Here is a 461,373-nt window from a genome sequence, read left to right as displayed (position 1 = left end):
CCGCTCTGGCCGGAGGGCGTTTCCGGCAGCATCACCCACAGCGGCACGCAGGCCATGGCGGTGGTGGTTCGCGACAGACTCGCGCTTATCGGCATCGACTGCGAAACCATCCTGCCCGAAAATGAAGCCAGAGAAATTAAAGACGGCGTCATTGATGCCCGTGAAGAGCGCGTGCTTTCCCACTCGGGATACCCGTTTGCCCTCGCCCTGACGCTGGCGTTCAGCGCCAAAGAGAGCCTGTTCAAGGCCCTCTTCCCGCGGGTTCAGGCCTGGATGGGTTTTGACAGCGCCCGCGTCACCATGCTCGACGATAAGACGCTTACGCTGGCCTTGACCCGTCAACTGGCAGGCTTTAACGAAGGCGCCACCTTCACCCTGCACTGGCAGCAGCACGGCGAGCAGGCGATCACCCTGCTGTCACGCTCTCCTGCCGACGGGCCTTCACGCTGGTAACCCCAAACGTCACGATAAACACCGCCGCGAACAGCACCACAATGGTCGGTGCAGGCGCGCTGTCGAGATAAAACGAGGCATACACGCCGCTAACCGACACGATGGCTGAAACGGCGACCGCCACCAGCAGCGCCATGTGGAAGCGCCGGGTGATGAGCACCGCTACTGCGCCGGGCGCGATCAGCAGTGAAATCGACAGAATAATCCCCACCGCCTTTAGAGTGGCCACGATGGTCAGCGACACCATGCACAGTAAGCCATAGTGGAGCCAGCGGGTGCGCAGGCCGCTCGCCTGAGCCTGCTGATAGTCAAAGCAGAACAGCAGAAAGTCCCGCCACTTCAGGCCAATCACCAGCGCGATCAGCCCCGCCACGATCCCGCTTTGCAGAATGTCCATCCCGTTAATGCCCAGCATATCGCCGAACAAAATGTGGTCGAGATGCACCTCGGGCTTGACGGCGATATAGAGGATCAGGCCAGCGCCGAACATGCCGGAAAAGACGATCCCCATGACCGTATCCTGCTTGATGCGACTGTTGTCCTTCAGGTAACCGGTGGCAACCGCGCAGAACAGACCGGCCACGAACGCACCCAGCGCCAGCGGCAGGCCCATTATCCAGGCCAGCACGACGCCGGGAAACACCGCGTGGCTCATGGCGTCGCCCATCAGCGCCCAGCCTTTCAGCACCAGGAAAACGGACAGCAGCGCGCAGGGCACGGCCACCAGGAGTGAAATCAGCAGCGCGTTAGTCATAAACGCAAACTGGAAAGGTTCAAGGAGGATTGCCATCATGGGTGTGCCTCCCGCGCGCGACGGCGGCTGGCGAGCAGCCCGTGCTTCGGCGCAAAGACGAACGCCAGCAGGAACAGCAGCGTCTGGGCGACGACAATAATGCCGCCGGTGGCGCCGTCCAGATAATAGCTGGCCCACGCGCCGAGGAAGCTGGTGATGCTGCCAATGGCGACGGCAATCATCAGCAGGCGCGGGAAGCGGTCGGTAAGCAGCCACGCGGTCGCGCCGGGGGTGACCACCAGACAGATCACCAGAAACGCCCCAACGGTTTGCAGCGCCGCCACGGTGGAGACCGCCAGCAGGGTAAAGAAGAGGATCTTCAGACGTTCAGGACGCAGGCCGATGGCGCGGGCGTGGTTCTCATCAAAAAAGGTCACCATCAGATCTTTCCATTTGAACAGCAGGATAACCATCGATACCACGCCGATAATCGCCAGCTGGACGATATCTTCCGGGGCGATGGCGAGAATATTGCCGAGCACGATGGTCTGAATATTCACCGAGGTCGGGTTGAGCGAGACCATAAATAGCCCGAGCCCGAAAAAGGAGGAGAAGATCAGCCCGATGATGGCGTCCTCTTTCAGGCGGCTACGCTGGTTGAGAAACAGCATGCTCCCCGCCGCCAGCCCGCCCGACAGGAACGCCCCCAGCGAGAACGGCAGCCCGAGCATGTACGCTCCCGCCACGCCCGGCACGATGGAGTGCGAGAGCGCATCGCCGATCAGCGACCAGCCTTTGAGCATCAGATAGCAGGAGAGAAACGCGCACAGCCCACCCACCATCGCCGAGACCCACATCGCGTTGAGCATGTACTCGTAGCCGAAGGGTTCGAGAAGCGCGTTCATTTGGCCTCCTGTCGGTGGGTCACAAACGGCCGTTCGTCGTCGGTAATAATGCGATCTTCCGAGCCGCTGAGCACCACGTGGCGCAGCACGCCGCTGAAGGCGCGCTCAAGGTTCTCGGCGGTGAAGGTGGTGTCCGTCGGGCCGCTCGCCAGCACGGTGCCCTTGACCATCACCGTGTAATCGCAAAACTCGGTGACTGAACCTAAATTGTGGGTCGAGACAAGCATGGTTTTGCCCTCGTCGCGCAGCTCCCGCAGCAGGGTGATGATCCTGGCTTCGGTTTTGACGTCCACGCCGGTAAACGGCTCGTCGAGCAGGATCACCTCGCCCTGCTGGGCAATCGCCCGCGCCAGAAACACGCGCTTCTTCTGCCCGCCGGAGAGCTCGCCAATCTGCCGATGGCGCAGCTCGAGCATATCCACGCGCTTCAGGGCGTCGGTCACTATTTGTCTGTCGCGCGCTTTAGGTCGGCGCAGGAAACCCATATGGCCGTAGCGGCCCATCATCACCACGTCTTCAACCAGCACCGGAAACGACCAGTCAACCTCTTCCGACTGCGGCACGTAGGCGACCAGATTCTGACGCAGCGCCCGGTGAGGCGGCAGCCCCAGAATGGTGATAGTGCCGCTCGCCGCCCGCACAAAGCCCATCACCGCCTTAAACAGCGTGGACTTACCTGAACCGTTCACCCCCACCAGCGCGGCAATCGATCCGCCCGGCACGCTGAACGACGCATCGCGCAGCGCCGTGTGGCCGTTGCGGTAGGTCACGGTCACGTCTGTGACAACAATCCCCTTGTGCATGGTTACTCCTTCATGCCGTCACGGATGCCCTGCACCAGCGTGCGGGTGGTGACGTTCAGCAGATCGATATAGGTCGGCACCGGGCCGTTTTCCGCGCTCAGGGAGTCAACGTATAGCACGCCGCCGTAATGGGCGCCGGTTTCACGCGCCACCTGACGGGCGGGCTTATCCGAGACCGTGCTTTCGCTGAACACCGCCGGGATATGATGTTTTTTCACCTGGTCGATCACCTTACGCACCTGCTGGGGCGTGCCCTGCTGATCGGCGTTGATCGGCCACAGGTAAAGCTCTTTCATCCCAAGATCCCGCGCCAGATAAGAGAATGCCCCTTCGCTGGTTACCATCCAGCGCTTGTCTTCCGGGATCTCCGCGACCTGCTTACGCAGCGGTTCGAGGGTGGCAGTGATCTTCTGCTTGTAGGCTTCCGCGTTGCGCTGGTACGTCTGCGCGTTGGCCGGATCGTACTTCACCAGCGCGTCGCGGATGTTATCAACGTAAATCAGGGCGTTGTCCGGCGACATCCACGCGTGCGGGTTGGGCTTGCCGTTATACGGCCCTTCGCCAATCCCCATCGGTGTAATACCTTTGGTGACAATAACCTCCGGCACGCCGTTCAGGTGCTGATAAAAACGCTGGAACCACAGTTCCAGATTCATGCCGTTCGCCAGGATCAACTGCGCCTTCTGCGCGCGTTTGATATCCCCCGGCGTAGGCTGGTACTCGTGGATTTCCGCGCCCGGCTTGGTAATGGACGTCACGTCTGCGGCGTCACCCGCCACGTTTTTCGCCATATCGGCGATAACGGTAAAGGTGGTGATGACCTGAAACTTTTCAGCCGCCAGCGCGCCGGTCGTGGTCGCAGTCATGAGCAGCGCGCCGAGCAACAGACGCTTCAATCCTTGCAGTGGGTGCATTGCAGAAGTCTCCAGAGGTGTTTAAATTCAAAGCAAAATTAGCCCGTGCTATAAGGTATAGCACAGGCTATATTTTAATGAAAATAGTTATCATTAAAGTTATGTCAATGAAGGGCGTGCCTGATGGCGCTTCGCTTATCAAGCCTACGGAAAACTGGTTTGGTAGGCCGGGTAAGGCATCGCCGCCACCCGGCTTGAGGGAGGCGGCGATGCCTTTATAGGTTATTCAGCTCAAACATCCGGGAACATCACGCTATTCCCCGGCGCTTCCCTGTGCAGATGGATAAAGTTCAGGTGCCGTTCATACTGGTCCAGAATATCCGTTATCACCTGCTCCTTGCTGTAATCCATCAAATCATTCCCCTGGCTCCCCTCCAGCAGGAAGGTCTCCAGCCGGTAGTAGGTCGATTTCCCGCTGCGCGCCCGGTAGGTAAAACCGGGGACCGAATACTGCTGTGGCCAAATCTGATAGACAAAGTTCTGCTCGTCGCCCATGTGCACCAGCAGATCCAGATGCCCCAGGGTCTCGCCCTCCTCGGGTGGCAGGTTTTTCAGCTCCACGTAAGCACCACGCAGCTTCAGCTCCTGTGCCACCTCTTCCATTGCGGGGAAGCAGACCGTCTCCATCATCTGTTTGGTGTAGCGCGTGCCAGGGTAGTTCATCAGGCGCGAGAGGCGTTTCTTCCAGCTCAGCCTGTCCTGCGCCCCCATCGGACGCGGCGCGGTGTCGCGGCTCGCGCTGACGCGGCGGTAGTCTTCCACCTTGAGCGATTTATACAGCCCGGCCATCACGAAGAAGATGACGAAGCTGAACGGCAGGCCCATGATCACCGTGGTGTTCTGCAGCGCCGAAATGCCGTTGGTCATCAGCATGCCGAGCGTCAGCAGGCCGATGGCGACGGACCAGAAGATGCGCAACCAGTTCGGCGCATCGCTGTTGATGTCCTTGAGCTTCGAGGTGAAGTTGCCCAGCACCAGCGCGCCGGAATCCGCCGAGGTGACGTAGAACAGCAAGCCGGTGATGGTCGCCACGGAGGCGCTAAAGGTAAACGCCGGGTACTGCGCCAGCAGGCTGTAGAAGCCGCGCTCCGGGTGCGCCATCGCTTCCTGTGCGAAGGTCGCATTGCCGTGGATAATCTCGTGCAGCGCGCTGTTGCCGAAAATCGACAGCCACAGCAGGGTGAAGGTGAACGGGATTATCAGCGTGCCCATCACAAACTGGCGGATGGTGCGGCCGCGTGAAATACGCGCCAGGAACAGGCCGACAAACGGCGACCACGCGACCCACCACGCCCAGAAGAACAGCGTCCAGTTGTTCATCCACTCCACCGGACGGTCAAAGGCGAAGCTGTTCAGCGTCATGCCCATAAAGCGGTTTACGTAGTCGCCCACGTTAAGCACTAAGGCATTGAGCAGGAACGAGGTGTCGCCCATAAACAGCACGAACAGGATCAGCCCCAGCGCCAGCGCCACGTTCAGCTCGGAGAGCACGCGAATGCCCTTATCAACGCCCGACGTCACCGAGATGGTGGCGATAATAACGGAGAGCGCAATCAGCGCCGCTTTGGCTGCCATCGAGTCCGGGATGTCAAACAGCACGCTCAGCCCGTAGTTGAGCTGCACCACGCCAATCCCGAGCGTGGTGGCGATACCAAAGATGGTGCCGATCACCGCCGCGATATCAACGCTGTGGCCAATCGGGCCGTTAATTTTTTTACCGAAAATCGGATACAGCGCGGAGCGAATGGTGAGGGGCAAATTATAACGATAGCTAAAGTATCCGAGCGCCATGCCCATCAGGGCATACATCGACCAGCCCGTCAGGCCGTAGTGGAACAGCGTCCAGACCATTGCCTGGCGCGCGGCCTCCATCGTCTGCCCTGCCCCTTCCGGCGGCTGCATATACTGCGTGACCGGTTCCGCCACGGAGAAGAACATCAGGTCGATGCCGATGCCTGCGGCAAACAGCATCGCGGCCCAGCTCAGCAGGCTGAATTCGGGCTTGGACTGCTCTGGCCCGAGCTTCACTGACCCAAAGCGCGAACAGGCAATACAAACCACGAAAACAATGTAAAGCGTCGCCGCCAGCAGGTAGTACCAGCCGAAGGTCTTCGACACCCAGTTCAGGGTGCGCCCAATCCACTCGGCAGAAAAATCGCGAAAGAAGATCGTCGTCAGGGAAAACAACAAAATCAGCCCGGCGGAAGTATAAAAAACGACCGGGTTGATTTTGTCTTTTTCTCTGTCCTGTGAAAGGTCTGTCATCCAGTATCCTCACTGTTTTTGTAACTATTAAAATCCAAATCCGCAACAATTAAGACACATTTTATATTGAACGTCCAATCAAAAACCGCTTTAATATATAACCAACGCTGATGAATGGAGTGGCAAAAATGCCCAAAGTGGGGATGCAGCCGATCCGGCGCAGGCAGCTTATCGACGCCACGCTGGAAGCAATTAATGAAGTGGGCATGCACGATGCGACCATCGCGCAAATCGCCCGTCGGGCGGGCGTGTCCACGGGGATCATCAGTCACTATTTCAAAGACAAAAACGGCCTGCTGGAAGCGACCATGCGCGACATTACCGGCCAGCTGCGCGACGCGGTATTGAGCCGTTTACACGCCCTGCCGGGCGGCAGCGCGGAGCAGCGCCTGCAGGCGATTGTCAGCGGCAACTTCGATGAAACCCAGGTCAGCGGCGCGGCAATGAAGGCCTGGCTGGCCTTCTGGGCAAGCAGCATGCACCAGCCGATGCTCTATCGCCTGCAGCAGGTCAGCAGCCGCCGCCTGCTCTCAAACCTGGTGTACGAGTTCCGCCGCGAGCTGCCGCGTGAACAGGCTGAAGAGGCGGGCTACGGGCTCGCGGCGCTGATCGACGGGCTGTGGCTGCGCGCCGCGCTGAGCGGCAAGCCGCTGGATAAAACCCTGGCGCAGTCGCTCACCAGCCACTTTATCAGCCAGCATTTACCGACCGAATAACCGAGGAGGATTTATGTCCCGAATGGCAGAACAGCAGCTTTACATCAATGGTGGTTATACATCCGCCACCAGCGGTCGCACCTTCGAGACCATCAACCCGGCCAACGGTGAAGTTCTGGCGAGCGTACAGGCCGCCGGGCGAGAAGATGTCAACCGCGCCGTGGAAAGCGCAAAACGCGGGCAAAAAATCTGGGCGGCAATGACCGCCATGGAGCGCTCGCGCATTCTGCGACGCGCCGTCGACATCCTGCGCGAGCGCAACGACGATCTGGCGAAACTGGAAACCCTCGACACCGGTAAAGCGTATTCCGAAACCTCAACCGTCGATATCGTCACCGGCGCGGATGTGCTGGAGTACTACGCGGGGCTGATCCCGGCGCTGGAAGGCAGCCAGATCCCGCTGCGCGACACCTCGTTCGTCTACACCCGCCGCGAGCCGCTGGGCGTGGTGGCGGGCATCGGCGCGTGGAACTACCCGATCCAGATCGCCCTGTGGAAATCGGCCCCGGCGCTGGCGGCGGGCAACGCGATGATCTTCAAGCCAAGCGAAGTGACGCCGCTCACCGCCCTGAAGCTTGCGGAGATCTACACCGAAGCGGGCCTGCCGGACGGTGTGTTTAACGTCCTGCCGGGCGTGGGCGCGGAAACCGGCCAGTACCTGACCGAGCATCCGGGCATCGCGAAAGTCTCCTTCACCGGCGGCGTCGCCAGCGGCAAAAAGGTGATGGCCAACTCGGCGGCCTCGTCTCTGAAAGAGGTGACGATGGAGCTGGGCGGCAAATCCCCGCTGATTATTTTTGACGATGCGGATCTGGATCTCGCGGCAGACATCGCCATGATGGCGAACTTTTTCAGCTCCGGCCAGGTGTGCACCAACGGCACCCGCGTGTTCGTGCCCGCGAAGTTTAAAGCAACGTTTGAGCAGAAAATCGTTGAGCGCGTGGGCCGCATCCGCGCGGGCGATCTGTTCGATGAACGTACCAACTTCGGCCCGATGGTCAGCTTCCCGCACCGCGACAGCGTGATGCGCTACATCGCCAAAGGCAAAGAGGAAGGCGCCCACGTGCTGTGCGGCGGCGACGTGCTGAAGGGCGACGGCTTTGACAACGGCGCGTGGGTCGCCCCGACCGTGTTCACCGACTGCACCGACGAGATGACCATCGTGCGCGAAGAGATCTTCGGCCCGGTGATGTCCATCCTCACCTATGAAACCGATGAAGAAGCCATTCGCCGCGCCAACGACACAGACTACGGGCTGGCGGCGGGCATCGTCACTGCCGACCTGAACCGCGCCCACGGCGCCATTCATCAGCTCGAAGCGGGCATCTGCTGGATCAACACCTGGGGTGAATCCGCCGCGGAGATGCCGGTCGGCGGCTACAAGCACTCCGGCATTGGCCGCGAGAACGGCGTGATGACGCTGCAGAGCTACACCCAGGTGAAGTCCATCCAGGTTGAGATGGGTAAATTCCAGTCCATATTTTAACCGGGAGGTTTATTTGCAATTTGACTACATCATTATCGGGGCCGGCTCTGCCGGCAACGTCCTGGCAACGCGACTGACTGAAGATCCGAACACCACCGTCCTGCTGCTTGAGGCGGGCGGGCCGGATTACCGCTTTGACTTCCGCACCCAGATGCCCGCCGCTCTGGCGTTCCCGCTGCAGGGCAAGCGCTACAACTGGGCGTACGAAACCGAGCCAGAGCCGTACATGAACAACCGCCGTATGGAGTGCGGACGCGGTAAAGGGCTGGGCGGCTCGTCGCTGATCAACGGCATGTGCTACATCCGCGGTAACGCGATGGATCTCGACCACTGGGCCAAAGAGCCGGGCCTGGAGCACTGGAGCTACCTCAACTGCCTGCCCTACTACCGCAAGGCAGAGACGCGCGACGTGGGCCCGAATGACTACCACGGCGGCGACGGTCCGGTGAGCGTTACCACCTCGAAGCCGGGCGTGAATCCGCTGTTTGAGGCGATGGTGGAGGCTGGCGTGCAGGCGGGCTATCCGCGCACCGAGGATCTCAACGGCTACCAGCAGGAAGGCTTCGGCCCGATGGACCGCACGGTCACGCCGCAGGGCCGACGCGCCAGCACCGCACGCGGCTATCTGGACCAGGCAAAACAGCGCCCGAACCTGACCATCCGCACCCACGCCACGACCGATCGCATTCTGTTCGACGGCAAGCGCGCCGTGGGCGTCGAGTGGCTGGAGGGTGAAAGCACTATTCCGTCCAACGCGACGGCGAACAAAGAGGTGCTGCTGTGCGCAGGGGCCATTGCTTCCCCGCAGATCCTCCAGCGCTCCGGCGTGGGCAGCGCGGACCTGCTGAAGCAGTTTGATATTCCGCTGGTGCACGACCTGCCCGGCGTGGGCGAAAATCTCCAGGATCACCTGGAGATGTACCTTCAGTACGAGTGCAAAGAGCCGGTCTCCCTCTACCCTGCCCTGCAGTGGTGGAACCAGCCGAAGATTGGCGCCAAGTGGCTGTTTGGCGGCACCGGCGTAGGGGCGAGCAACCACTTCGAAGCAGGCGGGTTTATCCGCAGCCGCGAGGAGTTCGAATGGCCGAACATTCAGTACCACTTCCTGCCGGTAGCGATTAACTACAACGGCTCGAACGCGGTAAAAGAGCACGGCTTCCAGTGCCACGTCGGATCGATGCGCTCGCCGAGCCGCGGGCACGTGCGGACTAAATCCCGCGATCCGCACCAGCATCCTGCGATCCTGTTCAACTATATGTCCCACGAGCAGGACTGGCAGGAGTTCCGCGACGCGATCCGCATCACCCGCGAGATCATGCACCAGCCCGCGCTGGACAAGTACCGCGGCCGCGAAATCAGCCCGGGCGTCGAGTGCCAGACCGACGAGCAGCTGGACGAGTTCGTGCGTAACCACGCGGAAACCGCGTTCCACCCGTGCGGCACCTGCAAGATGGGCTACGACGAGATGGCGGTGGTCGACGGCGAAGGCCGCGTTCACGGGCTGGAAGGGCTACGCGTGGTGGATGCGTCGATTATGCCGCAGATTATTACCGGCAACCTGAACGCCACCACGATTATGATCGGCGAGAAAATTGCCGATGCCATTCGCGGGCGCGAGCCGCTGGCGAAGAGCACGGCGGCGTATTACGTGGCGAACGGCGCGCCGGTTCGTCAGGCATTACAGAACGTTTAATATTCTGCCCTCTCCGTAAAACGAGAGGGTTTTCAATACATCCCTTCATTACGATAATATTTTTCGATACCTATAAGAAATAAATATTACCCTGCAATTATTTTGTTCATTTAAAAGTCTGTTGACACTGCTCCCGCAATTCAACTAAGTTTAATCGAATGCCTTTCCATTCGAAATATACAATATATTTAAACCTGAAATTAAAGAAAGCGTCATTATTCTTTAATTCTCCCCTGCCTTTATTTTTGCATCACTCAACCGCGAGATAAGATCATGAATAATAGTGCAAACCAAGTTGTTGTTATCACCGGCGCCAGCAGCGGTATCGGTCAGGCTATTGCCCTGTATTTAGCGAATAAGCCCTTTTCGCTGGTACTGGTGGCGCGTCGCCTGGACAGAGTTAACGCCCTGGTGGATCGCATCATCCAGCAGGGCGGCCGGGCGATTGCCGTGAAGGCGGACGTGACCCGTCAGGAGGAGGTCCAGCACGCGATTGACGCTGCCGTTGCCGCATACCAACGCGTCGATGTGCTGATCAACAATGCGGGCTTTATGGCTATCGCCCCCATCAGCGAGCGCAAGACCGACGAGTGGGATCGGATGATCGATACCAATCTTAAAGGCGTTTTATACGGCATTGCGGCGGCGTTACCGGTGTTCCAGCGCCAGGGTGGCGGGCATTTTATTAACGTTGCGTCTGTGGCCGGTATTAAGGTGCTTGCGCCCGGCGGCGTGGTCTACAGCGCCACGAAATTCGCCGTCCGCGCGCTGAGCGAAGGCTTGCGTCAGGAGGTGGGTAAAACGGTCCGCACTACGCTTATTTCCCCCGGTGCGGTCGAGAGCGAACTGCAGTTCGGCAGTTCTGACGAAGAGAGTAAAAAATTCCTGCATGAATTTTATAAGCAGGCTATTCCGGCAGATGCCATTGCGCGGGCCGTATTATTTGCTATCGAGCAGCCTGATGATGTTGATGTAAATGAAATTGTCGTCCGGCCAACGCAGGAAGAATTTTAGCATGACTTAAATAACGCTGAATGAGGTGTCATTATGATTAAGTCATTAACGTCCTTATCAGATTTAAATATGCGAACAGGTGCAGACATTCTCCTTGAGGTTCTTGAGAGTGAAGGCGTGGAATATATATTTGGCAACCCCGGCACGACGGAACTCCCGCTGATTGACGCCCTGCTCCGGCATGAAAATATACATTATATTCTGGCGCTCCAGGAGAGCAGCGTGGTTGCCATTGCTGACGGCTACGCGAAAGCCTCCGGCAAGACCGGTTTTATCAATTTGCACACCGCCAGCGGTCTCGGGCACGGAATGGGAAATTTAATCAACTCGCGGATCATGAAAACGCCGCTGGTTGTCACCGTCGGGCAGCAGGACACGCGGCACTACGTGCGCGACCCGCTCCTGTACGATGACATAGTCTCCATTGGATCGCCGGTGGTGAAATGGGCGCAGGAGGTCACCAGCGCCGACCAGCTCCCGGTTCTTGTGCGTCGCGCGTTCCACGCTGCCAGCTATCCCCCCGCCGGTCCCGTATTGCTCTCTCTGCCAATGAACGTGATGGAAGAGCTGAGCGACGCCGGGATACAAACGGCCTCCAAAGTGAACTATCACACCGTCGCGGGCTCGCTGGACGAGCTGGCGGCGGACCTGAGCCAGGTTACGCCCGGCAGGATCATGATTGTGGCGGGGGATGAAGTTCACTCCAGCGGCTCAACGCCGGAGATTGTCCAGCTTGCAGAAGCGCTAGGTGCACACGTTTACGGCTCATCGTGGCCGTTGAATTTGCCCTTTCCCACGCAGCATGCCCTCTGGCGCGGCAATATGCCTACCACCGCCAGTGAAATTGCCAGCATCGTTAACGCCTACGACGCGGTGTTTATCATCGGCGGCAGAAGCCTGATCACCATATTATACAGCGAAGGAGACGCGATTCCGGGCTCATGCGCGGTCTACCAGCTTTCCGCCGACATGAACGAGCTGGGCCGCACCTACGCTACACGCCTGTCGGTGATGGGGGATATCAAACTCTCCCTGAAGGCGCTCTTACCTCTGCTTGAGCAGCGCCTGGTGGCAGGCAAATTGACGCATCAGCGGCTGCTCAAAACGGCATGCGCTGAACGTGAAAAAGAGTGGCAACTGCAGGAAGAACGTCTGGCTGCCGAGCGGCTGCGCCCGGCTATTTCGCCGATGGTGGCGGCCTATGAAGTCATCAAAGCCGTTCCGCCGGGCGTCACCATTGTTGATGAAGCGATTGCCACAGCCAGACATGTCCGGCGTTTTATCTCCGACCCGCAGCACCAGCGCTACTATTTCATGCGCGGCGGCGGTCTGGGCTGGGGTATGCCTGCGGCGGTGGGCCACTCGCTGGGGCTGGGCCGCGAGCCGGTAGTGTGCCTGATGGGCGACGGCGCTTCGCTGTATTCACCGCAGGCGCTCTGGACGGCGGCACACGAAAATCTGCCGGTCACCTTTATCGTCATGAACAACCGGGAGTACAACGTTCTTAAAAACTTTATGAAGGGCCAGCCGGGCTACAGCTCGACGCAGCTGGGGCGCTTTATCGGGATGGATTTGGTTAACCCGCACATCGATTTTCAGTCGCTGGGCACCGCCATGGGCATTCGCTGTTGTCGGATAACCGATGCCGCAGACATCGCCGAAGCGGTAACCCGCGGACTGCAGTCAGGAAAAACCAACCTGATTGAAATCGCGATTTCCGCGGATTAACTACATCTTTGCGCTGTACCCTACATAAAAAGCTTATAAACGAAACGCCTCCAGCCGCTTAATCTGCCGCCCCTGGGCGTCAAAATTCTCCGCCGCCAGCCAGGCGCGCAGCTCCGCATCCCTTTGCGGCCATTCGCCGTCAATAATCGAAAGCATATCGCTGTCGCGGTTGCGGCCCTTGCGCACCAGCTTCTGGCGCAGGCGTCCTTCCCAGACGAACCCCAGCCGCTCCGCCGCGCGGCGTGAGGCGGTGTTCATTGAATCACACTTCCACTCCAGCCGACGGTACTTGTGCTCGAAGGCATTTTTCAGCAGCAGCCAGACCACTTCGGTGCCGATGCGGGTGCCTTTCATCCTGCGCGACCAGGTGACGTGGCCGATTTCCACCGAGCCCTGAAACCGCTCAATCGCCATGTAGCTCACCAGCCCTACCGCTTTTTCAGTGCGTAAATCGATTACCGCAAACGGGACCAGATCGTCATCCATCACCTTGCCGAGCACCCAGTGCGCGGTGGCTTCCACGCTTTCTGGCTGGGTACTTGCAAGCCACGTCCAGTCGCTGTCATCACCCAGCGCGTAAGCTTCGTATAAATCAGCCGAATGGCGATCCGCGTCCAGCGGCTCCAGGCGGCAATACTGACCGGTGAGCGGGGTGCGGGTTAAGACGCGAGCGCATTTCCAGTCCGGGACGATATCGTTAACGGTTTGACCATGTTGATTGATTTCGGGCACGGCGGTGACTCCCTGAAAGGTAAGGAGTTTGTTATAGCAGGTTAAAAAGCGGTCGGAAAGGGAGAACGTGCAGGCCGGGTAACGCGTCGCCGCTACCCGGCATAAAATCACTTAAGCAGCTTCACCGTAGCGTCGATGTCGATCTCATCTTCGGTAAAGATCATCGTTGTGTTCTGGAAGGTGGTGATCGCCAGCTTCTTCACCGTGCGCATTTCGCCCGGCTTCTTGTCGGATTTCGGCTTGATGCTGTTCATCAGCAGCCCCACCGACAGCACCGCATTCTCTTTGTCGATTTTAGTCTCAACCGGCTCTTCTTCGCTGAACACCACGAAGGATTTGATCGAGGAGAGCTTCACGCGCTCGCCCGCAATAAAGAGATGTTTGCTTTCCGGGATCACCTTCACCGCATAGGCGGAAAGGCCTTTGTTGTTGGTGGTTGGCTCAAAGGTCACCGCGGCATCTTTCTTAATCAGATCGGGGTTGGCGACCTTAATCACATGAAAATAGCGGTTGTCGCCGTTTTCATCTTTGATAAATCCGAAGCCTTTATCTTTAAACCACGTTGTGATTGTACCGTTCATCGCTGTTACCGCCTGTCAGATCTCAAGACTAAAGTTTTGCAGCGCGCAGTGTAATGCACAATGGCTGAGGAGACAAAAAAAAGCCCCTGCACGGAGGCAGGGGAAAACTCATGTCAGAGCTTATTAGTATTACGTTTTTAGTTGAACACCATCCCACCATCAATCAACAGCGACTGGCCGGTCATGTAGTCGGAATCCGGCCCGGCCAGGTATGAGACGCAGGCGGCGACGTCTTCCGGCTCGGACAGACGGCCAAGCGTAATGCGTTTGGCAAAGGTTTCAGTCCCGTAGCCAAGCGGTTTACCCGCCGCCTCGGAGACCTGACGGTCGATTTCCGCCCACATCGGCGTTTTAACGATGCCCGGGCAGTAGGCGTTAACGGTGATGCCCAGCGGCGCAAGGTCTCGCGCTGCGGTCTGAGTCAGGCCGCGCACCGCGAACTTGCTGGAGCTGTACACCGCCAGTTCAGGGTTGCCGGTGTGGCCCGCCTGGGAGCAGGCGTTGATGATTTTGCCGCCGTGCCCCTCTTTGCGAAACGCCTCGATGGCAGCCTGAATGCCCCAGATCACCCCTTTCACGTTGATGTTGTAGACCTTGTCGACAATCTCCGGCGTGATGGATTCGATGGGGGTGGACGGCGCAATCCCGGCGTTATTCACGATAACGTTAAAGCCGCCCAGCGCGGTGCGCGCTTTCTCCACCGCCGCAAATACCTGCTCGCGGTCAGAGACATCGACCTTCACGGCGACGGCCTTACCGCCGTTGCGGGTGATTTCATCGGCGACGGCTTTTGCCGTCTCAACGTTATAGTCGGCGATGGCGACGGCAAAGCCATCCTTCACCAGGCGAAGCGCGATCGCTTTACCAATCCCCTGGCCTGAGCCTGTTACGAGAGCAACTTTTTGCATTTCTCTGTCCTTATATTGAGTCACAAAATCTGGCTGAGATGGAGCTGGCCCATCAGCAGCGGGTTATCGCTGTAGTCGACGGGAATGGCCACCACGGCAGGGCCGTCCACATCCATTGCCGCACGCAGCGTGGGTTCCAGCGCCTCGGCGCTCTCCACGGCAAAGCCCTTCGCGCCGAAGGCGTCGGCATACGCTTTAAAATCGACAGGGCCGAACTCTACGCCGGAAAGGCGCTGGTATTTTTTCTCTTCCTGAATGGCCACCATGTTGTAGCCGTTATCCACCCAGATGATGTGCAGCACGTTGGCGTTGAGGCGCACTGCGGTTTCAAGCTCCATGCTCGACTGTAAAAAACCGCCGTCACCGGAGACCGACACAACCTTGCGGCCCGGGTTCACCAGCCATGCGCCAATGGCCCACGGCAGGGCGACGCCCATGGTCTGCTGACCGTTGGAGATCATCACCTGACGCGCCCGGAAGCTGTAGAGGTAGCGGGCGATCCAGATGTGGAAGCTGCCCATATCCACGGTAAGCGTCACGTCGTTATTCACGATATCCTGCATGGCACGCACGATGCGCAGCGGGTGCAGGGCAAACTGGTTGAGCGAGGCGCCACGGCGATCGAGCAGATCCCGCTGATGCTGGCGATCGACCAGAATTTCTGACGCACGCTGGCTCAGCTCCAGCTTATGGTCGATCCGGTTTGCGAGCAGGTTCAGCGTTTCGGCGATATCCCCCACCAGCTCCAGATCCGGGACGTAGTTACGCTCTTCATAGGCGGGCAGGACATCGATGTGCACCAGCGTCGCGTCGCCGCTGTTCCACATGGACGGCTCGTACTCCACCGGGCTGTAGCCTACGCAGATAATCAGATCCGCCAGATGCAGCAGCCGGTCGCCCGCCTGGTTATTGAACAGGCCGACGCGTCCGGCAAAGCGGGTGAAGTGTTCCTGGTTTACCGCCCCGGCGGCCTGATAGGTGCTGGTGACAGGAATGCGGCTTTTCTCCAGCAGCTTGCGCAGCGCGGCGCTGTTGGCGGGCTGGCTGGCCATCAGGCCGAGTAAGATGACCGGGTTTTTGGCGTTTTCGATAAGCTTCGCCACGTCGTTAATGGCTGATTCCGGCGCCGGGCCCATCAGCGCCGGACCGCTGGCGGGTAAAATCGCGCCCGTCGCGGGCTGGTCGACAATATCCTGCGGCAGGCTGACGAACGCGCCCCCCGGCCTGCCGTGCTCGGCGGCGCGAAACGCGTTCGATACCACTTCGGCAATGGCGTCCGGTGAACTGACCTCCACGGCGTATTTGGTGACCGGGCTGAACATGGCGACGGTGTCCATGCTCTGGTGCACCAGCTTGGCTTTATCCGCCCGCTTCACCGCCCCGCCCAGCGCCACCACCGGGTCGCCCTCGCTGTTGGCGGTGGCGATACCGGTGATCAGGTTAGAGCAGCCCGGCCCGGAGGTGACCAGCGCCACCCCGGCCTTGCCGGTTAGCCGCCCGACCGCCGCCGCCATAAACGCCGCGTTGGCCTCATGACGCACCGGGATGATCTCAATGGAGGAGTCCAGCAGGGAATCAAATACCTTGTCGATTTTCGCACCCGGGATCCCGAACACCTGCTTCACGCCCTGCGCTTCCAGCTGGCCGACAACCATATCGGCGCCGTGCGCCCACTGACGTGACTGTTTCTCACTGTTCACGGTAGTTCTCCTGTTAGTTTTCGACGGAACGGATCGCTGCATCAAGATTGCTGGGGTGAAGGTTGGCCTGTAAGAACGCGCTGTCGGCGGGCAGGTCAATCATCAGCTTGTGTATTTCGCCGAAGGTGAGCACGCCGCTCTCCAGCTGGTAGTCCAGCAGATGGCCCCCGCCCTGACGGTCGTCGGTAATGAAGTGTTCGTGATACCCCGCCACGTTAATGCCCTGCATATGCTGCGGGGTGCGGAACCCGACCAGCACCCCTTCACGCTGGTTAAAGCGGAACACCGGCTGATCATCCAGCACGTCGGTCATCGCCCGGTACGGCGGCTTCTGGCGCGGTACGGTGCGGGTGTGGGCGTGGCGGAAATTGCCGTCAATGCGCAGCGCGCAGAACAGGTTGTCGGAGGGGATCTGCTGGTCAATCACGTCGTGGATCTGCTGACGGCTGACCGGCGCATCGAAGGTTTTGCGGTACTGCGGCTGGAACCAGGTCATTACCGCAAACGGCGTTTTCTGCTCCGGCTTCGCGGCCCGGGCGCTGCCGTCGGCGCGCAGCTGGTAGACCTGGCTGCTGAAGGCAATCATTTCACCGTCCAGCTCGTTAAAGGTGCCGAGACCAAAATCACCGTGTGCCAGCAGGTCGGCGATCGTCGTCTCCCCTTCGTACACGCCGCTTAGCAGGGCGCTCATTAGCGATGTCTGGTAGATCACGCTGTCAGGATGCTGGGCTGAGAACCCGCGCAGGGTCTCGCACAGGCTGGCCTCACAGTCGCAGGCAGATGAATGCGTCATCGTGCTCGTCCTCTTCAACTTTATTTAGAAAGGTTAAATAAATGTTGACCCGATTCAGCAGAGAGTTCCAATATAGAAACCATGCTGGTTTGAGACGTTTTAGATATGGAACTTCGTTATCTGCGGTATTTTGTCGCGGTTGCACGCGAGCGACACTTCACCCGGGCGGCCGAAGCGCTGGGTATTTCACAGCCTCCTCTGAGTCAGCAGATCAAACGGCTTGAAGAGGAAGTCGGCACGCCGCTGTTCAGACGCCTGACACGGGGCGTGGAGCTGACCGAGGCGGGAGAAGCGTTCTATGAGGATGCCTGTAAGATCCTGGCGCTGAGCGATGCCGCGCTGGAAAAGGCCCGCGGCATCGCGCGCGGGCTGAACGGCAATCTGTCGATTGGGATCACCAGTTCAGATGCCTTTCACCCAAAAATTTTCGCGCTGATTCGCCAGTTTCAGGTGCAGAACATGGCGGTGCAGGTTCACCAGGTGGAGGCCAATATGTCGTCGCTGACGACGATGCTGGCGGAGGGTGAACTGGATATTGCCTTCGTACGCCTGCCGTGCGAGAGCAGTAAGATGTTTGAAATTAAAATCCTCGACCGGGAGCCGATGGTGGTGGCGCTGCATCGCGACCATCCGCTGGCGGCTTGCGGTTCGCTGGCGTTAGAGCAGCTTCGGGGTACGCCGGTGGTGCTGTTCCCGCAGGAGGTCGCGCCGGGCCTGTATGACCGGGTGCACGGCTGCTGCGAGCGGGCCGGAATTGACGTGCAGCACGCGCTGCAATCGTCACAGCTTTCGTCGTCCCTGAGCATGGTCTCCGCCGGCGGCGGGTTTGCGCTGGTGCCGAAATCCATGGCGGCCATTTCACCGCCGAATGTGACCTATCATGCGCTAAGCTCACCGGCGCTTTATACCGATATCGCGCTGTGCTGGCGGCGTTTTGAACGCTCGCGGACGGTGAGGCGGTTTTTGACGATGATGAGCGAGGAATCATAGCGGCTTATCGGGGTTTTGAGGGTTTGTTGGCCGGGTAAGGCGCAGCCGCCACCCGGCAAGTCATCCTTCGTCGTCAAATCCAGACATCGTTCTCTGCGGTGCGATCCCCGCCTTCGTGTCCCGTATTCAGAACCCCGCAAGGTTCTATCATCATCATTTTTACCGTCGTTTCAGCAGACGTCTTATGTTCAACGCCTTTCGGCACAACGTACAATTCCCCCGGATTAACGAGCACGTGCCCGTCACGAAAATCAATACGTAACACACCCTCAACCACGATAAATGCTTCGTCGGTTTCAGGATGCGCGTGCCATATAAAATCTCCCTCTATTTTCACAATCTTAAACTGGTAGTCATTCATCTGAGCGATGACCTTCGGCTGCCAGTGCGCGTCGAAGAGGGAAAATTTATTTTCCAGATTAATGGGTTGATACATGGTGACACTCCCTATGGTTGAGAAGTGTCCAGGATAGAGTAAGGCCGTTGCGCCGGTCTTGAATGATTGTGCAGCTCAGGTGCGGCTGTTTTGGATGATTTTCTGCCAGCGTCCCGGTGAGATCCCCAGCGTTTTGATAAACTGGCGAGTCATATGACTTTGGTCAGAAAACCCGGCCTCAACGGCCGCTTCAGCAAGAGACAGGCCTTTTTCAATCAAACGTCGGCAATATTCAAGACGCCGCATCGTCACATACCGATACGGGCTTGTTCCGTAAAGTGCACGAAAATCCCGACTCAGGCTCCAGCGATCCCTGCCGCTGACCTCGGATAGCGTGTCGAGCGTAATGTCCTGGCTGAATTCTGTTTGAATATATTCGCGTGCACGCTCTGCGCGACGATAATCGAATGCGCATCGACGAAAGCGTTGTCCTCCCACCATGGCCAGCGTGTTGGCCAGATCGTAAAGCGCATCCTCTTCTTCCAGCGTATCGACAGGTTCTTCTGGTGCTTTTAGCAAGGATTCGGTCGCCGCAAAAAGCCGGGGATCGGATGAGATCCCGCCGGGAATAAACGGCAGCGGTTTTCCGCCCAGGATTTTCTGAACTAACGCCGGATCGATATACAGCATCCGATACTGAAATCCTTCAGTCGTCCCCGCCTCTCCGTCATGCACTTCGTCCGGGTGCAGAACCATCGTCCCGCCCGGAAGGCTGTGTTGTTGACTGCCCCGATAGTGAAAGCTCTGCACCCCGGACAAGGTTCTGCCTATCGCGTAGGTGTCATGCCGATGTGGCTCATAGCCATGTCCGCTGAAATACGCCTCTATGCGCTCTATTTTCCCTGACGTTTGCGCAAATTTGACCCAGTCTTTGCTCTCGCTGGCGCTCGGCATATGTGCAACCTGATAAAAGTAGAAGGGGAAGTAACACCATAGACGCATGGAGTGGCATTTGGAAAGATATTGATGACAGGGTTTTCTGGAAGACTCCTCGCAAACCTGCAAGTAACCTTATGTAATTCAGGGGGATCCCTTTTAATCCCTTCTTCGCAGTCGTAAAGTGCCTGCGTTGCGGCACATCCGTAACCGGGCGTAGGAACCCGTTTAACATGACTCGGCAATTATTTTTGTCGCGACAGCGTTCATCCCGTTAAAATACGGTCGCGCTGGCGGAGCAACCGAAAGGTTGGCCGCTTTGTCATGTGCGGTATTCCTACCTCCGTCAGCGCTACCACCCATGAGCGTAGGAACTTATGTGGTGGTCTGGAGTAAGTTTAAAAAGGAAAATCACATGACAACTATCCCTTCCCTGTCTTACGCGCTTTCTGAGGAAAGTGCTGTTCATCACCTTCTTCACCTGCAACTTCCCGATTCTGCTGATCTCTTTGAGTTGGCTGACGCCTGCACTGCGTATGTTAGCGTGCTGGTGGACACTGACGATACGGTGACGTTTGCCACACTCTGCAAGCGATTGCTGGCTGCGCTTAAGCGGCTGCGTGAGTGCTGTGACTCGGAGCTTCCGTCGTATCTGGTTGAACAGTTGATCGCAGGGGAAAAGATTACCTCCAGTGTGCCGGACTGCTGGCAGGAAACGGCGTTGCAGGTGGATTATGCCGTGGCGTTAACGCTGGCGGTGATGGGCGGAACGTTGCCTGCGAGCGTGGCGAAAGAACTCACCGGGCTGCTGCATGATATGGTCTGGCTGCTGTCTGAATTTGTGAAGGAGCCTTATATAACGGCGCACTGAGGCGGGTGACTGAAGGCCGGAATTCTGCGAGGTAATAAGCATGATTTCGGCCTTACTCAAAGTACAAAGTTGTTTGTTGAATGTCCGTTAAGAGCGAAGAGCGGACCCGGGCGTTCTTTATAAAAATCCGTTTTGTGTTGTTTTGCATTAGGTTAGAGACGAAAAATATTGCGTCGGTGATTTACCCAGTGCTTTTCTGAACATCGTAATAAACGCGCTGACCGAATCATATCCCAGCATTCCGGCGACGCGCTGCACAGACTGACCTTCTGCCAGATGGCTCAGGGCTATCATCAAATGCAGTTGCTGACGCCAGCGACCAAAGCTCATTCCTGTTGCCTCTTTTATCCGTCTGGCCAGAGATCGCTCGCTGATGGCCAGATGAGCAGCCCATTGCTTTAACGTTCGCCGGTCATCAGGTTCATTAAAAAGTGCCGAAGCCATCTTCCGGATTTTAGGATGATCGGATACGGGAAGATGGAGCGCATTCACCGGCGCCTCCGGAATATGTTCCAGCAGCACCGCTGCGAGCCTGGCAGTTTTACTGTCAGGAGAATAAGCCTGTTCCTGCTCTGCAAGATACAGAACAAGCTCGCGGACCAGAGGCGTAATCGCCAGGGTACAGCAGATTTCCGGCATCGCTCCCGCTCCGGGTTCTATAAACAGAAAGCAGGTATCTGCATTCTTCGTGACCCGGCAACTATGAGGGATTTCACCCGGAACCCAGACTGCATGTCCCGGTGGAACAAGCCACAGCGCATCCTCAACCTCACAGCTTACTGCACCGTGCAAAGAGAGAATAAGTTGTCCCTTGCGATGAGCGTGCGGACTCTGCCCGGCATACTCGCCTGACGATGATACATGCAGGGCAATAGCAGCCTGACTGAAAGCATCGGCGTTAAACTCCTCCGGCGAGGTCACAGGTTTTTTATTAACTGGCATGATTTAGCTATATGTTGTCAGGTTATCTATATTCTGTAACTCATGTGTTCTTTAAAGTCTTTCTTTTTTCCAGAGAAAGCAAAATTTATGTCCCAAACGACGAACAAGTGGTCTTCAATCATACTTGTGACCGGCATCCTTTTTATTGCCATTAACCTGCGTGTTCCTTTTACCGCTATTGCACCCGTTTTAGAGTCTATCCGCCATGATTTTGGGCTTAGTATCACAGCCGTTGGGTTGCTTAACTCGCTACCTTTACTGGCCTTTGCCGCGTTTTCCCCCCTGAGCGCATCCATCTCCCGCAAGTACGGTCTGGATCGTACCCTATTTGGTGCTCTCGCCGTGATTTCAGCGGGCATCCTGCTTCGCTCCACAGGCAGCGTCGGGGCGCTTTATGGCGGAACCATATTAATAGGTATCGGGATTGCCCTGGGCAATGTGCTTCTGCCAGGCCTTATTAAACGTGATTTTTCCGGCAACGTGGCTTCCGTGACAGGGGCATATTCCATCACTATGGGTGCCGCTGGTGCCATTGGTTCAGCCATTGTCATTCCTCTGACGCAGAGCTGGGGCTGGAACATCGCATTAGCCATGCTGGTTATAGCACCGCTCCTTGCGCTGCTTTTATGGTTGCCTCAGTTAGCGAACAAGCATCAGTTGCCAGCAGCGGCGGAGAAACGAGCGGTGTCCGTCGCGGTCTGGCGCTCGCCTCTGGCATGGCAGGTCACCCTGTTTATGGGCCTGAATGCGTTGCCGTTTTATGTTGCGGTGGGCTGGCTGCCGGCCATTCTTACGGACAGTGGACTCTCCTCTGCTCAGGCTGGCGAGGTACACGGCATCCTTCAGCTGACCACTGCCATTCCCGGCCTGGTTCTGGCGGCCACGCTGCGTCGTCTCAACGATCAGAAATTAGCTGCTGCTGGCGTCAGCCTGTTAACCGCGGTGTCCTTTATCGGCATCCTTTATTTGCCGAATATGGCGATGCTGTGGGCTGCGCTTCTCGGCTTCGGCTCTGGTGCCAGCATGATGCTGGGTCTGACATTCATTGGGCTGCGTACTAAAAACGCCGGTGATGCTGCCGCCTTGTCAGGCATGGCGCAGAGTGTCGGTTATCTGATGGCGGCGATGGGGCCGCTGTTGCTGGGCAAGGTACAGGAGTTATCCGGAGGCTGGACGGTGCCATTACTGATGACCGCAGCAGTCGCAGTCGCAGGTGCCTGCACCGGAATCGCTGCCGGACGAAACGCTCACCTGGAACCTGTACTGCAGCCGGGCTGAATTCACAGACACAGCAGGGGGATCGTTCGGTTCCTCTGCTGAGCGGGCTATTAATTGTCGCTCTGAAGAATCTTCCTCTTATCGGAGTCATCTTTTATCGGAAAGACCTTTCTCACCTGCGCCGACGTTGAAAAGTCCAGCGACCCAGTCAGCAAAAGCACGCACGGCGGGAGAGAGAAAACGCTGATGCGGATAGAGCAGCGTTACCGGCACGGAGGATGGCTGCCAGTCCGCCAGAACCTCGACCAGTTTGCCTTGCTGCAGATTCTCCGAAATCACATTCTCAGCAAGCTGAGCAAGCCCAAAACCCTCAAGACACAGTCTGATGTAGAGTCCCGTTTCGTTGACGGCTGCATCCCCCTCAACCGGAACAGAGAAGGCCTCGGTGCCACACGTAAAACGCAGTTCATTGGTGCGCCTTCCCGAACCCGAAAAGTAATGAATCGCCCGATGCTGTGACAACGCTTCAGGCGTCTCAGGGACACCGAACTTCCTGAGATAGTCCGGCGAGGCGCAGGTCACCCAGCGAAACCGGCCAAGCGGACGGGCAACCAGCGTGGAGTCAGTTAATTCCCCGGTTCTGATGACGCAATCCACCCCTTCCTGAACAAGATCGACCTGCCGATCGCTCACGCCAATCATCAGATAGATATCCGGATAGAGCCGGTAGAAGTCTTTCAGATTTGGCATCACGATGAACTGGGCGATCCCACCAGGCATATCAACCCGCAGCCGCCCCTGAGGGCGTCTGAGGGAATCAGTCAGGCTGGATTCACTATGTTCAATCAGCGACAGGATCTCCCGGCACTGCGCCAGATACTGCAGGCCTTCAGGAGTAAGGCTGACCCGTCTTGTCGTCCGGTTAAGCAAACGCACCTGCAGGTATTTCTCCAGGTTTTTAATCGTGCTGGTGACGGTGGAAGAAGGCAGTGAAAGTGTTTCTGCCGCGCGAACAAAACTCCCGGCTTCAGCAACCCGCGTGAAAACCTGCATAGCCTGAATCCGATCCATCGTTCTGCTCCAGTTAAAAGTGAGTCTGATTATTCGAGAATTATGAATTATGAAAATACTTTACGCATCTTTTTCAGGCTAATGGTGTGGCGTATTGTTTCCTCATTGATCAGGAAAGAGGCAAGTTTATGGCCGGTTACATCAGAAATATTGTTAACAATCAAAATGTCACTTCACAGGCTACGCTGATTCGTGGCGCGACGATACTAAGCATGGACGAGAACATCGGTAATATTGAGCGTGGTGATATTCTCATCAACGGCTCAACGATTACCGCCGTGGGCCAGAACCTTGATGTGCCGGGGGCGCAAGTCATTAATGCCACCAATATGATTGCCATGCCGGGAATGGTCGATTCTCATCGTCATGCCTGGGAAGGACAGCTGCGCCGCATTAACCCAAACGCCACCTGCCTGGACGACTACAGCAACGCCACACACTTCTCGTTCGCTAAATATTACCGTCCTGCCGATATCTATGTCGGTAACCTGCTGACGGCGCTGGGCGCTATTGACGCGGGCATCACCACGATGATCGATAACTCGCACAACAGCCGAACTGCAGCGCATTCCGACGCTGCAGTCGAGGCTCTGCTTGATAGCGGCATTCGCGCCATTCATGCTTCCGGCGCACCGGTAGCCGGCGAATGGGATAAAGCGCACTGGCCGGGCAACTGGCAGCGTCTGCAGGAGAAGTATTTCACCGACAACCCTGAAAGCCTGGTCTCTCTCGCCGTCATGGCCCAGTTGGAGCCAGAGTTGTGGGCCGAGGCCCGTAGACTGGGACTGTCGATAGTCACTGAGTTTTTTGGCGCTGAGATGGGGTCTGAACTTGAGTCGCTGCATCAGCAGGGGCTGCTGGGTCCGGACAATATTTTCAATCACTGCACGGCGCTGCCAGACCGGGGATGGGAAATTCTGCGGGAAGCGGGTGTCCGGGTGAACGTCTGCCCGCGCTCAGATTCGCACTATGGGATCGAAAGCGGGATGTTCGCCATTGAGGCCGCGCAGCGTCATGGCTTCCATCCCGGTCTGAGCGTGGACAATGAAACGTCATACAGCACCGACATGTTTATGGAGATGCGTGTCGCTTTTTATCTGCAGCGTGTGATAGGCATGCATCAGCAGCAGTGCTGCGATTCTGAACATGCGCTGAAAACGCTTCCGGCAGCGCAACTCCTTAAGGCCGCGACTCTTGATGGCGCAGCCTGTGCAGGGTTACAGGACAAAGTGGGCAGCCTGACGCCAGGCAAACAGGCTGACCTGGTGCTGATTAACGCCAGTGACCTTAACCTGTACCCGTCCGGAAATGCCTTTGGCACGGTAGTACATGCCGCCGAGCGCAGCAACATCGATACCGTCATGATCGGCGGGCGCATCGTTAAACAGAACGGTAAGGTGCTGGGCGTAGACAGCGAGCGACTGCGTACGGCGATTGATGAGTCGCGTGAGCACCTGTTTGCTGCTTCTGGCTACCAGCCTGACATTTTTGCTGACGCTTTCCTGTCGCTGGAGCAGGCAGACTGACCGGGATGAAAAGAATGATTTATTACGTAATCGCGTTTGCCGCAGGTCTGGGGATCACCATGCAGACAACCCTGAACAGCCAGCTGGCAAGGGGACTGGCAGGAGATCCGGTCACTGCGGCGCTCTTTTCCTTCACGGCGGGCGCGTTCAGTCTGGGGATTTACGCACTGCTCAGGGGCGGGCTAATGACATCGCTGGCGGCGATCCCGTCACAACCCCTCTGGAGTCTTACGGGCGGCCTGATAGGCGCATGTGCCCTTTTCAGCTATGTCGTGCTGGCGCCGAAAATCGGGTTTTCAGCTCTGCTCGGGCTGGCGATTGTCGGGCAGTTGCTTTCCTCGCAGATGATTGACCATTTTGGCTTGCTGGGCACTGTTCGGCGTCCGGTTTCGTTACTCAGGCTGGGGGGAATGGTTGTCATGCTGATCGGACTTGCCGTCATGCTTTTCGGCGATCGGCTCTCTGCACGTTTTCTGCAGTAACTGCATTATCCACTTGCCATCGTACAGTATGACTTTTTTATCCGGAGGATTAACATGTTTTCAATTGCAGCTGATGTCAGAAATACGCTGGGAGAGTGCCCGCTGTGGTGTGAAAGAACCCGCAGGCTCTTCTGGGCTGACATTGAAGCCAGTGAACTGCTCGCCATAGAAGAAGGCAATGACGCTGTGATGCGCTGGTCGCTGCCTGAACGCCTTGGCTCCTTTGCCCTGACTGAACAAAACCACGTTCTGCTGATGGGACTCGCGTCCAGGCTGGCTTTCTATGATCTCAATACCGGGTTGCTCACCACGGTGGTTGCTTCTCCGGGAAATACCGGTGCCCGTATAGGTGATGGACGGTGTGACCGTGCCGGTAATTTTGTCTTCGGGACGATGGATGTTGGTTATCCCGCTAAAGTCATCGGTAAGTTTCACCGTCTCAACGCGGCAACGCTGACTGTTGAGACGCTTGAACTGCCCGATGTCGCTATCCCGAACAGCATCTCTTTCAGCCCCGATGGTTGCACGCTCTATTATTGTGACTCGATGCAGGGTCGGATAATGTGCTGTGATTACCCCTCGCTGCAGAACCAGCACGTGTTCGCCGAAACCGAAAGCAGCGGCGCGCCTGATGGTTCCTGCATTGATGCGCAGGGCTATTTGTGGAACGCAGAATGGGGCGGCAGTCGGGTTGTTCGATACAGTCCGGGGGGAGAAATACACAGCATTCTTTCTGCTCCAGCCCTCCAGACAACCTGCCCGGTGCTTGGTGGTTCGTCACTCAACACACTTTTTTGTACCAGTGCCCGGGTAGGACTCGCAGAGCCAAGCGCTTATGACGGTGCGCTTTTCAGCATTAGGTCACCTTTTTTTGCCGGATTACCAGAAAGCCGATTTGCAGCGCACAAAATATAACTTCCGGCATTTGAGCTGATTCCGGCTGAGAGAAATCGTCCGCTTATGGCACAACACAGACATTCATACTCACATCTATCACCTTCCCTCCCTATCTCCCTAAAGCCACGCTCGCCGACAGCCCCGCCACCAACTCAACCCCCTCCGGCAACCTGTCGATATGAATACGCACCGGCACGCGCTGCGCCAGCCGGACCCAGCTAAAGGTGGGCTCGACGTCGGGCAGCCCCAGCCCGCCCGTCTCATCGTTGCTGTCCCCGATCCCATGTCCGATGCTCTCCACGTGACCCGTGATGACCGGCTCGTACCCCATCAGCACCACCTGCGCGGCATCCCCGACGCGGATATGGCGCAGCTTGGTCTCTTCAAAGTACCCCACCACCCAGAAGCTGTGGGCATCGACGATGGCGACCTTCGTCTCCCCCGCTGTCGCATAATCGCCAGGGCGAAGCCGCAGGTGCGTGACGTACCCCGAAACCGGCGCACGGACGGTGGCGTGCGCCAGATTAAGCTCTGCCAGATCCAGCGCGGCCAGCGCGCCGTGATAATTGGCCGCCGCGACGTTCGCCGCGCTGCCGGTTTGCTGCAAATCCTCGCTCGAAATAGCGTTTTTAATCAGCGTGCGGCGATGGGCCGCGTCCTGGCGCATCAGCATTTCATGGCGTTTCGACTCGACGTCAGCCTGCGCGCTGACCACCGCCAGCTTCAGCCAGCGCGGATCGATGGTGTAGAGCACATCGCCCCGGTTCACCCACTGGTTGTCCCGCACGGCCACGCTGATGACCGGCCCGGAGACGTCCGGCGCTATCTGCACCACGTCCGCCCGCACGCGGCCGTCGCGGGTCCACGGCGTATGTGCATAGTGTTTCCACATCAGAAACGCCAGAAGCGTGGCCGCCGCGACGACGCTTAACGTCAGCGCATAGCGAGCCAGTAAAGAAAGCAGTGATTTCATGATAATAACCCCAACGCAGTCAGGCCCTGCATCAGCAGGAAAAAGGTGACAATCCAGGTGGAAACATCCATCAGCGGGCGAAACGGCAAGCGCCGGTAGAGCCTGCTGAGAGAGAAAAGCGCGACGAGGCCCAGCGTGCAGACCAGCGCCGCGAGGGCGACCATCAGCAGCCCCGGAATAAAAACCCCGCCGATATTGAGATCGTTAACCATGGTCCGGCTCCCGTAATGCACAGTGCAGATCCACCAGCCTGAAGACAAACTGGCGCGTATGTTCATCTGCCGCAGGCAGATGGCGTTCGATAAGGGTAACGATGCGCTCGCGTAAGGCGTGGCGGTCCGCGGCATTTATCCGATGAAAAAGCGCGGCAACCTCCCTTTCGGGCGGTGTGTCGCTGCGGCGTAAATGCATGACCGACAGCCCCAGGCGCAGCGCGTGCAGCAGTCGACCGAGCGCCTGCTCTGGAGCGCACTCGCTGCGCTGTAAACGTGGCAGCAACAGCGCGGTTCGGTCCATCATCAGGTTGATCCAGTACGTTTCGTCGACCCGCAGCGTGCCCTTCACGCTGCGGCGAATGTCGCGCTGGCACAGGTTCAGCAGACGGGTGATGGCACCATCCGCCTGCACGGTTTGCAGCAGGCTCATGCTGACGACGGCATAGCCGGTGGCGGCAAAGAGCGCGATGGCGGTGTTGGCCGCAACGGCAAAATCTCCGCTGTAGTGCGCCCCCAGCTCGCACAGAATGGGCAGCGTCAGGGTAATACCCATCGCCATAAACGTGGTGGGCGGACGCGCCTGAAGCGACCCGGCCAGCAGATACGCCGGGGCAAGCACCGCCACCAGCACCGGGAAATCGCTCACCAGCGGCAGCAGCGCAAAGCTGTAGAACAGGCTAATGACCACGCCCCAGAACGAGCCAACGATGTATTTCACGATGTGGGGCGCCGGAGTGTCGAAGCTGCCGAACAGCGTGCAGCAGACCCCCAGGATAGACACCGCCGTACCGCCATCCGGCCACGCTGAGAAGATCCAGACCAGACAGCCGCTCAGGATGATAGCGAAAGCCCCCAGCGCCGTGCGGGCTGCGGTCAGAGGATCCCGGTGAAAAACGTAGCCTTTCGCCGCGCGGGTTTGCCTCTCCCCAACGACGGGTTTGGCATGGCGGATGGCCCCGGAAAGACGTTCGCACTGCTGCAGAAGAGCGATGGCCTCCGAGAGGTAGCGAATAAAACTGACCTGCAACGCGTCGTCAAAGGTCTGCGCCTGCGCGGCATACCGATCGACGAGAAGCGCACAGCGGAGCCGCAGCGCCTCTGCCGTGCTGCTGGCGCCTTCAACGGCAAGCCAGGCCTGAACGTCGCCCAGCAATACCTGCACGTCGGCGGGCAGGGTTCCGATCGCTGGCAGGCGATCGTGAAGTTCACAGTTGACGATAACCAGCCGAGCCAGCCGATCGTGGATCGCCTTTCTGGCCTGCCGCACCGGAGCTGAAAGGGCAAAATCATACGGAATATGGTGGCTTATGCCCTGCAGGAACTGCAGCGCCAGGGCCAGATGCAGAGGGGCGGAAGCCGCATCGGGTTTACCTGATAAGGTATCAGCCACCCGCCCGCGCGCGGCCTGTAGCGTCTGGGATAATTTCCCGTTGAACAGCCCCGAGACGCGCGCGGGCAGCACGTAGCGGTGAATCAGCGCCGCGCAGAAAATCCCGATAGCGATCTCCTGCACGCGGACAATGGCGACGTTAAAAATGCCGCCGGGATCGGACACCGCGGGAAAACCAATCAGGCTCGCGGTGTAGCCGGCCAGCACAAAGGCGTACGCCCGGGGCGTGCGCTCCAGCAGGGAGAGCCACAGGCAGAATACGATCCAGCCCGTCAGCACCACGCTACACAGGACTGGCGTATTCGCGAAGGTGGGCACAATCAGCACGGTCGCGCTGGCCCCCGCCACGGTACCGGCCAGCCGGTAGAGGCTTCGGCTCAGCGATGCCCCAACTGACGTCTGTGACACGATGTAAACCGTAATAATGGCCCACGAGGGACGTTCGAGGCCTATCGAGAGCGCTATGTAATAAGCCAGCATCGCCGCGGCAAAGCTCTTCGCGGCGTAGATCAGCGCGCCCGCGTCGTTTCGCAACGTGTCAGGCAGGCGCACAGGATGAGAGAAGATGTTTTTCATGCCGGGATTATTACCGGCTTACAGACGCCCTTAAATACTCTATTCTGTCAAAAAATACCTAAATGTTGCCAGAATCGTGAAACCTCAACTCGCTCATACGCTGTATGACCCTGACGCCACCACCTCCCCTGCCGTGGCGCGTCATCTGGACTTCGTGGATTACGCCGCGGAAGTGCCGGTACATACCCACCGCAAGGGCCAGCTGATTATTGCCCGATACGGTGCGGTCAGCTGTTACTCGGAGAATGACATCTGGATCGTGCCGCCGGACTGCGCCGTCTGGATCCCCGGCGGGATCCCGCACAGCGCCAGGGCGACCTGGAACGCGCATCTCAACTATTTGTTTATTGAGCCCGGCGCGGCGGTACTGCCGGAGAGATGCTGCACCCTGGCGATCTCGCCGTTGATTAAGGAGCTGGTCGATCGTCTGACGCGCGAAGGCGTGGATTATCCTCCCGACAGCCACGTCGCCAGGCTGATCAGAGTCACGCTTGACGAGCTCGCCAGCATGCCGCAGCAGAAGCTGAGCCTGCCGGTCTCGACTGACCCGAAAATTCGCGCCATGGCCGACGCGCTGGTCAGCCGCCCGGAGGACAGAAGCACTCTGAAGGAGTGGGCAAAACGGCTTGCCCTCAGCGAGCGCTCGTTTGCCCGCCTGATGCAGCGCGAGACCGGGCTGAGCTTCGGGCGATGGCGCCAGCAGCTGCTTTTGATTATTGCCCTGCGGGAGCTGGCAAGCGGCGTGCCCGTCCAGAACGTGGCGGCAACGCTCGGGTACGAATCCGTGAATGCGTTTATCACCATGTTCCGTAAAGCGATGGGCAGCACGCCCGCCCACTACTTTGCCGAACGGAAAAACAGCGGCCGTTAGCCCGGCCCCTCGCTCCCCGCCGCCAGCAGCGGCACCACCACGTCACTGATGGGCACCGCAATCCCGTGCTTGCGGCCGTAGCGCTGGATCACGCCGTTGCGGATATCCCACTCCATCGGGCGATCCGCCTGACGGTCGGCAAGGATCGACGTGCCCAAATCAACTGGCGCACGCTGGAAGTTCGCCAGAATCTCCTGCGCCACCGCATCATCCAGCTTCGCCCCCTCAGCGCGGGCGACGGCAAGCCCCTCGCGCAGATAGGCTAGCGCAAGCTCGCTGATATCCTCGCGCCTGAACATCCCTGCGCGGCGGTTGGCCAGCACCATCAGCCCGGCGACCGCGTTTTGTAGCAGCTTGCGCCAGGCGACGGTAGCGAAATCTGCCGAGAGTTCAACCGCGCAGCGCGTATCGCGAAGCGCCTCCACCACCCGCTGCGCCTGCGGCACGTCCGGCAGCGTCAGACGCGGCTTCGCCCGCAGCCAGACGGAGGCATCCGGCTCGCGCTGCGCCGGGAACCAGACTACCGACGGCAGCACCGCTGCGCCGTTAACCCACGGCTCAAGCTGGGCTTTTTGCTCCACGCCGTTTTGCAGCGCGCAGACCACGGTGTTTTCATCACACAGAGCCCGCAGCCATCCTGCGCTGTCGGCATTTTGCGTCGTTTTTACCGCCACGAAAACGAGATCGACGGGGCGCGTAATGTCGGCCGGATCGGTTAATACCGGACCGGGCACCACGGTTTCACCCTCGTCGTGGCGCAGGCGTAATTCCGGATGCGCGGTGCGTCCGCACAGCAGCGGCGTGCGGCCCGCGTCATGCAACACAGCGGCAATGGTGGTGCCAATCGCACCGGGACCAATCAGCGCAATGGTTGGATGGTCAGACATAAGTCACTCCCCTTTTGCTAAGCCTGCTATCAGTTATACCACCCTGAGACGAGCGCGCCACACCCGTTGTCTATACTCAACATTCACAGACAACGGAGTGCGCCATGCCTTTACCTGATTTTAAATCCTCTGAACCGTTCACCCTCGGCATCGAACTCGAACTGCAGGTGGTTAACCCGCCGGGCTACGATCTGAGCCAGGACTCCTCCGCGCTTATCGCCGCCGTCAAAGACGACATCAAAGGCGGCGAAGTCAAACACGACATCACCGAAAGCATGCTCGAAATCGCCACCGGCGTGTGCCTGAACATCGACCAGGCGGCGGCGCAGTTCTCGGTGATGCAGCAGAGCATTCTGCGCGCCGCGGCGGAGCAGCATATTCAGATTTGCGGCGGCGGGACGCACCCCTTCCAGAAGTGGCAGCGTCAGGAGGTGTGCGACGACGAGCGCTATAACGTCACGCTGGAGCGCTTTGGCTATCTGATTTTGCAGGCAACGGTGTTCGGCCAGCACGTGCACGTCGGCTGTCGAACCGGGGACGACGCGATTTACCTGCTGCACGGCCTGTCGCGCTTCGTGCCGCACTTTATCGCCCTGGCGGCAGCCTCGCCGTATATGCAGGGCACGGACACGAAATTCGCCTCGTCGCGACTGAACATTTTTTCGGGGTTCCCGGATAACGGCCAGATGCCGTGGGTTAACAGCTGGCAGGAGTTCGAAGGGCTGTTCCGCCGCCTGAGTTCGACCAGCATGATCGACAGCATTAAGGATCTGCACTGGGACATCCGCCCCAGCCCGCACTTCGGCACTGTGGAGGTGCGGGTGATGGATACGCCGCTGACGCTCGGCCACGCGATTAACATCGCCGGGCTTATTCAGGCGACGTCGCACTGGCTGTTAACCGCGCGACCCTATAAGCATCAGGAGAAGGATTTTCTGCTCTACCGCTTTAACCGTTTTCAGGCCTGTCGCTACGGGCTGGAGGGGATCCTGACGGACGTGCACACCGGCGAGCACAAAACCGTAGCGGAAGACATTGCGTGGCTGCTGGAGCAGGTTGCACCGTCGGCCGAGAAGCTCGGCGCGACCAGCGCAATCAATGAAATCGCCCTGCTGTTAAAGCAGGGCAAGAGCGAGGCACAGCGCATGCGGGACTTTATCGCCGACGGCGGCTCGCTTATTTCTCTGGTGCAGAAACACTGCGAGCTGTGGGCGACGAGTCCGTAAGGCCGTGACCCCACTCGCGCAGGCGCTGGAACAGCACGAACAGCGCGGGGATGAACACAATCCCCACCACGGTCGCCACCAGCATGCCGCTGAACACCGTGGTGCCGATGATGCGGCGGCTCTGGGCACCCGCTCCGGTCGCCAGCATCATGGGCAGGACGCCGATAATGAACGACACGGCGGTCATCATCACCGCGCGGAAGCGGCGCGAGGCCCCTTCCTTTGCGGCATCGACAATCGCCATCCCGTCCATGCGCCGCGCGCGGGCAAACTCCACGATAAGAATGGCGTTTTTAGCCGCTAGCGCGATCAGCAATACCAGGCCAATCTGCACGTACACGTCATTGGCGTAGCCCGCCAACCACAGCCAGACCAGCGCCCCGCCGAGGGCGAACAGCACCGAGAGCATCACGCTCGCCGGGAGCGTCCAGCTCTCGTACTGGGCGACGAGGAACAGCCACGCCATCACCACCGCCGCCAGCACGATCCATATCGCCTGATTGCCGGTCTGCTGCTCCTGATATGACATGCCGCTCCAGGCGTAGTTGTACCCCGCAGGCAAATTCTCCGCCAGAATCTCGCCCATCGCCGCCATCGCGGTGCTGCTGCTCACCCCAGCCGCCGCCGAGCCGCTCACCGACACGGACGGGAACTGGTTGTACTGCTGCAGGAACGGCGCGCCGACGCTCGGCGTGATGGTGACGAGATTGCTCAGGCGCACCCGCTCGCCGCTGTTGCTACGCACGAACAGCTCGCTGATTTGCTCTGCGCGCTCGCGCCACTGCATCTCGTTTTGCATCACCACGTGGTAGACGCGGTTGTTGACGCTGAAATCCCCAGCGCGGGTGCCGCCAAAGGCGGTCTGCAGGCTGCTGAAGATTCGTGATACCGGCACGTCGAGGCGCGCGGCGCGCTCGCGGTCAACGGTTAGCGTCAGCTGCGGCACATTGCTGCTCCAGGTGGTGAACACGCGGCTCAGCTGCGGATGCTGGTTAGCTTTCGCCAGCACCTCACGCGTCACGCGCTCCAGCTCCGCCGGGCTCTGCCCCGCATGCGCCTGAATGCGCAGGTCGAAGCCGGAGGCGTTGCCCAGCCCCGGCAGCGTCGGTGGCGCGAAGGTCATGATGGTCGCTTCCGGTAGGGCCAGCAACTGGCGCTGCAGGCTCCCCATCACCTCGTCCAGCGGCGGACGCTCGCTCCAGTCTTTGAGCATGATGGAGATAAACCCGCCGTTAGAGGCGCTGGTGCCGTTGAGGATGTTAAACCCGGAGACCTGAATCACGTCCTCCACCGCCGGATTTTTGGCGATGAGTTCGCGCGCCGTGGTCATCACCGCTTCGGTACGCTCCAGCGAGGCTGCTTCCGGCAGCTGGACGCTGGCGAAGAAGTAGCCCTGATCCTCCTGCGGCAGGAAGCCTTTTGGCATCGACATAAAGCTGAACACCACTACCGCCGCCGCGCATGCGGTGGCCAGCAGTGCCAGCCACGGGCGCAGGTTTAAGACGTGCACGATGCGGGTATAGAAACCGCGCGTGGCGTCCAACCCGCGATTAAAGGCGCGATAAACCGCAGCAGGCTTCTCCGGGCGCGGGCGCAGCAGCAGCGCGCACAGGGCGGGCGTCAGGGTCAGCGCCACCAGGCTTGAGAGGGTGACGGCGGTGGAGAGTGTCACAGCGAACTGGCGGTACAGCTCGCCGACAATCCCCGGCAGGAGCGCAACCGGCACAAACACCGCCAGCAGCACCAGCGTCGTCGCGATGACCGGCCCGGCAATCTGGCGCAGGGCCAGCGCGGTCGCCGCCGTGCGGCTCTGCCCTTCCGCCATCAGCGTTTCGACGCTCTCCACCACCACGATGGCGTCATCCACCACCATGGTCAGCGCCAGAATGATGGCGAACAGGCTGAGGGTGTTGGCGGAGTAGCCGAGCGTGTAGAGCAGCGCGAAGGTGCCCACCAGCGACACCGGAATAGCAAGCGCGACAATCAGCGTTGCGCGCCAGCTTTGCAGGAACAGGGAAACGACGATAACCACCGCCAGCATGGTGAGCGCCAGCGAGACGCCGATCTCTTTAATGGTGGCGGCCACAAAGGAAGTGGTGTCGAACTTCACCTCGTATACCAGGTCGTCCGGGAAGCGCGTCGAGAGGCGCTCCAGCTCCGCGCGCACCGCGTCGGCCACGCGCAGGGCGTTGGCGGACGGCGTCGGGTAGATGCCGAGGTAGGCGGAGTCGTGCCCGTTCAGCTGCGCGCCCGAGCTGTAGCTGCGCGAGCCAAGCTCAATGGTGGCGACGTCCTTCAGGCGCACCAGCTGGCCCATCTCGCCCGCGCGGATGATGATGTCGGCAAAGTCTTCGGCCTGATTTAAGCGCCCCAGCCCGTTGATGGTCAGGGTCTGCTGCTGGCCGTTAAATACCGGCGGCGTGCCAACCTGGCCTGCCGCCCCCTGCACGTTCTGCTCGCGCAGCGCCTGCGCCACGTCGTCGGTGGTGACGTTCAGGGCGTTCATGCGGTCCGGACGCAGCCAGATGCGCATGCTGTAGTCGCGCGCGCCAAACATCTGCACCTGCCCGACGCCCGGCAGGCGAGCCAGCGCCTCGCGCACCTGGGTGCTGGCGTAGTTGCTGACGAACAGCGGCGTATGGGTGTTATTCGGTGAGTAAAGGCTTACCCCCATCATCAGGTTGGTGGCGCGCTTGCGCACCTGCACGCCGTTTTGCTGCGCCTCGGTCGGCAGCTGCGCCACGGCCTGCGCCACGCGGTTCTGCACGTCGATGGCGGCGAGGTCCGGATCGGTGCCCGCCGCAAAGGTAATGTTCAGACTGTAGGTGCCTTCGTCCGAACTGGTGGACTCCATGTAGAGCATGTGGTCCACGCCGTTCAACTGGGTCTCCAGCGGCGTGGCAATGGCCTCCGCCACGTCGGCCGAGCTGGCGCCCGGCCAGCTGGCAGAAACGTTCACGACCGGCGGCGCGATCTGCGGGTACTGCTCCACCGGAATAATCTTCAGCGCGATGGCCCCCAGCAGGGTGATGACCAGCGCAATCACCATCGCGAAGCGCGGGCGTTTGATGAAAAACGTCAGCATGATGGCTCCTTAGTTGAGTATCTGGACGGTAGCGCCGGGCTGCACGCGCTGCGCGCCGTCAGTAATCGCTCGCTCACCGGACTTCACGCCGGAGGTAATCTGGAACTGCTGGCCAATCTGTCCGGCGACCATCAGCGGACGCATTTCGGCTTTGCCGTCGGCGTTAACCACCCAGGCGAAGAACCCGTCGCCGTTCTGCTGCACCGCGGCAGCGGGCAGGGTCAGCACGGGCTGTTCGCTTGCCGGGCGCAAATACACGTTTACATTGCCACCGGGCAGGAGCTGATGGCGCGGGTTGGCGAACTCGGCGCGCAGCATCACGCTGGCGGTGCGCGGGTCGATGCGGTTGTCTACGGAGGTGAGCTCGCCGCTGACGCGCTGGCCGTTGCTGTCAATTAACGCCTGCCAGGCCTGCTTCATGGCGCTGATGTCGGCATGCTGTCCGGCTTTGGTAGCAAATGCCCCCTCCTCCAGCGCAAAGGCGATGCGGATCGGGTCAAGCTGCACCACCTCCACCAGCACGCCGCTGGCAGGGTTGACCAGGCTGCCGACGTGGAACTGGCTGTGCCCCACGCGGCCGTCAATCGGCGAGGCGATGCGGGTGTAGTTCAGGGTGACGCTGCGGGTGTCGAGCCGGGCTTTGGCCTGCTCCAGCGCGGCGCTGGCGACGTCCCGCTGCATGCGGGCGTTATCCACGTCGTGACGGCTGATGGCGTTGCTGCTGCCCAGGCTTTCAAATCTGGAAAGCTGCTGCTGCGCCTGACGCAGCGTGGCTTCGGCGCTTCTCACCTCGGCCTGCGCCAGGCGCAGGGCGGCGCGCGGCTCGGCGTCGTCCAGCTCGAACAGCACGTCGCCTTTTTTCACGTACTGCCCGTCGCGGAAGTGGATTTTGGTAATCACGCCTTCCGTGCGGGCGCGCAGCTCAACGGTGTGGATAGCTTCGATGCGGCCCGGGATCTGGCGCTCGGCGGCGTGGGCGGTCTTTTCCACGGCGGCGACGCGAACGGGGATCGCGGAGGCGAAGACGGGTTGCAGGGTGCAGGCGAGGAGTGCGAACAGGAGTGGGCGTTTCATGGGGTTTACCTCAGCGTTGTTTCTCCCCTCACCCCGGCCCTCTCCCACAGGGAGAGGGAGGTCAGAGTTCCCTCTCCCTGTAGGAGAGGGTTAGGGTGAGGGCAAAAGGTTATGCAGCCTTACGGAACCTGCGGGTCAGTCGCTTCTCGATTTCGACGACGAAGAACATCACGCCCGCCACCGCCAGAGTCACGAACCAGTAGCGCAGCGGCAGCGCTTCGGTGCCGAACAGCATCTGCATAAACGGCAGGTAGATAATCGCCGCCTGGAGCAGGAACAGTACGCCCGTCACCAGCCAGATCCCTTTGTTCGCCAGCAGGCCGCGGTTCAGGGAGAACCCTTCGGTGTTGCGGCAGTTAATCATGTACACCCACTGGGCGCAGACCAGCATCTGCAGCAGCACGGTGCGGATGAACTCCGCGCTGTGGCCGCGCGGAGCCAGCCAGGCTTCCAGCGCAAAGGCGGCGATGGCAATCATGGTGCCGACGAAGGCCACGCGCCACACGGCGTAGGCGTCCATCACGTGCTGCCCGGTCTGACGCGGCGGACGACGCATGATGTTGCGCTCGGCGGCCTCAAAGGCCAGGCCGAAGGAGAGCGTGGCGGAGGTAGCCATGTTCATCCACAAAATCAGCACCGGCGTCAGCGGAATGATGTTCCCCGCCAGCAGCGCAATCACAATCAGCAGCCCCTGCGCGAGGTTGGTCGGCATGATGAACAGAATGGTCTTCTTCAGGTTGTCGTAAACGCGACGCCCCTCTTTTACCGCGCTGGCGATGGTGGCGAAGTTATCGTCCGTCAGGACCATGTCCGCCGCCTCTTTGGTCACTTCCGTGCCCTTGATGCCCATCGCGATACCCACGTCAGCCTGACGCAGCGCCGGAGCATCGTTCACGCCGTCACCGGTCATACCGACGATTTCGCCTTTATCCTGCAGCGCTTTCACCAGACGCAGCTTATGCTCCGGGCTGGTGCGGGCGAAGATGTCATACTTCACCGCCGCTTCCGCCAGCGCGGCGTCGTCCATCTTCTCCAGCTCGTAGCCGGTGACCGCCTGCTCGCTGTTGGTGATCCCCAGCATCTGGCCGATGCTCATCGCCGTCTGCGGGTGATCCCCGGTGATCATCTTCACGCGGATCCCCGCCTGCTGGCAGGCGTTAATCGCATCAATGGCTTCCGGACGCGGCGGATCCATCATCCCGGCGATGCCGAGGAAGATCAGACCGTGGCTCAGATCGTCGTGCGTCAGTTCCTGCTCGCCGTTCGCCGGCTTGAATGCCGCGGCGACCATGCGCAGCCCCTGACGGGCATAGCGCTCCATCTCGCTTTCCCAGTACGCGCGGTTGAAGGCTTCCGCACCGTTGCGGGTCTGCTGCTCGGCGCACAGGGCGAAAATGACGTCCGGCGCGCCGGTGATCAAAATCTGCTCCTCACCGCCAATTTGGTAGTGGGTGCTCATGTACTTGTACTGCGAGTCGAACGGGATCTTATTAACCAGCGTAGTCACGACCGGCTCAAGGCTGGCCTTCGCCGCCAGCACCTTCAGCGCCCCCTCTGTCGGGCCACCGGTGATGCCCCACAGGCCGCGCTCGTCCTGAATCAGCTGGCTGTCGTTGCAGAGGTCGATGGTGCGCAGGTACTGCTCCAGCACGGTGCCCGGCTGGATGTGGACCGGCTCGTCGCTGCCTTCCAGGTAGATGTTGCCCACCGGCTCGTAGCTGTTGCCGTCCACGCGGTAGCAGGCGTCGGCGGTGATAATGGCTTTGACCGTCATCTCGTTCATGGTCAGGGTGCCGGTTTTATCCGAGCAGACCACGGTCATTGCGCCGAGCGTTTCAACCGTCGGCAGCTTGCGGATAATCGCCCGCTTGCGGGCCATCGCCTGCACGCCCAGCGAGAGGATGATGGAGATAATCGCCGGCAGACCTTCCGGCACGGAGGCCACCGCCAGGCTGATCAGGGAGAGCAGCAGCTCGCCCATCGGGATTTCGCGGAACACCAGGCTGAAGACAAACAGCGCGGCCATCATTGCGAGGATAATGGCGAAGATCGCTTTACCCAGCTTGTCCATCTGCACCAGCAGCGGCGTGCGGTGCTTTTCGATACCCGCCATCATCTGGTTGATGTGGCCGAGCTCCGTCTCCTTACCGGTCGCGGTGACCACGCCGATGCCGCCGCCCGCGCTGACGGTCGTCCCGGAGAAGACCATATTGGTGCGGTCGCCCAGCGGCAGTTCACCGCTCAGCGGATTAATGTGCTTATCCACCACGGTAGATTCACCGGTCAGAATCGCCTCTTCCACGCGTAAATTATGCGCTTCGATTAAACGCATATCTGCCGGAATACGATCCCCCGCGCGTAATACAATAATGTCGCCCGGGACTATTTCAGTCGTTGGGATAGTTTCATGGTTGCCGTTGCGAATAACGCGTGCCTCGCTGGAGAGCATATTACGAATGCTCTTCAGGGATTTTTCCGCGTTGCTTTCCTGAATATGGCCAATCAAGGCGTTGATAACCGCCACGCCCAAAATAACCAGCGTATCGACCCAGTGACCCATTACCGCCGTTAATACCGCAGCGGCCAGCAGAACGTAAATCAGCACATCGTTAAAGTGCGCGAGAAAACGCAGCCAGCCCGGCTTGCCCTTTTTCTCCGGAAGCGCGTTCGGGCCCTGTTTTTGCAGACGCGCCTGCGCCTCTGCGCGGTCCAGACCGCTCGCCTGGCTTTGCGCGTAGGCAAGCACCTGCTCTGTGGTCTGCTGGTATGCCAGCCCGCCGGAAGGCGGCATGTTTGAGGAGAATTTTTTTTCAGTCATCGTATTTTTCCTTCAATATCCGGTGAACAGAAGCCTGAATTCCTTTCTGGCTTAAATAAATTGATTTTAAAGTCTTGCGGGTAAAATTGATCTACCGCAATATATTTACCACTGGGTTATTCAAAATTGATTAAAATTATTTCGACGAGCTGATTTTTACAAAATATTTCTAAACCATTCCTAAACGAGGGGGTACCATGTTTGGTATTTATCGCGGACGGCGCCTGGCGTTATACATTGTCGCAGCCATTGTTATTGCGACGTTAATTGGATACAGCACTTATACGTTTGTAAAATTATTTTCGTGATGCAGACATTTATTTACATAGCGCGAAATTAATTTAATCATCATGGTTAAATTAATTTCCTTTCGCGCATTATTTGTTGGTGTCGAGAATTATTTCATTAAAAAAGGCCTGGCGGGTTGATATTGCTTTACGTTAAAGGATGCCGGACAATGACATTTTTAACTGACGATTAACATTACGATGAAACACCCGTTGGAATCGCTGCTGACTGCAGGGGGCATTTTATTGCTGGCCCTGCTCTCTTGCTTACTGCTGCCCGCACCGTCGCTGGGTCTGGTGCTGGCGCAGAAGCTGGTTCAGACCTTTCATATGGTCGATCTGAACCAGCTTTACACCATACTGTTCTGCGTGTGGTTTTTACTGCTCGGGGCCATTGAATTCTTCATCCTGCGTTTCGTCTGGCGCCGCTGGTTTTCACTGGCGTCGTAGGCCAATAAAAAAGCCGGGTGGCAGCAATGCCTTTCCCGGCCTACGTTTCGTCAATTTCAATGCGCCCGACTATGGTTCTCTTTGCGATATGCCCCAGGCGGTTGATGGAAGGTGCGGGTAAAGATGCGGGTAAACGTCTGCTGCGATTCAAAACCGTAGCGCAGGCAGATTTCGTACACGCGCTCGTCAGATTCACGCAGATCCCGCGCCGCCAGCAGCAGCTTGCGTTCGCGGATGTAGCGCCCCAGGCTTTCGCCTTTGTACTGCATAAACAGCCGCTGTAAATGCCACTTGGAGTAACCCGCGTGGCGGGCGATCTCTTCGATGCGTAGCGGCTGGTGTAGGTTGTCATCGATCCATTCGACTATGGTATCAATGACCTGAGCGGAAATCGTCATGCTGCTCTCCCCCTCTGTTTCTTGGTTCAACATTATTCCCACCACTCACGAAACTGTTGCATGCTATCGCTCACCCGAACCGGCTCACCCAGTTCCGGCGTCAGCAGCCGATAATTTTTATCCTTACTGGCCCGCGCCAGCTGGATCAGCGGATCGTTCCAGGTGTGTTTCGCCAGCACGAAACGCCCGTTATGCCCCGGCACCACCGCTTTCGCGTTGAGGTCCGCCGAAGCCTGCGCCGTTTCATCCGGCAGCATGTGGATGTACTTCCAGTCCTGGTCGTACTGGCCGTTTTCCATGATGGCTAAATTCACCTCGCCAAACTGCTCGCCAATGGCCTTAAAGTGCGGGCCGTAACCGGAGTCGCCGCTGTAGTAGACCTTCTGCTCTGGCGTGACGAACATAAAACTGCCCCACAGGGTCTGGTCACGCTTGATGCCGCGCCCGGAGAAGTGGCGCGCGGGCAGCACGTGAACCGTCAGCGCATCGCTGATGTGCACCGACTGGTTCCAGTCGCGCTCGTCGATAATCTCAGGCTTCATTCCCCAGTAGCGCAGGTGGGATCCCACGCCGAGCGGCGTCACGACGCGCTTCACCTTCGGCAATAGCGACCGGATGGTGGCGTAGTCCAGATGGTCGTAGTGATCGTGCGAGATAATCAGCAGGTCGATTTCCGGCATGCTCTCCGCACGCCACGGGTACTCTCCCGCAAACGCTTTATTAAGGAACGAGAACGGCGCGGCATAGTTGCCGAGGACCGGGTCGATCAGGATGCGTTTTCCCGCCAGCTGCATATACCACGAGGAGTGGCCGAGCCACACCAGCGTATCCTGCTCCAGAGGCAAGCTCGCCAGATCGGTTTTCACCAGCGGCAACGGCTGCGCCGGACGGGCGTTTTCGGTTTTACGGGTCAGGAACTGCCACCACGCCACCAGCATGTTTTGCTGCCCGGTAAAGCCAGGCGTCGGAAGCGCGTTGTGGAACTTCCCGTCGCGATAGTGCGGAGAAGCCTCCACTTCCGTAAGCTGCGCACCCTGCGGCGGCTGGCCAAATCCGGCATTCAGAACAAACGGTAAACTCGCAGCTGAAGCAATAATCATGACGAACACCACGCAGATGAAGAGAGGCTTTTTCATATCCTGACCCGAAAACGCGCGCCATCCGATGGTTTACGCGGGGAAAACTTGATTATGAGTGAGTAAGCACTCATTATAGATATGATGATAAAGTCGTCAAGACGTTTTCGATCTTTGACATTCCGCGTTGCAGCGTGTCAAAGCACGTGTTTCAATCAGGGTTTTTAGCATTGAGAGGGGGAAAATTTAGTGGCACGTCCGAAGAGTGAAGATAAAAAACAGGCCTTACTGGAAGCCGCAACGGTGGCATTTGCACAGTCAGGTATTGCCGCCTCAACGGCGTTAATTGCCCGTAACGCGGGCGTCGCTGAAGGCACGCTGTTTCGCTACTTTGCTACTAAAGACGACCTGCTGAATGCCCTTTACCTGCACCTCAAGCAGGATCTCTGCCAGACCATGCTGGCGAACCTCGATCGCACCCTCACCCTTCCTAAAGAGCATACCCGCAATATCTGGAACAGCTACGTGGAATGGGGTATTCGTAACCCCGTTTCTCATGCGGCAATCCGCCAGATTGGCGTCAGTGAAAAGCTGAGCACCGAAACGGAACAGGCGGTGAAGGAGATGTTCCCGGAACTTCACGAGCTGTGCCGCCGCTCGGTGCGCCCGGTGTTTATGTCCGATGAATTTAAAACGTTTGGCGATGCGCTTTTCTTATCGCTGGCGGAAACCACCATGGAGTTTGCCACCCGCGATCCGTCCCGTGCCGTCGATTTTAAAGCGCTGGGTTTTGAAGCTATGTGGCGCGGGCTGGCTCAGGAGGATAGCGATGGACAGTAACTCTCTGCAGGCACACGCGAAACGCGTCGCGCTGGAGATGCCTTTCACCGAACACTGCTGGCCGTTTGGCCCCGAGTACGACGTGTTTAAGGTGGGCGGGAAAATTTTTATGCTGATGGCCACCGCACACGGCAGGCCCCACGTTAGCCTGAAATCCGACCCGGAAAAATCCCTGTTAAATCAGCAGATTTATCGCGGCGTTGAGCCGGGCTACCACCTCAATAAAAAACACTGGATCTCGCTTTACGGCACCGACGACATCACGCCTGAACTGGTCGCCGACCTGATCGCGGACTCGTGGAATCTGGTTGTCGATAAGCTGCCGAAAAAAGACCAGAAGTGGATACGGCCAGCCTGACTGTTCGTCTGTGCCGAACAGTATAACCGCTCGAATCGCACTTATCTTTTGCGGCTTCGCGCGGTAATCTGCTCTCCTTTCGCGCCCGCGCACGGGCGAATTTCATTACCAGGAGTAGTTATGGATATCATTTCTGTCGCCCTGAAACGCCACTCTACCAAGGCGTTCGACCCAACCAAAAAACTGACCGCTGAAGAAGCGGAAAAAATCAAAACCCTGCTGCAGTACAGCCCATCCAGCACCAACTCCCAGCCGTGGCACTTCATTGTGGCCAGCACCGAGGAAGGTAAAGCCCGCGTGGCGAAATCCGCCGCGGGCACCTATGTGTTCAACGAACGCAAAATGCTGGATGCTTCTCACGTGGTGGTATTTTGCGCGAAAACCGCGATGGACGACGCCTGGCTGGAGCGCGTTGTCGATCAGGAAGAGGCGGATGGTCGTTTCAACACGCCGGAAGCGAAAGCGGCCAATAACAAAGGACGCCACTATTTTGCCGATATGCACCGCGTGGATCTGAAAGATGACGACCAGTGGATGGCGAAACAGGTTTACCTGAACGTCGGTAACTTCCTGCTGGGCGTGGGTGCGCTGGGTCTGGACGCCGTGCCAATCGAAGGCTTCGACGCCGCTATTCTCGACGAAGAGTTTGGCCTGAAAGAGAAAGGCTTCACCAGCCTGGTGGTGGTGCCGGTTGGGCATCACAGCGTGGAAGATTTCAACGCCACGCTGCCGAAGTCTCGCCTGCCGCTGAGCACGATTGTGACCGAGTGCTGATCATTACAGGCACGCCCGCTTCAGGCGTGCCCGTTTTCAATAAAGCGTAATTTGCGGATGCTTTACCCCGCACACCAGCGCATAACGCGTTAATGTGTCCAGACTCGCCCGAGTGATATTGGCCTCCATTCGGGAGACCGTCGGTGCACTGACGCCCATCAGCTCCGCCACCTGCGCGCGCGTCAGGCCAGCCTGGTTACGCCACTGCGCCAGCATCTCACGCAGGCGCTCCTTACGTTCTTCCGCGTCAAAGGCGGCCTGAACCTCCGAATCGCTTAATAGTTCAGCTCTGAGTGCGTCCCAGTCAATAATCTTCTTGCTCATCCAACATCTCCTGTTGTCGTTTCAATGCCAGACGGAGTTCAGCTGAGGGTGTTTTTTGCGTCTTCTTCACAAATACGCGCATAAGAAAAATCGTCTTTTCCCGCTGGTAAACATAGATACCTCGGGTATGGATCAGCCCAACGGTCCTTATTTCAAACAGGCCATGCGGCAATGGTTTGCTGTCAGGTTCCCGAAGAGCCGTCGGGTTTATGCGCAATTTATCAAGCTGGCGAATCAGCTTCGCCTGCACCCCAGCAGGCAGTAAGAGAATCTCTTCCCTGACCGCCTCATGGACAATAAGTCTGAACACGGTTTTCATCCCTGATGATATTAGCATATAAGGCAATTTGCATTAAAGGCTAATTTTGCCTTTCGTGACTTACCTTACCTGCTTTTATCCGGTCGTACCGGATCCTCGTTGATTCCCTGAAAGCGCCTCGCAAAAAACTTATTTCCCCTGCTCCGCCAGCCATTCCATTGCCCTTTCACCCGCCTCATCCACCGGGAGATACACAAGCAGCCGCGATCCGTTTCGCGGTGCGGAGTACCAGTACATCTGCTGCAGCGTAAAATCTCCCAGTTCTGGATGGGTAAACAGCTTGAGCTGGTTCTCCACGCCGCGCACGTCGTTGCGCTGGTGCCACAGGGTTTTAAACTCTTCAGACACCGCGAAGAAGCGCGCCAGCTTGGCTTCCCACAGCGGGTCGCCCCGGTGCTCGGCCATCGCCGCGCGGAAATAGGAAACGAAAATCGGCAGCACGTCGTCGCGTCTGCCGAGACGCGCGCGCCACGCCGGATGGGTGAGGAACAGGTAAATACAGTTGCGGTCTTCCGGCGGGATGTCATTGAAATCAACACCCATCAGGTGCCCGAAGCTGTCGTTCCACGCCACGATGTCGAAGTTGGGCTTCTGAATGCTGGCGGGTTTTGGCATCAGGGTATCGAGCAGGCGGCGAGTGCCTTCGCTGATGCCCTCGCAGCAGACCGCCTGCGGCGCTTCAGTCGGCGGTAACCCCGCTAACACAAACAGATGCCGGGTTTCGGTTGGGGTGCACTGCAGGGCTTTCGCCACGGCGGCCATCACCGTGCTGGACGGTTTGACGTCCCTGCCCTGCTCAAGCCAGGTATACCAGGTCACGCCCACATCCGCGAGCATCGCCACCTCTTCCCGGCGCAGGCCCGGCGTGCGGCGCCGACCGCTGCGCGGCAGGCCGAGACGCTGCGGATCGAGGCTTTCCCGCCGGGCGCGTAAAAATGCCCCCAGCTGTTTTCGGGTGTCATCCTGATGTGAGGCGACGGGTTCAGACATCAAGGCCATAAATCCCCCTGCATGGTAGTGTCAGTACCAGTATAAGCAAGAACTGGTACCCGTTTATCAGATGGTTGATGCTACGACCATCTGATGAATGACGCAATGGAGTTACCATGAATACGTCAGTTGTTTCACCGGGCCGCGCAGGCCTGATACTGCTGTTGACCGGCCAGATGCTGCCGATGATTGATACCTCAATCACCAACGTGGCGCTGGACGCTATCACCCATTCACTGCAGGCTACCGCCACCGAGCTCGAGCTGATTGTCGCCCTCTACGGCGTGGCCTTTGCCGTCTGCCTCGCGCTCGGCAGCAAGCTGGGGGATAACCTTGGCCGCCGTCGCCTGTTTATGTGGGGCGTGGCAGTTTTTGGCCTGGCCTCGCTGCTGTGCGGGATGGCGGGAAACATTGAACAGCTGCTGGCCGCGCGCATCGTTCAGGGCGCGGGGGCAGCGCTGATTATGCCGCAGATTCTCGCGACGCTGCACGTCACGCTAAAAGGCAGCGCCCACGCGAAAGCCATAAGCCTGTTTGGCGGCATCGGCGGGATTGCGTTTATCGTGGGCCAGATGGGCGGCGGCTGGCTGGTGTCGGCGGATATCGCCGGGCTGGGCTGGCGTAACGCCTTCTTTATCAACGTACCGATTTGTCTGATGGTGCTGGCGTTAAGCCGCCGCTACGTGCCGGAAACCCGCCGTGAGACGCCGTCGCGCATCGACTGGCCGGGCACCGTGCTGCTGGCGATCATTCTTTGCTGTCTGCTGTTCCCGATGGCGCTCGGCCCACAGCAGCACTGGCCGTGGTCGCTTAAGGTTATGCTTCTTGTCATTATTCCGCTGGCCTGGCTGATGGCGCAGAATGCGCGCAAAAAGGAGCGTGGGAATGCCCATCCACTGATCCCGCCGCGTCTGCTTCAGCTTCGCAGCGTTCGCTTTGGCATCGTGATTGCGCTGCTCTTTTTCAGCGTCTGGTCCGGGTTTATGTTCTGCATGGCGCTGACCATGCAGACCGGGCTGGGGATGGCGCCGTGGCAGTCCGGGAACAGTTTTATCGCCCTTGGCGTGACCTATTTTATCTCCGCATGGTTCGCGCCGAGGCTGATTGCCCGCTACAGCACCAGCACGATTCTGCTGACGGGTCTGGCAATACAGATAATCGGCCTGCTGGCGCTGATCGTCACGTTCCGCTACTGGGGATTGCAAAATACTGCGCTGACGCTGGCGCCTGCCACCGGGCTGGTAGGCTACGGCCAGGCGCTGATTGTAAACAGCTTTTACCGCATCGGGATGCGCGATATTCAGCCCGATGACGCGGGGGCCGCGAGCGCCATTCTCAGCACGCTGCAGCAGGCCGCGCTGGGGCTGGGCCCGGCCATTTTCGGCGCGATTTTGCTACACGGGCTGCAGAATTATCACGGAAATTACGCGCAGGCGATTAACCTTTTCCTGGCGGTAGAAACCGGCCTGATGGTTATCCTGGCGCTGGCAACAATTCGTATGCGTCACAGGCTGTGCCTGCCGGTGGCGAAGGTCTGCCAGGCCGCCAAATAAGCCCGCGAATTTGCATAATAGATCCGCAGCCGCCATTATGGGGCTGCAACAATACAGGAGATGTTATGCAGGAATTAATTGCTCAGGTTGAAGAGTTAGGCATTGAAATTAATCACACCACCTCTTTAGTGATTATCTTTGGTATTATTTTTCTTACCGCCATCATCGTTCATTTTATTCTTCACAAAGTGGTGCTGCGCGCATTTGAGAAACGCGCGCAGGCCAGCAGCCATTTATGGTTGCAGATCATTACCCAGAATAAATTATTTCACCGTCTGGCCTTTACCCTTCAGGGGATAATCGTCAACGTTCAGGCGGTGCTGTGGCTGCAAAAAGGCAGCGAAGCGGCGGAAATGCTCACCACCTGCGCGAAGCTGTGGGTGATGGTGCATGCCCTGCTCTCCTTCTTCTCGCTGCTGGACGTGATTTTTAACCTGTCGCAGAAAATGGCCACCGCGTCGCAGCTGCCGCTAAAAGGGATTTTCCAGGGCATCAAGCTGGTGAGCGCCATTCTGGTGGGGATATTGATTATCTCCCTGCTGATCGGCCAGTCCCCGGCGATTCTTATCAGCGGTCTGGGCGCCATGGCCGCCGTTCTGATGCTGGTGTTTAAAGACCCGATACTCGGACTGGTGGCGGGGATTCAGCTCTCCGCCAACGATATGCTCAAGCTCGGCGACTGGCTGGAGATGCCGAAGTACGGCGCCAACGGCACGGTGACGGATATCGGCCTGACCACCGTTAAGGTGCGCAACTTTGATAACACCATCACCACCATCCCGACGTGGGCGCTGGTCTCTGACGCCTTTATTAACTGGAGCGGCATGTCTGCCTCCGGCGGGCGACGCATTAAGCGCAGCCTGAATATTGATACCACCAGCATTCATTTCCTCGACGAGCAGGAGCAGCAGAAGCTGATTCAGGCGAAGCTGCTTAAGCCCTATCTGGCCGCGCGTCATGAGGAAATTAGCCTGTGGAATCAGCAGAACGGTGAAGGGGAATCAGTATTAAATCTGCGCAAGATGACCAATATCGGCACCTTCCGCGCCTACCTGAATGAATATCTGCGCAACCACCCGCGCATCCGCAAAGATATGACGCTGATGGTGCGCCAGCTCGCACCGGACGCCAACGGCCTGCCGATTGAAATATATGCCTTCACCAACACAGTGGTCTGGGCGGAATATGAGGAAATTCAGGCCGACATCTTCGATCATATTTTTGCGGTGGTGGATGAATTTGGTCTGCGCATTCACCAGTCACCAACCGGGAACGATATTCGCTCCCTGGCGGGCGTCATCGCGCAATAATCAGGCACTGGCGCGGGAAATAAAGCGCCAGTCCATCATCACCCTCTCCGTGGGCGCATCCGGGTTGTCGATCTTATTTAAGAGCAGATCGACCGCCTTGCGCCCGATATCCCGCGACGGCTGTTCGATGGTGGTGAGCGAAACCATCTCCGCGAGCTCGGTGCCGTCAAAGCCCACGACCGCGATATCCTCCGGCACCCGCAGCCCGGCCTGCTGAATGGCCCGCAGCGCGCCCGCCGCCAGCGTGTCGGAAACGGCAAATACCGCATCCGGCGGGTTTTCTTTTAGCAGATTTTGCATCGCGGCCATGCCCGCGCCGGAGCTGAGATCGCTGGCATACTCCACCGCCTGATAGTCCAGATCCCGCAGGTGGATCACGCTTTTGTAGCCCCGCTCGCGCAGGCGGGCATATTTGTAGCTGAGATCGTGGTTGATCATCGCGATACGCTTGCGGCCGCCGTCGGCCAGCTGGCTGACGGCATGCTGTGAAGCGTCCACATCATTGATGCCGACGCAGGAGACCGCGCCCGCATCGGCGTATTCGGCGCACTGCACCCACGGTGCAGAACCAATCAGCGCGGCCAGTTCCGGCAGCTTCGAGAAGGCGTCCATGGTGATAATGCCGTCGACGATTTTGCCGGAGAGCAGGCTTAAGCCCGAGCGGGAGCGCTCGATGTCCGAGCCGGAGTTGCACAGCAGAATGCGGTAGCCGTTTTTCTCCGCCTCAGCTTCGATGCCCTTTACCACTTCGGCGCAGAACGGGTTGGCAATGTTGGACACCATTACCAGGATCATATAGCTGCGGGCGGTGCGCAGCTGACGCGCCAGCAGGTTTGGCTGGTAGTTGCTCTCCTGAATCGCCCGCAGAACGCGCTCGCGGTTTTTCGCCTTCACGGTGTCGCTGTTATTCAGCACGCGGGAGACCGTCGCCACGGAGACCCCGGCCAGCTGAGCGATTTTCTGAATTGACATAGCGACGACACATCCTGCGGTTAGCGTTTTGTGCAGGCTACCATAAATTTATTGCCCGGCGAACCGGGCAACGCGTTATTGTTCCACGCGCACCCAGCGCTGCTGCTGATGGCTTTTCACAATGGCATCAATGATATACATCACGTTTGCACCATCGTGAAACGTCGCAAACTGCGGCGTATCCGGCATCGCGCCCGCCTGCACGGCGCGGTAGAACTGCGCCATCATATTTTTGAAGGCGTCCGGCCAGCCTTCGATATGTCCGCCGGGGAAGTGGGCGCTGTCGGCCACATCAGGGTTCATCAGCCCCGGATCGTCGGTGAGCGTCTGGTTGGCCTGTGCGCGATGGCCGATCCACAGCTGCTGCGGCACCTCCTGATCCCACGCCAGCGACCGCTCGCTGCCGTTGACCTCAAACGTCAGGCGGTTTTTACGCCCTGCGCTCACCTGCGAGACGCTAAAGCTGCCCTTGCTGCCGTCGTCGAAGCGGAACAGCACCGAGCCGAAGTCTTCGGTGGTGACCGGTTTGTCTTCATACTCCGCCCGCTCGTCGTGGGAGAAAGTTTGATTCCCGCCTTTGCTGGCCCTTCGCGTCGGCCAGACGATGGAGAGATCCGCCATCACCTCGGTAATGCGCCGCCCGGTGACAAACTGCACCGTGTCGCACCAGTGGGAGCCGATGTCCGCCACCGCGCGTGATGCGCCGCCCAGCGCGGCATCTACCCGCCAGTTATAGTCGGTTTCCAGCAGCATCCAGTCCTGCAGATAGCTGCCGTGCGAGGCAAACAGCCGCCCGACTCTGCCCGCACGCATCATACTCGCCGCCTGGCGCACCATCGCAAACTGGCGATAGACAAAGCTCACGCCGTGCACCGCGCCCGTCTGATCCGCAAGCGCCACCAGCTCGCGCGCCTCGTCCAGGGTCATGCACAGCGGCTTTTCGGAAAACACGTGCTTGCCCGCGCGCAGGATCTGGCGGTTAATCTCCGCGTGCAGGTGGTTAGGCGTGCAGTTGTGCACCACGTGCAGATCGGGGTGTGCGAGCAGTTCCTCAACGCTGCCGTACGCGTGCGGCACGTTAAGCTGACGCGCTTTTTCCCGCGCTTTGGCAAGCGCGCCGTCGCAGAGGGCCACAACCTGCACGTATCCGAGACGCCGCAGCGCCTCGATATGCGCCGGGCCGATAAACCCGCTGCCGATAATTCCGACGTTAATCATGCTTGCCTCCAGCGGCGAAATCATCAAACGCGCGCCCGGAGACCGGAATGATGTGGCGGCGGATAAACTCGCTGCCTTCGCGCGCGCCGGTATCCCCGTCCTTCAGACAGCACTCCCACTCCAGCACCGCCCAGCCGTCATAGTCGTACTGGGTCAGCTTGCTGAAAATGCCCTTAAAGTCGATCTGCCCGTCGCCGAGCGACCGGAAGCGTCCGGCGCGGTTGATCCACGGCTGGTAGCCGCCGTACACGCCGCTGCGCCCGTTCGGGCGGAACTCCGCATCCTTCACGTGGAACGCCCTGATGCGCGCGTGGTAGATGTCGATGAAGGTCAGGTAGTCCATCTGCTGCAACAGCATGTGGCTCGGATCAAAGAGAATGTTGCAGCGTGGGTGGTTATCCACCAGCGCCAGAAAACGCTCGAAGGTCACGCCGTCGTGCAGATCTTCCCCCGGATGCAACTCAAAGCAGACGTCCACCCCCTGCTCGTCGAAGGTATCCAGAATCGGCCGCCAGCGGTTTGCCAGCTCCCCGAACGCTTCCTGAAAACGCTGTTCGTTATGCGGCGGCCACGGGTAGAAAAACGGCCAGGCCAGCGAGCCGGAGAAGGTGGCGTGCGCTTTCAGGCCTAATCTGGCCGAGGCGACCGCCGCCTGTTTCAGCTTCTCCGTGGCCCACGCCCGGCGCGCCGCATCGTTACCGCGCACGGACGTGGGCGCGAAGTGATCAAACGCGTCGCTGTAAATCGGGTTTACCGCGACAAGCTGCCCTTCCAGATGGGTCGACAGTTCGCTGATAACCAGCCCGTGCGCGGCCAGCTTAGCGGTGATGTCATCGCAGTAGGCCTGGCTCTCAGCCGCTTTCTCGACGTCAAAAATATGCGGATGGTTGCAGGGGATCTGCACCGCTTTATAACCTTTACCTGCCGCCCATTCAGCCAGCCCGTCGAGCGAATTAAACGGCGCTTCTGCGTCAATAAACTGAGACAGAAAAATGCCGGGTCCTTTTATCGTCCTCATACCACCTCCTGAACATTACGCCTTGTCATCGTCATACTTAAACGTGAGAAGGAAAATCAGCGCGATCGCCGCGGCAGCCACCGCCGGGATCCACCAGAATGTCACCCACGCCTGCGGCACGGTCTGCCCGGCCACCAGGCGGTTATAGAGCGCGCCGGAAATCTGCGAGCCGAGCAGCATGCCGATGCCGTAGGTGAACATGACGATCATGCTCTGGGCCTGGCCTTTCACCTTCTCGCCCGCCACGCGGTCGGTGTAGATAAAGCCGACGACAAAGAAGAAATCGTAGCAGACGCCGTGAAGCAGAATGCCGAGGTACAGCAGGATGCGTCCTTCTTCGCTGACGCCCAGCGCGAACATGGCGTAACGCACGAACCACGCCAGCATGCCGATCAGCAGCATCACCTTCACGCCCAGGCGGCGGAACAGCAGCGGAATGACCAGCATGAAGACGATCTCGGACATCTGCCCGAACGACATGGCGGTGCTGACGTCGGCAATTCCAGCATCCGCCAGATACGAGGCGGTGTAGGCGTAGTAGGTGCCCAGCGGAACGGAGATCAGCATCGCGCAGACGGAGAAGACGAAGAAGTGGCGGGTTTTGAGCAGCGCAAAGGCATCCGCGCAGAAGAGATCGCGCACCTTGACCGGCAGGCCTTTCGCCGGGGCTGGCGTGTGCGGCAGCGTCAGGCTGTAAAGCGCCAGCAGCACGGAGCTGGCCGCCGCCACCTGGAAGATGGTGACGCTTGCCGACACGCCGGTAACGCCGATGAAAATACCCGCCACGATCCAGCCGATGGTGCCGAACACGCGCACCACCGGGAAGGTTTTATCCACGTTCGCCAGGCTGTGAAACGCGATGTTGTTGGTCAGCGCCAGCGTCGGCATGTAGCAGAGCGTGTAGCCAAACAGCAGGCCAATGAGCAGCGCGCCGTTTTCGGCAATCAGCGCGCCCGGAACAAACCACAGGATCGCCGCCCCGGCGAGATGCATCACCGCCATTACCTTTTGCGAGGCAAAGAAGCGATCCACCAGCATGCCAAGCACGAACGGCGAGAGAATAGAGGCGATTGGCCCGGCGGAGAACGCATCGCCAATCAGCAAAGACATGTTGTGCTGAGTCATCACCAGGCCGAGCGTGACCGACCAGCTACCCCAGATAAAAAACTGCAAAAACATCATCAGCGACAGCCGCGGAACCAGCAGCCGGTGCTGTGCTATCGCCTTCCCACTACTTTCAGTTGTTGACACCATGATGAGCCCCACCCTCAAAAGTAATCGATTACAAAACAGTTCAAGTAAAAAGTAATCGATTACAAAACAAAGATCCTGTGGATCGAAACAGATTTGGGAGGGGGGTCACGATAAAGCTCGTTGTATGACAAAACGAGACGTTCTGATTGTAGCCATAGCCAATAGGCTATAAAATAATACAGCGAGGAAGCTACAGGAGAAACGATGTGGAATGTCGAGACAACGGAAAGATTTGACGAATGGTTCTTTGAACAAACAACAGCATTAAAAGAAGATGTGCTGGCAACAATGCATATTCTTGCTGAATTTGGCCCGACGCTTGGGCGGCCATACGTAGACACCGTGAAGGCTTCAGCCTATGCGAACATGAAAGAGTTACGGATTCAACATGCGGGAAATCCCATCAGAGTTTTTTTTGCTTTTGATCCCGACCGTAAGGCAATTGTGCTCTGTGCTGGAGACAAAACCGGTTGCAATCAAAAACGGTTTTACGACGAAATGATTACGCTGGCTGATGTTGAGTACAGCAGACATCTGGCGGATAAGGAGGCCATATGGCAACGCTAAAAGAACTCATGGCACAACAGAGCGCGGAAAGTCAGGAGCGTATTGCGGCTAAAGTTGAAGTGATGCGCAGAATTGTTGCCCTGAACCAACTGCGGGAAGAGCTCAATGTTTCGCAGACAGAGCTGGCCGAGGCAATGGGGGTAAAACAACCCACTGTGGCAAAAATCGAACAGCCGGGAAACGATCCCCGGCTTTCAACGCTCAAACGTTATGTCAGTGCGCTAGGCGGTGAAATGAGCATCGATGTGACGTTACCGAATGGGAAACGGATCGCGTTTCAGATTTGATACTGCAGGTGGCTGCTTCGCCTGACCGGGCGTGAAGGCAGGTGCGGTCTGGTGCCCTCACCCCGGCCCTCTCCCACAGGGAGAGGGAGAAAACCGCGCTACTTTTTGCGCGAGAGCTTAAATGCGATAAACAGGAACACCACCCACACCGGCAGCAGCATTGCCGAAAGACGCATCTCATCCATGGTGCACATCAGCGCCAGGATCAGCCCCAGGAAGGCGATACAGATGTAGTTCCCTGCCGGGTAGAGCAACGCCTTAAACTGCGTCTCGCGTCCCTTGCGGCGCATCGCGGCGCGAAAGCGCAGGTGCGCCAGGCAGATCATGATCCAGTTCAGCAGCAGCGTCGCGACCACCAGCGCCATCAGCAGGCCAAAGGCCTGTTTCGGCAGCAGGTAGTTGATCAGCACGACCAGAGAGGTAATCGCGCCGGAAAGGAATAGCGAATTCACCGGCACGCCGCGACGGCTAACGCGGGTGAGAAACTTCGGCGCGTTGCCCTGCACGGAGAGGCCAAACAGCATGCGGCTGTTGGAGTAAACACCGCTGTTATAGACCGACAGCGATGCCACCAGAATGACGAAGTTCAGCGCCGAAGCCACCACATTGCTGTTGAGATCGTGGAAAATCATCACGAATGGGCTGCTGTCGGACTTCACTTCCACCCACGGGTAGAGCGCCAGCAGCACCACCAGCGAACCGATGTAGAACAGCAGAATACGGTACACCACCTGGTTGACCGCTTTCGGAATGCTTTTGTGCGGGTCGCGCGCTTCGGCAGCAGTAATGCCAATCAGCTCCAGCCCGCCGAAGGAGAACATGATCACCGCCAGGGAGAGGATCAGCCCTTTCCAGCCGGTCGCGAGGAAGCCCCCGTGCTGCCACAGGTTGTCGATAGTGGCCCGCTCGCCGCCGTGGCCGGAGAACAGCAGCCACAGGCCGAAACCGATCATGCCGATAATCGCCAGCACCTTGATCAGCGCAAACCAGAACTCGGTTTCGCCATACAGGCGCACGTTCACGAGGTTAACGGCGTTAATGATGATGAAGAAGGCCGCCGCCCAGATCCACGTTGGCACGTCCGGGAGCCAGTACTGCATGTAGATGCCTGCGGCGGTCAGCTCCGCCATCCCCACCAGCACGAACATCACCCAGTAGTTCCAGCCGGAGAGGAAGCCGGCGAACGGGCCCCAGTATTTATAGGCAAAGTGTGCGAAGGAGCCTGACACCGGCTCTTCAACGACCATCTCGCCGAGCTGGCGCATGATCAGGAAGGCGATAATCCCGGCGATAGCGTAACCCAGCAGAACCGCCGGGCCGGCCATCTGAATGGCAGGGCCGATGCCGAGAAACAGCCCGGTACCGATCGCGCCGCCAAGGGCAATTAACTGAATATGTCGATTTTGCAAACCACGTTGCAGCGTCGGATTCTGATCCGACGAAGCTTCAGCGCTACCATGGCCTGAAGCGGATGACGCGTCTTTCACGCCCTACCCCTGTCTCTTTTTTAGAAGGGGCACGTTTTAACACTTCATGCTGGTGGTAGCAAGTTTAACGCCGGGCCAGCGCGTGCGCCCGGCGGATAAACGTCACGACCCGATGATCCCGCCGTCCGCTTTGGTAATCACCACCGTTGACGAACGCGGGCGTCCGTTCGGGCTGGCGTCCGGCCAGTTAGAAACGGCGCGCGGATTGGCCGGGTCGGTAATATCATCCCCGCCCTCCCCCGGATGCTGAATGTTGATAAACAGCGTCCGGTTGTCCGGCGTAAACGCGATGCCGGTAATTTCACACCCGCGCGGCCCGGTCAGGAAACGGCGATACTCGTTGGTGCCCGGAATGGTGGCCACCATCTGGTTATTGCCCATCCCCTCGTAGGCTTTCTTATTAATGGTGCTGGAGGAGACGTCGGTCTGGATCCACAGGACGCCCTGATGATCGAAAGAGAGTCCATCAGGGCTGCCGAATGCCGCGCCCTGCATGGAGCCTTTGGCCTTCGGATCATCGCTGTCGGTCCGCCCACCCATCACCAGAATATCCCACTTAAAGCGTGCAGCAGTAGGGTCTGCTCCGTCTTCGCGCCAGTGCATAATATGACCAAACACGTTGTTGGCGCGCGGGTTGGCGGCATCCACCGGCGCCTTGCCCTCTTTCCCGCGATCGCTGTTGTTGGTGAGCGTACAGTAGACGCTGCCGCTGGCGTGCGGATCGACGGCTATCCACTCGGGACGATCCATTTTGGTTGCCCCCACCGCGTCGGCCGCCAGGCGGGTTTTAATCAGCAGATCGCCCTGGCTTTCAAACCCTTTGCTTTTATCCAGACCGTTTTGCCCGAAGATCAGCGGCAGCCAGTCGCCGCTCCCGTCCTCGTTGAACCTGGCGACGTACAGCGTGCCGGACGTCAGCAGCTGCATATTGGCTTCACGGTTCGCGGGATCGTATTTTTTATCCGAGACAAACTTATAGATGTACTCGAACTTCTGATCGTCACCCATATAGGCCACCACGCGGCTGTCGGCGGCGAGCGTGACGGCCGCCCCTTCATGCTTGAAGCGGCCCAGCGCGGTGTGCTTGCGCGGGGTGGAGGTTGGGTTGTAGGGATCGATCTCCACGACCCAGCCGAAACGGTTCGGTTCGTTAGGAGTTTTATCGACGCTGAATCGCTCATCCACCTCGTTCCAGCGGTAGGATTCATCGCTGTCGCTGATGCCGTAGCGTTTTTCCAGCGGGTTACGATCGGCTTTTTTAACAAAAATATCCGACCAGTTCTCCTCGCAGGTGAGATAGGTGCCCCACGGCGTATGGCCGTTGGCGCAGTTTTGCATGGTGCCCAGCACGCGTTCACCCTGCGGGTCGGCGGCGGTTTTCATTAAGTCCTGATGCCGCGCCGGGCCGGTAAGCTGCATCGGCGTATTGACGGTGATGCGGCGGGCATATGAAGACGGGCGTACCACCTGCCAGTCGCTGCCCGCTTTTTTCACTTCCACCACCGAGACGCCCATCGCGTTCTGCCCTTTACGGGCTTTGTCGAGGCTCCAGTTCGCCGTACCGTCGGTAAACAGCATCCCGTTGTCGATGTATTCATGGTTCATTGCCAGCAGGCCATGATCCGGGTTTTGCTCCCCCTGCGGCAGACTAAACCACGCCATGCCGTCGTGGTGCATGCCCGCCTGTACGGCCTGTTCGTCCGTGGTGTTGCTGGCGTCCGGCTTAAAGGCCGGCATGTTGTTCTTGATCCCCGTCGGGTCACCCCAGCGATAGAACGGGCGGGCAATATAGCCTTCCGGCACCCTGACCGTATCTTCCGTGGAGACGTCGATACTGGTAAAACCCAGGGAAACCGCTTTTGCCAGCGCGGAAGGCTTCGATACCGCGGCAACGGCATTTTCGGGTTTAATCAAAAAGGGGAATGAAACGGCAGCGCCCGCGACGGCACCCATCTGGAGGAAACGGCGGCGGGAGAGGAACACCTCAGCCACCTCGGAGAATACCGGGTTAGCGCTGCGATTAGCGATATCGTCGCGATGTTCTTTTTTAAAAACGGATTTGAGGGGTCTGCCCATAGCGGCTTCCTGTCATTGGCCAAGAGGTAAGGATGTGGCGACCAGTGTAAGAAGCTTTTATTACAATTTTATAACACAGTGACGGAAGGATGGGGGCATCCGTGCCCCGGATAACGAGGTGGAACGCTTAGAACTCGTAGCCAACCGAGACCTTAAAGGTCCGCGGTTCGCCCTGAGTGATGTAGGTACCGGAGTCGTCCACGCTGGCCCAGTAGTTTTCGTTGGTCACGTTATCGATACCCGCGCGCACGGTCATCTGGTTTGCGTTGTGGTTCACCGCGAAGCGATAGCGCATGCCCAGATCCAGCGTAGTGTAGCTGTCGAGCTTTTTGCTGTTCGCGAGGTCGGCATACTGCGTGCCGGAGTGGTTCACCCGCGCGGTCGCCGTCAGGCCGTCAACCGGCTTGATGTCGTACTCCGCGCCCAGCACGGCGTAGAAGTTCGGAATACCGATCGCATCGTTGCCCTGGTTCACGCCGTTTTTGGTTTTGGTCAGCTCCGCCTGCAGCCAGGTGGCGCTGGCGTTCAGGCGCATCCCGAGCATCGGCTCGCCGAAGACGTTCAGCTCCACGCCACGGTTACGCTGCTCCGCATCCAGGCCGTAGTGATTGTTAGCATCGAGGATCGCCGACGGCATTTTGATCTCAAACAGCGCCAGAGAGCCGCCCACGCGCCCGAAGTCAGCCTTCACGCCCACTTCGTTCTGCTTAGAGTGAACAATGCCGGTGCTCTGGCCGTAGTTGGTGGCGGTGTTAGGTGCGGTTTTGCCCGGCTGCAGCGCTTCGGTGTGGTTGGCGTAGAGGGAAATTTCCTCCCACGGTTTGTAGACCACGCCGTAGGTTGGCATCCAGCGACTGCCGTCGAAACCGTCCGCGTCGTTCTCTGCGCCGGTGATTTTGTTATACCCGCGAACGACCACTTTCTGATGGCGCGCGCCTGCGGTGAACAGCAGCTTGTCGTCAAGCACGCCCAGGGTATCGCTCAGCAGCCAGCCCTGGGTGCGGGTGCGCCCGCTGGTCAGCGGATCGCTGTATTTGCCGCCGGAGCCGTTGAAGTTAGTGCTGTCCGGCATATCGACGCCGGTGTTGTGGTAGATGTTGGTGGTCGGATTATCTTTCGCCGCCGACATTTTCCACGCGATTTTTTCGTTTTTAGTCATCGCGGAGTACCCGACGTTCACCTTGTGCGAGACGAAGCCGGTAGTGAAGTTACCGCGAATACCCGCCATGCCGCTGACGGAATCGCTGATGCGGTTGGTATCCAGACGGCTGACCGTCGCCTTGCCACTCTTGTCCACCAGCTTCGGCGCGCTGTAGATCCCTTCTTCATGCGCGTGCTGCGCGCCCAGGCCAGTATAGGCCGTCCAGTTATCGGTAATGTCGTACTCGCTGCGCCACATCCCGAACTCGTTTTCGATATCGCTGTAGGCCCACTTCTGCGAGAAGTTCCGATCGTTTTTCGGCGGTTCAGGCACGAAATCCACCGCCGAGATGTTGACGCTGGTCGGGCTGCCGTGGAAGGTTTTTTTCTGATAGCCCAGGTCCAGCGAGGAGCGGAAGCGGTCGCCTTTGTAGTCCAGGCCGGTGGAGAGCAGCGTGGTGCGGCGGCGATCGTTAGGTACGCCGGTTTCCCCTTCACGATGGACGAGGTTGACACGTGCGCCGAACTGGTCGTTATCGCCAAAGCGACGGCCTGCATCCAGCGTGGTGCCAATCTGGGAGTCCGAGGTGTAGTCCACGCCCACTTTCGCCTGCGGGGTGTCGCCCGCGTTTTTTGGCTCAAGGTTGATCATCCCGCCCACGCCGGAGCTTGCCGCGCCGTTCATCAGGGAGTTTGCCCCTTTGAAGATCTCGATGCGGTCGACCATCTGGGCATCCACCACCTGACGCGGCAGCACGCCGGACAGGCCGCCAAAGGTCATGTCGTCGCCGTCAAACTTCAGGCCGCGAATGCGGAAGGTTTCAGCGCTGTTGCCGTACCCCTGAACGAACTGCACGCCCGCGTCGTTGGCGACCACGTCAGCAATGGTTTTCGCCTGCTGATCTTCCACCAGCTTCGAGGTGTAGCTGATGATGTTGAACGGCACGTCCATGGCGTTCTGCTGTCCGAGCATCCCCATGCGTCCGCCGTTCGCCACCTGCCCGTCAAGGAAGGCTGGCACCAGCTGGTCGCCGCCGGGTTTGAAGTCGCCGGCAGGTGCAGACTGCACAACAATGGTGTCTTCTTTTTTATCCTCCGCCGCCCAGGCGGGATGTGTAACCGCGCCAATGGCGAGTGCCAGCAGCGTTTTGTGCATTTTGGTGTTGTTCATCGTTAACTCGTTTGAAAGTGCGCGCAAAAATGACCCGTTGGCGGGCCTTAGAATGTATTAGTTGCAATGCAAATGAGAACTATACGCATTATCCATACTTTGGCAAGCGCAAATATGCGCAAGATCCAGCTCAAAAAAGTGCGTGATAAAGGGGCCCCCTCATCCTTTAGCACAGTAAAACGCGGGAGTATTTCCGAAGATGAAGAGGTAGGAAGCAGCGTTCACCGGAACGAGCTGTATACTAATGCCATGGTCGCGTTGACGGAAAAAATCGGGAATAGAGTGACGAAAAGGTTCGTCTTTTTTCGGGCGCTCGTTTGTATCACTGGAAATCATAATAATTCGCCCTTCTTCGCGCCAGTAACGGAAGGCAATTTTATTGCTGATGGCAACCGTTTCGTGACCCGCCTGACTGTATTCTCCGGTGGAATCGTAACTGCCAGCACCATTATTAAATGTAAACGTCATGAGGGCATCTAGCCGCGAATTTTCATCAACAATAATGAGATGACTCTCACAGGTAAAATGATTCCGCTGATAATGCGTATACCAGGCATAAAAAAGTGGCGCGATAATCATCAACAGGATGAACAACCAGCGCACATTCCGGCTAGTCATTTTCATGGTATTGCTCCCTGTACAAAATAGAATCACATTGTGCACCAGCAACCTCAGGCAATTTATCGCACACAATCACCGACGTTCCATTTTGATAACGGTTGAGCGTGATATAGGCCACCCCACCGGCGTTGCACTGAATGGGATAACGTTTGGTCAGGCCAATATATATCCGCTGACTTTTTATTTTGTCATACCAGGAGGAATAAACGTCGCACCCTGCAATATTGCCTATCGGTTGATAGGTTTCAAATCCCGCGCGTTTTTCATGCAACTGTTGATAGAGAACCATACACGAAAGGATAAATAACACCGTAGCGACGCCATACGCTATTTTCCCTGAGAGAAAGCGGAAACGGTTATCTGCTACTCGCGGTGTCGGCACGGAAGCTTCAGTTTGCAGGTCGGCTGGCGAAGCCGCGTCCGTCGCGATAAAGGTGTCGAGTGTACCCGTCTGAATTTGAGCAACCGACTTAAACCCCGCTTTGGGTACGGTTTGCACAACATTATCTGCCAGACCCGCCATCTTAAGGGCCTTACGGATAGAGGCGATAGTCTGGTAGAGGGCGTTGGTCGTGACAACTGCACCCTGTTTTTCCCATACCGCTGAGAAAAGATAACGTTGCGTAAGCACCTCACCGTTGTGTTCAAGCAGCTGTAGCAGGCACTCGCTAACCGGAGCATGCAGGAGCACAGCGCGCTCAGGGTAGCCCGAAAGTGAGCACAGTCGACGCAGCTCAGGCTCAAAAAGCACGGTGCCGTTTATCAGAAAGACGGGCTTCATGACGCACCGGCCGTTAACGCGCAGGGATTTTGTACATTCATCATTATTATACTTTCACATCCGTATCCGTTTTCTGATTCAGGAATTAGTTATTTATTATCAACGAATTATTGGTTTTCACTCCCCATTCCCTCTCACCTTCCGCCCAGCTCAAGGATCAACTTAATCAGTATAAATCATTTATCTTCACTCCTCTTTGCTGCAGAGGAATCGTAACCTATGCGGTATCGAAAGGGCGCTATCAGGCTTCTCATTACCTGGTAGTGTCCACAGAAAGAAATGCTGAATCTTTTTCAAAATTTGCATTTTTATGTTGAGCGGTCGATTGCATATCGATTCTCAGAACAAACAAAAGAAAAATGAAAAGAATGTGACATTTTATCTCAAAAATACAACTTATATCGACAAAAACTCCATGCCAGGGTGAGGTACAACCGGTTTCTCATAGCGCACAGGGATGTGTATTGGAAAGCATTTATTGCAGCCATATAATCCACCCTATAAACGGTATGGATTATCTCAGCGCTTATATGTAGTGATGCAAGTTCGTCTTCATTTAATATGGGTATTAGATATGGGTTATCGTCTATATGGGTTTATGATCGGTGATGACATTCATTTTGATATTTCTAACCGCAGACTCTACCGCCTTACTGGCATCCAGAGTGATAAAAGTATTGCATTTGCCTCTATTTATTTTAATGAAACGATGCTCAGGCTTTTCCTTTATTTGTTGATGAATGGCAGAGCCCAGCCCATCCCTAAAGAAGAGCTCTTTGAAGAAATTTGGGAGGCGCATAATCTGAGCCCCTCCACACAACGACTGTGGCAGGTTCTGCGCAATCTCAACAACAAACTGAGTATGCTAGGGTTACCAGAAAACTTTATTCGCAATATTAAAGGGTGTGGTTACATCATTAATTATTCAGATGTAATCCCCGTTTATTACAGAATGAGCGAACTCCCGGCTCATTCTGTTAAAAAAGAGGAGAAGACAGATAGCCTGAGTGAGTGATGTCAACTCAGGTTCTTGCCCTGAGCACTCACGTGTGAGGGGCTTTTTTTTATCATCTCTCTGCCACAGCATTTTTTTCGTTAATGATTTATTAGCACTGTTGTTTGGTTTATACCAACACTGGAATTTTATATATGAGCATAATCAACCATTTTGCCAACTTGAAAGTTCGTAAGAAGTTATTCTTTGGTTTTTCTCTCGTGCTGCTCGTGACGATTGTTATTCTGATTTCAGGTTTGCTGGGTCTCAGCAACATTCAGGATAAAGTCGAAAAGAACGGCCATACCACCGACCTGTTTAACGCCCTGACGCAGGTTCGCTTAGGGCGGACGAATTTTCAGTATACGCTCGACCAGAAGTACCTTGATCAGACCAACGCCGCCTCCCAGCGCATGCAGAGCATTGTCGCCAGTATGGAAAAACTGTCCTGGTCCCCGGAAGGAAAAAAAGCGCTGGACGATACGGCAAATGCGGTGAACAGCTACGTCGCCACCCTGCTGCCTTTCACAAAATCCCTTTCTGAGAAGAAAATCAGCGAACAGAAACTGAGCACTCAGGGACTGTGCGATAACTCCGGCCTGGCTTCCACGCTCAGCCGCAATGGCTCGCTGGACGCTTCGCACGCCCTTGTGGCCGCTCAGATTGCGTTTGTCATGAGCGACATTGATTCTCAGGTTACCCTCTATAAACAGCATCCTACGGATGCGTTAATGAAAGGGATCCGCGCGCGTCTGGACATCGCAAAATCGGACACCGAACAACTGCTTTCGGTTGCTACCGAGGAACAAAAGGTCTGGCTGCAGTCAGGCCTGGAAGACATGCAAAACGTCGCGGCAGAGTTAATAAATTACCAAAACGTCTGGAATCAACAGTCGACGCTCTCCGATACCTTAACCGGTAAAGCGATAACGCTGACGCAGGCCATCCAGACATTATTTAGCCTGCAGCAGAAAAAAGTGTCTGATACGGTTGATAGCGTTCAGATACAGATGGGCATCGTTGCTGCCATCGGTCTTGCGCTTGGTGTCCTCTTAGCGATGGGCATCACCCTGTCCATCACCCGTCCGCTTAATGAGACCCTGCGTGTTGCAGAGCAAATCGCCCAGGGCGACCTCACCAGCACACTGACCAGCACACGTCGTGATGAGCCGGGTCTGCTGATGCAGGCCGTTGCGACCATGAATGCAAACCTGAAAAACATCATTAATGACGTACGCAATGGGGTGGATAGCGTCGCCCGTTCGTCTTCAGAAATTGCCGCAGGCAATATGGATCTGTCGTCGCGCACCGAACAGCAGTCAGCCGCCGTCGTCGAAACCGCCGCCAGCATGGAAGAGTTGACTTCTACCGTCGCGCTCAACGCCGAGAATGCTAATCATGCGCGCCAGCTGGCTGATGAAGCCGCGCAAAATGCGACGGAAGGGAGTCAGATCTCACTGAAGGTGATCGATACGATGAAAAACGTGCGCAGCAGTTCGCACCGCATTTCAGAGATCACCACCGTGATTAACAGTATCGCCTTCCAGACCAATATTCTGGCGCTAAATGCCGCCGTTGAGGCCGCCAGAGCGGGCGACCAGGGTAAAGGCTTTGCCGTGGTTGCCGCAGAAGTGAGAACCCTCGCTCAGCGCAGCGCGCAGTCAGCAAAAGAGATTGAAAACCTGATTAACGAATCGGTCGTGCAGGTGGATACCGGCTTTAGTCTGGTTGAAAGCGCAGGGGATGCGATGACGAAAATAGAGACATCCGTGGCGCAGGTGCGTGACATTATGAACGAAATTGCCGCCGCCACTGATGAGCAAAGCCGCGGAATTTCGCAGATTGCCCAAGCGATGGCAGAAATGGACACCACCACTCAGCAAAATGCCGCCCTGGTGGAAGAGTCTTCCGCTGCGGCAAGTTCGCTGGAGGATCAGGCCGTGCAGCTTGAAAAAGTGGTGTCGATTTTCCGTGTGTCAAACGGGCACAAACCCCGCCAACGAGAAAGCCAGCTAACCGCCAGCGTGACCCCAATTAAACGATCTTCTTCCCATGACCAGGATGACTGGGTCAAATTCTGATAACCACCGCGCGGCTGTCCGGAGAGGGCGCCGCGCGCTTAAGGCTCACGATGATAACCACGACAAAATTAACCTCAGGATGGTTTACCCGCTTCAATGCACTGTTGGCCCGCCTGCTTACCCTCTCCCCGGAAAGCACCCTGAGCGCGGCCATCGAGAAGCGCGAGATTGTGCCGGTTTACCAGCCCTTCTTTAACAGCCAGACGGGCACTATCGCGGGTATCGAGGTACTCGCTCGCTGGAATCATCCTCTGTACGGTCCCGTGTCTCCAGATACATTTATCCCGCTGGCAGAGAAACACCGGCTTATCGCCCCGCTAACGCATCATCTGATTCAGCAGGTCATTGCCGATCTTCAGCATCGAATTCACCTTTTCCCTGACCGGCTTTATATCAACCTTAATCTGAGCGTCCGTAACTGCCTCGATCCGCGCTTCGAGACGGATACGCTTGAGCTTTTGCAAAAACTCGCGTCGAGCCAGGTCCAGCTGGTTATCGAAATTACGGAACGTGATCCGCTGCATTTCACTCCTCAGTTAAGCGAATGGTTTGCAACGCTCCGACAAGCCAATATCTCCCTGGCGTTGGATGACTTTGGGACCGGCTGTTCCAACATCTCTTACATTCACGCGCTAGACCCCGAATTCATCAAGATAGACAAACTGTTTGTCAGCCAGATTAGTGAAAATGGCGATACCCGACTGGTGGACAGTCTTATCGAATTGGCGAAAAAAATGCACCTGAGGATTATTGCCGAGGGCGTAGAAACAAAGGCTCAGGCCGACTATCTGCGCTTAAAGGACAGCGATTTTTTGCAGGGTTACTATTTCGGTAAGCCTATGAAGATCGATGAACTCGTCGGGAAAGTTAATGCTTGCTGAAGGACAGCCACTCTGCGTTGGGAGCGGCTGCAATGACATTATTTCTAGTTCTCGGTGTCGTTAATTTTATTGTGAATCACGAGGGAATAGGATCCTCATCCTGTCATTACCCTCATTATCGCTTAGATAATTTTAACAGGCAGCGTCTCCAGCGTACGGAGAATCAGGCTGCGATTCGACCATTTCGCGTCTCCCACAAGAGAGATCGTCCCGCGTTCGCTTAAGGCCATCGCCAGCGTTTCAGCCTGACACTGCGCCAGCAGTTGCCCAATACACTGGTGTACACCGGCGCCAAATCCCAGCTGTCGCTGCGCGTTCTTGCGGCCGGGAATAAAGCGCCACGCCTCTTCAAAGACGCTTTCATCCCGATTCGCAGAGCCGAGGCATAATAAGATGTTATCCCCGGCTTTAAGTTCGCGCCCCAGAAACTGCACGGGAGCTGCAACCCTTCGTCTGCCCATCTGCAGCGGAGACTCAAAGCGCATGGTTTCACTGACGATCTCTTTCATCCGGAGAGTGTTATTTCTGACGCGTTCCTGTAGTTCAGGATGCTGTGCCAGCATATACACCAGGTTTCCGGTTAACGCTGCGCTGGTTTCACTGCCACCGATAAGCATCGTGACGCAGTCGGTGCTAAACCGTGCGGCAAGCGCATCCCGATCGCCGCCATATCCTTTCAGAAGGCTGCGATAAAAAAGCGAGTCGTAACCCTGCCCGTGCGCCTGCGCAAGTTGTCGAAAACTGTCATCCAGACGGGAAAGCGCCACGACCAGCCGCTCAAGTCCCTCTCGATCGATGGCGCTGGGATCTAATAAGAGCCGGATGGCATTTTTCTCTTGTTCTACCACCTCCTGCTGCGCTTTCGGCAGGTTGAGCCAGGCGGTAAACAGTTTTCCCCAGAGCGGCGCAGCAAGCTGGCTTATGCCGTCAAATGTGCCGGTGGTTGTTAAATCTGCCACCACTGAATGCGACTCCTCAGAAACAAGCCGGGTTAGCGCCGCCCAGGATTCGCCGGTAAACAGAGCCTGCAGCGCCTGACGGTGCGCGCGATGCACATTTCCATCTTCAAACAGCACAATGCCGTAGAGAAGATCCCGTAAAGGAGGCGAGAGATTAAAGCACTGTTTTTCCATTTCGGTATGAACATCTTCAGGTATGCCCGAAGAGACGAACGCTCGCTCTTTTAGCGCCTGATAAACATCCTGATAGCGGGTAAGCACCCACGTTTTACCGATTCGCGCCACCGGCTGGTGGTGTCGCATATGCTGATAGACGTTATGAAGATTTTCCTGAAAGACAGGTGAGGCGGGATTAAACCGAAGTGCTTTGTCGACATATGCCACAGGTGGACCCTCATCGCAGGATTAATCACCTTTCAGTAAAGCAGGGATATGTTTCAATTCAAATATTTCAGAAAAGGATAAGGATAATGGCACGCCCTGTAGGATTCGAACCTACGACCTACGGCTTAGAAGGCCGTTGCTCTATCCAACTGAGCTAAGGGCGCACTGAGAAGAGTGTACTTCGCGGTGGTGAAACGCGAAGAATTATACGGTCAATGGCAGGTGAGTCAATGCCTTTTCCGTTTTCCGGGGCAATTACCCCTAGCCGATTGTAAATACGGCTATTTTCTCAACATTTCTCCCTGTTTCACCGTAAAATTCAGCACTGCGAAAAGGCTTAGTTGCATTTAAGTAACGCCTGCTGTTTTCCGGAACGTCAGCTCGTCACACTAGAGCGAGGTATCCCGGCCGCCTGGAGGCTGACAGACAACAGGATAATGGAGTGACAGCGCACAACCCGTTCGATACGCCCCCCCGGTTACACGACATTTCTCAGGACATCGTCGGCATCAAACTGGAGCCTGTCGTCGCCCTCACCTCTCAACGACGGGTTGGCGTAGAGGTACTAAGCGTCCTGTCAGACACATGCTACAGCGAGGATTTTTTCCGCCATCAGCCAGCAGGCTGGTCAATGACGCTGCTTGAAGCGCAGCTTGCCGCACTAAAAAATACGCCGCACGGTCATAACCTTTTTATTAATTTGCCGATAACCGTTCTGACAGAGCCAGCGTCTTTTCAGCGGCTTATAAAACTGAAAAACACGCCGCTGAATATTGAGATTGTTGATCCCCCTGTTTTTCTGACGTTCTCTGCCGCACAGAAGCAGAGCGCCATTCAGAACATGCGGACACTCCGGCAGCAGGGGCACAGTATATGGCTGGATGATATTGACGAAATTATCATTCAGCCGTTTTTATTTTGTCGGTTACCGTTGAGCGGCATCAAAATTGATAAGGACGCATTCTGGCGTTTACGCGCCACGCCTGCGCTGAGGCAACTGGTTTCACGTTGCTTTCAGCTGGCCGGGAGCGTGCTTATCGAAGGTATTGAGACTGAACGCGATCGCACCTGGGCACTGCAGGCAGGCGCAGATTTCGGCCAGGGGTATTACTGGCCGTCCTGGACATGGCCGGAGGATTAAAACGCCATTTCCAGGAGGGAGACCATGCGAATGACAGTGCGCCGTTACCGGCGGCGGCGTACAGGAAGTGATGCACTGGGATTTACGCGCTCACCATTTGCTCCCCCCTTTTTCGACCGGCTCGAATTTTTGAGCCAGTCCATCAGCCAGCCCCGAAAAACCGATGCTCCGTTTATTATCCTTGTTACGGAAGATCATTTTCTGCGCACCGGTTTTCTCAATGGGCAGTTTCCTCTGAGCAGCTGTTGTGACTACACCTCGCTGGATGATGCGCTGGGCGCCCAGTTCCAATGGCCTTCAGCCCGTCTGGTGGTGGATATTGAAAGCCGTTCCACCGGGCTTATCGATCAACTGGATCGGTTAAGAAGGCATAGCCTGTATCCCCCCTTCCTGACGCCGTGGCTTCTGGTCCGGGCAGATAATTATGATACCCGCCTGTTCTGCAAGGCGGCAGGCCCTTTTCACGTGCTGGAACGTCAGATGAACGCGGCAGGACTTCAGCACAGCCTGATGGATTCTCGCCCCCCGCAGGGTTCCGACAAAGACTGGTTTTCCCGCAACGAATGGCCCATTCTGCAGGAGCTTGCCCGCGGTAAGACGTTACGTCAGATTGCCCTTTTGCAGAATCGTCCCTATAGCCGCATTATCTACCGTCTCAGCTGCATCCTGCTGAAGCTGGGGTTGAGCCATCGCCAGGAATTGTTACACCTTCTTAATAACCTCTCAGACTGTACGTTTTAACTTGCGCACTAACCTCTTATTTCCTAAAGCGCTTTAGGAATTTACTTACCCTCAATGTTAATTAATGGTTAAATTTTAACAATATATTCGATTTTATAACTATTCCTAATTTATGGTCCGAAACCATGTGAAATGTCACAGATTGAATCAATGGCAGCACTTTCCTCCATCCGTTAAGTGAAAGCAGAAGGCGTTAATAAGATGATAATGATGTAAAAACAAGCAGCTTCGCTTCACTCTCCTGGAGCGGAAAGCAAAGTGAATAGCATGTTCTCCTGTGCGATGATGGTGCGACGGTGATACGCCTTAAGTACTTTCAGATGAAGGTTTGACACTCTGCGGGATACTTTTTCGCCTCAATTTCCCTGGCTCGCCCTCCGAATTGAGGCTCTCTTTTGTTAACAATATCGCAACATAAAGAGACATCTGTTATTTTTTGTTATTACATAAAGATGAAAAGATGTGGTAAATAGGATAACAGGATATTTCCGCTAAATTTAAAAAAATAGCCATTCAGATCCAGAAGATAATACAAACCAATAAGCGGAGGTTAATTTACAGGGTTTTCGGAAAAAACTTACCCTGTATAATAAGAAGCGTACCAAATCTGAATAAGAAAAACCTTTTTGCCAACACCAGCCAAATGAGATGACCGCGCTGAGGCACCGTTCTTTTCATTACGTAAACAAGGATGCTTTCGCTCTTTCCAGGGAAATACTACGGTATAGGGATCTGCACTTTATATCCTTCCGGCATTTCGAGAGTTTTACAAAACTCTGCATAACGCTTTTAACAATCTGAGGCATTAAAAATGAAACCGGCATCCGTTATCATTATGGACGAACATCCTATCGTCAGAATGTCGATAGAGGTCCTGCTACAGAAAAATAAAAATATCATAGTCAAGCTTAAGTCTGGCGATAGCCATGAAGTTCTTGACTGCATTCGCAATCATCCTATCGATTTGGTGATCCTTGACATCGAACTCACGGGCACAGACGCATTCGCTTTACTGAAGAGAATCAGAAACTTAAACAAAGACATCAAGGTTCTGTTCCTCTCCTCTAAATCAGAGTTATTTTACGCGGGTCGTGCGATTCGCGCCGGGGCCAACGGCTTCGTCAGTAAACGAAAAGATTTGGGTGAGATCTACAACGCCGTAGAGATGATTCTGATGGGCTATTCTTTTTTCCCGTCTGAAACGCTGAATTTTATAAACCATATGGGTTCAGGAAAAGGGATGGCTGTAGATATGCCATTATCGAATCGTGAGGTCACGGTATTGCGTTATCTGGCGAATGGATTATCCAATAAGGAGATTGCTGAGCAGCTATTGTTGAGCAATAAAACCATTAGTGCGCACAAATCCAATATTTATTCCAAGCTTGGCGTGCAAAGCATCGTGGAATTAATCGATTACGCCAAAGCGCACGAGCTACTATAACCTGAATTCACTCCCTGCAGTTTATCTGAGCTGCAGGGAGTGCGGTCAGTGCTAATTATAATTAATCATGAAGGTGGCATCCGCATCAGCCCGTCCGGGCTGAGGGTTATCGGCAGTGGCAATATAATTGGCATAAAATGACAGCGTCGCATTCCCCTGCGCATCAACCGTGACCGGCTGGCTGGCCTGCTGAAGCGCCAGGCGCGTCTTATCCGCATCCCTGATCTCAACGGCGACGTGGCTCGCTGTACTGGCATCATTCAGCGCCAGCAATCCGCTGTTGCTCCCGTCAGCTTTACCGGAGAACGTTATGGACGCCGCCCCGGGCGGGCAGCCGGTCAGCTTCAGCGTGAAGGGCATTGGCTGCGTGCGGCTCCCCGTGGTGTTGAGCTGCTTCGTGGGCCAGGTGCCCAGCGTGACCGTTTTGTCGCTATCGTTACCCTCTGCCACGCAGGTGAAATCGACAATATTGCCGTAGAGCCGAATATTAATTTCGCCCAATGCGGTTTCCGCCTGAGCCTGGGTGCAAAGCGCAAAGAGCGCCACGGTGATAAAACGGATCCCGTTTCGCATGTCTGCTCCTTAGTCGTAATCCACGCGCAAATATCCGCGCGAGGTAAAGCGCCCTTCAGCTGGCTTGTTGCCCGTCACGCTCACCGGCCAAACCCGGATCCCCACCTGCGCCTGGGCGCTGTCGTCCAGGCGGAACGGGATTTTGCTCGTCAGGTTGTTAGGCGTGAGCGGCGCACCGCTCTCGTTGGCAATGATGAACCCCACATCCGGGTTATCCGACACCAGCACATTATCGGAGACCTTTTCAGCTTCGACGCGCATCGTCAGCATGGCGTTTGCCTCCACGTTGGTGCATTTAATCGCGATGGTTTTGCTTTGCGATGAGACGCCCTCCGGCTTGTTACCCACGCCAGCCTTGCTGAACAGGGAGGCGCCAATGTCGCCGAAATCAAACTCAACCACATTGCCGGCGTTGATGGCGCAGCTCTGCGGCACCTGAATGATTCCGCTGTAGCTGATGGTGTAGACCGGCGTGGTCAACGGATCGGAGGAGGTGGTGGTGACGTAAACCCGGAACATGGTGGCACGCGGGATCACCACCATATTGATAAAGCGCCGGGTCACCTTAAGACGGAAAATAAGGCTGGAATCCTGCACGCCAAACGGTTTGTTTTTTGAAACGTTCGGATGGCTCCCCATCTGGATATAATTTTTGGGTGGATAAAACGCGCCAGCATAGCTATCCGTGATTTTCATCGCCCCGTCCAGATAGTCGTTAAGCTTCAGATACTGATAACCATCACTGGTCCCGGTGACCGGATAATCCGTGACGTAGCTGCGCTTGGTCGTATTCCCGACGGTGCCCTTCGGGCAGACGGCATTGACCCCCACCCACTGCGATTTCTCGCTCAGCGTCACAACCTGCCCAACCTGGTTATTCGAACTGTTGAATTTATCCGTCAGGTCGTAATGCACCTCCGTCGGCACGCCCTTTTCATTGACGCACACGGTGGCTAACGCGTTTGTCGCGGGCAGGAGTGCCAGAAGCGACAAGGCTAAGATATGGATTTTAATCACAGCGGATCCCCTTAAGTGTGATCGCCTGTTGCAGGCTCTTTTCAGGCAAGCTGTAAGGCGCACGGCACTGGGATTGCGCCCCGTTCCCCCACTGGATCAGCAGTTCGCCTTCCAGCGGCAGCCCACTCAGGTATATTTGCCCGTCATCACCCACCATGCTGGTCATGCCGCTCTGGACTTCACGCACCACGGCGCCGAACGGCACGGGCTGGTTGCCACGCGTTACCGTCAGCAAAGCGCGCACGCCAATGCGGGTATCAAAGCTGGCGCGGACCAGCGCGCCTTTGGTTGGCACCACGCTGCTCACGTTGTTTTCGATATCGGTACTGTTGCTCATGGTATTGGTGTCCAGCGCCACGCGGTTGTAGCGGTAGACGGTGGCATACGGCATGACCGCGTAGCCTCGCCAGTCGGTCTTCACGCCGGTCTGGTTTTCCACGCTGACGCCTGATGCCCCCGGAGCCTTAATCAGCACGTTGGTATCGCCCAGCGGCTGGCTGAAGGTCACGCCGTCGGCATGGCCAACCACCCCGCCGGAGAGCTGCCAGTTGAGATCGTGCTGATCGCGGGAATAGTTGTAGCCCACGCCCAGCGTGCCGTAGGTCGCCTGCCAGTTGGCGCTGGCGCTTCCGCTTGAGCCATTGGTGCTGGCGTGTCCCTGGGTCACGCTGTAGTTCAGGTTACGATCCTCCAGCAGCGTGCCGCTGACGCCGGTTTGCCAGCTCGTGTCGCCATCGCTGTTTCGGCTGGCGGATGCGGTGGCATAGGCGCGATCGATCGCGCTGTCCCGGCGATAGCCCTGACGGGTAAAGAGGCTAAACGGCACGGAGACGTTAAACGACGCGATCCGGTCGGTACCCTCGATCCCGACGGATTTGTTCCACGACCATGACAGGGAGTAGTTGATCCCCTTCACGCCCCCCGCGTAGCCCAGCTGATACCAGAGGTTCGTTTCGTCCGTCCCCCAGTAGGTTTGCTCGCTCCCGGAGATATAGACCGAACCGTAGTCCCCCAGCGACTGGGAAATGTTGAGCTGGAAGCGGCCTTTTTTATTCCACGTCAGGTTGTGATAGCTCTGCACGTCCGGCACATCGTTATCGTCCTGGCTATCGGCATACTGGTAGCCCTCCATTGAGCGCCAGGCCACATCGTCCAGGGTGTAAAACCCTTTTGTGGAGTAGCGATAGCCCAGCAGCTGGAAGTTAGTGCCAAATCCGTTCAGCGATTTTGCATAAAGAAAACGCAGGGACTGCCCTTCATGTTTGCTGTCGTCCGCGAGTTGGCTGCGGGCGTGGGTGATATCGACGGAGACTGCCCCCCAGTCACCGAGGTTTTTCCCGGCACCGACGGCCAATGCGGTATAGCGTGACGCCAGCTGGGTGCCGCCATAGAGCGTAATGCCATTGGCAAGGCCGGTAATCAGGGTGCCCTGGGCGAAGAATGGTGTATCCTGGTCGCTGTTACCGCTGCGGTAATCCCCCGCCACGAGGTCATATTTCCAGCGACCTTCACGCTGCAGGAGCGGCACGGTGGAGTACGGCACGGTGTAGCGCTGCTGGCTGCCGTCTTTCTCTTCCACCGTAACGTCCAGGTCACCGCTGGAGGAGGTCGGGTTAAGATCGGTGATGGCGAACGCGCCGGGCTGGACGTAGCTCTGATAGATAACGTAGCCGTTCTGGCGAACCACCACTTTGGCAGGCGTACGGGCAATACCGCGCACGGTCGGCGCGTAGCCCTGCAGGCTGTCGGGATACATGCTGTCGGACGAGAAAAGCCGCCCGCCGCGAAAACCGACGCTGTCGAAAACGTCATTCCCGGTGTTACTGTCGCCCAGCACCAGCTCACTTTTCAGCGGGATAACGGTGCGCTGCGCCCAGGTGCCAATATTCTGCCACTCGCTGCGCCGCTTGCCGTTATTTTGCGTGTAGCGCCATGCGCCGTTGTTACGTAAACGCCAGGCACCATAGTTCAGCCCGCTCTGCAGGTTCAGGTAATAGCTGTCGTCTTCGCTTCCCCGGTTGCCCGTGAAGCTGTAGTTCACCAGCGCTGCGGGAATGCCTTCATCCCACTGTTCAGGCGGAATATAGCCGCGCGCGCTGTTCTGCATCGCCACCTGCGGGAGGCTGACGTTAAGGCGCTGCGAGGCAAAGTTAAATACCGTTTCGCTGCCGGGAATGGCCGTGGTCAACGGAACGCACGTTTCACCCTGCACGTTAGCCAGTTCGGGAAATGCGGCAACGTTGACGCCAAAGCGATCGAGCATCGCGCGCGTAATGCACGGCGACAAACCGCCCGCCATCGGCGGCATGTTCTCGGCCTGCTCAAAACGCACGTCCTGGGTGCCGATAAACTCATCGTTACGCCAGATATCCACGCGATAAATGCCGGGCGCCTGCTGGTGCCCCTGTTCAAAACGCGACAAATCCGCCACGCTGGCGGTGTCGTCGGACAAGAAGGCCGGGTTGAAGTAGCTTTCGCTCCAGCCGGCCTGCGGCCAGAGCGCGGCCATCAGCGCCAGTGCAACCGGGCAGTAACGTCCCTGGTGATTTTTCATCGCCCTGACTCTGCTCACAGGTTGACGCTGCGCGCTGGTGTAATGGCGCCGTAGTCATTCACGCTCTGCCAGGAGAGCGTACCGCCGGCCCCGGCGGGCAGCACCTGCTGAGCCGAGTTTTTCGGCGCCACCATCAGGTTTTCCAGCGTCTGGCCGCCCAGCTTCAGGTTGACCAGGGTGATGTAGTACGGAGAGGCGTTGCTGACTTTAAGATGGTTCCCCACGCGCTCAAAACGCAGCTGGGACAGCGCCTCATCCGGCTGCATCGCCAGGTTAGTCGGGCGCACAAACAGCTTGATGCGTGAGAGGATCGCCAGCTGCAGCACGTTATTGTTTTCTGTTTTCGCTTTATTCACTGACGGGATCGCCTTCACGTTCATGTAAAAGAGCGATTCGCGATCGGCAGGCAGCGCCGGACCGGCGTAAATAATACGCAGCGTGTTTTCGCTGTCCGGCTCGCTAACGAACAGCGGCGGCGTGACGGCAAAGGTTTTTTCCTTTTGACCGCTGGCATTTTCGATCCACGCGTTAATTAAATAGCGTTCTTGTTTATTGCTGTTGGTGATCGCCAGCGACGTTTGCTTCGCATCCGCCGGATAAATAACGCGCGTGGCCCCCAGCGCAATACCGCCGGAAGCATTCGCGCAAGCAGAAACCATCATTAAAATAAACGATAAAAGCAGTCCTGGTTTAATTAGCATATTCATCAAAACCGTACCTTTAATAATGTGTTCGCAGGTGTTATGGATAAATCAACGTAAACCAGACATCCGACTGTATATTGCCTGGCACGAGGTGTTCGGAAATAGCGCGATAGCGGGCGCTAAAATGAAATGCGAGCTCGCTGGTATTGACCGGCAGCCAGCTAATGGCCGTCGCATTCGGGATAATCTGACGCTGCTGCTCATCAAAAAGCGCCAGCCCCACGCCGCTGCTTACAGGCGTTTCACCTGGCCGCGATGTCGCCAGAAAAACCTGCGGATCTTCCGCGGGCGTCACGCCCTGAAACTGGATCCCCACGGTGCGCGAGACATCCACGCTGCAGTCCAGCAGCCGCACGGTGAAAGGCACATTAACCGTTGAAAAGCTGCCCACACCGGAAAATGAATTGGTTCGGTACTGCCCCATGTCGATGCGCATATTCTGGCTGTCGGGCGCCACGGCGCAGCCGCCGTTTACCAGCTCCCCCCGGAGATGCACCTTGCCGCCTTCGATCACCACGGTATGTGCCGATGCCGGGCAAGCCATCGCGAGGGTTAACAGCAGTAGTGTTCCAGTCCTTGTCATCCTTCGTTCCTGGCAGTAGCGTATGACGGGCCTCGTCCCTGAGGCCTGAACATCCCTGTGCGAGGGTATTATTCGTATTTCATTACGAAGGTGGCGTCAGCGTTCGCCTGGCCTGGCTCGGTGGTCGCAGCCGTTGATTTGTAGCGCGCGGTGAATTGCAGGGTGTTAGTCCCTTTAATCAGGTCTTTCGCGGCAGAGAAGGTCGCACCGTCCGGGGTCAGCACGCTGGATTTGCTGTCGAGGATTTCAATACCCACGCCTTTCGCGGTGTTGTCGTTGTTACCGGACGTCACGGCCAGCAGAGTTTTGTCGGTCGCGTCGATCTGGCCGGTGAAGGCAACGGCAGCGGTTTTAGCAACCAGCGGATCGCAGTCATTCAGTTCGATGTTGAACGGAATATTAGAGGTGGTGTCGCCCACTTTGGTGAATTTCGCGGTACGATACTGACCGAGATTAACGGTCTGCTCGGAAGAATCGGTATTCACTGAACAAGCAGCATTAACCAGTTCACCTTTAAAATGCACGGTACCGCCGTTTACGGTAACCGGCGTAACCGGGTCGGCTGCATTAGCGGCACCCGCGACCAGGGCCAGTGTTGCAATAACAGAAGAAGCAATGTTGCTGAGTTTCATGTCTATTCCTTTAAAATGTAAATAACCCTTCCCGCGAAAATCGGGAATAAGAAATACGTTCAATTGATTAATTGAAAGCTTATTTCGGAGAAGACAAAGTAGCTCAGGACGTGATTTTTAAATATGTCAAAACACTGCCATTTCGCCAGGTCACATCCTAATACCGCCTAAGAAATTGACCATCCCTTAAGAAGGGTTTTTGCGCCTCGCGGATGAAAACTCGTAAAGGGTGACTGACAGCGGCGCTCGCTTCTGACAAAATACACGCCATCCCCCCTTTCAAACGTTACAGACGGAATCTTCTCTCTGATGGCAGCAAAGATTATTGACGGTAAAACGATTGCGCAGCAGGTGCGCTCTGAGGTCGCGGAAAAAGTGAAGGCGCGTAAAGCCGCCGGAAAACGCGCCCCCGGGCTGGCCGTTGTGCTGGTTGGCAGCAACCCGGCATCGCAGATTTATGTCGGCAGCAAACGCAAAGCGTGTGAAGAGGTGGGGTTCGTCTCCCGCTCTTACGATTTGCCGGAAACCACCAGCGAAGCGGAACTGCTGGAACTTATTGACACTCTGAATGCCGATAAAGAGATCGACGGCATTCTGGTTCAGCTGCCGCTGCCGGCAGGTATCGATAACGTGAAGGTGCTGGAGCGCATCGCACCGGATAAAGACGTTGACGGTTTCCATCCGTATAACGTGGGCCGCCTGTGCCAGCGCGCGCCGCGTCTGCGCCCGTGCACCCCGCGCGGCATCGTGACGCTGCTGGAGCGCTATAACATCGACACCTACGGCCTGAACGCCGTCGTCATCGGTGCGTCCAACATAGTGGGCCGCCCGATGAGCATGGAGCTGCTGCTGGCCGGCTGCACCACCACCGTGACCCACCGCTTTACCAAAAACCTGCGTCACCACGTCGAGAATGCCGACCTGCTGATCGTCGCAGTGGGCAAGCCGGGCTTTATTCCGGGCGAGTGGATTAAAGAGGGCGCGATTGTCGTGGATGTAGGGATTAACCGTCTGGAAAACGGCAAGGTGGTCGGCGACGTGGTCTACGAAGATGCGGCGGCTCGCGCCTCTTACATCACGCCAGTACCGGGCGGCGTTGGCCCGATGACCGTCGCAACGCTGATTCAGAATACTTTGCAGGCATGCGAAGAGTACCACGATGTAGAGGAAGCATAAGATGGCCACATTTTCATTAGGCAAACACCCGCACGTTGAGCTGTGCGATCTGCTCAAGCTCGAAGGCTGGAGCGAAAGCGGCGCGCAGGCGAAAATCGTTATCGCCGACGGGCGGGTTTTAGTCGACGGCGCGGTGGAAACCCGCAAGCGCTGCAAGATTGTCGCGGGACAGACCGTGAGCTTTGAAGGTCAGAGCGTGACCGTGACGGCCTGAGTTTCCCCCCTCACCCTAACCCTCTCCCCAAAGGGGAGAGGGGATCAAAAACCCCCTACCTCCATCACGGTTAATTATCGATCAACTTCAAAGAATCACTATTTCATCTGTTGAAAGGTGAGAATTCAGTTGCGCAGTTTTCACTCTTTCCCCACGATAAGTAGAACGTTCTACTAAAACGTTCTACTTACAATAACAGCGCCAAAAAAAGCGCTACTCGGGGGAAATCAGCATGAGTCTGATATCAGGGTTTGTTAAATCGCTGTCTAAATTATCAATGATTGGTCGCGCCTTAATGCTGCCAATTTCACTGCTTCCCGCCGCGGGCCTGCTGCTGGCCTTCGGCGATAAGTTCCACCTGCCGCTAATGATGAACGCCGGCGGGGTTATCTTTGATAACCTGCCGATGCTGTTTGCCATAGGCTCCGCCGTGGGTCTGGCGTCCGAGTCCGGCATCGCGGCGCTCTCCGCGGCAGTCTCGGTGTTTGTCACCAACATCACCATCAGCACCGTGCTGAGCATTACGCCGGAAATGGCCTCACAGGGCGGGAAATACGCCATGGTGGTCGGTATCCCGACGCTGCAGATGGGCGTCTTTGGCGGTCTTATCTGCGGGATCCTCGCAGCCTGGTGCTATAACCGCTTCCACACCATGCAGCTGCCGGAGTTCCTCGGCTTCTTCTCCGGGAAGCGCTTTGTGGCAATCGCCACGGCGTTCCTCTCTTTCCTGATGGGGCTGCTGCTGCCGTACGTCTGGCAGCATATTCAGGCCGGTATCGACGCGCTCTCCGTGATCGTGAACGGCGACAACCAGGCGGCATCGACCTTTATCTTCGGCCTGGTGGAGCGCGCGCTGATCCCGCTCGGCCTGCACCATATCTGGTACCCGTCCTTCTGGTATTCGTTCGGGGATTACACCACCCAGGCGGGCCAGGTGATCCACGGCGACCAGACCATCTGGTTCAAGATGCTCGAAGAGGGGGTGAAATCCTTCAGCAGCGATACCTACCAGAACGCCGGTAAGTTCATGCAGGGCGAGTTCCCGCTGATGCTGTTCGCGCTGCCTGCGGCGTGCCTGGCGATGTACCACGAAGCGCACACCAAAAATAAGAAAATCGCGGCCGGTATTCTGTTCTCTGCGGCGCTCACCTGCTTCCTGACGGGGATCACCGAGCCGGTAGAGTTCACCTTTATCTTCGTGGCGCCAATTCTGTACGTCTTTAACGCCATCATGGCGGGCCTGGCGTACATGACCATGTACCTGCTGCACGCGCATATCGCCAAATCGTTCTCGGCGGGCTTTATCGACTACCTGTCGTTCGGGATCCTGCCGTCGTTTAACGGCTATCAGACCAACTTCCTGAGCGCCATTATCATCGGCATTCCAATGGCGCTGATTTACTACTTTACGTTCCGCTTCGTGATCCGCCGCTTCGACGTGAAAACGCCGGGCCGTACGGAAGTGACCGCCAGCGCGAATGACAAGTCCGATTCCGAACTTGCCACTGAAATCATCGGCCTGCTGGGCGGCGCGCAGAACATTGACTCCGTCGGCTCCTGCATCACCCGCCTGCGTCTGGAAGTGGCGAAGAGCGATGCGGTGGACAGGGACGGACTGAACGGTCTCGGCGCGCGCGGCGTGGTCTTCGTCGGCGATAACGGGATTCAGGTGATTTTCGGTGCGAGAGCACAGTTTATCGCCCAGACCATGTCCACCATGATCGGCAAATAATAAGATGCCTGAACGACACGTCTCCTGTACGCTGGGAGCCGTGTCTTATCCGGCTGATAATCGGTAAATTTCAGGGAGCGGTTTTGAAGAAAGTCAGCATCATTGATGTCGCAAAGCACGCGGGCGTGTCGGTCTCTACCGTCTCGCTGGTGCTACGCCAGAAAGGGAAAATCTCAGAGGCGACGATCGAGAAGGTCAATGCCGCCATCACGACGCTGGGCTATGTTCATAACGTTGCCGCTGCCAACCTTCGCGCCAACACCTCCAATCTGATCGGCCTGATCCTGCGTGACTTCAGCGACAGCTTTTCCATCAAGGTGATGGCGAGCATCGTTCAGGAGCTGGAGAAGCAGGGTTATATGGTTTTTCTCGGCCAGCCGCTGAACGACCGTGAACATCTCAAACGCACCCTGCTGTCGTTTAAGCAGCAGGGTGTCGCGGGCGTTATTTATCTGGCGTCTGACACCTGTAACGCCGCTTTACCGGAGCAAATCCGCCAGTGCCCACTGCCGCTGGTGGTGGTCTCGCAGTCCCTGCTCGATGAAAAATGCAATCTGGTAATGCGCGACAACCGCCAGGCGGCGAACCTGGCCGCGCGCTATCTTATCGAGCGCGGACACCGCACGATCGCCTACATTGGCGGGCGCGAGGGTTGTCTTATCCGCGAGCAGCGCCTGCTCGGCTTTCGCAGCGCGATGACGCAAAACGGGCTGGTCTGGCGCGATGAATATTCACCGGCCTGCAGCGACGACACCCAGGCCGCCGCGATGGCGACGCGTCAGCTGCTGGAAAAAAACAACGCCATCACCGCCCTGCTTTGCCACTCCCCGGATGCGATGATCGGCTCCATTTCCGGCATTCATCAGGTGGGCCGCACCGTGGGGAAAGACGTCTTCTTAACCCAGCAGGTCGCGCTGATCGGTTTTGAAGATATGCTGCACGTTAACCTCACCTCCCCTTCCTTCACCTACGTCTCCTCGGCCAGCGATGAAACCGGGCGACAGGCGGCGGGGCTGATTATCCGCAAGCTTAAGGAGCCGGATCTGCAAACCCAGCGCATTACGCTTTCCGGGCAGCTTATCGCACGCGAGTCGGCGTAAAATCAGAATTTAGCACCGGTTTGCCGCAGCGAATTCGCTGCTATATTGCCATGATTTGCCATGGATAAATGTAATGCCTACCGTTATTACTCACGCTGCTGTCCCTCTTTGCCTGGGCTTAGGTCTGGGAACCAAAGTCATCCCTCCCCGCCTGCTGTTTGCCGGTATCGTTCTCGCCATGCTGCCGGACGCCGACGTGCTGGCGTTTAAATTCGGCGTTGCCTACGGAAATGTTTTCGGTCATCGCGGCTTTACCCACTCCCTGTTGTTCGCCTTTGCGGTGCCGATACTTTGCGTGCTGATTGGCCGACGATGGTTCCGGGCCAGCCTGACGCGGTGCTGGCTATTTTTAACGGTGTCATTGCTGTCGCACAGCCTGCTGGATTCGATTACCACGGGCGGGAAAGGCGTCGGCTGGTTATGGCCGTGGTCGGATGAACGCTTCTTTGCGCCGTGGCAGGTGATTAAGGTCGCGCCGTTTGCGCTGTCGCGCTATACCACGCCGTACGGGCATCAGGTGATCGTTTCAGAATTGCTGTGGGTGTGGCTGCCGGGGGTAGTGCTGATGGGGTTGCTGTGGTGGAGAAAGCGTGCGCGCTGATGCCCTCACCCCGGCCCTCTCCCACAGGGAGAGGGTTAGGATGAAGGGAAAATTACTTACGACGCCAGGTCGTTCCCTGCGGGCCGTCTTCCAGAATGATGCCCATCTCGGTCAGACGGTTACGCGCCGCATCTGCCGCCGCCCAGTCTTTCGCCTGACGCGCTTCCAGACGCGCTTTGATAAGCCGCTCAATTTCCGCCACTTCGCCGTCGTCCGCCTGCGCGCCGCTCTGCAGGAACACGTCCGGCTCCTGCTCCAGCAGGCCGAGCACGGAAGAGAGCTTGCGCAGATGGGACGCCAGCGCATTCGCCGCTGCCATGTCCTCTGACTTCAGGCGGTTCACTTCACGCGCCATGTCGAACAGCACGGAGTAGGCTTCCGGGGTGTTGAAGTCGTCGTTCATCACCTCAACAAAGCGCGCTTCGAATGCTTCGCCACCAGCCGCAGGCACTGATTTGTCGGTGCCGCGCAGGGCGGTGTACAAACGCTCCAGCGCCGAGCGCGCCTGCTTCAGGTTCTCTTCGCTGTAGTTCAGCTGGCTGCGATAGTGGCCGGACATCAGGAAGTAGCGCACGGTTTCCGCGTCGTAATACTTCAGCACGTCGCGCACGGTAAAGAAGTTGCCCAGCGATTTCGACATCTTCTCGCGGTCAACCATCACCATCCCGGAGTGCATCCAGTAGTTCACGTACTCGCCGCCGTGGGCGCAGGTGGACTGCGCGATTTCGTTTTCGTGGTGCGGGAACATCAGGTCCGAACCGCCGCCGTGAATGTCGAAGTGCTTGCCCAGCTGTTTGCAGTTCATCGCGGAACATTCAATGTGCCAGCCCGGGCGGCCTTCGCCCCACGGGGATGGCCAGCTTGGTTCGCCCGCTTTGGACATTTTCCACAGCACGAAGTCCATCGGGTTACGCTTCACGTCCACCACGTCCACGCGCGCGCCGGCCTGGAGCTGATCCAGATCCTGACGGGAAAGCGAACCGTAGGTTGGGTCCGTCGGCACCGAGAACATCACGTCACCGTTGTCAGCAACGTACGCGTGACCGCGCTCAATCAGCTTCTCGGTGATCTCGATAATTTCGTGAATATGGTGGGTCGCGCGCGGCTCGCTGTCCGGACGCAGAATATTTAAGGCGTCGAAGTCTTTGTGCATCTCAACGATCATGCGATCCACCAGCGCAACAAAGCTTTCGCCGTTTTCATTAGCGCGCTTGATGATTTTATCGTCGATGTCGGTAATGTTACGCACGTACTTCAGGTTATAGCCCAGGAAGCGCAGGTAGCGAGAGACGATGTCGAACGCGACAAAGGTACGGCCATGGCCGATATGACAGAGATCGTAAACCGTAATACCACACACGTACATGCCGACTTCCCCGGCATGGATAGGTTTAAATTCCTCTTTCTGGCGCGTCATTGTATTAAAGATTTTTAACATCGAAGATTCCATGTAAACACGTGTGTGGGTTGTTTGTTCCCTATAATACCCATAATTCGGAATAGGATCAGCACACAATGCAAGGTGATCGCGTCCTGTGGTTATGCTATAACAAGCCCCTATATATGACCCGAAGGCGGGTCGACGTACCACAATAACGGAACAGGATGCAAAAATGGTTACTTTCCACACTAATCATGGCGATATCGTAATCAAAACCTTTGATGACAAAGCGCCTGAAACAGTTAAAAACTTCCTGGACTACTGCCGCGAAGGTTTCTACAACAACACCATTTTCCACCGCGTGATCAACGGCTTTATGATCCAGGGCGGCGGTTTCGAGCCTGGCATGCGCCAGAAAGAGACCAAAGAAGCGATCAAAAACGAAGCGAACAACGGCCTGAAAAACACCCGCGGTACGCTGGCAATGGCCCGTACTCAGGCACCACACTCTGCCACCGCGCAGTTCTTCATCAACGTGGCGGATAACGACTTCCTGAACTTCTCCGGCGAAAGCCTGCAGGGTTGGGGCTACTGCGTCTTCGCAGAAGTGGTTGAAGGGATGGACGTGGTTGACAAGATCAAAGCCGTCTCAACCGGCCGCAGCGGTATGCACCAGGACGTTCCTAAAGAAGACGTTGTGATTACAAGCGTGACCGTCAGCGAGTAATTCGTGGCGACACTCTTAATTGCGGATCTGCATCTGCAAACAGAAGAACCGGCGATAACCGCCGGTTTTCTGCGTTTTTTACGCGGGGAAGCGAAAAGCGCCGATGCGCTGTACATCCTGGGCGACCTGTTTGAAGCCTGGATTGGCGACGACGACCCAAATCCGCTGCACCGTGAAATGGCTGCCGCCATTAAAACGCTGGTGGATTCCGGCGTCCCCTGCTACTTCATTCACGGCAACCGTGATTTCCTGCTCGGCAAGCGCTACGCCCGTGAAAGCGGTATGACGCTGCTGCCGGAAGAGCAGGTGCTCGATCTCTATGGCCGCAGGGTGCTGATCATGCACGGCGATACGCTCTGCACCGACGATACCGGCTACCTGGCGTTTCGCGCCAAAGTCCACACCCCGTGGATCCAGAAGCTGTTCCTTGCCCTGCCGCTGTTTATCCGCAACCGCATCGCCGCCAGAATGCGCGCGGGCAGTAAAGCCGCCAACAGCAGCAAATCCCTGACCATCATGGACGTTAATCCACTGGCGGTGGTGAACGTGATGGAAAAGCATGGCGTTCAGTGGTTGATCCACGGTCATACCCATCGTCCTGACGTGCATTCTCTTATCGCCAACGGTGAACCGGCCCATCGCATGGTACTGGGCGCGTGGCACAGCGAAGGCTCTATGGTCAAAGTCACGCCAGAGGGCGTGGAGCTTATCGCGTTTCCGTTTTAACCCCCCCTCACAATTCTTTCTATTTTTTTGAATAATATCGGCAAATTGTTTCGATTTTAATCAGCCCGTGGTCGGCCTATTATTTATCACATCAGGGCAACACGCCCTATCCCAGACAAAATATTTAAGGAATACGACCATGAAATCCATCAAAACTTTCGTTGCAGTTACTGCTCTCTCCCTGGTTTCTTTCGGTTCTTTCGCTCAGAGCGTGAGTGCAACCGGCTCAACCCTTGACCGCGCAGAAGCGAAAATTGCTGCCCAGGCTGCTGAACAAGGTGCGTCATACAAAATCACCAGCGCGCAGTTCAACAACCGCGTGTACATGACCGCAGAACTGACGAAATAATGATTGTCGCTCGACGAAAACAGACCGCCAGATCGCGGTCTGTTTTGTTATGAATTGATGGCAACAACGGCTCAAGATTTAACCGCGCAACCGTTTTCCTTGCCCGTATAACATGCTATTCTCTGTGCCCTCGAAAGCAGTGTGTTTCGCACCACAGGAGTTTTAAGACGCATGTCTTCCCGCAATAATCCGGCGCGTGTCGCCATCGTGATGGGGTCCAAAAGCGACTGGGCTACCATGCAGTTCGCCGCCGAAATCTTTGAAATCCTGAATGTACCGCACCACGTTGAAGTGGTCTCCGCGCACCGTACGCCGGACAAACTGTTCAGCTTCGCCGAAAGCGCCGAAGAGAACGGTTATGAGGTGATCGTTGCCGGTGCGGGCGGCGCAGCACATCTGCCAGGCATGATTGCCGCCAAAACCCTGGTGCCGGTTCTGGGCGTTCCGGTACAAAGCGCCGCGTTAAGCGGTGTCGATAGCCTTTATTCCATCGTCCAGATGCCGCGCGGTATTCCTGTCGGCACGCTGGCGATTGGCAAAGCGGGCGCGGCGAATGCCGCTCTGCTGGCCGCGCAAATTCTTGCAACGCACGACAAAGATTTACGCCAGCGTCTGGCGGCGTGGCGTAAAGCCCAGACCGACGAGGTGCTGGATAACCCGGACCCGCGGGGTGCAGCATGAAGCAGGTTTGCGTCCTCGGTAACGGCCAGTTGGGCCGTATGCTGCGTCAGGCCGGTGAGCCGCTGGGTATTGCCGTCTGGCCCGTCGGGCTGGACGATGAACCTGAGGCCGTCCCGTTCCACCAGAGCGTGATCACGGCAGAAATCGAACGCTGGCCGGAAACCGCGCTGACCCGCGAGCTGGCGCGCCATAACGCCTTTGTGAACCGCGACGTGTTCCCGATTATTGCCGACCGTCTGACGCAAAAGCAGCTGTTCGACAAGCTCGGTCTGCCGACCGCACCGTGGCAGCTGTTGTCCGACAAAAGCGAGTGGAATGACGTGTTCGCGATGCTGGGCGAACTGGCGATTGTAAAGCGTCGCGTGGGCGGCTACGACGGCCGCGGCCAGTGGCGCCTGCGCGCGCATGAAACCGCCGAGCTGCCGGACGACTGCTACGGCGAGTGCATCGTTGAGCAGGGCATCAACTTTAGCGGCGAAGTGTCGCTGGTTGGCGCGCGCGGGCACGACGGCCGCACGGTGTTTTACCCGCTGACGCATAACCTGCATCAGGACGGCATTCTGCGCACCAGCGTCGCCTTCCCGCAGGCCAATGCCGACCAGCAGGCGCAGGCGGAAGAGATGCTCTCAGCCATCATGCACGAGCTGGGCTATGTGGGCGTCATGGCGATGGAGTGCTTTATCACCCCGTCCGGTCTGCTGATCAACGAGCTGGCGCCGCGCGTGCACAACAGCGGCCACTGGACGCAAAACGGCGCGTCCATCAGCCAGTTCGAACTGCATCTGCGCGCGATCACCGACCTGCCGCTGCCGAAGCCCGTCGTTAACAGCCCGTCGGTGATGATCAACCTGATCGGGACCGATCTGAACTACGACTGGCTAAAGCTGCCGCTGGTGCACCTGCACTGGTATGACAAAGAGGTCCGCGAGGGTCGTAAGGTCGGTCACCTGAACCTGAACGATACCGATACGGACCGCCTGAGCGCCACCCTGGAAGCGATCGTTCCTCTCCTGCCGCCGGAATATGCAAGCGGCATTGTCTGGGCACAGTCAAAGCTTAAGTAAGACATCCACGCCGGGGAGTTGACCTTCCCCTTCCCCGGCGTACAATCCCCGCCCATTGCTGCTGAGTTTTCTTCTGGAATAACCATGAACGATGGAACGGACTATCGCGCGATCCTCGCGTCTGATACCCCTTTAATCGACGTTCGCGCGCCGATCGAATTTGCCCAGGGCGCGATGCCTGCGGCAGTCAACCTGCCCTTAATGAACGACGACGAGCGTGCCGCCGTTGGCACGTGCTACAAACGCCAGGGCCCCGAAGCCGCGCTCGCGCTCGGCCATCGCCTGGTGAACGGTGAAACGCGCGACTCGCGTATCCGCGCCTGGCGGGAAGCCAGTCTTGCCCATCCTGAGGGCTTTCTCTGCTGTGCGCGCGGCGGCCAGCGCTCGCATATCTCGCAGGCCTGGCTTAAAGAGGCTGGCGTCGACTACCCGCTGATCCGCGGCGGCTATAAGGCCCTGCGTCAGACGGCGATTCAGGTGACGATCGAGCAGTCGCAAAAGCCGATGGTGCTAATCGGCGGCTGTACCGGAAACGGTAAAACGCTGCTGGTGAAGCAGCACCCGCAGGGCATCGATCTGGAAGGGCTGGCACACCATCGCGGTTCGTCGTTTGGCCGCACGCTCACGCCGCAGCTTTCCCAGGCCAGCTTTGAAAACCACCTTGCGGTTGAGCTATTGAAAAAAGACGCTGCGCGCTGGGTGCTGGAAGATGAAGGCCGGATGATTGGCTCCAACCACCTGCCGGAGTGCCTGCGCGACCGCATGGTTGAAGCCCCTATCGTTGTCGTCGAAGACCCGTTTGAAATTCGTCTTGAACGCCTGCGCGAAGAGTATTTCGACCATATGTGGGCGGACTTTTCTGCTGCCTACGGCGAGGAAGCGGGCTGGAAAGAGTACAGCGAGTATCTGCATCACGGCCTGTTCGCCATTCGCCGCCGCCTGGGGCTGCAGCGGTATGCAGAATTCACCGCGCTGTTAGATTCCGCGCTGTTGGAACAGCAACGCTCCGGCAGCACCGAGGCGCACTTCAGCTGGCTTGCACCGCTGCTGAAGGACTATTACGACCCGATGTACGGCTATCAGCTGGAGAAAAAGGCGGAGAAGATTGTGTATCGCGGGACGTACGAAGAGATTGCTGAGTGGCTTGATCGCTGAAAAAAAGCCGGGTGGCGGCTGCGCCTTACCCGGCCTACGCGTGCTTTTGTAGCCCCGGTAAGCGCAGCGCCACCGGGGAACAGACCACTTAGAAGTCGTAACGCAGACGCACCAGGTTCATGTCGCCCAGGTTGTCGGTGCTGGAGGTGAACACGTGTTCGTAATCCACGCGGAAACCGTAATCCAGCTGGAAGCTGATACCCACGCCGTTGTCGATACGCTGGTAGTTGCGGCCGTTCACGTACTCAATACGGTCACCCATGAAGTAAGGCTGGATGGATTTCACCGCGTACTGACCGATTGGGAATTTATACCCTGCGAAGTATTCAATACCCCACGCGTCGCCCGCAAAGTAGTCGTTAACAGACACTTTTTTGGTGGTCAGGAAGTTCTGGTACCAGCCGCCGCCCGCGGAGAAGGTCCAGTTGTCCGGCGTCCAGCTCAGTGCGGTACCGACGATATTCTGATCGTAGGTTTTGCTGTCGCCGTTGTCCGGGTTACGCATGTCGGCGCGGGTGTAGTTCCACGCTGCGCCCCAGGTCAGATCGGTGGTCAGGTGGTAATCGATACCCAGCGAGCCGCCGCCTTTGCGCTTGTAGCGCAGGCCGTTGCCCGGCAGGTATTCGCTGTCTTCAAACAGGTAGGATGCGTAAATGTCCGCATCGCCCACGGTTTTCTTATATTTCAGCATCTGGCGTGAACGGTAAGAGCCGTCGTAGTCGCCGTTGATCCCGTTACCCGGTGCCTGACCGATCATGTCGTAGTCCCAGATATCGGTTTTCACGCCAACCACATCATAGTAAACGCTGTTCTGTTGACCGAAGGTCAGCGTACCCCAGGTATCGCTCTTCAGGCCGGTGTAGAGCATACGGCGAGTGGTGTCGTGGGCGCCGTCTGCATAGTGATGATCCCAGTTAAACTGGGCAGGAATGTTCACTCCCAGCTCGTAGTAGCTGATCCAGCTGATGTCATCAAACAGGTAGTAATCAGCCGCGAAACGGAAACGGGTGCCGCCGTCAAAGCCGTTACGCTTGTAGCTGTTTTTACCGTCGTCGCCGGTCATGTTCTGGAACTGAGGACGGATACTGCCGCCAACGGTGAAGTTCAGACGGCTCAGCGGGTTACCCGCCTGAGGATCCTGCTTAAGAACGGTGATTTCCGCCTGAGAGGCGAACGTCGTTAATGCCACTGCCGCGCCAATCGTTACCGCCAGCGCTGATTTTTTTATAGTCATTATTTTTCCTTAATAGACACGCTGCTAAATATTTAGCTGGTGAATATTAACTGGAAATAATCGGGCTGTGGGGACGGGTTTTTAATGTTTTGTGCTACTAAATGAGTGGGTATTATCACTTTGTGCTATTTAAACATTACGCGCCGGCATTAAAAACCGACGCGCAACTATCACCGTGCTAAATCAACTCACAAACTGACGGAACAGCGCTTTACCCTTTAACAGCCGCGTGCCGAGCCAGCCTCCGCAAAGAGAAAGCAGCACCGCACCGCAGAGAGGCAGGATCAACCAGAGGCGCCAGTCAGGCTCCCAAGGGAAGTCGAAGACCTTTGTCTGCAGCACCGCCAGCGCCGTCTCAGCGCCAATCGCCGCGACCAGACCCGCCACCAGCCCCAGCAGCGCAAACTCGCTCCAGAGCGTCATGCGCAGCAGGCGCTTACCCGCCCCGAGCGTGCGGTAAACTATCAGCTCCTGATGACGCTGCCGCATGCCCACCTGCACCTGAGCCAGCAGCAGCAGCACGCCGCAGATCGTCACCAGCACGACCATGACCTCAAGCGCGCGGCTGACCTGCTCCAGCACCTGCCCCACCTGTTTCAGGATCGCGCCAATATCCAGCAGGCTGACCGTCGGGAATTCCCGGTTAAGCTGCGTCAGCATGCCGTTGCCGTTTTCCCAGCGGAAGCTGGTCAGCCAGCTCTGCGGCTGTCCGTCCAGCGCGCCCGGCGGGAAGATAAAGAAGAAGTTTGGTCGCAGGCTTTCCCAGTCCACTTTACGCAGGCTGGTAACTTTCGCGGTAAAATCCTGGGTATCACCGGTGAAGGTCACGCTGTCCCCGAGCTTCACCTTCAGGCGCGTCGCCAGCCCCTCTTCCATCGACACCTCCCCCGCTTTCGGCGGCCAGCTACCGGCCGTAATCGGGTTATGGTCTGGACGTTTCTCCTGCCACGTCAGGTTCAGTTCGCGGTTTAGCGACTCGTCCTTGTTCCCCTCGGTTGACTGGCCGTTGATCTGCGTCAGACGCGCGCGGACGATAGGATAGAACGACTCGGGGATAATGTGATGCTCCGACAGGAAGCCCTTCAGCGGCGCAACCTGTTCCGGCGCGATGTTGATCAGGAAATAGTTCGGGCTTTCCGGGGGAAGCTGCTGCTGCCAGCGATCCAGCAGATCCCCGCGCAACACTAAAAGCAGCGCCAGCAGCATAAACGACAGAGAAAAAGCCGACAGCTGGCTTAGCGTTGACCAGGGCTGATGCAGCAGGCGGTTGACCGCAAGCCGCACGGGCAGGGATTTTACCGTCAGCCTTTTCAGAACGTTGAGCAGTATCCAGCCCAGCACGCCGCACAGCAGCGCCAGCACAACCGCCCCGGCCAGCACCGCCCACAGCAGCGTGCTACCGCCCATCAGCCAGGCCAGCAGCCCGACAGCGACGGCAATAATCACCGGAAGATAGAACTTCAGCGGCCAGACGTTCGCCACCACATCATTGCGCAGCACGCGCAGAGGCTGCGTCGCGAGCAGCAGCCTGTACGGACGCAGCCCCACCAGCACCGAAATCACCGTCATCGCGCCAATCGCCCACAGCCACGGCCAGAGGCTGGCCGGGGGCAATGCGGTCGGGAGTACCGGTTTCAGCATCACCATCAGCAGCTTTTCAAACAGCAGCCCCATTATCCCGCCACTGAATGCCGACAGCACCAGCAGCATCAGCCACTGGCCAACGATCAGCTTGCGCAGCTGCTTGCGCCCCGCGCCGAGGGTTTTAAGGATCGCCACCAGGTCGTAGCGGCTGCGGCAGTAATGCCCCATCGCCACGGCAACCGCCGCCACCGCCAGCAGCAGGGTCAACAATGCCGACAGCAGCAGGAACTGCTGAGAACGCTCCAGGGATTTACCGAGCGCCCCCTCGTCCTGCTCCAGCCCGTACCAGCGGTGCTCCGGCTTGAGCTGCGGCAGAAGCCATTTTTCATACGCCTCCAGTTGGGCAGGCGTGCCGCCAAACTTGTAGCGCCAGGTCACGCGGCTTCCCGGCTGGACGGCATGGGTTGCCGGAACATCCGCGGTGTTCATCAACAGGCGCGGCGCAAGCTGGAACGGGTTAAAACCGGAGTCGGGCTCCTGCACCACTTCCCCGGCGATTTTCAGCGTCGCGTCGCCCACGTCGATACTGTCGCCGGGTTTCAGGTTCAGAAGCGCCATCAAGCGCGATGCCAGCAGCACCCTGCCGGGCATCGGCTTTAACCCCGGCGGGCTGGTTTGTAACTCACCGTACATCGGGTAGACGTCGTCCACGGCTTTCACGCTGGCGAGCTGCGGGGTGTCTCCCGCGAAGGTCATGGTCTGGAAGGTAATTTGCTCCCCCACCTTCAGCCCTTCTTTGCGCGCTTCCTCAATCCAGCCAGGCGGAACAGGACGCGAACTTTGCAGCGCCCGGTCCCCGGCCATAAATTCGCGGCTCTGCTGGCTAAGCCCTTTTTCCATGCGGTCGCTGACGCTGCCGAGCGCCAGCACGCAGGCCACCGCCAGGCTTAACGCCAGCCAGACAATCAGCAGTGAGGGCGAGCGCCACTCGCGCCAGAACCAGCGGGCAATCATGCTTCCTCCTGAAGGATGCCGTTCACCAGCCGCAGGCGACGGTCGCAGCGGGCGGCCAGCTGCGGATCGTGCGTCACCAGAATAAGCGTGGTGCCATGTTCACGGTTCAGCGAAAACAGCAGGTCAGCAATTTTGTCGCCGGTTTTACGGTCAAGGTTGCCGGTGGGCTCATCGGCAAACAGCACCTCGGGGCGTCCATTAAAGGCGCGCGCCAGCGCCACGCGCTGCTGCTCGCCGCCGGAAAGCTGGGCGGGAAGATGGTCGAGGCGCTTGCCCAGACCGAGCTGTTCCAGCAGCGCCTTCGCATGCGTGCGGCTTTCGCGACTCTTTTCGCCGCGCAGCAGCGCCGGGAGCTCGACGTTTTCCAGCGCGTTCAGCGTCGGGATCAGCATAAAGGACTGAAAGACAAAGCCGATATGACGCGCGCGCAGCGCGGCTCGCGCCTCTTCATCAAGCTGGTGCAGCGGCTGCCCGACAAGGTGGACTTCGCCGCTGCTGCCGTCATCCAGACCGGCCAGAATCGCCAGCAGCGTGGACTTGCCGGAACCGGATTCGCCAATCAGCGCGATGGTTTCGGCGCGTTTGACAACGAGTTCAACTCCGGTAAGGATTGAAAGCTCCTGCTCCCCCTGACCGACGGACTTCTTAAGACGATGAACTTCAACACTGTTTTCCGCTGGCATTTGCCCTTCCTGTTTTTGATGCTGATGACCTTCCGCGCGGCGGCAGCGGACACGTTACTGATTCTTGGCGACAGCCTGAGCGCGGGCTACCGCATGGCGGCCAGCGCGGCCTGGCCGGCTCTGCTTAATGATAAATGGCAAAGCAAGACGACCGTTGTCAACGGCAGCATCAGCGGCGATACCTCTCAGCAAGGGCTGTCGCGCCTGCCTGCGCTGCTCAAGCAGCATCAGCCGCGCTGGGTGCTGGTTGAGCTGGGCGGTAATGACGGCCTGCGCGGCTTCCAGCCTCAGCAAACCGAGCAAACGCTGCGCACCATTTTGCAGGACATCAAGGCGGCAAACGCCCAGCCGCTGCTGATGCAAATTCGCCTGCCCGCCAACTACGGTCGTCGGTATAATGAGGCCTTTAGCGCGATCTACCCTAAGCTTGCCAAAGAGTTTGATATTCCGCTCCTGCCATTTTTCATGGAAGAGGTCTATCTCAAACCCCAGTGGATGCAGGACGACGGTATCCACCCCAATCGCGATGCGCAGCCGTTTATTGCCGACTGGATGGCAACGCGGCTGGCTCCTTTAGTTAAACATGACTCGTAATTCAGCGGAGTTCCTGACAGGTAAAGTTATGCAAAAATCGGTCTTAATTACAGGATGTTCCAGCGGAATCGGTCTTGAAAGCGCGCTCGAATTAAAGCGCCAGGGATTTCGGGTGCTGGCAGCCTGCCGCAAGCCTGACGATGTCGAGCGCATGAACGCAATGGGCTTCACCGGCGTACAGCTGGATATGGACTCGCCGGAGAGCGTTGAACGCGCCGCCGACGAGGTGATAGCCCTGACCGACAATCGTCTGTACGGGCTCTTTAACAATGCCGGCTACGGCGTATATGGCCCGCTGGATACGCTCTCGCGTGAAACGCTGGAGAAACAGTTTTCAACCAATTTCTTTGGCGTGCATCAGCTCACCATGCGTCTGCTCCCGGCCATGCTGCCGCACGGCGAAGGGCGCATCGTAATGACATCGTCGGTGATGGGGCTGATTTCTACCCCGGGGCGCGGCGCCTACGCCGCCAGTAAATATGCGCTGGAAGCCTGGTCCGATGCCCTGCGCATGGAGTTACGCCACAGCGGCATCAAGGTCAGCCTGATTGAGCCCGGCCCGATCCGCACCCGCTTTACCGAAAACGTGAACCAGACGCAGGCGGATAAGCCGGTCGAAAACCCCGGCATTGCCGCACGCTTTACCCTCGGGCCAGAGGCGGTGGTTGCCAAAGTGCGCCATGCTTTTGAGAGTGAACATCCGAAGATGCGCTACCCGGTGACGCTGGTCACCCATGCCGTAGGCTGGTTAAAGCGCCTGCTGCCGGGCAGGATAATGGACAAAATTTTACAGGGTTGAGTTGAAGCGACGACGCTTATCCCCCATGTAAAGAACAAACCGACAAAAGAGAAAGTCGCATGTCCGTACAGAATATCGTCAATATTACTGAAGCAAACCTGCAACAGGTCCTCGAACAGTCAATGACCAAACCGGTGCTGTTCTACTTCTGGTCTGAGCGCAGCCAGCACTGTCTACAGCTGACGCCAGTGCTGGAAAGCCTTGCCGCCCAGTACAACGGGCAGTTTATTCTCGCTAAGCTGGACTGTGACGCCGAGCCGATGGTCGCGTCGCAGTTTGGTCTACGCGCCATTCCAACCGTCTACCTGTTCCAGAACGGTCAGCCTGTTGATGGCTTCCAGGGACCGCAGCCGGAAGAGGCTATCCGCGCCCTGCTGGATAAGGTGCTGCCGCGCGAAGAAGAGCTTAAAGCGCAGGAAGGCATGGCGCTGATGCAGGAAGGCAAATACGACGAAGCACTGCCTTTGCTGAAAGAGGCGTGGCAGTTGTCGAACCAGAACAGCCAGATTGGCCTGCTGCTGGCGGAAACGCAGATTGCCCTGCACCGTTCAGAAGACGCAGAAGCCGTGCTCAAGACGGTTCCAATGCAGGATCAGGACACCCGCTATCAGGGACTGGTAGCGCAGATTGAGCTGCTGAAGCAGGCAGCGGACACCCCGGAAATTCAGCAGCTGCAGCTGCAGGTCGCCGACAACCCGGCGGATGCCGCGCTGGCAAGCCAGCTGGCGCTGCAGCTGCATCAGGTAGGACGTAACGAAGAGGCGCTGGAGCTGCTGTTCAGCCACCTGCAGAAAGATCTGGCTGCCGCAGACGGCCAGGCGCGCAAGATGTTCCAGGAGATCCTGGCCGCGCTGGGCACCGGAGACGCGCTGGCGTCGAAGTATCGTCGTCAGCTGTATGCGCTGCTGTACTGATAAAAAAGCCCGGTGGCGGCTCCGCCTTACCGGGCCTACAAAAGACGGTTTACGCCGACTTTTTCAACTGCGTCACCATCAGTTGGTGACGCGCGTTGTAGAACTTCCGATACGTCAGGTAGCAGGCAATGATGGTTGACAGGCTCGCCGTGGAAAGCAGCATAAACGTCACCATGATCTGATACTTAATCGCTTTTACCGGATCGATACCGGCAAAGATTAGCCCCGACATCATGCCCGGCAGGCTCACCAGCCCCACCGTTTTGGCTGAATCCACGGTAGGGATCAGCGATGAGCGAATGCTCTCACGGATCAGCCGCGCCGAGGCCACTTTTGGCGTCGCCCCCAGGCTTAGCTTCTCCTGTAGCTGCTGCTGTTCGCTGCTGAAACGCTGGCCGAGGTTGTTGTAGCACAGCCCAACGGCCACCATCGCGTTCCCGGCAATCATCCCGGAGATAGGGATAACCTGCATCGGCGTAAACTCAATCGAGCCGGAGAGCACCAGCACCGCCAGGGTGAGCGCCGTCCCGGTGGTAATCGCGATAAACGACGAGATAAACGCCTTATCAATATATTTACTGCGTTTCTGCGCGTTCCACGCCGCGTTAAAGCAGATAAAGAGCACCATCAGCAGCGTCAGCACCGCGTGGTTGACGTTGAAAATATACTTAAGCACATAGCCGACGATGATGAGCTGAATCACCGCGCGGCAGATGCTCCAGACAATATCTTTTTCCAGCCCCAGCTTTTCCCGGTAGCTGACCACAATCGCAATCAGCACCAGCACCATCGAAAACGCCAGAGATTCATTGGTAATGTTATGCTCACCCACGGTTGGCCTCCTGCATTTTCCCGCCGTGCGGCTGGAGCGTAATCACGTCATCCGCATGGGTAATTTCGTTTGAGTCATGCGTCACCCACAGCACGGCAATATTCTGCTCGCGGGCGTAACGATGAATAATCTCGTTGACGTTGCGTTTGTTGGCGTCATCGAGCGCGCTGGTGATTTCATCCAGCAGCAATACTTTCGGTAAGAACTGCAGATTACGGATCAGCGAGACGCGCTGCTTCTCTCCGCCCGAGAGCTCACTGACGGATTTGGTCAGCGTCTCCTTCGCCAGGCCAAAACGGGCCAGATCGTTGATGAATTTTTCCGGCTCCGGCGTTTTATTGCGGATTTGCCACGGAAAAATCAGGTTGTCAAAAACCGTGTCGCCAAAAAGCGTTGGCGTTTGTACGCAATAAGAGACCTGCTGGCGATAGCTTTCCGGAGAGAGGGACGCAATATCCTGCCCTTCAAACAGAATGGTCCCCTCCGTTGGGCTAAGAAGTGAGGCCACAATCTTCAGTAAGGTACTTTTACCGCAGCCTGACGGCCCCGTTATTAGCTTGAACTCACCGGGAGAAAGGTTAAAGCCGACGTGCTGAAGGATCGTGTTATTCGCGACACGAAAGCCGACGTCCTTTATCTGCAAAACTGCATTTTCGTTGTTCATATTTTTTCCAGTAACCACCGAGCGTTATTAGCATAATCCGTGCCGCACGTTCGTCACAACGCGTTTTAGCGCCCCCTTTCGCCACCAAGACTTCCCATTGTGTTTAACGTGCATTCATTAGACATGCTTTACACTTTCGCTTTACAGTTTACGCCGTGACCTTAGCGACACTTCCGCATCCCTGGTTTAGAACATTCGTTAAAGTGGTGTTAAGCTCTGCCCGCAACACAATAAGGAAGTACCAGAATGTCTAATATTCACACTTTTTATGAGTTTTCTGAACTTGAACCTGGCGTGAAAACCATCGATCAGCTTCTTGCCGCTATTGCTTCAGAATCCGTTACGGCTTATGTGTTCGGGGGAGAGCTTGTCCGGTTTGTTAAGGGCCTGCTGAAGATGAAGCCGGTCATTCAGCTGAAGAATTGCCGCTTTGCGTTTGACAACGGCACTCGCTTCGTTGAAATCGACGGCAAAGGAAATGTCAAAGAGTTCGAGCCGGGCAAGGTTCCGGCCTGGTTCCAGTCTCCCGGTGAGTTTGCCCGCGGCCAGTGGCTGGTCAACCATGATTTTGCTGACCTGATGACGCCGGAATTTATCCGCGCGTTTATCGAACGCTTCCCGGACGTAAGCAAACGACGCGAACACGCGAACCTGCTGTTCGATCTGCAGCTTAATAAGCTGGCGCCCGCGCAGCCCGCAGCGAAAAAGACAGGCAACGTTCAGGGCAAAACGACCAAACCCAAAGTCACCGATCTGCAGTCTTTCGAACTCTTCAGCCAGTTTTATGCGCGCATGAAAACGGCAGTGTGTGCAGACCAGTTCCCGACGCTGCAAATTCTGACGGGACACGACGCCGTCAACGACGCGCCCAGCTCTCTGAAAGGCGCGGTACGCACCTGGTTCAAAGGGATCACCGGTCAACTTCCGCCGAACAACAAGCGCGTTGGCGCGGGCAATGCGGAACTGTTCTGCGCGCCGATCCGTGAGCAGCTGCACCTGGTAGAAGAGATTGGGCTGGAAACCTTCTATCACGGCCTGTCGAAAGCCATCGCTGATGCGGGTGACGATGCGCTGATCGCTGACTTTACCTACAGCTACCACTGACACACCGCCCCGCCCGTCGGACGGGGCGAATTTTAGCCCATTAGCCGATATACTTACGAATAGCAAACACGCTCTTTTTCTCACCAAAGCATGCAAAACAGGAGGTTTTTATGCTCATCGTTGTTCCCGTCCTAATATTCGTTGCGCTGGTTATTGTGGGCGCAGGCGTCAAAATTGTCCCGCAGGGTTATCAGTGGACCGTAGAGCGCTTCGGCCGCTATACCAACACGCTGCAGCCCGGCTTAAGCCTGATTATCCCGTTCATGGACAGAATTGGTCGCAAGATCAACATGATGGAACAGGTGCTGGATATCCCCTCTCAGGAAGTGATCTCCAAAGATAACGCCAACGTCACCATTGATGCCGTCTGCTTTATTCAGGTGATTGATGCCCCGAAAGCGGCCTATGAGGTGAGCAACCTGGAGCTGGCGATCGTCAACCTGACCATGACCAACATCCGTACCGTGCTCGGCTCGATGGAGCTGGACGAGATGCTTTCCCAGCGCGACAGCATCAATACCCGCCTGCTGCACATTGTCGACGAGGCCACGAACCCGTGGGGGATCAAAGTCACCCGTATTGAGATCCGCGACGTGCGCCCACCGGCTGAGCTTATCGCCTCCATGAACGCCCAGATGAAGGCCGAGCGCACCAAGCGCGCCTATATTCTGGAAGCCGAAGGGGTCCGTCAGGCGGAGATCCTCAAAGCGGAAGGGGAAAAACAGTCGCAGATCCTGAAAGCCGAAGGCGACCGTCAGTCCGCGTTCTTGCAGGCAGAAGCGCGTGAACGTTCCGCAGAAGCGGAAGCCCGTGCGACGCAGATGGTCTCCGAGGCGATTGCCGCCGGGGACATTCAGGCCGTGAACTACTTCGTCGCGCAAAAATATACCGATGCGCTGAAAGAGATCGGCTCCGCGAACAACAGCAAAGTGGTGATGATGCCGCTGGACGCCAGCAGCCTGATGGGCTCTATCGCGGGGATCGCCGAACTGATCAAAGACAGCGGAAACGAGCGTAAAAAATGATTGAGCTCATCGTTGCACATCCTCATGCCTTCTGGCTAAGCCTCGGTGGCTTATTGCTGGCGGCGGAAATGCTGGGCGGCAACGGCTACCTGCTCTGGAGCGGTGTTGCCGCTGTCATTACTGGCCTGCTGGTCTGGATCCTTCCTCTGGACTGGGCGTGGCAGGGCGCGCTGTTTGCCGTGCTGACGCTGGTCGCCGCCTGGCTGTGGTGGCGCTGGCTTAACCGCCAGGTAAAAGAGCAGAAACCGCTGGACGCGCATCTTAACCAGCGCGGACAGCAGATTGTCGGCAAGCGCTTTACGCTCGACGCCGCGCTGGTGAACGGGCGCGGGCATATGCGCGTGGGCGACAGCTCGTGGCCGGTGGTGGCCGACGGCGACCTCAGCGCCGGAACACAGGTTGAGGTCATTGCGGTGGAAGGCATTACGCTGCGGGTGAAAGCCTGCTAAGCGTGGGTTTTGCGATGGCAGCAGCCGGCAAGATTATCGATAATCGGGCAGTCGGCGCTGTCATCCCCCGGACAGGATTCCGCCAGCTGCAACAGCTGTTCGCGCATCGCCTGCAGCTCGATGATGTGGCGTTCAATCTCTGCCACTTTTTCCAGCGTGCGTTTTTTTACGTCGGCGCTGTGGCGCTTCGGATCGTTAAACAGGTTAACCAGCTCGCCGCACTCTTCCAGGTTAAACCCCACCTGTCTTGCCTGGCGCAGCAACGTCAGTTCATCGAGATGCAGCTGCGTATAGCTGCGGTAGCCGTTTTCACTGCGCAGCGGTGGCGTCACCAGCCCCTTCTCTTCATAAAAGCGGATTGCCTTGCTGGTTAAGCCCGTTTTTTTTGCCACGTCACTGATATTCACTTTTCCCCCTTGACCTTCCCCTTGATGGAAGGTTTAACCTTCATAACAGTTAGCGAAAAGCGTTACTCCGGTCAACAACTGACCAATATATTATACGGGAGTTTTGTTATGTCTCACACTATCGACCTTACGCTGGACGGCCTCTCCTGCGGCCACTGCGTCAAACGCGTGAAAGAAAGCCTGGAACAGCGTCCTGATGTGGAAAGCGCTGAAGTGACTATCGATCATGCCGCCGTAACCGGCAGCGCCAGCGCCGACGCGCTGATTGATACCATTAAACAGGCCGGTTACGGGGCGGAGTTAAGCCACCCAAAGGCTAAACCGCTGGCAGAGTCATCATCCCCGTCGGAAGCACTGACAGCGGCCACTCCTGAGCTTCCGGCAGCTGATGATATTGATGACAGCCAACAGCTGCTGATCAACGGCATGAGCTGCGCCAGCTGCGTCTCTCGGGTACAAAACGCCTTGCAGGCCGTACCGGGCGTCGCGCAGGCACGGGTCAACCTTGCGGAGCGTACTGCGCTGGTGATGGGCAGTGCCTCCGCCGCAGATTTAGTACAGGCCGTTGAGAAAGCGGGCTACGGGGCGGAGGCCATCGAAGACGATGCCGAGCGCCGCGAGCGCCAGCAGGAAACGGCTATCGCCACCATGAAGCGCTTCCGCTGGCAGGCGATCGTTGCCCTGCTGGTCGGTATTTCTGTGATGGTCTGGGGCATGATGGGTGACAACATGATGGTCACCGCTGAAAACCGCACGCTGTGGCTGGCGATAGGCCTGATTACTCTGGCGGTCATGGTCTTTGCAGGCGGGCATTTCTATACCAGCGCCTGGAAGAGCCTGAAAAACCGCACTGCGACGATGGATACGCTGGTCGCGCTCGGTACCGGCGCGGCGTGGCTCTATTCAATGAGCGTGAACGTCTGGCCCCAGTGGTTCCCGATGGAAGCGCGGCATCTCTATTATGAAGCGAGCGCGATGATTATCGGCCTGATTAACCTGGGCCATATGCTGGAAGCCCGCGCCCGTCAGCGCTCCTCGAAAGCGCTGGAACGCTTGCTCGATTTAACCCCGCCGACGGCCCGCGTGGTTACGGACGACGGGGAAAAAAGCGTCCCGCTGGCCGAGGTTCAGCCCGGCATGACGCTGCGCCTGACGACGGGCGATCGCGTTCCCGTTGACGGTAAGATAACCCAGGGCGAAGCCTGGCTGGATGAAGCGATGCTGACCGGCGAGCCTATCCCTCAGCAGAAATCAGACGGCGACGCCGTTCATGCTGGCACGGTGGTGCAGGACGGCAGCGTGCTGTTTACCGCCAGCGCCGTCGGCAGCCACACTACGCTGTCGCGTATTATCCGCATGGTGCGTCAGGCGCAGAGCAGCAAGCCGGAAATTGGCCAGCTTGCTGACAGAATCTCGGCCATTTTTGTGCCGGTGGTGGTCTGCATTGCCCTGCTGAGCGCGGCTATCTGGTATTTCTTCGGCCCGGCACCGCAGATTGTTTACACCCTGGTGATCGCCACCACGGTGCTGATCATCGCCTGCCCGTGCGCCCTTGGCCTGGCGACGCCGATGTCGATTATTTCCGGCGTCGGACGCGCCGCCGAGTTTGGCGTGCTGGTCCGTGATGCGGATGCCCTGCAGCGGGCGAGCACGCTGGATACCATTGTCTTTGATAAAACCGGCACGCTAACCGAGGGCAAACCGCAGGTTGTGGCTGTGAGCACCGCTGGCATTGCAGAAGAGGACGCGCTGCGCCTTGCCGCCGCGCTGGAGCAGGGTTCCAGCCACCCGCTGGCCCGCGCCATTCTCGATAAGGCGAATGCTTCTGCCCTGCCGCAGGTCAGCAATTTCCGCACGCTGCGCGGGCTAGGCGTCAGCGGTGAAGCCGACGGCCACGCGCTGCTGCTGGGTAACCAGGCGCTGCTCAATGAAAACGGTGTTGATACGTCCGCGCTGGAAGATGAGCTGAAAGCGCAGGCCTCTCAGGGCGCCACCCCGGTTCTGCTGGCGGTGGATGGCAACGCTGCCGCGCTGCTGGCCGTGCGCGATCCGCTTCGCCAGGACAGCGTGGATGCCTTACAGCGACTGCACCGCGCGGGCTACCGTCTGGTGATGCTGACCGGGGACAACCCGACCACCGCCAACGCCATCGCGAAAGAAGCCGGTATAGATGAGGTGATTGCGGGCGTGCTGCCGGATGGCAAAGCGGACGCCATCAAGAACCTGCAAAGTCAGGGTCGCCAGGTGGCGATGGTGGGCGACGGCATCAACGATGCCCCGGCGCTGGCCCAGGCGGACGTGGGGATTGCCATGGGCGGCGGGAGCGATGTCGCCATTGAAACCGCCGCCATTACGCTGATGCGCCACAGCCTGATGGGCGTTGCCGATGCGCTGGCCATTTCGAAAGCCACGCTGCGCAACATGAAGCAGAACCTGCTGGGGGCATTTATTTATAACTCGCTCGGTATCCCGGTTGCCGCAGGCATTTTGTGGCCGCTGACCGGCACCCTGCTGAACCCGGTTGTTGCGGGTGCGGCGATGGCGCTCTCGTCCATCACCGTGGTGAGCAACGCCAACCGTCTGCTGCGGTTTAAACCGAAAGATTGAACCTTGTTCTCGTACGCGCTAGCATGACCCTTTCCGGTCATGGAGCGCGTATGAGTCTGTTTAATCGTATAAAAGCATCGTTTCGCGCCCTCTTCCCCCGCCGCTATGACTGGCCCGGTATGGATATTACGCTTCCGGGTGGGCAACACCTTCACCTGGTCGGCAGCATCCATATGGGCACGCAGGGGATGTCACCCCTGCCACCCGGTCTGATAAAACGCCTGAAGCGCGCCGACGCGCTGGTCGTCGAGGCGGACATTTCCGGCCACGAGTCGCCGTTTGCCGGGCTTGAAAGCGATCTCCCACTGGCGGAACGTCTGAATGAGGCCCAGCTTGCGGAACTGACGCGCGTCGCGGATGAAACTGGCGTGTCGCTCTCCATGATTGATACCCTGCCGCTGTGGCAAATTGCCATGGTACTGCAGGCCACGCAGGCGCAGCGTCTGGGCCTGCGCGGTGATTACGGCATTGATTACCAGCTGCTTAACGTGGCGCGGGCGCGCCGTATGCCCATCATCGAGCTGGAAGGGACGGACAGCCAGATTGCGCTCCTGCGCCAGCTTCCTGACGATGGTCTGATGCTGCTGGATGATACCCTCACCCACTGGCACACCAACGCGCGCCTGCTGCAAACCATGATTGGCTGGTGGCTGGATGCACCGCCCGCGGACGGTAAGCTGGCGTTACCGTCGACGTTCAGCGAATCGCTGTATGATGTGCTGATGAATGCGCGCAACAAAGCCTGGCGAGAGACGCTGCATGCTTTACCTGCGGGGGAATACGTGGTGGCGGTCGGGGCGCTGCATTTATACGGCGAAGGGAATTTGCCGTCGCTGTTGAAATAAAAAAATGGCCAATATCTCTATTGGCCCGTCAAAGAGGAATTTCATCGTTTTTATTATACCGAAGTGACCTTCGGCTGAGCCGATTGTCGCTCAAAGTGACCATCACTGCCAACACTATTGCGCAAGATGGTGCTATTTTTTAGACAAACGTCAGGCGTATGCTGGCCGCATGAATTGTCTGCCGTAAGAAGGATAGCTATGACTCCCGCCGTTAAATTACTCGAAAAACACAACATTTCTTTCCGGATCCACACCTACGATCACGATCCGAACGAAACCAACTTTGGTGATGAAGTGGTGCGAAAGCTGGGGCTGAATGCTGACCAGGTCTATAAAACGCTGCTGGTCGCGGTGAATGGTGATATGAAGCACCTCGCCGTGGCGGTTACCCCGGTGGCGGGACAGCTGGATCTGAAGAAAGTCGCCAAAGCGCTGGGGGCGAAGAAGGTGGATATGGCCGACCCGATAGTTGCGCAACGCACCACGGGCTATCTGGTGGGTGGGATCAGCCCGCTCGGACAGAAAAAACGCCTGCCGACGCTGATTGATGCGCCTTCCCAGGAGTTTGAAACCATCTTTATATCCGGCGGCAAACGCGGGCTGGATATCGAGCTGGCGGCGGGCGATCTGGCGAAAATGCTGGACGCGAAGTTTGCGGATATTGCGCGCCGGGATTGAGAAAATTGCCCGGTGGCGCAGCGAGGTAAAAGCAAAACGGTAACAGGCGTTACCGTTTTTTGTGTTCGCGCCCTCTCCCGGTGGGAGAGGGTTGGGGTGAGGGCATCAGGCCGCACAACACTACTGCCAGCTCACCTCGCCCTTCGGCTCATACGCGTTCACGTCAATCGGCGAATTCTGCTCGATGTACTGCTTCAGCACTTCCGCATCGATAAAGCCGGTATTTACGTAGCCCGGTTTATTATCGATGTGCGGATAGCCATCGCCGCCGGTGGCGTTAAAGCTTAACGTCGCCAGACGGTAGGTTTTCGCCGGATCGACCGGCTCGCCTTTGATTTTCAGATCGTTGAGCTTGCCGTCCTTCGCCACAAAGCTGACGTTGGCAAACTGCGGGTAGGCACCCGAGTCCGGCTTCATCTGCGCCACGGCGGTCAGGTAGTCAACGACCTCTTTCCCGCTCATATCCGCATACACCACCACGTTGCCGAACGGCTGCACTTTCAGGACGTCTTTGTAGGTGATGTTTCCACCTTCGATGGAGTCACGAATGCCGCCGCCGCTCATTACGCCAAAGTCGGCATTCGTGCGCGCCATTTGCGCCGCCAGCACCAGATGGCCCATGTTAGTCTGCACAAAGCGGACTTTGCTGCGGTCCCCTTCCAGACGACCGTTCAGCGTGCCGATTTTCACGTCCAGCTGCGCCTTGCCTTTATTCTGGAACGGCGTCAGCAGGGAGAGCATCTGCTGGTTTTCAGCAATCTCTGGCGTGTAAAGTACCCGCTCGCTTTTCCCGTCCGGGTAGGTTACTTTTTTCTTCAGATTGACCGGAATGAGCTGATAGCGCACCAGCTTCATCTCGCCGTTACGGAACTCAAAATCCGCCCGACCCACGTATTTACCCCACTCGTGCGCCTGTACTATCCAGATACCGTTCTGACGGTCTGGCGCGCATGGCGTGCCCGGCACGTAGTCCACCTGCTTTTTGTTTTCGGAAGCCCTACACACCGGATCCTGTGAGTGACCACCCACAATCATCGCCAGCGAGCCTGCCGGCAGGCTGCGCGCCATCTCCACGTCGCCGGGCGCATTGGAGCCGTGCTCGCCGTTATCGTAGTGTCCCATGTGGGTAGTGGCGATAATCACGTCCGGCTTTTCGTTCTGCTGCAGCTCCTGAATCACCAGCTTCGCTTCGTCTGCCGGTTTGCGGAATTCGATATCGGTGAAGAACTCAGGGTTGCCGATTTTTGCCGTATCGTCGGTGGTTAAGCCAATGACCGCGATTTTGAGATCCTGACGCTTAAACAGCGCCCACGGCTTAAACAGACGTTCGCCGGTGCTTTTCTGATAAATATTGGCGGAGAGGAACGGGAATTTGGACCATTTCTCCTGCTGACGCAGCACGCTCAGCGGGTTATCAAACTCGTGGTTACCCACGGCCATCGCGTCGTAACCGATTAAATTCATGCCGCGGAAATCGGGTTCAGCGTCCTGTAAATCGGATTCCGGCACGCCGGTGTTGATATCGCCCCCCGACAGCAGCAGCACGCTGCCGCCCTGGGCCGCCACCTCTTTGCGAATGCCGTCCACCAGCGTTTTTTGCGCCGACAGGCCGTATTCGCCGTATTCGCTGCGCCAGAAATGGCCGTGATGATCGTTAGTATGCAGAATAGTGATTTTATAGGTTTTATCTTTTTCATACGCCTGCGCGGGCAGGCTTGTCAGCCCCCATGCGGCGATGAGCGCCAGCGCGACGCCTCGCTTCATTAACTTCATCTTCTCTCTCCCTGACCAATAGACAAAGGCAAAAATTACAGTGACTAACAAGAATAGACAAATAAGTTTTCAGAATTGCGACTTTCTTCAAATGTCACACGCGGGTATGTTAGTCGGATAATAATTACACCCTGCATCTCTAATAACTAAAGACGTGGTACTTCTCTCTATGGCAATCAGTGAATCAACCCAGCCCGTTCCGGGCGCGCCGGCGTCGCCGCCAGCATCGCGCACCTCTTTTAAAGTCTTAGGCGCAATCAGCCTCTCGCACCTGCTCAACGACATGATCCAGTCGTTGATTCTGGCAATCTACCCGCTGCTGCAGTCCGAGTTTTCGTTAACCTTCGTACAGATCGGGATGATCACCCTGACCTTCCAGCTCGCCTCTTCGCTGCTACAGCCGGTGGTGGGCTACTGGACGGATAAATACCCGATGCCATGGTCGCTGCCGATAGGCATGTGCTTTACCTTAAGCGGGCTGGTGCTGCTGGCCATGGCGGGGAGTTTTGAAACGGTGTTGATTGCCGCGGCGCTGGTGGGCACCGGCTCGTCCGTCTTCCATCCGGAATCCTCCCGCGTGGCGCGTATGGCTTCCGGTGGTCGTCACGGGCTGGCGCAGTCACTCTTCCAGGTAGGGGGCAACTTCGGTAGCTCCCTCGGCCCGCTGCTGGCGGCGGTGATTATCGCCCCGTACGGCAAAGGCAACGTGGCCTGGTTTGTGCTGGCCGCGCTGCTGGCGATTATCGTGCTGGCGCAGATCAGCCGCTGGTATGCCGCTCAGCATCGCGTGAATAAAGGGAAACCTAAAGCGAAGGTTATCAATCCCCTGCCGCGCAATAAGGTTATCCTGGCCGTCTCTGTGCTGCTGGTGCTAATTTTCTCGAAATACTTCTATATGGCGAGCATCAGCAGTTATTACACCTTTTATCTGATGCAAAAATTCGGATTATCGGTACAGAATGCGCAGTTCCACCTGTTTGCCTTCCTGTTCGCCGTTGCGGCAGGTACGGTCATTGGCGGGCCGGTGGGGGATAAGATTGGCCGTAAATATGTCATTTGGGGCTCTATCCTCGGCGTGGCACCGTTTACCCTTATTTTGCCGTACGCGAGCCTTGAATGGACGGGGATTTTAACCGTGATTATTGGTTTTATCCTCGCTTCCGCCTTTTCCGCCATTCTGGTCTATGCCCAGGAGCTGCTGCCTGGCCGGATCGGTATGGTTTCCGGACTCTTTTTCGGTTTCGCCTTCGGCATGGGAGGGCTTGGCGCAGCGGTGTTAGGGATGGTTGCGGATCACACCAGCATCTTCCTGGTTTATAAAATCTGCGCTTTCCTGCCGCTTCTTGGGATGTTAACCATATTCCTGCCTGATAACCGTCATAAATCCTGAATTACGGGTAGCTAAAGTTTTGCTTTGGCTACCTTCCCCCCTTACGCCATAAGGGTTTCCTCTTTATCCCCTCACTGAATTTATCAATATGCGCTTTTTTACGTGCATATTGCCGTTTTATTCAAACTTCAACAATTATTCATAAACATAAGGGTAAAAATTGTCATAAACTATTACCTGGCTTTTTGGTATTTACGCCAAAAATGGAACCCCCACCACGAAAGGAGACGGAATGCACCACGCCACACCGCTTATTACCACCATTGTTGGTGGACTTGTGCTCGCTTTTATCCTTGGCATGATTGCCAATAAGCTGCGTATTTCTCCTCTTGTCGGCTATTTGTTAGCGGGTGTACTGGCGGGACCTTTCACGCCAGGCTTCGTGGCGGATACCAAACTGGCGCCTGAGCTGGCGGAACTGGGCGTGATCCTGCTGATGTTTGGCGTCGGTCTGCACTTCTCCCTGAAGGATTTGATGGCGGTAAAGTCGATTGCCATACCAGGAGCGATCGCCCAGATAGGGGTGGCGACGCTGCTGGGGATGGCGCTTTCCGCAGTGCTTGGCTGGTCGCTGATGACCGGCATCGTATTTGGGCTGTGCCTCTCAACCGCCAGTACCGTGGTGCTGCTGCGCGCGCTTGAAGAGAGGCAACTGATAGACAGCCAGCGCGGGCAGATCGCGATCGGCTGGCTGATTGTGGAAGATCTGGTGATGGTGCTGACGCTGGTCCTGCTGCCCGCCGTCGCCGGAATGATGGAAAAAGAGAACATCGGCTTCGCCTCGCTGGCGCTGGACATGAGCATCACCATCGGCAAGGTGGTGGCGTTTATCGCCATCATGATGCTGGTGGGCCGGCGTCTGGTGCCGTGGATCATGTCCCGCAGCGCGGCGACCGGCTCCCGCGAGCTGTTTACCCTCTCCGTGCTGGCGCTGGCGCTGGGCATTGCCTTTGGCGCTGTCGAGCTGTTTGATGTCTCCTTCGCGCTGGGCGCTTTCTTCGCCGGGATGGTGCTGAACGAGTCCGAGCTGAGCCACCGCGCGGCGCACGATACCCTGCCGCTGCGCGACGCCTTCGCCGTGTTGTTCTTTGTCTCCGTCGGCATGCTGTTTGATCCGATGGTTCTGATTCACCAGCCGCTGGCCGTGCTGGGCACGCTGGCGATCATCATCTTTGGTAAGTCGCTCGCCGCCTTCTTCCTGGTGCGGATGTTCGGCCACTCCCCGCGGACGGCTTTGACCATCGCCGCCAGCCTGGCGCAGATTGGTGAGTTCGCCTTTATCCTCGCCGGTCTGGGTATGGCCCTCAACCTGCTGCCGCAGGCCGGGCAAAATCTGGTGCTGGCGGGAGCGATTCTGTCGATTATGCTGAACCCGGTACTGTTTGCCCTGCTGGAAAAATACCTCGATAAAACCGAAACGCTGGAAGAACAAACGCTTGAAGAGGCCATCGAGGAAGAGAAGCAGATCCCGGTAGATATCTGTAACCATGCCCTGCTGGTGGGCTTTGGCCGCGTCGGCAGCCTGCTCGGTGAGAAGCTGATGGCGCAAGGGATCCCGCTGGTGGTGATAGAAACGTCGCGCACCCGCGTCGACGAACTGCGCGAGCGCGGTATTCGCGCGGTGCTGGGCAATGCGGCGAACGAAGAGATCATGGAGCTGGCGCATCTGGACTGTGCCCGCTGGCTATTGCTGACGATTCCGAACGGCTATGAAGCGGGCGAGATTGTGGCCTCCGCGCGCGAAAAGTGCCCAACAATTGAGATTATCGCCCGTGCACACTATGACGACGAGGTGGAGTACATTACCGAGCGCGGTGCAAATCAGGTGGTGATGGGCGAGCGCGAAATTGCGAATACGATGCTGACGTTGCTGGCGAAACCGCCGGCTGAAGAGGCTGTTACGGGGTAATTTGGTGCGGCCTGATGCCCTCACCCTAACCCTCTCCCACAGGGAGAGGGAACAAACACTAAAAACGGCAACCACAGGTTGCCGTTTTGCTTTTACCTGTCCCAATAAGCCTCTTCAAGGCTGTCTTCCCGTTCCGGCAGACCGCGCGTTAAGCGCGGTGAATGCTGGTTCAGCACCTGATAGCTCACGCGGTTGGCATATTTACACACCTGCGCCAGCGACGAATAGGTCAGCCAGCTGAACTTGTGCTTGCTGGAATTCGGCACGTTGGTTTTGTGGTAGGCGTTAGCGGTAATGTCGTGCAGCAGCGCGGCCAGCGCGCCGTCACCCGCACCATTGGTGTTCATGATCTTCTCCGGCCCGCCCATGTACGGCGCGATGTGGGAGTAGATACGCAGAGGGTTCACGCAATCTTTATGGCGCATGCCGCGGCTGAACTCGTACTGGTTGAACTCGGCAATCGCGCCCGGCAGCAGCGGGTGCTGGGTTTTGCGTTTGCTCTCTTCCTCAGTGAAGCCCGCCATATACAGCCCAACAGGGCCGGCGGTGCAGAGCACCAGGTCCACCCAGTCCAGCGCTTTATCAGACGCCAATAGCGGATCGCTTTCACCGGTCAGCGCTTCGGCCTCTTCTTCGTTCATCGCCAGAATCGAGACGTGCTCTTTCAGGAACGCCTGCCACCACTCCGGGTTATCGGCAATCACGAATTTCGTGCCCAGGGTTAACACCACCGGCACATCGTACTTTTTGGCGTACTCAATCGCCTTCATGGTCGCTTCCGGCATCGGCTCGCCCGGCTTACAGCGCACCAGGTAGGAGGTCAGAACCAGCGCAGAGGCGCCCGCGATCACCTCTTCGGGAATGCTTTCCGCGCGCAGCCTGTTCATATGACCCGGGCTGATGGCAAAGGTACGTTCGCCGGACTCACCGATCAGCGTAAAGCAGCGGCCAATCGGCCCGTCAACGCCCTGGAGATAGTTCAGATCGGTACGGCTGGAGGTGTTGCACAGGTAACGGTAGGCGTAGCCCCCGATTTCGATATTGCTGCACATCACGCCGAGCAGCACCGAGCGGTCGTCTGCCAGCACGGAGTAGTTGTGCATGGTGTTGCCGATGGTGCCGCCGGCAAACTGATGGGTAATCAGGTTTTCGCGCACCAGCTCCTGGTACAGCGCTTCGGCAACGTCGTCCTCAATGACCAGCGAGTGACCGGCGCTCAGACCGTAACGGGCGACAAACGCATCATCGACTTTCGCTTCAATGTCCACCAGCGTCTGATCGATACCGACGACCCACGCCGCGCTGGTTTCATTTTCTGGCTGGATTTGCTGCAGGAGCGGATCGCGGGCATCAACGGGGAAGTAATGTTTAGATTTGCGTTTACCGGGAAATTTCATGGTCTGGACTGTACGAAGAATATGGGCCGGGAATGGTAGCACAAACCCGGCCCGGAGTGCGATCAGCGGCTGTTCGTCACCAGCGAGACCATCATGTCGATATGTTCAGGCGAGTCGTTAAGCGCCGGAATGTACTCATACTTTTCGCCCCCGGCCTCAAGGAAAAACTCCCGGTTTTGCACCGCGATCTCCTCCAGCGTTTCCAGACAGTCTGCCGAAAAGCCCGGTGACATCACCTGGATGTGCTTCACGCCCTTCTCGCCGAGCATTTTAAGGGTCTCATCGGTGTACGGCGTCAGCCACGGCTCACGGCCAAAGCGCGACTGGAAGGTCATCATCACCTTCTCCGGCGGCAGGCCGAGGGCGGAGACCAGCTCGCGCGTGGTATCGCGGCAGCGCTGCGGGTAATCATCCCCTTCATTAGCGAAACGCTGAGGGATCCCGTGGTAGGAAAGCAGCAGCAGATCCGGCTCGCCGTGTTTTTCAAACGACGCACGGGCGCTGTTGGCAAGTGCTTTAATATAAAGCTCGTTATCAGCGTAATCGCGAATAAAGGTCACGCCAGGAATGCGGCGGCGGGTTGCCAGAATGCGGGCCAGCTCGTCCCAGACGGCGGCCACCGTCGAGCAGGAGTACTGCGGGTAAAGCGCCAGCACGACGATATGGTCCACCCCCTGCGCCAGCAGCGAGTCCACCGCGCTTTTCAGGGACGGTTTGCCGTAGCTCATGCCGAGCGCGACGGGCATCTCCGGCAGGCGGGCGGCCAGCGCTTTTTCCTGACGACGGCTGTACACCATCAGCGGCGAGCCCTCTTCCATCCAGACGGACTGATAGAGTTTGGCAACGCGCGGAGAGCGAATCGGCAGAATGACGCCACGCAGCAGCGGCCACCACAGCAGTCTCGGAAAATCCACGACGCGCGTGTCGCTTAAAAATTGTCGCAGATAGCGTTTTACCGCGTCTGGAGTGGGTGCTTCTGGAGTGCCCAGATTGGCAAGCAGGATGCCGGTTTTCGCCTGACTCATTCACGCCTCTTAACCATTTGATAGGTTGTCAATTGTAGCGGAAATGCGTTTAAACGAAACCCATTGCTGTAATAGGTGAGATGAGAATATTTCTCACCCGGGAGCCCGGGTGAGAGGCGCGCGATTAGCCGAGGATTTTTTCCAGCTCTGCACGAACGTCAGCCACGGCTTTGGTGCCGTCAACTTTCGCGTATTTGGTGTTACCCGCCTGCGCTTCTTTAGTGTAGTAGCCGATCAGCGGCGCGGTCATCTGATGGTATTCCACCAGGCGTTTACGCACGGTCTCTTCCTGATCGTCTTTACGGGTGGTCAGCTCTTCGCCGGTCACGTCGTCTTTGCCTTCAACCTTAGGCGGGTTGAATTTGATGTGGTAAACGCGGCCAGAAGCAGCGTGCACGCGGCGGCCAACGATGCGGTCAACGATCAGCTCGTCCGGTACGTCAAACTCCAGAACGTAGTCCACGTTGATGCCCGCTTCTTTCATGGCGTCAGCCTGAGGAATGGTGCGTGGGAAGCCGTCCAGCAGGAAACCGTTACGGCAGTCTTCCTGAGCAATGCGCTCTTTGACCAGAGCAATAACCAGCTCGTCGGTTACCAGCTTGCCCGCGTCCATGATGTCTTTCGCTTGTTTACCCAGCTCGGAGCCAGATTTAACAGCGGCGCGCAGCATGTCACCGGTGGAGATTTGCGGAATACCGTATTTCTCCATGATGAACTGAGCCTGAGTTCCTTTACCCGCGCCCGGAGCGCCAAGCAGAATAATACGCATTGCGAAAATCCCCTCAAAAGTCGTTTCAATTTTTCAAAAGCGCTAAACAATACCACCAGAATGGGCATCGCTCAAGGAAGGCGGGAAGGCTGAAACGGTTAATGGGGGGAGATTATTTGGAGTTGTGCGGTCTGGTGCCCTCACCCCGGCCCTCTCCCACGGGGAGAGGGAGAAGACCAGGGGGGGCGTGGTCAATTACGCCAGCAGCAGCGCATTCACACGTTTAATGAACAGGTTAGGATCTTCCAGCGTGCCGCGCTCGGCCAGCAAGGACTGATCCAGCAACAGTTCAACCCACTCGGCAAAGCGGGCGTCGTCCTGGGTATCCGCGGCGCGTTTCACCAGCGGATGATCCGGATTAAGCTCAAAGATATATTTCACTTCCGGCACCGCCTGGCCCGCCGCGGCGAACAGCTTCGCCATCTGGGTGCTCATTTCGTCGGCATCGGTGGTGACAATCGCCGGGGTGTCGGTCAGACGATGCGTGAAGCGCACCTCTTTCACGCGGTCGCCCAGCAGGGTTTTCACGCGTTCAACGAACGGCTCCAGCGCCTTCTCGGCTTCTTTCGCGCTTTCGTCCACTTCATCCGCCAGCTTGTCGATGGATTCGTCCGCTTTAGCGACAGACTGGAACGCCTTCCCGTCGAACTCGGTCAGGTAGTTCATCATCCACTCGTCGATGCGGTCAGAAAGCAGCAGCACTTCGATGCCTTTCTTACGCAGCAGCTCCAGGTGCGGGCTGCTCTTCGCCGCCGCGTAGCTGTCGGCGGTGATGTAGTAAATCTTCTCCTGCCCTTCTTTCATGCGGGAGATGTACTCTTCCAGCGACACGGTCTGCACGGAGGAGTCGGTGTGCGTAGAGGCAAAGCGCAGCAGTTTGGCGATGGTTTCAATGTTCGCCATGTCTTCAGCCGGGCCTTCTTTCAGCACCAGGCCGAACTGTTTCCAGAAGGTTTGGTATTTTTCGGCATCGTCTTTCGCCAGTTTTTCCAGCATCTGCAGCGCACGTTTGGTCAGGGCGTTGCGCAGGTTACGGGTGACGGTGCTGTCCTGCAGAATTTCACGCGAAACGTTCAGCGGCAGATCGTTGGAATCTATCAGACCGCGTACAAAGCGCAGGTAGTTCGGCATGAACTGCTCGGCGTCGTCCATAATGAATACGCGCTGCACGTACAGCTTCAGGCCGTGCTTGTGATCGCGGTTCCACATGTCCCACGGCGCCTGCGCCGGGATGTACAGCAGGCTGGTGTACTCCTGCTTACCTTCCACGCGGTTGTGGCTCCAGGTCAGCGGGTCGGTAAAGTCGTGGGCGATGTGCTTGTAGAACTCGTTGTATTCGTCGTCTTTAATTTCCGACTTATTGCGCGTCCACAGCGCCTGAGCCTTGTTGATCTTCTCCCAGGAAACCACGGTTTCACCGTCTTTCTCTTCCTGTTTTTCAATCTCTACCGGCAGGGCGATGTGATCGGAATACTTGCTGATGATGGAGCGCACGCGCCAGTCGTTCAGGAAATCGTCTTCGCCTTCGCGCAGGTGCAGGGTGATTTCAGTCCCGCGATCCGCTTTGGTGATGTCATCAACGGTGTACTCGCCTTCCCCTTTGGATTCCCACAGCACGCCGTTCTCGGCGCTGTCGCCCGCCGCACGGGTGCGCACGGTAACTTTGTCGGCCACGATGAACGCCGAGTAGAAACCGACGCCGAACTGGCCGATGAGCTGGCTGTCTTTCGCCTGGTCAGAACCCATGGACTCGAGGAACGCTTTGGTGCCGGATTTGGCGATGGTTCCGAGGTGGTCGATCACCTCGTCGCGGTTCATCCCGATGCCGTTATCGGCGATGGTCAGGGTGCGGTTCTCTTTGTTGAAAGAGACGCGCACGCGCAGCTCGCCGTCGCCTTCGTACAGATCCGGGTTGGACAGCGCGCGGAAGCGCAGCTTGTCCGCCGCATCGGAGGCGTTGGAAATCAGCTCACGCAGGAAAATTTCTTTGTTGGAATACAGGGAATGGATCATCAGGTGCAGAAGCTGTTTTACTTCTGACTGGAAACCACGGGTTTCTTGTCCTTTCATCTAAGTCGACCTCAACAATGCCATTTAATGGGGTTTTAAAACGTTGAGGGAGAGATGGGGATAAGGGGAGAAATTTTCAAGCGGAGGCCGCGCGCGCAGCCTCCGTTTGGTCAGAAAATAATCTTGTGGCGTCCGGCCAGCGAGTGCGACAGCGTGGTGCCGTCCACCATCTCCAGCTCGCCGCCCACCGGCACGCCGTGGGCGATGCGGCTGGCATCAACGCCGTACTGCGCGCACAGCTCGGCGATGTAGTTGGCGGTTGCCTCCCCTTCCACCGTTGGGTTGGTGGCGAGGATCACCTCTTTGATCGTTTCGGACTCAAGACGCTGTTCAAGGCGGTCAAGACCGATATCATCCGGGCCAATGCCGTCGAGCGGGGAGAGATGCCCCATCAGCACGAAGTAGCGGCCGGAAAACTGCCCGGTTTGTTCGATGGCGTAGATGTCCGCCGGACTCTCCACCACGCAAATCTGACCGTTTTCCTGACGACGCGGGTTCGTACAGATGTTACACACGTCCTGCTCGGTAAAGGTGCGGCAATCCGCACAGTGACCAATTTCTGACATGGCGCGGGTCAAAGCCTGCGCCAGGCGCATCCCGCCGCTGCGGTCGCGCTGCAATAGCGTAAACGCCATGCGCTGCGCCGACTTCGGGCCAACGCCCGGCAGGCAGCGCAGCGCTTCCATTAACTGCGTGAGCAGCGGACTGGTTTGCATCAGAATGGCATCTTGAAGCCAGGCGGCAACTGCATACCGCTGGAAACAGAGGCCATTTTCTCTTTCTGGGTTTCGTCGATACGGCGAGCGGCATCGTTAAACGCGGCTGCAACCAGATCTTCCAGCATCTCTTTGTCGTCTTCGAGCAGGCTCGGGTCGATTTCCACGCGACGGCAGTTGTGCGCACCGTTGATGGTCACCTTGACCAGACCGGCACCGGATTCACCCGTGACTTCCAGCTGAGCGATCTCTTCCTGCATCTTCTGCATTTTTTCCTGCATCTGCTGAGCCTGCTTCATCAGGCCACCCAGACCGCCTTTTCCACCAAACATAGGCTTCTCTCTTCTTTCACGTTTAAGGATTACAACCGTAAGTCAGACTCACGATCAAATGGGGCGAATACTCTCTTCATCCAGATCGGCGTCGAAGAACCGGCGCAGGGTCTGAATGTTGTTATCCGCAATTATCGCCTCGCGCGCCTGCGCGAGCTTCTCTTCATAAATGGCCTGGCGCCACTCGAGCGGCGTTTTCACTGCCGGATTATCATCTTCAATGATAGTCAATTCAACCGGTGAGCCCTGTAAAGCAGCAAGCGCCTCGGCCAGCGCCTTTTGCGCGCCAGGGGAGTTGAGGTGCCGCTGGCCCGGACGCAGGTGCAGACGCACCTGATTGCCGTCCTGCTCTTTCCAGGCGTTCAGCGCGACTTGCTCCACCAGCTTCGGCAGCTGGAGTTTGCTGACCTCGGCGGCCCAGGCGTCCCGCGCGATAGACTCTTCGGCAAGCTTCGCGGAAAGCTCCGGCGTTTTCTCATGCTCCAGCGCCTTTTTCAGCGCTTTTGGCGTGGCGACCTCTTCCTTCACCGTTTCAGTAATGGTGGTTGCCTTCCAGCGGTAAGCCTCTTCTTTCACCGGGGCTTTCTGCTCGAGCGCGGACGGTGCCGGACGCGACTGTACGCGCTCCGTTACCGAGGCCAGTCGTTCAAGCGCGGCGTTGTTCACCGGCCGCGCTCTTCCTGGCGCTGCCGGTTCACTCTTTTTTGGTTTGGTTACTCCCTGCGCACGCTGTAGCTGGCTGCGTGCGGCAAGCACCGAACTGGTGGCATCCGACAGCGGCACGTTTTGCTGCGGCGGCGGTGTCGGCTGCGGTGGCACCTGCTGCGGCGACATCACCGCCGTAGGGGCGACCGGGGCGAAAGACTGCCGCGGCACTTCAGGCTCCGGCAACGGCATGCGCGGGTGGAACGCCAGCGCGCGCAGCAGCGTCATTTCAACGCCCATACGTGGATCAGGCGCGTACGGCAGCTCTTTGCGGCCAATCAGCAGCGTCTGGTAATACAGCTGTACGTCGGCAGGCGGCACGGTGCGGGCAAGTTCACGCATCCGCTGTTCAATGGCGGCCATGTCCGCACCGATGGCGGACGGTGAAAGCTGCAACATCGCCACGCGGTGCAGCAGGCTGAGCATCTCGACCAGCAGCGCTTCCCATTCAATCCCCCGCCCCGCGGCGGCGTTGACCAGCGACATCACGCGCTCACCGTTGGCGGCAATCATCGCTTCGATAAGCGACAGCGCCTGATCGTCATCCAGCGTGCCGAGCATGGTGCTGACCGCCTCGGTGGAGAGCTTACCGTCACCGCTGGCAATGGCCTGGTCGGTCAGGCTCAGCGCATCACGCAGGCTGCCGTCCGCCGCGCGGGCCAGCAGCTGCAGGGCGCGCGGTTCGTGGACAATATTCTCTTCATCGAGAATGTGCTCAAGCTGCGCGCGGATCTGCTCAACGTCCAGCGCCTTCAGATGGAACTGCAGGCAGCGCGACAGGATGGTGACCGGCAGCTTTTGCGGATCGGTGGTCGCCAGCAGGAATTTAACGTGCGCGGGCGGCTCTTCCAGCGTTTTCAGCAGGGCGTTAAAACTGTGGCGCGACAGCATGTGCACTTCATCGATCAGATAGACCTTGAAGCGGCCACGCGCCGGGGCGTACTGCACGTTGTCGAGCAGATCGCGGGTATCTTCCACTTTGGTGCGCGAGGCGGCGTCAATCTCGATCAGATCGACAAAACGCCCCTGCTCGATCTCCCGGCAGTTATCGCACACGCCGCAAGGGGTGGCGGTGATCCCGGTTTCGCAGTTGAGACCTTTCGCCAGCAAACGGGCAATAGAGGTCTTACCGACGCCGCGGGTGCCGGAAAAAAGATAGGCGTGATGGATGCGACCTAGCGACAAGCCGTTCGCCAGGGCCGTCAGCACATGTTCCTGACCGACAACGTCAGCAAAGGTTTGTGGTCGCCATTTACGGGCTAACACCTGATAACTCATGGGCAGGCTCTGCAACGCTGGAAGGTGAATTTATGGAGGGGAATGCTACCACAACCTCACCCATTGAGCGAGGTTGTGAAAACCGGGATTAGTGACCCGGGAAAGGCACCAGGCTGTAGCTGGTAATGCCCTGTTTTTCCAGGCGCTGTTCACCGCCGAGATCGAACAAGTTGATGATGAATGCCGCGTCGGTCACTTCTCCACCCAGACGGCGGATCAACTTCACGGTGGCTTCAATGGTGCCGCCGGTTGCCAGCAGATCGTCCACCACCAGCACTTTGTCGCCTGGCTTGATGGCATCAACGTGGATTTCCAGCTGATCGGTGCCGTACTCCAGCTCGTAGCTCTCCGCGATGGTTTCACGCGGCAGCTTGCGCGGCTTACGCACCGGCACAAAACCCACGCCCATCGCCAGCGCAACCGGTGCGCCAAACAGGAAGCCACGGGCTTCGGTACCTACTACTTTGGTGATCCCGGCGTTTTTATAACGCTCGACTAGCAGTTCAATGCTGAGCGCGTACGCTTTCGGGTCTTCCAGCAAGCTGGTGACATCACGGAAAAGAATGCCAGGCTTTGGATAGTCCTGGATGCTTTTGATGCTGTTTTTCAGATATTCAAGCTGCTGTGCAGTTGCGGTCATCGGTTTGTGCCTAAATGAAACAGTGTTACTCACGGCGCGCAACGAGTCGGCAAAGGTAACAATTGTTCAACCTTTAACCAGGCGCGCCTGTGCTCGAAAACGGTCGAATTTACTGGCTGTACGCAATAATTGCAACAGCCATTATGAGGCTTCAGTGCTTTTGTTGCTTTTCATCAACCACGGGGATCCGCCACATGAAGATTAGCAGGCAGGTCAGGATGAACAGCAGCAGGATCCGCACCCACATCATTTTCACCAGCCAGAGTGAGATTGCGAAGGTGATGAGGATCACCGCGATCGCGCGAGGCTTGGCGCCGGGCGGCATGGCCCGGTGTTTTTGCCAGTGGCGCAGGTAACCGCCAAACCACGAGCGGTAAAGCAGCCAGTGGTGAAAACGCGGCGACGACCGGGCGAAGCACCAGGCCGCCAGCAGGATGAACGGCGTGGTAGGCAGCAAGGGCAAAACCACGCCCAGCGTGCCCAGCACTACCGCGAGCCAGCCAATGATGATTAAAATAGTACGCTGCATAATGCGAATCGTTATCAAACTGAACGGCTACTTTACCACTGGAGAGCGCCTTGAAAACAGCCTTGCTTCTTGAGACGCTGCAAAATCAGCTAACAACACTGCGGACTCAGGCCACGCCGCTGATGGGCCACGCCACGGTGAAGCCGCGCTTTGACCGTCAGCTGTTCCGCACCCGCAGTACCTTAATTCAGGATTATCTTGTGGAGGCGCAGACCAACCTTGACGAGCTTCGTCACGCGGTTGAGAGTGAACAGCTGGAGCAGGCTCAGTGGCTCGCAGAGCATCTCACTGAGCAGATCACTGCCATGCATCGTGAAATCGCCGCCTGGCCGCTGCGCGCCTGGGACAGCGCCTCGCCTGGGCTCGGAAAATGGCAGCGCAAGCGGCTGGAGAACCAGGAGTTTGAGCGTCGCCTGTTTGAGATGAAGCGCGAGCGCGAAACGCGCCTGAACAACAGCGAAACGCTGGAAGAGCAGCAGCTATTGATGCGCGAGATTAGCGCGCTGGAAGGACGCATCGTTCGCTGCCGTCAGGCGCTGGATGAAATTGAGCGCGTGATTGAACGCCTGACCCGTTAACAGGAGCCACATCTATGTTACTGGAAAATGCACCCGATGAGGTCAAGCTGGCCGTCGATTTAATTATGCTGCTGGAGAATCATGAGATCCCGGCGGAGACAGTGCTGAAGGCACTGGAGATTGTGCGACGGGATTTTGAAGGAAAGGTGAAGGCCGGTTGCCCTCACCCTAACCCTCTCCCTTGAGGGAGAGGGGACCGTTAGGTGCGGTTTGAAAGATCTGCATTGATTCGCTTTTTACCCTCTCCCCTCCGGGGAGAGGGCTGGGTGAGGGTCATCTCCCTTAATCTCGCGCTTCACTTCCGTGTGCTCATCGCCTTTCTCATTATGCAGGTGAACCTCAAGCTGGTTGAAGGCGATGTTAATGTTGTTTTCACGGCACAGGCGGTCGATCGCGCGGTTCAATTCGTCCACGGTGTAGCTGCGATCGCGCAGTTCACGCACGTATAAACGCAGTTCGTGATCCAGCGTGCTTGGCCCGAAGGTGGTGAAGAATACGTCTGGCGCTGGATCGTGCATGACCTTTGGATGCGATTTAGCGGCTTTTAGCAATACCTCTTTCACTTTATCCAGATCGGAACCGTAGGCCACGCCGAGGCGAATCACCACGCGCGTGGTGGTATCCGAAAGCGACCAGTTGATCAGACGCTCGGTCACGAACGCTTTGTTCGGGATAATCACCTCTTTACGATCGAAGTCGGTGATGGTGGTGGCACGAATACGGATCTTGCTGACCGTACCGGAGAAGGTACCGATGGTAACGGTATCGCCAATTCGTACAGGGCGCTCGAACAGGATGATCAGGCCGGAGACGAAGTTACCGAAGATCTCCTGCAGGCCGAAACCAAGACCGACCGAGAGAGCGGCCGCCAGCCACTGCAGTTTATCCCACGAGACGCCCAGCGAGCCGAATACCGTCATCGCGCCGACAATAATGATGACGTAATTCAGGATGGTGGTGATGGCGTATGACGCCCCCTGGCGCAGGTTCAGCCGTGACAGAACCAGCACTTCCAGCAGGCCCGGCAGGTTGCGAATTAGTGCCCAGGCCACCACCGAAGACACCAGCGCAAACAGCAGGCTGCCCATAGTGACGCTTTTCATCACCGCCGCGCCGGCTTCGGTACCGTTGTATTGCCAGAGGGTAATACTGTCGAGATAGGCGAAGACCGTAATTAAATCAGACCAGATCGCCCAGAACATCACGGCAAACAGGGCGATCATCACCAGCATGGTGATACGCAGCGTCTGCTGGTTAACCTGCTCCAGCGCGATGGTCGGCTCTTCCTGCGGCTCCGCGCCTTCGGCCCCCTCTTTCACCTGATGCTGACGACGCGCTATCGCACGGCGGTAAGCAATGCGGCGGGCCGCAACGCTTAAGCCGCGCAGCACGGTCTGATAGAGCAGGTTCCAGACGATCACCAGATAGACCGTCTCGATCCAGCGCCCGGACAGACGCAGCGTGGTGTAGAAGTAGCCCGTTGCCGTAAGCACCATCAGCGCCAGCGGAATGATCGCCAGCACCGTCACGGTGGCCAGACGAAGATTATGGGACTCTTTATCGCGCCAGCTGTCGCGGCACATCGGCCACATCAGGATGGCAATCAGCAGCAGGTTCAGCAGAATGACCAGCTGACCCAGCACATCATCCATCAGATGCAGCGGGGAAAGCTCAGAAATAACCGACCAGAAGTGCAGCGGCAGGAGCGCCAGGCTGACGCGCACAATTTGACGGCGCCAGTGGCTGGTTAGCTGAGCAGGCATGTTGAAGTGACGCACCGCCACGCCGTCTTTTTCCAGCACCTTCCAGCACACGCCAAATACCAGCCAGAACAGCGCCAGTTTTTTACTGAACGCCCAGAGCAGATCGCTGACGTTAAGCTGCATCGTGAGCAGAATCAGCCCCACGGCCAGAATGATCAGGCACACCGGCAGCGCGCGAATGAGATCGATCAGAATCGCTTTTGGCGTATGGAGCTGGCTGTCGTTGCGCAGTTGCCCCACCTCCGACGCCAGCTTCGCCTGGTACTGTTTCAGCCATTTTAAACGCCAGCGAATAAGACCGGCGATCAGCAGCAGCGGTAAACCGGCCAGGAAAGCAATCATTACCGCAGGCCAGGCTTTTTCCCAGTTCACGGTGATTTTCATGCTTTTAATCTGCGTTTTCAGCGTTTCCGGGAAGGACTTAATCCAGTCCCAGTCCATCGGCTTGTTGCTGTTCACCCAGAAAATCTGCTGCGTCAAAATCTCCTGCAGGCTTTTTGACACGCTGACCAGCTGCTGCTGGTTGATCTGCAGGTTAATCGCCATCATCAGCTGGTTGCCCAGCTGTTTGTTGAGCTGGTCCAGCAGTTCGCGGCGCATATCCACCACCTGGAGCAGCGCGTCATGCACCTCAGGGTTCACGTCGCTGGAATGGCCCTCTTCAATTTTGGCGACGAAGGTATCGCTCTGGAAAAGGGCATCGCGCTGCTGGTTAACGTCAAACTGTTCCAGACGTAAATCCGCAATGCGGTTGGTCATGTCCTCCAGCTCGTCGGCGGACGGCAGCGTCTGCTGCTGCTGGTAGAGAATACGCGACAGCAGGAGACTGCCCTTCAGGACCGCGATCTGCTCTTTAATATTGCGTTCCGCCTGTAGCGCGCGATCCAGCCAGTTTTTCACCTTGATATTTTGCTGAACCAGCGAGTTGCCGTTTTCCGTCGCCAGTATCAGGCGCTGGCTGAGCTGATGGTTAGCCTCAAGCTCCTGTTTCACCAGCGGGTTGGCCTGAATGCGGGCAGTTTCGTCCGGCGATACGGCCTCCTGGGCGGTTTTTTCCGTCAGGGTCAGGCGTTTGCTGTTTACCGCTTCCTGCAACAGCTGAAGCTGGTGTTCAAGGCGATTAATATTCGCCGTCACGTAATCACGCTGTTTCTGAAGCGTGTCCTGCAGCACCGTGTTCCCTTCCAGGCTTTTACGCTGCTGTTCGATTTGCGCATTGAGCAACGACTGCTGAACCAGCAGCAGAGTTTGCTGCGTCGGGCGCAGCGTGCCTTCGCCCACCGTCGTGCCGTTCAGTCGGTTGCGGATCTGCTGCAGCTGCTGAGACGCGGTGTACATCGCATTTTGCACGCGCTCGGGCTGGGTTTGCAGGGAGACAAGCTGGCTGTTGTAGGTCGCGAGGTCGGACTGTGCGGTTTGCAGGTCGTCGAGCAGCTGGGCGACGCGCGATTCCAGCTGACGTAAAGAGAGCGTGGAGAGCGTCTTGCGCGTTTCGTCGTCGTTATCGACGTCACTCAGCGCGCTCAGCGCTTCCGTGGCCTTACGCATGTTCTCCGGTGCCTGCGCCACCTTCTGACGAAGTTGGGTGGTTTCTGCTTTAACGCGCTCAATCTTATCAATATTTTCCAGCGTTTCCGTTAGATCCTGCTGGGTGAGTTTCTCCTGAGGAGAGAGATCTTTTTGTTTATTCAGAGTGTCGAGCTGCGACTGAATTTCACTGCGCGAGGGAATATCAGTGCTGTTATCTGCGCGAGCCCAGGTCAGCGGCGCAGTGGAGAAGAAAAACAGCATAGCAAAGAGCAATGCAAATACAGGATGTTGCGAGCGATTGATGGGCAGCATAGTTGTGAATGATGTCAGCAGATGACCGAAAATAGTCCGGCGTGAAGAATATCACGCTCGCCTGAAGCAGAATAGCGTGAACATTACCCTCTAAGATAAATCCTGGAATGACTCAGGCAGATAACGAAGGCGCGTCGCCGCGCAGCGTGGGGCAGAGCTGTAGCATTTCCAGTAAAATCGCCACGTAGCTGCGGGCTTCCTCTTTGAGGTCAAAGGACTGAGGTGCAAACAGCCAGTTTTCCATGAGCCCTGAAATGTAGCTGCGCATCAGGACAGCCGCCCGGCGGGTCAGCAGACTGGCTGGTAACAGTTTTGCCTGCATACACAGATTCAGGTTCTGTTCAATCCGGTCATAGCTCTCCAGGCTGAGGCTGCGCTGCGCCTGTTGCACCACCGCCATTTCGCCCACGAACTCGCATTTATGAAAAATAATTTCCATCATTAATCTGCGACGCTCTTCAACTACCGTTGCTTCAAGGATATATACTAATATTTCTCTCAATACTGAGAGTGGATCGTCAGGGAATTTTGCCCGATACTCACTCTCGAGATCGCTAATGCTGGACTCTGAAAGCTCCCAGATTTCACTGAACAGATCTGACTTGTCTTTAAAATGCCAGTAAATCGCTCCCCGCGTCACACCAGCGGCCTGAGCAATTTGCGCCAGCGAGGTTGAAGAAACACCCTGCTGAGAGAACAAACGTATCGCCACATCCAGAATGTGTTGTCGGGTTTCCAGCGCTTGTTGTTTAGTTTTTCGTGCCATAGGTGAGTGAATTTACAGGAGTTAGATTTACATACATTTGTGAATGTATGTACCATAGCATGACGATAATATAAACGCAGCAATGGGTTTTAGACTCAGGACCCTTGATCAATTTGAAATCGGACACTCGAGGTTTACATATGAACAAAAACAGAGGGTTAACGCCTCTGGCGGTCGTTCTGATGCTCTCAGGCAGCTTAGCGCTTACAGGATGTGACGACAAACCGGCTCAACAAGGAGCTCAGCAGGCGCCAGAAGTCGGCGTTGTGACACTCAAATCTGAACCTCTGCAGATCACCACCGAATTACCAGGCCGTACTAGCGCTTACCGCATTGCGGAAGTTCGTCCTCAGGTTAGCGGCATTATCCTGAAGCGTAACTTTACCGAAGGCGGCGATGTGCAGGCCGGTGAGTCTCTGTATCAGATTGATCCCGCGACCTATCAGGCTTCTTATGAAAGCGCGAAAGGTGACCTGGCTAAAGCACAAGCGGCGGCAAAAATTGCCCAGCTGACGCTGAACCGCTACCAGAAACTGCTCGGCACGAAGTACATCAGCCAACAGGATTACGATACCGCCCTGGCAGATGCCCAGCAGGCTAACGCAGCCGTGGTAGCAGCCAAAGCGGCTGTCGAAACTGCCCGCATCAACCTGGCCTATACCAAAGTGACCTCCCCTATCAGCGGACGTATTGGTAAATCTTCTGTGACGGAAGGGGCACTGGTACAGAACGGTCAGACCACTGCGCTGGCAACCGTGCAGCAGCTCGATCCGATCTACGTTGACGTGACGCAGTCCAGCAATGATTTCCTGCGCCTGAAACAGGAGCTGGCTAACGGCACCCTGAAACAGGAAAACGGCAAAGCCAAAGTGGAGCTGGTTACCAACGACGGTATCAAGTTCCCGCAGGAAGGTACTCTGGAATTCTCCGACGTGACGGTCGACCAGACCACCGGTTCCATCACCTTACGTGCGATTTTCCCGAACCCTGACAAAAATCTGCTGCCAGGTATGTTCGTTCGCGCGCGTCTGGAAGAAGGAACGAATCCAACCGCACTTCTGGTTCCACAGCAGGGTGTGACCCGTACGCCACGCGGCGATGCGAGCGCACTGGTTGTCGGGGCAGATAACAAAGTCGAAACGCGCAATATCACCGCTACCCAGGCGATTGGCGATAAATGGCTGGTGACGGAAGGTCTGAAAGATGGCGATCGCGTGATTGTTACTGGTTTGCAAAAAGTACGTCCTGGCGCGCAGGTAAAAGCACAGGAAGTGACATCTGACGATAAACAACAAGCTTCGGCCGCTGGCCAGTCAGAACAAACCAAGTCTTAACTTAAACAGGAGCCGTTAAGACATGCCTAATTTCTTTATCGATCGCCCCATATTTGCGTGGGTGATCGCCATTATCATCATGCTGGCCGGGGGACTTGCGATCCTGAAGCTGCCTGTCGCGCAATATCCAACGATTGCGCCACCGGCGGTGACGATCTCCGCAACCTACCCGGGGGCTGATGCGAAAACGGTGCAGGATACCGTAACTCAGGTTATCGAACAGAACATGAACGGTATCGATAACCTGATGTACATGTCCTCAAACAGTGACTCCACCGGTACGGTTCAGATTACCCTGACCTTTGAATCCGGTACGGATGCGGACATTGCGCAGGTTCAGGTGCAGAACAAACTGCAGCTGGCGATGCCTCTTCTGCCGCAGGAAGTGCAACAGCAGGGTGTGAGCGTCGAGAAATCGTCCAGCAGCTTCCTGATGGTTGTCGGCGTTATCAACACCAACGGCACCATGACGCAGGAGGATATTTCCGACTACGTGGGCGCCAACATGAAGGACGCCATCAGCCGTACGTCCGGTGTGGGTGACGTTCAGCTGTTCGGTTCCCAGTACGCGATGCGTATCTGGATGGATCCGAACAAACTGAACAACTTCCAGCTGACGCCGGTTGACGTGATTAACGCGATTAAAGCGCAGAACGCCCAGGTGGCAGCCGGTCAGTTAGGCGGTACGCCGCCGGTGAAAGGTCAGCAGCTTAACGCGTCCATTATCGCGCAAACCCGTCTGACCTCCGCCGATGAGTTCAGCAAAATTCTGCTGAAGGTGAACCAGGACGGTTCGCAGGTTCGTCTGCGCGACGTGGCCAAGGTTGAGCTGGGTGGTGAGAACTACGACATCATCGCGAAGTTTAACGGTAAACCGGCCTCTGGCCTGGGTATCAAACTGGCGACGGGCGCGAACGCCCTGGACACCGCGACGGCGATCCGTGCGGAACTGAAGAAGATGGAACCGTTCTTCCCGTCAGGTCTGAAAATCGTTTATCCGTATGACACTACGCCTTTCGTTAAAATTTCGATTCACGAAGTGGTTAAAACGCTGGTAGAAGCGATCATCCTGGTGTTCCTGGTGATGTATCTGTTCCTGCAAAACTTCCGCGCGACGCTGATCCCAACCATCGCCGTGCCGGTCGTTCTGCTGGGGACCTTTGCCATCCTTGCAGCCTTTGGGTTCTCGATAAACACCCTGACGATGTTCGGGATGGTGCTCGCCATCGGCCTGCTGGTGGATGACGCCATCGTGGTAGTAGAGAACGTCGAGCGCGTGATGGCGGAAGAAGGTTTGCCGCCGAAGGAAGCCACCCGTAAATCCATGGGCCAGATCCAGGGCGCGCTGGTGGGTATCGCGATGGTGCTGTCCGCGGTATTTATCCCGATGGCCTTCTTCGGGGGCTCTACGGGTGCGATTTACCGCCAGTTCTCCATTACTATCGTTTCCGCGATGGCGCTGTCGGTACTGGTGGCGTTGATCCTGACGCCAGCGCTGTGTGCCACCATGCTGAAGCCAGTTCAGAAAGGCGGTCACGGCGAGCATAAAGGGTTCTTCGGCTGGTTTAACCGCATGTTTGATAAGAGCACGCACCACTACACCGACAGCGTGGGCAATATCCTGCGCAGCACCGGTCGTTATCTGCTGCTCTATATTATCATCGTTGTGGGGATGGCTTTCCTGTTCGTTCGTCTGCCAAGCTCGTTCCTGCCAGATGAAGACCAGGGCGTGTTCCTGACGATGGCGCAGCTTCCGGCAGGGGCGTCGCAAGAGCGTACCCAGAAAGTGCTGGATGAAGTGACGGACTACTACCTCACCAAAGAGAAAGCGAACGTTGAATCCGTGTTTGCGGTTAACGGCTTTGGCTTTGCGGGTCGTGGTCAGAACACCGGTATCGCCTTCGTTTCTCTGAAAGACTGGGCGGATCGTCCGGGCGATGAGAATAAAGTTGAAGCGATCACGGGCCGTGCCATGGGCACCTTCTCGCAGATTAAAGATGCGATGGTCTTCGCCTTTAACCTGCCAGCGATTGTTGAACTGGGTACGGCAACCGGTTTCGACTTCCAGCTGATCGACCAGGGCGGTCTGGGTCATGAGAAACTGACGCAGGCGCGTAACCAGCTATTCGGCGAAGTGGCTAAACACCCTGACCTGCTGGTTGGCGTACGTCCAAACGGCCTGGAAGATACGCCGCAGTACAAGATCGATATCGATCAGGAGAAAGCGCAGGCGCTGGGCGTGTCCATCAGCGACATCAATACCACGCTGGGTGCGGCCTGGGGCGGTAGCTACGTCAACGACTTCATCGACCGCGGTCGCGTGAAGAAAGTGTACGTGATGTCAGAGGCGCAGTACCGTATGCTGCCGAACGATATTAATAACTGGTACGTTCGCGGCAGCAATGGCCAGATGGTGCCGTTCTCAGCCTTCTCGACGTCGCGCTGGGAATACGGTTCACCGCGTCTGGAACGTTACAACGGTCTGCCGTCGATGGAAATCCTGGGTCAGGCCGCGCCGGGCCGAAGCACCGGTGAAGCCATGAACCTGATGGAAGAGCTGGCAAGCAAACTGCCTGCGGGTATCGGCTATGACTGGACCGGTATGTCCTATCAGGAACGTCTGTCCGGTAACCAGGCCCCTGCCCTGTACGCCATTTCACTGATTGTGGTCTTCCTGTGTCTGGCGGCACTGTACGAGAGCTGGTCAATTCCGTTCTCCGTTATGCTGGTGGTTCCACTCGGGGTTATCGGTGCGCTGCTTGCCGCAACGTTCCGTGGATTGACCAACGACGTGTACTTCCAGGTAGGCCTGCTGACAACCATTGGCTTGTCGGCGAAGAACGCGATACTTATCGTTGAATTCGCCAAAGATCTGATGGAGAAAGAAGGCAAAGGGCTTATCGAGGCGACGCTTGAAGCGGTGCGTATGCGTCTGCGTCCAATCCTGATGACCTCTCTGGCGTTCATCCTCGGCGTAATGCCGCTGGTTATCAGCTCCGGTGCTGGCTCCGGTGCGCAGAACGCGGTAGGTACAGGTGTAATGGGCGGTATGATCACCGCGACCGTACTGGCTATCTTCTTCGTCCCGGTGTTCTTCGTGGTGGTTCGCCGCCGCTTCAGCCGTAAGAATGAAGATGTTGAGCATAGTCATTCGGTAGAACCTCACTGATACCGGTTTCATATAATAAAAAGGCCGCATTTGCGGCCTTTTTCATTTTCAGAAAAAATCATAAAATAAGCTTATTGAGGTCCTATTTATTTTCTGCCATCTTAATCAGGCATATCATAATTAACTGATAACTTAATCGGTGAATTCAGAATTTTTCTAAATCTATTTCCCCGCTTAAGTTGTTAGGAATATTCCTAATTAAAAGTTCAGACAAACAAAACGCCAGTTCTGAACTTTTCTTCTGACCGTACGCTAAGCCGATGAAACGTAAGGAAGCGAAAAAAACAATCGTTAATCAGGATAAAAACGTCTGGTTCCGGATGAACATTTGCGTAGGCGCTCGCAGCCTGCGGTTTTATTTGTAATTTTTCGTAATAGCTCGGTGAAATCCAGGAAGGAGTGGCTTATAGTTAGGTTATCAGGAACACAGCACTCATGTAGCTAAGTCAGTTGTATCCATCCCGACAATGATGTTCGGTGAGTAAGAAATCACTCAGAAGGGGATGCGCTATGGACGAGTACTCGCCAAAAAGGCATGATATCGCGCAGTTGAAATTTCTCTGCGAATCCTTGTACCATGACTGCCTTGCCAATCTTGATGAAAGCAACCATGGCTGGGTAAACGACCCAACGTCTGCCATCAATTTACAGTTGAATGAGCTGATAGAGCATATTGCTACCTTCGCACTTAATTATAAAATTAAGTACAATGAAGATAATAAGCTCATTGAGCAAATTGATGAATACCTGGACGACACCTTTATGTTGTTCAGCAGCTACGGCATTAACGCCCAGGATTTGCAAAAATGGCGTAAATCGGGAAACCGGCTATTCCGCTGTTTCGTCAACGTGAGCAGAGCTAACCCGGTTAGTCTTTCCTGTTAAAATTATTACAATTACTAAGGTGAATTTATGTCTGATAAACCACTCACAAAGATCGATTATTTGATGCGCTTACGACGTTGCCAGTCAATTGACACCCTTGAACGCGTCATTGAAAAGAATAAATACGAGCTTTCTGATAATGAACTGGCGGTATTTTATTCAGCCGCTGACCATCGCCTTGCAGAGCTGACGATGAATAAGCTGTATGACAAAATCCCCACTTCTGTGTGGAAATTTGTTCGTTAATCTTTGAAGTGTGTCTGTAGAGGTTCTACGCCACGTTATAAGCTGTATTCACCTGTCCCGTTATGCTCCCTGCGCGAAAGCCAGGTCTCCGTGTTAAACGCGCTCATCAGCAACAATGTTGTGACTCTGGTCACATCGGCTTTCCGGGAACGTTCCCCTGATTGCCAGTTGCGATTACCCTTCAGGAATAACATCCAGAGAGGTTTCCGATGAGCATAGAAAAACAGAAGATGATTTCAGGTGAACATTACCGCCCCGGTGATGAGACGCTACGAGCCGACCGGCTGCGGGCGCGCCATCTGATTCACCGCTATAACCACACCGCGCCTGACGAAAAAACAGAACGCCAGAACATTCTGGCGGAACTGCTGGGACAAAGCGAAGGGGCGTATATTGAGCCGAGCTTCCGCTGTGACTATGGATATAACATTTATCTCGGCAAAGACTTTTACGCTAACTTCGATTGCGTGATGCTTGATGTCTGCCCTGTTCGTATTGGCGATAACTGCATGCTCGCGCCAGGCGTACATATTTATACGGCAACCCATCCGCTGGATGCAGAAGAACGTAACAGCGGCGTGGAGTTCGGTAAGCCTGTCACTATTGGCAATAATGTCTGGATTGGTGGACGTGCGGTCATTAACCCTGGCGTCACCATTGGCGATAATGTGGTGGTGGCTTCCGGTGCCGTCGTGACGAAAGACGTCCCGGCTAACGTCGTCGTGGGCGGCAACCCGGCGAAAATCATCAAAACGCTGTAACGCTCCGGGGGAGCCAACTGTTATGGTCTTTTAGCACCAGACTGTTACTTTTTTCAGCCTGATGGCTCCCCTAAAATTGGCAGACACCCTGTATTGTCAACTCTCATAAAGGCCAAAAATGACCGAGATACAGCGCCTGCTTACCGCCACCATCGACGATCTTAACCACCGCGAAAAGCGCGACAATCGCCCGCGCTTTAGCATTAGCTTTATCCGCAAACATCCCGGGCTGTTTGTTGCCATGTATGCCGCCTGGCTGGCGACGCTGATTGTAATGCTGAAGTCCGAAACGCTGGTGGACTCCGTCTGGCTGCTGGTGGTGCTGTTTGTCGTCTTTAACGCCTTTTTCTTTTTCGACGTGAATCCCCGCTACCGTTACGAAGATATTGACGTCCTCGATTTCCGGGTCTGCTATAACGGCGAATGGTACAACACGCGTTTCGTGCCCAGGGAGCTAATCGAGAACATCATGCACTCTCCGGCTGTCGACACCGTGCAAAAAGAGAAGCTGCAGAAAATGGTCGCCACCAAAGGCCAGCTCTCGTTTTATGATGTCTTTACCCTTTCCCGACCTGCTGCTGCGTAATTAACGCCTGCAGGCGTCGGATCCCCGGTGCAAACTGCGAAGCAGAGGTGTTGCCGTAACCTAAAACCAGGCCGGTTTGCCCCTGCTTCCTCTCCAGGTAGTACCCGCTCAGTGCCGCGGGTGCCAGCTGAAACGGCCTCGCCTTCTCTACCAGCCTCTGGTCATCAATACCGTCTATCGACAGCGTCAGGTGCATCCCGCCTTCGCCGGCCAGAATACGGTGCGGAGTATGAAGCTCTGCGCCGAGCACCTCCCGCAGCTGGCGGTAACGCTTACGATAAAGGCGACGCATGGCGGCCAGATGACGGGCATAGTGCCCCTCCTCAATAAACAGCGCCAGGGTGCGCTGTTCTGCGCGATGCCCGCCGCGCAGCAGCGAGCCGATGGCCGGACGCGCCGCTTTCGCCAGCGCTGGCGGCAACACCATAAACCCCATTCTGAGAGACGGAAACAGCGTTTTGCTGAAGGTTCCCAGATACACAACGGGCGCGTTGTTGACCATTCCCAGCATCGCCGGTACCGGCTCACCGACATAACGGAACTCGCTGTCGTAGTCGTCCTCAATGATCCACGCCTTGTGCTGGCGGGCCAGCTCCAGCAGCGCAAGCCGCCGCCGCGCGCTGAGCACGCTCCCGTAAGGAAACTGGTGCGATGGCGAGGTAAAAATCAGCGTGGGTGAAGGCGCATGCAGCCCTTCCCAGCGCATCCCCTCGTCATCCACCGGTATACCGGTCATCGCCAGGCCCGTTTTAACAAAGGCGCTTTTAGCCCCGCTATAGCCAGGGTTTTCCACCCAGGCGACATCCCCCGGCTCGCTTAACAGCATCGTGCACAAATTAACGCCCTCAAGCGCCCCTTCGGTTATCACAATCTGGCTGGCGTCGCAGTCAATGCCGCGAGAGAGGGCAAGGTGGCGGGCAATGGCTGCCCGCAGCGACGGCTCCCCGGCCGGGTCGCCATAGCCCAGCAGAGCGCTCCCCTCCTCCCGCAGGACGCGATCGTATAATCGTCGCCACAGCGGCAAGGGGAAATAGTTGATGGCGGGCGTTCCCGGCGTAAACGCCATTACCGGGGTGTCGCGCGGTACAGGCTCAGGCAGCTGAGCGACACGTTTTGCAAGCCGGACGTCAGGATCCGGCAGCCCCCGCCGGCTGGCACGATGGGGGAATTGCGCCACCCGCGTCCCCTGACGGTTACGCAGCAAATAGCCTTCAAGCGTGAGCTGGTCCAGCGCCGCATTGACGGTGTTCCGGGAAACGCAGAGCTGCTGCGCCAACGTTCGCGAGCCGGACAGCTGGCTCCCGGAGCGAAGTCTTCCGCCCAGTATGGCCTCCCGCAAAGCGAGATAGAGCGCGCGCTGGAGCGTCTCTTCCCCACGCGTTTTCAGCGCAGCGTGAAGCAAAGTATAAAGTTCATCGCCCGGTATGTTCATTTCATCTCCTTGTGGTACCACTAAAACATAGTCGAGTGGTTCTTTTTAAGGAACCAGTAATTTTTTAATCTTGAACTCTTCTCAACGTCACGGAAATAAAAATGAAGACATTCAATGAGTTTGGACAACCTGTGGGCGAAGCTCTTACCGACTGGCAGCCCCGCCCTCATCCGTCCCGGGTGGTACTGCAGGGGCGTTATTGTCGGCTTGAACCGCTGCGCGTGGAGCATGCCGAAGCGTTGTTCTCCGCCTATGCTCTGGCCGGAGACACCCGCAGCTGGACGTGGCTGCTGCGTGAACCCGATGCCACGGCCGCGGAGTTTGCCGAATGGGTGGCAAGCGTGTGTGAGTTATCGGACCCGATGCACTTTACGGTTATTGATAATCAGACTCAGGCCCCGGTCGGGACGCTGGCCCTGATGCGGATCGATCCCAAAAACGGCGTTGTGGAAGTAGGACACGTTCACTTCTCCGTGCTATTAAGCCGTACGCCCATGTCAACAGAAGCGCAATATCTGCTAATGCGGTACGTGTTCGATACCCTTGGCTATCGGCGATATGAATGGAAGTGCAACAGCCTGAACGAGCCTTCGCGCAAAGCGGCACTGCGTCTGGGCTTTCAGTTTGAAGGGCGCTTTCGCCAGGCGCTGGTCATAAAAGGCCGTAACCGGGATACCGACTGGTTTTCGATTCTCGACAAAGAGTGGCCGGCGCTGGCGAGCGCCTTTGAAGGCTGGCTTGCCACCGACAATTTTACTGCCGATGGCAAACAGAAGAGATCCCTGGAAAGCTGGCGAGAAACGCGCGTTTAGCGTCTTTTTTTACGTCCCTGCACCGCCTTAAAGCGCGGATTGGATTTGCAAATCACGTATAAGCGTCCCTTGCGTTTGACTATCTGGCAATCCGGGTGACGCTGTTTTGCGCTGCGCAATGAGTTAAGCACCTGCATGGTTAGCCCCGCTTCGCATTAAGAAAGCCGCCAAAACGCTTGCGGAAGCGCGCCGCGCTGCCGTCCGTGGAGAACGTTTTTTGCTTGCCGGTATAAAACGGATGCGATTTTGAAGAAACCTCGATGGTGATGTACGGATACGTTTCACCGTCGAGTTCAATTTCGCGGTCGGTTTTAATGGTTGAACCAACTTTAAAGTATTCATTGGCACTGGTGTCGTGGAATACCACGGTGCGATACGCTGGATGGATGTTTGGTTTCATCGTAAATCTCATGTGTTTTGTTATAACATAACAAAATAATATCCAGGCCATGTTGAAAAAACAACCCCCCTCTCTCCCGACGATATTTTCTGATTTGCTTTAGATAACATGAAAACCCTGCCCCCACGTGCTATAACTATTTCATTTCGCGGTAAAATCTCTCTCTGCAGGCAGGGAACTCAGTGCCCGAATTCGGACATATGAGAAAGGAAACGACAGCATGAAAACCCGACATCTGGTCAGTCTGGTGACTGGCGTACTTATCTTTTCCGTGCTGGTTCCCATTTGCCTAAGCATCTGGCTGGCCCATCGCCAGGCGGAAGAGAAATTTGTCGATGCGCTGGATAGCTATGCTTCTCGCGTGCTGATGCGCACCGACAGGGTCGTGGATCAAGCTAAAGAAGCGTTAAATCATCTGCAGGAATTTAAAGGGGTCCCCTGTAGCCCGCTGCACTTGAGGGAGATACGTCGGGTCGCGTTCTCATGGCGCTATATCCAGGAGGTGATCTACATCGACAATCTCCGCCCAATCTGCTCTTCGCTTGAACAGGCCAGCAAAGCGGTCCCTTACCCTCCTCCCATGCGGATAACCGAAGATGGTTACAGCGCGTGGCTCACCGCACAAAACGATCTTGGTTTTCACCGCTACATGGCCGTCCTGGGCAAAGGTCATTACCTTGTTCTGATCGATCCTGCCTCGCTTGTGGATGTGATCCCCTTCGGGGCGATTGCCATTGATGCCGCCCTGGTGGGAAGCGCAACGCATCTTATTTTCGCCAGCAGTAACACGCTTGATCCGCATATCCGCGATCGGGTTAACGATCGGGGTATCTCCAGCATTCAGTACAATGGTTCGATGTATGTGATGAAACCAGTCCCTGAGTTGGGGTTTACCGTCGTTGCATGGGCTACGCTCAAGCCCCTGGCTGAAACCTGGCACCGGCAACTGCTTTTCTGGCTGCCGTTTGGCATGCTGATAAGCGTGCTTGCGGCACTGTTTGTCCTGCGGATCCTGCGACGCATCCAGTCGCCACGCAATCGCCTGCTTGACGCCATTAACAGCCGCGATTTTGTAGTTCACTATCAGCCCATTGTGGCGCTGTGTAGCGGCAAAATTGTCGGCGCAGAGGCACTGGCGCGATGGCCCCAGCCAGACGGAAGCAGTCTCTCGCCTGATATTTTTGTGCCGCTTGCTGAACAAACCGGCCTCATCTCGCAGCTGACGCAGTTAGTCGTGGAAAAAGTGTTTGAAGATATGGGCCACTGGCTGCAGCTCCACCCCGATCAGCATATCTCCATCAACCTCGCCCCGGCCGATTTGACCTCCAGTAACCTGCCGCCTTTACTGAGCCAGCTACTGAATAAGTGGCAGATTCACCCCAGACAAATCGCCCTTGAGTTAACCGAGCGTGGCTTTGCTGACCCTAAAATCAGCGCGCCGGCTATCGCCGCGTTTCGCCGTTCGGGCCACCCTGTCTACATTGATGATTTCGGCACGGGCTATTCCAGCCTCAGCTATCTGCAGGATCTTGATGTCGACACGCTAAAAATTGATAAATCGTTCGTGGATGCGCTGGAGTACAAAAACGTAACGCCGCACATTATCGAAATGGCGAAATCGCTGCAGCTGGCGATGGTGGCGGAAGGCGTGGAGACCGAAGGGCAGCTCACCTGGTTGCACCGCCACGGCGTGCAGTACGGGCAGGGATGGTTCTACAGTAAGGCGCTGCCAAAGACGGAATTTATTCTTTGGGCAGAAAACAACCTCGCCACGCGCTCTACTTAAGATAGGATTTGATCACCTGCAGCACAACGCCAAGATCGGCTTCACGCTGCGCCTCTTCAGGCTCTTTCACGACATGATCGGTAAGATGCCCTTCAATCACCTGCATCATCATGCCATTGACCGCTCCACGGATCGCCGCCAGCTGCTGTAGCACGTCGGCACATTCGTGATCGCTGTTGAGCATTTTTTCCAGCGCGGTGCTCTGCCCCTGAATTTTCTTCAGGCGAGTCAATAACATCTTCTTGTCGCGAACGGTATGTGACATCTCTGTCTCCCTCTGTTTTGGCTTTTAAAGCATATCACGCTCTACTCCCCCTGAGTATTTTTCTACTGGGGGGTAGTATTACTCTACTGGGGGGGAGTACTATTTGCGTACGCTTTCCACACCGGAAATTTCAATGAACGATTTTGCTTCACTCCTGCAGCAGGGTAATGCCTGGCTGTTTGTTCCCAGCGCTATCCTGCTCGGTGCGCTGCATGGCCTGGAGCCGGGCCACTCAAAAACAATGATGGCTGCCTTTATCGTGGCTATCCGCGGCACGCTGAAGCAGGCGGTGCTGCTCGGTCTGGCGGCAACGCTTTCCCATACGGCGGTGGTCTGGATCATTGCCATGGCGGGATTATGGTTTGGCCGCGGCTGGGACGCACATACGTCCGAACCCTGGTTCCAGCTGATCTCCGGGGTGTTGATCGTTGCGATCGCCCTGTGGATGGCGTGGCGAACCTGGAAAGAGAGCCAGCCGCACGATCATCATCACGATCATGACCACCATCATGATCATCACCATCACCACGCACACCCGCTGGTTGAAGAGGAGTGGCAGGATGCCCACCAGCGCGCGCACGCGCAGGATATTAATCGACGTTTTAACGGGCAAAACGTGACGACGGGACAGATCGCGATGTTTGGCCTGACCGGCGGGCTTATCCCCTGCCCGGCATCCATCACCGTTCTGCTAATCTGCCTGCAGTTGAAGCATTTTGCGCTCGGCGCGACGCTGGTATTCAGCTTCAGTATCGGTCTGGCGTTAACGCTGGTCGCTTCCGGCGCGATTGCCGCCTTAAGTCTTAAGCACGCGACAAAACGCTGGCCCGGATTTAGCGAACTTTCCCGCAAAGCGCCGTGGATCTCCGCGGCGCTGATTATCGTGGTAGGGATTTACATGAGCCTGCATGGCCTGAGCGGCATTCTGGCGTAAGCCTGCGGCCACGCCATGTGGCCGCATCTGAATGGTCAGTTAAGGGTTCTGCTGCCAGCTAAAGGTATAACGAAGCTGGCGCGTCTGCAGTATGAATTCCGGCGAGACGCTGGGGCTCCAGGAGTCATCGCCGCCCACGCCCATATGGAACGCATCGAGATTGAGCCAGCACCCTGGCTCTTCCCGCAGCAGATGATGATGGGTTGTCTCACGAAGCTGCTGCTGGCCGTAGCGGCTCACCGAGAAATGGAACCGGCCGTTCAGCTGGTGCGGTCCCAGCAGAAGCTTCCGGGTATCGCAGCGCAAACCGTTTTCCGTCGGGAAGATATACGGCGTGTGCATGGCCTCCAGGGGCAATACCCAGCGCCCCTGCTGCGCCGCCAGCTTTCTGTCCGGGTAGTTTTCATGCGGCCCCAGCCCCAGCCAGTCAACCTTTTCCGGCACTTCAGCGAGATGAACGCTCAGGCCAATGCGCGCAGGTTCAGGTATATCAGACGCCATATCGACCTGAATATCGCCATGCAGAACCCCCTGCTCGTCCACCCGCCAGATTTTACGGCTCAGGAACAGCGCCTTGCCGCGATGCTCCAGGACATGCTGAGTTCTGACCACCACTTCGCCTGCGTGCTGCTCTGCCTCACAGTGCAGAACGCGCGATGTGAGATCGTACATGCCCGCCGCTTTCCAGCGTTCCACCCACGCGTTCGGATCGATGCGCGTCGCTTCGCTCACGCCAATGTCGTTGTCCAGCGGCGCGCGGCAGACGTTATCCGACACGGGGGAAAGCAGCGTTTCAACGCCATTTCGCCACCATTGAGTCAGGTATCCGGAGGCGCGATCGAACTGCCAGCGCTGTTGACGATGGGCGATCTCCAGGATGCGATCGCTTTGCGTTAACACCGGCGGCTCGCCCGCCGGAGCTGGCGGAGCAATAAAGAGTGGAGCCGGAAGCGGCCACTGCTCCCACGCGCAGCGATGGCCTGCCGGTGACCACGGCGTTGCCCGCGGCTGGCGAACCTCAACGTTCAGCCAGATTTCACCCGGCCCGTCCTTCAGCTCCGGCAGGTCGAACTCCAGACGCTGGATACCTTCCGGCGCCATCGCCAGCGTCACCTCGCCCGCAGCGAGCACGTCCCCGTCCCGGGCAACCGTCCACCTCAGCACTTCGTTATCGCTGTGACGGAACAGATAGCCGCTTTGCACCTCGATCGCCAGCGGAGAGGTGCTGACCAGCGTAAAGGTAAAGAACTGCTGGGCGCGCTGGGCCTCGTACAGCGCCGGGTGCGGCGTGCGATCGGGGAATACCAGCCCGTTAAGACAAAACTGCCGATCGTTCGGCTGATCGCCAAAGTCTCCGCCGTACGCCCAGAACGCGTTGCCCTCTTCGTCTTGCTTCGTCAGGGCCTGATCGACCCAGTCCCAGACAAACCCGCCCTGCAGGCGAGGATGGCTGCGAAACGCTTCCCAGTATTTCGCAAACCCGCCGAAGCTATTTCCCATCGCGTGAGCGTATTCACAGAGGATCAGCGGACGCGTCTCGTCCGGCATGCCGATCCATTTCTTGATTGACCATTTAGGCACCGCCGGGAAGGGCTGATCCCAGTCGACCCGAGCGTACATCGGGCAGACAATGTCGGTCGCCGCCGTATTGGCCCCACCGCCTTCGTACTGCACAGGCCGCGTTGGATCGGTGGCTTTCAGCCAGCGGTACAGCGCATCGTGATTCGCGCCGTGGCCGGACTCGTTGCCCAGGGACCAGATGATAATTGAGGGGTGATTACGATCGCGCTGCACCATGCGGGTAACGCGCTCGCTCATGGCGGGCAGCCAGCGCGGATCGTCAGCCAGGCGGCTCATCGGCACCATGCCGTGCGTTTCGATATTGGCTTCGTCAACGACGTACAGCCCGTAGCGATCGCAAAGCCGGTACCACAGGGGATGGTTCGGATAGTGGGAGCAGCGCACGGCATTGAAGTTGTGCTGCTTCATGATTTCGATATCGAGGCGCATGGTCGCTTCGTCCATCACCTGGCCGTTTTCCGGGTGATGCTCGTGCCGGTTAACCCCGCGGATCAGCAGCGGTTTACCGTTAAGCTTCAGCAGGCCGTTGCTGATGTCAACGCGGCGGAAGCCCACATCGCAGGCCTCAACCTCCAGTACCTCACCCCGCGGGTTGAGGAGCGCTATCGTCAGACGATACAGTTCCGGCGTTTCAGCGCTCCAGAGCGCGGGGTGGTCGACGGGGATCGCCACCGTTAAGCGCTCGGCCCAGCTGCCGCGCTCGTCCACAATGTCAGACCCCGGACGCCGGGAAACGCTGGCGCATTTTTCCCCCCTGCGCCACAGGGTAAAGACCACCTCGCAGTCTGCAAAGCCAGTCCCTGCCAGCGCGACTTCAGCCTTCAGCACCGCGCGGTCCAGCTCTGCATTCAGATCCGTCACCACGTGATAATCGGCAATCTGCGTTTCGGGTTTATGCAGCAAGGTCACATCGCGGAAGATGCCGCTCATGCGCCACATGTCCTGATCTTCCAGATAGCTGCCGTCGCACCAGCGTAACACCATGACCGCCAGGCGGTTCTCACCTGGCCGCAGGACCGCTGAGAGATCGAATTCGGCAGGCAGCCTACTGTCCTGGGAATAGCCCATCCACCGCCCGTTGCACCACAGATGAAACGCCGAGTTCACGCCGTCAAAGATGATGCGGGTCTGCCCGCTCTGAAGCCACGCGTCATCCACATTGAATGTGAGCGAGTAACAACCGGTTGGGTTTTCTTGAGGCACAAAAGGGGGATTAACGGGGATGGGATAGGTGACGTTGGTGTAGATTGGCGTATCAAACCCCTGCATCTGCCAGTTCGACGGCACGGGCATCGCAACGGCGTCTGCGCAATCTTCGGTTATCCATGTCTCCGGGATTTGCTCGGGTGCAGTAAAGTAGTTAAATCGCCACACCCCATTGAGGGAGCGCCTGCTGGCGGATGCAGCATCATCCCGGGCAGGCTGTTCAAGACGCCAGCTATGTAACGGCGCATGTGCCTCCAGACGGTTCCACTGGGTGACGCCCGGGTTTTCCCAGTCCCGTCGGGCCAGAATGGCGCTGAGAGTCAGCGATAAAGTGTTGGGCATATTAACCTCTTTGCGAAGCGCTCACAATTTTGGTTAACATGCCCTGGCGCCCGGCGACGGTAAAGCGTTGAATCGCGGGGTAGCGAGTCCGATCACAAAGTTTTATTTGCGGGCAAGCTGCTCAGCAAGGAGTGCCAGGCTTCTGAGCTGCTGCGCCAGATCCTCTCGTTCGGCCTGCTTCGGGGTGCGGCGCGCGCAGGAGTGGCGGGTCACCAGCGTCACCGGCAACTGAACCTGCCAGCATTCCTCGTCCCCGGAGGGGTCCAGCAGCCACTCCACGCTGCGCTCGCCCGCCTCGCGAAACGCCTGACGAATGGTCGTCAGCGGTGGGGAAAACCAGGCGCTGTCGGCCGTATCGTCAAACCCGACCACCGATATCTGACCGGGAACAGCGATCCCTTTTTCCGCACAGGCGCGCATCACCCCAAGCGCCATCTGATCGTTCGCCACCAGAATGGCATCCGGTAATACCGCCCCCGAGAGCAGCACGTGTCCCTTCTCATAGCCGCTGGCCGCGCTCCAGTCACCGTAAGCTACCGCAACCGCGTCAAGACCCGCCTGTGCCAGCGTTGCTTTCCACCCCGCCAGACGCGCGCGCGCGGAAACCGAGCTTTCCGGCCCGCTCAGCAGGGCAATATGCCGATGCCCCAGCGAAAGCAGATGTTCAACGCCCAGGCGCGCCCCTTCCCCGGCGTTAAACACGAGGCTATTTACCTGTGCTGACGGCGACACGTCGAGGAACAGCACCGGTACAGGCGTCGCCAGCGCCATGAGCTCTTCGGCGAGCGGATCGTCAAGCGGCACATTTACCAGCAGCGCGTCTACCCGCTGCGCCAGCAGCGCCTGAAGCGCGGCCTGGCACTGATGAGGCTGCTCCACCATGGAAATCAGGACGCTCGCCCCCTGCTCTGCAGCCCGGGATTTTACCGCCGACACAATTTGCGAGGGCGCATGCAGCGCCAGATCGGTGGTGATGAGGCCCAGCGTACGGGTGCGTTTACCCGCCAGCTGCTGCGCCCGCAGGTTGGGGACGTAATGCAGCTCCGCCATCGCCTGCTGCACCTTTTCACGCGTGCGGGCAGAGACGTGCTCCGCGTCGTTAATCACGCGGGAAACGGTCTGATAAGAAACCCCCGCAAGGAGGGCAACATCATAGAGTGTGATTGCTTTCATGCGTTCCGGCATCGCTATTTTCGAAGCGTCTATTCTGGCACAGCAATGCCGTTAAAGCATGTGAGCGCTTCGCAAATCAAACAACCCGCTCCGGCTGCGGTATTTTCTCACCGCGCGGCTTCTGGCGGAACCAGGGCAAGCAGAGCTGAATAAGCGGGCCAATGGTCAGAGCGTACACTACGGTCCCCACCCCAAACGAGCCCCCCAGCACGCACCCAATCAGCAGGACGGACACTTCGATGGAGGTACGCACGCTGCGAATGGACCACCCCAGCCGGGCATGAATGCCGGTCATCAGGCCGTCGCGCGGGCCAGGCCCAAAACCGGCGCCGATGTACATGCTGGTGGCAATCGCGTTCATCACGATGCCCGACACGAGGAAAGCGATGCGCACGGGTAACGAACTCAGTTCGGGGAGCAGCGCCATACTGGCGTCCGCCGCCATACCAATACAAATTACGTTGCTGATCGTGCCAAGACCGGGCATCTGACGCAGTGGGATCCACAGCAGCAGCACCGCAGCACCGGTCAAAATGATCACCGTCCCGATGCTCATACCCAGCTGAATTCCCACGCCAAGATGAAACACATCCCACGGATCGACCCCCAGATCGGCGCGAATAAACATCGCGGTTGAAAGCCCATACAGCCCTAAACCGACATAAAGTTGTAGCAGACGACGTACCATTTTTTTATCTTCTCCAGTGAACCCGACTTTCATCCTGACCCAAAATGGCACTAAGATTAATGTCCAGTTTTTAAATAGTGGACTGCATATGTCATCACGCCGCTTCGGAAGCCAGTCTTTGGTGCGCCTTATAGGGCACTGGCAGCAAACCTCATCCCGCACTCCGCTCTGGCGCCAGCTGGCTGACGCGCTGCGCCTGTTAATCCTTGATGGCCGGCTGGCGCTGCATACGCGGCTGCCGGGCGAACGGGAACTGGCCGCGGCGCTGAACGTGAGCAGAACCACCGTCAGCAGCGCCCTCACCCACCTGCGTGAAGAGGGATACCTTGAAAGCCGCCACGGCAGCGGGTCGCGCGTCATACTCCCGAATTCGCGCGCCGTTCCCACCCTTTCAGCGGCGAGCGCCGCCCTGGATCTCTCCACTGCCGCCCTCAATGCCGGGCCGGAGATCCACCAGGCTTACACCCATGCGCTCACGGCCATTACCCAGCACCTCTCGCTGACGGGCTACGATCAGCTTGGGCTTCCTGCCCTGCGTGAGGCGATTGCGGCACGCTATACCGCGCGGGGTCTGCCTACCCGCGCAGACGAGGTGATGGTGGTCAACGGTGCCGTCAGCGGGTTTGCGCTGGTGCTGCGGATGATGACCGGGCCGGGGGACCGCGTCGTGGTCGATCATCCCACCTATCCGCTGGCGATTGCCGCCATTCAGGGGGCGCAGTGTCGGCCTGTCGGGGTGTCGCTGCCGGAAACCGGCTGGGATACGGATGGCTTTGCCGCAACGCTTGCCCAGATGGCGCCGCGCCTGGCCTATCTGATGCCAGATTTTCACAACCCAACCGGGCGATGTATGGATATCGCCACCCGTCAGGCTATCGCCGATATTGCTGCCCAAACCCGCACGGCGCTGGTCGTGGATGAAACAATGGTCGATCTCTGGTTTGATTCGCCTCCGCCACCACCGCTGGCATCGTTTAACCCGCAGGCCAACGTAATTACGTTAGGCTCTACCGGAAAAAGCTTCTGGGGCGGTCTGCGTCTTGGCTGGATCCGCGCCTCCTCGCGCACCATCGCCACCCTTACCCAGACACGCGATACGCTGGATCTAGGCTCGCCGCTGCTGGAGCAGCTGGCGACGCTGTGGCTTATCGACAACAGCGAACGTTTTCTTCCCGCTCGCCGCAAGATGCTGGCGGAACGCCGCGATCGCTGCAGTTACCTGCTGCGAGAACATTTCCCGGAGTGGAAGTTCCATGAGGCGGAAGGCGGGCTCTCTTACTGGATTGAGCTTCCAGGCATGATGGGGACACAGCTTGCCGCACGGGCAGAAATCATCGGGATTAACCTGGGAACCGGGACGCGGTTTGGCTTATCGGGGGCGTTTGATCGCTTTTTACGTATGCCCTTTTCGCTGGAGCCAGCGGAGCTGGAAGCGGCGTTACTGCGGATTAAACCATTATGGATCGCGCTAAATTCAAATACGCCAGCGGTCAAACGCAGCCTGGTTTAATATTCAAATTTTGAACTGGATCATAAAATAAAAACTGCTGACTGTAATATATGCAGTCAGCAGTTTTCACTGGTCAGTGATTTAGTGTTGAGGAGGAATCGGGAAGCCTTTCAATGAAATAACGAAGTTATCACCGTCTTTCTTTATTTTTGCACCGGTATCACACCAGTCAGACGCAATACGAAAGAACTCATCGCTTCCAACATTCCAGCCAAGACGTACATGCTTCACGTAGCCTGAACGCAACAGATCGCAGGCCTCGTTGTAGTCACTGGCAGTTGACAGTTGTTGTTTCATTTTCTCTTCTTCAGAAGTTTACGTAGAGCCTTGATTTCTTTAGGAGTAAAAGGAGAAACACTCTCTTCTTCCGTATGCTGATTATCAATATCCTCTTCCGATACTCCCGCCTCTTCTACTGCTTCAAACGCCAGCAGCAGCAGTTTCTCTGTGGTCACGCTTAAATTCTCGTTATTTACTTCCGCATAGTGGCGGAGTCTTTCTTTTAGCGCTTCGTCAATTTTAACATTTAAAACTGCAGTAGCCATGTTTGTCACTTCCCTTCGGAATAAGTACTTTATTTAATACACGAAGTTATCACTGTTATCCAGTTCTATATTTTTTTGAGTTTTGACGAAAAATAGACGTCCAATTATAAAATGCCAGTCTATTATTACAGGTTTATGACAATAATATTTCAAAGCGATGAAATATATATTACATGGTATAGGCATTATATTTTTGTGGAATAAAGGCTAAAAAGAGACGGAAACAGGAAAGATCGGATGAGGCCAGAAATGGGTGGGGGCCCTGCCAGCTACATCCCGGCACCCACGTCGTCTGCCCTGGCTGCTTCCTTCCGGACCTGACCTGGTGAACAGAGTAGCGTTGCGGGAGAACCAACAGAGCCCCCATTGAGAGCGTTGATAACCAACGCGCTGGCGCATTATCCCTGCGCAAAGCCTCAATTGCAAGCGACCACAAACCGGATGCTGGTTTCTTGCGCAAACAGACGCAGTAAACACGACGATCTTCGTTTACCATGACGGTCCAGATAACCCTACAGGTGAAGGTATGGACGAACACGACTCCTTTCCACAGCGCGTATGGCAAATCGTGGCCTCGATTCCGGAAGGCTACGTCACCACTTACGGTGATGTCGCACGGCTGGCCGGTTCTCCCCGCGCGGCGCGACAGGTTGGAGGCGTTCTGAAGCGGTTGCCGGAAGGGAGTACGCTACCCTGGCACAGGGTGGTGAACCGTCATGGCGCCATCTCGTTAACCGGGCCGGATCTCCAGCGTCAGCGTCAGGCATTACTTTCAGAGGGTGTGCAGGTGTCAGGAGCAGGACAGATTGATCTACAGAAGTACCGCTGGGTGTACTAAACCCTCCCCCGAAGGAGAGGGTAATAGCAACAATTACATCTGAGTCGGTGGGGTTGGCAGGGACGGCTGATTGGTCTGTGGAGCAACCGGGACTTCGGTTTGCTGCACCGGTACCAGATTCAGGTCAATTTTGGTTCCACCGTGATTAATCGCTTCCTGAACCGTATCGGTGATAAAGACAAGCTTGCCGTTGATGGTTACCGCTGCGCTCAGCAGGATACGGGCATTCGGCTGCACGTCTGACGGGTTATACGGCAACACGAAGCTAAACGGAGCCTGCTTACCTTCAGTACGGACCGCACGCTGGGCCAGAACTTTCGACGGTGCGTCGGCCAGGGAAGCATCAGACAGCGTTACCGTTAATACCGCATCCGGCGGCAGCGCAACTCTCTGTTTAATCCAGATAGTACCGGAAACGTTAGGCTGCTGAATGGATTGCTGTGAAAGGGTATTAATCCCGTTCGGATCTGCAGCTGGCACCGGCACCTGGGCGCTCTTACCGGCACAGGCGGACAACGCCACCGCAATAGCTACACCACTTAGCATGGGCACGAGTTTCATTGAAGTCTCCTTATCATCAATGCACCAGCGGGATCGATCCCATCCGATGTCGTTTCAATCACATAACGTATTTAAGTGTGGCACAGATCACCGATTAATGCCTAAAAACGTACCGACATTCAGATTATTCTACCCATCGGACCACTTTCATTTCTGCGTTATACTCTGCCTATCTTTCGCTGCGGCGTTTACTGAGGACAACTATGAGTCAGGCACTGAACAATCTGCTGACATTACTGAATCTGGAAAAAATTGAGGAAGGACTCTTTCGCGGACAGAGCGAAGACCTGGGCTTACGTCAGGTGTTCGGCGGGCAAGTCGTCGGACAAGCATTGTACGCTGCAAAGGAGACTGTCCCGGCAGACCGTCTGGTACACTCATTCCACAGCTATTTCTTACGCCCTGGCGACAGCGCTAAACCGATCGTGTATGACGTTGAAGTTCTGCGAGATGGCAACAGCTTCAGCGCTCGCCGCGTAGCGGCCGTTCAGAACGGTAAGCCGATCTTTTATATGACCGCCTCTTTCCAGGCACCGGAGCCGGGGTATGAGCATCAGAAAGTGATGCCGCCAGCACCGTCGCCTGACGAACTTAAGTCAGAGACCGATATCGCCCGCGCGCTGGCGCATCTGCTTCCGCCACAGGTCAAAGAGAAGTTTCTCTGCGATAAGCCGCTGGAGATCCGCCCGGTTGAGTTCCATAACCCAATGAAAGGCCATACCGCCGAGCCGAAACGCCAGGTCTGGATCCGCGCCAACGGCACCGTGCCGGAAGATTTCCGCGTGCATCAGTATCTGCTGGGCTACGCGTCAGACTTCAACTTCCTGCCGGTTGCGCTACAGCCGCACGGCGTTGGCTTCCTTGAAAAAGGGATGCAGGTCGCGACCATCGATCACTCCATGTGGTTCCACCGTCCGTTCAATATGAACGAGTGGCTGCTTTACAGCGTGGAGAGTACCTCAGCGTCGAGCGCTCGCGGGTTTGTGCGTGGAGAGTTTTATACTCAGGACGGCGTGCTGGTCGCTTCTACGGTGCAGGAAGGGGTAATGCGTAATCGCGGTTGATGTTGTGCGGCCTGATGCCCTCACCCTGCCCCTCTCCCACAGGGAGAGGGAATACACATTAAAAACGGTAACCAAAGGTTACCGTTTTGCTTTTACCTTGTGCGGCCTGATGCCCTCACCCTGCCCCTCTCCCACAGGGAGAGGGAATACACACTAAAAACGGTAACCAAAGGTTACCGTTTTGCTTTTACCTTGTGCGGCCTGATGCCCTCACCCTGCCCCTCTCCCACAGGGAGAGGGAATACACACTAAAAACGGTAACCAAAGGTTACCGTTTTGCTGTTTATCAGGCGTTATACGCATTCTCGCCGTGGCTGTTGACGTCCAGACCTTCGCGCTCCTGCTCTTCCGGTACGCGCAGACCAACCGTCATATCCGCCAGCTTATAGCCGATGAAAGCGACAACGGCAGACCACACCACGGTGATAGCAATACTTTCCAGCTGCACCAGCACCTGATGAACCATCGTCACGCCTTCAGCGTAGCCCACGCCACCGAGCGATTTCGCGGCAAAGATACCGGTCATGATACAGCCGACGATGCCGCACACGCCGTGCACGCCAAATACATCGCATGGGTCGTCAACGCGCAGCACACGTTTCAGTGCGGTAACGCCCCACAGACCCGCAAGACCCGCGACCAGACCCACCAGCAGCGCACCGCCTACGCCAACATAACCACACGCAGGGGTGATACCAACCAGACCGGCAATCGCACCTGAACAGGCACCCAGCAGGGAAGGTTTACCGCGTACCGCCCACTCGCCGAATACCCAGGAGAGGATCGCACCCGCCGTGGCCACAACGGTGTTCACGAAGGCCAGCGCGGCGATTTCGTTTGCTGCACTGGCGGAACCGGCGTTGAAACCAAACCAGCCAAAGTAAAGGATAGCCGTACCGGTAAACACCATCGGCAGGTTGTGCGGTTTGAACGCTTCTTTACCGAAGCCCACGCGTTTGCCAATCAGGTACGCCCCCACCAGCCCCGCTACTGCGGCGTTGATGTGAACAACGGTACCGCCCGCGAAGTCCAGCGCGCCGTGCGTTGCCAGCAGACCACCGCCCCAGACCATGTGCGCAATCGGCACATAGGAGAGGGTCAGCCAGACCACCACAAAGATCAGGACGGCAGAGAAACGAATGCGCTCCGCCAGCGCGCCAACGATCAGCCCGACGGTAATGCAGGCGAACGAGCCCTGGAACGCAACGTGAATATACTGATAGAAACTGCCCATCAGCGCGGTCAACTCAATATTTTTCAGCATCACCCAGTCGAAGTTACCAAAGAAGGCGTTGCCGGTGCCGAAGGCCAGCGAGTAGCCGTAAACCACCCACAGCACGCAGACCAGCGCGAACGTCACGGCAACCTGCGTCAGCATGGAGAGAACGTTTTTGCCGCGGATCAGGCCGCCGTAGAACAGCGCAATGCCCGGGATAGACATGAACAGTACCAGCGCGGTGCTGATCATCATAAAGGCGTTATCGGCCTTGTCAGCCACGGCAGGGGCAGCCAGCGCCAGGCCCGGCAGCAGTGCCAGCGAACCCAGACCCGTTTTAAGTGTTGCTATCTTCATTTTCTCGATCCCTATCACTGTGTGCCAGGCGTTATTTACAGTGCCGCTTCGTCAGATTCGCCGGTACGAATGCGAATGACGCGCTGCAGTTCGGCAACGAAAATTTTGCCGTCGCCAATTTTGCCGGTGTAGGCCGCTTTGCTAATCACATCAATCACTTCATCAAGCTGATCGTCAGCAATCGCGACATCAATTTTTACTTTTGGCAGAAAGTTAACGCTGTATTCCGCCCCGCGGTAAAGCTCGGCATGACCCTTCTGACGACCAAAGCCTTTCACTTCGGTGACAGTCAGTCCCTGAATACCCATTGAAGACAACGCTTCACGCACGTCTTCGAGTTTGAATGGTTTGATTACCACCGTAACCAGCTTCATAGATCCCCTCCAGTCAGAATTCGGTAATGGCCGCAGCTCACGCAGAAGGTATTGCAAGGGGTGTGCCAGAAATGAAAACGAGGGGGGAAAGCGGTGCGACGAGCGTTACGCCGTCTTCATTAACGAACCGGCGAAAAAAAACGCACCATGTCGGTGCACGGTGCGTTTCAGTATTGCACCAACAGGAATGACTGTTAGCGCGTTGCTTTGTTTTGGTGCATCAGGCGCTGAGCGACTCTTCATCACGCACGCTGGCGGCCAGCTCTTCGCCCGCAAGCTGAAGCTGGTACATCTGCCAGTAGCGTCCTTTAGCTTCCAGCAGTTCACGGTGCGTGCCGCGTTCCACGGCTTGTCCCCGGTGCAGCACCAGAATGGTATCGGCATCGACAATGGTGGAAAGGCGGTGGGCAATCACCACCAGAGTCGTATGATCGCGCACGGCGGCCAGCGCCTGCTGGATGGCCTGCTCGGTGCCGGAGTCAATGCTGGCCGTCGCTTCATCCAGAATCAGCACCTGCGGGGTTTCGATCAGCACCCGCGCCAGCGCGAGAAGCTGCTTTTGCCCCACGGAGAGGTTGTTCCCCTGCTCGCCCAGCTTCGTATTGATCCCATCGCTAAACCCGCGCGCCAGTTCTGCCAGCTGCACTTTTTCCAGCACGTCCCAGACCTGCTCCTGGGTATAGTCCCGCCCCAGGGTCACGTTGGCGTAGAAGGTATCGGCCAGAACGACCGGATCCTGCTGCACCATCGCGACGCCTTTACGCAACACGTTGTGGCTGAGAGACGCGAGCGGGCGTCCGTCGAGGCGAATTTCGCCTTGCGTGACCGGGTAGTAGCCCATCAACAGGCTGGCAAGCGTGCTCTTGCCGCTGCCCGTATGCCCTACCAGCGCAACAAAACCGCGCGACGGAACATCCAGCGTAATGTCCTGCAACACCAGCCGGTCTTCGCGATAGGCAAACGAGACGTTATCAAAGGCAATATCCCCGCTTTGCAGAGGTCGCTCATCATTGCCGTAGGCCTGGCGCGGTCTGTCCATCAGCTCAAACACTCGCTCACCGGCGACGACCGCCTGCTGCAGCATCGATTGCTGGGTAGTGAGCTCGATCAGCGGCTCGTTAAGACGTCCGAGATAGCTAATAAAGGCGTACAGCACGCCGACTTCAATCGTACCGCTTGAGCTCAGCCCAAAGAGCATCAGCAGCCCGCAGAGTACCAGAGCAGAGAAAAGGCTGAGCAGCGGACGGAGCAGGAAACCGTCCAGGCGCAGCGTCTGCATACGCGCCATGTAGTGCGAACGGCTGGCTTCCCCCATCCGCTCGCCAAAGCGGGCCTGCTGGCGGAACTGCTGGATGACGCTCATGCCGTTAATCACTTCGTTGAAACCATCGTTGATGTCGGCCAGATAGGCGCGAACCCGGCGCACAATCGGCGTGCTGTATCGCTGGTAGATCACCATCACGATCAGCACCGCCGGGAAGATGGTAATCGCCACCAGCGCCATGCGCCAGTCGAGGCTGAACATCGCCACCAGCATCGCGCCAATCAGCGCCGCGCTGCGTAACACCGTCGCGACCACGGTGACGTACAGATCGCGGATCACCTCGGTATCGTTGGTCACGCGCGAAATCACCTGCCCGACCGGCTGGATATCAAACTCGCTGAGCGGCTGGCGCAGCGCCGCGTCCATCACATCCGTGCGCAGCTGCTGAACGACGCCCACGGCTGCACGGTTAAACAGCAGCGACTGCGCATAGTGCAGCCCTGCCGCCGCCAGCTGCAGGCCAACGTAGGCCACGCCTAAGCCCGCTACCAGCCCCAGCGGCAGATAGCTTTTGGCGACCATGTTGTCGATAAAATAGCTGATGAGCAGCGGGCCGCTCACCTCAGCAATCGCCGCAATCCAGAGTAAAAGCACGGCCACGGAGAGCGGTTTACGCCACGGCGAGCCGTAAGCCAGCAGACGTTTGAGCGTCGGCCACATCGTTCCGAGCTTACGCATTGGCGGCCTCCTCATCCTGTCCCGGCGCATCGTCCAGCGCCGCCTCAAGCTGTTGATAGCGATACATATCGCGGTACCAGCCCGGCTGTTCGACAAGGGCTTCATGCTGCCCACGCTGGGCAATGTGCCCGTGCTGTAAGACCAGAATTTCGCTGGCCTCAGTGAGCGCTGACAAACGGTGGGCGCAGATAATCACCGTGCGGCCGTCGCCCCACTGGCGCAGGTTATGCAGAATCTGATGCTCGGTACGGCCGTCCACGGCGGAAAGCGCATCGTCCAGGATCAAGATTTCAGCATTCAGCAGCAGCGCGCGGGCAATCGAGATCCGCTGTTTCTGCCCGCCGGAGAGCATGACGCCACGTTCCCCGACTTCCGTTTCATAGCCCTGCGGCAGGCGCAAAATATCGTCATGTACGCTGGCTAAGCGCGCCACGTGTTCGATCTCTTCCTGCGTCGCCGACGGATGACCAAGAGCAATGTTATTCGCCACGGTGTCCGAAAATAAAAACGGCGTCTGGCTGACGACCGCCAGGCGACCGCGCCACTCGTCCAGCAGCAGGTTCGTCAGGGAGATATCATGGAAACGAATATCGCCCTCGGTGACGTCAAAGTGGCGCTGCAGCAGAGAGAGAACGGTACTTTTACCGGACCCCGTTGGGCCGCAGATGCCCAGCATCTGGCCCGGCTGCAGCGTAAAGCTAACGTTTTCCAGCACCGGATGTTCCGTTTGCGGATAGACAAATTTACGAACGTCGACGTTCATGACGCCGCGCCCTTCCGGCACCGCTTCGCTGCCGTCATTGACCACCGGGGCTTCGGCCAGCATGGCGCGAATGCGGCTGTAGGCGGCGCTGCCGCGCTCAACAATGTTAAACATCCAGGCCAGCGCCAGCATCGGCCAGATCATTAACCCCAGATACATCGCAAAGCTGGTTAATTGCCCCAGGGTCAGCGTGCCCTGCACCACCATCCAGCTCCCGCCGCCAATGGCAAGCAGGTTTGCCATGCCGATTGCGATATAAATCGTCGGGTCAAACCGGGCGTCGATACGCGCGACGCGCATGTTCTTCGTCCCCGTGTCCGCCGCATCGGCGGCAAACAGCGCGGACTGCCTGTCCTCCAGGCCAAACGCTTTGATCATGCGGATGCTGGTCATGCTCTCCTGGGTGCGATCGTTCAGAGATGAAAACGCCGCCTGCGCCAGCTTGAAGCGCTCGTGCAGCTGTTCGCCGTAGCGATTGATCGCCAGCGCCATCAGCGGCATCGGCAGAAGCGCCAGCAGGGTCAACTGCCAGCTGATCTGCGTGGACATGACGATCAGCACCGCGCAGCCCATCACCAGCGAGTCCACCAGCGTCAGCACCCCTTCCCCGGCGGCAAAGACCACGCGATCGACGTCGTTAGTCGCGCGAGCGATAAGATCCCCGGTGCGGTGGCGGAGATAAAACTCAGGATGCTGTCGGCTCAGCTGGCGGTAAAAATCTTCGCGCAGCTCAACGGCCAGCTGATAGGACGCACCAAAAAGCAGCACGCGCCAGACGTAGCGCAGGAGATAAACAATGACCGCCGTCAGCACCAGCGTGCCGACCCACATCAACACCCGTGCGGTGGTGTAATGCTGTTCAGTGACGCCATCCACGACGTAGCCCACCACCTTCGGCGGGATCAGCTGCAAAATGGCAATGATAATAAGCAGGGCGACTGCACCGAGGTAGCGTTGCCACTCCCGACGAAAGTACCAGCTTAATTGGGCAAATAATCGCACGCGGTTTGTTCCTGAAGGTATTTTACGAAGTTATTCAATGGGTAATGCTGTGGTGTACTTTATCTGTTCCATGGCGAAGCTTGAGGTGACGTCCGACAAGCCCGGGACGCTGTTCACCAGCCGCTTGTAGAAGTCATCATAGCGCTTCATGTCAGCCACCTGGACGCGCATCAGGTAATCGTACTCGCCGGCCATACGCCAGAAGCCGAGCACCTCGGGCATCTCAGATACCTGAGTGACGAAGCGGCAATACCACTCGCTGCTGTGGTGTTGAGTTTTTATCAGCACAAATGCCGTCAGCCCAAGCCCCAGTTTTTCAGGATCGAGTAACGCGACGCGGCCCAGCAGAATACCGTCATCTTCCAGCTTTTTTAGGCGCTTCCAGCACGGTGTGGTGGTCAGATTAACGGCATCTGCCAGCGCCTGCAAAGAGAGGGTACAGTCACTTTGCAGCAATGAAAGGAGCTTGCGGTCAATTTTATCTAGCATACCCACCTCACAGAGAAAATTTTTCTCCCTTCATTCTATTTTAAAGGCCAGATAGCAACAATTTTTTCTGTGCTTTTCGCTATGCTGGGCACAAAATGACAAACGGATAACTACGATGAATAGCACCTGGGTTAAACATGCCATCAGTGAAATCAATGCCGACTATCAGCGCTCGGCGGATACGCACCTGATTCGCCTTTCCCTGCCGGGATTTGACGGTATTCAGCTCTACCTGAAGGATGAAAGTACCCATCCTACCGGTAGCCTGAAGCATCGCCTGGCGCGCTCCCTGTTTTTATACGGTTTATGTAACGGCTGGATTAAAGAAGGCACCACCATCATTGAATCCTCATCTGGTTCAACGGCGGTGTCCGAAGCCTATTTTGCCCGCCTGCTGGGCCTGCCGTTTATCGCCGTGATGCCCTCCTGCACTGCAAAACGTAAAATCGAGCAGATCGAATTTTACGGCGGACGCTGCCACTTTGTGGAAAGCGCCTGCGAAATCTACGCCGCCTCTGAAATGCTGGCCCGCGAGCTAAACGGCCACTATATGGACCAGTTCACCTTCGCCGAGCGCGCAACGGACTGGCGCGGCAATAACAACATTGCCGACAGTATTTTCCGCCAGATGACCCACGAGCCGCATCCGGTTCCGTCGTACATTGTGATGAGCGCCGGTACCGGCGGCACGTCAGCCACTATCGGACGTTACATCCGCTGTCAGGGCTACGATACCCAGCTGATGGTGGTTGACCCGCAGAACTCCGTCTTCCTCGACTACTGGCAAAGCCGCGATGCCGGCCTGCGCAGCCCGGTGGGCAGTAAAATTGAAGGGATTGGGCGCCCGCGCGTGGAACCGTCGTTCATCCCGGATGTGGTGGACGAAATGCTTCGCGTGCCGGACGCTGCCAGCATCGCCACCGCGCACTGGCTGGAGACGCAGCTCGGCCGCAAGGTTGGTGCATCAACGGGCACCAACATGTGGGGCGCACTGCAGCTTGCGGCACGCATGCGCGAGGAAGGCCGTACCGGCTCCATCGTCACGCTGCTGTGCGACAGCGGAGAACGCTATCTTGAGACCTACTACAATGCGGAGTGGGTACAGGCCAACATCGGCGACATCACCCCGTGGAAAGCGCAGATTGCGCAGCTGCTGAAATAAAAAAAAGCCAGACCGAAGTCTGGCTTGCTGGAAGGGTCTCACTATTCGGGGGAATATGGGAGGTTATTGTTGTCCAGCCAATGCGTCAAAAAATGGGACACCGCTTCGTTACCGCAGTGTCCGATAACCGGCAGATGAGGAAGCTCTGCGATCAGCTGCGGCATCGCATTCCCCATAATCAAACCGCGCCCCACGCTGCCCAGCATTTCGCGGTCATTCATGGCGTCGCCAAACGCCATACAATCCTGCAGCGTTAAGCCCAGGTGGTCGCTCAGTACCGCCAGGGCGGAACCTTTGTTACAGCCCACCGGCAGCACTTCCAGACAATCTACCGCCGAGAAGGTCAGGTGCGCCCGGTCGCCAAGCGCCTCATTCAGTTGAATCCGTAAGCGACAAAGATCGTCGTGATCGCCACAGAAGCAGATCTTGGTCACCGCGTGGGCGGGGATCCGACGCAGATCGATAAGCTGGTATTTGAAGCCGCTATAAACATGCGCGTGCAATAATTCGGGGATTTCGCTTCCGGTAAACCAGCCTTGATCGTTAAAGACGTGGATACTGGCCCGCGTGTCCCAGGTACTGTGCAGCACGATGTCCGCCACTTCCGGGTTGAGATCCTGGCGGTGCAGCACCTCTCCTTCAACGGTGTGAATGCGCGTCCCGTTGCCGGTGATTAAAAACGCATCCAGGGAAAACGCGCCCAGCAAATGACGCATCTCCAGCACGTGGCGACCCGTAGCAAACGTCAGGGTGACATCACGCTCGCGCAGGCGCTTGAGGGTACTCAGCGTTTTCTCCCCCAGACGGTGATTCGGCATTAACAACGTACCGTCCATATCAAATGCAGCGAGCCGGGCCATGTTTACTCCTGAAATGTGATGCGATTAACTTGTGCATCAGTATCGTGTGAGATATACGGAAGTAATAGTGAATAGATGAAAATTATTGTTCCGGGTTTCTTATGCGCCAGCTTAACCGTCTTAATCAGTATCAACGCCTGTGGCAACCTTCCGCCGGCGCTCCGCAGCTCGTAACCGTAAGCGAGCTTGCAAGCCGCTGTTTTTGTAGCGAGAGGCATGTCCGCACCCTGCTGCGCCAGGCTCAGGAGGCGGGCTGGCTCAGCTGGCGCGCGCGGTCTGGTCGCGGCAAGCGCGGTGAGCTGACGTTCCATGCCAGCCCGGAGTCACTGCGCAATGCGATGATGGAAGAGGCACTGAAGAGCGGGCAGCAGCATAACGCTTTGGAGCTGGCGCAGCTTGCGCCGGACGCGCTGAGATCGTTGCTGCATCCGTTTTTAGGCGGGCAATGGCAAAACGACACGCCGACGCTGCGCATCCCCTACTATCGCTCGCTGGAGCCGCTTCAGCCGGGCTTCTTGCCTGGCCGGGCGGAGCAGCATCTGGCGGGACAGGTATTCTCAGGTTTGACGCGTTTTAACGGCAACAGCAGTGAACCTACGGGCGATCTGGCGCATCACTGGGAGGTCTCTGCTGACGGGCTGCGCTGGCATTTCTATATTCGCTCCACGCTGCACTGGCATAACGGCGATAAAATAGAAACGGCGCAACTCCAGCGAAGCCTGACCGCGCTGTTGACGCTTCCCGCCCTGCGCACCCTGTTTCGGAGCGTCTTACGTATCGAAACAACGCATCCACAGTGTCTGACGTTTGTGCTGCATCAACCGGACTATTGGCTGGCGCACAGGCTGGCAACCTACTGCAGTCGTCTGGCGCATCCCGACCATCCTGCGGTTGGCTGCGGTCCCTTCCGGCTGGCCGCCTTTGAGCCCGACCTGGTTCGTCTGGAAAGCCATGAGCAGTACCACCTGAGTCATCCGCTGCTTAAAGCCATCGAATACTGGATCACTCCCCAGCTGTTTGATTACAGGCTGGGTACCAGTTGTCGTCACCCGGTGCAAATTGCGATTGGCGAGGCCGATGAGCTGGAAACCCTGAGGCTGGTCAGCAGCAGTACCAGTCTGGGCTTCTGTTACCTCACGCTGAAACAGAGCGCGCGTCTGAGTGAGCTCCAGGCAAAGCGGCTTATCAATATCATCCATCTCTCCAGGCTTCTGCACACGCTTCCGCTCAATGAAGGGCTCATTACGCCCACTCAGGAACTGCTTCCCGGCTGGACAATTCCCGAATGGCCTGATTTAACGGACGTTGCCCTGCCCGAGTCGCTGACGCTGGTTTACCATCTTCCCGTTGAGCTTCACACCATGGCCAGCCAGTTAAAAACGTACCTGGCGCGACAGGGTTGTGAACTGACCGTCGTCTTCCACGACGCCAAGACGTGGGACGGATGCCAGCAGCTTGCCGATGCAGATATCATGATGGGGGACAGGCTGATTGGCGAAGCGCCAGCGTATACGCTTGAGCAGTGGCTGCGCTGCGATGCACTGTGGCCGCACGTGTTAAGCGCACCGGCCTACGCTCATTTGCAAGCCACGCTGGATGCGGTGCAGTCGCAGGCCGAAGCTCGGGACCGACACGCCGGTCTGCAAGCCATTTTCAACCGCCTGATGGAGAATGCGGTGCTGACGCCGCTTTTTAACTATCAATATCAAATCAGCGCCCCGCCAGGGGTCAACGGCATACGCCTCAACACCCGCGGCTGGTTTGATTTTACCGAAGCCTGGCTACCCGCCCCCAAATCGTGAAGAAGCTGGTCGCCGCCGTAGCCAGACGGTAATATAACGTTTTTACCGTAACAGTCGAGATGATTTATGAAACGTGCCGTCGTCGTGTTCAGCGGAGGACAAGACTCTACAACCTGCCTGGTTCAGGCCCTTAATCAGTATGATGAAGTTCACTGTGTGACTTTCGATTATGGCCAGCGTCACCGCGCTGAAATCGACGTTGCCCGTGAACTTGCCCTGAAACTGGGGGCACGCGCGCACAAGGTGCTGGACGTTACGCTGTTAAATGAACTGGCAGTCAGCAGCCTCACCCGGGACAGTATTCCCGTCCCGGACTACGAACCCGATGCCAGCGGCATTCCGAACACCTTCGTGCCGGGCCGTAATATTCTGTTCCTGACCCTGACGGCAATTTATGCCTATCAGGTAAAAGCCGAAGCGGTAATTACGGGCGTATGCGAGACCGACTTCTCAGGATATCCGGACTGCCGTGATGAGTTTGTAAAAGCGCTCAACCACGCCGTCAATCTGGGGATGGCAAAAGAGACGCGCTTTGAAACCCCGCTCATGTGGCTGGATAAAGCCGAAACCTGGGCTCTGGCCGACTACTGGGGCAAGCTGGATTTAGTTCGCAGCGAAACCCTCACCTGCTATAACGGTATCAAAGGCGACGGTTGCGGCCAGTGCGCCGCCTGTAATCTGCGCGCTAACGGACTGAACCACTACCTGGCTGATAAAGTCGGCGTAATGGCGGCAATGAAGCAAAAAACCGGGCTTAAATAAGGCTACCTCACCGTGCTGTCGAACAGTTTTACCCCGGCAGCACGGGTCACCTTCATTAGCGTAGTCAGCGTTGGGTTGCCGTTGTCTGATAAGGTTCGATATAGCTGTTGGCGGGAAAGACCGGCTTTGGCAGAGATTTCACCTATGCCGCCACGGGCTTCGATGACGCGTCTGAGCGCAATCAAATAGGCTGGGATCCCCTGGTCTTCATAAATTTCCTCCAGTGCAATTTGCAGATACAACTGAGCATAGGAGGGATTTTCACGCAGCATCTTAACAACAGCTTCATCGTGACTGACGGAGCTAGAGAATTTTCGTTCGCTTTTGCTCATCGGATTTATCCTTTTGATGATCATTCCAGTAATCTATTGCCAGTTTCACATCAGTCTTTTGGCTCTTTTTGTCACCGCCGATCAGCAACAATAGGATCTCCCGATGCTCTACTGCAAAATAGATTCGATAACCGGGACCACAATCCATTTTCAATTCCCAGATACCCTCTCTGAGATATCGGTAATCACCGAAATTCCCTTTCTCAGCACGGTCAATTCGCAGAAGGATCCGAAACACCAATTCTGGATCCTTTCGCTTCATCTTCGCTACCCACTCCTCAAACGGCACTTTCCCGTCACGGGTCCGGTAACGTTCAACAACGTAGTCCCTGTCCATTATTCTATCCCTGAAAAATCCTTTTGTCTTTTATAAAAGACAGATTTTCTAAGCGATCATCAGCTCCAGCTTTTCCCGCAGCTCCCCTTCCAGCGGCAGCGCTTTCTGAGTTTTCAGATCGATACAGACAAAGGTAATCAGCGCATCAGCCACTACCTGCCCTTCTGGATCGAGCGTCACCACCTGGCTTAACACGCCGCTCTTGCCGTTTAGCTGTTGTACCTGGCTGGTCACGGTGAGCACATCGCCCAGCACGGCCGGGCGGCGGTAGTTGATGTTGATATTGACGACCACGAAAGCGATGTTGTGCGCGGTCAGCCACTGAAAGCTTTCGCTGTTCTCTAGTCCGTCCCAGCGCGCTTCTTCAAGAAATTCGAGATAGCGGGCGTTGTTAACGTGCTGGTAAACATCAAGATGGAAACCGCGTACTTTGACTTTTGTCTGCATAGCGCAATAGCCTTACGTTGTTATAGGATCAGAGGTCATAACTGGTATGACCTCTTTATCCTGGCAAACTTTTGCCGCAGTGCAAGAAATTGCGTTATTACAGTGCCAGGTGTGAGAGGTTGCGCTCAACCAGCGCGCTGCCCATGCCCGGGACCTGCTTGAGATCATCGACCGTTTTGAAAGGGCCATACTCTTCGCGGTAGCTGACGATGGCCTGCGCTTTTTTCAGGCCGACACCGTTCATTGCGCGGGCAAGATCCTCTGCCGAGGCCGAGTTAATGCTGACCCGCGTACCGTCATCATCCGTATTTTTAACGGCGTCAGCCGCTTTGGTTTGCCCCTGCACCGGCGCCATCGCATCAGATTTGCTCTGCGTGGTCTGTGGTTTGGCGGCGGGCGTCGCCGCCAGCGCGCCCGCGCTCATCCCGGTGGTGGCAATAGCCAGCGTAATTAACAGTGCTTTGATTCCACATTTCATGCTGTTATCTCCTTGTTTGTTGACAGCCACGCAACGATAGCTCCCGGAGAAAACAGGCACAAACAGCAGATTGCAGAAATGGAAAAGGCCGCGAAAGCGGCCTTTAGTTTTTGCAGAGCGTTACGAAAATCTGCGAGCAGACACGTAATTATTGCTGCTGAGTCATGACATCGCCCAGCTTAATTTTGGCTTCTTTACGCAGGTTGCTCATCATGGCTTCGAAAGCAATCTGAGCATTGTTCTGAGTAATGCCCTGAACCATCGCCTTCTTCTGCGCTTCTGGCAGGGTGCCGGCTTTCACTTCGTCCAGTGCCAGCAGAACAACGTTACCCTGCATATCGGTGGTGGTGCCGAAGCTTGGCTTGTCTTTGGACGGCAGCGTCAGGCCAAACGCAGCCTGGCTGATTGGGTCCTGACCGGTACGGCTCAGCGTTTTCGCCTCACCGAAGCTCAGGCCAGCCGCTTTCAGCGCGTCCTGTTTACCCGCTTTCAGGTCAGACAGAATCTTCTCAGCATCCAGTTTCGCCTGCTGTTCCGCTTTGTTGTGCTTAACCTGAGCGACGACCTGATCCTTCACTTCCGCCAGCGGTTTGACCGCTTCTGGCTTGTGCTCGCTGACGCGCAGAACAAACGCACGATCGCCGTCGACGGTAATGATGTCAGAGTTGCTGCCCGGCGTACCGTTCTCGCCCACCAGACCACCGTTAAAGATGGCATCAGAAACCGGCTTAAAGTTCAGCTCTTCCGGCAGGTTGTCGCGACCAAACCAGCCCGTCTCAACCGCCTTCACACCCGCTGCCTGCTCTGCACCTGCCAGAGATTCGTTGTCGTTGCTGGCAGCATCGCTCACTTTCTGCTGCAGCGCGTAGTAGGCATCCAGGGCTTTTTCCTGTTTCACTTTCGCAGCGATATCATCACGAACCTCAGCCAGCGGCTTGGTTTTCGCCGCGATGATGTCGTCCAGGCGCACGACCAGGAAACCAACGGATGATTTAATCACACCAGACAGCTGGCCTTTCTCTTTCAGGCCGGCATTTTTCAGTTCGTCCGGCGTGGTTGCATCTTCCAGCCAGCCCATATCACCGCCGTTTTTCGCAGAGATGATATCGGTAGATTTCGCTTTCGCAATGGTGGCGAAATCAGCGCCTTTGTTCAGTTCATCCAGTACCGCCTTAGCATCTGCTTCAGTTTTGGTCTGAATCACGCTGTAGCGGTTACGCTGCGGCTGAGTGAACTGATCCTGATGCTGGTCGTAGTAAGACTGGATCTCCGCGTCAGAGGCGCTTTCCTGCAGCGCAGCTGCATCCAGCTTGATGTAGCTGACGCGGAACTGCTCCGGAGAAACAAAGGCGTTTTTATTCTGCTCGTACCAGGCGTTAACCTCTGCGTCGCTCACCTGCTGTTTCGCCGCCAGGGCGTTCACATCAATGGTCGCTTCACGGACAACGCGCTGCTGTGCTACCAGCGCAGCCAGTTCTTCCGTTTCACCTTTGAGCATAAAATCGGTGCCCACAACGGCATTGATAAGCTGCTGAGTGGTCAGTTGGTTACGCAGCGCCTGCGCGTACTGATCCGCCGTCATGCCCATCTGGTTGACGATGCTGTTGTAACGCGCGTTGTCGAATTTACCGTTAGACTGGAATGCCTGAGTGGCGAAGATCGCTTTTTTCACCTGCTCGTCGCTGATGCCAAGGCCCAGCTTTTTGGCATACTGATCCAGCAGCGCTTCGTCGATAAGACGGTTCAGCGTCTGTTGGCGCAGGGTTTTCATGTACCCTTCATTCGCCGCCAGTTCAGAGAATTGGTCGCCCAGCTGTTGCTGCATACGGTTACGTTCACCGGCAAAAGCATTCTCGAACTGACCACGGCTGATTTCCTGGCCATTCACTTTTGCGGCATAGTTCGCGCCACCGCCAATAAGGTAACTGCTCACGCCGGTCAATATGAACGACACGATAATGATACCGAAAATAATCTTGAGCACGAGACTGTTAGCAGCCGTGCGTAAGCTGTCCATCATGGTGTAACAACACTCCGCTGTAGGTGACTGGTTACCTGACGCTGACGGAAAATCCTGCCCGTCGCGCGTAAAGGCGTATTGTGACAAGAAAACGGGGCGATTGTCAGCCCACAACTCGCATAAACTCGCACAAATCAGGTCTGGACAAACAAAAAAGGCACATCAAACGATGCGCCCTTGTACTATCCGGCTTCCCTGAAACGGGAAAGCAATCAGTTTACTGCGTCTTTCAGCGCTTTACCTGCACGGAAACCCGGCACTTTAGCAGCAGCAATGGTGATCTCTTTACCGGTCTGAGGGTTGCGGCCAGTACGGGCAGCACGCTCTTTAACAGCAAAAGTACCGAAGCCTACCAGTGCAACGTCGTCCCCAGCCTGCAGAGATTCAGTAACAGAAGCAATTAATGCATCTAACGCACGTCCAGCTGCAGCTTTAGAAATATCAGCACCAGCAGCAATTTTGTCAATCAGTTGAGATTTATTCACTGTTCTCTTCCTCTCTTTATAATTTATATCGCGCCTGAGTCCTTCACAACGCGACCGCGCAGCAGTTATATCAGGCCTGCCATGACCTTACAACACCCGTTGTTGATGGCTGACCTAATCAGCAATCTAAATTAGCTATACAAAAAAAGGCTGGCAAGTGCGAAATGACTTACCAGCCTTGTTTTTATTGACGCTCTTTGCGCGAGGTCACTATTTTGCGGTTACAACCTGCATTCCGGACGGTTCATTCTGCAATGCGAGAGTAAGAACTTCCTCAATTCGCTTAACAGGATGGATCTGCAGATCGGCAATCACGTTGTCCGGAATCTCTTCCAGATCGCGTTTATTCTCGTAAGGAATCAATACGGTTTTGATCCCACCGCGGTGTGCCGCCAGCAGTTTTTCTTTTAACCCACCGATTGGCAGGACCTGACCACGCAGGGTGATTTCACCGGTCATTGCCACATCGGCACGTACCGGGTTCCCTGTCAGACAGGAGACCAGCGCCGTACACATGGCAATACCCGCGCTTGGGCCATCTTTCGGCGTCGCCCCTTCCGGAACGTGCACATGGATGTCGCGTTTTTCGTAGAAATCCGGATTGATACCCAGTTTCTCCGCACGCGCTCGCACCACGGTCAGCGCCGCCTGAATGGATTCCTGCATCACTTCACCCAGCGAGCCGGTGTAGGTCAGCTTGCCTTTGCCCGGCACACAGGCGGTTTCGATGGTCAGCAGATCGCCGCCCACTTCCGTCCATGCCAGACCGGTGACCTGACCAACGCGGTTTTCGTTGTCCGCGCGACCGTAGTCGAAGCGCTGAACGCCCAGGTAGGCATGCAGATTGTCGCCGTTAATCACAATGTGCTTCAGGCTCTTATCCAGCAGCAGCTGTTTCACCGCTTTACGACACAGTTTAGAGATTTCACGCTCAAGGCTACGCACGCCCGCTTCACGGGTGTAGTAGCGAATGATGCCAATAATCGCGCTGTCCTCGACGGTCAGCTCGTTGGCTTTCAGCGCGTTACGCTCAATCTGTTTCGGCAGCAGGTGCTGCTTAGCGATATTCAGCTTCTCATCTTCGGTATAACCGGAGAGACGGATCACTTCCATACGGTCCAGCAGCGGGGCCGGAATGTTCATGGAGTTGGAGGTCGCCACGAACATCACATCGCTCAGGTCGTAGTCCACTTCCAGGTAATGATCGCTGAACGCCACGTTCTGTTCTGGATCAAGTACTTCCAGCAGTGCAGACGCCGGATCGCCACGCATGTCCGAAGACATCTTGTCGATCTCATCGAGCAGGAACAGCGGGTTTTTAACGCCCACTTTCGCCATCTTCTGGATCAGTTTACCCGGCATAGAACCGATGTAGGTACGGCGGTGACCGCGGATTTCCGCTTCATCGCGCACGCCGCCCAGCGCCATACGGATATATTTACGTCCGGTCGCTTTGGCAATGGACTGACCCAGAGAGGTTTTACCCACCCCTGGCGGTCCTACCAGGCACAGAATTGGGCCTTTAATTTTGTTTACACGGCTTTGTACCGCGAGGTACTCAAGAATGCGGTCTTTGACGCGTTCCAGGCCGTAGTGGTCGGTATCCAGGATCTCCTGAGCCTGACGCAGGTCTTTTTTGACCTTGCTGCGGGCATTCCACGGAACCTGAACCATCCACTCGATGTAGCCGCGCACGACTGTCGCTTCAGCCGACATTGGAGACATCATTTTCAGCTTCTGCAGTTCTGCTTCGGCTTTCTCTTTCGCCTCTTTCGGCATCTTCGCCGCGTCAATCTTACGCTTCAGCGCTTCGTTTTCATCCGGCGCGTCGTCCATCTCGCCCAGCTCTTTCTGAATCGCCTTCATTTGCTCATTCAGATAGTACTCACGCTGAGACTTCTCCATCTGCTTTTTCACGCGGTTACGAATGCGCTTCTCAACCTGCAGCAGATCGATTTCAGACTCCATCATCGCCATCAGGTATTCCAGACGTTCGTTAACGTCGGACATTTCCAGCACGGACTGTTTGTCAGCCAGCTTCAGCGGCATGTGCGCAGCGATGGTATCCGCCAGACGCGCAGGATCGTCGATGCTGTTCAGCGACGTCAGCACTTCTGGTGGAATTTTCTTATTCAGCTTGATATAGCCTTCAAACTGGCTGATTGCGGTGCGCACGAGCACTTCCTGCTCGCGTTCATCAAGCTGAGGCGAATCAAGGTACTCTGCCTTAGCAGAGAAGTGTTCGCCATTGTCAGACAGGGTGGTAATACGCGCACGCTGCAGCCCTTCCACCAGCACCTTCACGGTGCCGTCAGGCAGCTTCAGCATCTGCAAAATAGAGGCCACGGTCCCGACGGTGAAAAGATCGTTTACACCCGGCTCATCCGTTGATGCTTCTTTCTGCGCCACCAGCATGATTTTTTTATCATGATCCATAGCGGCTTCGAGGCAACGGATAGATTTTTCCCGCCCTACAAATAAGGGTATGACCATGTGCGGATAAACCACCACATCGCGCAACGGCAATACGGGGATTTCAATGCGTTCAGAACGCTCAGGATTCATAGAGCTCTCTCTTAGTTTAGTGTCCGCCAGGTAAGCTGGTCATGTCACAGTGCTTCACATAACCATTAACATGTATCCAGTATATGGGGATGTTTCCCACACATTCAACGCTATGAACACGGAAAAAGTAAAGGGGAGATAAAATCCCCCCTTTTTGATTAACTGCTTGTATGATTTGGTGAATTATTCGCCAGATGCCTGCTGGGCTTCCGGTTTACCGTAAATCAGCAGCGGCTTGGATTGGCCACCGATAACGGACTCGTCGATAACCACTTTTTCAACATCTTCCATCGACGGCAGATCGTACATGGTGTCAAGCAGCGCCGCTTCAACGATAGAACGCAGGCCGCGCGCACCGGTTTTACGGATCATCGCTTTCTTGGCAATTGCGTCCAGCGCTTCGTCACGGAATTCCAGGTCAACGCCTTCCAGATTGAACAGCGCCTGATACTGCTTGGTCAGCGCATTTTTCGGCTCTTTCAGGATCTGAATCAGCGCCTCTTCACTCAGCTCATTCAGCGTTGCCACAACCGGCAGACGGCCAATGAACTCAGGGATCAGACCAAATTTGATCAGATCTTCAGGCTCAACCTGCGACAGCAATTCGCCTTCGTTGGCTTTCTCGGACTTCGCCTTCACCGTTGCGCCAAAACCAATGCCGGAGCCGGTTTCAACACGGTGGGAGATCACTTTATCCAGACCTGCAAACGCACCGCCGCAGATGAACAGGATCTTGGAAGTATCAACCTGCAGGAACTCCTGCTGCGGATGTTTGCGTCCCCCCTGCGGCGGAACGGCGGCAACCGTACCTTCGATCAGCTTCAGCAACGCCTGCTGCACGCCTTCACCCGATACGTCACGGGTAATGGACGGGTTGTCTGATTTACGGGAGATCTTGTCGATCTCATCAATGTAAACAATCCCGCGCTGGGCTTTTTGTACGTCGTAATCGCACTTCTGCAGCAGCTTCTGAATGATGTTCTCAACGTCTTCACCCACATAACCAGCTTCGGTCAGTGTGGTGGCATCTGCCATGGTAAACGGAACATCAAGCAGGCGCGCCAGCGTTTCCGCCAGCAGCGTTTTACCGGAGCCGGTTGGCCCGATCAGCAGAATGTTGCTTTTGCCCAGTTCCACACCATTGCTGGTGTCGCCGTTACGCAGACGTTTGTAGTGGTTATATACCGCCACCGCCAGCACTTTCTTGGCCTGCTCCTGACCGATGACATAGTCGTCAAGGTGATGACGAATCTCATGCGGCGTTGGCAATGCGCTACGCTCACGGTGCGGCGCAACTTCTTTAATCTCTTCGCGAATGATGTCGTTACATAAATCGACACATTCGTCGCAGATATACACGGACGGCCCGGCAATCAGTTTACGCACTTCATGCTGGCTTTTGCCGCAAAAAGAGCAGTACAGCAGTTTGCCCGAACCATCTTTGCGTTTATCTGTCATGAGTCCAAACCTCTTTTTAAGTTCTTTGTGCCGCACATGACGACGCAAATGCCATTCTAAGACGCAAGCTGCATTAAGCAGCGTGCCGCCCTACTTTAGTATAGCGGCACACTCGCGTCGCGGGCATCAATTACGATGGGTCAATACGGAGTCGACTAAGCCGTACTCAACTGCCTCTGGAGCAGAGAGGAAGCGATCGCGCTCGGTATCGCGCTCGATCTGCTCAAGAGATTGACCTGTATGCTGCGCCATAAGTTCATTCATGCGCGCTTTTACTTTCAGAATTTCGCGGGCGTGGATTTCGATATCCGTCGCCTGCCCCTGGTAACCACCCAGCGGCTGGTGAATCATCACGCGGGAGTTAGGCAGGCAGAAACGCTTACCTTTCGCCCCTGCGGTTAACAGGAAGGCCCCCATGGATGCAGCCTGACCCATACAGATAGTGCTGACATCTGGCTTGATGAACTGCATGGTGTCATAAATGGACATGCCCGCCGTAATCACACCGCCAGGCGAGTTGATGTACAGGTAAATGTCTTTTTCCGGGTTTTCCGCTTCCAGGAACAGCATCTGCGCCACGATCAGGTTAGCCATATGGTCTTCTACCTGGCCGGTCAGAAAGATAACGCGTTCCTTGAGCAGACGGGAATAGATATCGAAAGAACGCTCACCACGTGAGGTCTGTTCAATAACCATTGGCACCAGCGCCATATGGGGTGCAAAGTTATCTCGTTCGCCACTGTATGACATTTCCGTCTCCTGGTTCAAAATTGAAAACACCTGCTGTACTGATTGTAACCTTATGGACGGATTATCAGCCAGTCTCAATCATCGTGATTACACACTTATGGGGTTCGCCACGCCCTATTTCAAGCATAACAATCTTTTGTTGTAACGCTAACACTGAAAGGGCGTTTTAGCACCCTTCAAGAACCCAAGCTGCGATAAAAAAAACCCGTCGCCGGAGGGCAACGGGTTTTTTGTTCAAACTTTAAACCGTTAGGGCGAAATTACGCCTGCTGGTTCATCAGTTCGTTGAAAGAGGTCGCTTTTTCGGTCACTTTCGCTTTCGCCAGTACCGCTTCAACAGCCTGCTCTTCCAGGGCGACGTTGCGCATGTTGTCCATCAGCTCTTTGTTCTTGCCGTAGAACTCGATCACTTCTGATGGATCTTCGTATGCAGACGCCATCTCTTCGATCAGGCCTTTTACACGCTCTTCGTCAGCTTTCAGCTCGTGGGTACGAATCACTTCGCCCAGCAGCAGGCCAACAACCACGCGGCGTTTCGCTTGCTCTTCAAACAGCTCGCGCGGCAGTTCCATCGCTTGCTGCTGGTTGCCACCGAAACGCTGTGCAGCCTGACGGCGCAGGACGTCGATTTCGCTGTCGATCAGCGCAGCAGGAACGTCGATGTCGTTCGCTTTTACCAGACCTTCAATCGCCTGAGATTTCACACGGTTACGCACAGCGCCGTTCAGCTCGCGCTCCATGTTTTTACGCACTTCGGTACGCAGGCCAGCAACAGAACCATCTTCAACGCCGAAACGCTTGATGAACTCTTCAGTCAGTTCTGGCAGTTCGCGCTCTTCCACTTTTTTCAGGTTGATGACGAACTTCGCTGCTTTACCTTTCAGGTTTTCAGCGTGGTATTCTTCCGGGAAGGTCACGTCGATGGTGAACTCTTCGCCAGCCTTGTGGCCTTTGATACCGTCTTCGAAGCCTGGGATCATACGACCCTGGCCCATTGCCAGTACGAAGTCAGACGCTTTTCCGCCTTCGAACTCTTCGCCATCAACAGAACCGGTGAAGTCGATGGTTACGCGGTCTTCCGCGTCAACAGCGCCTTCTTTCTCTTTCCAGTTCGCCTGCTGCTTGCGCAGGGTGTCCAGCATGCCGTCAACGTCTTCGTCAGTTACGGAAACAATCGGTTTTTCAACTTCGATAGATTCCAGACCTTTCAGCTCAACTTCCGGATACACTTCGAACTCTACGGAGTAGGTGAAGTCTTCGCCCAGTTTGTATTCGCCTGGCACGTAGTTTGGTGCGCCAGCCGGATTGATTTTTTCTTTGATGATCGCGTCGATAAAGTTGCGGCTCATCAGTTCACCCAGCACATCCTGACGCACGGAAGCGCCATAACGCTGAGCAACAACATTCATTGGTACTTTGCCCTTACGGAAGCCGTCAATACGTACTTTTTTTGCTACGTTGACCAGCTCGCTTTTCACAGCAGTTTCGATGCTGTCAGCAGCGATAGTAATCGTTACACGGCGGCCAAGGCCTTGAGTGGTTTCAACTGAAACTTGCATCTTGTTACCTCAAAAAAATCACAGTGCTCGGTCAACTCTGAATCTGTCTGTTATACCGGGATGCTCTCTTAGTGCAGATTCACATTCCCTGTCGCCAGAATCATCCCGAAGACATTCATTAAGACGCGGCATTATAGCGGCATCACTTAGGTGAGTCGAGAACGGTTGGGGCATGTTGCTGCGGCTTTTTTCACACTTTAAGGCTATTTTTAGCCTTAAAATCGCACCATCCGCTCAAAACTCAGACAAAACAAAACGGCCCGGAGGCCGTTTTGAGGAAATCTGTAAGCAACATACTGGAAAAGCTCCGGCCGTTGCAAATCCGATTTATCAGGCGATAGTGCCGGCACCTCGACAGGGCGGCGACGCGAAAACCGTATCCTGCAAGCCTTCCCATTCCTTAATGGTGTAGGTATGCAGTGCCAGCGCATGCACGGTTGTGGAGAGTTCTTCCGTCAAGGTGCTGTAGATCAGGCGATGTCGGTTCAGGAAACGTTCTCCCGTGAAGCGATCGCTAACCAGAACCACTTTAAAGTGGCTTTCAGAACCTGCCGGCACGTTATGACGATAGCTTTCGTCGACGACTTCGAGGAACACAGGGTTGAACGCTGCCCTTAATTTTTCTTCTATCTGTTCACGTATCATCATGAAATTACTCCTCCGACAACGCTGAGATGTCACCCATCCCTTTAAATATTAGCCGCTTTTACCGTTTCCATTACACCTTGACAACAAATATTTAGCTTTCGTCTAATTTTCTCATTCAAACGAATGAAGTTCACTGTGAGACTCATACCTTTCGTCATTCGCGGGAGGAGAAAAAGGGTGAGCTGGTCAGTTTTCAGACAAGACGATGAATTTACATGCGTTGACCACTTCCCCTGACCGTTGTCGATGTTATGATGGCGGCAATTTCTCTCTCTTTATGCTTACGATTCGTTGAGAACCTGAAAATGTTAAAAAAACTCTTCTTTCCGTTGGTAGCCCTTTTTATGCTGGCAGGCTGTGCGACTCCGCCTACCACTATTGATGTCTCACCAAAAATCACTCTGCCTCAGCAGGACCCAAGCCTGATGGGCGTCACCGTGAGCATTAACGGTGCCGATCAGCGTCAGGACCAGGCTCTGGCAAAAGTGACCCGCGATAACCAGCAGGTGACGCTGACCGCGTCCCGCGACCTGCGCTTCCTGCTGCAGGAAGTGCTTGAGAAGCAAATGACCGCTCGCGGCTACATGATTGGCCCAAGCGGCGCGGTTGATCTGCAGATCATCGTCAACAACCTGTACGCAGACGTGTCTCAGGGCAACGTGCGCTACAACATCGCGACCAAAGCGGATATCGCCATCATTGCCACCGCGAAAAACGGAAACAAGATGACGAAAAACTACCGCGCCAGCTACTCCGTTGAAGGCGCGTTCCAGGCATCCAACCAGAACATTGCTAACGCCGTTAACAGCGTGCTGACGGATACCATCGCCGATATGGCGCAGGACACCAGCATTCACGACTTTATCAAGCAGAACGCACGTTAATCCTGCTTACTGACCCGGTGCTTCACCGGGTCAGTTCATAAGACCATGTCCAGTCACTACTTACGCATTTTCCAGCAACCGAAATCAGCGATTCTGCTGATCCTCGGCTTTGCCTCCGGTTTACCCCTCGCGCTCACCTCCGGCACGCTTCAGGCGTGGATGACGGTCGAGAACATCGATCTCAAAACCATTGGTTTCTTCTCGCTGGTCGGTCAGGCTTATGTCTTTAAGTTCCTGTGGTCGCCAGTGATGGATCGCTATACGCCGCCGTTCCTGGGACGTCGACGCGGCTGGTTAGTGATGACGCAGATCCTGCTGCTGCTGGCGATTGCGGCGATGGGCTTCCTTGAACCGACCACACAGCTTCGCTGGATGGCCGCGCTTGCGGTGGTGATAGCCTTCTGTTCCGCCTCCCAGGATATTGTGTTTGACGCCTGGAAGACGGACGTCTTACCCGCCGAGGAGCGCGGGGCCGGTGCGGCCATCAGCGTGCTGGGCTATCGCCTCGGGATGCTGGTCTCCGGCGGCCTGGCGCTGTGGCTGGCCGACCGTTACCTCGGCTGGCAGGGCATGTACTGGCTGATGGCCGCCCTGCTTATCCCCTGCATCATCGCGACGCTGTTCGCGCCCGAACCGAGTGACGTCATCCCAGTCCCCCGCTCGCTGGAGCAGGCCGTGGCCGAACCGCTGCGCGACTTCTTTGGCCGTAACAATGCGTGGCTGATCCTGCTGCTCATCGTCCTTTATAAGCTGGGTGATGCCTTTGCCATGAGCCTGACCACCACCTTCCTGATCCGCGGCGTCGGTTTTGACGCCGGTGAAGTGGGGGTAGTGAACAAAACACTAGGGCTGTTTGCGACCATCGTCGGCGCACTTTACGGCGGCGTGCTGATGCAGCGCCTGACGCTTTTCCGCGCGCTGCTGATCTTCGGCATTCTTCAGGGGGCCTCTAACGCCGGCTACTGGCTGCTGTCGATTACCGACAAACATACGATCAGCATGGCCGCGGCAGTGTTCTTCGAAAACCTTTGCGGCGGCATGGGGACGGCGGCGTTTGTTGCCCTGCTGATGACCCTGTGCAACAAGTCATTTTCCGCCACGCAGTTCGCTCTGCTCTCGGCGCTCTCGGCCGTTGGCCGCGTGTACGTAGGCCCAATTGCCGGCTGGTTTGTGGAAGCCCACGGCTGGCCAACGTTTTATCTCTTCTCGGTCGCGGCTGCCGTGCCGGGGATTTTATTATTGCTGGTGTGTCGCCAGACGCTGGAATATACCCAGCGGACAGAACACTTTATGCCGCGCACTGAATATCACCGCGCCTACCGTTTTGCGTTACGTCTGTTAATGACGGGCTGCGCCGCGCTGGCGCTCTGGCTTGTGGTACTTATTGTTAACGCTAGTACGTCTCTGGCGCTACCCCTCGAAGCCCTTCTGCTGGACGCCGGAGCCCTGCTGGCCATCGCCGGGATCCTGACGGGCGGTCTGCTCGATTTTATGGCATTGCGTAAAACGCAGATGACCTGAAGAAAAAGCGAAAGGTTATTTCCCGTTGTAATCACCAACCGAAATTATAACGGCGAAATAGCCATCAGCCGCTAAAAAAATATTTGTTGTTTTGTGCGGGATAGGATTTGGAAATTATTGGAGCCAGTTCCAAATTACTATTTTTCATTAAACGATTCAGCATTGGAAAGTTTGATTTTTCGTTTTTTAGATGTCTTTTTATTGATAATTAATTGTTAATTTTTTGTTTATTTTTAACAATGGTTATACCAATTGCCCCTTTTAGGGTATGCTTGGGGGTCCTTTCGTTATAAAGCCCATCTCATGCGGCTTCGGTCATAAAACCGACATAATCTGCAACACTTGTGACACGTGCGGCAGAACCCGGTAACACCTTCCTGACACAGGCCTAATGATGTTTACAGTAATGTAACCTTCCCGTAAAATGCCCGCACACTTTAAACGCCACCAGACTCCCGTGGAATTGAGGTCGTTAAATGAGACTCAGGAAATACAATAAAAGTTTGGGATGGTTGTCATTATTCGCAGGTACTGTATTACTCAGTGGCTGCGATTCTGCACTACTAGACCCCAAAGGACAGATTGGACTGGAACAACGTTCACTGATATTGACGGCTTTTGGCCTGATGTTGATTGTGGTTATTCCTGCCATTTTGATGGCTGTTGGTTTCGCCTGGAAGTATCGTGCGAGCAATAAAGATGCGAAGTATAGCCCGAACTGGTCACACTCCAATAAAGTGGAAGCTGTGGTCTGGACGGTGCCTATTCTGATCATCCTGTTCCTTGCCGTACTGACCTGGAAAACCACTCACGCACTTGAGCCAAGCAAGCCGCTGGTTCACGATGAAAAACCTATTACCATTGAAGTGGTCTCCATGGACTGGAAATGGTTCTTCATCTATCCAGAGCAGGGCATTGCTACCGTGAATGAAATCGCCTTCCCGGCGAACACTCCGGTTCAGTTCAAAGTGACCTCCAACTCCGTAATGAACTCCTTCTTCATCCCGCGTCTGGGTAGCCAGATTTACGCGATGGCCGGTATGCAGACGAACCTGCATCTGATCGCGAATGAAGCAGGCACCTACGATGGTATCTCCGCCAGCTATAGCGGCCCGGGCTTCTCAGGTATGAAGTTCAAAGCTATTGCGACGCCGGACCGTGCCGCTTTCGACCAGTGGGTTGAAAAAGCGAAGCAGTCTCCAAACACCATGTCTGACATGGCGGCGTTCGAAAAAGTGGCTGCACCTAGCGAATACAACAAGGTGGAGTACTTCTCTAACGTGAAACCTGATTTGTTCAAAGACGTTATTGGCAAATTTATGGATCACGGCAAGAGCATGGACATGACCCAGCCAGAAGGCGAGCACAGCGCGCATGAAGGTATGGAAGGCATGGACATGAGCCACGCGGAAACCGCTCACTAAGGGGCCGAGGAAGAAAATGTTCGGAAAATTGACACTGGATGCAGTGCCCTACCATGAACCGATTATCATGGTTACGGTGGCTGCAATTATCATTGGTGGCGCGGCCTTAGTTGGCCTGATCACTTACTTCGGTAAGTGGAGCTACCTGTGGAATGAGTGGCTGACTTCGGTTGACCACAAAAAACTCGGTATCATGTACTGCATCGTCGGTATCGTCATGTTAATTCGTGGCTTTGCGGATGCGATCATGATGCGTAGCCAGCAGGCACTCGCATCTGCGGGCGAAGCCGGCTTCCTGCCGCCGCACCACTACGATCAGATCTTTACCGCTCACGGCGTTATCATGATCTTCTTCGTGGCGATGCCGCTGGTAATCGGTCTGATGAACGTCGTCGTTCCGCTGCAAATTGGTGCGCGCGACGTGGCGTTCCCGTTCCTGAACAACCTGAGCTTCTGGTTCACCGTTGTCGGCGTTATCCTGGTTAACCTGTCACTGGGTGTGGGCGAATTCGCGCAGACCGGCTGGCTGGCGTACCCGCCGCTGTCGGGAATTGAGTACAGTCCGGGTGTCGGTGTTGACTACTGGATTTGGGCGCTTCAGCTCTCCGGTGTCGGTACGACCCTGACCGGTATCAACTTCTTCGTGACCATCCTGAAGATGCGTGCTCCTGGTATGACGATGTTCAAGATGCCGGTATTTACCTGGGCATCTCTGTGCGCCAACGTACTGATTATCGCATCGTTCCCAATTCTGACCGTCACCATCGCGCTGCTGACCCTGGACCGCTATCTGGGCACCCATTTCTTCACGAATGATATGGGTGGCAACATGATGATGTACATCAACCTGATTTGGGCCTGGGGTCACCCGGAAGTGTACATCCTGGTTCTGCCTGTCTTCGGTGTGTTCTCCGAAATCGCGGCAACCTTCTCGCGTAAACGCCTGTTTGGTTACACCTCTCTGGTGTGGGCAACCGTGTGTATTACCGTTCTGTCGTTCATCGTTTGGCTGCACCACTTCTTCACCATGGGTGCGGGCGCGAACGTAAACGCCTTCTTCGGTATCACCACCATGATTATCGCCATCCCTACCGGGGTGAAGATCTTCAACTGGCTGTTCACCATGTACCAGGGCCGTATCGTGTTCCACTCAGCAATGCTGTGGACCATCGGCTTCATCGTTACCTTCTCCGTAGGTGGGATGACCGGCGTACTGCTGGCGGTACCGGGCGCTGACTTCGTTCTGCACAACAGTCTGTTCCTGATTGCGCACTTCCATAACGTTATCATCGGCGGCGTGGTCTTCGGCTGCTTCGCTGGCGTAACCTACTGGTGGCCAAAAGCGTTCGGCTTCACGCTGAACGAAAAATGGGGTAAACGCGCGTTCTGGTTCTGGATCATTGGCTTCTTCGTGGCGTTTATGCCGCTGTACGTGCTGGGCTTCATGGGTATGACCCGTCGTCTGAGCCAGCAGATCGATCCGCAGTTCCACCCAATGCTGATGGTTGCAGCGGGCGGTGCAGCGCTGATTGCATGCGGTATTCTGTGCCAGCTGATTCAGTACTACGTGTCCATCCGCGACCGTAACCTGAACCGCGACCTGACCGGTGACCCATGGGGTGGCCGTACGCTGGAGTGGGCAACCTCTTCTCCACCGCCGTTCTATAACTTTGCCGTAGTGCCGCACATTCACGAGCGTGATGCCTTCTGGGAAATGAAAGAAAAAGGTGAAGCGTACAAGCAACCTGAGCATTACGAAGAAATCCATATGCCGAAAAACAGCGCTGCGGGCATCGTGATTGCCGCTTTCGCAACGGTATTTGGTTTCGCAATGATCTGGCACATCTGGTGGATGGCGATTGTTGGCTTTGCCGGCATCGTAATCAGCTGGATTGTGAAGAGCTTTGACGAGGACGTGGACTACTACGTACCAGTCCGTGAAGTTGAAAAGCTGGAAAATCAGCATTTCGACGAGATTTCTAAAGCGGGGCTGAAAAATGGCAACTGATACTCTGGCGCACTCAACTGCCCACGCGCATGAACATGCGCACCACGATACAGGACCGACGAAAGTCTTCGGTTTCTGGATCTACCTGATGAGCGACTGCATTCTGTTCTGCTGTCTGTTCGCGACCTATGCCGTTCTGGTGAACGGCACAGCGGGCGGCCCGACCGGCAAGGACATCTTTGAACTGCCGTTCGTTCTGGTTGAAACCGCACTGCTGTTATTCAGCTCCATCACCTACGGCATGGCGGCTATCGCCATGTACAAAAACAACAAGAGCCAGGTTGTCTCCTGGCTGGCGTTGACCTGGCTGTTTGGTGCTGGCTTTATCGGGATGGAAATCTATGAATTCCATCACCTGATTATGGAAGGCTTCGGCCCGGATCGCAGTGGCTTCCTGTCCGCGTTCTTCGCGCTGGTGGGTACCCACGGTCTGCACGTGACCTCGGGTCTGATCTGGATGGCAGTACTGATGTTCCAGATCTCCCGCCGCGGCCTGACCAGCACTAACCGTACCCGTATCATGTGCCTGAGCCTGTTCTGGCACTTCCTGGACGTGGTATGGATCTGTGTGTTCTCTGTTGTCTATCTGATGGGGGCGATGTAATGAGTCATTCTAACGATCATGGCGCTTCCCACGGCAGCGTAAAAACCTACATGACAGGTTTCATCCTGTCGATCATCCTGACGGTGATCCCGTTCTGGATGGTGATGAGCGGTTCTGCGTCCAAGCCGGTTATCCTGGGAGCAATCCTGGTAACCGCGGTGATTCAGATTCTGGTGCATCTGGTTTGCTTCCTGCACATGAACACCAAGTCCGATGAAGGCTGGAATATGACCGCCTTTATCTTTACCGTGATTATCATCGCTATCCTGGTAGTCGGTTCCATCTGGATTATGTGGAACCTCAACTACAACATGATGGTTCACTAAGAGCGGCGAGTATGTTTAAGCAATACCTGCAAGTAACGAAACCAGGCATCATCTTTGGCAACCTGATCTCCGTGATCGGAGGGTTCCTGCTGGCCTCTAAAGGCAGCATTGATTACGCCCTCTTTATCTCTACGCTGGTCGGTGTGTCACTGGTTGTTGCGTCCGGTTGTGTATTTAACAACTACATCGACATGGATATCGACAAGAAGATGGAAAGGACCAAAAATCGGGTGCTGGTTAAAGGCCTGATCGCCCCTTCCGTCTCGCTGGTGTACGCCACCTTGCTGGGTATTGCTGGCTTTATGCTGCTGTGGTTTGGTGCTAACCCGCTGGCCTGCTGGCTGGGGGTGATGGGGTTCGTGGTGTATGTAGGCGTCTACAGCCTGTATATGAAACGTCACTCCGTCTACGGCACGCTGATTGGTTCTCTCTCCGGCGCTGCGCCGCCGGTGATTGGCTACTGCGCGGTCACGAACGAGTTCGACAGCGGTGCGCTGATCCTGCTGGCTATCTTTAGCCTTTGGCAGATGCCGCACTCCTATGCCATCGCGATTTTCCGCTTTAAGGATTATCAGGCAGCGAACATCCCGGTTCTGCCGGTCGTGAAGGGCATTTCGGTTGCCAAGAACCACATCACGCTCTACATCATCGCTTTTGCCGTGGCAACGCTGATGCTCTCTCTGGGTGGCTACGCCGGGTATAAATATCTGGCGGTAGCGGCTGCGGTGAGCGTCTGGTGGCTCGGTATGGCCCTGCGCGGATACAAAGTGGAAGATGACAAAGTCTGGGCGCGCAAGCTGTTTGTGTTCTCTATCGTTGCTATCACTTCACTGTCCGTGATGATGTCCGTAGACTTTATGGTGCCGGATTCACATAACCTGCTGACTTACGTCTGGTAAGACTCGCAGGTGAATAAAAGGGTGCTTCGGCACCCTTTTTTATTCATCAAATCCATTAATAACGCATGTAATATTTGTTAAATAACCCTTTATTTACCCCGCCCCTTCCCCGCACTACACTATGGCCTGCTTTTGAACTGAGGTGGTAATGAACGATTATAAAATGACGCCAGGCGAGCTACGCGCGACCTGGGGCTTAGGGACTGTCTTCTCGCTACGGATGCTCGGCATGTTTATGGTCCTGCCTGTTCTGACCACGTACGGCATGGCGCTGCAGGGGGCCAGCGAGGCGCTGATTGGCCTGGCAATTGGTATTTACGGTCTTGCGCAGGCGATATTTCAAATCCCGTTTGGTCTGCTCTCCGATCGGGTGGGTCGAAAGCCGCTGATTGTCGGCGGTCTGCTTATTTTTGTTCTCGGTAGCGTCATTGCCGCCCTCTCCCACTCCATCTGGGGGATTATTCTTGGTCGCGCCCTCCAGGGCTCCGGCGCGATTGCCGCCGCCGTTATGGCGCTGCTGTCAGACCTTACACGCGAACAGAACCGCACGAAGGCGATGGCGTTTATCGGCGTGAGCTTTGGCGTCACCTTCGCGATTGCGATGGTGCTCGGTCCGATTATCACTCATACGCTCGGCCTGCACGCTCTGTTCTGGATGATTGCCGTGCTGGCGACCATCGGCATTGCCTTAACTCTGTGGGTCGTGCCGGACAGTAAAAACCACGTTCTGAACCGTGAGTCAGGCATGGTCAAAGGCTGCTTCAGCAAAGTGCTCGTTGAGCCACGCCTGCTCAAGCTGAATTTCGGCATTATGTGCCTGCACATTCTGCTGATGTCGACCTTTGTTGCCCTGCCCGGCCAGCTTGCCGCAGCGGGTTTCCCGGCCGCAGAGCACTGGAAAATCTATCTGGTCACGATGCTGATATCTTTTGTCTCCGTCGTGCCATTCATCATCTATGCCGAAGTGAAGCGCAAAATGAAGCGCGTCTTCGTGGGCTGCGTGGCGCTGCTGCTGATCGCCGAGATCGTGCTCTGGGGATCCGGCCCGCACTTCTGGGAGCTGGTTGCTGGCGTACAGCTGTTCTTCCTGGCGTTTAACCTGATGGAAGCGCTGCTGCCGTCGCTTATCAGCAAGGAGTCTCCTGCAGGTTACAAAGGCACGGCGATGGGTATCTACTCCACCAGCCAGTTTCTCGGCGTGGCGATCGGCGGCTCGCTCGGTGGCTGGGTCGACGGCCTGTTTGATTCACAAACCGTGTTTCTCGCGGGCGCGCTGCTGGCGACAGTCTGGCTGCTGGTCGCCAGCACCATGAAAGAGCCGCGCTATGTGAGCAGCCTGCGGGTAGAAATCCCGGATGATGTAGAAATCAGCGATGCGCTGAAGCAGCGTCTGGAAGCAAAAGAAGGCGTGACAGAGGTGTTCATTGTCCCGGAAGAGCGGAGCGCTTATGTCAAAATAGACAGCAAGGTGACCAACCGCTTTGAGGTCGAGCAGGCGCTCAAAGTCTAAAAAAAGCCCGGTTAAACCGGGCTTTTCAGTCTTAATCGCGGAAGTTTTTAAACTGGAACGGCTGCCCCAGATCGCCGCCGCGTACCAGCGCCATCACGGACTGCAGATCGTCGCGGGATTTACCGGTCACGCGAATTTCTTCGCCCTGGATCTGCGCCTGCACCTTCAGCTTGCTGTCTTTGATGAGCTTAACGATCTTCTTCTGCACCGCGCTCTCGATGCCCTGCTTGAGTTTGGCTTCCACAAACCAGTTCTTACCGCTGTGGACAAACTCTTCCGGCACGTCCAGAGATGTCCCTTCAATGCCGCGTTTTAACAGCTTGGCACGCAGAATATCGAGCAGCTGATTCACCTGGAAATCAGACTCGCTCAGCACCTTAATGGTCTTATTTGCGTCGTTCAGCTCAAACGACGCCTCAACGCCACGAAAATCGAAACGTGACTCAACTTCGCGGGTTGCGTTCTCAACGCCGTTGCGAACTTCCTGGATATCAACCTCGGAAACAATATCGAAAGATGGCATCTTTTCTTCTCCCTTCACTTTTGTTGCGTTGCATAATACCCGCTACGAGGCATAACTCAACAGAAGCTTAGCTGTATAATTAAGCTGTAACACCTGGCGCAGTTGCAGGTGAGGAGGAACAATGAAAATTACGGTGCTCGGATGCGGAGCGCTTGGTCAGCTGTGGCTGACCGCGCTGCGCAAGCACGGACATGAGGTTCAGGGCTGGCTGCGCGTGCCCCAGCCCTATTGCAGTGTCAACCTGATTGGTGAAGACGGAAGCATTTTTAACGAATCCCTCACCGCGAACGATCCTGATTTCCTGGCGCAAAGTGACCTCCTGCTGGTGACGCTCAAGGCGTGGCAGGTTTCAGACGCGGTAAAGACGCTGGCCGCGCAGCTCCCCCCCACGTCCCCCATTCTGCTCCTGCATAACGGTATGGGAACACTTGATGAGCTGAAAAGCGTCCCGCAGCCTCTGCTGATGGCGACCACCACCCACGCCGCGCGTCGCGACGGCAACATTATCGTGCATGTCGCCAGCGGCGTGACGCACATCGGCCCGGCCAGGACACAGGATGGCGACTACAGCTATCTCGCAGACGTGCTGCAGAAGGTTTTGCCGGACGTGGCATGGCATAACAACATTCGCCCTCAGCTGTGGCGTAAGCTTGCGGTAAACTGCGTGATCAACCCGCTGACGGCGCTGTGGAATTGCCCGAACGGTGAGCTGAAAAACCATCCGAAGGAGGTGGCGTCCCTGTGTGCGGAAGTCGCGTCGGTAATTGAGCGAGAAGGCCTGCACACCTCAGCAGAGGATTTGCGCTGTTACGTCGAGCAGGTGATTGAGAGTACGGCTGAGAACATCTCCTCAATGCTGCAGGACATTCGGGCATTACGCCACACGGAAATCGACTACATCACGGGATATCTGCTAAAGCGCGCCCGCGCGCACGGCATCGCCGTGCCGGAAAACGCCCGTCTGTATGACCTGGTTAAACGTAAGGAGAGTGAATATGAGCGCGTCAGCACTGATCTGCCTCGCCCCTGGTAGCGAAGAGATGGAAGCGGTCACCACCATTGATTTAATGGTACGTGGCGGCATTAAGGTCACCACCGCCAGCGTTGCCAGCGACGGCAGCCTGGCGATCACCTGTTCCCGAGGGGTGAAAATTCTGGCAGATGCACCGCTTGTTCAGGTTGCTGATGGCGATTACGACATCATCGTGCTGCCCGGTGGGCTCAAGGGCGCGGAATGTTTTCGCGACAGCCCGCTGCTGGTCGAGACCGTGCGTCAGTTTCATCAATCCGGCCGCATTGTCGCGGCAATCTGCGCTGCCGCAGGAACGGTGCTTATTCCGCACGACATTTTCCCCATCGGCAACATGACCGGCTTCCCGGGGCTGAAGGACACCATCCCGGAAGAGCATTGGGTGGATAAACGCGTCGTCTGGGACCCGCGCGTCAACCTGCTGACCAGCCAGGGGCCCGGCACCGCAATTGATTTTGGCTTAAAGATTATTGACCTGCTGGTCGGACGCGAGAAGGCCTACGAAGTGGCGTCATCGCTGGTGATGCCGGCGGGAATTTATAATTATTACGAATAGGTGTTCTCCCTCTCCCCGTGGGAGAGGGTCGGGGTGAGGGCAACAGGCCGCACTCCCCGACAAAACACTACGGGCGATACACCTTCACATTCGCAAAGCCCTGCTCGCGCAGATACAGCGCCTGCAGGCGGCTCATCACCCCACGCTCACACCACAGCAGATACGTTTTGCTCTGATCGAGGTCGCCAAATTTGGTGCTCAGCTTGTAGAACGGCAGCGAAACCACCTCCACCCCTTCCACCTGCAGCGGCTTGTCATCCTGCTCGTCAATGGAGCGGATATCCAGAATCGCATCGTTAGCGCCGAAACCGCTCACGGTTTCAACTTCAACCACTTCCTGCTCGGTCTGCTGGGCAATCTCGCGGATATCAATGTTGGACGCTTCCGCCACCACTTTTTCCAGAATGCTGAAGTCGAAATTCTCTTCTTCCGCTTCGATCTTCGCCTTCACCGCTTTCACCGTCGGGCTTTTTGAAATCACGCCGCAGTATTCCGGCATGGTACGGGCAAAATCTTCGGTGCCGATTTCGCGCGCCAGGTCGATGATGTGCTCTTTATCGTGGGAGATCAGCGGACGCAGGATCAGCGTATCAGACACGTTGTCGATCAGACGCAGGTTGGTCAGCGTCTGGCTGGAGACCTGACCCAGCGCTTCGCCGGTGACCAGCGCCTGCACGCCGTAGCGTTCCGCCACTTTGGACGCCGCACGCACCATCATGCGCTTCAGCACCACGCCCATCTGGCCGTCGTCCACTTTCTCAAGGATTTCACCGACCACAGGTTCGAAGTTGATCGCCACAAAACGCACGCGGTGGGAGCTGCCGAAGCGGTTCCACAGGTAATGCGCCACCTGACGAACGCCAATTTCGTGCGCCGCGCCGCCCAGGTTGAAGAAGCAATAGTGCACGCGGCAGCCGCGACGCATCAGCATATAGCTGGAGACGCCGGAGTCGAAGCCGCCGGAGATCAGGGACAATACGTCTTCCTGGGTGCCAATCGGGAAGCCGCCGATACCTTCATAGCGCCCTTTCACCAGTAGCAGGCGATCGTTTTCGATCTCCAGGTTCACGGTCACGTCCGGGTTGGTCAGACGTACGCGCGCCGTTTCAACGTGCTGGTTTAAACCGCCGCCGACATAACGTTCCACTTCAATGGAGCTGAATTCGTGCTTGCCGCGACGCTTCACGCGCACGCAGAAGGTTTTGCCTTCGATCTGATCGCGGTACTGGACCAGCGCTTTCTCGAAGATGTCGTGCATATCGCTGAACGGAACATCTTCCACTTCCAGGATATGGTGGATCCCCGGAATACGGGTCAGCGCGTCGCGAATATCCTGACGTTTGTTTTCGTCTTTGGCGCGCACTTCAACGTGGTCCCAATGGCGCACCACGGCGAGGGTTTCGTCGTAGTGCTTTAATACGTTACGAATGTTCCCGGTGAGAATTTTAATAAAGCGCAAACGCACAGATTGGCTTTTGATGGTGATTTCAGGGAACAATTTAATGATAAACTTCATGGCGGCAATGTTTCTTAGGCAAGCGTATTAAGGCTTGTAATGGAAAAGAGTACAGCAGCCCACACCCGTGGCTGCATCCAGGCGCGCAAGTATACCACCATCGCGCCGCTCCTGTGCACATTGCGCGTTATTTGATAATTGCCCTGAGTCCGTTACCATGTCGGGGCTGAGAATATAAGAGTCAATTCACTATGCCGAAGAAGAACGACGCACCGGCCAGTTTCGAAACTGCGCTGAGTGAACTGGAGCAAATCGTTACCCGTCTTGAGAGCGGCGATCTCCCGCTGGAAGAAGCGCTCAACGAATTCGAGCGCGGCGTGCAGCTGGCGCGCCAGGGGCAGGTCAAACTGCAGCAGGCCGAGCAGCGCGTGCAGATCCTGCTCTCCGACAGCGAAGAGGCGAAAACCACGCCTTTCACACCGGACGCCGAGTAAATGGATTTTGCCAACGAGCTTCAGGCGCGCGTCGTGCGCGCCAACGACGCCCTGCGCCGATTTATTGCGCCCCAGCCTTTTCAGAACACTCCACTGGTTGAAGCCATGCACTATGGCGCACTCTTGGGTGGAAAGCGCCTGCGCCCGTTTCTGGTGTACGCCACCGGCAATATGTTCGGTATCAGCGATAACACGCTGGACGCCCCGGCAGCCGCCGTTGAGTGCATCCACGCCTACTCGCTGATTCACGACGATCTTCCGGCGATGGATGACGACGATTTGCGTCGGGGTCAGCCAACCTGCCACATTAAGTTTGGCGAGGCGAATGCCATTCTGGCGGGTGATGCCCTGCAAACGCTGGCATTCTCCATACTGAGCGACGCGCCGATGGCAGAAGTGAGCGACCGCGACCGCCTGGCGATGATCTCCGAACTGGCGATGGCCAGCGGTGTGGCCGGCATGTGCGGCGGTCAGGCGCTGGATCTTGAAGCGGAAGGACGTCAGGTTAATCTGGAACAGCTGGAGCGTATTCACCGCCATAAGACGGGCGCGCTTATTCGTTCCGCCGTTCGCCTGGGCGCGCTGAGCGCGGGTGAGCAAGGGCGCAAAGCCCTGCCGATTCTGGACAGATACGCAGAAAGTATCGGTCTGGCATTCCAGGTTCAGGATGACATTCTGGATGTGGTGGGCGATACTGCAACATTGGGTAAACGTCAGGGTGCCGACCAGCAGCTTGGCAAAAGTACCTACCCCGCCCTGCTGGGACTTGAGCAAGCCCAACGTAAAGCCCGGGATCTGATTGACGATGCCCGCCGGTCGCTGAATGAGCTGGCCGCGCAATCGCTGGATACCTCGGCACTGGAAGCGCTAGCGGACTATATAATCCAGCGTAATAAATAAACTATATATCTCGATGAGCCTTTGATGAGTTTTGATATTGCCAAATACCCGACACTGGCGTTAGTTGACTCCACCCAGGAGTTACGTCTGTTGCCGAAAGAGAGCCTGCCGAAGCTGTGCGACGAGCTGCGTCGCTACCTGCTCGACAGCGTAAGCCGCTCCAGCGGCCATTTCGCCTCCGGGCTTGGCACGGTAGAGCTGACCGTGGCGCTGCACTACGTCTATAACACGCCGTTCGATCAGCTTATCTGGGACGTGGGCCACCAGGCCTATCCGCACAAAATTCTGACCGGACGTCGCGATAAAATTGGCACTATTCGCCAGAAAGGCGGCCTGCACCCCTTCCCGTGGCGCGGAGAGAGCGAGTATGACGTACTGAGCGTCGGCCACTCCTCGACCTCCATTTCTGCGGGCATCGGTATTGCCGTTGCCGCCGAAAAAGAGAACAAGCAACGCCGCACCGTCTGCGTGATTGGCGACGGTGCCATTACCGCCGGGATGGCCTTCGAGGCCATGAACCACGCGGGCGACATCAAGCCGGACATGCTGGTTATCCTTAACGATAACGAAATGTCGATCTCCGAAAACGTCGGCGCGCTGAACAACCATCTTGCGCAACTGCTTTCAGGCAAGCTCTACTCCTCGCTGCGCGAAGGCGGCAAAAAAGTTTTCTCCGGCGTACCGCCGATTAAAGAGCTGCTCAAGCGTACCGAAGAACACATCAAAGGTATGGTCGTACCGGGCACCCTGTTTGAAGAGCTTGGCTTTAACTATATTGGCCCGGTTGACGGCCATGACGTGCTGGGTCTGGTGACCACGCTCAAGAACATGCGCGACCTGAAAGGCCCGCAGTTCCTGCACATCATGACCAAAAAAGGGCGTGGCTACGAGCCGGCGGAAAAAGATCCGATCACCTTCCACGCGGTGCCGAAATTCGATCCGTCCAGCGGCTGTCTGCCAAAAAGCAGCGGCGGCATGCCGAGCTATTCCAAAATTTTCGGCGACTGGCTGTGCGAAACCGCAGCGAAAGACAACAAGCTGATGGCGATCACTCCGGCCATGCGTGAAGGCTCCGGCATGGTGGAGTTCTCCAGAAAATACCCTGACCAGTATTTCGACGTTGCTATTGCCGAGCAGCATGCGGTGACGTTTGCAGCTGGCCTGGCGATTGGCGGCTACAAGCCGGTTGTCGCTATCTATTCCACCTTCCTGCAGCGCGCCTACGATCAGGTTATCCACGACGTGGCCATCCAGAAGCTGCCGGTGCTGTTTGCTATCGACCGCGCGGGCATCGTCGGTGCCGATGGCCAGACGCACCAGGGCGCGTTCGATCTCTCCTTCCTGCGCTGTATCCCGGATATGGTTGTCATGACGCCAAGCGACGAGAACGAATGTCGTCAGATGCTGTTTACCGGCTACCACTATCAGGATGGCCCAAGCGCGGTTCGCTACCCGCGCGGCAATGCAGTGGGCGTCGAGCTGCTGCCGCTGGAAAAACTGCCGATCGGTAAAGGTCTGGTGAAGCGTCGCGGTGAGAAAGTGGCGATCCTGAACTTCGGCACGCTGATGCCGGAGGCGGCGAAAGCGGCTGAAACGCTGAACGCTACCCTGGTGGACATGCGCTTTGTGAAGCCGCTGGATGAGTCCCTGATCCTGAATATGGCTGAGACGCACGACGTGCTGGTTACGCTGGAAGAAAACGCCATTATGGGCGGCGCGGGCAGCGGCGTGAATGAGGTGCTGATGGCAAACCGTAAGGCCGTTCCTGTGCTAAACCTCGGCCTGCCGGACTACTTCATTCCGCAAGGTACCCAGGACGAAGCGCGCGCGGCGATTGGCCTGGACGCTGCCGGTATCGAAGCCAAAATCCGCAGCTGGCTGGCATAACCCCTCCCCCTTTTCTGCTCCTGCTATGCTTAAACCTCATGTTTAAAACAGCAGGAGCGGACCGTGCAATACACAACATTAGGAAAAACCGACCTTAGCGTTTCCCGGCTTTGCCTGGGCTGCATGACCTTTGGCGAGCCGGATCGGGGAAATCACGCCTGGACGCTGCCGGAAGAGAGCAGCCGCCCGATAATCAAACGCGCCATCGAGGGCGGCATTAACTTCTTTGACACCGCCAACAGCTACTCCGACGGCAGCAGCGAGGAGATTGTCGGCCGCGCCCTGCGCGATTTTGCCCGCCGGGATGACATCGTCGTTGCCACCAAGGTCTACTATCCAGTGGGCGACCTGGCTGAGGGCCTGTCTCGCGCGCAGATCCTGCGCTCCATTGATGACAGCCTCAGACGCCTGAACATGGAGTACGTCGACCTGCTGCAAATACACCGCTGGGATTACAACACGCCGATCGAGGAGACGCTTGAGGCGCTCAACGACGTGGTGAAAGCCGGTAAGGTACGCTATATCGGCGCATCGTCTATGCACGCGTCGCAGTTTGCTCAGGCGCTGGATCTCCAGGCGCAGCACGGATGGGCGCGCTTTGTCACCATGCAGGATCACTACAACCTGATCTACCGGGAAGAAGAACGCGAGATGCTGCCGCTGTGCCATCGGGAAGGCGTGGCGGTGATCCCGTGGAGCCCGCTGGCGCGCGGTCGATTAACCCGCCCGTGGGGAGAAACCACGGCTCGTCTGGTATCGGATGAAGTGGGAAAAAATCTTTATTCCGGTACCGAAGCCAGCGATGCGTTGATTGCCGAACGGTTAGCCGGAATTGCCGATGATACCGGCGCCACCCGCGCGCAGGTGGCGCTGGCTTGGCTGTTGGGCAAGCGCGGGGTTGCGGCACCGATTATCGGCACATCGCGGGAAGAACAGCTGGATGAGCTGCTGAATGCGGTTGATATCACGCTTACGCCGGAGCAGGTTGCCGAGCTGGAAACGCCGTATCAGCAGCATCCGGTGGTGGGGTTTAAATAAGCCCTCACCCTAACCCTCTAATCCGTAGGCCGGGTAAGGCGTAGCCGCCACCCGGCAATACAAAGGCACAAACTCACGCGAAGTGATCGTACCCTTTCCAGTCCAGCGTAACGGGCGCACCGTCTTTCACAAACTTCAGCCCTTCACTCTCTGGCATGATCTGACCGATACAGGTAAATTTCGCGCCGAGATGCGCTAACGCCACGTCCAGCGTTCCACGGTTCAGCTCAGGAACGGTGAAGCACAGCTCGTAATCCTCGCCGCCGGATAGCGCCCAGCGCAGCGCCTGCTCAGGCTCTACATGGCGAAGCAGTTGCTCAGACAGCGGGAAAAGATCCAGGTCAACGCGCGCGCCCACGCCGCTGGCCTTCAGGATATGCCCGAGGTCCGAGATCAGCCCGTCAGAGAGATCGATAGCCGAGCTGGCCCGCTCGCGCAGTGCCTGACCGTGCAGAATGCGCGGCGTTGGGCGAAGGTGGCGTTTCACCAGATATGCCGCATCGTCAGCGTCCTTCACGGTTAAGCGATCCTGAAGGATCGCCAGCCCTGCCGCGCTGTCTCCCGGCGTACCGGTCACATAGATCCAGTCGCCCGGTTTAGCGCCCGAGCGCTTCAGCGCGCGACCGAGCGGCACATAGCCGTGGATCGCCAGCGTCATAGACAGCGGCCCGGCAGTCGTATCGCCGCCAATCAGTTGCATATCGTAGTAGTTCAACTGCTCAAACAGCGCGTCGCTAAAGGCTTCCAGCCAGGCTTCATCCACCTCTGGTAGCGTCAGAGCCAGCGTCAGCCACGCGGGATCGGCTCCCATCGCCGCCAGATCGCTGACGTTCACCGCCAGGGCTTTATACGCCAGATCGGCAGGATCGATATCGGGCAAGAAATGACGTCCGCACACCAGGGTGTCGGTGCTGATTGCCAGCGTCTGCTTTTCAGGAATATTGAGAAGTGCACAGTCATCGCCAATGCCGGTTTCAACATCAAGACGAGAGGTTCTGACACGGTCGAAATAACGGGCAATCAGGGAGAATTCGCCGCATGCCATACGTTATGCCTCAGCAAATAAAAGAAAAAACCGGAGCCGCACTGCCCGTCAGGCAATGCAGGACTCCGGTTTGCGGATCACTTTTTGTGGGGACGGATCGCAGGTGCTGCTTTATCAAGTACGCCGTTAACAAACTTGTGGCTGTCTTCAGCGCCGAAGGTTTTCGCCAGTTCGATCGCTTCGTTGATGGCCACTTTGTACGGGACATCATCACGTTTAGACAGCTCAAACAGCGCGATACGCAACACTGCTTTTTCCACCTGGCCCAGCTCTTCGAGCAGACGGGACAGGTATGGCTTCATCAGGCCATCGAGATACGCGCTATTAGTCGCCACTCCCGACAGCAGTTCACGGAAGTACAGAACGTCAACGTCTTTCACGTCCTGTTCTGACAGGAACTGGTATTCAACATCAGCGATGTCGTTCTGGGACAACTGCCAGGAGTAAAGTGCCTGGACGGCACATTCACGGGCGCGGCGACGAGCAGCAGGTTTCACGGAATTCCCCTTACAAAAAAATCAGGCCTTGATGGCTTTCAATACATTGATCATTTCAAGCGCGGTCAGTGCAGCTTCTGCACCTTTGTTACCGGCTTTGGTGCCAGCACGTTCGATGGCTTGTTCAATACTTTCGGTGGTCAGCACGCCGAACGCCACAGGAATTTCAGCATCCTGCGCAACGTGTGCCAGACCGTTGCTTGCACCGCCCGCAACGTATTCGAAGTGCGCAGTGCCGCCACGAATAACAGTACCCAGCGCAATCACCGCGTCGTATTTACCGGTTTTCGCCAGCGCGCCCGCCGCCAGTGGCAGTTCATAAGCGCCTGGAACCCAAACAACGGTAATGTTGTCATCTTTAACCTGGCCGATACGTTTCAGGGCGTCAATCGCACCTTCCAGCAGGCTGTCGTTGATGAAGTTGTTGAAACGCGCAATGGTGATGGCGACGCGAGCGTCCGGGGTAGCTACAGCAGCTTCAATAATGTTCATACTCTTCCTTTACGGGTTCATTTGGCCCCGCAGGGGGGCGGATTTTATCATAATACTTTGCGCACTGCTTCCCTATTTCGGGAGCAATTACGCTGTCGTTAAATGGAGGCAGACATCCGGACCCACCGGACGAATCTCGCTGAATGTGAGTTGCGGTGCGTCGGCCAGTTTTTCAAGGCCGGGCAGCACAAACAGGCCGCGCGCGTCGTGACCTAACAGTTTAGGTGCAACGTAGACGAGCAGTTCATCCACCAGCCCCGCCTGAAGCAGCGCGCCGGCGAGCGTCGGGCCAGCTTCGACCCAGATGCTGTTCACCTGCTGCTTGCCGAGCAGCATCATCAGCACCACCAGATCCAGATGCCCGTTATGCTCCGGCACCATAACGCTGCGCACGCCTTCCGGCCAGTCGCGCGTATCTTCCATCGTGCGCGCAATCCAGGTTTCACCCGGCTGCTGGACGATGCGGTGCTGCGGCGTTACGCGGTTCTGGCTATCAATAACAATACGCAGCGGCTGACGCAGGTTCTCCTGCGGATAAAGCGCCTGGGTATCGGCATTCAGTTCATCCCAGCGCACGGTCATGGCCGGATCGTCAGCCAGGACCGTTTCACTGCTGGTGAGGATAGCATGGCTTTGCGCGCGCAGACGTTGCACATCGCGCCTTGCCTGTGGCGAAGTTACCCACTGGCTTTCGCCGTTTGCCATCGCCGTACGGCCGTCCAGCGAGGCGCCCAGCTTGAGCTGAATATACGGGAACCCTGTGCGCATGCGCTTCAGGAAGCCTCTGTTGAGGGCTTCAGCGTCCTGCATCATCAGCCCATGGCTGACGTCAATCCCTTCCTGCTGCAGGCGATACAGGCCGCGTCCGGCCACCTGCGGATTCGGGTCCTGCATCGATGCGACCACACGTGAAACGCCCGCAGCAATCAGCGCTTCACAGCACGGCGGCGTACGCCCGTGATGGCTGCAGGGCTCCAGCGTCACATAGGCAGTGGCGCCGCGCGCCTTCTCACCGGCCATGCGCAGCGCATGAACCTCCGCATGCGGCTCGCCTGCACGATAGTGAAACCCCTCCCCCACGATCTCGCCATCTTTCACGATAACGCACCCGACGTTCGGGTTGGGATGGGTGGTAAAACGACCGCGCTGCGCCAGCTTCATGGCTCGCGCCATGTACATCTCATCGTGCATGAGCTTAATCCTGTAAGCGGGCGATCTCTTCGCCAAACTCTTTGATGTCTTCGAAGCTGCGGTAGACCGAAGCGAAGCGGATATAGGCGACCTTATCGAGCTTTTTCAACTGCTCCATCACCAGGTTGCCGATCATTTTGCTCGGCACTTCACGCTCGCCAAGGCCTCGCAGGTAAGATTTAATGTGGTTTAGCGCCATTTCGACGTCATCCGCGCTGACGGGCCGTTTTTCGAGGGCCTTCAGCATTCCGCTGCGCAGTTTCTCTTCATTAAACGGCTCGCGCACGTCGTTACTTTTTACCACGCGCGGCATTACCAGTTCTGCAACCTCAAAGGTCGTGAAACGCTCGTTGCACACCAGACACTGCCGACGACGGCGCACTGAAGACCCTTCGCCCACAAGACGAGAGTCGATGACTTTGGTATCCACAGCGGAGCAGAATGGGCAATGCATACGGTATCCCTGTTATCTGGTTAACTGATTTTCATTTTACCCTGATCTGGCCTGACAACAAAGGAAGAGCTTTTTTGAGACAAAGGATCTATGTCTGGCGACGCGTTGCTGGCTACCATTATGGGGATCCGTTATTTCAAGGAAATAAACGCTATGACAAGACGTTACCTGAGAATTTTACTGGTGGGGAGCCTCTTCACCCTCAGTGCCTGTGCACAGCAAACCGAAGTCCGTCAGATGAAACAAAGCGTGAATACGCTCAACACGGCGATGGACAAACTGAACAAAGAAACGGTGAAGATCACCCAGCAAAACGCGCTGAACGCCAAATCCACCAGCGGGGTGTACCTGCTGCCGGGGGCAAACACGCCTGCTCTGCTCAACAGCCAGATTGGCACGCTGAAAATGTCGCTGGTGAACGTGGCGGCGAATGCGGATGGTACGCGCGCAACATTGCGTATTCATGGCGAATCTAACGATCCGCTGCCAGCCTTTAGCGGTACCGTCGAATGGGGACAGATCCAGGGCACCACGGAGAATTACCAGGAGGTGAATGTGAAGAATCAGCTGTTCACCGCTCCGGCCAGCGTGTTAGCGCCCAGCGATGTGGATATTCCGCTTCAGTTAAGCGGCCTTACGCCTGATCAGTTAGGCTTTATCCGCATTCACGATATCCAACCCGCCGCGCAGTAATCCCCTCCTTTTGAGCGGAGTGAAATGTCACTCCGCTAACATTTACATTTCGTATGGATTGGCAACAGAAATGATTGCCGCTACAATCCCGGCCGTTTAAAGTACGCAAACGTGAACGCAATCGATTACGTGTGTGAGAGATATGTGAAACAACACATATTTTTGTGAGCAGGGATTCCTATAATAGGCACCGCAGAAACACGAAATATTTAGAAACGCAATTCGCGCATTTTTCACTCCCGGAAGGGAATTTCAATCAGTGGCATGATTATGAAAAAAACATTACTCGCAGCCGGTGCAGTTCTGGCACTTTCCTCCTCTTTCACTGTTAACGCAGCGGAAAACGAGAAACCACAATACCTCTCCGACTGGTGGCACCAGAGCGTTAACGTGGTAGGCAGCTACCACACCCGTTTCGGACCACAGATCCGCAACGATACCTACCTGGAATACGAAGCATTCGCCAAGAAAGACTGGTTTGATTTCTATGGCTATATGGATGCACCGGTCTTCTTCGGTGGTAACTCTCAGGCTAAAGGTATCTGGAACCACGGTTCCCCACTGTTCATGGAGATCGAACCGCGCTTCTCCATCGACAAGCTGACCGGCACCAATCTGAGCTTCGGTCCGTTTAAAGAGTGGTACTTCGCGAACAACTATATCTACGACATGGGCCGCAACGAGTCTGGTCGTCAGAGCACCTGGTATATGGGTCTGGGTACCGACATCGACACGGGCCTGCCAATGAGCCTGTCCCTGAACGTATACGCGAAATATCAGTGGCAGAACTACGGTGCTGAAAACCAGAACGAGTGGGATGGCTACCGTTTCAAAGTGAAATACTTTGTTCCAATTACCCAACTCTGGGGCGGTAACCTGAGCTACATCGGCTTCACCAACTTCGACTGGGGTTCAGATCTGGGCGATAAGAGCGGTTACGCAGAGAACGGTATTAAGCAGCGTACCAATGACTCCATCGCCTCCAGTCACATCCTGGCGCTGAACTACGATCACTGGCACTACTCTGTTGTGGCACGTTACTGGCACAACGGCGGCCAGTGGAACGACGACGCTAAACTGGTATGGATGAACGAACACGTCCGTTCTACCGGTTGGGGTGGTTACCTGGTCGTGGGTTACAACTTCTAATCAGTGCGGGACCGTGCGGGCTGATGCCCTCACCCTGACCCTCTCCCAAAGGGAGAGGGAACAAATACTAAAAACGGCAACACACGTTGCCGTTTTGCTTTTACCTCGCCACCCGGCTTTTTACTGCCTCACCTTCCGCAAAAAATCCGCCAAAGACCTGTCCGCACTCTCGCTGAACCGCCTCTCCGTCTGCACAATATTGAGACACCGGTCGAGCCGAAAACAGCGGTAGTCATCGCGCCGTTCACACCACGCCGCAAGCAGCCAGCGCTCCCCCCAGAAGAACAAGCCCAGCGGCTGAACCTCTCGTTTTGAGAGCTGCCCGGCTTCATCACGATAATGCAGCGCCAATACGCGCTGGGCGGAAATCGCCTGATGGATCATGTCAAAATCGCTGCGGGAGTGGCTTTGCATGCAAAAATCCGGGGCGTAGATCCGCGTCTGCTCCGCCTTTCGACGGTTCTCCTCGGGCAGGATAGCCAGCACCTTCTCCTGGGCCGATTCCAGCTCGCGCGACAGCGATTCACCTCCCCAGGTTTTGAGCAGGCGAATCGCGACCATCAGCGCTTCGGATTCTTTATTTGTCAGCATCAGCGGCGGCAGATCAAAACCCGACATTAGCCGATATCCACTTCCTGCCTCGCCTTCCACCGGCACGCCGGAAAGCGACAGGTCGCGGATATCGCGGTAGACCGTGCGCTCGGACACGCCAAGCCGGTCCGCCAGATGCGCTGCCGTTGTCAGACGCCTGCCCCGCAGGATCTGCACAATCTGAAACAAACGGTCAGCGCGTCGGGTCATATCTCATTCCGCTCTCAGGCAGGTTGATGGAGGCCGACGCGGTTACCCTCGCTGTCGGTAAACAGTGCGATAGTGCCGATACCATGCGGCAGTTCCAGCGGGCCAAATACGCACTCGCCGCCCGCGGAGGCAATGCGATCGAGCGTCGCCGCCAGATTGTCAGTATGCAGGTAAATAATAGCGCCCTGCAAAGACGGTGTAACGCCGTCAAATTTTGCCAGCGCCCCACCGGTGGCGGGATCCTCATGCGGAAAAACCGCCAGCTCTGCGCAATCCATTTTCTCGCGACGCAGCGCAAGCTGCATGACCGGCTCATAAAATTTGATGGCGCGATCCATATCCGAGACCGGAATTTCAAACCAGTTAATTACGCTTTTCATACATCCTCCTGTCTGTTGTTTGGGTTCAGAAGGAGTCTACGACAGGGCTCCTGACAGCATACTGTCAGGAGTGTTTGTCAGGAGCAGATAAAAAAAATCCCGGTCAACAGACCGGGATTCCGATAACGCACTAAACGTCGCCTTACGGCAGAATGGACGGCTGATCCGCCCCTTCTTTTTCGACTTTCTGCTGGAGCAGGTGCTCGCGCTTCATACCGAGTTTCAGGGCCAGGGCGGACGCGACGTAGATGGACGACGCCGTACCGATGGAGACACCGATCAGCATGGTCAGCGAGAAGCCTTCCAGCACCGGGCCACCGAAGAGGAACAGCATCAGGATTACCATCAGGGTGGTACCGGATGTGATCAAGGTACGGTGCAGCGTCTGGGTCAACGACACGTTAAAGATTTCGTACGGCGTGCCGCGACGGATCTTACGGAAGTTTTCACGGATACGGTCAGATACCACGATACTGTCGTTCAGTGAGTAACCGATAACGGACATCAGGGATGCCACGATAGTCAGGTCAATCTCAATGTGGAACAGAGACAGTATGCCCATGGTGATCACCACGTCGTGCGCCAGAGCGATAACCACACCGGCCGCCAGTCGCCACTCGAAGCGGAAACCGACGTACACCAGGATGGAGATCAGCGCCACCAGCAGCGCCATGGCGCCGGTCTGCGCCAGGTCTGCACCCACGCTCGGGCCGACGAACTCAATACGCTTGACCGCCGCGCTCTGGCTGGTGGTCTCGTTAATGACCTGTACGACCTTACTGCCCAGCTCCTGGCTGCCGTTGGCATCGTGCACCGGCGGCATACGCACCATGATGTCGCGGCTGCTGCCGAAGTTCTGCAGCAGCGGCTCTTCAAAGCCCGCTTTCTGCAAAGACAGACGCATCTGGTCCATATCGACCGGTTTTTCCAGGGAGATCTCGATGACCGTACCACCGGTGAAATCCAGACCCCAGTTAAAGCCTTTCACGCCCATAACGATGATGGACAGAATCAGCAGTAAACCTGAAATGCCGAAGGCCCAGTAGTCCCAGCGCATAAAGTCCCAGACTTTACGGCCATGGTTCAATTGTTCAACAGTATATTCCTGTGCCACAACGCACTCCTCAGATAGACAGCTTTTTGACGCGCTTGCCGCCGTACAGCAGGTTCACGATGGCACGGGTGCCGACAATAGCGGTAAACATTGACGTTGCGACACCGATACCGGTTGTAATCGCAAAGCCTTTGATCGCGCCAGTACCCACTGCATACAGGATAAGAACCTTAATCAGTGTTGTTACGTTCGCATCGAAAATGGAGCTGAACGCGCCTTTATAGCCTTCGTCAATCGCCTGCTGAACAGAGCGACCGTTGCTCAACTCTTCTTTGATACGTTCGTTAATCAGTACGTTGGCGTCGACCGCCACCGCAAGGGTCAGAACGATACCCGCAATCCCCGGCATGGTCAGCGTCGCCCCCGGCAGCAGGGACATAATGCCGATGATCAGCACCAGGTTCGCGATCAGCGCGGACGTCGCAATCAGACCAAACTTCTTATAGAAGAAGATCATGAAAAGGATAGAGACCGCCAGACCGGCCAGACACGCTTCCAGACCCTGCTGGATGTTTTGCATACCCAGCGTTGGACCAATGGTACGTTCTTCAACAATCTGAATTGGCGCAATCAGCGCACCGGCACGCAGCAGCAGAGAGAGCTGACGCGCTTCGTTCGGGTTGTTAATACCGGTAATACGGAAGCTGTTACCCAGACGAGACTGGATGTTGGCGATGTTAATCACCTCTTCCTCTTTCACCAGCACCGCACGACCGTTTGCATCTTTCTTACCGCTGTCTTTGTACTCCACGAACAGGGTCGCCATCGGTTTACCGATGTTGTCCTTAGTGAAGTTAGACATGATGTTACCACCCGCGCTATCCAGCGAGATGTTAACCTGCGGCTGGTTGTACTCATCCTGGCTCGACGTGGAGTCAGTGATGTGGTCACCGGTCAGGATCACGCGCTTGTACAGCACAACCGGCTGACCTTCGCGGGTCTGTTTCACTTCGGAGTCACCCGGAATACGGCCAGACGCCGCGGCGGACTGGTCGACATTGGAGTTCACCAGACGGAATTCCAGCGTCGCGGTCGCACCGAGAATCTCTTTCGCACGCGCGGTATCCTGGATACCCGGCAGTTCAACCACGATACGGTCAGCACCCTGACGCTGTACCAACGGCTCAGCCACACCCAGCTGGTTCACACGGTTACGCAGAATGTTGATGTTCTGCTGAACGGCATATTCACGCGCTTCTTTCAGACGCGCATCGGTCATCACCGCACGCAGCTGGTTGCTGCCCTGAGAGGTGATCACCAGGTCACGGTGACGTTGGGTCAGGTAATCTACAGCCTGATCGCGCGCCGCGCTGTCGCGGAACGTGATGCTCATGCCGTAGTTATCTTCTTTACGCACGGTAGTGTATGGGATGCCTTTGTCACGCAGATCGCTGCGCAGGCTGTCAATATTCTGTTCCTGCAGCTTGCCGAGCGCGGTATCCATATCCACTTCCATCAGGAAGTGAACGCCGCCACGCAGGTCAAGACCGAGTTTCATTGGCTCTGCGTTCAGCGCAGCCAGCCAGCGAGGGGTTGCAGGAGCAAGGTTAAGCGCCACGACATATTTGTCACCCAGCACGCCCATCAGCGCTTCGCGAGCGCGGAGCTGCGTGTCGGTGGTGTCGAAGCGAGCAAGAATTGCACCCTCTTCCAGAGCCACAGACTTAGCGGTAATTTTTTCTTCTTGTAACGTTTTCTGGACCTGGATCAGCGTTTGCTCACTGGCGGCGACACCGCGCGCGCCAGTGATTTGAACAGCCGGATCCTCACCATACAGGTTGGGAAGCGCGTACAGCAGGCCGACGATAATCACGACGACCAGCATGATGTACTTCCACAAAGGATAACGGTTTAACACGGCAGTTCCCTTTGGGAAAAGTTGGGATTACAGCGCCTTCATAGTGCCTTTCGGCAGAACGGCAGCTACGAAGTCACGTTTGATAACCACTTCAGTGGTGTCGTTCAGGGCGATAGCAATGTAGCCGCTTTCAGCCACTTTGGTTACGCGGCCGACCAGACCACCGTTGGTCAGCACTTCATCGCCTTTCGCAATGGAGTCCATCAGCTTTTTGTGCTCTTTGGTACGCTTCTGCTGTGGGCGCAGGATCATGAAGTAGAAGATCAGACCGAACACAACCAGCATCAGGATCAGAGACATCGGGCTGCCCTGCGCCGGAGCACCTGTTGCCGCTACCGCATCAGAAATAAAAAAGCTCATTCAAATTCCCTCATTATTAATATTAATCAACGTTCAACGGTGGAACATCCCGCCCCTGACGTTGGTAAAAATCGGTCACGAAGCTCTCTAATTTACCCTCTTCGATAGCCTTGCGTAAACCAGACATTAAGCGCTGATAGTAGCGAAGATTATGAATCGTATTGAGACGCGCGCCCAAAATCTCGTTACAACGATCGAGATGATGCAGATACGCGCGAGAATAATTGCGACAGGTATAGCAATCGCACTCGGAATCGAGCGGGCTGGTGTCACTCTTATGCTTCGCGTTACGGATTTTCACCACGCCATCGGTAACGAACAGATGACCGTTACGCGCGTTGCGGGTTGGCATCACGCAGTCGAACATATCAATGCCGCGACGTACGCCTTCCACCAGATCTTCGGGTTTACCCACACCCATCAGGTATCGTGGTTTATCCGCCGGGATTTGCGGGCAGACGTGCTCCAGAATGCGGTGCATGTCCTCCTTCGGCTCACCCACAGCCAAACCGCCGACAGCGTAGCCATCAAAACCTATCTCTACCAGACCTTTAACAGAGATATCGCGTAAATCTTCGTAAACGCTGCCCTGAATAATGCCAAACAGCGCATTTTTGTTCTGCAGGGAGTCAAAACGGTCGCGGCTGCGCTTCGCCCAGCGCAGAGACATCTCCATAGAGCGTTTCGCGTAGTCCCAGTCTGCCGGGTATGGCGTACATTCGTCGAAGATCATCACGATGTCAGAGCCGAGATCGTACTGAATCTCCATCGATTTTTCTGGATCGAGGAAAATCGGATCGCCGTTGATCGGGTTACGGAAGTGTACGCCCTGCTCGGTGATCTTGCGGATATCGCCCAGGCTGAAAACCTGGAATCCACCGGAGTCGGTGAGGATGGGGCCTTTCCACTGCATAAAATCGTGCAGATCGCCGTGGAGCTTCATGATCTCCTGACCCGGACGCAGCCACAGGTGGAAGGTATTGCCGAGGATAATCTGTGCGCCAGTGGCTTCAACTTCTTCCGGCGTCATCCCTTTTACGGTGCCGTATGTGCCCACAGGCATAAACGCGGGGGTTTCCACCACGCCGCGATCAAACACCAGGCGACCGCGACGCGCGCGGCCATCGGTGGTATCAAGTTCAAATTTCATTTTTTCTCCGACGTCAGAAAAACAGTCCAACGTTGTAATACGGTGCCGCGGACTTATTCCCCGACACGCTCATTCAAAGCCAGCGGATTGTACGTGATAAACATCGCGTCCCCGTAGCTAAAAAAGCGATATTTTTGTTCTACCGCAGACTTGTAGGCATTCATCGTATGCTGATAACCCGCAAACGCGGAGACCAGCATAATCAGCGTCGATTCAGGCAGATGGAAGTTGGTCACCAGCGCGTCAATCACTTTGTACTGATAGCCCGGGTAGATAAAAATCTGCGTATCGCCAAAGAACGGCTCGATAAGATCGCGCTTTGCAGCCTGCGCGGCGCTCTCCAGTGAACGCACGGACGTCGTACCGACGGCCACGACGCGGCTACCCCGCGCTTTCGCCGCCAGCACCGCGTCCACCACATCCTGCGGCACTTCGGCATACTCGGAGTGCATGATGTGGTCTTCAATGCTGTCCACGCGCACCGGCTGGAAGGTGCCCGCGCCAACGTGCAGCGTCACAAACGCCATCTCAATGCCTTTGGCACGCAGCTTTTCCAGCAGCGGCTCATCAAAGTGCAGACCCGCCGTGGGTGCAGCCACCGCGCCAGGCTTCTGGCTGTAAACGGTCTGGTATAGCTCGCGGTCAGCCTCTTCGTCCGGGCGCTCAATGTACGGCGGCAGCGGCATATGGCCGATGGCGTTCAGGATATCGAGCACCGTACGCTCGTCGTTGAATTCCACCTCAAACAGCGCATCGTGGCGCGCGGTCATGGTCGCTTTAATGCTCTCGTCATCGCCGAGCAGCAGCTCCGCGCCCGGCTTCGGTGCCTTGGAGGCGCGAATATGTGCCAGAATGCGTTTATCATCGAGCATACGTTCGACCAGCACTTCAATCTTGCCGCCGCTGGCCTTACGGCCAAACAGGCGCGCCGGGATCACGCGGGTATTGTTAAAGACCAGCAGATCGCCAGGGTTGAGCTTGTCGAGCAAATCGGTGAAAGTACCGTGCGTCAGCTCGCCCGTTGGCCCATCCAGTGACAGTAAGCGACAGCTGCTGCGCTCAGGCATGGGATAGTGAGCAATCAGGGATTCAGGTAGTTCAAAGGAGAAATCGGCGACGCGCATGACGTATACTCGTGACTTAAAAACAGGCGGCATAGTCTAGTGCTCACACCCTTTTGCTGCAACAATTAGCCGCCACTGGACAAATAAAACGCATGAATTTTCTCGCTCACCTGCATCTCGCTCATCTCGCTGACAGCTCCCTGTCCGGCAATTTGCTGGCCGATTTTGTGCGCGGCAACCCCGCTGAGGACTATTCCCCTGAGGTTGTCGACGGGATTTTTATGCACCGCCGCATCGACGTGCTGACGGATAAGCTGCCGGAAGTGACGGAAGCCAAAGCGTGGTTTCGCCCTGAAACGCGCCGCGTTGCCCCGATCACGCTCGACGTGATGTGGGACCACTTCCTGTCGCGCCACTGGGAACAGCTGTCGCCGGAGATGCCGTTGCCGGCGTTTGTGCGCTACGCCCACCAGCAGGTGTCGATTATTCTGCCCGACTCGCCGCCGCGCTTTGTGAATCTGAATAACTACCTGTGGTCAGAACGCTGGCTGGAGCGCTATCGCGAGATGGATTTTATCCAGAATGTGCTGAATGGGATGGCAAGCCGCCGCCCGCGGCTGGATGCGCTGCGCGACTCCTGGTATGACCTGGATGAACATTACGATGCGCTGGAGAGCCAATTCTGGCAGTTCTATCCACGCATGATGGCGCAGGCGAAAAACAAACAGCTGTAACAGAATTCACATTGATAGGTAAAAGCTGGTGGAACGATTGTCACCACCTCTTTGTCTTATCCAGGAACACTCTCTATACTGGCTCGCGTTGCGTTCCAAATAACCTTAGTATCTACAGGAGAATCATATGGTTCTGGTAACTCGTCCGGCTCCGGATTTTACAGCTGCAGCAGTTCTGGGCAACGGTGAAATCGTTGAAAACTTCAACTTCAAACAGCACACCAACGGTAAAGCGACCGTTCTGTTCTTCTGGCCAATGGACTTCACTTTCGTTTGCCCGTCTGAGCTGATCGCGTTCGACAAACGTTATGAAGAATTCCAGAAGCGTGGCGTGGAAGTGGTTGGCGTCTCCTTCGACTCTGAATTTGTACACAACGCATGGCGTAACACCCCTGTCGAAAATGGCGGCATCGGTGCGGTGAAATACGCAATGGTTGCGGACATCAAACGCGAAATCCAGCAGGCTTACGGTATCGAACATCCGGACGCTGGCGTTGCACTGCGCGGCTCCTTCCTGATCGACGCAAACGGCATCGTTCGTCACCAGGTTGTGAACGATCTGCCGCTGGGTCGTAACATCGACGAAATGCTGCGCATGGTTGACGCGCTGCAGTTCCACGAAGAGCACGGCGAAGTGTGCCCGGCTCAGTGGGAAAAAGGTAAAGAAGGTATGGCTGCTTCCCCAGACGGCGTAGCTAAATACCTGTCTGAGAACGTATCCAGCCTGTAATCGGCACGGTTTACGGAAGAGGCCCGCTTATGCGGGCCTTTTTTATGCCTTACGCTGCGTCTCTCGCCAGATGCGCCAGGCCATGCCCGCCAGCAGAATCACGCCCGCAATCAGCACACCCCACACCAGCAGCGCGTTCATCCTGCTCTCCTGCTCGGACGCAGAGGTCGCGGTCAGACGCCCCTCGCCGCCTAACGCGACATCATCCAGAATGTCGGCCTGCGGCAGGTTCGCCATATCATAGGTCTTGCGCAGATCGGCAGGGATCAGCATGTCAGGCTCCACGCTGGCTGGTTTTGCCGCCCCGTTACCCCAGGCGAGCACGTACGGTGCTTTTCCCTGCGCGTTGAACACCAGGTCATAGCGATCGCGATGCCCGGTGACGCTCGGCAGGTACTCCGGCAGGCGCGCATTCAGCGTCGTGACTTTCACCGCCTGCACCAGGCCCCCGTTAAGCGAAACAGGTGGAGACGTTTTTCCCTCCAGACGGTAAAGAACCTCTTTTTTCAGGGGGTGCCATGCATCTTTATCCGAACTGCGCCACGCTATCTCCACGGGAAGGACGCCATCGCCGTTCAGTGAGATGCTGACAGCACTCAGCGGCTGCGGACGCGCCCAGCGCCACTGCGCTTCGCTTGTCGATAGCTGCTCCCCTTCCCCCTCAAGGTCGATCGCTTCCGGGGCCGCCTGGGCAGGTGCGCTGATTGCGTTTACGCCGGTCAAGGTTATTCCCTGGCTCTGCGCGTTCAGCACCACCAGGAGATAGCGGTTCGTATCGGGAGACAAAACAATATCGGTATCGATCCGGTCCAGCTTAAGACGATCCTGCCCGCTCACCACGTCCAGCAGCGGCATATCCTCACGCAGGGTATACCAGCGCTTAAGATCCTCGCTGTAATAGACCGACGCCGTTCCCTGCCACGGCGTCTGAGGGGTATTCCAGAGCAGCTGTAATTGGGACAGCCTTATTTCCCCCGTATCCTGCTCCGGCAGAGTCAGCAGATAATGCTGGCCGGTTGCGGCGGCATTTTGTCCTTCAAGCACAATCTCAACGCCGTTTGCGGAACGGAGCAGGATCTTATCGCTCTCCTCACCCCCTCGCGCAGGCGCAAGGGGCGACGCGTCCAGCGGAAAGAGGCGCAGCGCCGTGGATTGCACTGCCGCCTGCGGGCGCGTCGCGGTAACCAGGCTGAAGGGAACCGGCTCGCCCGACTGATTAAAGACGCGAACGTCATGCAGATCCGGCGACGTGCTCTGCGCATAGACGGCGAGCGGCAGCGTCACCCGATACCACTGGGAAGGAGCAGACGTATCCAGCGAGCGGCCAAAGGCATAGTCCCGGGGCGATTCCGTTTGTACCTCTTCGCAGAACCCCGGGGCGGCAAGCGCCAGCAGCGCGGTACAGGCTACCGCTTTCATCCATTTCATTTTTCGTCTCCTGTTTTGGGCGGCAGCGGCGAGAAATACCCCACGATCAGCACCAGTATTGCCACGCCGATAAACGCCACCGCGCGTGACAGACCGCCTCCGCCCGCGCTGTCCACCAGCATAAGTTTAACCATCACCACCCCCAGCAGCGCGGCACCGCCAAGCCACTCCTGACGGGAAGCCCGGCGGGTGGCGTGGACCATGATCACCAGCGCGCTCAGCATCCAGAACAGGGCAAACGAGGTCTGGATAAGCCGCGAATCCCACAGTGATGCCATATTCCAGGCCACGTCGCCGTACCAGGCCAGGGCGCGCATCAGCGCACCGTTAAGCCACCAGAAGCCAAACGCCATAATCGCGACGACAGGCCACGGACGTGCCTGCGAGAGCAGCGCCGGGTAGTAGCGTTCCACCATCTGATAAAAGACCACCAGCCCCAGCAGCGCGAACGCCGCGCCTTCCTCAAGCGGATTCACCAGCGGCAGCCAGGTCTGACGGTAAACCACGCCGTCCTGGAAATTGGTCACCACCAGCAATATCAGCAGCGCCACGACCACGGGGATCGGTGCTATACACGCGTAGAGTGCGGGCCACTCCCGGAACGGCCACCCGCGACGGCGTACCGCCGCAGAGAGCGCCATAATTACCCCGCCGCCTGCGGCCATCGCCAGCCCGCTGCCCCAGGCCGCCATGCCCCACGGCAGCGACCGGGCAAACCAGTAAAGCTCCGCCGCCAGCGCCAGTAAAATCATCCAGAACAGAGACAGGTGCAGCCCCCCAGAGATGCGCGGCGCTAAACGGGCGCCGTCGCGCCGCAGCAGCATCAGCGCGGCAGGAAGCGCGATTCCCCATGCCAGATTTGACCAGCCGGCGGCAAATATCTGCTGGTGCGAGAGCTGATAGCCCACCATCACCAGCATCAGCGGCCACAGCAGCCATTTGCTGGCATCCAGTTCCCGCCACGCCAGACGAGCCGCAGCCTGCCGCCAGCCCCAGACCGACGCCGCCGTCAACGCCAGCACGCCTGCCAGAACAGGTAATTCCTGCTTCAACACCAGCCGCGACGCGCCAAATAGTGCCACGAGCCAGAACAGCAGCCCGCCTGCCAGCAGCGCCCAGCTAACCGGCAGAAAGATGTTCCGCCACAGCCAAGCAGCAGCCAGCCAGCAAAGGCTGAGGATGGTGAAGATCAGCAGCAGGCTCAGCGACGTAACGCCATTCATCTGCGCCCACAGCGCGCTGCCGAGCGCCAGCACCAGCAGCGCCGTCCCGCTATAGCTCATGCGTCGCTGGTGCTGCTGCACGCCCAGCCAGAGGATACCCAGCCCCTCAAGCGCCCAGGCCATCGCCGTCCAGCGCGCGGAGAGCGCCAGCGGAATGGCGAGCGTGGCAAATCCGCCGCCGATGGCCAGCGCCGCCATCACCAGCGGTCGTCCGATGGAGGGATAGCGCCGCAGCGCAAGGAACGCGAGGGTAAGATAAAACGCCCCGTATCCCAGCGCGCTCAGGGCCGGGCCATATTCCCAGTGTCGGGTCATGCCGTACTGCATCCCAAAACCCACCAGCGGCGGGGCAAACAGCAGCACGCCGTCAATAATCTGCTTCCCTTTCTCCTGCGCCCTCAGCGACAGCGCTACGCTCAGCACGCCGAAGATCAGCGTATTGGCAATCAGGAACAGCTGGCAGATCCAATAGTCTTCAGGCTGGTAATCACTCAGCCCCCACAGGCCGCCCACGCCAAAGGTAAAGAGCAGCCCGAGCAGGTTAAGCTCGCGCCAGTGCTGCCAGATGCTGATGGCGAGAATGCCGATGGAAAGCAGGAGATAGAAGGAGAACAGCGCCACAAAGCTACCGCCCCCGGTAGATAGCAGCAGCGGCGCGAGATATCCACCGAGGCTCGCCAGCATGGCAAGGCTCAACGCCTTTTGCAGCACCGCCAGCCCGACGCTCGCGGCGCAAATCACCACCAGCAGCGCAAAGGCCAGCGTCATCGGCAGCATCTGCCAGAGCCGGAAGGCGCCGAAGACCGTCAGGTAGAGAATGCCCGTCGCCCCTCCCTGCAAGATAAGCGCGTAGACCGGCTGCCTGTGCCGCAGCCGCCACCCAACCGCCAGCAGAACGATGGCAAACAGCGCCGTCGCCACCAGGCGCAGCTCAAGCGGGAACAGGGAATGTTCAACGGTATAGCGCAGCAGGAATGAAAGACCCAGGAAGAGCAGCAGAATGCCAAGCTTCGCCAGGGGATTACCCTGCATAAACCAGCGCGCCAGCGAGGTCACTATGCCGCCAAAGGCAGAAGGCTGTTTAGCCGCTGACGCAGGGGCCGGAGCGGGTTCGGCCTCGATAGCGGAAATCTCGGGACGCCAGGGATCGACAGGCGCGGGAGCGTCCTCAGCCACCGGCGCGGTCACGACCGCCGGAGTAGCAGCTTGCACCTGTTCTGGCTCCGGCGCTATCTCTGCCGCGCCGCGCTGCTCAAGCGCCTCAATGCGCTGGCGTAGCCGGGCGATCTCCTGCTGTGCCGCCGTGCTTCGATTAAACCCGATAACCGCGAGCACGGGCGCAACCAGCAGCGCAAAAACCAGGAACAAACAGCCAAGGATGTAAAGCTCGTCCATGTTTCCACCTTCACCGTATACAATCCGTTAAGATTGACACAAATCGTTGCATTTGCGCCATCTTAAAAGGTGGAAACATTAGCGGATTAGCTGCCGAGCCAGACCGTCGCGGATACCGCAGGCAGCGCCAGCACGCCGTCCTGCATCGTCGCCTTGCCCTCTTTGTTCTTCCACATCGCCACCTTTAGCAGCGGTGAATCACCCAGCACCACTTCGCAGCCTTCGCCCCGATTGATCGCCACCAGCACGCGCTGCTGGTTATAGACGCGGACAAACACCACCACGTTATCGTGGGCGTACACCACCTGACAGCCACCGTAGCGCAGGGCAAGGCTCTGCTTGCGCAGTTTCGCCAGCCGCTGATACAGGCTGAACAGCACCTTGTCCTGTTTCTCTTCCTCCCACGGGAAGGTTTTGCGGCAGAACGGATCGTTGTTGCCGTCCAGCCCCACTTCATCTCCGTAGTAAATGCACGGCACACCCGGCCAGGTGAAGAGCCATGTGACCGCCAGGGGGAAACGTGCGACGTCCTTGCCGAGCAGGGATTTAAAGCGCGCGGTATCGTGGCTATCGAGCTGGTTAAACATCCGCAGCTGCTGCTGATGCGACAGGCCTGCGCGATAGTTATCCATCCACGCTGCGCAGGTTTCGGCATCGATATGGTTAGGATCGTAGGAGATATCGGTATTTGCCAGGAATCCCCACAGCGGGAAGGTAAAGCCGCGATAATTCATCGCCGCATCTTCCGCATCGTTTTGCAGCCACTGGCGCGCGTCGCCAAAGTGTTCGCCAAACACAAACGCCTCCGGCTGGGCCGATTTTGCCGAGCGCGCGATCCCGGCGACGTGCTGAAGGTTATTCCGCGCCCCGCCCGCTTCACCGAGCATATGCACCACGTCCAGGCGCCAGCCGTCCATATTCCACGGCGCCTTCAGCCAGTGACGGACGATGCTGTCTTCACCGCCGTAAATTTCATCAATCAGAGAAGGCGACTGGAAATCCAGCTTCGGCAGGCTCGGGTATCCCAGCCAGTCCAGCGCGCGGCCCTCTTCGTTAAAGCTGTACCAGTCGCGCTGCGGCGAGTCCGGGTTATGACATGCCCCGCCCATCGACTGGTTATGGCGGTCAAACCAGGCGTGCGAATCGCCGCTGTGGTTGAACACGCCGTCCAGGATCAGGCGCATCCCCTCTTTTTGCGTATTCTTACGCAAGCGCAGCAGCGCCTCGTCGCCGCCAAACTGCTCATCAACGTGGCGATAATCTTCGGTATCGTATTTGTGCACGCTCGGGGCTTTAAACACCGGGTTGAGGTACAGCGCCGTCACGCCCAGTTTTTTCAGGTACGGCAGCTTTTCGCTGATGCCGTCGAGATCGCCGCCGTAGAACGTCGAGCCACCTGCCTGCGCCGTCACCGGTTCATCCCATTTTTTCAGAATGATGTCGTGACCGGCCGCATGATGGAAATAGACCTTGTCCTGGTCGGCGGTGCGTTTTTCGCTGCGCGCAAAGCGGTCCGGGAAAATCTGGTAAAAGATCTGTTCGTTAACCCACTGCGGGCCGTTATCAGGATAATCGACGGCAAACTGCTCCAGCCGCGCGGGCGGGAAACGGCTAAACCCCTGCGGGGTAAACCACAGCTGACGGTTGTTCCACAGCAGCTTGAAGCTGTAACGGCGGCGCGGCTGCCCGCTGCTCAGGTCGATATTCGCCCGCCACGCGGTGATCCCCGGCTGCGGCTGGCTGCGCAGCTTGTGCATTTTCAGCCCGGTCTCTTCGTTATCAATTTCGGCGCGAAGCGTCACGCGTTCAGGCTGGTTTTCCCCCGCCAGCCAGAGCGTAATCACAAGGTTGTCTTTGTTTTGCTTAACAAATGGGGCAACCGGAAGGTGCCAGGCGTTTAACATCACGAATCCCCTCTGATGAAATTGACGTCACCTTGCCACAGGGTGGTTAAGGATAGCTCACCATGACGTGATTTATTGGGGGAGGAGGACGGGGGAGGAGGCATCTGTGCGGCCTGATGCCCTCACCCTAACCCTCTCCCACCGGGAGAGGGAAAATGGATATTACTGCGCTTCCGCCAGCTGGCGGTCGCGGCGGCACTTAAACACCCAGCCGATCAGCAACAGAACGATCCACGCACAGCCCACGTACAGGGAAATGCGGGTATCCGGGTGGTAGCCAATCAGGCCAATGATAAACACCAGGAAGATCAGCCCGACCACGGTCGTCGCCACCCCGCCCGGCACCTTAAACTTCAGCGCTTTCGCCTCATCCGGCGACAGACGACGGCGGAAGGCAATCTGCGACAGCAGGATCATGATCCATACCCATACCGTCGCGAAGGTCGCCAGGGACGCAATCACCAGGAAAACGTTCTCCGGCATGATGTAGTTCAGGTAAACCGAGAACAGCAGCGCTACGGTCATCACCACCACCGTCACCCACGGCGTGCCGCGGCGTGAGGTTTTGGCGAACACCTTCGGCGCGCTGCCCTGCTCCGCCATGCCGTGAAGCATACGGCCCACGCCAAAGACGTCACTGTTGATCGCGGAAAGCGACGCAGTCAGCACCACAAAGTTAAGAATGCTGGCCGCAAAGGCAATCCCCATATGCTGGAAGGTCAGAACAAACGGGCTACCGTTGGTACCCACCTGATTCCACGGGTAGATGGACATAATCACGAACAGCGTACCCACATAGAACACCAGAATACGCATCGGCACCGAGTTGATGGCGCGCGGAATGGACTTCTCCGGATCTTTCGCTTCCCCGGCGGTGATACCGATAATCTCGATACCGCCGTAGGCGAACATCACCATTTGCAGCGACATGACCATCCCGAGCCAGCCGTTGCTGAAGAAGCCACCGTTGCTCCAGAGGTTGTGAATACCGGTCGGCTGCCCGCCGTTGCCAATTCCCCAAATAATGATCCCGAAACCGGCCACAATCATGATGATGATGGTGGCGACCTTGAAGAAGGAGAACCAGAACTCCAGCTCGCCGAACACCTTCACGCTCATCAGATTGACGGCGCAAATGATCAGCACCACGCTCAGCACCCAAATCCAGTGCGGCACCGCCGGGAACCAGACGCCCATATAGATGCCGAATGCCGTCACGTCGGCAATCGCCACAATCAAAATTTCAAAGCAGTAGGTCCAGCCGGTGATAAACCCGGCCAGCGGGCCGAGGTTTTCCTGCGCGTAGCGGGAGAAGGAGCTGGCAGACGGGTTGTGAACCGACATTTCGCCGAGGGCGCGCATGATGATATACGCCGCCACGCCGCCGATAATGTACGCCAGCAGAACGCTGGGACCGGCCATTTTGATGGCATCTGCCGAGCCATAAAAAAGACCGGTGCCGATAGCAGAGCCCAGCGCCATAAAGCGGATGTGGCGCGTGCTCAATCCACGTTTAAGTTTGTTAGTGCTTTCCATTTAAATCTTGCCATTCAACACGAAAAAAACAAAAAACCACGGGGCCTTAAGCCCCGTGGTTAAACAGTTTGTTGCCGTTGATTAATGAGCGTTAGATGCGACCTGACGCCCTGCAGCACGATCCCAGATAACCGCCAGAACCAGTGCAACAACGGTAGGCATCAGCCAGGCCAGGCCCTGCTCGGACAGCGGCAGACGCTGTGTCCAGGCTGGCAGAATTTCAGCGAACGCTGATGCTTTAATCCCGTCAAGGATACCAAAAATCAGGCTGATAAACATGGCTGGCGCAATAATTCGTGAGGAGTTATGCCACCACGGACGGGTGAAGCTCAACACCACCAGCACGATGCACGGCGGATAAATCGCCGTCAGCACCGGAATCGAGACCTGAATCAGGTGGCTCAGACCGAGGTTGGACACCGCCATGGAGAAGATACCGAGGATAAACACCAGGGTACGGTATGAGAGCGGCAGATACTGCGCAAAGAACTCTGCGCAGGCGCAGGTCAGGCCAACCGCGGTTACCAGGCACGCCAGGAAGATCAGCGCCGCCAGCAGCATACTGCCCGCACCACCGAAGGTGTGCTGAACGTAAGCGTGCAGGATAGCCGCACCGTTGGCGTTTTGATCGACCAGCATCGCGCTATCAGAGCCCAGGCGGAACAGCGCCAGATACAGCAGCGTCAGGCCTACACCGGCCATCAGGCCAGCCCAGATGGTATAGCGGGTCAGCAGACGCGCTTCGGTCACACCGCGGGAACGCGCGGCGTTAACGATAACGATACCAAACACCATCGCGCCCAGCGTATCCATCGTCAGGTAGCCGTTCACAAAGCCGTTAGAGAACGCGGCGTTTTTATAGGCGTCCATCGCGTCGCTAATTGGACCGGCTGGCCAGATGATGGCCGCCACGGCCAGCACGATCAGCGCCACAATTTTCAGCGGTGCCAGGAAGTTACCGACCGTGTCCAGCAGCTTGCCCGGATAGAGGGAAACCAGGATCACGATGGCAAAATAAATCAGGCTGTAGATAAACAGCGGCATCGCGCCGTCGCCGGTCAGAGGAGCAATACCTACTTCGAAGGAAACGGTCGCGGTACGCGGGGTCGCAAACAGCGGGCCAACGGCCAGATAGCAGACGGTAGCCAGCAGTACGCCCGCCACTTTACCAATCGGGGTGCTGAGGCTATCCACGCCGCCGCCGACTTTCGCCAGCGCGACAACGGTCAGGACCGGCAGACCCACGGCAGTAATCAGGAAACCAAACGCGGCGGTCCAGACGTGTTCACCCGCCTGTAAGCCAACCATTGGAGGGAAAATGATGTTGCCTGCGCCAACGAACAGCGCAAATGTCATAAAGCCCAGCGCGATAATGTCACGCGATTTTAAGTGATGGGTCATAAAACCTTACTGCCTGTGGATGTGGTGTTGAAAACGTTGAGATTTTCGATTCCCCTGACGGGACGATACAGCCGAAAATTTGCTCAATTTCAGCGGGAAATGCTCCCGTCCTGGCGTGGAGAAGAATAGTTTTTCGATTTACCACGCAAATACAGTCGGTCTGACAGTATCTGGGGGGCAATTTAAACGCTTATAACGTTTAAAGGCAAGGTGGGATCGTAAAACCAGAACAATATGCCAGCATGAAAATATACTCCAGCACAATACGCTAATTATAAGAAAAACCCATGGCTAATCATGCGAACAAAAAACAGCCAGCCGTATAAAATTCACACGCGTTTCGCTTGACTGCAAAGCAAACGGGCCAGCAAACGCTGACCCGTGGAAAGGTAAAATGACACACCTGCCGTCAGGCGCTCTTTTTGGCAATTAATCGTTCCGGGATAACGAAACTGAAGCGGGTTCCCTTACCCAGGGTACTCTGGATATCAAGACGGCTTTCATGGTGATTCACCGCGTGTTTCACAATCGCCAGCCCCAGTCCGCTCCCTCCCGTCTGCCGCGAACGCGCTTTATCCACCCGGTAGAAACGCTCGGTCAGGCGCGGAATATGCTCCGGGGCAATCCCCGGCCCGTTATCCTCCACGCTAAACTCGGCGCCTGTCGGCGTATGCTGCCAGCGCACTACGATATCCGTCCCTTCCGGCGTATGGTTTACCGCGTTGTACACCAGGTTGGAGATGGCGCTACGCAGTTCATCTTCGCTGCCCAGCACCTTCAGCGTATTGTCGACGTCAAAGGTCAGCTGATGTTTTTTATGGCTTAACGTCTGCGCTTCACGCTCCACGACGCGCAGCATCATTGGCACATCTATGGTGTCATTCAGCGCAAGCGACGGCGCCGCTTCAATCTTCGAGAGCGTCAGCAGCTGTTTCACCAGCCCTTCCATACGGTGCGTTTGCTCACGCATCGTGTGCAGCGCTTTTTCACGCGGCGCGCCTTCCAGGGTTTGCTCCTGCATCATCTCCAGGTAGCCCTGCAGCACGGTCAACGGAGTGCGTAGCTCGTGGCTCACATTGGCGAAGAAGTTACGACGCGCCCCTTCCAGCTGGTGCATCTGGGTAACGTCGCGCGCCACCATCAGCCACTGGCGATCGCTGTAGGGCATAACGCGGATTTCCAGATGGCGACCGTTATTCAGCTTCAGATTGTGTGGACGGGTAAAATCACGCTTTTTCAGATACAGCGTGAACTCGGGATAACGCAGAAGGTTGAGGATATTCTGACCATTATCGTCCGGCCAGCGCAGGCCCAGCAGCTGTTGCGCAAGGCCGTTACACCAGAAGATTGTCCCTTCTTCGGTCGTCAGAATAACGGCATCCGGCAGCGACTCTGCACCGCTGCGAAAGCGTTTGATCAGGCTTCCCAGCTCGCGACGGCGCTTTTTATTACGCATCTGCATTTGGTGCAGACCGTACAGCAGCGGCTCCCAGCTGCCGCTTCCCGGCGGCGGCGTCATACTGCGGTCAACCCACAGCCACCATGAGAGACGCAACAGGTTCCAGAAATGCCAGACTAACAGCCCGGTGACCGCCGCCAGCAGAAACCACGGCAGATGCCCAAGAAAGGCCCCCAGAAGAAGGGCCGGAATACAGCATAAGATCAGTTCAAAGACGAGCCTTTTCCATGACAGACGTTCCAGCACGCGTCACACTCCTGTCATTGTTCAGAAACGGGTCGAGAAACGATAACCCGTGCCGCGGACCGTCTGTACCATGCGATCGTGGCCGCTCAGTTCCAGCGCTTTTCGCAGGCGGCGGATATGTACGTCAACCGTCCGGTCTTCGACATACACGTTAGTTCCCCAGACGTTATTCAGCAACTGCTCGCGGCTGTAAACGCGTTCCGGATGGGTCATAAAGAAGTGCAGGAGTTTAAATTCGGTAGGCCCCATGTCGAGGGGGGTTTCGCCGGTCATCACGCGGTGTGACGTTGGGTCAAGGCTGAGGCCCTGCATTTCGATCACCTCTTCCACCGCCATCGGCGAAATCCGACGCATGACGGCCTTAATGCGCGCAACCAGCTCTTTTGGGGAAAACGGTTTAGTAATGTAATCGTCCGCGCCGGTCTCCAGACCGCGCACGCGATCCTCTTCCTCTCCGCGCGCCGTGAGCATCACAACCGGAATATCGCGGGTCAGCGCTTCACGCTTCAGGTGTTTGATAAACTGCAGTCCGGAGCCGCCGGGCAACATCCAGTCAAGCAGAATCAGATCGGGCCAGGGTTCATTCAGCTGGTTCACCGCGCTGTCATAATCTTCCGCTTCAACCGGCTGGAAGCCATTTTGTTCGAGCACGAAGCACACCATTTCACGAATTGGAGCTTCATCTTCTACGACCAGAATACGTCTCGCCATACTTTGCCCTGTCTTATCTTATTTAAGTTACAAGTTTGTAATGCGGCGCCATTATGCGTCAGTTTTATGACAGATTTATGAAAAACAGTACCACTACAAATGGCAAACTGTTGTTTTATTACAGCGGTTATTTTCCTCTCCCTGACAGTTTATAATCGCCCGCATCGTTTTTCGCCACGGATCTCCTATGCGCATACTTCACACCTCGGACTGGCATCTGGGTCAAAATTTTTACAGCAAAAGCCGTGCGGCTGAACATGAAGCGTTCCTGAACTGGCTGCTGGAAACGGCCCGGACGCACGAGGTGGACGCGATTATCGTGGCGGGTGACATCTTTGATACCGGCTCGCCCCCCAGCTATGCGCGTGAGCTGTACAACCGCTTCGTGGTCAACCTGCAGCAGACCGGCTGTCATCTGGTGATTGTTGCCGGCAACCATGATTCCGTCGCGACGCTCAATGAATCCCGCGACATCCTGGCGTTTCTCAATACTACAGTGGTCGCCAGCGCCGGGCACGCGCCGCAGATCCTGAAAAAACGCGACGGCACCCCGGGGGCGGTACTGTGCCCCATTCCTTTTTTACGGCCGCGCGACATCGTGCAAAGCCAGGCGGGGCTGTCGGGTGCGGAAAAGCAGCAGCATCTCCTGCAGGCCATCACCGATTATTACCACCAGCAGCACGCCGATGCCTGCGCCCTGCGCGGTGAACAGGCCATTCCGGTCATTGCCACCGGGCACCTCACCACCGTAGGGGCCAGCAAAAGTGACGCGGTCCGCGAGATCTATATCGGCACGCTGGATGCGTTCCCGGCGCAAAACTTCCCGCCAGCCGACTACATCGCGCTCGGGCACATTCACCGTGCCCAGGTCATCGGCGGCTGCGAGCATATCCGCTACTGTGGTTCCCCTATTTCGCTCAGCTTCGATGAAACCGGGAAAGCCAAGTCCGTGCATCTGGTGAGCTTCAGCGAGGGTAAACTCAGCGCCGTCGAGACGCTGGAGGTGCCGGTCACCCAGCTGCTGGCGGTGCTGAAGGGCGATCTGGACGCCATTACCGCCCAGCTTGAGCAGTGGCGCGGCGCGGCGCTTAACCCTCCCGTCTGGCTGGATATCGAAATCACCACCGACGACTACCTCCACGATATGCAGCGGAAAATTCAGGCGCTGACCGAAGAGTTGCCGGTAGAGGTGCTGCTGGTGCGCCGCAGCCGCGAGCAGCGCGAGAAAATTCTGCTCGGCGCACAGCGTGAAACCCTTAGTGAACTGCGGGTAGAAGAGGTATTTGAACGCCGCCTGTCGCAGGAAGAGATCGATGATGCGAAGCGCGTCCGGCTCAACGAGCTGTTCAGCCATACCCTGCACGCCCTCAATGACGAGGAAGAAAACGCATGAAAATTCTGAGCCTGCGTCTGAAAAATCTCAACTCCCTCAAGGGCGAGTGGAAAATTGACTTCACCGCGGAGCCGTTTGCCAGCAACGGCCTGTTTGCCATCACCGGCGCAACCGGCGCGGGCAAAACAACCCTGCTCGACGCCATCTGCCTTGCGCTCTACCACGAAACGCCGCGCCTGAATAAGGTCTCTCAGGCGCAAAACGACCTGATGACGCGCGACACCGCCGAGTGCCTGGCGGAAGTGGAGTTTGAGGTGAAAGGCGTTGCCTATCGCGCGTTCTGGAGCCAGAACCGGGCGCGCAACCAGCCGGACGGGAACTTACAGGCACCGCGCGTGGAGCTGGCCCGCTGCGAGGACGGCAAGATTCTGGCCGATAAGGTTTCGGATAAACTGGAGCAAACCGCGGCGCTCACCGGACTGGACTACGGCCGCTTTACCCGCTCGATGCTGCTCTCGCAGGGGCAGTTTGCCGCCTTCCTGAATGCCAAACCGGGGGATCGCGCAGAATTGCTGGAAGAGCTAACCGGCACCGAGATCTACGGTCAGATTTCCGCCATGGTGTTTGAAAAACACAAAGCTGCACGCGGCGTGCTGGAAAAGTACGAGGCGCAGGCGGCGGGCGTCGTGCTGCTCAGCGAAGCGCAACAGCAGCAGTTGCAGCAAAGTTTGCAGGCACTTACTGACGAAGAGAAAACCCTGCTGGCCCAACAGCAGCGACAGCAGAAAGATTTTCAGTGGCTTACGCGCCATGACGAGCTTGTGCAGGAGCAGCAGCGCGTCACCGCCCTGCAGCAGCAGGCGCAACAGGCGCTAACGAACGCGGCGCCGGAACTGGCAAAGCTCCAGCTTGCTCTGCCCGCCGCCCAGCTTCGTCCGCTCTGGGAGCACCAGCAGGAGCAAACCTCACGTCTGACGCAAACCCAGCAGCGAATTAACGAAGTAAATACTCGCTTACAGACCAAAACCGCACTGCGCGCGCGGATCCGCAATACCGCCCTGCGTACCCATGAGCGGCTACAGGCCGAACTGACGGCGCTGGCGCAGTGGCTGGCGGAGCACGAGCGTTATCGCCTGCTGGGACAGGAAATTGCCGGCTGGCGCGCCCAGTTCTCACAGCTAAACCGTGACAAAAGTCAGCTCGCCGCACTTGCTGCGCGGATGACTGAGCTACGTCAGAAGCTGGCGGAGATGCCGGAAAATACGCTGACGCTGACGGCGGATGAGGTCAGCGCGGCCATGGAGCAGCAGTCCCGGTCCCGCACGCTGCGTCAGCAGCTGACGTCGCTCCATGCCCGCTATCAGCCGCTGCAAAAGCGCCTGCGCCAGAGCGGTGAAAGCGCGCAAAAAGCCCAGGCGGAGCAGAGCAAGCTCAATGAAACGCTGGCGCTGCGCCGCCAGCAGTACAAAGAGAAACACCAGCACTATCTGGACCTGAAGGCCCTGTGCGAACGTGAAGCGACGATTAAAGATCTGGAAAGCTATCGCTCACAGCTTGAGGCAGGCAAACCCTGTCCGCTGTGCGGCTCCAGTGACCATCCTGCCGTTGAGCAATACCAGTCGCTTGAGCTGACGGATAACCAGCGCCGCCGTGATGCGCTGGAAAAAGAGGTCGCCGCGCTTAAAGAGGAAGGCCTGCTGGTGCTGGGGCAGGTGAATGCCCTGGCTCAGCAAATTCAGCGTGAGACAGACGAAGCGCAGGCCTTGTCTCATGAGGAGCAAGCACTCACTAAAGCGTGGGTGGAGGCCTGCGCGTCTTTGAATATCGCATTGAATATTCAGGAGGATATCGCGCCATGGATGAACGAGCAGGAACAGTACGAGCGGCAGCTTTATCAGCTCAGCCAGCGCCTGACCCTGCAAAACCAGCTGAACGAGCAGGAAGCGCAGGAGCGCCAGTATCAGCAGCAGCTGACGGCCGCCCGCCAGGCGCTGGAACACACCCTGCTCGCACTCTCGCTTAGCGTTCCCGAAGAGGGTAATGAAGCCGGCTGGCTGCACGCCCGCGAAGCGGAATTCTCTCAATGGCAGGAGAAGCAAACGCAGCACGGCGTGCTTCAGGAACATATAAACGCGCTGAAGCCGCTGCTCGACACGCTTCCGGCAACAAACAGCGAAGAGGCTGAACCGGCCATCCCTGATGGCTGGCGCGACATCCACAATGAATGCGTGTCGCTGCAAAGCCAGCTCACCGTCCAGCAGCAGCAGGAAGCGCTGGAGCGCGAGCGCCTGCAGCAGTCGCAGACGCAGTTCACCGCGGCGCTCGCAGCGAGCTGTTTTGCCGATCGGGAGGCGTTCCTTGCGGCCCTGCTGGACGACGACGCTATCAGTCACCTCCAGCAGCTGAAACAGTCGCTGGAAAACCAGATACAGCAGGCCGCAGCCCTTTCCGGCCAGGCTAATCAGCAGCTGCAGGCGCACCTTGCACTGCGCCCGGAGGAACTTGACGCGGATGCGTCAACTCTGCAAAGCCAGCTGCAGCAGCTGGCGCAACGGCTTCGCGAGAACACCACGCATCAGGGCGAGATCCGCCAGCAGCTTAAGCAGGACAGCGATAACCGCCAGCATCAGCAGGCGTTAATGCTGCAAATTGAAGAGGCCGCGCGCCAGGCAGATGACTGGGGATACCTGAACGCGCTGATCGGCTCCAGCACCGGCGACAAGTTCCGTAAGTTCGCGCAGGGGCTGACGCTGGATAACCTGGTCTGGCTCGCTAACCAGCAGCTCAACCGCCTGCACGGGCGTTATCTGCTGCAGCGCAAAGCCAGCGAGGCGCTGGAGCTGGAAGTGGTCGACACCTGGCAGGCCGATGCGGTGCGCGATACGCGTACGCTCTCCGGCGGCGAAAGCTTCCTGGTCAGCCTGGCGCTGGCGTTAGCGCTGTCCGATCTGGTGAGCCATAAAACGCGAATTGATTCCCTGTTCCTGGATGAGGGGTTCGGCACGCTCGACAGTGAAACGCTGGATACCGCGCTGGATGCGCTCGATGCGCTGAACGCCACCGGAAAAACCATCGGGGTGATCAGCCACGTTGAGGCGATGAAAGAACGCATTCCGGTGCAGATTAAGGTGAAGAAAATCAATGGGCTGGGGTATAGCAGGCTGGATAGGGTGTTTGCGGTGGAATAAATGGGGGGATGGTGCGGTCTGGTGCCCTCACCCTGGCCCTCTCCCACAGGGAGAGGGTACTAACACAACATGCGTTTATTCCGGCCATAACCACGCCGCGCCTCGCACGCCGCTGGAGTCGCCGTGGACGGCTTTGCGGATCGGGGTTTCACACTCGCCGCCGAAGACCCACTGTTTCACCAGGTTCGGTACCGTGGCGTACAGTCGATCAACGTTGCTCATGCCGCCGCCAAGCACAATCACGTCCGGGTCAAGAATATTCACCACGTGCGCCAGCGATTTCGCCAGACGCATTTCGTAGCGGCTAAGCGCCAGTTCGGCCACGGGATCCTGTTCTTCCACCAGACGCATAATCTCGTTCCCCTTGAGCGGCTGACCGCTCAGGCGGTGGTAGTCGGTCGCAAAACCGGTGCCAGAGATAAACGTCTCGATACAGCCCTGCTTGCCGCAGTAACACGGCACCTCGGCGCGGTATTTAAGCTCATCTTCATCCATCCACGGCAGCGGGTTGTGTCCCCACTCGCCCGCCGTGCCGTTGCCGCCGATATGGGCACGTCCGCCAAAGGCCACACCCGCGCCGCAGCCGGTACCGATAATCACCGCAAACACGGTCTGCGCCCCGGCTGCCGCGCCGTCGATGGCCTCAGAGACCGCCAGGCAGTTAGCGTCGTTGGCCAGACGCACTTCCCGGTTCAGGCGCACGCTTAAATCTTTATCAAACGGCTGACCGTTGAGCCAGGTGGAGTTGGCGTTTTTTACCACCCCGGTATACGGCGAGATCGACCCCGGGATCCCCATCCCGACGCTGCCGGTTTGTCCTGTCGCCTGCTCGGCCATATCGACCAGCCGGGCAATCGTCTCGATCGTCTGGTGATAGTCATCGCGCGGCGTCGGCAGACGATGGCGAAACAGCTGTTCCCCCTGCTCGCTCAGTGCGATGACTTCTGTTTTGGTGCCGCCCAAATCAATCCCAATACGCACAAGACTCTCCTCATTATTTTGATTATCAACAGAGTAGAAGCACGCTTCCCGATTAGCAATGCAAGCGATGCGACAATTCGTTATCATGCCCGCTGATTTAACGACAAGGCCGTGGAAATTATCATGCTGTGGTTCAAAAATTTGATGGTTTACCGTCTCAGCCGCGACGTTTCGCTGCGCGCAGAAGAGATGGAAAAACAGTTAGCCGCTTATAGCTTTTCCCCTTGCGGTAGCCAGGATATGGCGAAAACCGGCTGGGTTCCGCCAATGGGCTCACAAAGCGATGCACTGACCCACGCCAGCAGCACGGGTCAAATCATCGTCTGCGCCCGCAAAGAAGAGAAAATTCTGCCCACGCCGGTGGTTAAGCAGGCGCTTGAAGCAAAAATTTTCAAGCTGGAAGCCGAACAGGGCCGCAAGCTGAAAAAAACCGAAAAAGATTCGCTGAAAGACGAAGTGCTGCACTCTCTGCTGCCGCGTGCCTTTAGCCGCTTCAGCCAGACGATGATGTGGATCGATACCGTTAACGGGCTGATTATGGTGGACTGCGCCAGCGCCAAAAAAGCCGAAGATACGCTGGCCCTGCTGCGTAAAAGCATCGGCTCTTTACCGGTCGTTCCGCTGGCGCTGGAAACGCCGATTGAGCTGACCCTGACCGAATGGGTCCGCAGCGGTACCGCGGCGCAAGGTTTCCAGATCCTGGACGAGGCCGAGCTGAAAGCCCTGCTGGAAGATGGCGGCGTGATCCGCGCGAAGAAGCAGGATCTGGTGAGCGACGAGATCGCCGTACACATTGAGGCTGGTAAAGTGGTCACCAAACTGGCGCTCGATTGGCAGCAGCGCATTCAGTTCGTGATGTGTGACGACGGCTCCGTGAAGCGTCTGAAGTTCTGCGATGAACTGCGCGATCAGAACGAAGATATCGACCGGGAAGATTACGCCCAGCGCTTTGACGCGGACTTTATCCTGATGACCGGCGAGCTGGCCGCGTTAATTCAGAATCTGGTGGAAGGTCTTGGCGGCGAAGCGCAGAGATAACAGGCAAAACGTAGGCCGGGTAAGCGTGAGCGCCACCCGGCTTATTTTTTATTTCAGGTAGCGGCACAGATAAGAGGTCGGCTCAGCAACCTGCAAATGGAACTCGCTGTGGCCAGGTACGTTGAAAACTTGCCCGGCAGCGTAAACTTTCCATTCCGTTTCACCCGGCAGTAAGACGTTCAGCGCGCCGCTGACCACCGTCATCTCTTCCGCTTCAGCCGTGCCAAAGGTGTATTCCCCTTCAGCCATCACGCCCACACTGGCGCGGCCAGTGCTGCTGCTGGTAAAACCGATGGATTTCACTTTACCGGAAAAGTATTCGTTACTTTGAAGCATGAACTGGCCCTTATATTCAGAGATAAAAATTCACTATAGGGGCCATGCTCATCACCTGTCACGCAAAATCATTACGTCAGAAGCTCTGAGGCCAGGCGAGCCATCAGAACGTTGGATAACAGCACCGGCACGTCCAGCGCCTTTTGCAGTAAATCGCGGTGATGCTGGTGGAAACCAAGACAGTCCAGAATCAACACATCTGCCCCTCTCTCCAGCAGCGCCTTCCCGGCAGCAATGAGTTTAGCCTCGCTGTCCCAGAAGGGATTTGCCAGCGCATACAGGGGCGTTTTTTCGAGCACATGCCATTTTGCTTCCTGGTTGTCCATGAGCTCCTCAATGGGCACAATGACCCCAACCTGGTGCCCGTCAACAATGGAGGCCACCAGCGGAGGAATAATGCGCATTGGCTCAAGCAGAATCGCATTACGCGCAATGAGTCCCTTAATGGGGGCGGTACTCATCAGCAAAATAACGTCATACGCTTGATTATCGAGTACTTCTATTACAGCCTGCAGCGAACGCTCAATTTTCTGTCGAGAAACATGCGCCAGTTTACCGTCGCTTAATAACGTCGCCAGGGGATCCTCCCCCGCCTCTACAGCGTAGTCTTCCATGACCTCTTCCCGACTCATCTTACCCAGCAGGCTAAGATGCGTGATCTGTTGTTCAGATACATGCTCGGTTAAGAGCGGTAACACTTCGCTTACAGGGACCACACCAATGGTGAGGATCGCCAACGTTGCCTTCATCTTCTTCGCCTTCCATCACTACAAAAACGTGTACACAGGTACAGGCTCACTACGCTGCACAGTTCGTTTTTTCAACAAAACAGCACCAAGCGTAGCAGGCGATCTCTGTCCCGAAATGTAAAGATCGCCTGCCGGTAACGGAGCTACCTGTAATAACTAAATATTAACTCCTGCTTAACATTTGCGATGAGTAAAAAGTGTGATTCAGGCACGGTATTGGAGCGTTTAGGAAAACATTCATGACTTATCGGGATCTTCGTAGCGCCGTTTGGCATCCAGCGCTTCCTGTTCAGTCTCATGTTCACTGATCAGCGAGTCCGGTTTGGGGTGATCGGCACGCAGCTGGTACCAGGTGACAGTCTGGTCGCCATTGCCTTTTTCAACGGTAACAATACGTGCTTCGCGCGGATAGGGAGGTCTGGTTGGCATAGCTCATCCTTTTTTTATGTCTGAGCTATCAGTATAGACGGCGGTTAGCTGGCACACGCCAGACGCAGGGCGGTAATAATCTGAATTACCACATCTTCCGGGGCCGCAGAGGCATCCACAACATGGTGCGCCGCTTCACGGTACAGGGCATCGCGCTCGGCCAGCACTTCGCTCACCTCTTCGCTGAGCGGCCTTGACGTCAGCGCCGGGCGTTGTCCCTCTTCAGGAAATGCCTCAAGGCGCCCGACCAGCGCCGCCACCGGCGCGCAGAGATAGATCACAATGCCTTTTTCGCGCATAAAGTGACGATTACATTCGGCCAGAACAATGCCGCCTCCCGTCGCAATGACGGCTGACGGCGTGGTGACCGCTTTCAGCGCGGCCGTTTCGCGGGCGCGAAAGCTTTCCCATCCCTCTTGCTCCACGATGTCTGCAATGGTTTTGCCGGCCTCGGTCTGCAGCCAGTGGTCGGTATCAATAAACTGACGATGACACGCGCGTGCCAGTTCCAGGCCAACGGTGGTTTTCCCACAGCCGCGGGGGCCAACTAAAAAGATGGGTTGGGTCATAGCCAGGTGTTCCCCTTGATGCCGAATGGCTGAAGAGTGTAAAGAAATAATTGCAGAAGATGTGTCGATTACTTTACTGCAAAGCGGTACGGGATGACAACCCTGTGGAAGCCACACTGTACCACAAATTGACAATAATTATCATTACGCTGTACGGCGCTTCACTTCCAGCAGCCATTTATCCAGTTCGGCGGCAAACTGCTGGCGATCGCGCTGGGACAGGCTGTCCGGTCCACCGGTCTGCACGCCGCTGGCCCGCATCGTATCCATAAAATCGCGCATGGTGAGCTTTTCACGAATGGTTGAAGGCGAATAACGTTCACCGCGTGGGTTGAGCGCCGCCGCCCCTTTCTCCAGCACTTCAGCCGCCAGCGGTATGTCGGCGGTAATAACCAGATCCTCCGCGCTGCACAGACGAACTATTTCGTTATCCGCTACGTCGAACCCGGCCGGCACGCGCAAGGAGCGGATGAACCGCGAAGGCGGTACGCGAATATTCTGGTTCGCCACCAGCGTCAGCGGCATCTGAACGCGCTCGGCGGCGCGGAATAAAATCTCTTTAATCACATTCGGACACGCGTCCGCATCAACCCAAATCGCCATATTGTCTCCCCATAATGACTCTGCCGACTATTGTCGCCTGCATTTCGTTGTTAAGCTATCAATCAGAGAAAACAACGCATAATGACGGAGAATCGTGATGGATAAGAAAATCGGGTTTATCGGCTGCGGTAACATGGGCAAAGCCATCCTGGGCGGCCTGATCGCCAGCGGGCAGGTCCTGCCGGGTCAGATTTGGGTCTATACCCCGTCACCGGATAACGTCGCCGCGTTGCGCGATCAATACGGGATCAACGCCGCCGAAAGCGCGCAGGAGGTGGCCCAGGTTGCCGATATCGTCTTTGGTGCCGTTAAGCCGAACATCATGATCAAAGTGTTAAGCGACATCACCTCCAGCCTGAATAAAGAGACGCTGGTCGTGTCGATTGCCGCGGGCGTGACGCTCGATCAGCTGGCCCGCGCGCTGGGCCACGACCGTAAAATCGTCCGCGCGATGCCGAATACCCCCTCACTGGTCAACGCCGGCATGACCTCCGTCACCCCTAACGCGCTGGTGACCTCAGAAGAGGTAGCGGACGTGCTGAACATTTTCCGCTGCTTCGGCGAGGCGGAAGTGATTGCGGAATCGATGATCCATCCGGTGGTCGGCGTGAGCGGTTCAGCCCCCGCGTACGTCTTCATGTTTTTAGAAGCGATGGCGGACGCCGCCGTGCTTGGCGGTATGCCGCGCGCGCAGGCGTATAAATTCGCCGCACAGGCAGTGATGGGCTCCGCCAAAATGGTGCTGGAGACCGGTAAACACCCGGGAGAACTGAAAGATATGGTCTGCTCCCCGGCCGGTACCACCATCGAAGCGGTGCGGGTGCTGGAAGAGCGCGGGTTCCGTTCGGCCGTCATCGAGGCGATGGCCAAATGCATGGAAAAGTCAGAGAAGCTGAGTAAATCCTGATGTCTGGTCGGGCGTCAGGCCGCCACTTCGGTGCGGCCGCGCCCGGCATTTTTCGCCTTATACAGCGCCACATCTGCCGCCTTCAGCCATTCCCGATAGTGCACAAACTGCGGCCCCCAGGGAGCCACGCCCACGCTGATGCGCAGAGGCTCTTTCGGCGCACACGGTAACGAGAGCGTTTCCAGCCGCGCGTGAACCCGCGACATGACGGCGATGGCGCTTTCAGCGGCCGTCTGGGACATAATCACCGCGAATTCATCCCCGCCAAACCGGCCTATCGCATCGCCTGACCGCACCGACATCTGGAGCTGGCGGGTAATGGCCACGATAGCCTTGTCGCCCACGTCGTGCCCCCAGGTATCGTTGATGTTTTTAAAGTGGTCGATATCAATCAGCAATATCGTGGCGGTGCAGTGGCTCCGGCGACAGAGCTCAAACTCATTGCGCAGCAGCATTTCCCAATGTCGACGGTTAAAGACCCCGGTCATGCCGTCACGGGTACTCATCATTTCCAACCGCCGCTTATGTTCCGCCAGCCTGACGGCAGTGCGATGGCTAAGCCAGGCAAACAGCATGGGATAAAGCATAAGGACGGGAAGCGTTAAGCCCCACTCCAGCGCTCCCGGATTAAAGGGCACCACGCGGCCAACGAGAGGTAATGTGACCAGCACGGAAAGCGTGGTGAGTGCCATCCCTGAAATAAACAGACGACAGCCGCCTGAGCCCATCATATTTATACCCACCATCATCACCAGCGCTGCCGCAGGTAACGCATAAACTCCCATCACGCCAATCCATAGCCCGGCGATAATGGCATCCATCTTAAGGTTGAAGATCTCCTGCTGAAGAGGTGAAGCGGCGCGGCAGGATAACTGCCAGGCGAAGTGCGGCCAGACGAATGCCCACCCCACCAGTAACAACCACCAGCCGCCGGGTAAAAAATGGCTGACCAGCATTTCTGCCACGGGGAAAAACATCGCCGCCAGCCCGACAGCGCGCGCCAGCCGAACTCGCCTGGCGAGCTGGAAGCCGGCGCGGTGAGGGTCATCCTGAGAAAGAGTTAAACTCCACTCTTCCCGAATGCGCTTTTTGGTGTAATACGTTTCATCATTCATCATTTTTGGGAATATTCTGAAACATTTTCCCAAATTATAGAGAGGGAGTCTGCGGGGAAAGTATGAAATTTCGGGTGAGCAGCCCGCGCCGCTCACCCGTTAGAACTACACTTTTTTCTTCAGGCAGGCACTCATGAACTTGCTGCGATCGTCTCCCTTCAGGGACTGTTCGGTCGCTTTCGCATTACACTCGCGCATTTTTTGCTGCTGCGGCGTCAGGCTTTTTTCGCCGGGTTTCGTGGCGCCGTTTTTCAGGCAGTCGCTCATGTAGGTTTTACGCGCATCCCCCTTGAGACTCTGGGACGTCGCCTGTTGATTGCAGGTGGTCATACGTTGCTGCTGCGGCGTGAGCGTTTTCTCTTCCGCATTCGCCGAGGAGATCAGGAACAGGCCGGAGAACAGAGTAACCAGTAATGTTGTTTTCATTGCACCATCCTTTTGTGAACATTCCCTGTAAGTCTGGTTCGTGACAGAAAAAAAACCACCCGGCAGATGTGATTTCCGCCGGGAATTTATCATTTCATATCCAGCGCGCCGAAATGGACAGTCTCGGCATAAATAGCCGGGGTAATTAACAGGGGAAGTAACGCGAAGAAACATGCGCTCTGTTTCAATTTATTTTATCAAGGTACCAATACATAAAAAATAAAACAGAGCGACTACAGGCATCCGGCATGACAATTTTATGACATGTCAGCACCGTCCGTAACGGCTTAACTGCGCGGATGCCTCAACAGCTTCTTTACGTATTGCTGCAGCAACTCGGCATCCTCTGGCGGAACCTGCGTATCGGGCCGCGCCTTGTCCAGCGCCCCTTCGATGCTATCAATTAACGCCTGCTGGTCAGATGTTGCCATCTGCCGCAGCAGCGCCGTGACAACGATTTCCAGCGCTTCGACCTGGGCGACCAGTTCTTTCGACTCCTCTTCCTTTTGTGCAAGCTTGACCAGCAACTCAGCAATGAGATTCTTCATCGTGCTATTTCCTTATGGGATTTTCTCTGAAATTAACACCAGGAATGAAATATGCAAAGCGGAGAAAAGTATTATCTTATGCAAAAGTGACGCTGTCGCCAAATTAGCGCCCCGGCATTTTCAGCGAAACGTTTTTCTATAAAATAAACGCCGCATTTTGTTATATAAAAATGCGGCAACCATAAGAATATATAATACATCTAACAACGGTTATTTCGCCGATTTCGACTCCGCTATTTGCCTGCGGCGACGCAGGGCAATAGCCAGCTGAATAATATTGATTAAAACGACTATCGCCGTCGCGGCAAATACCCAGCGAAAACCCGCCATTGCAGAAACGGATGCGCCAATAAGCGGACCGGCAACGTTGCCTAAATACATAAAAGACTGGTTATAACCAAAAATACGCCCCGTGACCTGGTCGCTGGAATATTTGACCAGCAACGTCTGTACGGCAGGCAACATAGCGCCATCCGCGAAGCCGAGTAAAAATCGCAGCACGCCCAGCTGAAGCGGAGAGGTAACAAACGACATGGCGAAAAAGAGCACCACCGCAAAAATCAGCGTCGCCATCAGGATGCGCGCCGTGCCGATCCTGTCACCTAACTTGCCCAGGCGCGGGGCAGAGATCAGCGCGGAAACGCCCGGCACGGCGGCAATCATGCCGCTGAGAAAGGCGATATTGTTGCTGTCAGGCTCCATCGACTTAATAAACAGCGCCAGAATCGGGCCGACCGAACCGTTGCAGAGCTGGATCACCATGGTGGTGACAAACAGGCTAATCACGAGTCCCGGGTAAGGCAGCGAGGCGAAGACGGCCCTGCCGCTCAGGCGCTCAGATTTACTGATAACGGGGCGGCCACCCTCTTTGATAAGAAAGAGCGTAACCAGAAAGCTGATCACCAGCAGGATCGCGGTGATGATGAACACCGCGCGCAGCCTGACGTGGTCAGCCAGAAAGCCCCCCAGCAGCGGGCCGCCGATAACGCCGCTGATCTGGGCGGTAGAGAGCGTACTCAGCGCCCAGCCGCTGCGCTCGCGCGGCACCTGAGAGGCAACCAGCGCCATGGCGTTGGGAATATACCCGGACGTCAGCCCCATCACCGCCCGCAGGAAAAACAGCTGCCAGACGTTGGTGGCAAAGGCCTGGAGCAGAATAGCTATCGCCATCCCGAGCGAGGCGCGCAGCAGCATCAGCTTGCGCCCTTTCCTGTCGGCCAGGCTGCCCCACATCGGTGACACAATGGCGGAAACCAGAAACGTGACGCTGAACGTCAGGCCGGACCACATGGAGAGCGCTTCATGCGAGGTGACCCCCAGCTGCGAGACGTACAGCGGTAAGAACGGCAGGATCTGGCTGATGGCAAGCCCTGTAAAGAAGCAGCCGAACCAGACCGAGATGAGATTAACTTTCCAGGATTCCATACAGAAATAGTCTTCATTTTTAGGCGAATTCGCCGTCAGATTAGCAAGTTACGCGCCTTAACGTCGCACCAGAGATGCGGCCTTGCTGACTTTGGTGTTTTATCTTCCCAGTCATCATATTTGTGAAATAAGTCACAAATCATCCATTTTCTGGCGGAAGATTATGCTTCAGCGACAGAGGCCAAAACCGCGCATTCCCAGATGAAAATGGCTGGCGTGCGCCGCGTTATACTCCGGCCCAAGACCGTTACCGTAGTAGCCGCAGCTTGCCGCCAGCAGAGCCTTCAACCAGGGCTGCGTTTTTGCCGATTTCCAGCCCTTCAGCACCGTAACATGCTCCCCGTTCGCCAGCCGAAAAGCGGCGATATCCAGCGCCTCTGCCGTGGCATGCTCGCTGCGCCGCGCATCGGGCCGGTGGTAGATATTGCGGCAGGCAAAGCTGCCGAGGTGCTCAATGCCGGTCAGTTCACTGCCGGTGAAGCGTTTAGTCAGGGGCCGGGCTTGCTGGCTGACAAACAGGGCCGAGCTGAGCGCCAGCGGACAGCTGGCAAGAAAACTGCCGTTCAGGCTCACCGGGCCGAAGTCTCGCACGCGCACGACGTCGCTCAGCGGACATTCCCCGCCGCTGTCAGCGACCGCCTGGGTGCGAATAAGGTTTCTTTGATTAGCCTGCGCTAACAGGCTCGAGCAGGCTTCGGGCGTTAAGCGCCGAAGTTTATACTGGGTAATGCGGCCAGGCGGGTCGTCCAGGGTCAGCGGCGTGAAGGGGTTGTAGTAAGACGGCAACCAGCGATAGCCCGCCGTTGCGATTGCCCCAAGGATGAAAACGATCAGCAGCGTTTTTCCTTTCACTCTCCCCCCTCACTGTTCCCCAAAACATTATGGCAGAAGGCCGCGAAACCCGCAGGGCATCGTGGTATGTTATTGGCTTTTCGTCAGACTGGAAGAGAGTGAGATGGCAAAGCAGCGCGTAGGTATTGTCTTTGGGGGAAAATCAGCAGAGCACGAGGTGTCATTGCAATCGGCTAAAAATATCGTTGATGCGATCGATAAAAGCCGTTTCGACGTGGTGCTGCTGGGCATTGATAAACAGGGCCAGTGGCACGTTAACGATGCCAGCCAGTATCTGCTGAATGCCCACGATCCGGCGCACATCGCCCTCAACCCTTCGGAGATCAGCGTCGCCACCGTACCCGGCGTCATGAAGGGACAGCTCATCGACGCAGGCAACGCGCAGGCTCTCGCCCAGATCGACGTGGTCTTCCCTATCGTGCACGGCACCCTGGGCGAAGATGGTTCCCTGCAGGGGATGTTGCGCATGGCCAACCTGCCGTTCGTCGGCTCGGACGTACTGGGCTCCGCCGCCTGCATGGACAAAGACGTCACCAAACGTCTGCTGCGTGATGCCGGCCTGAATATCGCACCATTCGTGACGCTCACCCGCGCCAACCGCGATAAGCACAGCTTCGCGCAGATCAGCGCTGAATTGGGTCTGCCGCTGTTTGTTAAGCCGGCCAATCAGGGATCCTCCGTGGGCGTCAGCAAAGTCACCAGCGAAGCAGAGTTCACGCAGGCCGTTCGTATGGCGTTTGAGTTCGACCATAAAGTGGTGGTTGAGCAGGGGATCAAAGGCCGCGAAATTGAGTGCGCCGTGCTGGGCAACGATTTTCCACAGGCGAGCACCTGCGGTGAAGTGGTCTTAAACAGCGACTTCTACTCCTATGACACCAAATACATTGATGATAAAGGCGCACAGGTTGTCGTTCCGGCGAATATCGATCCGGCGATCAACGACGCGATCCGGGCGATCGCCATTCGCGCCTATCAGACGCTCGGCTGCAGCGGCATGGCGCGCGTAGATGTGTTCCTGACGCCGGAGAACGAAGTTGTTATCAATGAAATCAACACGCTGCCGGGTTTCACCAACATTAGCATGTATCCAAAACTGTGGCAGGCCAGCGGGCTAGGCTACTCTGAGCTGATCACCCGCCTGATCGAACTGGCGCTGGAGCGTCACGCCGCCGACAGCGCCCTGAAAAGTTCCGTTAACGGTTAATCGGCACCCTTAGCCGTCTCCTCCGCTGTCGTCTCTTCCGGACGACGGCGGATAATCAACCCTGCGAGCCAGAAACTGATTACCCAGGTCACCAGGCCCACGGCATAGGTTTGCCAGCCTTTTGCCTCAAATCCCAACAGCCCCACGACGCCGTTAAGAATAAAAATCAGACCAATAGCAAAGGCGTAGTAGTGCCAGTCACGGCGAAGTTTGGACGTGAGCTTCATAACAACTCCGGCAGGGAAAAAAAGACATCCTCTCACAGTTTTACCGCCAGGTCTGTGGCAGATGCGGAAATTCTGAAACGCGGCGCAGTTTCATTTAAGTTAACAAATTGTGACATGCTGCAGAAATCAACAATCCAGGAGAATTCCTGAGCGAAAATTACCACGATTCTGATATTGACAAATGCGATGACCTGTCAAACTCACTCCGTAAGACGCGTATTAAAACAGAGTGATATCTCGGGAGGTCAACATGGCTGACTTTACATTGTCGAAACCGATTTTTGGCGGCAAACCAAAAACCTCCACGGCGGGTAATATCGCGTATGCCCTGTTTGTCCTGTTCTGTTTCTGGGCTGGCTCCCAGCTGCTCAATATGCTGGTGCACGCGCCAGGCGTTTATGAACACCTGATGCAGGTGCAGGATAACGGACGCCCGCGGGTTGAAATCGGGTTTGGCGTGAGCACGCTGTTTGGCCTCGTTCCCTTCCTCGCGGGGTGTATGATTTTAGGCGTTGTCGCGCTCGTCCTGCGCTTTCGTCGTCGCCATTAAAGCCCCATACAGCGAGCCCGTCGATCGTCCACGCGTTTCGCGAACCATGCTGTTGTCAGGTTACGCGTGATCTTAGGGCTTTCCAGCTGAATACCCGGCAGAATAGCCCTCGGTAACGTTTTCCCACTCTTCTTCTCTGCAAGGGCAAATACCTTCTTGTAGAGATCCGTTTTCTCAAACGCCAGGCTGTCGCCTTTCTCAAGCTGACGCCGAATGTCGCCATTACTCATATCAAGCGCTGTCGATAATTTCCGGATCGCCCGCTCGGTGCTTCCCGCCTCGCTGCTGCCGTAGGCGATAAGATCGCCGTCCAGCGCCAGCTTGACGCCGCTTGCGCGGCTGACCGCACTCTGAAACGCCGCGTTACGGCTGGCATACCAGCCCGCGTTAAAGTCTGCAAAGCGGTACAGCGGCTCGCTGTAGTTCGCCGGATAGTTCAGCAGATGATACGTGCCGAACCACAGCCCGCCGCGCAGGGAGAAGACCTCCTGACGCACCGTACCGTCAATTTCCCACGGGTAGCCGTCGGTATGCTTCTCAGCAAACGCAATGCTCACCTGCATCGGGCCGCCGGTGTGAACCGGATTCAGCGAGCCAAACAGTTTCTGTCCCATCGGCACCATGTTAATGAAATCATCAAAGATGGCGCTGAGCTGTTTTTCGGTTTTCACCGTGTCCAGCCGTTCGCTGTAGCTTTTACCGTTTGGCGAGGTGATTTTCAGCGCGGTATGCACGAGGAACACCGGGATATGCATTGATTCCGCGCGGCGGTCAATCTCTTTCCAGGCAATTTTGTTGAGACCCGGCACCACCGGGTCTGACTGGTACATCGACTCCTGCTGCGCCACCGCCAGCACCGAGCAGATATTCTCCTCGGTAGGGGCAATCTTCTGGCTTTCGAAGGTTTTTGCCAGCGCATCGGCCCACGCATTGCGATCCTTCACGCTGGCGGGCATTTTTTGCCGCACAACACTTGCCACATCCACGGGCTTCTCACCCTTTTTAAGCGGAGTCGCCCCTTTTTCGGCACAGCCCGCCAGAACGAGGGCAGCCAGCAAGGACAACGGTAACGCACGCGGTAAGGCAAAAGACATAGCAACTTCCTGTATTAGCTAAATGTGTTGGTGACTTCCTGCAGGTCACGATCGCCCAGCTCATGTTCAAAGCTGCGCAGACGTTTATAGATAGACATCAACTCTACCAGCGTGGTCCAGGAGTTGATCAGATACTGGAATGAGTTTCTGACCTGATCGAACACGTTCGTAATCTGGGTCAGTAAGCCCAGCGTGATTGTTCCCGCAACAATAGATGGGAACAACAGGAATAGTCCAAAAACAGTATCGACCTGCAGATAGAAAATACGGGCAATATTGAAATACATGTAGTGGAAATAGAGCCTGAAGTAGTTGAAACGGACGTTGCGGAACAGCTCTTTTATCGTCGGGGGCGCAGCGCGCGTTGGGTCGTCCTCTCCGTAGACCAGTTCCTTACGATAGGCCGCTTCAACACGCTGGTTCTTAAACTCTAAGCCCGGCAGCTTAATCCCGACGACGGCAAGCAGGCCTGTGCCCATAAGCGACCAAATCAGCGCCGGGATGAGCAGGCCGTACGGTAAATGTCCGACAATCGGCAATGCTGAAATATGGGGAGAAAGCGCGACCAGAATCGGTAAGAACGCAAACAGTTTCAGGATGGCATTAAGCAGGCTGACGCCCATATCCTCAAGCGTTGACGCGAAACGCATGGTGTCTTCCTGAACGCGCTGAGCAGCACCCTCAATATGACGCAGACGCTCCCAGTGCGTCATGTAGAATTCGTTCATCGCCGTACGCCAGCGGAAGACGTAATGGCTGACGAAGAAATTATTCAGCACCGCCACGGTGACAGCGATCATCGCAATGCCCATAAAAATTTTTAACTGATTATAAAGCTCGCCGATTGGCACCCTGTTAGGGGCGCTCAGCGCTTTCTGGATGAGATCGTAGAACGGGGCATACCACGCGTTAATGGCTACGCTCACTTCGACCAGAAACCAGGTGACAAAAATAATCAGCGACGTTCCCAGAATGGACCACGTCTGCCAGCGATGAGGGGAATAATTAAACCAGAACAGCGCAAACAGCCCCACGCACAGCGCGTAATAGGCATAAAACAGCAGATAGCTGAACGACCAGAAGCGCGCCGCGCTAATTGGCACCTCGCCTGTCGCCCCCACGATGCGTGCCAGCCATGTACCGCCGCCCGCCAGCCAGAACACGACCGCGATCAGTGCCCAAATAAATGCCGACAGGAAAAAAGGCCCCGGCTTTGGGAAAAAAGACTTAAACATGATGCTTCCTTCTTGTTGTTATGGTTGTTGCTGTGCTCAACGCATTACCACACGAATACCTTGCCCGGGCCGGTCTCCCGGCTCGGGCAAAAAGGTCAGACCCGTGGGTTGATTATTAGTTCGCTTTCCAGTTTTCGAGAATTGTTTCGGTGCGTTTCACCGCGACAGGGTTCGCCGGCGCAATGAAGTTTCGCCAGACGTCGTTGTGATGGTTAATCAGGATGTGTGCTTCAGCTGCCGGGCGGTTGGCGGTGGTATGGGCATCTTCCGCCACGGTAATGTGGTAACCCCGGCTGACGCCATTTTTGACCGTGGCGTCAACGCAGTAGTCGGTGGCGCAGCCGCAAATGACAAACTCACGAATGCCCTGCTCGCGTAATAGCGTTTCTAGCGTGGTGTTGTAAAAAGCATCACACGCGGTCTTGGTCACGTACAGCGCGCCAGCGGGCTGATGGAGTTCAGGCAGCAACGCAAACCCTTCACTTCCCTCTTCCAGCCCCCCGGCCTCGGCATGCTGAATAAAAATCACCGTGTCGGCTGCCTGCGTAAGCTGGTTGATCAAAGAGACACAGTTCTTGCGCTGATGACGAGGGGTTTCAAACACCCCGTTCTGCATATCAACCACCATTACCACACGCTTTTCAGACATACCGTTCTCCGCAAGATTGAGTAACACTGGTACCTATCATAAGCCCGATGTCACAAAATGGGAGAGCGCTCGCAGGGAAATTCTTCATATTTACCCATGGTTACGTTTTTCTCGCTATGGTTATGCTAATCGGGGCATTGCACGGTGCCGATTAGTAGTATAAATACCCATTACTTTCCTCATTCACTTCATGGATGCTTTTCGTTGAAACGTTGTCTGCTCTCTTTTGCCGCGCTGTGTGCGGTGAGCTTCTCCACCGCCCAGGCAGCCCAGCCGCTGACGGCGCCCGTTTTGGCTTCAGATATTGCCGATCGCTACGCGAACCTTATCTATTACGGCAGCGGCGCGACCGGGATGGCAATGGTGGTCATCGACGGCAACCAGCGCGTTTTTCGCAGTTTTGGTGAAACGCGTCCAGGTAATAACGTTCGCCCGCAGCTGGATTCCGTTGTGCGCGTCGCGTCCTTAACCAAGCTGATGACCAGTGAAATGCTGGTGAAACTACTCGACCAGGGAGTGGTGAAGCTCGACGATCCGCTCAGCAAATACGCCCCGCCGGGTGCCCGTGTTCCGACGTATCAGGGCACGCCAATCCGCCTTGTGAACCTGGCAACCCACACCAGCGCTCTGCCGCGCGAGCAGCCGGGCGGTGCAGCGCACCGCGACGTTTTTGTCTGGCCAACGCGCCAACAGCGCTGGAACTACCTGAGTACCGCCACGCTGAAATCCGCCCCGGGATCGCAGGCCTCTTACTCGAACCTGGCGTTCGATCTGCTGGCGGATGCGCTCTCAGCGGCGGCGGGCAAACCTTATCCGCAGCTGTTTGAAGAGCAGATCACGCGTCCGCTGGGCATGAAAGACACCACCTTTACTCCTTCACCGGACCAGTGCAAACGCCTGATGGTGGCAGAGAAAGGCGCAAGCCCGTGTAACAACACGCTGGCGGCCGTGGGCAGCGGCGGGGTCTATTCCACCCCTGGCGACATGATGCGCTGGATGCAGCAGTTCCTTTCTTCGGATTTCTACTCCCGCAGCAGCCAGGCCGATCGTATGCAGACCCTCATTTATCAGCGTACTCAGCTGCACCGCGTCATCGGGATGGACGTGCCGGGTAAAGCCGATGCGCTCGGCCTGGGCTGGGTCTATATGGCGCCGAAAAATGGCCGTCCGGGCATTATTCAGAAAACCGGCGGCGGCGGCGGATTCATCACCTACATGGCGATGATTCCGCAGTCCAACGTGGGCGCGTTTGTGGTGGTCACCCGTTCTCCTAACACGCGCTTCGTTAATATGAGTGACGGCATTAATAACCTGGTGGCTGAGCTGAGCGCCAATAAAGCCCAGGTGCTTACCGCGTCTAACTGATCTTAATAATCTCAGGGCAAGCGGTTGATGTTAAACCGTTTGCCCCGAACGCTCCCCCTTCCGCAGTCTTGCATTATCTACCGCTAAACCGCCCACTTTAATAAACACCTCACGGTGCTTTCGGTTACACTAACCTTCTTTGTTCCACAAACATCAGGCATACCATGACCGATTTAATTGCACGTCCCCGCCGTCTGCGCAAGTCACCTGCACTGCGCGCTATGTTTGAAGAGACAACACTGACCTTAAACGATCTGGTGTTGCCGATTTTTGTTGAAGAAGAGATTGATGACTACAAAGCCATCGAAGCCATGCCGGGCGTGATGCGCATTCCTGAAAAATATCTGGCGCGCGAGATCGAACGCATCGCCAACGCGGGGATCCGCTCGGTGATGACCTTCGGCATCTCCCACCATACTGACGCGACCGGCAGCGATGCGTGGAAAGAAGACGGGCTCGTGGCCCGCATGTCCCGCATCTGCAAAGAGACCGTGCCGGAAATGGTGGTCATGTCCGACACCTGTTTCTGCGAATACACCTCCCACGGCCACTGCGGCGTGCTGTGCGATCATGGCGTGGATAACGATGCCACCCTACTGAACCTCGGCAAGCAGGCTGTGGTCGCTGCCGCTGCGGGTGCGGACTTCATCGCGCCGTCTGCGGCGATGGACGGCCAGGTTCAGGCGATCCGTCAGGCGCTGGATGCGGCAGGCTTTACCGACACCGCCATCATGTCCTACTCCACCAAATTTGCCTCCTCGTTCTACGGCCCGTTCCGTGAAGCAGCCGGCACGGCGCTGAAGGGCGATCGTAAGACCTATCAGATGAACCCGCTGAACCGCCGCGAAGCGATTCGTGAATCCCTGCTCGATGAAGCTCAGGGCGCAGACTGCCTGATGGTGAAACCAGCGGGCGCGTATCTCGACATCCTGCGCGACATCCGCGAGCGCACCGAACTGCCGCTGGGGGCATACCAGGTGAGCGGCGAGTACGCGATGATCAAATTCGCCGCGCTGGCAGGGGCTATCGACGAAGAGAAAGTGATCCTCGAAAGCCTGGGGGCGATCAAACGCTCGGGCGCGGATCTGATCTTCAGCTACTTCGCGCTGGATCTGGCTGAGAAAAAAATCCTCCGCTAATCTTCACCAAACTGCAATACAACCGACATCTGCTCCTTCTACTGTCTTCGCAAGACGGCAGGAGGAGTAATCATGTTTAGCCTCGATAGCGTTCTCGACGATCTTTGGCCTCAGGCGAGGCCTGCACCCTGGCAAAAAAGTCTGTTAAAAAGGCTGTTTTACGAAGAAGAATTCCAGCAGTTTGCCACCGCTCACCGCCACCTGAAAGGGCTGGATATGGTGGAGCAAGTTCTGGAACACCTTGATATTCTCTGCACCGTTTCCGCCCGCGATCTCGAACAAATCCCCGAACATGGCCCGCTGGTCATTATTGCCAACCACCCGACGGGCACCCTGGACGGGCTGGCGCTGATGTACGCCGTCTCCCGCGTGCGACGCGACGTTAAAGTCGTGACCAACCGGATGCTGACCCACCTTGAGCCCCTCAGTTCTCTGTTTATTCCGGTCGACAATATGGGCGGCAGGACGGCGAAGTCGTCCCTGGTTCAGATGGAGCAGCATCTGCAAAACGCGGGCGTGCTGATCTTCTTCCCGGCGGGAGAAGTTTCACGGCCCACGCGCAAAGGCATTCGCGATAAAAAATGGCACTCCGGCTTTATCAAACTCGCCAGCAAGCTGCGCGCCCCGCTGCTGCCGGTGCATATTCAGGCGCACAACAGCCTGCTCTTTTATGCCAGCACGCTGGTGTCGCCGACATTGTCGATGCTGCTGCTGATGCAGCAGATGTTCCGTCGCCGCCACAGCCAGCTGCCGATTAAAATCGGCCAGCAGATTGCGTGGAACAGCTGGTTTAGCGCTACCCTTTCGTCTCGTGAGATGGCCGAGCAGTGCCGTCAGCACGTGATGCGTCTTGGCAAGGGATTGCCTGGCGTCTTTAAAACCCAGTGTGCGATTGCCCGTCCGGAAGACCGGGCCACGCTGAGGCGTGAACTGGCGCAGGCCGAGTGTCTGGGTAAAACCAGCGACGGCAAAACCATCTACCTGTGGCAGCGCAACGGGCAGGAAGAGGCTCCTCTTCTACGCGAGCTGGGCCGCCTGCGCGAGATTGCGTTTCGTGCGGTGGAGGAAGGGAGCGGTAAACGCCGGGACACCGACAGCTACGATGATGATTATCTGCACCTGATCCTGTGGGATGAAGAGGATCTGGAGATTGTCGGCGCGTATCGCTTTATGCCAACGGCCATGCAGGTCGAAAAGCGCGGCGTTGACGGGCTGTACAGCTACAGCCTGTTTCACTACGACGACAAAATGCAGGACGTGCTGGAGCACGGTATTGAGCTGGGGCGCAGCTTTATTCAGCCGCGCTACTGGGGGCGTCGCGGTCTGGACTATCTGTGGTCCGGCATCGGGGCTTACCTGGCACGTTACCCTCACTACCGCTACCTGTTTGGGCCCGTCTCCATCTCCGGCGGCTTACCGCCTGCGGCGCGGGATCTGCTGGTCGCCTTTTACCGCCTGTGGTTCCCGGCAACGCATCCGCTGGCCGCGTCACGCCAGCCTTACCCGGCGTCGCTGCCGGACGTTCTCGCGCAGTTTGGCGGGGTGGATTACGTGGATGACCTGACAAAGCTGAAATCCCTGCTCGGTAATCTGGGCTGCGGCATTCCGCCGCTCTACAAGCAGTATTCCGAACTCTGTGAACCCGGCGGCGTGCAGTTTATTGATTTTGGCAGCGACCCGGCGTTTAACAACTGCGTAGACGGTCTGGTGCTGGTGGATTTGTGTTATCTGAAGGCGAACCGCTACCAGCGGTATATTGAGGCGCATTTAACACCCTCACCCCAGCCCTCTCCCTGAAAGGGAGAGGGTGAAAAACGTACCACACAGCCCCTCGCCCCTTTGGGGAGAGGGTTAGGGTGAGGGGATCAAGGCGCACGGTAAAACGGCTTATCCCCTAAAATCGTCGCCCGCTGCATAATCCTTCGCTGCGGCAGATAGTCCGCATTGGCATAGTGCTGCGTCACGCGGTTATCCCAGATCGCCAGGTCGTTCTCCTGCCAGCGCCAGCGCACCTGAAACTCCGGTTTAGTGATATGTGCGAACAGGAAACCTAACAGCGCCTCGCTCTCTTTTTCCGTCACGTCCACAATGCGCGTCGTGAACCCTTCGTTCACGAACAGCGCCTGCTTGCCCGTGACCGGATGGGTGCGCACCACCGGGTGCAGCAGAGGCGGATGCTTCGCCACCGCCTCCAGCCAGCGCTGGTGCTCCTCTTCGGTTTTACGGTACTTGTATTCCGGGAACGATTTTTTGAAGTCGTGCTCCGCCCGCAGCCCGCTCAGGAGCACCCGGAGCGGTGCAGAAAGCGCCTCATACGCCGCAATCCCGCTGGCCCACAGCGTATCCCCGCCCGTCTCCGGCAGCAGCTTCGCCGCCAGAATCGCCCCGGCGGGAGGCGTCTCGATAAAGGTCACATCGGTGTGCCAGTTGTCGTTATCCGGCGGGTTATCGTTGTGGGTGTCCAGAACGATAATCTCCTCTACCCCTTCCGCATGCGGATAGACCGGGTGGATATGCAGATCGCCAAAGCGCAGGGCCAGCGCGCGCTGCTGCTGCGGGGTGATTGCCTGCTCGCGCAGGAACACCACCTGATGGCGCAGCACCGCGTGGTACAGCTGCTCGAACTGGTTATCGCTCAGCGGACGGGTCACATCCAGGCCCGACACCTGCGCGCCAATGTACGGCCCCAGCGGGGTAATGGTCAGACGTTCACTCATTGTATTTCTCCATGCCAGGGCGTCAGGCGGCGCTGTAACGCGCGCAGCCCCAGTTCTAATCCGAAGGCGATCGCAGCAATTACCGCAATCCCTGCCAGCACCACGTCAGTCGCCAGGAACTCCCCCGCCGACTGCACCATAAACCCTAATCCTCGCGTGGCGGCGATCAGCTCCGCCGCCACCAGCGTGGACCAGCCCACGCCAAGCCCGATGCGTATCCCGGTTAAAATCTCCGGCAGCGCGCCCGGTAAAATCACGAACAGCAGCACCTGCGTGCGGCTGGCCCCCAGCGACTGCGCCGCGCGGATCCGCACCTGCTGGGCGCTCTTCACGCCCGCCAGCGCCGACATGGCAACCGGGGCGAAAATCGCCAGATAAATCAGCAGGATTTTTGACGTTTCACCGATGCCGAACCAGATCACCATCAGCGGCAGATAGGCCAGCGGCGGCACCGGACGGTAAAGCTCAATCAGCGGGTCGAGGATGCCGCGCACCGTCGGGCTTAGGCCCATCGCGATCCCGACCGGAATTCCGATAATCACCGCCGCCAGCAGCGCCACCAGAATGCGCGTCAGACTTGCCCCAAGATGCTGCCAGAGTGTGGCATCCATAAAGCCCTGCGGCCCGGCGATGGTAATGAGTTTGTCCAGCACCTGTCCCGGCGGCGGAAGAAACAGCGGGCTGACCCACTGCAGGGCCGCAACCGCCCACCACAATGCCCACAGTACAAGCAGCGTACCGACGCTCAAGGTGATTTGGCGCGAGAAAGGCCAGCGCAGCGCCAGACGCGTGCGGCGCGTTTTTTCACTGAAAACGATGCTCATGAGAACGCCTCCCGCTGCTCAAACACGCGGCTTAAGACGTATTCGCGCTGCTCAATAAACCGCGGGTCGGATTTGATGCTGCGCACGGGTTCGCCCGCGACGTAGCGGCGGGCGAAATCCAGCGGCAAGCGCTCCAGCACGCGCCCTGGCCCCGGCGAGAGCAGCACCAGCTCCGTCGCCATAAACACCGCCTCTTCGATATCGTGGGTAATTAACAGCACCTGCTTGCCCGTCTCATGCCACAGGCGCAGCAGCAGGGTTTGCATCTGCTCGCGGGTGAAGGCATCCAGCGCCCCGAACGGCTCGTCCAGCAGCAACAGCTGCGGATTGGCCGCCAACGCGCGGGCAATGCCGACGCGCTGGCGCTGACCGCCGGAAAGCTGCCAGATAAAGCGTTTTTCCGCCCCTTCCAGCCCGACCTTTTTCAACATCATCCGCGCCGTTTCCAGCCGCTGTTCGCGATTAATGCCCGCAAGCTGTAGCCCAAACGCTACGTTTTCCTGCACGTTACGCCAGGGAAGCAACCCTTCGTTCTGAAAGACCACCCCGCGCTCGGCGCTCGGGCCTTCCACCTTTTTGCCTTCCAGCTGAATGGTGCCGTGCTGATACGGTACAAACCCGGCGATCAGATTCAGCAGCGTGGTTTTTCCGCAGCCGGACGGCCCGAGCACTACCAGCAGTTCACCGCTGCCCAGCGTCAGGTTGATGTCCTCCAGCGCGGGTTTCCCACCGTAATCGGCGTACAGGTTCGTAATATTCAGCATGGCGGACTCCTTATTTCACAAAGCGGTCGGTCACGTACTGGCTGTAATCTGCCGCCACCGCGGGCACTTTGCCCTGCTCTTTCAGGAAGGTGGCGGTATCAACAATCGCTTTGCTCACCGGCCCGTTCAGCTGCTGCACCTGCTGCGCGGGGGGCAGATAGGTATTGCCCTTCACCAGCCCCGGCACGTCCGATTCCGGCACACCGCTCAGGCGGGAGAGTTTTTCCAGGTTGGCGGGCTGCTTCAGCCATTCTTCCGGATTGCTGATGTACGGCTGCTGGGCGTCAATCGCGCTTTTGGCGAAGGCTTTCACCACCTCAGGATGCTTCTCGGCGAAGTCTTTGCGCACGACCCACACGTCGAGGGTTGGCGCGCCCCACTGGCCTACTTTTTCGGAGTCGGTCAGCACGGTGCCGTCTTTTTCCAGTTCGTTCACTGCCGGTGCCCACACGTAGGCCCCGTCAATATCGCCGCGCTGCCAGGCGGCGATAATCGCCGGCGGCTGCAGGTTGATGATTTGTACCTGACCCGGCTTGATGCCCCAGTGTTTCAGCGCCGCCAGCAGGCTGTAGTGAGTGGTGGAGATAAACGGCACGGCGATGCGTTTGCCGATCAGATCTTCCGGTTTGGTGATGTTTTTCTTCACCACCAGCGCTTCAGAGTTACCAAGCTGCGAGGCGAGCAGGAAAACCTCAATCGGCACCTGCTGGCTGGCCGCGACCGCCAGTGGGCTTGAACCGATATTGCCGATCTGCACGTCGCCGGAGGCTAACGCACGTACGACGGACGCGCCGCTGTCGAACTTGCGCCAGTCGACCTTCGCGCCGCTCTCTTTCGCAAAGGTGTTGTCTGCCTGCGCAACCTTCGCTGGCTCCGCAGAGGTTTGATACGCGACGGTTACGTCCACCGCCTGCGCCTGAAATGCCCACAGCGCCAGCGCGCCGAGAAGTGTGATTCGCGATGAATTTGCCATAGTGCCTGCTCCCCTTGTTGTTATGAGGGCAGTATTTCCGGCGCAGGAATTTTGATAAAGGAATAAAAAAGAATCGTTAATGACGATTCGTTTTTAGAAAAAAAGCGGGAAAGGATAGCGAATTTTGTGCGGTTGGTTTTTTTCCCTCTCCCCGTGGGAGAGGGTCAGGGTGAGGGCATCAGCGCTGTGCGTTCAGTTCCGCAATATCCTTCGGCGTGGTGCGACAGCATCCGCCGATTAACTTCGCTCCCGCTGCCAGCCACTGCGGCAGATACCCCGCCAGCGTCTCGCACGCTTCGCCGTGGTGGTGCCAGGTTTTGGTTACCGCGTCATAATGCTCGCCCGAGTTCGGGTAAACCACCAGCGGCAGCGCCGTCAGGCTTTGCAGATGTTTTAACGCCGCGGTGGTATTTTCCAGGGCGATGCAGTTAATGCCCAGCGCGACAATCTGCGGGTAGTTTGCCAGCACGTTGACTACGTCACGCAGCGGCGTACCATCGCTCAGGTGCTCGCTGTCGCGCAGGGTAAATGAGAACCACGCCCGGGCGCGGGGATACTCAGTCAGCAGTACCGCCAGCGCCTTAATCTCCTCAAAGGACGGTAGGGTTTCGCAGGCCAGCAGGTCAGCGCCCGCATCCAGCAGCGCTTCCACGCGCGGGCGGTGGAATTCTGTGAATTCTTCGGCGCTACGCACGTAGTCGCCGCGATACTCTGAGCCATCCGCCAGATACGCGCCGTAAGGCCCAACGGATCCCGCCACCAGCAGCGTGCCCGCATGCGGATTTTCAGCCAGATACGCTTCGCGCGCCTTGCGCGCCAGCTCCACGCTTTTGCCAATCAGCGTGCGGGACTGCGCCTCGTCCAGACCGCGTGCCGCAAAACCCGCAGGCGTGGCCTGGTAGCTGGCGGTGATTGCCACCTGCGCGCCCGCGCGGTAGTAATCACGATGCACTTCGCGAATAAGATCCGGGTTTTCCACCAGCACTTTGGCAGACCAGAGGCTGTCTGCAAGGTTACAGCCGCGCGCTTCCAGCTCCGTTGCCATTGCGCCATCCAGCACCACAAACGGCTGTTTTTCAAGGATGGCGGTAAGCGGATTATTCTGCGACATGTTCAGGCTCCTGCGATGTCATATTTCGGGTCAGATAGTAGGCACCATAACACAGGGCGACGAACGGAAGCCCGCAATAAAGGGCAATCCGCTGGCTGGGGTCAAACCACAGGCCGACGCAGGCCACCACACAGAGGATAAAACCGAGCACCGGCACCAGCGGATACCACGGCGCGCGGTACTGCAGCGCAGAGAGCGGCTGACCGGACTGCAGATGACGACGGCGGAAAACGAAGTGCGACGCACAGATGCTGATCCACACTGCCACCACCGCAAAACCAGAAATGGCCGAGAGCGCGACAAACACCGTGTCCGGGGCCACCACGCTTGAGAACAGCGCCAGCACGCCGCCGAGCATGGAAACCGAGAGCGCCGTCAGCGGCACGCCGTTTTTGTTCACGCGGGCAAAGCAGCGCGGGAGCGTTTTCTCATTCGAGAGCGACCAGAGCATGCGGCCAGACGCGTACAGCCCGGAGTTCGCCGCCGAGAGGATCGCCGTCAGGATCACGAAGTTAAAGATATCAGCCGCATAAGGAATACCGACCTTCTCAAACACCAGCACGAACGGGCTCTTTTCCACGCCCGCCTGCTGCATCGGGATCAGCGCCGCCAGTACAAACACGGTGCCGATAAAGAAGATGATCAGCCGCGCGATGGTGGTGCGGATCGCAACCGGAATGACCTTGTGCGGATTTTCCGTTTCACCCGCCGCGATGCCGATAAGCTCGGTCCCGGAGAAGGCAAAGTTCACCGCCACCATGGTCATCAGGATCGGCAGGCCGCCGTGCGGGAACCAGCCCTCGGCAGTGAGGTTGCTTAAGCCCGGCGCGGGTGACCCGTCCTGCATCGGGATGAAACCAAAGACCGCCGCCCCGCCGAGGATAATAAAGGCGACGATGGTGATGACCTTCACCAGCGAGAACCAGAATTCCCCTTCGGCAAAGAAGCGCGTGGAGATGACGTTAAGGCCAAAAATCACCACGCAGAAGACCACGCACCACGCCCAGACGGGCACCTGCGGGAACCAGTACTGCATGCAGAACCCGGCGGCGGTAAAGCTCGACCCGAGCGCCACCGTCCAGGTCAGCCAGTAGAGCCACGCCACGGTGTAGCCCGTCGCCGGGCCAAGATAGCGGGCGGCATAGACGTGGAACGCGCCGGTTTCCGGCATCGCCACGGAAAGCTCGCCCAGACACTGCATCACCAGCCAGACCACCAGCGCGCCGATCAGGTACGCCAGCAGCGTGCCCGCTGCACCGGTGGTGGAGATGATGTATCCCGTATTAAAAAACAACCCTGTCCCAATCACGCCGCCCAGGGAGAGCATAATCAGGTGGCGTGTTTTCATGGTGCGCTTAAGCTGCCCATTTTCTTGTTGTGTTTGCATATTACCTTCTATACGTATGGACATCTAAACATCCAAAGAGGGTGTTATACCGCGATTATTAACAAAAAGCTAGATGACCAGACGCAAGCGGGCGCGCCGCGCGCTGAGTCTGGGGTGGGTTGTGAGGATCACATAGAGAATCGGACGCCAGGCCATAAGCACCTCCGCAAGCAGATACTTACAGCATGGTGCGGGAGCGTGCGATCTTCGGTCAGTCGAAAGTGCTATCCGTGAAGCGCAAATTCATACCGCGATAGTGCCCTACAGGCCGCCACCTGGCGCAAAGGTTGGTAATTCTCACAATCAGTTCTATAGTCGACACAGTTTATTAGTAACCAGGACTGACTGATGCGCTTTAACGGACTGACCAAAGGTTTCTTTATTTTCATTCTCGCCCTTGTGACCTGGGCCTTCTTCGACGTGCTGTCGCCCTACTTCTCCGCGATACTGTGGGCCGCTATTCTGACCGTCATCTTCAACCCGGTAAAAAACAGGCTGCGCGCCGCGCTGGGGGATCGCAACGGGCTGGCCTCGCTGCTGACGATTGGCATTATCTGCCTGATCGTCTTCATCCCGCTGATGGTGATCCTCTCCTCGCTCGCCATTGAGCTGAACGTGGTTTACACGAAGCTCCAGGAGAACAACACGCAATTCCCGGAAGTGGTGGCGAGCATCTTTAACCATCTGCCGGACTGGGCCAGCGGCTTCCTGGCGGACCACAACCTGACCAACGCGGCGCAGATCCAGAAAAAACTCTCCGACGTCGCGCTGCAGGGCGGGCAGTATCTGGCGGGCAGCGCGTTCCTGATAGGCAAAGGCACGTTTGGCTTTGCCATTAGCTTCGGCATCATGCTTTATCTGCTGTTCTTCCTCCTGAAGGATGGACCGTATCTGGTGCGCCAGATCCTCGACTCCCTGCCGCTGTCCGATTTTGTTAAACAGCACCTGTTCGCCAAGTTTGTCGGCGTCTCCCGGGCGACGGTGAAAGGAACGGCGGTAGTGGCCGTCGTTCAGGGCACGCTCGGCGGGATCGCGTTTGCCATCGCGGGCATCGACGGCAGCGTGCTCTGGGGCGCGCTGATGGCGTTCCTCTCGCTGGTTCCCGCCGTCGGCTCGGCGATTGTCTGGGTGCCTGCGGCCATTTACCTGTTCGCCACTCACCAGCTGTGGCAGGGGCTGTTTATTGTCGGCTTCTTCGTGATAATCGTCGGGCTGGTGGACAATATCCTGCGCCCGCTGCTGGTGGGGAAAGACACCAAAATGCCGGACTACCTGATTTTGATCACTACCCTCGGCGGTATGGAGCTGTACGGCATTAACGGCTTTGTGATTGGGCCGCTTATTGCCGCGCTGTTTATCGCCTGCTGGAACCTCTTCTCCGGACGCGATCACGAAGGCAACGCCGAAGAGCTGGACGCGGATTTCATCGAAGAGGGAAAAAACTCTCCTGATTTGTAAGAACAGGCGTTCTGAAAGGCGGCGCTGTGCCGCCTTTTTTTTCGCTCTGAATCAGAGGTTTTCTATAATCTGAAAGAACGTTCATCCATTTTTGCCGTAGAGGAAACCAACAGGTGCGAATCGCCACGATCACAAACTGGGCTTATGGGGTCACGGTGTGCCTGACCATTGCCTCCGGCATCGTCATGGTGATGGCTTCCCATGCCGACAACATAGAACGTGAGGCCGTTAAACAACGGCAAGTGTTTGATGAGATTACGGAAGAGATCGAAACAGACGCCTGGATGCTCTCTGATTTAGCGCGACTTTACACCATTAAAAAAGAGCCTGATGTGCTGGAGAAATATCAGGCGAAAGAAGCTGAACTGAAGAATATTGAACATACGCTGCAGCAGCTCAAAAACATGGGAGCATCGGGTGAGGAGCTGGCGCTGCTGTATGACGGACTGAAGATTGTTGACGAACTGCAGGATGAGCAGCAGGCAGCCATTGACGGCATCACCCGGGGCGAAGATCGGCAAGCCGTTGCGTTACTCTTCGGTAAAAGTTATGAACTGGAATTAGAGCGGGCGCAGAGTAACATCGACCGCTTTCGCCTGCTGCTGGACAAGCGCATTATCGCTGACGTGCAGGCTGCCACCAGAACGTCAAAAGCGCTTCGTACCGCTTCAGAGGTGATGGTCGGACTGACCGCCGTGCTCTTCCTGTTTGTGATGGGCTTTATCCTCAAGCGTCGCGTGCTGCGTCCGGTGGTACGCCTGAGCGACGTCGTTCATCGTCTGGCATCACAGGATTACGCCGTCGAACCCCCGAACTTCACCCAGGTTGATGAGATAGGCGATATGGCTCAGGCCATCCGCATCTTCCGCGAAAACGGCCTTGCGCGACAGCGGCTGGAAAAAGAGCGCGACGCCGACTGGGCCATCCGCGAGCTGCTGGCGCGCATGACGCAGCGGCTGCAGGGGTGTGAAAACTTTAACGATGTCATTAACGTGGCGGAGATGTTTGCTCCCAACATCGCGCCGGGTGTAGCGGGACGGCTCTACGTTTTCGATCGCGATCCGTGGCAAATGCGCTGCGCCGCCCAATGGCTTTCACCGACCGGTGATGAGACCACGTTCCACCCCGATGCGTGCTGGGCCGTGCGTCGCGGTCAGAGCCACCCGCCGGTTAACGGTGAGCCGGATGTCGCCTGCTATCATCTCCCGGCGTCACAGGCGGAAAGCGCGCTGTGCGTGCCGCTTATCGCCCAGGGAGAGGCTATTGGCCTGCTCTCATTCCAGAACATCACCCCGGAAAATGCCCCTTCCCGCGCGTATCTGGAACTGATGGCCGAGGCGCTCGGGCTGGCGCTGGCAAACCAGCGCCTGCGCGACGCGCTGCTGGAAAAAGCCTTGTTTGACCCGCTTACCGGCCTGCGTAATCGTCATCATCTGGAAGACACCCTGCATATTCAAATGACGCAGGCCATGCGCAACGACGAGCCGTTAAGCTGCATGATGATCGACATCGATCACTTCAAAAGCATCAATGACCGCTTTGGTCACGAGGCCGGCGATGGGGTGATCAAAAACGTGGCGTCGATTGTTCAGCGGGCCGCGCACGACAGCGGGCTGGCGTTCCGCTACGGGGGCGAGGAGTTTCTGGTTCTGCTTCCCAATGCCGGTGAAGCAGAGGCGCACGCCTGCGCCCAGAAGATTTACAACGCCGTGCATGAACTGTCGCTTCGCTACGGGCTGACTGAGATTGGGCCGGTGGACGTGTCGATTGGCATCGCCAGCTATCCAGAGCATGCTCAGAGCGACAACCTGCTGCGCGCCGCGGACGTGGCCCTGTACCGGGCGAAAGAGCTGGGACGCTCGCGAATTGTGAGTTTTGGGATGCTGGAAGCGGGCTAGGCCACCCGCCGGGTGGCAGACGCAAGAATATCGGGTATCAGAAAATAATAAACTTTTCGTGATATTCTTTTTTGATCGGGTTTACCTCATATACTCTTCTCAGAGCGGACAAACGCACGTTATAAAAATACTGACTTTTCAGTCAGTTATTATTTAGCGCGCAGGTGGCCGCCTCATCATAAAAATATCCTCTGGCATATTAACCACGGCGTTAATGTTACCGCGATTATAAAAAAATAATCGCCTCATCTTTACCCCTGTATTAATGCATGCAGCGCAGAAGATTGTGAGCGTGGCAGGCATTATTCTTCACAATGGAAAAACGTCTATGTCTAAAGTGGATTTACGATCCAAAAAAACCTGGGGAGCGCTGGCCTTAATTGCCGCGATCGCGGGGGCGATGGCTTCCGCATTTGCGTGGACGGCGGGCTGGCTTGGTTCACGCACCATCAGCCAGGCATTAGTCCCGGAAACGCCAACGCCGTTTCCTCCTGGATTTCGCCGTGCGCACGGCAAAGGGATGTGCTTTACCGGAAACTTCGTTCCTGAAGGAGCTGCGAGGTCACTGTCTACTGCGCGTCTCTTTTCACAAACGGAAACGCGCGTTGTCGGCCGGTTCTCTATTGGCACTGGCAACCCCTACGCGGCGGATAACTCAACGAAAACCCTGAGCATGGCATTGATGTTCAGCACAGACGACAAACAGCAGTGGCGTATGGCGATGAACAACGAGCCCTACTTTGCCACCCGGGATCCAGAAGGCTTTCTGGCTCTTCGCAAAGTAACCGCGCCAGATGCAGCAACCGGCAAACCGGATCCGCAGCGGCTCGCTGCATTCTTAAAAGCCTATCCGGAAGCAGAGAAATACCTTAAATGGGCGGCACACAAACCCGCACCCGGCAGTTTTGCTGGCGCAACGTTCTACAGCATTAACGCCTTCTACCTTGTTGACGCCCACGGTAATCGTCAGGCGGTTCGCTGGATGATGCGCCCGCACGATCCTTTTATATCGTTGAGCGAGGCTCAGCGTCAGACAGCCGATCGCAACGCCATGTTCGAGGGCGTCAGCCAGAGACTTGCTCAGAAACCTCTCTACTGGGATTTCGTTCTTCAGCTCGCGCAGCCGGGTGACCCGGTGGATGACCCTTCCCAGCCGTGGCCGAACGATCGCAAGCAAATAGTGGCCGGAACGCTGGAGGTAACGCAGGTGGAAGCCCAGGCAGAGGGTCCCTGCCGCGACGTTAACTTCGACCCATCGACGGTTCCAGCAGGTGTGGAAGTGTCTGCCGATCCTGTCCTGAACGCGCGTTCTGCCGCGTATTCACACTCTTTCAGCCGCCGCGAGCGGGAAATTGGCTACGGCAAGGCAACCGAGGCCGTTCAAATGCAGGAGGTTAAATGAACCCGAACCGTGAAGGACAAGAAAAAACGCCCCAGCATTTCAACGCGCTGGCTCGAGGGCTGCACTGGCTCATGGCGGCGATGATTCTGGCAATGCTGTTCATTGGTACGGCAATGATGACGACGCTCCATCATCGGATAGCGCTAATCGACCTGCATCGCCCTCTGGGGATTGCCATACTACTGCTGGCGCTGCTCCGTCTGATGAACCGCCTGCGTAGCCAGCCCCCCCAGCTCCCTGCAGATTTGCCCTTCTGGCAGGTATTTGCGGCAAAGGCGTCGCACTGGCTGCTGTATGCGCTCATGCTGGCAATGCCATTTTTGGGCTGGGCGCAGCTGTCGGCAGCAGGCTTGCCCGTTGTTATGTTTGAGGGTTTTAACCTCCCACCGATTGTGCCAACAAGCCCAACGCTTTTCGCATGGTGCCACGATGCCCATAGCCTTCTGGCGAAACTCCTTTTTGCCGTGGTGCTCTTACATATTTCAGCCGCATTAGTTCATGCCTGGATCTACCGGGACAGCGTTTTTGCCAGCATGGCGAAAAGCGGCAAATCGGCGAGTCAGCCGCCTCAAGAGCGCTAACATTCCCATCGCCCAACCGCGTCCGTTTGTTTAATTCCCCTGTTCGCTACCCGGATGGAAATCGGGTGGCGCATCATTTAGCAACCTGAGCGAGGCATATTGTTTTCGCTCTGGGTACACCTTGAAATACCATGAAAATATTATCGACACTCCCGATATTATGCCGAACATTCCGGGGCTCCCCTGCCAGAATAAACGCGACTGATATATTAAAGAAATAGATAATATCCACAGACGAAGGTCTAAGATTTTTCCTGGAAAAATGGAAGCAGCTCTACGACATTTTTACTCTTTCGCCATCGGTACAAAGTCAGGTCATAATTTCAGGCGTGACAAATAAAGATTACTGTTCGCGCACCCAACAAACTTCTAAAAAAAGACTGTCGCCTGTCGCCCCGTCGTCAGACATGCAGGGGCACGATTTAGCAGGGTAGCATAGAGCATGAGCGGGTAGCATTCCGGCGCCTGCCCGGGCGGATAACGACACCTCTTTCAGGCGTTAAGTACGTTTAAAGGGTTTGTATCACAGATGAATCTGCGGAGAGAAAAACGTGAGTCAATAAAAACGATCGTTTTTTAAACGCCAGAGAGTTTATTCAAGTAAAGCCAGCGTATCTAAAAAAAATGACGCGTTTAAGGCCCCTTACTCCCACCATTGCAAAAACACGCTAACCATATGATTAGTAAGAAATTTAAAAGATAACCACTGCAAAGATAAGGGTGGCTCAACAAAATATATAAACTAGTAGGATTACTAAATTATAATTCATATACTTCTGTTCAAAAGTGGAGGCCATAATGCGATTAACCCTAATGCTGGTATGCTGTCTGGTTCAGAGTTTAGCCTGGGCGGGTGAGTTGCCGAAACCCGCGGGAAAACCCATTTTGACGATTTACGGTAATATAGAAAATACGAACGAAGCTGGAAAAGCAGTGTTTGATCTCGCCAGCCTTGAAAAACTGGGTATGGTGAGCTTCGAGACGACCTCTCCCTGGTATACGGGCCGCACGAAGTTTGAGGGTGTTCCAATGAGCAAGCTCATGGATTATGTTGGGGCAAAAGGGACTAACGTAAATGTGATTGCGCTCAATGATTACGCTACCGCTATACCTCTTAGTGATTTTAAAAAATATAATGCCATTCTTGCCTTAAAGATTAATGGCGAATATATGCGCATCCGCGATAAAGGACCCTCATTCATTGTATACCCTTATGACAGTCTTCCTGAGTTGAATAATCAGATTTATTACTCGCGTTCAGCATGGCAGGTTAGCAAAATGAAGATTGAGTAGCAGTTCAGGAGAACATAATGAACAGGATACTGGTTGGTATCATTTTTTCTCTTTTTATCACGACGGGATATATTGCCTTTCTTGTTTACGATCGTCAGCAAGAGCTGCAAAAATTAACTCATTACACCGAGTCCTGGTCCGTGGCTCAACTGGTATCCGAGTATTACCGATTTGAATCATGGCTTGGTCTATACGCAACCGATACCGATGACGTTACGATAGACCAGGCCCGCATGCGTCTCGAAATTATGCTCAGCCAGGGCGAATTGCTGAAAGGAGGAGATCTAGGCCGCTATATTGGGAGCGATAAAACGCATCAAGAACTTGCTGCACGCCTGGAAGAAATACTGGCGTATCTGGACAGTAATCTGGAAAAAATGAGCCATGCAGAGTTAAAAAAGTACCTGGCAAATATGCACCTGCTCGACGCGCCGCTAAGTCAACTGTCTTCAAGTGCGTTAACAAAAGATATTAACACGATTAATGAATCCAACCATAAAATACAGATTCTTTATTATATTTACTCAGCACTTTCGTTACTGCTGGTGATATTAAGCTTTATTCTGGGATTCTTAATGATCTACCAGAATAAAAATATCCTTAAAGCCCATATGCAGGTGAAAACCCTCGCTGACGAACTTCAGCTGTCAAAAGAAACGCTGCAAATCCAGAATTCGAAGCTGGAATACGATGTGTATCATGACTCCCTCACCGGCATGAAAAACCGTCTTTTCTTCTGGGATGACCTCAATAAAATTAACCTTCAGGCAGATAAAAACCATACCCCTGTTACGGTGATGTTATTTGATTTAGACCGATTTAAAGAGGTCAACGATACCTATGGCCATGATGCGGGCGATTTACTGCTGAATCAGGTATCCCGACGGCTTACCTCAATGAGCAACGCGACAGATACGTTTTACCGCCTGGGCGGTGACGAATTTGCACTTCTCTCGAGCGGCCTGACCGAAAGCGCTGCGGTTTCGCGCGCTAAAGAGATCAGCGATCGTATCAGTCAGCCCTATACGATTAATAACCAGCTGATAAAAATTGCCACCTGTGTGGGTATCGTTTTATCTGATAATGAACGGCGCTCGGATTATCTCTATAAATTCGCCGATCTTGCCCTCTACGAAGCCAAAAAAGAGGGCTCACAGCAGATAAAAGTCTTCCGCCAGTGGATGCTGCAGAAGCTGCAGGAAAGCAGAACCCTTGAGCATGATATGGCTCTCGCGATCGATAACCATGAATTCGTTGTTTATTACCAGCCTATTGTCGATTCATTCAGCAATGAAATTTACGGCTATGAAGCGCTTATTCGCTGGATACATCCGGTGAAGGGGATATTGTCACCTGATTACTTTATTTCTGTTGCTGAAAAAACCGGCATGATCAATGAGATCGGAAAAAATGTGCTTGAACTTGCCTGCCGGGAAGCGGTGTCCTGGGCGGTGCCGGCCAGAATCTCGGTGAACGTCTCACCCGTTCAGTTAGGCACAAAATCGTTTACGACGATGGTTCAGTCCATCCTGAAAGAGACAGGCCTGCCGGCCAGCCGACTTGAGTTAGAGGTAACAGAGTCTTCGCTCTTCAGTGACAGCAACATGCCGATCACTATTCTCAAAAAACTCCGAGCACTGGGTGTCAAAATTTCCATCGATGATTTCGGAACGGGATATTCATCGCTCTCGCGACTGAGTGAACTGAATTTTGATAAAATTAAGATAGATAAATCCTTTGTGAACCCGATATCCACACAGGACGATGCCCTTAATATCGTTAAACTGATTACCAGCATGGCGAAGAGCCTGAATATGCGGGTTATTGCAGAAGGTGTGGAAACCGAAGCGCAGCTTGAACGCCTTCAGGCGCTTGGCTGCGATCTCGTGCAGGGCTATCTTTTCGGCAAGCCGCAGGCTGAAATCGACAGAAAAATAAAAAACGGTACCGTGTGATCCTACCGGGATCACACTTTTCAGCTCTGGGTATTCACATACAATAACCCGGTGTTACCATTCACCCCGTAAATACCTTTCTACTCAACCCGAGGCTTTGATGCTGGAGAATGTCATCATCCGATAATCAGTTTCCCCGACCTTTTCAGGCCGGACTGATTATCACTGCGCCGAAATCGAATGCGGACACCGCTGTGTGTTTGCACGTTTTGCACATGATGATGAAACAGGTTTTCCAGTATGAATTTATCCCGTCAGGAACAGCGTACCTTACACGTTCTCGCCAAAGGTGGCCGTATTGTGCACGTCCGCGATACGTCCGGCCGCGTCACCGCCGTTGAATGCTACAGCCGCGAAGGTCTGCTGCTCAGCGACTGCACGCTCGCCGTCTTCAAAAAACTCAAAACCAAAAAGCTGATCAAATCCGTTAACGGTCAGCCCTACCGCATCAATACCACCGGGCTGAATAACGTCCGTGCCCAGCCTGATAATCGTTAAGGAGAGGATGATGGATATCCCACGTATTTTTACCATTAGCGAAAGCGAACATCGCATTCATAACCCCTTCACGCCAGAAAAGTACGCCACGCTGGGGCGCGTGTTACGCATGAAGCCAGGCGCACGCATTCTCGATCTCGGCAGCGGCTCAGGAGAGATGCTGTGCATCTGGGCACGTGATTACGGGATTACTGGTATCGGCATCGACATGAGCCCGCTCTTTACCGCGCAGGCAACGCGGCGCGCAGAGGCGCTCGGCGTCAGCGAACGCGTCCATTTTGTGCATAACGACGCGGCAGGCTACGTGGCTGATGAACGATGCGACGTGGCGGCCTGCGTTGGCGCCACGTGGATTGCGGGCGGCGTTGCCGGGACGATGGACCTGCTGGCACAAAGCCTTAAGCCTGGGGGAACCATGCTCATCGGCGAACCTTACTGGCGACAGGTTCCCGCAACGGAGGAGACGGCTCGAGCATGCGGCGTCTCGTCCACCGCAGACTTTCTCACCCTGCCCGATCTCGTCGCGTCTTTCGATCAGCAGGGTTATGACCTGGTCGAAATGGTGCTGGCAGACCAGGAGGGCTGGGACAGATACGAAGCCGCGAAATGGATGACAATGCGCCGCTGGCTGGATCAAAACCCCGACGATGATTTTGCACAGGAGGTGCGCGCGGAGCTGACGGTAGCGCCCAAGCGCCACGTGGCTTACACAAGGGAATATGTTGGCTGGGGCGTGTTTGCGTTAATTGCACGATAAGAGGGTGTGGCGGTATAGCCTTTTGGGGCTATACCGCCTTAGGCAGGAAGCGCTCGGCACTGTGAACGCTGCGCTACGTCCGAAGGGTAAAAACCTTTAATCATTGCCTTTCCGATGTCCGCAATCACAGACGCTTTCTTAACATCCCTTTTTTCTCTATTACTGGACGAATGGTATTCCAGACCATTGGCTAATGAGAGAAAACGATGGAGATAATATATTGCACGTAAAACAACCAGACACATTTGTGAAGGTAGCATTATGGATATTTCGCTGCATGAGGCTATTCTGGTGCGGAGCCTTTCGGCGGTTCTACTTCTGCTTGTTCTCAGCCATCCTCAAGCAGATGTATGGAAACAATGGCCACAATGGAATATCAATGTACTGGTAAATTGAAAAAGTAATATTTGGGGGCAGAATGCCCCCCTTATTCTTTGGAATAAGAAAATTCAGCAGTGACTAAATGCGACTCTGATTTATCAGATTGGACGTCATACGCGAAGTTATACCTCTCTCCAGATGTAAATTTAAATCCGAACACAGGAAGACAATCACCCTTTGGGACATAAAGAGGCTTATCATCAAAAATCTTGTGGAGAGAGTCGCTATTATCGCTGTTTATTTGGACAGCAGTGATCCGTTCCTGTGGTTCCAGTGGTGACAGCACACAAACTTGATTATCTTTAACTAATACCGTTGTAGATTCACGATCGACCATTCGATCACCAGGCCCAGGGCATCCCGTTAAGAGAAATACAGCACCCAGCAACATTTTGTTCTTCATGTTTAACGCCCCTTCCCTGTTACGATTTTCTGGTAAAGCGAAGGGATATCCTGCAACAAATCTACGCCCCTGTACATCCCCATGCGCCCCGGTCTCTGATAGTAAGACCACTTACTTATCCCATAAACCAGCAATAACCAGTAATCAGCTAAAATAGAGGCTTGCTGTTCAAGCGAGTAATCAGTGAGCTTTTCTTTATCCAGCCTGTAGGTATATTCAGCAGCCCAGCTAAAAGCTCCCCGCATTCTCACCCATTGCCCGTGTTGGTGTTGCCAGACATGCCCCAGCTCATGGATGAAAACATATTTATCTTCGATGAAAACCGAGTTTGCGGAAAAGTCTTCCTTGTACATCGGTTTTCTGTACCACAACTCCCCGTTGGGAGTCATCGCATAGTTTTGTTTCTGAAGTCCGAACGGTAAATAGCTGTCGCAATGAATCCAGACACGGCTATAAACTATCGAATCACCGTACACCCTGCGAGCCATTGCAATCTCGCCTGGCGTCATCCGGCGTAATGTTCCTTCCTCTGCCTGTGCGCTCATAAATTGCCCTCCTTGTATGAATTATCTTAGGTTATCCATGGTGCATAAAATGCGCAACTAATAGATTTTGGAAAAGAGAAGCCATTTAGCAGCATGATCGGTCGGTTAAAACATGTTGTTAGCCGCTCGCGCCAACTTGATTTCCTCTTGCTCTTCCTGCTTCTTAGCAAGCCAGGCGGCGTTGCCAGGAATTTACGGGCGTTACTCTTATGGTTGTTGCGCTTCGTGGCTGCTGCATTCCTGGCTTTTGACATAATATTCCCTCCACTGAATATGCCAGTGTTCACCGTACAGCAGAGAGACATTACAACGAAGTTACAATGGTGTAGATAATAGATGACCATCACGTGCCGAGTTGGGCACATAAGAAAAGGCGGCGCGTAGCGCTTCCGCAGTATGTAATCCCTTCGCTGGAGGATAAAGCTTTAGCACCTTCTCTTATCAGGTGATCGTTATACTCCGGTGATCGAAACCGTGGCAAAGCCGGATTTTTTCCCGATATGGTTAGCCTTCCCAACATGACGCCTGTTTATTCTGTGCAACGTCATCTCGACGTGAAGCATCATTTAGCGCCGCACGAAGCGCGGAACGTATTGCTAAGGGTTCAAGTGATGTGTTTAGAGAGTCGGGCAGCAAGTGATTGATTTTCTTAGATGGTGCGATAATAGGAACATAACACACCGCCAACAACCATTGATAAATATATGTTTTTTCTTGTTTCATCTTTGTAAGTGCCCCCTTTTATGCCCCCATCTTGTTTTTCATGCGACTCGCTGAGCCTTTCATCGAGTCGCTAATTTCATCAAATTCTTCACGTATCGTGGAAACCTTCTCAGGTCTCCATCTCCTCACTGCCGTGATCGGCTAAGAAAAATATTACTTACCTCCTTGTGAGAACACCGGCTCATCAGCCCGCACGCTTTCCTGGCATGAAGAATGTCTGTCGCAGTCAAAAATGGTGCTTGTATCTGTGAGGTAAATCCACTGCGATTGATGCAAACTAACTCATATTTCTCTACCAGAAAGTTTACGGCATTAGCCAGAGTGATACGGGCATCGATATGTTCCTGTATAACGGTTTCATCACAGAAAGGTGTATCGTTTAGTGTCAGACCATAATGCTGTTCCAGCATTCGTGTAAGTAGCATTTGCCAGACTGCCACGGGCGACAGGCAGGGCCTCGCCGCCCGCATATTTGTTGTAGGTAGAAATTTCATTTTTTCTCTCGTGAAAGTAATTAACCTTGAGTGGGATAAATGGCGATGTATACGTAGCCACAACTACCAAGCGTATCGGCTTCGCAGGTGAGTCCGTTGTGATAGAGGGTGACACAGTGCTGATGGCGGGGGGAGAGTTCTCCGCTGGTGAGTATCAGCTCCAGTTGTTTGAGAATCAACGGAAAGGCCTGATCCAGGTACAGCGCGTCATCGTCGCAGAAAGCACCGTTAAACCCGGCCCGGTCAGCAAGGAAATGCAGGCGGTTGCCTTCCTGCACCAGACGAGCGCCAAAACAGGGTGTGATCGTACTCGTTAGCCCCCACTGCTGGCAGGCTGGATTCTCCGGCTTGTCACCAGATTCTGAGTGATTGTTCATTATTGTTCCTGATTAAAGTAAAGGATTAATTGAGAATAACGCTTCGAAGAATGACATAGGGACCATTGCGGTCCTGACGACGTTCAGCAAACACGGCCAGAACGCCGCGTATGTCCTCCACCTCGCGGCCAGCATAATGGCAGATACTGCCTGACCATTTATATTTGCCCGTACTGAAGCGAAACAGTCGGGAGCCAGGATGTTGCCGGTACAGAGTCATTGCCTGGCGTTTGCTAATGATTTTCATATCCAGCCTCGCTCTGCGAACGACACAATGCCCTCTGAACCGATGACCAGATGATCGAGCGTGTTCACATCAACCAGTGCTAGCGCTTCTTTAAGCCTGCCCGTAATGTTGCGATCGCATTGACTGGGCTTCGGGTCACCGGATGGATGGTTATGCGCCAGTACGACAGCTGCAGCATTGAAGCGAAGCGCTGACTTCACTACCTCACGGGGATGGACCTGGACATGGTTAATCGAACCGGCAAACAGCGTTTCGCTCTCCAGTAAACAGTGCTGGTTATCGAGATAGAGCACCATAAACACTTCCCGTTCTTGTCCGGCCAGCTGTAACCGAAGCCAGTCACGGGCAGCAGTGCTTGAGGTGAAGGATATGCCGGGCTGGCGCAGATATTTATCCAGCAGATTGATAGCGCGGCGGATGGTCTGTTGGGCATAAGGTGTCAATCCGGATGTCGCTGGAAGCAGGCAACCATGCTGGGCCATAACCGTCAGTGGAAAAAGTTCAGGCTGTGATGACTCAGGGGATAATGAGGTATTCATGTCAGGCATTCCTCAGTCAATGAGATGCATAATGGCGCTGCACTCTGGATGGTTCAGCACGAAGTCACGTAAGTGATAATAGTGTTCAGTCATCGCGTCACACTCGGTGCGACAGGCATGGTTGCTGTATGCCATCAGGCAGGCGACTATCCCTGCCGCTTCACCAGTAAGTTCCGAGCCGTTGCCGTTCATACTGTGAAACAACGTCCACTTCTTATTGTTCTCTGCCTCAGGAGCTATAAAAGCGCCGCCGTTGCTGAGCGTCGAGAAGTTCCAGATACCACCGTGATAATCGGTACACAGTCGATCCATCCAGGCAAAGATTTGGGGCTCAAGTGTTATCCATTGCGGGATGGAGCCAAAGTGATGTGACCAAAAGCCGATGCGTAACTCGTCAGGGACCACTGAGGCCGTGATTGCTGTCTGCTCAGCGAACTGAAGGTTTTGTGTATCCATCAAACTATCTCCTTATGCCGGAACGATTGTTTAACGCCCGAAAAATTCGAGCATGTTTTCTGCCATAACCCACAGGGCGCGATTGAGTTTCACATCGCCGTCAATGCCGGTAACAGCACGGGTGCGGCTGCTTTTCCCCTGAGCGGTTCGCCCTGACAGACCTCCTTTCATCAGGTTCTCCTGCACGCGCTGGTATACGGTCCATAGGTCATCGCTGTAGTACTCCCGGCGACGTGGGGTCAGCAACTGCGATACCGTGGCCGGCTCGTGGTCCTCACCAAAGCGATACTTCAGTGCGGCATTTGCCAGCGCGTGACGGGCCGGGGCTGGCAGCGCCAGCGACTGCATTGCATCGCGTTTCTCATCCACCCGGTCAAAGACCCCGAGCACTTCGCAAGCACCTTCAATGACCTTCTCGACGACATTACCTTTATGCGGTACCCGCACTTCTCCGATGACTTGCCGCAGACCAGGCCGTTGGTACAGACGCCGCGAAACAGGCCCGGCAGCATCTGGTAGCTTGATGAGCCGTCGTGGCTGTTAAGCAGAATGATTTCCGGTACCTGATGTTCGGTAAGTTGACCGGCACGACGCAGGCGCAGCATGTGTTTGGTGTGCTCCCGCTTGCTCTGGTCGCGAACCTTCGTCTGGCAGGCAAAGAACGGCTCAAACCCCTCGCGCTGCAGACTTTCAAGGATGGTGATGGTCGGGATGTAGGTATAACGGTCCGAGCGTGATTCATGCTTGTCACTCCCGAACACGCTGGGGACATGACTCATCAGCTCTTCGTGGGTCAGAGGCTGGTCACGGCGTATCTGGTTAATCCGGCCAAAGCGGCTGGCTAAACGCATGGGTAACTCCTTTGATTACATGAATAAAAAAGGCCATACCTCCCGAAGGAAGTACGGCCTTTTAGTGAACAAAAATAACGGGGTTACTACCTGGGAGAATACTTTTAGTACCAGGGATTCCAGACAAGCAGGCTGTAACCCAGAACAAGAACCAGGACATAAACAATGCAGGATGTCAGACAGATAACGCCTGCTATCATGTCAGTATCCTTACTAATGGTCGGCCAGACGAACGAGGGAGGCAATACGGGTTTCCCCCTGCGCCAGGCTGCAGTTATTGGCCCTGGCGGATACCAATGCACCAGCGAGCGCCGGGGCCAGTTTCGGAGCCGGATATTGCCAGCTCCATGCCAGTGGACCGTGATCGGATATGCCGTCATTTTCATAGAAATGGAAAACAAAGCTTCCCTTTTTATAATCCAGCATGCGTGATGCTGCGCGAGTAAGATCCGGTGAGAGCTGGCTGTTGAACAGTGTCAGTGGCTGATCCGCATCAGCCTTCATCTGGTGCACTCCCTCCGGGTAATACTGAATGGTCATGCCCGTTGCGCCTGATGCCTTCCCTCCGGTGATGTCCTTCAGCCAGTAAAGGATATTCAGGCGCTTTTCAGGCCCGTTACAGGTCAGAATAAACTTCTGTGTTTCTTTCCCCTTCGTGGCGGTGATGATAAAATCATCCACACCTGCCATGATATGGTCGTGCGTGACCTGCACATTGTCTGCCACCACGCCTGTGTAGCTGACTGGTTTCGGGTCGTATGCTGCAGTCCGGCCCGTCTGGGTCCAGAGTATGGCGACGATAAACAGAAATCGGGCAACAGTGATTACGGTTCTCATTGTATTCATTCTCCTGTTTCAGGCAGGACGACATACATATTCTGTCCCCTGACTTCAATGGTCACGGGCTCACTTTCGCCAGTGTTCAGCAGCACCTGTGCCTGCCAGAAACGACCGCTCACTTCTTCACGCATCTCTGTCACGCGGATACAGCGTTCGTCAAGCCCCTCATCCCGCAGGATTTTTGTCACTGCATGACAGGCATTCTGCGCCAGTTTTGCCGTCCCGGACTGTTTGTTCAGCAGATATATCCCTGCGAATGACAGTGCCGTACACAGCAGCCAGACCTGCATCAGCCGCCAGGGCTTACCCTGCATCTGGTCGCGCTGACGGAGATACACCACAGGGAACCAGAACCAGATAAAGGAAGGGGGCGTAATGCCCTGTTTCATCAGGTTAGTACGGTCCAGCAACACCCAGACCAGGGCAACAACCATATAAATGGTCAGTGCGAGGGGCTGAGGAAAATTCAGGAACAGCACAATCCAGAGGAGCGGAAGGACAACCGCCAGGCACCAGGCAAACAGGTCGGGGCGGACAAACGGGTATGATTTCATGGTTTCGCCTCCCGCTGAATCGTACAGGGGGACAAAATGCAGACAACGTAAATCATGGGATATTCCTTTATAAACAATTGATTAAATATAAGTAATGGCAGGGTTATCTTCACTTGCAGCACAGATCGTACTGGCTTATCAGAAGGCGGGATAATTGTTAATTCAGATCGATATGCGTAAACTGATCGTTGGTATCTATCAATAAAAACGATCGATATGTTGTTATTGATAGGTGATGACTATTTAAATATCTTAATTCGATCGTCGAAACAGATCGAAACGGCAGTGACTGGCACAGAAAATCAGAACAGAAAACGCCAGACGGCACGGATAACGGTCAGGAACTGCTGCCGCAGGTGCTGAAAATGACGAATGAGTGCCCCTGAACGCTGCAGGACCACCGTGGTGTCGTCAAAAATATCCGCTGCCACGCTGACGAAATTGTCCCGGGCAATCCTTTCAGCTGATTCAGTACGTAAATCAGGATGAAGGTGGCAGGTAACGGTGCTGCTGCTTCGCAGGGGCAGCGCCCTGAGCAGCACTTCGACCCACAGTTCGAGGTTGTAGAGCTCTGCGGCAGAAACGGCAATGACCGGATGGACTGCGGCAAACAGTGTGGCAGCCAGTTCAGCGCGGCTAATGAGATGCAGGGCCTGTTGCGGTGAAGGATGATGGCCGCTCAGATCCCATTCCCGGCAAGGCTCTATCTTATCGGCCTGAGAGAGGACGAACAGAAAGTTCTCCGGTTTCGCACCGGCAGTAAGCAGTTCGTGATAACAACGGAGGTCATCCGTCCACGCCCGGTCGTCTGCTTTAAGTACCCATACAACCAGATCCAGCCCGGGTGACTCTTCCCGGTAAAGGCGGCAATATATCCGGTCAAGTTCCGGCGTTTCCCCGATCCCGGGAAAGTCCACAATATAAAGAATGCGGCTTTCGTGGCAAACCTGATAACGCTGTATTTGTCGCGTACATCCCCTGACGGCATCCACCTTCGCCGGAGGGGTACGAAACAGGGTATTACAGAGGCTGGATTTACCTGCACCTGATTTTCCCATCAGACCGATGACAGGCTCATAATTAATAATACTGCTGAGCCGGTGACTGATTATACCAGCCACCTCAGCAGGCAGTCCGGACAGGAGCTGCGTCAGTGGCGTTTCTTTCGGAGATTCAGTGTACATATTTCACCTGTAATAAAAAGAATCTTGTTCACTATCACAGGAGTAATGTAGGGCTGAAGTTATTTACAACTAACCTGGAAAGTTTAACATCTTCTTTGAATGCCTTTTCTTTTGAGTTTCATTCATTGCTTTTAATTTCAGACGTTCTTTGTGGAAAGAAACATCAACCCCCTTGATAAGGACGAGTCCAGGGTTGGTCTTTTCTGGAAATTTCATGGGTAACGTTGACACCGGTATAAAGAATGCACCGGTTTTATCTTTAGCGGACATCTCCGCCACCTTACAAAGCCCTCCGGGTATTCCCCTCCCCGCCTTTGTAATATCTTCATATTTTATATAGCGTATTTTTTCGAAATTGAACTTCCCGTCGTGCTTATTCCATAACGCCCTGTTGACGATAATAACCCTGCATGTTGCGGTGAACATTCCTTCGTAAATTCCAGATTGAGCAAAGGGGCCACTGTAATAACAGGCGATATATGTCTTTAGCACAACCAGAAAATAGCCTTCGTTTTGTTCCTCACGTTTAAAACCATCTTGTTTAATGACATCTTCATGAATTTTTAAGTCAATCGCCTCCATTAAAGATTTGTGCTTTAACCGCATCAGGGCGCTTTCTTTTTCCTGTTGCTGAACTAGGTGAGCAAGTCCCGAAAATGTAATCTGGCCGCTCACAGTGAATTCACGTGACGTGGTAAATTCGGGAAAAAGTTGTACTGAAGCGGGTTGACTCTTACCCTCGTTATCAGCCTGGTGCTGGCCTTCTCTTTCGTTCGTTACCAGAGAGTAAAGATAGTGGGATTCGCTTCTTTTCCCATTGGCCTTCACCGCCTTGCCGAGAAGAAACGCTTTCGTCTCCTCATCTGAATAGTACATCGTTGCCTTAAATTTATATGCCATAAATCCTTATCCCTCTCCTGGTTTCCCTGCGCTTATCTTCTGGTTTGCCTTCCATCTCTGCAACCTGTCCATATCTGATATCGTGCGAAGGCAGCTTAAAATGATACAAAATAAAAAATAAAAAGTAACCTACTTAGCAAGTGTTTAAGGCTACTTATTATTTTAAATATAAAATTAAAGTGACCTACGATAGTAGGTCACTTTTTATTTTATTCATTAAATACAGCCGATTATAAATTTTGATATCAATATGCGATTCCTAGCTGTACACCTTTCTGCAAGGTACTGACTTCCTTAGCAAACTCATGGATAAGATGTTTCGTTAAAAAAAATACTACACCATCAATCTCCATTGCAGCGATCCACTGCGCGCTATGAACTGAATTCTCGTGGCACCAGTCCGGGTAGAAGAGGCGGCGATAAACGCTTCACTGACGCGCCAACTGAAAGCAAATACCTTTATGCCTCATTAATTTTTTACACGGTCTTCCATCTCCTGAGGAAGGCTGCAACACAACACTTAGAACCAGTCATTCCTCCTTTCACTTTTAACGTAAAGGAGATATCCCCATGAACACATCACCTGCTCTGCTGAACGACCAGCTTGTCGATATGGCATTCATCACCACCTATACCGAAATGACAGACAAATGGTTCTACAAACTCATCAGTGAAGGACTCTTCCCTAAGCCAATCAAACTGGGTCGCAGCTCGCGCTGGCTAAAGAGCGAAGTGGAAGTCTGGGTGCAGCAGCGCATAGCAGACTCCAGGGGTAACTGAGCATGGCTGTTAAAGAGTGGAAGCAAGGCTTAGCTCCTGGTGGCCTGGCAGAAGCAAAAATGGGTAAAACAGATGTTGTCCATGAGCACTTCCGAATGTCCTGATTATCAGATTTTCATTTATGTTCTGAATTGCTAACCCTAGAGTAAATTCTGAACGCCAATAATATAAAATCCCGTATGTGGAAAGGCTTTGGCTTATATCAATCATCTTCCGTTATACAGTATATATATTATATACAAAGGAATTAACATATAAAGGGATTCATATATACAAAGAAATTCATATATAAGGAAGTTTAATGTATGAAATCTTAGACAAGCAAGCTAATGGTATATGCGGTTAGATATGTAGACGCATATGAAAAGTGATCAGCAATGTATTTTAGTGAGTACACCCACCTTTAATGCGACATATGTAACCTTAGCTAACGAAATGTAAGCCCAACAGAATGCGCGTAAGAATTTGTTTGTTTAAGCCACATGCATTACTTCACTTTAAATAGCTCAATACACATCCAACAAAATAACTGTTAAATCTCAAAAGCAAGAAGAACTTCATCTCACATAAAGCAATCACACTGTTCTTACCTCAATAACCGCCAGGCGATGATAACGGGGAAATAACGAAGACTTACCTGTCCCAGGCAACACATAAAGCTTAAACCAACAACGCATTCATTACTGCCATTCGCTCTGGCAGAGGCTTCGCTCGCCTGAGAAAAACTCTAAAGGAGAAATACTTTTGACTAACAGTAAATTTGGGCAAATCAATCCGGGGTATATGAAGCGTATTACGGATATTATCAACTTCGCGACAACAGCCCATGCCAGGATATCCGTTTTCACCTTCGTACTCAGACTGCCTGAGCATCGTGATACGGGCGACAGTATTGCCTGTGTCCCTGATCTCAGTTCAGGATTGATGGAACGAGTAACTGGGGCGCTGAGAGCCCGTCTCACCGCCCATCAGAAACGACGTAAGCGGGAAGGCCTTCAGGTGTGTCCAACGGACTTGAGACACTTATGGGTACGAGAGGTGGGAACCAGTGGTAAATCCCATTACCACATGGCGATATTCGTCAACAAAGATACGTTTAATGGATTAGGAAATTATTCTAAAGAAGACCATAACTTGGGGAGTTACATCTGCGAGGCTTGGCTAAGTGCACTGGGGCTGCTCGAATTTCCTGAGTACAGGACGCTGGTTTCTTTCATCAACAAGCCACACTATCTGGAGCGTCTTCGGGTTGACCGCTATGGTCAACAGATCCTGAGTTTACGGAGCCACCTGGAATACTTTGCCAAAGAGCGTACCAAGGTTTACACAAAGGAAGAACGCTCATTTGGGGGAAGTGTCAGGTGAACCAGTTCCACACTTAATGGAGTCATCTAATCATATGGATGAAGACGTTACCAGTTAATCATTCTCCATGTTGGGAGGCACACCGTTTATCCCGGGGAAGGATCGAGGTGGTGCAGTGTGCTATCCGGGTTATCATTGGCTGCCAATCGTAAAACTGAAAGACCTATCTGGGTATCTCGGCATCACTGAAGCATGTCACGTATCCTCCACATCCATCCGACAACCTCTCCCTCAGGATCGCGTTCGTGTATACGGGCGGCAGTCATCAATGGGAACGCCCGTTCTGCCAGACGTGCCTTGGCAGGGTTATCTTTCATTACACCATCAAAGCATTGGGCCAGCGAATAGGCTTCAGCAAACACTTTAGGGTTAGCTTTACCACCGACAGGATGGCCGGTGACGTCGATCATCACACCAAAGGCTTCGTGGATAGCATCGGGATGAAGATAGCTTTCGACCTAGTGTTTTAGCAACTGTATTGCCCAGCATCCGTTGGCGCATGCATTAATGACTTTGACAGCTTAAAGCATAGCAGGAACATCACGATCGTAGATATGAATTTCCCTGCGGTTAAGGGCACGTAGATAATTTTCATTGACCCAGTGCTTGAGTGTTCCTCCACCCAGTATGATAAACGCCACACGTTCATCACTCTCCAGATCAGGAAAAGTGTTGTCTTCTGCGTGCAACGCTTTATTAAGATCCTTAAAGGCGGCGATATCGGTTACAGCAATTAAAAAACGCATAAAAAAGCCCTCATTTTTCACTTGCGGATCCTTTATCAAGATTTGATGATTTAATTATTTGAATTTCAGTGGCAAATTAATATCTCCAATTGGAACTACGAAACTGACACCATATAAGTAGCAAGGCACTTGCTAGCATCATTATTAAAGAAAAAAAGGGTTTATTCAGATACCTGCATCCAGTGATACAGCTCGATCATTCTGGAGAAATTAAGTTTTCTCATGGCGGCACGTTTATGAGTGCTGACCGTTCTTTCACTTATCCCCATGATGGCTGCAACTGCTGCAGGATTTTTTCCTTGACGTAGATATTGTAAAACTTCTCTTTCACGATGGGTGAGTGGTTGATGGCGCAAGAAACGTGTAGTCTTCATTTGCTCGGAAGGTTTTTGAGCGGGGAATAGAGTATTACCAATGAACTGCAACACAGCGATCACAGGATAATGACGATATATAATATTTATTTCTTTTATGTCGTTTTTAATTTTTCCTAAATGAGTACATTGCCTGTCGGCAAGAATGAAACAATACGGAACACCACTATTTAAACAGTGCATTGCTGTACCGCGATAAATTGACTCGAAAAGAATATCAATTCCTTTTCCGGGATTATATTCATATGAAAAATCAGCCTTCCAGTTTCTGAATTCGAGATAAGCAGATAGCGCCATCTTTAACCCAGCCTTAAAGAACTCATCTTCATCAAGAATCACAACTCTGACTGTTTTATTCAATTCTTGATCTTGTGGGTCTATGTCGATATCAGAATTTATTATTTGCACTTTCACCTCAACACATCAATTATTTACTTTATTAAAAGTTTTTTATAACCTGTACAATATGAGATTAATTTTGCGTCTACCTTTTGCACAAAAAAAACAATCAACACTTGCAACAAATCTCCTTCCAATTAAATTGAAACACTAAATAGAGCTACATTTTCATATAGTTTAATTTAATGAAAATAAAGACACAACACTAAAGCAAAAAGCAAAAAGCAAAAAGCAAAAAGCAAAAAGCAAAAAGCAAAAAGCAATTCATTAGCTTATTGCACTGAGGCAATGATAATATTTTTTATATTTAAAACCAATGAACTTTAGGTGGTGTTATAGTTCTGCTGCAATACTGTCAGCCCCCCATCCAAAACCCCACTCGAAATTACATACAGCACAATAGTGCGAAGTCATGACGTCATGCGCCCCGATATTAATAAAAACACGGCTAAGAAGCCAGCTAACCGACTGGCGGCGGAGCTCAACCATCCCGGACTAGTACATCTCGCCGACAGAATCAATAATAAGCAGCCAATTCTTATTGCGCTGCAGGTTGGTGTTAATACTACACGACTCTGCGGTGTTGCTCGCCGGAACCTTTCCTTTCTTGGGCCACTCCACCGTAAACCAGCAAATTAAGCGGCAGTCCCCCCCCGACAAATTGGGATTATAAATCATCCGTGTAATAAAACCATCAACATGCTTAATAAAAAAAACATCATCGAACATCATAGTTCAGCAAAATAAATTTTAATTAACTCACTCAAGCTGAATCGCAACGGATAATTTAAACACTTAATTCCAGTCGGCATTATCGGTAAAGATGGGAGCATCACTTTTGTCATAAATCTGTTAACGGAAGCAACTCTGTCTGCGGAACTTGTTTCCCGTATTATTTAGGACGCTCAAAAACACCGTAAGCAAACTATAGTCATTTTAAATATATTCAATCACATAGATAAATTCTCCTTCATATTTTCCTGGTATACCGCCGCTGTTGGTCGCCCCAACTTTAATGTTTACAATATACGGTATGCCATCACCAGACACAGTCATGTTCTCTTCCGGAACGCTGGTCCATAGATTTACGCCCGGCGAGGATTCAATCTGACTCGGGCCGTAAACATTGATGCGAACAGTTCCAGCCCCATCCCCACTACATTTAAGAGTGGTCTCAATGTTCCTTATCGCTTGCTCTTGTACGACTCCGAGGTCAACAAGCCCAGGGGCCTGGAGACTGCAAACCAATGGTGTTGTTGGGCTACCTTCGGAAGAATACTGAATGTGAAATGATGGATTATCACACATTTTTAATGCTATAAATGTCTCGCTACTTACATCATTCCCCCACCAGTTGTCAACTTTTGGAATCGAGCCGGAGAAGTTTTTTTTCACAAAAGCTGTTGTTGCAGCTGCGAGAGAACCCGTTCCTCGGGAAGGAATACATTGCGGAACTGTTTTATAATACGTGTCCACGGTCTTACCACGACGAACTGTTATGCGAATACAACTCGTCTCGTACGGATCGCAGAGGCCACCATATCCCGCAAATGTGTCCCCACCGTATAGTTCAACATCAACGATACGAGCGTTTCCTCGATCTGCAGAAGTCTGAATCTGGACGTAAGCGGGGTTTGGTATCATTTGATCCGGATCGGGGCCAAGGACATATGCATGGCTAGTGGGCAGGATGAATCCTGAGACAAAAATAAATAACCATTCTAAACGAACCAAAACCGTCTTTATCACTTTTTATTCCTTAATTTCATTAATATAGCCAAGAAAATACTTTCATCCAAAGGATAACCCGGCTTAGTTCTAACCATACAACCGTTAGCTCCCTCAACTCAGTCTCTGCCGGTAACAGTACCTATCCGCAAGTTTGCTCTTAAAGCCGCAAACGTCATGTAAGGTGGTTTTCGATCACTCCGCGCACCGGTAGAAATATATGCGCTCCATCAGAGCCCTGCTCAACTCCCCCGGTTAAGTCTTATCCATGGCGAGCAGTCAAAAATTCTAACGAACGGAAACGCCCCATTCAATTTAATGAATCTCACGCTTTAAATTTGAACAAATATTTTAAAAAAAACCAAAAAATTAGATTTTTATTTTCCAATAGAACAAAAATGTATTTTACAGGATTCAAATCAATTTTACTTAAGTGAGAATAATCAACTTCTTTGCACTGCCGCTTAGAGGGATTGTCTAAGTCAGGCGGCGCAGGAATGGGAGGCAACGCGAATCGCTGTTTAGTCCAGCATGTTTTACTGACATGTTGGTCATTCAGAGGATGATGTTTTAACCCTCCCGGTTTTTAATCGCTGCGATAAATCTCTCATCCATCGGAAACAATGCCGCAGCTTCACGCTGATATTGATCGGCCAGGACATCCTGCTGTTGGAAGCGCAGAATTATGACAAGATTTGCATACACGTTTTTGTCTATACGGTGATTTAAATATGACTGCGCCCACTCAGTATAGGTTTCGAGTAACTGCTCGTCTCGCGTTAGGTTAAACCTCTGCAAAGAGGAGAGCTGATAATCAAACTGCAGCCGTTCAGTATGCATCCAGCTCATCCATACGGGTAATGCCACTACCTGATGCATATCTTGCAACCCTTTTTTCTCAGCCTGAGTCAAAACTAACCCGCTATAGAGTCCGGTGGAGGCGGCGAAAAATGCCAACAGTGACAACGTCAGTATTGGTAATCGAAAGCGCGTAAACACCGGACCGGGAGTCAAAACTCCCAGACGCTGACTTATCAGCCTATCGAGCATTGCCAGCAGCATCAGGAATACCAGCCAGTGCAACGTGGAAAGGTAAAAGGGATACTCAGTCTGGGTGTGTAGCACAATAGGGAGCATTGCGATACAAAGTGCCATAGCCTCACCGGCAGTGGCTTTACCTAAAGCGAAAGTCCAAACGTCGCTGTAGCAGGCACGAATCATCAACTTTAGCCCCCCCATTATCAGTAGCACCATACCTGATAACGCAACCAGGCCCCCTTCCACCCACCACAGCAACAATTCATTATGAGGATGACGGGCAATACCTACCGCTTCAGTAGATAACCCGTGAGCAAGACGAAAATGTTGAAAACTGTACTCAAAACCACCGTAACCCCAACCAGCAAATGGCTTTTCAGCAATCATAGCCAGAGTATCATTCAGCATAGAGATACGTGCATGATTGGAGCCAGCATGACTGATATAGCGTATGTTGCCTACCGGTAAATCCCCCCACCACAACACCAACACTGCTGTCAGGGTTCCCCCGATTACTAAAAACGAAGCGATTGAGGCTCTATGTGAACAACGGCGATAGAAACACAGAATAAATGCTCCTGACACCAAGATGCCAGCCAGCCAGCCGGTACGGGATTGCAACCACACAAGCACCATCGGCAATAACACCAATGCCAAAGCCAGTGCACGGCGGCGCCAGCGTTCAGCGTTTAGATTTGCTATATGAAAGCATGGCAAAATAAATGCCGCCAGCGCCAGCGCCATGCCGGTAGCAATAAAGCTGGCCGTGACATTGGGTTGCTGAAAAATCCCCACCGCTCGTCCACTGTTTGCGGGTATCCAGCATTGGACAAGTTGCGGTGCAAAAAGCTGCAACAATATTATTAGTGCCTGAACTGCAGTCGCGACCAGAATTATATACAGGACAGCATGGCGCTGGCGTGTCGTCATGTGCACCTGTAGCCAGGTAAAATAGAACAATACACCGGTAAACAAGCCAGTCAACCGCCAGAGGGCACCGCTCTGCCACTCCGGGTGGGTAAAACCCACCGGCAAAATCAATAGCAAAGAGGCTGCCAACAATGTGCGGCAGGTGGGAGTAATCACCGTATGGCCTTCTATTGCAACCCCCCACCATACGGCCATTATTAATGCAGCACCTCCGCAGAACAGCAGATTAAAAGGGAGTGCTATTCCTACTCCCCCTGGGTTGGGTAAATACATAACGGTGGGAATAAAAAGCAAAAAAACAAACAAAAAAGAAACTCTATTAAATATCATATAGAACCCGACAGTGGAATAAAACGACAGTCTTATATTTGTTTTATTAAAGCATTGCTCTGTTAATCTAACTTAATGGTAGTTAGCCTACAATAAAATATTTTCACAGCCGTACCCATATTGATTTCATCCTTCGTAACGCGTTCAGTCTGATAAGTTACTGAATGTTGATTAACGCTTTGTACATTATCCCAAAAGCCGTGGGGCATTTCGATAGGTATGGGGCCCCTTTGTCGTGAATACTAAAATAATTGCCATTATCCAGATGCAGTGCAGTGTTATTATCTACCAGCCTCCCCTAGCACAGAAAAAACGAGATCGATACCCAATTGACTAGCGCCAAGGCAAGACTGACTTTTACCGCCGTCACAGTCAGGGCTTTGGATGCAATTATCCCTGAAGAAACGAAAAATTAAATAACACCGAAATCAATTTCTTTAGGGCATTAATCGTAACCGTTCATTCAGATGCTTTGATTGCCGATATGCCATTAAGACATAAGGTTAGTTTTCTCCGGATATACCTAGAATGTAACCTCACCTTTCGCTGGCTTATTCTTCCGGCGCAACATATCCGTCGGTACCTTGTTGCCCTCTTTAACAACTCCGAGTTCGACATTGTTATATATAAGACCCATACCAATACCAGGCCGTAGAACATCCACTACAAGATTGCCATAAAAGTAGATCCATTCTTTTTTAATATAACCGTTAGTCCAGAAAACCACGCTCCGCGTCATAACTCGTGAGGTCCATAACCGACCGCCAACCGGCAAATCGGCACCTAGAGCTAGCCGCCGACATTTTCACTTGATTCAGTAATCCCTCTTTGCACGATAGAGCTCAAAGTCCATCTCCACCGCGCACCAGCTCCAGTATAATATCTTTACATTTATATTCCGCAGTACAGCGGAAAGTATATTTTTTTCAAAAAATACATTTTAGGGTTGTACACCTGCAGCAAAGTCAATCTCACGCCCCAATGGGTTTGCTAGGTTCAAACAAGTCCCCTTAGAGTCCCCCATATAAGCTGCACACCTTATTCGTAACTCACGTTGACAACTGCGATTCCAGATACGGTACCGGGGTTTAGGTTACGGACTCCCTCGGTTTTCACTCGCAAGTTCACTGTGGTTCCAACCCCGGCATGTATGTTGTAGGACCTCGGTTTCCCCCACCCAGCCCCCCAGTCAAGCACAGCGACGGCCGTGGAGTGTCCGCTCAGAAGTATTTTTTCATCACTATTTGTTTCAATGCGGACGTCTGCGGGCGCAGTGCATGTGAGCGTTACCCCCGGTACGGCGTGCGGATATGCCGCTAGTAACCTCGAATGTCCGTTTGGTAGACAAACGCATAGTCACCACTGGTCAGTGCCGCCCGGACTTCCGCCACCGAAGCTACGCTACCGCCATGTCCCCGCAAATGCATACACCGCGCGGGTTTTGGCAATAGCGGCTCCACAAGCAGCGCGTCCCACTTCAATACCAGCGCATCCTGCGCGCACCACTGCACCCAACTGCGACCTCCACGTCGAAATACCTGCATCGGCGCCAGCTGGTTATACCCACTTTGCAGATGCTGATACAACCAGTCGCCATGCTGCGCCCAGTGAAAGCGTAAATGCCAGAAGTCGGCATTGGGCGGGACATGGCGGCGACGTTGGCCCAGCCAGTGCTAGGCCACTTGCCACGCCATAGCTTCGTTATTCATATTCCAGGCTAAAAGTCGCCACCGCGCTGAACGGTCCACGCTCGATGGATTTATGCTTCAATGCCTCCGGCTCACCCTGCACATAGGCCCGCGCCGTCAGGATGTTGGTGCCGCTGACCAGCGCCTGTGCTTTACCAGGCTTGTTAATCGGCAACGGCTCACCCTGCGTGGTTTCCATACCGATGGCGATGCCACTGGCCTGGCTGCCACCGTTCAGCGCAAGCAGCCCCGGCAACGCAGTGCTTTCCGTGCCGCTGAAGGTCACCCTGACCATTTTGCCCAGACTCAGATCGCACTGCGCCAAGTGCAGCTCAAACGTCTGCCCGGGCGTGCGGGTGTTCTGATACAGGTACTTATCGATGACCGTGTCAAAATCCAGCACCACCGTCTCGTCCCCCGGCGGGATCACGCAAGGCTCAGCCACCAGTGCACCGTGCAACCGCATATTATCCGCCGCCATCACAGGCGAACTGTACAGCAGCAGCGTCGCAAGGCAGCAGACCATGTTGTTAACCATCGCAAACCACCTCATTGATACACCGCAAGCAAAGTAGCAGTGGCTTCAAATGCCCCTTCCTTCAACGTTGCACCCGGCCGTTTCACCGGCACCGCCTCCAGCGTCGGCGGTGTGTTCAGCTTGATAGAAACAGGCTGATTGAGAGTAAACGGTTTGCCGTTTTGCAACAGGCGGACAGCAAGATCGTCCATGTTGCTCACAATCGCCGCATCGTCGTAATCCGCCGGCGTACCGACCACCTCCAGCGTCATGTTCCACTTCCCGGCCCCCGGGGTACAGGTGATCCGGTAATTCACCGATTGCATATAGCTAACGCCGTCTACTTTGCTGACCCCGACGCGATTGCCAAAATCGACGTCAACCTTCCCGCCATCGTTGATGGTACACGCCGGCGGTTCGATAAGAGTGCCTGAAAAACGCATGTTCTCCGCTGCAGCCGCATTGCCACTCAGCACCATCAACAAAAAAAACCCACCATATCCTGTCATCACCATCCCCCCTTTCAATGGTACTCCACCTTCATGGTCGCCCCGGCGGAAAACTTGCCACCATTAAGCTGGATGCCAGCCTGCTTGACCAGTACCGCTTCAAGTTTCGGCAAGTTCGGGTAGGTAAAATTCACCCAACTGTTAATCGGTTGTGGATTGCCGTTGCGCAAGAGAGCTACCCCCAGACCATCTTTGTCGGTTTGCAAGACATCAGAATCAAAGCTGGCACCATTCCCCTGGATTTGCAGCTTCATTGCATTGTTCGGCGCATTTTTGCATTCCATCGAGTAGATCACTGGCTGTTTTTTGTAGCTACCGTCGATGCGGGTGGTGATCACAGCGTTACCAAAACTCACCTCAATCAGGCTATTGTTGTTAATTACGCAGGGCGGCGGTGCGACAATAGTTACCGTCACTTTGATAGTCGTCATCGCCTGCACCTGCGGGCCAAATAGTATAATTGCCACCAGTCCGCAGCCGGTCATACTCCGTCTAAACGTTGCCTTCATCCTTGCTCCCCTAGTCATAGCTAAGCCGGAAATCCACCACTGCCGCATAGGCGCCAGGCTGCAACGATGCACGGGTACGTTCCGGCGTAATGGTATAGTTCAGCGAGTTTTTCCCCACCGCCAGTGCCAGCGGCGCATCCCGGCTGCCAGGGTGAATATCTCTACCCTGTTCATCGGTGATACGCAGGGCTACCCCGGCCGCACCGTATACCTTCACCAGTTCAGGGTTATCTGCGTCTGCGGGTGCGATAAAACTGACCGATACCGCTGGTTGATGGGCGCTCCAGACCAGGTTGCCACTGCGTTCATCCCGGTTTTCTGCAGGGCTACGCAGACAATCCTGAAGTTGCAGTTGGACGTTCACCGGCTCTCCACGCGCACCTGTCTTCGCTAATTGCGCACTGGTAGTATTACCCAGTTGAACCATTTGGTAAGCGGAAGCCATTTCCAGCCTGCATGCACTTTCAGTCAGCTCACCGTGCACATGCAGCACGCCATGTGCCCCCTCTACCTGCCAGTTATTCGCCGCATAAGCAGGCGAAAATAGCCATAACAACATGCAAAGACACAATGGCATGATCATGACAGCCACAAGCGAAATCACCATCGCATAGAGCAATTCGTGGCGGTGATAACCACTGTCATCCCATCGCCGGGTTCTTGTTCGCATCGCTAACCCACTTGTTTTTTCGCTAAATATTACTTACTTCCCGTAACCGCCTGGCAACTCGCACCGTTACAGTTAAAGCTCAACTGTGGACGGCCGCCGTAGTCGTTGATATAAGTCAGCACCGGTGAATTACCCAAGGCAGACGCGGCGACTTTCAACGGTGCGCTGCCCTTTGGTGGCACCATCAGGGGTTCGAAACCTGCTGCACTGGCACCATCTTTTTTGTTACTGGCATCAACAAGCGTCACATAGTACGGCGTTGGGTTATTCACCTGATAAGTGTCACCCTGTTTGCTCAGCGTCAGTTTTTCCTGCCACGGTGCAACGGATTCCGGGTTTGCCACCGCAATGGCCTTTGGTCGGTAGAACAGCTTGACCCGGGTTTGCAGCGCCAGTTGCAGCGTGTTCGGCTTGTCGCTCTTCGGTGGGATCTCACGCAGATTGAAGTAGAACAGCGTTTCGCGATCCTGCGGCAGCGTACTGGTGGCCGGTAAACCCTGTACCTTTACCTGACTTTTAGCGCCCGGCTCCAGACGCTGTACTGGTGGCAGCACCGTCAGCGGGCTGGTAATTTTTTTGCCGTTAGCATCTTCAATCCACCCTTGGGCCAGATAAGGCAGCTGTTTGTTTTCGTTACTAATGCTTAGGCTGACAGACTTGTCACCACCGCTGAAAATCACCCGGGTCCGATCCAGCGAGATGGCTGCTGAGGCCTGTTGAGCGCTCAGCAAGCCGATAAGACCGCTGGCGATAATTGTCATTCGAAGATTGGTTTTCATTACTCTCTACTCGTTCAAAAGTTCATTAAGACTTGCCTGTGGCTACGGGGCCGCAAGGCAGTAATAAGTTGGCCATTTGGCCCGACGACAGTGTCTGCGGCAGAGTGATACTGCATTGCTCTGTACCGCCCCAGCTCACCCTCATCCCTTCACCAGCATTAATGCCACTCAGGTACACTTCACCGTTGTCATTGATAATGCCAACTTCCTGTCCTTTATCGTTGCGCACCGTGGCACCAAATGGCGGCACAGAGCCGTCTGCCAGTCTTACCACCGCCATCGCCTTCTCACCGGCGATCACATCGAAGTGGCGGTAGCCGATGGCACCTTCAGTCAGCGTGGCCTGCGTCACGCTCTGGCTGACTTCTGCGTTTTCCGGCAGCGTGTTCAGATCAACACTGAACTGGTTGCGGTAATAACTGCCCACATCTACCACTACGGCTTTACCGAAAGCGTTACTCAGGGTAGGTGTACTGTAACCGCGTATTGGAATCCCCGGCACACCATCAGTATCCAGCAGCATGCGGGTACCACCACTCATGCTGTTGCGGTGTAGTGCTGCGCCTTTCAGCGTTGCCGTCATCCCCCCCTGCATCGACAAGCCCAGCGAGCTGTACTGTCCGGCCTGGTAGCTGGCGCTGGCGCTCACCATGCTGATATCGCCACTGTGGCTGTAATAACCGCTGGCAGTAGAACCGCTGCGTGTGGTACCGGCGCTTACCTGATAGGTATCACGCTCATTAAGCCGGTCGTAATATCCCACCTGATGGCTGCTATCGTTGTGGCTGTAACTGCCGCTGTAGCTCAGTGAGCCATTACTTCCCCACGGCAGTGATAGCGACAGGTACATGCCATCGTCGTTAGTGCCGTTATATTTATTGCGATAGCCGGTCAGCGAAAGACTGATATTCCGGAAACGCCCCAGATTGAAATAGCGTGACAACGTCAGGTTATAACGGTCATTTGCCGGTCGGTCCCAGTAGGTCTGGTGGTTGTAGTTGAGATACGCGCTCAACCCTAAATCCCGGAACTGCTGGTTAAAGGTGATGGTATACATCTCCTTACTGCTGTCGGTTCGCGTTCCGTCACGGAGTGCATCCAAGTATTCGCCCATTGACATATAGTTGCGCTCCGAGAAGCGGTAGCCGGCGAATGTCACCTGACTGTTGTAGTCATCAAAGCGTTTGGAATAGCTCAACCGATATGAACCGCCGCTCAGGGTCCCCTGTTGCGGTAGTTGCGCACGCGACTGGGTAGCATCGAACGATAATGCGCCAAACATCATCAAATCACGGCCAATCCCCAGCGCCAGGGCGTTGTAATCACCGCCCGCTACGCCACCACCGTAAAGTGACCAGCCATTACTGACCCCCCAAGAGAATTCACCAGTGCCGAACATTGGCCCATTGACGTGATGTTCCCAGTCCGCAGGTCGGCCAGCCGCCAGCTTGTAGCGAACGGAACCGGGACGAGTCAGGTAAGGAATACTGGCCGTGTCCATTGTGAACTCCTGCACACTGCCGTCTTGCTCTTCCACCCGAACGTCCAACTGACCGCTGACTGCGTCGTTTATGTCCTGAATACGAAACGGGCCCGCCGCCACCTGCGTTTCATACAGCACACGCCCCTGCTGACGGACAATCACTTTGGCGTTGCTACGAGCAATACCCGTCACTTCAGGCGCATAGCCGCGCAGGTTGGGCGGCAGCATATTGTCGTCAGTCACCAAGCTTGCACCGGTGTAGCGGAAGCTGTCGAAGATATCCGAGTTCAGGTAGTCTTCGCCCATTGTCAGCCTGGCCCCCAACTTCGGTAGCGCACGATAGGCGTAGTAACGGCTCCAGTCCCAGCTGGAGTCTGTCGGCGCGCCCGAGCCGCTCTGATGAGCCAGACGTGACTGCCAGTCTGCCCGCAGGCGCCATGCCCCCAGGTTGCCGCCCAGCGTACCGTTGCCGCTGAGATTGTAACTTTGCGTTCCCTGTTTTTGCTGTCGCTGACCTTGCGCATTGAGGTTGTAGTCGAATAATACCCCTGGGATCCCCTCATCCCAGCGCGATGGTGGATCCCAGTTTTCTGCGGTATATTCCAGATACGCCTGCGGAATATTTATATACAGCGCCGCAGCGCCCAGATCGCCGCGCACTTCCATCCCCTCTAGGCTGTGGGGATCCAGACACTGGTTTTCATGCCACCAGGTCAATTTTTGTAAGGCACTTTCTTTCAGTCCCAACTGCTCAGCCAGTTCAGGCGTAATACATGCTTCACTACCTTTCGGATCGTCGTCCGGCGGATAAAATGCCACCGACCTATCGGTTAATGTTTGTTTATTTACGTGCACGGAAAAAATATAATCTCCGGGCATGATAAAATTGCCGCGAGAAAACTGCTCCAGATCAATATTGGCGCGATCCTTTACGTCCAGCACGTCAATATTAAATTCAATATTGCTAGCATTGACTCCATTAGTCTGGAAAGACAGAGCTAAAGAAATTAGAACACCAAAAAATTTTGGTTGTACCATTCCTATAAAGCCATATGACGGAGTAGTTGACATCCGCAGACCCTTATCGACAGTTTTTTTAAATCCACAGACACTATTTAAAAGTGATCAGTAATAGTCCATTTTGAACCGTACGGTAGATGCGTATTCACCTGCTTTTAATACCTGACGATTCCCCACTAGTCGAAGACCATAATTAAATATCATCTCACCAGGATGGATTGCCCCTTTAGTCATTGGAGTGCCTGGCACGGCAATATTTCCTTTTTCGTCGGAAATTTGCAGCGCTATCCCTTTTGCACTGCCATCGAGGCCAAAATAACCAGCATCTTCTCTGCCATCAAAGGTCACTTCGAAATAGCGCCAGTCTTCCAGCGCTGGATTAAATTTCTCCAACACACAACTCACTAATTTAATACTGAAAGCTTGCCGTTCACTTTGACCATCACGTATTACCTGGCTTATGGGCAATGTTTCCATTTTAATAGTTTGATCGACGCTTTCGGTATCAATCGCACAGGCCGAAGCGATAATCCGGCCATTCATGGTCACTTCACCGCGTCCCTGATTGGCAGACAATACCGGATGCGAATACAGCACAATCTGAGCGGCTATAATGCTCGGTAAAATCCATTTACCCTTTAACAGACGCATACCTTTTCTCCGAGTCACGATAATTAAACACGTTAACAAACAGCATGCGGGTTGCCCCGCATGCGATTAACCATGCGAAATAATCGTCACGGGATTACTGGTAAGCCAGGGTGAAGTCAGCCACAGAGTTGAATTCGCCTGGAACGATGGCAGAAGACGCGCCGTCACCCTGGAGGTGTGCACTGAAGCGAAGGGTTGCCTGACCATCCTCAACTTTCTGAGATTTACTGGCTTGGGCCAGCGGCAGCAGTTTGCCGTCCAGGTCGTTAATAGCGATGCTTGCACCACGTGCAGTACCTTTCATCGCCAGCAGGCCCGGGGCCGCTTCAGATTCGGTACCGGTGAAGGTCGCAGTGACACTTTTAGCGGTAGAAATATCACAGCCTACCAGCTTGATCAGGATATCCTGAGGGGTAGATTTCCCGCCATTTTTCAGTTGGCTTGAAGCGATATCGCCCAGCTTAACCGTTTGATCCAAGCTACCTGGTTCAATAGAGCACGGGGCATCGGTGATCGAACCTTTAAAGGTAACGGTGCCGGAGCCTTGGTTGGCTGCGTTAGCCATAGAGATACCACCCAAAGTGATTGCAGCTGCCAGCATGATTTTGTTCAGTTTCATCGTGTTAATCCATATATATTTTAAATTTGAAAAGAGCCCTGAGATAACATCCGCTCTGTATTTGCTCTTGTATTTACGCCGGTGAGGAGTGCTTTGCTTACCCTGTTTTGGCGATGTGAGAATGATACCCTCCACCAAACCAAAAAAGCCAAATAAACTAGATAATTTAGTTTATACGATATAATCAACTATAAAAAATCAAATAATTATTTTTATACACTAAAAATTATTGCAATCTCGATACTTTTAGAATTTTAAATCATATAAAAAAAATAAAAACACACCAACCGCATTGTGGTTTACGTCAGGTTTGAGATTTTTCTTGAAAAGTTCATGGTCTGAGATAGGATACCAACATGCCAGAGTTCCAAACCCAACGGTAAAATTTATAAAAATGAAATATATAATAAATAAATTTGTTGTTTTCGATACGGACAAACGAATAGCTTACCTATATGAAAACAACCAAATAGTTACCCGAGTGACGAAGCCTGCCACACGTCTTCTTCTGGAGTTTATCCAGTCAAACGGCGTTAGTATTTCCCGAGATGATTTATTGGAGAGGGTATGGCTTGCCTATGGCTACTCTGCTTCGAATGCAGGTTTAAATAATTATATCAGCGAACTGCGTAAGGCTTTTGCGGCATTAGGTTGTCATCAAGAACTTATTACCACCCTTCCTAAGTTGGGATTCAAATTTGAAGCTGAGATTGATCTTCTTGATGCTGTCATGGATACGCCAGAAGGAAGTCAATTTCTTGAAAAACCTTTAACGTTGAAAGATATTGATGAAAGTGAAGAGGCCAGTATAGAAATTTTACCGGCTTCGAACGTTGATGTTTCACCACATAGAAAGAAATTGTACGCTTTATCAGGTTTCATCCTTTTTATTGTGGTTATTGGCTTCACCATGTTAATGATTAATCGTCAGAAAAGTTATGATTTTAAAAAAATCGCCAGAATAGAGCAATGCGAGCTCTATGTACTGGATAAAACGCCTCTGGTTGATGATTTTGTTGAAACCATAAGTGTTATATTAAAGCAGGAAGCAGTGGATTGTAAAAAAATCCCCAGCGATGTGTTTTATCATGAAGACCGCATTGGTAAAAATATAGTGCGAGCAGACCTAATATCCCTTTGCATCAAGGTTAACAACAATCGTTACGACTCCTGCTTTAACATCAAAAGCCAAAGAAATACGTCAAAATGAAAAAAAAACTTATCGCCCTGAATTTGATACTTATCTTACAGTTCTTTTCGTTCAATCTGCATGCAATTGAACCTTTCAAATGCATGTCTCATTACAAAACAGTGATAGAAAAGGATCATGACTCAACTCTTTTCGATGGTCGTCTCACTCTATTCTTGAAAAATGACAGCGAAGGCTTTTTCGAATTTATTGGCAAGATAAAAACTAATGAAAAAAATTACCTGCTATCAAGGACTGTTTTTTTCTCTATGGCTTCACATGAGATAAATGAGTCTAAACAGGTAACGATCGGAAAAGTGGTCAAACATCTCAGCGACACTACCCCAGACGATATTTGGCAGGCAGACATCTTGCCTCAGCTCCCGGGCATCGATTTTCAGATAGAAATACGGCGCTTGAAAAATAATCTGATACTCGTTAAGTCTCTCAATACTGCTTATCTCATTTGTGCTGCTGAATGATAATTTATGCGGGATTATCACTCATTCTACGAGCACATGTTTTACGTGGTACGATCCAGGGCATGAGGTAAAGCCACTGGGAAATTCTGTGATTAAGTATTCCTGAAACCATGCAATGGATCTTATGATGAAAATGAGTAAAAGCGCTTTGGCTGTCTGCATTCTCGCTCCTGCTCTGCTAGTCACTCTTCTGTCTTCAGGGATGGCCGTTCTTCAGCTAAAAAGAAATATAGCTTTAACGGCGGACGTACTCATTGGCCAGATTGACCATGTGACAACCATTGCCCTCAATGCGACCAACAGCACAGTAAAGCTTGCCTCTCAGCCATGCGAAGGTATTTTTCAGAAATTGGCTGAGACTGCTGCGTATACACCATATATACGCAGCATCGGACTTATCCGCGATGATATTCTGGTCTGTTCCTCTGTAACCGGCGCCAGACAATACAATGCCACAAATGTTTATGGTTTCCCCATCTCAGCGCCTAAAGGCAGTTTTAAGATAATCGCAACAGAAGGTACCAGTAGTGTCCCCGGACATGAGGCCATAATCTATGCCTCCCGCGCCGATAGCAACGTGACTGCGTTCAGCGTGGTGGACGCACGCTATTTAACTGACCTAATGCTTTCGCTGGATGATGAAAATCATGCCATGCTTCAGCTGCAGTTCAGCGATGGTCCAGTCATCACCAGTCAGGGCAATATCTATCCGCATAAAGCTGGTTTTCATACAGAATTCCGTTCTGACTATAGCCAGGCCCGCCTGCAGATTAAGACCCCCCTGCTGGCACTTAACCACTACATACTACGAAACATGATCTTTCTTGGGCCGCTGTCTCTTTTACTGACGCTGGTTATGTTGTATTTGTGTCGCCGCTGGCAAGCAAGAAAAATGTCTCTGGCGGATGAAATCAGGAAAGGTATGGCGGATGGAGAATTCTCGGTACATTATCAGCCCGTATGCGAAACATCATCAGGAAAGTGCTCTGGCGCTGAGGCCTTGATGCGCTGGCAGCGTGGCGATGGCAGCACCATTTCACCCGCGGTATTCATCTGTGCGGCGGAAGAAGAAGGCCTCATTATTAGCCTTACACAACATCTTTTCGGCCTGATTGCGAGCGACGTCAGTAACTGGGAAGTTTCAGCCCCCTTCCACTTGGGAGTAAATATTGCAGCGGATCACATAATGGACAGGTCATTTACGACTGATATATTGCAGTTGAGGATGTTACTTGATGCCTCACTCTGTCTTGTACTTGAAATTACCGAGCGTAGTCTGGTTGAAGACTCCTCAACAGCTTCAGCTAAAATGGAAGAACTTCGCCAGAAAGGGTGCCGGGTGGCGGTCGATGACTTTGGCACGGGTTACTGCTCGTTAAGTCTACTTAAGAAGTTGCCAGTTGATTATCTGAAAATTGACAAAAGCTTCATCGATACTCTGACCTCAGCCGGGGAGGATACCCCGGTACTGGACGCTATTGTCGGCCTGAGTAAACGCCTTGGCTTTACCACTATTGCAGAAGGCGTGAGCACACAACATCAGGTCGAATGGCTAACGAAAAATCAGGTGCCTTACGTTCAGGGATATCATTATGCAAGACCAATGTCGGCATCTCATTTCTATCAGTGGTATGAAGCAAACGTGGCTCGTTCTGTAGTTAGCGTCACTTAATAGGGGTACGGCAACTTCGGAAGTAGCTCCAATATTCAGCTCCCCCTCCGCTAATTAGCCTGTAAACAATAGCCATAAAAACCGAACAAAGTCCGGTTTGGGCATACTAGCGGTCATGATGTTGCCGGACGACTTGAGCACACAAAAAATTTATTTGCCATCTTGTTCCGCGAGTAAAAGGAGGGTAAATACGCGCTCCATTTCACTGACTTTTTTATAAACACTTCCGGGGAATACACTACCCCGGCGTGAGAAACATAATGCAATGCCATTTCACGTGCTTTATGCACTACCCATTGATGCCGTAACATAATAATAACTTTTAAAAAAGATGATACGAGATGATGCGTTCGCGAGTAAGCGAGTATTGCTTCTGGTTCGATGATAGAAGGATGATACTCTTAGACTAAAAAAACAGGGCATTAAACTAGATAAACAAACAAAAAAAGAATAAAAAACCAATAAAAATTTATTTTTTATTTAAAAAAACTAGATTTTAAAATAAACACACCCAGCAATAGTATCTCTAGCTCAAGAAAAAAATGATTCATCATTCCCAATCAAAAAATCACCATTGTTTCTCTAAAAAAATGGTAACCCTTATGTAGGCTCCTCCATCTTGGAGGAGCTCTGCTTGATTTTTTATTCTTTCACTTCCATACAAGTGTTAGGTCAACAAGAGCAATCAGCAGGCAATATTGACACTGCATTTTCCAAAATTATCAATAAAATCAGCATACCACTGCATCATATCCCTTCTCCCCTCTAGATATTGAGCATGGTTATACGTCCCGCGAATCGCATTCTTATCTACATGAGCAAGCTGGGTCTCAATCCATGCCGTATTGAATCCTTCCTCATGCAATATAGTACTCATCGTGTGACGGAAACCATGCCCCGTTACCTTCCCAGTATACCCAATCCGTTTGAATACCTGATTAATACTCGCTTCACTCATCGTTTTACGTGGATCATTGCGCCCTGGGAAAACCAACGGATATTGCCCGGACATTACTTTGAGTTGCTGTACGATTTCTAACGCTTGGGTAGAGAGGGGGACAAGGTGCGGCCGTTTCATCTTCATACGCTCTGCAGGGATTTCCCACACCGCTTTTTCAAGATCAAACTCACTCCAGAAAGCACCTCGGAGCTCGCCGGTGCGAACTCCCGTAAGGATTAGCAGCCGAGCGGCAAGAACAACTAGCGGGCTCCCTGTATAGCTGGATAGGGCTTTAAAGAAGTCTGGTAACTCCTCAACGGTAAGGAAGGGGTAATGTTTCGATTCATGCCCTGACATCACACTGGTTAGATCCGCTGCAGGGTTATATTCCGCACGACCAGTCACGATGGCGTAACGGAAGACTTCGCTGCAGCGCTGTCGAACCTTCTTGGCCTTCTCTGTCGCACCACGGCTTTCCATTCGACGCAGCACATTCAGTAGAACCAAAGGTTTGATTTCATTCACCGGTTGCTGGCCGATATAGGGGAAAATATCTTTTTTGAAAGCTTCGATAATGTCGGAGGCATAACCTTCTGACCATCGACTCACCTTCGTTCCGTGCCATTCAAGTGCCACAGCCTGAAACGTATTATTGAGCTGCACATCGCGAACCAACTTTTCTTCTTTCTTGGCAAACGATGGATCGATACCTTCGGCCAGCTTTTTCTTGGCTTCATCACGTAGTGCCCTCGCTTGTGCAAGGGACACTGCCGGATAGACACCAAAAGCCATACGCTTCTCTTTTCCATTGAAGCGATATTTCATCCGCCAGTATCGAGAACCAGAAGGAACAACTTCGAGATACAAGCCTGCACCATCTGCTAGCTTGTAGGCTTTCTCTCTGGGTTTAGCAGCATCTACCTGTCGTGCATTAAGCTTCATTGGGGGCATCTCCCTGGACCGAACACAGAATGCCCCCACTTATGCCCCCAACTGCGACTTGATTTCGGTTGAGTCCAGTTGATAACAGGAGATAAAATACGGGCTAGAAACCGCAGTATACGGGCTTTTAGTTGATTTCGGTAGACTTGGGAAGAGTTTGAAATGGTGCCGATAATAGGAGTCGAACCTACGACCTTCGCATTACGAATGCGCTGCTCTACCAACTGAGCTATATCGGCCCTGAGAGGCCGGTTACGAGTGTAACCACGGGGCAAAAGGTTAGATCTATCCGGGTGATGCGTCAATGCCCTTTTGAATCAAACGGCTATTTTTGCATCACCCGTGATTATTTACGCACGAATCGTATCGTCACCGAAGCCGATCCACTTGTAGGTGGTCAGCGCTTCCAGTCCCATCGGACCGCGCGCGTGCAGTTTCTGCGTGCTGACCGCCACTTCTGCGCCCAACCCAAACTGTCCACCGTCGGTGAAGCGGGTGGAGGCATTCACATACACAGCGGATGAGTCCACTTCGTTCACGAAGCGATCGGCATTGCGCAGCGTCCGCGTCAGAATGGCGTCCGAGTGCTGGGTGCCGTGTTCACGGATGTGCGCAATGGCATCGTCGAGATCGCTCACGATTTTCACGTTCAGATCCAGTGACAGGAACTCGTCGTCGTACTGCTCCGCTTTTACGGGAACCACGTTAGCCGGGCCATTCTGAAGCAGTGCGAGCGCGTTGGCGTCAGCATGCAGCGTCACGCCGCTCTCCGCCATCTGCTTGCTCAGGGCCGGCAGGAAGGTGTTTGCGATATCCTGGTGCACCAGCAGCGTTTCCACCGTATTACAGGTGCTTGGACGCTGGGTTTTCGCGTTCACGATAATCTTCAGCGCCGGTTCAATTTCAGCGCTGTCGTCGACCACGATATGGCATACGCCGATGCCGCCGGTGATCACCGGAATGGTCGACTGCTCGCGGCACAGCTTGTGCAGGCCCGCGCCACCGCGTGGGATCAGCATGTCGATGTATTTGTCCATGCGCAGCATTTCGTTGACCAGCGCGCGGTCAGGACTTTCTATCGCCTGCACGGCACCCGCCGGCAAGCCGCACTCTTCCAGCGCCTGCTGGATGACCTTTACCGTCGCGGCATTGGTGCGCCAGGTCTCTTTCCCGCCGCGCAGAATGGCGGCGTTACCGGTTTTCAGGCACAGGGAAGCGACGTCAACCGTCACGTTTGGACGGGCTTCATAAATCACGCCGATGACGCCGAGCGGCACGCGTCGGCGCTCCAGACGTAAACCGCTGTCGAGCAGCCCACCGTCAATCACCTGCCCTACCGGGTCGGCAAGATTACAAACCTGACGAACATCGTCGGCGATGCCCTTCAGGCGGGCCGGGGTCAACGCCAGGCGGTCGAGCATCGCTTCGCTCAGACCGTTGCGACGCGCTTCCAGTAAATCCTGCTCGTTGGCGAGCAAAATTTCCTGGGACTGTGATTCCAGATAATCAGCGATTTTTTCCAGCACGCGGTTTTTCTCACGGCTGGAAAGGAGCGCCAGTTTGTAAGAGGCGGCCTTCGCGGCTGCGCCCATTTGTTCCAGCATGTTCTGGCTCCTTAACGAATAATCATGTCATCGCGATGCACGGCAACCGGGCCATATTCATAGCCCAGAATGGCGTCGATCTGCTGCGAGTGGTGGCCCGCAATGCGGCGCAGGGCATCGCTGTTATAGCGGCTTACGCCGTGGGCGATGTCGCGACCTTCAAGGTTACGGATGCGGATCACTTCACCACGGGAGAAGTTGCCTGTCACGCTTTTAATTCCTTTAGGAAGCAATGAACTCCCTCGTTCCAGAATCGCAGCGGTTGCCCCTTCATCGACGACGAGTTCGCCAGCGGGAGGCGCACCAAATATCCAGCGCTTGCGGTTTTCCAGCGGGGATTCCTGGGCATGGAAGCGGGTGCCGACGGAAATGCCTTCCATCACATCGCCAATCACGCCAGGGCGGCTGCCCGCAGCAATAATAGTGTCGATACCGGCACGACAGGCCACGTCAGCGGCCTGCAGCTTAGTGCCCATGCCACCCGTACCCAGGCCTGAAACGCTGTCACCGGCAATGGCGCGCAGGGCATCGTCGATGCCGTGAACGTCGGCGATCAGTTCAGCATCCGGGTTGGAGCGCGGGTCGGCGGTAAATAGCCCCTGCTGATCGGTCAGCAGCAGCAATTTATCGGCACCGGCCAGAATGGCGGCCAGCGCAGAGAGGTTATCGTTATCGCCCACTTTAATTTCAGCGGTGGCAACGGCATCGTTTTCGTTGATAACGGGAACAATGTTGTTGTCCAGCAGCGCGCGCAGCGTATCGCGTGCGTTAAGGAAACGCTCCCGGTCTTCCATATCCGCACGCGTCAGCAGCATCTGCCCGACGTGAATACCGTAGATAGAGAACAGCTGTTCCCAGAGTTGAATGAGTCGGCTTTGTCCCACGGCGGCCAGCAACTGCTTAGAGGCGATCGTCGCGGGGAGTTCGGGGTAACCCAGGTGTTCACGCCCGGCGGCAATCGCCCCGGAGGTCACAATCACAATACGGTGCCCTGCGGCATGCAGCTGAGCGCACTGACGTACAAGCTCAACAATGTGGGCGCGATTTAGGCGGCGCGATCCGCCTGTTAACACACTGGTACCGAGTTTTACCACCAGCGTCTGGCTGTCACTCATGATTCTCTGCCGTTCAACGATAAGGGAAAGTAATGTCGAACGAACGTTTTAACAGGAGTCAGCCCGGTTGCCAACTGCCTTAGTGCATCACCAGGCACTTTGTTGCGCGGGCTCAGGAAGCGTAGCGGCAGAATTTGACAAATTTATTACCGTAATAATAAATCACAGTTTTTTAAAATTATTCTTAGTTTGTCATAAAAGTTTCATTCCAGAACGATAAAACCCTTCCTGTTTTTTCACGGGACTTAAGCATGAGCTTATCGTCCAGCGAATTTTTTAAGCGCGTTTATAAGACAGGATCGAAAATGAAAAAGAGCACTCTGGCATTAGTGGTTATGGGCGTGGTGGCTTCCGCATCTGTTCACGCAGCAGAAGTTTATAATAAAAACGGTAATAAACTGGACGTGTACGGCAAAGTGAAAGCTATGCACTATATCAGTGATGATGACACCAAAGATGGTGACCAGACGTACGTTCGTTTCGGTTTTAAAGGCGAAACCCAGATTAACGATCAACTGACGGGCTATGGCCGCTGGGAAGCAGAATTTGCCGGTAATAAAGCGGAAAGCGACTCCTCGCAGAAAACACGCCTGGCGTTTGCTGGTCTGAAAGTGAAAGACTTTGGCTCTCTGGACTACGGTCGTAACCTGGGTGCCCTGTACGACGTCGAAGCGTGGACCGATATGTTCCCGGAGTTCGGCGGCGACTCTTCCGCGCAGACCGACAACTTTATGACCAAGCGTGCGTCCGGTCTTGCCACCTACCGTAACACGGATTTCTTCGGTGCGATTGACGGCCTGGACATGACGCTTCAGTACCAGGGTAAAAACGAAAACCGTGACGCCAAGAAACAGAACGGTGACGGTTTCGGTACGTCTCTGACCTATGACTTCGGCGGCAGCGATTTCGCGGTCAGCGGCGCGTACACCAACTCTGACCGCACCAACGCGCAGAACTTGCTGGCGCGCGGCCAGGGGCAGAAAGCAGAGGCCTGGGCTACCGGTCTGAAATACGACGCGAACGATATTTATCTGGCAGCGATGTATTCTGAAACCCGCAATATGACGCCAATTTCAGGCGGCTTTGCAAATAAAGCACAACACTTTGAAGTTGTTGCGCAATATCAGTTCGATTTTGGTCTGCGCCCGTCGCTGGGTTATGTCCAGTCTAAAGGCAAAGATATCGAAGGTATTGGTGATGAAGATCTGGTGAAATACATTGATGTTGGCGCGACCTATTACTTCAACAAGAATATGTCCGCGTTTGTTGATTATAAAATCAACCAGATTGACGACGATAATAAACTGGGCGTAAGCAGCGATGATATCGTTGCGCTGGGCGTGACGTACCAGTTCTAAGATTATCCAAATAAGATAATCCCGGCATATAAGCCGGGATTTTTTTGCCCGAGATAAATGCGGTCTGATGCCCTCACCCCGGCCCTCTTCCACAGGAAGAGGGAGAAAACCATTACGCGGTCAGCTTCACCGCTTCGCTGGAAAAGTCATCCGCTGGCTCGAATTTAAGGTCCAGGGTGGCCAGCAGTGCGCTCGCTTTGTCGTGGAACTCTTTCAGGGTATATTCCAGGCGATCGATCACTTCCTGATCTTTAATGGTGGTCGCCTGCCAGTTGCCGTCTTTATTAAACAGGCCAAACTGGTAGCTATACGTAAAACGCTTCTCCTCTGCTTCCATTTCCATCCACCAGCCCCAGAATTCACGTTTTTCGGGCGCAGGCTTCACGTTGACGCAAACAGCCAGGCAGTCGAAAAAAAAGCGATTCTCTTCACACTGCTCTTCTCGAATATACGGGCCGAGAGCCATAAATTTCTTAATCAGCCTACTTTTCGGGTGTCCACTCGGTAACGTCATTGCGATCTCCTTTTGTGAAGCCACTGTTTTACCAAACCAGCGAAATTTAGCAATCTATTAACACACTCTCTGGGCGATCCAGCGCGTGATCTCTTTCAAGGCTTTGTCAAAATTCTGATACACCGGGCTGAACGGCACCTCAAGCAATTTGCCATCCGCAGATGACGAAGTGATTAAGCGTGACTCTTCTTCAGGGCTGAACGGATCGTTTTTCCAGAAACCGGAAAGCATCGGCGTCGGGCAGCGGCGGCCCAGCAGCCCCTGCGTTTTTAACGAGTAACGATTAAGTTCGACACGCAGCGCTTCGTCTGATGCATCATGCATGCCAAGGCGACTGGCCAGCACGTCAAGGTACATCTCCGGCACGCTCCCCTGACGGGCAGGATCGCTGAGCAGGGCGTGAACCACCGGGCCCAGGCAGGCGACGGCCTTCAGCCGCGAAGATTCAAGATAAGCCAGACGCACCGCGACGTTGGCCCCAAAACGGAAGCCGAATGCCGCCACGCGGGTGTGGTCAACCCACGGAACATTTTCCAGCGCTTTAAGCGCATGCTGGTGCAGCAGGCTGGAATCCTGCGTTAACTTCCACTTCGACGAGAAGCCAATGGATGGCATATCGAGCGTCAGCATCGCGATCCCTTTTGGTGCGAAGTAGCGCTCATACAGGCTGTAATAGTCAATTTGCAGGGAGTCCAGACCGCCGCACATCAGCACGGTCGGGAACGGGCCATCGCCTTCAGGCATGTGCAGGAACCCGGTGACGGGCGCACCGCCCGGAACGGCGAACTCAAGCTCGCGCATCTGACCCGGCAGGCGTTGAGCCGCCTCCTCATAGGCACGATTCGCCAGCGCCTGAGCCTGCTCGGCCAGCTCATCCCCTTTCAAATGCGGATAGGCGGCGATGGCGTAGAGATTGGCTGCATGCAGCCAGTGCTTGCCGCTGCGCGTGGCATCTTCTTCCTGACTGGCTTTTTGCTGCCAGAGCATCGCCTGTTTAGACCATTCGTAGATCCAGTTTCCGCCCCGGTAGCCCACCACCGTATCGTAAAGCTCGCTGTCGGTACGCTCCGACTCGCTCATCACGATACGCGCCTGCACGTCGAGGATTTCACGGGGGTCTATACCGCGCCAGATCCACATCAGGCGGTTAATCATGCGGTACCAGTGGGGCACGTTTTTACCGTCTAACGCAGACTGGACGGCAGGCATGGTACCCGGATTAAACCGACGGACCAGCGTCGACGTTTCAGGGTGTTTGAAACGGGGTTTGAAAAGAGTCTCGGTGAGATTCGCCTGCGTCATTGCGTTGCCTCCATGGATACGTCATATAGTGCCCATTGTAACGCGTGGCGGGATAAAAAGAACAACGCCCGGCATAGCCGGGCGTGTAAAGTTACGTACTGAAATTAACGGCCTGAAATAGGCGGTACGAAGACCACGCCCATATCCCACGGCTGTTCAATCCAGGTATCCTGCGGGATATCAATTACGTAATCGTCAACCAGCGGACGGCCCGCCGGCTTAGCAAAGATCGTCACGAAGTGCGCTTTTGGATACATTTCGCGGATAGCCACCGCGGTACCGCCGGTGTCCACCAGATCGTCGATAACGATGAAGCCTTCACCGTCGCCTTCAGCGCGTTTCAGCACTTTCAGCTCACGCTGGTTATCATGGTCATAGCTGGAGATGCAGACGGTATCGACATGACGAATACCCAGCTCACGTGCCAGCAGCGCCCCCGGTACCAGACCGCCACGGCTGACGGCAATAATGCCTTTCCACTGTTCGGAAGGCATCAGACGCGCAGCCAGTTTGCGTGCGTGAATCTGCAACATGTCCCAGGTGACGACGTATTTTTCGCTCATGTGAAGTGTCCCAGCCTGTTTTTATACGGCTTAAAAAGTGTTCGAGGGGGAAATAGGTTGCGCGAGATTATAGAGATCTGACGCACTAAAAACCAGTGTTTAGCGCCCTCTGCCTGAGTTTTTACATGCTTTATGCTACCCGCCAGCAGAGAAAGTGGTATTCTCAGTTGCATCTCGCAAGCCTGTCTTGTGGTAACTATTAACCTGCTAACCCTGTGGCCTGCAACCCTGTTTGCAGCGCCTCGACAAGGAGACTTATCGTGTCTGAACTGTCTCAATTATCTCCGCAGCCGCTGTGGGATATTTTTGCCAAAATTTGCTCCATTCCACACCCTTCCTACCATGAAGAACAGCTTGCCGAACATATTATGGGTTGGGCGAAGGAAAAAGGCCTGCACGCTGAGCGCGACCAGGTTGGCAACATTCTGATCCGCAAACCTGCCACCGCAGGTATGGAAAACCGTAAACCGGTTGTGCTGCAGGCGCATCTGGACATGGTGCCGCAGAAAAACAACGACACCGTTCACGACTTCACTAAAGACCCAATCCAGCCGTACATCGACGGCGACTGGGTGAAAGCGCGTGGCACCACGCTGGGCGCGGATAACGGTATCGGTATGGCCTCTGCGCTGGCGGTGCTGGCCGACGACCGCGTTGAGCATGGTCCGCTGGAAGTGCTGCTGACCATGACAGAAGAAGCGGGCATGGACGGCGCGTTCGGTCTGCAGGCGAACTGGCTGCAGGCAGACATCCTGATCAACACCGACTCCGAAGAAGAAGGTGAGATCTACATGGGCTGCGCGGGCGGGATTGATTTCATCTCTACTCTGCCGCTGTCTCGCGAAGCGATTCCTGCAGGCTTCCAGACTTTCAAGCTGACGCTGAAAGGGCTGAAAGGCGGTCACTCCGGCGGTGATATTCACCTGGGACTGGGTAATGCCAACAAGCTGCTGGCGCGCTTCCTGGCGGGCCACGCGGCCGAGCTGGATCTTCGTCTGGTGGACTTCAACGGCGGTACCCTGCGCAACGCAATCCCACGCGAAGCCTTTGCCACCGTGGCGGTGCCAGCGGCGAAAGCGGACGAGCTGAAAAAACTCTCCAGCGTCTACCTGGATATCCTGAAAAACGAACTGTCGGCGAAAGAGAAGAACCTGACCGTGGTGCTGGAATCCGTTTCTACGGATAAAGCCGCGCTGACCGCGCAGTCTCGTGACACTTTCGTTCAGTTGCTGAATGCGACGCCAAACGGCGTTATTCGCAATTCTGACGTGGCGAAAGGCGTGGTGGAAACCTCCCTTAACGTGGGCGTGGTGACCATGAGCGACGACAGCGCGGAAATCATCTGCCTGATTCGCTCCCTGATCGACAGCGGTAAAGAGTACGTGGTGAGCATGCTGGAATCTCTGGGTACGCTGGCGGGCGCGAAAACGTCTGCAAAAGGCAGCTACCCGGGCTGGCAGCCGGATGCAAGTTCTCCGGTAATGGCGCTGGTGCGTGAAACCTATCAGCGTCTGTTCAACAGCACCCCGAACATCCAGGTGATCCACGCGGGTCTGGAGTGTGGTTTGTTCAAGAAACCGTATCCGGATATGGACATGGTTTCCATCGGGCCGACCATCACCGGTCCGCACTCTCCTGATGAGCAGGTTCATATCGAAAGCGTCGGCCATTACTGGACGCTGCTGACGGAACTGCTGAAGGCGATTCCTGCTAAGTAATCCCCTCACCCCAGCCCTCTCCCTCAAGGGAGAGGGTGAACAACCTCGTGCCACCGGGCTATTACAATCCCAAAACCAACTGACGTTCTAACTGCGGGTCCAGTAATGTGACATGCAGTCCCACCAGCCTCACCCCTCGTCCGCCTCGTCGTTCTTCCCACGCCTTTTTCGCCGTTGCGATAAGATCCTCCTTGTTCAGGCGCGGCCAGACGTGCTCCTGCGTTGTCTGTTGAAAGTCGTTAAATTTCAGTTTGATGCCCTGTCGGGCAATCAGTAAGTCAGGCTTTACTTTGCTCAGGCGTCGTTCCAGCTCCGGATAGAGCTGTTCCGTAATAATGGTTTCGCATTCCGACCAGTCATGGATGTCTTCGCTCAGCGTGCGTTCAACCCCGACCGATTTACGTAACCGTTCGCTGCTTACGCTACGCTCATCGATGCCCTGACTGCGCTCCCACAGCACGCGACCAAACTTCCCAAAGCGCTTGAGCAGCATCGCCAGGTCGCTTCGCTGCACATCTTCGCAGGTGCGTAACCCCATACTTTCCAGCTTAGCGGCGGAGACTTTGCCTACGCCGGGGATTTTGCCAAGCGGCAGCGTTTTTAAAAACGCCGGAACCTCTTCAGGGGTGATGACGTACTGGCCGTTGGGTTTATTTAAATCGGAGGCGATTTTAGCGAGAAATTTTACCGGCGCGACGCCTGCCGATGCGGTGAGATTCAGCTCGTTGAAAATGGTCTGTCGGATCTCCTGCGCCATCAGGGTAGCGGAGCCGTGACAGTGCAGGCTATCGGTGACGTCCAGATAGGCTTCGTCCAGCGATAGCGGTTCAATCAGTGAGGTGTAGCGGGAGAAAATTTCCCGAATATGGTTTGAGGCTTCTTTATAGGCGTCAAAGCGACCGGGCAAAAGGGTGAGGTGCGGACACAGTTTCAGCGCCATCGCCGTCGGCATGGCGCTGCGCACGCCAAATTTGCGCGCAGGATAGTTGGCGGTGCTTATCACACCGCGCTGAACGCGGCTGCCGCCAATGGCGATGGGAATATCCCGCAGCGCCGGGTTGTCACGCATCTCCACTGCGGCAAAAAAGCAGTCCATATCAACATGGATTATTTTGCGCATCGGTCATACCACACATGTATTTATATACAGTATAACAAAAGGCAAAAAATGCGTCAGCAATTTTCCTTACTCACAGTTGTCATAAAAACGTGTTATAAACCCCCAGAACAAACCCTTTATTTACATACGGTTAGCCAATAAATGGAGAGCAATCATTCATGAAGAAAATATTATCGGTTTCGCTACTGTTTCTGGCGAGTGCCGCATCAGCAAATCCAGAAATCGTCGCCCACCGGGGCGGTACCGCGGATGCACCTGAAAACACCCTGCCAGCCATAAAGCTCGCGCTCGAAAACAAAGCAGATATCGTCTGGATAACCGTGCAGTTAAGCCGGGATGACGTACCGGTTCTCTATCGACCAGCCGACCTGAAGGCGTTAACCAATTTGCAGGGAAAGGTGTCACAGTATACCGCTGAAGAACTGGCAAAGGCGGATGCCAGCGTGAAGTGGAAAGATAAAGGCCTGCCGGAAAACCTGCTTAATACTCCAATACCGACGCTGAAGTCGGTACTGACCGCCTGGCCAGATACGCGATTTTTCATTGACATCAAATCGCCGGATGCAGATCCAGCGACCATGGGCAACACGCTGCTTAACGTATTGAAAGAGACCAACAGCCTGAACCGCGTTCGCGTCTATTCAACCGAAGATCGCTATATGGAAGCATTGCCTGCCGAAATCCCCCGCTTTGTCACACGCAGCGAGACTCGCACGCGTCTGGCCACGATTTCGTTGAGCCACGAATGTCTGCCTCCTTCACAAAAAATGGACGATTACTGGTATGGGCTTGAGTTAAACCGAAAAGTAGAGGTAGTCGAGAAATTCACCTTAGGTGAAGGTGTCTCTCCTGCAACATTAACGTGGGACAAAGAGGCCGTTGACTGCTTCCGCTCTCAGGGCAATGCCCATTTGATTTTTATCGGCGTGAACTCTGAAGAGGACTACCAGAAGGCGAAAACACTGGGTGTCGAAGGAGTTCTTGTGGACTCGCCAGCCAAAGCCAAAAGCTGGGCAAAATAAATGATAAAGGCCGCACAAAGCGGCCTTTTTCTAGATGATCCTCTGCTGGTCCCGAGCCATCCGTTTTTTACGTGCATCGCACGGTTCCGGGCAGTCGCACACCTTTTCCATCCCGATGGAAGAGATGCCTCCACAGCTGCCCTGAATACTTTTACGCTTGATGATCCAGCCCAACGACATCCCGAAGATCACCAGCACAAACACCGCGAAGGTTGCCAGAAAGGTCAACACGATCAGCCTCCGAAATCATCAAGGAGGATGTTCTCATCTTCCACGCCGAGATCTTTTAGCATCTTGATCACCGCGGCGTTCATCATTGGCGGACCACACATATAGAACTCGCAGTCTTCCGGTGCCGGATGCTGTTTGAGGTAGTTTTCATACAGCACGTTGTGGATGAAGCCCGTATAGCCCGTCCAGTTATCTTCCGGCTGCGGATCGGAAAGCGCCACGTGGAAGGTAAAGTTAGGGTTCTCACGCGCCAGCTGCTCGAACTCATCGTCGTAGAACATTTCGCGCAGCGAACGCGCACCGTACCAGAAGCTGATTTTACGCTTGCTGCTAAGACGTTTGAGCTGGTCGAAGATGTGCGAGCGCATCGGGGCCATACCTGCACCGCCGCCGATAAAGACCATTTCCGCGTCGGTATCTTTGGCAAAGAACTCACCGAACGGGCCGGAGATCGTCACCTTGTCGCCTGGCTTGAGGGACCAGATATATGACGACATGACGCCCGGCGGCGCATCAGGCACATTCGGTGGCGGCGTGGCGATACGCACGTTGAGCATAATAATGCCCTTCTCTTCCGGGTAGTTAGCCATGGAGTAGGCGCGCAGCGCTGGCTCTTTTACCTCGGAAACGAAGCGGAAGAGGTTAAATTTATCCCAGTCGGCCCGGTATTCATCGGGCACGTCGAAGTCAGCATACGCCACGGTGTGCGCCGGACAATCAATCTGAATATAGCCCCCCGCGCGGAACGGGACGCTCTCCCCTTCAGGGACACGCAGCTTAAGCTCTTTAATGAACGTCGCTTTGTTATCGTTCGAGATAACCTCGCACTCCCATTTTTTCACGCCGAAGATCTCTTCCGGCAGCTCAATCTTCATGTTCTGGCGCACCGCAACCTGACATGCCAGGCGGCAACCCTCTTTCGCTTCACGCTTCGTGATATGCGACAGTTCAGTTGGCAGAATATCCCCGCCTCCCTCTTTCACCGTCACACGGCACTGCCCACATGAACCACCGCCACCGCAGGCTGACGAGACAAAAATCCCGTTCCCCGAGAGCGTATTAAGCAGTTTATCCCCTGCCGGGGTGCGGATCTGGTTCTGCGGATCGTCATTGATATCAATGATCACATCCCCGGAATTGACCAGCTTTGCGCGCGCCGCCAGAATCAGCCCTGACAGCACCAGTACTATCAGCGTGAACATCACCACGCCAAGAATAATTTCCATCTGTTAGCCCTTATAGCTGCACACCGGAGAAGGACATAAAGCCCAACGCCATCAGGCCGGTGGTGATAAAGGTGATCCCTAAGCCGCGCAGCCCAGCGGGCACGTTGGCATATTTCATTTTTTCACGGATCCCCGCCATGGTGACAATCGCCAGCATCCAGCCGATACCGGAACCGAAGCCGTACACCACCGATTCACTGAAGTTGTAATCACGCTGCACCATAAACGAGACGCCGCCAAAGATGGCGCAGTTCACCGCGATCAGCGGCAGGAAGATCCCCAGCGCGTTGTACAACGACGGGAAATACTTATCGAGGATCATCTCCAGGATTTGCACCAGCGCCGCAATCACCCCGATAAAGGTGATGAAGTTCAGGAAGCTAAGATCAACCCCCTCCACCAGCGCGCTGTCCCGCAGCACGAAGTTGAACACCAGGTTGTTAATCGGAACCGAAAGCCCCAGCACAACGGTGACCGCCACGCCCAGGCCAAATGCCGTCGAAACCTTTTTAGAAACGGCAAGGAACGTACACATGCCCAGGAAGAAGGCGAGCGCCATGTTTTCAACAAACACCGCGCGCACAAATAAACTCAGGTAATGAGCCATCGTCGGTTACTCCTTTTCCTGCTGTTCAGGCTTCAACGTACGAATCAGCCAGATCAGCAAACCGATAATGAAAAATGCGCTTGGGGCCAGCAGGAACAGGCCGTTCGGCAGATACCAGCCGCCGTTCTGTACCGTATCCAGTACCTGAACGCCAAACAGCTTGCCGCTGCCAATAAGCTCGCGCAGAAAACCGACCGTCAGCAGGATTACGCCGTAACCCAGGCCGTTGCCAATACCGTCCATAAAGCTCGCCAGCGGCGGCATTTTCATGGCGTAGGCTTCAGCGCGCCCCATCACGATGCAGTTGGTGATAATCAGGCCGACAAACACCGAAAGCTGCTTCGACGTTTCGTAGGCGAAAGCGCGCAGCAGCTGATCGACCACGATCACCAGCGAGGCGATGATCGCCATCTGCACGATGATCCTCACGCTGTTGGGGATGTGGTGGCGAATCATCGAGATAAACATGCTGGAGAACGCCGTTACCAGCGTTACCGCCAGCGTCATCACCACCGCCGTTTCCAGTTTGGTGGTCACCGCCAGGGCAGAACAGACGCCCAGCACCTGCAGAGTTATCGGGTTATTGGCTAAAAGTGGGCCAATCAGCACTTTTTTAACTTCTTTCAGTTCACCCGTATCAGCCATTGTTCAGCGCTCCTTCACGTACATTTTTCAGGAAGGGGCCAAAGCCCAGTTCACCCATCCAGAAATCAAAACTGTGCTGTACCCCGTTAGAGGTGAGCGTGGCGCCGGAAAGGCCGTCAACGGCGAATTCATCACCGGGACGCGCGCCTCCTTTCACCACCTTCAGCGCAGGCTGGCCGCTGTCGTCGAGCACTTTTTTACCGACAAACTGCGCACGCCAGTTAGGGTTCTCAACTTCCCCCCCCAACCCTGGCGTTTCGCCCTGATCGTAATAGGTGATGCCTTTGACCGTGCGGCCATCGGTATCCAGTGCCACAAAGGCGTACATCATTGACCACAAGCCGTTGCCGTAGATGGGCAAAACCACTTCCTGCACGCGCTTTTGCTCGTCACGCACCAGGTAAATCTCCGCGATGTTGCTGCGGCGCTTAATACCTGCCGGATCCTGCGAGGCGTCAAGCGCGGTGCTCATATGCGGATCTTTCAGCGCCAGCGCCTGGTTGTATTTCGCCGGGTCTTTATCCATCAGCTCGCCGGTTTTTAAATCCACCAGCCGTGCGGTAATGCGTTCAGCAAACACGGCCGCGACGTCGTCCTTCGTCATGCCTTCCTGCATCAGCCCGGCTACGGCCAGGATGTTGCGCTGTTTATCCAGCGCGCGCTGTTCCTGCTGCAGCGGTTTCAACCCTACGGCAGAACCGGCAACCACGATGGAACAAACCAGACACAGTACCAAAACCACCAGCAGCGTTTTGCTGATGCTGTCGTTATTTTTAACCTCAGCCACGCGCCTTCCTCCGCTTAATGTTGGCGCGCACGACCAGGTAGTCGAACAGCGGCGCAAACAGGTTGGCAAACAGAATGGCCAACATCATTCCTTCCGGATAGGCCGGGTTGACCACGCGAATCAGTACACACATCACGCCAATGAGCGCGCCGTAACACCATTTACCTCTGTCGGTAAAGGAGGCCGAGACGGGATCGGTGGCCATGAACATCATGCCAAACGCAAAGCCTCCCAGCACGAGGTGCCAGTACCACGGCATGGAGAACATTGGGTTCGTGTTTGAACCAATGAGATTGAACAGCGTGGCGGTAAGCACCATGCCGAGCATGACGCCCGCGACGATGCGCCAGGACGCCACGCGGCCAAAGAGGATGATGGCCCCGCCGATCAAAATCATCAGGGTAGACACTTCACCAATGGAGCCCGGAATGTTGCCAATAAACGCGTCGAACCAGGTCACAGGCTGGCCGGTAGCATTGTTGACCAGCGTTTCACCGCCGCCTGCCGCCCACTGAGAAAGCGGCGTCGCGCCGGAGAAACCGTCCGCCGCCGTCCATACCAGGTCGCCCGAAATCTGCGCCGGGTAAGCAAAGAACAAGAACGCACGCCCCGCCAGCGCCGGGTTGAGGAAGTTCCGTCCGGTCCCGCCGAAGATCTCCTTGGCAATCACCACGCCAAAGCTGATCCCCATCGCCGCCTGCCAGAGCGGCAGCGTAGGCGGAACAATCAGGGCAAACAGAATGGAGGTAACAAAGAAACCTTCGTTGATCTCGTGTTTACGGATGATGGCGAACAGCACTTCCCAGAAGCCGCCCACGATAAAGACGGTCATGTAGATCGGCAGGAAGAAGACCGCGCCCAGCGTCATCATACTCAGCCAGCCCGCGTCTGCAGCAAAGCTTACCCCCAGCGACTGGGCCAGACGATAGTGCCAGTCGGACTGGATCACCTGCGCCAGCTGCTGGGCGTCGTACATATGGTGCAGCGCCGGAATGGTCTGCAGGCCGACGTTGTACATGCCCCAGAACATGGCCGGGAAGACCGCAAACCACACCAGGATCATCATGCGTTTCAGATCGATGGCATCGCGAACGTGCGCTGCCCCTTTCGTTACCAGACCCGGGGTGTAGAAAATGGTCGTCGTTGCTTCATACAGCGGGTAGTACTTTTTGAGCTTCCCTTCGGTAAAGTGCGGCTCAATTTTTTCGAAGAGGTGTTTTAATCCCATGGTTATCCTTCCTGCTCAATGCGGGTTAACACCTCGCGCAATACGGGTCCATATTCGTATTTACCTGGACACACATAGGTACAGAGCGCCAGATCTTCTTCATCCAGTTCAAGACAACCGAGCGCCTGCGCGCCGTCGGTGTCGCCGGCCAGGAGATCGCGCAGCAGCACGGTGGGTAGAATATCCAGCGGCATTACACGTTCGTAGTTGCCAATCGGGACCATCGCGCGCTCGCCGCCGTTCGTGCTGGTAGAGAAGTTAAACAGCTTGTGCCGCAGGAAGTGGCCCAGCGTGGTGCGGGTGACGGAGTATTTTTCTGCACCTGGCAGAACCCAGCCGAACAGCTCTTTCTCGCGCCCTTCCATAACTACGCTCACCTGAAGATGGAAACGTCCCAGGTACGCGTACGCATTTACAGCGCGGCGGCCGCTGAGTACCGAACCGGAAATCAGGCGGTTTTCACCCTCTTTCGTTTCCCCCGCAAGCAGTTCATTAATGTCTGCTCCCAGAAGCGTTTTAACCAGACGCGGGTTGGCGGCCTGAGGCCCGCCGATAGCGACGATCCGTTCAGCGCAGAGTTCACCCGTGGTAAAGAGCTTACCGATGGCAATGACGTCCTGATAATTAAGGTGCCAGACCTGTTTCTTCAGGCTCACCGGCTCAAGGAAGTGGATATGGGTCCCGACCAGCCCCGCCGGATGCGGACCGGAAAATTCATTAAACGTGACCTGCCCCTGAGGATGGCCGCCAAGCTTGCCGCCCCCGGCCTGGCAAACGTGCACTTTTCCGGGCGTCAGGCGAGTCAGAACGGTCAGCCCGGCATCAAAGGCTTTACGCTGCGCCAGAATAATGGGCTGCGGATCCGCGCTGAGCGGGTTGGTGTCGATGGCCGTAACGAAAATAGCGGCCGGGGCGGTATCAGGAACGGGCGATTTGCTGAAAGGACGCGTACGCAGCGCCGTCCACAGGCCGGACGCGAGCAGCTGAGCCTGCACATCTTCGCGGCTAAGCGTCGCGAGGTCTGCCGCATCATAACGAGCAAACTCACGCTGTTCATCGCCTTCGATGCGGATAACCACCGACTGCAACACGCGACGCTCGCCGCGGTTGATCGCCACAACGGTGCCGCTGGCGGGGGCCGTGAACATGACGCCGGGATTTTTTTTGTCCTCAAAGAGTGCCTGCCCTTTGAGCACGCGATCGCCCTCCTGCACCAGCATTGAAGGACGCATTCCCAGATAATCGTCACCTAAAATTGCGACATGACGGACGCTTGCGCCAGACGAGACGTGCTGCTCAGGCACGCCTGCAATCGGCAGATTAAGTCCTTTTTTTATTTTAAACATGTGGTTAGCAGGTTTCCATAAACAACAATCCAGTGGGCGCGAAGTGTAACATTTTCCCCTTCTGACGGGCAGGTAATCCGCCGTCGGGCGCGCCAAAATGCGAGCTATTACGCAAAGTTCCTGGAGCCAGCGGGTATTTGATGGTTTATAAAGTAAAACTAATTTGTAAACTCACCGCCCGGCTCTTGCGAAAATCTATAGCGGTGCTAATGTGAGCGCTCCTAACAGAATAATCTGATTTCGGGTCTCTTTTGCCGTCCTGGCAAGTTGGTCATGGTTTTATCAAGGAACTAGTAGTATGCGTAAAATCGCATTGTTCATTGCGATGCTTCTGATTCCGTGCATGTCGTTTGCCGGGCTGCTCAGCAGCAACAGCTCCACGACGCCGATCAGCAAAGAATATAAACAGCAGTTAATGGGATCCCCGGTTTATATTCAAATCTTCAAGGAAGAGCGCACGCTCGATCTGTTTGTAAAAATGGGCGAGACGTATCAGCTGCTTGATAGCTACAAGATTTGTAACTATTCCGGCGGGCTGGGCCCGAAACAGCGTCAGGGCGATTTCAAGAGTCCGGAAGGGTTTTACAACGTTCAGCGCAACCAGTTAAAGCCGGATAGCCGCTTCTATAAAGCGATCAACATCGGTTTCCCGAACGCCTATGACCGTGCTCACGGTTATGAAGGGAAATACCTGATGATCCACGGTGCCTGCGTGTCTGTCGGCTGCTACGCGATGACCGATTCCGGCATTGATGAGATTTTCCAGTTCGTGACCGGCGCACTGGTCTTTGGGCAGCCTAACGTTCAGGTCAGCATCTACCCGTTCCGCATGACGGATGCCAACATGGCGCGCCATAAGTACTCTTACTACGCCGATTTCTGGAAACAGCTGAAGCCAGGTTATGACTACTTTGAGCAGACCCACAAACCACCAGTGGTCTCTATCGTCGATGGCCGTTACGTGGTCAGCAAACCGCTGAGCCACGAAGTTGTCCATCCACAGCTGGCGTCAAATTACACGGTCCCCGAGACAAAATAGCACCCACTCGCCTGGCATAATCTTTTGCCAGGTTTCGTTGCCCGTCAGCGGCTGCGTTGCAATGACTGTGACCACATCGTTGGGTGTGGTCTCTTTCTGAAAATCTATCTCCACATCCTGATCGAGCAGCGTAGCGACGCCAAACGGCGCGCGGCGCGTGATCCAGAAGAGATTCGTCGAGCAGAACGCCATCACGTAGCGCCCGTCAGACAGCAGCATGTTAAACACGCCTTTTTCTCGCAGTTCAGCGGCCAGCGTCGCGATGTATTTGAATACGGCGGCCATGTTGCCGGGCGTACGCGGATAACGTTCCGTCAGCTTATGCAGCAGCCAGCAGAAGGCCTTTTCACTGTCCGTTTCGCCAACCGGTCGGAAGTTCCCCGTCTCCAGCGACTTATAGCCCGTGAGCTGCCCGTTGTGCGCGTAGGTCCAGTTACGGCCCCACAGCTCACGGGTAAAGGGATGGGTATTTTCCAGTGCCACTTCGCCGCGGTTTGCCTGACGAATATGCGCGATCACCGAACAGGATTTAATGGGGTAATCCTGCACCAGTTTGGCAATCGGTGAGTTAAAGCTGGGCTGCGGATCTTTGAACGTGCGACACCCTTTGCCTTCGTAGAAGGTGATGCCCCAGCCGTCTTTGTGCGGCCCGGTTCCTCCACCGCGCTGAACCAGCCCGGTGAAACTAAAGCAGATATCGGTTGGCACATTGGCGCTCATCCCGAGCAGTTCGCACATAGATTACCTCCACTCCACAACTGCGGGGGGCGCTGGCGCCCCCCAGCGAAGCCTTACTTAACCATTTCTTTTTCGATCAACTGGATCAGGATGTGGATCACTTTGATGTGAATTTCCTGAACGCGGTCTGCATAGCCGAAGTGCGGAACGCGAATTTCGATATCCGCCGTACCGTCCATCTTACCGCCATCTTTACCGGTAAGGGTGATGACCTTCATCCCTTTTTCACGCGCGGCGGCGATCGCTTTGATCACGTTCGCGGAGTTACCGGAGGTAGAGATACCCAGCAGCACGTCGCCTTCACGGCCTACTGCCTCAACGTAGCGGGAAAAGATGTGGTCGTAACCGAAGTCGTTGCCTACGCAGGAGATGTGGCTCACGTCGGAAATCGCAATCGCCGGGTAGCCCGGACGGTTTTCGCGATAGCGTCCGGTCAGCTCTTCGGCGAAGTGCATGGCGTCACAGTGGGAACCGCCGTTACCGCAGGAGAGTACTTTGCCACCGGCTTTGAAGCTGTCGGCCAGCAGGACCGCTGCGCGCTGAATAGCGTGAATATTGGCATCATCTTTCAGAAAGTTCGCCAGCGTTTCCGCCGCTTCGTTCAGTTCGTTACGAATAAGATCCTGGTACATGAGGATAATCCTTCAGTATTGATGAAATAACACAGTGGAGTGTACCGGATAGCGGGAAAAGCGAGAAGCTAAAGCCATGCGAATCGTCCGGCGTTTTGATTTTTTGTGCCGGCGAAAACACGAACAATGTGAACCAGGTTGTAATTATTTTGTAAACACATTGCTAAAGGAATTCACATCAACTACAACCATATCATCACAAGTGGTCAGACCTCCTACAAGCAAGGGAGCTTTTCTTTATGATGATTTTGAGCATTCTCGCAACCGTTGTACTGCTCGGTGTGTTGTTCTATCACCGCGTCAGTTTATTCCTGAGCAGCCTGATTCTTCTGGCCTGGACGGCTGCGCTTGGCGTCGCAGGCCTCTGGAATATCTGGATTTTAGTCCCTCTTGCCATCATTCTTCTGCCGTTTAACCTGGCCCCGATGCGCAAGTCGATGATCTCCGCGCCGGTGTTCAAGGGCTTCCGTAAAGTGATGCCGCCGATGTCGCGCACGGAGAAAGAAGCGATTGACGCCGGTACCACCTGGTGGGAAGGCGATCTGTTCCAGGGCAACCCGGACTGGAAAAAGCTGCACAACTATCCACAGCCGCGTCTGACCGCCGAAGAGCAGGCCTTTATCGACGGCCCGGTGGAAGAAGCGTGCCGCATGGCAAACGACTTCGCTATCACCCACGAGATGGCCGACCTGCCGCCGGAACTGTGGGCGTACCTGAAAGAGCATCGCTTCTTCGCGATGATCATTAAGAAAGAGTACGGCGGTCTGGAATTCTCCGCTTACGCTCAGGCTCGCGTCCTGCAAAAGCTGGCGGGCGTCTCCGGGATCCTGGCGATTACCGTCGGCGTGCCGAACTCCTTAGGGCCGGGCGAGCTGCTGCAGCACTACGGTACGGAAGAGCAGAAAGATCACTACCTGCCGCGCCTGGCGCGCGGTCAGGAAATCCCTTGCTTCGCGCTGACCAGCCCGGAAGCGGGCTCCGATGCAGGCGCAATCCCGGATACCGGCGTAGTGTGCATGGGCGAATGGCAGGGCCAGCAGGTACTGGGCATGCGCCTGACCTGGAACAAACGCTATATCACCCTGGCACCTATCGCCACGGTGCTCGGCCTGGCGTTTAAGCTCTCCGACCCGGAAAAATTGCTGGGCGGAGAGGAAGATCTGGGCATTACCTGTGCGCTGATCCCAACCTCTACTCCGGGCGTTGAAATTGGCCGTCGTCACTTCCCGCTGAACGTGCCGTTCCAGAACGGTCCGACCCGCGGTCAGGATATCTTCGTGCCGATTGACTACATCATCGGCGGCCCGAAAATGGCCGGTCAGGGCTGGCGCATGCTGGTTGAATGTCTGTCGGTGGGCCGCGGGATCACCCTGCCGTCGAATTCAACCGGCGGTCTGAAGTCGGTAGCGATGGGGATTGGCGCGTACGCCCATATCCGCCGTCAGTTCAAAATCTCCATCGGCAAGATGGAAGGTATCGAAGAGCCGCTGGCGCGTATCGCGGGCAACGCCTACGTGATGGACGCCGCAGCATCCCTGATTACCTACGGCATTATGCTGGGCGAAAAACCGGCCGTGCTGTCCGCGATTGTGAAGTACCACTGTACCCACCGCGCGCAGCAGTCGATTATTGACGCGATGGATATCGCAGGCGGTAAAGGCATTATGCTCGGCGAAGGCAACTTCCTGGCGCGTGGCTATCAGGGCGCACCGATTGCCATCACCGTGGAAGGGGCAAACATCCTGACCCGCAGCATGATGATCTTCGGCCAGGGGGCGATTCGCTGCCATCCATACGTGCTGGAAGAGATGGCCGCCGCGCAGAACAACGACGTGGATGCCTTCGACAAGCTGCTGTTCAAACATATCGGTCACGTGGGCAGCAACAAGGTGCGCAGCTTCTGGCTCGGCCTGACGCGCGGCCTGACCAGCGCAACGCCAACCGGGGATGCGACCAAACGTTACTACCAGCATCTGAACCGTCTGAGCGCCAACCTGGCTCTGCTGTCTGACGTCTCTATGGCGGTGCTGGGCGGTAGCCTGAAGCGTCGCGAACGTATCTCTGCCCGTCTGGGTGATGTGCTGAGCCAGATCTTCCTGGCCTCTGCGGTCCTGAAGCGCTACGACGACGAAGGCCGTCAGGAAGCGGATCTGCCGCTGGTGCATTGGGGCGTACAAGATGCAATGTATCAGGCGGAACAGGCGATTGACGACCTGCTGGCCAACTTCCCGAACCGCTTCGTGGCGGGCGCCCTGCGCGCGGTGATCTTCCCGACCGGTCGCCATCATCTGGCGCCGTCGGACAAACTGGACCACAAGGTGGCGAAGATCCTGCAGGTTCCGAGCGCAACCCGCTCCCGTATCGGCCGCGGTCAGTATCTGGCGCCAACGCCGCATAACCCGGTGGGCCTGCTGGAAGAGGCGCTGCTGGACGTGATGGCCGCCGATCCGATTCACCAGAAAATTTGTAAACAGCTGGGTAAAAACCTGCCGTTTACCCGTCTGGACGAACTGGCGAAACAGGCGCTGGCCGGTGGCATTATCAATAACGACGAAGCTGCGCTGCTGGTGAAAGCCGAAGAGAGCCGTCTGCGCAGTATTAACGTGGATGATTTCGAACCGGAAGAGCTGGCGACGCAGCCGGTAAAGCTGCCGGAGAAGCACCGCAAACCTGAAGCGGCATAACCCGCTTCGCTCTGACAAACCCCGCCCGGTGCGGGGTTTTTTATTGCCACATTTTCTCGTAATGACGTGCTACAGTGTCAAAAAGGGGTCGTTTGAGGAGTCTGTATCGTGCCTGGTTTGAAGATTTCGATTTTGCAGCAGCCTTTAGTGTGGATGGATGGCCCTGCCAACCTGCGCCACTTTGATCGTCAACTGGAAGAAATTACCGGGCGAGATGTGATTGTCCTGCCGGAGATGTTTACCACCGGCTTCGCGATGGAAGCGGCTAAACAGTCGATGCCGCAGGAAGAGGTGGTCGCCTGGATGAATGCCAAAGCGCAGCAGACCAACGCGCTGATCGCCGGTAGCGCCGCCCTGCAGACGGAGCGCGGATCGGTGAACCGCTTCCTGCTGGTGGAGCCGGAAGGAAAAGTGCATTTTTACGATAAACGCCACCTGTTCCGCATGGCCGATGAACATCATCACTATGAAGCCGGTAACGAACGCGTGGTGTTTGAGTGGCGCGGCTGGCGCATCCTGCCGCTGGTCTGCTACGACCTGCGCTTCCCGGTGTGGTCGCGCAATCGCAACGATTACGACCTGGCGCTATATGTCGCCAACTGGCCCGCGCCGCGCTCGCTGCACTGGCAGGCGCTGCTGGTGGCGCGCGCGATTGAGAACCAGGCGTACGTGGTGGGCTGTAACCGCGTGGGAACGGACGGCAACGGGCATCACTACCGCGGCGACAGCCGGGTGGTGAATCCGCAGGGCGAGATTATTGCCACCGCCGAGCCGCATCAGGCGACGCGCATTGATGCCGAGCTGTCGTTAACGGCGCTGAAGGAGTATCGGGAGAAGTTTCCGGCGTGGCAGGATGCGGATCCGTTTAGCATTGGGTGAAATTTTCCCCTCACCCTGACCCTCTCCCCAAAGGGGAGAGGGGATTGTTCGCTGCTCGCATTAGGGGGATAAACATTAACTCACTAACGCCTGCCCGTCTTTGCGGCTTTCCGTCGCGGCCACGTAGTGCCCTTCCGGCATGCGGTAAATCACCTGCGCTCCGCCGAAGTTGTAATCCTGGAGCGGATCTTCCACTACGATCTGATGCCCGCGTTCACGCAGCGCGGCAATCGTGTTGCGATCGAACGTCGATTCAACGATCACCTCCCTGCCCTGCACCACGCGCCAGCGCGGCGCGTCGATGGCCGCCTGCGGGTTTTGCCCGTGCAGCATAATGCGCAGCGCCATCTGCATGTGCCCCTGCGCCTGCATCGGGCCGCCCATCACGCCGAAGGACATCAGCGGCTGGCCGTTGCCGTCCATCGCAAAGCCCGGAATGATGGTGTGGAACGGACGCTTGCTGCCCGCCAGCGCGTTCGGGTGATTAGGATCCAGCACAAATCCACAGCCCCGGTTTTGCAGGCTGATCCCGGTGTCCGGCACCACGATGCCTGATCCAAAGCCCATAAAGTTGGACTGGATAAACGAAACCATCATCCCGCTGGCGTCGGCGGTGCTGATGTAGACCGTGCCGCTCTGCGTCGGGGAGCCGTAGACAAAATCAGAGGCTTTATCGTGGTCGATAAGCGCCGCGCGCGACTTCAGATAATGGTCGCTCAACAGCTCTTTTGCTGCAAACTCCATGTGCTCTTCATCCGCCACGTAGCGGTCGAGATCCGCCAGCGCCAGCTTCATCGCCTCGATGGACAGGTGAAGGGACTGCACGGAGTCCGGATGATGCTTCTCAATGCCGCACTGCTCCAGAATACCGAGCGCAATCAGCGTGGCGATCCCCTGCCCGTTTGGCGGCAACTCCTGTACCGAGCCGCCCGCGAAGTCGCGCGACAGCAGGTCAACCCAGTCCACGCGGTGGTTTGCCAGATCTTCAGCCGTCAGGTGCGCGCCGTGCTCCCGGGCGAAGTCGGCAATTTTCTGCGCCAGCTCGCCGCGGTAAAACGCGTCGCCGTTGGTTTCGGCAATCAGCTCCAGCGAATTAGCCTGCGCCGGGTTACGGAAGATCTCTCCCACGCGCGGTGCGCGGCCTTCCGGCGCAAAGCAGGCGCTAAAGCCCGGCTGATCTTTCAGCTTGTTATAGCCGCGCTGCCAGAGATGACCAATCAGCGGTGAGACCGGGAAACCGTTGCGCGCGTAGTCAATCGCAGGCTGCGCCAGCGTGGTCAGCGGCAGCCTGCCAAAACGTTCCGCCAGGGCAACCCAGCCGGACACAGCCCCAGGCACCGTCACCGCTTCCCAGCCGATTTCCGGTACCGCCGTTTTGCCGGCAAACAGATCCGCATGCCAGCTGGCCGGCGAGCGCCCGGATGCGTTCAGGCCGTGAAGTTTTTCACCGTCCCAGACGATGGCAAAGGCGTCGCTGCCGATCCCGTTGCCGGTCGGCTCAACCACCGTCAGCGCCATCGCGGCAGCAATGGCCGCATCGACGGCGTTGCCACCCAACTGCAGCATTTTCATTCCCGCCTGCGCCGCCAGCGGCTGCGACGTGGCAACGGCATTATGGCCCATCATCGGTGGGCGTCGTGAATCGTAACCGGACGTAAAATCAAGCGCTTTGGTCATCATGACTCCTTAGTCATGGCGCGGATCGAGCGCATCGCGCAGCCCGTCGCCAAGTAAATTAAAGCCCTGCACGGCAAGAAAAATCGCCACGCCGGGGAAAACAGACATCCACGGTGCCTGCTCAAGAAACCCTTTCGCGGTGTTGAGCATGGAGCCCCAGGACGGATTGGGCGGCTGCTGCCCCAGCCCTAAAAACGACAGGCTGGCTTCGGCGATAATCGCCGAGGCGATGGCCAGCGTGGCCTGCACCAGGATCGGCGACATCACATTTGGCAGAACGTATTTAATGATGATCCAGCGATCCGGCAGGCCAATCGCCCGCGCGCCGTCGATGTACTCTTCGTTGCGGATGGCGATCACCTGCCCGCGCGTCAGGCGGGCAAAGATCGGCATTGCCGAAAGACCGATGGCGATCATGGCATTGGTCAGGCTTGGGCCCAAAAATGCCCCCAGCGCGATCGCCATGATCAGGAACGGACAGGCCAGCAGCGCCTCGATAAAGCGCGATATCACGCCGTCCCACATCTTCTGGAAGTAGCCCGCCACCAGCCCCAGCGGCACGCCGATGACCACGGCGATAACCACCGACATACAGCCCGCCATCAGCGAGGTGCGAGCCCCCCAGATAATGCGGGACAAAATGTCGCGTCCCAGCTCGTCGGTGCCGAACCAGTACATCGCCGACGGCGCTTTACGCACCGCCAGGAAGTTGGCTTTGACCGGATCGAACGGGGCAATCCACGGGGCCAGCAGCGCCACCAGCACAAAGAAGCCCACCACAAGCGCGCCAATCACCGCGCTTTTGTTGGCAAGGAATTTCTTCAGCACCCGGTTTTCCGCGCGCGGCAGCGCGGGCGCAACGGTTTGCGTCGTCAGTTCCGCCATCGTTAACCTCGCATTTTCGGGTTGATAAGGACGTAAAGCACGTCGGCCAGCAGGTTGAGCAGCAGAAAGCCGATCGCCACGATCAGCACCACGCCCTGCACCACCGCGTAGTCACGGTTGAACACCGAATCGACGATCATCTTGCCAAAGCCCGGAATGGTGAAGACCTGCTCGGTCAGTACCGCGCCGCCCAGCAGCTCGCCGAACAGCAGCGTGGTGAGGGTGATCACCGGTACCAGCGCGTTGCGAAACGCGTGCTTCAGGATCACCGCTTTCGGCAGCAGCCCCTTAGCCCGGGCGGTGCGGATATAATCTGCCTTCAGCACCGCAATCATCGACGCGCGGGTGTGGCGCATCAGCGTCGCCGCGAGGCCGGTTCCGAGCACGGACGCGGGCAACAGCAGCGTGCGCAGGTTCTGGAGCGGATCTTCACTGAACGGCACGTAGCCGGACGCGGGCAGCCACTGCAGGTTCACCGAAAAGACCAGAATCAGCAGGATCCCCAGCCAGAAGTGGGGGATCGAGATCCCCGAGATCGCCACGAAGTTCGCCCCGTGATCGACCCAGCTGTTTTTATTCACCGCCGCGAGGATCCCCATGCTAATGCCAAACACCAGCGCGATAATCATCGCCAGCAGGGACAGCTCCAGCGTAACCGGCAGCTTGCTGGCGATAAGCTCAGTCACCGGTTCGTGCGTGCGTAAGGAGACGCCCAGATCGCCCTGCAGCGCCCGCGTCAGCCAGTGAAAATACTGCACAGGGATCGGCGCATCCAGGTTCAGCTCCGCGCGCAGCTGGGCGATCACCGCCGGGTCGCGCTCTTCCCCGGCCATGGCGATCAGCGGATCGCCGGGCAGCAGCTTTTGCAGGCCGAACACCATCATGCTCACCAGCAACAGCGTCGGTACGGCCAGCAGCAGACGTTTGCAAATCAGTTCCAGCATGGGTTCTCCTCAGGACCTTTATTTCGCCAGCGTCAAACCGGCCAGACGCACGATGCCGTCCGGGTACGGCTTAAAGCCCTGCACGCTTTTGTTCAGGCCAAAAATGCGCGGCTCGAAGTAGAGGTAGGCAATCGGCATGTCGGTTTGCAGCTGCTTCACCACCTTGTCGTACAGCGGCTGGCGCGCGGCCTGGTCGGTGCTCTGGCGCGCCTGGGTCAGCCACTCGTCGACCTGAGCGTTGCTGTAGCGGCCGTCGTTCAGGGTACCTTTGCTGTGGATAAAGCCGTAGATGCTGCCGTCCGGGTCCGGGCGTCCCGACCAGCCGGAGAAGCTCAGCTGATAGTCACCGCTCTGCTGGCGATCCAGCAGCGTGGCGAATTCGGTCATCTGCAGGTTCAGCGTGAAGCCCGCCTCAGCAACCATCGCCTGCAGCACCTGTCCCACCTGCTGCGAGGTTGGGTTGTTCGGCACCAGCAGGTTGACGGTCAGCGGCGCGGTGACGCCTGCGGCTTTGAGCAGCGCTTTGGCCTTCTCGACGTCACGAGGTGGCACCGGCAGGTTGACGTGATACGGGCTCACCGTAGAAAACGCCTGGTTTGCCGGGGTGTAGAGGCCTTCAAAGACCACCTGATTTAACGCCTCACGGTCGATAGCCTGAGAAAACGCCTCGCGCACGCGGGCATCCCTGAACGGATCGTTCGCCGGGACCTTGCCATTGTTGATGTTGAAGGTGATCCCCTGATAGCCCAGACCGGTTATCTTCGCCAGCGCCAGCTTGCTGTCGGCTTCGACGGTTTTAACGTCGCTGGCGGCGATGCCTTCGGTCAGATCGAGATCGCCCGCGCGCAGGTTCGCGAGGCGCACTGAGGCGTCCGGGATCGGCAGATAGATAATTTTGTCGAAGTGGTAGGCGTCTTTATTCCAGTAATTGTCGAATCGGGTCAGAACAATGCGGTCCTGCGACACGCGGCTGTCGAACTTGTACGGGCCGGAACAGACCGGATGGGCGGCAAAGTCAGGCTTCTTCGCGGCTTCGGGTGCCATCATCGCGCCCGCACGGTCGGTAAGCTGCATCAGCAGCGCGGCGTCAGGGGTTTTCAGGTGCAGCGCAATCTGCATCGGGCCGGTGACCTCTACCGACTCCACGGAAGAGATCTCGCTTTTACGCAGGGAACCTTTGAGGGTCAGGGCGCGGTCGAGGTTGTATTTCGCGGCGGCGGCATCGAATTTTTCACCGTCGTGGAAGGTCACGCCTTCACGCAGATCCATGGTCAGGGTTTTTCCGTCTTCGCTCCAGGCCCAGGATTTCGCCAGACCCGGCACCACCTTCAGGTGCTCGTCGACGTCCACCAGCCTGTCGCACAGGGAGGCAAAGACGAAGCGGCCATAGTAGGTGCGCGCCAGATGTGGGTCGAGCATGTCCGGGTCTGCCCCCAGACCGATCCGCAGCACGCTTTCAGAATGGGCGGGCAGCGCCGCGCCAAGCAACATAACACTTCCCAGTACGGTCAAAAGAGAATTACGCATTGTCATTATCATGAGTTCCTTGAAGGAAGGGAGGAGTGAGTAGCCGCGTGTTCAAACAGCGCGCGGCGGCGCAGAAAGGCTGCGGATGGCGGTGCGATCTGGATAACGCTGCGATCGCGATTAATGTCCTGCCAGCGGTGGCAGGCAACCTGACGCCCGCCGTCGAGCACCTGATTAATCGGCTCGACCTGCCGGCATTCATCGGTGACGTACGGGCAGCGGGTGTGGAAGCGACAGCCGGACGGCGGGTTAGCCGGGTTCGGCAGATCCCCCTGCAGCAGCGGCGCGTCGCGTTCCACGCCGGGCTGCATCTGGGGAGCCGAGGCGATCAGCGCCTGCGTGTAAGGGTGCAGCGGTGCGTCAAAGATCTCGTCGACGGTAGCAAGCTCAACGATTTGCCCAAGATACATGACCGCCACGCGGTCGCTCATGTGGCGGATCACCGCCAGACCGTGGGCGACAATCACCATCGTCAGCCCCAGCTGGTGCTTCAGGCTCTCCAGCAGGTTGACCACCTGCGCCTGCACCGACACATCCAGCGCGGAAACCGGCTCGTCGCCCAGCAGCAGCTTTGGCCCCGAGGCCAGCGCGCGCGCAATGCCGATACGCTGGCGCTGCCCGCCGGAAAACTCGTGCGGATAGCGCCCGGCCCAGGCGGCAGGCAGGCCAACGGTCTTGAGGAGCTCCGCGACGCGATACTGACGATCCGCTTTCTTCATGTTCTGGTGCAGCCACAGCGGCTCGCCGACGATCTGCTCCACCGTCATGCGCGGGTTCAGCGAGGCAAAAGGGTCCTGGAAGATAATCTGCAGCTCGCGCCGGAGCTGGTTCAGACGGGCGCCGGAGGCGTCGGTGATATCCTCCCCCTGATAAAACACGCGCCCTTCGCTGGCGGCCAGCAGGCGCAGCAGCAGACGACCGAGGGTGGATTTCCCGGAGCCGGACTCGCCGACAATCGCCAGCGTTTCGCCCGGCATCACGGCAAGCGAAACGCGATCGACCGCCGTGACAAACCGGGCCGGAGAAAAGAGTTTTTTCGGGCCGGGGAAAAGCTTGCTGAGGTCCCGGGCTTCAAGAATGGGCGTGGTCATGCGGTCTCTCCCAGGGCAATGTGGTGTTCGAGCGGCACGCGGAAGCAGGCAACCTGATGGCCCGCGCCGAGCGTAGTGAGCTGCGGTTTTTCATCATGGCAGCGCGACTGCGCAAACGGGCAGCGCGTCGCGAAACGACAGCCTTTCGGCATGGACTCCGGGAGCGGAACCGATCCGGGAATGGTGGAGAGCTGGCCTTTGCGTGCCCCCAGCGAGGGGATCGAGCCCATCAGGCCGATGGTGTACGGGTGCTGCGGGTCGGCAAAGATGGCCTCCACGCTTCCCTGCTCCACCACCTGCCCGGCGTACATCACCGCCACCTGCTGCGCCACTTCTGCCACCACGCCCAAATCGTGGGTGATCATCAGCACCGCCGTGCCGGTTTCTTCTTTAAGGGTGTTCAGCAGAGTCAGGATTTGCGCCTGAATGGTGACGTCCAGCGCGGTGGTCGGTTCATCAGCAATCAGCAGTTTAGGATGGTTGATCAGCGCCATCGCAATCATCACGCGCTGGCGCATGCCGCCGGAAAGCTGGTGCGGATACGCCTTGAGGCGCATCTCCGCCGCCGGGATCTGTACCTTCTCGAGGATCTGCAGCGCGACCTTCATCGCCTCGGCGCGCGAAACGTTCTGGTGCCGCATCACCGCTTCGCTCAGCTGATCCCCCAGGGTAAACGCCGGATTGAGTGAGGTCATCGGCTCCTGGAATATCATCGCCAGCTCGCTGCCGCGCAGGTCGGCATACTCCCGCGGCGAGAGCTTGCGCAGGTCGTGGCGGCGAAACTGCATCTCGCCGCTGACGATCTGCGCGCTGGCGGGCAGTAGCCCCATCAGCGCCAGTGAGGTGATACTTTTTCCGCAGCCGGACTCGCCCACCAGCGCCAGCGTTTCGCCCGCTTTGACCGTCAGGGAAATGCCGTCCAGGACGCTGACCGGCGAGCCGGAAAATTTAACGTTGAGATTATTCAGCCGAAGTACAGGCGCGGAGTCCTTAAACGGGATCGTCGTCATAGCGTGAAGTCGTCCTCAAGATGGATCGCCTGAATCAGGGCGGTTTGCAGGCTGAGCAGGTGTTCGCGCATGGCGGCCGCTGCTTCATTAGGCTGGCGATGGATAATCGCGAACATGATCTTGTGATGGTGGTCGTTGTAGCTGTCGACACGTTCGGGCGTGCGGGCCAATTCACGCAGATGCTGCCAGCCGGGTTCGCGCCGCACGGCATCAATGGCATCAAACAGACCGAGCATCAGGCGATTACCCGCCGCCTCGGCAATGGCGCGGTGAAAGGCGCTATCCCACAGTTCGTTGAGATCGCGGTCATCCGGGCTGACCTTGTCGATGCGTTCCAGCATGCGCTGCATGAGCGCGAGGTTTTCCCTGGTGGCACGCAGTGCCGCAAGCCGGGCTAAGCCGGGTTCGATCTGTATACGAGCTTCCATCACTTCCAGCAGATTGGTCTGCTGAACCAATCCCTGAAGGGCCAGCGGTTCAACCGGGGCAGCCGGACCAATAAAGGTGCCTTTCCCCTGTTTACGCCAGATCCGCCCCTCTTCTTCCAGCACGTCAAGCGCGCGACGCACTTCGCGTCGTCCTACGCCGAGTGTTTCCGACAGCTCACGTTCCGTGGGCAGCGGAATGCCTGGTGTTGACTCATGCTGGTTGATTAGCCCGCGCAGCTGCTCAAGCGCGGTGCTGGAATTGGCCAGAAACCGTGACGGTTTTTCCATATTGGTTCGCTCACTATCATCATTATTTTCTTGTTATGGACGATAAGTTATTGATATGAGGTGCTACTTATCGTGCTAATGATTAAGCAATAAACGAACCAATTTTGTATTGGTTCAAAATAGATTTTGAAAAACGACAGGAAATGAAGGGGTTACAGCAACGTATTGTTACAGATGCAGGCGGGTTCCGAAGACGGCAGAGACCAGAAAAGAACACAAAACGCACAAAAACAGTGCAATTAATGCACCGCAACAGCGCGCATGTTAATTTATTGCACCACAAATGATAATAGTTAGTTAACAAAAAGTAATTAGTAAGTCGCGTTCACGCCTGAAAAAGGCCCCCTTGCGAGGGCCGCGAAAGATTAAGGTACAGGCTGCCAAAGCGTCACAACCGCTGAAGGAGTCCAGTCGGACTGAGACGTATGACCCTGCACGCAGCGATACTGTGTGCCGTTATAGGTAACGATTTCTCCGGTCTTATAGCTCGTACCGACTTTCCACTCGCCTTCCGGCTCAGGCGTCACTGAACCCTCTTTCGTCGTGGCTTTAAGCGGCGCACTTGCAAGAGACTGATGACCTTTGGCATTTTCGGCGATTACCTGGTAGCTGTAAGTCGTTCCCGCACGCAGGCCGCTGTCGGAGATCTGCGTTTCGCTCACGGTAAGCAACTCCGCACCATCGCGCAGTACGCGATATTTCACCGCCTTATCTACCGCATTCCATTTCACCGTCAGGCTGTTTTCCGTCGAAGAAACCAGGGTCAGACCGGTTGGCGCGCCCGGGCGTCCCTCTTCGACCTGGACGGTTTCCACCTCAACCACGTTGCTGCTTTCGGAAATATTGTTCGCTGCATCATGTGCTTTCACGCTGTAGCGATACACCACACCACCGGTTTCAACCGCACTATCGGTCCACTGGGTGTCCGTTGAAGTTCCGACTTTTTTGTCATTACGGTAGATGTCATATCCCACCACGCCATGGTCATCGGTGGAGGGCTGCCAGGCAAGGGTGATCGTCAAGCCATTGTTCAGCACCTTCAGTCCTGTTGGTGCAGTTGGCGCGACGGTGTCTTGCGGGCGTTCGGGCGACATCAGGTCCGCGCGCTCTTTCATTTCATTGAAGTAGTCAACCTGCTGCGACATGGAAAGCTGCTGATCGTTTGAACCTAATGTCCAGATAAAGAAACCGCCATAGCCGTTCTGCGCCTGCCATCCCGCACGATTTACGTTGTTCTGCCGGCTCTCAACAAAGCGGCCTTCTGGCCCCCACTGGGAGTTGATAGTCTGGCCGAGAACGATTTTACTCTTATCACCCACCGCCCGGGCGTAGTTGGCCATCGCCACGTCATATTTAAAGCGCGGGCCAGCGTCATAGGCCATGACGTTGAAGAAATCGAAAACGTTTTTCCCCTGCGTCAGCAGCGGCAGAACTTCGCCGTGGTGTGAAGAGCGAGCCGCCTCAACGAAGGAACAATTCTCGGTTACCGCGCTGTTTGCGCAGTTCTCCGGGTCAGCACCAACGTGATAGGTGGTCAGGCTCAGCAGCTTTTTGCTGCCGGACACATTGAGCTTGCTACGAACCCGTTCAGCCAGATCCAGCAGGTTTGCGTTTTCCTCTGGCGTGACGCGCTCGGGTTTTTCAAAGTCAAAATCGATGCCGTCAAGCTGAACGGTACCCGCCTTCTGGTAGTTCGCCATATTACATTTGCCTTGCCAGTCGGCGCTCAGGCATTCGCCGACCATCTCTTCCGGCTTCAGGTTCTTTTTATACACCGGGAAGTTGGTATTCAGCAGATTCACCAGATTCTGCGCCAGCGTTTCTCGCGTTTGCGCGTTATTCAGATAAGACCACATGGAGGAATAAGTCTCACCGCCGAGCGCCAGCATCATTTTTTTCTCCGGATGCGCCAGCTTCAACTGACTCCACACGACATAGGCTGGCGCATTAATGTACCAGGGATCATATTGTGGTACTGCAACAATATTATCTGAACTGGACAGCTTACCGCTTGCATCCCAGCCACCAAATGAAAGCAGGAACGTATCCGCTTTCACCTCTTTCATATCCTCAACGGACTCAACCGGAACCCCCCAGGAGGTCAGATAGGTGACCGCTCGCGGTGCCTGCGCCGCGAAAGCCGACTGCGCCATTAATGCGCTACCAATTAACAGAGATAATGTAAGTTTTTTCATCAAAGTTCCTTATTGCTTTGTGATGATAGTCCTGTGGATTACCTCTCAAATTGTCTTTTTTTTTAGCGCTGAGATCGTTGGGGATTAAAGAGTGGCGAATCAGGAATCCGTCCGCGTTAAATAAGAAATTTCTTTTGCCAAAAAAAATCGCGTTATTTATATTTATTTGCTCGATGTATATTGAACACCATCAAAAACCTACGATTTCACTCAGAAATATCTCTCGTATTTATAATAAATACCTCAACGACAGCCCGGGAAAATTCTCGCATCCTGTAAGACGCTTCTTTATTTAGTTTTCCCATCTTCACTAATTAAAAAAGATGGCATACCTGTGTGCCCTCTCTTTTTTCAGGGAAAATTCAGAAATTAATCACAACTTATATCCAATAAGGACGCTCTCAATGAAATACGCAACAAACGTGATGCGAAAACAGGGTGGTTTCACCCTGCTTGAATTGCTGGTCGTACTGATGATTATTGCGCTGCTGGCAGGGTTCGTCGGACCTAAGGTCTTCTCCAATGTCGACTCGGCTAAAGAGAAAACCGCTGCCCGACAGATGCGCTCACTTGCGGAGGCGCTAGGGCAATATCGCCTCGACACCGGCAGTTATCCAAGTGAAACGCAAGGGCTGAAAGCACTGACCGAAAAACCGTCCAACGTACAAAACTGGAATGGCCCTTATCTCAGCCAGCATGTGCCGTTAGATCCCTGGGGCAATCCGTACCAGTGGCATAACCCCGCCCGGACAAAAGACGCTATTAATGAAGTTGAAATTACCTCCGGCGGTAAAGACGGTAAGCCTGTCACGTACGGGTTCTGAACATGCTGCGCCTGTCCTTATATTCGCTGTTTATCTTCAGCGTATTTTCATGCCGCGCCGATTGCTGGCAGCTGGCGGGAGAACGTTACGGTATTGAGCCAGAGCTATTACAGGCGATAGCGATAGTGGAATCCAACGGCAACACGCGGGCCATCAACAAAAACCGTGATGGCTCACTGGATGTCGGGCTGATGCAGATCAATAGCATTCACTTCGATGCGCTGCGTAAATTTCGTATTAGTCAAAAAGATCTGCTGACCGACCCTTGCCAAAGTGTCATGACCGGCGCCTGGATCCTGGCAGGTCAAATCCAGCGCTTTGGTTATACCTGGGACGCGGTGGGCGCATATAACGCCGGAACGGCAAATACGCCGCAGCGCCGCGCGCTTCGTCAACAATATATAAAAAAAGTGGCTCCGCATTATGCCCGCCTTAAAAGGCAGAGCCATACACTGTCGCCAAAATGAAACCATATATCGTCACCATCCTTCAGGGGGGGAAGCGCGTCAATCAAACCGTGCTTGCCGCGTCGCCTGATGATGCCAGCGCCCGCATTATTGCCGCCGGCGGCATCGTTTTGCAGGTACAGGAACGTCCTGCCCGCAAGGAGAAACGCTTTCCATTGAATCTGTTCTTGCAGGAGCTTATCGCCCTGCTGGAAGCCGGGCTGGTCGTGGTCGAGGCCGTCGAAGCGCTGCGCGAAAGCAGCCGCGACGGTGGTACCTCGCTGGTTCTGGATACGCTGGTTAAAAAGCTCTATGAAGGAGCACAGCTATCCCAGGCGATGATGGCGCTACCGGCGCTCTTTCCGCCTCTGCTGATTAATACCGTCGCCTCTTCTGAGCAAACCGGACACTTACCCGAAGCGCTAAAGCGTTTTCAGTTTTACGAATCAAGAATGGAAATTCTGCGCAAGCGGATTAAATCAACCCTGCTCTATCCGACGATTGTGATCGCCGCCGGCGGGATAATTCTGTTCTTTCTGCTCGGCTTTATTATTCCGCGTTTTTCCGTGGTGTTTGACGGGATGAAGAACCCGTCCGCCAGCGCACAGCTTATCCTCTGGTGGGGACGTCTGACGCAAACCCATGGTTCACTGCTGCTGGCCGGTTGTGCGGCAGCGGTTGCAGGCATCGTGATGGCGGTGCGTAGCCCGCGCCTGCGCCAGCGTGCGCTCGGTTTGTTGCTGCGCATTCCCGCCTTACGCCAGCAGCATCAGCTTTCTGTGCTGGTGCGTTTCTACCGCACACTGGGCCTGCTGCTGCAGGGCGGCCTCCCCGCGCCTGATGCGTTAATGCTGAGCCGGGAGATCCTGCCCGCCACGCATCGTCAGCAGGTTGAACAGGTTATCCGCGACGTCGCCGCCGGCGAGTCGCTCTCCCGCATGCTGGAAGCCCAGCAGATGACGACTCCTGTCGCCAGCCGTCTGCTGCAGGTCGGCGAGCGCAGCGGCGAACTGCCTGCCATGTGCGAGCGGATCGCCGCTTTTTATGATGAATCGCTGGAACGCGCGATTGAAACCTTTAGCAAAATTTTTGAACCGATTCTGATGATGGTCGTTGGCGGCATCGTTGGGCTCGTCGTGTTTTTACTGTACATGCCCATTTTTGAACTGGCAGGAGGATTGCAATAATGTCTCACTCACCGTCTGTAGACCCCCTTTTCGACCTGCCGGACGAGCAGCGCTGTCAGGCCCTGGCGGAACTGCTGGACAGTTTCCCCGGCGCATTAGAAGAAGCCGCCAGTTCCCTGGGGCTCACGCCGCTCTCACCCACACAGCTCGCCGACAGCGAAGAGGATTTCGAAGCCGTACCGTTGACCGAATCACTCAGCCAGCGGGCATTGCCGCTGCGCGTGAACGGTCAGCTCCACGTTGCGCTGGGCGATCCGTTTTCGCTGGCGCTGCGCCAGTGGGCCTATAACGTGAATGCGTTACCCGCGCTGGCTCCGCTTTCTCAGCTTAATGCCCGGCTTGATGAGCTCGCCAAACAGCAGCGCACGCTCGATCAGCTGGAACAGCAGCAGAGTGAAGAGAATAAAGAGGCCCGGTGGCTGGAGATCACCCCTGCGGCCATTGCCAGTGAACCCCATGCCGTCATTAAGCTGGTTAACGCCACGCTGTTTGATGCCCTGCAAAGCCGGGCCAGCGATATTCACCTTTGCGCCGTAGCGGATGGATTGATGGTGAAGTACCGCATCGATGGCGTCCTGCACAGCATTCGCCACTGCGCCGGGCTTCAGCAGGCGGAACAGGTGATCTCCCGTCTCAAGGTATTGAGTTGCATGGACATTTCCGAACGGCGCACGCCTCAGGACGGACGCTTTAAGGCGTTAATTCTCCAGCGTCCCGTCGATTTTCGCGTGTCCATTATGCCGGGCGTCTACGGCGAGGATGCCGTACTGCGCGTGCTGGATAAATCACACGATCAAAACCTGCGCCTGGAGACGCTCGGCTTTGATGAGCACACGCTGGGTGCCATTCGTCAGTTAACCCATCTGCCCCACGGTATGGTGCTCGTCACCGGACCTACGGGGAGCGGGAAGTCCACCACCCTCTATTCGGCACTCAGCGAACTCAACAGCGGTGAATGCAAAATCATCACCATTGAAGATCCCGTGGAGTACCAGCTCAACAGCGTGCTGCAAATTCCTGTCAACGATAAAAAAGGGCTCACCTTCGCCCGAGGCCTGCGCGCCATTTTGCGTCACGACCCGGACATCATTCTGGTGGGTGAGATCCGCGATGGCGAAACCGCCGGCATTGCCGTGCAGGCGGCGCTCACCGGCCACGTGGTGCTCTCCTCGGTTCACGCCAATGACGTCTTTAGCGTACTGGAACGTTTTTTATATATGCAGGTCGAGCCCGCCAGCCTGATCACCGCCCTTAACGGCGTCGTGGCGCAGCGGCTGGTTCGCCAGATTTGCCCGGACTGTATTGATGACACCACGCCCACGGATGACCTTCTCGCGGCGTGGCAATCCGGCCCGCTACAGCAGCTTACGCCCCGCTGGCGTCGAGGGCGGGGCTGCGATACCTGCCGCGACAGCGGCTTTCGCGGCAGGCTGGCGCTGGCGGAAGTGCTGCATTTCAGTGATGCGATGAAAGAAGCAATGCTGGCGCGCTCGCCCCGGCGCAAGTTAAAGGAGGTGGCGCTGAATGACGGTTTTGTTCCGCTCTCAACCATCGCGCTGCGCGCCGTGGTCGAAGGCAAAACCACCTGGGAGGAGGTGAACCGTGTTATCACTCACTAACACCTGGCAGTGCGACATCTGGCCTCATGCAGTGCGGTTGCGCCGCAACAATGTGGTACTTGCCACGCATGAACGCCAGCCCGATCAGCCTCTGGAGGCCGCGCTCGAAACGCTGCTGCGCCTGCGCCCCGCCGCCTTACCGTGGCGTGACGCGGTGGAATTTCACCTCGATACCGACGATCTGACGTTTTTAATCCAGCCCTGGCATGACGGCGTGACCACACCGCAGGAGCTGCTCCAACTCGCCCGACAACAGGCGGTTCATCGCGCGAGTCCGCCCGTCGACTGGCTGGTGCGCTTCGAGACCCTGAACTGGCAGCAGTCGGCGCTGGCCGCGTGCCTGAAGCAACCTTGCTGGCATCTGCTTGGCGCGCTGGCGCGTCGGGAGCGGCTGCGTTTTCGCGGGGTTGTCACGCCGTTTCAAAAGCTTTTAAGCCACTTCGCCCGCGCCCTGCCGGAAAACGGCCTGTTTGTGGCGATGAGTCCCCACCATAGCCGGATTGCCAGCCGTCAGCATCACAGCTGGCGTGACGTCTGGACACTGACTCTTCCACAGCAGGAGATGGACGCCCAGCTGCGGGTTATCGCCCGGCTAAGCGGAATGCAGGAATGTCCAGGCTACGTCATTCATACCGACGGCGAGCATCACCAGGAAGTCGCGCTACAGGAGAGTCTACATGGCACCGCTGTTTACGCGTAGCACCCCGTGGGCCGCACGCACGCTGCTGTTAACCGGACTCCTCTGTTTACCGCTCGCCAGCGCCGTAGTGTATGGCCTGTTTGAGCACCAGCGCATTGAGCTGGAGACGTCGAAGGTACAGCAGCAGCTCGCCCAACGGCAGCAGGCTCTGCGCCAGCTGCGTGAAGCAGAGCAGCGCCGGTTGCGCATGTCTCAGCAGCTACAGGCCGTCCCACCGGCTATCAAACTGCTGGACAACATCGGCAGCGTGCTAACTCCTGATATTGCGCTACTGAGCATTGACGTCATTGCCAGTAAAGGCGATGCGCGACTGACGGTGAATGCAAGCAATCTTGACGCCCTGCTCGCCTTTAGCGAGCGGCTACAGCAGTTGCCCGCGCATGTGGTGCTGGAGAACCATCGCCAGTCGGCGCAGGGCGATCCCGCCTGGCCGATTAACGCGGTACTCGACGTCAAGGTGACGACGGAGGAGCACCATGCGGCTTCAGAATAAATCCGCCGTGCTGCGCTGGCAGGCGGCGTTGTTTGCCGGACGCATCGGAACGCTTCCGCTCGTGCTCGCCGGGCTTCCCGCTGGGCTGCTGGTGTTATGGCTGGGCGGCGTGCGGCCGCACACCATTCATTTGCAGGAGAACCTTGCCCGGATCCAGACGCAGCTACAAACCTCGCTGCCGCTGGATAAACAGCAGCCGGAACTCCAGAACCGCATCAGCCTCGGAGAATATCAGCAGGTCAGGCTCATTTTTGAGCAGCTCAGGAGCCGGGGAATGAAGGTGGACGCCAGCCGCTACCAGCTGGAAAACGACGACGGTAAAACCGCGCTACGGCTGGATATTCCGCTGCGCGGTGAATATCTGCCGCTGGTGGACGCGCTGGAAACGCTGAGCCGCACCCTGCCGTTACGCATTGAGCAGCTAAGCCTGCGGCGCGCCGGGCCATCGGAAAGCCAGCTCAGCGCCACCGTGCAGCTTCGTCTGTTGAAGGAGTCGCCATGAAACTGCCGCGCTATTTACAGCTCGCACTGGTGCTGACAGCCGGTGCTGTGTTCTGGAGCCAGTTTGCCGATGAAGAGATATCGCAAGCGCCGCCTGAGGTGCAGCCGGTCTCACGCCCGCGCCCCGCGCCGGCAAAGCCTGAGACGGCTCACCCAACGCGCGTCGATCTCTTTTCAACCCCACACAGCAGGGCGCAAGACGCGGCAGAAGAGCAGCCGGACAGCGATCGGCCTGAAGAGGCAATACCGACCGCACCGCCGCTACCGTTCCAGCTTCTCGGCGCCTGGTGGGAAAACCGTCAGAGGATCGTTGTGCTGACGGATGGCAAAGAGACCTGGCCGGTCTGCGAGCACTGCAGAGCGGACGGCAGGATCTGGATCGGTAGCTCGCCGGTCAACAACTGGATTTTAAAAGCGGTGGCGAACGACCACCTCCTGTTTGAATGGCAGCCCACCCATACCCAGCAGCGGCTGGAACTGGATGAACTGCAATCGGAACCGACACATTAATCATGAAAAAAACAATTGCTCTCACTTTTTTGTTGTCATGCGCGCTACTGAGCGGCTGTGCACAACGTGCGGCGCCTCCGGCCCGGGAATCGGTGACCGCCTCGCCACAGGTACTGGTTAAGCGGCTGAAGGAAATAGACCAACAGCGCATCGCCAGTCCGCAGGATATTGCGCTTCGCGCCGAGCAGGCTGATATCAGCAAAAAGCTGGTAAATGACTACCTGAAAAATGCCGATCTCGCGGTGCGTCAGAATAACTACACCCTGGCGACGCAAATGTGGCGCGATGCGCTTACCTATGAGCCCGGCAACCTGCGCGCCCTGCAGGGGCTACGTAAACTCGATGCCCGTCGGGCGCTGGACACGTTGTATAAGGAGGCGGTGGCTAACAGCACCCGCGACCCGGCACGCGCGCTGCACAAAATCCAGCAGGTGCTGGAAGAGGACCCTAACTGGCCACAGGCGCGCGCCCTGCGCGATCATCTGATGCGTGAGGTTTCACGGATCAACCAGCCGGAGCAGCGTCTGAACCGGGAGCTGCAAAAAACGATTGCGCTTAATTTTCGCGAGCACAGCCTGATGGCCATCTTTAACACCATCAGCCAGATGACCGGGGTCAATATCATCTTCGACAAAGATATTTCTTCCAGCACCACCGGCAGCCTTATCGCCAAACGCACCACTGCGGAAGATGCCATCAACGTGCTGCTGTTGTCGAATAACCTGCGGAAAAAAGTGCTGAACAGCAATACGTTGCTGATCTACCCCGCTACCGCGCAAAAAGAGAAGATCTATCGTGACGTGGTCGTCAAAACCATCTTCCTGGGCTACGCGAAAGCGAAAGATGTCAATGTCGCCCTGCGCAACATGGTCAAGCTGAAGGATGTGCACGTTGATGAGCGAACCAACTCCGTCACCCTGCGCGGGCCAAAAGAGAGCGTGGAAAAAGCGGAGCGCCTGTTAGTGACGCTCGACCGGCCTGAAGCGGAGGTCACGCTGGCCGTTGAGGTGCTGGAGGTGAATACCAACGATCTTGAAGCGCTTGGCGTGAAGCTGCCGCAAACCATCAGCGCGGGTTTTGCCAAAAGTAAAGACGGTGATTTAAAGGGAAGTGGGATCCCGCTGGGCGACCTGAGCGCCAAAAATATCATGGTCGATGTCGACAATATGACCATTGACATGAAAAAGGTGTTGAGCAACGCCAGAGTGCTGGCAAACCCGCGGATCCGGGTGAAAAACAATAAAAAAGCATTGGTCGATATTGGTCAAACTATCCCGGTACTGACCACAACCGTCAACGACGGTATTTCGCAACAGAAAGTGGATTATCAGGATGTCGGCCTGAAGCTGGAAGTCACTCCGGAAGTCAGTATGGATGACAATATCTCAATGGAGGTGAAGTTCACGCTCAGTGCCCTGGGTGCCGAGGAACCCGGCGAGAACGGCGCAAAGTATTACCGCACCACGAAACGCGAAGCCAATACCACGCTCAGCAGTATGAACGGCGAGACCCAGATGCTGGCAGGGCTGATCAAGCAGGATGAAACCACGACCCAAAAAGGAACGCCATTATTAAGTGACATCCCAGGGCTGGGCCGCCTGTTTAGCAGCAATTCCGACAATAAAGAGCGCACGGAGGTCGTGCTGTTAATTACGCCGACCATCGAACGCAACCTCGATTTACCGGGAAGCCACGTCAGTACCATTGAGATGGGTAGCGACGATTTAACGGGCGACAGCATCCAGCTGCGCGACCTGCAGCGCGACGAGCCTGGCAGCGGGTTTACCGCACCGGCGCTTGCGCCGCCCGCTCATTTCCCTGACCGCGCGGCAACCCTGCCGCCACCGATCCTCGATGAGTCTGAAACGGAAAACGGAGCATCGTAATGCAGCGCCAGCGCGGTTTTACCTTGATTGAGATGATCGTCACGCTGGCGCTACTCGCCACGCTTGCCGCTGCCGCAGCGCCGCTGATGCGTAACTATCACCAGCGGCAGCAGGAGACGCAGCTACGCGAGTCGCTTCGCACGCTGCGCGATGCCATTGACCGTTATCACCAGGCAAGCGTGGACGGCATCATTGAGAAAAAAACCAGCGAATCCGGATACCCGCCGTCGCTAAAAAGCCTGGTGGAAGGCGTGCGGGATAAGACGTCGCCCACTGGCGCGATGATCTACTTTCTGCGCCATATTCCGCGCGATCCGATGTGCGATTGCGAGGGAAAAAATGATGAAGAGACCTGGCGGTTACGCGCATCCACACAGCCACCCGGCGATTTCAGCGGCGGAGGGAAAGATGTGTTTGATGTCAGCAGCACCAGTACGGCCAGCGGTTTGAATGGAGTGCCCTATGCGCAATGGTGAAAAAGGTTTTACGCTCATCGAGCTGCTGGTGGTGATGGCAATCATCGCGACATTGATGACCCTTGTCGCCCCACGATTTTTCCAGCACGCGGACAGAGCCAAAGAGGTGGTGCGCGAGCATAACCTGCATGCGCTGCGCAGCGCGATCGATCACTACCGCCGCGATCGCCTGGCGGGGCCATACAGCCTGGAGGATCTGATCGAGGCCGGTTATCTGCGCCAGATGCCGCTGGATCCGATCACCAACCGCCGCGATATCTGGGAAGCGAAGACCGATGACGAAGGGCAAATTATTGACGTCGAGACGCCACCTAAACCCGGGCAGGATCATCCCGATGCGTTCGATTAAACAACAGGGAGGCTTTACCTATCTTTTGCTGCTGATTGCGCTCTCCACGCTGGCGTTGTCGCTGCTGAAAAGCCGCGACGAGGTGCAGATGCGTTATCAGGCGCAGCAGGAGGCTGAGCTTTTATTTCGCGGCGATCAAATCCGCGCAGCGATACAAGCCTACCGCGGCAACGGTGATGGCTGTTTTCCCGTGCGTTTTGAACAGCTACTTATTGATAAACGCGGGCGAAAACCGCTTTATCACCTGCGCCAGCACTTCGCCGACCCGCTAACCGGGAGTAAAAACTGGGGAATGATCCTCGACCCTCAGGGGCGATGGATTGGCGTGCGCAGTCTCGGAAAAGGTACACCACGGAAAAAAACCGGCTTTCGTCACGATCCAAAACAGTTTGCCAAAGCCAAAACGTATTACGACTGGAAATTTCAGGTAGAGAGCGATCCGCAGGCCCCGCTGCCTGCGGCCTGTGGTCGCTAATGGAATAATACGGTGTTAGACACAATATCATAAAAATATATCTTTTTCTTACCAGCGGGGCCATGACGGGCATGTTATTGATCGTCACTCTGGACGTGCGGAAATACACAAACTGGAGAGTGCGTATATGCCAAAAAAACGACTGGCTTACCTTCTTATTTCACTGGCCGTGGGATCTCAAAGCATCCTTCCTGTATTTGCAGGCGAACAGGCAATAACGGTAAATAATCATGCAACGAATACCCCACTGGAGGTCGCTGATAATTATCTTAATCAAAATAAAACGCAGGAGACGGTTGTTATAGAAGATGCGGCGCTGCTTGATGTCCATATCTCGTATGCTAACTTGCCCGCCGATGCGATAGTGGAAATTGCAGGTAAAAATAACAACGAAGTTTACCGTTATGCGGCTGAGAAAATTCTGAGCGGCTCAGATGAGCACCATGTCAGTTTCGATGCATTATCCATCTTTGGTGATAGCGTAACGGTACGGTTGTTAGCTGCCGATGGTTCTGCACTTCCCTCTTCCCGACAGGCCGAAATTGCCTTCCAGGTCAGGGGCGAGCCAGCGCTTCAGGATATGTCATTGTTTAATATCATTCCGGGTGACAAAAACCCGCTCCCGCACTCCTGCTTTAAAGACTCACCTTTTATCTATAACTATACAAAACCCGTCGCGGTGATCCGCGATACCTATGACCGAGAAAAACCGCATTACAATACCGGATGGCGCATCGGCGAAAAAGGGGTTGATGGTGACCTGCTGGTATTAAGCAGTTTCCCGTTAAAAGAAGATAAAAAGGTGAGAACCACAGAGGTCTGGTTTGTTCAGGAGGTTGAGGTCAATCCAAATGATTGTACCAGTTATCAGATAAAGAAAACGGCCAAAGTGAAAGCGTTTGGCAAGTCATCCAGCAGAGACGGTAAATATCGTTTATTGTCGTTAGATTTTGCGGGCGATAAAGCGCAGGAAGATTTTGTCAAATCACTGGGTTATTTAGGAATTGATCCAAGAGATGAGACGAAGGCTAACGACATTGCCACCCAAAAAACCGAATTTTATCTGCCGCAGGCGCAGTTTAAAAAAGATAATGCGCGTTTGTATGCTGCAGTGAATAAGTCAGATGGCACCCACTGTGCTATTGAGCTATACGACCGCGAAGCGGGTCAGTTCCGGCATCGTTGTAGCACATACAACAACGATATGGGTAATAAGAACAACCCTATGAAGCCGGGCGTAGGTGCGCCGCTGATCGATAACTACACGCAGCGCGTTCTGGCACTCAGTACCAGCGGTGAGCTGGTGAATGGTTATAACCAGGCAATGCCGATTGCCCGGATCTGGCCGCAGATTAAAGCATTCTTTCCTGATGGCGCGATTCCCGATACGTCTTTTATCATCAATGACCAGGTGGCTGCCGCTCAGAAATCATTGAAAGGTTATGCGAGCGTCAATGTGGCGCAGGTCATTCCGGATCCGGGCTCCATACCCGATGTTTCCCAGTTTGCATGCAAATGGTGGCTACCCGCAGGGGTTAAAGCATCCGAACCCAACCCGGAGAGCAGTACAATGTTACTCTATGAAAAAACTGGCGCTGTTACCGACCCGCTAATGGCCTGGTGTGATATCAAAGGTGGGGAGCAAAAATATCGACCACAATGGGTGATGACCGCCATTCCATAAGACTATGACGCGTCAGGCAACATGCTCTTTGAGATGTTGCCTGACGGCTTGTTAGCTTTTCGCTAACCTATTTCGGTTTTTACTGCGCGATGGGAATGGTCCCTTTGATAACCACTAATGTGATCGTCGCCTTTGCATCCCCTGCTTTCAGCGGGATTTTATATTCATCCGGCTGGGTAAAGAGGGCCTTGAATTTATCATCTGGCATATCAATGATGACATCATCGTCTGCGGCGGTGGCTTCGATCCGTTGCAGCAGCTCTGCTTTGGTCAGAGGTTTGTTCCATCCGGCAACAATACGATCGTTTTTAATGTGAATCTCATTACTCTCAAGGACACAAAGCGCATTCTGCTCTCCGCCCTGAAGGCGATAAAGCCGGTTTTCAGTTAAGGGGTCCAGTGACGGGCAGACGACCTCTTTTTGCGAACCCGACTCTGCCAGCGTGTAGCTAAACTTCACTTTCAGGTTATCCCCGTGGCGAACGCCCTGTTTTTTCCAGTCGCCACTGTCCCCGGTGAACATGCGGATCCCGTTGGGGATGATCGCGCTGGCGGCAGCAAAAAAGTCATTCCCGTTAACGGAAAAATAGGGGCGAAGCGTTAAAGATGAATCATTAATAATGGTGATCACCGGAGAGTTAATGGAACGGTAACTCTTTTTCTTATAACGACAGTTTTTCCCGTTTGCCTGTAAGTTGACGCCGTTGTCTTTACTGACAATCATGGCATAGTTGCAGTTAAGGCCGTTTTCAATAGATTCGTTCAGCACCGCACCATTATCGACAATGATATTCATCACGCCGTTATCTTCGTTACCAAACCAGACATGAGGAATAAAATCGCTATCGTAACCCTCTTCATAAATAGCATTCTGAACCCTGATTTTCAGATGGTCAGGGTTTTCAATATTGATCATTCGCGCGTAGTCACTGGCAAGTACTGATGCCGTTGAAAAAGCGCTAAGCATGGCTAATGCTACGACGGTCTTTGTCATGAAAATGTCCTCTTTGAGAAATATAAAAAAGTACAAATTTGCTCAACAGTGACCATACCTTAATGTATCAGGCAGTAAAACATGACTCTGAATAAAATCATCGTTTATTTGTTTTTAACTCACGGATGCAGAGACAATTCTTATTAATCGCAAGACTCATTCCGCCTTATTTTATTCTGAGGAATGAATATACTGCCTTGCCAGTATTCAGACTGGAAGAGTAGGCTTGAAAGCCATCTCATACTTTGTGCCATAATAAGCGAGACAAAAGATGGATCAATCAATTAAACAGACTCCTGAAAAAATTCGGGTTTGTGTGCGGACGAACTCTTTTTTATTCGAAAAGGGCCTTGCGGAACTAGCACGCTATTACTTTATCGCCCGAGACAAAATGCTCTGCATTGTTGATGCAGACACATTTGGTACGAAGACGCATCTGGTGAAGTATCTGGAGTTCATCAGGAGAATAAAACCCGACATGCTTGTTTTGATCACCGGCCATCTCCCCCGGAGCGAGCAGCATGCATGGTATGTAAAAGCAAATGAATCCCTGGCGGGCTGGCGGGACACCATTGATGCCATGAACTTTATGCTCCCCAATCTCGACAATATTATTGAACATTATAAAAGGAGGAAGGCAGGTGAAATTAAGTTTTTGTATCAGGACGAATATTATGGCAAAGATGGCCGACGTGAGTGAGGCTGAATTAGTTTATGCGCTGATGACAACGGGAAAGCTGTTCGGCGTTAAAATACCGGCACCGTTACCCGGCAGGCATAACGCCAGAACGCGTAGTTTTGATTATAAAGAAGCTCTGGATTTTGCTGAACAAGTGAAAATTGCCCGAGGCAACAAAAGGCAGGACTGATAATGCAATAACACGCCATGCTTTTAAGCGACAGGTTTATCGCGACACGCCTCATCGTTATAACAGAACCGTTCGGCTGGCCTGGCGTTTTCCTTCAACATTGCAAGTGCAATACCAATCACCTCAGCATACAAGCAATCATCAATACGCCTGGCATACTCAAGTTTTTTACTCAGGTAATGACTGAGCGAAACATGATCAATATTAATACCCTGCAAGGATAAATGCGTGGCTGCATCACCGATGAGTATGGATGCTTGTTTTTCAGGATAAGCATTTTTCATGCATGCGAGCCTCTTTTTCGTTAAGAACCAGCTAACAGGATCATAGAAAAACCCATACCCCAGCTTACAACATCACCTTATATTGAATTAACGAACCCACCTGTCAAAATGCTGAATCCATTTTTTTCATCCAGCATTACTTTTAATTCCAGTATTTATTAGCATCACGCTAACACAGGTATTCCCTCCCATTAAGCCGTCAGATTATTTAACCATGATACAGAACAGTTTGCCAAAGCGGAAAGGGCCTGTGATGGGACCTTCCGGGGGAAAAAACGAACCGCAGGTCCCGTTTCCGGGAGCCTGCGAAAGGTAAATTATACCACGCTGATATAGGTGTTAATGGTTAACACGGAGAGCGCTTATTTGACGATATTAACCGGGGCAGAATAGGCAGTATCACCTGTTCTTTGCGACCCCAGAGTACCGCGTGGGGTAACACTTACCCGGATATCTTTCAAAAATCCATAGGCTTCTTTTATGTATAACGTTTTACCGGTCTCTCCGTCTAAATCCCGATAACGGCCGCTAAATTCATCCCATGAAGCCCACTGATATAACGAGTTATCCTCACCACTGCCATTAGCATTGAAGATATAACTGGCCTCAATTGTATTACCCACCCGGGCTTCATTCTCAATATGAAGTTGGCTGACAGAAGGTGTACCCGCATCTGTAACCCTGAAATACCCGTCGTTAAATACCTTAGCACCTGAGCCGCCAGCGCTGCCCCTTGGCGTGACCGAGACATAAAGATATAACCCGTACTGGCCTCGATCGGTCTTCAGCGTTCTTCCGGTAGCTCCGGTAATAGGTGTCGGAGATTTATCGTAAATGTTCTCAGACCAGTACCATTGATACTGAGTTCCGCTTTCATCGCCTCCGCCGTTGGCTTGATAAACATAGTCCACCGATATTTGGTTTCCATATACTGGATCGCCCTTAATCTGCACATTACTCGCGGAAGGTGTACCTCGAATCGTGACCGAATCTGATTCAAGCCGCATTGATGAGTTTTGGCTATCGATAATTTCTACGCTCACTTTTTGGTTTATCAGAGTGGCGTCTGTCAACTCAAGCGACGCGTTGTCCACCGTGGTATTGGCGATCGAACGGTAGATTGTGCCATTAACCTTCCAGTTGACTGTTGCGGTACTAAACCCAGAACCTTTGCCTATCGTGAGGGTGTAACCTATTTGTGGCGTACCCGCGATCCAGGGTTTTTGCGCCATCACCTTAACGGTCGCTTTAAGCGCGCTTAACTCAACTCGGTCTACAATAGGGGTGACAGTATAGGTATCAGCACGTGTTCCTTTTACATTGAACGGATAGTTTCCTTTTTCAGTCTCTACAATGCCCCCGCTATTAGTATGGATCAATCCTCCATTGTTTCTCCCCTGACTATCGGCCAGCACGGCGCCGATTCGTCCCGTCAGGCCACTGACAGGGTTACCAAACTTATCCTTCATCGCTATCAGCATGGATAACTGATTGCCAACGACCATCGTGTCACTGACGGGGGTCAGACTCGACTTCGCGTAATCAATTTGCCCTACACTGAGCTGTAACGTTTTCGAATCCTTCACTGAATCGCTGACTTTCGCTGTGAGGGTATAGCCTCCCATTGCACCAAACCCTTTTTCCGGTCTGATGGTAGCCACGGCGGTGGCTACACCGTTGCTGCCCGTTGTTGCGCTTTCTGGCGTTATCACCATCCAGTCCGGATGGTTGCTACTAAACGTGACCACAGCGCCAGGCATCAGTACTCCGCCTTTATCCTTTGCCGTTACCGTGAGCGTGACAGGTTCGTCCACGCGTGCAGTCGATGCCATCGTAAGTTCAACGCTACCTGCAACCGGCGGCAGGGCAATCGAGGAGGAATCCTCTACGTTGTTTTCCGATTTCGCGGTCACGACCAGATTTTCCGCTTTTACTGTACCCATTTGCAGCGTCAACTTAGCCACCCCAGAGTTGTTGGTCATTGTATCGCTCTGGCTGTCGATTTTTGTCGCCAGTGCCTCGGGGAAAATCCAGTTTACAGCCGTATTTGGCACAGGATTATTAAAGCTGTCGAACATCGCTATCTGCCAGGTGGCATGAGTGGCACCGTCCGCCTGAACACTTTCCGGCTCGTCGATAAAAGTCACCCGGTTGACCTTTCCTGGCACAAAGTTAACCAGAACAGATTTTGCGTGTAACCAGTTATCGCCAATGGTCGCGTTTACCTGAAACTCCCCGGCTTTCTGGCTGGTCTGACTGACGGTAACGGTACCATCCTTCCCGGTCTCTGCCGTTGCCGGAATGATGACGCCGGTTCCGGCATCAAAACTCACTGCCTGTCCTGCAACCGGGTTCTCATGGGCGTCCTTCACCGTCACCCTGACGCGCGTGGTGTCCGTCCCGTCTGCTGCGGCGTTATTGTCGATCACCTCCAGCGCGCTGACTTTTGCCGTGCTGCTGTCAGCCGTGAACGTCACCAGGCCAGACTTCGCCTGCGTCCAGTTATCGCCGGTGGTTGCCTCCACCCGGAACTCCCCGGCCTTCAGGCTGGTCTGGCTGACGGTGACAGTGCCGTCCTTCTCCGTCGTTGCCGTTGCCGGAAGAATAACCCCCTCTCCGGCCCTGAAATTCACCGCCTGCCCGGCAACCGGGTTCTCATGGGCGTCCTTCACCGTCACCCTGACGCGCGTGGTGTCCGTCCCGTCTGCTGCGGCGCTATTGTCGATCACCTCCAGCGCACTGACTTTTGCCGTGCTGCTGTCAGCCGTGAACGTCACCAGGCCAGACTTCGCCTGCGTCCAGTTATCGCCGGTGGTTGCCTCCACCCGGAACTCCCCGGCCTTCAGGCTGGTCTGGCTGACGGTGACGGTGCCGTCCTTCTCCGTCGTTGCCGTTGCCGGAAGGATAACCCCCTCTCCGGCCCTGAAATTCACCGCCTGCCCGGCAACCGGGTTCTCATGGGCGTCCTTCACCGTCACCCTGACGCGCGTGGTGTCCGTCCCGTCTGCTGCGGCGTTATTGTCGATCACCTCCAGCGCGCTGACTTTTGCCGTGCTGCTGTCAGCCGTGAACGTCACCAGGCCAGACTTCGCCTGCGTCCAGTTATCGCCGGTGGTTGCCTCCACCCGGAACTCCCCGGCCTTCAGACTGGTCTGGCTGACGGTGACGGTGCCGTCCTTCTCCGTCGTTGCCGTTGCCGGAAGGATAACCCCCTCTCCGGCCCTGAAATTCACCGCCTGCCCGGCAACCGGGTTCTCGTGGGCGTCCTTCACCGTCACCCTGACGCGCGTGGTGTCCGTCCCGTCTGCTGCGGCGCTATTGTCGATCACCTCCAGCGCACTGACTTTTGCCGTGCTGCTGTCAGCCGTGAACGTCACCAGGCCAGACTTCGCCTGCGTCCAGTTATCGCCGGTGGTTGCCTCCACCCGGAACTCCCCGGCCTTCAGGCTGGTCTGGCTGACGGTGACGGTGCCGTCCTTCTCCGTCGTTGCCGTTGCCGGAAGGATAACCCCCTCTCCGGCCCTGAAATTCACCGCCTGCCCGGCAACCGGGTTCTCGTGGGCGTCCTTCACCGTCACCCTGACGCGCGTGGTGTCCGTCCCGTCTGCTGCGGCGTTATTGTCGATCACCTCCAGCGCACTGACTTTTGCCGTGCTGCTGTCAGCCGTGAACGTCACCAGGCCAGACTTCGCCTGCGTCCAGTTATCGCCGGTGGTTGCCTCCACCCGGAACTCCCCGGCCTTCAGGCTGGTCTGGCTGACGGTGACGGTGCCGTCCTTCTCCGTCGTTGCCGTTGCCGGAAGGATAACCCCCTCTCCGGCCCTGAAATTCACCGCCTGCCCGGCAACCGGGTTCTCATGGGCGTCCTTCACCGTCACCCTGACGCGCGTGGTGTCCGTCCCGTCTGCTGCGGCGCTATTGTCGATCACCTCCAGCGCACTGACTTTTGCCGTGCTGCTGTCAGCCGTGAACGTCACCAGGCCAGACTTCGCCTGCGTCCAGTTATCGCCGGTGGTTGCCTCCACCCGGAACTCCCCGGCCTTCAGGCTGGTCTGGCTGACGGTGACGGTGCCGTCCTTCTCCGTCGTTGCCGTTGCCGGAAGGATAACCCCCTCTCCGGCCCTGAAATTCACCGCCTGCCCGGCAACCGGGTTCTCGTGGGCGTCCTTCACCGTCACCCTGACGCGCGTGGTGTCCGTCCCGTCTGCTGCGGCGCTATTGTCGATCACCTCCAGCGCACTGACTTTTGCCGTGCTGCTGTCAGCCGTGAACGTCACCAGGCCAGACTTCGCCTGCGTCCAGTTATCGCCGGTGGTTGCCTCCACCCGGAACTCCCCGGCCTTCAGGCTGGTCTGGCTGACGGTGACGGTGCCGTCCTTCTCCGTCGTTGCCGTTGCCGGAAGGATAACCCCCTCTCCGGCCCTGAAATTCACCGCCTGCCCGGCAACCGGGTTCTCGTGGGCGTCCTTCACCGTCACCCTGACGCGCGTGGTGTCCGTCCCGTCTGCTGCGGCGTTATTGTCGATCACCTCCAGCGCACTGACTTTTGCCGTTGCAACATCAGCCACCAGGGGAATTTTTACCGTCACAGGGTTGCCGCCCTCTACGGCAGCGGTTACCTCCCAGTCTGTTCCCACCAGCGTCGGCGCTGTCAGGATAATACTTGCCTCCCCCCGATCATTAGTGTGGGTCGGTTGCTCTATTGGCTGACCGTTGCTTTGCCAGGCGATATCAACACTCGTTTTAAAGTCTTCGCCATCCTGATCGGTGAGTTTCACCGTAAATGACTGGGCTGCGCCCACCATTGCGTGCTCAGGAGGCTGAATGAAGGTCAGTCTGTTGGCTTTGGCAAAATTGACGTTCAGTTTCATATGGCTGTGTCTGCCATTATCTTCAGTAACGTTGCCGCTATAGCCTGCTACCAGCGGGGAGAGCGAGGCCGTGATCTGATCCTGACCGCTGCTCATAATCTCTTCCACACTCACCGACGTTTGGCCTTTAGGGTCGGTGTGCGTTACGTGTTGTGACAAATGGCCCAACGCATTCTGGCTTGTCCAGTAAACCGTCAGCCCTTCCACCGCCTCCTCTTTATCGTTTTTTACTTCAGTGAGTAGTTGCAGAGCGCCATTGCTCTGAACATAAAACTTCACACTGCCGTCCGGGCGGACTTCGCCCGGTGTCATCAAGCCAATATGCAGTGCGCCTAGCTTCGCGCTACCATTAACCGTTGCCGAGCCACTGTTACCCGCGATCCCTTTTTTGTTGACTGGCGTGACTTCGAAGATCACTGTGCGGGCCATATCACGCGTTTGCACCTCATAGGTGGTACTCCCTTCCTTGAGCACTACGCCTGAATCTGCGTCATACCAGCGCAGCCGGGTTTGCTCGGGATCTTCATCTTCCCCTTCATTGGATTTATAGAGGTAACTTCCCTCCAGGATCTTGCCGGGTGACATGTCCCCTTTAATGGCAACGCCTTCAACGGAAGGGGCAAAATCCCCCGGCGTTACGGTCAGATGATAGCTGGCGGAACTCAACACGTGCTGAGGATCGACAGGTGACGTTTCCGTCGCGGTGATGGTGACATCGCCCCGATGCGTTGGGTTCACCAGACCGCTGCCCGGCTCCACGGTCGCGATCGTCGTGTTGGAGGAGATGTAGCGAATGACGCCCCCCTGCCCACCTTTCACCACATGAAGCAGCGGCACGCCAGCCTGCGTGGTTTTTTCCGTAGGGGTGAAATAGAGGCGTCTGTCTTTTTCTTCCTGCTTATAGGCAAGAACGATGTTGTTATTACGGGTAACGAACTCTGTGCGGGACTGCATCAGCGATGGTAAAGCCGCCGCATTTTCACTTGCCAGCATTTCGGAGAGTTTGCGGCCAAACTCCCAGTGGAAATTCAGCCCCACAGAGAAGTTATCCCGCTGCCCGCTAATCATGCTCTGCTCCGCGCTGACCCCTACCAGCGGCACAGGTTGCCACTTAAGCCCGAGGTTAAGCCCGTGAGGATTGCGGCTGGCCTCGCTGCGGCTGCCGTTAACGTCCACTTTGTCGCCATACCACTGGAACCAACCCATTTTGAGCGCGACGTGCTGTGAAAGCGCCGTCTCAAGATTGAGATCCCAGCCGCGGGCGGCACGTTCATACAGTTCATAGCGGTCGGGATCGTCATTAAACATGCTGTCGTCAGAATGACGCCAGCCGCTCAGGGGCAGGTAGTAGTTCGCTGACGCACGAATCCCATCGCTCCACAGCTCGGCGCCCGCCCCCATTCGGTTATGGTGGCGCGTGACATCCTGATCGAAAAAGAGGTTTCCACCCGCCATCAAATGCGGGTTAAAGGTATGTCGCCAGCCCAGGCCGACGTTAAGGATATCGCGCTCGTTCCAGCGGTGTGCGCTCATCTGAGTGAACAGAATGTCGTGTTGCCAGATTTTAACCGGCCACAGATAGTCCAGCCCAAAATCGCGACTATCGCTCCCGCCAATACCGACATCTGCCGTAACGCGGGCTTTCCCGCCGGTATGGTTTAACCACGCTTCCACCTCCTGCGTTAATGCGGCATTTACCTCGCTGTTTGCCGCGCCGCGCAGGGCATCACCCGCGCCGTTTTGTTGGGCGCTTCCCCATATGCCGGCCATTTTATCCCGCAGGGGTTGATTGCTTTCGCTTTCAACGGTCGCACGGGTTTCAGTTTGCGCCCGCGCGACGGGGGGGACCGTAAGCAAAAAGATGGAAAATAAATAATGTAAGAGGATTACCCACACGGATAATTTTTGACGTAAAGAACAATATGAAACACCGGGCATTGTGACGCATCCCTTATTAATTAAACTCCCTGGTTAGTGATATTAAGTTCCAGATAATTCTTAAACTCCATACAGCACTCAGGAGATGTTCATGAGATTTTCCGTTCCTCATTAAATTCAATACTTATGCATTGATGATTAACAATTTTTTCAGCCCACCTCATAAATTCATCAGCCAAATTTCAGCCTTATATTTTCCGGAGCAGGAAATTCTCTACACGGGCCAGACATCTCGCAATTTCATCGCTGACCTTCTTCTTAAGGGGAATTTCCCCGCATGGCAGGATGGTTCCCGCAATACTCTGGATGGCATTTTATAAGGACGATCGTTGACATGAATAAAACTGGACTGGCCCTGCTAATTTGTGCACTACTGAGTGCCCCCTCTTTTGCGCAGAACTCCGTCACGCACGAGCAAGCCTGGGAAGGCACTTCGTATCTCTCCGTTATCGTGAAATTAAAACCCGGGACGACGCTCAATAAGTCATCGCCCTTTTCATTACGCGACAGCACCCTGTCTGTGAGTCCGTTATTTACGGCAAATAATTTGCGCAGCAGTGAATTAAGCGAGATGGATGCGCTTAATGAACGCTATGGCTTTAATCGTTACTTACGTATAGCGCTGCCAGCCAATAAGCAACATGACACGGCATATATCAATAACGTAATTAATGAACTGGCGACGCGACAAGATATTGAGCTGGCTTACCCGGAATCCATGCCGGTGTCGCTGGAGAAGGGTGCCAACATTCCTGACGTGCCGCCCTATTCCGGACTAAGCTATGCCCTGAATAGTCCCAACCGGACCACCGTCCCGGATTTTCGTGGACTGCAGGATTACACCAAATCACCAGATGAAAAACGGCCCGGCTATTACATGGGTGGCGTAAATCGCGACAGCGTGAGCCAGTATTCAGGACACGATGGAAGCGGCATTTCGCTGGTCTCAATGGAAAACAATGCGTGGAATACCAGCCATGTGAATTTGCCGCCGATCGATTTCCATGAAGGTGATACGCGCTATACGCCGGGCGAAGATCACGACACCAGCTCCGTCGGGATAATGGCGGCGAAAGATATCAATGCGGGCATCAAAGGCCTGACGTGGAACGCTCGTATGGGATACGTCAAATGGCAGGCCAATCACCTCTACAACATGATCCCCAGACTCCAGGCAGGAGATGTGGTGCAAATTGGCATGCAGACCGGCGGAGGGGATGTGACAGGCTGTACCTCCTCTTGCTACGTCCCCCAGGAAAACGCCCCTGCCTATTATGACGTGATTAAAGCGCTGACGGACAAAGGCGTGCACGTTATCGAGGCGGCAGGCAATGGCAATATCAACCTCGATCATGCTGGATTTAACGGAAAATTTGACGTTAAAAAACGGGATTCCGGTGCGATCATCGCGGGTGCATTCTGCGCTGACAATGGCAAAAAAGCCTCTTTCAGTACCTATGGTTCACGCGTGACCAGCGCCAGCTGGGGATGCTGGGATGTGGTTACTACGGGTTATGGCGGTTTGCATAGCATAAAAAACGCGGAATACACCTCAAGTTTCTCCGGCACCTCCTCCGCGAACCCGATTATCGCAGGCGTGGTCGCCAGCCTGTCGGCTATTGCAAAAGCTCACAATATCACCGTCACGCCTCAACAGATGCGTACCATCCTGCAGGAAACCGGTACATCTTTAGCGGCAGGCGATTCAGCGAAAGTGGGTACTCACCCAAACATGGCGAAAGCGGTGGCGAGGATTCTGGAACTTAAAGAGGAAGATCGGGATGAGGTAAAGGCGGTGCCGGGAGAAAGCTTTACCGTTACCGGCACGACCGATTCCTCACGGGCGTATCAGTTAGACGGGAGCGCCAGCAAGAATGCCGTCTCCTGGAAATGGACCATCGACAAAAACAGTACAGGCAAATTCTGGCTACAGGAGAAACAGGCCGGAGGCTGGGTACGTGAATTTTCAGGCCCTGCCGTCCGGGCACTCATTCCCGCTAATACTGACGGAGAAGCAACCTACTGGTTAACCGTCACGGGCAAAGACGGAAGCGTGAGCGCAGAGAAGATCACCGTAACGGTGAAAAAATCGCAATTACCTGATATTCCTGACGACAACGCAGAAGCGTATAACCCACGCATAGCCTACCCGGTGAAATGTACCCGCGTATCGCATAACGGCAAAATCTGGCTGAATCAGTGGTATGTCAATGCCGGACAAGAGGAGCCGGGACGCGGCGGTGAGTGGGGGGCATGGCGAGCGTCGGATGCAGCCAATAATAGCTGCCCTTAAATACCTGTTTGGTTAACATAATTGTAAAGCCTGGATGTAAGCCAGGCTTTATTTTATTAACTCAACACGCAGGAAATTCGTAAAAAAGACATTTAAAAAAACGATATACGCTCATATTTGAATATAAAGAGTAAAGGATTGATATTGGCCATTTCCCCCCATATCGCTCTCAAGCCTCTTAACAGCATGACCGGCCGCTCTTCTCTGCCGAAACTCCCCGACTCTTAATGGCCCAGAGAAGTCTCTTATTCAAGCCAGTTGTCTCCTCCCGGTACTATTTGTCCCTGTTATCACACGGTAATAACGCCATTTTTTACCTGCTCTGCAGGTGAGATTTACCTTTCGTTATTGTTCAGTCATTAATAAGGGAACTTATGAAATTAACAGGATCTGCTTTTGTCCTTGCCTCATTACTGGCAGGGGCGGGCGTCAGCGTTTCAGCCAACGCCGCCACGACCTCGCCAGCGGCAAACTGCGAACAGGGTCACCAGAACTGCATGAAAGAACTTGGTTCACTGGAACGCGCCGTCAACGGTGCGAAAGTGAAGGTCGTTGAAGGGCAAACGATTCGTGCGCGCTTCTTTAACGACGGAACCGAACTGCCTGACCTGGAGACCCGCGTCACCATTCTTGCTGGCGAAGAGGCCCACTGGTCCTACGCTCTTGCCCAGGCCATCAACCAGCAGCATCCCGATCTGCGTGCCGGTTTCCAGCACAGCAACGGCGAGATTACGCCCGATGAGTCTCAGCCGAATAAGGTGTATGCCAAAGAGAACAACCCCCTCAGTCACGTAGAAGTGTCCTTCAATTAATTCAGGGAAGATTATTTTGAAACTACTCAAGATGAATAATATTACGTCGGCGTTAGCCGTGGCATTGATTGGCATGTATTCCACGAGCGCGCTGGCGCATGGCTATGTTTTTGAACCAAAATCCCGCTCGGTGATTCATTTCCCGCCGGTGATAAGTGCGGATCCGAATAAAGATCATCAGCAAGTCTGGCCTGCTGACGCCGTGGAAGCGCCGAAGCTCCCGGCTGGCAACGATATGAGCCCAACCCCGATCGCTAACGAACAGCTGTTCCAGTTCCCGCCGGACGGCAAGCTGGCAAGCGGTGGCTCAACGGCTACTCCTGCCTTCAGCAAGCTGGATGACGAAAAGCAGAATACCTATAACAACCCGATGTCTGCGGGCCCGCACCAGTTTAAATGGCATTTACCGGCTAAGCACCGTACCACCTATTTTACCTATTACATTACGAAGCCAGACTGGCACTCTATGCCGGGAGCGGATTCGCGCCTGACCAGAGCGATGTTTGAAGATAAACCTTTCTGCCACAAGGTTTATACCTACGCACCAGGCAACCCTTCTGCCGATATTTCGATCCCGACAGGCTTCGAAACCCACACCTGCGATGTACCGGAGCGTGAAGGTAAACAGAAAATTTATGCCGTCTGGCGCGTGCGTGATACCGATAACGCATTTTATCAGATGATCGACGTCGATTTCGGCGGTGAAGTCATTAGCAAACCAGTGGCCAACGTCACGCCATCCAGCCATAACCTGTCAACCAGCGCGCTGTCGCTGGACGGTAGCGCCTCTACGGGGAAAGAGCTGAAGTACAGCTGGGCCGTCACCAGCAATGCCGACAAGGTCATTCTGGAGAACAGCACCAGTGCTAAGGCAAGCATTCGCCTGAAGGCTAAACCTGAGAACGATTTTAGCGTCAACGTTAAGCTGACCGTCACCAACGCCAAAAACGAGAGTGATTCAAAAACCGTGACCCTGAATGCCAAAGCAGACGCGGGTAACACGGCACCGGAGGCGAAGGCAGGCAGTGACTTCACCGTGACCAGCAACAGTGATTCTCGTGGTTATGACCTCAACGGTTCCGCAAGCGTCAATGCTGAAAAATATCAATGGACTATCGTCTCTGGTCAGGACATTGGTGCGTTGCAGGTCGCTAACGGTGGCGAATGGGTTTCAACCGTCCACGCGGCAAAAGCCCGTGCGCTGATTAAGCCCGGCAAAATCGGTAAAGTGACCTATCGCCTGACGGTTACGGCCAAAAATGGCAAAGCCCACTCCGACGATATCACGGTGACCGTGAAGGAAGCGCAGCAGGCTTCTGATGTGCAGATCAATACGGGCAACAACCAGGACACCATCGTTGGCAGTGACGTTATTGCTGCCGCCGTCGTGTCCAAAAATAATGACTCGTTAAAGGGGGCAAAAATTGAATGGTCCGCACTGAATCACGCCGATAAGATTCAGATCTCGTCACCGAATAACTTCAGCACCAACCTCATGGGTAAACATCCGTATACCGACAATGTGGACGTGACGCTGCAGGTGAAAGTGACGGCGCCTGATACCGGTAAAGTCTCCACGGCAACGAAGGTGATTAAACTGCGCCCGGCACAAACCGATGTAAAAGCCTGGGACCACAGCAAGACTTACAAGACACCTTGTGAAAAAGTGAGCTATGAAGGCAACATCTGGCTGAACAGCTGGGAAACCCGAGGCGTTAAGCCTGGCTCCGATGGCGAATGGGGCGTCTGGAAGAAAGAAGGTGCTGCCAACATGCCTAAAGAGTGCAAATAATACTGTAAGTTAACTCTGGCCGGGTCTTCACTGACCCGTGCCTCACATTATCATTCCCTGCCTACACTTTCGTTATCATTTTGCGCCGGAAATCGCCCCTTCCTTCCGGCGCTTTTTTATCGGTATAACACCACCCACCCTATCGCGGCGATAATCGGATACGGGCCGAAGGGAAACGGTTGACCGGGCTTGATCCGCAACAGAATCAGCGCCGTGACCAGCGCCAGCAGCGTAGAGGCAACAAAAACATCCAGCAGCGCCAGCGGGCCAAGCCACGCCCCGAGCGCCGCCAGCAGTTTCATATCCCCCATCCCCATACCTTCATGACCGCGCAACAAACGGAACAGTAAAGAGAGCGTCCAGGGCACACCAAAGCCCAGCAGAGCGGCGATTAATGCCTGCATTGGCTCGACATGGCTATAGCCGCTGGCGGCAAACGCCAACGACAACGCCAGCAGCGGGAGCGTCAGACGATCGGGCAGGAGCATGGTGCGCAGGTCGATAAACAGCAGCGGCAGCAAAAACGTCACCGCCAGCACGTCGAACAGGCTTTGCGGCGTGACGCCCTGCTGCCAGATAATCACCCCGTACAGCAGCGCCATAAGTCCTTCTACCAGCGGATAGCGCCACGATATTGCCTGACCACAGCTGGCGCAGCGTCCACGCAACAGTAGCCAGCCAATCAGGGGTACATTGTGACGAAATTTAATGGGGTTTTTACAGCGGGGGCAATGGGAAGCAGGCCACGATAAAGAAAGTGCTTCACCGTGGAGAATCAAGGGGAGCCGATAAATAATGACGTTGCAAAAGCTGCCGATAACGGCACCCAGTAAAACACTAAAAACGAGTATTACACTCTCTACCATGGTTCAACACTCTGAGGAACATGCAATATCCGATAATAGCAGAGCCTACTCGTTATATTTAGGCATCCTGTTTGCACGTAAAGCACAAAATTCACCGCGCAGGTTTGCCCACTCGATATTCAGATGCACTTTTGCATATTGCGCCGCCTCTTTCCACAATAATGCCGCGATATGCCACTGCTTTCCCTGCTCATGCTCTGCCGCACGGGAAGAAAGTGAAAACCAAACGGTAGCAGGATCGTGTTTGTCGCTTTGCCAGTCCATTGTTAATTCCTTTTGAAAAAATCCCAGCGTATCAATAGCGACGATAAAATAATTGAGATTAAAATGATAAATACCTGATTAACGCTGAACGCCTCAGTGGGAGAACAACGCTGATTACCAATATCATCCGCTGGCTGGCCTTTTCAGGTCTCTATATCCTGCTGGCATTCCTGAGCTTTCACACGCGGGATAGCTGGAGCCTCTCCACCACGCTCTGGTTCCCGGCGCCGTTGCTCTTCGCCGCGTTATGGCTAACAGCCCCGCGCGAGTGGCCGCTGTGGCTGGCTACCGCTGGCCTGCTGCATGTGTTTGTTGGGGTCTGGATAGGCCGTCCGCTCGCACTGGCGTGCCTGTTCGCCCTTTTCGACGTTGCGATTTTTCCGCTTTGCGTCGCCGTCTTTCGTCTGAATGCGCAGCTGCCTGCGCTGCGTTTTGCGCGCAGGCCGATTATTGGTGAGCTGGTCTATCCCCTGCAGTTAATACTCAGCATTTTTTGCGGCAGCCTGCTGCTTAATCTGGCGCTGTTACTGTCAGGGTACCCGATTGCGCCACTGCATTTTTTTTCCTGGGTGCTGGCGGCGTTAACCGGCATTCTCGCCATTCTGCCGCTGTTGCGGGAGAACAAGATGCCGTCGCGCCAGCACGTTAACGGGCGGGAAGCGCTGATCCTTGCCGCGAATACGCTTGCGCTGATTACGGGCTACTTTCTCCTGCCCCCGCTCTGGCAAGGGCTAAACCTGCTGCTGGTGCAAACAACGGTGGTTTTACTGAGCGTGTTTGCGCTCTCCGGACGCGGTGTCGGCGCTCTGCTGCTTATCCAGTACCTGATTGTGGTGTTGGCGACCCAGCAGCGGGAAGGGATTTTTTACACGCTAACGCCCGATCTCATACCGGCAATCTGGCAGGCGCAGTGGTATCTGGTATTTTCGGCGATTTTTGCCAACTGCTTATATCAGTATCGCCGCTGGATCCAACAGCAGCAGGCGCTCGCGACCAGCGCCAGTGCCATCATGATCCGCCTGTCGCAAACGGGTTCATGCGTCGTGTTTCGCCTTTCGATGCCGGAGGAGGAGATCCACTGGCAAGGCAGCACGGAAGCGCTCTTCCCGGATGAGGAAAAGACGCTAAGCACCCTGACGCTTCTGGACGCACACTGCGATACGTCGTTCCTGCCCTATTTTCGCGCCTGGTACTCACGACAGGGTGAAAACAGCTTTGCCCGGGAAGTTTTTCTGCAAACGCTGCAGGGAAGGCAGATGCGCGGGATGGTGATGTTTCAAAGGATCGATAACACCGCGCATCTGATGGGGGGAGTGAGCCTCTTTCTCACAGCATCCGCTGCAGGATCTCCCGCTGCCCGCTAAAGGTGTATTTCAACACCGCCGCGACATGCCCAAGCAGAATTAAGCCCAGCAGAATGCAGCTATAGCGATGCACCTGGAAGAAAAACGCATTCACTTCGGCGATGGCAATCGGGCGGGAAACCGGCACCAGACCAAACAGGTTGTAATCTTTTTGCAGCATCAGAAAACCGCTAACCAGCACCACCATTATGGTCAGATAAAACAGCTCATGAATAAAGACGACCAGCTGTTTTTTACGTCCGGCCACCGTGGCCGGATAGGGCACCGAAGGGCGGAAGAAGCGCCAGACGAAACGCACCATCATGATGGGCGTGGCGATGGTACCAAGCGACATATTCAGCACAGAAAAGAAGGTAAACCAGCGGGTTCCTTCCAGCGCGTGCAGAATATAGCCCATGCACATCGCGTAGATAATGACGGCTGCGACCACCCAGTGCAGAAGGCGAGAAAACCGATCGTAACGTTTGGCAATAACCAGAGAAGTTTGCATAGTCGTTGTCCTGTAAAACATAACAGCACGGCTCCCTGAGAAGCCATGCTGTTTATAAAAGAGGTTATTCAGCTACCCACAAGTTGCGGGCCCGATCCGGCGACCAATGGCTGGCACCTGTATGGCCAATCTGACAGCGGTAAACCTTTCCCTCATAGAGCACTTTATCCCCCACCGCATAGACGGTTCCCGGTGTGAACGCTGTGGCGTTGCCACCCTGACCGCCCTCTTCGCCAGTGCCTTCGTCACCTTCAGGCACGGTAACGGTCACCGCCTGGCTCGGGGCGGCGTAGTTATCGGCGGCGTCATAGGCGATAACCGTGTAGCGGTAGGTCACACCCGGCGTGGTTTGGCTGTCGGTAAAGTTGAGTTCACGGGTATCACCGATCTTTTCCAGACCGCGCCAGATGGCATACCCCGCCACGCCAGTATTATCCTTAGCCGGCAGCCAGCTGAGCGAAACATCCTGCCCCTTCAGCGTGGCCTGCACGCCCTGCACCTGTGTTGGCGCCTGAGTATCTGTTTCGTCGCCCCCATCCGGCAGACTGCCGTCAAGGATGCTCTGGTAGCGGTTCAGGAATTCATAGCCGTAATGTTGACCATTTTTAGTGTTGCCATTGTCCCAGTTCACTGACCAGGTCATGAGCCCTTTTACCGCTTCATTTTTCGCTTCCAGTCGCGAAAGTGCGTTAAAGACACTCTGCGCGTCTCGCACATAGCCGGTTCCTGCCGCATCCGGGTTGGCCGGAAGACCAATCACCAGCTTGTTCGCCGGGATCTTCACATACCCGCGCGTCCCGTTTGCCAGGCTGTCGGTGAGATAGTAAAGGAAAAGCTCTTTTTGACGGTCGCTATAGCCCTTCCCCCATTCCTGCGGCAGCCACCATTCACCGACTTCGTCCTTCTCCTCCTGCGTCATCATATTCACGCCGTCGCCCGCCTGGTTGTAATACTGTGGAGCGATAAAGTCATACACGCCCTCAAGATTTTGCAGGTAGGCTTTGTAGTTCACCCCGCGATCGGACTGAAGATAAGGGAACTCTGGCGCCATGCTGATGATGAAGTGTTTGCCCTGCTGCTGATAATGGTCGCGCACCATTTTCAGCGCCGCCGGGATCACCGTACTGTTGTCAGCCGCGGTAATGGCCGTCTGCTCCAGGTCGATATCAAGACCATCAAAACCATAGCGATCGGTCAGGCGAATAATCTCCGCTGCAAGCGCTTCAGTCTGGTCTTTGTTCAGTGCAATGTGCGCGTCAGCGCCGCCCAGTGAAATCAACACCGCGCGCCCCTGCTCGTTCAGCTCTGCAACCTGAGCGCGGAACTCCTCATCGCTCGCGTTGTAGGGTTTGAAGGTGGGGATATTCCCGCTCTGCCCATCCATGACTTTCATGAAGGAGACGTTGACGACGTTGTAGCCTCTCGGCACTTCACGCAGCGACATATCAGAAGGTAAGCCTCCCTGATAGCCGCGCGCTTTGTCTATCTCTTCCGGGTTAATTCCCCAGTTGTGCCAATAACCGACGAGAATTTTTTTCTGACTGATATCCGGCATCTGTGAGGCGGCGTCGGTTGCGGCCGCATGGCTAAACGTGCTGACCAGCATTCCGCTTAACGCCAGGCCTGCGGCAATAGCGCTCAGAGATATTTTATTTTTCTTTAACATGGGAGATATCCTGCTCCAGGTTTAATAATGAAATCCTGTCCCGCAAGATAGGATATTCATCTCCCTGAAAACAGGAGAACAGCTAACCGCAGCAGCAGATTTAAAACTCGCCAGCCTGGATATGTCTTATAATAAAATTATCGTGAGATTACTTATACTCACACATTGCTACCCAGTTATCGTTAATTTTCATTAGCCAGCTATTTTTATTAATCGGCTTGAATAACAGATTAATATACTGATCATCTTCACTTATCAGAAAAGTCTTCTGCGGAAGTTGATCGCCAACGGCAATTTTTAATTCTGCCACCCGACCATTGATGACGTTTCCTTTCTGTGTCACCGATTTTAACTGCAGGGTTCGGTTGAATACCCGATTTCCGGCCTCATCGGTTTTTACACCAAATAACGTTAGCCTGTGCAGTTTAGGCCACCAGGTGATAACACCATTAAACTGGTAATGTTCCAGGCTTTCATCGATAAACTTGCCGTTACGAATGACGCTGCTGCAGGGCTCGACAGGCACCATTCTGCTCTCCAGGTAGCCGCTGGTCAGGTAAGCCAGCACGCCACCCAGCGAAACGCTGATGCAAACGCTCAATATGACGAATAGTATTCGTAACCGCATTTTCCCTCCTTAGATAGTTCGCCTTCACATTGCGCAACAAACACTTTCGGGCCGTTCGACGCGATGTAAACATTATTGATACCCGCCGGCAGGTCATGCCGCTTTCGCGCCAGCGCCTGGCGATCGACACTGCGCAGCGAAGAGAGATGAAACATGACGCCATCCACGTAGATATTTTCCTGAAAGGCCTGCGGCGTGTCCGCCGTGCAGACCACCACCAGCGTGGGAAGGATAATCAACAAGCTGCACAACACCGTCAGCAAAGCCCCGTATTGACGTGACGGCGTTTTCATTGGCTCCGCCGTGATAGCAGGCAGCGACGGGCAATCAACGGGAGTGGGAGAAGGCGCGTTATCAGGCACTTCTGGCGGGCAAGCTGCCTCACTGCCCTGCGTTTCGCAGGGTGCCAGTACCACACCATAACGGGGAATGGTTTTAATGATCGAGCCCGGCAAGCCGGCATTTTGCAGCTTGCGGCGCAGCATTTTTATAAGCTGGTGATAACTGGATTCGCTAACAATCATGCCCTGGTTGAGCCAGATCTCTTCAAATATGGTCTCTTTTTTGCATTTGCCGCTGAGGATCAACTCCAGCAAACGACGCTCGTTGGGCGTCAGGTGTATATCACCATGCTCCACGGTTGCCAGAGATGATTTTTCCGGTACGAACGTTACTGACGCTGAAAGAGATATTTCTTCGTTATTCACGGGTAGGTCCTGGATAATAAAATTACAGCGTTTACATTGTTATGACGAAAAAGCGCAGGTATTAACAGTTACATGTCTGTTATCTAATTCAGGCACAAATTAACAACATATCCCTATAAATGATAGTACCTTCGCCATTTGCGCTATTTCCCGTCCTGATTTTTTCGCGGCCCATTCATGATTTCAGAAAGTTTATTCTGAGTAACGCCTGAGCAATACCTGATATTCAGCCTGAACAATAAGGAATTCCTTTCCGTACCTGAGAAATATCGCCCTCCATGCCGCTATTTCGTGATAAATAACAAACCATTCAGCTGCTCAGAAAAAAATCTATTTCGTAGAATGTGAAAGCTTCGTTACTTTACCTTTCGGTTTTCCATCAGGATCGGCTGATGCCCACCTGCAGCTATACAGCCCCCCACTTTTTAGCTACTCTTTTTCACCTTACTCTGCTCTACACTGTAAGAGTGATGCTAAAGCGCCATTCGCTAAGATGTGCGGTGAACACCTGTCTTTTCCTAACCGGATCGGATGTCATGCAAAAAACCGTTCTGATTGCCGACGACCACCCTGTCTATTTATTAGGCTTGCGCACATTGCTGCAGACGCGCCCGGACCTTTATCGGGTCGTTCATGAAGCGCTCAGTGCTGATGAACTTATGAGTAAACTGGCGCGCGAGCCTGTCGATATCATCATCACCGACCTGAGTATGCCCGGCACGCGAAGCCCGGACGGGCTCATCATGATCCGCTCGCTGATTCGCCATTATCCTCAGAGCATGATTGTGGTGGTCACCATGATCACCAATCCTGAGCTTCTGGACTCGCTGCGTCGCAGCGGGGTACATGCCGTTCTCAACAAAGCCAGCTTGTCCAACAATCTGCTACAGACACTGCGCAGCACTCTACAGGGGCATGTTGAACCGGTGAAACCCCATGCACAATTGACCGAACGGGAAACTGAAGTGCTGCGCCTGCTGGTCCGTGGTTTCACCGTGAACGAGATCAGTGCCCAGCTTAACCGGACAAAGCAGACCATTAGTACGCAAAAAAAGAGTGCCATGAGCAAACTCAACGCAAGAAATGATTTCGAGCTGCTCCAGTGCGCGCAAAGTCTGGGGCTGGTTAGCTGAGCATGCGCAGAGGCTGGCTGGCAACATTATTTATCCTCTTGCTGATAAGCGGGCACGCGGCGGGTAGCGTGCTGCGTGTAGGCCTGCTGAGCGCCGCGCCGCCTTTTCTCGTCATCGACCGGCCGCCGGGGATTCTGGATGATGAGCTCAGCATATTGTTTAGCAATACGCCGCTGCCGGACGTTCAGCGCTTTAGCGACCCGGCATCGGCGCTGGATGCGTTGAAGCGAAAGCGCATCGATGTATTAATTGCCGCCCAACGTCCTGCTGCCGATCTGGTCGCCAGCGAGCCAATGCTCGCTTTCCCGCTGGCCTCTCTGAGCATAAAAGAGGGTCGAGGCGGAACGCTGTGCTTTCCAGAATTACCGCCAGAGGTTGCGACCCGCTGCTCTGCGACAGGTTCAGCTTCATCGGGTGAAAGCGTCAGGCAGCTGGCAGCAGGAAAAGCGCGGGAATTCATTGCCCCGGAATTTGTTTTGCGTAACTGGCTGACCCACTCTCCCGCCACCACGCTGACCCTGACGCCGCTGGGCGACGCTCCGCCGCTGCATTTTCGCGCATGGGCTTTGCCTGAGCAGGCAAACACGCTGGAAATATTCAACGAGCGTATTCACACTGTTAACCCGGAAGACGCTGAATGGCTGGAACAAAAGTGGCTTCTGCCGGACGGTAGCGTCTTTGACGCTCGCCATTCCCCCGTGAAGGAAAATGCGCCCAAAATCACGCTACACGTGTTGCTTCCCGCCATTTCACCGCCAATGGTCACGATCACGTCTGACGGGCATATCCAGGGCGTATGGCGCGATCTGCTGCTCAACCTGTTTCCGTCCAACCTGTATAGCCTGACCTTCAACCTTGATGCGCCTCCGCTTCAGTATGCGGAGAACACGTTGCGCATTGTCGCCAGCGCGACGCCACCGTCAAAGAGTGCCATCACGTTTGACTCACTGAGCTGGGCCCTGCTCAGTGAGGACAGCAACCCGCTTTCCGGCGCCTTGTCCGCATTACGGCATAAGCGGATTGCCGTCATGCGCATCTCACCTCTCGTCACGTTACTGCGTCAGGTGTTACCGGCAGATAACCTGGTGCTGGTTAACTCACTCAATCAGGGGTTTGAGTTGCTCAAAGCCGGAGGCGCGGACGGGCTTGCGGGCGACGCGTTTATACTCCATCACCTGCTGCGCCAGCATAACGCCAGTAACCTGTCGCTGACGCCGCTGGCGCTGCCGGAAGTACCGCTATGGTTTGTACCGAATATGTCTGACCCGGCGGATGCCAAAAGGGTGAATGCGGTCATGGCGTCCGTCACGCAGGCTGATATCTACGCGAGCCTTAACCTGTCGCAGCCCGCACAGACGACAGCCGCTGCCCCGGCGCAATCGCTATGGCTGGTCATGCTCGCCGTAGTGGCGATTTGTGCGGCATTAGTCGCCCTGCTGACCTTTAGCGCCGCGCAGAGCCAGCGGCGCCAGCGCGAGCGGGACACGGCTGAATTGCACAACGCGCTCTCCCTCTGGCAAACCCTGATGAACAACGTCCCGGTGCCGCTGTTCGTCTGCGATCCGGCCGGGCGGCTGACGCGCTATAACGACTCCTTTATTCACTCACCGTTACTCACGGCATTGCCCGAAGAGGGCTCTCCCTTTTCCAGCCTGCCTCTGGGCGAGCTTGCCCAACAGTTTACGTTGCCGCATCGCCTCTCGCTGCTCCATGCCGCGACACCGTTAACGGGTGAAACCACCCAGAACAACACCACCCTCTACTGGTGGCTTTGCCGCTATACCGATACGCGGGGGCGGCCTCAGGGCGTGGTCGGGGGCTGGATCGACATCACTGAAAAAGCCGCGCTGACCGCTGCGCTCAATCGGGCACTGGCACAGGCGGAGCAGGCCAGCACTGAAAAATCGAACTTCCTCGCCCGCATGAGCCATGACATTCGTACCCCGCTGAACGCCATGCTGGGCCTGCTGGAGATGGAGCGCGACAAAAGCGAATCTCTCAACATCGCCTGGCAGGCAGCAGAGTCATTGCGCGACGTGATTGGCGGCGTACTGGATTTGTCGCGCATTGAAGCAGGCGAGTTAAGGCTGGAGCCGCAGGCCTGGCCCCTGTGGCAGACGCTCAACGCCAGCGCGGAGATTTTTGCCAGCAGCGCAAACGCTAAAGGGCTCCACTGGCGCAGCGAGTTGAACGTGCCGCGCGACGGCTGGTTCCTGTTCGATAAAGCCCGGCTGAATCAGGTCATCGCCAATCTGTTGGGCAACGCCATTAAATATACGCCGCAGGGAGAAATTGACTTCCACGCCCGGCTCCACGGTGAACATTTGCAGCTGTTGATTCGTGACACAGGCATTGGTATCCCGGCCGATGCCCTTCCACACCTCGGCCAGCCATGGTTTCAGACTGACAGCAGCACGCCGCAAAGCAGCGGACTCGGCCTGGCGATCTGTTATCAGCTAGTCGAACTGATGGGAGGGAAGCTGACGATAACCAGCGAAGCGGGAAGCGGTACGCAGGTGACGGTCAGCATACCGCTTCATGCTACCAGCGCTGCGACAACGGTCGATGAGACACTCGTTATTACCCCGCTGCCACAGCATCGCATTATGATTGTTGACGATTTTCCGGCTAACCTGACGGTGTTAGCACTTCAGCTGCAGGAGTTGGGCCAGGAGGTTATTCCTTGCGCTAGCGCAAGCGAAGCGCTTACACGCCTTGAAAATGAGCCGGTTGATATTCTGATAACCGACTGCCAGATGGCCCTCATGGACGGCTATCAGCTCACCTCGTTGATACTTTTGCGCGATATTGCCGGCAGTATCACCGCACCGCCCGCTATCCTCGGCTACACCGCCAGCGCGCTGCAGAGTGAGGACGATCGGGCAAAACATGCCGGGATGGACGCGCTATTGCGAAAACCGCTCTCCCTCAACGCCCTGCACCAGGCGCTGGCGCAGCATCACAGCCTGCGCAATCAGGAGCCTGACCTCAGCGAACTCCGGCGTCTGGCCAATGGTCAACCGGAGATCATGACCCTGATGCGCCAGCAAATGCGCGATGCCATTACTCTTGATATTCGTCATTTAGAGGAAAACACCCCGTCACCGCAAACGCTAAGCCAGCTCGCGCATCGTCTGAAGGCCTCGTGGAGCCTCTTTGCCATGCACGACGCTACCCGCACCTGTCAGGCGATGGAAGTGTTGCCGGAGATGCTGGCGGCAGGGATGATAGAGCCTGAAGCCCTGCCTGCGCTGACATCGCGATTCTGCGCGCGCATGGAAGCCAATCTGCAGCAACTCGATACCGCACTGAAGGAATTATCTGACAAGTACTAAAGAATGCTCTGCATAGGATCTGTATCTTTCTGGTCATCCGGCGGCGTTATCCCTGGCGTCGCCCACATTTTCGAAGGAGAAACCATGAAAGTTCGTATCGCTATTGCCGATGAGCACACCATTATTCGTCGTGGCGTCTTATCCATGATCACCAATATGCCGTCTCTTTTCAGCGACGGTTCCCCCCGCCCGGAGTTTTGCATTCAGGGCGATACGGCGTCGCCATCTGAACTGCTTTCACTGCTGTCCCAACATCCTGTCGACATTCTGTTTCTTGGCTTTTCTCTGGCCACCAGCCAAACCGTTAACCCGCTCAACGGAATGGACGGCGTATTACTGATTAAATGGCTCAGCCGTAAATATCCGCAACTTAAGATCATTGTGCTTTCGCCCTACAAAAACACGCAGCTTATCCGCATGTCGCTGGAGGCAGGCGCCAAAGCCTATATTAGCCGGGATACCTGTGAGAAAACCCTGAGCAGAACGCTGACGTCAGTGATCAATGGAGAAGTCTATATTGAGCGCGAGCTGATGCATTCCCTTTTCCAGACCGGTGCGCAAACGGAGCAAGAGCTCTCGCCCCGTGAAATTGATGTGTTGCGGATGCTTTGCAAAGGGATGAGTCTGACAGAGATCGCCAGACAGCTACATTTGAGTAATAAAACCGTCAGCGCCCATAAGCTGCGCGCGATGGAAAAACTGGGGGTAAACAGCGACTGTCAGCTCTATTGCCTGCTTGCTAAAACGCAGATGTTCGATATTGCTATCTGAAATAAAAAAACCGCCTGTAAACAGGCGGTAGAGGCAAACAAACGCCTCAACGGTCGCTCTCAGCAATGACACTCAGGGTCAGAAATGGTATGTCGCAGCCAGCCACCAGACGCGCCCCGGCTCAGGGATTTGCTGATCTGAGGCGTATCCAAACTGGCTGGCCCCCGCCAGATTGAGGTGCTCGCTGTAGTATTTATTGAACAGATTCTCAATACCCACGCGGGACTCGAAATGGTCGTTAAATGTGTAGCCCGCGCTCCACGAAAGCACGCCAAACCCCGCGCTCGGGCCAAGATCCTGGCCGGTGACGTTACCTTTGTTCTGCGCCACGCGATGCTGCGGCGCCACCACACGCCACTGTAATCCGGTACGCCATTTTTGCCCGGTATAGTCCAGCGCCAGCCGTCCTTCGAGCGGGGGCATCTGCGGCAGCGGCTGTTTATCGCTACGATTCTCGCCCCAGGCGTAGCTCAGGCTCCCCGTCACTGCCCAGTTGGGCGTCAGGCTCCAGCTTGCGCCCGTCTCCGCGCCCATTACGGCGGCATTGATATTGCTGGCCTGCGACGGCGTGCGGCTATAATCAAACAAAATGTAATCGGCAGTCCGACCGACATAGGCCGATGCCCAGGCGCTGACCTTGTCGCCGTGAAACTTTACGCCGCTATCCCATTGCAGGGTCTTTTCTGTTTTCAGCTGACGAAAGCTTTGTTCTCCGGCCTTACCGGAAAAAAGCTCCCAGTAATCAGGAAAACGTTCGGTGTAGCCGATACCGCTATAAAGCATGACGGGTGCGTCCGGCACGCGATACTCATAGCGGGTGAACACCCCAGGCAGAAGATCGCGCCGGGAGGTATTTTGCGCGCTGCGCCGATCGTCCGCGCGGAGGCTGTCCAGCCTCGCGCCCACGATGACCGTATCATCCGCCGTGACGGACTGGCGCCATTCGCTAAACAAACCCATCTGGGTAAAACGGGCGTCGTCACGCCACGTTCCGGCGCTTTTTTTACGGTGGCTTTTGCGCATTACGTCTGCGCCAGCGGTAAGCGTGGTGGCTTCATCTTCCCACACGCCGGTAAGGCGACTGCCCATTACCACGCCGCCCACTTCAGACTTACGCTTCGGTCCAACGGGCTGACGCAGGCTGTAGTTATCCATGATGTGATCGGTATCATTGGCATAAAGCTGCCAGCTAAGTTTGCTGACGTGCTCGCTCAGGTGATACTTCTCCAGTTTTAGCGCCGCACTTTTGCGGGTAAAGCGGCTACCATCCATCATCCGACCAGCATAGCGGGCTTTACCGTCGCTGGCCCCCACGCTGAGTTCCGCCAGCGTGTCCTCATCAGGCGTGAGCCCTACCGTGACGCCGCTGTTCCATCTGCGCCACAGGCCCGGCACGCGGTTGCCGTGACCATCCCGGTAGTCATCCGCCACCGAATGATTACCGTCAAGGCGGACATAGCCGCGCGGGTCGCCAAACGCAAGATTAAGGTTTTGATCCGCGCGTCCGTTAGCGCCCTGCAGCAGCTCAGCGCTGCCTTCCAGCTCTGGTGCGCTGAAATAGTCCGGCTGGCGTTCAAAGAGCAGCGTTCCGGCGGAGCCCATTGGCCCCCACAGTACGCTCTGGGGGCCTTTGATGACGGTTATCGTGTCGTAGCTTTGCGGGGTGATATAGGCGGTTGGGGTATCCATGCGCGAACCGCAGCCCCCCTGAGTGCTGACGCCATCCGCAAGCAACGTCAGACGGGAGCCGAACATCCCGCGCAGCACCGGATCGCCGTTACTGCCGCCGCTGCGCAGCACGGAAAAACCCGGTATGTTTTTTAGCGCGCCCGCACCGTCGCTGGCTGGCAATTGTTGTGCTGGAGTATGAGCCGGAGCGATAAATGACGCGGGATCGCGATAGTGCCCCTCAACGGTCATCGACTCTTCAGCATATGCCGGCAAAGCGGCCGCACAGCTGAGGGCCAATAATAGTGGACGGGAGGCGATCAGGGAGCGAATACCGCTCGCGGTGATACCAGACATAACACAATTCCGTTTCGGTAAAGAAAATAAGCAAGGCGCTTATTGTCTTCATCCCCTGTAACGGAATACACGACCTGTGGGCAAGAAGGCCCTCAGGGAAATCAGGAAATATCTGGCGTCTAACGGAAATCTCAGGGGCTCTGTTCAGAGCTCTTCGCCCAGGCGGGCCGTTTGCTGTCGTAAAAAATCCATCAACCGCAAGCAGGCCGGAGAGAGCGGCTGCCCGGCGTTTTTGACGATCCCCACATCCATATAGGTAATACAGTCATCAATGGTTCGCCGGATCACGCGCTGGCCGCTGAGCGCCCACGGGCGATAGACCAGATCGGATAAAATCGTAACGCCCTTACCCTGTGCAACCAGGCTTCGAATCGCCTCAAAGGAGTTGGTGCGAAAATGAATATCAGGATGGCAGCCCCGGCTTTGCCAGTAGTCGGATATTACATCGGGATAGTCGTCCGTCACCAGCAACAAGAATGGCACCTTTTCCACCTCTTTTAACCGAAGCTCCGGCACGCTGAGGAGAGGATGACCGATGGCGGTCCATAGACGGCGCGGCGAACGAATCCACGTTTCTACCTCAAGCGTACTATCGTGGCTGATATTAGAGGTCAGCAAAAGACAAAAATCGAGTTCTCCCTGACGCAAACCCTGAAGCAGCTGTGATGCGGGTGCCTCATGGAACGCCGTCTCCAGCAGCGGAAAACGCTGCGCGATATCGCCCCAGAGATTGGGCAGCAGATAAGCGGAAAGGGTTTCGGCAATACCAATGCGCACGACGCCGTTGATCGCCTCTGGCTGCTGATGGAGATCCTCCACCGCCGCGCGGCTATCGTGGAGGATCTTGCGGGCATGGTTAAGAAATCGCTCGCCCACGGGCGTCAACTGGATCCCTTTTGCATGGCGGATAAAAAGGGGGGCATTTACCGCCTCCTCCAGGTTACGCATTGAGACCGTCATGGAAGATTGCGATATATGACAACGGCTGGCCGCTTTGGAAATTTGTAGTGTTTCCGCTAACGCAATGTAGAACTCAAGTTGCCTGAGAGTAAACTTCATAGTTTCAGCCAATACCGGAAGATGAAAATATTATATTAGCATTTAATTCTGCACCGGCAGTACTCTTAAGGCAGACAAAATGTTTATTTTCAGGAGCCTCTATGCCCTATTTTTTACTCAGTCTCGCGGCCTGTTTTTGGGGGGGGAATTATGTCGTCGGTCATTTACTGGTGGCGCATGCAGACCCGATTATATTATCCGCCGCACGCTGGATACTGACGGCTCTTCTCTTATCTATGCTTTATATCAGACAGATTCGCGCCCAGTGGCCAATGATGAAAAAGGCGAGAGGTACGATTATATTTCTTGCGCTGTGCGGACAGGTTATGTTCCCACTCACGCTGTATATCGGCCTGCAATATACTTCATCTCTTAATGCAGCTATTTATTTATCCACAACGCCAGCCCTGGTTTTATTGATAAATAAGCTGGTATTTAAAGAGAAAATATCAGTGCAGAATATTGCAGGCGTTGTTCTCAGTTCATTGGGCGTCGTCTGGCTGGTCATGCAGGGCGATCTGCTGCATCTGGATACGCTTAAAAATCTTAATCGCGGCGATATCTGGACCATGGGTTCTGCCGCCAGCTGGGCCGTTTATTGTGCCTTCTTGCGGATGAAGCCGCATAACGTCGGTGGGAATGCCTTTGTGGCCGTGAGCGCAATCTTCGGTGCACTAGTGTTGTTACCGGTACTGGCGATATCGTTGATAAAGACAGGCTTACCAGACTGGACGGCCTATACCGCGCCGGGCTTTTTAAGCGGACTGCTGTACCTGGTGGTCTTTCCTTCCTGGCTCTCTTACCTGCTGTGGAATAAAGGCATTGCGGCTATCGGTGCAACCCGCGGGGAAATTTATTCACACCTCATTCCACTGAGCGGCGGTCTGTTCAGCGTGATGTTCCTGCACGTTACGTTGCATTCGTATCATCTGGTCAGCACGGTACTGATTCTGTGTGGTATAGCACTCTGCTCTCGCGCCTCGCAAAGGAAAGTCGTGAAGATTGAACGCGCAGACGAAAACGTACAGATATGAAAAAGGCCCACGTTATAAATAACGTGGGCCTGAATAGTGGCGGAACGGACGGGACTCGAACCCGCGACCCCCTGCGTGACAGGCAGGTATTCTAACCGACTGAACTACCGCTCCACTGTTCCCGCTTGGGGAACGAGGCGCATATTACGGTGTGCCTCCGATCTCGTCAACGCTTTTTCTCACGTTTTGAATCGTTTGCTGCAAAATTCACCCAACCGATGATTTTACAGGCATTGTGGCGTTTTTTCAGGCGCGCCACATGCAGCTTCCGCCCTTCTTTTGCACCAGGTCGAGACGGGATTCATGATTAAGCAGTTCTTCATCACTGGCTAAAACCACCCGCAAGCGGCTTGCCTGGCGCACAACGCGCTGAATGCCCGCTTCACCCTGCGTCTGCTGTGACTCATTTTCCATGCTGAACTTCATCGACGTTTGACCGCCGGTCATCGCCAGATAGACATCGGCCAGGATCTGGGCATCGAGCAATGCCCCGTGCAGCGTTCGCTTGGTGTTATCTATTTCGTAACGTGAACAGAGTGCATCGAGACTGTTACGCTTGCCGGGAAACATCTTCCTCGCCAGCGCCAGGCTATCGGTTACTTTGCAAAAGGTGTTTGTTTTCGGAATATCGCGATGGAGCTTACTAAACTCATAGTCCATAAAGCCGATATCGAACGAGGCGTTATGGATGATGAGCTCGGCGCCTCTGATGTATTCCAGAAACTCGTCTGCCACCTCACCAAAGGTCGGTTTATCCAGCAAGAACTCATCGGCAATACCGTGAACGCCGAACGCTTCTGGATCCACCAGCCGATCGGGTTTGAGGTACACGTGGAAGTTGTTCCCCGTGAGACGACGGTTCACCACTTCAACGGCGCCGATCTCAATGATCTTGTGCCCTTCGTAGTGCGCGCCGATCTGGTTCATACCGGTGGTTTCGGTATCGAGGACAATCTGGCGAGTAATTGCAGTGCTCATAGCGGTCATTTATGTCAGACTTATCGTTTAACTGAACGTTTCAAATACAGGAAGTCTACCAGAGATGCGTAAACAGGTAGAAATTTTCACCGATGGATCTTGTCTCGGCAACCCAGGGCCCGGCGGCTACGGCGCGATTATGCGCTATCGCCAGCATGAAAAAACTTTTAGCGAAGGCTATTTCCTGACCACCAACAACCGTATGGAGTTGATGGCGGCCATTGTGGCGCTGGAAGCCCTGAAAGAACACTGCGACGTGGTGCTCAGTACCGACAGCCAGTACGTTCGCCAGGGCATTACCCAGTGGATCCATAACTGGAAAAAACGCGGCTGGAAAACAGCAGATAAAAAACCGGTTAAAAATGTCGACCTCTGGAAGCGTCTGGATGCGGCATTAGGTCAGCACCAAATCAAATGGGAATGGGTAAAAGGACATGCAGGCCACCCGGAAAACGAACGCTGCGACGAACTGGCGCGCGCGGCGGCTTTGAACCCGGCCCATGAGGATGCAGGCTACCAGCCTGAATCCTGATCAGGGTTTTCTGTACTGTCGCGTTGCGCCAACGGTCTGCCGGATAGGCGTTTTCGACTTGCTCTGCTTCATTGGGTTAAGCGTAAGGGGGATGGTTCGCTTACGCGCGACGATAAACTGCATGCAGCCTAAGGCGGGCAAATGCGTGCTCAACAAGACTCCCCCCTGCCGCGCCCACGGCAGTACCTGAAAACCGCCGTAGCAGAGCACTTCAAAGTTCAGCAGCGAAAGCCAGTCGAGCTGGCGCATCATGGTGAACATCCGGCTGTTATAGGGTGGCGTTCGGCGCAGCACCGGCACCAGCTTGCGCAGCCCCATCAGGCTCAGCGGATTGAATCCGCTGAGGATCAGCCAGCCGTCGTCAATCAGCACGCGATCGGCTTCACGCAGCATACGGTGAGGATCGCTGCACCAGGGCAACGCGTGTGCAAGAAGGCACGCATCCACGGATTTCTCAGCAAACGGCAGATGCAACGGGTCTGCCTTCACCTGAACCGGCGATCCGCCGAGCGAGACATTAACCTGATGTGAGATAGCGCAGCTTTCGGTATTGATTTCCGCGCTGAGATTGCCAATCTTAAGCAGGTGAAAGCCATACATTTTCGCGAGCCAGGGCTTCAGCTGTTGCTCCAGTGCCTCGCGATAGTATTCACCCCAGGGCAATTCGGCCCAACGTTCCGGTGCTGCGACAGTCTGAGGTATCCTTGCCGGTTTCATCAAAACACCCGCCACGCTATAAGAGGTAATGTATGAATCTTATCAGTATTCCCGCTTTTGAGGACAATTACATCTGGGTTTTAGTCGACGACGCTCGCCGATGCGTCATTGTCGATCCCGGCGAATCCGCCCCTGTACTGCGCGCTATAAATGAGAACGACTGGCTGCCAGAAGCCATTCTGTTGACGCATCACCATAACGATCATACCGGCGGCGTGCAGGAACTCTGCGCCCATTTCCCGCATCTTGTGGTTTACGGACCGGCTGAGACACAAAATAAAGGAACGACGCAAGTAGTCGAAGAGGGCGAAAATATCCTCATCCGCGAGTGGGAGTTTTCCGTATTTGCTACACCGGGTCACACTTTGGGACATCTGTGTTTCTACAGCAAACCTTATCTTTTTTGTGGCGACACCTTGTTCTCTGGCGGCTGCGGAAGACTGTTTGAAGGCACGCCAGAACAAATGTACCAGTCTTTACAAAAAATTAGCGCATTACCCGACGATACTCTTATTTGTTGCGCCCATGAGTATACATTAGGGAATATGAAGTTTGCTGTGAGCCTCTTACCCGAGGATCGAGCGATTCAGGATTATTATCACAAAGTGAAGGAGTTACGTGCAAAAAACCAAAATACACTGCCCGTAATTCTGAAAAATGAGCGCCAGATTAATTTATTTTTACGAACAGATGATATTGATTTAATTAATAAAATTAACCAAGAAACAAATTTGCAACAACCAGAACAACGATTTGCATGGTTAAGGTCAAAGAAAGATAACTTCAGATAAATGCGGGTTGCCTTTTCAAAATTTCGCCGTTATCATCGCTCGTCTTTTAAGCAACTATTGACACACACATGAAGGCAAAAGCGATATTACTCGCCTCTGTCCTGCTTGTAGGTTGCCAGTCGCAGAACGGCAGCAACGTACAACAGCACGCACAGAGCCTTTCTGCAGCTGGTCAAGGGGAAGCAGGGAAGTTTACAAGTTCGGCGCGCTGGATGGACGATGGGACATCTTTCGCGCAGGAGCAAGACTTGTGGACCTCTATTGGCGACGAGCTAAAGATGGGAATTCCGGAAAACAGCCGGATTCGCGAACAGAAACAGAAGTATTTAAGAAATAAGAGCTATCTCCACGATGTAACGTTACGGGCAGAGCCGTATATGTACTGGATAGCCGGGCAAGTTAAAAAACGTAACATGCCTATGGAGCTGGTACTCCTACCCATAGTGGAGAGCGCTTTTGACCCACACGCGACGTCTGGCGCCAATGCCGCAGGTATTTGGCAGATCATTCCGAGCACCGGGCGAAACTATGGTCTGAAACAGACCCGCAACTATGATGCGCGTCGTGATGTTGTCGCTTCAACGACAGCCGCTCTCGACATGATGCAACGTCTGAACAAGATGTTTGACGGCGACTGGCTGTTAACGGTCGCAGCGTATAACAGTGGCGAAGGTCGTGTACTGAAGGCAATGAAAGCGAATAAAGCACGGGGTAAATCCACCGATTTTTGGTCGCTCTCACTGCCACAGGAAACGAAGATTTACGTACCGAAGATGCTGGCCTTGAGCGATATTCTCAAGAACAGCAAGCGTTACGGTGTACAACTGCCAACACCAGACGAAAGTCGTGCACTGGCGCGCGTTCGCCTCAGCAATCCGGTTGATATCCAACAGGTTGCTGATATGACGGGTATGTCGGTAAGTAAATTGAAAACCTTTAATGCAGGCGTTAAAGGCTCGACGCTGGGGGCAAGCGGCCCGCAGTATGTAATGGTTCCGCAGAAACATGCTGCGCAGTTACGTGAGTCTTTAGCATCGGGTGAGATTGCCGCCGTTCAGTCAACGCTGATCGCCGATGCCTCATCCGTTAGCAGCCGCAGCTATAAGGTGCGTTCAGGTGATACGCTTTCAGGCATTGCTTCACGTCTTGGCGTGACGGCGAAAGATCTGCAGCAGTGGAATAATCTGCGTAGTTCAGGGCTGAAAGTGGGTCAGACTTTGACCGTGGGTGCAGGTAGCAGCGCACAGCGTCTCGCCAGCAACAGCGATAGCATTACCTATCGCGTGCGCAAAGGCGATTCACTGTCCAGTATCGCAAAACGACACGGCGTGAACATCAAAGATGTGATGCGCTGGAATAATGATACTGACAATCTGAAACCGGGCGACCAGCTGACGCTGTTTGTGAAGAACAGCGCCACGCCAGACTCCTGATAGCACGTTCGAAAGATAAAAAGGCACCGATTCCCCTCGGTGCCTTTTTGCTTATCCCGCTTTTTGCGCTTCAGCCATGATGGTATCGCTGGTAAACGAGCCATCGTCCTGCAGTTCAAAGTATGCCTTTACCTCTGCGGACGCACTCTCCTGATACAGCCTGATCGCCTGGCTTAACGCTTCCGGGGTACGCATACGCGCGATCCACGAGCTGAACTCCAGCGGTAAACGGTCTGTTATTAACGAGCGCGCAATCAGCCCGGCTTCAGTGATAAACGATAACCACTCCCCGCTGGCGTAGTTTTGCACGTGGGAGGTATCGCGCAGCGCTTCGACCGTCTGCAGCCAGATATTGCGCACCGGATGTCCAGGGGACATCACATCCATAATAATGAAGATGCCACCCGGCTTAAGAACACGTTTGACTTCGCGTAATGCCAGGCCGACATCATGCCAGTGGTGCGCGGAGTAACGGCTGATAACCACCTCAAACGACGCATCATCAAAAGGTAAGGATTCGGCATAGCCCTGGCGCGTATCAATATTGTCCAGCCCCTTCGCTTTCGCCGCCTCGGCAACAACGTCCAGCATCTGGCTGGATAAATCATACGCGGTAACGCGGGCCACCTGCTGCGCAGCCGTGAAGCTGGCGTGCCCTGCCCCACAGCCCAAATCCAGCACGTGGGCCTGAGGGAACGCCGCCAGGCGTTCACCGAGACGCACCAGATCGCGTCCTGAGGCATGCACGGCGCTGCTCAGATAGGCACTTGCCTGAGAACCAAACTGTTTTTCTACGTTGTCATGATGGGAGTGTGTCGTTGTCATCGTACTGTCCTTTGTTGGTTAAAAATAAAAGGGCAGCACCCGCGCAGGCCTGCCCCACGGCAGACCTGACACACCGTTATTTATCAGGTTTGCCGGGACTGAATTCAACTAGTAGAGGGTTGTGATCCGAAGCGCGCGTCACCAGAACAGAGGCGTCGTGCACGTTCAAACCGCGATAGAAGACAAAATCGAGAGGACGACCGAACGCTTTTTTGCGCTGATCGTCGCTAAAACGAACTTCACGCAGCGACATTTCGCGCGCAAAGCGATACAGCGCATTCATGCGCGGACGGCTCCAGGCGTTAAAATCGCCTGCCATAATGATGGGGCCGCTGTGATGGGCAATTTGATCGCCAATCGGAAGTAACTGCTTACTGTAGACATCCACGCCCAGGCTAAAGTTTACCGCGTGGATATTCACGACCATCAGCATACGGGTATCCGGCAGCGGGTAGACCGTCACCAGGGCTGATTTTGCCAGACGCAGGATAGGTTCGCGCTCGCGGAGCGGGCAACAGTAGACCGGATGTGCAGCAGAAAGCGTCATTACGCCAGAGGGATGCTGCGGCAGGACAAATGCCGGCACCTGATCGGCGGCAAGGTAGTTAGTGGTGGCAAACCGTACCAGTTCAGGGGTAGTTTGCGCCTCCTGGAGCAAAACCAGATGGGCATCTTTTCCAAAATTTTTGAGTACCGATAACCACTCAGCACGCTGCTGCTTGAAGATATTCCAGACCAGCACCCGGATTTTATCATCGCTGCTTAACGGTGTGCCGGCGGGTAATGCCTGGCTTATGCTCGCAAACGACCCCGGAGGCAAGATCCTCTCCGCGGGCATTCCGGCAACATAACGCATGGCATAGGTATTTTTTCGCACTTTTGGAAACAACCCCTGTAACATGAACCAGCCCTGAAAACGGACTGGTTCTAATGTTATAGGGACTTTAGGTCACACTTTCAACGCAATTTCTGAGAAACCGCTTTCCAGTTTTGTAAGCAAGCACTTACTGATGTTATCCCAGCGCGACGCGGGCTGGCTTATCGAGGCGTCCACTCAGGCCAATCAGCAGGAAGGCCACCAGGACAATCACCGCGCCAATCCATGGGGTCTGGGTTAATCCGAAGTGTTCGACGGTTTGTCCGCCGATAATGGAGCCCAGCGCGATACCGATATTGAAAGCGGCAATATTCAGACCCGATGCAACATCCACCGCATTTGGCGTATAGAGTTCGGCTTTCTGGACAACGTAAACCTGAAGCCCGGGCACATTACCGAAGGCGAAGATCCCCATGACCAGTACGGTGATCAGCGCGGCGTATTGCATTGAAGCCGTGAACTGGAAAATCATCAGCAGAACGACCAGGGCGGCGAAGATAAACTTCAGCGCCGGTACCGCACCATGCTTATCCGCAAGCTTGCCGCCCCAGATATTGCCAATGGCCACAGAAATGCCGTATCCCAGCAAAATCCAGCTCACGGCATTGGGGGAGAAGCCCGCCAGGTCCTGCATCATTGGTGCCAGGAAGGTGAAGGCGGTGAATACGCCACCATAGCCCAGAGCCGTGACCGCGTAGATGATCAGCAAACGCGGATGGGTAAGCACCTTCAACTGATCGCTCAGGCTTGCGCTTGCCCGGCCCGGGATATTCGACGGTACCAGCAGCAGGCTAGCCACGAGGGCAATAACACCCAGTAAGGAGACGGCCAGGAACGTTTCACGCCAACCGAAATGCTGTCCGATAAACGTTCCCAACGGTACGCCCGTGACCAGTGCGACGGTCAACCCACCGAACATGATTGCGATAGCCGAGGCCGCTTTCTCTTTGGGAACCAGGCTGGTTGCAATGGTGGAACCAATCGAGAAGAACACACCGTGTGCCAGGCCGGTCAGCAGACGGGCAATCACCAGCGTAGTGTAGTCCGGCGCCTGCCAGGCCAGAATGTTGCCGGCGGTAAACAGCACCATCAGCGCAACTAACAGCTGCTTACGCGGAAAACGTCCGGTCAGGGCCGTCAGCACCGGCGCGCCGACGGCAACACCAAGGGCGTAGATAGACACCAGTAACCCGGCTGAGGGTAGCGAGATCGCAAGCTGGTTAGCGATGGTGGGAACCAGTCCCACGATAACAAATTCGGTCGTGCCAATTGCAAAGGCACTGATCGTCAGGGCAAGTAGCGCCAGTGGCATAAAATACTCCGTATCATCAGGATTAAGATGACAGGCAGTATGCGTCAGTGTTTAAATAACAAAAATGGTCAAAATATCAATAGAATTTTGCGGATGGTGCAACAATGAAAGCAACGTCGGAAGAGCTGACAATCTTTGTCGCCGTCGTCGAAAGCGGCAGCTTTAGCCGCGCAGCCGAGCAGTTGGGACAGGCTAACTCGGCCATTAGCCGTTCAGTGAAAAAGCTGGAGATGAAGCTTGGCGTGAGTCTGCTCAACCGAACGACGCGGCAGCTGAGCCTGACGGAAGAAGGAGAACGTTATTTCCGCCGCGTGCAGTCGGTGCTGCAGGAGATGGCCGCAGCGGAGACGGAGATTATGGAAACCCGCAGCACGCCGCGTGGATTGCTGCGCATTGATGCGGCCACGCCGGTTGTGCTTCATTTCCTGATGCCGCTAATCAAACCTTTCCGTGAACGCTATCCGGAGATGACGCTTTCTCTGGTCTCGTCCGAGACGTTTATTAACCTCATCGAGCGAAAAGTGGATGTAGCTATTCGCGCAGGAACGCTAACGGATTCCAGCCTGCGGGCCCGTCCGCTATTTGCCAGCTACCGCAAAATTATCGCGTCGCCACAGTATATTGCTGAACATGGTAAACCGGAGACGGTTGAAGAACTGAAGCAGCACCTGTGCCTGGGCTTTACGGAACCGGTGTCGCTGAACACCTGGCCTGTTGCCTGTCACGATGGTCAGCTTCATGAAATTACCTGCGGATTATCGTCTAACAGCGGAGAAACGCTGAAGCAGCTTTGCCTGGAAGGAAATGGGATCGCCTGCCTGTCAGACTATATGATTGATAAGGAGATAGCGCGGGGTGAACTGGTAGAGCTGATGGCCGATAAACGTCTGCCGGTAGAGATGCCTTTTAGCGCAGTGTATTACAGCGACAGAGCGGTGAGTACGCGCATTCGTGCCTTTATTGATTTTCTGAGCGAGCATATAAAAACAGCTCCCGGAGGAGCTGTGTGAGGGTTCAGATTACAGAGGGTGGGTCAAACTTAATCCCAGTCAGGAGCTAAACCTTCCGGGCTTACCAGGCGATCGTTGCACTCCAGGGCTGCGATCGCTTTTTTGTCATCGTCATCCAGATGAAGATCGAGCGCTAGCAGGTTGCTGGCCAGGTTTTCACGCTTAGTTGATGATGGGATCACGGCATAGCCTTCACCCATTGCCCATGCCAGAATAACCTGCGCAGCAGTGGCGTTATGTTTCTCTGCGATACGCGTAATCACTTCATCTTTCAGTGCCTTACCGTAGGCCAGCGTCATGTATGAGGTGATGTGGATCCCATGCTGTTTTGCCCAGTCAACGACTTTGCGGTTTTGCAGGTATGGAGACAGCTCAATCTGGTTGGTCGCAATATTCTCAGCGCCAACAGCGGCAATCGCCTTTTCCATCAGCGGAATGGTGAAGTTCGAGATCCCAATTTCGCGGGTTAAGCCCTGCTTTTTCGCTTCCAGCAGCGCCTGCATGAACTCCTCCACTGAAACGGCATCGTTCGGCGATGGCCAGTGAATTAACGTCAGATCGACATAATCGGTGCGCAGTTTCTTCAGGCTCTCTATCAGGCTTGGGATGAGCTTGTCTTTGCTGAGATTTTCTATCCAGATTTTGGTGGTGATGAACAGCTCATTGCGCGGTACACCGCTCTCTTCGAGAGCTTGTCCAACAGCAGCTTCGTTTTCATAGATCTGTGCCGTATCAATTGCGCGATAGCCAAGTTCAAGAGCGGTTTTAACTGATGCGATAACAACGTCGTCTTTCAGGCGGAAGGTGCCCAGACCAAATGCAGGGAGAGTCATACTATTCCTATTCCTCAATCATTATGTTCGTAAAGTGAGGAAGATTATCGCTGGCGCTGTTATGGAGAAAAAGATCGCAAAATGCAGAGGATTTTTGCTAATTTAGCAATAATTAAACGATAGATAAGAAAAAAGCCCTGAGCGTTAGCTCAGGGCTTTTAATAAGTGGCGGAACGGACGGGACTCGAACCCGCGACCCCCTGCGTGACAGGCAGGTATTCTAACCGACTGAACTACCGCTCCACCGAAGACTGCTTGTAACCACCGGATTAATGCACCGGCTTACTACTAAATTTGATGCCTGGCAGTTCCCTACTCTCACATGGGGAGACCCCACACTACCATCGGCGCTACGGCGTTTCACTTCTGAGTTCGGCATGGGGTCAGGTGGGACCACCGCGCTAAAGCCGCCAGGCAAATTCTGTTTAATCTGTATCAAGGCTGAATATTGATTGTTCTGTCTCTTCCGCCAAAACACCTTCGGCGTTGTAAGGTTAAGCCTCACGGTTCATTAGTATCGGTTAGCTCAACGCATCGCTGCGCTTACACACCCGACCTATCAACGTCGTCGTCTTCAACGTTCCTTCAGGAGACTTAAAGTCTCAGGGAGAACTCATCTCGGGGCAAGTTTCGTGCTTAGATGCTTTCAGCACTTATCTCTTCCGCATTTAGCTACCGGGCAGTGCCATTGGCATGACAACCCGAACACCAGTGATGCGTCCACTCCGGTCCTCTCGTACTAGGAGCAGCCCCCCTCAATTCTCCAGCGCCCACGGCAGATAGGGACCGAACTGTCTCACGACGTTCTAAACCCAGCTCGCGTACCACTTTAAATGGCGAACAGCCATACCCTTGGGACCTACTTCAGCCCCAGGATGTGATGAGCCGACATCGAGGTGCCAAACACCGCCGTCGATATGAACTCTTGGGCGGTATCAGCCTGTTATCCCCGGAGTACCTTTTATCCGTTGAGCGATGGCCCTTCCATTCAGAACCACCGGATCACTATGACCTGCTTTCGCACCTGCTCGAGCCGTCACTCTCGCAGTCAAGCTAGCTTATGCCATTGCACTAACCTCCTGATGTCCGACCAGGATTAGCTAACCTTCGTGCTCCTCCGTTACTCTTTGGGAGGAGACCGCCCCAGTCAAACTACCCACCAGACACTGTCCGCAACCCGGATTACGGGTCCACGTTAGAACACCAGCCATTAAAGGGTGGTATTTCAAGGACGGCTCCACGCAGACTGGCGTCCACGCTTCAAAGCCTCCCACCTATCCTACACATCAAGGACCAGTGTTCAGTGTCAAGCTATAGTAAAGGTTCACGGGGTCTTTCCGTCTTGCCGCGGGTACACTGCATCTTCACAGCGAGTTCAATTTCACTGAGTCTCGGGTGGAGACAGCCTGGCCATCATTACGCCATTCGTGCAGGTCGGAACTTACCCGACAAGGAATTTCGCTACCTTAGGACCGTTATAGTTACGGCCGCCGTTTACCGGGGCTTCGATCAAGAGCTTCGCGTTGCCGCTAACCCCATCAATTAACCTTCCGGCACCGGGCAGGCGTCACACCGTATACGTCCACTTTCGTGTTTGCACAGTGCTGTGTTTTTAATAAACAGTTGCAGCCAGCTGGTATCTTCGACTGATTTCAGCTCCGCCCGCAGGGGCTTCACCTACATATCAGCGTGCCTTCTCCCGAAGTTACGGCACCATTTTGCCTAGTTCCTTCACCCGAGTTCTCTCAAGCGCCTTGGTATTCTCTACCTGACCACCTGTGTCGGTTTGGGGTACGATTTCGTGTTACCTGATGCTTAGAGGCTTTTCCTGGAAGCAGGGCATTTATCACTTCAGCACCGTAGTGCCTCGTCATCACGCCTCAGTGTTAAAGTGAACCGGATTTGCCTGGAACACACACCTACACGCTTAAACCGGGACAACCGTCGCCCGGCTGACATAGCCTTCTCCGTCCCCCCTTCGCAGTAACACCAAGTACAGGAATATTAACCTGTTTCCCATCGACTACGCCTTTCGGCCTCGCCTTAGGGGTCGACTCACCCTGCCCCGATTAACGTTGGACAGGAACCCTTGGTCTTCCGGCGAGCGGGCTTTTCACCCGCTTTATCGTTACTTATGTCAGCATTCGCACTTCTGATACCTCCAGCAGCCCTCACAGGCCACCTTCAACGGCTTACAGAACGCTCCCCTACCCAACAACGCATAAGCGTCGCTGCCGCAGCTTCGGTGCATGGTTTAGCCCCGTTACATCTTCCGCGCAGGCCGACTCGACCAGTGAGCTATTACGCTTTCTTTAAATGATGGCTGCTTCTAAGCCAACATCCTGGCTGTCTGTGCCTTCCCACATCGTTTCCCACTTAACCATGACTTTGGGACCTTAGCTGGCGGTCTGGGTTGTTTCCCTCTTCACGACGGACGTTAGCACCCGCCGTGTGTCTCCCGTGATAACATTCTTCGGTATTCGTAGTTTGCATCGGGTTGGTAAGCCGGGATGGCCCCCTAGCCGAAACAGTGCTCTACCCCCGAAGATGAGTTCACGAGGCGCTACCTAAATAGCTTTCGGGGAGAACCAGCTATCTCCCGGTTTGATTGGCCTTTCACCCCCAGCCACAGGTCATCCGCTAATTTTTCAACATTAGTCGGTTCGGTCCTCCAGTTAGTGTTACCCAACCTTCAACCTGCCCATGGCTAGATCACCGGGTTTCGGGTCTATACCCTGCAACTTAACGCCCAGTTAAGACTCGGTTTCCCTTCGGCTCCCCTATACGGTTAACCTTGCTACAGAATATAAGTCGCTGACCCATTATACAAAAGGTACGCAGTCACACCACGAAGGTGCTCCCACTGCTTGTACGTACACGGTTTCAGGTTCTTTTTCACTCCCCTCGCCGGGGTTCTTTTCGCCTTTCCCTCACGGTACTGGTTCACTATCGGTCAGTCAGGAGTATTTAGCCTTGGAGGATGGTCCCCCCATATTCAGACAGGATACCACGTGTCCCGCCCTACTCTTCGAGTTCACAACCTGTGCATTTTCGTGTACGGGACTGTCACCCTGTACCGTGCGACTTTCCAGACGCTTCCACTAACACACAAGCTGATTCAGACTCCGGGCTGCTCCCCGTTCGCTCGCCGCTACTGGGGGAATCTCGGTTGATTTCTTTTCCTCGGGGTACTTAGATGTTTCAGTTCCCCCGGTTCGCCTCGTTAACCTATGTATTCAGTTAACGATAGTGCAACGGATTGCACTGGGTTTCCCCATTCGGACATCGCCGGGTCAAAGGTTCATATCACCTCGCCGGCGCTTTTCGCAGATTAGCACGTCCTTCATCGCCTCTGACTGCCAGGGCATCCACCGTGTACGCTTAGTCGCTTAACCTCACAACCCGAAGATGTTTCACTTCTGATTGCGAAAATTTGAGAGACTCGAACACACATTAACTGTGTGTCGTTTCAATTTTCAGCTTGATCCAGATTTTTAAAGAGCAAAACTTCGCAGTGCACCTTTTCAGGTTCACTCTGAAGTTTTCTTGTGTTCGCAGTAAAGGATGGTGGAGCTATGCGGGATCGAACCGCAGACCTCCTGCGTGCAAAGCAGGCGCTCTCCCAGCTGAGCTATAGCCCCATCGTATTACAAACCTCTGTACCGGTAATTTTTCCTGAGACAAGGCGTGGAAACGCGAAGCATACATCAGTATGTGAGCGTTGCCGCAACGCAGTATCAGGGAAAATTTGGTAGGCCTGAGTGGACTTGAACCACCGACCTCACCCTTATCAGGGGTGCGCTCTAACCACCTGAGCTACAAGCCTGCAGAGATTTTTACTGCTGTTTTTCATCAGACAATCTGTGTGAGCACTGCAAAGGCAGGTTCTTTAAGGTAAGGAGGTGATCCAACCGCAGGTTCCCCTACGGTTACCTTGTTACGACTTCACCCCAGTCATGAATCACAAAGTGGTAAGCGCCCTCCCGAAGGTTAAGCTACCTACTTCTTTTGCAACCCACTCCCATGGTGTGACGGGCGGTGTGTACAAGGCCCGGGAACGTATTCACCGTGGCATTCTGATCCACGATTACTAGCGATTCCGACTTCATGGAGTCGAGTTGCAGACTCCAATCCGGACTACGACGCACTTTATGAGGTCCGCTTGCTCTCGCGAGGTCGCTTCTCTTTGTATGCGCCATTGTAGCACGTGTGTAGCCCTACTCGTAAGGGCCATGATGACTTGACGTCATCCCCACCTTCCTCCAGTTTATCACTGGCAGTCTCCTTTGAGTTCCCGGCCGGACCGCTGGCAACAAAGGATAAGGGTTGCGCTCGTTGCGGGACTTAACCCAACATTTCACAACACGAGCTGACGACAGCCATGCAGCACCTGTCTCAGAGTTCCCGAAGGCACCAATCCATCTCTGGAAAGTTCTCTGGATGTCAAGAGTAGGTAAGGTTCTTCGCGTTGCATCGAATTAAACCACATGCTCCACCGCTTGTGCGGGCCCCCGTCAATTCATTTGAGTTTTAACCTTGCGGCCGTACTCCCCAGGCGGTCGACTTAACGCGTTAGCTCCGGAAGCCACGCCTCAAGGGCACAACCTCCAAGTCGACATCGTTTACGGCGTGGACTACCAGGGTATCTAATCCTGTTTGCTCCCCACGCTTTCGCACCTGAGCGTCAGTCTTTGTCCAGGGGGCCGCCTTCGCCACCGGTATTCCTCCAGATCTCTACGCATTTCACCGCTACACCTGGAATTCTACCCCCCTCTACAAGACTCTAGCCTGCCAGTTTCGAATGCAGTTCCCAGGTTGAGCCCGGGGATTTCACATCCGACTTGACAGACCGCCTGCGTGCGCTTTACGCCCAGTAATTCCGATTAACGCTTGCACCCTCCGTATTACCGCGGCTGCTGGCACGGAGTTAGCCGGTGCTTCTTCTGCGGGTAACGTCAATCGACAAGGTTATTAACCTTATCGCCTTCCTCCCCGCTGAAAGTACTTTACAACCCGAAGGCCTTCTTCATACACGCGGCATGGCTGCATCAGGCTTGCGCCCATTGTGCAATATTCCCCACTGCTGCCTCCCGTAGGAGTCTGGACCGTGTCTCAGTTCCAGTGTGGCTGGTCATCCTCTCAGACCAGCTAGGGATCGTCGCCTAGGTGAGCCGTTACCCCACCTACTAGCTAATCCCATCTGGGCACATCTGATGGCAAGAGGCCCGAAGGTCCCCCTCTTTGGTCTTGCGACGTTATGCGGTATTAGCTACCGTTTCCAGTAGTTATCCCCCTCCATCAGGCAGTTTCCCAGACATTACTCACCCGTCCGCCACTCGTCACCCGAGAGCAAGCTCTCTGTGCTACCGTTCGACTTGCATGTGTTAGGCCTGCCGCCAGCGTTCAATCTGAGCCATGATCAAACTCTTCAATTTAAGTTTGATGCTCGTGAATTAAACTTCGTAATGAATTACGTATGTTCACTCAGAGACTTGGTATTCATTTTTCGTCTTGCGACGTTAAGAATCCATGTCACTTTGAGTGCCCACACAGATTGTCTGATAAATTGTTAAAGAGCAGTGCAACGCGGCTTTCGCTCACCGTTGCGAGGTGGCGTATATTACGCTTTCCTCTTTCAGAGTCAACCCGTTATTTCAGGATTTTTTCTCTTCAACCGAACCGCTTGTTGTGTGAAGTGATTCACATCCGCCGTGTCGATGGAGGCGCATTATAGGGAGCTGCCGAGGAATGACAAGGGGAAATATACATTTTTATTTCGACCGCTCACCTTTTCGCCAGAAAGGCTATTTTTGATGCTTTTTTATCTCATTCGGCAGCTCAGCCAGGCTATTAATCACCCAATCCGCTGCATTTTCCGCTTCTGGCGTCACTGGCTTACCGGTGCGAACTAATATTTTGGTCCCTACACCCGCTGCTGTTGCTGCCTGCATATCTTCCAGTTTATCGCCCACCATATAAGAAGCAGACATATCAATGTGCAGAAACTCCTGCGCAGAGATGAACATCCCCGGATGCGGTTTACGGCAGTCACAGGTCTGGCGATACTCTTCTACCGTACCCTGCGGGTGATGCGGACAATAGTAGATGCCGTCGAGATCCACGCCGCGATCGGCCAGCGACCAGTCCATCCATTCGGTCAGCGTCTCGAACTGTGCTTCAGTGAATTTACCGCGCGCAATACCAGACTGATTGGTGACCACCACCAGCGCATAGCCCATCTCTTTCAGCTGGCGCATTGCCTCTATAACGCCGTCGATAAATTCGAACTCATCGATCTCATGCACATAACCGTGATCCACATTAATAGTGCCATCACGATCGAGAAAAATTGCGGGTACTGATTTTGCCACCGGTTTGCTCCTGAAAAAGGCCTGTTGAGCTAGTATCTCATGAATCGCAGCGCAATAAAGTGCTCATCGTACAGAGTTGGATTGATTTAGACGTCTGGATGCCTTAACATCCGTTTTGTTTACGGTCATCACCCGTATCTGGCAGAAGAAAATACCACGGCTAACTTACATACGATAAAAATAATCTAATGATTAAACTTTCCAATATCACCAAAGTGTTCCAGCAGGGGAACCGAACCATTCAGGCGCTGAACAACGTCAGCCTGCATGTTCCTGCTGGTCAAATTTATGGCGTCATTGGCGCATCGGGTGCAGGTAAAAGCACGCTGATCCGTTGTGTTAACCTGCTTGAGCGCCCAACCCAGGGCAGCGTAGAAGTTGGCGGTCAGGAACTTACCGCCCTTTCAGAAAAAGAACTCACCAAAGCGCGTCGTCAGATCGGCATGATCTTCCAGCACTTTAACCTTCTGGCGTCCCGCACCGTGTTCGGCAACGTCGCCTTGCCGCTGGAGCTGGATAACACGCCGAAAGAAGAAGTGAAGCGTCGCGTTACCGAACTGCTCGACCTCGTGGGTCTGGGCGATAAGCATGATAGCTACCCGGCAAATCTGTCCGGTGGGCAGAAGCAGCGTGTCGCCATTGCCCGCGCGCTGGCCAGCAACCCAAAAGTACTACTGTGCGACGAAGCCACCAGCGCGCTGGATCCGGCCACCACCCGTTCTATTCTGGAACTGCTGAAAGACATTAACCGTCGCCTGGGCCTGACGATCCTTCTTATTACGCACGAGATGGACGTGGTGAAACGCATCTGCGACTGCGTGGCGGTCATCAGCAACGGCGAGCTGATCGAGCAGGATACGGTAAGCGAAGTGTTCTCCCATCCGAAGACGCCGCTTGCGCAGCAGTTCATTCAGTCCACGCTGCATCTGGATATTCCGGAAGATTATCTGGAGCGTTTGAAAACCGAATCCACAGCAGACAGCGTCCCGATGCTGCGCATGGAGTTTACCGGTCAGTCCGTTGACGCTCCCCTTCTTTCCGAAACTGCGCGTCGCTTTAACGTGAACAACAACATTATTAGCGCGCAGATGGATTACGCCGGTGGCGTGAAGTTCGGCATCATGCTGACGGAAATGCACGGCACCCATGAAGAAACCCAGGCAGCAATCGCCTGGCTGCAAGAACACCACGTAAAAGTAGAGGTACTGGGTTATGTCTGAGCCGATGATGTGGCTGCTGGTTCGCGGCGTTTGGGAAACGCTGGCAATGACCTTCGTATCGGGTTTCTTTGGTTTTGTAATTGGCCTGCCGGTGGGCGTACTGCTGTACGTGACGCGTCCGGGTCAAATCATTGAGAATGCGAAACTTTACCGTACGCTCTCTGCGCTGGTGAACATCTTCCGTTCTATCCCGTTCATTATTCTGCTGGTGTGGATGATTCCATTTACCCGCGTGATCGTCGGAACCTCTATCGGTCTGCAGGCGGCTATCGTTCCGCTGACCGTAGGCGCAGCGCCGTTTATCGCCCGTATGGTGGAAAACGCCCTGCTGGAGATCCCAACCGGTTTAATCGAAGCTTCCCGCGCGATGGGTGCCACACCGATGCAGATCGTCCGCAAGGTTCTGCTGCCTGAAGCACTGCCGGGCCTGGTGAACGCGGCAACCATCACGCTCATCACGCTGGTCGGTTATTCCGCAATGGGCGGTGCAGTTGGTGCTGGCGGTTTAGGACAGATTGGTTACCAGTACGGCTATATTGGATATAACGCTACCGTGATGAATACCGTTCTGGTATTGCTGGTTGTTCTGGTTTACTTAATCCAGTTCTCCGGCGATCGCATCGTCCGGACCGTTACTCACAAATAACGTTACACACAACACAAACTCGACGAGTTAAGGATAAAACATGGCGTTTAAATTAAAGACCCTTGCAGCAGTAGGCGCGCTGATTGGCTCTCTGGCACTGGTGGGTTGCGGTCAGGACGAAAAAGATCCAAACCACATTAAGGTGGGCGTTATCGTGGGTGCCGAACAGCAGGTTGCTGAAGTTGCTCAGAAAGTGGCGAAAGAGAAATATGGTCTGGACGTTGAGCTGGTGACCTTCAATGATTACGTTCTGCCGAACGAAGCGCTGAGCAAGGGCGATATCGACGCCAACGCCTTCCAGCATAAGCCATACCTGGATCAGCAGATCAAAGATCGCGGTTATAAACTGGTGGGTGTGGGTAACACCTTCGTTTACCCGATTGCCGGTTACTCTAAGAAAATTAAATCGCTGGACGAACTGCAGCCGGGCTCTCAGGTTGCCGTACCTAACGATCCAACCAACCTCGGTCGTTCCCTGCTGCTGCTGCAGAAAGTGGGCCTGATCAAACTGAAAGACGGTGTTGGCCTGCTGCCAACCGTTCTGGACGTCACCGAGAACCCGAAAAATCTGAAAATTGTTGAACTGGAAGCACCGCAGCTGCCGCGTTCTTTGGACGATGCACAGATTGCCCTGGCCGTTATCAACACCACTTACGCCAGCCAGATTGGCCTGACGCCAGCAAAAGACGGTATCTTCGTTGAAGATAAAGACTCCCCGTACGTTAACCTGATCGTGACTCGCGAAGATAACAAAGACGCGGAAAACGTGAAGAAGTTCGTTCAGGCCTATCAGTCTGATGAAGTTTACCAGGAAGCCAACAAAGTGTTTAACGGCGGCGCTGTTAAAGGCTGGTAATCTCACCTCAGTGTAATATCATCAGGACGGGCTTATGCCCGTCTTGTCATTTGTGCAGTCACCTGATTCAATATCTGACGTTTTGATTATCCATTGAGGAATTATTATGCGTGCTTTACCGATCTGTCTTTTAGCACTCATGCTGAGCGGCTGTTCTATGCTAAGCAGATCTCCTGTTGAACCTGTTCAAAGCACGGCAACCCCGCCAAAAACTGAGCCTGCGAAACCGAAAGTGGTTCGCCCTGCGCCGGTTCGCATTATCACCAAAGCTGACGAACTGGTCGGCAAACCGTTCCGTGAACTGGGTGAAGTGAGCGGTGAATCCTGTCAGGCAACCAATCAGGACTCTCCACCGAATATCCCGACAGCGCGCAAACGTATGCAGATTAACGCCGCAAAAATGAAAGCTAACGCGGTGCTGCTGCACAGCTGCGAAGTCACCAGCGGCACGCCGGGCTGCTACCGTCAGGCGGTTTGCATCGGTTCTGCGCTGAACATCACGGCGAAATGAGTGCATTTCATTTTGAGCAGATAGGCGTTATCCACTCTCCGTATAAAGAGAAGTTTGCCGTACCCCGCCAGCCTGGTCTGGTCACCAGCGGCAGCGGCGAGCTTCATCTTCAGGCGCCTTATAACCAGGCCGATGCAGTACGCGGGCTTGAGGCGTTCAGCCACTTATGGGTGGTATTTGTCTTTCACCAGACAATGGAAGGCGGCTGGCGTCCCACCGTGCGTCCCCCGCGCCTGGGCGGAAATGCGAGAATGGGCGTGTTTGCGACTCGCTCGACCTTCCGTCCAAATCCGATCGGGATGTCGCTGGTTGAACTGAAGGGCATACGTTGCCAGAAGGAACAGGTCATACTTGAGCTGGGCAGTCTGGACCTGGTCGACGGCACGCCGGTTATCGACATCAAACCCTATTTGCCCTTCGCCGAAGCCCTCCCGGACGCGCGTGCAAGCTATGCTCAGGACGCACCGCAGGCGGATATGCCTGTTTATTTTACGCCTGAGATAACCGCGCAGCTTGGTCAACTGGAGAAACGCTATCCTCGCTTACGGGATTTCATCACTGAAGTTCTGGCACAGGACCCCCGTCCGGCCTACCGTAAAGAAGAGGAAGCGGGAAAAACGTACGCCGTCTGGCTGCTGGATTTTAACGTGCGCTGGCGCGTCACCGGGGCAGGTTTCGAAGTGTTTGCCCTTGAACCCAGGTAATTTTGTTCTCCTCTCTTTTGGCATCTTTGCCACACTGGTAAACTAAACCACTTTTTTTGTGTCAGGCTGGTGTTTCAGCCTGTTCCAATCGTCGAAATGGAACCGTAACAACATGCGTACTAGCCAATATCTGCTCTCCACTCTGAAGGAGACGCCTGCCGACGCCGAAGTGATCAGCCATCAGCTGATGCTGCGCGCCGGGATGATCCGCAAGCTGGCCTCCGGGTTATACACCTGGCTGCCGACCGGCGTGCGCGTCCTGAAAAAAGTCGAAAACATCGTGCGTGAAGAGATGAACAACGCCGGTGCTATCGAGGTGTCCATGCCCGTGGTTCAGCCCGCTGACCTGTGGCAGGAGAGCGGCCGTTGGGAGCAATATGGCCCAGAACTGCTGCGCTTCGTCGATCGCGGCGAGCGTCCGTTCGTTCTCGGCCCAACGCATGAAGAAGTGATCACAGACCTGATTCGTAATGAGCTGAGCTCTTACAAACAGCTGCCGCTGAACTTCTTCCAGATCCAGACCAAGTTCCGTGACGAAGTGCGCCCACGTTTCGGCGTGATGCGCTCTCGTGAATTCCTGATGAAAGATGCCTACTCTTTCCATACGTCACAGGAATCGCTGCAAGAGACCTACGACAAAATGTACGAGGCTTACAGCAAAATTTTCTCTCGCATGGGTCTGGATTTCCGTGCTGTGCAGGCTGATACCGGCTCCATCGGCGGCAGCGCGTCCCATGAGTTTCAGGTACTGGCACAGAGCGGTGAAGACGATGTGATCTTCTCTGACTCTTCAGACTACGCGGCGAACATCGAATTTGCAGAAGCGCTGGCACCAAAAGAACCACGCGGCGCGGCCACGCAAGAGATGACGCTGGTTGATACACCAAACGCGAAAACCATCGCCGAGCTGGTTGAGCAGTTCAGTCTGCCGATCGAAAAAACAGTGAAAACGCTGCTGGTGAAATCCACCGAAGGCAGCGCTTACCCGCTGGTTGCCCTGCTGGTGCGTGGCGATCATGAACTGAACGAAGTAAAAGCCGAGAAGCTGCCGCAGGTAGCCAGCCCGCTGACGTTCGCAACGGAAGCGGAAATCCGTGCCGTAGTGAATGCGGGTCCAGGTTCACTGGGTCCAGTCAACCTGCCTGTGCCGGTTGTTATTGACCGCACGGTTGCTGCAATGAGCGACTTCTCTGCAGGTGCGAACATCGACGGTAAACATTACTTCGGCATCAACTGGGATCGCGACGTGGCGACGCCAGAAGTGGCTGACATCCGTAACGTGGTTGCAGGCGATCCAAGCCCGGATGGTCAGGGTACCCTGATGATTAAGCGCGGCATCGAAGTTGGCCACATCTTCCAGCTGGGTGATAAATACTCTCGCGCGCTGAACGCCGCCGTTCAGGGTGAAGATGGCCGTAACCAGATCCTGACCATGGGCTGCTACGGTATCGGGGTGACGCGCGTGGTGGCTGCGGCCATCGAGCAGAACTACGACGAGCGCGGCATCGTCTGGCCGGACAACATTGCGCCGTTCCAGGTGGCTATTCTGCCAATGAACATGCACAAATCTTACCGCGTGCAGGAGCTGGCCGAGAAGCTGTACGCCGAGCTGCGCGCTCAGGGTATTGAAGTGCTGATGGATGACCGTAAAGAGCGTCCGGGCGTGATGTTTGCCGATATGGAACTGATCGGTATCCCGCACACCGTCGTCATTGGCGACCGTAACCTCGACAGCGATGAGATTGAATACAAATACCGTCGCAGCGGCGAAAAACAGATGATCAAGACCGGCGATATTCTTGATTACCTGGTGAAAGCCATCAAAGGCTAAACAAAAAACCCCGCTCAGGCGGGGTTTTTTAATGGCTCAACGTAAGCTTATTTGCTGCTACAGTCTTTGCCCGCAATAAATTTCACGTCTTTATCTGCCACCAGCGTTTTCACCATCTCCCCGCTATCCGGGTTTGGCTCCAGCGTAAAGTGGCCGTCAACCGTCAACAATATCGGCTTGCTGTCATTGCCGCGCGCCACGGCGTAATCACGTTCAAGTTGTGCATTGTTTGCCACGCTGACTTTCTTACCGGTAGCGCAGTCGGTAAAGATCGCCGCATCCGCCATATAGAAATACATCCCCCGCATCGCCATCGGCGTGGCAGGCAGCGCCGCTTTCACCGGTGTCAGCGTGTAGTTGAACTGGGATTCAATCGGATTGCCTTCCCGGTCGAGCATTTCCATGTTCTCGCCTTTAGGGCGGAACCAGGTTTTGTCACCGGAGGTATCCGTCAGCACCAGCTTCTCAGCCGTACGCGCCCATGTCCCGTAAGTCGCAAATGAAGAGGGTTCTTTCGCGCCCTGATAGCGCTGGTTCATCACCCAGGTACCGTCTTTTTGCAGGAACAGTGACGTTTCAATGCCTTCGCAATCCGCGCAAGGCAATACGCCCCGCCAGCTCTGCTGCATTGGCTTTAACTCTTCATTCTGCGCTGGCTGCAAAACCTGCGTTTCAGAACGGTTGTTACACCCGAAAAGCGCAAACAGCGTACTCACTGCCAGCGCTGAAAATAATGCTTTTTTCACAATGAATTCCTTATGAAAATTGTGTTCCCTTTCGTCACTCCATCGGGCGACGAACTTTACCGCGTAGTGCTTTCACTGTGGATTTTTGAGCTTTCGAGGACAACCGACGCTCTTTCGATGCGCGGGTTGGCCGCGTTGCCCGGCGGCTTTTTTGTACTGCCGTTAACTCTTTGATGACCGCCACCAGCCTGGCTACCGCCGCTTCCCGGTTTAATTCCTGGCTGCGGTACTCCTGGGCTTTGATCACGATCACACCTTCGCTGGTGATCAGGTGATGGCTGGCAGCAAGCAGACTTTCCTTATAATACTCTGGCAGGCTTGATGCCCGAATGTCAAAACGCAAATGGATAGCCGTTGAAGCCTTATTGACGTGCTGTCCACCCGCTCCCTGAGCACGGATGGCGGTGATCTCCAGCTCGTTATCAGGGATGCTGACGTTTCGGGACAAAACGATCATGGCGCAGACTGCCAGGCCGTCAGATGAATTTCCAGATTATTCTGAGAATCAGAAAGCCAGATGGCGCCGTCCTGAATCGTTGCCTGCAACGCCATCGTCCGGCCGGCGAACTCGCTCAGCTGCGCCAGCTGTTCATCATCCAGATACCAGACGGCGAGATTTTTAAACTGCGCGCATTTATTCTTATTTTGTTGCCACCAGATTTCCGCCGCGCGCTGGTTATAGGCGAACAAGGCCACTTCCGCGGACTGAGTACACGCCTTTTTAATCCTGCGCTCGTCCGGCAGACCGAGTTCAATCCATAAATCGATCCCAAGATGATCGTTGCGCAGCCAGGCTTCAGGCTCGTCTTCCGCGCTTAAGCCGCGGGTAAACTGCAGCCGCTCATTGGCGTATTTAATCCACGCCAGCAGGCGCAGCATCATGCGCTCCTGAGTTTCGGAGGGGTGGCGTGCCAGAGTAAGCGACGCGTCCAGAAACTGGTTGCGATCAAGATCGGCCACGTTGACCACTGCTTTATAAATTGTCGCTTTCAGCGCCATGAGAGAACTCCATTCGAATCAGCCGCACATTGTAGCGAAAACAGAGGCAAAAGGCTGTTACGGAGTAATAAATACACCACTATCAAGGCGCTGATATTGCTTAAATGAGTATGGTATAGTCACCTTGCTAAACCGAGTTTATCTTCGTAGGCTTAATGATATCTCACAGTAAGTCAGTGCGCTGGCGGGAGGGGATGTGAATAATTATTGTGAGTTAATTCGCAAACGGTATGCGGAAATCGCCAGCGGAGATCTGGGGTATGTCCCGGACGCGTTGGGCTGTGTATTGAAAGTGCTTAATGAAGTGGCCTCTGATGAGAGCCTTTCAGAGTCGGTCAGGGAAAAAGCAGCGTATGCTGCGGCGAATTTACTGGTGAGCGATTATGTCGATGAATGATACTTATCAACCCATCAATTGTGATGACTATGACAACCTCGAACTCGCCTGCCAGCATCATTTAATACTGACGCTGGAGCTAAAAGATGGCGAAGTGTTGAAGGCGAAGGCCAGCGATCTGGTTTCACGCAAGAATGTGGAATACCTGGTCGTGGAAGACGCCGGTGCGACGCGTGAGCTGCGTCTGGACAAAATAGCCAGCTTCAGCCACCCGCAAATCGGCACCGTCGTGGTGAGCGAATCCTGATGACACTAACGGGCAGCCGGGCTGCCCGTTACGCTTTCCGCCACTCGAAGCATGCCCCTTCTTCTGTCCACCCCGCTTCCGTGATGAACACCCCTGCAGCAGCAATCAGCGTTTCACCGTAGAACAGCAGCGGCGTGGTGTCGCGCAGCCACGGCGGCACGTTGCATTCCTGCCATATCTTTTTCAGTTTCCGTCCCCCGTTGCGTCCGACGATATGCAGCAAGCCGCCAGCCTTAAAGCGCACGCTGACCGGTTCACCGGGGTTTGGCAGACGCACATGACCCGTCGGCATCAGAGAGACACTCCCCGCATCCTGGGGCAATATTAACGGAGCCTCCGGTGACGGCCAGTGGAGCACCACATTGGTCAGCGGGGGGAAGGATTTTACCCACCAGAGTTTTCCTTTATAGCGTCTGACCTCGAAGCCATTCAGGTGTACGCAGGGGGACGCATCTTCCCGCGCCTGTGCGACTTCGTCCCAGATACGGCTCAGCATTGCCCGCGACGGCATCACAGCATGATGAGAGGCGAGCCAGCGGCGTAACAGCGCGGCCCGGCGCACCGGGCTTACCGCCTCCAGCGGCGCGATCGCCAGCGCACCGTCTTCAGAGATCAGATCAGCCAGCTCTTCGCTGAGTAACTCATCCAGCAGGCTTTCCTGTTCGGCGCACAGCATGGCGCTTCTTGCTGTCGCGTCGGCAAAATGCGGCCAGCGCTCGCTTAAAAGCGGGAGGACGCGCAGACGCAGGAAGTTACGATCGTAGCTGTCGTCCTGGTTGCTCTCATCTTCGATCCAGCTCAGCCGATGTTCCCGCGCCCAGGATTCCAGCGATGCGCGGGTCTCGCCAAGCAGCGGACGCAATAATTGCGTTCCGGCAAACTCAGAACGCGCCGGCATGGCGGAAAGCCCCGCGGGTCCGCTGCCCCGCTTAAGCGCCAGCAAAAAAGTTTCGCACTGATCGTCCAGATGCTGCGCCGTGACCAGCGCTTCTCCAGTACGTAATGCCCCGGCAAACGCGGCGTAGCGAACTTTACGCGCCTGCGCCTCAATACCCAGTCCTTCATCCGCAAGCGTGACGCGCTCAACGACGAGCGGGATAGCCCACGCCTCACACAAGGCTTCACAGTGCGCCACCCACTCCTCCGCGTGAGGGCTTAACCCGTGATGGATGTGTATAGCCCGAAGCTGAACGTCAGGGTCCCGGTCGCGCCAGAGCCTAAGGCGATGCAGCAACACGGTGGAATCCAGGCCACCGCTAAACCCCACCAGCAGCTGGCGGTACGGTGAAACGGCTTGTGCGATAGCGGGTAAGGTCATAGGAAATTACACATAAAAAATGCCCGAACTGAGCGGGCATTATCACACAGGACAAACATTACTGCTGGTAAAGCTCCAGCGGCAGGCCATCCGGGTCGTTAAAAAAGGTAAAGCGCTTGTCGGTAAACGGATCGACACGAATCGCCTCGCACGTCACGCCGTGCGCTTCCAGATGTTTTACTGCGCTATCAAGGTCATCAACGCTGAAGGCCAGATGACGCAGGCCGCAGGCTTCCGGGCGGGACGGACGCGAAGGCGGAAAAGGAAAAGAGAACAGCTCAATCACATACTGCCCGTTTAACGCGAGATCGCCCTTCCAGGAGTCGCGCTCCTCGCGGTAGGCTTCGCTCATGAGCGTAAAGCCAAGAATGTCGCAGTAGAAGGCCTTACTTTTCGCATAATCGGTGGCAATGATCGCAATATGGTGAACCGCTTTTAAACCCAGCATAGCTTCTCCTTTTTATGATGCCTGAACGTTACAACCGAAAACCCACACCTGGCAAGCGGTCACATTTATTTTAGGACTCTCACCCAGTACACGCCGTTTTCATCGCGTTTCGCGCCGTGGATATCCGTTTCAAAGCCCGGATAGTGGCGTCCTACCGAACAGAGCATCAGCAGGAAATCGAGCACCGCCCGGCTCTCCTCGGTGATCATCTCACCCGGCATCAGCAGCGGCACGCCTGGCGGATACGGCAGGATCATGTTGGCCGATATCCGCCCGACCAGGTTTTCCAGCTCAATGGTTTCGACTTCACCTTTCACCTGCCGTTGCCAGGCCTTGTGAGGCGTCAGTTTCATATCAGGCAGGACATCAAACGCCTGGAGCATCAGGCGCGGCAGATCGTGCTGGCGGATCAGCCTGTGGATCCCCTGGGCCAGATCCTGAATGCGCATCGTGCGGTAGAAGTCAGGATCTTCCGCGTAGAGATCCGGCAGCATGTTCTTCACCCGCAGGTTGAGATCGTAGGCGCGCTTAAACTCCATCAGCCCGCGCAGCAGCCCCATTGCCCGGGTTTTATCGATCCCGATACTGAACAGGAACAGCAAGTTGTAGGGGCCGGTCTTCTCCACCACCACGCCGCGCTCGTCAAGGAACTTCGCCACCAGCGCGGCGGGGATCCCTTCATCGCCCATCACGCCCTGCTCGTCCATCCCCGGCGTCAGGATCGTTACCTTAACCGGATCGAGAAACATGTGGTCCGCATCGGCATCCCGGAAGCCGTGCCAGCTCTCTCCCGGCGCGACGGGCCAGCACTCCGCCTCGTCGATCGCTTCCGGCTGCCAGATATCGAAGAACCAGCCGTCGGCCTCATCCTTCAGCCGCTGGACCTCTTTACGGAAATGCAGCGCCCGTTCCACCGAGCGGTTAATCAGGCGTTTACCCGGATTACCGCGCAGCATCGCCGCGGCCGTTTCAATAGAGGCTACCAGCGGATAGCTCGGTGAGGTGGTGGTGTGCATCATAAAGGCTTCGTTAAACGTATCCTCGTCGTACTCGCCTTTGATGTGAATAAGAGACGCCTGCGAAAATGCGGCCAGCATTTTGTGCGTCGACTGCGTTTCGAAAAACACTTTGCCCGGCACGCGCTCGCCGCTCATCCCACTTTTACCCGAATAAATCGGGTGGAAATTGGTGTACGGCACCCACGCGGAATCGAAGTGGATCGACGGTACGTCCAGCGTCTGCTTGATCCAGTTCGTATTGTAGAGCAGACCATCATAGGTGGAGTTGGTAATCACCGCATGGACAGGCCAGCTTGCGCCAGGAGTTGCCGCAACCTTACTTTCGATGGCTTGATGCGTGAACTCCCGGCGCGGAATGCCGCCGAGGATACCGAGCGCGTTACGCGTGGGTGACAGCCAGATCGGGACGACGTCGCTCATCATCAGCAGGTGCGCCAGCGATTTATGGCAGTTACGGTCAATCAGCAACGTGCTTCCGGTTGGCGCGGCATACATTCCGACGATTTTGTTCGAGGTCGAGGTGCCGTTGGTCACCATATAGCTCTGCTCGGCGCCAAAGGTGCGGGCGATATACTCTTCAGCTTCAAGATGCGGGCCGGTGTGATCCAGAAGAGAGCCTAACTCGGTCACTGAAATCGACACGTCTGCTTTCAGGGTGTTGCCGCCGAAGAAATCGTAGAACAGGCACCCCACCGGGCTTTTTTGATAGGCCGTTCCGGCCATGTGTCCCGGCGTACAGAAGGTGTATTTCCCCTCTTTCACATAGGTGAACAGCGCGCGCGTAAACGGCGGTGTGATGTTATCAAGATATTCGCCAGTGTATTGCTGAATGCGGGTCGCAATATCTTCCGCCACGCCGAGCGAGTATTCAAAGAACCACAGCGCCATGCGCATATCGTGAGCGCTGACGTCCATGGTGGAGTGAGTGTTGATAAAGGCGTAGAGCGGAAGATATTCATTCAGCCTGTTGATCTCGCTACACAGCTCCATGTCGTATTCGTCCCAGTCGAATATCACGCCACAGATGCGCGGATTATGTTCGATGAATTTCAACAGATCGGCGCTGTTTTGCGGCCAGATTAGCTGATATCCGCGTGCTTTAAGGGCTTGCTCCAGCTCCTTGATGGGCTCGTCTTTATAAAAGACGCCGTGTGGCCCCATGATGGCAATGATGTTCATGGTTTACCTCCTTGAAAAACATCAGATAAGCATAGTTAAGGTAAACGGCAGGTATAAAAAAAGCCGCAACATCGTGCGGCTTTTCAGATAATTGTGAAGCTTATGCGTAACCGTAGGTCATCAGACGCTGGTAACGACGGTTGAGCAGATCTTCTTTGCTCAGGACGTCCAGATCGGCCAGGTCGGCCAGCAGCTGTGCTTTCAGGGAAGCAGCCATCACTTCCGGCTTACGATGCGCGCCGCCCAGAGGTTCCGGGATAACGGTGTCGATCAGCTTCAGCTCTTTCAGACGTGGCGCAATGATGCCCATCGCTTCAGCGGCCAGCGGCGCTTTGTCGGCGCTTTTCCACAGAATGGACGCACAGCCTTCCGGAGAGATAACGGAATAGGTGCTGTACTGCAGCATATTCACTTTATCACCCACGCCAATCGCCAGCGCACCACCGGAACCACCCTCACCGATAACGGTGCAGATGACCGGAACCTTCAGGCGAGACATCTCCCGCAGGTTACGTGCGATGGCTTCAGACTGGCCACGCTCTTCCGCGCCCACGCCAGGGTATGCACCCGGAGTGTCGATGAAGGTGATGATAGGCATATTGAAACGCTCGGCCATCTCCATCAGACGCAGGGCTTTACGGTAGCCTTCTGGTGCTGGCATACCGAAGTTACGACGGATTTTCTCTTTGGTTTCACGGCCTTTCTGATGACCAATGATCATCACCGGGCGTCCGTCCAGACGCGCGATACCGCCGACGATAGCTTTGTCGTCAGCGTATGCGCGATCGCCTGCCAGTTCGTCAAATTCGTCAAACGCCAGGCGGACATAATCCAGGGTGTACGGACGCTGTGGGTGACGCGCCAGCTGGGCGATCTGCCATGCGCCGAGATCGGCAAAGATTTTGCGCGTCAGTTCTACGCTTTTTTCGCGCAGACGATGCACTTCTTCGTCGATGTTAATATCCAGTTTTTCATCCTGACGGCTTACCGCTGTCAGAGAATCGATTTTCGCTTCCAGCTCAGCAATCGGCTGTTCGAAATCAAGGAAATTCAGACTCATAGTATTCCTGTATTAGTCAAACTCCAGTTCCACCTGCTCCGAACCAATGAGGCCACGCAAATCGTTCAGTAAACGATCGCTCGGAGAGACACGCCACGTTGCGCCAAAGCGCAACCGCGCACGTGCATCCGCCCTCTGATAGTAGAGATGTACTGGAATGGTCCCCGAGCGGTGGGGTTCCAGAGACTGACGGAGTCGGTTTAAAAGCTGGTCATCAATTTGCCTGTCCGTCAGCGAGATAGCAAGCCCGCGAGCATATTTTTCCCGGGCTTCGTCAATGTCCATCACTTCGCGGGCGGTCATTTTAAGCCCCCCACTGAAGTCATCAAAGCTGACCTGTCCGCTGACGATAAGTATGCGGTCTTTTTCCAGCAATTGCTGGTATTTATCCAGCGCGTCGGTGAACAGCATCACCTCCAGACGCCCGGAACGGTCATCTAACGTACAGATGCCGATACGATTGCCGCGCTTGGTGACCATAACCCTTGCAGCAATCACGAGCCCCGCAGCCGTGGTGATTTTACCACGATCTGTCGGATGCATGTCTTTTAGCCTGTTGCCTCCGACATAGCGCTCAATTTCTTTGATGTACTGGTTGATCGGGTGTCCCGTCAGGTACAAACCTAACGTTTCACGTTCACCATCCAGCACCACCTGTTCTGGCCAGGGCTGACAGTTGGAGTAAGACTGCTCAATCTGCTCTGGCTCTTCCGCCAGTACGCCAAACATATCCGCCTGGCCAATGGCTTCCGCTTTCGCGTGCTGATCGGCTGCTTTCAGCGCATCGCCGAGAGAGTTCATCAGCGCGGCGCGGTGCGGCCCCAGCCTGTCGAACGCGCCGGACATGATCAGCTTTTCCAGCACGCGGCGGTTCAGTTTTTTGGTATCGGTACGGGCGCAGAGATCGAATAGCTCGCGGAAATAGCCGCCGTTGTTACGCGCTTCGATGATCGCCTCGATCGGCCCCTCACCCACGCCTTTGATCGCGCCGATCCCGTAGACGATCTCTCCGTCATCGTTGACGTGGAAATGATAAAGCCCGGAGTTAATATCCGGTGGCAGGATCTTCAGACCCATGCGCCAGCACTCATCCACGAGGCCTACCACCTTCTCGGTGTTGTCCATATCGGCGGTCATCACCGCCGCCATAAACTCAGCGGGATAATGCGCTTTCAGCCACAGCGTCTGGTACGAAACCAAAGCATAGGCAGCGGAGTGGGATTTGTTAAACCCGTACCCGGCGAATTTCTCCACCAGGTCGAAGATTTTCATCGCCAGTTCGCCGTCAACGCCGTTTTTCTTCGCACCGTCTTCAAAAATAGAGCGCTGCTTGGCCATCTCTTCCGGTTTTTTCTTACCCATAGCACGACGCAGCATGTCCGCGCCGCCGAGGGTATAGCCGGAAAGCACCTGGGCAATCTGCATGACCTGTTCCTGATACAGGATGATGCCGTAGGTTGGCTCCAGTACCGGCTTCAGGCTTTCGTGCTGCCACTGCACGTCCGGGTAGGAAATCTCTTCGCGTCCGTGCTTACGGTCGATGAAGTTATCTACCATCCCTGACTGCAGCGGGCCCGGACGGAACAGGGCCACCAGTGCGATCATATCTTCGAAGCAGTCGGGCTGCAGGCGTTTAATCAGGTCTTTCATGCCGCGGGATTCAAGCTGGAAGACAGCTGTCGTCTCCGAGCGCTGCAGCATGTCGAAGCTTTTCTTGTCATCCAGCGGGATGGCCGCGATATCCAGCGGCGGCTCGCCGTTCTTCTCGCGGCGGGCGTTGATCATCTCCAGCGCCCAGTTAATGATGGTCAGCGTGCGCAGGCCGAGGAAGTCGAACTTCACCAGCCCGGCGTATTCCACGTCGTTCTTATCGAACTGGGTGACCGGGTGCTGGCCCGCTTCGTCGCAGTAGAGCGGCGCAAAGTCGGTGATTTTGGTCGGGGCGATAACCACGCCCCCCGCGTGCTTACCGGCGTTACGCGTCACGCCTTCAAGCTTACGCGCCATGTCGATCAGCGCTTTGACTTCTTCGTCAGCTTCGTAGATTTCCGGCAGTTGCGGCTCGGCTTCAAACGCTTTTGCCAGCGTCATGCCCGGATCGGGCGGTACCAGCTTAGAAATACGATCGACAAAACCGTACGGGTGACCCAGCACGCGGCCCACGTCGCGGATAACCGCTTTCGCCGCCATGGTGCCGAAGGTAATGATCTGCGAAACCGCGTCACGGCCGTACATATCGGCTACGTGCTCGATAACCTGGTCGCGTTTTTCCATGCAGAAGTCGACGTCAAAGTCGGGCATGGAAACACGTTCCGGGTTGAGGAAGCGTTCGAACAGCAGGTCAAATTCCAGCGGATCGAGGTCGGTGATTTTCAGCGCATACGCCACCAGCGAGCCCGCCCCCGAGCCACGGCCCGGACCAACCGGAACGCCGTTATCCTTCGACCACTGGATAAACTCCATTACGATCAGGAAGTAGCCAGGGAAGCCCATCTGGTTAATCACCTGAAGTTCAATATCCAGGCGTTCGTCATACTCCGGACGACGTTTTTTACGCTCTTCTTCATCCGGGAACAGGAATTCGAGACGCTCTTCCAGACCTTCTTTCGATTTCATGACCAGGAAATCTTCCGTGGTCATGTCCCCCGTCGGGAACTGCGGCAGGAAATATTCGCCCAGGCGCACGGTCACGTTACAGCGCTTGGCAATCTCCACGCTGTTTTCCAGCGCTTCCGGAATGTCGGAGAAGAGCTCGCACATCTCCTCTTCGCTGCGCATGTACTGCTGCGATGAGTAGTTGCGCGGACGTTTCGGATCGTCGAGGGTGAAGCCATCGTGGATAGCAACGCGAATTTCGTGCGCGTCAAAATCACCGGACTCCAGGAAACGCACGTCATTCGTCGCCACAACGGGCAAGCCGCGTTCTTCTGCCAGCGCGACAGCAGCGTGCAGATAGTTCTCTTCATCCTGCCGACCGGTTCGAATCAGTTCCAGATAGTAACGATTCGGGAAGTACTCTTCATAGAACGAGACGCATTGATCCACCAGCGCGCTGTTACCGCGCAGCAGTGATTTACCGACATCGCCCATGCGGCCACCGGAGATCAACAGCAGCCCTTCGTTCAGTTCAGCCAGCCAGTCCCTGTCAATCCACGGGCCCAGTGCGCCGTAACCGCGCTGATAGGCTTTTGAGATAAGCAGGGTAAGGTTTTGGTAGCCCGTATTGTTCATGGCTAACACGGAGATTTGCGTCAGCTCATCGCCGATGAGATCGCTCTGCACATGAAAATCCGCACCGACGATAGGCTTCATTCCCGCGCCATGCGCCGTTCCGTAGAACTTCACCAGGCCACACAGGTTGGTAAAATCGGTGATCGCCAGCGCGGGCATGCCCAGAGAGGCCGCCTTTTTTACCAGCGGCCCGGTCTTCGCCAGCCCATCGATCATGGAGTAGTCGCTATGCACCCGCAGGTGTACGAAACGTGGTTCAGCCATCTTCAGATTCCGCGTTACTTAATTGCTTGCGTATTGATTCAGGACACCAGTCCCAGCGCGCGCTTCACCGGGCCAAAACTGCGCCGATGATGTTCGGTTGCGCCATGTTCAGCCAGCTTTTCCAGGTGGAAAGCCGTTGGATACCCCTTATGCTGGCCGAAACCATACTGAGGATAAGTAAGGTCCAGCGCGGCCATTTCGGCATCGCGCGTCACTTTGGCAATAATAGAAGCTGCACTGATCTCTGCGACGCGACTGTCGCCTTTAACGACGGCCATAGAAGGCATAGGCAGCGCCGGGCAACGGTTACCGTCGATCAGCACATATTCAGGCACAACCTTCAGGCCAGCAACAGCTCGCTGCATTGCCAGCATCGTGGCGTGGAGAATATTCAGATCGTCAATCTCATTCGGCTCTGCGCGCCCAACGCTCCAGGCCAGCGCCTTCTCTTTAATTTCATCGAACAGTGCCAGTCGGCGCTTCTCACTCAGTTTTTTTGAGTCATTCAGACCAATAATCGGGCGCGTTGGATCGAGGATCACCGCCGCGGTCACCACGGCCCCCACCAGCGGGCCGCGTCCGACCTCATCCACTCCGGCAACGAGGTGCGTGTGGGGATAAATAAATTCCATCATTTTGCTAACTCCAGCACTGCATCAGCCGCTTGCTCATCAGCATTACAGCGGATCAGCTGGTGCAGTTCACGGAAGGTATCGTGCATCTGGTGGCTGGTCTTGCCGTTGGCCAGCAGCGGCAGCAGGGCATCCGCCAGCGCCTGCGGCTGGCACTCATCCTGCAATAGCTCTTTTACCAGCTCGCGCCCGGCAAGCAGGTTTGGCAGGGAGACATAATCCGTTTTCACCAGACGTTTTGCCAGCCAGAAGGTAAACGGCTTCATACGATAACCGACCACCATCGGGCATTTCGCCAGCATACACTCCAGCGCCGCCGTACCAGAGGCCAGCAGAGCGGCATCGCTCGCGTACATGGCTTCCCGCCCTTTTCCGTCGAGAAGACGGACATGAAAATCCGGGGCGACTTCGGCTTTGATGCGCTCAAACTGCTCGCGGCGTTTGGCATTCACCAGCGGCACAACCACTTCAAGATCGGGATAGGTCTGGCGAAGAATCTGCGCGGTCTTCAGGAAATCAGCGCTCAGCATCTCTACCTCTGCGCCACGGCTGCCCGGCAGCAGCGCCAGACAGTGCACATCGTGCGGAATGCCCAGCGCGTCGCGCGCCGCGTTTTTATCCGGATCCAACGGCATCGCATCCGCCATGGTATGACCGATAAAACGGCACGGAACATTAAATCTGTCGTAAAACGCTTTTTCGAAAGGCAGGAAAGCCAGCACCAGGTTGGTGGACCGTCCGATTTTGAAAACGCGTTTCTGTCGCCACGCCCACACCGACGGACTGACGTAGTGAATGGTTTTGATGCCCTGCTTTTTCAGATTACCTTCGAGGGTAATGTTGAAATCGGGTGCATCGATACCGACGAACACATCGGGTTTGAGTTCGGTAAAGCGGCGGGTGAGATCGGCACGAATATACAGCAAGCGTCGCAGGCGCCCCAGCACCTCAACGATGCCCATAACGGCCAGCTCTTCCATTTCATACCAGGCTTCACAGCCTTCGGCCTGCATCAGCGGGCCCGCTACGCCCACAAAGCGAGCATTGGGTACACGCGCCTTAAGCGCACGGATGAGACCTGCACCAAGAATATCGCCGGAGGTTTCTCCGGCGACCAGGGCTATCGTAAGCGGACGACTGTCGACCATTAACGAATCAGGCCCCTTGTTGAACGGTCAAAGAACTCTATGAACGCGTTCACTTCAGGATGCTTGTTCGCCAGTTCGGCAATTTCCGGCTTCGCCTCTTCCAGCGTTTTACCACTACGGTACAGCAATTTGTACGCGTTGCGGATGGCGGTAATCGCTTCGCGGCTAAAACCACGACGCTTGAGGCCTTCGATGTTCACACCAAACGGCGTGGCATGGTTGCCCTGCGCAATCACATACGGTGGGACGTCCTGCGCCACACCGGAGCATCCGCCGACCATCACGTGTGCACCAATGATGCAGAACTGATGGACTGCGGTCATGCCGCCAATAATTGCGAAGTCATCAACCGAAACGTGTCCTGCCAGCGTTGCGTTGTTGGCAAGAATACAGCGGTCACCCACGGTACAGTCGTGCGCGATATGCGCATTAACCATAAACAGGTTGTCGCTGCCCACCTTCGTCAACCCACCACCCTGCACGGTTCCACGATGAATGGTGACGCTTTCGCGAATGCGGTTACGATCGCCAATTTCCAGACGGGTCGACTCACCAGCATATTTCAGATCCTGGTTAACTTCGCCGATGGAAGCGAACTGATAGATCTCGTTATTGCAGCCAATGGTCGTGTGACCATTCACGACAACGTGAGATTTCAGTACTGTACCCTCACCAATTTCGACATGGGGTCCAACAATACAGAACGGGCCAATGTGGACGTTAGCACCAATGATGGCACCGGTTTCCACAATCGCGGTAGGATGAATAAAGGCGGATTTATCAATCACGTATCAGGACTCCCGGCTACGAGCACACATCATCGTCGCTTCGCAAACAACTTTGCCGTCAACCAGCGCTACGCCTTTGAAGCGAGTCAGGCCACGACGCGTTTTTTCAAAAGTGACTTCCATGATCATCTGATCGCCAGGCACGACAGGACGCTTGAAGCGCGCTTCATCAATACCTGCGAAGTAATACAGTTCACCCGGCTCCAGCTTACCGACGCTTTTAAACGCCAGAATACCGGTAGCCTGAGCCATCGCTTCCAGAATCAACACACCCGGGAAGATAGGCTTACCCGGGAAGTGTCCCTGGAAGAATGGTTCATTCACGGAAACATTTTTCACTGCGCGCAGAAAACGACCTTCTTCAAAATCCAGCACGCGGTCTACCAGCAGAAACGGGTAGCGGTGCGGCAGAAGTTCTAAAATCTCTTCAATATGCAGAGTATGAGTGTCAGTAGTCAAAATACTCTTCCTGTCAAAATGTACTGATAACAATAATAACACGGCCTGCCGGTTTATTAGAAAGCCGACAGGCCGGGAAAGATAGCGTTAAACGGGTGACGTTTAGTCTTGTTGATCGATCTTACGCTCAAGAGACTTGAGTCGCTTGCTCATATCATCAATGTTCATCACCAGAGCTGCTGTTTTACGCCATACCTTGTTGGGTTGCAGCGGAATACCGGAGGAATAGACGCCAGGTTCAGTGATAGGACGCATTACCATGCCCATACCCGTCACCGTCACCTTGTCGCATATTTCCATATGGCCATTAATCACGCTCGCGCCGCCAATCATGCAGTAACGACCAATTTTCAGGCTGCCCGCCATGATGACGCCCCCCGCAACCGCGGTATTGTCGCCAATCACAACGTTATGCGCAATCTGGCACTGGTTATCGATGATAACACCATTGCCAATAATCGTGTCGTCGAGTGCACCACGGTCGATCGTTGTACAGGCCCCGATCTCAACGCGATCGCCAATAATAACGCGACCAAGCTGCGGGATCTTAACCCAGTTACCGCGATCGTTCGCGTAGCCAAAGCCATCAGAACCAATCACGGTACTGGACTGGACGAGGCAATTTTCGCCGATTTCAACTTCATGATAAACGGACACATTGGCCCATAAACGGGTTCCAGCGCCGATTTTCGTATTTTTCCCAACAAAGCATCCAGGGCCAATGACGACGTTATCGCCCAGCTCAACGCCAGATTCAATAACCGCATTCGCGCCAACGGCCACGTTGTTACCCAGCTTAGCCGTCGGATCAATCGCTGCGCTGGCAGCAATGTTCTGCGCCGGCTGCGGCGTGGTATCAAGAATTTGAGCCATGCGTGCATACGTCAGGTAGGGATTTTTCACTACCAGCGCGCTTCCAGTGGCAAAGGGAAGATCGTCCTGCGTCAGAACAACAGCTGACGCCTGGCATTGAGCCAGTTGTTCACGGTACTTAGGGCTTACCATGAAGGTAATCGTGCCAGCTTTAGCAGATTGCATGGACGCAACAGCGGTGATGACGATATCGCCATCACCGTGTAATTCTGCATCCAACTGCTGAGCTAAATCAGCCAGTCGAATTGAAGGCATTACTTATTTAACCTGTTTCAGAACATCAGCGGTGATGTCTTTAACATCGCTGCTGTTGAAAGCAACGGCGTTCGCATCAACAACCAGATCGATGCTCTGATCGGCAGCAACTGCTTTAACAGCAGTCTGAATGCGAGTCACCAGCTTGCCACGCTCTTCGTTAGAACGACGCTGACGATCCTGCTCGAAAGCCTGCGCTTTCTGGGAGAAGGTCTGGCGCTGAGCCATAACGTCTTTTTCCAGTTTGCTGCGATCGCTTGCTTTCATGGTAGAACCATCACGCTGCAGACGCTGCATTTTGGACTGAAGATCGCCTTCCATACGCTGCAGTTCGCTCGCACGGCCTTTGAATTCGTTTTCCAGCGTCGCAGAAACACCCGTTTTCTGTGCAACCTGCTGGAACAAATTACCCATGTTGACGATTGCGATTTTGTCTGCTGCCTGAGCAGAAGTTGCCATCGCTAAACCGAGACCTGCAGCTAATAACCACTTTTTCACAATTAACTCCTTACCATCCCATTGGCACCAGAAGGTACCGTTCTTTGCGTGGCAAGGCGACCGTTTGACCGATCGCCGGTTGTCAGCGCTACACTGCCAACGCATTCCATTGCAGCGGATTATTACCAGGTTTTACCAATGTTAAACTGGAATTGCTCCGCTTTGTCTCCATCGTATTTCTTAAACGGCTGGGCGTAGGAGAAGACCAACGGCCCCAGCGGTGACATCCATTGTAATGCGATACCGGCAGACATGCGAATATTGCTCGGATCGCTGTAGTCTGGTACGCCAGCTGCGCGCATCTGGGCAGTATTCTGCCAGTTGGTATCCCACACCGTACCCGCATCCCAGAAGAAGGATGTACGTACGGAGTTCGCGTATTTATCACTGATAAATGGCGTTGGGGTGATGAACTCCAGGCTGGCCACGGCCATGGCGTTACCGCCTACCGCATCATCAGAGCTACATACTTGTTTTGGATCACGGCTTGCGCAGTTATCTTCATCATTACCGCCGTAATAAACCGCTTTCGGACCAATGTTGTTGGACTGGAAGCCACGCACGGTACTTGAACCACCCGCGTAGAAGTTCTCATAGAACGGCAGCTCTTTACTGCCGATACCGTCACCATAGCCCCAACGGGTACGACCCAGAACCACCCACTTGTGATCGTCATCAATCGGGAAGTAGGACGCGGTATCCAGCGTCACCTTGTAGAATTCGTTATCGGAACCAGGAATGGTCACCTTACCGTTCAGGTTGACGCGAGAGCCTTCCGTTGGGAAGTAACCGCGGTCAAGACGGTTGTAAGTCCAGCCGTAGTTGAAGGTGAAGTCATCTGCAGCAAAACCGTTGTCATCGCTGGATGTGCTTGCAGACTGGCCGATAGAGTCCAGATAACGCCACATCGCCACCTGCGGCTGCATGTTGGACAGGTCGTTATGCACGTAACCTAAGCCCGCGCGCAGGGTGTTGTATTCGTTAACCGGGAAGCCAAGCGTTCCGTCCACACCGTAACTTTTGTTGGTGTAGGAAGACAGATCTGCATCATCCGCTTTAAAGTCGTTATAGAAAATACGACCGCCCAGGCTCACACCGTCAACGGTGAAGTATGGGTTAGTAACGGAGAACTCAGAGTAGGTCTGGTAATCGTTTTTGGTACCGTTAATACCAACAGAGTAACCCGTACCCAGCCAGTTATCCTGCTGGACGCCCACCTGGAAACTCACGCCGCTTTCCGTGCCGTAGCCCACGCCGAAGTTAAAGCTACCGGTGTTACGCTCTTTCACTTTATAAACGACATCAACCTGATCCGGGCTGCCCGGTACACGCTGGGTTTCAGTGTCTACGGTTTCAAAATAGCCCAGACGGTTCAGACGCTCTTTACCCTGGTCGACCAGGTCGCTGCCCAGCCACGCACCTTCCATCTGGCGCATTTCGCGGCGCAGAACGGAGTCTTTGGAGGTGTCGTTACCGACGAAGCGGATCTTACGCACGTAGAAACGGTTGCCCGCATCAACGTTAACGTGCAGCTTAACGGTTTTATCCGCGTCGTTGATTTCCGGCTGAGTCTGTACGCGCGGATAGGCGTAACCATAGCGGCCGAGCAGCTTCTTAATGCTGTCTTCCATTTTGGTGACTTTGGAGCCGCTATACAGATCGCCTGGCTGAATTTTGGTCAGCGATTCGATCTCAGCAGAATGCCCCGCCAGGTTACCACTCACTTCAACACCGGAAAGCTTGTACTGATCGCCTTCAGTGATGTTAACCGTAATGTAGATACCTTTCTTGTCCGGAGTCAGACTGACCTGAGTCGAGTCGATGTTGAAGCGGGCATAACCGCGATCCAGATAGTAGCTGCGCAGGGTCTCAAGGTCGCCCGCCAGCTTCTGCTTCTGGTATTTACGATCGCCAACTACGTTCCACCACGGCACTTCATCGCGCAGCTGGAAGGTCGAGATCAGTTCGTCGGTGCTGAACGCGTGGTTACCCACAATGTTGATCTGCTGGATCTTCGCAGAAACACCTTCCTGGAAGACCAGTTTCAGGTCAACACGGTTACGTGGGAGCGGAGTGACAACCGCTTTCACGCTGGCGCTGTATTTACCGACGCTGTAGTAGAAGTCTTCCAGACCTTTTTCAATGTCTGAAAGGGTTGTGCGGTCCAGAGATTCACCCACACGAACACCCGATGCTTCAAGGTTTTGCTTGAGCATGTCATCTTTCACCGACTTGTTACCGGAGAAAGTGATACTGGCGATCGTTGGACGTTCTTTTACCTGTACCAGCAGCGTATCACCATCGCGCAGGACGCGGACGTCCTCAAAGTTGCCGGTGGCAAACAGAGCACGGATGGTGTTACTGATATCATCATCATTAACCGTATCGCCGGGGCGCACAGGCATACTGAGGAGGGCCGCACCAACGGCGACACGCTGAAGGCCTTCGAAATGAATGTCTTTCACTACGAACCCGTCAGCACCGTATACGGTGGCGCTGCTAAACAGCAGCGACGCTATGAGCAACTTTTTCATCGCCATCGTTATTATGCGTTCTTCCTAACTAACTCTCTTACAACCGAGAGAAATCATTGAAAAGTGCAAGCCCCATTAACAGCACCAGCAAAATCGAGCCAATGCGATAACTAAAGTCTTGAACTCGCTCGGATACCGGTCCGCCTTTTAGCTTTTCAATCGCTAAAAACAGCAGATGACCCCCGTCTAAAACGGGAAGCGGGAACAGGTTGATAATCCCAAGGTTCACGCTAATAAGCGCGAGGAACATGAGATAGTAAATCACCCCGAACTCCGCTGACATCCCAGCCCCCTGAGCAATCGAGATTGGCCCACTGAGGTTGTTCAGTTTCACATCACCGGTTATCAATTTCCCCAACATGTTGACCGTCAGCTTCATCAGTTGCCATGTTTTATCCGTGGCTTCAAGAATGGCGCTGAACGGCCCATACTGGCGTATTGTCTTGTACTCATCTGGCAGCGGGATCACTTTTGGCACAACGCCTGCAAACCCTTCTGCCTTTTTGCCGACCGACTTCGTATCCGGGATCAGCGTCAGCGAAAGCGGACTACCTTGCCTTTCAACTTCCAGCGCGAGAGACGTCCCCGGATTATCGCGCACCAGAGTAACAAAGGTCATCCACTCTGTTAATGGTTGACCATCGACTTTAACGATCCTGTCGCCAGCTTGCAAACCCGCTTTGCTCGCTGCCGAATTTGCCTGTACTTCGGCTAATACCGGCTCAATCTGCGCGCCGCGGGGACGAATGCCCAGCGCAGCGACGGGATCCTCTTTGTCTGGCTCGAAACGCCAGTGGCGTAAATCCAGTACTTTGTCCTGACGCGCGTCTGACCCAAACGACGATACGCTGATGGTTGTCTGCGGATCGCCAATTTTGGCTACCAGCTGAAGTCGCACGGCATCCCAATCAGGGGTTTCGATGCCATCAATCGCTTTAAGTTCCATCCCGGACGTAATTTGCGCACTCGCCGCGATGGAGTCAGGGGCAATCTCCCCCACTACCGGACGCACGCCAGGGACGCCGATGATAAACACCAGCCAGTAAGCGAAAATCGCAAAGATGAAGTTGGCTACCGGTCCGGCAGCAATGATGGCGGCGCGTTGTCCAACGGTTTTGTTGTTAAACGCACTGTGTCGCAGTTCAGGAGCGACAGGCTCAACGCGTTCGTCGAGCATTTTGACGTAGCCGCCAAGCGGGATAAGGGCGATGACAAATTCCGTGCCGTGACGGTCGGTGCGCGTCCAGAGTGATTTGCCAAAACCAATGGAGAATCGCTCTACCCGCACACCACAACGGCGAGCAACCCAGAAATGGCCAAATTCATGCACGGTAATCAGTACACCCAGTGCAACAATGAACGCCGCCAGATTCCAGAGAATGCTCAGCATAAAACCTTCCGTTAAATCGTCCCGAATACCAGTAAAAGCAGGCAAGCAAATACTGGAACAGCCGCTGTCAGGCTGTCAATGCGATCCAGTATACCGCCATGACCTGGAATAAGATGTCCGCTGTCCTTAATCCCTGCTTCACGCTTAAACATACTTTCGGTTAAATCACCGAGCACTGAGGCAAGTGCAGCAAAAATCGAGCACACCAGCAGTATTGACGGTGCTACGGCCAGATCTGCCCAGACGCCATAGCCCCAGGAGATGATCGCTGCCGTAAACAAGCCGCCGATGAAGCCTTGCCAGGTTTTACCCGGAGAAACTTTTGGTGCCAGCTTATGTTTGCCAAACAGTTTACCAAACATATAGGCCCCGGAGTCAGCCCCCCAGACGAGAATCATCACATAAAGCAGCCAGATCGCACCGCTGTAATGGTTTTCGTCATAGTGCCAGGCTCGCAGCGCGACCATGCCCCAGAAAAACGGAACAATGGTGAGCAAACCAAAAATCAGTCGCAGCACTTTTGAATGACGCCATAATGCCGCGGAGCCTGGATAAAAAAGAACCAGCAACAGCGCGGCAACCCACCAGGCCAACGATATCCACAAGGAGCCGGCAACCAGCGGTTGATGAATATCATGGTGATATTCAGGCAACGTAAACAGCATTATGGCCAGGATAAAGCCACAGAGTACCGCAAGCCATACTCGCTGGCTGCGTGAGGTAAAGCCGCTAAACTGTCCCCATTCCCACGCGGCGAGCATGCACACCACCAGCGTAACAATGGCGAATCCCACCGGGGGCAGTAAAAACAGCGCCGCAATGACAATGGGTATTAAAACAAAAGCGGAAATCAGGCGATACTTCAGCAAAAGCTACCCCCATCAGGCTTTGTCGCCACCTGGCTCGGTGCCGCCGAAACGACGCTCTCGATTGGCAAAGGCATGCAGCGCACCTTCAAAGTCTTGTTCATCAAAATCGGGCCAGAGAACATCCGTAAAGTAAAGTTCAGCATAGGCAATTTGCCATATCAAAAAGTTACTTATGCGATGTTCCCCCCCTGTCCTAATTACCAAATCCACAGGTGCCAGTTCATTCATGCAGATTTGCTTGCTCAGCGCCTCTTCATCAATCTGGTCGGGTCTCAACAGCCCTTCCTGAACCTGTTCGGCCAGATGCCGAACGCCCTGGATAATATCCCAGCGTCCACCGTAATTCGCCGCAACGTTGAGCGTCAGACCGGTATTATTTTCAGTCAGCGCTTCTGCTTTACGAATCCGCTCCTGCAAACGTGAGTTAAAACGACTGGTATCGCCAATGATGCGCAGGCGAACGTTGTGGCGGTGCAGGCTTTTTACTTCGCTGTCTAGCGCCCACACAAACAATTCCATCAACGCAGTCACTTCCTGCGGAGGTCGATTCCAGTTTTCACTGCTAAAAGCATAGAGCGTTAACGCATCAATGCCGTTATTAGCGGCAAAAGAAACGGCACGGCGAACAGATTTCGCTCCCGCTTTATGCCCAAAGGCTCGTATTTTCCCTTGTCTTTTCGCCCAGCGCCCGTTGCCATCCATGATGATTGCTACATGACGGCAGCCATGAGCTGGCAAGTTTTCGCTTATTGGTTGATTCGCAGACAACATAACGCGTTTTTTGTCCCTGAAAAGGATTTAACGGTACTCAGGAATACTTAAGCCTGTACATAAAAAAGCCGTGTCAAACCACGGCTTACCTGACCACATAAAGTCAAATTCCTGCGATCAGGTGGCGCAGACTATATCACTGAAGCCCAACGCTAACAAATAGCACGACCACTAGTGCTTGCTTTATCACCAGCTTGCAAGACGTGTCATCTGTTTACGCGCAATATCACGAGCAGCTGTATCCACCGCCAGCACCTCTTCCACGCTTTGTGGCTCGCGCAAATCCATCATCTCCAGTACCGATAAATTTAACGTCGCGATATCGGTAAAACGGATCTGCTGATTCAGAAATGCGTCAACGGTAATTTCATTGGCTGCATTCAGTGCCGTCGTCGCCGCCTGCCCCTGGTCAAAGGCGTTCATTGCAAGCTTCAGACAAGGATAACGATCGTAGTCTGGTTCACTGAATGTCAGGGAACTGAGCTTACAGAAATCAAGCGGCTTAACGCCGGATTTCACCCGGTTTGGCCACGCCATTGAATGGGCAATAGGCGTACGCATATCCGGCTCGCCAAGCTGTGCCAGCACGCTGCCATCCTGATAGCGCACCATCGAGTGAATCACCGACTGCGGGTGGATCAGTACTTCCATCTGCTTCGCTGACGCATTAAACAGCCAGCGCGCTTCAATGTATTCCAGACCTTTGTTCATCATGGTGGCTGAGTCAACGGAGATTTTACGCCCCATTGACCAGTTCGGATGACGGCATGCCTGGTCCGGCGTCATTGCGCGCAGTTCAGACAGTGGCGTTTCACGGAACGGGCCACCAGACCCGGTAAGCAGAATCGACACGACGCCATTCTGCTCCAGGTCAGCGTACCCCAGGTTCTGTTGAAAAGGTTGCGGTAAACTCTGAAAAATGGCGTTGTGCTCGCTGTCAACCGGCAAAAGGCGCGCCCCACGCTGTTTTACCGCGTCCATAAACAGGCGGCCACAGGTAACAAGCGACTCTTTATTGGCGAGCAAAACGTCTTTACCGGCATCGATCGCAGCAAGTGTCGGCAGCAGCCCGGCCGCTCCGACGATGGCCGCCATAACCTGGTCAACTTCATCCAGCGCAGCCATCTCGCAGGCCGCCTGCTGGCCGCTCAGCACCTCGGTTCGGCTGCCCTTTTCCCGCAGCTGGGCTTTCAGCAGACGCGCGCTCTCTTCGTCATCCATCACCGCGTAGCGGGGCATAAACTCCAGGCACTGCTCGACCATACGCTGCACATTCTTACCGGCCACCAGCGCTGTCACGGTGTAAAGTTCAGGATTATGGCGGACGACGTCGAGAGTACTGCAACCGATGGAGCCGGTTGAGCCGAGGAGTGTTAAATGCTTCATGAGATGCCCGAAAAAAGTTAGACCAGATAAAAGCAAAACGCCGCCAGCAAGACCCGAAGTCCCTCTGAACGGCGTTTATCAGTGTACGACAGAAATCAGAACTGCATCAGTTCCGCTTCTTTTTCTGCCAGCGCCGCATCAATTTTCTTGATGGCAGCGTCGGTCATTTTCTGAATGTCGTCCTGAGAACGACGATCGTCATCTTCGCTGATCTCTTTTTCTTTCAGCAGTGCTTTCACTTTATCGTTCGCATCACGGCGCACGTTACGCACGGAAACACGACCCTGCTCAGCTTCACCGCGAACCACTTTGATCAGGTCTTTACGACGTTCTTCCGTCAGCGGAGGCAGCGGAACGCGGATGTCAGCGCCCGCAGAACTGGGGTTCAGACCCAGGTCAGAGGCCATGATCGCTTTCTCAACGGCCGGGCTCATAGAGCGATCGAAGACGTTGATTTTCAGCGTACGGGTATCTTCAACCGTCACGCTCGCCAGCTGGCGCAGAGGCGTTGGCGTACCGTAGTATTCTACGATGATGCCATCCAGCAGGCTTGGGGAAGCACGGCCAGTACGGATTTTGCTGATTTGGTTTTTGAACGCTTCTACGCATTTGTCCATGCGTACTTCAGCATCTTTTCTGATGTCGTTAATCACGTTACGAATCCTTGAAAACTTGTCTCAGGCAGACTATCCGCCAGCACAGCGCTACAGGTGTGCTAAGTATAGTCGCGTTTAATTCATGACAACGCCAAAGGCGCGTCCAGGTAAGATACCACTACAAAGTAAAGCGGAATCTTACCTGTATTTATCGTCAACGGAAATTATTCCGTGATCAAAGTGCCTTCTTTTTCGCCCATGACCACGCGACGCAGTGCGCCAGGTTTGTTCATGTTGAAGACACGAATTGGCAATTTGTGGTCGCGAGCCAGCGTGAAGGCGGCAAGATCCATCACTTTCAGCTCTTTATCCAGCACTTCGCTGTAGCTCAGCTGATCGTACATGGTGGCAGAAGGATCTTTTGCCGGGTCGGCAGTAAACACGCCATCGACTTTGGTCGCTTTCAGTACCACATCAGCTTCGATCTCGATACCGCGCAGGCAGGCAGCGGAATCGGTCGTAAAGAACGGGTTACCCGTACCGGCGGAGAGGATCACCACGCGGTTGTTGCGCAGCAGGCTAATGGCCTCTGCCCAGCTGTAATTATCGCATACGCCATTCAGTGGAATCGCGGACATCAGGCGGGCGTTCACATATGCGCGATGGAGTGCGTCACGCATTGCCAGGCCATTCATCACGGTTGCCAGCATACCCATGTGGTCGCCCACAACGCGGTTCATCCCCGCTTTCGCCAGACCAGCACCACGGAAAAGGTTGCCACCGCCAATGACCACGCCAACCTGGATACCCAGTTCGACCAGTTCTTTGATTTCCTGTGCCATGCGATCAAGGATGCTTGCGTCAATACCGAAGCCTTCCGATCCCTGCAGCGCTTCGCCACTCAGCTTAAGCAGAATGCGTTTGTACACGGGTTTTGCATTGGTAGCCATGTTTCTTTCCTGAGACTGTCAACGATTAAGATGGGAGTTAATTCTGGCGACATAATATGCCGCAAATCAGTACAGCGATACTGGAGCCTGTCTGATTTCCTGTGACGGGTGACAAAAAGAAGCCGCCCTCAGGCGGCTCCTTTTCAATCATTAAGACTGCTTGGACATTGCAGCAACTTCTGCTGCGAAGTCAGTCTCAACTTTCTCGATGCCTTCGCCCACTTCGAAGCGGATGAAGCCAGTTACGTCAGCGTTGTGCTCTTTCAGCAACTGAGCAACAGACTTGCTTGGATCCATAACGAAAGGCTGGCCAGTCAGAGAAACTTCGCCGGTGAATTTCTTCATGCGGCCTTCAACCATTTTCTCTGCGATTTCTTTTGGCTTACCAGACTGCATCGCGATGTCCAGCTGAACCTGGTACTCTTTCTCAACCACTTCAGCAGACACGTCTTCTGGCTTAACGAATTCTGGTTTGCTTGCAGCGATGTGCATAGCCAGCTGTTTAACCAGCTCTTCGTCAGCGCCTTTAGCCGCAACCAGAACACCGATACGTGCGCCGTGCTGGTAAGAACCCAGTACTTCGCCTTCCAGGGAAGATACGCGACGGATGTTGATGTTCTCACCGATTTTAGCAACCAGCGCAACACGTTCTTCTTCGAACTGTGCTTTCAGAACTTCAACGTCAGTGATTTTGCCAGCAACAGCTGCGTCCAGAACTTTGTTCGCAAATGCCTGGAAACCGCCATCTTTAGCAACGAAGTCAGTCTGGCAGTTAACTTCCAGAATGATGCCGTAGGTGCCGTCGATTTTAGTGATGATCACGCCGTCAGCAGCAACGTTGCCTGCTTTCTTAGCTGCTTTGATCGCACCGGATTTACGCATGTTTTCGATTGCCAGCTCGATGTCGCCGTTCGCTTCAGTCAGCGCTTTTTTGCAATCCATCATGCCTGCGCCAGTACGCTCGCGCAGCTCTTTTACCAGGGATGCGGTAATTTCAGCCATTCTTAAATCCTCGGGAGATGTGAACTGCCCGGCCGGAGGCCAAACAGTGTAAATTGAAAAAAGGGGCCGATAATGGGCCCCTATTCATACACGGTACTAATAAGGGGTAAAACCTTATTATTCAGCTTCTACGAAGCTTTCTTCCGCCTGAGAAGCCAGATCCTGGGAACGGCCTTCACGAACGGTAGCAGCTACAGCGCTCAGGTACAGGCTAACAGCACGGATTGCGTCGTCGTTACCCGGGATAACGAAGTCAACACCGTCCGGATCGGAGTTGGTATCAACGATAGCGAATACCGGGATACCCAGGTTGTTAGCTTCTTTGATAGCGATGTGCTCGTGGTCTGCATCGATTACGAACAGCGCGTCTGGCAGGCCGCCCATATCTTTGATACCGCCCAGGCTGTTTTCCAGCTTGTCCAGTTCACGAGTGCGCATCAGCGCTTCTTTCTTAGTCAGCTTGTCGAAAGTACCGTCCTGAGACTGGGTTTCCAGATCTTTCAGGCGCTTGATGGACTGACGAACAGTTTTCCAGTTGGTCAGCATGCCGCCCAACCAGCGATGGTTCACGAAGAACTGGTCGCAGCTGTTAGCAGCATCTTTCACAGCTTCGCTTGCAGCGCGCTTAGTACCAACGAACAGAATCTTACCTTTACGGGAAGAGATCTTGTTCAGCTCAGCCAGGGCTTCGTTGAACATTGGTACAGTTTTCTCAAGGTTGATGATGTGAACTTTGTTACGCGCGCCGAAGATGAAAGGCTTCATTTTCGGGTTCCAGTAACGGGTCTGGTGACCGAAGTGAACACCAGCCTTGAGCATGTCGCGCATGGAAACAGTTGCCATGTTTTAAAACCTCTATATTGAAAGTTGGGGTTATGCCTCCACGTATCCCATATTACCGACCCCGAAGGGCACCCCGGAATATGTGCCGATACGTGTGTGTTGTTACACAAAGTGAGATTTGTCGCTTCCGTCCAGCCTGTGTATCTGAGATGGATCGGAAGTCCGGCGCGCTTTATACCACAAAACACGACCAGAAACCAACAGTTGTTGGCGGAGTGTGCTGTTAATGATTCTCAATTTGGCACGGAGCGTGCCTGACTGATACCATTGACGACACTTAGACTAGTATTGTCGAAAAAATCGACACCGATGGACAGATTACATGGCTATCTCTATTAAGACACCTGAAGAAATTGAAAAGATGCGCGTCGCCGGTCGTCTGGCTGCGGAAGTGCTGGAAATGATCGAGCCGTTCGTGAAGCCGGGCGTCAGCACCGGCGAACTGGATCGCATCTGTAATGACTATATCGTTAACGAGCAGCACGCGGTTTCCGCCTGCCTCGGCTACCACGGTTTCCCGAAATCCGTCTGCATCTCTATTAATGAAGTGGTTTGCCACGGTATTCCAGACGACGAAAAACTGCTGAAAGATGGCGACATCGTCAACATCGACGTGACCGTCATTAAAGACGAGTACCACGGTGACACCTCAAAAATGTTCATCGTTGGCAAACCAACGATTCTGGGCGAGCGTCTGTGCAAAGTGACGCAAGAGAGCCTTTACCTGGCGCTGAAAATGGTTAAACCGGGTATTCGCCTGCGCACCCTCGGTGCCGCAATTCAGAAATTTGTGGAAGCGGAAGGTTTCTCCGTGGTGCGCGAGTACTGCGGTCACGGCATTGGCCGCGTCTTCCATGAAGAACCGCAGGTTCTGCACTATGATGCCGATGACGGCGGCGTGGTGCTGCAAAAAGGGATGACCTTCACCATCGAACCGATGGTCAACGCCGGTGACTACCGCATTCGCACCATGAAAGACGGCTGGACGGTGAAAACCAAAGACAGAAGCTTGTCTGCCCAGTACGAGCATACTATTGTGGTAACGGACAACGGCTGCGAAATTATGACGTTGCGCAAGGATGACACCATCCCGGCGATACTGACGAACATTGAGTGATAAGAAGCCGGCAAATGCCGGCTTTTTTAATGGCGATAGCTTTTTCTTATGGGTGGCGCACGATGAGTAATCTATTACCCGAACAGTATGCTAACACAGCCCTTCCCACCCTCCCCGACCAGCCCGATAACCCGGGCGTCTGGCCGCCGCACGAGCTGACCTGCGCGCACATAAAAGCCCATATGGACGTTTTCCATCGCTGGCTGGGCAGCGCGTTCGACGCGGGCGTATCTGCCGAGCAGCTCATTGAAGCGCGCACCGAATTTATCGACCAGCTGCTGCAGCGTTTGTGGATCGATTACGGATTTGGGCAAATCAGTGATGTTGCGCTGGTTGCCGTCGGGGGCTATGGCCGCGGAGAGCTTCATCCGCTCTCCGACATCGATCTCCTGATCTTAAGCCGCAAAAAGTTGCCGGACGAACAGGCGCAAAAAATTGGCGAACTGCTGACCCTGCTCTGGGACGTCAAGCTTGAAGTGGGCCACAGCGTGCGCACCCTGGAAGAGTGCCTGCTGGAGGGGTTATCTGACCTGACCGTCGCCACCAACCTGATTGAAACCCGTCTGCTGATTGGCGACGTCGCGCTGTTCCTGGAGCTGCAAAAGCATATTTTCAGCGACGGCTTCTGGCCATCTGAGAAATTCTTCGCCGCCAAGGTCGAGGAGCAAAACCAGCGCCACCAGCGCTACCACGGCACCAGCTATAATCTTGAACCCGATATTAAAAGCAGCCCCGGCGGCCTGCGCGACATCCACACGTTACAGTGGGTCGCCCGTCGCCACTTTGGCGCCACCTCGATGGACGAGATGGTCGGCTTTGGCTTCCTGACCGAGGCCGAGCGTAACGAGCTAAACGAGTGTCTGCACCTGCTGTGGTGCATCCGTTTTGCCCTGCATCTGGAAGTTACCCGCTACGATAACCGCCTGCTGTTCGACCGCCAGCTCAGCGTGGCACAGCGGCTGAATTATCAGGGCGAAGGTAACGAGCCAGTTGAGCAGATGATGAAGGATTTCTTCCGCGTCACCCGCCGGGTCACCGAGCTGAACCAGATGCTGTTGCAGCTGTTTGATGAAGCAATCCTCGCCCTGACAGCGGACGAAAAGCCGCGCCCGATTGATGACGAATTCCAGCTGCGCGGCACATTGATCGATCTGCGCGACGAAACGCTGTTTATCCGCGAGCCGGAAGCAATCTTGCGGATGTTCTACACCATGGTGCGCAACAGCACCATCACCGGGATCTACTCCACCACCCTGCGCCATCTGCGCCACGCGCGCCGTCATCTGACGCAGCCGCTGTGCTATATCCCGGAAGCGCGCTCGCTGTTCCTGAGCATGCTCCGCCACCCGGGCGCCGTCAGCCGCGGTCTGCTGCCGATGCACCGCCACAGCGTGCTGTGGGCCTATATGCCGCAGTGGTCGCACATCGTCGGGCAGATGCAGTTCGATCTGTTCCACGCCTATACGGTGGATGAACATACGATCCGCGTCATGCTCAAGCTGGAAAGCTTTGCGAAAGAAGAGACGCGGCCCCGCCACCCGCTGTGCGTGGAGCTGTGGCCGCGCCTGACCCATCCTGAACTGATCCTGATTGCCGCCCTGTTCCACGACATCGCCAAGGGCCGCGGCGGCGATCACTCGGTGCTGGGCGCGCAGGACGTGCTGAAATTTGCCGAACTGCACGGCCTCAACTCGCGCGAGACGCAGCTGGTCGCCTGGCTGGTGCGCCATCACCTGCTGATGTCGGTTACCGCCCAGCGTCGCGATATTCAGGACCCTGAGGTGATCAAGCAGTTCGCCGAAGAAGTCCAGACGGAAAATCGCCTGCGCTACCTGGTCTGCCTGACGGTGGCCGATATTTGCGCCACCAACGAAACCCTGTGGAACAGCTGGAAGCAGAGCTTGCTGCGCGAACTGTACTTCGCCACCGAAAAACAGCTGCGTCGCGGGATGCAAAACACCCCGGACATGCGCGAGCGCGTGCGTCATCACCAGCTGCAGGCGCTGGCGCTGCTGCGGATGGATAACATTGATGAAGAAGCGCTGCATCAGATTTGGGCCCGCTGCCGTGCCAACTATTTTGTGCGCCACAGCCCAAACCAGCTTGCCTGGCACGCGCGGCACCTGCTGAAGCATGATCTGTCTCAGCCGATGATCCTGCTGAGCCCGCAGGCCACGCGCGGCGGAACGGAGATATTCATCTGGAGCCCGGACCGGCCTTATCTGTTTGCTGCCGTCTGCGCCGAGCTGGACAGGCGTAACCTGAGCGTTCACGACGCGCAGATTTTTACCACCCGCGACGGCATGGCGATGGATACCTTTATTGTGCTGGAGCCGGACGGCAGCCCGCTGTCCTCGGACAGGCATGAAGGGATACGCTTTGGTCTGGAGCAGGCGATTACCCAGCGCAGCTGGCAGCCACCGCAGCCGCGCCGTCAGCCGGCGAAACTGCGTCATTTTACCGTCGATACCGAGGTCAACTTCCTGCCGACCCACACCGACCGTAAATCGTTCCTGGAGCTGATCGCGCTCGACCAGCCTGGGCTGCTCGCCCGCGTCGGCCAGGTTTTTGCCGATCTGGGAATTTCGCTCCATGGGGCCCGAATTACAACCATTGGCGAGCGAGTAGAAGATTTATTTATAATCGCCACCGCCGACCGGCGTGCCCTTAATAATGACCTGCAGTTTGAAGTGCAACAACGGTTGACAGCAGCCCTCAATCCAAACGATAAAGGGTGACGTGTTTTTTAGTGAAATGGAAAGAGTAAACAATGCAGCAGTTACAGAACGTTATTGAGTCCGCTTTTGAGCGTCGCGCCGAGATCACTCCGGCAAATGTGGATACCGTGACCCGTGAAGCGGTAAACCAGGTTATTTCCCTGCTGGATTCCGGCGCGCTGCGCGTGGCAGAAAAAATCGACGGTCAGTGGGTCACTCATCAATGGCTGAAGAAAGCCGTGCTGCTCTCTTTCCGCATCAACGATAACCAGGTTATCGACGGAGCAGAAAGCCGCTACTTCGATAAAGTGCCAATGAAATTCGCGGATTACGACGAAGCGCGTTTCCAGAAAGAAGGTTTCCGCGTGGTACCACCGGCAGCAGTACGTCAGGGTGCATTCATCGCACGTAACACCGTGCTGATGCCATCCTATGTGAACATCGGTGCGTACGTTGACGAAGGCACCATGGTCGATACCTGGGCAACCGTCGGTTCCTGCGCGCAGATCGGTAAAAACGTCCACCTGTCCGGCGGCGTCGGCATCGGTGGCGTTCTGGAGCCACTGCAGGCCAACCCGACCATCATCGAAGACAACTGCTTCATCGGCGCGCGTTCAGAAGTGGTAGAAGGCGTGATCGTGGAAGAAGGCTCCGTGATCTCCATGGGCGTTTACATCGGTCAGAGCACCCGTATTTACGACCGTGAAACCGGCGAAGTGCACTACGGTCGCGTTCCTGCGGGCTCCGTGGTGGTTTCCGGTAACCTGCCGTCAAAAGACGGTAAATACAGCCTGTACTGTGCGGTTATCGTGAAGAAAGTGGATGCGAAAACCCGCGGTAAAGTGGGCATCAACGAACTGCTGCGCACCATCGACTAATCCCCAACGCGTTGATAAACCGGGACCCGCCTGTGCGTCCCGGTATAATCATCAAAAACGTCCGTTTCCGCTGTCGCGATTGCCATTCCCTTTTTTCGCAACCCTGCGATATCCGCCGCCATACGCTGGCTCCCCAGCCAGAACAGCCCGTCGAGAGCCGTCACCGCCAGCCCCGACTCCAGCGCCAGTTTCAGTCGCTCACGCGGCGCTTTTACCTCTTTGGCAATCTGCCGGAAAGGCTCTGCAGTAAGTCCGGTGGGATCGATCCGCCGAATGCGGGTGCTCATGCGGTACTGAAAAGCCTCGGGAATCGCATTGAGATCGGCTTTCAGGCTATACACGCAGCCAAAGCGCTTGCCGTTAAAGATAACGTTCTTCTGGCTTAGCTGAAACTCATCGCGCAGCCCGGCGATGAGCTGAGGGGCACGGGTCAGCACCAGTCGGAACGGCAGTTCGAAGCTGGTGACATAATCCACGTTCAGTAAGGCAATGCGTAAACGCTCTTCCGCACCCGCTTTCAGTTGGCGGCACTCAGCGGCAACTTCTGCCCACTGGTGCGTGAGCCTTGGGCTCTCCTCTACGGCGCCAAAGCTGTATTTTTCGATTTGATAATCAATGCGTCCTGACATGTCATTATCCCCGCGGGCTACGCTTTTGTGCGATAACTTTGCCTCATTTCCCCGCTTTTGAATACCCGTCTCGCCCTCCTTTTCTCGCGGCTATCGCTATGCTGCGTAAGCCTTGAGAATGCCGATTAAGGTATAAAATTGATTTCCACTTGACGTAGTCGTTAAAAACAACAATAAACGAGTGGGGGCAATGCACCTTCCCTGCCCGGTAATTTCAGTGAAATGTAATCAGGATCGACCCCGCTTTTTTTGTATGTGAGGGTGGCAAAAAGGAATTTTTTCGTTAATTATTCAAAGGTTATGTTGAGATAAGGGTACCGCTATGTACGATAATCTGAAAAGTCTGGGCATTACCAATCCTGATGAAATTGATCGTTACAGCCTTCGCCAGGAAGCCAACAACGACATTTTAAAAATCTATTTTCACAAGGATAAAGGAGAGTTTTTCGCCAAGAGCGTGAAGTTTAAATATCCACGCCAGCGTAAGACCGTCGTCGCTGACGGCGTAGGACAAGGCTATAAAGAAGTTCAGGAAATCAGCCCTAATCTGCGCTATGTGATCGATGAACTCGATCAGATTTGTCAGCGCGATCGCACTGAAGTCGATCTCAAGCGTAAGATCCTCGACGATCTGCGTCACCTTGAAAGCGTTGTCACCAACAAGATCAGCGAGATTGAAGCGGATCTTGAGAAATTAACTCGCAATAAATAAGTCAGGTGCGGTCTGATCCCCTCACCCCGGCCCTCTCCCACAGGGAGAGGGTGAAAACGCACACTGCATCATCTCTGCTCATCCAGCTGCAGCGCCACGTACAGCAGTAGCCTGTCGTCAAAGTTTCCCAAATCCAGCCCGGTCAGCTCCGAAATCCGGTTAAGCCGGTACTCCAGGGTGTTGCGATGAATAAACAGCGCTTTTGAGGTCGCCAGCGGCTGCACGTTATGGCGGAACCACGCCTGGAGGGTCCGGCGCAGCAAGCCGTTATTGTCCATTGCCTTCAGGCGCACTAACGGCCGCGCCAGCTCGTTGGCCTGCCAGCCGCCGCGCAGGCTATCGAGCAGCACCGGCAGCATCAGATCCTGATAAAAATAACTGCGGCTCTCCGGCATTCGCTGTTTGCCCACCATCATGGTGGTGCGCGCGGTACGCCAGGACCGGGCGATGCTGCCGGGCCCGGTAAAGTAATTGCCCAGGGCAACGCGAAAACGCAGCTGGCCGTTCTCCTGCATACGGGAGATCAGCATTTCCACGCGACGACGATGATCCTCAGCATCCCAGCGGCCGAACGGATTGAGCGCAGGTTTGAGTACCACCATTTCCGTCAGCGAGACTATCGCCACCAGGTTGTCGCGCTCCGGCGTCGCCAGTGCATTTTGCAGCTGCTGAAGTTCAGCCATCGCGCTGTCTACGCCAAGCTGTCCGCTATCGACCTCAATCACCGCCACCACGCGCGGCTGGTTCAGATCAATCCCCAGACGCTGAGCCCATTCGCTGAGAGCAGGGGTATGCTCTTCCGCCTGAATCAGGTTCATTACCAGCTCTTCGCGTAAACGGCTGTCCTGGGCAAGCAGATACATCAGACGCGACTGCTCCAGCATCATTTCCGCCGTCATACAGACCAGCTCGCCGTATTTACGCAGAGATTCCGGTTCGCCCGTCAGACCAATAACGCCAACAATTTCCCCTTCCAGACGCAGCGGCAGATTAATCCCCTGACGCACGCCGTGCAGGTGTTTCGCTACCGCATCGTCGATATCAACCACGCGGCCCTGAGAGAGCACCAGCAGGGCACCTTCGTGCAATTCCCCAATACGCTCGCGATCGCCGCTGCCAATAATGCGCCCGCGGGCATCCATTACGTTGATATTGGTATCAATGATGCGCATGGTGCGCGCCACGATATCCTGCGCCATTTTGGTATCAAGATGCCAGCCAGCCATGTAACCCTCCTGTGAGCAGAGCTCAAGCATAGGGAAGTTCAGCGACGGCTGCATTGTGCGAATGCACAAAGTGAGAGGGGGAAGTATGGAGTTGCGGTAGGCGTCACAGAAACGAGAAAGCCCCTGCACGCAGGGGCTTAAAAGGATTACTGCATCAGCAGGTAGATTGAGGTGTCACCGCGCTGGATATTCAGTGCCAGCACGGACGGTTTGCTGTCGAGGATTTTGCGCAGTTCAGCGATGTTTTTCACTGGCTGCTGGTTAGCCCCCATAATCACATCACCTTTTTTCAGGCCGATACGGGCAGCAGGTGAATTCGCCTTCACGTTGTTCACCACCACGCCTTTATCTGCGCCTTTATTGCTCATCTCGGCACCTTCAATACCGCTGAAGATAGTGCTGGAATCTACCTGATTCTGGCTGCTCTGCTGCAGCTCAAGGCTCACGTTAACCGGTTTGCCGTCACGCAGCAGGCCAAGGGTCACTTTGCTGCCAATCGGCATCGAGCCCACTTCCGCACGCAGGGCGGCAAAGCTGCTGATCGGTTTACCGTTCAGGGAGGTAATCACATCACCCGCTTTAATGCCCGCCTTCGCCGCTGAGGAGTTCGGCATAACCTGGCTCACGAACGCGCCGCGCTGCGCATCCACCTTCATCGCTTTCGCCAGTTCAGAGTTCAGCTCGGTACCCATAATACCCAGCTCGCCGCGTTTCACCTGGCCGTACTGCACCATCTGAGCAGTCAGGTTTTTCACCATGTTGCTCGGGATAGCAAAGCCAATCCCAATGTTGCCGCCGTCCGGTGCCAGAATAGCGGTGTTGATACCGATCAGCTCGCCGTTCAGGTTCACCAGCGCACCACCGGAGTTACCGCGGTTAATGGCCGCATCCGTCTGGATGAAGTTTTCATAGTTTTCCGCATTCAGGCCGCTACGGCCCAGCGCAGAGACGATACCGGAGGTCACGGTTTCACCCAGACCGAACGGGTTACCGATAGCGACGGTGTAATCGCCCACGCGCAGCGCGTCGGAGTCGGCAATCTTAATCGCCGTCAGGTTTTTCGGATCCTGAATCTGGATCAGCGCGATATCGGAGCGCGGGTCTTTACCCACCACTTTCGCATCGAACTTGCGGCCATCGCTCAGCTGAACCTTGATGCTGTTAGCGTTATCCACAACGTGGTTGTTGGTGACGACGTAGCCTTTCGCCGCATCAATAATCACCCCCGAGCCAAGCGCCATGAATTTCTGTTGCTGGCCGCCGCCCTGGCTGTCATCCCCTGCGCCACCGCCCTGACAGAACGGAGAGCTCTGGAACGGCGAACCGTCCTGGCAGAACGGTGAATTGTCACCGAAGAACTGCTGGAAGTTACGCGGCATACGCGGCGTATTGACGGTCGTGCTACCCTCAACGTTAATACTCACCACCGATGGCATCACTTTTTCGAGCATCGGTGCCAGGCTTGGCATCTGCTGCGCGGTTGCTGCCGACGACGCAGTCTCAGCTGCAGTAGCAGTCAGAGGAGACAGCGCTAAACCTAAACTCAGAGCCAGTGCACTCATTGCTAATGTGGTTTTTTTCATGTTTCTCAATCTCGATTTACAGGTAACGCAAAATTGCTGTGTAACTCAGATTCATTTTATACCGCTTAGTTCCGGCCATAAGTTTATGGAAAAGGTAAAAATTTATTGGCCGTCTTTACAAAACTCCGTGGTTATTCCACCGCCATGAGCTTGCGGTATTCATCCCAGGCATACAAATCCGTCATGCCGCTGATATAGTCCTGGATAAGACGGCAGCGATAATAATATTCCATCACCGGCCATTGGGGAGAATGGCGATCCAGCTTACCGATCGCCTCGACATAGGCCAGGCGATGCCGGGTAGAGAGTTTCTGATAAAGCCGCGATTCGATGGGTATTCTGCGCACGCGCTCGTGCTCCACCAGCTCGCTGAAATCGTCCACCGACAGCTGGAGCAACGGGGAATAAATTTCCAGTAACCCACTGATTACCCGATAGCCCTGCAGCTCTAACTGCTCGACATCCGGATGGCTAAATACATGCCGCATCGCCACATGCTTATAAAGCTCAAGGAGTTGGCTGAAACTGCTGTCATCCTCCAGCAGTGCGTGATTGAATTCCCCGCTGAAGATTTGCGGCAAATTATCTATAAAGCGAGAGGCGGCATACGGCACCAGTTTATTTAATGTATTGACCCGTAAATACATAAAGAACTGATCTTCCGTACTGCGGCTTAACGTATTTGAGCGCGATTTTTCCCAGGCATTTTCGACAACCTGCGCGAACAGCGATCCTTTTTCATGGGTTCCCCATGCTGCATAAAGATGCTGATAAAGCTCCTCGACGCTGAATATTCTTTTCTCGACGGCATCTTCCAGGTCGGCCACGCAATAGGAAATATCGTCGGCGGCTTCCATAATCCACGTCAATGGGAAGCGGCCGTTTGGCGTCAGGGAAAGTTCTTTACGGAGCCGTTCTATATAGGCCTCTTCGGAAAGGTAATAGCCCGGTTTTTTCATTAAATAACTGTGGGACGCGGGCGTTTCCCCCATCCACCAGGCGGGACGCGTATATTTCAGAATGCAGCCGACCTGCGCCCAGGTCAGGTTCATGCGCATCAGAGAGTGCACCAGCCGGATCCCCTGCGCATTGCCCTCAAAGTGACAGAGGTCCTGGCGCACTTTGCGACGCAGATCGTTTAGCCCTTCTTCGCCCTCACGCAGGCGTAAATCGCGCACGATGCAGCGGTCATCGCTGAGTGGCTGGCTTACCGCATCCGACGGATAAAGCCGCTGTTTAAACCAGTCATTAATAGCCGCCTCGCCAAAGTGGCCAAAAGGCGGGTTGCCGATATCGTGCATCAGGCAGGCCATCTCAACGATGCTCTCGAAGGGCCCCGTCAGCTCATCCAGGCCATAGGTTTCCAGTAAACGTTGCTCTTTGAGGCGGCTTAAAATCTCTTTGGCAATATAACGTCCGACCTGCTGCACTTCCATTGAGTGGGTTAAGCGCGTGCGCACCGCGGCGTTACGCTCCAGCGGGAACACCTGGGTCTTTTGCTGCAAACGCCGGATGGCGGGCGAGTTAATGATCCTGCCGCGATCGCTTTCGAAGATACGCAGGATCTCATGTTCGCTCTTTTCGCCCTGCGGCGAACGGAAACGTCGGTGCCAGTTAATTTTGGTACGAAAATCGATTGGTGACATGTGCTCCCCCGCGTGAGAATGCGTTTCCCCTTAACCGCATGATAGACTATGCCTCTTAACAAGGCACATCGCGAGTAAATCTATGAAAATCGGCATTATTGGTGCAATGGAAGAAGAAGTTACGCTCCTGCGTGACAAAATTGAGAACCGTCAGACCCTCTCTCTCGGGGGTTGTGAGATCTACACCGGCCAGCTGAACGGTGTTGAGGTGGCTCTGCTGAAATCAGGCATCGGTAAAGTGGCTGCTGCGCTGGGTGCGACCCTGCTGCTTGAGCGCTGCAAGCCGGACGTCATCATTAACACCGGTTCGGCAGGCGGCCTGGCACCGACGCTGAAAGTGGGTGATATCGTTGTCTCCGACGAAGCGCGTTACCACGATGCTGACGTCACCGCGTTCGGCTACGAATACGGCCAGCTTCCGGGCTGCCCGGCAGGGTTTAAAGCTGACGACAAACTGATTGCGGCGGCAGAGACCTGCATTACTGAGCTCAACCTCAACGCGGTGCGCGGCTTGATTGTCAGCGGTGATGCGTTCATCAATGGCTCCGTCGGTCTGGCGAAAATCCGCCACAACTTCCCGCAGGCGGTTGCCGTTGAGATGGAAGCGACCGCGATTGCGCACGTTTGCCACAACTTCAGCGTACCGTTCGTAGTGGTTCGCGCCATCTCTGACGTGGCAGACCAGCAGTCTCACATCAGCTTCGACGAATTCCTGGCCGTTGCAGCGAAACAGTCTACCGTGATGGTGGAACGCCTGGTGCAGAACCTGGCACGTGGTTAAACAGTCACTCAGGGCGCTGGTCGCCCTGCTTCTGCTCGCACCGGCGTGGCTTTTCGCCTCGCCGCGTGTGATTACCCTCTCCCCCGCCAATACCGAACTGGCGTTTGCCGCCGGGATCACGCCCGTTGGCGTCAGCAGCTTTTCGGATTACCCCCCACAGGCGTCCGGCATTGAGCAAGTGGCAACCTGGCAAGGGATGAACCTTGAGCGCATCGTGGCGCTTAAACCAGATCTCGTGCTGGCCTGGCGTGGTGGTAACGCCGAGCGGCAGGTTAACCAGCTCACCTCGCTTGGCATCAAAGTCATGTGGGTTGACGCAGTAAGTATTGAGCAAGTCGCCCAGGCACTCCGCGCCCTGGCCCCTTATAGCCCTGCGCCTCAAAAAGCCGAGAGTGCGGCGAACCAAATGCTCAGCGACTATGCCGCGCTGAAAGCCCAATACAATACGCCAGCCAAAAAACGCATCTTCCTGCAGTTTGGCAGCCAGCCGCTGTTCACCACCGGAAAAGGCTCGATTCAGAACCAGGTACTTGAAGTCTGTGGCGGTGAAAATATCTTTGCTGCCAGCCGGGTACCGTGGCCTCAGGTGAGCCGTGAGCAGGTTCTGGCGCGCCAGCCGCAGGCCATCGTAGTGGTCGGAAATGCGAGCGAGATTCCTAAAATTAAACAATTCTGGCAGAGCCAGCTAAAAATTCCGGTGATCCCGCTTAACAGCGACTGGTTTGAACGCGCCAGCCCGCGTATTATCCTCGCCGCAAAACAGCTCTGTGCCGCCCTGGCAGAGAGCCACTAACATACGTTCGAGGATTTAGCGATGCTCGTTTATTGGCTGGATATTCTTGGTACAGCCGTTTTTGCTATCTCCGGCGTCCTGCTCGCCGGAAAACTACGCATGGATCCGTTTGGCGTGCTGGTGCTGGGCGTGGTGACCGCCGTGGGCGGCGGGACAATCCGCGATATGGCGCTGGATAATGGCCCGGTGTTTTGGGTGAAAGATCCTACCGACCTGGTGGTGGCGATGGTGACCTGTCTGTTAACCATTGTACTGGTTCGCCAGCCCCGCAGATTACCGAAATGGATCCTGCCGGTGCTGGATGCCGTGGGTCTGGCCGTGTTTGTGGGGATCGGGGTGAATAAAGCCTTCAATGCCGGAACAGGGCCGATGGTGGCGATCTGCATGGGGGTATTGACCGGCGTAGGCGGCGGGATCATTCGCGACATCCTGGCGCGCGAAGTACCGATGATCCTGCGGACTGAAATCTACGCCACGGCCTGCATAATTGGCGGGATTGTGCACGCCACGGCGTACTACACCTTCGCAGTACCGCTGGAAAATGCGGCCATGCTGGGGATGGTCGTTACGCTGGTGATACGTTTAGCGGCGATACGCTGGCACCTGAAGCTGCCGACATTTGCGCTGGATGATAATGGCAGGTAAAAGCAAAACGGTAACCCTCAGGTTGCCGTTTTTAGTCTTTTCTCCCTCTCCCTGTGGAAGAGGGCCAGGGTGAGGGGCATCAGCCTGCCCCCTCTTAAATACTGAATGAAGAACCACACCCGCAGGTGCTTGTTGCGTTCGGGTTGGTCACCACAAAGCGAGAGCCTTCCAGACCTTCGGTATAATCCACCGAACCGCCTACCAGATACTGCAGGCTCATCGGGTCAACCACCAGCGCGACGCCCTGCTTCTCAATGGTCATATCGCCGTCGTTCACCTGATCGTCAAAGGTAAAACCGTACTGGAAGCCGCTGCAGCCGCCACCGGTAATATAGACACGCAGTTTCAGATCCGGATTGTCTTCGTCGGCAATCAGGGTTTTCACTTTGTTGGCTGCTGCTTCGGTAAATTCCAGCGGCACAGCTACGTCATCACTCATCTTATGCTCCCATGAATACTGCTATTGGGTAAAATTCACCCAATTCTTTTCGTCATTATCTAATACCCTGGTAATTCATTCAAGTATTCTGCGTGGCGGCCCGCTCCGCCTCTTGTTTTGCCAGGGTACGCGCGAGGATGGTGGAGTATAGCGGTTTTCCACCCAGGAATTGGGCTAATAGTGTCGCCCCGAGACAGGTAATGATCATTGGCAAAATGAGCTGGTAATTATCCGTCATCTCCAGCACCAGCACTATGCCGGTTAACGGCGCACGCAGGGACGCGGCCAGCAGTGCCCCCATCCCGGCCACGGCAAAGGTGCCAGCGTCCAGATGGTAAGCGGGGAAACCCGCCTCAGCCGCCATACCAAACGCGGTGCCGAGCAGCGTTCCCAGCGCCAGCATCGGGGCAAAAATCCCGCCGGGAGCGCCGGAGGAGAAGCACAATACCGTCGTGATAACCCGGGAGATAAACATAAACAGCAGCAAACCCACGCTGAAGTTTCCGGCTGCAGCAATGGGAATAAGCCCGAAGCCACCGCCCGCGGCATTCGGTTCGATAAAGCCGAGCACGCCGCAAATGCCACCCAGCAGGCCGCCCATCAGCACCCATTTCGTGGTATTGCCGCCGTGAACGCGCTGAAACATATCCTGAGCGCGTAAGATAAAGGCATTGAACAGCGGCCCCACCACGCCAAAAATCATGCCGAGGATCAGATATAGCCACAAGGTGTTCACCGGTGCGTTGGTCAGTTTACCGACTTCAATCACCGCCCCTTCGCCATTAAAGATGCGAAAGACAATGCTCGACATAATGACGCCAGTAAACACCGCTTTAATGGAGATCAGGTTGTAGCGGAACTGCGCGCGCATCTCTTCGATGATGAACAAAATACCCGCAAGCGGCGCGTTAAATGCCGCAGAAAGCCCCGCCGCTGCACCGGTGGCCAGCAGCGTATGGCGCGCCTCGGCGCTACGCATACGGAACAGATCGCCCACCATGCGGCCGACGTTCCCCCCCAGCTGCACCGTTGGCCCCTCCCGGCCTAGCACCATCCCCGCGCCCAGCGTCCCCATGCCGCCGATGAATTTAACCGGGATCACCCTCCACCAGCGCACCGGACGCAGCTCCTCCAGCGCGCCTTCAATTTCCGGAATGCCAGACCCGCCCGCTTCCGGGGCGAATTTACGCACCAGAAAATACCCCACCATGGCAAACAGCGCAGACAGGCCGAATGCCGCTACCCAGACCAGCCATTCGCTCTCGGCGAAACCGGCTACGGTTCCCACTCGCCAGTTGAGTACGGCATTAACCGCTTTTTCAAACGCCACGCCAACCAGGCCTGCAAGGGTACCCACCACGGCAGCGGCCAGCAGGATCGCCAGCGGCGTTTTATCGCGATTGAGCAGCCGCCGAATGCTGATTCGGTGCTGGGCGCGCGTAAACTGTTGTTCTTCAAAAGACGGAGAATCTGATTTCATGTCCTGTTCTTATTCATCATACAAAAAGCCGCGAAGATTTTACCAGAGACCTTCCCTGCGTCGCCTGAAAAATACTTAACAAATCTTAAAGCATTACCCGGCTAAAAATTTCATAACCTTCCACGAATCACTTAGAATAGTGTGCTTAATCATTTTATACGAACCAGGAACGACGCCATGAGCAAGTCTGAAAACCTCTACAGTGCAGCCCGCGAGCTTATCCCAGGTGGCGTGAACTCACCTGTTCGCGCCTTTACCGGCGTGGGCGGAACGCCGCTGTTTATTGAACGTGCTGACGGCGCGTATCTGTATGATGTCGATGGCAAAGCCTATATCGATTACGTCGGTTCCTGGGGGCCGATGGTTCTCGGACATAACCACCCTGCCATTCGTAACGCGGTCATCGAAGCCGCGCAGCGCGGCCTGAGCTTCGGTGCACCAACCGAGATGGAAGTGAAAATGGCGGAGCTGGTTACCGAACTGGTGCCTACCATGGACATGGTGCGTATGGTGAACTCCGGTACTGAAGCCACCATGAGCGCCATCCGCCTGGCGCGCGGTTTTACCGGTCGCGACAAAATCATCAAGTTCGAAGGCTGCTACCACGGCCATGCGGACTGCCTGCTGGTGAAAGCGGGCTCCGGCGCGCTGACGCTCGGCCAGCCAAACTCGCCTGGCGTACCTGCGGATTTCGCGAAGCACACCCTGACCTGCACCTACAACGATCTGAACACCGTTCGCGCGGCGTTCGAGCAGTATCCGCAGGAAATCGCCTGCATTATCGTTGAGCCGGTTGCGGGCAACATGAACTGCATCCCACCGCAGCCTGACTTCCTGCCGGGCCTGCGCGCCCTGTGCGACGAGTTCGGCGCGCTGCTGATCATCGATGAAGTCATGACCGGCTTCCGCGTGGCGCTGGCGGGTGCCCAGTCTTACTACGGCGTTGAGCCGGACCTGACCTGCCTCGGCAAAATCATCGGCGGCGGCATGCCGGTCGGTGCTTTCGGTGGTCGTAAGGACGTGATGGAGGCCCTGGCGCCAACCGGCCCGGTTTACCAGGCGGGCACGCTCTCCGGTAACCCAATTGCCATGGCTGCGGGCTTCGCCTGTCTGACCGAAGTGGCGCAGCCGGGTATTCATGAAACCCTGACGGACCGCACCACGCAGTTGGCAAACGGTCTGCTGGAAGCCGCAGAAGAAGCGGGGGTTCCGCTGGTTGTTAACCACGTCGGCGGCATGTTCGGGATTTTCTTCACCGATGCGAAAACCGTGACCTGCTACCAGGACGTGGTGAAGTGCGACGTTGAACGCTTCAAGCGCTTCTTCCACCTGATGCTGGAAGAAGGCGTGTACCTGGCACCGTCCGCGTTCGAAGCGGGCTTTATGTCCGTGGCGCACAGCGAAGAAGATATCAATAACACCATCGACGCTGCGCGTAAGGTGTTTGCGAAGTTGTAAGATGTGCGGCCTGGTGCCCTCACCCCAACCCTCTCCCACGGGGAGAGGGAGCAAACACTAAAACGGCAATCCAGGGATTGCCGTTTACTTTTATTACCGACTCTGCTTTCTCAACAGATAGATGAAGTACGGCGCACCGATAAAGGTCGACAGCAGGCCCGCCGGGATCTGATACGGGAACAGCACCATCCTTCCACACCAGTCGGCAAACACCAGAATGACCCCGCCCGTCAGGGCCGACATCACAATATGCGGCATCGTTCGGCGGAAACCCATCATTCTGGCGATATGCGGTGCCATCAACCCTACAAAGCTCAGCGGACCGATGGTCATGGTGGCGGTTGCCGTCAGACACGCCGCCAGCAGCAGAAGCGCGACGCGCGTTGGCGTCAGCGCTAAGCCAACCGCACGCGCGGTTTCGCCCCCCAATGGCAAAATGGTCATCCAGCGACGACACAGCGGCACAATTGCCAGCAGCACGATCATAACGCTTCCTGACCAGGCAACCTGGCTGGCGGTGGCGTTGTACGTTGAGCCGGAAATCCAGGTCAGGATCTTCGCCATGCGCGGATCGCCGCTCGCCTGTAGCATCATCAGCAGCATGGTAAAGGCGGTGCTGAGGGCCATACCGGCCAGCAGCATGCGGTGTGGAGAAAATCCGCCGCGGCCCGAGGCAACCAGAATAATCATCAGCGTGACCGCCGCACCGATACTTCCGGCAGGCATCAGCCAGCCAAACGCATTGCCCGGCACCAGGAACAGCATCAGCACCACGCCAAAAGCAGCGCCGGAGCTGATCCCCAGCACTTCAGGGCTTGCCATCGGGTTGCCGGTGAGACGCTGAATAATACAGCCAGCGACCGCCAGCATTACGCCAGCAAACAACGCAGAGAGAATACGCGGCCAGCGCCACTGTAATAGTTCGTTGAGTAAGTCACCCGTTGCCCAGTGCCAGCCTGCGGCATCGCGCCCAAACGCGAGGGCGGCAAACGAGGCGATAAGCAACACCGCCAGACCGGCAAGGCTGAACCACAGCACCGATTGACGTTCAGCATAGACCTTATCACCGGCGTCCATCGCCGGCGCGCTGATACTGCGCAGGCGCGGGAGCAGCCACAGCAGCAGAGGCGCCCCGATAAGCGCCGTTGCCGACCCCGTAGACACTTCCATCCAGACGCGCGCCAGCCAGAGAATGATCTGATCGGAAAGCCAGAGGATCAGCGCGCCAATCAGCGGCGCCAGCAGCAGACGCGCCAGCAGGCGACGCGCCCCGAGCATTTTCGCCAGCAGGGGCGCAAAGAGGCCAATAAACCCGATGATGCCGACCGCGTTAACCAGCAGAGCACTGAGCACAATCGCCAGGGTGAGCGCCGCCAGGCGAGCCAGCGACAGCGCCAGCCCCAGGTTGCGCGCCACGCCATCATCCAGCCCCATGAGCGTCAGCGGACGCAGCAGCAGCAGCGTCAGCACGACGCCGCCCGCCAGCTGCGGCCACAGACGCTGCACAACGCTCCAGTCGGTCTGGGTGAGCGTACCGGTACTCCACAGGAACATGCTTTGCAGCTGATCGTGATGGAACAGCACCAGCAGCTGATTAATCGCGCCGCAGTAGAGGCTGACGACCAGCCCGGCCAGGATCAGCGTTACCGGGGAAAGGCGCTTGCCCCAGGCGACGCCAAAGACCAGCGCCCCCACCGCGCACGCTCCCGCGAGAGTGGCAAACTGCGCGGTTAACGCCCCGGGTAACGCCCAGAGCGTGGTTATCGTGATCCCGAGCTGAGCCCCCGTCGCGACGCCCAGGGTTGTCGGCTCTGCCAGCGGGTTACGCAACACCTGCTGGAACAACACGCCCACCAGCCCTAAACCGGCCCCGACCAGCAGTGAAATCGCCAGACGCGGCAGCAGGCTGTAGTGGAACAGCATCTGCTGAATATTGTCGATATCCGGCGAGGCCAGCGCGGCGCCCCACTGTGCGCGCGGTAATGCCGTCGAGAGATTGAACCCGGTGAGAGCCAGCGCAACCAGGAAAAGCAGGAACAACAGCAGCACCGGGAAACGGGCGATACGCGTACTCATGCTTTGCCTCCCAGCGCGTTATCCAGCACGCGGGCAAAATGCATGGCCGACAGCGTCGCGCCGTAGAACCATACTGCAGGTGCGCGCTGGAAGCGCTTCTCGCGCACAAACGGCATCGCCTGCCAGAGCGGCGTCGCCATCAGCGTTTGCATCTCGCGTTCGTTGCCGTGGTCGAAGCACAGCACGTCCACATCGCGAAACGCCGCCAGACGATCGATACCGACGGCGGTGCTTCCCCAGAAGGTCATCTCCCCTTCCCAGGCATTGCTAATGCCGAAGCTGTCCAGCACCTCCTGGAACAGGCAGTTTTTACCGAAGACCAGCATATGGCGGGCATCCAGCAGCGTCACCATCAGCAGCGGGCGATCGCCCCGGTTGGCAAAACGCGGCTTCAGGGCGGCAATCAGGGCATCGAAGTCATCGAGATGCTTTTTGGCCTCCGCCTCGCGGTTGAGGAAATGCGCCATCTCGTTAATGGAGTTTTTCGCCACGGTCAGCGGTTTTTTACCGTCGCTGAAGGAAAAACCGCGCCCGGGCGCAATCCGCGCCATGGTCTCTTCTGACGGACCGTAGCCCGCAGACCAGAACAGGAACGACGGTTTCATCTGAGTGAGCAGTTCGAGGTTTGGCTCCGTGCGCAGGCCGATGTCGATCACCGAGTCCGGCAGCTTAGGCTCGTTCACCCAGAGGTTATAGTTTGGAATATCCGCCACGCCATACGGTGTGACGCCCAGCGCCATCATCAGTTCGACCGGCAGCCACTCCAGCGCCACAATGCGGTGCGGATCGACGGTGGCAGCGCGCGCCGCATTCATTTTAAACAGCAGCGGTGAGAGCGCCATTGCCGTCAGAAGACGACGGCGGCTAAGGGAAATGTTATCCAGCATCAGTATACGAAGCTCACCGGTGCAGCCCCGGCCGGGTGAGGCAAAATCCCCATCGGAATACCGTAAATATGTTCCAGCGTTTCGCTGCGCATCAGTTCAGACGGCGTGCCCTGGGCAATCATTTCGCCGCCACGCAGCGCGACGAGGTAGTCACAGTAGCGTGCCGCCATGTTGATATCGTGCAGGACCGCGATCACCGTCAGGCCACGTTGCTGACTTAAGCGATGCACCAGCGCCAGCACGTCCACCTGATGGGCAATATCCAGCGCAGAGGTCGGTTCATCCAGCAGCAGGCAGCGGCTGTCCTGCGCCACCAGCATCGCAATCCACGCCCGCTGACGTTCACCGCCGGACAGGCTGTCCACCAGACGGTGCGCCAGCGGTTTTAGCCCCACCAGCGCAATCGCCTCTTCCACTTTTTCTCTGTCGGCGACGCCGAAGCGCCCAAGCGCACCGTGCCACGGATAACGCCCAATCGCCACCAGCTCACGCACCGTCATCCCTTCCGCCTGAGGCAACTGCTGCGGCAGATAGGCCACTTTGCGAGCAAAAGCTTTGCTGCTCCAGCTCTCCAGCGGCTGGTCATCCAGCAGAATAGCGCCTTCTGAAGGCGGCTGATGGCGCCCCAGCATCTTGAGCAGCGTGGATTTACCGGAGCCGTTGTGGCCAATCAGGCCCGTCACTTTACCGGCCGGAAACGTCAGAGAGAGCGGATGCAGCAGCGTGCGCCCGGGTACGCGAAAGGAGAGTTGATTGAGCGTAAAGGTGGTGTCGGATTGCGTTTTATTATCCTGCATGTCAGCCAACTTAAATAAAAAGGGCACGGCGAACCGTGCCCAAAAAGCGATTAGAAGCGGAAGGTCGCGGTGGCAACAACCTGACGTTCGGCACCCCAGAAGCAGCCGTAGGTATTGAAGCAGCTGGCGACGTACTCACGATCGAACAGGTTGTTCACGTGAAGCGCAACGTTAGAGCCAGCCATGCCAACGCGAGCAAGATCGTATCTGACCAGCGCATCCACCACGGTGTAGCTGCCTACTTTGAAGGAGTTCGCCGGATCGCCATAGCTGGAGCCCGTATAACGCACGCCGGTACCCAGCGTCAGACCGGACAGTGCACCATCAAACAGCGTGTAGTCGCCCCACAGCGACGCCATGTGTTTTGGCACCTGAGCAGGCGTGTTGCCTTTGTAGTTGGTGTCCGTGGTGTACTCGGCATCGGTGTAGGTATAAGAACCGACAACGTTCACGCTCGCAGACAGGGCCGCTTTCGCTTCCAGCTCTACGCCACGGGCGCGGATCTCGCCGCCTTCAACGGAGAAGAAGGAACCCGCAGGGTCGGCCATCAGGTTGTTGGTTTTGGTCAGCTGGTACAACGCGCCGGTGACAACGATCGGACGATCGTTCGGAACGTATTTCACGCCCGCTTCGTACTGTTTGCCTTTAGACGGTGCAAAGACGTTGCCGTTCGCTCCGGTCTGAGAAGCCGGTTCGAACGATTCGCTGTAGCTAAAGTACGGGGTGACGCCGTTATCGAACAGGTAGTTAACACCGCCACGCCAGGTGAACTGGGTGTCATTACGCTCGGAAGTCGTATTTGTCACGCGGTTGTAAGATTCTTGATTGGCCCAGTCATATCGGCCACCCAGCGTTACCAGCACTTTATCCCACTCGATCTGATCCTGAGCATAAATACCGGTCTGCTTTTGCTTGTTCAGCACCTGATAAGCACCTGACGGCCCAGGATGTGAACCGAAATCGAAATCGCTACGATCGAGGTTATAGATATCAGAGGGAGCTACGGAACCGGCATAACCAAACCACGAATCGATGTCATTACGCATGCGCATAAAATCCACGCCGGTCAGGAGCGTATGATCGAGCGAACCCGTCGCGAACTTGCTCTGCAACTGCGTGTCGACAGTGAAGTTTTCCAGCTTCTCGTTATCGATCACATACTGGCGAGTCAACGTATGGCCCCACTGCGATTGAGGAATGCTGGCGCAAGGGCTGGATGCCGGATTACTCGAATAGAGCGGGTCAGAACACATACCGTAGCCGTAGACGCTGTTTTGCGAGGTTTTATTCTGCGCATAACGCAGGTTCTGACGCACGGTAAAGGTATCGTTGAATTCGTGGTCGAAGCTGTATCCCACCATCTTCTGGTTACGGGAATAGGTGTTGTTCTTCGCGCCTTCGTTGAAGTTCGTTGGCAGACGATCGCCGTTAGGCAGCGGATCAACCGTCCCCTCTTTTGGCAACCAACCGTAGTAGCCCGTTTCAGGCTCGTTCTGGAAGTAAGAGAGGAATGTGAAGGTGGTCTTCTCATCCGGACGCCAGGAGAACGATGGCGCGATGGCATAACGCTGTTCGCCTTTACCTTCCTGCTGCGAATTGTTCGAACGCGCAACGCCCGTCAGACGGTACGAGTAAACACCGTCATCATCGATCGCATCGCTAAAATCAAAGCCGGTCTGGAACAGGCTGTCCGTACCCACCTTGAACTGGATCTCTTTCAGCGGTTCGGTTGTCGGGCGCTTACTGACCATGTTCAGCAAACCACCAGGGCTGCTTTTGCCGTACAGAACGGAAACCGGACCGCGCATGATCTCGGCGCGCTCCAGCATGTAAGGGTCAATTACCGCGTCGTTGTAGAAGTTCCCCTGCATTTTCATGCCGTCGAGGTAGTTATTCTGCGACTGCCCATCCGCCGCGAAGCCGCGAATGATCAAATAGTCGTAGGTATTAGACGCACCGCGCGTGCCTACCGCAACGCCCGGCGTGTAGCTCAGGGCTTCTTTCACCGAGCGCGGCTGGTGCAGCGCCATCTCTTCGGCCGTCACCACAGAAATAGACTGCGGAACCTTCTGGATTGGCGTATCCGTTTTCGTGCCGGTGGCGGATTGCCTTGCAGCGATAGTCGCAGCGGGCCCCCAGGCACTTTCCTGGGCAGCAGGTGCTGCGGTTACCGTAATGGTTTCTTCTTTTTTCTGGGTTTCGGCAGCATGTGCGTACGTAGACATGCCGGCAACCGCTGTGGCTACGACCGCCGCGACTTTACGCAGCGACGTGGTAATTGGCTGAGCAGTATTGGAAAGCGCCATGTTTATCTCTGATGGAAAAGTGAATGATAACGTAAACGAGAATTATTATTATGACCGCAGAATAATATGCGAAACGCTGGTTGCATAGCAAGCAGTAAGCGGCCCTACAAGATTTAAGGGTTTAAGAATTAACCAGATGAAAACAGGGGGTTAATAAGTGTAGTGAAATGATCGTTTAAGCCCGCCGGAGCGGGCAGGATGGATTATCGGTAAAAGACTTCGAACGTCGCGACAGAGTCGACTTTGCCGGCTTTAATCTCTCCCGTCTTGATGTAGCGGGCCTTGAGCGGGATCTCGACAGGGACTTTGTCCTGCGTACTGGTTATGGCCGTGTAGTTCTGATCAAACTGCAGCACCGTATTATTCTGGTCAAGGATCTGTATGCCGACGCCATCGGCGGCAGAGTCTCCGGCAGCAATGCCGAGAATATTGCCGTTCGTGACCCCCGTTGAACCCGCGCTGGTAAACTGATAATCAACCTTTGTGCCCGCCGCACAGTCGGTGATTTCAATCCTGAAGCTGCTGTCCGTGAGTATGTCTGAGTACTGGCCGTTAAAGTCCTGGGTGTTGACCGTTTTCAGCGGCACATAAATGTTTCGGTCAACCAGGTTACAGGTGTTGGTTGTAATGCGAACGCTGGCAGGAGAAAAACGCATCTCACCTATCACCGCGTTGCCCAGAATGTCCATTGAGGTTAATCGTGAGGTATCGAGATACCCTTCCTGGATATCACCCGTCACCACCAGCTGTGCGGCGGCACGAAATACCGATTTGCTTTGCGAGCTTCCATGTGTCGATCCCAGATAGTGCATCGGCCTGAGGATATCTTCCTCGTTGTAGCTGGGGAACTGCTCGTTCGACGATGCCGCACGGATGCCAATACCCGGCACGTTGGTCTGGTAAACCCCGGTCATCACATCCTCCCGCGCGTCGGTATCGGTCAGATACAGATATCCGCGCCGAATTTGCGCTTCACCGCTACAGTCCACCAGCACCTCTTTACTTTCAACGCTGGCATCATAAATCACGGTGCCGACGGGCGTGTCTGGCTGGACAACAATCACCGGAGGAATTTGAAACGTCACCACAGCATCCACGCCAGCGCTGCCGTTAAAGGTACATTCTGCCCGGGCTGAATGGAAAAAAAGGCCCGCCAGCAAAAGCAGCACGGGCGAGAGAAACGTATTGACTGAACGGTGGAGAATCATGAAATACCTCTGTTAATGGCAGTTGACCGTTGCTTTGACGATCCCTGCCGGGCTCTCTGAAGGAATATCCAGCGTCCCCTGACACTGCCGATCGCGCTCTTCCCCCCACTGCACGCTAAACGTGGTTTTGCCGGACAGCCCCGTCAGGTAAACCTCACCGTCATCACCCACGATGGCAGTGGTGTTATCCAGCGCTACGACGGCACCAAACGGCACGGGTTTGCCCGCATAGCGCAAGGTCACCAGCGCGCGTCGTCCAACGCGGGCATCGAAGGTGGCGTGCAGCGCGGCGCCTTTCGTCGGGACGAGATCCTTCGTCGCCGCGTCGATATCAATATCTTCCCGATCCTGAGTGTTGACCGTAATGACGTTGTGTCGATAGGCGGTCAGGGAGGGAACGATCGCGTTACCAAAACGATCGGTTGAAATGCCGCGTCCGTTTTGCACTTTGACGTTATCGCCATCTTTAATGTGCACAATGGCGAAGGCGTCGCGCACGGGTTGCCCCAGCGTCACGCCATGCTCGTGAGCAACGATTGACCCCTGAGCGCTGTAGTTCCACTGTCGATTGTCGCCGCCGTAGCTGTACCCCATCCCCACTTCACCGGAAGCACCGCGGTAACGCCCGGACAGGCTGCCACCGTAGCCCGTATCCTGGCTGGCGTAGGTCTGCTGGAGGTTATAGCTCAGCTTATTGTCCTCAAGAGCAGTACCGCCGAGCCCGACCTGATGCGAAACAAACCCACCGCTGGCGGTGTTAGCGCTGTAGGTTGCCCAGGCATCAGGCAGCCACTTCGATAAGGGAATATTGACCGTCAACGCCATTTGCCGGTCGGTATCGGCATCTGGCGTGCGGGTCAGGTTGTAGCTTATCGACCAGGTGATATTGCGCCAGCTGGAGCTCAACCCCGCGCTGACGCTACGTTCGTGGCCGTCCATGTCCCAGTAATCCTGCTGATAGCCGTTGAGATAGGCCGAGCCCCAGTCTGAAATACGCTGGGAAAGGTTGAGCTGCATGCGGCTACGGCGGTTGTTGGTTCTGCGGTAGGTATAAATGCCGTCATCGATCTCGCTGTCACGCTGATCGAGAGCTTCCTGAAAGGTATAAAAACCCGAGGTGGAGTAGCGATAGCTGGCAAGCGTCACGGTCGTATCCGTGTCAGGAATATCTTTCGAATACTGAGCCCGCCAGGATAAGCCGCTGGCATCGTCACGTCCATCATCAAACGCGGTACGCGCGGCGGTGAGATCGACAGATGCCGAGCCGAAGTGTCCCAGGTCGGCGCCGAGCCCCAACAGTAAAGCATGATACAGGGACGCCCCCATCGCGCCGGTATACGCCGTAACGCCGTAAGGCAGACCATAGATGGCCGTACCTTGCGCAAAGATCGGTTCATCTTCACCTTCATTACCGCGATAGCGCCCAGCTGCCAGTGAATACTTAAAACCACCTTCCCGCTGCAACACCGGCACCGAGGCGCTGGCCTGGATGAAGCTATGCTCGCTGCCGTCCGCCTCTTCGACAGTCACTTCCAGATCGGCGCCGGATGTTACCTGGCTTAAATCGCGGATCTCAAACGGCCCCGGCGAGACGTTCGTTTGATAAATGATGTAGCCGTTTTGCTTAATAGTGACTTTCGCATCGCTATTGGCAATACCGCGCACGACTGGCGCAAAGCCCTGCTGGCTGACGGGCAGCATAGAGGAGTCCGTTTCCAGCTTCACGCCGGTCATCTGGACGCTGTCAAAAAGCTCGCCGTTGGTATACGTCTGGCCAATCTCAAGCTGGCTTTTTAGCGTTTTGATGTCGCGTTGTAACGTGCTGGCAATGGCCTCCCAGCCGGAAGCGTCGCTCCAGGTGCTGTTATTGCGCAGCCGCCACGCTCCAAGGTTAATCCCCGACTCCAGGCCAAGCCAGGTCGAAGAAGTTTTGCCCGAGCTGTAGTGCTGCTGAGAGCCGCTGAGTTGATAGCTTGTCCAGGCGGCAGGCGCGCCGTCATCCCAGAATTTTGGACGTATCGCGCCAGCGGCAGCGTGGTCGCGATACACCTGCGGGATGACCAGCTTCAGGGTCTGGTCATCCTGATTGTATTCGTAACGGGCATTTTCAATAAAATGGGAGATATCGCGAACGTAAGCGCCGTCATCCAGATCTTTTAAGTCCGGGATCGCGTCGACTTTCACGCCGTAATCACGCAGGTCCGCTTTCGTTAGCTCCGGCAGCAGGCGCTGTTTATCGTCAGAGAGCACGAAGGCGATGGGACGTTTATCCACAACGTCCCGATCCCACATAACTGTCGTGAGGTAGCTTCCGGCTAGTAACCCGTTATCGTTGATGAAGTTTTGTAGCGTAGAGGTATTTTCGAGCGGCGTATCCAGTTCAAGGATCCGCAGGTTAAATTCGTCATCGGCACTTGCAGGCTGGATCGCGGCGAGCAGCGCCAGCGCGATCCCGGACAGTACCTGTTTGTGGAGCAGAGATGACGACATAAAATACCAACATGATTATTTAAAGAGCCTGTTTGCGTTGCGGGGTCTGTCCACCGAAATCGTTGATTGCCGTCCAGGTCACCGCGCCCTTTGCTGAATTCGGTAACGCGAAACGCTGCTCGCTGAACGGTGCCACCATCATGGAAATGGCTCCAGGCGTGGTTTTGGTCTCTTTCACCGGCACGCTTTTCCCGCCAACGGCAAGCTCGCCAAACGAGACGTAAAACGGTGTCGGGTTGTTTGCGATAAGCGTGTCACCCTGGCGATGGAAAGTGATTTTTTCATAGGCACTCAGCGCATCGGTTTCTTTCAACTGAGCGGGGCGCCAGAACAGTTTGAGGCGCGTTTTCATCGCAAACTGCAGCGTATTTTTCTCTTTCAGCTCAGGTGAAAGTGACGATACCGATTTAACGTTCGCCAGAAACAGTGATTCCCGGTCTGCGGGCAGGCTTTTTTTATCGCCGGTAAAAATAACGTGCAAAAGGGTTTGACGATTTTCCTGCAATTTGTAAACAGGAGGCGTAATAATGAAAGGCGCTTTTGCATCATTGGGATAACTGACCCAGCTTTGCACCAGATAACGCGTATGAGGATCTTTATTTTTAAGTGCTATTTGAACTTCAGATTTATTCGATGGATAAATAATTCGCGTACCGCCGAGAACAACACTTGCCTGTACTGAACAGCAGGAAACAATTAAACAACCACATAACAATTTAAATAAAGTCTTCATACAATGTTCCAAAAAGGCAGCCGTTCAGGCTGCCAGTCATTGCTTAGCGGTAGACAACCTCGAATGTTGCAGAGGAGGAGTAATGGCCTGCAGTTGGCGCGGTATCCCCCACCTGAATCACTTTCGCGGTGTAGTTAAAGACAGAAGCCGTTGCCCCGGTCGCGTCGTTATTCACATCGGTACCCGCATCCGGTACTGAACCGTCGAAAATAACATCGCCTTTTGAGCCGTTATCATTGCTGACGATAATACCTACGTTGGTCGCATTACCTGCGCCTGTCAGATCGTTCTTCAAACGCTTGTACGCGGCGTCTGTCGTCGTGCCGCTGAACTTGAGGTTCAGTTTAGCGACCAGAGGGTCACATTTTTTCACTTCAATCTTAAAGGCTTTTGAGGTGCCAACCGTACCATCAGCGCCAAAATCCGAAGGATAGGTATCGGCGAAAGTGACGGTGGAAGCGTTAGTTCCGGATCCATCCACGTTAATTTCGCAGGTATCAGCAACAATTTTTCCGGCAAAGTTCACCGTACCGGAATCGTTCGATGCAAATACAGGCAAAGACAGCGCGGCCATTATGCTTCCGGCTAATAACGAAGAAACAACATACTTATTCATAATAATATCCTTATATTTGATGATAGAGGCATCCATTCTCGCTACAAATATTTCGCGTTAGAATGTTCTCCGACAGTTACGCCACTAACTCTTTAGAAATTTCCTTAGAGAAAGTGAATTTCTTGAGGAGATTACATCAGATTTTTCTTCATTATGTCCAGAGCGGACAATGAGGCGAGACATACAGTTAGCCACAACCGCATGTTTTAAATGAAAAATACATGAACTTAAAAATACTTAATTTAAGATTTAATTTTTTTAATAATTACAAAGTGTAAATCACAAAAAAAGCCGCTTTAATATAAAGCGGCTTTTTTATTCAGGAAATTAATTAGTTTCCACCAAACATGTCCTTGATCCAGCCGGCCACGCCATCACTGTCTTTCTTCTCGTTCTGCTGCTGAGCCGGTTGTTGCTGCGGCTGCTGCGGCTGAGAAGATTGATCGAACGGGTTGCCCGTTGGCTGTTCAGGCTGGCTCTGCTGGCACAGCGAGTCCGGGTTGGTCGTCCAGACCGGCAGGGTACGCATCCCGCCGCCGCAGACAAAGTTCCCGGAACCATCCACGCCCATATCGACGATATCTTCCGGCGCAACCAGATTTAGCGGCACAGGTGACTGGTTCGCCAGGTAGCGCTGGTAAATCGACATCGCCCCGCTCGCCCCGTACAGTTTGGTCGGCTGGTTGTTGTCACGGCCTACCCAGGTAATCACCACTTCACGGCCATCAATACCGGCAAACCAGGTATCGACGTTGTTGTTGGTGGTCCCGGTTTTACCCGCCAGATGCAGACCAGGATACTTCGCCCCCAGCTGACGACCGGTACCGCGCTGCACAACCTGCTGCATCGTCCACAACGTCATATAGGCCGCCTGCGCGGGAACGGCACGTTCCGCCTGCGGGAAGCTCTGATACAGCACGGAGCCATCTTCGGCAATCACCGAACGCAGGGCAGAGAGCGGTGCGCGGTTCCCCCCGCTGGCAATGGTCTGGAACGCCTGCGCTACTTCGATCGGCGTCAGGTTAAGCGCCCCCAGAATCATCGCCGGAACAGGGTGCAGCTGATCTTTCGGTACGCCCAGCTTCTGCCAGGTATCGACAATGGCCGGCAGACCCAGCGCCATACCGAGGTTAACCGTTGGTACGTTCATGGAGCGGGTTAACGCATCCACCAGCATCACCTGGCCGCTGAACTGTTTATCATCGTTCTGCGGTGACCATACCTGGCCGTTAGGCTGACGCAGGGAGATTGGCGCATCGGCAATCCAGGTGTTCAGGCGATACATATTCGGCTGGCTCAGCGCGGTGAGATAGGTCGCCGGTTTAGCCAGAGAACCAATCGAACGACGCGCCTGCATTGCACGGTTGTAGCCTGCATACTGCGGCTCGGCTCCGCCCACCATCGCACGCACTTCGCCAGTGTTACGGTCAACGACCACCATCGCGGTTTCAAGATCGCTCAGCTTGCGCTGTTTCTTCAGCGCCGGGATCCCTTCAACCGCCGCTTTTTCTGCCGCGTCCTGCGCCACGGAATCAAAGGTCGTGAAGATCTTCACGCCGGAGAGATCTTTGACTTTATCCCCGAGCTTAGACTGCAACTCCTGACGCACCATCTGCATGAAGGCAGGCTGTGGAGAGATCACCCCACCGCGCGGCTGCACGCCCAGCGGACGTGCGCTCAGCATGTCGTACAGCTCCTGGTCAATGACCTGCTGCTGTTGCAGCAGGCGCAGCACCAGGTTACGACGCTCCAGCGCCAGTTTAGGGTTGCGCCACGGGTTGTAAATGGACGCCCCTTTCACCATGCCCACCAGCAGCGCCTGTTGGTCCAGGCTGAGCTCTTCTACCGGGCGGCCAAAGTAGTACAGGCTCGCCAGCGGGAAGCCGCGGATCTCGTTATCGCCGCTCTGGCCGAGGTACACCTCGTTCATGTACAGCTCAAGGATACGATCCTTGCTGTAGCGCGCATCCATCAGCACGGCCATGTATGCTTCGTTGGCTTTACGCCAGTAAGAACGCTCGCTGGAGAGGAACAGGTTCTTCACCAGCTGCTGGGTCAGCGTACTCGCCCCCTGCACGGTACGGCCCGCAGTCAGGTTCGCCAGCACCGCACGGCCGATGGAGTAAAGGCTGATACCGTCGTGCTCGTAGAAGTGGCGGTCTTCGGTTGCCAGCAGAGTATCCACCAGCAGGTCCGGGAAGCCGTTACGCGCCACGAACAGACGCTGTTCGCCGTTCGCCGACGAAAGCATGGTGATCAGACGCGGATCGAGACGGAAGAAACCGAACTGGCGGTTGTTGTCCATGTTCTCGATGGTTTCCAGCCGATCGCCGTCAAAGGTCAGACGCGCGCGCACCTGCCCTTCTTTGCTGTCCGGGAAGTCGAACGGACGACGGATCATCTCAATGCTCTTCGCCTGCACCGTAAACTCGCCCGGGCGCGTCATCTTCGTGACCTGACGATACTGTGTGGCCTGCAGCAGTTTCACCATCTCGTTCTTGCTGATGGACATATCCGGCTCAAGGTTCACCATGCGACCATACACTGCCGCAGGCAGCTGCCAGACTTTTCCGTCAATACGACTGCGGATCTTCTGATCCAGATAGACGCCGTAAATCGCGATCAGCACCACAAAAACAATAAACAGCTTCAGCAGCAGCCAGAACCAGCCACGCTTGCCCCGAGGCTTACGCCCTTTGCCTTTCCCTTTACGCGGCATGGGTTCTTCATCCTCATAATCGTCTTCATAGTCATCGTCATAGTCCTCATCTCTGAGGCGACGACGGCTTATCTTTTCTTTCGCCGGACGCGCGGGTTTTCCCTTACGTCCTATTGGCTCGCGGTCATTCCCCGCCATGCTTTTTCTCCGCAACTTTCAGGCGCAAAGGCCAGATTTTCTTTTCTTCCACAGACTTGTGAAAGAAGAAATCTCTCAAAATAAACAGCAAGACTTTCCTGTCAGGAAAGTCTTTAGTGTTTTCTCCCTCTCCCTGTGGGAGAGGGCCGGGGTGAGGGCATCAGGCCGCACTCATCAGGCCGCACTCCCCTCTTTCACCTAACTCACGAATACTTCTTCGTGCGCCGCGTCGGCGCCGCATTCGCCGGATCGTCCGGCCAGACGTGTTTGGGGTAGCGCCCTTTCATCTCTTTCTGCACTTCACGGTAGCTTCCCGCCCAGAACGCCCCCAAATCGCGGGTGATCTGCAATGGACGATGCGCAGGCGAAAGCAGCTCAAGCACCAACGGCACACGCCCTTCAGCAATAGACGGCGTGGTGGCTTCACCAAACATCTCCTGCATCCGAACCGCCAGCGCCGGAGGATTATCCTCATGATAACGAATGGCAATCCGGCTCCCGGTGGGCACAGTGTAATGCCCAGGAAGCTCACTATCCAGACGTTGACGTAATGACCAGTCCAGTAAATTCTGTAACGCGGTCTTAACATCAAGCGCCTTAAGGGCGCGCAGAGAGTGCACGCCGCTCATTTGTGGCAATAACCAGTGCTCAAGCGTGGCCAGCAGCGTCTCATCATCCACCGCTGGCCAGCCGTATTCCGGTAGCCACTTCGCGGCGCAGTGCAGACGAATACGGTACTGTTCGGCCTCCGCCGTCCAGTTCAGTACGCCCAGCCCTTTTTCCCGGATGCCGTTCAGCATTGCCTGGTGTAACTCTTCTTCCGACGGCTTCGCCAGCGGTTTCGTCCCGAGGATCAGTTTGCCAATCTGGCTACGCCGAAACGCCTTCAGCGTCCCCTGAGCGTCATCCCATTCCACGATGTCCGATTGCTGGAGCAGCTGCGGGCAGGTGCGCGTCAGGGCGTCTACGTCCACGGCAATCGCCTGCAGGATACGCGCATCCGGAGACTGGCTGCCCTGAAGCAACAGCGGGGCGATCAGCCACTCGTGACGCGTCAGGGCATCATCGCTGTCCAGCATCGCCCCCATACCGTTTGCCAGCTGATAGCGACCGTCAAGCCCGCGGCGGCGCGCAATCCTGTCCGGGAAGGCCAGCGCCAGCAGGGAGGCAATCTTATCGCCGTCAGGTGAACCGCCCCGGCTATTCAGACGTTTGCACAGCTGCTGCGCCCGCTGCTGCCAGTTTCCCTGACTGCGCGAAAACGCCTGCCCCAGATCGCTGCTGCCTCCGCGTGGCGGCTCCTCAAGAATAGCCGCCAGTTTCGCCGCCGTGGCAATTTCATCTTCTCCCTGCGCGGCCACCAGCATCGCCGCCAGACGCGGATCGTTGCCCAGCGCCGCCATTTTCTGACCGCGCGCCGTCAGACGTTCACCTTCCAGCGCGCCAAGCTGGGTCAGCAGGCTGCGCGCGGCGGCGAGGTTCACGACGGGCGGCGGATTGAGCCAGGTGAGCTGTTCAGGGTTCGGGCAGCCCCACTGCAGAAGATCCATCACCAGCCCTGAGAGATCGCTTTGTAAAATCTCCGGCGTGCTTTGCTGTGCCGCGCGTTCAGCGTGCTCCGCGCTGGTCAAGTGCAGGCAAATCCCCGACTCAAGACGCCCCGCACGGCCCGCGCGCTGCACCATTGACGCCTGGCTGATGCGCTGCGTCAGCAGTTTCGTCAGCCCGGTGCGTGGATCAAAGCTCGCCACCCTCTCCTGCGCGCTATCCACCACCAGACGAATGCCTTCGATGGTCAAACTGGTTTCGGCAATGTTGGTTGCCAGCACCACTTTACGCTGCCCCGCCGGGGCGGGAAGGATGGCTTTACGCTGCTCGGTCAACGACAAGGCACCATAGAGCGGGCAAAGCATAACGTCAGTGCCCACCCTGGAGGCCAGCCGCTCCTGCACGCGCTGAATCTCCCCCACGCCGGGCAAAAACAGCAGCAGCGAACCGGGCTCCTGGCGAAGCAGGTCAGCAGTGGCAACAGCCACCGCTTCGTCAAAGCGCTGATGGGCAGGAAGCGGTAGATAGCGGCGCTCAACAGGGAACGCTCGACCTTCGGAGGCTACAACCGGCGCATCGGGCAGCGTCTGCTGCAGCCGCTCGTTGTCCAGCGTCGCCGACATAATCAGCAGCCGCAGATCGTCGCGCAGCCCCTGCTGAACATCGAGCAACAGCGCGAGGGCCAGATCGGCTTGCAGGCTGCGCTCGTGGAATTCATCCAGAATCACCAGCCCGACGCCGGTCAGCTCCGGATCGTTTTGCAGCATGCGGGTGAGAATACCCTCGGTGACCACCTCAAGACGCGTGGACGGGCCGACGCAGGTTTCGGCACGCATCCGATAGCCCACCGTTTCACCCGGTTTTTCATTCAGCAGTTCCGCCAGCCGTTGCGCCACGTTGCGCGCGGCCAGCCTGCGCGGCTCGAGCAGGATGATTTTTCCGGCAATCTTCCCCTCTTTGAGGATCTGCAACGGCAGCCAGGTAGATTTACCCGCCCCCGTAGGCGCGTTAAGCAAAACCTGCGGGGCATGTTGTAAGGCAGCGAGAAGCTCAGGAAGGACGACGGCGACCGGCAATGAGGACACTAACAGCTCCAGAGGGTTAACATTAGTCGGCGTACATTGTAGCATCGGCGCATATCATTACCGAGTCCCCCCGAATGTCTGAGTCGAAACGGCTGTTTTTTGCCATTGAATTGCCCACCACCGTACAGCGGCACATCGTTCGCTGGCGCGCGGAACATTTTCCGCCGGAAGCGGGCCGACCCGTTGCGGCAGCCAACCTGCACCTGACGCTGGCGTTTCTGGGTGACGTGAGCGCCGAAAAACAGCGGGCGTTAGCCGCCATGGCCGGGCGCATTGCCCAGCCGGCGTTTACGCTGCACCTCGACGACGCGGGCCAGTGGCTGCGTTCGCGCGTGGTCTGGCTGGGTACTCGCCAGCCGCCGCGCGGGTTGTTACAGCTTGCCAATATGCTGCGCGCGCAGGCGGCGCGAAGCGGCTGTTATCAAAGCCCGCAGCCGTTTCACCCGCACATCACGTTATTGCGCGATGCCGGTCAGGCCGTTGCCATCCCGCCCCCGGGCTTTCATTGGGCTTTTCCGGTCAATGAATTCGCGCTTTATGAATCCGTCTTTGCACAGGGACGCACCCGCTATACGCCGCTACAGCGCTGGACGCTGGGCGACACCACAAGGAATTCTGATGAAGTTTAGTCCTGCACTCCAGTCCGCCACGCTGATCCAACGCTACAAACGCTTCCTCGCCGACGTGGTAACACCAGAGGGAGAAGCGCTCACCCTGCACTGCCCCAACACCGGCGCCATGACCGGTTGTGCCGCGCCGGGTGACACGGTCTGGTATTCCACGTCAGAGAATACTAAACGCAAATATCCCCATACCTGGGAAATAACCGAGACGCAAAACGGGGCATTTATTTGCGTTAACACCCTGCGCGCAAATCAGCTCGTTAAGGAAGCGCTGACTAATGGCGCCATTCCCGAACTGGTGGGTTACGGTACGCATAAAAGTGAAGTGAAATATGGCGATGAAGGCAGCAGAATTGACTTCATGTTGCAGGCGGAAGACCGGCCTGAGTGCTATATTGAAGTAAAATCAGTGACGTTAGCGGAACAGGAAAATGGCTTCTTTCCGGATGCGGTAACGCTACGCGGGCAGAAGCATCTGCGAGAGCTAATGAGTGTTGCGGCGGCGGGCAAACGCGCCGTATTGCTGTTTGCGGTGTTGCATTCAGCCATTGAACGGTTTTCCCCTGCCCGCCATATCGATCCTAAATACGCACAACTGTTGAATGAGGCACAAAAGCAGGGGGTAGAGGTTTTAGCTTATAAAGCGGAACTTTCTGCCGATAATATGACTCTGAGATCGTCTCTTCCCATTGTCTTATAAGGGATTAGACGATTGATGAATAAGTGTTCTGGCCGCGTGCGCAAATACGCTTTTCCTCACAGGCTTGTCAAGTGTTACGTTTAGATAATTGCCATACGGAAAAGCATCTGCTATTTATAGCGACCTGATTTTTCCCCCAACACGGGGATCGATAGTGCGTGTTAAGGAGAAGCAACATGCAAGAAGGGCAAAACCGTAAAACATCGTCCCTGAGTATTCTCGCCATCGCTGGGGTGGAGCCGTATCAAGAGAAGCCGGGCGAAGAGTATATGAACGAAGCCCAGCTGTCGCACTTCAAGCGTATTCTTGAAGCATGGCGTAATCAACTCAGGGATGAAGTGGATCGCACCGTTTCGCATATGCAGGATGAAGCGGCTAACTTCCCTGATCCGGTAGACCGTGCCGCTCAGGAAGAAGAGTTCAGCCTCGAACTGCGTAACCGTGACCGCGAACGCAAGCTGATCAAAAAGATCGAGAAAACACTGAAAAAAGTCGAAGACGAAGATTTTGGCTACTGCGAATCCTGCGGTGTTGAAATCGGTATTCGTCGCCTGGAAGCGCGTCCAACCGCCGATCTGTGCATCGACTGTAAAACGCTGGCCGAAATCCGCGAAAAACAGATGGCCGGCTAACGCCAGCGCTGTTTACACACTCCAAAGGCGGGAGTCTCTCCCGCCTTGTTACTGTTGATATGTCTGAATCACACTATATTGGGCGCTTCGCGCCATCTCCTTCCGGTGAATTACACTTCGGCTCATTAATTGCCGCGCTCGGCAGCTACCTGCAGGCTCGCGCCCGCCAGGGCAAATGGCTCGTACGCATTGAAGATATTGACCCTCCGCGTGAAGTTCCCGGTGCTGCAGACACCATTCTGCGTCAGCTGGAACATTACGGTCTTCACTGGGACGGCGACGTCCTCTGGCAGTCAAACCGTCATGAAGCCTACCGGGAACGTCTGGCCTGGCTTAGCGCTCAGGGGCTTTCCTATAACTGCACCTGCACCCGCGCGCGTATCCAGAGCGTGGGAGGGGTTTATGACGGCCACTGCCGCACGCTGAATCTTCCCCCGGAAAATGCCGCCGTACGGATAAAGCAGCGCTTCCCGGTGACGTGCTTTAACGATTTACTCTCCGGCGAAATCCATGCTGATGAGCGCCTCGCGCGCGAGGATTTTATTATTCACCGCCGCGACGGCCTTTTCGCCTATAACCTGGCCGTGGTCGTCGACGATCGTTTCCAGGGCGTCACGGAAATTGTGCGCGGGGCAGATCTGGTCGAACCGACGGTGCGACAAATATCGTTGTATCATCAGTTTGGCTGGACAGCGCCGGATTACATTCATCTGCCGCTGGCGGTCAATGCGCAGGGCGTTAAGCTGTCCAAGCAAAACCACGCCCCGGCCCTGCCAGACGGCGATCCGCGTCCTGTTTTGATCGACGCGCTGCGATTTCTCAACCAGAATGTAACCAACGAATGGCAGGATCTGTGCATTGACGAACTGCTGAAAATAGCCATTGCCAACTGGACGCTCACGGCGGTGCCAAAAATCCAGCATTCTCAAATGCGTTGCGCTGAGCTATGATTAGCCGCTTTTTTCATAACAAAACACACTACGAGGTGTACCATTTTTACCCGAGTCGCTAATTTTTGCCGTAAAGTGCTAAGCCGCGAAGAGAGCATGGCGAACGACGCTATTGCACAGCCACACATGTCGGTTATTCCGCGTGAGCAGCACAATATTTCCCGCAAAGATATCAGTGAAAATGCCCTCAAGGTACTCTATCGTCTGAATAAAGCGGGCTACGAGGCCTATCTCGTTGGCGGTGGGGTGCGTGATTTACTGCTGGGCAAAAAACCGAAAGATTTCGACGTGACGACCAGCGCCACGCCTGAGCAGGTGCGCAAATTATTCCGTAACTGTCGTCTCGTTGGCCGCCGTTTCCGTCTCGCTCACGTGATGTTTGGGCCAGAAATTATCGAAGTGGCGACCTTCCGCGGCCACCACGAAGCGGGCGCATCCGATCGCACCACATCACAGCGCGGCCAGAACGGCATGCTGCTGCGCGACAATATCTTCGGTTCTATCGAAGAAGATGCCCAGCGCCGCGACTTCACTATCAACAGCCTTTATTACAGCGTGGCGGATTTCACCGTGCGCGATTACGTCGGCGGCATGCAGGACCTGAAAGAGGGTCTGATCCGTCTGATTGGCACGCCGGAAACGCGCTATCGCGAAGATCCGGTGCGCATGCTGCGCGCCGTGCGTTTTGCCGCCAAGCTGAACATGCGCATCAGCCCGGAAACCGCAGAGCCGATCCCGCGTCTGGCGACGCTGATTAACGACGTACCGCCTGCCCGCCTGTTTGAAGAGGCGCTGAAGCTGCTGCAGGCTGGCTACGGGTTTGAAACCTACAATCTGCTGCGCGAATACAACCTGTTCCAGCCGCTGTTCCCGACCATTACCCGCTACTTCACCGAAAACGGTGACAGCCCAATGGAGCGCATGATTGCACAGGTGCTGAAAAATACCGACACCCGCATCCATAATGATATGCGCGTGAACCCGGCATTCCTGTTTGCGGCGATGTTCTGGTATCCCCTGCTGGAAACGGCTCAAAGAATCACCCAGGAGAGCGGCCTCGCCTATTACGATGCCTTCGCGCTCGCCGCGAACGACGTGCTGGACGAAGGGTGCCGCACGCTGGCAATCCCGAAACGTATTACCACGCTGGTGCGCGATATCTGGCAGCTACAGCTGCGCATGTCCCGCCGTCAGGGCAAGCGTGCCTGGAAGCTGATGGAGCATCCAAAATTCCGCGCGGCCTTCGATCTGCTGTCGCTACGTGCGGAAACTGAACGTAATCAGGAGCTGCAGCGTCTGGCGCAGTGGTGGGCTGAGTTCCAGGTTTCCGCCCCGCCGGAGCAGAAAGATATGCTGACCGGGCTGGATGAAGAGCCTGCACCGCGTCGCCGTCATCGTCGTCCGCGCAAACGCGCGCCGCGTCGTGAAGGGACAGCATGACCCTCGCGTATATCGCCATCGGCAGTAATTTAGCCTCTCCGCTGGAGCAGGTTAACGCCGCCGTACAGGCCCTGGGTGAGATCCCGCAAAGCCGTATCGTGGCGGTCTCCTCGTTTTACCGCACGCCGCCACTCGGGCCACAGGATCAGCCTGATTATCTGAATGCCGCCGTGGTGCTGGAAACGGCCCTCGATGCCGAAACGCTGCTGGACAATACCCAGCGCATCGAGCTACAGCAGGGGCGCGTGCGTAAAGCCGAACGCTGGGGGCCGCGCACGCTCGACCTCGATATTATGCTGTTCGGCCATGAAGTGATTAATACCGAGCGCCTCACCGTACCGCATTACGACATGAAAAACCGTGGCTTTATGCTCTGGCCGCTCTTTGAAGTGGCACCCGATCTCACCTTCCCGGACGGTACCGCATTAAAGACCGTTCTGAGCAACCTCAACGCGGAAAGACCCGCTCGCTGGTGATCCTCTCCCCCACCGATTGACCGCAAAATAATTGTGGTTAATCGGTTACCTAAAATCATTGTTCCCTCGAATGTTACTGTTAGAATGCGCAAAGATTCGCTTTGGGCTATCAGGAAACAGTATGAAACCAACCACCATCTCCTTACTGCAGAAATGCAAACAGGAAAAAAAACGCTTCGCCACCATCACCGCGTATGACTACAGCTTCGCCAAACTGTTTGCCGAAGAGGGTATCAACGTCATGCTGGTCGGAGATTCGTTAGGGATGACGGTACAAGGACATGATTCCACCCTGCCGGTAACGGTTGAGGATATCGCTTACCATACCCACGCCGTGCGCCGTGGAGCCCCTGCCTGCCTGCTGCTTTCCGACCTGCCGTTTATGGCCTACGCCACGCCAGAGCAGGCATTTGAAAACGCGGCGGCGGTAATGCGCGCGGGCGCTAACATGGTCAAAATTGAAGGCGGCGCCTGGCTGGTGGATACGGTGAAAATGCTCACCGAACGCGCGGTACCGGTGTGCGGTCATTTGGGTCTGACGCCGCAGTCCGTCAACATCTTTGGCGGGTATAAAGTGCAGGGCCGCGGCGACGCAGCCCAGACGCTGTTTGATGATGCCCTGGCGCTGGAAGCCGCCGGCGCGCAGCTGCTGGTGCTGGAGTGCGTGCCGGTTGAGCTGGCGAAACGCATCACCGACGCGCTAACCATTCCGGTGATTGGTATTGGCGCAGGCAACGTGACCGATGGTCAGATTCTGGTGATGCACGACGCCTTTGGCATTACCGGAGGGCATATTCCGAAGTTTGCCAAAAATTTCCTTACCGAAGCGGGCGACATGCGCGCTGCGGTCAGGCAGTATATTGCCGACGTTGAATCCGGTGTTTACCCGGGTGAAGAACACAGTTTCCATTAAGGAGTCTCGTTGTGCTAATCATTGAAACCCTGCCGCTGCTTCGCCAGCATATTCGTCGTGCGCGTCAGGAAGGTAAACGTATCGCACTGGTCCCAACGATGGGCAACCTGCATGACGGCCACATGAAGCTGGTGGACGAAGCAAAAGCCCGCGCAGATATCGTGGTGGTCAGTATCTTCGTTAACCCAATGCAGTTTGACCGCGCCGATGACCTGGCACGCTATCCGCGCACCCTGCAGGAAGATTGCGAGAAGCTTAAAAAGCGCCACGCAGACATCGTCTTCTCACCGGCCCCGGCAGATATCTACCCGCAGGGTACCGACGAGGCGACGTACGTTGATGTCCCCGGCATTTCCACCATGCTGGAAGGCGCCAGCCGCCCTGGACACTTCCGCGGCGTCTCCACCATCGTCAGCAAGCTGTTCAACCTGGTGCAGCCGGACGTTGCCTGCTTCGGTGAGAAAGATTTCCAGCAGCTGGCGCTGATCCGCAAGATGGTCGCCGATATGGGATACGATATTGAGATTGTCGGGGTGCCGATTGTGCGTGCGAAAGACGGTCTGGCGCTCAGCTCGCGCAACGGCTACCTGACCGCTGACCAGCGTAAGCTCGCACCGGGCTTGAGCAAGGTCATGAACACCATGGCGGAACAGCTGCTGGCGAAAGAGCTGGACGCAGAAGAGATCGTCGCCCTTGCAGAGCAGGCGCTGAACGACAAAGGCTTCCGCGCTGATGATATTCAAATCCGCGATGCTGATACCCTGCTTGAACTGACGCAGACCAGCAAACGCGCGGTAATTCTGGTGGCGGCATGGCTCGGCCAGGCACGCCTTATCGACAATAAAGTGGTTGAGCTGGCGTAGTTCTTCACCCTGGATAATTAAAGGTAAACGTAATGATTCGCAAAATGCTGCAAGGTAAGCTTCACCGTGTGAAAGTCACCCAGGCCGACCTGCACTATGAAGGCTCCTGCGCCATTGACCAGGATTTCCTCGACGCGGCGGGTATTCTTGAAAACGAAGCGATTGATATCTGGAACGTGAACAACGGCAAACGCTTCTCCACCTACGCCATTGCCGCCGAGCGCGGCTCCAAAATCATCTCCGTTAACGGCGCGGCAGCGCACTGCGCGGACGTGGGCGATATCGTGATCATCGCCAGCTTCGTGATGATGTCTGACGAAGAAGCGCGCCGCTGGCAGCCCAAAGTGGCCTATTTTGAAGGCGACAACGACATGAAGCGTACCGCGAAGGCGATTCCTGTTCAGGTTGCCTGATCGTTACCCCTGCGGCTGATTGCTGATCAGCCGCGACATGGTCTCCAGAGAATCCGTTCTTAATATATACAAACGCTTCAGTAAGAACGGATTATCCCCCGGCTTCACCTTCCCTTTCACTGTGGTCACCGCAAGATGAAAACCGGCGTCGTTCGCCGCCTTGATCGCTTTATTGTCGTAGCCACCAAACGGATAGGAAAGGTACAGCACGCGCGGATTAAACTGCGACAGCGCGCGACGAGAACGTTCAAAATCAAACAGGATCACGTGATAGCTGCGACTCAGCAAGATCGGGTGTTTATACCCGTCGACGCGATGCAGGAAGTGAGTATGAGACTGAATGTCGAACACGTCCTGAATGCCCTTAATTTCCTGAACGCTCATAAACTGCAGCGATTTCGGGTCCCACTTCTGCGGATGGCCTTTAATTCGTGAGGAAATGATAAACGCCGTCGCGTTGAAGCCATATTGTTTCAGAACCGGATACGCGTAGCGGCTCACCGACTTCAGGCCGTCGTCAAAGGTAATCACCACCGCCTTTGCTGGCAGGTTCATCCTGTTACGCACGTAGCCTTCCAGCTGGTACATCGTCAGCGTGGTGTACCCCTGGTCGCGAAGCCAGGTCATCTGGTTGCTGAACGCGCGTACGCTGGTGGTCGTGGAAGTATGACGAAAACGGGTGTTCTCCTCATCTCGCAGAATATGGTGGTAGGTCAGAACCGGAATGCCGTTATCTTCCTGCGCATCCAGGCTGCTGATCCACGCCAGACGATTGCCAATGCGGATCTGAAACCAGGTCTGATTCAGACGGTCTTTAAGTTTGTTCAGAATGGGATAACGCAGGTTGGCGCTAAGGGTGCCAAAAGGCGCACTCCCGCTGCTGGGCGCGTTATAGACGGGCGTATCTTTCCAGGTGATGAGGTTCTGGTTACTGAGCGGCTTGTTCAGATCGCCCAGGCTGTCCTCAACGCGCTGTTTGCCCTGCACTTTCTCAAGGTGATCTTTATCGATAAACCCCGTGCCGAATCCGAAGCGAAATTCATAATAATCCGCCGCAGCGGGAAAGACCGCGAGGATCTGCCCGGCGCGAATATTGCCTACGTTAACCACCTCGTTCCCCACCTGGGCCCAGATGGCCGCATCCTCAGTGGTTTGCATATATTGAGCAGGAAGCCCTTGCTGGCTTATCAGGCTGGCAGACGCCCCGCCGGAAACCAGCAGCAAAAGGAGAAAGATAACGCGCATGAACATAGGATATTAATCGACACAGGAAATCAGTCGCCATTGTAGCAAAAGCGACATCAATACCAATGTTTAATGCTTATACAGATCGTGAAGCAGAACGAAAGGCGGGTTCTTCTGCTGCTGGTGCCACAGGCTGCTCACTTCCGGCAGCCCCTCTGCCACGATGGCGTGACGAAACTCGGCGCTGCTTAATGAGGCACGAAGCGGATACACGGTTTCGAGTAAAGGCAGGCTGATACCGGAGATCACTTCACAGTTATCATGCTTGTGGCTCAGTAACGCCGCGGCCCGGTAAGGCGCGGCCCCGGATTTATCGGTAAGAAAAATGACCCCATCACCGGTGTCCGTTTCATGCAGGGCATCGCACATCATCCGGCTGAGCATGTTGGTGCTCAACCCGCGCCAGTAATTTACCGCCCGGCATTGCGCCAGCGGGCCAAATCTGGCCTCAAGCTTGTCCAGCATTTCCTGCGCCTGTTCATCGTGGCAGGTAATAACCCATCCCAGCATAACTCTCTCCTTAGCAGGCAAGTAGTTTAGCGAAGTGAAGGTTTGCTTACGGTGATAACTGTCAAAGAAAGTGCCCGGCAACCAGAACGTCGCCGGGCAGGAGGCTAACTGCGCAGACCGCGCCCACGCTGGATCAGATACCAGCACAGCAGGTAGAAGGCGATGATGAACACCACCAGCACCGCCACCGTGGTAAACAGCGGCACATCGGTAATGCCGAGGAAGCCAAAGCGGAAACCGCTGATCATGTAGACAATCGGGTTCAGGTGCGACAGTGCCTGCCAGAACGGTGGCAGCAGCGTCAGGGAGTAGAACACCCCGCCGAGATAGGTCAGCGGCGTCAGCACGAAGGTCGGGATCAGGCTGATGTCGTCAAACGTTTTGGCGAATACCGCGTTCAGCAGACCGGCCAGCGAAAACAGGATCGCCGTCAGGAGCAGCGTGAGCGCGACAAACAGCCACGAGTGCACCTGGAACGGGACGAAGAACAGCGAAATCGCCGTGACCAGGATCCCTACGCACAGCCCGCGCGCCACGCCGCCACCCACGTAACCGGCGATGATGACGTGCGTCGGCACCGGTGCCACCAGCAGTTCTTCAATGTTGCGCTGGAATTTGGCGCTAAAGAACGACGACGCCACGTTGGCGTAGGCGTTGGTGATCACCGCCATCATGATCAGACCCGGCACGATAAACTGCATGTAGGTAAAGCCGTGCATTTCACCAATGCGGGAGCCAATCAGGTTACCAAAGATAATGAAATAGAGCGTCATAGTGATGACCGGCGGCACCAGGGTTTGCACCCAGATACGCATAAAGCGGTTAATCTCTTTCGCCCAGATGCTCTTCAGCGCGACCCAGTAAAGATGCGTCATGCCTTGTCTCCTTGTTTATCCTGCACCAGAGAGACAAACAGCTCTTCCAGTCGGTTCGCTTTATTACGCATACTTAATACCTGAATCCCCTGCGCGCTCAGCTGCGAGAACACGCTGTTGATCCCCTGCTCGCGCAGCACTTCCACTTCCAGCGTCGAGGTATCTACCAGGCGATACTGGTACCCTTCAAGCTTCGGTAGCGGGCTTTTTGCCGCCAGATCGAGAATAAAGGTTTCTGATTTCAGCTTGGAGAGCAGATCCTTCATCGAGGTGTTTTCCACCAGCTCGCCGTGCTGAATGATGCCGATGTTGCGGCACAGCATTTCAGCCTCTTCCAGATAGTGGGTGGTCAGAATGATGGTAGTGCCCTTGTCGTTGAGATCTTTCAGGAAGCCCCACATGGAACGACGAAGTTCGATATCGACACCCGCAGTCGGTTCATCGAGGATCAGCAGCTTTGGCTCGTGCATCAGCGCACGGGCAATCATCAGGCGGCGCTTCATCCCGCCGGACAACATCCGCGCACGCTCGTTACGTTTTTCCCAGAGATCGAGCTGCCTGAGGTATTTTTCGCTGCGCTCCAGCGCCTCTTTACGCTCAACGCCGTAATAACCCGCCTGGTTAACGACAATCTGCTGCACCGTCTCAAACGGGTTGAAGTTAAACTCCTGCGGTACCAGCCCCAGCTGACGCTTGGCGTTGACCACATCTTTTTGCAGATCGTATCCGAACACGCTGACGCGGCCGGAGGATTTGTTCACCAGCGAACTGATGATCCCGATGGTGGTGGATTTCCCCGCCCCGTTCGGCCCCAGAAGCGCGTAAAAATCACCGGCCTCTACTTTTAGATCTATCCCGCGTAGCGCCTGAACGCCACCCGGATAGGTTTTTTTAAGCTGCTCAAGCTCCAGTGCAATTGCCATGAATTTAACTTACCTTCAGTTCTTACACACGTTGTGTGGTTTCATTAAAAGTCGGGTTACCCTATAGTAGCGCAACGCAATTACTTGGTTACAGGTCGCTAACCTCCATGAACGACATAGATACACTCATTAGCAACAATGCACTATGGTCAAAAATGCTGGTGGAGGAAGACCCCGGATTTTTTGGAAAACTGGCGCAAGCCCAAAACCCGCGCTTTCTCTGGATTGGCTGTTCCGACAGCCGCGTACCTGCGGAACGCCTGACCGGCCTTGAGCCCGGCGAACTGTTTGTTCACCGCAACGTCGCCAACCTGGTGATTCATACCGATCTCAACTGTCTTTCCGTGGTTCAGTATGCCGTTGACGTTCTGGAAGTCGAGCACATCATTATTTGCGGCCACTACGGCTGCGGCGGCGTGCAGGCGGCGGTTGAAAATCCGGAACTGGGGTTGATTGATAACTGGCTGCTGCACATCCGCGATATCTGGTTCAAACATAGTTCACTGCTCGGCGAAATGCCGCAGGAGCGACGCATGGACACCCTGTGCGAGCTCAACGTGATGGAGCAGGTATATAACCTTGGGCATTCGACCATCATGCAGTCGGCGTGGAAACGCGGGCAGAAGGTTTCAATCCACGGCTGGGCGTACGGTATTCACGATGGCCTGCTGCGCAATCTGGAAGTCACCGCCACTAACCGCGAAACGCTGGAGCAGCGTTACCGTTCTGGGATTGCCAACCTCAAGCTTAAGCATGTGAACCATAAATAAACAAAGCCGGGGGTTTTCACCCTCTCCCCGTGGGAGAGGGCTGGGATGAGGGCATCAGCCCGCTATTACTCGTCCAGCAATACCACTTTCCCGACATACGGCAGATGACGATAACGCTGCGCGTAGTCAATGCCGTAACCGACGACGAATTCGTCCGGAATCGAGAAACCGACAAACTCCACCGGCACCTGCACTTCACGGCGGTCAGGTTTATCCAGCAGAGTACAAATCGCCAGAGATTTTGGCTCACGCAGACTCAGGATCTCGCGCACTTTTGACAGCGTGTTGCCGGAGTCAATAATGTCTTCAACGATCAACACATCTTTGCCACGAATATCTTCATCCAGATCTTTCAGGATTTTCACATCACGGGTTGTGGACATGCCGCTGCCGTAGCTGGAGGCGGTCATAAAATCGACCTCGTGCGGCACCTGCACTTCACGGCACAGGTCTGCCATGAACATGAAAGAGCCACGCAACAGGCCCACCAGCACCATTTCGCTGCCGCTGTCCTTGTAATGTTCGGTGATTTGACGACCCAGTTCGGCGATACGCGCTTTGATCTCGGCTTCCGGGATCATCACTTCAACAGTATGTTTCATATTACTAACCATATGATTTTAATGAAAATCTCTCAATGCAGGTGAATGTATTTCCGGCATCGATACGCAAGCCAGCCATTATACCAGCAAATGGATAACCCTGGCGCATGAGTTATAAAAAGCAAATATTGTGATTCCGATCACACTTGTTAATACCTATAATTAGTTGCTAGCAAATTATTAACAAAAACTGACGAGTACACTTTCTATGGCTGAAACAAACTCTAAACAGCCGCGTCTACTGGTGACACTAACAGCGCTATTCGCCGCCTTCTGCGGCCTGTACCTGTTAATCGGTGGCGTCTGGCTGGTCGCGATCGGCGGCTCCTGGTACTACCCGATTGCGGGCCTGGTTATGCTTGGCGTAACCGTCCTGCTCTGGCGTAGAAAACAATCCGCACTGTGGCTCTATGCCGCACTGCTCCTCGCCACGATGATCTGGGGCGTCTGGGAAGTTGGCTTCGACTTCTGGGCGCTGACCCCGCGCAGCGACATCCTGGTCTTCTTCGGTATCTGGCTGATCCTGCCGTTTGTCTGGCGTCGTCTGATTGTCCCTTCCAGCGGTGCCGTTGCGGCGCTGGTGGTAGCGCTGTTAATCAGCGGCGGCATCCTGACATGGGCAGGTTTTAACGACCCACAGGAGATCAACGGCACGCTGAACGCGGAATCCACGCCTGCGGCAGCTATCTCTCAGGTGGCGGACGGCGACTGGCCGGCCTATGGTCGTAACCAGGAAGGTCAACGCTACTCCCCGCTGAAGCAGATCAACGCGGACAACGTTAAAAACCTGAAGGAAGCCTGGGTATTCCGTACCGGCGACCTGAAGATGCCAAACGATCCGGGCGAGCTGACCAATGAAGTGACCCCGATTAAAGTGGGCAACATGCTCTACCTGTGTACGGCGCACCAGCGTCTGTTTGCGCTCGACGCGGCCACCGGTAAAGAGAAATGGCACTTCGATCCGCAGCTGAACTCCAACCCGTCCTTCCAGCATGTCACCTGCCGTGGCGTTTCTTACCACGAAGCGCGTGCCGATAACGCCAGCCCGGAAGTGATTGCCGACTGCCCGCGCCGCATTATGCTGCCGGTGAACGATGGCCGTCTGTTCGCCATCAACGCAGAAACGGGCAAGCTGTGTGAAACCTTTGCCAACAAAGGCATCCTGAATCTGCAGACCAACATGCCGGACACCACGCCGGGTCTGTATGAGCCAACCTCGCCGCCAATCATCACCGATAAAACCATCGTGATTGCCGGTTCGGTAACGGATAACTTCTCCACGCGTGAAACCTCCGGCGTTATCCGCGGTTTCGACGTGAACACCGGTAAACTGCTGTGGGCCTTCGACCCGGGCGCGAAAGATCCAAACGCGATCCCGTCGGACGAGCACACCTTTACCTTCAACTCGCCAAACTCCTGGGCGCCAGCCGCGTATGACGCGAAGCTGGACCTGGTCTATCTGCCAATGGGCGTGACCACGCCGGATATCTGGGGCGGTAACCGTACGCCGGAGCAGGAACGTTATGCGAGCGCTATCGTGGCGCTGAACGCGACCACCGGTAAGCTGGCGTGGAGCTACCAGACCGTTCACCACGATCTGTGGGATATGGATATGCCGTCCCAGCCGACGCTGGCCGACATTACCGTAAACGGCAAAACCGTGCCGGTCATTTACGCTCCGGCCAAGACGGGCAACATCTTCGTCCTGGATCGCAGCAACGGTAAGCTGGTTGTGCCGGCACCGGAAAAACCGGTTCCACAGGGTGCCGCAAAAGGCGACTACGTCAGCAAAACCCAGCCGTTCTCTGACCTGAGCTTCCGTCCGAAGAAAGACCTCAGCGGTGCAGACATGTGGGGTGCCACCATGTTTGACCAGCTGGTGTGCCGCGTGATGTTCCATCAGCTGCGCTATGAAGGCATCTTCACGCCGCCGTCTGAGCAGGGCACGCTGGTCTTCCCGGGTAACCTGGGGATGTTCGAGTGGGGCGGTATCTCCGTTGACCCGAACCGTCAGGTGGCGATTGCCAACCCAATGGCGCTGCCGTTCGTTTCTCGTCTGATCCCACGCGGTCCGGGCAATCCGATGGAGCAGCCGAAAGACGCGAAAGGCAGCGGTACCGAAGCCGGTATTCAGCCGCAGTATGGCGTGCCGTTTGGCGTGACCCTGAACCCGTTCCTGTCTCCGTTTGGTCTGCCGTGTAAACAGCCGGCCTGGGGTTACATCTCCGGTCTGGATCTGAAAACCAACCAGATCGTCTGGAAAAAACGTATTGGTACGCCACAGGACAGCATGCCGTTCCCGATGCCGGTTCCGGTGCCGTTCAATATGGGTATGCCAATGCTGGGTGGCCCTATCTCCACCGCCGGTAACGTGCTGTTCATCGCGGCAACCGCAGATAACTATCTGCGCGCGTACAACATGACCAACGGTGAAAAACTGTGGCAGGGCCGTCTGCCGGCCGGTGGGCAGGCTACGCCGATGACCTATGAAGTGAATGGCAAGCAGTACGTTGTCATCTCTGCGGGTGGTCACGGCTCGTTTGGCACGAAGATGGGCGATTATATTGTCGCGTACGCATTGCCGGACGAAGGCAAATAAAAGCAAAACGGCAACTTCGGTTGCCGTTTTTGTGTTTGTTCCCTCTCCCCGTGGGAGAGGGTGAGGGCATCAGGCCGCTCTGCTTTAAACCGTGAACCCCAGCATCATCCCCGTATCTTCGTGCTCCAGCAGATGACAGTGGGCCATATAGGCAAATTCTTTAGGCGCGTCGTGGTCAAACTTCACCAGCACCTCGCTGACGCCGCCTTCTACTCTCACCGTATCTTTCCAGCCTGCGCGATGCGCATCCGGCGCTTTGCCGTTCTCAGAAAGAATGCGGAACTGGGTACCGTGGATGTGGAACGGGTGCAGCATCATGTCGCCTTCGCCTGAAATCACCCAGCGCTCAAACTGACCTTTAGTGGCAGCAAACATCGGCGCGTTCATGTCGAACGCTTTGCCGTTGATCGTGTTGGCGTTGTGGAAATCGAACCCGTGACCACCGTGATCCATGTTCCCCATGCCGCCCATTTTGCCGTGATCCATATTCATATGGCCCATCATCTGCCCGTGGTGCATCCCCGCCATCGCCTGATTGCCATACTTCTTCATCAGCGCCTGCATGCCCATCATGTCCAGCATCGGATCCATGGAAAGCTGAAGCTTGCGCTGCGTAAGGCCATCCAACGACGGGAGAGCAGGCAGCGTGGCTAAGGTGTCCGGCAGCGTACCAGAGGCCGTGACCTGTAGCGGCTGAATGCGCAGCACCGGATGCGGTTTATCAAACGGCGCAACCGCCATCCCCATCTGGCTGACCGGCAGCGTTACCAGGTCGAACGGCTTGCCGTTGCTGATGTCCACCAGCACTTCGAAGCGTTCGCCCATGAGCATCGGCAGCTCGCTCACCTTCACCGGCTCCGGCAGCAGGCCGCCGTCGCTCGCCACGACATACAGCGGGCGCTTATCGCTGGCAGCAAAATTCAGCGAACGCGCGTTACAGCCGTTAAGCAGACGTAAACGCAGCCAGCCTTTCGGCGCGGCATGCTGCGGATAGATCGCGCCGTTGGCCAGCAGCGTATCGCCGAACCAGCCGACCGCCGCGCTCATCACGTCCAGCTGATAGTCAATCTGGCCGTCCGCGGTGAATTTTTTGTCCTGCACAATCACCGGCACGTCGTCGATGCCCCACTGTTTCGGCAGACGCAGCAGGCGGCTATCGTCGTCTTCAATCAGCACCAGCCCCGCCAGCCCCATCGCTACCTGATGGCCCGTTTTTCCATGCTGATGCGGGTGGAACCAGCAGGTCGCCGCGCGCTGGTCAGGCGTAAAGGTGACGCTACGTTTGCCACCGGCCTTGATAATCCCCTGCGGTCCACCGTCTACTTCGCCCGGGACTTCGAGCCCGTGCCAGTGCAGAGTGGTCTCTTCAGCGAGCGTGTTGTGGATATCCACCGTCACCGCCTTCCCTTTACGTAACTGAAGCGCCGGACCGAGCAAATTGCCGTTATAGCCCCACGTCTTGGCGTTGTTCTCGCCGAACGTCGTTTTACCGGCCTGAACAACAAGCTGGATACGGCTGCGGGCGTCTGCGGTCAGTAAGTCAGGGATGGGTAAGGCAGGCCTTTCAGCCGCAAAAACCGCGCGGCTCCAGAGTGGTAATGCGCTGGCAGCCCCCAGCACAGCGGAATATTTTAAAAAATCACGACGTTGCATGTTCATTTCCTTATTTCCAGCAGGCGATCTTTTGAGCATAAACCCTCCCCTTACCGGAAGGTCAAGTAAAGCGGCAATAATAAAGATCGTCGCACTGGCATCAAGTATGCTAACGTTAATTTTCCGTGAAGAAGTGGTAGAAGCAATGAAGACGTTTTTCAGGACAATTTTGTTCGGAAGCCTGATGGCAATGTGTGCGAACAGCTATGCGCTCAGTGAAAATGAAGCGGAAGATATGGCCGATTTAACGGCGGTTTTTGTATTCCTGAAAAATGATTGTGGCTACCAGAATTTACCCAACGGGCAAATTCGCCGCGCGCTGGTCTTTTTCGCCCAGCAAAACCAGTGGGATCTCAGCAACTACGACAGCTTTGACATGAAGACGCTCGGTGAAGACAGCTACCGCGACTTGAGCGGTATTGGCATTCCCACGGCTAAAAAATGCAAAGCGCTGGCTCGCGATTCGCTCAGCCTGCTCGCCTACGTGAAATAACCTTCCCAACGCCCCCTGTTGAACCTATAACCGTGCAACCACGGTTATAGTTAGCTATCATGTTTCGCTCATTTTTTATGAGCGTTACGGAAGTTAACAAAGGAGGAGTCCGCGTATGGCCGACCACACGTTGTGGCATGAAACACTGCATGACCAGTTTGGTCAGTACTTTGCCGTTGATAACGTGCTCTATCATGAGAAAACCGATCACCAGGATCTCATCATTTTCGAAAATGCCGCCTTTGGCCGCGTGATGGCGCTGGACGGCGTTGTGCAAACGACCGAGCGCGACGAGTTTATCTATCATGAAATGATGACCCACGTTCCGCTGCTGGCCCACGGTCACGCGAAGCATGTCCTGATTATCGGCGGCGGCGACGGCGCAATGCTGCGCGAGGTTTCCCGTCATCGGTCCATTGAAACCATCACCATGGTGGAGATCGATGCGGGCGTGGTCTCGTTCTGCCGTCAGTATCTGCCCAACCACAATGCCGGCAGCTATGACGACCCGCGTTTTAATCTGGTCATTGACGACGGCGTTAACTTCGTTAACCAGACCACGCAGACCTTCGACGTCATTATCTCCGACTGTACCGACCCCATCGGCCCCGGCGCGTCGCTGTTTACCTCCTCGTTCTACGAAGGCTGCAAGCGCTGCCTGAACCCTGGCGGTATCTTCGTCGCGCAAAATGGCGTCTGCTTCCTGCAGCAGGATGAAGCCCTCGACAGCCATCGTAAGCTGAGCACCTATTTCGGCGACGTCAGCTTCTATCAGGCGGCCATTCCGACGTACTACGGCGGGATCATGACCTTTGCCTGGGCGACGGATAACGACGTGCTGCGCCATCTCTCCACCGAAATTATTCAGGCCCGCTTCCATCAGGCCGGTCTCACGTGTCGGTACTACAACCCGGCCATTCATACCGCAGCGTTTGCTCTGCCGCAGTACCTGCAAGACGCATTATCCACTAAGGGGGTGAGCTAATTGAAAAAGCTTAAACTGCATGGCTTTAACAACCTGACCAAAAGCCTGAGTTTTTGTATTTACGATATCTGCTATGCCAAAACAGCGGAAGAACGCGATGGTTACATCGCCTATATCGACGAACTCTACAACGCCAACCGTCTGACCGAGATCCTGTCAGAAACCTGCTCGATCATCGGTGCGAACATCCTGAACATCGCCCGACAGGATTATGAACCTCAGGGTGCCAGCGTGACCATTCTGGTCAGCGAAGAGCCGGTCGACCCAAAGCTTATCGACAAAACTGAACACCCGGGCCCGCTGCCGGAAGTGGTCGTCGCCCATCTGGACAAAAGCCATATCTGCGTGCACACCTACCCGGAAAGCCACCCGGAAGGCGGGCTGTGCACGTTCCGCGCGGATATTGAGGTGTCGACCTGCGGCGTGATTTCCCCGCTGAACGCGCTGAACTATTTAATCCACCAGCTGGAATCGGACATCGTCACGATTGATTATCGCGTGCGCGGTTTCACCCGCGATATCAACGGCATGAAGCACTTCATCGACCACGAGATCAACTCCATTCAGAACTTTATGTCCGAGGACATGAAATCGCTGTACGACATGATGGACGTGAACGTGTATCAGGAAAACATCTTCCATACCAAAATGTTGCTTAAAGAGTTCGACCTTAAGCACTACATGTTCCACACAAAGCCGGAAGATTTAAGCGAAGAAGAGCGCAAGGTCATCACCGACCTGCTCTGGAAAGAGATGCGCGAAATCTACTACGGCCGCAATATTCCGGCCGTGTAAGTGTTGCCCGGAGCAGGGATGCTTCGGGAGTTACTTCTGTTTCATGAACTCACGGTAGGCATTCACGACCTGCAGGAAGTCTTCCACGCCGCACAGCGACAGGCTCTCTTCGTCGTAGTAGCTCATCCCCTCTTCCATCTCGTCACCTGAAAACTCGAGCTGGTTAGCGCGCACCATCACCTCTTCGCCATCCATCCACAGCGTGTATTCATGTCCGGCGCGTTGCCAGGAGCGTTCACTGCCTTTTACCGTCTTCGCCGCCTGTTCGACTTCATCCAGCAGCGCGAGGTTCTCTTTCACCTCTTCGTTAAACCAGTGTCCAACGGCTTCGTGCCCCATCGACATACGCACTTTCACCACGCCGGTGATGTCGCGCAGAAATTCGTAATCCATAGCATTTTCCTCTGCAAAGCCATTAGGGTAATTATCGCAGCAGAGAGGAAGAAAAAAAGCGGGAGAGGTGGGAGGAATGAAAATAAAAAGGTGAGAGCAAGATCCTGCGGCCTGATGCCCTCACCCCGTCCCTCTCCCACGGGAGAGGGTGCAAACACTAAAAACCGTCTCATAGAGACGGTTTTGCTGTTTATACTGCCGTCTGGAAGATAACCCCGTCGGCCTTCTCGGTGTACTGAGAGAGCTGGTCGAAGTTCAGATAGCGGTAGGTATCCACCGCCGTCTTATCCACCTGAGCCACGAAGGTCTGGTACTCTTCCGGCGTTGGCAGTTTGCCAATCAGCGCCGCAACCGCCGCCAGCTCCGCAGAGGCCAGGTAGACGTTCGCACCGGTACCTAAACGGTTCGGGAAGTTACGGGTTGAGGTGGAGACCACCGTCGCACCGTCGGCCACGCGCGCCTGGTTACCCATACACAGGGAACAGCCAGGGATTTCGATACGCGCGCCGCTCTTACCAAACACGCTGTAGTAGCCCTCTTCGGTCAGCTGCGCCGCATCCATACGGGTTGGCGGAGCCACCCACAGACGGGTCGGCAACTGGCCTTTGTGGGTATCCAGCAGCTTACCGGCAGCACGGAAGTGGCCGATGTTGGTCATGCAGGAGCCGATGAACACTTCGTCGATCTTCTCGCCCTGAACCTCAGACAGCGGACGTGCGTCGTCCGGATCGTTCGGTGCACACAGGATTGGCTCTTTGATATCCGCCAGATCGATGTCGATCACCGCCGCGTATTCTGCGTCAGCGTCGGCTTCCAGCAGCTGCGGATCCGCCAGCCATTTTTCCATGCCCTGAATACGACGCTCCAGCGTACGACGGTCGCCGTAGCCTTCCGCAATCATCCACTTCAGCAGCACGATGTTGGAGGTCAGATACTCAACGATCGGCTCTTTGTTCAGCTTGATGGTACAACCCGCCGCAGAACGCTCTGCGGAGGCATCGGTCAGCTCGAACGCCTGCTCCACTTTCAGATCCGGCAGACCTTCAATTTCCAGGATACGGCCGGAGAAGATGTTTTTCTTCCCTTTCTTCTCAACGGTCAGCAGGCCCTGTTTAATCGCATACAGCGGGATCGCGTGAACCAGGTCGCGCAGGGTGATGCCCGGCTGCATTTTACCTTTGAAGCGCACCAGCACCGACTCAGGCATGTCCAGCGGCATTACGCCGGTCGCCGCAGCAAACGCCACCAGACCGGAGCCCGCCGGGAAGGAGATACCGATTGGGAAACGGGTGTGGGAGTCACCGCCGGTACCGACGGTATCCGGCAGAAGCATGCGGTTCAGCCAGGAGTGAATCACGCCGTCACCCGGACGCAGAGAAACGCCGCCGCGGTTCATGATGAAGTCAGGCAGCGTGTGGTGCGTGGTTACGTCAACCGGCTTCGGATAGGCCGCCGTGTGGCAGAATGACTGCATTACCAGGTCAGACGAGAAGCCCAGGCACGCCAGGTCTTTCAGTTCATCACGGGTCATTGGGCCCGTGGTGTCCTGAGAGCCCACGGAGGTCATCTTCGGCTCGCAGTACGCGCCAGGACGGATACCGGCAACGCCGCACGCGCGACCCACCATTTTCTGTGCCAGCGAGAAGCCGCGGTTGCTTTCCGCAACGTCTTTCGCGTGGCGGAAAACGTCCGAGTGCGGCAGACCCAGCGCTTCACGCGCTTTGGTGGTCAGGCCACGACCAATGATCAGCGGGATACGGCCACCGGCGCGCACTTCGTCGATCAGCACGTCAGTTTTCAGCTCGAAGCTTGCCAGCAGCTCGTTGGTATCGTGGTTACGCACTTCGCCTTTGAACGGATAGACGTCAATCACGTCGCCCATGTTCAGGTTGCTCACATCCACTTCGATCGGCAGTGCGCCCGCATCTTCCATGGTGTTGAAGAAGATTGGCGCAATTTTGCCGCCGAGGCACAGGCCGCCGCCGCGCTTGTTTGGCACGTGCGGAATGTCGTCGCCCATGAACCACAGCACGGAGTTGGTGGCGGACTTACGGGAAGAGCCGGTACCGACAACGTCACCGACATAGGCCAGCGGGAAACCTTTCTTCTGAAGCGCTTCGATCTGTTTGATCGGCCCAACAACGCCTGGCTGATCCGGCTCAATGCCTTCACGGGCGTTTTTCAGCATCGCCAGGGCGTGCAGAGGAATATCCGGGCGAGACCACGCGTCCGGCGCCGGAGAGAGGTCATCGGTGTTGGTTTCACCGGTCACTTTAAAGACGGTCACGGTGATTTTTTCAGCGAGCGCTGGACGGTTCAGGAACCATTCGGCATCAGCCCAGGACTGCATCACCTGCTTCGCATAGATGTTGCCCGCTTTGGCTTTTTCTTCCACATCGTAGAAGTTATCGAACATCAGCAGCGTGGAAGAGAGCGCTTTAGCGGCAATCGGTGCCAGCTTGTCGTTATCCAGCGCGTCAATCAGCGGATGAATGTTGTAACCACCCTGCATGGTGCCGAGCAGTTCAATGGCTTTTTCAGGAGTAACCAGTGGGGAGGTGGCTTCGCCTTTGGCGATAGCAGCAAGGAATCCGGCTTTTACGTAGGCAGCTTCATCTACGCCAGGCGGTACGCGGTTGATCAGCAGATCTAACAGGAATTCTTCTTCGCCCTCAGGCGGGTTCTTCAGCAGCTCGACGAGCGCGGCCATTTGGGTTGCATCTAAAGGTTTGGGTACAATTCCCTCGGCGGCACGTTCTGCTACGTGCTTACGGTATTCTTCTAGCACGACGGTTCTCCTCGCTCTCATTGTCATATGCGGCGGGCGTTCTCTTCACGCTCCTGTGAGACAGCAGTTTGTAGGGTAAATGCCCGATACCGCGTCGGGCAGCATAGCAGGATTTCTGCACAGTGTTAATCCGTTTACAAAAAAGCAACATTAAAAAATTTGCTGAATCGTTAAGCATGGTGTAGCGGGGAGTCGAGATGAATTTTGGGTACAAAAAAACCGCCTGGTAGCGGTTATTTTGTTGCCTTGCGGTGGTAGCACACCGGGCTGGCAGATTTGCGGCAATGCACTCGGCATGAATAATGTTCCTGAGTATGCAGATCCGCAAGCACATATTTTATGTTTACGAGCTGCCATCCAGTTTCGAATGAAAAAGGATGAAACTGCATTTCACCTATTTTCAGTCCATTTCGGCTGTAATACTGTTGCCCCCGGCCTGCTTCGCTGGTGTAGCAACCAGTCACCGGGCCATGAACTAGCTGCTGGCCGCTCGCAAGAGCGGCCTTCTGAATTCCCTCCGGTTTTTCCCGCATCGCATATAATTGCGTAATAAATACTCACACTCTTTATCCGGACACACCGAACGCTTCCCAATAAAAGTCAAAAAAGTAAAAGACGTGTAATTGATACTCACGCCAACCGTAACGCCTCACGGCACAGCGCTTGTCTCATCGGAGTCATTTTATGAAGTTGCCTTTTAAGCCTCACCTGCTCGTCCTTCTGTGCAGTGCCGGGCTGTTTGCCGCCTCGGGCGTGATGTTTGTCAAAGGCCGCGCAACGGAGCCCGCTGCGCCTGCCCCCGTCGCACAACAGCCAGCTGCACCGGCGCCTGCCGCAGCCCAGCCTGCTCCGGTTGTCGCGCCAACCTACACTGCCGCGCAAATCGACCAGTGGGTTGCCCCCATTGCGCTCTATCCGGATGCCCTGCTGTCGCAGATTTTAATGGCGTCAACCTATCCGTCTAACGTTATCCAGGCGGCGCAGTGGTCAAAGGACAATCCTAAAATGCAGGGTGATGCCGCCATTCAGGCGGTGGCCAATCAGCCGTGGGATCCCAGCGTGAAATCGCTGGTCGCGTTTCCTCAGTTGATGTCGCTGATGGGTGAAAATCCGCCGTGGGTACAAAATCTGGGGGATGCGTTTCTCGCGCAACCGAAAGACGTGATGGATTCGGTGCAACGGTTGCGCCTGCTGGCGCAACAAACGGGTGCGCTGCAATCCACGCCGCAGCAGACGGTCACCACCGTCACGAAGCCCGCACCGGCAAAAACAACATCAACAACGGCAACGGAAACAACCAGCAATCCGACGGTCATTAAAATTGAATCCGCCGATCCGCAGGTGGTTTACGTTCCCACCTATAACCCGAATACGGTTTACGGTACATGGCCCAACACCACTTACCCGCCGGTGTATCTCCCGCCCTCCCCCGGCGAGCAATTCACCGACAGCCTGGTCAAAGGTTTGGGTTTCAGTCTCGGGGTCGCAACAACCTACGCCATCTTCAGCAATATCGACTGGGATGATGACGATGACTGGGATCATCACCACGACGACTGGGATAATCACGGCGGCTATAGCCACAACGGTGATAACAACATCAATATTAACGTTGATAATTTCAACAGAATCAGCGGGCAGCATCTCACCGATATCAACCGCACATGGCAGCACAATCCGGCCTATCGTGAGGGCGTTCCCTACCCGAATAATCAGTTGGCTAACCGTTTCCACTCCACCAATACAGCCACAGGGCTAAGCGCAACGCAGCAAAAGCCGGTTAATCGCGACAGCCAGCGCCAGACCGCGCTCAGCCAGATGGAAAAATCAACGGGAAAAACCTTCCCGCACACCGGCACGCGGGATGCTCAGCGTCTGGTCTCGACGCAGCAGCTAGCGCAGATTTCGCAGCGCAATAACTATCGTGGGTATGACGCCAGGCCGCAGACCGTAAAACGCGCGAGTACACCACAGCGTGAAAATCACCAGACTGCCGTGCACAGACAGGAGAAGCGGGCTTCACAGACGGTACAGCAGCCAGCCAGGCTGCATCGCGCCAATGCCCTGAGCGGCAACGACAGCCGCTCCGCCAACTGGCAGGCGCAGCAGCAGCGAGGTGCACAGAGTCGGCAGCTCGCTGCTCGCCAACAGCAATCGCGCCAGGTTTCTGGCGAACGTGTAGAACGCCGTGAATTCCGTCATCGTTAAGGGAGCCGACATGAAAAGTAAATTACTCAGTGGAATAGTATTGTTCATGGCCTCGGCGACCGTTATGGCGCAGCAATCCTTCAGTTCGCCAGAACAGGCAACCAATGCGCTGGCAAGCGCCATCAGCGAGCAAAACGAAAGTGCGATGAACAATCTGCTCGGCGAAAACTGGCGCGATTTTCTGCCACCTGAAGGCGTTGATCCGGATGCGGTCGAACGCTTCCTGCGCGACTGGAACGTCCGTCATAACACCGTTGTCGAAGGGGATACGGCGCATCTTGTGGTCGGAAACAGCGGCTGGCAGCTTCCCATCCCGGTGATCAAAACCGCCTCCGGCTGGCAGTTTGACATCAAAGAAGGGGCCGAGGAGATCCTGACCCGCGAAATTGGGCGTAACGAGCTCGCCGCCATCGAAGCCCTGCATGCCTACGTAGATGCCCAGCAGAGCTATTTTGCGATGAACCAGAAATACGCGCAGAAGATTGTCAGCTCTGAAGGGAAAAAGGACGGTCTGTACTGGCCCGTCTCGCCCGGAGAAACGCCGAGCCCGCTTGGCCCGGCGTTCAGTCCGAAAGAGCCGGGGGCGGGTTACCACGGCTATCGCTTCCGCATCCTGCCGGATAATCACGGTTTTGCGATGGTGGCCTGGCCGGTCAGCTATGGTCAGACGGGCGTAATGAGCTTTGTGATTAACCAGGACGACAAGGTGTACCAGTCCGATCTCGGCAGTGATTCAGCGCAGAAAGCCCGTGCGCTAGCCGCCTACAGCCCTGATAAAACCTGGCAGCCGGTGGCACCCTAAACACAGCGCATAAAAAAAGCGGCCATTGGCCGCTTTTTTTCATCTGAAGAAACTTATTTCTTCTTCGCTTTCGCGTTTGGCAGGTCGGTGATGCTGCCTTCAAACACTTCAGCCGCCAGGCCCACGGACTCGTGCAGAGTTGGGTGAGCGTGGATGGTCAGCGCGATGTCTTCCGCATCACAGCCCATTTCGATAGCCAGACCGATTTCACCCAGCAGCTCGCCGCCGTTGGTGCCGACAATCGCACCACCGATCACGCGGTGAGTCTCTTTGTCGAAGATCAGTTTGGTCATACCGTCAGCACAGTCAGACGCGATAGCACGGCCAGAAGCAGCCCACGGGAAGGTGGCGGTTTCGTAGCTGATGCCTTTCTCTTTCGCTTCTTTCTCGGTCAGACCGACCCATGCAACTTCTGGCTCGGTGTATGCGATAGATGGGATGACTTTCGGATCGAAGTAGTGCTTCATGCCGGCGATAACTTCAGCGGCAACGTGACCTTCGTGAACACCTTTGTGCGCCAGCATTGGCTGACCGACGATATCGCCGATAGCAAAGATGTGCGGCACGTTAGTGCGCAGCTGCTTGTCAACGCGGATGAAGCCACGGTCGTCCACTTCCACGCCAGCTTTGCCCGCGTCGAGGTTTTTACCGTTCGGCACACGACCGATAGCCACCAGCACGGCGTCGTAACGCTGTGGTTCGGATGGGGCTTTTTTGCCTTCCATGGAAACGTAAATACCGTCTTCTTTCGCTTCAACGGCAGTCACTTTGGTTTCCAGCATCAGGTTGAATTTCTTGCTGATGCGTTTGGTGAAGACTTTAACGATGTCTTTGTCGGCAGCCGGAATAACCTGGTCGAACATTTCAACCACGTCAATGTCTGAACCCAGCGCATGGTACACGGTACCCATTTCCAGACCGATGATACCGCCGCCCATGACCAGCAGGCGCTTAGGAACGGTTTTCAGCTCCAGAGCATCGGTGGAATCCCACACGCGTGGATCTTCATGCGGAATGAATGGCAGTTCAATTGGGCGAGAGCCTGCCGCGATGATCGCGTTGTCGAAGTTGATCACGGTTTTGCCGTTTTCGCCTTCAACTTCCAGGGTGTTCGCACCGGTGAATTTACCCAGACCGTTTACCACTTTCACCTTACGGCCTTTGGCCATACCCGCCAGACCGCCGGTCAGCTGAGTGATAACTTTCTCTTTCCAGGTACGAATTTTGTCGATATCGGTTTTCGGCTCGCCGAAGACGATACCGTGTTCAGCCAGCGCTTTGGCTTCTTCGATAACTTTCGCTACGTGCAGCAGCGCTTTAGAAGGGATACAGCCGACGTTCAGACAAACACCGCCGAGGGTGCTGTAACGTTCTACGATGACGGTTTCCAGACCTAAATCCGCTGCGCGGAATGCTGCGGAGTAACCTGCTGGGCCTGCCCCAAGTACTACGACCTGAGTTTTGATTTCTGTGCTCATCATGACCTCTTAATTTATACCCGTCGTCCACCGGGTCGTTCTATCCGCCCGTATTTTACAAAATTGTTAACAATTTTGAAACAACAAACGGCTCACGAATTATCGCTTTCACCCATAACCTCATAAACCCCATGAGGTTATCAGAAAAAAGCCGGCCGAGCGGCCGGCTTTTCGATTACATCACCAGGCGGCGAATGTCGCTCAGGGTGTTGTTGATGATGGTGATGAAACGCGCACCATCAGCACCGTCGATCACGCGGTGGTCGAAGGACAGAGAGATTGGCATCATCAGACGCGGCACGAACTCTTTGCCGTTCCACACCGGCTCCATCGCGGACTTGGACACACCGAGGATAGCCACTTCCGGCGCGTTAACAATCGGCGCGAAGTGGGTGGTACCCAGGCCGCCGATGCTGGAGATAGTGAAGCAGCCGCCCTGCATTTCGCCGGCAGTCAGCTTACCATCACGCGCTTTTTTGGAGATGGTGGTCAGTTCACGGGACAGCTCAGTAATGCTCTTCTTGTTCACGTCTTTGAAGACCGGAACAACCAGACCATTTGGCGTATCAACCGCAACACCGATGTTGATGTATTTCTTCAGCGTCAGCTTCTGACCGTCTTCGGACAGGGAGCTGTTGAAGCGTGGCATCTGCTCAAGGGCAGCGGCAACGGCTTTCATGATGAAGACCACTGGGGTGAATTTCACGTCCAGCTTACGCTTCTCAGCTTCGGCGTTCTGCTGTTTACGGAACGCTTCCAGATCGGTGATATCGGTTTTGTCGAAGTGCGTAACGTGCGGGATCATCACCCAGTTACGGCTCAGGTTCGCACCAGAGATTTTCTGAATGCGGCCCAGCTCCACTTCTTCGATTTCGCCGAACTTGCTGAAGTCCACTTTCGGCCATGGCAGCATGCCCGGGATACCGCCGCCAGCGGCTGCAGCTGGTGCAGCTTCGGCGCGTTTCACCGCGTCTTTCACGTAGGTCTGCACGTCTTCGCGCAGGATACGACCCTTACGGCCGGTTCCTTTCACTTTCGCCAGGTTCACGCCGAACTCGCGCGCCAGGCGACGAATCAGCGGGGTAGCGTGGACGTACGCGTCGTTTTCAGCGAACTCAGATTTTTCTGCTTTAGCAGCAGGCGCAGCAGCGGGTTTAGCAGCCTGAGCCGGTGCAGCAGCCGGTGCTGGAGCAGCCGCGGCAGCTGGAGCGGCGGCAGGCGCAGCGCCTTCCACTTCGAAGACCATGATCAGAGAGCCGGTAGACACTTTGTCGCCGGTGCTGATTTTGATCTCTTTAACGGTACCGGCGAACGGCGCAGGGACTTCCATAGAAGCCTTGTCGCCTTCAACGGTGATCAGTGACTGTTCAGCGGCAACTTTGTCGCCCACTTTTACCATCACTTCGGTCACTTCAACTTCGTCACCGCCGATGTCCGGTACGTTAACGTCTTTCGCGCCGCCAGCAGCCGCTGGTGCAGCAGCCGGAGCCGGAGCAGCGGCCTGTGCAGGCGCGGCGGCAGGTGCAGCACCCGCCACTTCGAAGACCATAATCAGGGAGCCGGTAGACACTTTATCACCGGTGTTGATCTTGATCTCTTTAACGGTACCGGCGAACGGCGCTGGCACTTCCATAGAGGCTTTGTCGCCTTCTACGGTGATCAGTGACTGCTCGGCCGCAACGGTGTCGCCCACTTTCACCAGGATTTCAGTGACTTCAACTTCGTCGCCGCCGATGTCAGGCACATTGACTTCTTTCGCGCTCGCGGCAGCTGCTGGAGCAGCTGCGGCCGGAGCGGCTTTCTTCTCTTCCTGCGCAGGTGCAGCAGCTGCTGCACCGTCGGCGGAATCGAAAATCATGATCAGTTTGCCGGTCTCGGTTTTATCGCCAACAGAGACTTTGATCTCTTTAACGATGCCAGCCTGAGGAGACGGGACTTCCATAGAGGCTTTGTCGCCTTCTACGGTGATCAGCGACTGTTCAGCTTCAACTTTGTCGCCAACTTTGACCAGGATCTCGGTGATTTCAACTTCATCAGCCCCGATGTCCGGTACATTGATTTCGATAGCCATTATTCTTTTACCTCTTACGCCAGACGCGGGTTAACTTTTTCTGCATCGATGTTGAATTTGGTAATTGCGTCCGCAACCACTTTCTTATCGATTTCGCCACGTTTAGCCAGTTCGCCCAGTGCTGCTACAACCACGTAAGAAGCATCAACTTCGAAGTGGTGACGCAGGTTTTCGCGGCTGTCAGAACGACCGAAGCCGTCAGTACCCAGTACGCGATAATCATCAGCCGGAACGTAAGTACGAACCTGCTCAGCGAACAGTTTCATGTAGTCAGTAGATGCCACCGCTGGCGCGTCGTTCATCACCTGAGCGATGTACGGAACGCGTGGGGTTTCCATTGGGTGCAGCATGTTCCAGCGCTCACAATCCTGGCCATCACGCGCCAGTTCAGTGAAGGAAGTTACAGAGTACACGTCGGAACCCACGCCGTAGTCTTTCGCCAGGATCTGCGCTGCTTCACGCACGTGACGCAGGATAGAGCCGGAGCCCAGCAGCTGAACTTTACCTTTGCTACCTTCGATGGTTTCGAGTTTGTAGATACCTTTACGGATACCTTCCTCGGCACCTGCTGGCATTGCCGGCATGTGGTAGTTTTCGTTCAGGGTGGTGATGTAGTAGTAAATGTTCTCTTGCGCTTCACCGTACATGCGCTGCAGACCGTCATGCATGATGACTGCCACTTCGTACGCGTAAGACGGATCGTAAGAGATACAGTTAGGGATAGTCAGAGACTGAATGTGGCTGTGGCCATCTTCGTGCTGCAGACCTTCACCGTTCAGGGTCGTACGACCGGAAGTACCACCGATCAGGAAGCCGCGAGCCTGCTGGTCGCCTGCCTGCCAGCACAGGTCACCGATACGCTGGAACCCGAACATGGAGTAGTAAATGTAGAACGGGATCATCGGCAGGTTGTTGGTGCTGTAAGAGGTCGCAGCAGCCAGCCAGGATGCGCCTGCGCCCAGCTCGTTGATACCTTCCTGCAGGATCTGACCTTTCTCGTCTTCTTTGTAGTAAGCAACCTGCTCACGGTCCTGCGGGGTGTACTGCTGGCCGTTCGGGCTGTAGATACCGATCTGACGGAACAGACCTTCCATACCGAAAGTACGCGCTTCGTCGGCGATGATTGGAACCAGACGATCTTTGATCGACTTGTTCTTCAGCATCACGTTCAGGGCACGAACGAAAGCGATGGTGGTAGAGATCTCTTTGTTCTGCTCTTCCAGCAGCTGAGAGAAGTCTTCCAGCGCCGGCAGTTCCAGCTTCTCGGTGAAGTTAGGCTGACGAGCAGGCAGGTAGCCTTTCAGCGCCTGACGACGTTCATGCAGGTACTTGTGCTCTTCTGAACCTTCCGGGAAGGTGATGTAAGACAGGTTTTCTACCTGCTCATCGGTCACTGGAACGTTGAAACGGTCGCGGATGTAACGCACGCCGTCCATGTTCATTTTCTTAACCTGGTGAGCGATGTTTTTACCTTCTGCGGTATCACCCATGCCGTAACCTTTAATGGTGTGGGCCAGGATTACAGTCGCTTTACCTTTGGTTTCGCGCGCTTTTTTCAGTGCAGCGTAGATTTTCTTCGGATCGTGACCACCGCGGTTCAGCGCCCAGATCTGCTCATCAGTCCAGTCTGCAACCAGGGCTGCGGTTTCTGGATATTTGCCGAAGAAGTGCTCACGCACGTAGGCACCGTCTTTGGATTTGAAGGTCTGGTAGTCGCCGTCAACGGTTTCGTTCATCAGCTGGATCAGTTTACCGCTGGTATCTTTACGCAGCAGTTCGTCCCAACGGGAACCCCACATTACTTTAATCACGTTCCAGCCAGCACCTGCGAAGATGCCTTCCAGTTCGTTGATGATCTTGCCGTTACCGGTTACCGGACCATCCAGACGCTGCAGGTTACAGTTGATGATGAAGCACAGGTTGTCCAGCTTCTCACGGGTCGCGATGGTGATCGCGCCTTTAGATTCTGGCTCATCCATTTCGCCGTCGCCCAGGAAGGCGTATACGGTCTGCTCGGAGGTGTCTTTCAGACCACGGTGTTCCAGATACTTCAGGAATTTCGCCTGGTAGATCGCACCGATTGGGCCCAGACCCATTGATACGGTTGGGAACTGCCAGAATTCAGGCATCAGTTTAGGGTGCGGGTAAGAAGACAGACCTTTACCGTGAACTTCCTGACGGAAGTTGTTCATCTGCTCTTCGGTCAGACGACCTTCCAGGAATGCACGTGCATAGATGCCCGGAGAGATGTGGCCCTGGAAGTACACCAGATCGCCGCCGTCTTTCTCGTTCGCTGCACGGAAGAAGTGGTTGAAGCACACTTCGTAAACGGTCGCAGAAGACTGGAAGGACGCCATGTGGCCACCCAGCTCCAGGTCTTTCTTGGATGCGCGCAGAACGGTCATGATGGCGTTCCAGCGGATTGCAGAACGGATACGACGTTCCAGATCCAGATTGCCCGGGTATTCCGGTTCGTCTTCAACGGCAATCGTGTTTACGTAGTTGCTAGCCCCTGCACCTGAAGCAACCTTCACGCCGCCTTTGCGGGCTTCAGAAAGCAGCTGATCAATCAGATACTGAGCGCGCTCAACACCTTCTTCACGGATGACCGATTCGATCGCCTGTAGCCAGTCGCGAGTTTCGATCGGATCCACGTCATTTTGGAGACGTTCTGACATGGGGGTATTCCTTATCTATCTAATACGTTGATTTGTCTGGAACCTGTCCCATTGTATTTTCGTCAGAAAACACAATAAGACAGGTTCTGCGTTTAGTTGCCGCGCTCTAAAAGTACCTGGCGCTTAATCCTTTCGTTGCTGTATGCGGCGTAATGAACGTTCGCGACGCGATTGTTCACGGCTGCGGTCCAGCAAGATTTCCTCAATGAAAGCCAGGTGACGGTGCGACGCTTCGCGCGCCTGCTCCGGCTCCCCGGCCATTATCGCCTCGAATATTCGGGTGCGATGGTTGCTTACCAGTGGGAGCATCTCCCGACGGGCATACAACAATTCAAAATTCTGACGAACGTTCTGGGCCAGCATCGGCTCCATGCAGCGTAGCAGATGGAGGAGCACCACGTTGTGTGCCGCTTCGGTGACGGCGATTTGATACTGGACGACGGCGCTGGACTCGGCGTCTAAATCGCCGGACTGCTGTGCCCGTTCAATGGCCTGATGCAGTTCGCGGATACGCACGCGATCTTCATCAGTGCTGCGAAGGGCGGCGTAATAGGCCGCAATACCTTCC

419 protein-coding genes, 6 tRNA genes, 3 rRNA genes, 1 other RNA gene, 3 pseudogenes and 1 other annotated feature (2 of these 433 cut by a window edge) are annotated in these 461,373 nt (G+C 55.6%); of the genes and pseudogenes, 173 read left to right on the top strand and 259 right to left on the bottom strand.

All coding sequences use genetic code 11. The features are described 5' to 3' along the window. Nucleotides 1-453 carry the 3' portion of an enterobactin synthase subunit EntD gene (gene entD, locus V1603_RS09130; protein WP_395313814.1) on the top strand. Its footprint begins 222 nt before the window's first position, so the window shows 453 of its 675 coding nt (coding positions 223-675); its start codon lies beyond the left edge, outside the window; its stop codon occupies nucleotides 451-453. Here entD and V1603_RS09125 read toward each other — a convergent pair. From V1603_RS09125 to betT, 5 genes are all read right to left on the bottom strand, one after another. Further along, on the bottom strand, nucleotides 407-1,246 hold the full coding sequence (locus V1603_RS09125; RefSeq protein WP_116341289.1) for a metal ABC transporter permease: 840 nt from the start codon (nucleotides 1,244-1,246) through the stop codon (nucleotides 407-409). The two genes, entD and V1603_RS09125, sit on opposite strands and share 47 nt — an antisense overlap. Next, on the bottom strand, nucleotides 1,243-2,091 hold the full coding sequence (gene sitC / locus V1603_RS09120; protein WP_047355404.1) for an iron/manganese ABC transporter permease subunit SitC: 849 nt from the start codon (nucleotides 2,089-2,091) through the stop codon (nucleotides 1,243-1,245). The genes V1603_RS09125 and sitC overlap by 4 nt, the downstream gene beginning before the upstream one ends. Next, nucleotides 2,088-2,894, bottom strand: coding sequence for an iron/manganese ABC transporter ATP-binding protein SitB (gene sitB / locus V1603_RS09115; protein ID WP_116341291.1), 807 nt, complete (start codon nucleotides 2,892-2,894; stop codon nucleotides 2,088-2,090). The genes sitC and sitB overlap by 4 nt, the downstream gene beginning before the upstream one ends. A gap of 2 nt (nucleotides 2,895-2,896) precedes the next feature. Next, nucleotides 2,897-3,808: a metal ABC transporter substrate-binding protein gene (locus V1603_RS09110; protein WP_302218873.1), complete on the bottom strand. Its 912-nt coding sequence runs from the start codon at nucleotides 3,806-3,808 to the stop codon at nucleotides 2,897-2,899. A 231-nt stretch (nucleotides 3,809-4,039) separates the two neighbouring features. After that, the gene (betT, locus tag V1603_RS09105) at nucleotides 4,040-6,073 is read right to left on the bottom strand and encodes a choline BCCT transporter BetT (protein WP_029741651.1); all 2,034 of its coding nucleotides are present in this window, start codon (nucleotides 6,071-6,073) and stop codon (nucleotides 4,040-4,042) included. A 128-nt stretch (nucleotides 6,074-6,201) separates the two neighbouring features. Between betT and betI the strand changes: the two genes are divergently transcribed. The 5 genes from betI (at nucleotide 6,202) to V1603_RS09080 (ending at nucleotide 12,710) form a co-directional block, all read left to right on the top strand. Next, a complete protein-coding gene (betI, locus tag V1603_RS09100) occupies nucleotides 6,202-6,789 on the top strand; it encodes a transcriptional regulator BetI (protein ID WP_116341295.1) in 588 nt (195 codons plus the stop codon). Between the two features lie 13 nt (nucleotides 6,790-6,802). Further along, nucleotides 6,803-8,275, top strand: coding sequence for a betaine-aldehyde dehydrogenase (gene betB / locus V1603_RS09095; protein WP_302218872.1), 1,473 nt, complete (start codon nucleotides 6,803-6,805; stop codon nucleotides 8,273-8,275). 13 nt (nucleotides 8,276-8,288) lie between these two features. Continuing rightward, nucleotides 8,289-9,968: a choline dehydrogenase gene (betA, locus tag V1603_RS09090; RefSeq protein WP_395313813.1), complete on the top strand. Its 1,680-nt coding sequence runs from the start codon at nucleotides 8,289-8,291 to the stop codon at nucleotides 9,966-9,968. 273 nt (nucleotides 9,969-10,241) lie between these two features. Then, complete coding sequence (locus V1603_RS09085) at nucleotides 10,242-10,982, top strand: SDR family oxidoreductase (protein WP_163330504.1); 741 nt, start codon at nucleotides 10,242-10,244, stop codon at nucleotides 10,980-10,982. 33 nt (nucleotides 10,983-11,015) lie between these two features. Beyond that, nucleotides 11,016-12,710: a thiamine pyrophosphate-binding protein gene (locus tag V1603_RS09080; protein WP_395313812.1), complete on the top strand. Its 1,695-nt coding sequence runs from the start codon at nucleotides 11,016-11,018 to the stop codon at nucleotides 12,708-12,710. A gap of 33 nt (nucleotides 12,711-12,743) precedes the next feature. Here V1603_RS09080 and V1603_RS09075 read toward each other — a convergent pair whose 3' ends face one another. From V1603_RS09075 to budA, 5 genes are all read right to left on the bottom strand, one after another. Next, nucleotides 12,744-13,442, bottom strand: coding sequence for a GNAT family N-acetyltransferase (locus tag V1603_RS09075; protein WP_116341787.1), 699 nt, complete (start codon nucleotides 13,440-13,442; stop codon nucleotides 12,744-12,746). Between the two features lie 107 nt (nucleotides 13,443-13,549). Beyond that, the gene (locus V1603_RS09070) at nucleotides 13,550-14,023 is read right to left on the bottom strand and encodes a cold-shock protein (RefSeq protein ID WP_116341305.1); all 474 of its coding nucleotides are present in this window, start codon (nucleotides 14,021-14,023) and stop codon (nucleotides 13,550-13,552) included. A gap of 137 nt (nucleotides 14,024-14,160) precedes the next feature. Beyond that, complete coding sequence (locus V1603_RS09065; protein ID WP_232935905.1) at nucleotides 14,161-14,931, bottom strand: (S)-acetoin forming diacetyl reductase; 771 nt, start codon at nucleotides 14,929-14,931, stop codon at nucleotides 14,161-14,163. Between the two features lie 20 nt (nucleotides 14,932-14,951). After that, the gene (alsS, locus tag V1603_RS09060; protein ID WP_395313811.1) at nucleotides 14,952-16,673 is read right to left on the bottom strand and encodes an acetolactate synthase AlsS; all 1,722 of its coding nucleotides are present in this window, start codon (nucleotides 16,671-16,673) and stop codon (nucleotides 14,952-14,954) included. Continuing rightward, nucleotides 16,645-17,424: an acetolactate decarboxylase gene (budA, locus tag V1603_RS09055; RefSeq protein ID WP_116341312.1), complete on the bottom strand. Its 780-nt coding sequence runs from the start codon at nucleotides 17,422-17,424 to the stop codon at nucleotides 16,645-16,647. Before budA ends, alsS begins: the two co-directional genes overlap by 29 nt. A 105-nt stretch (nucleotides 17,425-17,529) precedes the next feature. Here budA and V1603_RS09050 point away from each other — a divergent pair, with 105 nt between their 5' ends. Beyond that, on the top strand, nucleotides 17,530-18,414 hold the full coding sequence (locus V1603_RS09050) for a LysR family transcriptional regulator (protein WP_116341314.1): 885 nt from the start codon (nucleotides 17,530-17,532) through the stop codon (nucleotides 18,412-18,414). 73 nt (nucleotides 18,415-18,487) lie between these two features. Here the strand turns inward: V1603_RS09050 and V1603_RS09045 are convergent, their stop codons facing one another. Together V1603_RS09045 and V1603_RS09040 are read right to left on the bottom strand one after the other, a co-directional pair. After that, the gene (locus V1603_RS09045; protein WP_116341315.1) at nucleotides 18,488-18,850 is read right to left on the bottom strand and encodes a cupin domain-containing protein; all 363 of its coding nucleotides are present in this window, start codon (nucleotides 18,848-18,850) and stop codon (nucleotides 18,488-18,490) included. A gap of 75 nt (nucleotides 18,851-18,925) precedes the next feature. After that, nucleotides 18,926-19,744 carry an AraC family transcriptional regulator gene (locus V1603_RS09040; protein WP_395313810.1) on the bottom strand — a complete coding sequence of 273 codons (819 nt, stop codon included), beginning with the start codon at nucleotides 19,742-19,744 and terminating at the stop codon, nucleotides 18,926-18,928. Between the two features lie 397 nt (nucleotides 19,745-20,141). Here V1603_RS09040 and V1603_RS09035 point away from each other — a divergent pair, with 397 nt between their 5' ends. After that, entirely contained in the window at nucleotides 20,142-20,597 is a 456-nt protein-coding gene (locus V1603_RS09035; protein ID WP_395313809.1) for a hypothetical protein, read from the top strand. A gap of 147 nt (nucleotides 20,598-20,744) precedes the next feature. On the opposite strand, the gene V1603_RS09030 is transcribed toward V1603_RS09035, so the two are convergent. Next, a complete protein-coding gene (locus V1603_RS09030) occupies nucleotides 20,745-21,539 on the bottom strand; it encodes an AraC family transcriptional regulator (RefSeq protein WP_395313808.1) in 795 nt (264 codons plus the stop codon). An 87-nt stretch (nucleotides 21,540-21,626) separates the two neighbouring features. On the opposite strand from V1603_RS09030, the gene V1603_RS09025 reads away from it, so the two are divergent. Further along, entirely contained in the window at nucleotides 21,627-22,817 is a 1,191-nt protein-coding gene (locus V1603_RS09025; RefSeq protein ID WP_395313807.1) for an MFS transporter, read from the top strand. 87 nt (nucleotides 22,818-22,904) lie between these two features. Here V1603_RS09025 and V1603_RS09020 read toward each other — a convergent pair whose 3' ends face one another. Then, complete coding sequence (locus V1603_RS09020; protein ID WP_395313806.1) at nucleotides 22,905-23,828, bottom strand: LysR family transcriptional regulator; 924 nt, start codon at nucleotides 23,826-23,828, stop codon at nucleotides 22,905-22,907. 128 nt (nucleotides 23,829-23,956) lie between these two features. Here V1603_RS09020 and V1603_RS09015 point away from each other — a divergent pair, with 128 nt between their 5' ends. From V1603_RS09015 to V1603_RS09005, 3 genes are read left to right on the top strand one after another with little or no spacing between them, the layout of a single operon-like run. Further along, a complete protein-coding gene (locus V1603_RS09015) occupies nucleotides 23,957-25,354 on the top strand; it encodes an amidohydrolase family protein (protein WP_395313805.1) in 1,398 nt (465 codons plus the stop codon). Between the two features lie 14 nt (nucleotides 25,355-25,368). Next, complete coding sequence (locus V1603_RS09010) at nucleotides 25,369-25,836, top strand: DMT family transporter (protein ID WP_395313804.1); 468 nt, start codon at nucleotides 25,369-25,371, stop codon at nucleotides 25,834-25,836. Between the two features lie 54 nt (nucleotides 25,837-25,890). Continuing rightward, complete coding sequence (locus tag V1603_RS09005) at nucleotides 25,891-26,751, top strand: SMP-30/gluconolactonase/LRE family protein (RefSeq protein WP_395313803.1); 861 nt, start codon at nucleotides 25,891-25,893, stop codon at nucleotides 26,749-26,751. A gap of 91 nt (nucleotides 26,752-26,842) precedes the next feature. On the opposite strand, the gene V1603_RS09000 is transcribed toward V1603_RS09005, so the two are convergent. From V1603_RS09000 to V1603_RS08990, 3 genes are read right to left on the bottom strand one after another with little or no spacing between them, the layout of a single operon-like run. Beyond that, nucleotides 26,843-27,706, bottom strand: coding sequence for an efflux RND transporter periplasmic adaptor subunit (locus V1603_RS09000; RefSeq protein WP_395313802.1), 864 nt, complete (start codon nucleotides 27,704-27,706; stop codon nucleotides 26,843-26,845). Beyond that, nucleotides 27,703-27,918, bottom strand: a complete 216-nt coding sequence (locus V1603_RS08995; RefSeq protein WP_033144858.1) for a DUF1656 domain-containing protein — start codon at nucleotides 27,916-27,918, stop codon at nucleotides 27,703-27,705. The genes V1603_RS09000 and V1603_RS08995 overlap by 4 nt, the downstream gene beginning before the upstream one ends. After that, complete coding sequence (locus tag V1603_RS08990) at nucleotides 27,911-29,887, bottom strand: FUSC family protein (RefSeq protein WP_395313801.1); 1,977 nt, start codon at nucleotides 29,885-29,887, stop codon at nucleotides 27,911-27,913. The genes V1603_RS08995 and V1603_RS08990 overlap by 8 nt, the downstream gene beginning before the upstream one ends. A gap of 76 nt (nucleotides 29,888-29,963) precedes the next feature. Between V1603_RS08990 and V1603_RS08985 the strand changes: the two genes are divergently transcribed. Beyond that, a complete protein-coding gene (locus V1603_RS08985; RefSeq protein ID WP_395313800.1) occupies nucleotides 29,964-30,758 on the top strand; it encodes an AraC family transcriptional regulator in 795 nt (264 codons plus the stop codon). Here the strand turns inward: V1603_RS08985 and V1603_RS08980 are convergent. Next, nucleotides 30,755-31,645 carry an oxidoreductase gene (locus V1603_RS08980; RefSeq protein ID WP_395313799.1) on the bottom strand — a complete coding sequence of 297 codons (891 nt, stop codon included), beginning with the start codon at nucleotides 31,643-31,645 and terminating at the stop codon, nucleotides 30,755-30,757. The genes V1603_RS08985 and V1603_RS08980 overlap by 4 nt on opposite strands. Nucleotides 31,646-31,749: 104 nt before the next feature. Between V1603_RS08980 and V1603_RS08975 the strand changes: the two genes are divergently transcribed. Then, on the top strand, nucleotides 31,750-32,871 hold the full coding sequence (locus V1603_RS08975; protein WP_395313798.1) for a YbdK family carboxylate-amine ligase: 1,122 nt from the start codon (nucleotides 31,750-31,752) through the stop codon (nucleotides 32,869-32,871). Here the strand turns inward: V1603_RS08975 and V1603_RS08970 are convergent. The 3 genes from V1603_RS08970 to V1603_RS08960 all read right to left on the bottom strand — a co-directional run bounded on the left by V1603_RS08970 (nucleotide 32,822) and on the right by V1603_RS08960 (nucleotide 39,848). After that, nucleotides 32,822-35,956 (bottom strand): efflux RND transporter permease subunit, encoded by a 3,135-nt coding sequence (locus tag V1603_RS08970; RefSeq protein WP_395313797.1) that lies wholly within the window; start codon nucleotides 35,954-35,956, stop codon nucleotides 32,822-32,824. The genes V1603_RS08975 and V1603_RS08970 overlap by 50 nt on opposite strands. Nucleotides 35,957-35,965: 9 nt before the next feature. After that, nucleotides 35,966-37,030, bottom strand: a complete 1,065-nt coding sequence (locus V1603_RS08965; RefSeq protein WP_395313796.1) for an efflux RND transporter periplasmic adaptor subunit — start codon at nucleotides 37,028-37,030, stop codon at nucleotides 35,966-35,968. Nucleotides 37,031-37,139: 109 nt separating this feature from the next. After that, nucleotides 37,140-39,848 carry a cation-transporting P-type ATPase gene (locus tag V1603_RS08960; protein WP_395313795.1) on the bottom strand — a complete coding sequence of 903 codons (2,709 nt, stop codon included), beginning with the start codon at nucleotides 39,846-39,848 and terminating at the stop codon, nucleotides 37,140-37,142. A gap of 488 nt (nucleotides 39,849-40,336) precedes the next feature. On the opposite strand from V1603_RS08960, the gene V1603_RS08955 reads away from it, so the two are divergent. Beyond that, nucleotides 40,337-40,585 carry a DUF1158 domain-containing protein gene (locus V1603_RS08955; protein ID WP_116341357.1) on the top strand — a complete coding sequence of 83 codons (249 nt, stop codon included), beginning with the start codon at nucleotides 40,337-40,339 and terminating at the stop codon, nucleotides 40,583-40,585. Between the two features lie 56 nt (nucleotides 40,586-40,641). Here the strand turns inward: V1603_RS08955 and V1603_RS08950 are convergent, their stop codons facing one another. Further along, nucleotides 40,642-40,983 carry a RamA family antibiotic efflux transcriptional regulator gene (locus V1603_RS08950; protein ID WP_028012253.1) on the bottom strand — a complete coding sequence of 114 codons (342 nt, stop codon included), beginning with the start codon at nucleotides 40,981-40,983 and terminating at the stop codon, nucleotides 40,642-40,644. Nucleotides 40,984-41,015: 32 nt separating this feature from the next. Beyond that, nucleotides 41,016-42,119, bottom strand: a complete 1,104-nt coding sequence (locus V1603_RS08945; RefSeq protein WP_395313794.1) for a RomA family MBL fold metallo-hydrolase — start codon at nucleotides 42,117-42,119, stop codon at nucleotides 41,016-41,018. Nucleotides 42,120-42,308: 189 nt separating this feature from the next. Between V1603_RS08945 and V1603_RS08940 the strand changes: the two genes are divergently transcribed. From V1603_RS08940 to nfsB, 3 genes are all read left to right on the top strand, one after another. Beyond that, a complete protein-coding gene (locus tag V1603_RS08940; RefSeq protein ID WP_192983324.1) occupies nucleotides 42,309-42,899 on the top strand; it encodes a TetR/AcrR family transcriptional regulator in 591 nt (196 codons plus the stop codon). After that, on the top strand, nucleotides 42,889-43,257 hold the full coding sequence (locus V1603_RS08935) for an MmcQ/YjbR family DNA-binding protein (protein WP_163330525.1): 369 nt from the start codon (nucleotides 42,889-42,891) through the stop codon (nucleotides 43,255-43,257). The genes V1603_RS08940 and V1603_RS08935 overlap by 11 nt, the downstream gene beginning before the upstream one ends. A 120-nt stretch (nucleotides 43,258-43,377) precedes the next feature. Continuing rightward, nucleotides 43,378-44,031 (top strand): oxygen-insensitive NAD(P)H nitroreductase, encoded by a 654-nt coding sequence (gene nfsB, locus V1603_RS08930; protein ID WP_116341365.1) that lies wholly within the window; start codon nucleotides 43,378-43,380, stop codon nucleotides 44,029-44,031. Nucleotides 44,032-44,067: 36 nt separating this feature from the next. Here the strand turns inward: nfsB and V1603_RS08925 are convergent, their stop codons facing one another. From V1603_RS08925 to V1603_RS08915, 3 genes are all read right to left on the bottom strand, one after another. Next, a complete protein-coding gene (locus V1603_RS08925) occupies nucleotides 44,068-44,355 on the bottom strand; it encodes a helix-turn-helix transcriptional regulator (protein ID WP_192983327.1) in 288 nt (95 codons plus the stop codon). Then, nucleotides 44,336-44,665 carry a type II toxin-antitoxin system RelE/ParE family toxin gene (locus V1603_RS08920; RefSeq protein WP_395313793.1) on the bottom strand — a complete coding sequence of 110 codons (330 nt, stop codon included), beginning with the start codon at nucleotides 44,663-44,665 and terminating at the stop codon, nucleotides 44,336-44,338. Before V1603_RS08920 ends, V1603_RS08925 begins: the two co-directional genes overlap by 20 nt. A 138-nt stretch (nucleotides 44,666-44,803) precedes the next feature. Next, nucleotides 44,804-45,673 carry a helix-turn-helix transcriptional regulator gene (locus V1603_RS08915; RefSeq protein ID WP_395313792.1) on the bottom strand — a complete coding sequence of 290 codons (870 nt, stop codon included), beginning with the start codon at nucleotides 45,671-45,673 and terminating at the stop codon, nucleotides 44,804-44,806. Between the two features lie 107 nt (nucleotides 45,674-45,780). On the opposite strand from V1603_RS08915, the gene V1603_RS08910 reads away from it, so the two are divergent. Both V1603_RS08910 and V1603_RS08905 read left to right on the top strand, forming a co-directional pair. Then, on the top strand, nucleotides 45,781-47,217 hold the full coding sequence (locus V1603_RS08910; protein ID WP_395313791.1) for an MFS transporter: 1,437 nt from the start codon (nucleotides 45,781-45,783) through the stop codon (nucleotides 47,215-47,217). 65 nt (nucleotides 47,218-47,282) lie between these two features. Continuing rightward, nucleotides 47,283-48,527: a mechanosensitive ion channel family protein gene (locus V1603_RS08905; RefSeq protein ID WP_395313790.1), complete on the top strand. Its 1,245-nt coding sequence runs from the start codon at nucleotides 47,283-47,285 to the stop codon at nucleotides 48,525-48,527. Here the strand turns inward: V1603_RS08905 and V1603_RS08900 are convergent, their stop codons facing one another. The 4 genes from V1603_RS08900 to V1603_RS08885 form a co-directional block, all read right to left on the bottom strand. Further along, nucleotides 48,528-49,499: a LacI family DNA-binding transcriptional regulator gene (locus V1603_RS08900; RefSeq protein ID WP_163330531.1), complete on the bottom strand. Its 972-nt coding sequence runs from the start codon at nucleotides 49,497-49,499 to the stop codon at nucleotides 48,528-48,530. Nucleotides 49,500-49,574: 75 nt separating this feature from the next. Beyond that, the gene (locus tag V1603_RS08895) at nucleotides 49,575-50,717 is read right to left on the bottom strand and encodes a Gfo/Idh/MocA family protein (RefSeq protein ID WP_395313789.1); all 1,143 of its coding nucleotides are present in this window, start codon (nucleotides 50,715-50,717) and stop codon (nucleotides 49,575-49,577) included. Continuing rightward, the gene (locus V1603_RS08890; RefSeq protein WP_395313788.1) at nucleotides 50,710-51,735 is read right to left on the bottom strand and encodes a sugar phosphate isomerase/epimerase family protein; all 1,026 of its coding nucleotides are present in this window, start codon (nucleotides 51,733-51,735) and stop codon (nucleotides 50,710-50,712) included. Before V1603_RS08890 ends, V1603_RS08895 begins: the two co-directional genes overlap by 8 nt. A 15-nt stretch (nucleotides 51,736-51,750) precedes the next feature. Then, on the bottom strand, nucleotides 51,751-52,989 hold the full coding sequence (locus V1603_RS08885) for an MFS transporter (RefSeq protein WP_166710360.1): 1,239 nt from the start codon (nucleotides 52,987-52,989) through the stop codon (nucleotides 51,751-51,753). Between the two features lie 204 nt (nucleotides 52,990-53,193). On the opposite strand from V1603_RS08885, the gene V1603_RS08880 reads away from it, so the two are divergent. Then, nucleotides 53,194-53,556 (top strand): type II toxin-antitoxin system RelE/ParE family toxin, encoded by a 363-nt coding sequence (locus V1603_RS08880; protein WP_395313787.1) that lies wholly within the window; start codon nucleotides 53,194-53,196, stop codon nucleotides 53,554-53,556. Further along, a complete protein-coding gene (locus tag V1603_RS08875) occupies nucleotides 53,544-53,843 on the top strand; it encodes a helix-turn-helix domain-containing protein (protein WP_116341386.1) in 300 nt (99 codons plus the stop codon). Before V1603_RS08880 ends, V1603_RS08875 begins: the two co-directional genes overlap by 13 nt. A 98-nt stretch (nucleotides 53,844-53,941) precedes the next feature. On the opposite strand, the gene pheP is transcribed toward V1603_RS08875, so the two are convergent. From pheP to V1603_RS08850, 5 genes are all read right to left on the bottom strand, one after another. Then, nucleotides 53,942-55,330 carry a phenylalanine transporter gene (gene pheP / locus V1603_RS08870; protein WP_163331055.1) on the bottom strand — a complete coding sequence of 463 codons (1,389 nt, stop codon included), beginning with the start codon at nucleotides 55,328-55,330 and terminating at the stop codon, nucleotides 53,942-53,944. Between the two features lie 102 nt (nucleotides 55,331-55,432). After that, the gene (locus tag V1603_RS08865) at nucleotides 55,433-57,406 is read right to left on the bottom strand and encodes a PhoX family protein (RefSeq protein WP_395313786.1); all 1,974 of its coding nucleotides are present in this window, start codon (nucleotides 57,404-57,406) and stop codon (nucleotides 55,433-55,435) included. A gap of 127 nt (nucleotides 57,407-57,533) precedes the next feature. After that, nucleotides 57,534-59,717: a TonB-dependent receptor gene (locus tag V1603_RS08860; protein ID WP_395313785.1), complete on the bottom strand. Its 2,184-nt coding sequence runs from the start codon at nucleotides 59,715-59,717 to the stop codon at nucleotides 57,534-57,536. Nucleotides 59,718-59,876: 159 nt separating this feature from the next. After that, entirely contained in the window at nucleotides 59,877-60,341 is a 465-nt protein-coding gene (locus tag V1603_RS08855; protein WP_166710354.1) for a hypothetical protein, read from the bottom strand. Beyond that, nucleotides 60,328-61,119 (bottom strand): winged helix-turn-helix domain-containing protein, encoded by a 792-nt coding sequence (locus V1603_RS08850; protein ID WP_302218851.1) that lies wholly within the window; start codon nucleotides 61,117-61,119, stop codon nucleotides 60,328-60,330. The genes V1603_RS08855 and V1603_RS08850 overlap by 14 nt, the downstream gene beginning before the upstream one ends. A 574-nt stretch (nucleotides 61,120-61,693) precedes the next feature. Here V1603_RS08850 and V1603_RS08845 point away from each other — a divergent pair. From V1603_RS08845 to V1603_RS08835, 3 genes are all read left to right on the top strand, one after another. After that, the gene (locus tag V1603_RS08845) at nucleotides 61,694-62,134 is read left to right on the top strand and encodes a transcriptional regulator (RefSeq protein ID WP_192983359.1); all 441 of its coding nucleotides are present in this window, start codon (nucleotides 61,694-61,696) and stop codon (nucleotides 62,132-62,134) included. A gap of 134 nt (nucleotides 62,135-62,268) precedes the next feature. After that, entirely contained in the window at nucleotides 62,269-64,194 is a 1,926-nt protein-coding gene (locus V1603_RS08840) for a methyl-accepting chemotaxis protein (protein ID WP_302218850.1), read from the top strand. 50 nt (nucleotides 64,195-64,244) lie between these two features. Further along, a complete protein-coding gene (locus tag V1603_RS08835; RefSeq protein WP_395313784.1) occupies nucleotides 64,245-65,075 on the top strand; it encodes an EAL domain-containing protein in 831 nt (276 codons plus the stop codon). Between the two features lie 122 nt (nucleotides 65,076-65,197). On the opposite strand, the gene V1603_RS08830 is transcribed toward V1603_RS08835, so the two are convergent. Together V1603_RS08830 and V1603_RS08825 are read right to left on the bottom strand one after the other, a co-directional pair. Next, nucleotides 65,198-66,418 (bottom strand): cytochrome P450, encoded by a 1,221-nt coding sequence (locus tag V1603_RS08830; protein WP_395313783.1) that lies wholly within the window; start codon nucleotides 66,416-66,418, stop codon nucleotides 65,198-65,200. A gap of 87 nt (nucleotides 66,419-66,505) precedes the next feature. Then, a tRNA-Arg gene (locus V1603_RS08825) sits at nucleotides 66,506-66,582 on the bottom strand. A 278-nt stretch (nucleotides 66,583-66,860) separates the two neighbouring features. Between V1603_RS08825 and V1603_RS08820 the strand changes: the two genes are divergently transcribed. The 3 genes from V1603_RS08820 (at nucleotide 66,861) to fimZ (ending at nucleotide 69,744) form a co-directional block, all read left to right on the top strand. Next, nucleotides 66,861-67,559 carry an EAL domain-containing protein gene (locus V1603_RS08820; protein ID WP_395313782.1) on the top strand — a complete coding sequence of 233 codons (699 nt, stop codon included), beginning with the start codon at nucleotides 66,861-66,863 and terminating at the stop codon, nucleotides 67,557-67,559. Nucleotides 67,560-67,583: 24 nt separating this feature from the next. Beyond that, nucleotides 67,584-68,300: a response regulator transcription factor gene (locus V1603_RS08815; protein ID WP_116341485.1), complete on the top strand. Its 717-nt coding sequence runs from the start codon at nucleotides 67,584-67,586 to the stop codon at nucleotides 68,298-68,300. 811 nt (nucleotides 68,301-69,111) lie between these two features. After that, a complete protein-coding gene (fimZ, locus tag V1603_RS08810) occupies nucleotides 69,112-69,744 on the top strand; it encodes a fimbria biosynthesis transcriptional regulator FimZ (RefSeq protein ID WP_116341487.1) in 633 nt (210 codons plus the stop codon). Nucleotides 69,745-69,795: 51 nt separating this feature from the next. Here the strand turns inward: fimZ and sfmF are convergent, their stop codons facing one another. From sfmF to fimA, 6 genes are all read right to left on the bottom strand, one after another. After that, complete coding sequence (gene sfmF / locus V1603_RS08805) at nucleotides 69,796-70,317, bottom strand: fimbria assembly protein (protein WP_028012231.1); 522 nt, start codon at nucleotides 70,315-70,317, stop codon at nucleotides 69,796-69,798. A gap of 9 nt (nucleotides 70,318-70,326) precedes the next feature. After that, nucleotides 70,327-71,334 (bottom strand): type 1 fimbria D-mannose specific adhesin FimH, encoded by a 1,008-nt coding sequence (gene fimH / locus V1603_RS08800; RefSeq protein ID WP_116341489.1) that lies wholly within the window; start codon nucleotides 71,332-71,334, stop codon nucleotides 70,327-70,329. Further along, nucleotides 71,327-73,888, bottom strand: a complete 2,562-nt coding sequence (locus V1603_RS08795) for a fimbrial biogenesis usher protein (protein WP_316380793.1) — start codon at nucleotides 73,886-73,888, stop codon at nucleotides 71,327-71,329. Before V1603_RS08795 ends, fimH begins: the two co-directional genes overlap by 8 nt. Before the next feature lie 14 nt (nucleotides 73,889-73,902). Next, nucleotides 73,903-74,595: a type 1 fimbria chaperone FimC gene (gene fimC, locus V1603_RS08790; RefSeq protein WP_116341493.1), complete on the bottom strand. Its 693-nt coding sequence runs from the start codon at nucleotides 74,593-74,595 to the stop codon at nucleotides 73,903-73,905. Between the two features lie 34 nt (nucleotides 74,596-74,629). Next, nucleotides 74,630-75,175, bottom strand: a complete 546-nt coding sequence (gene fimI, locus V1603_RS08785; protein ID WP_116341495.1) for a type 1 fimbrial protein subunit FimI — start codon at nucleotides 75,173-75,175, stop codon at nucleotides 74,630-74,632. 68 nt (nucleotides 75,176-75,243) lie between these two features. Further along, nucleotides 75,244-75,807 carry a type 1 fimbrial major subunit FimA gene (gene fimA, locus V1603_RS08780; RefSeq protein WP_028012226.1) on the bottom strand — a complete coding sequence of 188 codons (564 nt, stop codon included), beginning with the start codon at nucleotides 75,805-75,807 and terminating at the stop codon, nucleotides 75,244-75,246. A 309-nt stretch (nucleotides 75,808-76,116) separates the two neighbouring features. Here fimA and folD point away from each other — a divergent pair, with 309 nt between their 5' ends. From folD to V1603_RS08755, 5 genes are all read left to right on the top strand, one after another. Next, entirely contained in the window at nucleotides 76,117-76,983 is an 867-nt protein-coding gene (gene folD / locus V1603_RS08775) for a bifunctional methylenetetrahydrofolate dehydrogenase/methenyltetrahydrofolate cyclohydrolase FolD (protein WP_028012225.1), read from the top strand. Nucleotide 76,984: 1 nt separating this feature from the next. Beyond that, nucleotides 76,985-77,197, top strand: a complete 213-nt coding sequence (gene ybcJ, locus V1603_RS08770) for a ribosome-associated protein YbcJ (RefSeq protein ID WP_116341500.1) — start codon at nucleotides 76,985-76,987, stop codon at nucleotides 77,195-77,197. A gap of 232 nt (nucleotides 77,198-77,429) precedes the next feature. Then, complete coding sequence (locus V1603_RS08765; RefSeq protein WP_028012223.1) at nucleotides 77,430-78,929, top strand: PTS transporter subunit EIIC; 1,500 nt, start codon at nucleotides 77,430-77,432, stop codon at nucleotides 78,927-78,929. An 83-nt stretch (nucleotides 78,930-79,012) separates the two neighbouring features. Then, nucleotides 79,013-80,029 (top strand): Mal regulon transcriptional regulator MalI, encoded by a 1,017-nt coding sequence (malI, locus tag V1603_RS08760; protein ID WP_395313781.1) that lies wholly within the window; start codon nucleotides 79,013-79,015, stop codon nucleotides 80,027-80,029. 73 nt (nucleotides 80,030-80,102) lie between these two features. After that, the gene (locus V1603_RS08755; protein WP_316380796.1) at nucleotides 80,103-80,630 is read left to right on the top strand and encodes a metal-dependent hydrolase; all 528 of its coding nucleotides are present in this window, start codon (nucleotides 80,103-80,105) and stop codon (nucleotides 80,628-80,630) included. Nucleotides 80,631-80,682: 52 nt separating this feature from the next. Here V1603_RS08755 and cysS read toward each other — a convergent pair whose 3' ends face one another. Continuing rightward, nucleotides 80,683-82,068 (bottom strand): cysteine--tRNA ligase, encoded by a 1,386-nt coding sequence (gene cysS / locus V1603_RS08750; RefSeq protein WP_395313780.1) that lies wholly within the window; start codon nucleotides 82,066-82,068, stop codon nucleotides 80,683-80,685. A gap of 175 nt (nucleotides 82,069-82,243) precedes the next feature. On the opposite strand from cysS, the gene ppiB reads away from it, so the two are divergent. The 6 genes from ppiB to mnmH all read left to right on the top strand — a co-directional run bounded on the left by ppiB (nucleotide 82,244) and on the right by mnmH (nucleotide 86,713). Beyond that, entirely contained in the window at nucleotides 82,244-82,738 is a 495-nt protein-coding gene (ppiB, locus tag V1603_RS08745) for a peptidylprolyl isomerase B (protein ID WP_000256009.1), read from the top strand. A 3-nt stretch (nucleotides 82,739-82,741) separates the two neighbouring features. Then, on the top strand, nucleotides 82,742-83,464 hold the full coding sequence (gene lpxH, locus V1603_RS08740) for a UDP-2,3-diacylglucosamine diphosphatase (protein WP_395313779.1): 723 nt from the start codon (nucleotides 82,742-82,744) through the stop codon (nucleotides 83,462-83,464). Between the two features lie 139 nt (nucleotides 83,465-83,603). Further along, nucleotides 83,604-83,813: a YdgH/BhsA/McbA-like domain containing protein gene (locus tag V1603_RS08735; RefSeq protein ID WP_302218844.1), complete on the top strand. Its 210-nt coding sequence runs from the start codon at nucleotides 83,604-83,606 to the stop codon at nucleotides 83,811-83,813. 171 nt (nucleotides 83,814-83,984) lie between these two features. Next, nucleotides 83,985-84,494, top strand: a complete 510-nt coding sequence (gene purE / locus V1603_RS08730; protein WP_116341514.1) for a 5-(carboxyamino)imidazole ribonucleotide mutase — start codon at nucleotides 83,985-83,987, stop codon at nucleotides 84,492-84,494. After that, on the top strand, nucleotides 84,491-85,558 hold the full coding sequence (gene purK / locus V1603_RS08725) for a 5-(carboxyamino)imidazole ribonucleotide synthase (protein ID WP_395313778.1): 1,068 nt from the start codon (nucleotides 84,491-84,493) through the stop codon (nucleotides 85,556-85,558). Before purE ends, purK begins: the two co-directional genes overlap by 4 nt. A gap of 84 nt (nucleotides 85,559-85,642) precedes the next feature. Further along, nucleotides 85,643-86,713: a tRNA 2-selenouridine(34) synthase MnmH gene (gene mnmH, locus V1603_RS08720; protein ID WP_395313777.1), complete on the top strand. Its 1,071-nt coding sequence runs from the start codon at nucleotides 85,643-85,645 to the stop codon at nucleotides 86,711-86,713. Between the two features lie 88 nt (nucleotides 86,714-86,801). On the opposite strand, the gene V1603_RS08715 is transcribed toward mnmH, so the two are convergent. From V1603_RS08715 to ybbA, 3 genes are all read right to left on the bottom strand, one after another. Further along, a complete protein-coding gene (locus V1603_RS08715; RefSeq protein WP_116341520.1) occupies nucleotides 86,802-87,947 on the bottom strand; it encodes a porin in 1,146 nt (381 codons plus the stop codon). Between the two features lie 183 nt (nucleotides 87,948-88,130). Then, on the bottom strand, nucleotides 88,131-90,545 hold the full coding sequence (gene ybbP, locus V1603_RS08710; RefSeq protein ID WP_395313776.1) for a putative ABC transporter permease subunit YbbP: 2,415 nt from the start codon (nucleotides 90,543-90,545) through the stop codon (nucleotides 88,131-88,133). Continuing rightward, on the bottom strand, nucleotides 90,542-91,228 hold the full coding sequence (gene ybbA, locus V1603_RS08705) for a putative ABC transporter ATP-binding protein YbbA (protein WP_041912055.1): 687 nt from the start codon (nucleotides 91,226-91,228) through the stop codon (nucleotides 90,542-90,544). The genes ybbP and ybbA overlap by 4 nt, the downstream gene beginning before the upstream one ends. Here ybbA and tesA point away from each other — a divergent pair. From tesA to V1603_RS08690, 3 genes are read left to right on the top strand one after another with little or no spacing between them, the layout of a single operon-like run. Then, the gene (gene tesA / locus V1603_RS08700; RefSeq protein WP_061098994.1) at nucleotides 91,199-91,822 is read left to right on the top strand and encodes a multifunctional acyl-CoA thioesterase I/protease I/lysophospholipase L1; all 624 of its coding nucleotides are present in this window, start codon (nucleotides 91,199-91,201) and stop codon (nucleotides 91,820-91,822) included. The two genes, ybbA and tesA, sit on opposite strands and share 30 nt — an antisense overlap. Beyond that, nucleotides 91,812-92,621 (top strand): SDR family oxidoreductase, encoded by an 810-nt coding sequence (locus V1603_RS08695; RefSeq protein WP_192983370.1) that lies wholly within the window; start codon nucleotides 91,812-91,814, stop codon nucleotides 92,619-92,621. The genes tesA and V1603_RS08695 overlap by 11 nt, the downstream gene beginning before the upstream one ends. A gap of 59 nt (nucleotides 92,622-92,680) precedes the next feature. Then, nucleotides 92,681-93,535 (top strand): co-chaperone YbbN, encoded by an 855-nt coding sequence (locus V1603_RS08690; protein ID WP_166710308.1) that lies wholly within the window; start codon nucleotides 92,681-92,683, stop codon nucleotides 93,533-93,535. Between the two features lie 49 nt (nucleotides 93,536-93,584). Here the strand turns inward: V1603_RS08690 and fetB are convergent, their stop codons facing one another. Next, a complete protein-coding gene (gene fetB / locus V1603_RS08685) occupies nucleotides 93,585-94,367 on the bottom strand; it encodes an iron efflux ABC transporter permease subunit FetB (protein WP_395313775.1) in 783 nt (260 codons plus the stop codon). Further along, complete coding sequence (gene fetA / locus V1603_RS08680) at nucleotides 94,360-95,031, bottom strand: iron efflux ABC transporter ATP-binding subunit FetA (protein ID WP_116341530.1); 672 nt, start codon at nucleotides 95,029-95,031, stop codon at nucleotides 94,360-94,362. Before fetA ends, fetB begins: the two co-directional genes overlap by 8 nt. Before the next feature lie 246 nt (nucleotides 95,032-95,277). Between fetA and V1603_RS08675 the strand changes: the two genes are divergently transcribed. From V1603_RS08675 to V1603_RS08665, 3 genes are all read left to right on the top strand, one after another. Further along, the gene (locus V1603_RS08675; RefSeq protein WP_395313774.1) at nucleotides 95,278-96,135 is read left to right on the top strand and encodes a hypothetical protein; all 858 of its coding nucleotides are present in this window, start codon (nucleotides 95,278-95,280) and stop codon (nucleotides 96,133-96,135) included. Between the two features lie 110 nt (nucleotides 96,136-96,245). Continuing rightward, nucleotides 96,246-97,160: an SPFH domain-containing protein gene (locus V1603_RS08670; RefSeq protein WP_061099000.1), complete on the top strand. Its 915-nt coding sequence runs from the start codon at nucleotides 96,246-96,248 to the stop codon at nucleotides 97,158-97,160. Beyond that, nucleotides 97,157-97,609: an NfeD family protein gene (locus V1603_RS08665; protein ID WP_395313773.1), complete on the top strand. Its 453-nt coding sequence runs from the start codon at nucleotides 97,157-97,159 to the stop codon at nucleotides 97,607-97,609. The genes V1603_RS08670 and V1603_RS08665 overlap by 4 nt, the downstream gene beginning before the upstream one ends. Here the strand turns inward: V1603_RS08665 and cueR are convergent. Continuing rightward, entirely contained in the window at nucleotides 97,606-98,016 is a 411-nt protein-coding gene (cueR, locus tag V1603_RS08660; RefSeq protein WP_080328025.1) for a Cu(I)-responsive transcriptional regulator, read from the bottom strand. The genes V1603_RS08665 and cueR overlap by 4 nt on opposite strands. Nucleotides 98,017-98,124: 108 nt before the next feature. On the opposite strand from cueR, the gene copA reads away from it, so the two are divergent. From copA to ybaK, 3 genes are all read left to right on the top strand, one after another. After that, nucleotides 98,125-100,623 carry a copper-exporting P-type ATPase CopA gene (gene copA, locus V1603_RS08655; protein ID WP_395313772.1) on the top strand — a complete coding sequence of 833 codons (2,499 nt, stop codon included), beginning with the start codon at nucleotides 98,125-98,127 and terminating at the stop codon, nucleotides 100,621-100,623. A 50-nt stretch (nucleotides 100,624-100,673) separates the two neighbouring features. Then, the gene (locus tag V1603_RS08650) at nucleotides 100,674-101,468 is read left to right on the top strand and encodes a TraB/GumN family protein (protein WP_395313771.1); all 795 of its coding nucleotides are present in this window, start codon (nucleotides 100,674-100,676) and stop codon (nucleotides 101,466-101,468) included. 198 nt (nucleotides 101,469-101,666) lie between these two features. Next, nucleotides 101,667-102,146 carry a Cys-tRNA(Pro)/Cys-tRNA(Cys) deacylase YbaK gene (ybaK, locus tag V1603_RS08645; RefSeq protein WP_166710298.1) on the top strand — a complete coding sequence of 160 codons (480 nt, stop codon included), beginning with the start codon at nucleotides 101,667-101,669 and terminating at the stop codon, nucleotides 102,144-102,146. Nucleotides 102,147-102,266: 120 nt separating this feature from the next. On the opposite strand, the gene ushA is transcribed toward ybaK, so the two are convergent. Further along, nucleotides 102,267-103,919, bottom strand: a complete 1,653-nt coding sequence (gene ushA, locus V1603_RS08640) for a bifunctional UDP-sugar hydrolase/5'-nucleotidase UshA (protein WP_395313770.1) — start codon at nucleotides 103,917-103,919, stop codon at nucleotides 102,267-102,269. A 169-nt stretch (nucleotides 103,920-104,088) separates the two neighbouring features. Here ushA and V1603_RS08635 point away from each other — a divergent pair, with 169 nt between their 5' ends. Then, complete coding sequence (locus tag V1603_RS08635) at nucleotides 104,089-105,309, top strand: MFS transporter (RefSeq protein WP_163330446.1); 1,221 nt, start codon at nucleotides 104,089-104,091, stop codon at nucleotides 105,307-105,309. A 232-nt stretch (nucleotides 105,310-105,541) separates the two neighbouring features. Further along, nucleotides 105,542-107,218, top strand: coding sequence for a YbaL family putative K(+) efflux transporter (gene ybaL, locus V1603_RS08630; RefSeq protein ID WP_192983382.1), 1,677 nt, complete (start codon nucleotides 105,542-105,544; stop codon nucleotides 107,216-107,218). A gap of 92 nt (nucleotides 107,219-107,310) precedes the next feature. Here the strand turns inward: ybaL and V1603_RS08625 are convergent, their stop codons facing one another. From V1603_RS08625 to V1603_RS08585, 9 genes are all read right to left on the bottom strand, one after another. After that, the gene (locus V1603_RS08625; RefSeq protein ID WP_395313769.1) at nucleotides 107,311-108,615 is read right to left on the bottom strand and encodes an inosine/guanosine kinase; all 1,305 of its coding nucleotides are present in this window, start codon (nucleotides 108,613-108,615) and stop codon (nucleotides 107,311-107,313) included. A 62-nt stretch (nucleotides 108,616-108,677) separates the two neighbouring features. After that, the gene (gene hemH, locus V1603_RS08620) at nucleotides 108,678-109,640 is read right to left on the bottom strand and encodes a ferrochelatase (RefSeq protein ID WP_116341550.1); all 963 of its coding nucleotides are present in this window, start codon (nucleotides 109,638-109,640) and stop codon (nucleotides 108,678-108,680) included. 124 nt (nucleotides 109,641-109,764) lie between these two features. Then, nucleotides 109,765-110,409: an adenylate kinase gene (gene adk, locus V1603_RS08615; protein WP_006809841.1), complete on the bottom strand. Its 645-nt coding sequence runs from the start codon at nucleotides 110,407-110,409 to the stop codon at nucleotides 109,765-109,767. Between the two features lie 195 nt (nucleotides 110,410-110,604). Then, on the bottom strand, nucleotides 110,605-112,479 hold the full coding sequence (gene htpG, locus V1603_RS08610; RefSeq protein ID WP_395313768.1) for a molecular chaperone HtpG: 1,875 nt from the start codon (nucleotides 112,477-112,479) through the stop codon (nucleotides 110,605-110,607). 110 nt (nucleotides 112,480-112,589) lie between these two features. Continuing rightward, the gene (recR, locus tag V1603_RS08605; RefSeq protein WP_006809843.1) at nucleotides 112,590-113,195 is read right to left on the bottom strand and encodes a recombination mediator RecR; all 606 of its coding nucleotides are present in this window, start codon (nucleotides 113,193-113,195) and stop codon (nucleotides 112,590-112,592) included. Further along, nucleotides 113,195-113,527 (bottom strand): YbaB/EbfC family nucleoid-associated protein, encoded by a 333-nt coding sequence (locus tag V1603_RS08600; protein WP_003858972.1) that lies wholly within the window; start codon nucleotides 113,525-113,527, stop codon nucleotides 113,195-113,197. The genes recR and V1603_RS08600 overlap by 1 nt, the downstream gene beginning before the upstream one ends. 54 nt (nucleotides 113,528-113,581) lie before the next feature. After that, nucleotides 113,582-115,510: a DNA polymerase III subunit gamma/tau gene (gene dnaX / locus V1603_RS08595; RefSeq protein ID WP_116341554.1), complete on the bottom strand. Its 1,929-nt coding sequence runs from the start codon at nucleotides 115,508-115,510 to the stop codon at nucleotides 113,582-113,584. After that, nucleotides 114,188-114,252: a sequence feature (DnaX frameshifting element), on the bottom strand. It overlaps the preceding gene by 65 nt. A gap of 88 nt (nucleotides 115,511-115,598) precedes the next feature. Continuing rightward, entirely contained in the window at nucleotides 115,599-116,150 is a 552-nt protein-coding gene (gene apt / locus V1603_RS08590; protein ID WP_000127359.1) for an adenine phosphoribosyltransferase, read from the bottom strand. A 151-nt stretch (nucleotides 116,151-116,301) separates the two neighbouring features. Further along, nucleotides 116,302-116,679 carry a DUF454 family protein gene (locus tag V1603_RS08585; RefSeq protein ID WP_116341556.1) on the bottom strand — a complete coding sequence of 126 codons (378 nt, stop codon included), beginning with the start codon at nucleotides 116,677-116,679 and terminating at the stop codon, nucleotides 116,302-116,304. A 50-nt stretch (nucleotides 116,680-116,729) separates the two neighbouring features. Here V1603_RS08585 and priC point away from each other — a divergent pair, with 50 nt between their 5' ends. Beyond that, nucleotides 116,730-117,257: a primosomal replication protein N'' gene (priC, locus tag V1603_RS08580; protein WP_395313767.1), complete on the top strand. Its 528-nt coding sequence runs from the start codon at nucleotides 116,730-116,732 to the stop codon at nucleotides 117,255-117,257. Between the two features lie 14 nt (nucleotides 117,258-117,271). After that, nucleotides 117,272-117,442, top strand: a complete 171-nt coding sequence (rsmS, locus tag V1603_RS08575; RefSeq protein WP_395313766.1) for a pleiotropic regulatory protein RsmS — start codon at nucleotides 117,272-117,274, stop codon at nucleotides 117,440-117,442. A gap of 51 nt (nucleotides 117,443-117,493) precedes the next feature. Here the strand turns inward: rsmS and mscK are convergent, their stop codons facing one another. Continuing rightward, nucleotides 117,494-120,862: a mechanosensitive channel MscK gene (gene mscK / locus V1603_RS08570; protein ID WP_163330442.1), complete on the bottom strand. Its 3,369-nt coding sequence runs from the start codon at nucleotides 120,860-120,862 to the stop codon at nucleotides 117,494-117,496. Between the two features lie 112 nt (nucleotides 120,863-120,974). Beyond that, nucleotides 120,975-121,628, bottom strand: coding sequence for a multidrug efflux transporter transcriptional repressor AcrR (acrR, locus tag V1603_RS08565; RefSeq protein WP_116341564.1), 654 nt, complete (start codon nucleotides 121,626-121,628; stop codon nucleotides 120,975-120,977). A gap of 140 nt (nucleotides 121,629-121,768) precedes the next feature. Here acrR and acrA point away from each other — a divergent pair, with 140 nt between their 5' ends. The 6 genes from acrA to V1603_RS08535 all read left to right on the top strand — a co-directional run bounded on the left by acrA (nucleotide 121,769) and on the right by V1603_RS08535 (nucleotide 128,609). After that, entirely contained in the window at nucleotides 121,769-122,962 is a 1,194-nt protein-coding gene (gene acrA / locus V1603_RS08560; RefSeq protein WP_061099016.1) for a multidrug efflux RND transporter periplasmic adaptor subunit AcrA, read from the top strand. A gap of 22 nt (nucleotides 122,963-122,984) precedes the next feature. Then, the gene (acrB, locus tag V1603_RS08555) at nucleotides 122,985-126,131 is read left to right on the top strand and encodes a multidrug efflux RND transporter permease subunit AcrB (protein ID WP_061099017.1); all 3,147 of its coding nucleotides are present in this window, start codon (nucleotides 122,985-122,987) and stop codon (nucleotides 126,129-126,131) included. 510 nt (nucleotides 126,132-126,641) lie between these two features. After that, nucleotides 126,642-127,016 carry an Hha toxicity modulator TomB gene (gene tomB / locus V1603_RS08550; protein WP_008499288.1) on the top strand — a complete coding sequence of 125 codons (375 nt, stop codon included), beginning with the start codon at nucleotides 126,642-126,644 and terminating at the stop codon, nucleotides 127,014-127,016. A 27-nt stretch (nucleotides 127,017-127,043) separates the two neighbouring features. After that, a complete protein-coding gene (locus V1603_RS08545) occupies nucleotides 127,044-127,262 on the top strand; it encodes an HHA domain-containing protein (RefSeq protein WP_008499287.1) in 219 nt (72 codons plus the stop codon). Nucleotides 127,263-127,471: 209 nt separating this feature from the next. Further along, nucleotides 127,472-128,023: a maltose O-acetyltransferase gene (gene maa / locus V1603_RS08540; RefSeq protein ID WP_163330441.1), complete on the top strand. Its 552-nt coding sequence runs from the start codon at nucleotides 127,472-127,474 to the stop codon at nucleotides 128,021-128,023. A 118-nt stretch (nucleotides 128,024-128,141) separates the two neighbouring features. Next, nucleotides 128,142-128,609, top strand: a complete 468-nt coding sequence (locus tag V1603_RS08535; protein ID WP_116341568.1) for a YlaC family protein — start codon at nucleotides 128,142-128,144, stop codon at nucleotides 128,607-128,609. Here the strand turns inward: V1603_RS08535 and V1603_RS08530 are convergent. After that, nucleotides 128,581-130,041 carry a PLP-dependent aminotransferase family protein gene (locus tag V1603_RS08530; RefSeq protein WP_395313765.1) on the bottom strand — a complete coding sequence of 487 codons (1,461 nt, stop codon included), beginning with the start codon at nucleotides 130,039-130,041 and terminating at the stop codon, nucleotides 128,581-128,583. The two genes, V1603_RS08535 and V1603_RS08530, sit on opposite strands and share 29 nt — an antisense overlap. A gap of 101 nt (nucleotides 130,042-130,142) precedes the next feature. Between V1603_RS08530 and V1603_RS08525 the strand changes: the two genes are divergently transcribed. After that, a complete protein-coding gene (locus V1603_RS08525) occupies nucleotides 130,143-130,853 on the top strand; it encodes a GNAT family N-acetyltransferase (RefSeq protein ID WP_166710286.1) in 711 nt (236 codons plus the stop codon). On the opposite strand, the gene ykgO is transcribed toward V1603_RS08525, so the two are convergent. Both ykgO and V1603_RS08515 read right to left on the bottom strand, forming a co-directional pair. Beyond that, entirely contained in the window at nucleotides 130,850-130,990 is a 141-nt protein-coding gene (ykgO, locus tag V1603_RS08520) for a type B 50S ribosomal protein L36 (RefSeq protein ID WP_003859006.1), read from the bottom strand. The genes V1603_RS08525 and ykgO overlap by 4 nt on opposite strands. Nucleotides 130,991-130,992: 2 nt before the next feature. Next, entirely contained in the window at nucleotides 130,993-131,253 is a 261-nt protein-coding gene (locus V1603_RS08515; protein WP_006176933.1) for a type B 50S ribosomal protein L31, read from the bottom strand. A 220-nt stretch (nucleotides 131,254-131,473) separates the two neighbouring features. Here V1603_RS08515 and V1603_RS08510 point away from each other — a divergent pair, with 220 nt between their 5' ends. Next, on the top strand, nucleotides 131,474-133,039 hold the full coding sequence (locus tag V1603_RS08510; RefSeq protein ID WP_116341574.1) for an EAL domain-containing protein: 1,566 nt from the start codon (nucleotides 131,474-131,476) through the stop codon (nucleotides 133,037-133,039). Here V1603_RS08510 and V1603_RS08505 read toward each other — a convergent pair. Next, complete coding sequence (locus V1603_RS08505; RefSeq protein WP_116341576.1) at nucleotides 133,032-133,304, bottom strand: metal-sensing transcriptional repressor; 273 nt, start codon at nucleotides 133,302-133,304, stop codon at nucleotides 133,032-133,034. The two genes, V1603_RS08510 and V1603_RS08505, sit on opposite strands and share 8 nt — an antisense overlap. A gap of 133 nt (nucleotides 133,305-133,437) precedes the next feature. Between V1603_RS08505 and V1603_RS08500 the strand changes: the two genes are divergently transcribed. Next, complete coding sequence (locus V1603_RS08500; RefSeq protein WP_395313764.1) at nucleotides 133,438-134,238, top strand: nickel/cobalt efflux protein RcnA; 801 nt, start codon at nucleotides 133,438-133,440, stop codon at nucleotides 134,236-134,238. 39 nt (nucleotides 134,239-134,277) lie between these two features. Here the strand turns inward: V1603_RS08500 and V1603_RS08495 are convergent, their stop codons facing one another. The 3 genes from V1603_RS08495 to V1603_RS08485 all read right to left on the bottom strand — a co-directional run bounded on the left by V1603_RS08495 (nucleotide 134,278) and on the right by V1603_RS08485 (nucleotide 139,228). Continuing rightward, on the bottom strand, nucleotides 134,278-137,367 hold the full coding sequence (locus tag V1603_RS08495) for a beta-galactosidase (RefSeq protein WP_395313763.1): 3,090 nt from the start codon (nucleotides 137,365-137,367) through the stop codon (nucleotides 134,278-134,280). A 102-nt stretch (nucleotides 137,368-137,469) separates the two neighbouring features. Then, complete coding sequence (locus V1603_RS08490; protein ID WP_116341582.1) at nucleotides 137,470-138,540, bottom strand: LacI family DNA-binding transcriptional regulator; 1,071 nt, start codon at nucleotides 138,538-138,540, stop codon at nucleotides 137,470-137,472. Nucleotides 138,541-138,616: 76 nt separating this feature from the next. Next, nucleotides 138,617-139,228, bottom strand: a complete 612-nt coding sequence (locus V1603_RS08485; protein ID WP_163330434.1) for a hypothetical protein — start codon at nucleotides 139,226-139,228, stop codon at nucleotides 138,617-138,619. Nucleotides 139,229-139,316: 88 nt separating this feature from the next. Here V1603_RS08485 and V1603_RS08480 point away from each other — a divergent pair, with 88 nt between their 5' ends. After that, entirely contained in the window at nucleotides 139,317-140,738 is a 1,422-nt protein-coding gene (locus V1603_RS08480) for a PLP-dependent aminotransferase family protein (protein ID WP_395313762.1), read from the top strand. 81 nt (nucleotides 140,739-140,819) lie between these two features. On the opposite strand, the gene V1603_RS08475 is transcribed toward V1603_RS08480, so the two are convergent. The 3 genes from V1603_RS08475 to ffs all read right to left on the bottom strand — a co-directional run bounded on the left by V1603_RS08475 (nucleotide 140,820) and on the right by ffs (nucleotide 141,640). Beyond that, complete coding sequence (locus V1603_RS08475) at nucleotides 140,820-141,035, bottom strand: hypothetical protein (RefSeq protein ID WP_023310588.1); 216 nt, start codon at nucleotides 141,033-141,035, stop codon at nucleotides 140,820-140,822. Next, nucleotides 141,032-141,283 (bottom strand): hypothetical protein, encoded by a 252-nt coding sequence (locus V1603_RS08470; RefSeq protein WP_006176926.1) that lies wholly within the window; start codon nucleotides 141,281-141,283, stop codon nucleotides 141,032-141,034. Before V1603_RS08470 ends, V1603_RS08475 begins: the two co-directional genes overlap by 4 nt. A gap of 260 nt (nucleotides 141,284-141,543) precedes the next feature. Next, nucleotides 141,544-141,640: signal recognition particle sRNA small type (gene ffs, locus V1603_RS08465), an RNA gene on the bottom strand. Between the two features lie 84 nt (nucleotides 141,641-141,724). Between ffs and V1603_RS08460 the strand changes: the two are divergent. Continuing rightward, a pseudogene (locus V1603_RS08460) lies at nucleotides 141,725-142,121 on the top strand (MGMT family protein). Nucleotides 142,122-142,154: 33 nt separating this feature from the next. Here the strand turns inward: V1603_RS08460 and V1603_RS08455 are convergent. Next, nucleotides 142,155-142,682 carry a YbaY family lipoprotein gene (locus V1603_RS08455; RefSeq protein ID WP_028012173.1) on the bottom strand — a complete coding sequence of 176 codons (528 nt, stop codon included), beginning with the start codon at nucleotides 142,680-142,682 and terminating at the stop codon, nucleotides 142,155-142,157. Nucleotides 142,683-142,885: 203 nt separating this feature from the next. Here V1603_RS08455 and tesB point away from each other — a divergent pair, with 203 nt between their 5' ends. After that, nucleotides 142,886-143,746, top strand: coding sequence for an acyl-CoA thioesterase II (tesB, locus tag V1603_RS08450; protein WP_116341587.1), 861 nt, complete (start codon nucleotides 142,886-142,888; stop codon nucleotides 143,744-143,746). Nucleotides 143,747-144,032: 286 nt separating this feature from the next. Here the strand turns inward: tesB and amtB are convergent, their stop codons facing one another. From amtB to V1603_RS08425, 5 genes are all read right to left on the bottom strand, one after another. Further along, complete coding sequence (gene amtB, locus V1603_RS08445; RefSeq protein WP_014882787.1) at nucleotides 144,033-145,319, bottom strand: ammonium transporter AmtB; 1,287 nt, start codon at nucleotides 145,317-145,319, stop codon at nucleotides 144,033-144,035. Nucleotides 145,320-145,354: 35 nt separating this feature from the next. Further along, nucleotides 145,355-145,693, bottom strand: a complete 339-nt coding sequence (gene glnK / locus V1603_RS08440; RefSeq protein WP_008503304.1) for a P-II family nitrogen regulator — start codon at nucleotides 145,691-145,693, stop codon at nucleotides 145,355-145,357. Between the two features lie 220 nt (nucleotides 145,694-145,913). Next, nucleotides 145,914-147,695 (bottom strand): SmdB family multidrug efflux ABC transporter permease/ATP-binding protein, encoded by a 1,782-nt coding sequence (locus V1603_RS08435; protein ID WP_166710277.1) that lies wholly within the window; start codon nucleotides 147,693-147,695, stop codon nucleotides 145,914-145,916. Next, nucleotides 147,688-149,460 (bottom strand): SmdA family multidrug ABC transporter permease/ATP-binding protein, encoded by a 1,773-nt coding sequence (locus V1603_RS08430; protein WP_166710275.1) that lies wholly within the window; start codon nucleotides 149,458-149,460, stop codon nucleotides 147,688-147,690. The genes V1603_RS08435 and V1603_RS08430 overlap by 8 nt, the downstream gene beginning before the upstream one ends. Nucleotides 149,461-149,490: 30 nt before the next feature. Beyond that, nucleotides 149,491-149,949 carry an Lrp/AsnC family transcriptional regulator gene (locus V1603_RS08425; RefSeq protein WP_008503307.1) on the bottom strand — a complete coding sequence of 153 codons (459 nt, stop codon included), beginning with the start codon at nucleotides 149,947-149,949 and terminating at the stop codon, nucleotides 149,491-149,493. A gap of 115 nt (nucleotides 149,950-150,064) precedes the next feature. Between V1603_RS08425 and V1603_RS08420 the strand changes: the two genes are divergently transcribed. Next, complete coding sequence (locus tag V1603_RS08420; protein ID WP_166710273.1) at nucleotides 150,065-151,111, top strand: PLP-dependent cysteine synthase family protein; 1,047 nt, start codon at nucleotides 150,065-150,067, stop codon at nucleotides 151,109-151,111. A 41-nt stretch (nucleotides 151,112-151,152) separates the two neighbouring features. On the opposite strand, the gene cof is transcribed toward V1603_RS08420, so the two are convergent. After that, nucleotides 151,153-151,971 carry an HMP-PP phosphatase gene (gene cof, locus V1603_RS08415; RefSeq protein WP_163330430.1) on the bottom strand — a complete coding sequence of 273 codons (819 nt, stop codon included), beginning with the start codon at nucleotides 151,969-151,971 and terminating at the stop codon, nucleotides 151,153-151,155. 101 nt (nucleotides 151,972-152,072) lie between these two features. On the opposite strand from cof, the gene V1603_RS08410 reads away from it, so the two are divergent. Beyond that, a complete protein-coding gene (locus V1603_RS08410) occupies nucleotides 152,073-153,773 on the top strand; it encodes an SgrR family transcriptional regulator (RefSeq protein ID WP_163330429.1) in 1,701 nt (566 codons plus the stop codon). A gap of 66 nt (nucleotides 153,774-153,839) precedes the next feature. After that, nucleotides 153,840-154,535, top strand: a complete 696-nt coding sequence (gene queC / locus V1603_RS08405; protein ID WP_395313761.1) for a 7-cyano-7-deazaguanine synthase QueC — start codon at nucleotides 153,840-153,842, stop codon at nucleotides 154,533-154,535. Between the two features lie 2 nt (nucleotides 154,536-154,537). Here the strand turns inward: queC and V1603_RS08400 are convergent, their stop codons facing one another. From V1603_RS08400 to bolA, 11 genes are all read right to left on the bottom strand, one after another. Further along, nucleotides 154,538-154,867, bottom strand: a complete 330-nt coding sequence (locus tag V1603_RS08400) for a DNA-binding protein (RefSeq protein WP_116341601.1) — start codon at nucleotides 154,865-154,867, stop codon at nucleotides 154,538-154,540. Beyond that, on the bottom strand, nucleotides 154,839-155,204 hold the full coding sequence (locus V1603_RS08395) for a type II toxin-antitoxin system RelE/ParE family toxin (protein WP_116341603.1): 366 nt from the start codon (nucleotides 155,202-155,204) through the stop codon (nucleotides 154,839-154,841). The genes V1603_RS08400 and V1603_RS08395 overlap by 29 nt, the downstream gene beginning before the upstream one ends. Before the next feature lie 48 nt (nucleotides 155,205-155,252). After that, nucleotides 155,253-155,651 carry a YbgC/FadM family acyl-CoA thioesterase gene (locus tag V1603_RS08390; protein WP_395313760.1) on the bottom strand — a complete coding sequence of 133 codons (399 nt, stop codon included), beginning with the start codon at nucleotides 155,649-155,651 and terminating at the stop codon, nucleotides 155,253-155,255. Nucleotides 155,652-155,748: 97 nt separating this feature from the next. Then, nucleotides 155,749-156,129, bottom strand: coding sequence for a helix-hairpin-helix domain-containing protein (locus V1603_RS08385; protein ID WP_395313759.1), 381 nt, complete (start codon nucleotides 156,127-156,129; stop codon nucleotides 155,749-155,751). Between the two features lie 148 nt (nucleotides 156,130-156,277). Next, nucleotides 156,278-158,149 carry a peptidylprolyl isomerase gene (gene ppiD / locus V1603_RS08380; protein ID WP_116341609.1) on the bottom strand — a complete coding sequence of 624 codons (1,872 nt, stop codon included), beginning with the start codon at nucleotides 158,147-158,149 and terminating at the stop codon, nucleotides 156,278-156,280. A gap of 212 nt (nucleotides 158,150-158,361) precedes the next feature. After that, nucleotides 158,362-158,634 carry a nucleoid-associated protein HU-beta gene (gene hupB / locus V1603_RS08375; RefSeq protein WP_002444653.1) on the bottom strand — a complete coding sequence of 91 codons (273 nt, stop codon included), beginning with the start codon at nucleotides 158,632-158,634 and terminating at the stop codon, nucleotides 158,362-158,364. A gap of 210 nt (nucleotides 158,635-158,844) precedes the next feature. After that, entirely contained in the window at nucleotides 158,845-161,199 is a 2,355-nt protein-coding gene (gene lon, locus V1603_RS08370; protein WP_061099040.1) for an endopeptidase La, read from the bottom strand. A 183-nt stretch (nucleotides 161,200-161,382) separates the two neighbouring features. Beyond that, a complete protein-coding gene (gene clpX / locus V1603_RS08365; protein ID WP_061099041.1) occupies nucleotides 161,383-162,657 on the bottom strand; it encodes an ATP-dependent protease ATP-binding subunit ClpX in 1,275 nt (424 codons plus the stop codon). A gap of 126 nt (nucleotides 162,658-162,783) precedes the next feature. Beyond that, nucleotides 162,784-163,407, bottom strand: a complete 624-nt coding sequence (gene clpP, locus V1603_RS08360; RefSeq protein WP_014069126.1) for an ATP-dependent Clp endopeptidase proteolytic subunit ClpP — start codon at nucleotides 163,405-163,407, stop codon at nucleotides 162,784-162,786. Nucleotides 163,408-163,667: 260 nt separating this feature from the next. Next, nucleotides 163,668-164,966, bottom strand: a complete 1,299-nt coding sequence (gene tig / locus V1603_RS08355) for a trigger factor (protein WP_014882773.1) — start codon at nucleotides 164,964-164,966, stop codon at nucleotides 163,668-163,670. Nucleotides 164,967-165,296: 330 nt separating this feature from the next. Further along, on the bottom strand, nucleotides 165,297-165,614 hold the full coding sequence (bolA, locus tag V1603_RS08350; protein ID WP_003859051.1) for a transcriptional regulator BolA: 318 nt from the start codon (nucleotides 165,612-165,614) through the stop codon (nucleotides 165,297-165,299). 305 nt (nucleotides 165,615-165,919) lie between these two features. On the opposite strand from bolA, the gene V1603_RS08345 reads away from it, so the two are divergent. The 8 genes from V1603_RS08345 to V1603_RS08310 all read left to right on the top strand — a co-directional run bounded on the left by V1603_RS08345 (nucleotide 165,920) and on the right by V1603_RS08310 (nucleotide 174,790). Beyond that, the gene (locus tag V1603_RS08345) at nucleotides 165,920-166,498 is read left to right on the top strand and encodes a lipoprotein (protein WP_023310568.1); all 579 of its coding nucleotides are present in this window, start codon (nucleotides 165,920-165,922) and stop codon (nucleotides 166,496-166,498) included. A 45-nt stretch (nucleotides 166,499-166,543) separates the two neighbouring features. After that, nucleotides 166,544-168,019: a muropeptide MFS transporter AmpG gene (ampG, locus tag V1603_RS08340; protein WP_395313758.1), complete on the top strand. Its 1,476-nt coding sequence runs from the start codon at nucleotides 166,544-166,546 to the stop codon at nucleotides 168,017-168,019. Nucleotides 168,020-168,495: 476 nt separating this feature from the next. Then, on the top strand, nucleotides 168,496-169,443 hold the full coding sequence (cyoA, locus tag V1603_RS08335; RefSeq protein ID WP_008503322.1) for a cytochrome o ubiquinol oxidase subunit II: 948 nt from the start codon (nucleotides 168,496-168,498) through the stop codon (nucleotides 169,441-169,443). Nucleotides 169,444-169,459: 16 nt separating this feature from the next. After that, nucleotides 169,460-171,451 (top strand): cytochrome o ubiquinol oxidase subunit I, encoded by a 1,992-nt coding sequence (gene cyoB / locus V1603_RS08330; RefSeq protein ID WP_116341615.1) that lies wholly within the window; start codon nucleotides 169,460-169,462, stop codon nucleotides 171,449-171,451. Next, complete coding sequence (locus V1603_RS08325; protein ID WP_003859057.1) at nucleotides 171,441-172,055, top strand: cytochrome o ubiquinol oxidase subunit III; 615 nt, start codon at nucleotides 171,441-171,443, stop codon at nucleotides 172,053-172,055. The genes cyoB and V1603_RS08325 overlap by 11 nt, the downstream gene beginning before the upstream one ends. Then, nucleotides 172,055-172,381 carry a cytochrome o ubiquinol oxidase subunit IV gene (locus tag V1603_RS08320; protein ID WP_006176899.1) on the top strand — a complete coding sequence of 109 codons (327 nt, stop codon included), beginning with the start codon at nucleotides 172,055-172,057 and terminating at the stop codon, nucleotides 172,379-172,381. Before V1603_RS08325 ends, V1603_RS08320 begins: the two co-directional genes overlap by 1 nt. Before the next feature lie 11 nt (nucleotides 172,382-172,392). Continuing rightward, complete coding sequence (gene cyoE / locus V1603_RS08315; protein WP_061099044.1) at nucleotides 172,393-173,280, top strand: heme o synthase; 888 nt, start codon at nucleotides 172,393-172,395, stop codon at nucleotides 173,278-173,280. Nucleotides 173,281-173,428: 148 nt separating this feature from the next. Next, complete coding sequence (locus V1603_RS08310) at nucleotides 173,429-174,790, top strand: MFS transporter (protein ID WP_395313757.1); 1,362 nt, start codon at nucleotides 173,429-173,431, stop codon at nucleotides 174,788-174,790. Nucleotides 174,791-174,821: 31 nt separating this feature from the next. Here the strand turns inward: V1603_RS08310 and V1603_RS08305 are convergent, their stop codons facing one another. Continuing rightward, nucleotides 174,822-175,313, bottom strand: coding sequence for a YajQ family cyclic di-GMP-binding protein (locus V1603_RS08305; RefSeq protein ID WP_023334701.1), 492 nt, complete (start codon nucleotides 175,311-175,313; stop codon nucleotides 174,822-174,824). A gap of 121 nt (nucleotides 175,314-175,434) precedes the next feature. Here V1603_RS08305 and panE point away from each other — a divergent pair, with 121 nt between their 5' ends. Together panE and yajL are read left to right on the top strand one after the other, a co-directional pair. Then, a complete protein-coding gene (panE, locus tag V1603_RS08300; protein ID WP_302220060.1) occupies nucleotides 175,435-176,346 on the top strand; it encodes a 2-dehydropantoate 2-reductase in 912 nt (303 codons plus the stop codon). Beyond that, complete coding sequence (gene yajL / locus V1603_RS08295; RefSeq protein WP_395313756.1) at nucleotides 176,309-176,899, top strand: protein deglycase YajL; 591 nt, start codon at nucleotides 176,309-176,311, stop codon at nucleotides 176,897-176,899. Before panE ends, yajL begins: the two co-directional genes overlap by 38 nt. Before the next feature lie 67 nt (nucleotides 176,900-176,966). Here the strand turns inward: yajL and thiI are convergent, their stop codons facing one another. Further along, a complete protein-coding gene (gene thiI, locus V1603_RS08290; protein ID WP_116341623.1) occupies nucleotides 176,967-178,415 on the bottom strand; it encodes a tRNA uracil 4-sulfurtransferase ThiI in 1,449 nt (482 codons plus the stop codon). A 191-nt stretch (nucleotides 178,416-178,606) separates the two neighbouring features. On the opposite strand from thiI, the gene xseB reads away from it, so the two are divergent. From xseB to V1603_RS08270, 4 genes are all read left to right on the top strand, one after another. Continuing rightward, the gene (xseB, locus tag V1603_RS08285) at nucleotides 178,607-178,849 is read left to right on the top strand and encodes an exodeoxyribonuclease VII small subunit (protein WP_045909783.1); all 243 of its coding nucleotides are present in this window, start codon (nucleotides 178,607-178,609) and stop codon (nucleotides 178,847-178,849) included. After that, the gene (ispA, locus tag V1603_RS08280) at nucleotides 178,850-179,749 is read left to right on the top strand and encodes a (2E,6E)-farnesyl diphosphate synthase (protein ID WP_116341625.1); all 900 of its coding nucleotides are present in this window, start codon (nucleotides 178,850-178,852) and stop codon (nucleotides 179,747-179,749) included. 24 nt (nucleotides 179,750-179,773) lie between these two features. Further along, nucleotides 179,774-181,636, top strand: coding sequence for a 1-deoxy-D-xylulose-5-phosphate synthase (gene dxs / locus V1603_RS08275; RefSeq protein ID WP_116341627.1), 1,863 nt, complete (start codon nucleotides 179,774-179,776; stop codon nucleotides 181,634-181,636). Between the two features lie 63 nt (nucleotides 181,637-181,699). Further along, the gene (locus tag V1603_RS08270; protein ID WP_395313755.1) at nucleotides 181,700-182,674 is read left to right on the top strand and encodes an aldo/keto reductase; all 975 of its coding nucleotides are present in this window, start codon (nucleotides 181,700-181,702) and stop codon (nucleotides 182,672-182,674) included. Nucleotides 182,675-182,747: 73 nt separating this feature from the next. Here the strand turns inward: V1603_RS08270 and thiL are convergent, their stop codons facing one another. The 5 genes from thiL to nrdR all read right to left on the bottom strand — a co-directional run bounded on the left by thiL (nucleotide 182,748) and on the right by nrdR (nucleotide 186,353). Next, nucleotides 182,748-183,719, bottom strand: coding sequence for a thiamine-phosphate kinase (thiL, locus tag V1603_RS08265; protein ID WP_116341632.1), 972 nt, complete (start codon nucleotides 183,717-183,719; stop codon nucleotides 182,748-182,750). 77 nt (nucleotides 183,720-183,796) lie between these two features. Further along, the gene (gene nusB / locus V1603_RS08260) at nucleotides 183,797-184,216 is read right to left on the bottom strand and encodes a transcription antitermination factor NusB (protein WP_006809908.1); all 420 of its coding nucleotides are present in this window, start codon (nucleotides 184,214-184,216) and stop codon (nucleotides 183,797-183,799) included. A 21-nt stretch (nucleotides 184,217-184,237) separates the two neighbouring features. Then, nucleotides 184,238-184,708, bottom strand: a complete 471-nt coding sequence (gene ribE / locus V1603_RS08255; RefSeq protein WP_006176874.1) for a 6,7-dimethyl-8-ribityllumazine synthase — start codon at nucleotides 184,706-184,708, stop codon at nucleotides 184,238-184,240. Between the two features lie 87 nt (nucleotides 184,709-184,795). Then, entirely contained in the window at nucleotides 184,796-185,899 is a 1,104-nt protein-coding gene (gene ribD, locus V1603_RS08250; protein WP_395313754.1) for a bifunctional diaminohydroxyphosphoribosylaminopyrimidine deaminase/5-amino-6-(5-phosphoribosylamino)uracil reductase RibD, read from the bottom strand. A gap of 4 nt (nucleotides 185,900-185,903) precedes the next feature. Then, entirely contained in the window at nucleotides 185,904-186,353 is a 450-nt protein-coding gene (nrdR, locus tag V1603_RS08245; RefSeq protein ID WP_008503337.1) for a transcriptional regulator NrdR, read from the bottom strand. Between the two features lie 153 nt (nucleotides 186,354-186,506). On the opposite strand from nrdR, the gene V1603_RS08240 reads away from it, so the two are divergent. Both V1603_RS08240 and V1603_RS08235 read left to right on the top strand, forming a co-directional pair. Then, nucleotides 186,507-187,046, top strand: coding sequence for a DUF3251 domain-containing protein (locus V1603_RS08240; RefSeq protein WP_395313753.1), 540 nt, complete (start codon nucleotides 186,507-186,509; stop codon nucleotides 187,044-187,046). 270 nt (nucleotides 187,047-187,316) lie between these two features. Continuing rightward, on the top strand, nucleotides 187,317-188,195 hold the full coding sequence (locus V1603_RS08235) for a nucleoside-specific channel-forming protein Tsx (RefSeq protein ID WP_116341805.1): 879 nt from the start codon (nucleotides 187,317-187,319) through the stop codon (nucleotides 188,193-188,195). A gap of 120 nt (nucleotides 188,196-188,315) precedes the next feature. Here V1603_RS08235 and V1603_RS08230 read toward each other — a convergent pair whose 3' ends face one another. The 7 genes from V1603_RS08230 to queA all read right to left on the bottom strand — a co-directional run bounded on the left by V1603_RS08230 (nucleotide 188,316) and on the right by queA (nucleotide 194,982). Next, nucleotides 188,316-188,996, bottom strand: coding sequence for a YafY family protein (locus tag V1603_RS08230; RefSeq protein WP_116341636.1), 681 nt, complete (start codon nucleotides 188,994-188,996; stop codon nucleotides 188,316-188,318). 14 nt (nucleotides 188,997-189,010) lie between these two features. Next, the gene (locus V1603_RS08225; RefSeq protein ID WP_008503341.1) at nucleotides 189,011-189,376 is read right to left on the bottom strand and encodes a VOC family protein; all 366 of its coding nucleotides are present in this window, start codon (nucleotides 189,374-189,376) and stop codon (nucleotides 189,011-189,013) included. 142 nt (nucleotides 189,377-189,518) lie between these two features. Then, nucleotides 189,519-190,490, bottom strand: a complete 972-nt coding sequence (gene secF / locus V1603_RS08220; protein WP_028012143.1) for a protein translocase subunit SecF — start codon at nucleotides 190,488-190,490, stop codon at nucleotides 189,519-189,521. Between the two features lie 10 nt (nucleotides 190,491-190,500). Next, a complete protein-coding gene (secD, locus tag V1603_RS08215; RefSeq protein ID WP_071888278.1) occupies nucleotides 190,501-192,348 on the bottom strand; it encodes a protein translocase subunit SecD in 1,848 nt (615 codons plus the stop codon). A 27-nt stretch (nucleotides 192,349-192,375) separates the two neighbouring features. Continuing rightward, complete coding sequence (gene yajC / locus V1603_RS08210) at nucleotides 192,376-192,708, bottom strand: preprotein translocase subunit YajC (protein WP_000007630.1); 333 nt, start codon at nucleotides 192,706-192,708, stop codon at nucleotides 192,376-192,378. A 22-nt stretch (nucleotides 192,709-192,730) separates the two neighbouring features. Beyond that, nucleotides 192,731-193,858, bottom strand: coding sequence for a tRNA guanosine(34) transglycosylase Tgt (tgt, locus tag V1603_RS08205; RefSeq protein WP_045259930.1), 1,128 nt, complete (start codon nucleotides 193,856-193,858; stop codon nucleotides 192,731-192,733). Nucleotides 193,859-193,911: 53 nt separating this feature from the next. Beyond that, the gene (queA, locus tag V1603_RS08200; protein ID WP_163330415.1) at nucleotides 193,912-194,982 is read right to left on the bottom strand and encodes a tRNA preQ1(34) S-adenosylmethionine ribosyltransferase-isomerase QueA; all 1,071 of its coding nucleotides are present in this window, start codon (nucleotides 194,980-194,982) and stop codon (nucleotides 193,912-193,914) included. A gap of 92 nt (nucleotides 194,983-195,074) precedes the next feature. Between queA and acpH the strand changes: the two genes are divergently transcribed. Both acpH and V1603_RS08190 read left to right on the top strand, forming a co-directional pair. Then, the gene (gene acpH, locus V1603_RS08195; protein ID WP_116341640.1) at nucleotides 195,075-195,656 is read left to right on the top strand and encodes an ACP phosphodiesterase; all 582 of its coding nucleotides are present in this window, start codon (nucleotides 195,075-195,077) and stop codon (nucleotides 195,654-195,656) included. Between the two features lie 127 nt (nucleotides 195,657-195,783). Continuing rightward, nucleotides 195,784-196,386, top strand: a complete 603-nt coding sequence (locus V1603_RS08190; protein WP_003859113.1) for a peroxiredoxin C — start codon at nucleotides 195,784-195,786, stop codon at nucleotides 196,384-196,386. A 42-nt stretch (nucleotides 196,387-196,428) separates the two neighbouring features. Here the strand turns inward: V1603_RS08190 and V1603_RS08185 are convergent, their stop codons facing one another. The 7 genes from V1603_RS08185 to phoB all read right to left on the bottom strand — a co-directional run bounded on the left by V1603_RS08185 (nucleotide 196,429) and on the right by phoB (nucleotide 207,689). Then, nucleotides 196,429-197,814, bottom strand: a complete 1,386-nt coding sequence (locus tag V1603_RS08185) for a DUF3999 domain-containing protein (RefSeq protein WP_395313752.1) — start codon at nucleotides 197,812-197,814, stop codon at nucleotides 196,429-196,431. Further along, nucleotides 197,811-200,432: a DUF2339 domain-containing protein gene (locus V1603_RS08180; RefSeq protein ID WP_395313751.1), complete on the bottom strand. Its 2,622-nt coding sequence runs from the start codon at nucleotides 200,430-200,432 to the stop codon at nucleotides 197,811-197,813. The genes V1603_RS08185 and V1603_RS08180 overlap by 4 nt, the downstream gene beginning before the upstream one ends. A gap of 86 nt (nucleotides 200,433-200,518) precedes the next feature. After that, nucleotides 200,519-202,336: a maltodextrin glucosidase gene (malZ, locus tag V1603_RS08175; RefSeq protein ID WP_395313750.1), complete on the bottom strand. Its 1,818-nt coding sequence runs from the start codon at nucleotides 202,334-202,336 to the stop codon at nucleotides 200,519-200,521. Nucleotides 202,337-202,498: 162 nt separating this feature from the next. Continuing rightward, the gene (gene proY / locus V1603_RS08170) at nucleotides 202,499-203,872 is read right to left on the bottom strand and encodes a proline-specific permease ProY (RefSeq protein WP_116341648.1); all 1,374 of its coding nucleotides are present in this window, start codon (nucleotides 203,870-203,872) and stop codon (nucleotides 202,499-202,501) included. 81 nt (nucleotides 203,873-203,953) lie between these two features. Beyond that, entirely contained in the window at nucleotides 203,954-205,273 is a 1,320-nt protein-coding gene (brnQ, locus tag V1603_RS08165; RefSeq protein WP_116341649.1) for a branched-chain amino acid transporter carrier protein BrnQ, read from the bottom strand. A gap of 409 nt (nucleotides 205,274-205,682) precedes the next feature. Continuing rightward, complete coding sequence (gene phoR / locus V1603_RS08160; protein ID WP_302220083.1) at nucleotides 205,683-206,978, bottom strand: phosphate regulon sensor histidine kinase PhoR; 1,296 nt, start codon at nucleotides 206,976-206,978, stop codon at nucleotides 205,683-205,685. A 21-nt stretch (nucleotides 206,979-206,999) separates the two neighbouring features. Beyond that, the gene (gene phoB, locus V1603_RS08155) at nucleotides 207,000-207,689 is read right to left on the bottom strand and encodes a phosphate response regulator transcription factor PhoB (protein ID WP_395313749.1); all 690 of its coding nucleotides are present in this window, start codon (nucleotides 207,687-207,689) and stop codon (nucleotides 207,000-207,002) included. Nucleotides 207,690-207,876: 187 nt separating this feature from the next. Between phoB and sbcD the strand changes: the two genes are divergently transcribed. Then, nucleotides 207,877-209,082 carry an exonuclease subunit SbcD gene (sbcD, locus tag V1603_RS08150; RefSeq protein ID WP_395313748.1) on the top strand — a complete coding sequence of 402 codons (1,206 nt, stop codon included), beginning with the start codon at nucleotides 207,877-207,879 and terminating at the stop codon, nucleotides 209,080-209,082. After that, nucleotides 209,079-212,210, top strand: coding sequence for an exonuclease subunit SbcC (gene sbcC, locus V1603_RS08145; RefSeq protein WP_395313747.1), 3,132 nt, complete (start codon nucleotides 209,079-209,081; stop codon nucleotides 212,208-212,210). Before sbcD ends, sbcC begins: the two co-directional genes overlap by 4 nt. Before the next feature lie 75 nt (nucleotides 212,211-212,285). On the opposite strand, the gene mak is transcribed toward sbcC, so the two are convergent. Then, nucleotides 212,286-213,191, bottom strand: coding sequence for a fructokinase (gene mak / locus V1603_RS08140; RefSeq protein ID WP_116341657.1), 906 nt, complete (start codon nucleotides 213,189-213,191; stop codon nucleotides 212,286-212,288). A gap of 123 nt (nucleotides 213,192-213,314) precedes the next feature. Between mak and rdgC the strand changes: the two genes are divergently transcribed. Continuing rightward, the gene (rdgC, locus tag V1603_RS08135) at nucleotides 213,315-214,229 is read left to right on the top strand and encodes a recombination-associated protein RdgC (protein ID WP_014882739.1); all 915 of its coding nucleotides are present in this window, start codon (nucleotides 213,315-213,317) and stop codon (nucleotides 214,227-214,229) included. A 48-nt stretch (nucleotides 214,230-214,277) separates the two neighbouring features. On the opposite strand, the gene ppnP is transcribed toward rdgC, so the two are convergent. The 5 genes from ppnP to V1603_RS08110 form a co-directional block, all read right to left on the bottom strand. Next, on the bottom strand, nucleotides 214,278-214,565 hold the full coding sequence (gene ppnP / locus V1603_RS08130; RefSeq protein WP_008503270.1) for a pyrimidine/purine nucleoside phosphorylase: 288 nt from the start codon (nucleotides 214,563-214,565) through the stop codon (nucleotides 214,278-214,280). Between the two features lie 71 nt (nucleotides 214,566-214,636). After that, on the bottom strand, nucleotides 214,637-215,314 hold the full coding sequence (locus tag V1603_RS08125) for an AroM family protein (RefSeq protein ID WP_116341659.1): 678 nt from the start codon (nucleotides 215,312-215,314) through the stop codon (nucleotides 214,637-214,639). Nucleotides 215,315-215,551: 237 nt separating this feature from the next. Next, nucleotides 215,552-215,743 (bottom strand): protein YaiA, encoded by a 192-nt coding sequence (yaiA, locus tag V1603_RS08120; RefSeq protein ID WP_013095817.1) that lies wholly within the window; start codon nucleotides 215,741-215,743, stop codon nucleotides 215,552-215,554. A gap of 44 nt (nucleotides 215,744-215,787) precedes the next feature. Further along, nucleotides 215,788-216,312 carry a shikimate kinase AroL gene (aroL, locus tag V1603_RS08115; RefSeq protein WP_163330408.1) on the bottom strand — a complete coding sequence of 175 codons (525 nt, stop codon included), beginning with the start codon at nucleotides 216,310-216,312 and terminating at the stop codon, nucleotides 215,788-215,790. 144 nt (nucleotides 216,313-216,456) lie between these two features. Next, nucleotides 216,457-216,915, bottom strand: a complete 459-nt coding sequence (locus V1603_RS08110; protein WP_010428006.1) for a YaiI/YqxD family protein — start codon at nucleotides 216,913-216,915, stop codon at nucleotides 216,457-216,459. Nucleotides 216,916-217,012: 97 nt separating this feature from the next. Here V1603_RS08110 and proC point away from each other — a divergent pair, with 97 nt between their 5' ends. Further along, a complete protein-coding gene (gene proC / locus V1603_RS08105) occupies nucleotides 217,013-217,822 on the top strand; it encodes a pyrroline-5-carboxylate reductase (RefSeq protein WP_041911103.1) in 810 nt (269 codons plus the stop codon). A gap of 14 nt (nucleotides 217,823-217,836) precedes the next feature. Here proC and adrA read toward each other — a convergent pair whose 3' ends face one another. The 5 genes from adrA to V1603_RS08080 all read right to left on the bottom strand — a co-directional run bounded on the left by adrA (nucleotide 217,837) and on the right by V1603_RS08080 (nucleotide 222,188). Further along, nucleotides 217,837-218,940, bottom strand: a complete 1,104-nt coding sequence (gene adrA / locus V1603_RS08100; RefSeq protein WP_395313746.1) for a diguanylate cyclase AdrA — start codon at nucleotides 218,938-218,940, stop codon at nucleotides 217,837-217,839. Between the two features lie 102 nt (nucleotides 218,941-219,042). Then, the gene (gene psiF / locus V1603_RS08095) at nucleotides 219,043-219,363 is read right to left on the bottom strand and encodes a phosphate starvation-inducible protein PsiF (RefSeq protein WP_116341665.1); all 321 of its coding nucleotides are present in this window, start codon (nucleotides 219,361-219,363) and stop codon (nucleotides 219,043-219,045) included. Nucleotides 219,364-219,650: 287 nt separating this feature from the next. Next, nucleotides 219,651-219,911: an anti-adapter protein IraP gene (iraP, locus tag V1603_RS08090; protein ID WP_061099070.1), complete on the bottom strand. Its 261-nt coding sequence runs from the start codon at nucleotides 219,909-219,911 to the stop codon at nucleotides 219,651-219,653. A gap of 210 nt (nucleotides 219,912-220,121) precedes the next feature. Then, the gene (locus V1603_RS08085; RefSeq protein WP_395313745.1) at nucleotides 220,122-221,336 is read right to left on the bottom strand and encodes a multidrug efflux MFS transporter; all 1,215 of its coding nucleotides are present in this window, start codon (nucleotides 221,334-221,336) and stop codon (nucleotides 220,122-220,124) included. Between the two features lie 168 nt (nucleotides 221,337-221,504). Continuing rightward, nucleotides 221,505-222,188: an extensin family protein gene (locus V1603_RS08080; RefSeq protein WP_395313744.1), complete on the bottom strand. Its 684-nt coding sequence runs from the start codon at nucleotides 222,186-222,188 to the stop codon at nucleotides 221,505-221,507. Between the two features lie 103 nt (nucleotides 222,189-222,291). Between V1603_RS08080 and ddlA the strand changes: the two genes are divergently transcribed. After that, on the top strand, nucleotides 222,292-223,392 hold the full coding sequence (ddlA, locus tag V1603_RS08075; protein ID WP_320719695.1) for a D-alanine--D-alanine ligase: 1,101 nt from the start codon (nucleotides 222,292-222,294) through the stop codon (nucleotides 223,390-223,392). Here ddlA and V1603_RS08070 read toward each other — a convergent pair. Beyond that, entirely contained in the window at nucleotides 223,389-223,619 is a 231-nt protein-coding gene (locus tag V1603_RS08070) for a DUF2754 domain-containing protein (protein WP_028012119.1), read from the bottom strand. The two genes, ddlA and V1603_RS08070, sit on opposite strands and share 4 nt — an antisense overlap. Nucleotides 223,620-223,869: 250 nt before the next feature. Here V1603_RS08070 and V1603_RS08065 point away from each other — a divergent pair, with 250 nt between their 5' ends. Further along, entirely contained in the window at nucleotides 223,870-224,169 is a 300-nt protein-coding gene (locus tag V1603_RS08065; protein WP_014882725.1) for a DUF2755 family protein, read from the top strand. On the opposite strand, the gene V1603_RS08060 is transcribed toward V1603_RS08065, so the two are convergent. The 3 genes from V1603_RS08060 to V1603_RS08050 form a co-directional block, all read right to left on the bottom strand. Then, entirely contained in the window at nucleotides 224,166-225,263 is a 1,098-nt protein-coding gene (locus tag V1603_RS08060) for a DUF1615 domain-containing protein (protein ID WP_163330403.1), read from the bottom strand. The genes V1603_RS08065 and V1603_RS08060 overlap by 4 nt on opposite strands. Before the next feature lie 14 nt (nucleotides 225,264-225,277). After that, complete coding sequence (gene sbmA, locus V1603_RS08055; protein WP_116341675.1) at nucleotides 225,278-226,498, bottom strand: peptide antibiotic transporter SbmA; 1,221 nt, start codon at nucleotides 226,496-226,498, stop codon at nucleotides 225,278-225,280. A 115-nt stretch (nucleotides 226,499-226,613) separates the two neighbouring features. After that, nucleotides 226,614-227,147, bottom strand: a complete 534-nt coding sequence (locus V1603_RS08050) for an isochorismatase family protein (RefSeq protein ID WP_116341677.1) — start codon at nucleotides 227,145-227,147, stop codon at nucleotides 226,614-226,616. Nucleotides 227,148-227,351: 204 nt separating this feature from the next. On the opposite strand from V1603_RS08050, the gene ampH reads away from it, so the two are divergent. The 3 genes from ampH to V1603_RS08035 all read left to right on the top strand — a co-directional run bounded on the left by ampH (nucleotide 227,352) and on the right by V1603_RS08035 (nucleotide 231,448). Continuing rightward, the gene (gene ampH, locus V1603_RS08045) at nucleotides 227,352-228,512 is read left to right on the top strand and encodes a D-alanyl-D-alanine-carboxypeptidase/endopeptidase AmpH (protein ID WP_061099077.1); all 1,161 of its coding nucleotides are present in this window, start codon (nucleotides 227,352-227,354) and stop codon (nucleotides 228,510-228,512) included. A 164-nt stretch (nucleotides 228,513-228,676) separates the two neighbouring features. Beyond that, the gene (gene hemB / locus V1603_RS08040; protein WP_061099078.1) at nucleotides 228,677-229,651 is read left to right on the top strand and encodes a porphobilinogen synthase; all 975 of its coding nucleotides are present in this window, start codon (nucleotides 228,677-228,679) and stop codon (nucleotides 229,649-229,651) included. 72 nt (nucleotides 229,652-229,723) lie between these two features. Then, nucleotides 229,724-231,448, top strand: coding sequence for a lysophospholipid acyltransferase family protein (locus V1603_RS08035; protein WP_395313743.1), 1,725 nt, complete (start codon nucleotides 229,724-229,726; stop codon nucleotides 231,446-231,448). Nucleotides 231,449-231,516: 68 nt separating this feature from the next. Here V1603_RS08035 and tauD read toward each other — a convergent pair whose 3' ends face one another. The 6 genes from tauD to mmuP all read right to left on the bottom strand — a co-directional run bounded on the left by tauD (nucleotide 231,517) and on the right by mmuP (nucleotide 237,427). After that, nucleotides 231,517-232,368 (bottom strand): taurine dioxygenase, encoded by an 852-nt coding sequence (tauD, locus tag V1603_RS08030; protein WP_116341681.1) that lies wholly within the window; start codon nucleotides 232,366-232,368, stop codon nucleotides 231,517-231,519. Next, nucleotides 232,365-233,192, bottom strand: coding sequence for a taurine ABC transporter permease TauC (tauC, locus tag V1603_RS08025; RefSeq protein ID WP_163330399.1), 828 nt, complete (start codon nucleotides 233,190-233,192; stop codon nucleotides 232,365-232,367). Before tauC ends, tauD begins: the two co-directional genes overlap by 4 nt. Continuing rightward, nucleotides 233,189-233,956 carry a taurine ABC transporter ATP-binding subunit gene (gene tauB, locus V1603_RS08020; protein WP_395313742.1) on the bottom strand — a complete coding sequence of 256 codons (768 nt, stop codon included), beginning with the start codon at nucleotides 233,954-233,956 and terminating at the stop codon, nucleotides 233,189-233,191. Before tauB ends, tauC begins: the two co-directional genes overlap by 4 nt. 10 nt (nucleotides 233,957-233,966) lie before the next feature. Next, a complete protein-coding gene (tauA, locus tag V1603_RS08015) occupies nucleotides 233,967-234,929 on the bottom strand; it encodes a taurine ABC transporter substrate-binding protein (protein ID WP_395313741.1) in 963 nt (320 codons plus the stop codon). 178 nt (nucleotides 234,930-235,107) lie between these two features. Continuing rightward, nucleotides 235,108-236,040 (bottom strand): homocysteine S-methyltransferase, encoded by a 933-nt coding sequence (mmuM, locus tag V1603_RS08010; protein ID WP_233003116.1) that lies wholly within the window; start codon nucleotides 236,038-236,040, stop codon nucleotides 235,108-235,110. Next, complete coding sequence (gene mmuP / locus V1603_RS08005; RefSeq protein ID WP_116341691.1) at nucleotides 236,027-237,427, bottom strand: S-methylmethionine permease; 1,401 nt, start codon at nucleotides 237,425-237,427, stop codon at nucleotides 236,027-236,029. The genes mmuM and mmuP overlap by 14 nt, the downstream gene beginning before the upstream one ends. A 348-nt stretch (nucleotides 237,428-237,775) precedes the next feature. On the opposite strand from mmuP, the gene V1603_RS08000 reads away from it, so the two are divergent. From V1603_RS08000 to yecR, 9 genes and pseudogenes are all read left to right on the top strand, one after another. Then, on the top strand, nucleotides 237,776-238,885 hold the full coding sequence (locus tag V1603_RS08000) for an AI-2E family transporter (RefSeq protein WP_116341693.1): 1,110 nt from the start codon (nucleotides 237,776-237,778) through the stop codon (nucleotides 238,883-238,885). A gap of 113 nt (nucleotides 238,886-238,998) precedes the next feature. Further along, nucleotides 238,999-240,783 carry a diguanylate cyclase gene (locus tag V1603_RS07995; protein WP_395313740.1) on the top strand — a complete coding sequence of 595 codons (1,785 nt, stop codon included), beginning with the start codon at nucleotides 238,999-239,001 and terminating at the stop codon, nucleotides 240,781-240,783. Between the two features lie 328 nt (nucleotides 240,784-241,111). Further along, complete coding sequence (locus V1603_RS07990) at nucleotides 241,112-242,185, top strand: catalase family peroxidase (protein ID WP_395313739.1); 1,074 nt, start codon at nucleotides 241,112-241,114, stop codon at nucleotides 242,183-242,185. After that, nucleotides 242,182-242,766 (top strand): cytochrome b, encoded by a 585-nt coding sequence (locus tag V1603_RS07985; RefSeq protein ID WP_163330393.1) that lies wholly within the window; start codon nucleotides 242,182-242,184, stop codon nucleotides 242,764-242,766. The genes V1603_RS07990 and V1603_RS07985 overlap by 4 nt, the downstream gene beginning before the upstream one ends. Nucleotides 242,767-243,564: 798 nt before the next feature. After that, nucleotides 243,565-244,059: a molybdopterin-dependent oxidoreductase gene (locus V1603_RS07980; protein WP_116341701.1), complete on the top strand. Its 495-nt coding sequence runs from the start codon at nucleotides 243,565-243,567 to the stop codon at nucleotides 244,057-244,059. A gap of 17 nt (nucleotides 244,060-244,076) precedes the next feature. Continuing rightward, a complete protein-coding gene (locus V1603_RS07975) occupies nucleotides 244,077-246,014 on the top strand; it encodes a bifunctional diguanylate cyclase/phosphodiesterase (protein ID WP_163330392.1) in 1,938 nt (645 codons plus the stop codon). Between the two features lie 240 nt (nucleotides 246,015-246,254). Then, the gene (locus V1603_RS07970; RefSeq protein ID WP_028012097.1) at nucleotides 246,255-246,512 is read left to right on the top strand and encodes a YjhX family toxin; all 258 of its coding nucleotides are present in this window, start codon (nucleotides 246,255-246,257) and stop codon (nucleotides 246,510-246,512) included. A 10-nt stretch (nucleotides 246,513-246,522) separates the two neighbouring features. Continuing rightward, a complete protein-coding gene (locus V1603_RS07965) occupies nucleotides 246,523-247,269 on the top strand; it encodes an SAM-dependent methyltransferase (RefSeq protein ID WP_395313973.1) in 747 nt (248 codons plus the stop codon). A 293-nt stretch (nucleotides 247,270-247,562) separates the two neighbouring features. After that, nucleotides 247,563-247,673, top strand: a pseudogene (gene yecR / locus V1603_RS07960) (YecR family lipoprotein); the annotation flags it as partial. Nucleotides 247,674-247,696: 23 nt separating this feature from the next. Here yecR and V1603_RS07955 read toward each other — a convergent pair. The 13 genes and pseudogenes from V1603_RS07955 to V1603_RS07895 form a co-directional block, all read right to left on the bottom strand. Then, nucleotides 247,697-248,053: a putative T6SS immunity periplasmic lipoprotein gene (locus V1603_RS07955; protein WP_395313738.1), complete on the bottom strand. Its 357-nt coding sequence runs from the start codon at nucleotides 248,051-248,053 to the stop codon at nucleotides 247,697-247,699. A 2-nt stretch (nucleotides 248,054-248,055) separates the two neighbouring features. Next, on the bottom strand, nucleotides 248,056-248,598 hold the full coding sequence (locus V1603_RS07950; RefSeq protein ID WP_395313737.1) for a type IV secretion protein Rhs: 543 nt from the start codon (nucleotides 248,596-248,598) through the stop codon (nucleotides 248,056-248,058). A 504-nt stretch (nucleotides 248,599-249,102) separates the two neighbouring features. Continuing rightward, on the bottom strand, nucleotides 249,103-249,321 hold the full coding sequence (locus tag V1603_RS07945; protein WP_395313736.1) for a hypothetical protein: 219 nt from the start codon (nucleotides 249,319-249,321) through the stop codon (nucleotides 249,103-249,105). Between the two features lie 125 nt (nucleotides 249,322-249,446). Next, complete coding sequence (locus V1603_RS07940) at nucleotides 249,447-249,815, bottom strand: TA system toxin CbtA family protein (protein ID WP_395313735.1); 369 nt, start codon at nucleotides 249,813-249,815, stop codon at nucleotides 249,447-249,449. Between the two features lie 20 nt (nucleotides 249,816-249,835). After that, complete coding sequence (locus V1603_RS07935; protein WP_395313734.1) at nucleotides 249,836-250,192, bottom strand: type IV toxin-antitoxin system YeeU family antitoxin; 357 nt, start codon at nucleotides 250,190-250,192, stop codon at nucleotides 249,836-249,838. 25 nt (nucleotides 250,193-250,217) lie between these two features. Next, nucleotides 250,218-250,439 (bottom strand): DUF987 domain-containing protein, encoded by a 222-nt coding sequence (locus tag V1603_RS07930; protein WP_342902031.1) that lies wholly within the window; start codon nucleotides 250,437-250,439, stop codon nucleotides 250,218-250,220. Continuing rightward, a complete protein-coding gene (gene radC / locus V1603_RS07925) occupies nucleotides 250,436-250,978 on the bottom strand; it encodes a DNA repair protein RadC (protein ID WP_342902033.1) in 543 nt (180 codons plus the stop codon). Before radC ends, V1603_RS07930 begins: the two co-directional genes overlap by 4 nt. Nucleotides 250,979-250,990: 12 nt before the next feature. After that, the gene (locus V1603_RS07920) at nucleotides 250,991-251,434 is read right to left on the bottom strand and encodes an antirestriction protein (RefSeq protein ID WP_342902035.1); all 444 of its coding nucleotides are present in this window, start codon (nucleotides 251,432-251,434) and stop codon (nucleotides 250,991-250,993) included. 30 nt (nucleotides 251,435-251,464) lie between these two features. Next, nucleotides 251,465-252,285 (bottom strand): annotated as a pseudogene (locus V1603_RS07915) (DUF932 domain-containing protein). A 213-nt stretch (nucleotides 252,286-252,498) separates the two neighbouring features. Next, nucleotides 252,499-253,122, bottom strand: a complete 624-nt coding sequence (locus V1603_RS07910; protein ID WP_248241924.1) for a hypothetical protein — start codon at nucleotides 253,120-253,122, stop codon at nucleotides 252,499-252,501. 5 nt (nucleotides 253,123-253,127) lie between these two features. Continuing rightward, on the bottom strand, nucleotides 253,128-253,679 hold the full coding sequence (locus V1603_RS07905) for a hypothetical protein (RefSeq protein WP_248241926.1): 552 nt from the start codon (nucleotides 253,677-253,679) through the stop codon (nucleotides 253,128-253,130). A 302-nt stretch (nucleotides 253,680-253,981) separates the two neighbouring features. After that, the gene (locus tag V1603_RS07900) at nucleotides 253,982-254,863 is read right to left on the bottom strand and encodes a GTPase family protein (protein WP_282813351.1); all 882 of its coding nucleotides are present in this window, start codon (nucleotides 254,861-254,863) and stop codon (nucleotides 253,982-253,984) included. Between the two features lie 69 nt (nucleotides 254,864-254,932). Continuing rightward, a complete protein-coding gene (locus tag V1603_RS07895) occupies nucleotides 254,933-255,763 on the bottom strand; it encodes a hypothetical protein (RefSeq protein ID WP_282813350.1) in 831 nt (276 codons plus the stop codon). Nucleotides 255,764-256,333: 570 nt separating this feature from the next. On the opposite strand from V1603_RS07895, the gene V1603_RS07890 reads away from it, so the two are divergent. Next, nucleotides 256,334-256,543 carry an AlpA family transcriptional regulator gene (locus tag V1603_RS07890; RefSeq protein WP_248241933.1) on the top strand — a complete coding sequence of 70 codons (210 nt, stop codon included), beginning with the start codon at nucleotides 256,334-256,336 and terminating at the stop codon, nucleotides 256,541-256,543. Between the two features lie 744 nt (nucleotides 256,544-257,287). Beyond that, nucleotides 257,288-257,908 (top strand): inovirus Gp2 family protein, encoded by a 621-nt coding sequence (locus V1603_RS07885; RefSeq protein WP_395313733.1) that lies wholly within the window; start codon nucleotides 257,288-257,290, stop codon nucleotides 257,906-257,908. Nucleotides 257,909-258,090: 182 nt separating this feature from the next. On the opposite strand, the gene V1603_RS07880 is transcribed toward V1603_RS07885, so the two are convergent. The 13 genes from V1603_RS07880 to V1603_RS07820 all read right to left on the bottom strand — a co-directional run bounded on the left by V1603_RS07880 (nucleotide 258,091) and on the right by V1603_RS07820 (nucleotide 271,898). Continuing rightward, nucleotides 258,091-258,318 (bottom strand): hypothetical protein, encoded by a 228-nt coding sequence (locus V1603_RS07880; protein ID WP_395313732.1) that lies wholly within the window; start codon nucleotides 258,316-258,318, stop codon nucleotides 258,091-258,093. Nucleotides 258,319-258,429: 111 nt separating this feature from the next. Next, complete coding sequence (locus V1603_RS07875; RefSeq protein WP_395313731.1) at nucleotides 258,430-258,675, bottom strand: hypothetical protein; 246 nt, start codon at nucleotides 258,673-258,675, stop codon at nucleotides 258,430-258,432. A gap of 140 nt (nucleotides 258,676-258,815) precedes the next feature. Then, entirely contained in the window at nucleotides 258,816-259,436 is a 621-nt protein-coding gene (locus tag V1603_RS07870; RefSeq protein ID WP_395313730.1) for a LuxR C-terminal-related transcriptional regulator, read from the bottom strand. A gap of 927 nt (nucleotides 259,437-260,363) precedes the next feature. Next, the gene (locus tag V1603_RS07865) at nucleotides 260,364-261,176 is read right to left on the bottom strand and encodes a hypothetical protein (protein ID WP_395313729.1); all 813 of its coding nucleotides are present in this window, start codon (nucleotides 261,174-261,176) and stop codon (nucleotides 260,364-260,366) included. A 549-nt stretch (nucleotides 261,177-261,725) separates the two neighbouring features. Then, a complete protein-coding gene (locus tag V1603_RS07860) occupies nucleotides 261,726-263,453 on the bottom strand; it encodes a Wzy polymerase domain-containing protein (RefSeq protein WP_395313728.1) in 1,728 nt (575 codons plus the stop codon). 1,701 nt (nucleotides 263,454-265,154) lie between these two features. Then, the gene (locus V1603_RS07855; RefSeq protein ID WP_395313727.1) at nucleotides 265,155-265,694 is read right to left on the bottom strand and encodes a fimbrial protein; all 540 of its coding nucleotides are present in this window, start codon (nucleotides 265,692-265,694) and stop codon (nucleotides 265,155-265,157) included. Further along, nucleotides 265,691-266,167 carry a fimbrial protein gene (locus tag V1603_RS07850; RefSeq protein ID WP_395313726.1) on the bottom strand — a complete coding sequence of 159 codons (477 nt, stop codon included), beginning with the start codon at nucleotides 266,165-266,167 and terminating at the stop codon, nucleotides 265,691-265,693. The genes V1603_RS07855 and V1603_RS07850 overlap by 4 nt, the downstream gene beginning before the upstream one ends. Nucleotides 266,168-266,181: 14 nt before the next feature. After that, a complete protein-coding gene (locus tag V1603_RS07845; protein WP_395313972.1) occupies nucleotides 266,182-266,652 on the bottom strand; it encodes a fimbrial protein in 471 nt (156 codons plus the stop codon). A 34-nt stretch (nucleotides 266,653-266,686) separates the two neighbouring features. After that, nucleotides 266,687-267,346 (bottom strand): fimbrial protein, encoded by a 660-nt coding sequence (locus V1603_RS07840; protein ID WP_395313725.1) that lies wholly within the window; start codon nucleotides 267,344-267,346, stop codon nucleotides 266,687-266,689. A gap of 29 nt (nucleotides 267,347-267,375) precedes the next feature. Then, nucleotides 267,376-268,125, bottom strand: a complete 750-nt coding sequence (locus tag V1603_RS07835; RefSeq protein ID WP_395313724.1) for a fimbria/pilus periplasmic chaperone — start codon at nucleotides 268,123-268,125, stop codon at nucleotides 267,376-267,378. A 25-nt stretch (nucleotides 268,126-268,150) separates the two neighbouring features. Beyond that, nucleotides 268,151-270,679, bottom strand: coding sequence for an outer membrane usher protein (locus V1603_RS07830; RefSeq protein ID WP_395313723.1), 2,529 nt, complete (start codon nucleotides 270,677-270,679; stop codon nucleotides 268,151-268,153). Between the two features lie 54 nt (nucleotides 270,680-270,733). Then, nucleotides 270,734-271,279: a fimbrial protein gene (locus V1603_RS07825; RefSeq protein ID WP_395313722.1), complete on the bottom strand. Its 546-nt coding sequence runs from the start codon at nucleotides 271,277-271,279 to the stop codon at nucleotides 270,734-270,736. A 94-nt stretch (nucleotides 271,280-271,373) separates the two neighbouring features. Next, nucleotides 271,374-271,898, bottom strand: a complete 525-nt coding sequence (locus V1603_RS07820) for a fimbrial protein (protein WP_395313721.1) — start codon at nucleotides 271,896-271,898, stop codon at nucleotides 271,374-271,376. A 322-nt stretch (nucleotides 271,899-272,220) separates the two neighbouring features. Between V1603_RS07820 and V1603_RS07815 the strand changes: the two genes are divergently transcribed. The 3 genes from V1603_RS07815 (at nucleotide 272,221) to V1603_RS07805 (ending at nucleotide 275,241) form a co-directional block, all read left to right on the top strand. Next, nucleotides 272,221-273,108, top strand: coding sequence for a transcriptional regulator (locus V1603_RS07815; RefSeq protein ID WP_395313720.1), 888 nt, complete (start codon nucleotides 272,221-272,223; stop codon nucleotides 273,106-273,108). Beyond that, nucleotides 273,105-273,569 (top strand): hypothetical protein, encoded by a 465-nt coding sequence (locus tag V1603_RS07810; RefSeq protein WP_395313719.1) that lies wholly within the window; start codon nucleotides 273,105-273,107, stop codon nucleotides 273,567-273,569. Before V1603_RS07815 ends, V1603_RS07810 begins: the two co-directional genes overlap by 4 nt. Before the next feature lie 115 nt (nucleotides 273,570-273,684). Beyond that, nucleotides 273,685-275,241, top strand: a complete 1,557-nt coding sequence (locus tag V1603_RS07805; RefSeq protein WP_395313718.1) for an EAL domain-containing protein — start codon at nucleotides 273,685-273,687, stop codon at nucleotides 275,239-275,241. Nucleotides 275,242-275,926: 685 nt separating this feature from the next. Here the strand turns inward: V1603_RS07805 and V1603_RS07800 are convergent. The 4 genes from V1603_RS07800 to proB form a co-directional block, all read right to left on the bottom strand. Next, on the bottom strand, nucleotides 275,927-277,123 hold the full coding sequence (locus tag V1603_RS07800) for a tyrosine-type recombinase/integrase (protein WP_395313717.1): 1,197 nt from the start codon (nucleotides 277,121-277,123) through the stop codon (nucleotides 275,927-275,929). A 163-nt stretch (nucleotides 277,124-277,286) separates the two neighbouring features. Beyond that, nucleotides 277,287-277,362: transfer RNA gene (locus V1603_RS07795), tRNA-Thr, on the bottom strand. 111 nt (nucleotides 277,363-277,473) lie between these two features. After that, nucleotides 277,474-278,727 (bottom strand): glutamate-5-semialdehyde dehydrogenase, encoded by a 1,254-nt coding sequence (gene proA / locus V1603_RS07790; protein WP_116341709.1) that lies wholly within the window; start codon nucleotides 278,725-278,727, stop codon nucleotides 277,474-277,476. 11 nt (nucleotides 278,728-278,738) lie between these two features. After that, nucleotides 278,739-279,842 carry a glutamate 5-kinase gene (gene proB, locus V1603_RS07785; RefSeq protein WP_116341711.1) on the bottom strand — a complete coding sequence of 368 codons (1,104 nt, stop codon included), beginning with the start codon at nucleotides 279,840-279,842 and terminating at the stop codon, nucleotides 278,739-278,741. A 305-nt stretch (nucleotides 279,843-280,147) separates the two neighbouring features. Here proB and phoE point away from each other — a divergent pair, with 305 nt between their 5' ends. Continuing rightward, nucleotides 280,148-281,200: a phosphoporin PhoE gene (gene phoE / locus V1603_RS07780; protein ID WP_116341713.1), complete on the top strand. Its 1,053-nt coding sequence runs from the start codon at nucleotides 280,148-280,150 to the stop codon at nucleotides 281,198-281,200. A 112-nt stretch (nucleotides 281,201-281,312) separates the two neighbouring features. On the opposite strand, the gene crl is transcribed toward phoE, so the two are convergent. From crl to gpt, 3 genes are all read right to left on the bottom strand, one after another. Further along, the gene (crl, locus tag V1603_RS07775) at nucleotides 281,313-281,714 is read right to left on the bottom strand and encodes a sigma factor-binding protein Crl (RefSeq protein WP_008500249.1); all 402 of its coding nucleotides are present in this window, start codon (nucleotides 281,712-281,714) and stop codon (nucleotides 281,313-281,315) included. Between the two features lie 57 nt (nucleotides 281,715-281,771). Further along, nucleotides 281,772-283,016 carry an esterase FrsA gene (gene frsA, locus V1603_RS07770; protein ID WP_028012084.1) on the bottom strand — a complete coding sequence of 415 codons (1,245 nt, stop codon included), beginning with the start codon at nucleotides 283,014-283,016 and terminating at the stop codon, nucleotides 281,772-281,774. A gap of 104 nt (nucleotides 283,017-283,120) precedes the next feature. Continuing rightward, entirely contained in the window at nucleotides 283,121-283,579 is a 459-nt protein-coding gene (gene gpt / locus V1603_RS07765) for a xanthine phosphoribosyltransferase (RefSeq protein ID WP_003863205.1), read from the bottom strand. Nucleotides 283,580-283,839: 260 nt separating this feature from the next. Between gpt and pepD the strand changes: the two genes are divergently transcribed. After that, nucleotides 283,840-285,297 carry a cytosol nonspecific dipeptidase gene (gene pepD / locus V1603_RS07760; RefSeq protein WP_116341717.1) on the top strand — a complete coding sequence of 486 codons (1,458 nt, stop codon included), beginning with the start codon at nucleotides 283,840-283,842 and terminating at the stop codon, nucleotides 285,295-285,297. Nucleotides 285,298-285,358: 61 nt separating this feature from the next. Here the strand turns inward: pepD and dinB are convergent, their stop codons facing one another. After that, nucleotides 285,359-286,417, bottom strand: a complete 1,059-nt coding sequence (dinB, locus tag V1603_RS07755; RefSeq protein WP_116341719.1) for a DNA polymerase IV — start codon at nucleotides 286,415-286,417, stop codon at nucleotides 285,359-285,361. 158 nt (nucleotides 286,418-286,575) lie between these two features. On the opposite strand from dinB, the gene V1603_RS07750 reads away from it, so the two are divergent. Continuing rightward, nucleotides 286,576-287,439 carry a glycerophosphodiester phosphodiesterase family protein gene (locus V1603_RS07750; protein ID WP_395313716.1) on the top strand — a complete coding sequence of 288 codons (864 nt, stop codon included), beginning with the start codon at nucleotides 286,576-286,578 and terminating at the stop codon, nucleotides 287,437-287,439. 30 nt (nucleotides 287,440-287,469) lie between these two features. Here the strand turns inward: V1603_RS07750 and nqrM are convergent, their stop codons facing one another. The 7 genes from nqrM to V1603_RS07715 are packed head-to-tail and all read right to left on the bottom strand — an operon-like array spanning nucleotide 287,470 to nucleotide 293,509. Next, the gene (gene nqrM, locus V1603_RS07745; RefSeq protein WP_192845943.1) at nucleotides 287,470-287,619 is read right to left on the bottom strand and encodes a (Na+)-NQR maturation NqrM; all 150 of its coding nucleotides are present in this window, start codon (nucleotides 287,617-287,619) and stop codon (nucleotides 287,470-287,472) included. 53 nt (nucleotides 287,620-287,672) lie between these two features. Beyond that, nucleotides 287,673-288,896, bottom strand: a complete 1,224-nt coding sequence (gene nqrF, locus V1603_RS07740) for an NADH:ubiquinone reductase (Na(+)-transporting) subunit F (protein ID WP_116341725.1) — start codon at nucleotides 288,894-288,896, stop codon at nucleotides 287,673-287,675. Nucleotides 288,897-288,906: 10 nt separating this feature from the next. Next, complete coding sequence (gene nqrE / locus V1603_RS07735) at nucleotides 288,907-289,503, bottom strand: NADH:ubiquinone reductase (Na(+)-transporting) subunit E (RefSeq protein WP_061099102.1); 597 nt, start codon at nucleotides 289,501-289,503, stop codon at nucleotides 288,907-288,909. A 6-nt stretch (nucleotides 289,504-289,509) separates the two neighbouring features. After that, the gene (locus V1603_RS07730) at nucleotides 289,510-290,148 is read right to left on the bottom strand and encodes an NADH:ubiquinone reductase (Na(+)-transporting) subunit D (protein ID WP_028012078.1); all 639 of its coding nucleotides are present in this window, start codon (nucleotides 290,146-290,148) and stop codon (nucleotides 289,510-289,512) included. Further along, entirely contained in the window at nucleotides 290,141-290,935 is a 795-nt protein-coding gene (locus V1603_RS07725) for a Na(+)-translocating NADH-quinone reductase subunit C (protein ID WP_395313715.1), read from the bottom strand. Before V1603_RS07725 ends, V1603_RS07730 begins: the two co-directional genes overlap by 8 nt. Then, nucleotides 290,928-292,163, bottom strand: a complete 1,236-nt coding sequence (locus V1603_RS07720) for an NADH:ubiquinone reductase (Na(+)-transporting) subunit B (protein ID WP_116341729.1) — start codon at nucleotides 292,161-292,163, stop codon at nucleotides 290,928-290,930. Before V1603_RS07720 ends, V1603_RS07725 begins: the two co-directional genes overlap by 8 nt. A 2-nt stretch (nucleotides 292,164-292,165) precedes the next feature. Next, nucleotides 292,166-293,509 carry a Na(+)-translocating NADH-quinone reductase subunit A gene (locus V1603_RS07715; protein WP_395313714.1) on the bottom strand — a complete coding sequence of 448 codons (1,344 nt, stop codon included), beginning with the start codon at nucleotides 293,507-293,509 and terminating at the stop codon, nucleotides 292,166-292,168. A gap of 298 nt (nucleotides 293,510-293,807) precedes the next feature. On the opposite strand from V1603_RS07715, the gene dpaA reads away from it, so the two are divergent. Then, complete coding sequence (gene dpaA, locus V1603_RS07710) at nucleotides 293,808-294,548, top strand: peptidoglycan meso-diaminopimelic acid protein amidase (protein WP_041911140.1); 741 nt, start codon at nucleotides 293,808-293,810, stop codon at nucleotides 294,546-294,548. On the opposite strand, the gene V1603_RS07705 is transcribed toward dpaA, so the two are convergent. Then, entirely contained in the window at nucleotides 294,519-295,286 is a 768-nt protein-coding gene (locus V1603_RS07705) for a class II glutamine amidotransferase (RefSeq protein ID WP_028012073.1), read from the bottom strand. The two genes, dpaA and V1603_RS07705, sit on opposite strands and share 30 nt — an antisense overlap. Nucleotides 295,287-295,339: 53 nt before the next feature. Beyond that, the gene (lpcA, locus tag V1603_RS07700) at nucleotides 295,340-295,918 is read right to left on the bottom strand and encodes a D-sedoheptulose 7-phosphate isomerase (protein WP_003863232.1); all 579 of its coding nucleotides are present in this window, start codon (nucleotides 295,916-295,918) and stop codon (nucleotides 295,340-295,342) included. 239 nt (nucleotides 295,919-296,157) lie between these two features. Between lpcA and fadE the strand changes: the two genes are divergently transcribed. Then, entirely contained in the window at nucleotides 296,158-298,602 is a 2,445-nt protein-coding gene (gene fadE / locus V1603_RS07695) for an acyl-CoA dehydrogenase FadE (protein WP_048957586.1), read from the top strand. Nucleotides 298,603-298,710: 108 nt separating this feature from the next. Then, a complete protein-coding gene (locus V1603_RS07690) occupies nucleotides 298,711-299,481 on the top strand; it encodes an amidohydrolase (protein ID WP_395313713.1) in 771 nt (256 codons plus the stop codon). Between the two features lie 75 nt (nucleotides 299,482-299,556). Here V1603_RS07690 and V1603_RS07685 read toward each other — a convergent pair whose 3' ends face one another. From V1603_RS07685 to V1603_RS07650, 8 genes are all read right to left on the bottom strand, one after another. Then, nucleotides 299,557-301,158 (bottom strand): gamma-glutamyltransferase family protein, encoded by a 1,602-nt coding sequence (locus tag V1603_RS07685; protein ID WP_116341733.1) that lies wholly within the window; start codon nucleotides 301,156-301,158, stop codon nucleotides 299,557-299,559. A 9-nt stretch (nucleotides 301,159-301,167) separates the two neighbouring features. Then, a complete protein-coding gene (locus tag V1603_RS07680; protein WP_116341735.1) occupies nucleotides 301,168-302,043 on the bottom strand; it encodes an ABC transporter permease in 876 nt (291 codons plus the stop codon). A 2-nt stretch (nucleotides 302,044-302,045) separates the two neighbouring features. Then, entirely contained in the window at nucleotides 302,046-302,987 is a 942-nt protein-coding gene (locus tag V1603_RS07675; RefSeq protein WP_028012068.1) for an ABC transporter permease, read from the bottom strand. An 18-nt stretch (nucleotides 302,988-303,005) separates the two neighbouring features. Further along, nucleotides 303,006-304,520 carry an ABC transporter substrate-binding protein gene (locus V1603_RS07670; RefSeq protein ID WP_192984647.1) on the bottom strand — a complete coding sequence of 505 codons (1,515 nt, stop codon included), beginning with the start codon at nucleotides 304,518-304,520 and terminating at the stop codon, nucleotides 303,006-303,008. A 2-nt stretch (nucleotides 304,521-304,522) separates the two neighbouring features. After that, nucleotides 304,523-305,605: an ABC transporter ATP-binding protein gene (locus V1603_RS07665; protein WP_116341737.1), complete on the bottom strand. Its 1,083-nt coding sequence runs from the start codon at nucleotides 305,603-305,605 to the stop codon at nucleotides 304,523-304,525. After that, nucleotides 305,602-306,615, bottom strand: coding sequence for an ABC transporter ATP-binding protein (locus tag V1603_RS07660; protein WP_116341739.1), 1,014 nt, complete (start codon nucleotides 306,613-306,615; stop codon nucleotides 305,602-305,604). Before V1603_RS07660 ends, V1603_RS07665 begins: the two co-directional genes overlap by 4 nt. Then, the gene (locus tag V1603_RS07655) at nucleotides 306,612-307,331 is read right to left on the bottom strand and encodes a FadR/GntR family transcriptional regulator (RefSeq protein WP_395313712.1); all 720 of its coding nucleotides are present in this window, start codon (nucleotides 307,329-307,331) and stop codon (nucleotides 306,612-306,614) included. Before V1603_RS07655 ends, V1603_RS07660 begins: the two co-directional genes overlap by 4 nt. Before the next feature lie 365 nt (nucleotides 307,332-307,696). Next, nucleotides 307,697-309,526: a glycosyl hydrolase family 18 protein gene (locus tag V1603_RS07650; protein ID WP_395313711.1), complete on the bottom strand. Its 1,830-nt coding sequence runs from the start codon at nucleotides 309,524-309,526 to the stop codon at nucleotides 307,697-307,699. 404 nt (nucleotides 309,527-309,930) lie between these two features. On the opposite strand from V1603_RS07650, the gene gspG reads away from it, so the two are divergent. From gspG to V1603_RS07585, 13 genes are all read left to right on the top strand, one after another. Continuing rightward, a complete protein-coding gene (gspG, locus tag V1603_RS07645) occupies nucleotides 309,931-310,350 on the top strand; it encodes a type II secretion system major pseudopilin GspG (protein WP_116341745.1) in 420 nt (139 codons plus the stop codon). Nucleotides 310,351-310,352: 2 nt separating this feature from the next. Continuing rightward, nucleotides 310,353-310,817 (top strand): lytic transglycosylase domain-containing protein, encoded by a 465-nt coding sequence (locus tag V1603_RS07640; RefSeq protein ID WP_166710209.1) that lies wholly within the window; start codon nucleotides 310,353-310,355, stop codon nucleotides 310,815-310,817. Then, a complete protein-coding gene (locus V1603_RS07635) occupies nucleotides 310,814-311,983 on the top strand; it encodes a type II secretion system F family protein (RefSeq protein WP_116341749.1) in 1,170 nt (389 codons plus the stop codon). The genes V1603_RS07640 and V1603_RS07635 overlap by 4 nt, the downstream gene beginning before the upstream one ends. Further along, entirely contained in the window at nucleotides 311,983-313,602 is a 1,620-nt protein-coding gene (locus V1603_RS07630; RefSeq protein WP_163330380.1) for a GspE/PulE family protein, read from the top strand. The genes V1603_RS07635 and V1603_RS07630 overlap by 1 nt, the downstream gene beginning before the upstream one ends. Then, a complete protein-coding gene (locus V1603_RS07625) occupies nucleotides 313,586-314,302 on the top strand; it encodes a hypothetical protein (protein ID WP_116341753.1) in 717 nt (238 codons plus the stop codon). Before V1603_RS07630 ends, V1603_RS07625 begins: the two co-directional genes overlap by 17 nt. Further along, nucleotides 314,280-314,795, top strand: coding sequence for a hypothetical protein (locus V1603_RS07620; RefSeq protein ID WP_166710205.1), 516 nt, complete (start codon nucleotides 314,280-314,282; stop codon nucleotides 314,793-314,795). Before V1603_RS07625 ends, V1603_RS07620 begins: the two co-directional genes overlap by 23 nt. Then, nucleotides 314,779-315,297 carry a hypothetical protein gene (locus V1603_RS07615; protein ID WP_233003104.1) on the top strand — a complete coding sequence of 173 codons (519 nt, stop codon included), beginning with the start codon at nucleotides 314,779-314,781 and terminating at the stop codon, nucleotides 315,295-315,297. The genes V1603_RS07620 and V1603_RS07615 overlap by 17 nt, the downstream gene beginning before the upstream one ends. Beyond that, a complete protein-coding gene (locus V1603_RS07610) occupies nucleotides 315,294-315,806 on the top strand; it encodes a hypothetical protein (RefSeq protein WP_166710203.1) in 513 nt (170 codons plus the stop codon). Before V1603_RS07615 ends, V1603_RS07610 begins: the two co-directional genes overlap by 4 nt. Before the next feature lie 2 nt (nucleotides 315,807-315,808). After that, complete coding sequence (locus V1603_RS07605; RefSeq protein WP_166710201.1) at nucleotides 315,809-317,692, top strand: secretin N-terminal domain-containing protein; 1,884 nt, start codon at nucleotides 315,809-315,811, stop codon at nucleotides 317,690-317,692. Then, nucleotides 317,692-318,168 carry a type II secretion system protein gene (locus tag V1603_RS07600; protein WP_061099126.1) on the top strand — a complete coding sequence of 159 codons (477 nt, stop codon included), beginning with the start codon at nucleotides 317,692-317,694 and terminating at the stop codon, nucleotides 318,166-318,168. Before V1603_RS07605 ends, V1603_RS07600 begins: the two co-directional genes overlap by 1 nt. Further along, on the top strand, nucleotides 318,155-318,517 hold the full coding sequence (locus V1603_RS07595) for a type II secretion system protein (RefSeq protein WP_080442026.1): 363 nt from the start codon (nucleotides 318,155-318,157) through the stop codon (nucleotides 318,515-318,517). Before V1603_RS07600 ends, V1603_RS07595 begins: the two co-directional genes overlap by 14 nt. Then, on the top strand, nucleotides 318,504-318,992 hold the full coding sequence (locus tag V1603_RS07590; RefSeq protein ID WP_395313710.1) for a hypothetical protein: 489 nt from the start codon (nucleotides 318,504-318,506) through the stop codon (nucleotides 318,990-318,992). The genes V1603_RS07595 and V1603_RS07590 overlap by 14 nt, the downstream gene beginning before the upstream one ends. A gap of 127 nt (nucleotides 318,993-319,119) precedes the next feature. After that, on the top strand, nucleotides 319,120-320,676 hold the full coding sequence (locus V1603_RS07585) for a hypothetical protein (protein WP_395313709.1): 1,557 nt from the start codon (nucleotides 319,120-319,122) through the stop codon (nucleotides 320,674-320,676). 79 nt (nucleotides 320,677-320,755) lie between these two features. Here V1603_RS07585 and V1603_RS07580 read toward each other — a convergent pair whose 3' ends face one another. Next, on the bottom strand, nucleotides 320,756-321,670 hold the full coding sequence (locus V1603_RS07580; protein WP_395313708.1) for a hypothetical protein: 915 nt from the start codon (nucleotides 321,668-321,670) through the stop codon (nucleotides 320,756-320,758). A gap of 271 nt (nucleotides 321,671-321,941) precedes the next feature. On the opposite strand from V1603_RS07580, the gene V1603_RS07575 reads away from it, so the two are divergent. Together V1603_RS07575 and V1603_RS07570 are read left to right on the top strand one after the other, a co-directional pair. Next, the gene (locus tag V1603_RS07575; protein WP_116341769.1) at nucleotides 321,942-322,370 is read left to right on the top strand and encodes a hypothetical protein; all 429 of its coding nucleotides are present in this window, start codon (nucleotides 321,942-321,944) and stop codon (nucleotides 322,368-322,370) included. Continuing rightward, on the top strand, nucleotides 322,345-322,539 hold the full coding sequence (locus tag V1603_RS07570; protein ID WP_116341771.1) for a hypothetical protein: 195 nt from the start codon (nucleotides 322,345-322,347) through the stop codon (nucleotides 322,537-322,539). The genes V1603_RS07575 and V1603_RS07570 overlap by 26 nt, the downstream gene beginning before the upstream one ends. 23 nt (nucleotides 322,540-322,562) lie before the next feature. On the opposite strand, the gene V1603_RS07565 is transcribed toward V1603_RS07570, so the two are convergent. Both V1603_RS07565 and V1603_RS07560 read right to left on the bottom strand, forming a co-directional pair. Next, a complete protein-coding gene (locus V1603_RS07565; RefSeq protein ID WP_233003099.1) occupies nucleotides 322,563-322,823 on the bottom strand; it encodes a hypothetical protein in 261 nt (86 codons plus the stop codon). Nucleotides 322,824-323,185: 362 nt separating this feature from the next. Further along, nucleotides 323,186-329,464, bottom strand: a complete 6,279-nt coding sequence (locus tag V1603_RS07560; RefSeq protein ID WP_395313707.1) for an Ig-like domain-containing protein — start codon at nucleotides 329,462-329,464, stop codon at nucleotides 323,186-323,188. A 502-nt stretch (nucleotides 329,465-329,966) separates the two neighbouring features. On the opposite strand from V1603_RS07560, the gene V1603_RS07555 reads away from it, so the two are divergent. The 3 genes from V1603_RS07555 (at nucleotide 329,967) to V1603_RS07545 (ending at nucleotide 334,529) form a co-directional block, all read left to right on the top strand. Beyond that, complete coding sequence (locus tag V1603_RS07555) at nucleotides 329,967-331,925, top strand: S8 family serine peptidase (RefSeq protein WP_395313706.1); 1,959 nt, start codon at nucleotides 329,967-329,969, stop codon at nucleotides 331,923-331,925. A gap of 374 nt (nucleotides 331,926-332,299) precedes the next feature. Beyond that, nucleotides 332,300-332,737, top strand: coding sequence for a hypothetical protein (locus tag V1603_RS07550; RefSeq protein ID WP_395313705.1), 438 nt, complete (start codon nucleotides 332,300-332,302; stop codon nucleotides 332,735-332,737). A 16-nt stretch (nucleotides 332,738-332,753) separates the two neighbouring features. After that, on the top strand, nucleotides 332,754-334,529 hold the full coding sequence (locus V1603_RS07545) for a lytic polysaccharide monooxygenase (protein WP_395313704.1): 1,776 nt from the start codon (nucleotides 332,754-332,756) through the stop codon (nucleotides 334,527-334,529). A 116-nt stretch (nucleotides 334,530-334,645) separates the two neighbouring features. Here V1603_RS07545 and V1603_RS07540 read toward each other — a convergent pair whose 3' ends face one another. Both V1603_RS07540 and V1603_RS07535 read right to left on the bottom strand, forming a co-directional pair. Continuing rightward, complete coding sequence (locus tag V1603_RS07540) at nucleotides 334,646-335,395, bottom strand: prepilin peptidase (RefSeq protein ID WP_395313703.1); 750 nt, start codon at nucleotides 335,393-335,395, stop codon at nucleotides 334,646-334,648. Nucleotides 335,396-335,440: 45 nt separating this feature from the next. Further along, on the bottom strand, nucleotides 335,441-335,659 hold the full coding sequence (locus tag V1603_RS07535) for an ANR family transcriptional regulator (protein ID WP_116344043.1): 219 nt from the start codon (nucleotides 335,657-335,659) through the stop codon (nucleotides 335,441-335,443). A 230-nt stretch (nucleotides 335,660-335,889) separates the two neighbouring features. Between V1603_RS07535 and V1603_RS07530 the strand changes: the two genes are divergently transcribed. Next, a complete protein-coding gene (locus V1603_RS07530) occupies nucleotides 335,890-337,023 on the top strand; it encodes a hypothetical protein (RefSeq protein ID WP_395313702.1) in 1,134 nt (377 codons plus the stop codon). On the opposite strand, the gene V1603_RS07525 is transcribed toward V1603_RS07530, so the two are convergent. The 4 genes from V1603_RS07525 to V1603_RS07510 form a co-directional block, all read right to left on the bottom strand. After that, on the bottom strand, nucleotides 336,986-337,513 hold the full coding sequence (locus tag V1603_RS07525; protein WP_163331086.1) for a cytochrome b: 528 nt from the start codon (nucleotides 337,511-337,513) through the stop codon (nucleotides 336,986-336,988). The two genes, V1603_RS07530 and V1603_RS07525, sit on opposite strands and share 38 nt — an antisense overlap. A gap of 64 nt (nucleotides 337,514-337,577) precedes the next feature. Next, entirely contained in the window at nucleotides 337,578-339,179 is a 1,602-nt protein-coding gene (locus V1603_RS07520) for a glycosyl hydrolase family 18 protein (protein ID WP_269837462.1), read from the bottom strand. Between the two features lie 148 nt (nucleotides 339,180-339,327). Then, a complete protein-coding gene (locus V1603_RS07515) occupies nucleotides 339,328-339,807 on the bottom strand; it encodes a hypothetical protein (RefSeq protein WP_166710189.1) in 480 nt (159 codons plus the stop codon). Next, a complete protein-coding gene (locus V1603_RS07510) occupies nucleotides 339,777-340,514 on the bottom strand; it encodes a helix-turn-helix domain-containing protein (protein ID WP_162875008.1) in 738 nt (245 codons plus the stop codon). The genes V1603_RS07515 and V1603_RS07510 overlap by 31 nt, the downstream gene beginning before the upstream one ends. A 536-nt stretch (nucleotides 340,515-341,050) precedes the next feature. Here V1603_RS07510 and V1603_RS07505 point away from each other — a divergent pair. The 3 genes from V1603_RS07505 to V1603_RS07495 all read left to right on the top strand — a co-directional run bounded on the left by V1603_RS07505 (nucleotide 341,051) and on the right by V1603_RS07495 (nucleotide 345,753). Then, nucleotides 341,051-341,647: a response regulator transcription factor gene (locus V1603_RS07505; RefSeq protein WP_116344039.1), complete on the top strand. Its 597-nt coding sequence runs from the start codon at nucleotides 341,051-341,053 to the stop codon at nucleotides 341,645-341,647. A gap of 2 nt (nucleotides 341,648-341,649) precedes the next feature. Continuing rightward, nucleotides 341,650-344,982: an ATP-binding protein gene (locus tag V1603_RS07500; RefSeq protein ID WP_395313701.1), complete on the top strand. Its 3,333-nt coding sequence runs from the start codon at nucleotides 341,650-341,652 to the stop codon at nucleotides 344,980-344,982. 84 nt (nucleotides 344,983-345,066) lie between these two features. Next, nucleotides 345,067-345,753, top strand: a complete 687-nt coding sequence (locus V1603_RS07495) for a response regulator transcription factor (RefSeq protein ID WP_163331089.1) — start codon at nucleotides 345,067-345,069, stop codon at nucleotides 345,751-345,753. Nucleotides 345,754-345,831: 78 nt separating this feature from the next. Here the strand turns inward: V1603_RS07495 and V1603_RS07490 are convergent, their stop codons facing one another. Together V1603_RS07490 and V1603_RS07485 are read right to left on the bottom strand one after the other, a co-directional pair. After that, on the bottom strand, nucleotides 345,832-347,778 hold the full coding sequence (locus V1603_RS07490) for a TonB-dependent copper receptor (protein WP_302221091.1): 1,947 nt from the start codon (nucleotides 347,776-347,778) through the stop codon (nucleotides 345,832-345,834). A 144-nt stretch (nucleotides 347,779-347,922) separates the two neighbouring features. Beyond that, a complete protein-coding gene (locus V1603_RS07485) occupies nucleotides 347,923-348,837 on the bottom strand; it encodes a LysR family transcriptional regulator (RefSeq protein ID WP_116344035.1) in 915 nt (304 codons plus the stop codon). Nucleotides 348,838-348,938: 101 nt separating this feature from the next. Here V1603_RS07485 and V1603_RS07480 point away from each other — a divergent pair, with 101 nt between their 5' ends. Next, nucleotides 348,939-349,871, top strand: a complete 933-nt coding sequence (locus V1603_RS07480) for a DMT family transporter (protein ID WP_233003091.1) — start codon at nucleotides 348,939-348,941, stop codon at nucleotides 349,869-349,871. 37 nt (nucleotides 349,872-349,908) lie between these two features. On the opposite strand, the gene V1603_RS07475 is transcribed toward V1603_RS07480, so the two are convergent. Next, nucleotides 349,909-349,985 (bottom strand) — tRNA-Asp (locus tag V1603_RS07475). Between the two features lie 132 nt (nucleotides 349,986-350,117). Further along, nucleotides 350,118-350,849 (bottom strand): DNA polymerase III subunit epsilon, encoded by a 732-nt coding sequence (dnaQ, locus tag V1603_RS07470; protein ID WP_204320751.1) that lies wholly within the window; start codon nucleotides 350,847-350,849, stop codon nucleotides 350,118-350,120. Between the two features lie 64 nt (nucleotides 350,850-350,913). Here dnaQ and rnhA point away from each other — a divergent pair, with 64 nt between their 5' ends. Continuing rightward, nucleotides 350,914-351,381, top strand: coding sequence for a ribonuclease HI (gene rnhA / locus V1603_RS07465; RefSeq protein WP_028015610.1), 468 nt, complete (start codon nucleotides 350,914-350,916; stop codon nucleotides 351,379-351,381). Here rnhA and V1603_RS07460 read toward each other — a convergent pair whose 3' ends face one another. Beyond that, nucleotides 351,382-352,098, bottom strand: a complete 717-nt coding sequence (locus V1603_RS07460; protein WP_050863228.1) for a class I SAM-dependent methyltransferase — start codon at nucleotides 352,096-352,098, stop codon at nucleotides 351,382-351,384. It lies immediately after the preceding gene. A gap of 32 nt (nucleotides 352,099-352,130) precedes the next feature. Here V1603_RS07460 and gloB point away from each other — a divergent pair, with 32 nt between their 5' ends. Continuing rightward, nucleotides 352,131-352,889 (top strand): hydroxyacylglutathione hydrolase, encoded by a 759-nt coding sequence (gloB, locus tag V1603_RS07455; protein WP_166710175.1) that lies wholly within the window; start codon nucleotides 352,131-352,133, stop codon nucleotides 352,887-352,889. 68 nt (nucleotides 352,890-352,957) lie between these two features. Beyond that, complete coding sequence (mltD, locus tag V1603_RS07450) at nucleotides 352,958-354,322, top strand: murein transglycosylase D (RefSeq protein ID WP_028015607.1); 1,365 nt, start codon at nucleotides 352,958-352,960, stop codon at nucleotides 354,320-354,322. 51 nt (nucleotides 354,323-354,373) lie between these two features. On the opposite strand, the gene V1603_RS07445 is transcribed toward mltD, so the two are convergent. From V1603_RS07445 to V1603_RS07435, 3 genes are all read right to left on the bottom strand, one after another. Continuing rightward, nucleotides 354,374-355,147, bottom strand: a complete 774-nt coding sequence (locus tag V1603_RS07445; RefSeq protein WP_302221081.1) for a class I SAM-dependent methyltransferase — start codon at nucleotides 355,145-355,147, stop codon at nucleotides 354,374-354,376. Between the two features lie 76 nt (nucleotides 355,148-355,223). Beyond that, on the bottom strand, nucleotides 355,224-356,024 hold the full coding sequence (locus V1603_RS07440) for an endonuclease/exonuclease/phosphatase family protein (RefSeq protein WP_061099701.1): 801 nt from the start codon (nucleotides 356,022-356,024) through the stop codon (nucleotides 355,224-355,226). Between the two features lie 136 nt (nucleotides 356,025-356,160). Next, nucleotides 356,161-357,336 carry an MFS transporter gene (locus V1603_RS07435; RefSeq protein ID WP_116344030.1) on the bottom strand — a complete coding sequence of 392 codons (1,176 nt, stop codon included), beginning with the start codon at nucleotides 357,334-357,336 and terminating at the stop codon, nucleotides 356,161-356,163. A gap of 104 nt (nucleotides 357,337-357,440) precedes the next feature. Between V1603_RS07435 and yafC the strand changes: the two genes are divergently transcribed. Continuing rightward, nucleotides 357,441-358,346, top strand: coding sequence for a DNA-binding transcriptional regulator YafC (gene yafC / locus V1603_RS07430; protein ID WP_028015603.1), 906 nt, complete (start codon nucleotides 357,441-357,443; stop codon nucleotides 358,344-358,346). Nucleotides 358,347-358,375: 29 nt separating this feature from the next. On the opposite strand, the gene dkgB is transcribed toward yafC, so the two are convergent. From dkgB to gmhB, 8 genes are all read right to left on the bottom strand, one after another. Next, nucleotides 358,376-359,179, bottom strand: coding sequence for a 2,5-didehydrogluconate reductase DkgB (gene dkgB, locus V1603_RS07425; protein ID WP_395313700.1), 804 nt, complete (start codon nucleotides 359,177-359,179; stop codon nucleotides 358,376-358,378). Between the two features lie 166 nt (nucleotides 359,180-359,345). After that, nucleotides 359,346-359,422, bottom strand: a tRNA-Asp gene (locus V1603_RS07420). A gap of 56 nt (nucleotides 359,423-359,478) precedes the next feature. Beyond that, nucleotides 359,479-359,594, bottom strand: a 5S ribosomal RNA gene (gene rrf, locus V1603_RS07415). A 75-nt stretch (nucleotides 359,595-359,669) separates the two neighbouring features. Next, nucleotides 359,670-362,574: ribosomal RNA gene (locus V1603_RS07410) — 23S ribosomal RNA — on the bottom strand. A gap of 170 nt (nucleotides 362,575-362,744) precedes the next feature. Further along, nucleotides 362,745-362,820: transfer RNA gene (locus V1603_RS07405), tRNA-Ala, on the bottom strand. Nucleotides 362,821-362,928: 108 nt separating this feature from the next. Beyond that, nucleotides 362,929-363,005 (bottom strand) — tRNA-Ile (locus V1603_RS07400). A gap of 69 nt (nucleotides 363,006-363,074) precedes the next feature. Next, nucleotides 363,075-364,614: ribosomal RNA gene (locus V1603_RS07395) — 16S ribosomal RNA — on the bottom strand. Together the 16S, 23S and 5S rRNA genes with 3 tRNA genes alongside form the textbook arrangement of a ribosomal RNA operon. A gap of 369 nt (nucleotides 364,615-364,983) precedes the next feature. Continuing rightward, nucleotides 364,984-365,550 carry a D-glycero-beta-D-manno-heptose 1,7-bisphosphate 7-phosphatase gene (gene gmhB, locus V1603_RS07390; RefSeq protein ID WP_163330367.1) on the bottom strand — a complete coding sequence of 189 codons (567 nt, stop codon included), beginning with the start codon at nucleotides 365,548-365,550 and terminating at the stop codon, nucleotides 364,984-364,986. A 188-nt stretch (nucleotides 365,551-365,738) separates the two neighbouring features. Here gmhB and metN point away from each other — a divergent pair, with 188 nt between their 5' ends. The 6 genes from metN (at nucleotide 365,739) to proS (ending at nucleotide 371,318) form a co-directional block, all read left to right on the top strand. After that, nucleotides 365,739-366,770 carry a methionine ABC transporter ATP-binding protein MetN gene (metN, locus tag V1603_RS07385; RefSeq protein ID WP_163330366.1) on the top strand — a complete coding sequence of 344 codons (1,032 nt, stop codon included), beginning with the start codon at nucleotides 365,739-365,741 and terminating at the stop codon, nucleotides 366,768-366,770. Then, nucleotides 366,763-367,416 carry a methionine ABC transporter permease MetI gene (locus V1603_RS07380; protein ID WP_014168730.1) on the top strand — a complete coding sequence of 218 codons (654 nt, stop codon included), beginning with the start codon at nucleotides 366,763-366,765 and terminating at the stop codon, nucleotides 367,414-367,416. The genes metN and V1603_RS07380 overlap by 8 nt, the downstream gene beginning before the upstream one ends. A 40-nt stretch (nucleotides 367,417-367,456) precedes the next feature. After that, the gene (gene metQ / locus V1603_RS07375; protein ID WP_116344006.1) at nucleotides 367,457-368,272 is read left to right on the top strand and encodes a methionine ABC transporter substrate-binding lipoprotein MetQ; all 816 of its coding nucleotides are present in this window, start codon (nucleotides 367,457-367,459) and stop codon (nucleotides 368,270-368,272) included. 106 nt (nucleotides 368,273-368,378) lie between these two features. Next, complete coding sequence (gene rcsF, locus V1603_RS07370; protein WP_008501883.1) at nucleotides 368,379-368,783, top strand: Rcs stress response system protein RcsF; 405 nt, start codon at nucleotides 368,379-368,381, stop codon at nucleotides 368,781-368,783. Then, the gene (gene tsaA, locus V1603_RS07365) at nucleotides 368,780-369,487 is read left to right on the top strand and encodes a tRNA (N6-threonylcarbamoyladenosine(37)-N6)-methyltransferase TrmO (RefSeq protein WP_116344005.1); all 708 of its coding nucleotides are present in this window, start codon (nucleotides 368,780-368,782) and stop codon (nucleotides 369,485-369,487) included. Before rcsF ends, tsaA begins: the two co-directional genes overlap by 4 nt. Before the next feature lie 112 nt (nucleotides 369,488-369,599). Next, a complete protein-coding gene (gene proS / locus V1603_RS07360; RefSeq protein ID WP_163330364.1) occupies nucleotides 369,600-371,318 on the top strand; it encodes a proline--tRNA ligase in 1,719 nt (572 codons plus the stop codon). 47 nt (nucleotides 371,319-371,365) lie between these two features. Here the strand turns inward: proS and nlpE are convergent, their stop codons facing one another. The 3 genes from nlpE to V1603_RS07345 are packed head-to-tail and all read right to left on the bottom strand — an operon-like array spanning nucleotide 371,366 to nucleotide 373,063. Next, nucleotides 371,366-372,064 (bottom strand): envelope stress response activation lipoprotein NlpE, encoded by a 699-nt coding sequence (gene nlpE / locus V1603_RS07355; protein ID WP_116344004.1) that lies wholly within the window; start codon nucleotides 372,062-372,064, stop codon nucleotides 371,366-371,368. 34 nt (nucleotides 372,065-372,098) lie between these two features. Beyond that, nucleotides 372,099-372,521: an alternative ribosome rescue aminoacyl-tRNA hydrolase ArfB gene (gene arfB, locus V1603_RS07350; protein ID WP_116344003.1), complete on the bottom strand. Its 423-nt coding sequence runs from the start codon at nucleotides 372,519-372,521 to the stop codon at nucleotides 372,099-372,101. Continuing rightward, nucleotides 372,518-373,063, bottom strand: coding sequence for a YaeQ family protein (locus V1603_RS07345; protein WP_116344002.1), 546 nt, complete (start codon nucleotides 373,061-373,063; stop codon nucleotides 372,518-372,520). The genes arfB and V1603_RS07345 overlap by 4 nt, the downstream gene beginning before the upstream one ends. A 196-nt stretch (nucleotides 373,064-373,259) precedes the next feature. Between V1603_RS07345 and V1603_RS07340 the strand changes: the two genes are divergently transcribed. After that, nucleotides 373,260-373,460: a YaeP family protein gene (locus V1603_RS07340; RefSeq protein WP_008501889.1), complete on the top strand. Its 201-nt coding sequence runs from the start codon at nucleotides 373,260-373,262 to the stop codon at nucleotides 373,458-373,460. Further along, on the top strand, nucleotides 373,447-373,707 hold the full coding sequence (rof, locus tag V1603_RS07335; protein ID WP_148420153.1) for a Rho-binding antiterminator: 261 nt from the start codon (nucleotides 373,447-373,449) through the stop codon (nucleotides 373,705-373,707). The genes V1603_RS07340 and rof overlap by 14 nt, the downstream gene beginning before the upstream one ends. Nucleotides 373,708-373,735: 28 nt before the next feature. Here the strand turns inward: rof and tilS are convergent, their stop codons facing one another. The 20 genes from tilS to rpsB form a co-directional block, all read right to left on the bottom strand. Beyond that, nucleotides 373,736-375,025, bottom strand: a complete 1,290-nt coding sequence (tilS, locus tag V1603_RS07330; protein ID WP_163330360.1) for a tRNA lysidine(34) synthetase TilS — start codon at nucleotides 375,023-375,025, stop codon at nucleotides 373,736-373,738. Between the two features lie 58 nt (nucleotides 375,026-375,083). Continuing rightward, nucleotides 375,084-375,473, bottom strand: a complete 390-nt coding sequence (locus V1603_RS07325; protein WP_028015591.1) for a VOC family protein — start codon at nucleotides 375,471-375,473, stop codon at nucleotides 375,084-375,086. Between the two features lie 65 nt (nucleotides 375,474-375,538). Next, nucleotides 375,539-377,671 carry a lysine decarboxylase LdcC gene (locus V1603_RS07320; RefSeq protein ID WP_395313699.1) on the bottom strand — a complete coding sequence of 711 codons (2,133 nt, stop codon included), beginning with the start codon at nucleotides 377,669-377,671 and terminating at the stop codon, nucleotides 375,539-375,541. Between the two features lie 100 nt (nucleotides 377,672-377,771). Then, complete coding sequence (accA, locus tag V1603_RS07315; RefSeq protein WP_013095666.1) at nucleotides 377,772-378,731, bottom strand: acetyl-CoA carboxylase carboxyl transferase subunit alpha; 960 nt, start codon at nucleotides 378,729-378,731, stop codon at nucleotides 377,772-377,774. A 12-nt stretch (nucleotides 378,732-378,743) separates the two neighbouring features. Continuing rightward, nucleotides 378,744-382,226: a DNA polymerase III subunit alpha gene (dnaE, locus tag V1603_RS07310; RefSeq protein WP_061099163.1), complete on the bottom strand. Its 3,483-nt coding sequence runs from the start codon at nucleotides 382,224-382,226 to the stop codon at nucleotides 378,744-378,746. A gap of 38 nt (nucleotides 382,227-382,264) precedes the next feature. Further along, nucleotides 382,265-382,861 (bottom strand): ribonuclease HII, encoded by a 597-nt coding sequence (gene rnhB / locus V1603_RS07305; RefSeq protein WP_061099164.1) that lies wholly within the window; start codon nucleotides 382,859-382,861, stop codon nucleotides 382,265-382,267. Then, on the bottom strand, nucleotides 382,858-384,006 hold the full coding sequence (gene lpxB, locus V1603_RS07300; RefSeq protein WP_395313698.1) for a lipid-A-disaccharide synthase: 1,149 nt from the start codon (nucleotides 384,004-384,006) through the stop codon (nucleotides 382,858-382,860). The genes rnhB and lpxB overlap by 4 nt, the downstream gene beginning before the upstream one ends. Next, nucleotides 384,006-384,794 carry an acyl-ACP--UDP-N-acetylglucosamine O-acyltransferase gene (lpxA, locus tag V1603_RS07295; RefSeq protein ID WP_063440167.1) on the bottom strand — a complete coding sequence of 263 codons (789 nt, stop codon included), beginning with the start codon at nucleotides 384,792-384,794 and terminating at the stop codon, nucleotides 384,006-384,008. The genes lpxB and lpxA overlap by 1 nt, the downstream gene beginning before the upstream one ends. Nucleotides 384,795-384,797: 3 nt before the next feature. Next, on the bottom strand, nucleotides 384,798-385,253 hold the full coding sequence (gene fabZ / locus V1603_RS07290; protein WP_010426706.1) for a 3-hydroxyacyl-ACP dehydratase FabZ: 456 nt from the start codon (nucleotides 385,251-385,253) through the stop codon (nucleotides 384,798-384,800). Between the two features lie 102 nt (nucleotides 385,254-385,355). Then, a complete protein-coding gene (lpxD, locus tag V1603_RS07285; protein WP_041911190.1) occupies nucleotides 385,356-386,381 on the bottom strand; it encodes a UDP-3-O-(3-hydroxymyristoyl)glucosamine N-acyltransferase in 1,026 nt (341 codons plus the stop codon). A gap of 3 nt (nucleotides 386,382-386,384) precedes the next feature. Continuing rightward, nucleotides 386,385-386,879 carry a molecular chaperone Skp gene (gene skp, locus V1603_RS07280; RefSeq protein ID WP_014882635.1) on the bottom strand — a complete coding sequence of 165 codons (495 nt, stop codon included), beginning with the start codon at nucleotides 386,877-386,879 and terminating at the stop codon, nucleotides 386,385-386,387. A gap of 122 nt (nucleotides 386,880-387,001) precedes the next feature. After that, a complete protein-coding gene (bamA, locus tag V1603_RS07275; RefSeq protein WP_166710171.1) occupies nucleotides 387,002-389,419 on the bottom strand; it encodes an outer membrane protein assembly factor BamA in 2,418 nt (805 codons plus the stop codon). A gap of 31 nt (nucleotides 389,420-389,450) precedes the next feature. Beyond that, the gene (gene rseP / locus V1603_RS07270) at nucleotides 389,451-390,803 is read right to left on the bottom strand and encodes a sigma E protease regulator RseP (protein ID WP_395313697.1); all 1,353 of its coding nucleotides are present in this window, start codon (nucleotides 390,801-390,803) and stop codon (nucleotides 389,451-389,453) included. 11 nt (nucleotides 390,804-390,814) lie between these two features. After that, entirely contained in the window at nucleotides 390,815-391,672 is an 858-nt protein-coding gene (gene cdsA / locus V1603_RS07265; protein ID WP_116343998.1) for a phosphatidate cytidylyltransferase, read from the bottom strand. 12 nt (nucleotides 391,673-391,684) lie between these two features. Beyond that, entirely contained in the window at nucleotides 391,685-392,443 is a 759-nt protein-coding gene (gene ispU / locus V1603_RS07260; protein ID WP_028015581.1) for a (2E,6E)-farnesyl-diphosphate-specific ditrans,polycis-undecaprenyl-diphosphate synthase, read from the bottom strand. Between the two features lie 186 nt (nucleotides 392,444-392,629). After that, nucleotides 392,630-393,829: a 1-deoxy-D-xylulose-5-phosphate reductoisomerase gene (ispC, locus tag V1603_RS07255; RefSeq protein ID WP_395313696.1), complete on the bottom strand. Its 1,200-nt coding sequence runs from the start codon at nucleotides 393,827-393,829 to the stop codon at nucleotides 392,630-392,632. Between the two features lie 95 nt (nucleotides 393,830-393,924). Continuing rightward, the gene (frr, locus tag V1603_RS07250; RefSeq protein WP_003856180.1) at nucleotides 393,925-394,482 is read right to left on the bottom strand and encodes a ribosome recycling factor; all 558 of its coding nucleotides are present in this window, start codon (nucleotides 394,480-394,482) and stop codon (nucleotides 393,925-393,927) included. A 167-nt stretch (nucleotides 394,483-394,649) separates the two neighbouring features. Further along, nucleotides 394,650-395,375, bottom strand: a complete 726-nt coding sequence (pyrH, locus tag V1603_RS07245) for a UMP kinase (protein ID WP_008501910.1) — start codon at nucleotides 395,373-395,375, stop codon at nucleotides 394,650-394,652. Between the two features lie 150 nt (nucleotides 395,376-395,525). Continuing rightward, the gene (gene tsf / locus V1603_RS07240; protein WP_028015579.1) at nucleotides 395,526-396,377 is read right to left on the bottom strand and encodes a translation elongation factor Ts; all 852 of its coding nucleotides are present in this window, start codon (nucleotides 396,375-396,377) and stop codon (nucleotides 395,526-395,528) included. Between the two features lie 117 nt (nucleotides 396,378-396,494). Then, nucleotides 396,495-397,220 carry a 30S ribosomal protein S2 gene (rpsB, locus tag V1603_RS07235; protein WP_003856207.1) on the bottom strand — a complete coding sequence of 242 codons (726 nt, stop codon included), beginning with the start codon at nucleotides 397,218-397,220 and terminating at the stop codon, nucleotides 396,495-396,497. Between the two features lie 322 nt (nucleotides 397,221-397,542). Here rpsB and map point away from each other — a divergent pair, with 322 nt between their 5' ends. From map to dapD, 3 genes are all read left to right on the top strand, one after another. Continuing rightward, nucleotides 397,543-398,337 carry a type I methionyl aminopeptidase gene (gene map, locus V1603_RS07230; protein WP_028015578.1) on the top strand — a complete coding sequence of 265 codons (795 nt, stop codon included), beginning with the start codon at nucleotides 397,543-397,545 and terminating at the stop codon, nucleotides 398,335-398,337. A 62-nt stretch (nucleotides 398,338-398,399) separates the two neighbouring features. Beyond that, a complete protein-coding gene (gene glnD, locus V1603_RS07225) occupies nucleotides 398,400-401,075 on the top strand; it encodes a bifunctional uridylyltransferase/uridylyl-removing protein GlnD (RefSeq protein WP_233002982.1) in 2,676 nt (891 codons plus the stop codon). Between the two features lie 32 nt (nucleotides 401,076-401,107). Next, on the top strand, nucleotides 401,108-401,932 hold the full coding sequence (dapD, locus tag V1603_RS07220; RefSeq protein WP_008501915.1) for a 2,3,4,5-tetrahydropyridine-2,6-dicarboxylate N-succinyltransferase: 825 nt from the start codon (nucleotides 401,108-401,110) through the stop codon (nucleotides 401,930-401,932). On the opposite strand, the gene V1603_RS07215 is transcribed toward dapD, so the two are convergent. Continuing rightward, entirely contained in the window at nucleotides 401,929-402,561 is a 633-nt protein-coding gene (locus V1603_RS07215; RefSeq protein WP_116342611.1) for a DNA-binding protein, read from the bottom strand. The two genes, dapD and V1603_RS07215, sit on opposite strands and share 4 nt — an antisense overlap. 322 nt (nucleotides 402,562-402,883) lie before the next feature. On the opposite strand from V1603_RS07215, the gene V1603_RS07210 reads away from it, so the two are divergent. Continuing rightward, nucleotides 402,884-403,273, top strand: a complete 390-nt coding sequence (locus tag V1603_RS07210) for a DUF3461 family protein (protein ID WP_008501916.1) — start codon at nucleotides 402,884-402,886, stop codon at nucleotides 403,271-403,273. A gap of 68 nt (nucleotides 403,274-403,341) precedes the next feature. Here the strand turns inward: V1603_RS07210 and V1603_RS07205 are convergent, their stop codons facing one another. The 3 genes from V1603_RS07205 to dgt form a co-directional block, all read right to left on the bottom strand. After that, nucleotides 403,342-404,499 carry a CdaR family transcriptional regulator gene (locus V1603_RS07205; protein WP_395313695.1) on the bottom strand — a complete coding sequence of 386 codons (1,158 nt, stop codon included), beginning with the start codon at nucleotides 404,497-404,499 and terminating at the stop codon, nucleotides 403,342-403,344. A gap of 146 nt (nucleotides 404,500-404,645) precedes the next feature. Then, the gene (gene degP, locus V1603_RS07200) at nucleotides 404,646-406,082 is read right to left on the bottom strand and encodes a serine endoprotease DegP (protein WP_116342607.1); all 1,437 of its coding nucleotides are present in this window, start codon (nucleotides 406,080-406,082) and stop codon (nucleotides 404,646-404,648) included. A 131-nt stretch (nucleotides 406,083-406,213) separates the two neighbouring features. Further along, nucleotides 406,214-407,728 (bottom strand): dGTPase, encoded by a 1,515-nt coding sequence (gene dgt / locus V1603_RS07195; RefSeq protein ID WP_163330351.1) that lies wholly within the window; start codon nucleotides 407,726-407,728, stop codon nucleotides 406,214-406,216. 82 nt (nucleotides 407,729-407,810) lie between these two features. Between dgt and mtnN the strand changes: the two genes are divergently transcribed. From mtnN to V1603_RS07180, 3 genes are read left to right on the top strand one after another with little or no spacing between them, the layout of a single operon-like run. Further along, nucleotides 407,811-408,509, top strand: a complete 699-nt coding sequence (mtnN, locus tag V1603_RS07190) for a 5'-methylthioadenosine/S-adenosylhomocysteine nucleosidase (RefSeq protein WP_116342603.1) — start codon at nucleotides 407,811-407,813, stop codon at nucleotides 408,507-408,509. After that, nucleotides 408,502-409,302: a vitamin B12 ABC transporter substrate-binding protein BtuF gene (gene btuF / locus V1603_RS07185; protein ID WP_116342601.1), complete on the top strand. Its 801-nt coding sequence runs from the start codon at nucleotides 408,502-408,504 to the stop codon at nucleotides 409,300-409,302. Before mtnN ends, btuF begins: the two co-directional genes overlap by 8 nt. A 21-nt stretch (nucleotides 409,303-409,323) precedes the next feature. Then, nucleotides 409,324-409,947 (top strand): TRIC cation channel family protein, encoded by a 624-nt coding sequence (locus V1603_RS07180; RefSeq protein WP_316380909.1) that lies wholly within the window; start codon nucleotides 409,324-409,326, stop codon nucleotides 409,945-409,947. A 94-nt stretch (nucleotides 409,948-410,041) separates the two neighbouring features. Here the strand turns inward: V1603_RS07180 and erpA are convergent, their stop codons facing one another. Next, a complete protein-coding gene (gene erpA / locus V1603_RS07175; RefSeq protein ID WP_008501923.1) occupies nucleotides 410,042-410,386 on the bottom strand; it encodes an iron-sulfur cluster insertion protein ErpA in 345 nt (114 codons plus the stop codon). Between the two features lie 79 nt (nucleotides 410,387-410,465). After that, nucleotides 410,466-411,866 (bottom strand): H(+)/Cl(-) exchange transporter ClcA, encoded by a 1,401-nt coding sequence (clcA, locus tag V1603_RS07170; protein WP_116342597.1) that lies wholly within the window; start codon nucleotides 411,864-411,866, stop codon nucleotides 410,466-410,468. A 177-nt stretch (nucleotides 411,867-412,043) separates the two neighbouring features. Here clcA and hemL point away from each other — a divergent pair, with 177 nt between their 5' ends. After that, nucleotides 412,044-413,324, top strand: a complete 1,281-nt coding sequence (gene hemL, locus V1603_RS07165) for a glutamate-1-semialdehyde 2,1-aminomutase (RefSeq protein ID WP_116342595.1) — start codon at nucleotides 412,044-412,046, stop codon at nucleotides 413,322-413,324. Between the two features lie 93 nt (nucleotides 413,325-413,417). Here hemL and fhuB read toward each other — a convergent pair whose 3' ends face one another. The 10 genes from fhuB to hrpB form a co-directional block, all read right to left on the bottom strand. Further along, nucleotides 413,418-415,400: a Fe(3+)-hydroxamate ABC transporter permease FhuB gene (gene fhuB / locus V1603_RS07160; RefSeq protein ID WP_395313694.1), complete on the bottom strand. Its 1,983-nt coding sequence runs from the start codon at nucleotides 415,398-415,400 to the stop codon at nucleotides 413,418-413,420. Continuing rightward, nucleotides 415,397-416,287, bottom strand: a complete 891-nt coding sequence (gene fhuD, locus V1603_RS07155) for a Fe(3+)-hydroxamate ABC transporter substrate-binding protein FhuD (RefSeq protein WP_166710159.1) — start codon at nucleotides 416,285-416,287, stop codon at nucleotides 415,397-415,399. Before fhuD ends, fhuB begins: the two co-directional genes overlap by 4 nt. Continuing rightward, on the bottom strand, nucleotides 416,287-417,084 hold the full coding sequence (gene fhuC, locus V1603_RS07150) for a Fe3+-hydroxamate ABC transporter ATP-binding protein FhuC (RefSeq protein ID WP_116342589.1): 798 nt from the start codon (nucleotides 417,082-417,084) through the stop codon (nucleotides 416,287-416,289). Before fhuC ends, fhuD begins: the two co-directional genes overlap by 1 nt. Before the next feature lie 50 nt (nucleotides 417,085-417,134). Then, a complete protein-coding gene (gene fhuA, locus V1603_RS07145; protein WP_395313693.1) occupies nucleotides 417,135-419,390 on the bottom strand; it encodes a ferrichrome porin FhuA in 2,256 nt (751 codons plus the stop codon). Between the two features lie 203 nt (nucleotides 419,391-419,593). Then, nucleotides 419,594-420,598: a fimbrial protein gene (locus V1603_RS07140; RefSeq protein ID WP_116342587.1), complete on the bottom strand. Its 1,005-nt coding sequence runs from the start codon at nucleotides 420,596-420,598 to the stop codon at nucleotides 419,594-419,596. A 12-nt stretch (nucleotides 420,599-420,610) separates the two neighbouring features. Next, nucleotides 420,611-423,088 (bottom strand): fimbria/pilus outer membrane usher protein, encoded by a 2,478-nt coding sequence (locus V1603_RS07135; RefSeq protein WP_166710155.1) that lies wholly within the window; start codon nucleotides 423,086-423,088, stop codon nucleotides 420,611-420,613. Between the two features lie 19 nt (nucleotides 423,089-423,107). Beyond that, nucleotides 423,108-423,821, bottom strand: coding sequence for a molecular chaperone (locus V1603_RS07130; protein ID WP_395313692.1), 714 nt, complete (start codon nucleotides 423,819-423,821; stop codon nucleotides 423,108-423,110). 43 nt (nucleotides 423,822-423,864) lie between these two features. Beyond that, nucleotides 423,865-424,473 (bottom strand): fimbrial protein, encoded by a 609-nt coding sequence (locus V1603_RS07125; RefSeq protein WP_166710153.1) that lies wholly within the window; start codon nucleotides 424,471-424,473, stop codon nucleotides 423,865-423,867. A gap of 295 nt (nucleotides 424,474-424,768) precedes the next feature. After that, on the bottom strand, nucleotides 424,769-427,294 hold the full coding sequence (mrcB, locus tag V1603_RS07120; RefSeq protein WP_166710151.1) for a bifunctional glycosyl transferase/transpeptidase: 2,526 nt from the start codon (nucleotides 427,292-427,294) through the stop codon (nucleotides 424,769-424,771). Nucleotides 427,295-427,497: 203 nt separating this feature from the next. Further along, nucleotides 427,498-429,927 carry an ATP-dependent helicase HrpB gene (hrpB, locus tag V1603_RS07115; protein ID WP_395313691.1) on the bottom strand — a complete coding sequence of 810 codons (2,430 nt, stop codon included), beginning with the start codon at nucleotides 429,925-429,927 and terminating at the stop codon, nucleotides 427,498-427,500. 74 nt (nucleotides 429,928-430,001) lie between these two features. Between hrpB and thpR the strand changes: the two genes are divergently transcribed. The 9 genes from thpR to panD all read left to right on the top strand — a co-directional run bounded on the left by thpR (nucleotide 430,002) and on the right by panD (nucleotide 436,937). Then, a complete protein-coding gene (gene thpR, locus V1603_RS07110) occupies nucleotides 430,002-430,556 on the top strand; it encodes an RNA 2',3'-cyclic phosphodiesterase (RefSeq protein WP_316380926.1) in 555 nt (184 codons plus the stop codon). Further along, on the top strand, nucleotides 430,546-431,250 hold the full coding sequence (gene sfsA / locus V1603_RS07105) for a DNA/RNA nuclease SfsA (protein ID WP_233002972.1): 705 nt from the start codon (nucleotides 430,546-430,548) through the stop codon (nucleotides 431,248-431,250). Before thpR ends, sfsA begins: the two co-directional genes overlap by 11 nt. A gap of 176 nt (nucleotides 431,251-431,426) precedes the next feature. Next, nucleotides 431,427-431,882, top strand: a complete 456-nt coding sequence (gene dksA / locus V1603_RS07100; protein WP_013095632.1) for an RNA polymerase-binding protein DksA — start codon at nucleotides 431,427-431,429, stop codon at nucleotides 431,880-431,882. 59 nt (nucleotides 431,883-431,941) lie between these two features. Beyond that, nucleotides 431,942-432,832: a tRNA glutamyl-Q(34) synthetase GluQRS gene (gene gluQRS, locus V1603_RS07095; protein ID WP_116342570.1), complete on the top strand. Its 891-nt coding sequence runs from the start codon at nucleotides 431,942-431,944 to the stop codon at nucleotides 432,830-432,832. 42 nt (nucleotides 432,833-432,874) lie between these two features. Further along, the gene (gene pcnB / locus V1603_RS07090; RefSeq protein WP_028015552.1) at nucleotides 432,875-434,272 is read left to right on the top strand and encodes a polynucleotide adenylyltransferase PcnB; all 1,398 of its coding nucleotides are present in this window, start codon (nucleotides 432,875-432,877) and stop codon (nucleotides 434,270-434,272) included. Beyond that, nucleotides 434,269-434,748, top strand: a complete 480-nt coding sequence (gene folK / locus V1603_RS07085) for a 2-amino-4-hydroxy-6-hydroxymethyldihydropteridine diphosphokinase (protein ID WP_302219579.1) — start codon at nucleotides 434,269-434,271, stop codon at nucleotides 434,746-434,748. The genes pcnB and folK overlap by 4 nt, the downstream gene beginning before the upstream one ends. Nucleotides 434,749-434,869: 121 nt before the next feature. Beyond that, the gene (gene panB / locus V1603_RS07080) at nucleotides 434,870-435,661 is read left to right on the top strand and encodes a 3-methyl-2-oxobutanoate hydroxymethyltransferase (protein ID WP_395313690.1); all 792 of its coding nucleotides are present in this window, start codon (nucleotides 434,870-434,872) and stop codon (nucleotides 435,659-435,661) included. Nucleotides 435,662-435,672: 11 nt separating this feature from the next. Continuing rightward, nucleotides 435,673-436,524 (top strand): pantoate--beta-alanine ligase, encoded by an 852-nt coding sequence (gene panC / locus V1603_RS07075; RefSeq protein WP_163330334.1) that lies wholly within the window; start codon nucleotides 435,673-435,675, stop codon nucleotides 436,522-436,524. Nucleotides 436,525-436,556: 32 nt separating this feature from the next. Next, nucleotides 436,557-436,937 carry an aspartate 1-decarboxylase gene (panD, locus tag V1603_RS07070; protein ID WP_006810068.1) on the top strand — a complete coding sequence of 127 codons (381 nt, stop codon included), beginning with the start codon at nucleotides 436,557-436,559 and terminating at the stop codon, nucleotides 436,935-436,937. Between the two features lie 3 nt (nucleotides 436,938-436,940). On the opposite strand, the gene V1603_RS07065 is transcribed toward panD, so the two are convergent. The 4 genes from V1603_RS07065 to V1603_RS07050 all read right to left on the bottom strand — a co-directional run bounded on the left by V1603_RS07065 (nucleotide 436,941) and on the right by V1603_RS07050 (nucleotide 440,490). Next, nucleotides 436,941-438,188, bottom strand: a complete 1,248-nt coding sequence (locus tag V1603_RS07065; protein WP_116342560.1) for a polysaccharide deacetylase family protein — start codon at nucleotides 438,186-438,188, stop codon at nucleotides 436,941-436,943. A 63-nt stretch (nucleotides 438,189-438,251) separates the two neighbouring features. Further along, nucleotides 438,252-438,692, bottom strand: a complete 441-nt coding sequence (locus tag V1603_RS07060; protein WP_116342558.1) for a PTS sugar transporter subunit IIA — start codon at nucleotides 438,690-438,692, stop codon at nucleotides 438,252-438,254. A gap of 104 nt (nucleotides 438,693-438,796) precedes the next feature. Next, on the bottom strand, nucleotides 438,797-439,567 hold the full coding sequence (locus tag V1603_RS07055; RefSeq protein ID WP_023334536.1) for an ABC transporter permease: 771 nt from the start codon (nucleotides 439,565-439,567) through the stop codon (nucleotides 438,797-438,799). Further along, nucleotides 439,564-440,490, bottom strand: a complete 927-nt coding sequence (locus tag V1603_RS07050; RefSeq protein WP_116342556.1) for an ABC transporter ATP-binding protein — start codon at nucleotides 440,488-440,490, stop codon at nucleotides 439,564-439,566. The genes V1603_RS07055 and V1603_RS07050 overlap by 4 nt, the downstream gene beginning before the upstream one ends. A 107-nt stretch (nucleotides 440,491-440,597) precedes the next feature. Between V1603_RS07050 and can the strand changes: the two genes are divergently transcribed. Next, nucleotides 440,598-441,260: a carbonate dehydratase gene (gene can, locus V1603_RS07045; protein ID WP_014882586.1), complete on the top strand. Its 663-nt coding sequence runs from the start codon at nucleotides 440,598-440,600 to the stop codon at nucleotides 441,258-441,260. Nucleotides 441,261-441,325: 65 nt separating this feature from the next. On the opposite strand, the gene hpt is transcribed toward can, so the two are convergent. Then, the gene (gene hpt / locus V1603_RS07040; protein WP_014882585.1) at nucleotides 441,326-441,862 is read right to left on the bottom strand and encodes a hypoxanthine phosphoribosyltransferase; all 537 of its coding nucleotides are present in this window, start codon (nucleotides 441,860-441,862) and stop codon (nucleotides 441,326-441,328) included. A 208-nt stretch (nucleotides 441,863-442,070) separates the two neighbouring features. On the opposite strand from hpt, the gene V1603_RS07035 reads away from it, so the two are divergent. Beyond that, nucleotides 442,071-444,461, top strand: a complete 2,391-nt coding sequence (locus V1603_RS07035) for a glucose/quinate/shikimate family membrane-bound PQQ-dependent dehydrogenase (RefSeq protein ID WP_116342554.1) — start codon at nucleotides 442,071-442,073, stop codon at nucleotides 444,459-444,461. Between the two features lie 84 nt (nucleotides 444,462-444,545). Here V1603_RS07035 and cueO read toward each other — a convergent pair whose 3' ends face one another. Next, nucleotides 444,546-446,114 (bottom strand): multicopper oxidase CueO, encoded by a 1,569-nt coding sequence (cueO, locus tag V1603_RS07030; RefSeq protein ID WP_395313689.1) that lies wholly within the window; start codon nucleotides 446,112-446,114, stop codon nucleotides 444,546-444,548. Between the two features lie 145 nt (nucleotides 446,115-446,259). Between cueO and V1603_RS07025 the strand changes: the two genes are divergently transcribed. The 3 genes from V1603_RS07025 (at nucleotide 446,260) to speD (ending at nucleotide 448,387) form a co-directional block, all read left to right on the top strand. After that, a complete protein-coding gene (locus V1603_RS07025) occupies nucleotides 446,260-446,607 on the top strand; it encodes a YacC family pilotin-like protein (protein ID WP_069598938.1) in 348 nt (115 codons plus the stop codon). 115 nt (nucleotides 446,608-446,722) lie between these two features. Further along, the gene (gene speE, locus V1603_RS07020) at nucleotides 446,723-447,592 is read left to right on the top strand and encodes a polyamine aminopropyltransferase (protein ID WP_028015536.1); all 870 of its coding nucleotides are present in this window, start codon (nucleotides 446,723-446,725) and stop codon (nucleotides 447,590-447,592) included. After that, nucleotides 447,593-448,387: an adenosylmethionine decarboxylase gene (gene speD, locus V1603_RS07015; protein WP_013095609.1), complete on the top strand. Its 795-nt coding sequence runs from the start codon at nucleotides 447,593-447,595 to the stop codon at nucleotides 448,385-448,387. Nucleotides 448,388-448,417: 30 nt separating this feature from the next. On the opposite strand, the gene yacL is transcribed toward speD, so the two are convergent. Continuing rightward, nucleotides 448,418-448,780 (bottom strand): protein YacL, encoded by a 363-nt coding sequence (yacL, locus tag V1603_RS07010; RefSeq protein WP_116342548.1) that lies wholly within the window; start codon nucleotides 448,778-448,780, stop codon nucleotides 448,418-448,420. 190 nt (nucleotides 448,781-448,970) lie between these two features. Next, nucleotides 448,971-451,568: a bifunctional aconitate hydratase 2/2-methylisocitrate dehydratase gene (acnB, locus tag V1603_RS07005; protein WP_395313688.1), complete on the bottom strand. Its 2,598-nt coding sequence runs from the start codon at nucleotides 451,566-451,568 to the stop codon at nucleotides 448,971-448,973. A gap of 684 nt (nucleotides 451,569-452,252) precedes the next feature. Between acnB and V1603_RS07000 the strand changes: the two genes are divergently transcribed. Next, nucleotides 452,253-453,776 carry a DUF3300 domain-containing protein gene (locus V1603_RS07000; RefSeq protein WP_395313687.1) on the top strand — a complete coding sequence of 508 codons (1,524 nt, stop codon included), beginning with the start codon at nucleotides 452,253-452,255 and terminating at the stop codon, nucleotides 453,774-453,776. 10 nt (nucleotides 453,777-453,786) lie between these two features. Continuing rightward, a complete protein-coding gene (locus V1603_RS06995) occupies nucleotides 453,787-454,578 on the top strand; it encodes a DUF2950 family protein (protein WP_395313686.1) in 792 nt (263 codons plus the stop codon). 53 nt (nucleotides 454,579-454,631) lie between these two features. On the opposite strand, the gene lpdA is transcribed toward V1603_RS06995, so the two are convergent. From lpdA to pdhR, 4 genes are all read right to left on the bottom strand, one after another. Beyond that, entirely contained in the window at nucleotides 454,632-456,056 is a 1,425-nt protein-coding gene (lpdA, locus tag V1603_RS06990; RefSeq protein WP_023332094.1) for a dihydrolipoyl dehydrogenase, read from the bottom strand. A gap of 175 nt (nucleotides 456,057-456,231) precedes the next feature. After that, nucleotides 456,232-458,127, bottom strand: a complete 1,896-nt coding sequence (gene aceF / locus V1603_RS06985; protein ID WP_116342540.1) for a pyruvate dehydrogenase complex dihydrolipoyllysine-residue acetyltransferase — start codon at nucleotides 458,125-458,127, stop codon at nucleotides 456,232-456,234. A 14-nt stretch (nucleotides 458,128-458,141) separates the two neighbouring features. Continuing rightward, on the bottom strand, nucleotides 458,142-460,805 hold the full coding sequence (gene aceE / locus V1603_RS06980) for a pyruvate dehydrogenase (acetyl-transferring), homodimeric type (RefSeq protein ID WP_028015529.1): 2,664 nt from the start codon (nucleotides 460,803-460,805) through the stop codon (nucleotides 458,142-458,144). A 123-nt stretch (nucleotides 460,806-460,928) separates the two neighbouring features. Further along, on the bottom strand, nucleotides 460,929-461,373 hold the 3' portion of the coding sequence (pdhR, locus tag V1603_RS06975; RefSeq protein ID WP_014882565.1) for a pyruvate dehydrogenase complex transcriptional repressor PdhR. The gene runs 320 nt beyond the window's last position; 445 of the gene's 765 nt are visible here — the last part of the coding sequence; its start codon lies off the right edge, out of view; it ends in the stop codon at nucleotides 460,929-460,931.

It is taken from the genome of Enterobacter sp. ECC-219, from assembly GCF_043966805.1.
GTDB lineage: Bacteria > Pseudomonadota > Gammaproteobacteria > Enterobacterales > Enterobacteriaceae > Enterobacter > Enterobacter cloacae_N.
This window is presented reverse-complemented; position numbering and strand designations above follow the sequence as displayed.

Excerpts from the sequence above, each read along its gene's own strand:
- V1603_RS09125 (WP_116341289.1), bottom strand. The coding sequence starts at position 1,246 with ATGATGGCAATCCTCCTTGAACCTTTCCAGTTTGCGTTTATGACTAAC.
- sitC (WP_047355404.1), bottom strand. The coding sequence starts at position 2,091 with ATGAACGCGCTTCTCGAACCCTTCGGCTACGAGTACATGCTCAACGCG.
- sitB (WP_116341291.1), bottom strand. The coding sequence starts at position 2,894 with ATGCACAAGGGGATTGTTGTCACAGACGTGACCGTGACCTACCGCAAC.
- V1603_RS09110 (WP_302218873.1), bottom strand. The coding sequence starts at position 3,808 with ATGCACCCACTGCAAGGATTGAAGCGTCTGTTGCTCGGCGCGCTGCTC.
- betT (WP_029741651.1), bottom strand. The coding sequence starts at position 6,073 with ATGACAGACCTTTCACAGGACAGAGAAAAAGACAAAATCAACCCGGTC.
- betI (WP_116341295.1), top strand. The coding sequence starts at position 6,202 with ATGCCCAAAGTGGGGATGCAGCCGATCCGGCGCAGGCAGCTTATCGAC.
- betB (WP_302218872.1), top strand. The coding sequence starts at position 6,803 with ATGTCCCGAATGGCAGAACAGCAGCTTTACATCAATGGTGGTTATACA.
- V1603_RS09085 (WP_163330504.1), top strand. The coding sequence starts at position 10,242 with ATGAATAATAGTGCAAACCAAGTTGTTGTTATCACCGGCGCCAGCAGC.
- V1603_RS09080 (WP_395313812.1), top strand. The coding sequence starts at position 11,016 with ATGATTAAGTCATTAACGTCCTTATCAGATTTAAATATGCGAACAGGT.
- V1603_RS09070 (WP_116341305.1), bottom strand. The coding sequence starts at position 14,023 with ATGAACGGTACAATCACAACGTGGTTTAAAGATAAAGGCTTCGGATTT.
- V1603_RS09065 (WP_232935905.1), bottom strand. The coding sequence starts at position 14,931 with ATGCAAAAAGTTGCTCTCGTAACAGGCTCAGGCCAGGGGATTGGTAAA.
- alsS (WP_395313811.1), bottom strand. The coding sequence starts at position 16,673 with ATGCAGCGATCCGTTCCGTCGAAAACTAACAGGAGAACTACCGTGAAC.
- budA (WP_116341312.1), bottom strand. The coding sequence starts at position 17,424 with ATGACGCATTCATCTGCCTGCGACTGTGAGGCCAGCCTGTGCGAGACC.
- V1603_RS09050 (WP_116341314.1), top strand. The coding sequence starts at position 17,530 with ATGGAACTTCGTTATCTGCGGTATTTTGTCGCGGTTGCACGCGAGCGA.
- V1603_RS09045 (WP_116341315.1), bottom strand. The coding sequence starts at position 18,850 with ATGTATCAACCCATTAATCTGGAAAATAAATTTTCCCTCTTCGACGCG.
- V1603_RS09040 (WP_395313810.1), bottom strand. The coding sequence starts at position 19,744 with ATGCCGAGCGCCAGCGAGAGCAAAGACTGGGTCAAATTTGCGCAAACG.
- V1603_RS09035 (WP_395313809.1), top strand. The coding sequence starts at position 20,142 with ATGACAACTATCCCTTCCCTGTCTTACGCGCTTTCTGAGGAAAGTGCT.
- V1603_RS09030 (WP_395313808.1), bottom strand. The coding sequence starts at position 21,539 with ATGCCAGTTAATAAAAAACCTGTGACCTCGCCGGAGGAGTTTAACGCC.
- V1603_RS09025 (WP_395313807.1), top strand. The coding sequence starts at position 21,627 with ATGTCCCAAACGACGAACAAGTGGTCTTCAATCATACTTGTGACCGGC.
- V1603_RS09020 (WP_395313806.1), bottom strand. The coding sequence starts at position 23,828 with ATGGATCGGATTCAGGCTATGCAGGTTTTCACGCGGGTTGCTGAAGCC.
- V1603_RS09015 (WP_395313805.1), top strand. The coding sequence starts at position 23,957 with ATGGCCGGTTACATCAGAAATATTGTTAACAATCAAAATGTCACTTCA.
- V1603_RS09010 (WP_395313804.1), top strand. The coding sequence starts at position 25,369 with ATGATTTATTACGTAATCGCGTTTGCCGCAGGTCTGGGGATCACCATG.
- V1603_RS09005 (WP_395313803.1), top strand. The coding sequence starts at position 25,891 with ATGTTTTCAATTGCAGCTGATGTCAGAAATACGCTGGGAGAGTGCCCG.
- V1603_RS09000 (WP_395313802.1), bottom strand. The coding sequence starts at position 27,706 with ATGAAATCACTGCTTTCTTTACTGGCTCGCTATGCGCTGACGTTAAGC.
- V1603_RS08995 (WP_033144858.1), bottom strand. The coding sequence starts at position 27,918 with ATGGTTAACGATCTCAATATCGGCGGGGTTTTTATTCCGGGGCTGCTG.
- V1603_RS08990 (WP_395313801.1), bottom strand. The coding sequence starts at position 29,887 with ATGAAAAACATCTTCTCTCATCCTGTGCGCCTGCCTGACACGTTGCGA.
- V1603_RS08980 (WP_395313799.1), bottom strand. The coding sequence starts at position 31,645 with ATGTCTGACCATCCAACCATTGCGCTGATTGGTCCCGGTGCGATTGGC.
- V1603_RS08975 (WP_395313798.1), top strand. The coding sequence starts at position 31,750 with ATGCCTTTACCTGATTTTAAATCCTCTGAACCGTTCACCCTCGGCATC.
- V1603_RS08970 (WP_395313797.1), bottom strand. The coding sequence starts at position 35,956 with ATGCTGACGTTTTTCATCAAACGCCCGCGCTTCGCGATGGTGATTGCG.
- V1603_RS08965 (WP_395313796.1), bottom strand. The coding sequence starts at position 37,030 with ATGAAACGCCCACTCCTGTTCGCACTCCTCGCCTGCACCCTGCAACCC.
- V1603_RS08960 (WP_395313795.1), bottom strand. The coding sequence starts at position 39,848 with ATGACTGAAAAAAAATTCTCCTCAAACATGCCGCCTTCCGGCGGGCTG.
- V1603_RS08955 (WP_116341357.1), top strand. The coding sequence starts at position 40,337 with ATGAAACACCCGTTGGAATCGCTGCTGACTGCAGGGGGCATTTTATTG.
- V1603_RS08950 (WP_028012253.1), bottom strand. The coding sequence starts at position 40,983 with ATGACGATTTCCGCTCAGGTCATTGATACCATAGTCGAATGGATCGAT.
- V1603_RS08945 (WP_395313794.1), bottom strand. The coding sequence starts at position 42,119 with ATGAAAAAGCCTCTCTTCATCTGCGTGGTGTTCGTCATGATTATTGCT.
- V1603_RS08935 (WP_163330525.1), top strand. The coding sequence starts at position 42,889 with ATGGACAGTAACTCTCTGCAGGCACACGCGAAACGCGTCGCGCTGGAG.
- nfsB (WP_116341365.1), top strand. The coding sequence starts at position 43,378 with ATGGATATCATTTCTGTCGCCCTGAAACGCCACTCTACCAAGGCGTTC.
- V1603_RS08925 (WP_192983327.1), bottom strand. The coding sequence starts at position 44,355 with ATGAGCAAGAAGATTATTGACTGGGACGCACTCAGAGCTGAACTATTA.
- V1603_RS08915 (WP_395313792.1), bottom strand. The coding sequence starts at position 45,673 with ATGGCCTTGATGTCTGAACCCGTCGCCTCACATCAGGATGACACCCGA.
- V1603_RS08910 (WP_395313791.1), top strand. The coding sequence starts at position 45,781 with ATGAATACGTCAGTTGTTTCACCGGGCCGCGCAGGCCTGATACTGCTG.
- V1603_RS08905 (WP_395313790.1), top strand. The coding sequence starts at position 47,283 with ATGCAGGAATTAATTGCTCAGGTTGAAGAGTTAGGCATTGAAATTAAT.
- V1603_RS08900 (WP_163330531.1), bottom strand. The coding sequence starts at position 49,499 with ATGTCAATTCAGAAAATCGCTCAGCTGGCCGGGGTCTCCGTGGCGACG.
- V1603_RS08895 (WP_395313789.1), bottom strand. The coding sequence starts at position 50,717 with ATGATTAACGTCGGAATTATCGGCAGCGGGTTTATCGGCCCGGCGCAT.
- V1603_RS08890 (WP_395313788.1), bottom strand. The coding sequence starts at position 51,735 with ATGAGGACGATAAAAGGACCCGGCATTTTTCTGTCTCAGTTTATTGAC.
- V1603_RS08885 (WP_166710360.1), bottom strand. The coding sequence starts at position 52,989 with ATGGTGTCAACAACTGAAAGTAGTGGGAAGGCGATAGCACAGCACCGG.
- V1603_RS08880 (WP_395313787.1), top strand. The coding sequence starts at position 53,194 with ATGTGGAATGTCGAGACAACGGAAAGATTTGACGAATGGTTCTTTGAA.
- V1603_RS08875 (WP_116341386.1), top strand. The coding sequence starts at position 53,544 with ATGGCAACGCTAAAAGAACTCATGGCACAACAGAGCGCGGAAAGTCAG.
- V1603_RS08865 (WP_395313786.1), bottom strand. The coding sequence starts at position 57,406 with ATGGGCAGACCCCTCAAATCCGTTTTTAAAAAAGAACATCGCGACGAT.
- V1603_RS08860 (WP_395313785.1), bottom strand. The coding sequence starts at position 59,717 with ATGAACAACACCAAAATGCACAAAACGCTGCTGGCACTCGCCATTGGC.
- V1603_RS08855 (WP_166710354.1), bottom strand. The coding sequence starts at position 60,341 with ATGAAAATGACTAGCCGGAATGTGCGCTGGTTGTTCATCCTGTTGATG.
- V1603_RS08850 (WP_302218851.1), bottom strand. The coding sequence starts at position 61,119 with ATGAAGCCCGTCTTTCTGATAAACGGCACCGTGCTTTTTGAGCCTGAG.
- V1603_RS08845 (WP_192983359.1), top strand. The coding sequence starts at position 61,694 with ATGGGTTATCGTCTATATGGGTTTATGATCGGTGATGACATTCATTTT.
- V1603_RS08840 (WP_302218850.1), top strand. The coding sequence starts at position 62,269 with ATGAGCATAATCAACCATTTTGCCAACTTGAAAGTTCGTAAGAAGTTA.
- V1603_RS08835 (WP_395313784.1), top strand. The coding sequence starts at position 64,245 with ATGATAACCACGACAAAATTAACCTCAGGATGGTTTACCCGCTTCAAT.
- V1603_RS08815 (WP_116341485.1), top strand. The coding sequence starts at position 67,584 with ATGCGAATGACAGTGCGCCGTTACCGGCGGCGGCGTACAGGAAGTGAT.
- fimZ (WP_116341487.1), top strand. The coding sequence starts at position 69,112 with ATGAAACCGGCATCCGTTATCATTATGGACGAACATCCTATCGTCAGA.
- sfmF (WP_028012231.1), bottom strand. The coding sequence starts at position 70,317 with ATGCGAAACGGGATCCGTTTTATCACCGTGGCGCTCTTTGCGCTTTGC.
- V1603_RS08795 (WP_316380793.1), bottom strand. The coding sequence starts at position 73,888 with ATGAAAAATCACCAGGGACGTTACTGCCCGGTTGCACTGGCGCTGATG.
- fimC (WP_116341493.1), bottom strand. The coding sequence starts at position 74,595 with ATGAATATGCTAATTAAACCAGGACTGCTTTTATCGTTTATTTTAATG.
- fimI (WP_116341495.1), bottom strand. The coding sequence starts at position 75,175 with ATGACAAGGACTGGAACACTACTGCTGTTAACCCTCGCGATGGCTTGC.
- fimA (WP_028012226.1), bottom strand. The coding sequence starts at position 75,807 with ATGAAACTCAGCAACATTGCTTCTTCTGTTATTGCAACACTGGCCCTG.
- folD (WP_028012225.1), top strand. The coding sequence starts at position 76,117 with ATGGCAGCAAAGATTATTGACGGTAAAACGATTGCGCAGCAGGTGCGC.
- ybcJ (WP_116341500.1), top strand. The coding sequence starts at position 76,985 with ATGGCCACATTTTCATTAGGCAAACACCCGCACGTTGAGCTGTGCGAT.
- V1603_RS08765 (WP_028012223.1), top strand. The coding sequence starts at position 77,430 with ATGAGTCTGATATCAGGGTTTGTTAAATCGCTGTCTAAATTATCAATG.
- V1603_RS08755 (WP_316380796.1), top strand. The coding sequence starts at position 80,103 with ATGCCTACCGTTATTACTCACGCTGCTGTCCCTCTTTGCCTGGGCTTA.
- cysS (WP_395313780.1), bottom strand. The coding sequence starts at position 82,068 with ATGTTAAAAATCTTTAATACAATGACGCGCCAGAAAGAGGAATTTAAA.
- ppiB (WP_000256009.1), top strand. The coding sequence starts at position 82,244 with ATGGTTACTTTCCACACTAATCATGGCGATATCGTAATCAAAACCTTT.
- V1603_RS08735 (WP_302218844.1), top strand. The coding sequence starts at position 83,604 with ATGAAATCCATCAAAACTTTCGTTGCAGTTACTGCTCTCTCCCTGGTT.
- purE (WP_116341514.1), top strand. The coding sequence starts at position 83,985 with ATGTCTTCCCGCAATAATCCGGCGCGTGTCGCCATCGTGATGGGGTCC.
- purK (WP_395313778.1), top strand. The coding sequence starts at position 84,491 with ATGAAGCAGGTTTGCGTCCTCGGTAACGGCCAGTTGGGCCGTATGCTG.
- mnmH (WP_395313777.1), top strand. The coding sequence starts at position 85,643 with ATGAACGATGGAACGGACTATCGCGCGATCCTCGCGTCTGATACCCCT.
- V1603_RS08715 (WP_116341520.1), bottom strand. The coding sequence starts at position 87,947 with ATGACTATAAAAAAATCAGCGCTGGCGGTAACGATTGGCGCGGCAGTG.
- ybbP (WP_395313776.1), bottom strand. The coding sequence starts at position 90,545 with ATGATTGCCCGCTGGTTCTGGCGCGAGTGGCGCTCGCCCTCACTGCTG.
- tesA (WP_061098994.1), top strand. The coding sequence starts at position 91,199 with ATGAACTTCAACACTGTTTTCCGCTGGCATTTGCCCTTCCTGTTTTTG.
- ybbA (WP_041912055.1), bottom strand. The coding sequence starts at position 91,228 with ATGCCAGCGGAAAACAGTGTTGAAGTTCATCGTCTTAAGAAGTCCGTC.
- V1603_RS08695 (WP_192983370.1), top strand. The coding sequence starts at position 91,812 with ATGACTCGTAATTCAGCGGAGTTCCTGACAGGTAAAGTTATGCAAAAA.
- V1603_RS08690 (WP_166710308.1), top strand. The coding sequence starts at position 92,681 with ATGTCCGTACAGAATATCGTCAATATTACTGAAGCAAACCTGCAACAG.
- fetA (WP_116341530.1), bottom strand. The coding sequence starts at position 95,031 with ATGAACAACGAAAATGCAGTTTTGCAGATAAAGGACGTCGGCTTTCGT.
- V1603_RS08675 (WP_395313774.1), top strand. The coding sequence starts at position 95,278 with ATGTCTAATATTCACACTTTTTATGAGTTTTCTGAACTTGAACCTGGC.
- V1603_RS08670 (WP_061099000.1), top strand. The coding sequence starts at position 96,246 with ATGCTCATCGTTGTTCCCGTCCTAATATTCGTTGCGCTGGTTATTGTG.
- V1603_RS08665 (WP_395313773.1), top strand. The coding sequence starts at position 97,157 with ATGATTGAGCTCATCGTTGCACATCCTCATGCCTTCTGGCTAAGCCTC.
- copA (WP_395313772.1), top strand. The coding sequence starts at position 98,125 with ATGTCTCACACTATCGACCTTACGCTGGACGGCCTCTCCTGCGGCCAC.
- V1603_RS08650 (WP_395313771.1), top strand. The coding sequence starts at position 100,674 with ATGAGTCTGTTTAATCGTATAAAAGCATCGTTTCGCGCCCTCTTCCCC.
- ybaK (WP_166710298.1), top strand. The coding sequence starts at position 101,667 with ATGACTCCCGCCGTTAAATTACTCGAAAAACACAACATTTCTTTCCGG.
- ushA (WP_395313770.1), bottom strand. The coding sequence starts at position 103,919 with ATGAAGTTAATGAAGCGAGGCGTCGCGCTGGCGCTCATCGCCGCATGG.
- V1603_RS08635 (WP_163330446.1), top strand. The coding sequence starts at position 104,089 with ATGGCAATCAGTGAATCAACCCAGCCCGTTCCGGGCGCGCCGGCGTCG.
- ybaL (WP_192983382.1), top strand. The coding sequence starts at position 105,542 with ATGCACCACGCCACACCGCTTATTACCACCATTGTTGGTGGACTTGTG.
- V1603_RS08625 (WP_395313769.1), bottom strand. The coding sequence starts at position 108,615 with ATGAAATTTCCCGGTAAACGCAAATCTAAACATTACTTCCCCGTTGAT.
- hemH (WP_116341550.1), bottom strand. The coding sequence starts at position 109,640 with ATGAGTCAGGCGAAAACCGGCATCCTGCTTGCCAATCTGGGCACTCCA.
- adk (WP_006809841.1), bottom strand. The coding sequence starts at position 110,409 with ATGCGTATTATTCTGCTTGGCGCTCCGGGCGCGGGTAAAGGAACTCAG.
- htpG (WP_395313768.1), bottom strand. The coding sequence starts at position 112,479 with ATGAAAGGACAAGAAACCCGTGGTTTCCAGTCAGAAGTAAAACAGCTT.
- recR (WP_006809843.1), bottom strand. The coding sequence starts at position 113,195 with ATGCAAACCAGTCCGCTGCTCACGCAGTTAATGGAAGCGCTGCGCTGC.
- V1603_RS08600 (WP_003858972.1), bottom strand. The coding sequence starts at position 113,527 with ATGTTTGGTGGAAAAGGCGGTCTGGGTGGCCTGATGAAGCAGGCTCAG.
- dnaX (WP_116341554.1), bottom strand. The coding sequence starts at position 115,510 with ATGAGTTATCAGGTGTTAGCCCGTAAATGGCGACCACAAACCTTTGCT.
- apt (WP_000127359.1), bottom strand. The coding sequence starts at position 116,150 with ATGACCGCAACTGCACAGCAGCTTGAATATCTGAAAAACAGCATCAAA.
- V1603_RS08585 (WP_116341556.1), bottom strand. The coding sequence starts at position 116,679 with ATGCAGCGTACTATTTTAATCATCATTGGCTGGCTCGCGGTAGTGCTG.
- rsmS (WP_395313766.1), top strand. The coding sequence starts at position 117,272 with ATGTTACTGGAAAATGCACCCGATGAGGTCAAGCTGGCCGTCGATTTA.
- mscK (WP_163330442.1), bottom strand. The coding sequence starts at position 120,862 with ATGCTGCCCATCAATCGCTCGCAACATCCTGTATTTGCATTGCTCTTT.
- acrR (WP_116341564.1), bottom strand. The coding sequence starts at position 121,628 with ATGGCACGAAAAACTAAACAACAAGCGCTGGAAACCCGACAACACATT.
- acrA (WP_061099016.1), top strand. The coding sequence starts at position 121,769 with ATGAACAAAAACAGAGGGTTAACGCCTCTGGCGGTCGTTCTGATGCTC.
- acrB (WP_061099017.1), top strand. The coding sequence starts at position 122,985 with ATGCCTAATTTCTTTATCGATCGCCCCATATTTGCGTGGGTGATCGCC.
- tomB (WP_008499288.1), top strand. The coding sequence starts at position 126,642 with ATGGACGAGTACTCGCCAAAAAGGCATGATATCGCGCAGTTGAAATTT.
- V1603_RS08545 (WP_008499287.1), top strand. The coding sequence starts at position 127,044 with ATGTCTGATAAACCACTCACAAAGATCGATTATTTGATGCGCTTACGA.
- maa (WP_163330441.1), top strand. The coding sequence starts at position 127,472 with ATGAGCATAGAAAAACAGAAGATGATTTCAGGTGAACATTACCGCCCC.
- V1603_RS08535 (WP_116341568.1), top strand. The coding sequence starts at position 128,142 with ATGACCGAGATACAGCGCCTGCTTACCGCCACCATCGACGATCTTAAC.
- V1603_RS08530 (WP_395313765.1), bottom strand. The coding sequence starts at position 130,041 with ATGAACATACCGGGCGATGAACTTTATACTTTGCTTCACGCTGCGCTG.
- V1603_RS08525 (WP_166710286.1), top strand. The coding sequence starts at position 130,143 with ATGAAGACATTCAATGAGTTTGGACAACCTGTGGGCGAAGCTCTTACC.
- ykgO (WP_003859006.1), bottom strand. The coding sequence starts at position 130,990 with ATGCAGGTGCTTAACTCATTGCGCAGCGCAAAACAGCGTCACCCGGAT.
- V1603_RS08515 (WP_006176933.1), bottom strand. The coding sequence starts at position 131,253 with ATGAAACCAAACATCCATCCAGCGTATCGCACCGTGGTATTCCACGAC.
- V1603_RS08510 (WP_116341574.1), top strand. The coding sequence starts at position 131,474 with ATGAAAACCCGACATCTGGTCAGTCTGGTGACTGGCGTACTTATCTTT.
- V1603_RS08505 (WP_116341576.1), bottom strand. The coding sequence starts at position 133,304 with ATGTCACATACCGTTCGCGACAAGAAGATGTTATTGACTCGCCTGAAG.
- V1603_RS08500 (WP_395313764.1), top strand. The coding sequence starts at position 133,438 with ATGAACGATTTTGCTTCACTCCTGCAGCAGGGTAATGCCTGGCTGTTT.
- V1603_RS08495 (WP_395313763.1), bottom strand. The coding sequence starts at position 137,367 with ATGCCCAACACTTTATCGCTGACTCTCAGCGCCATTCTGGCCCGACGG.
- V1603_RS08490 (WP_116341582.1), bottom strand. The coding sequence starts at position 138,540 with ATGAAAGCAATCACACTCTATGATGTTGCCCTCCTTGCGGGGGTTTCT.
- V1603_RS08485 (WP_163330434.1), bottom strand. The coding sequence starts at position 139,228 with ATGGTACGTCGTCTGCTACAACTTTATGTCGGTTTAGGGCTGTATGGG.
- V1603_RS08480 (WP_395313762.1), top strand. The coding sequence starts at position 139,317 with ATGTCATCACGCCGCTTCGGAAGCCAGTCTTTGGTGCGCCTTATAGGG.
- V1603_RS08475 (WP_023310588.1), bottom strand. The coding sequence starts at position 141,035 with ATGAAACAACAACTGTCAACTGCCAGTGACTACAACGAGGCCTGCGAT.
- V1603_RS08470 (WP_006176926.1), bottom strand. The coding sequence starts at position 141,283 with ATGGCTACTGCAGTTTTAAATGTTAAAATTGACGAAGCGCTAAAAGAA.
- V1603_RS08455 (WP_028012173.1), bottom strand. The coding sequence starts at position 142,682 with ATGAAACTCGTGCCCATGCTAAGTGGTGTAGCTATTGCGGTGGCGTTG.
- tesB (WP_116341587.1), top strand. The coding sequence starts at position 142,886 with ATGAGTCAGGCACTGAACAATCTGCTGACATTACTGAATCTGGAAAAA.
- amtB (WP_014882787.1), bottom strand. The coding sequence starts at position 145,319 with ATGAAGATAGCAACACTTAAAACGGGTCTGGGTTCGCTGGCACTGCTG.
- glnK (WP_008503304.1), bottom strand. The coding sequence starts at position 145,693 with ATGAAGCTGGTTACGGTGGTAATCAAACCATTCAAACTCGAAGACGTG.
- V1603_RS08435 (WP_166710277.1), bottom strand. The coding sequence starts at position 147,695 with ATGCGTAAGCTCGGAACGATGTGGCCGACGCTCAAACGTCTGCTGGCT.
- V1603_RS08425 (WP_008503307.1), bottom strand. The coding sequence starts at position 149,949 with ATGCTAGATAAAATTGACCGCAAGCTCCTTTCATTGCTGCAAAGTGAC.
- V1603_RS08420 (WP_166710273.1), top strand. The coding sequence starts at position 150,065 with ATGAATAGCACCTGGGTTAAACATGCCATCAGTGAAATCAATGCCGAC.
- cof (WP_163330430.1), bottom strand. The coding sequence starts at position 151,971 with ATGGCCCGGCTCGCTGCATTTGATATGGACGGTACGTTGTTAATGCCG.
- V1603_RS08410 (WP_163330429.1), top strand. The coding sequence starts at position 152,073 with ATGCGCCAGCTTAACCGTCTTAATCAGTATCAACGCCTGTGGCAACCT.
- queC (WP_395313761.1), top strand. The coding sequence starts at position 153,840 with ATGAAACGTGCCGTCGTCGTGTTCAGCGGAGGACAAGACTCTACAACC.
- V1603_RS08400 (WP_116341601.1), bottom strand. The coding sequence starts at position 154,867 with ATGAGCAAAAGCGAACGAAAATTCTCTAGCTCCGTCAGTCACGATGAA.
- V1603_RS08395 (WP_116341603.1), bottom strand. The coding sequence starts at position 155,204 with ATGGACAGGGACTACGTTGTTGAACGTTACCGGACCCGTGACGGGAAA.
- V1603_RS08390 (WP_395313760.1), bottom strand. The coding sequence starts at position 155,651 with ATGCAGACAAAAGTCAAAGTACGCGGTTTCCATCTTGATGTTTACCAG.
- V1603_RS08385 (WP_395313759.1), bottom strand. The coding sequence starts at position 156,129 with ATGAAATGTGGAATCAAAGCACTGTTAATTACGCTGGCTATTGCCACC.
- ppiD (WP_116341609.1), bottom strand. The coding sequence starts at position 158,149 with ATGATGGACAGCTTACGCACGGCTGCTAACAGTCTCGTGCTCAAGATT.
- lon (WP_061099040.1), bottom strand. The coding sequence starts at position 161,199 with ATGAATCCTGAGCGTTCTGAACGCATTGAAATCCCCGTATTGCCGTTG.
- clpX (WP_061099041.1), bottom strand. The coding sequence starts at position 162,657 with ATGACAGATAAACGCAAAGATGGTTCGGGCAAACTGCTGTACTGCTCT.
- clpP (WP_014069126.1), bottom strand. The coding sequence starts at position 163,407 with ATGTCATACAGTGGCGAACGAGATAACTTTGCACCCCATATGGCGCTG.
- tig (WP_014882773.1), bottom strand. The coding sequence starts at position 164,966 with ATGCAAGTTTCAGTTGAAACCACTCAAGGCCTTGGCCGCCGTGTAACG.
- bolA (WP_003859051.1), bottom strand. The coding sequence starts at position 165,614 with ATGATGATACGTGAACAGATAGAAGAAAAATTAAGGGCAGCGTTCAAC.
- V1603_RS08345 (WP_023310568.1), top strand. The coding sequence starts at position 165,920 with ATGTTAAAAAAACTCTTCTTTCCGTTGGTAGCCCTTTTTATGCTGGCA.
- ampG (WP_395313758.1), top strand. The coding sequence starts at position 166,544 with ATGTCCAGTCACTACTTACGCATTTTCCAGCAACCGAAATCAGCGATT.
- cyoA (WP_008503322.1), top strand. The coding sequence starts at position 168,496 with ATGAGACTCAGGAAATACAATAAAAGTTTGGGATGGTTGTCATTATTC.
- cyoB (WP_116341615.1), top strand. The coding sequence starts at position 169,460 with ATGTTCGGAAAATTGACACTGGATGCAGTGCCCTACCATGAACCGATT.
- V1603_RS08325 (WP_003859057.1), top strand. The coding sequence starts at position 171,441 with ATGGCAACTGATACTCTGGCGCACTCAACTGCCCACGCGCATGAACAT.
- V1603_RS08320 (WP_006176899.1), top strand. The coding sequence starts at position 172,055 with ATGAGTCATTCTAACGATCATGGCGCTTCCCACGGCAGCGTAAAAACC.
- cyoE (WP_061099044.1), top strand. The coding sequence starts at position 172,393 with ATGTTTAAGCAATACCTGCAAGTAACGAAACCAGGCATCATCTTTGGC.
- V1603_RS08310 (WP_395313757.1), top strand. The coding sequence starts at position 173,429 with ATGAACGATTATAAAATGACGCCAGGCGAGCTACGCGCGACCTGGGGC.
- V1603_RS08305 (WP_023334701.1), bottom strand. The coding sequence starts at position 175,313 with ATGCCATCTTTCGATATTGTTTCCGAGGTTGATATCCAGGAAGTTCGC.
- panE (WP_302220060.1), top strand. The coding sequence starts at position 175,435 with ATGAAAATTACGGTGCTCGGATGCGGAGCGCTTGGTCAGCTGTGGCTG.
- yajL (WP_395313756.1), top strand. The coding sequence starts at position 176,309 with ATGAGCGCGTCAGCACTGATCTGCCTCGCCCCTGGTAGCGAAGAGATG.
- thiI (WP_116341623.1), bottom strand. The coding sequence starts at position 178,415 with ATGAAGTTTATCATTAAATTGTTCCCTGAAATCACCATCAAAAGCCAA.
- xseB (WP_045909783.1), top strand. The coding sequence starts at position 178,607 with ATGCCGAAGAAGAACGACGCACCGGCCAGTTTCGAAACTGCGCTGAGT.
- ispA (WP_116341625.1), top strand. The coding sequence starts at position 178,850 with ATGGATTTTGCCAACGAGCTTCAGGCGCGCGTCGTGCGCGCCAACGAC.
- dxs (WP_116341627.1), top strand. The coding sequence starts at position 179,774 with ATGAGTTTTGATATTGCCAAATACCCGACACTGGCGTTAGTTGACTCC.
- thiL (WP_116341632.1), bottom strand. The coding sequence starts at position 183,719 with ATGGCATGCGGCGAATTCTCCCTGATTGCCCGTTATTTCGACCGTGTC.
- ribE (WP_006176874.1), bottom strand. The coding sequence starts at position 184,708 with ATGAACATTATTGAAGCTGCTGTAGCTACCCCGGACGCTCGCGTCGCC.
- ribD (WP_395313754.1), bottom strand. The coding sequence starts at position 185,899 with ATGCACGATGAGATGTACATGGCGCGAGCCATGAAGCTGGCGCAGCGC.
- nrdR (WP_008503337.1), bottom strand. The coding sequence starts at position 186,353 with ATGCATTGCCCATTCTGCTCCGCTGTGGATACCAAAGTCATCGACTCT.
- V1603_RS08240 (WP_395313753.1), top strand. The coding sequence starts at position 186,507 with ATGACAAGACGTTACCTGAGAATTTTACTGGTGGGGAGCCTCTTCACC.
- V1603_RS08235 (WP_116341805.1), top strand. The coding sequence starts at position 187,317 with ATGAAAAAAACATTACTCGCAGCCGGTGCAGTTCTGGCACTTTCCTCC.
- V1603_RS08230 (WP_116341636.1), bottom strand. The coding sequence starts at position 188,996 with ATGACCCGACGCGCTGACCGTTTGTTTCAGATTGTGCAGATCCTGCGG.
- V1603_RS08225 (WP_008503341.1), bottom strand. The coding sequence starts at position 189,376 with ATGAAAAGCGTAATTAACTGGTTTGAAATTCCGGTCTCGGATATGGAT.
- yajC (WP_000007630.1), bottom strand. The coding sequence starts at position 192,708 with ATGAGCTTTTTTATTTCTGATGCGGTAGCGGCAACAGGTGCTCCGGCG.
- tgt (WP_045259930.1), bottom strand. The coding sequence starts at position 193,858 with ATGAAATTTGAACTTGATACCACCGATGGCCGCGCGCGTCGCGGTCGC.
- queA (WP_163330415.1), bottom strand. The coding sequence starts at position 194,982 with ATGCGCGTCGCCGATTTCTCCTTTGAACTACCTGAATCCCTGATTGCT.
- acpH (WP_116341640.1), top strand. The coding sequence starts at position 195,075 with ATGAATTTTCTCGCTCACCTGCATCTCGCTCATCTCGCTGACAGCTCC.
- V1603_RS08190 (WP_003859113.1), top strand. The coding sequence starts at position 195,784 with ATGGTTCTGGTAACTCGTCCGGCTCCGGATTTTACAGCTGCAGCAGTT.
- V1603_RS08185 (WP_395313752.1), bottom strand. The coding sequence starts at position 197,814 with ATGAAATGGATGAAAGCGGTAGCCTGTACCGCGCTGCTGGCGCTTGCC.
- V1603_RS08180 (WP_395313751.1), bottom strand. The coding sequence starts at position 200,432 with ATGGACGAGCTTTACATCCTTGGCTGTTTGTTCCTGGTTTTTGCGCTG.
- malZ (WP_395313750.1), bottom strand. The coding sequence starts at position 202,336 with ATGTTAAACGCCTGGCACCTTCCGGTTGCCCCATTTGTTAAGCAAAAC.
- proY (WP_116341648.1), bottom strand. The coding sequence starts at position 203,872 with ATGGAAAGCACTAACAAACTTAAACGTGGATTGAGCACGCGCCACATC.
- brnQ (WP_116341649.1), bottom strand. The coding sequence starts at position 205,273 with ATGACCCATCACTTAAAATCGCGTGACATTATCGCGCTGGGCTTTATG.
- phoB (WP_395313749.1), bottom strand. The coding sequence starts at position 207,689 with ATGGCGAGACGTATTCTGGTCGTAGAAGATGAAGCTCCAATTCGTGAA.
- sbcD (WP_395313748.1), top strand. The coding sequence starts at position 207,877 with ATGCGCATACTTCACACCTCGGACTGGCATCTGGGTCAAAATTTTTAC.
- sbcC (WP_395313747.1), top strand. The coding sequence starts at position 209,079 with ATGAAAATTCTGAGCCTGCGTCTGAAAAATCTCAACTCCCTCAAGGGC.
- rdgC (WP_014882739.1), top strand. The coding sequence starts at position 213,315 with ATGCTGTGGTTCAAAAATTTGATGGTTTACCGTCTCAGCCGCGACGTT.
- ppnP (WP_008503270.1), bottom strand. The coding sequence starts at position 214,565 with ATGCTTCAAAGTAACGAATACTTTTCCGGTAAAGTGAAATCCATCGGT.
- V1603_RS08125 (WP_116341659.1), bottom strand. The coding sequence starts at position 215,314 with ATGAAGGCAACGTTGGCGATCCTCACCATTGGTGTGGTCCCTGTAAGC.
- yaiA (WP_013095817.1), bottom strand. The coding sequence starts at position 215,743 with ATGCCAACCAGACCTCCCTATCCGCGCGAAGCACGTATTGTTACCGTT.
- aroL (WP_163330408.1), bottom strand. The coding sequence starts at position 216,312 with ATGACCCAACCCATCTTTTTAGTTGGCCCCCGCGGCTGTGGGAAAACC.
- V1603_RS08110 (WP_010428006.1), bottom strand. The coding sequence starts at position 216,915 with ATGGCGATTTGGGTTGATGCGGACGCGTGTCCGAATGTGATTAAAGAG.
- proC (WP_041911103.1), top strand. The coding sequence starts at position 217,013 with ATGGATAAGAAAATCGGGTTTATCGGCTGCGGTAACATGGGCAAAGCC.
- adrA (WP_395313746.1), bottom strand. The coding sequence starts at position 218,940 with ATGATGAATGATGAAACGTATTACACCAAAAAGCGCATTCGGGAAGAG.
- psiF (WP_116341665.1), bottom strand. The coding sequence starts at position 219,363 with ATGAAAACAACATTACTGGTTACTCTGTTCTCCGGCCTGTTCCTGATC.
- iraP (WP_061099070.1), bottom strand. The coding sequence starts at position 219,911 with ATGAAGAATCTCATTGCTGAGTTGCTGGTCAAGCTTGCACAAAAGGAA.
- V1603_RS08085 (WP_395313745.1), bottom strand. The coding sequence starts at position 221,336 with ATGGAATCCTGGAAAGTTAATCTCATCTCGGTCTGGTTCGGCTGCTTC.
- ddlA (WP_320719695.1), top strand. The coding sequence starts at position 222,292 with ATGGCAAAGCAGCGCGTAGGTATTGTCTTTGGGGGAAAATCAGCAGAG.
- V1603_RS08070 (WP_028012119.1), bottom strand. The coding sequence starts at position 223,619 with ATGAAGCTCACGTCCAAACTTCGCCGTGACTGGCACTACTACGCCTTT.
- V1603_RS08065 (WP_014882725.1), top strand. The coding sequence starts at position 223,870 with ATGGCTGACTTTACATTGTCGAAACCGATTTTTGGCGGCAAACCAAAA.
- V1603_RS08060 (WP_163330403.1), bottom strand. The coding sequence starts at position 225,263 with ATGTCTTTTGCCTTACCGCGTGCGTTACCGTTGTCCTTGCTGGCTGCC.
- sbmA (WP_116341675.1), bottom strand. The coding sequence starts at position 226,498 with ATGTTTAAGTCTTTTTTCCCAAAGCCGGGGCCTTTTTTCCTGTCGGCA.
- V1603_RS08050 (WP_116341677.1), bottom strand. The coding sequence starts at position 227,147 with ATGTCTGAAAAGCGTGTGGTAATGGTGGTTGATATGCAGAACGGGGTG.
- hemB (WP_061099078.1), top strand. The coding sequence starts at position 228,677 with ATGACCGATTTAATTGCACGTCCCCGCCGTCTGCGCAAGTCACCTGCA.
- V1603_RS08035 (WP_395313743.1), top strand. The coding sequence starts at position 229,724 with ATGTTTAGCCTCGATAGCGTTCTCGACGATCTTTGGCCTCAGGCGAGG.
- tauD (WP_116341681.1), bottom strand. The coding sequence starts at position 232,368 with ATGAGTGAACGTCTGACCATTACCCCGCTGGGGCCGTACATTGGCGCG.
- tauC (WP_163330399.1), bottom strand. The coding sequence starts at position 233,192 with ATGAGCATCGTTTTCAGTGAAAAAACGCGCCGCACGCGTCTGGCGCTG.
- tauB (WP_395313742.1), bottom strand. The coding sequence starts at position 233,956 with ATGCTGAATATTACGAACCTGTACGCCGATTACGGTGGGAAACCCGCG.
- tauA (WP_395313741.1), bottom strand. The coding sequence starts at position 234,929 with ATGGCAAATTCATCGCGAATCACACTTCTCGGCGCGCTGGCGCTGTGG.
- mmuM (WP_233003116.1), bottom strand. The coding sequence starts at position 236,040 with ATGTCGCAGAATAATCCGCTTACCGCCATCCTTGAAAAACAGCCGTTT.
- mmuP (WP_116341691.1), bottom strand. The coding sequence starts at position 237,427 with ATGCAAACACAACAAGAAAATGGGCAGCTTAAGCGCACCATGAAAACA.
- V1603_RS08000 (WP_116341693.1), top strand. The coding sequence starts at position 237,776 with ATGCGCTTTAACGGACTGACCAAAGGTTTCTTTATTTTCATTCTCGCC.
- V1603_RS07990 (WP_395313739.1), top strand. The coding sequence starts at position 241,112 with ATGTCTAAAGTGGATTTACGATCCAAAAAAACCTGGGGAGCGCTGGCC.
- V1603_RS07985 (WP_163330393.1), top strand. The coding sequence starts at position 242,182 with ATGAACCCGAACCGTGAAGGACAAGAAAAAACGCCCCAGCATTTCAAC.
- V1603_RS07980 (WP_116341701.1), top strand. The coding sequence starts at position 243,565 with ATGCGATTAACCCTAATGCTGGTATGCTGTCTGGTTCAGAGTTTAGCC.
- V1603_RS07975 (WP_163330392.1), top strand. The coding sequence starts at position 244,077 with ATGAACAGGATACTGGTTGGTATCATTTTTTCTCTTTTTATCACGACG.
- V1603_RS07970 (WP_028012097.1), top strand. The coding sequence starts at position 246,255 with ATGAATTTATCCCGTCAGGAACAGCGTACCTTACACGTTCTCGCCAAA.
- V1603_RS07965 (WP_395313973.1), top strand. The coding sequence starts at position 246,523 with ATGGATATCCCACGTATTTTTACCATTAGCGAAAGCGAACATCGCATT.
- V1603_RS07955 (WP_395313738.1), bottom strand. The coding sequence starts at position 248,053 with ATGAAGAACAAAATGTTGCTGGGTGCTGTATTTCTCTTAACGGGATGC.
- V1603_RS07950 (WP_395313737.1), bottom strand. The coding sequence starts at position 248,598 with ATGAGCGCACAGGCAGAGGAAGGAACATTACGCCGGATGACGCCAGGC.
- V1603_RS07945 (WP_395313736.1), bottom strand. The coding sequence starts at position 249,321 with ATGAAACAAGAAAAAACATATATTTATCAATGGTTGTTGGCGGTGTGT.
- V1603_RS07940 (WP_395313735.1), bottom strand. The coding sequence starts at position 249,815 with ATGAAATTTCTACCTACAACAAATATGCGGGCGGCGAGGCCCTGCCTG.
- V1603_RS07935 (WP_395313734.1), bottom strand. The coding sequence starts at position 250,192 with ATGAACAATCACTCAGAATCTGGTGACAAGCCGGAGAATCCAGCCTGC.
- V1603_RS07930 (WP_342902031.1), bottom strand. The coding sequence starts at position 250,439 with ATGAAAATCATTAGCAAACGCCAGGCAATGACTCTGTACCGGCAACAT.
- radC (WP_342902033.1), bottom strand. The coding sequence starts at position 250,978 with ATGAATACCTCATTATCCCCTGAGTCATCACAGCCTGAACTTTTTCCA.
- V1603_RS07920 (WP_342902035.1), bottom strand. The coding sequence starts at position 251,434 with ATGGATACACAAAACCTTCAGTTCGCTGAGCAGACAGCAATCACGGCC.
- V1603_RS07910 (WP_248241924.1), bottom strand. The coding sequence starts at position 253,122 with ATGAGAACCGTAATCACTGTTGCCCGATTTCTGTTTATCGTCGCCATA.
- V1603_RS07905 (WP_248241926.1), bottom strand. The coding sequence starts at position 253,679 with ATGAAATCATACCCGTTTGTCCGCCCCGACCTGTTTGCCTGGTGCCTG.
- V1603_RS07900 (WP_282813351.1), bottom strand. The coding sequence starts at position 254,863 with ATGTACACTGAATCTCCGAAAGAAACGCCACTGACGCAGCTCCTGTCC.
- V1603_RS07895 (WP_282813350.1), bottom strand. The coding sequence starts at position 255,763 with ATGGCATATAAATTTAAGGCAACGATGTACTATTCAGATGAGGAGACG.
- V1603_RS07890 (WP_248241933.1), top strand. The coding sequence starts at position 256,334 with ATGAACACATCACCTGCTCTGCTGAACGACCAGCTTGTCGATATGGCA.
- V1603_RS07880 (WP_395313732.1), bottom strand. The coding sequence starts at position 258,318 with ATGATCGACGTCACCGGCCATCCTGTCGGTGGTAAAGCTAACCCTAAA.
- V1603_RS07860 (WP_395313728.1), bottom strand. The coding sequence starts at position 263,453 with ATGATATTTAATAGAGTTTCTTTTTTGTTTGTTTTTTTGCTTTTTATT.
- V1603_RS07855 (WP_395313727.1), bottom strand. The coding sequence starts at position 265,694 with ATGAGGTGGTTTGCGATGGTTAACAACATGGTCTGCTGCCTTGCGACG.
- V1603_RS07850 (WP_395313726.1), bottom strand. The coding sequence starts at position 266,167 with ATGACAGGATATGGTGGGTTTTTTTTGTTGATGGTGCTGAGTGGCAAT.
- V1603_RS07845 (WP_395313972.1), bottom strand. The coding sequence starts at position 266,652 with ATGACCGGCTGCGGACTGGTGGCAATTATACTATTTGGCCCGCAGGTG.
- V1603_RS07840 (WP_395313725.1), bottom strand. The coding sequence starts at position 267,346 with ATGCGAACAAGAACCCGGCGATGGGATGACAGTGGTTATCACCGCCAC.
- V1603_RS07835 (WP_395313724.1), bottom strand. The coding sequence starts at position 268,125 with ATGAAAACCAATCTTCGAATGACAATTATCGCCAGCGGTCTTATCGGC.
- V1603_RS07830 (WP_395313723.1), bottom strand. The coding sequence starts at position 270,679 with ATGTCAACTACTCCGTCATATGGCTTTATAGGAATGGTACAACCAAAA.
- V1603_RS07825 (WP_395313722.1), bottom strand. The coding sequence starts at position 271,279 with ATGCGTCTGTTAAAGGGTAAATGGATTTTACCGAGCATTATAGCCGCT.
- V1603_RS07820 (WP_395313721.1), bottom strand. The coding sequence starts at position 271,898 with ATGAAACTGAACAAAATCATGCTGGCAGCTGCAATCACTTTGGGTGGT.
- V1603_RS07810 (WP_395313719.1), top strand. The coding sequence starts at position 273,105 with ATGAAAAAAAAACTTATCGCCCTGAATTTGATACTTATCTTACAGTTC.
- V1603_RS07805 (WP_395313718.1), top strand. The coding sequence starts at position 273,685 with ATGGATCTTATGATGAAAATGAGTAAAAGCGCTTTGGCTGTCTGCATT.
- V1603_RS07800 (WP_395313717.1), bottom strand. The coding sequence starts at position 277,123 with ATGAAGCTTAATGCACGACAGGTAGATGCTGCTAAACCCAGAGAGAAA.
- proA (WP_116341709.1), bottom strand. The coding sequence starts at position 278,727 with ATGCTGGAACAAATGGGCGCAGCCGCGAAGGCCGCCTCTTACAAACTG.
- proB (WP_116341711.1), bottom strand. The coding sequence starts at position 279,842 with ATGAGTGACAGCCAGACGCTGGTGGTAAAACTCGGTACCAGTGTGTTA.
- phoE (WP_116341713.1), top strand. The coding sequence starts at position 280,148 with ATGAAAAAGAGCACTCTGGCATTAGTGGTTATGGGCGTGGTGGCTTCC.
- crl (WP_008500249.1), bottom strand. The coding sequence starts at position 281,714 with ATGACGTTACCGAGTGGACACCCGAAAAGTAGGCTGATTAAGAAATTT.
- frsA (WP_028012084.1), bottom strand. The coding sequence starts at position 283,016 with ATGACGCAGGCGAATCTCACCGAGACTCTTTTCAAACCCCGTTTCAAA.
- gpt (WP_003863205.1), bottom strand. The coding sequence starts at position 283,579 with ATGAGCGAAAAATACGTCGTCACCTGGGACATGTTGCAGATTCACGCA.
- dinB (WP_116341719.1), bottom strand. The coding sequence starts at position 286,417 with ATGCGCAAAATAATCCATGTTGATATGGACTGCTTTTTTGCCGCAGTG.
- V1603_RS07750 (WP_395313716.1), top strand. The coding sequence starts at position 286,576 with ATGAAGAAAATATTATCGGTTTCGCTACTGTTTCTGGCGAGTGCCGCA.
- nqrM (WP_192845943.1), bottom strand. The coding sequence starts at position 287,619 with ATGTCGTTGGGCTGGATCATCAAGCGTAAAAGTATTCAGGGCAGCTGT.
- nqrF (WP_116341725.1), bottom strand. The coding sequence starts at position 288,896 with ATGGAAATTATTCTTGGCGTGGTGATGTTCACGCTGATAGTACTGGTG.
- nqrE (WP_061099102.1), bottom strand. The coding sequence starts at position 289,503 with ATGGCTCATTACCTGAGTTTATTTGTGCGCGCGGTGTTTGTTGAAAAC.
- V1603_RS07730 (WP_028012078.1), bottom strand. The coding sequence starts at position 290,148 with ATGGCTGATACGGGTGAACTGAAAGAAGTTAAAAAAGTGCTGATTGGC.
- V1603_RS07720 (WP_116341729.1), bottom strand. The coding sequence starts at position 292,163 with ATGGGATTAAAACACCTCTTCGAAAAAATTGAGCCGCACTTTACCGAA.
- V1603_RS07715 (WP_395313714.1), bottom strand. The coding sequence starts at position 293,509 with ATGTTTAAAATAAAAAAAGGACTTAATCTGCCGATTGCAGGCGTGCCT.
- dpaA (WP_041911140.1), top strand. The coding sequence starts at position 293,808 with ATGCGTAAAATCGCATTGTTCATTGCGATGCTTCTGATTCCGTGCATG.
- V1603_RS07705 (WP_028012073.1), bottom strand. The coding sequence starts at position 295,286 with ATGTGCGAACTGCTCGGGATGAGCGCCAATGTGCCAACCGATATCTGC.
- lpcA (WP_003863232.1), bottom strand. The coding sequence starts at position 295,918 with ATGTACCAGGATCTTATTCGTAACGAACTGAACGAAGCGGCGGAAACG.
- fadE (WP_048957586.1), top strand. The coding sequence starts at position 296,158 with ATGATGATTTTGAGCATTCTCGCAACCGTTGTACTGCTCGGTGTGTTG.
- V1603_RS07685 (WP_116341733.1), bottom strand. The coding sequence starts at position 301,158 with ATGACCAAAGCGCTTGATTTTACGTCCGGTTACGATTCACGACGCCCA.
- V1603_RS07680 (WP_116341735.1), bottom strand. The coding sequence starts at position 302,043 with ATGGCGGAACTGACGACGCAAACCGTTGCGCCCGCGCTGCCGCGCGCG.
- V1603_RS07675 (WP_028012068.1), bottom strand. The coding sequence starts at position 302,987 with ATGCTGGAACTGATTTGCAAACGTCTGCTGCTGGCCGTACCGACGCTG.
- V1603_RS07670 (WP_192984647.1), bottom strand. The coding sequence starts at position 304,520 with ATGACAATGCGTAATTCTCTTTTGACCGTACTGGGAAGTGTTATGTTG.
- V1603_RS07665 (WP_116341737.1), bottom strand. The coding sequence starts at position 305,605 with ATGACCACGCCCATTCTTGAAGCCCGGGACCTCAGCAAGCTTTTCCCC.
- V1603_RS07660 (WP_116341739.1), bottom strand. The coding sequence starts at position 306,615 with ATGACGACGATCCCGTTTAAGGACTCCGCGCCTGTACTTCGGCTGAAT.
- V1603_RS07655 (WP_395313712.1), bottom strand. The coding sequence starts at position 307,331 with ATGGAAAAACCGTCACGGTTTCTGGCCAATTCCAGCACCGCGCTTGAG.
- V1603_RS07650 (WP_395313711.1), bottom strand. The coding sequence starts at position 309,526 with ATGAAAAAACTTACATTATCTCTGTTAATTGGTAGCGCATTAATGGCG.
- gspG (WP_116341745.1), top strand. The coding sequence starts at position 309,931 with ATGAAATACGCAACAAACGTGATGCGAAAACAGGGTGGTTTCACCCTG.
- V1603_RS07640 (WP_166710209.1), top strand. The coding sequence starts at position 310,353 with ATGCTGCGCCTGTCCTTATATTCGCTGTTTATCTTCAGCGTATTTTCA.
- V1603_RS07635 (WP_116341749.1), top strand. The coding sequence starts at position 310,814 with ATGAAACCATATATCGTCACCATCCTTCAGGGGGGGAAGCGCGTCAAT.
- V1603_RS07630 (WP_163330380.1), top strand. The coding sequence starts at position 311,983 with ATGTCTCACTCACCGTCTGTAGACCCCCTTTTCGACCTGCCGGACGAG.
- V1603_RS07620 (WP_166710205.1), top strand. The coding sequence starts at position 314,280 with ATGGCACCGCTGTTTACGCGTAGCACCCCGTGGGCCGCACGCACGCTG.
- V1603_RS07615 (WP_233003104.1), top strand. The coding sequence starts at position 314,779 with ATGCGGCTTCAGAATAAATCCGCCGTGCTGCGCTGGCAGGCGGCGTTG.
- V1603_RS07610 (WP_166710203.1), top strand. The coding sequence starts at position 315,294 with ATGAAACTGCCGCGCTATTTACAGCTCGCACTGGTGCTGACAGCCGGT.
- V1603_RS07605 (WP_166710201.1), top strand. The coding sequence starts at position 315,809 with ATGAAAAAAACAATTGCTCTCACTTTTTTGTTGTCATGCGCGCTACTG.
- V1603_RS07600 (WP_061099126.1), top strand. The coding sequence starts at position 317,692 with ATGCAGCGCCAGCGCGGTTTTACCTTGATTGAGATGATCGTCACGCTG.
- V1603_RS07595 (WP_080442026.1), top strand. The coding sequence starts at position 318,155 with ATGCGCAATGGTGAAAAAGGTTTTACGCTCATCGAGCTGCTGGTGGTG.
- V1603_RS07590 (WP_395313710.1), top strand. The coding sequence starts at position 318,504 with ATGCGTTCGATTAAACAACAGGGAGGCTTTACCTATCTTTTGCTGCTG.
- V1603_RS07585 (WP_395313709.1), top strand. The coding sequence starts at position 319,120 with ATGCCAAAAAAACGACTGGCTTACCTTCTTATTTCACTGGCCGTGGGA.
- V1603_RS07580 (WP_395313708.1), bottom strand. The coding sequence starts at position 321,670 with ATGACAAAGACCGTCGTAGCATTAGCCATGCTTAGCGCTTTTTCAACG.
- V1603_RS07575 (WP_116341769.1), top strand. The coding sequence starts at position 321,942 with ATGGATCAATCAATTAAACAGACTCCTGAAAAAATTCGGGTTTGTGTG.
- V1603_RS07570 (WP_116341771.1), top strand. The coding sequence starts at position 322,345 with ATGGCAAAGATGGCCGACGTGAGTGAGGCTGAATTAGTTTATGCGCTG.
- V1603_RS07565 (WP_233003099.1), bottom strand. The coding sequence starts at position 322,823 with ATGAAAAATGCTTATCCTGAAAAACAAGCATCCATACTCATCGGTGAT.
- V1603_RS07560 (WP_395313707.1), bottom strand. The coding sequence starts at position 329,464 with ATGGCCGGCATATGGGGAAGCGCCCAACAAAACGGCGCGGGTGATGCC.
- V1603_RS07555 (WP_395313706.1), top strand. The coding sequence starts at position 329,967 with ATGAATAAAACTGGACTGGCCCTGCTAATTTGTGCACTACTGAGTGCC.
- V1603_RS07550 (WP_395313705.1), top strand. The coding sequence starts at position 332,300 with ATGAAATTAACAGGATCTGCTTTTGTCCTTGCCTCATTACTGGCAGGG.
- V1603_RS07540 (WP_395313703.1), bottom strand. The coding sequence starts at position 335,395 with ATGGTAGAGAGTGTAATACTCGTTTTTAGTGTTTTACTGGGTGCCGTT.
- V1603_RS07535 (WP_116344043.1), bottom strand. The coding sequence starts at position 335,659 with ATGGACTGGCAAAGCGACAAACACGATCCTGCTACCGTTTGGTTTTCA.
- V1603_RS07525 (WP_163331086.1), bottom strand. The coding sequence starts at position 337,513 with ATGCAAACTTCTCTGGTTATTGCCAAACGTTACGATCGGTTTTCTCGC.
- V1603_RS07520 (WP_269837462.1), bottom strand. The coding sequence starts at position 339,179 with ATGTTAAAGAAAAATAAAATATCTCTGAGCGCTATTGCCGCAGGCCTG.
- V1603_RS07515 (WP_166710189.1), bottom strand. The coding sequence starts at position 339,807 with ATGCGGTTACGAATACTATTCGTCATATTGAGCGTTTGCATCAGCGTT.
- V1603_RS07505 (WP_116344039.1), top strand. The coding sequence starts at position 341,051 with ATGCAAAAAACCGTTCTGATTGCCGACGACCACCCTGTCTATTTATTA.
- V1603_RS07500 (WP_395313701.1), top strand. The coding sequence starts at position 341,650 with ATGCGCAGAGGCTGGCTGGCAACATTATTTATCCTCTTGCTGATAAGC.
- V1603_RS07495 (WP_163331089.1), top strand. The coding sequence starts at position 345,067 with ATGAAAGTTCGTATCGCTATTGCCGATGAGCACACCATTATTCGTCGT.
- V1603_RS07490 (WP_302221091.1), bottom strand. The coding sequence starts at position 347,778 with ATGTCTGGTATCACCGCGAGCGGTATTCGCTCCCTGATCGCCTCCCGT.
- V1603_RS07485 (WP_116344035.1), bottom strand. The coding sequence starts at position 348,837 with ATGAAGTTTACTCTCAGGCAACTTGAGTTCTACATTGCGTTAGCGGAA.
- V1603_RS07480 (WP_233003091.1), top strand. The coding sequence starts at position 348,939 with ATGCCCTATTTTTTACTCAGTCTCGCGGCCTGTTTTTGGGGGGGGAAT.
- dnaQ (WP_204320751.1), bottom strand. The coding sequence starts at position 350,849 with ATGAGCACTGCAATTACTCGCCAGATTGTCCTCGATACCGAAACCACC.
- rnhA (WP_028015610.1), top strand. The coding sequence starts at position 350,914 with ATGCGTAAACAGGTAGAAATTTTCACCGATGGATCTTGTCTCGGCAAC.
- V1603_RS07460 (WP_050863228.1), bottom strand. The coding sequence starts at position 352,098 with ATGAAACCGGCAAGGATACCTCAGACTGTCGCAGCACCGGAACGTTGG.
- gloB (WP_166710175.1), top strand. The coding sequence starts at position 352,131 with ATGAATCTTATCAGTATTCCCGCTTTTGAGGACAATTACATCTGGGTT.
- mltD (WP_028015607.1), top strand. The coding sequence starts at position 352,958 with ATGAAGGCAAAAGCGATATTACTCGCCTCTGTCCTGCTTGTAGGTTGC.
- V1603_RS07445 (WP_302221081.1), bottom strand. The coding sequence starts at position 355,147 with ATGACAACGACACACTCCCATCATGACAACGTAGAAAAACAGTTTGGT.
- V1603_RS07435 (WP_116344030.1), bottom strand. The coding sequence starts at position 357,336 with ATGCCACTGGCGCTACTTGCCCTGACGATCAGTGCCTTTGCAATTGGC.
- yafC (WP_028015603.1), top strand. The coding sequence starts at position 357,441 with ATGAAAGCAACGTCGGAAGAGCTGACAATCTTTGTCGCCGTCGTCGAA.
- dkgB (WP_395313700.1), bottom strand. The coding sequence starts at position 359,179 with ATGACTCTCCCTGCATTTGGTCTGGGCACCTTCCGCCTGAAAGACGAC.
- metN (WP_163330366.1), top strand. The coding sequence starts at position 365,739 with ATGATTAAACTTTCCAATATCACCAAAGTGTTCCAGCAGGGGAACCGA.
- V1603_RS07380 (WP_014168730.1), top strand. The coding sequence starts at position 366,763 with ATGTCTGAGCCGATGATGTGGCTGCTGGTTCGCGGCGTTTGGGAAACG.
- metQ (WP_116344006.1), top strand. The coding sequence starts at position 367,457 with ATGGCGTTTAAATTAAAGACCCTTGCAGCAGTAGGCGCGCTGATTGGC.
- rcsF (WP_008501883.1), top strand. The coding sequence starts at position 368,379 with ATGCGTGCTTTACCGATCTGTCTTTTAGCACTCATGCTGAGCGGCTGT.
- tsaA (WP_116344005.1), top strand. The coding sequence starts at position 368,780 with ATGAGTGCATTTCATTTTGAGCAGATAGGCGTTATCCACTCTCCGTAT.
- proS (WP_163330364.1), top strand. The coding sequence starts at position 369,600 with ATGCGTACTAGCCAATATCTGCTCTCCACTCTGAAGGAGACGCCTGCC.
- arfB (WP_116344003.1), bottom strand. The coding sequence starts at position 372,521 with ATGATCGTTTTGTCCCGAAACGTCAGCATCCCTGATAACGAGCTGGAG.
- V1603_RS07345 (WP_116344002.1), bottom strand. The coding sequence starts at position 373,063 with ATGGCGCTGAAAGCGACAATTTATAAAGCAGTGGTCAACGTGGCCGAT.
- rof (WP_148420153.1), top strand. The coding sequence starts at position 373,447 with ATGTCGATGAATGATACTTATCAACCCATCAATTGTGATGACTATGAC.
- tilS (WP_163330360.1), bottom strand. The coding sequence starts at position 375,025 with ATGACCTTACCCGCTATCGCACAAGCCGTTTCACCGTACCGCCAGCTG.
- V1603_RS07325 (WP_028015591.1), bottom strand. The coding sequence starts at position 375,473 with ATGCTGGGTTTAAAAGCGGTTCACCATATTGCGATCATTGCCACCGAT.
- V1603_RS07320 (WP_395313699.1), bottom strand. The coding sequence starts at position 377,671 with ATGAACATCATTGCCATCATGGGGCCACACGGCGTCTTTTATAAAGAC.
- accA (WP_013095666.1), bottom strand. The coding sequence starts at position 378,731 with ATGAGTCTGAATTTCCTTGATTTCGAACAGCCGATTGCTGAGCTGGAA.
- dnaE (WP_061099163.1), bottom strand. The coding sequence starts at position 382,226 with ATGGCTGAACCACGTTTCGTACACCTGCGGGTGCATAGCGACTACTCC.
- rnhB (WP_061099164.1), bottom strand. The coding sequence starts at position 382,861 with ATGATGGAATTTATTTATCCCCACACGCACCTCGTTGCCGGAGTGGAT.
- lpxB (WP_395313698.1), bottom strand. The coding sequence starts at position 384,006 with ATGGTCGACAGTCGTCCGCTTACGATAGCCCTGGTCGCCGGAGAAACC.
- lpxD (WP_041911190.1), bottom strand. The coding sequence starts at position 386,381 with ATGCCTTCAATTCGACTGGCTGATTTAGCTCAGCAGTTGGATGCAGAA.
- bamA (WP_166710171.1), bottom strand. The coding sequence starts at position 389,419 with ATGGCGATGAAAAAGTTGCTCATAGCGTCGCTGCTGTTTAGCAGCGCC.
- rseP (WP_395313697.1), bottom strand. The coding sequence starts at position 390,803 with ATGCTGAGCATTCTCTGGAATCTGGCGGCGTTCATTGTTGCACTGGGT.
- ispU (WP_028015581.1), bottom strand. The coding sequence starts at position 392,443 with ATGTTGTCTGCGAATCAACCAATAAGCGAAAACTTGCCAGCTCATGGC.
- ispC (WP_395313696.1), bottom strand. The coding sequence starts at position 393,829 with ATGAAGCATTTAACACTCCTCGGCTCAACCGGCTCCATCGGTTGCAGT.
- pyrH (WP_008501910.1), bottom strand. The coding sequence starts at position 395,375 with ATGGCTACCAATGCAAAACCCGTGTACAAACGCATTCTGCTTAAGCTG.
- tsf (WP_028015579.1), bottom strand. The coding sequence starts at position 396,377 with ATGGCTGAAATTACCGCATCCCTGGTAAAAGAGCTGCGCGAGCGTACT.
- rpsB (WP_003856207.1), bottom strand. The coding sequence starts at position 397,220 with ATGGCAACTGTTTCCATGCGCGACATGCTCAAGGCTGGTGTTCACTTC.
- map (WP_028015578.1), top strand. The coding sequence starts at position 397,543 with ATGGCTATCTCTATTAAGACACCTGAAGAAATTGAAAAGATGCGCGTC.
- glnD (WP_233002982.1), top strand. The coding sequence starts at position 398,400 with ATGAGTAATCTATTACCCGAACAGTATGCTAACACAGCCCTTCCCACC.
- dapD (WP_008501915.1), top strand. The coding sequence starts at position 401,108 with ATGCAGCAGTTACAGAACGTTATTGAGTCCGCTTTTGAGCGTCGCGCC.
- V1603_RS07215 (WP_116342611.1), bottom strand. The coding sequence starts at position 402,561 with ATGTCAGGACGCATTGATTATCAAATCGAAAAATACAGCTTTGGCGCC.
- V1603_RS07210 (WP_008501916.1), top strand. The coding sequence starts at position 402,884 with ATGTACGATAATCTGAAAAGTCTGGGCATTACCAATCCTGATGAAATT.
- V1603_RS07205 (WP_395313695.1), bottom strand. The coding sequence starts at position 404,499 with ATGGCTGGCTGGCATCTTGATACCAAAATGGCGCAGGATATCGTGGCG.
- degP (WP_116342607.1), bottom strand. The coding sequence starts at position 406,082 with ATGAAAAAAACCACATTAGCAATGAGTGCACTGGCTCTGAGTTTAGGT.
- dgt (WP_163330351.1), bottom strand. The coding sequence starts at position 407,728 with ATGTCACCAATCGATTTTCGTACCAAAATTAACTGGCACCGACGTTTC.
- mtnN (WP_116342603.1), top strand. The coding sequence starts at position 407,811 with ATGAAAATCGGCATTATTGGTGCAATGGAAGAAGAAGTTACGCTCCTG.
- V1603_RS07180 (WP_316380909.1), top strand. The coding sequence starts at position 409,324 with ATGCTCGTTTATTGGCTGGATATTCTTGGTACAGCCGTTTTTGCTATC.
- erpA (WP_008501923.1), bottom strand. The coding sequence starts at position 410,386 with ATGAGTGATGACGTAGCTGTGCCGCTGGAATTTACCGAAGCAGCAGCC.
- clcA (WP_116342597.1), bottom strand. The coding sequence starts at position 411,866 with ATGAAATCAGATTCTCCGTCTTTTGAAGAACAACAGTTTACGCGCGCC.
- hemL (WP_116342595.1), top strand. The coding sequence starts at position 412,044 with ATGAGCAAGTCTGAAAACCTCTACAGTGCAGCCCGCGAGCTTATCCCA.
- fhuB (WP_395313694.1), bottom strand. The coding sequence starts at position 415,400 with ATGAGTACGCGTATCGCCCGTTTCCCGGTGCTGCTGTTGTTCCTGCTT.
- fhuD (WP_166710159.1), bottom strand. The coding sequence starts at position 416,287 with ATGCTGGATAACATTTCCCTTAGCCGCCGTCGTCTTCTGACGGCAATG.
- fhuC (WP_116342589.1), bottom strand. The coding sequence starts at position 417,084 with ATGCAGGATAATAAAACGCAATCCGACACCACCTTTACGCTCAATCAA.
- fhuA (WP_395313693.1), bottom strand. The coding sequence starts at position 419,390 with ATGGCGCTTTCCAATACTGCTCAGCCAATTACCACGTCGCTGCGTAAA.
- V1603_RS07140 (WP_116342587.1), bottom strand. The coding sequence starts at position 420,598 with ATGATTCTCCACCGTTCAGTCAATACGTTTCTCTCGCCCGTGCTGCTT.
- V1603_RS07135 (WP_166710155.1), bottom strand. The coding sequence starts at position 423,088 with ATGTCGTCATCTCTGCTCCACAAACAGGTACTGTCCGGGATCGCGCTG.
- V1603_RS07130 (WP_395313692.1), bottom strand. The coding sequence starts at position 423,821 with ATGAAGACTTTATTTAAATTGTTATGTGGTTGTTTAATTGTTTCCTGC.
- V1603_RS07125 (WP_166710153.1), bottom strand. The coding sequence starts at position 424,473 with ATGGATGCCTCTATCATCAAATATAAGGATATTATTATGAATAAGTAT.
- mrcB (WP_166710151.1), bottom strand. The coding sequence starts at position 427,294 with ATGGCGGGGAATGACCGCGAGCCAATAGGACGTAAGGGAAAACCCGCG.
- thpR (WP_316380926.1), top strand. The coding sequence starts at position 430,002 with ATGTCTGAGTCGAAACGGCTGTTTTTTGCCATTGAATTGCCCACCACC.
- sfsA (WP_233002972.1), top strand. The coding sequence starts at position 430,546 with ATGAAGTTTAGTCCTGCACTCCAGTCCGCCACGCTGATCCAACGCTAC.
- dksA (WP_013095632.1), top strand. The coding sequence starts at position 431,427 with ATGCAAGAAGGGCAAAACCGTAAAACATCGTCCCTGAGTATTCTCGCC.
- gluQRS (WP_116342570.1), top strand. The coding sequence starts at position 431,942 with ATGTCTGAATCACACTATATTGGGCGCTTCGCGCCATCTCCTTCCGGT.
- folK (WP_302219579.1), top strand. The coding sequence starts at position 434,269 with ATGACCCTCGCGTATATCGCCATCGGCAGTAATTTAGCCTCTCCGCTG.
- panB (WP_395313690.1), top strand. The coding sequence starts at position 434,870 with ATGAAACCAACCACCATCTCCTTACTGCAGAAATGCAAACAGGAAAAA.
- panD (WP_006810068.1), top strand. The coding sequence starts at position 436,557 with ATGATTCGCAAAATGCTGCAAGGTAAGCTTCACCGTGTGAAAGTCACC.
- V1603_RS07065 (WP_116342560.1), bottom strand. The coding sequence starts at position 438,188 with ATGTTCATGCGCGTTATCTTTCTCCTTTTGCTGCTGGTTTCCGGCGGG.
- V1603_RS07060 (WP_116342558.1), bottom strand. The coding sequence starts at position 438,692 with ATGCTGGGATGGGTTATTACCTGCCACGATGAACAGGCGCAGGAAATG.
- V1603_RS07055 (WP_023334536.1), bottom strand. The coding sequence starts at position 439,567 with ATGACGCATCTTTACTGGGTCGCGCTGAAGAGCATCTGGGCGAAAGAG.
- V1603_RS07050 (WP_116342556.1), bottom strand. The coding sequence starts at position 440,490 with ATGGCAATTGCACTGGAGCTTGAGCAGCTTAAAAAAACCTATCCGGGT.
- can (WP_014882586.1), top strand. The coding sequence starts at position 440,598 with ATGAACGACATAGATACACTCATTAGCAACAATGCACTATGGTCAAAA.
- hpt (WP_014882585.1), bottom strand. The coding sequence starts at position 441,862 with ATGAAACATACTGTTGAAGTGATGATCCCGGAAGCCGAGATCAAAGCG.
- V1603_RS07035 (WP_116342554.1), top strand. The coding sequence starts at position 442,071 with ATGGCTGAAACAAACTCTAAACAGCCGCGTCTACTGGTGACACTAACA.
- cueO (WP_395313689.1), bottom strand. The coding sequence starts at position 446,114 with ATGCAACGTCGTGATTTTTTAAAATATTCCGCTGTGCTGGGGGCTGCC.
- V1603_RS07025 (WP_069598938.1), top strand. The coding sequence starts at position 446,260 with ATGAAGACGTTTTTCAGGACAATTTTGTTCGGAAGCCTGATGGCAATG.
- speE (WP_028015536.1), top strand. The coding sequence starts at position 446,723 with ATGGCCGACCACACGTTGTGGCATGAAACACTGCATGACCAGTTTGGT.
- yacL (WP_116342548.1), bottom strand. The coding sequence starts at position 448,780 with ATGGATTACGAATTTCTGCGCGACATCACCGGCGTGGTGAAAGTGCGT.
- V1603_RS07000 (WP_395313687.1), top strand. The coding sequence starts at position 452,253 with ATGAAGTTGCCTTTTAAGCCTCACCTGCTCGTCCTTCTGTGCAGTGCC.
- V1603_RS06995 (WP_395313686.1), top strand. The coding sequence starts at position 453,787 with ATGAAAAGTAAATTACTCAGTGGAATAGTATTGTTCATGGCCTCGGCG.
- lpdA (WP_023332094.1), bottom strand. The coding sequence starts at position 456,056 with ATGAGCACAGAAATCAAAACTCAGGTCGTAGTACTTGGGGCAGGCCCA.
- aceF (WP_116342540.1), bottom strand. The coding sequence starts at position 458,127 with ATGGCTATCGAAATCAATGTACCGGACATCGGGGCTGATGAAGTTGAA.
- aceE (WP_028015529.1), bottom strand. The coding sequence starts at position 460,805 with ATGTCAGAACGTCTCCAAAATGACGTGGATCCGATCGAAACTCGCGAC.